This is a genomic window from Mycobacterium sp. ELW1 (assembly GCF_008329905.1).
Taxonomy (GTDB): Bacteria; Actinomycetota; Actinomycetes; order Mycobacteriales; family Mycobacteriaceae; genus Mycobacterium.
Genome location: NZ_CP032155.1, coordinates 2,287,886 through 2,745,072 on the forward strand (window position 1 = coordinate 2,287,886; position 457,187 = coordinate 2,745,072).

Consider the following 457,187-nt stretch of genomic DNA (forward strand, 5'->3'; position numbering starts at 1 on the left):
GTGCGCGCCGCGATATCAGCGTGAAGATTCCGGCCGGTGTCGGCGACGGCATGCGGGTTCGGTTGGCTGCGCAGGGCGAGGTCGGCCCGGGCGGCGGCCCGGCGGGCGACCTGTACGTCGAGGTGCACGAGCAGCAGCACGACATTTTCGTCCGCGACGGCGACGATCTGCATTGCACCGTGTCGGTGCCGATGGTCGACGCCGCGCTCGGTACTTCGGTCACCGTCGACGGCATCCTCGACGGGCTGACCGAGATCATCATCGCGCCGGGGACCCAACCCGGCTCGGTAACCACGCTGCGCGGGCACGGTATGCCGCATCTGCGTTCCGGCGTCCGGGGTGACCTGCACGCGCACATCGAGGTGACGGTGCCCGGCAAGCTCGACGCCCGCGCCAAGGAACTGCTCGCCGAGTTCAAGACTCGCAGCCATGCCGAACCCGAGGTCAAATCCACGCACTCCGTGGCAGGCAACAGTGGCGGACTGTTCAGCCGGCTCCGCGAAACCTTCAGCGGCCGTTAGGCGTTGGCCGACACACTGTTTTACGCCGACGCCATTCCGGTGGTGGGGCAGCGTGCTGTCGTCGACGGCGACGAGGGTTTTCACGCCGCGACGGTCCGGCGCATCCGGCCTGGCGAAAAGCTCGTCCTATCCGACGGTGACGGCACACTGGCCCGCTGCGAGGTGGAAGAGACCAGCAAGCGCGGGTTCTCGGCGCAGGTGCTGGAGCGCTGGACGCTCCCGCGTCCGCATCCGAGCGTGACCGTCGCGCAGGGTATTCCGAAATCGGAGCGTTCGGAACTGGCGGTCGAGCTGGCCACCGAGGCCGGTGCCGACGACTTCGTCGCCTGGCAGGCCGACCGGTGTGTGGCCCGCTGGGACGGTGAACGCGCCGAGAAGGGCCTGCGGCGGTGGCGGGCGGTGGCGCGGTCGGCGGCGCGGCAGTCGCGGCGAGGCTACATCCCACCCATCGACGGCCCGGTCGCGACGGCTGCACTGACCGACATGGTCGCCGAGCGGGTCAGGGCCGGTGGGCTGGTTCTCGCCCTGCACGAATCGGCCGACCGTCCATTGGCTGAACTGCCGGTGGCCCAAGCGGATTCGATCATGTTGATCGTGGGCCCCGAAGGTGGGATCAGCGACGCCGAACTCGAGCGGCTGGCCGACGCCGGGGCAACCGCGGTCCGGCTCGGTCCGACGGTGTTGCGCACCACGACGGCCGCGGCGGTGGCCCTCGGCGCGTTGGGTGTGCTGACCGGGCGCTGGTCGGATCAGCGTCCGTAGCGGTCAGGCCGGATCGGGCCGGGCTGCCAGGCGGGCATAGATCGACGCCGCCTCGGCGCGGTTGCTGGCGTGCAGCTTCCGAAGTACGCGTTTCACATGGGATTTCACCGTGCCGGGGGTGATCACCAGTTCGTCGGCGATCTGCTGGTTGGTGCGCCCGTCGGCCATCAGCCGCAGCACCTCGGCTTCGCGGCGGGTCAGCATCTCGTGCACCCGCGATTCCACTTCCGCCAGCCGGCGGCTGGCCGTGCTGCGCTCGGCGGGCTCGACCTTGCGCAGTTCCAAGTCGGCGTCTTGGAGGGCTTGGGCGGCCTGCTCGGCGGTGGCCAAGGCGTTGCGCACGTCGGCGTGCTGGCGGCGCATCCGCTCCATCAGCACGGTCCGCTCGAAGGCGTAGCCGAATCCCTCGGCGAACGCCCACACGGTGTCGCGGTCGATCTCATCGACGGTGCGCCCGGAGTACAACCGGTCGGCGTGCAGAAAGCCGATGACGCGTCCGGTCGGCATGACGGGCGCCGCCACGTAGGAGTGGGTCAGCGAGAAGTCGATGATCGGGCGGTTGACGCGCGGATCGTTGCGGGCGTCGCGCACGATTTCCGGTGCGTGCCTGCGGATCATCTGCGTCTCGAGCAGCATGTGGTCCAACGGCGGGGCGACGGACTGGGCGAAGGCGACCATTTTCTCGGCGCCCTCGACATCGTCGCCGAAATAGGCCGACTCCATCACCATCTTGCCCTCGTGCACCCGGAACAGCACCGCGCGGTCGAAGCCGCACGAGTCGACGAGTTCACGCGGGGCGCGGTCGACGATCTTGGCGACCTCGTCGATCCCGCGCAGCTTGGACAAGCCTTCCTGCACCCGCAGCAGCGCCAGGGTGCGGCGCCGCGCGCTGTCCTCGATCAGCTGGCGCTCCAGCAGCGACAGGTCGAGCACGGCTTCCAGCGCGGCGAGCGCCTGCTCGTCGCCGAGCGCTTCGAGCGCCTCCCGGACCAGGGTGGCCTGCGCGTCGACGGTGTCGGCGACGGCCCGGACCGGGTCGTCGGCGGGTTCGACGATCCCGAGCCGGCAGGCCTCGTCGTAGCGACGGGATACCGCACTGACCGGCGGGGCTTTGGATGCCCAGCCGGGGTGGTTGCCGTCGAGCAGCGCGGTCACGGGCAGACAGTCGGTGGGAGTGGTCACAGTGAGGCGATGCTCTCACCGCGATCGGGGCCGTGGTGGCAAAACCGCTCGGTCGGGGGCGCAACTGACCTCCATCGGGAGATCGACCAGGCTCAGTCGAGCAATGAGGCTGTTCGCATGACCTCGACGACCGCCTCTGCCCTGCATCTGCTCACCACCCCGGAGGGGATCGCGAACCCCTATCCGCTCTACGAGCAACTGCGCGATTCCTCGCCGGTGGCGGGGTATCAGGACTGGCCGCCGGGCACGGTGCCCGGCGCCGACGAACCGGTCACCGCGTGGGCGCTGTTCCGCTACGACCAGGTGTTCGCGGCGGCGCGGGACAGCGACACGTTCTCCTCGCGGGACCCCATCCAGGAGGCGTCGTCGGCTCCGAGCCTGATGCTGGTCAACACCGACCCGCCCGCACACACCGCTGAGCGCAAGCTGGTCAGCCAGGCGTTCTCGCCGCGGCGCATCCGTCGACTCGAGAACTGGCTGGACGAGTTGGTGCCGACCCTGCTGGCCGAGTTCGACGACCGCACCGGCGACGGGGATCGCGATGTGATGGAGTTCGCCGACGAGGTGCCCACCCGGGCGATGGTGCGGCTGCTGGGCCTTCCCGAGGGCGATCACGTCCGGTTCAAGAACTGGGCCAACGCGTTCATGCTGTCGTCGACGATGACTCCTGATGAGCGGATGGCCAGCAACCTCGAGATGGTCACGGTATTCACCGAGCGCGTCACCGAAAAACTTGCGCGCGTTGATGATTCACAGGACATCGAGGATGCCGAGGACCTGATCTCGGCGCTGCTGCGGGCCGAGCTCGACGGTCAGCGGCTCACCCCGGAGCAGGTGGTGCGGTTCTGCGTCACGCTCGTGGTCGCCGGCAGCGAGACGACGACCTATCTCATCGGCAGCGTTCTCGACGCGATGGCGCGCGAACCCGCGGTGACCGCCCGGCTGCGGGCCGACCGTTCGTTGCTGAGCACGTTCATCGAGGAGGTCGCGCGGCTCACCGGGCCGAACCGGCTGTTCCGCATCGCGACCCGCGACGTCGAGATCGACGGCGCCAAGATCCGCAAAGGGGAGTGGGTGGCGTTGTTCTTCGGGTCGGCCAACCACGACCCGGCCGTCTTCGAAGATCCCGCACGCCTGGACCTGGACCGGCCCAACATCCGCCAGCATCTCGCGTTCGGCCACGGCCTGCACTTCTGCCTGGGCGCTCCGCTGGCCCGGCTGGAGGTGCTGTCGATCGTCAATGCGGTGCTGGACCGCTACTCGGTGATCGGCCTGTCCGAGGAGCCCGCCGAGCGGCAGACCGCCAGCCTGCTCACGCACGGCTTCGTCCGCCTACCGATGCAGCTGAGCCGATGAGCGAAACCACCAATATCGCCGCCACCCGGGCCATCTATTCGGCGGTCCCGGCCGGTGACCTGGCGACGGCGCTGAACCACATGGATCCCGAAGTCCGCATCACCTACTACGGCAGCGACGCCATCCCGTATGCCGGGGACTACCACGGCATCGAGGCGGCCACCGAGTTCTTCAGCACTGTTGGCGCCCACATCCAGATCGTGGCGATGGAGCCATGGCTGTTCATCGGCGACGGCGACAACCTGGCGGTCTGGGGTCATCAGAAGTTCCTGCGGACGGCCACCGGACATACCTGGGAGTCGGAGTTCGCCCACATCATCACGCTGCGCGACGGCAAGTGGCTGCACTTCCGGGACTTCATGAACTCGGCGCTGACCCATCAGGCGTTCACCCAGACTGTGGGTTAACCACTGGGAGGTGCGGCGCTCGGACGGTAAACTGGTGTTTTCGCCCTAACCGGAACCCAGAAAGCAGGCTTCGAAGACCACGTGACGCCCCGCGAGACGACCGCTGCCTCGCAAGTGCGCAGCAGCATGACTGTTCCGCCCGACCTCGTCATGGGCCTGCTGGGTTCCGCTGACGAAAATTTGCGCGCACTCGAACGCAGCCTGTCGGCCGATGTGCATGTCCGAGGTAACACCATCTCCCTGTCCGGTGAGGCGGCCGACGTCGCGGTGGCCGAACGGGTGATCTCCGAACTCATCGCTGTTCTGGCAGGTGGTCAGACGCTGTCCCCGGACGCGGTCCGCCGCAGCGTCGGCATGCTCACCGGCGCGGACAACGAGTCGCCGGCCGAGGTGCTGACGCTGGACATCCTGTCCCGGCGCGGTAAGACCATTCGGCCCAAGACGCTCAACCAGAAGCGCTACGTCGACGCCATCGACGCCCACACGATCGTCTTCGGCATCGGTCCGGCGGGCACCGGCAAGACCTATCTGGCGATGGCCAAGGCGGTCAACGCGCTGCAGACCAAGCAGGTCACCCGGATCATCCTGACCCGCCCCGCGGTGGAAGCCGGTGAGCGCCTTGGCTTTCTGCCCGGCACGCTGACCGAGAAGATCGACCCGTATCTGCGGCCGCTGTACGACGCGTTGCACGACATGATGGATCCCGCCGCCATCCCGAACCTGTTGAGCACCGGGGTGATCGAGGTCGCGCCGCTGGCCTTCATGCGTGGCCGATCGCTCAACGACGCGTTCATCATCCTCGACGAGGCGCAGAACACCACCGCCGAGCAGATGAAGATGTTCCTCACCCGGCTGGGGTTCGGCTCCAAGATCGTGGTGACCGGTGACATCACCCAGGTCGACCTGCCCGGCGGCGCCAAGTCCGGCCTGCGGGCGGCGATGGATGTCCTCGACGGTATCGACGACATCCATTTCGCCGAACTCACCAGCGCCGACGTGGTGCGCCACCGCCTGGTGTCGGAGATCGTCGATGCCTACGCCAAGGCCGAGCAGCCGGCGCTGATGAACCGCTCCCAACGTCGCTCGACGCGGCGCTAGGGGCATCTCACATGACCATCGAGGTATCCAATGAATCCGGCCTCGACGTTTCCGAAGAGGAACTGATCAGCGTCGCGCGCTTCGTGATTCGTCGCATGGACGTCAATCCGGCCGCCGAGCTGTCGATGGTGTTGCTGGACACCAACGCGATGGCCGACCTGCACATGCGGTGGATGGACCTGCCCGGCCCCACCGACGTGATGAGTTTCCCGATGGACGAGCTCGAGCCCGGCGGTCGCCCGGACGCGCCCGAGCCTGGGCCGTCGATGCTCGGTGACATCGTGTTGTGCCCGCAGTTCGCCGCCGATCAGGCCACCGCCGCCGGTCACAGCCTCGGTCAGGAACTGGCGTTGCTGACCGTGCACGGCGTGCTGCATCTGTTGGGCTATGACCACGCCGAGCCGGACGAGGAAAAGGAGATGTTCGACCTGCAACGCACCCTGCTCGAAGAGTGGGTGGCCGAGCAGGTCGAGGCATACCACCAGGATCGGCAGATCGAGAAGGACCGTCGCCTGCTCGACAAGTCACAGTTCTTCGACCAACCGTGACGGGCTGGAGTGCGCTGCTCGGTGCGATCGCCCTGATAGCGCTGGGCGGTTTGTTCGCCGCGATCGACGCCGCCATCAGCACCGTGTCGATTGCACGGGTCGAGGAGTTGGTGCGCGACGAGCGACCGGGCGCCCTGCGGCTGGCCAGGATCATGGCCGAGCGGCCGCGCTACATCAATCTCGTTGTGCTGCTGCGCATTGCGTGCGAGGCCGCCGCGACGGTCCTGCTGGTCGCCTTCCTGTGGGACGACCTCGGGCTGACCTGGGGTCTGGTGGCCGCGGCGGCCATCATGACGGTCGCCAGCTTCGTCGCGATGGGGGTGGGTCCGCGTACCATCGGCAGGCAGAACGCCTACACCATCGCCTTGACGTCGGCGGTTCCGCTGCAGGCGATCTCGGTTCTGCTCACCCCGATCAGCCGGCTGCTCATCGTCCTCGGCAATGCGCTGACTCCGGGCCGCGGCTTCCGCAACGGGCCGTTCGCCTCTGAGATCGAGTTGCGTGAGGTGGTTGACCTGGCGCAGCAGCGCGGCGTGGTGGCCGATGACGAACGCCGAATGATCCAGTCGGTCTTCGAACTCGGTGACACCGCGGCACGTGAGGTGATGGTGCCGCGCACCGAGATGGTGTGGATCGAGAACGATAAGTCCGCCAGCCAAGCGACGTCGCTGGCGGTGCGCAGTGGGTATTCGCGCATCCCGGTGATCGGGGAGAACGTCGACGATGTGGTCGGCGTCGTCTATCTCAAAGACCTTGTGCAGCGGACCTACTACTCGTCGGACAGCGGCCGCGGAACCAAGGTGACCGACATCATGCGCCCGGCGGTGTTCGTCCCCGACTCCAAACCGCTCGACGAGTTGTTGCGTGAGATGCAGCGCGACCGAAACCACATGGCCTTGCTGGTCGACGAGTACGGCGCGATCGCCGGCCTGGTCACCATCGAGGATGTCCTGGAGGAGATCGTCGGCGAGATCGCCGACGAATACGACACCCGCGAGGTGGCGCCGGTCGAAGAGTTGGGCGACAACAGGTTCCGGGTGTCGGCCCGTCTGCCGATCGAGGACGTCGGCGAGCTCTACGACATCGAGTTCGCCGACGATCTCGACGTCGACACCGTCGGCGGTCTGCTCGCCCTCGAGCTCGGCCGGGTGCCGCTGCCCGGCGCCGAGGTCGTGTCGCACGGGCTGCGTCTGCAGGCCGAAGGCGGCCGGGACCACAGAGGGCGGCTTCGCATCGGCACCGTGCTGGTCAGCCGGATCGAGCCTGAAGAAAGCGACGAGGATGACTGACCCTGCGCAACGTGAATTCCGTTCCGGTTTCGTCTGTTTCATCGGCCGCCCCAACACCGGCAAATCGACGCTGACCAACGCGCTTGTCGGCACCAAGGTGGCGATTACTTCCAACCGTCCGCAGACCACCCGGCACACCATTCGCGGCATCGTGCACCGCCCGGATTTCCAGATCGTTCTGGTCGACACCCCCGGCCTGCACCGCCCGCGCACGCTGCTGGGCAAGCGGCTCAACGACCTGGTCCGCGACACCTACTCCGAAGTCGACGTCATCGGGCTGTGCATTCCCGCCGACGAGAACATCGGACCCGGCGATCGATGGATCTACGAACAGATCCGGGACGTCGCACCTCGCACGACTCTTGTCGTCATCGTCACCAAGATCGACAAGGTGTCCAAGGAGCGGGTCGCCGAACAGTTGATCGCGGTGCACGAATTGGTCGGCGACACCGCAGCCGAGATCGTGCCGGTGTCGGCGACGCGCGGGGACCAGGTGGACGTCCTCATCGATGTTCTGGCCGGCCAGTTGCAGCCCGGCCCGGCGTTCTATCCCGACGGGGAGCTCACGGACGAGCCCGAAGAAATGCTCATGGCCGAACTCATTCGCGAGGCCGCACTCGAGGGTGTGCGCGACGAGCTTCCACACTCCCTGGCGGTGGTGATCGACGAGATTGAAGAACGCCCGGGGCGCCCGGAAGATGATCCCCTGATCGATGTGCACGCCGTGCTGTATGTCGAGCGCGACAGCCAGAAGGGCATCGTCATCGGCAAGGGTGGTGCCCGGCTCAAAGAGGTTGGGACCGTGGCCCGCACGCAGATCGAGAAGCTGCTCGGCACCAAGGTCTACCTCGATCTGCGGGTCAAGATCGCCAAGAACTGGCAGCGCGACCCCAAACAGCTTGGCCGGCTGGGCTTTTAAACTGTCAGAGTGTGAATCCGCTTTGCCGTTCGAAGTCGGCGAGATCGAAATAGTCACTGAATCGCACGATTTTGCCGTCCCGCACTTCGAACACACCGTTGACCGGCAACACGACTTTGCGGCCGTCGATCATCGTGAAGTAGTCGATGCGCTCGGCCAGCACCAGTCCTGGTTCGGCGGCCAGTGTGACGATGTCGAGTTTGGCCTCGGCGAACGCGTCTAGGAAGGCCTGGAAGATCGTGCGGATGCCGGCGATCCCGACGATGGGGGCGACGGGCACGTTGTGGTAGACCGCGTCGTCGGCGAATGAGCCGCAGATGATTTCGAGGTCGCGGTTCTCCCAGGAACCGAGGAAGTCGCGGACGAGCTTCTCACTGTCGTGCTTGGTGTCGGGCATGAAGCAGTACTACCAACGCACTCCTGCAGCGACAATTACCCGTAATGGCTATTTATTCGTGATCGGTGGGGACCGGGGTGTTCCACCAGATCTCGGGTTGCTTGTTGGCCCACCCGTTGATGGCCTCCAGTTCGGCAGCCAGGGAGATCAGCAGCGGCTCACTGTTGGCCGGACCCATCAGCTGCACGCCGATCGGCAGGCCGTCGGAGGTGAAACCGGCCGGAATGCTGATCGACGGCCAGCCCAGCAGATTCCACGGGAACGTCACCGGGCAGGCCGCGATCATCGCGCGGTCGGTCCCCATGGGCCCCAGGCGGTCGAACGTGCGGGCCGGGGGAGGCGGCTGGGCGGTCGTCGGCGCCAGCACGACGTCGACGGAGCGGAAGATCTCCCCGACGCGGCGGTGAAGCTTCGGCTCGCTGGCGCGGGCGCGACGCAACATCCAGCCCGACAGCAGCCGGCCCATCCGCATGTTGGACTCGGTGCGGGGGTCGAAGGTGACGTCGTCACCTAGCCGGTCGGCCCACTCCAGCAGCCCGGCGGTCGAGCGGGGCAGGAACGTCAGCGGCAGCCGCAGGCCGTAGTTGGGGTTGCCCGCCATCACGGTGTGGCCCAGCAGGCCAAGCTGCTCGGCGATCCCGCTGAGCGCGACCCTGATCTCGGGATGCAGCCTGGCGGGAAAGAACGTGAACGGAAAGCGCGTCGACAGCGCGATCTTCAACGGCCCGGGGGCGGCCCCGACGGAGTCGGTCATCCGGGCCGGCGGTGGCTTGAACGGGTCGTCGTCGTGGTTCCCCGAGGCGGCATCGAGCACGAGCGCGGCGTCGGCCACCGTTCGCGCCAGAACCCCGTTGACGGTGATCCCGTTGAACGGGTCGGATACCGGCCAGGTCGAGATGCGGCCCCGCTGCGGCTTGATCCCGACCAGGTGGGTCCAGGCGGCCGGCACCCGGACGCTGCCCGCGCCATCGGAGCCGATGGCCGCGGCGACCAGGCCTGCCGCAACGGCGGCCGCGCTGCCGCCCGACGAGCCGCCGGGAGTGTGCTTGCGCGACCAGGGATTACGGGTGTGACCGAAGGCGGCGCCGCTGGTGAACGGCCATTGGCCCAGTTCGCAGCAGTTGGTCTTGCCGACGATCACCGCGCCCGCGTCGCGCAGCCGGCGGACCACTTCGGAGTCGTGCGTCGCGGGGCGCACGGGTCCGGCGGTTCCGAAGAAGGTCGGCACGCCGGTGACGTCGACGTCATCCTTGACCGCGATGGGGATGCCCAGCAGCGGGGCCTGCTCCCCGGCGGCGCGCCGGCGGTCGGCGTCGGCGGCGTCGGCGAGTGCCGATTCGGTCAGCACCACCCGGAAGGCGTTGAGCGTGGACTGGCTGGCGGTGATCGCGCGCAGCGACCGGCGGACCAGTTCGGCGGACGTGACCGTGCCGCTGGCCAACTGATAGAGCTGCTCACCGATGGTCGGAAACCGCGGCGGCCTGCTCAAACTCCGGTGAGCTGTCATGGCGACGTCGAGACTAACGGCGCGCGTCCGCCGTTATGTCGCAATGCGGTGGGAAACTAGTCGGATGCGGCTGTATCGGGATCGGGCGGTCGTGCTGCGCCAGCACAAGCTCGGTGAAGCCGACCGCATCGTCACCTTGCTGACCCGCGACCACGGTCTGGTCCGCGCGGTTGCCAAGGGCGTACGCCGTACCCGCAGCAAATTCGGTTCCCGGCTGGAGCCGTTCGCTCACATCGACGTCCAGCTGCATCCCGGTCGCAACCTGGACATCGTCACTCAGGTGGTGTCGATCGACGCCTTCGCCACCGACATCGTCAGCGACTACGGCCGCTACACCAGCGCCTGCGCGGTCCTGGAGACCGCCGAGCGGCTCGCCGGGGAGGAACGCGCCCCGGCCCCGGCGCTGCACCGGCTCACAGTCGGGGCGTTGCGGGCGGTGGCCGACGGTGCCCGCAGCCGTGAGCTGGTCCTGGACGCCTACCTGCTGCGGGCCATGGGGATCGCCGGCTGGGCGCCGGCACTGACCGAATGTGCCCGCTGCGCCGCGCCGGGACCGCACCGCGCGTTCCACATCGCCGCTGGTGGCAGCGTCTGTATGCATTGCCGTCCGTCCGGCTCGACGACGCCGCCGCAGGCGGTCGTGGACCTGATGTCCGCGCTGCACGACGGTGATTGGGAGGCTGCGGAGGCCTCGACGCCGTCGCACCGTAGCCACGCCAGCGGCTTGGTGGCTGCGCATCTGCAGTGGCATCTGGAACGGCAGCTGCGCACTTTGCCGCTGGTGGAGCGTGTCTACCGGCGGGCCGCTGACCACGGGATGGAGATGTTCAGGCAGGATGAGCCATATGGCGATGAACCGGGTGACCAGCTCGTGGCGGGGGGCTGAGCGCAGGCGGAAAGAGACCTTTCCGCAGCTGCCCCCGGCGCCCGACGACTACCCGATGTTCCCGGACACCTCTGTGTGGCCGGTCGTGTTTCCCGAGCTTCCGCCCGCGCCGGACGGCGGTCCGCGCCGGCCGCCCCAGCACACCTCCAAGGCCGTGCCGCCGGCGATCCCGGCCACCCAGATGCCCAAGCACGTGGCTGTCGTGATGGACGGCAACGGGCGCTGGGCCACGCAGCGCGGGTTGAGCCGCACCGAGGGCCACAAAATGGGCGAGGCGGTGCTGATCGACATCACCTGCGGGGCCATCGAGATCGGTATCCAGCACCTGTCGGTGTATGCGTTCTCCACCGAGAACTGGCGGCGCAGTACCGAAGAGGTGCGGTTCCTGATGGGCTTCAATCGCGAGGTGGTGCGCCGGCGCCGCGAGAACCTGGACGCCATGGGGGTCAACATGCGCTGGGTGGGGTCGCGGGCGCGGATGTGGCGCAGCGTGATCAAGGAATTCGACATCGCCGAGAACATGACAGTCAACAATGACGTCATCACGGTGAACTACTGCGTGAACTACGGCGGGCGGGCCGAAATCGCCGAAGCGGCAAAGCAAATCGCGCGCGATGCGGTGGCCGGCCGGGTCGACCCGGAACGGGTGAACGAGGCCACGATCACCGAGCACCTGCACCGGCCCGACATTCCCGACGTCGACTTGTTCATCAGGACGTCGGGGGAGCAGCGGGCAAGCAACTTCATGCTGTGGCAGGCCGCGTACGCCGAATACGTGTTCCAGGACAAGCTGTGGCCCGATTACGACCGGCGCGACCTGTGGGCGGCGTGCGAGGAGTACGCGGAACGCAACCGGCGTTTCGGCCGGGCCTGAGATGGGACTCGACACGCGGTTGGCCGATGCGCTGAGCGCGGTCGTGCCGGTCGAGGTGGAACCGGACGGTGCGCTCACGGTGCGCTACGAAGGGACGTTCGCGTCGCTGCGGACGGTCACCATCGCCGAGGACATCGAGATGGTGTCGGTGACGCAGGTGCTCGGCTGGGATCTGCCGCCTTCTGCCGATCTTCGCAAACGTGTTGCCGCGCAAGCACAGTCGACGATGCTGGGGACGGTCACGTTCGTCGAGTCCGGCAAAAAGGGCGATGTCATGCTGCGCTACAACTTTCCCGGCGATGGGCTGGCCGATCACGCGTTGCAGACGCTGGTGCTGATGGTGCTCGCCGGTGGGGCCGATGCCCGGCGCGCGATCGTCGACTAGCTGTCAGCCGCGGCACTGCCCGCAGGTGCCGAACAATTCGATCGTGTGGCTGACGTCTGAAAAGCCATGTTCGGCAGCCACTTCCGCGGCCCAGGCTTCGACTTCGCGCCCGCTGACCTCCACTGCCGCGCCGCAAGTGCGGCACACCAGGTGATGATGGTGGTCCGCGCCGGCGCAGCGCCGGTAGACCGACTCCCCGGTATCGGTGCGCACCATGTCAACCAGATCGGCCGCCGAGAGTGACTGCAGCGTTCGGTACACCGTGGTCAGCCCGATGTTTTCACCGCGGCGGCGCAGCTCGTCGTGCAATTCCTGCGCCGAGCGGAACTCGTCGACGGTGTCGAGCAGCGCGATGATGGACGCCCGCTGACGAGTCGCCCGCACCCCGCCCGCGCCGGCGCGCGGACGGATGTCGGCTCCGGTCACGAGTGCTCCTCGCCGGCGTGACTGATCGCGGCGACGATGATCTCGGCCAGGTGCTCATCGACCAGCCGGTACATCACTTCCCGCCCGGATCGTTCGCCGGCGACCACCCCGGCGGCCTTCAGGATTCGCAGGTGCTGGCTGACGAGGGGCTGCGGGACGTCGAGGGCATCGACGAGCTCGTGTACGCAACGCCGGGACTCCCGCAATTGCAGGACGATCGCGATGCGCACCGGGGCGGCCAGCGCGCGCAACAGCTCGCCGGCGCGTTCGAGGAGGGCAGCATGGTCGGTGGCGGTGGTCATTGCGCACCTCCCACGTTATTGGAAACGATTTCCAGTTGATCTCCACTTTTCCATGCACGATCACGCATGTCAAAGGGTCCGGCGAGAGGTCGCTAGGCTATGGGGCTGTTGTCCGTTCACAGAACAGGAGTGGCACCCACCGTGGCGTCCGTCATCGATTCCGTCGTCAACCTGGCCAAGCGTCGTGGCTTGGTCTATCCAGCCGGCGAGATCTACGGCGGGACCAAGTCGGCCTGGGACTACGGCCCACTGGGCGTCGAGCTCAAGGAGAACATCAAGCGGCAGTGGTGGCGGTCAGTGGTGACCGGCCGCGACGACGTCGTCGGCCTGGACAGCTCGATCATCCTGCCGCGTGAGGTGTGGGTGGCCTCCGGCCACGTCGAGGTGTTCAACGATCCGCTCATCGAGTGCCTGAACTGCCACAAGCGGCATCGCCAGGACCACCTGCAGGAGGCGTACGCCGAGAAGAAGGGAATCGACGATCCAGAATCGGTCGCGATGACCGAGATCGTCTGCCCGGACTGTGGCACCAAGGGCCAGTGGACCGAGCCCCGCGAATTCAACATGATGCTCAAGACCTACCTCGGGCCGATCGAAGCCGAGGAGGGCATGCACTACCTGCGCCCGGAAACCGCGCAGGGCATCTTCGTGAACTTCGCCAACGTGGTGACGACATCGCGTAAGAAGCCGCCGTTCGGTATCGGCCAGATCGGCAAGAGCTTCCGCAACGAGATCACCCCCGGCAACTTCATCTTCCGCACGCGCGAGTTCGAGCAGATGGAGATGGAGTTCTTCGTCGAGCCTGCCACCGCACCCGAGTGGCACCAGTACTGGATCGACACCCGGCTGCAGTGGTACATCGATCTCGGCATCAAGCGCGACAACCTGAGGCTCTTCGAGCATCCCAAGGAGAAGCTGTCGCACTACTCGGCCGGCACCACCGACATCGAGTACAAGTTCGGCTTCCAGGGCAACCCGTGGGGCGAGCTCGAAGGCATCGCCAACCGCACCGACTTCGACCTCAAGACCCACTCGCAGCACTCCGGCACCGATCTGTCGTTCTACGACCAGGCCGCCGACACGCGCTACGTCCCGTATGTCATCGAACCCGCAGCGGGACTTACCCGTTCGTTCATGGCGTTCCTGGTCGACGCCTACGCCGAGGACGAGGCGCCGAACGCCAAGGGCGGGGTGGACAAGCGCACGGTGCTGCGGTTGGACCCGCGGCTGGCTCCGGTGAAGGCCGCGGTGCTACCGCTGTCGCGGCACGCCGATCTCAGCCCGAAGGCCAAGGATCTCGCCGCCGAGTTGCGCAAGAACTGGAACATCGAGTTCGACGACGCCGGTGCGATCGGCCGGCGTTACCGCCGCCAGGACGAGATCGGCACGCCGTACTGCGTGACGGTCGACTTCGACTCCCTCGAGGACCATGCGGTGACCGTGCGTGAGCGGGATCAGATGACCCAGGAACGCATCGGCATCGACTCGGTGGTCGACTACCTGGCCACCCGGCTGAAGGGCTAGAAGCGACCTAGAAGCGGCCACCGCCGCCCAGCATCCCACCGCCGTCGGAGCCGCCTGACGATCCGCCGAAGGTCGTCGACGACCATCCGCCGCCACCGCCGAATCCGCCGCCGAATCCGCCGCGCATGCCGCCGGACAGGATGTTGCCGAGGATGATGCCGCCGATGACGGCGCCCATGTTCGACGAACCGCCAACGCCGCCATAGTGATTCATGTAGGTGCGCTGCGCGGACTGGACGTCGGCGTTGGCCAGCTGCTGGGCTTGGGCGGCCAGCATCGACGCGCCATTGGCATGCGCGATCGCCTCGGCGACGTTGGTCTTCCGCTTGGCTTGTGCGGCCTCGAGCTGACGCACGGCCTCGTTGAGGCGGGTGCGCGCCTCGGGCCCGACGCTGCCGCGGCGGGTGTCGACGTAGTCCGACACCGAACGCACCCGCGACTGTGCGGTGAACAACGCCTGGTCGTAGGAGCGGCCCAGTCGTTCGGCGTTCTCGCGTTCCTCGGCCACGCTGGCCAGTAGCCGGTCCAGGTCGGCGTCGGCCTGGGTCAGCTGGGTGAACGCCCCCAGCGGGTCGGCCGATCCGTTGGTCTGGGCCGCGGTCACCGCCGCGACGGCAGCGTCGCGGGCAGCCGTCAGCTCCGCGGTGTTGGACAGACCGCCCTGGGTCAGCTGGGCCACGGCCTGGTTGATGCCCTGCTGGGTGTCGGCGATCGCTGCAGGCAGGGTGGCGACCGCGCGCCGGATGTCGCTGGCCGCGCTGTCGACTGCGTCGAGCATCGAACTGGCCTGCTGCAGAGCGGCTTCCGCGCCGCGCACACAATCGACCAGTTCGATCTGCTCACCGGCGACCGGCTTGGCCACCAACTCGCGGGCCCGGCTGATCGAATTGTCGGCGAAGTCCAGCCGCTCCTGGGCGGCAGCGGCGTTGCGTGCCACCGAAACGAGCGCCGACTCGGCGAATTCGGAGTGCAGCTGGGTCAACGTGCCCTGGGCGGGTTCGATGCGGGCGCTGACGTCGACCAGCTTCTGGGTCAGGGTGTCCAGCCGGTCGGGGGCGTTGATGACGAGGTCGCGCAGCTGATGGAACGCCTGGTTCTGGGCGTCCAGCTCACGGTTGGCCCGCGCGGCGGCGACCACCACCCGGGTGAGCAGGTCGCGGCGCTGGGCCGGGGTTTCGGGCACCGCGTCGTCGAGCTGCTGGCGTACGTTGAACGCCTGCTGCAGGGTGGCCTTGGCGTTGTCGACGGCCCGCACGAACGGTTGCGTCTGCTGCTCACCGAATTCTTCTTGCGCCAAGGTCAATTCGTTGGAGCTGGTGCGCACGGCATTGTCGACGTCGACGACGATCGAGCGGGACAGCTCGTCGAGGGCGTCGAGCGGAACCGAGGCCAGGGCATTGGGATCGGTGGGGTCAACCCGCTTGGCGGCGGCCACCTCGGCCTCGTGCCGCTTGCGCCGGCGCTGGCGGCTCCACACCAGCAAGACCACCACCGCCAGCACGATGACACCCAGAATGATCACCAGCGGCAGTAGCGAGAACCCGCCGCCGCTGCTGGTGGTCTTGGCCGCCAGGCCGTCCGCCGCCGCGATCGCCGCACCCGCCCAGTCGCCGTTGTGCAGTGCGGGCTCGATCTTGTCGCGGCGTAGGTCGTCGATCTTCGCGCCGCCGGCCGCCGCGGTCGGCACCAGGAACGCGTAGGAGCGCTGCCCGGTCGCGACCGCCAGGATCGCGTCCTGATTGCTCAGATCGCTGGCCAGGCGGGTTTCCTCGGTCCAGCCCACCGCACTCTTGGGGGCGAAGGAGTCGACGAAGACCACCCATAGCCGGACGTTCCGCTCGCGGTAAAGGGTGTCGACGGCGTTCTGGACGCTGGCCAGTTGGCCGCCGGCCAGGACGCCGGCGTTGTCGGTGACGTAGTCCGGCAGCCGGAACGGCGGCTCGGCCGTCGCGGCGGGTGCCGCCAGGGTGGCGGTGGTCAGGATGGCCACGAGCAGGCTGAACAGACGTGCGAGGCGCATGACCGTCAAATGTAGTGGGGCCGGTGCTGGCAGACTGTGCGTCGGTGACAACGAATGAGCACGGCCACTACGACGAGGCCGACCGCGAGCGGGTGGTGCACGAGCCGCCGAAGACTGCCGGGCTGCCCGGTACGTCGACGGAGCACCGCACCGACTTCGCCCGCGACCGTGCCCGCGTGCTGCACTGTGCCGCTCTTCGCCGACTGGCCGACAAGACTCAGGTGGTCGGCCCGCGGGAGAGCGAAAACCCGCGCACCAGGCTGACGCATTCGTTGGAGGTCGCCCAGATCGGGCGGGGGATGGCGCTGCCGCTGGGATGCGACGCCGACCTGGTGGACATGGCCGGGCTGGCCCACGACATCGGCCATCCGCCCTACGGCCACAACGGGGAACGTGCGCTCGACGAGTTCGCAGCCGCCTGCGGCGGCTTCGAAGGCAACGCCCAGAACTTCCGCATCCTGACCCGCATCGAGCCGAAAGTGCTTGATGGGCAAGGTCGCAGCGTGGGACTGAACCTGACCCGCGCGGGGCTGGACGCCGTCACCAAATATCCGTGGTTCCGCGAAGCGGGCGTGCGCAAGTTCGGCTTCTACGAAGACGACCGGGCGCTGGCCGAGTGGGTGCGGGGCGCCGCGCCGTCGCGACGCCCGTGCCTGGAGTCCCAGGTGATGGACTGGGCCGACGACGTGGCCTACTCCGTGCACGACGTCGAAGACGGGGTGGTGTCGGGCCGAATCGACCTGCGGGTGCTGGCCGACGCCGACGCCGCGGCTGCGCTGGGTGCGCTGGGGGAGTCCAGCACGATCGCCGCCGCCGATCTCGAGGCGGCCGCCGAGCGGTTGTCCCAGCTGCCGGTGGTCGCCGGCGTCGGCAAGTACGACGGCACGCTCGCGGCCTCGGTCGCGCTCAAGCGGCTGACCAGTGAACTGGTCGGTCGGTTCGCCTCAGCGGCAGTTCGGCTGACCCACGAGGTCGCCGGGCCGCAGCCGCTGGTGCGCTACCAGGCGGATCTGCAGGTGCCCGCGACGGTCCGCGCCGAGGTGGCGCTGCTCAAGACGCTGGCGCTGCAGTTCATCATGTCCGACCCGCGGCACCTGGAACTGCAGGCGCGGCAACGGGAACGGATCCACCGGGTGGCGAATTGGCTGCTGGACGGCGCGCCCGCGACGCTGGATCCGGTATTCGCCCCGGAGTTCACCGCCGCCGCTGACGACGCGGGGCGGATGCGGGTCGTCGTCGACCAGCTCGCGTCGTACACCGAAGGCCGGGTGGAGCGCATCGACGCGCACATCGCCGGTGGATCCGCGTCCTAGACTGTGCCGATGACGACAGCGGTGAGCGGAGGTGGAGACCGCAAGGGTCGGATCTCCGAACGCGACATCGCCGCGATCCGCGACCAGGTCCGCATCGAAGACGTCGTCGGCGACTACGTGCAGCTGCGCCGGGCCGGCGCCGATTCGATGAAGGGCCTGTGCCCGTTCCACGACGAGAAGTCGCCGTCGTTCCACGTGCGGCCCAATCACGGTCATTTCCACTGCTTCGGCTGCGGCGAGGGCGGCGACGCCTACGCCTTCATCCAGAAGATCGAGCACGTCAGTTTCGTCGAGGCCGTGGAGATGCTGGCCGACCGCGTCGGCTACACGGTGACCTACAGCGGCGGCGGAACCAGTGTGCAGCGCGACCGCGGCAGTCGTAGCAGGCTGATCGCCGCCAACGCCGCCGCGCAGGAATTCTATGCTGCCGCACTGGAATCCGAGGAGGCCGCGCCCGCACGGCAGTACCTGACCGAGCGCAATTTCGATGCCGCGTCGGCCCGCCAGTTCGGCTGCGGGTTCGCGCCGTCGGGCTGGGATTCGCTGACCAAGCATCTGATCCGCAAGGGCTTCGAGTTCAAGGAGCTCGAAGCCGCCGGGCTGTCGCGTGAGGGCAGACGCGGGCCGATGGACCGCTTCCACCGCAGGTTGCTGTGGCCGATCCGCACCGCCAGCGGCGAGACCGTCGGCTTCGGTGCCCGGCGAATCTTCGCCGACGACCAGATGGAAGCCAAGTACGTCAACACCCCCGAGACCGTGCTCTACAAGAAGTCGAATGTGTTGTTCGGCATCGATCTGGCCAAGCGCGATATAGCCAAGGGACATCAGGCCGTTGTCGTCGAGGGCTACACCGACGTGATGGCCATGCACCTGGCCGGTGTCACCACCGCGGTCGCGTCCTGTGGCACCGCGTTCGGCGACGAGCACCTGTCGATGCTGCGGCGGCTTATGATGGACGACAAGTTCTTTCGCGGCGAGCTGATCTACGTCTTCGACGGCGACGCGGCCGGCCGTGCCGCCGCGCTCAAGGCGTTCGCGGGCGAGCAGAACCTCGCCGGGCAGAGCTTCGTGGCGGTTGCTGCCGACGGAATGGACCCGTGTGACCTGAGGCTGGCGCAGGGCGACGGTGCGCTGCGCGATCTGGTGGCGCGGCGCACGCCGCTGTTCGAGTTCGCGATCCGCACGGCACTGGCCGAGCTCGATCTGGAATCCGCCGAGGGCCGGGTGGCGGCGTTGCGCCGCTGCGTGCCGATGGTCGCCCAGATCAAGGACCCCACGCTGCGTGACGAGTACGCCCGTCAGCTCGCCGGCTGGGTCGGTTGGGACGACGTCGCCCAGGTGATCGCGCGGGTGCGGGAGGAAGCCGGTCACAAACCGGGGGGCCGCGACAACAGACGTGCCGCACCCGCACGCAACAAGGTCACCGAGGCCGGCGCCCGGCGTCCCGACCCGCGAGATCCGACCCTGTGGCCGCAGCGGGAGGCGCTCAAAGCCGCCCTGCAGTACCCGGCGCTGGCCGGCCCGGTGTTCGACTCGCTGACCGTCGAGAGTTTCACCCACCCCGGCTACGCGGCGGTGCGGCTCGCGATCGAGGCGGCCGGGGGCACCTCGTCGGGCATTGTCGGCGGCCAGTGGATCGATACCGTGCGCGAACGGGCCGGTGCACCGCTGACCGAAGGCCTGATCACCGAGCTCGGAGTCGAGGCGATCCGGGTCGAGGAGGAAGAGAAACTGCCGCGATACGTCGGCAGCGTCCTGGCCCGGCTGCAGGAGGTCTGGGTGGGGCGGCAGGTCGCCGAGGTCAAGTCCAAGTTGCAGCGAATGTCGCCGGTGGAGCAGGGCGACGAATACCACGCATTGTTCGGCGACCTGGTCGCGTTGGAGGCGTATCGGCGCAGCCTGCTCGAACAAGCCAGCGGTGACGACCTCACTGCGTGAAAACTCGCATCGGGTTATGGTTAACGTGCTGCCTGTCTCCGGCGAAAGGTCAGATATGACTACCGCGAATACTCGTGCCCGGCGTATCGCCACCTTCGGTGCGCTTGCCGTGGCCGCGGCTGCGGTGCCGGCCCTGGTGGCATTGGAGCACTCCACCTCGTCGACCACCACGGCCACCGGCGGCACCTGCCTGGCCTGGTTCGGATCGCGCGGCGACGGGCAGTGCCTGTCGTACTCGAACAACAACGTCAGCATCGGCACGCCGCAGTTCGGTGTCTACGGTCCTGATGCGGGCTCGATGCCCGGTGGCGGTATCGGTGTGAGCACCGGCCCGCTGCTGCCGGGTCAGACCATCAGCATCCCGCTGGGTTAGATTCAAGCGTTCTCTCCGGCCGCGAGATTGACCTGAGGGCTGTGATTTTTCGCGATTGACGACCGTGAGGTCGATGTCGTCGTGCCTACTTCTCCGACCGCTGTGGTTCCACCACGGTGGTGTTGGCGTCGATCTCGGTCAGCGTGACCATCTTCGGGTCCGGGTCCGGTGACACCCGATCAGCGAGCTTGCGGCGTCCTGCGTCGATCACGGTTTTGGTGGCGGGATTGTCGGTGATGGCGCGGTAGGTGCCGACGATCTGCTCGTAGCGCTTACGGCCAGCCTTGGTGCCCAACACATAACCCACGCCAAGCACGGCCAGATACTGGATCACTGCATTCCCTTCCTAAATCCTCGCCCCTCCATCCTGCCTGACGTACCTGTGTTGGCGCGCGCCCGCCGGTTTGGCATCCGGGGTCCCCGGTAAGCTAGAGTCACTCTCCGGTCCGCATCAGCGCGAAGGCGTCACGCGGGCAGCAGATAGTCCCCTGTAGCTCAATTGGCAGAGCTTCCGACTGTTAATCGGACGGTTCTTGGTTCGAGTCCAAGCGGGGGAGCAATCTCCTTCGATTCTTCGTGGTCGTTCGTCACCAGTTCAAAGCTTGAAAGACGAGCGTCCCCACACACAGCACCACGCCCAGGTAGGGGATCACCCTCGGCACGTTGACGTATCCACGGTGCGAGCGCTGGCGCCGCTTGATGACGATCAATGACGCGTTGACAAGAGTGAAGATGATGAGCACCAGCAGGCTGGTGAGCCGGGCCAGCGATACCAGCGGGAGCAGAGCGGTGCCGACGATCATGACGAACACCACGACGACGGTGGCTATCACCGGCGTCTGGTAGGAACCGTGCACGCGGGCGAACCTGCTGTGGATCCAGCCTTCCTTGGCCAGTCCGTAGAGAATGCGCGAGCCCATGATGATCTGCACGATGACGCCGTTGATCGCGGCAACCATGCCGATCAGGCTGAGAAAGACCCCGTGACTGGCCCCGCTTCGTTCGAACACCAACGTCAGCGGCGCTTCGCTGCGGGCGAGTTCAGCCGGGGGCACCAGGGTCGTCGAGACGACGACGACCAACAGATAGAGAACGGTGGAGACCAGTAGCGCGAAGAGGATGGCCAGGGGCATGGTTCGGCTCGGCTTTTTGGCTTCCTCGGCGACATTGACCATGTCTTCGAAACCGATGAACGCGTAGAAGGCCAGAAAGGCCCCGGCGAAAACACCGCCGAGTCCGACCGCCGGGTCGATCGCGACCAAGCGGCCAACATCGATGTGGGTGAAGGCGTTCCGCCCGAACCAGATGACCACCACCAGACCCAGGACTTCGAGGCCGGTGAGGATGGCGGCCATCGTGGCCGACTCGCCAATCCCTTTGATGGCGATGGCGCCGAGCACGACGAGCAGGCCGATACTGCCCACGAGTGTCGGCACGGCGACGAACGAGTTCAGATATCCGGCGAAGCCCTGAGCCAGTGCTGCCGCCGAGGCGATTCCGCCGCCGACCATTGTGAGGCCGACCAAGGTTGAGAGCCAACGCTTTTCGAAGGCGTGGTGAAGGTAGATGGATACGCTGGCGCTTACGGGATAGCGGCCGGCGAGCTCGGTATAAGACAGGGCGGTGACTGCCGCGACGGCCATCGCGATGAGGAAGGCGAGGGTGGTGCTGGAGCCTGCGAAACCCGCCACCTTGCCGACGAGCACGTATATTCCGGCACCGAGGATGTTGCCGAGTCCGTACAGCGTGACCAGGGGCAAGCCCAGAGTGCGCTTCAGTTTGGCGTCGTCGCCGGCGGGCTCTGTCATGCCCGCTTCGACGGTGGTCGCAGGATTCCGGCTGGCCGGCGGCTGCGCATCGCACCCAGTTCGGCACAGCCTGGGTCGTCCATCCACGGAAGTGTATTCGGGAGATCGTTCGTGGGCTGGTCGCCGGCCGCGTCTGGGGTCGCCGCCGTTGTGCACCGTGAGCCGTCGAGTTGAAGACCTTGTGCCCTACTCCGACCTCAGGCGCGGGGCGATCGTGATCGTGCTGCAACGTGTGGATCGGGGGTATTCCACGGGCCCGCTACCTCGTCGTCGGCGTACTCGTCGGCTAGCCGGGCTGGCGTGAGCACCTCGACGGGAGTCGATAGGTCGCGTCACAGCCACAGATACAGGCCGGACAGCAGCGCCCACAACCCCACGCAGTAGACCTCGAACGCCGCCCGCAGCGGGATCGGCGCGTGCCGCAACTCCATGAAGTCCAGGCCCACCAGCCGCACTTTGATCGCCGCGATCGCCAGCACGGCGACCGCGACCAGCGAGCCGGTGCCGTGGTCGGCGCCCAGCGCGAACGACGCCAGCGTGGCGGCCACCAGGATCAGCCAGCTCACGCCGGCCCGGTTACGCATCAAGTGCAGCATCAGCTCACCAGGTACAGGAGGGGAACAGGACGATCCACAGCAGGTCGACCAGGTGCCAGAAGCAGCCGCCGCCCTCGACGACCGCCAGCCGGGTCGCCGACAGTTCGGTTCGGCGTGTCTGGGTCATCATCAACGCCAGCACCAGAATTCCGATGCAGACGTGCAGCAGGTGCAGTCCGGTGAGGATGAAGTAGTACAGGTAGAAGTGGTTGACGCCGGCAGTGTGCCCGGCCTGAACCAGCAAGACGTACTCGGTCACCTTCAGCGCCACGAACACCACGCCGCAGCCGGCCGCGATCACCAGTGCCCGCGCGGCGATCGCCCGCGCACCGGTTCGCAGGCCGCCGATCGCCGCCACCACGAACAGCGAGCTGGTCAGCAGCACGAGGGTGTTGGCCAACCCGATGTTGACATGCAACGTCTTGCGGGCGGCGTCGAAAACCTCTGGCGCTTTTGATCTTTCGACCATGAACGTGGCGAAGAAGGCCGCGAACACCAGCATGTCGCCGAGCAGGAAGACCCAGGTGCCCTCTTCGCCCGGGATGCGGCGGCCGGCGGTGGTGGGTGCGCCTGCCGTCATGCTTGTTCGGCGCGTTGCTGCGCCTTGATCCCGCGATTGAGCACGTAGGTGGTGCTGAACATCCACACCGTCAGCGCGAGCCCGGGGATGTAGAACGCAAACACCCCGTGCCAGGCCAGCGGGCCGTCGTTGAACACCACGACCACGCAGCCCGGCAGCGACAGCAGCGCCACCCACAGGTTCAGGTAGCCGTACCAGCGGGGGAACGTCTGCGGTTCGGTGCTGTCGATGAACGACGCGATCGCCAGCGTGATGTTCTGCATGATGATCGTGCCGACGATGCCGATGAACATCAGCCAGAACACATCGTTGAGCGCCTGGGTGATCTCCGGTGACCTGCTCTCGGGCCGAAATGCCGCCGCGGCCAGCACCAGGAACGGGAACAGCAGCGCGGGAACGAATATCGTCGCCGCGAACAACTGCGTCATGGACAACATGCCCCAGCGTCCTTCGACGCGACGGATCCGCAGCACGATGGTGGCCAGGAACGGCAGGGCGATCACCGAGGTCAGCAGGCAACCGGCGACACCGATGCGGATCCAGATCTTGTGGTCGATGAAGAAGTCGGCGACTTCCGTCGGCGACCACACCGGCGAGATCGGCGGGAACAGCCGCGCCAACCCCGACATGCAGGTGCCGTACAGCAGGATCATGATCGTTCCGCACCATGCGCCAATGCGCTGCAGCGTGAGCTCCACGGCGGCGACCTTACCCAGTCACACCCGCGGTTTTGTCAAAATTGTCAAAACCGCTAGTCGAGGATGTTCTCCGGATGCAGCATCTCGGCGTACCGCAGTTGTTCGGGGATTCCGAATCCGTCGACCAGCAGTTCGGCGTGCGGCCGAAGATCGCGGCAGCGCTGGTTGATGCCGCGGGTGACGGCCTTGGCCCGTTCGGTGGACAGGAACCGGTGCTCGACGAACCAGGCCTTGTCGTCTTCGATGACCGACAGTGCGTACAGGTCGCACACCATGCCCAGAATGTGGCGAGCTTCCTCGTCCGGGCAGGCGTCGATACCGGCGACGAACGCCTCGAGCACGATCCGGTCGATGTGGGCCTTGGCGGTGTGCAGCACATGATCCTGCACCGCATTGAACGCGTCGAACGCCGACATCTCCTTGGACTTGCGCTGCAGGCGGCGTGCGACCGAGGAGAGCAGGTACTCCTCGCGGTCCTCGAACATTTTGACCTGGGTGCCGCGGTTGAACAGGCTGCCTTCCTCCTCGTTGTCCTGACGAGAGTCGACGATGGTTTGCATGATCGTCTCGGCCGCAGTCCTTTTCAGCACCCGGTCGCCGGCGAAGTTGGCGGCGAAGCGCACCCACTCCACCGGGCTCATGCCCTTGACGTCGTCGGCGTAGGCGGTCAGCAGTTCCTTGGCCACCAGCTGGGTCAGCACATGGTTGTCACCCTCGAAGGTGGTGAACACGTCGGTGTCGGCGCGCAGCGCGATGAGCCGGTTCTCCGCGAGATAGCCTGCGCCACCACATGCTTCGCGGGCTTCCTGGATGGCGGCGCTGGTGTGCCAGGTGTTGGCCGCCTTCAGGCCTGCTGCCCGGGATTCGAGCTCGCGCTGCTCCTCGGCGTCGGGGTTGTCCGAGGTCTGCAGGTCGTGCAAGCGGGCCACCAGCTCGTTCTGGGCGAACTGCAGCGCATAGGAGCGGGCGATCAAGGGGAACAACCGGCGCTGGTGCACCAGGTAGTCCATGATGAGCACTTCGCCGTCGTCGTCGGGTGCGCTGAACTGCTTGCGCTGCAAGGCGTATCGCACCGCGATATCCAGGGCCACCCGGCCTGCGGCCGCCGCGCTGCCGCCGACGGTGACGCGGCCGCGGATCAGTGTGCCCAGCATCGTGAAGAAACGCCGGTTCACGTTCTCGATCGGGGAGGAGTAGGTGCCGTCCGCCGCGACGTCGCCGTATTTGTTCAGCAGGTTGTCGCGTGGGATGCGAACGTTGTCGAACATGATCCGGCCGTTGTCGACGCCGGGCAGGCCACCCTTGTAGTGGCAATCCGAGGTGGTGACGCCGGGCAGGTCGTTGCCGTCCTCGTCACGCAGCGGGACGACGAAACAGTGCACGCCGTGCGATTCGCCTCCGGTGATCAGCTGCGCGAAAACCGCTGACACCTTGGCGGTTTCGGCCGCGCCACCGATGTAGTCCTTGCGCGAGGTCGGCGTGGGGGAGTTGATCACGAACTCCTGGGTCGCCGGATCGTAGGTGGCGGTGGTCTCCAACGCCTGGACATCACTGCCGTGTCCGGTCTCGGTCATGCCGAAGCAGCCCATCAGGTCCAGGTCGATGATGCGCTGGACGTAGGCCTTGTGGTGGCGCTCGGTGCCCAGGTTCTCGATGGCGCCGCCGAACAATCCCCACTGCACACCCGCCTTGACCATCAGCGACAAGTCGGACATCGCGAGCATCTCGATGCGGGTGACGGCGGCACCCACGTCGCCGTTGCCGCCGTGCTCTTTGCGGAAGCCGTCTTCGGCGGCGCCCTTGGCCGCCATGATCTTCATCTGCTCAGCCACCTTCGCGCGAGCGATGACGGTGTTGGGCGTGTAATGCGGCCGGAAGACTTCGGTGGAAAGTTCGTCTCGCACGGCGTTCTTGACGTCTCGCCAACGGCCGTCGAGCGCGTTCCGCAGGTGCTCCGCAGTGGTGGTCATGGCATGAAGGTATCCCCGCAGCGCATTTGGCAAACGCGGATGTGGCAAACACAGGCCAACCTCAGTGGATGTGACTCGACGGGCTGGCGTTCAATGGCGTGCATGGCCGCGTCCGAGGGGGAGCCCGCACCGGGACACCTGCCCCACGACATCGATCATTCCCACCCCGACGTCACCGGAGGCTGGCTGCGTGCGGCGACCTTCGGGGCGATGGACGGATTGGTCTCCAACAGCGCCCTGATCGCCGGTGTCGCGGCCGGCGCCGGGGCGCACACCGTGGTGCTCAGCGGCGTCGCCGGTTTGCTCGCGGGCGCATTCTCGATGGCGCTGGGCGAATATACGTCCGTCACCACCGCCAACGAGCAGATCGATTCCCAGGTGCGCATCGAACGGCGTTCGTTCGAGCGACATCCGCATGCCGAACGGGTGGAACTGGTGGCGATGTTGATGGACATGGGGATGTCCGAGGCCACCGCTCGTCAGGCCACCGAGGAGATCCATCGCGACGAGGATCAGGCTGTGCATTTCCACTTGTCGCAGGAGTTGGGCGTGGACCCGCGGGAGAAGCCGTCCCCGGTGATCGCGGCGGTCTCGTCGTTTGTGATGTTCGCTCTTGGCGCGATCATCCCGTTGCTTCCGTATCTGTTCGGTTCCGAGAAGCTGTGGCTCGGTCTGGTGTGCAGTGGCGTTGGCCTGTTGGTGGCCGGTGCGGTGGCCGCGAAGTTCACGAAGGGCTCGATGTGGCTCGGCGCCGGACGACAATTGGCGTTCGGCGCCATCGCGATCGCAGCCACCTATGCGGTCGGAAATCTCGTCGAAGCCGCCTTATGAGCAATACGCTGGCGCGGTGATTCGTAGCGTCGGGAAGCTCGGCCCGCTGAAGGTGTCGGGCCTCGTGTGGTGGCAGATGCGCTGGGATCTGCTCGCGATCATCGTGGTGGCCGCGGTCTTGATCCCCATTCCCGACCCCACCCAGATCGACTATGCCTCGGCGGTGTTGTCGGTATTGGGTATCGGCGCTTCGGTATTCATCGGCTTCCGCAACACCACCGCCTACAACCGGTGGTGGGAGGCCCGAACGCTGTGGGGCAACGTCATCATCAATTCCCGTGCCACGTACAACACGTTGTGTTCGGTGGACTCCGGTTCGCCGGAGATGGCAGGCGTTGTGAGCCGGATGCGTCGCCGACAGGCGCGCTACGCCTGGCAGCTCGCCGCCGACCTTCGTGGGGTCGCCGCGCTGCCCGGGGTTACGGACCTCACGCCGGAGGATCCCCCGAAGGCGACTGCGGTCGACCTGCTGACGTATCAGGCCGTCGACGTCCAGGCTCTATGTGCCGACGGCCGCATCGACCACCAGGCCCGCGTGATGCTGATGGGCGTCAACACTGCACTGGTGAGCGCCCAGAGCGGCTTGGAACGCATCCGCAACGAGCCCATACCGATTCAGTACGAGATCTTCATTCGGTCTTTGGCGTGGTTCTTCTCGATCATGGCCTTCAGCAGGTTGGACGGGTCTTCGCACCCGTACGCCGGGGTGATCATCGGTCTGCTGCTGATGGCAGTGTTCATCGGTGCCGAACGGCTCGGGCACTTCATCGAGCAGCCGATGAGCAACAGCATTTTCGATATCTCGATGTACCGGTTTTGCGCTGTCATCACCGGCAACCTGTTGGGAGCCGGCCACCCATTGGCTCAGCCCCGAGAAGGCCCGAAAGCCACTGTCTGGATGTAAGCGCTCAGGCGTTGAGCGACAACGGTTTCAGCTGTCGCTGCCGACGGTCACCGCGGTGGCCTGCTCGGTGATCTCCTCGACCTCATCCTCCTGCTTGTTCCCCGAGTCGCTTCGCTCCTGCCCGCCGGAAGTGTCAATCCCACGCAGGTGCCGGGCCGTCAGCGCCAGCACCCCGGCGCCGAGCAGCACCGCACCGGCGCCGACCCAGAACGGCAGGTGCACGCTCACCCGCTCACCGAGCACGCCGGCCAGCCAGGGCGCGACGGCGGCGCCGCCGAACCGCATGAAGCTGTAGGCGGCCGAGGCGACACCCCGTTCGACGGGCGCAGCCTTCATGACCGTTTCGGTGATCAGTGTGTTGTTGATGCCGATGAACAGGCCTGCGATGACCACGCAGGTGGCCAGGATGGTCTTGTCGTCGGTACCGACGGCCATCACCACCAGAAGCGCCGAGAAGCACAGCAGATTCACCAACAGCACGCGGACGGTGCCGAAGCGATGCTGCAACCGGGGTGCCACCACCACCGAGGTGAATGCGAGACACAGACCCCACCCGAAGAAGATCAGCCCGATCTCGTGCGCATTCATGTCGAGCGGGAACGGGGTGAACGCCAGCAGAGTGAAGAAGCCGAAGTTGTAGAGCAGCGCGGTGACCGCCACCCCGAGCAGGCCGCGGTGGCGCAGCGCGCGGAACGGGTCGGCCAGCGTCGTCATCCGCTGCGGGCGCGGCGTCTCGGGCAGCAGCAGCGTCGTCACGACCAAGGCGATGGCCATCAGCACCGATACCCCGAAAAATGGCCCACGCCAGGAGATTCCACCCAGCACGCCGCCGACCAACGGACCGACCGCGATGCCGAGCCCCAGCGCGGCTTCGTAGAGGATGATCGCCTGGGCGACTGAGCCGCGCGCGGAGTTGACGATGGTGGCCAGTGCGGTCGCGATGAACAGGGCATTGCCCAGCCCCCACAGCGCGCGCCAGCCGACGATGCCCATCACGGTGTCACTCATACCGGCGAGTCCGGCACCGGCGATGATGATCACCAGGCCGAGCAGCAGCGTGCGCTTCGGGCCGATGCGGCTCGACACCACGCCGGTGACCAGCATCGCCACGCCCATGACAGCCATGTAGCTGGTGAACAGCAGCGACACCTGCGACGGTGTGGCGTTGAGATTGTCGGCAATCGGTTTCAGGATCGGATCGACGAGTCCGATGCCCATGAACGCGACGACGGATGCGAACGCAACGGCCCAGACGGCCTTGGGTTGACGCCACATGAGTGGCTCACTCCTTACTACTTCGGTGACGTGTCGAGGTCGTCGAGCAGGCGATGCAGTGCTCCGACGGCGGTCGACAGAATTTCGCGATCCTCGTCCGACAGCCGCTCGATGCGCGGATCAATCACCGCGGCGCGGTCGGCGCGGACCTGGGTCAGCATTGTCTTGCCCGCAGGGGTGATGCGGATGCGGACTGCACGCGCATCGTCGGGATCGGTAGTGCGGGCCACTAAGCCGGCGTCCTCGAGTCGCCGGACCTGCGTGGTCATCGTCGGCTGCGAGCAGTGGTCGAGTTCAGCCAGATCGGAGATGCGGGCCTCGCCCTGGTCGTCGATCGTGCTGAGCAGCCGGGCTTGCGCCCAGGGCAGCGGCAGCCGGATCCGCTGGGTGGCCAGTCGGTTGAGCCGCGCGACGACGGTGAGCAGCTCAGAACCCAAGCCCGCGTGTGACGTGGACGCAGCGTCGGGGCGCTCCTGGGTGGGCGTCGGACTCATACCGACCATATTTACATAGAAATACTATGTTGTCTCCCGGCAAACTCGTGTCATTTCTCACAGGTTTCCCACAGGCGGCCCTGGCCGCAGCCGACCGAACCGACGAGCAGCTCCTCGTGACTGGCAGAATCAGGTGATGACCGCGACGAGACCGGAGGCCCCTGCGCAGCAGCCCTCCCGACCGTCGCTCGATCGCCAAGCCGGCCGCTCCCTGTCGCCCGTCGAGATGGCGCAAGCGTCGGTGATGGGGGCCCTGGCCGCCGCGTTGTCGATCATCTCCGTCGTGGTGCCGTTCGCCGGCGGACTTTCACTTCTCACCACCGTGCCGATGGGACTGCTCGGCTACCGCTACCGCCTGCGGGTTCTGCTCGCGTCGACCGTGGCGGCGAGCGTCGTCGCCTTCCTCATCGCCGGTATCAGCGGGCTGATGGTGGTGGTCAACTGCGCCTACGTCGGTGGGCTGGCCGGCATCATGAAGCGCCGCGGGCGTGGCACCCCGACGGTCATCGCGGTCGGTCTGGTGGCCGGAGTGGTGTTCGGTCTCTTCATCATCGCCGCATTGACCGTGCTGGTTCGGCTGCGCACTCTGACGTTTTCGGCGATGACCGCCAACTTCGACGGTGTGGTGTCGGTGATGTCGCGCTTCGAGCCGTTCCGCCCGGCTGCCGAAGACGCACGGCACATGTTCGGCGTGGCCCTGCAGTACTGGCCGGTGCTGCTGATGTTCTACGCGATGTTCTCGATCATGGTCGTCACCCTGGTCGGGTGGTGGGCGCTGTCGCGAGTGCTGGACCGCTTGCGCGGCATTCCCGACGTGCACAAGCTCGAGCCGACCGACGAGTCGGGTCCGGTCGCACCGGTTCCCGTGCGCCTGATCGAGGCCAGGTTCCGGTATCCCAATGCCGCGCGCGACGCGTTGCGGCCCCTGAACTTGTCCGTCGATGTCGGCGAGCATGTTGCGATCACCGGCGCCAACGGCTCCGGCAAGACCACGTTGATGCTGCTGCTGTCCGGGCGGGAACCCACCTCCGGCACGATCGACCGGCCCGGCGCGATCGGGCTCGGTAAACCCGGTGGGACCGCGGTGATCCTGCAGCACCCCGAAAGTCAGGTCCTGGGAACGCGAGTCGCCGACGACGTGGTCTTCGGCCTGCCGCCGGGGACACACACCGATATCGCGGGGCTGCTCGACGAGGTCGGCCTGTCCGGCATGGAGGAGCGCGACACCGGCGGACTGTCCGGCGGTGAGCTGCAGCGGCTCGCGGTGGCCGCAGCGCTGGCCCGTAAGCCGTCGATGCTGATCGCCGACGAGGTCACCAGCATGGTGGACCAGCGCGGGCGCGAGGCGTTGCTCAGCGTGTTGTCCGGGCTGACCGAACGCCACCGGATGGCATTGGTGGCGATCACCCACTACAACAACGAAGCCGACACCGCGGACCGGATCGTCAATCTCACCGAGTCGCTGGACAACACCGACATGGTCGAAAGCGCCGCCGCGCCAACGGCAACGGTCAGTGCGGCGCCGCGTGCCGCCGAACCGGTGTTGCAGCTCGAACACGTCAGCCATGAATACGCCGCGGGTACGCCGTGGGCCAAGCCCGCGCTGACCGATGTCAACTTCACCGTCCACGAGGGCGACGGCCTTCTCATCCACGGCGGCAACGGTTCTGGCAAGTCGACCCTCGCCTGGATCATGGCGGGCCTGACCACGCCGACGTCCGGCTCGTGCCTGGTGCGTGGCCGCCCCGCGCCCGAGTGTGTCGGGGAGGTGGCGATCGCTTTCCAGGCCGCACGGCTGCAGCTGATGCGCGGTCGCGTCGATCTGGAAGTTGCCTCGGCAGCCGGCTTCTCACCCCATGACACCGCCAGGGTGAGCGCCGCGCTGGCCAAGGTCGGTCTGGACGCCTCGCTGGCCGGGCGTCGCGTCGACCAGCTCTCGGGCGGACAGATGCGCCGCGTGGTGATCGCCGGCCTGCTGGCCCGCTCGCCGCAGGCGCTGATTCTCGATGAGCCGCTGGCCGGCCTCGACGCGGCCAGCCAGCGTGGGCTGCTGCGGCTATTGAGCGATCTGCGGCGCAACAGCGGACTGACCGTGGTGGTGATCTCGCACGATTTCGTCGGGCTCGAGGAGCTGTGTCCGCGCACCCTGCATCTGCGCGACGGTGTGCTCACCACCGCGCCGACCGCGGAGGGAGTGTCGTGACGACCGCTCGCCAGCCCCGCCCGGTGGTGCTGCTGCGTCCGATTCCCGGCACGTCGCCGATCCACGAGCTGTGGGCCGGCACCAAACTGGTTGTGGTCCTCGGCTTCTCCGCGCTGTTGGCGTTCTACCCGGATTGGGTGCCGATCGCTCTGGTCGCGATCCTCATCGGCATCGCGATACGCATGGCCCGCATCCCGCGCGGCGTACTCCCGTCGGTGCCCAAGTGGCTGTGGTTTCTACTGTTGCTCGGTGCGGTGACCGCGGCGCTGGGCGGCGGAGCGCCGGTACTGCATCTGGCGTCCCACGCCTTCGAACTCGGTGGGCTGCTGAAGTTCGTGCGGATCACGGTGGTGGCGATCGTGCTGCTGGCGCTGGGGATGATGGTGTCGTGGACGACGAACGTCGCCGATATCGCGCCCGCGGTGGCGCGGCTGGGCAGGCCGCTGAAATTCTTCCGCATCCCGGTTGACGACTGGGCAGTGGCACTTTCCTTGTCGCTGCGGGCATTTCCCATGCTGCTCGACGAGTTCCGGTTGCTGTATGCCGCGCGACGGTTGCGGCCGCGGCCGGTGCTGACCAGTCGCCGGGCCCGGCGCCGGCGGTGGGCCATCGAAATGGTGGATCTGATGTCGGCGGGCGTCACGGTGGCGCTTCGGCGCGCTGACGAGATGGGCGATGCGATCACCGCTCGCGGCGGAACCGGCACGATCTCCGCGGCGCCGTCGGGGCCCAAGCGTGCCGACTGGGTGGTCTTGGCGATCTCCGCGCTGGTGTGCGTGGTGTCGGTCGGCCTGCAGGTCACGGTGCTGGCGGGTATCTAGCGCGACGCCGCGGTGTTGGCCGCCTGCTCGGCGGCGGCCAGCGCATCAGCGACCGGTGTTCTGCCCAGGAACATTTCATCGAAGTACGGCTTGATCGCCTGATATCCGGCGGCGAAGCCCGGCCCGCCCGGCGCGGCGATGCGCGGGCCGTCGAGCACCCGGAAAAACGGCGTCACGTCGACGCTCTTCGCCGACCAGTAGTCGAGGTACTGCTGCTGGGCCGGCAGCACCGCCGGGATGGCGGCGCCGTGGCGGCCGACGTAGGAGTTGCCACGTTCGCTACCCAGCCAGGCCAGCACCTCGCGCACCGCGTCGGGGTGACGGCTGGCGGGATTGCCGGCGGCGACAATGCCGTTGGTGACGCTGACCCGCCCCGCCGGTCCGGCCGGCAGCATCGCCACGCCCCAGCGGAACGTCGCCTGCTCGGCGACCTGGGCCAAGTTGTAGGTGCCCGACTGGAACAGCGCCATCCGCCCGGCCAGGAACTGGTTGCGGGAGAAGTCGCCGTTGTCGTTGGTGTCCGACGCGGGCGGGGAGACCCGGTCGGTGTTGATCAACCCGATGACATAGCGGAACGCCATGGCGGCCTGCGGGTTGTCGAAGGCGAACCGGTCCCCGTCGGTGAACACCCCACCCGCCGAGCCGATGTAGTTGAGGTAGATGGCCTGTAAATCGTTGGCGGCGTTGTACGCCCACTGCCTGCCGTGGGTCAGGCGCGCCAGCAGGGGACGCAGGGTGTCGATGCTCGGGTCGGGATCCCAGCGCAGCGCATTCAGTGCAGCGGGGTCGACGCCGTCGGCGGCCAGCAGATCGGCGTTGTAGTACAGGGCGATTCCGGCGTCGGTCAGCTGCGGCACGCCCCACAGCGCGCCGCCCCGGGTGAATTGCGCGATCACCGAGGGGTCCCAGTCCGGGCTCGGTGCCACCGACATCAGCCGCTTGTTGTCGGCGTATTCGGCGAAGTTGGCGTTGTTGAGCCAGAAGATGTCGTCGGCTCCGCCGCCGGCGACGTCGGTCCGCAAAGTGGTGAAGTAACTGGCGTAGGGGACGACGTTGGTGCGCACCTCGATGTCTGGATGCGTGCGGCTGAATTCGGCGAAGGACTCGGCGTAGGCGGCCGCCACCTGCGGATCCCACACCCGCACGGTGACCACGGCCTTGTCCGACGGTTCGTCTGAGCGGCCCAGTACCAAGGCCGCGGAGACCAGCAGTATCGCGACGGCGATCAGCCCGGCCAGCATCCGGGTGGAGAACCGTGGCGGCCAGCTCATTTCAGCCCGGTGACGACGATCGAGCGGACGATCTGACGCTGGAACACCAGGAACAACGCGATCAACGGGACGATCGCCACCGTCGTCGCCGCCATCACCAGCGTCCACTGCGCGTTGTACTGGGTCTGCAACCCCGCGGTCGCGACGGTCAGCACCCGCCAGGTGCCGCCGCTGGTGATGACCAGCGGCCACATGAACGAATTCCATTGACTGACAACGGTGATCAGCGTCAGGGTCACCAGGATGGGCTTGCTGGCCGGCAACACCACGTGCACCAGCACGTCGAGGGTGTTGGCCCCGTCCAGACGGGCGGCGTTGACCAGGTCTGCGGGGATGCCGCGAAAGTACTCGCGCAGCAGGAAGATCGCGTAGGGGGAGCCGAATACGAAAGGCAACACCAACGCCCAGAACGTGTTCCGCAAGCCCAGCTCAGCCATCATCAGATACAGCGGCACCACGGTCACCGTCCCGGGGACCATCAACGTCGCGATGTAGACCCAGAACATCACGTCGCGGCCGGTGAACTCCAGGCGGGCGAACGCGTAGGCCGCCAGCACCGAGAACGTCAACTGCGCCAGGGTGATGATCGCCGTCATCAGCGCGGTCACCGCCAACGCGCGACCGAATCCGGCATCGCCGAGCGCACTGTAGTTGGCGAGCGTCGGCGGGCTCGGCAGCGACAGCGGTGTGCCGGTGGCGAACTGCTGCGCCGAGGTGAACGACGTCAACAGGCCCAGCCCGAACGGGGCCAGGGTGATCACTGCACCGGCCAGTAGACCCAGATAGATCAGCGCGCTACGTGAGGTCATAGCTGATCCGCCGGCGGAAGTAGAGATGCTGGACGATCGTCGCGCCGACCAGGATGACGAACAGCACCAGCGCCATCACCGCTGCCCGCCCGATCGCGGCCGCGCCGAACGCCTCGGCATAAATCCGGTGCGCCACCAGATCGGTACGCCCGGCGGGCCCGCCGCCGGTCAGTGCGTACACGGTGTCGAACACCTGCGCCGCGCTGACGACGCCGGTCACCGAGACGAAGAACAGCGTCGGCCGCAGCATCGGCAGCGTGATGTGCCAGAACCGCTGCCAGCTCGTCGCGCCGTCGAGGCGGGCGGCGGCGTGGATCTGCGGCGGAATCGCCAGGATCCCGGCCAGGAAGAACAGTGTCACGTAGCCGACGTTCATCCACACCGTCACCGCGGAGACGACCGGCAACGCCAGCCCGGGATCGGTCAGCCACTCCACGCGGCGCCCCAACAGCGTGCTCACCGCGCCGTCGGTCGGCGCCAGGATCCAATGCCACAGCACCGCGACCGCCAGCGGCGAGCACACCCACGGAACCACGTAGACGGTGCGGAACACGCCGCTACCCGGCAGCTCGCGGGACAACAGCGCCGCGGCGAACAACCCCAGAAGGATCTGCACCGGAACGACGATCGCGATGAACGCCAGCGTCACCAGCAGGGAGTTGCCGAAGCCGGCGTCAGTGAGGACCGAACGCCAATTGTCCAGCCCCACATAGCGGATGGGTCCCAGCAGATCCCAGCGGTGCAGGCTCAGCCACACCACTACCAGCATGGGCAGCAACAGGAAGCAAACGACCCCGAACAGGCTCGGTGCGAGCAGCGCGTACCCCAGCACGGTCGAGCGCACACGCCGAGTCGTCACCTTGGCCATTAAAGCGGGTCGCCGAGCCGCCCGTTACCGTGTAGCACGTGAGTCCCCGTGACGTTGACGCCGACTTTCTGGCCCTGCCGCGCCATGCGCTCGCCGACGCTGCCCTATCGGCAGCCCGTGCGGCCGGCGCCAGCTATGCCGATCTGCGGATCCACGCGATCACCAGCGAGGTGGTCCAGCTGCGCGACGGTGAGCTGCAGAGCGCGGTCACCGACCGTGAGATCGGTCTGGCTGTGCGGGTGATCGTCGACGGCACCTGGGGGTTCGCCTCGCACGCCGAGCTGGCGCCCGAGGTCGCCGCCGACACCGCGCGCCGCGCGGTCCAGGTCGCCACCACGCTGGCGTTGCTGAACGCCGAGCGAATCGAGCTGGCGGCCGAACCGGTCTACAGCGACGTGACGTGGGTGTCGAACTACGGGATCGACCCCTTCACCGTGCCGACCGCCGACAAGATCGCCTTGCTGGGGGAGTACTCCGGTCGCTTGATGGCGTCGGACGGGGTCGATCACGTCTCGGCGATGGTGATGACCGTCAAAGAGCAGGTGTTCTACGCCGACACCTTCGGTTCGTCGATCACCCAGCAGCGGGTGCGGCTGCAGCCGGCGTTGGAGGCGGTGGCGGTTGACGCAGCGGCCGGCAGCTTCGAGTCGATGCGCACGCTGGCTCCGCCGACCGCTCGCGGCTGGGAGGCGGTGGCCGGCGACGAGGTGTGGGACTGGAGCAGCGAACTGGCCGAGCTGCCCAGCCTGCTCGCCGAGAAGACCAAGGCGCCCACGGTGGTCGCCGGGGCGACCGATCTGGTGATCGACCCCACCAATCTGTGGCTGACCATTCACGAATCCATCGGGCACGCCACCGAATACGACCGTGCGATCGGCTACGAGGCTGCTTATGCGGGCACCTCGTTCGCCACCCCGGACAAGCTGAACACGATGCGTTACGGCTCCCCGGTGATGACGGTGACGGCTGATCGCACCGTCGACTACGGTCTGGCCACCATCGGATACGACGACGAAGGAGTGGCCGCACAGAGCTGGGATCTGGTGCGCGACGGCATCTTCGTCGGCTACCAACTCGACCGGGTGTTCGCGCCGAGGCTGGGCCACGCCCGGTCCAACGGCTGCAGCTATGCCGACTCGCCGCACCACGTCCCGATCCAGCGGATGGCCAACGTGTCGCTGCAGCCCGGCGCCGAGGATCTGAGCACCGAGGACCTCATCTCCCGGGTCTCGGACGGCATCTACATCGTCGGCGACAAATCCTGGTCGATTGACATGCAGCGCTACAACTTTCAGTTCACCGGGCAGCGGTTCTACCGGATCCGCGACGGCCGGCTGGACGGCCAGCTGCGCGATGTCGCGTATCAGGCCACCACCACCGATTTCTGGAATTCGATGGAAGCCGTTGGCGGACCGTCGACCTGGCGTCTGGGTGGGGCGTTCAACTGCGGCAAGGCTCAGCCCGGTCAGGTGGCCGCGGTCAGCCACGGCTGTCCGTCGGCGTTGTTCCGCGGGGTGAACGTGCTCAACACGCGCGAGGAGGCCGGTCGATGAGCGCCAGCGAAGAGGCCAAATCGGGGTGGAGCCACGCATGATCCCCGCCCAGCAGGTCGTCGAGTTGGCCTTGCAGGCCGCGACCGTCGACGAAACGATCGTGATCGTCACCGATCGCGCCGAGGCGTCGCTGCGGTGGGCCGGGAACTCGATGACCACCAACGGTGTGTCGACCACCAGGTCCACGACGGTGATTTCGATTGTGCGCACAGGAGATTCGTCGCACACCGGAGCAGTCCGCAGCAGTGACGTGAACCCGGCGGCGATCGCGGTGTTGGTGGCCGCCGCCGAACACGCCGCCCACGCCGCACCCGACGCCCGCGACAGTGCGCCGCTGCTGACCGGCAGCGGTACCCCGGACGACTGGAACGAGTCGATTCCGGAGACCGGGGCCGGGGTATTCGCCGATGTCGCCGAATCACTCTCGGGCGGCTTCGGACGCACCGACCGGCTGTACGGCTACGCCCACCATGTCGTCGAGACGACGTTCCTGGCGACCTCGACCGGGCTCCGCAGGCGTTTCACCCAGCCGACCGGAAGCGTGGAGATCAACGCCAAGCGCGACGGTGCCAGCGCGTGGGCGGGCATCAGCACCCCGTGGTTCACCGAGGTGCCCACCGACACGCTGCTCGACGATCTGGCGATGCGACTCGGCTGGGCCGGCCGGACCGTCGAGCTGCCCGCCGGCCGCTACGAAACGTTGATGCCGCCGTCCGCGGTGGCCGACATGATGATCTACCTCGGCTGGTCGATGGACGGCCGAGGCGCCGAGGAGGGCCGGACGGCGTTGTCGGCCCCCGGTGGTGGCACCCGCGTCGGGGAGAGGCTCACCGAACTGCCGCTGACGATGTATTCCGATCCGTTCGCACCGGGACTGGAGTGCGCGCCGTTCGTCGCAGCCACCAGCGGTTCGGAGACGATCTCGGTGTTCGACAACGGGCTCGACATCGGGCGGGTGGACTGGATCCGCGACGGCGCGATCAACGCGCTGGCCTACCCGCGGGCCGCGGCCGCCGAGTTCGAAACGTCGGTCGCCGTACCGGCCGACAACCTGCTGATGACCGGCGGCAGCGCCGAGTTGGCCGACATGGTGGCGGCCACCGAGCGCGGTCTGCTGCTGACCACGCTGTGGTACATCCGCACCGTCGATCCGACCACCCTGCTGCTGACCGGGCTGACCCGCGACGGGGTGTACCTGATCGAAGACGGCGAAGTCACCGGAGCGGTCAACAATTTCCGCTTCAACGAGAGCCCGCTGGATCTGCTGCGGCGCACCACCGAGGCGGGACTGCCCGAGCAGACGTTGCCGCGCGAATGGGGTGACTGGGCGACCCGAGCGGTGATGCCGACGCTGCGAATCCCCGACTTCCACATGTCGTCGGTGAGCCAGGCGCAATAATCGGCAGATGGCCGATGATCTCGACGCTGTCCTGACCCAGCTGGTGGTGCAGTCACCGGCCGACCTGCAGCGTCTGGTGGGGCTGATCCGCACCACCTGTGGCGACACGCTCTCGTTGACTCCGCTGCCCGCGCAGACGCCGGTCAGCGCGCCCGAGTCGGACGCCGAGAAGGTGGTGGCCGAGTTCGCCGAGCAGTTCAGCGTCGACGTGTCCTCGATTTCCGATCGTCAGCGGGAGGCGCTGACCGGTGCGCTGGGGGCAGCGAGCTTCGCCGCGGTCATCCAGATGTTCTTCGCCGACTTCCTGCCGCGGGTACGCAACGGGCTGGAGGTGCTCGGGTTGCCGGTCGGCTGGGTGCCCGAGGAGCCGGTGTGGGATCCGAGCATCGACGCCGGTGACGTGTTGTTCAATCAGCTGCTGCCCGGGGTGGCGCGGCTGCGGTCGCTGGACCCGGTGACCACCGAGGTGGTGCGGCTGCGCGGAGCGGTCGCGCACAACTGCCGTCTCTGCAAATCGCTGCGGGAGAGCAAGGCCCTGGACGCCGGTGGCAGCGAATCGATGTACGACGACATCGAGCACTTCGAGTCCTCCGAGCTGCTGACCGATGCCCACAAGGCGGCGCTGCGATACGCCGACGCACTGATCTGGTCACCGGCACGCATCAGTCCGGCGGTGGCTTCCGGTGTGCGCGAGCACTTCTCGCAGGAGCAGGCCCGCGAGCTGACCCTGGACGTGATGCGCAACGCCAGCAACAAGATCGCGGTGTCGCTGAAGGCCGACCAGGCTCGCGTCGAGGAGGGCACCGAGCGCTACCTCATCGACGAGGACGGTCAGACGGTCTTCGCCTGAGCGACCGCAGCCAGGGCGGCATCGACGTCGGCGTCGGTGGTCGCCCACGAACAGACGAACCGGGCGGCCGGCGCGTGCGGGTCGGGCACGTGCACGGCGAAGTGTTGGTGCACCGCGGCCAGCGCGTCGGCGGGCAGGTCGACGAACACTTCGTTGGCCTCGGTGGCCGACGCCAGGTGCAGGCCGAGTTCGGTCAAGCCTGAGCTGAGTTTCTTGGCCAAGGCGTTGGCGTGGGCCGCTGTCTCGAGCCAGACACCGTCGGTCAGCATGGCGTCGAATTGCGCTGCAACATAACGGTGTTTGCTCGCCAGGTGGCCGATCTGCTTCTGGGTGAACTCGATACCGGCGAAGTGTTCAGGGCGGCGCACCAGGATCGCGTCGCCGAACAGCATGCCGTTCTTGGTGCCGCCGACGGTGACGATGTCGGCGTCGCCGACGGCGTGCAGTGGCGAGACACCCAGGGCGGCAATGGCATTGGCAACGCGGGAGCCGTCTACATGGACCAGCAGATCGAGTTCGTGCGCGTGGTCGATGAAGGCCGCGATCACCTCGGGCTGCCAGACCCGGCCGTTCTCGGTGGACTGGGTGATGGTGACGATGCGCGGTTGGGAGTGGTGCACCTCGCCGCGGCGGGTGATGCGGCGGTCCAGCAGAGCCGGGTCGATGAGGCCGTCAACGCTGGGCAGCGCGACGAGGCTGGCGCCGGATACCCGCACGGGACCGCCGGCCTCGTCGAGCAGACTGTGCGCGACGTCGCTGCAGAGGATTTCGTGCCAGGGCCGCACGGCGGCGCTGAGCGCTATGATGTTCGCACCGGTGCCGGTGAAAGCGAAGAGGACATCGGCGCCGGGGGAGTCGAAGGCGTCCCGGATGCGGTCGGCCGCGCATTGAGTGGTGGGGTCATCGCCGTAGGACATGACGGCGCCGTCATTGGCGGCCTGGATCGCCTCGAGAGCTCGCGGGTGTGCGGGAGCGGCGTTGTCGGAAGCGAACGCGCTGGAGGGGATGGGCACAGTAACCATGGTGCACCGCGGCGTGAGTGAAACTGTTGCCGCCCGGTGCGGGTGCCGGGAGACTGATGCGATGTCTGATGCCGAACCCCACAAGACGGACACCACCGCGGGGCTCTCACCGCTGGCCGGCCAGCTGGAGAAGATTGTTGAGCTGCTCGGGGTGAAGTCGGTGCTGGTGATGCGCTCCGAAGCCGATTCGATGGTGGTGGCGGCCACCGCCGGTGAGGCCACCAAGCACTACACGGTGGGCGCGGCCGGCAAGAAAGCCCTCGACGACGCTGCCCGGGTGCCGCTCTACTGCGAGAAGGTGGTCGACGCTGACAGCCCGTTGTTCGTGCGGGATTCGCGCGAAGACGCGACGTTCGCCGGCAACGAGGACGAGACGGAGTTCGGCCTGCACAACTACCTGGGCCTGCCGGTGCACGACGCGTCGGGAAGCGTGGTGGGCACGGTCTGCGTGCTCGACGACTCCGCGCGTGAGTACACCGACGAGCAGCGCTCGCAGCTGTCGGCGTTCCGGGGTGATGTCGAAGCGGTATTGCGGGACGACGGCACCGCCCTGGGCTGAGTCCGACCTTCTGCCTTGGGGCGAGGCGGACATGCGACGATAGGGTCCGCACCAGGGGGCGGTAGCTCAGTTGGTTAGAGCCGTGGACTCATAATCCATTGGTCGCGGGTTCGAGCCCCGCCCGCCCTACTTCAGAGCTGTGTGACCTCGGTTGATTGTTGACGTTTTGTCTTCGGGTGATGGGCGACAGTGTTTCGGCTGATGCTTTACACCTACTTCGGTTGATCCTTGACACTCCCTAGATGAGGGAGTTGAGCGTGGCTGAGCAGCGGTATCAGGCTGTGTTGGCGGTGATCAGCGATGGGTTGTCGATTTCGCAGGTGGCATCGAAGGTTGGGGTGTCGCGCCAGACGTTGCATGCGTGGTTGGCCCGCTATGAGGCGCAGGGCTTGGAAGGGTTGATCGACCGGTCGCATCGGCCGGTGTCGTGTCCGCATCAGATGCCGGCGCAGGTGGAGGCGGTGGTGTTGGAGCTGCGCCGCTCGCGACCGTATTGGGGACCTCGTCGGTTGGTGTTCGAACTGTCCAAGCGTGGTGTGGTTCCGCTGCCCTCGGAGTCGGCGGTCTACCGCGCTTTGGTCCGGGCGCAGATGATCGATCCGCACCTGCGGGATCGGCGCTCGCGCAACTGGAAACGCTGGGAACGCGGCGCCCCGATGGAGCTATGGCAGATGGATGTCGTGGGCGGTTTCCCGCTGGCCGATGGCACCAGCGCTAAAGCGTTGACCGGGATCGATGATCATTCCCGGATGTGCGTGTGTGCCCACCTGATGAGTCGAGAACGCACCCGGGCTGTCTGCGACGGGTTACACGCCGCGCTGGCCACTTATGGTGCTCCCGAGCAGATCCTGACCGATAACGGCAAGGTGTTCACCGGCCGGTTCAACCATCCGCCGGTGGAGGTGCTTTTCGATGCGATCTGCCGCGAGCACGGCGTCGAGCACCTGCTGACCCAGCCGCGGTCCCCGACCACGACCGGCAAGATTGAGCGGTTCCACCGGAGTCTGCGTGTTGAATTCCTCAGCAACGCAGCACCATTCACTAATCTGAAGACGGCCCAAGAAGCACTCGATGAGTGGGTCGATGACTACAACACCACCCGGCCGCATCAGTCGTTGAAGATGGCCACCCCTGTTGAGCGCTTCACCGCCGGCACTACCACGACCCGCTCGATCACACCACGACAGCACAGCCCCGATCGCAGCAGCAGCGACTGGATCAGCCGAACGGTGACCACCAACGGGGTGGTCTGTGTGTCCTGGCAGCAGGTCAGTATCGGCCGCCACTACGCCGGATCACGCTGCGACGTCCACGTCGATGGCGAGCTGCTGCGGTTCTTCATCGGCGAGGATCTGGTCAAAACCGCCGCCCGCCGCAGCACCGGCGAGGTACGAAACAAGAAGGCCTGCCGCTCCAGCGGCCAGACCTAAAACACAACAAGAGTGTCAAGGATCAACCGAACTAGATCCGTCAAGAATCAACCGACTGTGAACAGCCCTACTTTGACCGTCGCCCAGACATAGTGATGTCCCGAGACACCGGGTCAACGGTGTCTCGGGACATCACGGGTCGATCAGTGCCCCCGGGTGACCGGCGGCGATCTCAGGCGCCGCGATGCGGCGCTAGAACCAGACTTTTCGTCCACCCACCGGGCGTCCGACTGCGCCGAGGATCCACAGCACGAGGCCGACCACGACGAGGATGCCACCGATGGTGTAGAGGATCGACAGGCCGGTGAAGTAGCCGATCAAAAGCAGGATGATGCCGAGGACAATCATGTTTCATCCGTTCATAGAGCGTGTGTAGCGGTGCGTACTGCGACTAGGGAATTGCCGGATCTGTCATTTTCAAACCGCCCTCACGAACCCAAACGTCACACACACCAAAAAGGATGCGTTGGGCAACCAGAGGCTGGTCGCCCAACGCATCCCGCGTCTGAACTGATTTACTCGGCGGCCTTCTGGCGTGCTTCGGCGGCCTGCTCTGCGGCGCGAGCAGCCTCAGCTTCGGCTTCCTTCTTCGCTACATCGCGGGCGGCCTCTGCCTTGTCCTGCTGAGCGCGGCCTTCTTCGCGTAGGTCGTCTTTGTCGGTGACGATGCCGACGACTTCCTTGGCCTTGCCCTTGACGTCTTCGACGATGCCTTTGACGGCCTCTTCGGGTCCGCTGTCGCCCATGGTCGTTCCTTCCGTTCAGGTCAGGTGTACAGCGCTATATACCCGCCGTCAGCGAAGGTTCAATCGTCAACTTCTGTGACGCCGCGCACCGCGGCAATCGTGAATCGACGGAACGTTCCGGCCGGCGTGGGACGTTCCTATGATCTGAACCGTCGATCGTCATCAGAAACGAGGCACCCCTAATGGTCCAAAATCTGCCCGACAAGGCTCTTGAGCTGCGTTCGCTGGTGACGTCTGACGGCAAACTCGAACTCTCGTTACAGGAGGTCGACGTTCCCACGCCCGGCGACAACCAGGTGCTGGTGCGGGTCGAGGCATCGCCGATCAACCCATCCGACCTGGGGCTGTTGATCGCGACCGCGGATATGAGCACCGCGACGGTGACGGGCACACCGGAACGTCCCGTTGTCACCGCTTCGGTACCGGAGCGTTCCCTTGCCGGCCTTGCCGCGCGTCTCGACAAGTCCCTTCCGGTGGGCAATGAGGGGGCCGGCACCGTGGTGGCCGCCGGGTCATCCGAAGCGGCCCAAGCCCTCATCGGCAAGACCGTCGGGGTTGCGGGCGGCGCGATGTATTCCCAATACCGCGTCGTCGACGCACCGATGTGTCTGGTTCTGCCTGACGGCGCCACGGCCCGCGACGGGGCATCGTCGTTCGTCAACCCGCTGACGGCGCTGGGAATGACGGAAACCATGCGGCGCGAAGGACATTCGGCGCTCGTGCACACCGCGGCCGCGTCGAATCTGGGGCAGATGCTGGTCAAGATCTGCCAGAAAGACGGCATCCCGCTGGTCAATATCGTCCGCAAGCCCGAACAGGAACAACTGCTCACCTCGCTCGGCGCGGAGTACGTCCTCAACTCGACGTCGCCGTCGTTCACCGCCGATCTGGTGGCGGCACTCAAGGAAACGTCGGCGACCCTGGCGTTCGACGCCACGGGCGGCGGGACCCTGGCGAGCGACATCCTCAACGCGATGGAGGTGGCGGCCAGCGCGAAAGCGGGCGAATACTCTCGCTACGGGTCGGACGTCCACAAGCAGGTCTATATCTACGGTGCACTCGACACCAGCCCGACGGTTCTGACGCGGAACTTCGGGATGTCGTGGGGGATCGGTGGCTGGTTGCTCACCCCATTCCTCGCCACGGCCGGCGCCGAGACCATCGGTCGGTTGCGCGCTCGGGTGGCCGCGGAGCTCACCACAACGTTCGCCAGCAACTACACCCGTGAGGTGTCGCTCGCCGGCATGCTCCAGCCCGACGCGTTCACCGAATACGTCAAGCGTGCAACAGGGGAGAAGTTCCTCGTCACCCCTCACTCCTGATGCGCTAACGAATAAGTCAAATAACCGCAGGCTGGCGGCCTGACTCGGTTAGGCTGCCCTCTGGCCCTCCACCGGGGTGTGGCCGGAGGGGAGTTCGCTGTGATGAACCCTGTACGCACGCGAGCAATCGTCCGAGTGACGGCCGCCGCCGTCGCGCTCGGACTGGTCGTCGCGGGCTGCGGTAAGGACGAGGAGAAATCGTCGTCGTCGACGACGAGCACGACGACATCCACGACGACGTCGACCACCACTGCTGCGGAGACGACCAGCGCTGAAGCCACGACGCCGGCGGGCACGCCGGACTACGCGACGCTGCTGGTGAAGCCGGCCGATATCCCGCAGGTGGGCAACACCCCGTGGGCGGGCGATGCGCCGAAGGTGACGCTGACGCCGGCACCGCCGGACGTCTCGCAAACCTTCACCTCCGGGACCGACGCCATCAACATCTCGGTGATCGTCAGTGACGACGCCTCGCAGGCCGCGACCGGCCTGACGGGCGCCGCCAACAGCGTTCCCAGTCAGGTGACCGGCTCCCCGGTGCCGCTGCCCGCGGTCACCCCGGATGCGACCGTCACGATCGGCACCTCGGTGGACGGCAAGTCGGCGATGGCAGCCCTGCTCTTCACGGTCGAGCGCACGGTCGTGGTGGCGATCTTCAGCAGCGCACCGGGTGACCTCAACCCGGTGCCGCAGGACTTCGTCGAGGCTGTGGGCAAGGCTCAGGTCGCGGCGATCCAGCAGAACCTGCCCAACCTGAAGTAACTCAGCACCAACCGCAAAAAGGTCAGGGGCGTTGCGCCCCTGGCCTTTTTGCGTTGCGCCGCGACAAGTGTCACCAGCGACGAGTTGCCGTTGGTCCGCGGCCGTGGTGACCAAAGGCCATAGCCGTCAGATGCGCGGCGCTGGTCAGATCTGAGTTGGTACTGAAGGGGGTCGTCATGCGCAAGGCGAACCGACCGCTCGCAAGCCCCATGATCGCGCTCGGCGGCGTGCTACTCATGGCGTTGACGCCGCTTACCTCAGTCGGTATCGCGTGGGCCGCAACAGCACTGATCATGGGCGGCACCGGCCACCCGCTCAGCATCCCCCAGGACACGACCCAGTACATCGCGAACTATGTGGACAAAGCAGACGGCGTCTACGTGGCGCCGTCGGGACTGTGCACCGGGGGAAGCGCCGGGTGTACCGAGGTGGCGGTCTACACCCCCGAGGAATTCCCCATCGCAACCAGCCTGCACGCCATGCCGTTCGACGCCTCTGTCGCAATCGGATTGGCCAATCTCGATGCATGCCTGCGCGGAAAGTCCTGCACTGTAACGGAACCGCCGTTCACCACGACAGGCCCACGCACCCTGGTCGACACTTCCTATGTGGTGTACGGGTATTCGCAGAGTGCGACGGTCACCGCCAAAGAGAAATACGATCTGATCGCCCACCCGCTATCCGGCGCCACAGTCCGATTCGTCGTCACATCCAATCCGAACCGGCCCAACGGCGGAATTCTCGAACGCTTCGTCGGCGCCCACTTACCGATTTTCGGTGTGACGTTCGACGGTGCGATGACTACCAATTCGCCGCAGCCCACGCCACTGACAACCGTTGACGTTGCACGCCAATACGATCCGGTATCGGACTTTCCGACGAACCCGCTCAACCTGGTGGCCGACCTCAACGTTGCGCTCGGCTTCCTCTACTTCCATCCCGAGACCGCATACTTCGCTGCCAATTCCCCTGAGCTCCAAGGCCAGTATCAGGACACCACCTACTATCTGATTCCCGCCAAGACGCTGCCGCTACTGATGCCGCTGGAACAGATCCCGGTCATCGGACCGCCTATCGCGGCGACGCTCGACCCGCCGTTACGGGTCCTGGTGGAAGCGGGCTACGACCGCACCGTCAATCCGGGCCGGCCGACGCCTGCGAAGTATCTCTACAGTCCCAATCTGATCAAGACGGCGATCGACTTCGTGAAGGCGATCCCGACCGGATGGGACAACGGCATCGCGATGATCACCGGCGACCCCGCGAACAGGCCGTTCCACACGGCGCCGCAGGGCACATACGGGGTCGGCGGCCCAGCCGTGTACGCCGGTGCGGTCGATCCCTACGGCCCGCCCACGCCGTACACGCCGACGCCGGTGCAACACACGGCTCCGGCGGCGACCGGCCACGCAGTCAGCGCCCGCGTCCGTCCTCACGCACCCAGAACCCGCCCGAGCGGGCGCGCCGAGCGGGCCGCGGCCGCTACACCCCGGCGGGCACCCGTTCCCGCGCGGCCGAGCTCCGCATCTCGGCACGCAAGGTGGTGAAGTCCGAAATCGTCTTGGACACCACGGTCGCCACCGGACGCGCGTTGCGGCTGGTGGCCTCGGTCTTGGACACCATGATCACGCTGTCGATGTAGGGCTGAATCGTGGTGGCGTTCTGCACCGTCGCCACGATGACGAGCTGGAAACCGAACTTGCGGAACGCCTGCAGCGCCTGCTGGGCGAACTGCGGGTCCGACTTCGAGAACGCCTCGTCGAGCATCAGCTGAGCGAAAACCGGCTTGTTGTCCGAACTCTCGGGGCTGGCCAGGTTGAAGCTCAACGCGCCGGCAAGGCAGAACGCCATGAGCTTCTCCTGCTCGCCGCCCGAGTTGTCGCCGGCGTTGCTGTGCGTGCGGATGAGCTCCTCGGTGCGGACATCCCACTCGGCGCAGTCGAAGGTGAACCGGTTGCGGACGTCCAGCGCGTCGCGGGTCCACGCCTTGTCCTCCGGCGCTGTCGACGCCAGCCGGTTGCGCAGCCGCAATATGTCGGCATATTGATCCAGGATCGCCTGCTTGTCACCCAGACCCACCTCGGCGATGCGCCGCGAGATCGCCCGAACGATCTCGGTCAGCTCGGCCACCGCGGTCAGGCTGCGCGGCGTGGCCCGCAGCGTCAGCCGGGTGCCGCTGTTGAACTCGACCGCGCCCAGACCGGTGTTGACCCGATCGATCTGGTCGCTGATCCGCCGCGCCTCCTGCTCGGCTACCCGGTGCAGCGTGAGGATCGCATCAGGCGCCTGCTCGGTGACCAGACGCATCATCCTCTCGTAGGCCTCGGGCAGTTCGCGCTCGTCGATGTGCCGGCACAGTGCCACGTAGTCGTGCACCCGCTCGTCGAACACGTCACTGTCGTTGGGAATCGCATCGGGGAACGCGGTGTCGAAGGTGTTCAGGATGCGAGCCAGCTCATCGTATGAGCGCCTGCGGCTTTCGCGCAGTTGCTCGCGTTCGCGGCGAATCGTGTTGAACACCGCCTCGCGGTGCGGCTCGGGATTGAGCACCTCCAACGCCACCGGCACGATCGCGGCGTAGCGGTTCAGCAGCTCGGTCAGCGGTTCGGAGACGAACGCGGGCGCCAGCCGGTCCTGCAGTTCGAGCAGCTGGGTACGCCTTGCGTCCAGGTCGTCGCGGCGGGTCTGGATGGCCCCACGCCGCGTCATCAGCGTCTGGATCTCCTCCCAGCACTCGTCTGCGCGTGCGGTCAGTGCCTCGATGTCCGGGTTGTCGGCCAGCAGCAGCTCGAACTGTTCGCGCAGCCGGTCGGCGTGCCCGTCGGCGGTGTCGCTGTCGATCTGATTCCACTGGGGGAATTGTTCGCAGATCGCCTTGCACGCGGCGGCCCGATCCCGCCACTGCTGACGCTGCGCGGCGATCTCGTCGGCCTTCCGGCGCGCCTGCTGGTACAGCTCTTCGGCGTTGGCGAGGTCGACGGTCAGCGCGTCGATTTTCGCCCGAACGTCACCCTGGTAGATGTAGTCGGCCTGTTTGAGCGGACGACGGTCATCCTTGATGGCGAGCCGCTCGGAGTCCTTGTACAGGCCTGTATCGGTGACCGCGCGGCGGAACCGGGAGAACACGTCCGGGGTGTCCACGCAGATATGGTCACCCGCGGCAGCGATGACGTCGGCGGCTTCGGCCGCGCACGGATGTGTCGGATCGACGACGAACAGCTTGCCGGCCAACGTGTTCGGCTCGGCGTCGACCGGTTCCGCGCCGACCAGCGAGGCACGGACGTGGTGCAGCTGCAGCCGTCCGCCCATATTGGTCTCGTTGACGAATCGCAGCACCGCCGAATACCGGTCATCGGGCACCAGCAGACGCAGGCCCACACCCCGCAGCACCTTCTCCACGGCCACCCGCCACCGGTTCTGGTCGGGCCGCAGGTCCATCAACTCGGCGATGTAGGGCAGCTCACCGGGGTCGACACCGACCGCTGCACAGATGTGTTCGCGCATGGTGATCGCGAACTCGGGCAGCGCAGACCCGACGTGCTCGACGCGCTTGAGCTCCTTGGCGGCGTCATCGCGGGCGATGCGTGCGGATTTCTGCGCGTATTCGGCGTCGGTGGACGCCTCGCGGCCGCGGTCCAGTTTGGCCAGCAGTTCGGTGACCTCGGTGGCGAGTTCCTCACGCAGATTCCAGAATTCGTCGGCGTCATCGGGGACGTCGATGTCCTGCGCGGCCAACATCGCCTCGTAGGCAGCGCGGCGTCGCGACACCTGCTCGGCCTGCGCCTCGGCGCCGGCCACCTGGGACTGCAACGGCCCCAGGCTGGCACTGGATCCGCTGATCTGCGCGTTGAGCGAGTCGCCCTCGGCCTTGGCCAGATTCAGCTGCCGGGTGACGTCCTCGTACTCGTTGCCGAGCTGGTCGATGGTGGCGTCCAGCGACTGGATCTGTGGCCCGCTCTGTGTGAGCCGGACATGGTCGGTGTAGGCGCGCACCATCGGCTGGTCCACCAGATCGATGATGCCCAGGTCGGACGACTCCGAGGCGTAGCGCTGCTGGATCTTCTCGATATCGCCGAGGATCTTGCGTTTCTTCTGGGCGACGGCCAGCAGTTCGCGGGCCTCCACCAGCGGGTCGATCTGCTTGAGCGCCTCGGGCAGCCGGGTCAGGCTGCTCGGCTCGTCGAGCATGAATTCACGCACGAACTGTTCAAGCCCACCAACGCTTTTCAGCGACTTTGCCTTGCCGAGCAGCTGCTGAGCGGCATCGGAGGCGCGGATGCCGATGGTGGCGTACAGCTGGGCGAGGTACTGCGATTCCACCTTGGTGGAGAACCGCCACTCGTCGTCCTTGAACACCCCGGAGTCGAAACGTCCTGCCGCCCAGCGGTTGCAGACGTCCTCGATATCGCGGTCGCCGTCGGCCAGTACGAACCGGCTCGACGAGTCCGACCGCGACTCGCCGGTCAGCCATTTCAGCACCAGACCCGTGACCGTGCGCCCAGTGTTGCTGCGGTAGCTGACTGCGATGGCCGACCACGCGGTGCCGTCCCCACGCAGGTACATCACCTTGCTGGCCCCGCCGTCGCTGCGCTGACCCCACGCGCCGCGCACATACTTGTCGACGGTGCGCCTGCCCGCGCTGGATCCCGCCGCGGTGTTGTCGCCGGAGGCATTGAAGTTGCGCCGGTTGAACGGCAGGAAGCCCAGTGAAATCGCATCCAGCAGTGAGGATTTGCCACTTCCGGACGCTCCGGCGATGAGCGCGCCGCCTTCGCTGAACGGGATGTCGTGGTAGCCGTCGAACACACCCCAGTTGATGACCTGCAGCCGCGACAGGTGGAACTGTTCAGCCATCGAGCGCGGTCTCCTGTTCGTCGCGGTCCGGGGATGCGCCGCCGGACAGCAGCATCTCGAACTGCTGTTGCAGTTCGGCGATCACCGATGCGGTCATCACGGCGTTGATCACCGGGCTGACGGTGTAGCTGTCTTCGTCGTCGCGGGTCTTGCGCAGGATTTCCAGTCCGGCGAGTCGCGCGATGGCCGCGTCGATGCGGGCGGTGAAGGTCACGGTGTCGCGGTCGACGTCGTTGAGGACACCGGAGAACAGCCCGTGCACCTCCTCGCGGCTGATCAACACGGCTTGGCCGCCGGCGGCGCGGGACATCTGCGCGAGGTGCAGTGCCAGGATCGAGTCGTAGGTGCCCAGCGGCTCGCGGCGCAAAAGCTTGGCACCCCTTGCGGATTCGTAACGAGCCTGTTCGACGAACGCGACGTCAGCACCATCGACCACGCGCAGCATTAGGTCGAGTTCGGAGAGCCGAACCGACAGTTGCGCACGGTATTCCAGCACCCAGCTGTACAGATCGGCATCGCCCTCGGCGCTGATGTACCGGCGGGTCAGCAGCTGCTGCAGCGCCCAGCAGGCCCGGTCGGGCAGCTCGCTCACGTCGCCGTCGAAGCGGGGCCGCCGCTGATGCGGGGTGCGTGCGGTCTGGTCGACCTGGGGCAGTGAGCTGAAATCGATGTCAGCCTCGGTGCTCATGCGCTGGCTCCCAACAAGCTGGAGATCGGTTCGGTGAAGACCAAGTGTGGGACCTCCATCTCGCGGTCCCGTCCGTCCAGCGACTGGAACCGCACGGTGACCGGCTTGGCATCCTTCGAGGTGTCCGGTTGTTTGAGCGCCCACGACCACAGCACGATGACATGGCCCAGATATGCCGCGTCAAGCATCTCCACAGCGGCGGGCAATGACACCGGACCGGCGTCCAGGGCGCTGTTGATCATCTCCGACATGGCCGGCGCGTCGACCTGGGTGGTCAGCGCGGCGAAGCTGGTCAGGTCCAGCTCGCCCTCAGACGCCTGAGCGGGCCTTGGCGATGACAGGTCACCGATCCGGAAGCTCAGTGCGCCAACCGAACTGATGGCGTGCCGGGCCAGGGGGAGTTCGATGTCGAGGCGCGAATCGGTGAGCGAGCTCTTGAGCAGGGCGCGCGCGGCGCCGATCGCGTCGCTGAGTTGACGGGCCACACCGCGGCTCTGCTCCAAGGTCCCGAACGCGGTGAACCGCTTGACCCGCTGGGCGCAACGCTGCTGGATGCGCTCGACCTCGTCGATCTGCTGCCCGACGAGCTCGAAGAATCCGGCCATCACCTTGCGCAACGCCGGGTCGAGGGCGGGCAGGGCGTGCGCGACGGCGGCGACGTCGGCCTCGAACTCCGCACGCTGGTCCGGGTCGTTGATCATCCGCAGGAATGCGCGGTGCGAATCGCGGCCCTGGGAGTCCCAGGCGGCCTGGTAGTCGGCGTACATCTGGCGCTGGCGGTCGCGGTAGGCCAGGTTGCTGTCGATCGGCTCGTCGAGAGCCGCGGTGGCCCGCTCGATCATCGTGCCGTACTGGCCGATGTCGGTGATCAACCGTTCCATCTGTAGGGCGATGGCGTGAGCTTCGTCGTACATGTCGGTCATGTCGACGTCGTTGGACCGGTCCAGCTCTTCACCGCGCTCCAGTGCGTCGAGTTCGGCCTGCAGAGCCTCGATCTCGGCCTGGATGCCGGCGCGGATCCGGATCGGGTCGTTGCCGACGCGCAGGGCGATCTGCTTGAGGCGTGCGGCGATGCCGTTGATCGAGCCGCCGGTGGCGATGGTGTCCTGGCGGCGCAGCCCGCGCAGGAAGTCCAGCGCCCGGCGCGCGTCCTGGGTGAGGTAGCAGAGGTTGCGCTCGATGCCGCTGCGCTGATCGGCCACCCGGTGTAGCCAGCCCTGGCTCGCCCAGCTCTTGATCAGGCCGAGGCCGGACTGTTCACCGCCGGGCCGGCCCAACTCGTCGAGATCGCGCTCGAGCCGCACGACCAGTTCGGTCTCGCTGATCTCGCCCTCGCTGAGGTGGCGCTCCATCAGGGTTGCGTATCCACCCAGGTTGATCGTGGCCAGCAGCCGGATCGTGGGGGAGCTCTGGATCTCGCGGTTGATCTCGAGGAGGTCGGCGGCCGACATGCCGGTGTCGTCCTCCACGCTGTTCCCCCTCGATGTAGTTGGTCGGACGCTCCAAGATAGGCCACCGCGGGGGCATCTCAAGACCGCGCGCGGGGGTGTCGGGACAGCGTTCCAAAAGCTGTGTCACAGGCGTCCCATGAGGTAAAAATCATCTCTTTGGTCACAGCAGCGCCCATCCCGGTCAGTGCGCCTGCTCGGGCATGGAGGCGCTGACTCGGGCGGGGTTTCGTTTGCTGTGATGTGTGAATCGGCCGGGCACGGCGCGTGTCAAAAACGCCGTAATCGCCACTCCCACCGGTCATTCGAGTTTCAAACCTCTAAATGCGGTCGATATTATTACACGATTTGCCGCGTAATATCCATGTGAGAGTTGACACATTTTGGGGTGGGGCCTAGGGTTGGCACTAATCAGGTTTTGAGGATCGAATTAGATCAGCTGCTGCTCGGAAATTGCACAGCTCGAAAAGGATCTCCAATGACGGCCCAAAGGCCTTCGAATAAGTTCGGGCATTTTGCATCAACGCCCGCCCCACGCCAGTGGTGGTCGCAGCTCTAGTTCTGCTGCCTCTCTCGGCGTCCGGTTGTGAGTGCGCCAACCGAATCTACACCGTGACATCGGTGTTCAGTTCAGTCACGCCCTGCCTCGGTACAAATCCCGGGCGCGTGATCGGAAACTATTTCCACAGTAATTTGGGCCACCGCGGGGTTGGCCTATTCAGGCTTTGCGTTTGAATGCGGTTTCAACGCGCGAAGAATATCCAATGGTGGTGTTTCTTCCCGGGGGGAGTGCGCCTGCAAAGAATTAGGAACTGGGAATTCCTGATCCACAGCCCGTCAATTTACCTGGCCTGAAATATGGCCCAAAAATCAGTAACGAATGAGGAGCAAGACCAATGAGAAAATACATCTATCCTTGTGCAACGGGAATTGCGATCGCCGGTACGGGCGTGGCTTTGGCCTTCGGAGCCGGTGCCGCGCAGGCCGCGCCTGCGCTCGCCCCACCTCTGTCACCGACTGTGAGCGCTGAGTCGGCGACTGGCCTCCAGTGCATGATGGTGGGATCCGGATGTTCGGCAACCAGTGCTCTGCAGGTCAACGCCTCGGCACTCACCCTGAACGCGCCCACCCCGAATATGCTTGCCGCCGCGATGTTCAGCCCCGGTGGGGTGAATCAACCGCTGTACGGCCTTATCGGAATTGCCGGGCAGATCCCGATTGTGAACATCTTCATCGCTAACGGCACGAATGGCGCCGCGGGCACCAGCGTCAACGGCGGGCGTGCCGGATTGTTGATCGGCTATGGCGGTATCGGCGGTTCCGGCTCGACCGGACTGGCCGGCGGTAATGGCGGAGCCGGCGGGCTGTTCTTCGGCAACGGCGGCGGCGGAGGCGCCGGCGGAACCAGTGCCGCAGGCGGCAATGGCGGAAACGCCGGGTCCTTGGCACTGTTCGGACACGGCGGCAGCGGCGGCACAGGCGGCAACGGCACCGCGGGCACGGCCGGCACGGCAGGTGGCGGCACCGCCGCGAACGGCGTGACCGGTACGACAGGTACGACTATCGGCTCGACGGGCGCGGACGGCGTAAATCCGACCCCGAGTGGCCCCGCAGGCCAACCAGGTGTGGCCGGCGGAACCAACCCGGTCCTCGGCGGTAACGGCACAGCCGGCACCGACGGCAACGGTGGTGGCGAAGGTGGCGCCGGCGGCGCTGCGGACGGAGCGGCACCCGTGACACAAGGTGGCCTGGGTGCCAGTGGTGGCAACGGCACCGCAGGTGCAAACGGCGGCGCCGGTGGCGCCGGCGGTGAGTCGACCAACACCGCTGCTGGCGGAGTGGCGTTGGGCGGTAATGGTGCCAATGGCGGCAACGGCGGAACCGGTAACACCAACGGTGGTGCCGGCGGTGCCGGTGGCGCCGCGACCAGCACCACGGGGGTCGGAACTGGTGGCACGGGTGGCAACGGCGGCAACGGGGGAACCGGTGCGGCAGGTCAGGCCGGCGGAACCGGAAGTGCCGGCGGAGCCGGCACCAACGGCGCCAACGGCACCAACGCCGGAACCAACGGCACTGCGGGCGGACCCGCAGGCGCCGGCGGTAACGGTGGCACAGGTGGCCTCTTCGGTTCGGGCGGTGCGGCCGGTAACGGTGGCACCGGCGGGACCGGCGGCGTAGGCGGCGCAGGCCAGGCCGGCGGTAACGGTGGCACCGGCGGAACCGGTGCTGCAGGCGGGACCGGCGGAGCCGGTGACGCTGGTGGTAACGGTGGCGTCGGCGGTGCCGGCGGTGCCGGGACAGGCGCTGGCGGAACCGGTGTCGGTGGTGTTGGTGGAACCGGCGGCTCGGGCGCTACAGGCGGTCCGGGCGGTGCGGGTGGTACCGGTGGCGCTGGCGGAACCGGCGGAACCGGTGGAACCGGTGCTGCTGGCGGAACCGGCGGAACCGGTGGAACCGGCGCTACAGCCGGAACCCCGGGACGCGGCGGTATCTTCGGCCGCCCAGGCCGTACCGGCACAACGGGTAGCACTGGCGCGACCGGCACCACCGGCGCGACCGGGGCGACCGGATCCAATGGTGCGACCGGGAACACCGGCGCAACCGGCGCTTCCGGCGCCAGTGGGGCCAACGGCACCAACGGTGCCAACGGCGCCAAGGGTGCTTCGTCATAACCGGCACGGCATGGCCCCGATAAGAGGCCATTACTGATCGGACACTCGGGGTGTCGGCTAACGCCGGCGCCCCGAGTGCGTTGTCAGGCAGCGAAGGAGGTGGGCTCACATGGTGTTTCGACATGGTGTGGCGCCGATCAGCGGCAGGCATCCGCAGAGCGCGGGGACGCTTCCCACGCAGGACGTCGGCCGGCTGCTATTGCACTGTGCTGATCGGCCCGGACTGGTGGCAGCCGTCAGCACGTTCCTTGCGCGCACGGGGGCCAACATCATCTCGCTGGATCAGCATGCGACAGCCCAGGCTGGCGGAATGTTTATGCAGCGCACAATCTTTCATCTACCTGGATTGTCCACGGCGCGCGACGCTGTGGAACGCGACTTCGCCGACCGGGTGGCCTCGCGGTTCAGCATGGACTTCACCCTCACCGAAGCCGCCCGACCCAAGCGGGTGGCGATCATGACGTCGACGGCGGACCACTGTCTACTGGACCTGCTGTGGCGCAACCGCCGCGGCGAGCTGGACATGTCGATTGTCATGGTGATCTCCAACCATCCGAACCTGGCCGATCAGGTCCGCGCATTCGGTGTCCCGTTCGTACACGTGCCGGCAACCAGAGAGATCCGCGCGCAGGCCGAAGCACGTCAACTCGAGATGTTGCGCGACAACATCGATCTCGTGGTGCTGGCGCGCTACATGCAGATCCTTTCGCCTTCCTTCCTGGCTCAGGTCGGCTGCCCGTTGATCAACATCCACCACTCGTTCCTGCCCGCATTCGTCGGCGCCGCGCCCTATCGCCGGGCGAAGGAACGCGGTGTGAAACTCGTGGGGGCCACAGCGCACTACGTGACCGAGTCACTCGACGAGGGGCCCATCATCGAACAGGACGTCGTGCGAGTGGACCACCGTCACGATGTCGGCGATCTGACCCGGCTCGGCGCGGACGTCGAGCGGGCCGTGCTCTCCCGTGCGGTGTTGTGGCACTGCCAGGACCGCATCATCCGAAACGGCAATCAGACAATCGTTTTCTGAAAGCACCGCGGCGATTTCTATCTGAGCAGTTCGCCGTGCGGCCTGGTGGACAGCGGCCGCGGCCGCACCACACGAGGCCACCAGAACCATCGCCCGAGCAGCGCGGCGATCGCCGGCGTCATGAACGCTCGAATCACCAGGGTGTCGAACATCAGGCCGAGCCCGATCGTCGTGCCGACCTGCGCGATGACTTTCATGCTGCTGACCGACATCGCCATCATCGTGAAGGCGAACACCAGGCCGGCCGCGGTCACCACCGACCCGGTGCCGCCCATCGCGCGGATGATGCCGGTGTTGATGCCGGCCGGGATTTCCTCTTTCATCCTCGCGACCAGCAGCAGGTTGTAGTCGGCGCCGACCGCCAACAGGATGATGACCGCCATCGCGATCACGATGAACTGCAGCGGCATCCCGAGGATGTGCTGCCAGAGCAGGATCGACAATCCGTAGGACGCTCCGAGCGACAGCACGACGGTGCCGACGATCACGGCCGCCGCGACCAGAGCCCGGGTGATCAGCAGCATGATGATGAAGATCAGCGACAGCGCGGCCAGTCCGGCGATCAGAAGGTCGTAGGAGTTGCCTTCCTCCATGTCCTTGAACGCCGAAGCGGTACCGCCGAGATAGACCTTCGAACCTTCCAGCGGAGTGCCCTTTGATGGCTTCGAAGACGGCGGCCTTGATGGCGTCGATGCGTTCGATGCCTTCGGCGGACATCGGGTCCTGCTCGTGGGAGATGATGAACCGCGCCGCGTGGCCATTGGGGGAGATGAAGTTCTTCATGCCGCGCTTGATCTCGTCGTTGTCGAAGATCTCGGGCGGCGCGTAGAACGTGTCGTCGTTCAGGGAGTCGTTGAACGCCGCCGCCATGGCCGACGAGCCGTCGTTCATCGCGGCGATCTGATCCTGCATGCCGGACTGGGTCGACTGCATCGTCAGCATCATGATGCGCATCCGCTTCATCGACTCGATCGACGAGCGCATCAGCGGAATCATCTGCGGCATAATCGAATCGAGATCGCGCAGATCGGGGACCAACCGCGCGATGTCGTCGGTCATGGTGTCGACGCCGTCGAGAGCGTCGAAGGTCGACCGAACCGCCCAGCACATGGGGATGTCGTAGCAGTGCGGCTCCCAGTACAGGTAGCTGCGGAGCGGGCGGAAGAAGTCGTCGAAGTCGGAGATGTGGTCTCGCAGTGCCGCGATGTCCACAGCGGTCTGTTCGGTCTTGCCGACCATGTCGTGCGTGGTCGCGCTGAGCTGCTCCATCAATCCGATCATCTGGGTCATCGTGTTGATGGTGTTCTGCATCTCCTGACCCTGAACCAGCATGTCGGCCATCCGGTCTTCCATGTAGGACCGATTCATCGTCTGCAGCGAGCCGCTGATACTCATCTGAGCCGGAATTGTGCTGTACTTCAGGGGTTTTCCATCCGGGCGCGTGATGGACTGGACCCGGCCGACGCCGGGAACTCTCGTGACGGCCTTGGTGATCCGCTCGAGCACCAGGAAGTCCGCCGGGTTGCGCAGATCCTGGTCGGTCTCGATGAGCAACAGTTCGGGGTTCATCCGGGCGACGGGGAAGTGCCGCTCCGCTGCCGCGAAGCCCTCGTTGGCCGGCAGATCGGCGGGCAGGTATTTGCGGTCGTCGTAATTGGGCCGGTAGCCGGGCAGCGCGATCAGCCCGATCAACGCGATGAAGACGGTCAGAAACAGCACCCATCCCGGCCAGCGCACCACCACCGCGCCGAGCCTGCGCCAGAACCGGATTCGCATCGCTCGCTTGGGTTCCAGCAGGCCGAAACGGCTGGCGACCGTCACGATCGACGGCCCGAGCGTCAGCGCGGAGAACACCGCGACCACCATGCCGACGGCAAGCGGGATACCCAACGTGTGGAAGTAGGGCAGCCGGGTGAACGTCAGGCAGCACGTCGCGCCGGCGATCGTCATGCCGGAAGCCAGCACCACGTGCGCGGTACCCCGAAACATCGTGTAATAGGCCGACTCTCGGTCCTGCCCAGCCACGCGGGCTTCCTGGTAACGGCCGATGAGGAAGATGGCGTAATCGGTCGTCGCGGCCAGAGCCAGCGGCACCAGAATCTGCGTGACGAACGTCGTCAGGCCAATCAGGTTGTGATACGCCAGGAATGCCACCGCGCCCTGGGTCACCGACAGTCCCATGACGAGCATCACCAGAACGATTCCGACAGTCGTGATCGATCGGTAGAAGAACAGCAGCATGCAGATGATGACCGCGACGGTGGCGATCTTCACCACCTGGATGCTGCGCCCGCCTTCTTTCTGCTGGTCGGTCTGCATCGCCGAACCGCCGGTCACGAACGTCGTGACGCCCGGCGGCGGAGGCAGGTCTTTCACGATCTTCTGGACGGCCGCAACCGACGCGTTGCCCAGCGACTCACCCATGTTCCCGGCGAGCGCCACCTGAACGTAAACGGCCTTCCCGTCGGAGCTGAGCGCGCCGGCCTCGGTCAGCGGATCGCCCCAGAAGTCTTGAACGTGCTGCACGTGGGTGGTGTCCGCGCGCAATGTGGTGATCAGCTCGTCGTAGTACTGGCGGGCCGCCACATCGAGGGGCCGCTGGCCCTCCAGGACGATCATCACGGCGTTGTCGGAATCGGACTCCTCGAAGACCTTGCCGTTGCGCATCAAGGCGATCACCGACGGGGATTCCTTCGGTGACAATGACACCGCACGCATCTCACCGACGACGTCCAGCGGTGGCACGAAGACGGTCAGCGCGCCGATGACGGCAAGCCAGCCGAGGATGATCGGTATCGCCAGGCGGCGGATCCAGCGGGCCACCCCGGGTTTCGGCTCGACGGAGGCCTCACCCCGCCGGTGCGGCACCTCGGTCTGAGTCCCCACGGCGTCCAGTCATAGCAGAACCGCCGACAGCTAGCGCAGCAATTGACCGTGCGGACGCGTCGACAGCGGTTTGGGCCGCACCACCTGCGGCCACCAGAACCACGGGCCCATCATGGCCGCGATCGCCGGTGTCATGAATGCCCGCACCACCAGGGTGTCGAACAGCAGGCCGAGTCCGATCGTCGTACCCACCTGGGCCACCACCACCATCGCGCTCACCGACATCGAGATCATGGTGAAGGCAAACACCAGGCCGGCCGCGGTCACCACCGACCCACTGCCGCCCATCGCACGGATGATGCCGGTGTTGATGCCGGCCGGTATCTCTTCTTTCATCCGGGCGACCAGGAGCAGGTTGTAGTCGGCGCCGACGGCCAACAGGATGATCACGGCCATCGCCATGACCATGAACTGCAGCTCGATGCCCAGGATGTGCTGCCAGAGCAGCACCGACAGCCCGAACGACGCCCCGAGTGACAGCACGACGGTGCCGACGATCACCGCCGCGGCCACGATGGCCCGGGTGATCAGCAGCATGATGATGAAGATCAGCGACAGCGCCGCCACGCCGGCGATCAACAGGTCGTACTTGTTGCCCTCCTGCATGTCTTTGAAGGCCGATGCGGTGCCACCGAGGTAGACCTTCGACCCTTCCAGGGGTGTGCCCTTGATGGCTTCGAAGACGGCGTTCTTGATGGCGTCGATGCGGTTGATGCCGTCGGCCGACAGCGGGTCGTCCTCGTGGGAGATGATGAATCGGACGGCGTGGCCGTTGGGGGAGATGAAGTTCTTGATGCCGCGCTTGAATTCGTCGTTGTCGAAGATCTCCGGCGGCAGATAGAACGTGTCGTCGTTCAGCGAATCGTTGAAGGCGGCGCCCATTGCCGCCTGGTTCTCGCTCAAGGCGGCCTGCTGATCCTGCTGCCCGGCCTGGGTGGCCTGCTGGGTCAGCATCATGATGCGCATCCGCTTCATCGACTCGATCGACGAGTTCATCAGGGGAATCATCTGCGGCATCACGGCGTCGAGCGCATGCATGTCGGGCAACAGCTGTTGGATGTCGTCGGTCATCTTGTCCACTCCGTCGAGAGTGTCGAAGACCGACCGCGTGGACCAGCACAGCGGGATGTCGTAGCAGTGCGGCTCCCAGTACAGGTAGCTGCGGATCGGGCGGAAGAAGTCGTCGAAATCGGAGATGTGGTCCCGCAGCTGCGCGATGTCCACTGCCGTCTTGTCGGTCTTGCCCACCATGTCGTGCGTGACGCCGCTCAACTCTTCCATCAGCGAGATCATCTGCGTCATCGTGTTGATGGTCTTCTGCATGTCCTCACCCTGAACCAGCATGTCGGCCATCCGGTCCTGCATGTATGACCGGTTCATCGTCTGGCCGGTGCTGCCCATGCTCATCTGGGACGGAATCGTGCTGTATTTCAACGGCTTACCGGCGGGACGCGTGATCGACTGAACCCGGCCGATTCCCGGCACCTTGGCGATCGCCTTGCTGATCTTCTCGATCACCAGGAAGTCGGCCGAGTTGCGCACGTCCTGGTCGGTCTCCAGCAGCAGCATCTCGGGGTTCATCCGGGCGATGGGGAAGTGCCGCTCGGCGGCCGCGAAGCCCTCGTTGGCCGGCAGGTCGGCCGGCAGATACTTCCGGTCGTTGTAGTTCGCCTGGTAGCCCGGCAGAGTGATCAGCCCGATCAGGGCGATCATCACCGTCGCGAACAGGATGGCGGCGGGCCAGCGCACCACGGCCGCACCGAGGCGCCGCCAGAACCGGATCCGCATCGCCCGCTTGGGTTCGAGGAGTCCGAACCGGCTGGCCACCGTCACGATCGCCGCGCCCAGCGTCAGCGCCGACACAACCGCGACCACCATGCCGACAGCCAGCGGAACACCGAGCGACTTGAAGTACGGCAGTCGGGTGAACGACAGACAGAACGTCGCGCCGGCGATCGTCATGCCCGAGCCCAGCACCACGTGCGCGGTGCCGTGGTACATCGTGTAGTAGGCGTCCTCGCGGCTCTCGCCGACCGATCTGGCCTCTTGATATCGCCCGATCAGGAAGATCGCATAGTCCGTTGTCGCCGCTATCGCCAATGTCACCAATAGCTGGGTTGCGAACGGCGACAGGCCGATCAGGTTGTGATAACCCAGGAAGGCGACGGCACCACGGGTCACTGTCAGGCCCAGGATCAGCATCACCAGGACCAGCCCGACGGTGATGAATGATCGGTAGAAGAACAGCAGCATGATGACGATCACGCCGATGGTGGTCATCTCGATGATCCGGATGCTCTTGTCACCGGCATGCTGCTGGTCGGCCTGTAGCGCCGGGCCGCCGGTCACGAAGACTTTTACACCCGGCGGCGGTGACAAGCCCTTGACGATCTTCTGGACCGCCTCCACCGAATCGTTGCCCAGGGTCTCGCCCATGTTCCCGGCGAGCGCCACCTGCACGTAGACGGCTTTCGAGTCGGCGCTCAGCGCCCCGGCTTCGGTGAGCGGATCACCCCAGAAGTCCTGGATGTGTTGCACGTGCGTGGTGTCGGCCCGCAGCGCGGCGATCATGTCGTTGTAGAAGCGGTGGGCGTCGTCGCCGAGGGGCTGGTCGCCCTCCAGCACGATCATCGCCGAACTGTCGGAGTCGGACTCTTCGAAGACCTTGCCGGAGCGCATCATCGCGATGACCGACGGCGCCTCCTTCGGCGACATCGACACCGCGCGCAGCTTGCCGACTTCTTCCAGCTGCGGAACCGAGACGTTCAGCACCACGATCAGCCCGAGCCAACCAAGGATGATCGGCACCGCCAAGCGGCGGATCCACTTGGCCAGCGCCGCTCGTTGCGGCGGCTCGGCGTGGACCACGCGTTCTTCGATAGGGGTGCTCACCAGGCCCCCTTCGGCTCAACGCCCCAGCTGGGCACCTCGGTGCTAATCCTCCCGTGCGGCGAAATTACTTAGATAGTCATACCAGACTGCCGGCTTCCTGTGTGAGGTCGGTAACGGCGTTACAACCGGCTCGACGACGTATCGCGGCCGTACGCAGCGGACGAGCTACGGCATGGTCGCTGCATTGCGCCACCACCATAGGGTCGACACAGCGATCCGGGCGATGAATGGCCGATGAGTTGCCCGGCGACTGTCCGGTGCGGAGTTCATCGGTGTACGGATCCCGCTGGTCGGAACCCTTGTCGAGCTCGGTTGGGTCGCGTAGCCACAGTCTGGTGAGCCATTGCGTGCCGTCGCCGTCGAACACGACCTTCGGGGTGGAGGAGGAGTTCCTGCTCGTCGAGCACGGCTCCGGTGTGCCTTTCGGACACAACCTGGCAGTCATCGAAGCAGCTCGTGCGCAGGGCCTGACCTTGACGACCGAATTCGCCAGCTGCCAAGTCGAGACCGACACCTCGGTGCACACCTCGTCGGCCGATCTTCGCGCGGAGCTGGTGCAGTTGCGCAGGGTTGCCGCACGCGCCGCGGCCAGCGTCGGCGCGCGGCTGTTGCCGGTCGCGGTGCCGCCAATCGGGACGGCGCCGTTCACACTCACCGACAGCTCCCGATTCGAGTGGATTACCGAGTCGTTCGGGAGTTTGACGTATGGCCAGGTGATCTGCGGCTGCCATGTCCACGTCGGTATGCCGGATCGCGAAACCGCCCTCCAGGTGGGCAATTTCATCCGGCTTTGGTTGCCTTCTCTGTTGGCGCTCACGGCGAATTCGGCGGTCTACGCCGGCTTTGACACCGGTTACGCGAGCTGGCGCGCGGTCCAGCAGACGGGCTGGCCGGTCTCAGGCCCGCCGCCCTACTTCCGATCGGTCGAACACTTCGACGAAGTGGCAGCTGTGCTGCACGAGACGGGGGCGGTCCTCGACGAACGCATGCTGTATTGGGATATCCGTCCGTCGAGCCACCTAGCGACGATCGAGGTTCGGGTTGCTGATGTCGCGGCGACGGTCGATGAAGCCGTCACATTCGCAACCCTGGTGCGAGCACTGGCGATCACCGCACTGGGCGAGCTCGAATCCGGACGCACGGCGCCGGAGATCGGCACCGAAACGCTGGTGGCCGCCAAGTGGAAGGCTGCCCACGACGGCCTTACCGGTCAGGGGTACGACGTGCGCGAAGGTCGGATAACCTCGGCGCGCGAGGTCCTGCAGTCACTAATCAGGTGGGTTGCGCCCGCGCTCGAAGAGCTCGGTGACTACGACGGCGTCTGTGAGTCAGTGGAGCGGCGCTTCGCCGACGGAAACGGCGCCGTCCGGCAGCGCAGGGCTCTTCATCGAGGTGGAGGATTGACCGCGCTGGTCGCAGAACTGGCCGTCCCGGCCGAATCGGAAGACCCGGTCGGCGTGCCCTGATGTGTCAGCCGCCGCTGCTTGGCGCCCCACCTTCGGCGATGCGGCGCACCGCATCGATGAAGACGTCGATCTCGTCGAAGGTGTTGTAGAAGGCGAACGACGGCCGAACCGTGGCCTCCAGTCCGAGTCGACGCAGGATCGGCTGGGCGCAGTGGTGGCCGGCTCGCACCGCGATGCCCTCGGCGTTGAGCGCCTTGCCGACCTCCAGAGGCTCGTGTCCGGCCAGCACGAACGACAGCACGCTGGCCTTCTCGTCGGCGGTGCCGACCAGGCGCACGCCGGCGATATCGGCCAGCCGCGGGGTGGCGTACTCCAGCAACGCGTGCTCGTAGGCGGCGATCCGCTCGATGCCCACCCGCTCGACGTAGCGCAGCGCTTCCCCGAGACCGACGGCGTCGGCGATGTTGCCCGTCCCGGCCTCGAACTTGTTGGGCGGCCCCTGGTACAGCGAGCGCTCGATCGTGACGTCGGCGATCATGTTGCCGCCGCCCTGCCACGGCGGGGTTTCGGCCAGTGCCTCCTCGGTCCCGTACAGCACCCCGATCCCGGTGGGGCCGAAGATCTTGTGCCCGGAGAACACGAAGAAGTCCGCACCGGTCTGGCCGACGTCGATCGGGATGTGGGGGATCGACTGGGCGCCGTCGATGAGCACCCGGGCGCCGTAGCGGTGGCCCAGTTCGACGATCTTGTGCACCGGGGTGACCGTGCCCAACGCGTTCGACACCTGGGTGGCTGCGACCAGTTTGGTCCGCGGGCCCAGCAGGTCCTCGAACTCGCTGAGGAGCAGGTTGCCCGCGTCGTCTACCGGTGCGACCTTGAGGATCGCTCCGGTCTTCTGCGAAATGATCTGCCACGGAACGATATTGGCGTGATGTTCGAGGTGGGTGATGACAATCTCGTCGCCCGGCCCCAGGTGTTTGCCGCCCCATGAATAAGCCACCAGGTTGATCGCCTCGGTGGTGCCGCGCACGAAGATGATCTGCTCGGACTTGGCTGCGCCGATGAAGCGGCGGACGGTGTCGCGGGCTTCCTCGTAGGCATCGGTGGCCCGAGCCGCCAGCTCGTGAGCGGCGCGGTGGATGTTCGAGTTCTCGTGAGCGTAGAAGTACGCCAGCCGGTCGATGACGGCCTGCGGCTTCTGAGTAGTGGCGGCGTTGTCGAACCAGATCAGCGGCTTGCCGTTGACGGTCTCACGCAGAATCGGGAAGTCGGCGCGGATCGCGTTGACGTCGAAGATCCCGTGCCGGTCCGGCAGGTGCGGCACCGGCTCGGGCAGTGCCGGCGCCGGCGAGGCGAAGTAGTAGTTCGCCTCGTCACCCGTCGGGGTGGGCGCCCCGACCGGAATCTCGGGGACGACCGGAACGCCGGTCGGCCACGCCGGCGCCGAACCGCGGGGCGCCACCGGTGCCGTCACCCTCGTTCCGGCCAGCACCCCGGGGACCGTCGGAACGATCCCGGCGGGTACCGCGAAGTCGCCAAGGTGCGGAGGTGCGGTCACACCCGGCGCGTTGCCGCGCGGGCCGGCCGGCACAGTTTGCGGCGGAATCGGTTCGGGCCCAGGAGAACTCGGCGGCGGCAGTGTCACATTGGGTGCTTCGGTGAGTATGACGGGAGGCGCCACCGGTGACCCCGGCACTGCGGGCGAAGCGTAGGACGCGGCGGCCGTCGTGTCCGGGACATTGCCGCGCGGAGCCGGCTGGGCCGTCTGCGGTGGGCTGTCGTTACCGGGCCGGAAGCTGGCCGCGAACAGCTGGTTGGCCAACGCTGCCAGTTCGGCCTCGCTGATCGGGAGCTCGCCCTCGGCGTCTACCGATCGATACTCACTTGTACTCATGGAACTGGTCCACCGCGGCACCGTCCAGCACGGCCAGCGCATCATCGGTCAGCACGGCCAGCGAGGAGTACTGGGTCACCAGATACGAGGCGATCCCGGAGCGGTTGATGCCGGTGAACCGCACCGACAGACCCGGTGCCTGCTCGCCGACCAGGCCCGGCTGGAACAGGCCGACCACACCTTGGCGCTCCTCGCCGGTGCGCACCAGGATGAACTTGGTCTTGCCGTCCTCGACGGGCACCTTGTCGCTGGGCACGATCGGGATGCCGCGCCACGTGATGAACTGCGCGCCGAACAGGTTGACCACTGGCGGCGGAACGCCGCGGAAGGTGGCCTCCCGACCGAACGCGGCCACCCCGAGCGGGTGGGTCAGGAAGAAGGCGGGCGTCTTCCACACCTTGGTGAGCAACGCGTCCAGGTCGTCGGGAGTCGGGGCACCGCCGAGCGTCTCGATGGTCTGCTCGGGCGTCACCTGTGACAGCAGCCCGTACTCGGCGTTGTTGATCAGCTCGGATTCCTGACGTTCCTTGATCGTTTCGATCGTCAGGCGCAGCTGCTGGGCGATCTGGTCATGCGGGCTGGAGTACAGATCCGACACCCGGGTGTGCACGTCGAGCAGCGTCGAGATGGCCCGCAGCGTGAGTTCGCGCGGGCTGGTCTGGTAATCGACGTACGTCTGCGGCAGCGGGTCTTCGAGGCTCTCGCCGCCGACCTCGGCGTGGATGGCCACCCGCTCCGGGTTGACCACCCGGTTCACCCGATAGATGCCGGCCTCGACGGGAACCCAACTCAGGAGGTGCAGCAGAAAGCGGGGAGTGATCGTCTCGAGCTGCGGGACGGTCTTGGTGGCGTTGGCGAGCTGCCGGGCGGCCGCACCGCCGAGTGCCTGCGATTCGTTCTGAGCCGACGTCATCAGGGGTTCCTCCACTTCTAGGGTCGGGCCAATCATCGTTCTATCCCCGTCGCCGCGCACGGTTTAGGACGCACCGTGATGCGAAGTCGTTTGCCTGGCGGGTGTCGGGGTCGCGTATGGTATGGGCATGCAACACCACGCACCGCTGCGCTTCGGTTACACGCGCTGCCTCGTTGTGCGTTTCTGTTGTTGTTGATTCTTCTGACGCCGTAAATCCCTGCGCTCAGTCTGTCGCCATGTTGGCGTCCTGATTTGCGCTCTTCGACGTATTCAGAGAGATCAACCCCATGCAATCCCTGTCTTTGCTCGCCCCGGTGCCGGTGGCTGTCCAGCGGCGAACACAATCGACTCCGGCAGCCGACCTGTCGCGGATGACCCGGTATCGCGGGGGCACCTACTCGCACACCGTCGACACCATCGTGTTCACCGACGGCACGGCCGCGCGGACCGATCTGATCCGGCTGAATCCCAACATCGAGGCGTACTCGCTCGACTTCGGCGGGGTCGCGCCGACCCGGCCGTCGCGCTATCGCGCCGACACCTGGGCGGCGGTGCCGCATGTGCAGGCCCGCGCGCACGAGGCCGAAGTCGACTGGATCCTGCGCAACTCCTACCCGGCGCTGTCGACCAAGGAACTCAGCCACGACCTGCGCGCCGCCGGCTACCCACTCGGGTCGCGCAACATCACCGAGCACGAGGCCATCGCCGGCACCCAGGCCGCGATCTGGAATCTGGTGAACGGGCTGGAACTGGACAACCGGCCGCTCAACGTTCCCGTGCGCACCGTCGAGCGCGCCGGCGGGGTTCTCGTCGAATTCGACGGGGGGCGCCAACTCGCCGGCTACGAAGCCGACGTCACCGCTGCCGCGGGTGCGGAGCTGATGTTGCAGAAGTCCGGTGACGGTGAGGCCTGGCAAGACGTCGTCGGATCCCGCGTGACCGTGGCCGCCGGTGGTGGGCGAGTGACGAAGTCGTTGGGCGTGGGAAGTACGGTCGCCCACCGCCGATATGGCCACCCGGGCGGGGGCTACCGGTACTACCGGCTGGTGGCCGACGGGGTCGCCACCATCACGAATCTGACGTTTCGCCTTGCCGATTCAGGCCTGTACCGCAATGCCGCAGCAGTCGTTCACCTCTACGACCATCTGCTTGCCGGTGCCCGGGCCGCGCGACATGCCGCGGTCACGCCCTCGTTGATGGCCGCGGATGCCGTCGTCACCCCGGCGGGTCTGGTCGGGCCGTTCCGGTTGGTCACCTCAGACGCTGCAACGGTGACGGTGGCCGGTGGGCACAGCGTGGTGGATGCCGACGGCGCCCTCATCACCGAACCAGTTGTCCCACATCACGATTTCTTCCTGCGGGTGTCGTCACACGGTGGGGCCGTCACGCTCACGGTCGAAATTCCCGGTGATCCACGGGGATTTGGCGGGCGGGTGATCACCGGAGTGGCGCGCGACGAGGTTGCCGGCACCTACACGCCGCTGGCGCTGGCGGTCCCCGTCCAGCATGTCGTTGAGTTCGAAATCGAGTGGGCCGGTTCAGATCGCTGAATGCAGCGGTGGTGGTGTGCCGTGCAGAACTGCCCGGCCGATGTGCTGATACTTCCACCGCACCGGATCGTGGAGCGTGTGGGTTCGGGCATTGCGCCAGAAATGGTCGAGATTGAGCTCGGCCGCGGCGCTGCGGGTTCCGCTGACCTCGAACAGTGCGCCGGTGACCTCGTTGGCAGCGTTGTCAGCCAGGATCTTGGCGCCCGCGACGGCCAGCGAGGCCTCCGCCGCTGGCGCGTCATCGACCTTGGCGCCGGCGACGGTGAGTGCGGCCTCGGCGGCCTGAACCAGAACCGCCAATTCACCGAACCGCTGGATCAGCAGGGGATCGTCGCCGGCGTGCGCCACCCCGGCCTCGAACCACGGTCTGCTCTTCTCCCGAACGAAGGACGCGGCCGCCTCCAACGCACCTCGTGCGATGCCGGCGTCGATCGCGGCGTGCAGAAGCTGGGCGAACGCGCCGTAGCCGGTCGGGGCGTTGACCGCCGGAGCGCGGGCGACAAGCGCGTATTCTTCGACCAGCACGCCGTCGAAGATGACCGTTCCGCTACCGGTGGTCCGCTGGCCCAATGCCTGCCAATCGTCGACGATCCGCACCCCGGGGGTGTCGGCGGGCAGGAAGGCGACGTATTGACCGTCGGCCAAACCGCTTTCACCGTCCGGATCGTCGAGGCGGGTCAGCACGGCCAGGGTGTCGGCGAACAACGAGCCGGTGCAGTAGTACTTGGCGCCGTCGATCCGAAACCGGCCGCCGGCCGGGCGAACGGTGGTCGCGATGTCGGCGACCGTCGCGCTGCTGCGTTCGGACTGTGCGTTGGCGATCCGGGCGCCGCGCAGGATCAGGTCCGCGTGATGTCGCAGTTGTTCATCCGATCCGGCCAACCGCAGCAGGTTGATGTACACGAAATGGCTGTGCGGGATCTGGGCGATGTTCGGATCCGCGGTGGCCAGGATGCGGACCACCTCGGCGACCGCACTGGCCGGCAGTCCCGCCCCGCCGTAGGCGCCGGGCACCGTGATGGCCAACAGACCGCTGGCCGACAGCCGGTCGATCTCGGCGAATGGCAACTCGCGATCACGGTCGCGTCCGGCAGCACCGATGGCGAAATCGGCGGCGAGATCCCTGGCCACCGTGATCGCAGATGCCTCCGACAGGACCGGACAGGCAGAGGTGGCGGTCATGCCGGTTCGACCGCCGCGGCCTTGACCGCTCGGCTGACTTCCTGGCGCAGCCGGACGTATTCGGAGCTACGGCGCAGTTCGTCGGCGTCGATCCCGCTGCGGGGTAGGTCCACCGACAGGTCCAGGGCGATGCGGCCGGGGCGGTGGGTGAGCACCACGATGCGCGATCCCAGGAACGCGGCCTCGTCGGCACTGTGCGTCACGAACACGGTGGTGCGGCCGGATTCCGCGCTGACCTGGCGGACGTCCTCCTGCAGCCGCTCCCGGGTCAGCGCGTCCAGCGCGGCGAACGGCTCGTCGAGCAGCAGCAGGGAGGTCTCGGGGCGTTCGGAGGCCAGCGCCCGCGCGATCGCGACACGCTGCTGCTGACCACCGCTGATCTCCCAGATCTTGCGGTGCGCAATGTCTTTCAGGCCCACCCTGCTGAGCAGTTCGTCGCGCCGTTCGGCCCGCCGCTCACGCGAGGTGCCGGCGTACTTCAATGCCAGCTCCACGTTGCCGCCGACCGTGCGCCATGGAAACAGCCGCGGCTGCTGAAACACCACGCCGGCTGTCTGGCCCGGGACCGGGCGACGGCCCGACACCGTCAGCTCACCGCCGGTGGGCGATTCGAATCCGGCGATCAGCCGCAGCAGGGTGCTCTTCCCGCATCCCGATGCGCCGACGAGGACCAGGAACGAGCCGGGTTCCACGTCGAGATCCAGCGGGCCCAGCGCCGTCGTGGTGCCGTAGCGGTGCTCGACACCGCGAATGTGGATCCCGCCGTCGGTGTGCGACGCCGACGCCGGGGCCGGCACCGTGGTCCTACTGGGCGATGACATTCGGTAGTCCCTGGGTGTAGATGGCGTTCTGGAATGTCGTGAGGGGTGCCGCGGCCGGGATCTGCTTCTGCTCGGCCAGGAACTGGGACGCGCTCTGCAGGTTGGTCGCGATGTTGCCGGGATTGCCCTGGCTGCCCAGCCACTGCGGGGACGCGACCTCTTGCGGCGTCAGGTACACGCCCTGCTTGAGTTGACCCTCGACATCGGCCGGCGACAAACCGATCTCGGCGGCAATGGCCTTCGCCGCGGCGGCCGGATCGCTGTGGATGACCGTCAGCGCCCTGGCTTCCTGCTTGCGCCAGATGTCGACGACTTCGGGGTGGTCCTTCGCGAACTGGTTGGACACCACCCCGAGGTCCAGGGTCGGCTTGCCGTCGGTGGCCAACTGGCGACTGGTGATCAGATCCTTGCCGGTTTTGCGGAGCTGATCCAGCGTCGGCAACCAGGTGTAGGCGGCTTCGATGTCACCGCGTTCCCACGCCGCCAGGATTGCCTGCGGCTGCAGATCGATCAGCTGAACATCTTTGGGCGACAACCCATTCTGGGCCAGTGCGGCCAGCAGACTGTAGTGCGCGGTCGAGGCGAACGGGGTGGCCACCCGCTTGCCCTTGAGGTCGGCGATCGCGTTGATGCCGCTGCCGTTTCGGGCGACCAGAGCCTCGTTGTCACCGGCGACGTCCAGAACGAACGCCACGCTGTACGGGATGTTCAGCGGCGCAGACAGTCCGCGGGCGACGGGGCTGGAGCCCAGCGCGCCGAAGTCCAGTTCCTTGGCGATGAATGCGGTGTTGACGTCGGCGCCGGAGTCGAACTTCACCCACTTGATGTTGTAGTCCGGCAGCGCGTCTTCCAGCCACCGGTTGTTCTTGACGATCAGATCGCCGCTGGGGAAGGTCTGGTAGCCGAGGCGCAGCGTGGGCTTGCCTGCCTGCGAATTCGAGTGATCAACCGAGCAGCCGGCCATCGCGATCATGGTGATGGCGGCGGCAGCCAGGGTGATGAACTTCTTGTAGGTCATACCTTTCCTCTCCAGGGGACGGCGCGACGCTCGACAGTGCGCAGCAGACCGTCGATCACGAGCCCCGAGATGCCGATCGCGAAGATGCCGACCAGCACGACGGGGGTGTTGTTGTAGTTACTGGCGTCCTTGACCAGGCCGCCGATACCGGGGATGCCGTTGAACAGTTCGGCGGCGACAACCGATGAGTACGCCATGCCGACGGCCAGCCGGATTCCGGTGAAGGTCTCCGGCAACGCCGACGGAATCACGATGTCGCGCACGACATCGCGGCGTGAGGCCCCAAGCGCGCGGGCCGCTTCCACCAAGCTGACCGGAACGGCGACGACGGCCGCGGTGGTGGCGACGGCCGCCGGCGGCAAGGCCGCCAGTGCCAGCAGCGTGACCTTGGGCGCCTCGTCGATGCCGAGCCAGATGACGAGCAGGAAGAAGTAGGCCAGCGGCGGCAACGCACGCAGGAAGGTCAGCCACGGCTCCAGCACACTGCGAACCCAGGGGATGGAGCCCATCAGCAGGCCCAGCCCGACCCCGGCGGCCACACCGATCACCACACCGGCTCCCACCCGGCGCAGCGTCATGTACAGGTGCTCCCAGAGCAGGTAGCCGGCGTAACCACGAGTGCCGTCATGGGTGGTCGAGACGTCGACGAAGGCGTGCCACACCGTGATCGGATACGGCACGAAGGTCTGATTCCAGATTTCACTGGCGGCTGCAAGCTGCCAAACGCCGAAGAACACCAGCAGCGACAACAAGGGGAGACCGAGGCGGGTCACCCAGGACGGCCACCGGGCGGCCACCGGGGGGCCGGCGGCGCCGGCGGGCGCGACGTCGACGAATACAGACACTCGAACACCCTTGCCCCCTGTCAGGCTGCTGTGAATGTCTGCGCTCAGCGCGAGTCAAAGTCTCGAAGTTGCACTCACGCCGACGTTAAATCTGTTGCTCCGCCGACGGCCCGGGGGAGTGTGTGGGCCACCCGTCGAACCTCAGGAGGCCCCACCGTGACGCAGGACGCCGAGTCCGAGCTGCTGCGCGGCCTGCACGACGGCTCGCTGACCGAGATCGAGGTCGCCTGGAGCGACCCGTTCGGCCACGCCGCCGGAAAGCGGATCCCCGCACAGCAGTTCATCGACCGTGCCAAGCACGGGTTCGCGTTCTGTGAGGCCGCCCTCGGATGGAATACCGACGGGACGGTGATCGACGGGCTGCGGCTGACCAACTGGGACGACGGCTATCCCGACGTCCATGCGATCCCCGATTTCTCGACCTACAAGCCGCTGCCGTGGCGCACCGGTGTCGGCCACGTGATCTCCGACATCGTCCGCCCGGACGGCACACCCTCGCTGCTCGATCCGCGCGGTGTCCTGCGCCGGGTGATCGCCCGACTGGGGTCGCTGGGCTATACCGCGAAGGTGGGCGTCGAGTTCGAGTTCTATCTGCTGAATCCCGACGGCTCACCGATTCAGGACGACATCCACGCCTATTCGCTGGAGAACGCCAACGGGCTGGATCCGCTGCTGTCCGACCTGCACGACACCCTCGGCGGATTCATCCGGCTGGAAGGCATCCAGACCGAATACGGGCCGGGTCAGGTCGAGACCAACCTGGTCTACACCGACGCCCTGGCGGCCGCCGACGACGGCGCACGGCTGAAGTACGCCACCAAGGAGGTGGCCCGCAAGCACGGCAAGGTGGCCAGCTTCATGCCCAAGCCGTTCTCGGAGCACTCGGGAAGCTCGGCGCACCTGCACATCTCGCTGTGGCGCGACGACGAACCGGCCTTCGCCTCGGTGGACGGCGAAGAGGGCGAACTGACCCTGCTCGCGATCGCCGGCCTACTCGAGCACCTGCCGTCGATCACCTTGTTCGGGGCGCACTCGGTCAACTCGTACCGCCGCTACACGCCCGATTCGTTCGCTCCCGACACGGTGAACTGGAGCCGGGACAACCGCAGCGCGGCCATCCGTTCACTCGTCGAAGATCCCCCGAGCGCCAGCCGCATCGAATTGCGTTCGGGCGCTTCGGATGCCAACCCGTACTGGCTGATCGCCTCTGCCCTTGCGGCGGTGGTGGCCGGCCTGGAAGCCGGCCGCGCGCCGGCGGCCGCCGGGACAGGCAACCTGTACGGCAAGGGGTCTCCGCTGCCGGAATCACTCGGTACGTCGCTGGCGTTGCCGGCACAGGACGACACGATCCTGGAGATCCTGGGCCGAGACTCGGTGCTCGACTTCATCTCGATCGCTCGCAGCGAATGGCAGGCCTACACGGCTCACGTCAGCGACTGGGAGCGTCAGCGCTACCTGACCACCTCATGAGCGGGCCACGGTTCGGGGTGTGGGCGCCGGTCTACGGCAATCACGGTGCGCGCACCCACCCCGATGATCTTCCGGACGCCAGTTACCGGCGCACCCGCGACCTGCTGGTGCATGCCGAAAGTCGGGGATTCGACGCGACGTTGGTGGCCCAGCATGTGATTCATCCCAGTGACACCGAGAACGATGTGCTGGAAACCTGGTCCACGCTGGCCGGTCTGGCCGAGGCCACCGACCGGATCGAGCTGATCGGGGCGATCAAGCCGCTGTTGTTCAACCCGCTGGTGTTCGCCAAGCTCGCCGCCAACATCGCCGACATCGCGGGCGGCCGGCTGTCGATCAACGTGGTCACCGGCTGGTTCCTGCCCGAACTCGAGGCATTGGGCGTCGACCCGCTGGCCCACGACGACCGGTACGCCTACACCCGGCAGTGGCTGGACACCGTCCTGAACCTGTGGAGCGGTCAGCATGTCGGGATCGGGGGACAGCAGAGCGGACAGCAGGCCCTGGTGCGGCCGGTGCCCAAAGACGTTCCGCCGGTGTACATCGGCGGCGAATCGGAACCGGGCCGGGCGCTGGGCGCCTCCCACGGTGATGTGTACTTCATCAACGGCAGACCGATCGCCGACACCGTCGCGCTCATCGACGATCTGCGCGCCCGTCCTCGTGATCGCGGACCGCTGCGATTCGGGTTGTCCGCCTTCGTGATTGCCCGGCCCACCGAAGCCGAGGCGCACGCCGAGGCGGCGTACCTGCAAGCACTGGTCGACGCCGAGTCGCGGCCCGAGATCTCCAGCGGGACCGACCCCAACACGGCGATGTACCAGGTGCTCGCCGGCAGCAAGCGCGTCGGCTCCAACGGTGGCACATTGGCCGGTCTGGTCGGCAGCTACGAGCAGATCATCGAGCGCATCGATGCCTTCCACGCGGCCGGGATCGAATTGTTCATGCTGCAGTTCCAGCCGATCGACGCCGAACTCGACCGTTTCGCCGACAACATCATCAGCCATTACCGAGGAGAAGGATGAGCGAAGATCCCCGCCCGGTGGCGCCGCGCCCGAGATTCACCACCGAACCACACGGTGGGACAACGGTCGAGCGGCTCGGGCGGCTCGCCGAGGTGGTCGAAGATCTGCGCCACACCGATGCTGCCGCCGAACGCGACCGGGTTCTGCAGTACGACGCTGTCGACGCGATCCGCCGAACCGGTGCCTTGGCACTGCGGGTGCCTGCCCGCTACGGCGGACCCGGCGGCTCGGTACGGGATGTGCTGACCGCCGTTATCCGGATTGCCCGAGGCAGCTCCAATGTGGCACAAGCACTTCGGCCACACTTCGGCTTCGCCGAGCGGTTGTTGAGTAACCGTGCCACCGAGGCCGAACGCGAGGAATGGCTGCCGCGCGTCAACGCCGGGGTGATCGTCGGCAACGCGATCACCGACGCCAAAGGCAAGACCCCATCGGGTGCGGACACCACATTGCTTGCCGACGGTGCCGGAGTGCTACGGCTCAATGGCTACAAGTTCTATTCCACCGGAACACTTTTCGCCGATCTGATCGCGGTCTCAGCCAATGATGCCGAGGGTCGCGACGTCCAGGCGATCGTGCCCGCCGGGCGCGACGGCGTGGAGCTGTACGACGACTGGGAGGGCTTCGGACAGCGCACGACCGCCAGCGGTGGAACCCGGTTCACCAACGTGGAGGTCCGCCCACACGAGGTGATCACGGTGTCCGACGGCAGGCACCTGGGTCACAGCACCGCGTTCCTGCAGCTGTATCTGGCGGCGGTGGCCGCGGGGATCGCGGCGGCGGCCCGCGACGACGCCGTCTGGTATGTGCAGAACAAGGCACGTCCGGCGTCGCATTCGCTGGCCGACACCGCCACCGGCGATCCGTTCACACTGCATGCGGTCGGTGAGATCGCCGCGAACGCGTCCGCCGCCGAGGCGCTGGTCCTCAACGCCGCCGACGCTCTCGACGCCGTGGTGGACTCCGGGCGCATCGACGACGCGGACGAACTGGCCCGGGTGGCGATCGTGGTCGCCGAGGCGCAGCTCATCGCTGAGCGGCTGACCTTGGCGGCGGCGGAGCGGCTCTTCGACACCGGTGGGGCCTCGGCCACCGCCCGCGCCTTGAACCTCGACCGGCACTGGCGCAACGTCCGCACCGTGTCCACCCACAACCCGCTGGCGTACAAGGCGCACGCGGCGGGCAACTACGCGGTCAACGGGGTGTGGCCGCCGGCCAACGGCTACTTCTGAGCTACAGCGCGCCCAGATCGTCGGGCACGTCGACGGCGTACTCCCGCAGAGTCTCCAACGGCACCACGTCCAGGGTGCGTTCGTGGGTGCAGGCCAGCACGACCGGCGCGGCGTGACCGTCGGTGTGGGCGCGCAGCCAGTTCAGCGCTGTGACACACCACCGGTCGCCGGGCGTCAGCCCGGGAAACCGATACTGCGGCATCGGGGTGGACAGGTCGTTGCCTATCGAGCGCTGATGGGCGAGGAATTCAGCGGTCACCACCGCGCAGATGGTGTGTCGGCCGGCGTCCTCCGGGCCGGTCGAACAACAGCCGTCGCGGTAGAAACCCGTCATCGGATCGGTTCCACACGGTTCGAGGGGCCGCCCAGCACGTTGCGATCAGCCATGCGGGCCAGTATTCCGTGGTGCGGGAAGCGATGCGGCCCATCGGGAGTTCTTAAAAGAAATGACACGTTGCACCGGGTCGGGCCATCGATGGCGCGACCCGTCCTGAGAGGCCGGGACGCCGAACTCGCCGCCGTGGCGACATTGCTGCGGCGGGCCGGCGACGTGCGACAAGGCGCTGTGATCTGTCTGCGAGGCGAACCCGGCATCGGCAAGAGCACGATGCTGCAGGCCGTCGCCCGGCAGGCGGCCGCGGCCGGGTTCGCGGTCGGTTTCGGCAAGGCCGAGGAACTGGATCAGATCTCGGCGGGCGCCCCGCTGCTGGTTGCGTTGCGATCCGGGTCGCAGCCGTTGGTGGGAGCCGAGACCTTCGCCGACCTCGCGCCCCTGCATCACCAGCCGGTGTGGCTCGTCGACCGCATCGCGTCGCTGCTCGCCGACATCTCGGCGCGCGGTCCCGTCCTGATCGTCATCGACGACGCGCAGTGGGCCGACCCGGTAACCCGATTCGCCCTCGACACGCTTCCCGCCCGTCTCGCCGAGGCCCCGGTGGTCTGGCTGACCGCCAGCCGTGAGGTGGGTCCCCAGCCCGTCGGTGTCCTGGACGACGTGGACCGGCACGACGTGGTGCTGGGGCCGCTGACCGACGCCGAGTTGGACGCACTGGCGCGCGACTACCTGGGTGGCCCCGCCGACGGTCTGACACATCGACGCCTGCATGCGTTGGGCGGCAATCCTTTTCTTGCGGTGCAGCTGCTGTCGGGGGTGGCCGCGGCGCGCGTTGCCGGGGTAGAGACCGACGACATCCCGCCGGCGTTCGCCGATGCGATCGACACCCGCCTGCGGTCGCTGACCACGGGCACCGCCGAACTGGTCGAACTCGCCGGCGTCTGGGGCCGGCCGCTCGACCTGTCCGATGCGGCCGAATTGCTCGGCGGGCGCTCTGTTGCGGCGATCACCGCGCAGCGGCGCGAAGCTCACGCGCGCGGCCTGTTGGCCCCCGACCGCGACCACATCGCCTTCGCTCACGACCTGATCCGCGAAGCGGTCTACGAGACCATTCCCGCAGCGGTTCGCCGCGCTCTGCACCTGCGATGTGCCAGATATCTGGTGGCATCGGGCAAGGGTGTTGTCGCGGCAGCGCCGCACGCCCGCGCCGGCGCCCGATTCGGCGACTACGAGGTGGTGGAGATCCTTCGCGGTGCCGCCGCGCAGACGTCGCTGACCATGCCCGCGGTTGCCGCGCCGTTGATCGTCGAGGCATTCGGATTGCTCGATGCCGACGATCCGCGGCGTCTGGAGATCGGCGAACAGTGCGCCGAAGTTCTGATCCGCGCGCAACGGGGCAACGACGCCGTCACGGTCATCGATGCGCTGCTGCTGGAGACATCCGACGCCGAAGCCCGGGCTCGCCTGCAATCGCTTGCTGCTCAGGCGCTGTGGCTGATGGGCCAGCTCGGCGAGATAGACCGCCGGATCGTCGAGGTGCAGGGCCGTCCCGCACTGTCGCAACGGCTGCAGGCCCGCATCGCCGCGGTGGAAGCTCTGATGCTCACCCGTGCCGGCACGGCCATGGCGGCCGCCGACGCAGCCGAGGCCGCCCTGGCCCGCGGCGGGCGCTGGGCGATGAGCGAACTCAACTTCTGGCCCTCGAGGCCCTCGCCGAAGCCGACACCGCCGAGGGACGGCACGGATCGGCCCGCAGGCACTACCGCGCTCTGCGAGCGCTGGGCGGGACGACGTACCTGGCCGGTGAGGTACTGGCGCTACAGCAGCTCGACCGCTTCGAGGAGGCCGAGGAACTTCTCGCTCGCGTCCATCAGCGCCACGACCACAGCCTGCCGTCGCTGGTGTTCGCCCAACTCCTGCAGGACTTCAAACTCGGACGCTTCGCCGAAGCCGACGCCGGCGCGATGACGATGATCCGCCTCTGCGACGACATGGGCACCTATGTCCACAAATTCGAGTCGTGGCTGATCGGCAGTGTCGTCGCAGTGATCCGCGGTGATCTCGCGTTGGCCCGGGAACGGCTTCGCCCGGCCGAGGAAACCAGGCAGGCCGACGACGCCTTCCGCAAGGCTCCGACGCTGTTGATCAAGGGGCGAATCGCCGGAGCCGAAGGCCGATTCGAGGACAGTGTGCGAATCCTCAAGCCGCTGATGGACTCACTGGCGCAGTCGAGGTCGTGGTGGCCGAGGAGCCCCGAGCTGCTGCGTGTGCAAGCGGGCATCGCCGTCGCTGCTGCGGACGACGAATTCGCTTGGCAGACAGTCGAACGTGCGAGAACCGCGGCCGAACGCAACCCCGGCGTCGCCAGTTTCGAGGGAGTCGCGCTGCAGGTCGAGGGATTCGTCACCGGCGATGCGGGGACGCTGCGCAGCGCGGTCAAGATCCTTCGTGAGTCACCGCGCTCGTTCTTACTGGCCGGCGCGCTGGCCGATTACGGTGCCGTGCTGGTCGACCAGGGCGACCGGCACACCGCGGTGGCGGCGTTGACCGAAGCGTGGGATCTCTATGCCGAGCTCGGCGCGAACTTCTATCTGCCCGGTGTGGAACGCAACTTGGGCAGGGCCGGTGCGCCAACCGCCAGTGGCGAGAGCCTGACCAAGGCCGAGGAGCGGGTCGCCCAGCTGGTGAGTGAGGGCCACACCAACCAATCCGTAGCGTCCGCTCTCGGAGTGTCGATCCATACCGTGAACACCCATCTACGTGCGGTGTTCCGGAAGATGGGGGTTCGGTCGCGGGTCCAGCTCGCCAACGTCATGAACGCCAAGGCGATCGGCCGCAACTGATTCCGTAGACACCGTCCGGCGCGATCCCGCTGACGATCTCATCAATTCGTGCGATGGCCAGCCAAACTTACCCGGCAGTAGGTTCCGAATGTCAGTACAACCTCAACATCTCGGGATCCCTCATGCAACGTGCTGTTCGTTCCTCCGTCACGGCGGGTGTGGCGCTGCTCGGCGCCGGCGTCATCGCCACCTCGCCGATCGCGCCACCGGTGCCAGACCTCCATCTGCCCGCGATCCATATGGACGCAACGACGCTCACGGCTGCGGTCAGCCCCATCGAGACCTACAAGCAGGTATTCGAAACCGCGACGGCCAACCTGCAAGCCCTCGTCGACGCCGCCGACCCCGGTGAGGTGCTGAAGCAGATCGTCGCCAATCAGGTGGCGAGCTTCACCGCGCTGGGCACGGCGTTGGGCACGGCGGGCACGGACACCTTCACGGCTCTGACCAAGACGGCCCCGGATTCGCTGCGGACCGCGTTGACCGCGCTCGCGGCCGGCGACGTCGAAACCGCCACCAACGCCCTGCTGTTCCTGCCGCTGGCGGTGGCGCAGCCGATCATCAACCTGCTGCCCGCGATCCAGCAGTTCGTCACCCAGCCCATTCAGAATCTCCTCAACGTCGCCAAGATCTTCAATGACCCTGTCGGCGACGCGATGATCGCCGTCGGCCTGCTCAGCCCGGTCATCGAGGGCCTCGCCGCAACCGGCACAGCGGTCCAGAACGTGATCGATGCGGCCCGCACCGGTGACGCGCAACAGATCGCCAACGCTGTCCTCACCGGTCCCGCGACCATCATCGACGGCGTGCTCAACGGTGGGTACGGTCCGGATCTCGGCCCGCTGGTCGGTGGCGGTATCACCGTGTTGGCCGGCGGGTTGCTGAGCCAGGCGGGTGTGGTGTTCGACCCGAGCGGCAACTTCTTCATCAAGCTCGGCGGTCCGATCAACACTCTGCAGACGCTGGCGCACCAGATCTCCACCGCGCTCAAGCCGCCGGCCACGACGGCCGCCATCACCACGGCCCTGCATGTGAAGGCACTGCCCGCGGCATCGCCCGCCTCGGCCAACACACCGGCCACCGAGACGCCGGCCAAGGCCGACGAGACGACGACGACCACACCCAGCGGTCCTCACGCGGCGGCAAAGCCGGTGCGGCACAGCGGGGCGTCGACTCCGGCGGGTAAGAGCGGCGACGGCAAGTCCGGCTCGGCGGGTGGGACCAAGGGCCCGCACAAGGCGGGCGGCCGCGGACACAGCGGCCGCTAACCGGGAGTGGGTCCCTCGCCACCCCCGGGGAGGGGCCCACCCTCGCGGCGCCCACGCCAGCCGCGGTACCCGCGGTGTGCGGCGAACGCCCCGATGATCGCGGTGATGCACCACACCGCGATCGCGGCGTAGCCGAGCGGCGAGGACAGATCCGAAATCGACGCGCCCAGAGCGGTATACACGAACGCGCGCGGCGCAGATCCGACAAATGCGCCAACTGCCATCTGCCACAACGGCATTCCGAATGCGCCGAACGCGTAGGACGCCAGCGCATCGGAGATGCCCGGGACAAACCGCTGGCCGACCACTGCCCACAGGCCGCGGCGCTGGATCTGCGAGTCGATGCGGGCCGACCAGTCGGGGCCGAGCAGGGTCCGGGCGCTGTCGCGGCCGGCGCGCCTGCCCAGCAGGGCGGCGATGACCGCTGTCAGGACCGTCGAACCGAGAGTGACGAACGTGCCCAGCAGCGGCCCGAACAACACACCGCTGCCGGCGGCCAGCAGCGGGCCCGGAACGAACACGGCGGCCAATCCGGCCGACACCACGACGTAGACCAGGGGAGCGGCGGGGCCGGTCGCCGACACCGTGGCGCGCACGCCGGCCGGGTCGATGACCTTGGACACCGCGACGAGGTAGAACAGCGTCAGCAGGGCCGCGACGAACAGCACGAGCCGCAGCACGTGCGGCCACCGCCGGGGTGCGGGCGGTTCGGAGTCGTCGGCCATTCAGTCTTTGTAGTAGACGATCTGGTGACTGGTGGCCAGCAGGGTCCCATCCCGGCCCCAGACCTGCGCAGTCTGATCGAAGTATCCGCGGGCGAAACGCTGGGCGTGCGCGCTGGCCAGGACGTAGTCGGTGCCCTGTTCGGCGAGTTCGGCGCCGTCGACGTGGAAGTAGGTGGTCAGCGAGATGGTGCCGGCCGGCAGCATCCGGCCACGGCGCAGGAACACGCGCGGGTAGAACACATCGGTGATGGCGCTGAGCGCGGCGAAGTCGAGTGGGCGTGCCGGTCGTTGCCGGACCCACAGCGTCGTCGTCGACGACGCACTCTCCTCGGACTCGGCAGGTAGTCCACCGTGCACGTAGTGCATGTCGTAGTTGCGCATCCACGGCACCATCTCGGGAACGGTTGTCTGCGAGATGTTTTCGGGATCCGGCGCATCGGGCATGGTGAGTTCGGTGTCCGACCAGGCGTCACGACGGATGCCGAAGACTGCGGTAGCGGTGGTGGTCGGGCCGTGTTGCTGGGAAACCTCGGCGATCCAGTGCTGATTGGTCCGGTTGGTGCGCGCGGCGCGCACGGCGATGTCGAAGGTGCCGTCGTTCACCGGCGCGAGATAGTTGACCGTCAGTGCGACGGGCTCACCGATCCGGTCCGGGTGCTGGGAGATGGCACGGACAATCGCGGCCGCGGTCACCCCGCCGAACGGGCCCACCATGTTCGCGTACTCCGGCGTGGTGCGACCTGTGTAGTTTCCGATGCCGTTGTCCGACAACTCGATTGCGGTGTCGAAAGCATGGGTGGTGGTCGTGGTCATCGAGTTGGCTTTCCGGTCGTGGCTGGGCGGGCGCCGGGCCCTGGTCGTGGCTCGGTGTCATGGGCGGTCAGCGAGGTGTGGTCGTCGCGGCATCGCAGAACCAATTCGACGGGATGGCCGCACTCCCGGTGTATGACCTCGACCGGGGGGCCGGCCGCGTCGGCCTCCCACTTGTCGCCCCACTGCATCAGCGCGATCACGGCCGGCAGCAGGTCCCGGCCCTTCTCGGTCAGCCGGTACTCGTGACGCTCCCGCTGGCCGGGCTCCTGATAGGGCACCTTCCGCAATACGCCCGCCGAGACGAGGGTGTTCAGGCGGTCGGTGAGAACCTGGCGGGGGCAGCCGACGCGGCTCTGGAACCGCTCGAAGCGCCGGGCGCCGTACAGCGCCTCACGCAGTACCAACAGCGTCCACTTCTCGCCGACGATGTCCAGTGCTCGCTTGACCGAACAGTTTTCGGCACTGATCTGGTCGCGGTCGACGGGCACAGCTGCCAGACTAGCAGAGTCTGAATTATGGACTCAGCGGGGGACACCGAACGCCACCCCAGCGTGACGTGGGTAGGCGAGTGGCCTCAGACCAGCGTGGCCTTCAGCGAGGACAGGTCGGTCTTCATCAGGACGACGTTGTAGTTGCCCCACAGCGACATGTTCCAGTACAGCGTGCTCTCGTCCGGATTTCCGTTGCTGTCGACCAGCTTTCCGGTGCCCGACCACGGATGGATCATCGGCGCGTACAGCCCGGGATACGTTGCGGACGTCGCCACCGTGATCGGTGCCGACCAGGCATCCTCGGGGGAGTCGGCGTAGCGCATCTTGATGTTGTTGTTGCCGTCGCCGTACATCATCACGTACTTGCCCAGATACTCGTTGTACTGGACCGACATCTCGCTGACGTTGCCGCCCGTCTTGGCGCCGAACAGGCCGCCGAGCATTCCGCCCAAAACCTTCGGGTTGTTCGCCCAGTCGATGACGGGCCCGAAAAGCCCCGCGGAACGGGTGGAATCGCCGACGATCGGCGTGGCCGCGACGGGCTTGCCGGTGACCCAGGTGCTCGTGGTCGCGTTCCAGTACTGGTACTTGGCCAGGTTGTTCACGTCGTCGACGGCGACCCGTGACAGATAGGCCGAGCCGGCGCGACCCGACGGGGTGCCGAACGCGTAGAGGTACTGGGTGTCGCCCTCGGCGACCTGATCGGCCGGTTGCAGGACGTAGGCCGCCTGCTGGAAATTCTGGTTGCCGGGGACGTAGGGCTTCGTCGAGCCGAACCAGCTCGCCGAGCGGATGGTCGACCGCTGCAGCACCCACTTGTCGGTGGCTGGGTCGTACATCGAGATCGCCGAGTAATTGGTGGTCCAGCGCCCCGGGGTGTCCCACGACTTGACCGACATGTAGTTGACGTACTGCTCGTTGTTCACCGAGATGGCCGATGTCGGGATGACCGTCACCTCGGAACCCAGGAACGGGAACAGCACGCCGGAATTGCGCGGGATGAACTGGTAGGCGTAGCCGGTCTGCAGCAGCGTCAGTCCGTTGGTCAGGTTCTTGTCCTGGCTGAGCAGCAGGACATTGGACCGCCAGTCGCCGGTCATGCCCGGCGCGCTGAAGGTGTCCCCGAACGCCAGCTGGATATTGCCGGTCAGCCCGTTCTCCCACATGATGCCGAGGTCGGTGCCGTAGATCCCGAAGCCCTTGGTGTTGTTCGTCTGCGGCCATCCGATGCCGGGGTAGGCGTTGTTCGCCTGCCCGGTCACCCAGCCGACCGGATACGACGGGATGACGGTGGGTGCTGTTGCCGCTGCTGCGGCTGACGCCGCGGCGCTGGCAGCTGCCTCGCGTTTGGAGGTTGCCACGCCGGCGGTATCGGTCGTCACGCCGACGGCGGACACCAGCGCGGTCACGACCTTCGGTGCGGTGGGTTTCGCCGCGGCGCTGACCGCGCCGGCCTTGGGGGTGGCGGCAGCCTCGGGCGCCTTGTTGGCACTGCGTGCGGTCAGCTTGTTCGAGGTGCGGGCCGACGATGCGGTCGCCTTCGGCTTCGAGGGCCCGGACGAGCCGGTGCTGGACGACCCGGTGCTGGACGAGCTGTGTGACGACGAGCCCGAGTCGCCCGAGCCGGACCCCTCCGCCCACGCCGCGCCGGCGCCGGCGAGGATCGCCACCCCGACACCCAATCCCACTGCCAGGCCGCCGATGCGGCCCACATACGCCGAGGCATTATTCGTCGAACCCATTACTGCTTCCCCTTAGAAAACGCTGAGAAGACGGTACCGCACCTGGCAAACCCCGTGGCCGACTCGGAGTCACAAGTCTGCAAACAAATTCGCGGGCCATGCAATGACGAGAAGCCGGTCGGCGTTGGTGATCACGGCCTGCGGGTCGGCACCCCGGCGAACCCGCCGGCCGGCATCGCGGGGCCACGAGGGAAACATCACCTCGGCATGAATGTTTGCCAATTCCCGCGCTCCGTGGCAAGATCTCCGCCTGAACAGGCATTCAGGCCTATCTAAGGCCCCCGGCGAGGGCGAGTTCGCCGCTTTCGGTAAAGGATTCCCATGAATTCGCCCTCAGTTTCTGCCCGTATCGCTGCGGTCATCGGTGGTGCCGCACTCGTCGCCATGGCGTCGTTTGTCTCGTCCTGCAGCAAGAACGAGAACCCGGCCCCGTCGCCTTCGGTGTCGACCACGACGTCCTCCACGTCACCGAGCCCATCGGCGACACCCACCGAGAAGGGTCTCAACCCCTCGAACCCCAACAAGTTCAGCCCGACGGTGATCGCTCCGCCGGCCCCCACCGAATCGGGCGGCAATCACCACCACGGCCTCAACGGGATTGGCTGAGCTCCCGCGCGATAGCGGCGTGATACCGGTCGATATTGGCCGGGTTGACGATCCGGAAGAAGCCGTCGGGCATCGGCGCGTCCTTGGGCGCCTCGATCGTCATCGTGCGCGTGAACAACGTGATGTCCGCTCCGGGCGTGGTGAAGTGGTACTGGACGGTGATCCGCCCGTCCATTCCGCCGTTGCCGTCGCGGTCGTGGCCCAGCCGGCCCACCGAGGTGAACACCCACAGTTTCGGTCGCACGGCGATCGCCAAGTGCCAGGTGAAGATCCGGTCCCCGTCGGGGCCGCCCTCCTCCCAGGTGTCGCCCACGGCCAGCGGCAGCGTGTCGAGCTTTCCCACGTAGTTGCTGCCGGGGTAGGTCTTGGTCCAGTTGGCCGGATTGGTGACGAAGTCGTAGATCGTCTCCGGTGATTGGCTGAAGGCCGTCTCCGAGCTGGTGGTCACGATGCCCAATTGCGTTGCCTTTCTTGTCGGCTGTTCGCGCAGTTTACACTTTCTCTTGAATTTGTAACTACGCGCGCCGCGGCGGCGGTATGGTCCACCGGTGCGTTCAGCTGCGCGATTCGGCGTCCATCTCGGCCGCGGTATGCGGCGTCTTGCCCTCGACGGTGTCCTCGGTGCCAGGCGGTCGTTTCCGCGCCGGATCGCCGACCTGACGCCAACGGCGTTGTCCGCGATCATCGGCCGCCCTGTCGACTCGGTGGCCGTCCTGGACGGCGCGACAGGCACGTCGAGCCGTGCCCGGCTCGGACTCACCGGTGTCGACGTGCCGCCGTCGGTGTTCGTGAAGATGCCCGCCGCCACCGCCGCAATCAGAATGCTGGGGGAGCTGGCCGGACTCGGGGAGACCGAGGCTCGGTTCTACCGTGATCTGGCACCCGAACTGGGGCCGGGGATTCCGCGGTCATACGGCTCGGCGTTCGACCCACTGACGGGCCGGTACGTGATCGTGTTGGAGGACATGTCCCGCACGCCGTGCGAGTTCCCCGACACCCTGCACCCGCTGTCCACCGACCAGATGGCCCAAGTCGTCGAAACGCTGGCCGGACTGCACGCCACGTTCTGGGGGCGGTTACCGCAAAAGTCCGGTGGCAGTGGAAAATTCGGCTGGCTGGTAGCGCCGTCAGATGACCCGGCCAATCTCATAACGCCCACGGTGATGCGCACCTCCGCGCGCCGGCTGGCCGGCTCGACGACGATACCCGTGCACGCCGGCCGCTACATCTGGGAAAACTATCCCGCCGTCGCCGAGCTGATCGACAGCGGCCCGCACACCGTCTTGCACGGTGACTCCCATCCCGGAAACACGTTCTTCCGCAACGGTCGTGCCGGATTGCTGGACTGGCAGGTGGTCCGCCGCGGTCATCCGTCGCGTGACCTCGCCTACGCGATCGTGCTCGGCACCCCCGCCATCGACCGCGGAACTGTGGAGCGCGACCTGCTCGATACGTATCGGAGCGCACTGGCCGGTCGCGGCGGCCCACAGTTCGACCGTGACGAACTGTGGACGCGTTACCGGCAAGCCGTTGCGCACCCGTATTTTTCAGCGCTGGGTACGGCGGGCCTCGGTGGCATGCAGTCCGAAGGCATTGCCCTGGAGGGTCTGCAGCGTGCGGTGACGGCACTCGAGGAACTCGAGACCGTCACCGCGCTGAAGCACGGGCGCTGAGGTTACTTGGCGCAGTTGATCGTGACGTAGGCGATGCCCTGGGCGCCCGCCGAGCCCTGCGTGTTGATATCAGTCACCGTGCACTGCGACAACCCCCCGTTGGGGACGCCGTTCTCGTACTGCAGGGAGACGTCATAGCCCGCGGCGTCGAGGTCACGGATGGTGGCGGCGGCCGACTCCGATCCAGGTTCCGGGATGCTCGGAGGATCGGCAACGGCCAACGGGGCCAGCACAATCGACGTACCGACACCAATCAGCAGTGTCGCGACGCAGCGCAGTTCGAACGACATCAAAGTCCTTCCATCGATGGCCGGCCTACAGGGCTGCAGTCAAGGATGACAGCAAAGTCATGGCCCGACTTGCCACTGTGCGAACAGCGGCTGAACAGGTGCCGAACAGCCGACGACTGACCAGGTCACAGCGCTGCGGTGATCATGTCGGGCCGCCGGGCGCGTTCGCGCTCGCGTCCGCCGGCCGCCGGTCCGCCGCCTCCTGAGGCGTCGGCCACGCTTCCGGAAGCGGGCGCTGACGCACCCGCTGCGGCCACCAGAACCACCGGCCCAGCAGGGCCGCGATCGACGGCGTCATGAACGAGCGAATCACCAGGGTGTCGAACAATAGGCCCAGGGCGATCGTCGTTCCCACCTGGCCGCCGACCCGAAGCGGACTGACCGCCATCGAGGCCATGGTGAAGGCGAAGACCAGACCGGCCGACGTCACCACCGATCCGCTGCCGCCCATGGCCCGGATGATGCCGGTGTTGAGCCCGGCGTGGATCTCCTCCTTGAACCGGGCGACCAGTAGCAGGTTGTAGTCCGATCCCACCGCCAACAGGATGATCACCGCCATCGCGATGACGAGCCAGTGCAACGGTTGACCCAGAATGTGTTGCCACAGTAGGACTGACAGCCCGAACGACGCTCCGAGCGACAGCACCACCGTGCCGACGATCACCGCCGCCGCCACGACGCTTCGGGTGATCACCAGCATGATGATGAAGATCAGACACAGCGCCGCGATACCGGCGATCATCAGGTCGTAGTTGGCGCCGTGCTGCATGTCCTTGTAGACCGAGGCCGTACCGCCGAGATAGACCCTCGAGCCCTCCAGCGGGGTGCCCTTGATCGCCTCGAACGCGGCGTTCTTGATCTTGTCGATGTGCGAGATGCCTTCCGGCGTTGCGGGATCTCCTTCGTGGGAGATGATGAACCGCACCGCTTTTCCGTCCGGCGAGACGAACATCTTCAGGCCGCGCTTGAATTCCGGGTTGTCGAACACCTCGGGCGGCAGATAGAACGAGTCGTCGTTCTTCGACGCGTCGTAGGCCTGCCCCAGTGCCGTGGCGTTCTGCTGCATGGCGTCCATCTGATCCTGCAGACCACCCATCGTGGACTGCATCGTCAGCATGGTGGTCTTCATGGTCTTCATGGTCGCGATCATCGGCGGCATGACCTCGAGCATCTTGGGCATCAGGACGTCGAGTCTGTCCATGTCGACCACCAGTGCCCCGAGATCGTCACTGAGCGTGTCGATTCCGTCGAGCGAGTCGAAGATCGACCGCATCGACCAGCAGATCGGGATGTCGAAGCAATGTGGTTCCCAATAGAGGTAGCTGCGGATCGGCCGGAAGAAGTCGTCGAAATCTGAGATGTTGTCCCGGATCTCGTTGGTGTCGGCCACCATCTGCTTGGTCTTGCCCACCATGCTGTGGGTGATTCCGACCATCTCTTTGGTCAGCGCCAGCATGCGCTCCATGGTGTCGATGGTGACCTGCAGCTCGTCACCCATCTTCAGCATGTCCTTCATGCGGTCCTGCAGATAGGACATGTTCATCGTCTGGTTGGTGCCCTGCATGCTGATGATGAAGGGGATCGAGGTGTGCTCGATCGGGGTGCCGAGCGGGCGCGTGATCGTTTGCACCCGACCGATGCCCGGAATGTGGAAGACCGTCTTGGCGATTCGGTCGACGACGAGCATGTCGGCCGGGTTGCGCACGTCGTGGTCGGTTTCGAGCAGCAGGAGTTCGGGATTCATCCGGGCTTGCGGGAAGTGCCGGTCGGCGGCCGCGTAACCCTGGTTGGCCGGGATGCTGCCGGGCAGGTAATAGCGGTCGTTGTAGTTGGTCTTGTACGACGGGAGCGCGAGCAGGCCGATCAAGGACAGCGCGATCGAGGCGACCAGGATCGGTCCGGGCCAGCGGACCACCGCGGCGCCGACTCGTCGCCAGGTGCGGGTGTTCATCTTCCGCTTGGGTTCGAACAGGCCGAACCGGCCGCCGATCGAGATGACGGCCGCGCCGAGGGTCAGTGCCGCGATGACCACGACGAGCATGCCGATGGCCAGCGGGAAGCCCAGCGATTGGAAGTACGGCAGCCGGGTGAAGTGCAGACAGAACGTCGCGCCGGCGATGGTCAGGCCCGAGCCCAGGATCACGTGGGACGTGCCGTGATACATCGAGTAGAAGGCCGTCTCGCGGTCGTCACCGGCCAGCCTCGCCTCGTGATAGCGGCCGATCAGGAATATCGCGTAGTCGGTCGCGGCGGCGATGGCCAAGGTGGCGAGCAGGTTCACCGCGAACGTCGACAGGCCGATGAGTTCGTAGTGGCCGAGGAAGGCGATGACCCCTCGTGCCGCGGTGAGCTCGGTGAACACCATGACGAGCACGAGGATCACCGTCGTGATGGACCGGTAGACCAGGAGCAACATCACGAAGATCACGCCGATGGTGATGGCTTCGATCAGCTTGACCGCGGAGTCGCCCGCGTTGTGCTGGTCGTGGCTCAGCGCGGTCGGGCCGGTGACGTAGACCTTCATTCCGGCCGGCGGGGGATTGTCGTTGACGATCTTGGTGACCGCGTCGATCGATTCGTTGGCCAGGGCCTCGCCCTGGTTGCCGGCAAGGTACAGCTGGACGTAGGCGGCCTTGCCGTCCGCGCTCTGGGAGCCGGCGGCGGTCAGCGGGTCGCCCCAGAAGTCCTGGATGTGCTCGACGTGCTTGGTATCGGCGCGCAGCTTCTGCATCAAGCCGTCGTAGTAGTGGTGCGCCTCGGGGCCCAGCTGCTGATCGCTTTCCAGCAGCACCATCGCGCTGCTGTTGGAGTCGAACTCCTGAAAGTCCTTGCCGACCTTCTTCATCGCCTTCATCGACGGCGCGTCCTCGGGTGCCAACGAGACCGTGTGCTCCTGGCTCACCTGTTCCAGCGACGGAACCGCGACACTGAGCACGACGACCAGACCCAGCCAGAGCAGGACGATCGGCACCGAGAACGCCCGGACGAACCGGGGGATCAACGGATTCTTCTTGGGCGGGGTCTGCAGGTCGATCATGCGGACTTCACCAGGCAGAACGTCTGGGCGTTGACGCCGGTCGAGGTCTTCTCGTCCTTGAGCACGCCGTCGACGAGGATGCGGCACCCGATGGTGTCGGTGTCGCCCTGGGCGACGATGTTGGCGCTGGCGGCCGGGGCGGTCGTGGTGAGCGTCAGCGACCAGGGCAGCGTGATGTCACGGGCGATCTGTGGTTGTGCGTCCAGGTCCAGATAGTTGATGGTTGCCACAGCGCCTTCGGGGCCAAAGATCTGATAGGTCACTTGCTTGGGGTTGAACGGCTTGGTGTCGTTGGCCAGGCCGCTGCCGGGACGGGTGAGCTCGGTCTTTCCGAAGACGCCGTGCAGACGGAAAACGCCGAATGCGGCGATGGCCACCACAACCACGATGAGCAGCGGAATCCACGCCCGCCTCAGTGCCTTGACCATAGGATTCCCCGACGAACTACGACGCCGGCACGGACAGCGCGGTGACTCCTTCGGCGCCGTTCGTGAGCGCGGCCGTCCGTCCCATCTCAACCCCGTTTTCCTGTATGTCGCGACAGCTTAGCTGACTTAACGTAAGAGATTAGCTCACTTAATTGATCGGACGATACCCCCGGTAACGGCTCCGATGGATTCTCCCTGGGCGTTCGTGCCCGAGGTCACATCGCCGGCCGAAGTCGGCTGTGGTCACACTCGACGCGAGCCGATTTCAGCGTCACGCGGTCAATTGTGCGGGATGGCTCTTGCGACAGTGGTTAGCTGTCCTACAATCTTGGCCATGAACGTTACGAGGCTTGCCATGGCCGCTGTTGCGGCCGTCGCGGCGCCGATCGTGCTGGCCGCGCCGTCGCACGCCGACCCCGACACCGATTTCGCCAATCAGTTGCACACCTTCGGGATCTACGGGCCTCGTGACTACAACGCGTGGATCGGCAAGATCACCTGCAAGCGTCTGGCCACCGGCCTGGACAAGGATGCCTACGCCTCGGCGAAGTTCCTGGTGACCAACCTGCCGCTGGGCACCAACCAGGGCCAGGCTCTGCAGTTCCTCGGCGCTGCGATCGGCACCTACTGCCCGGACCAGGTCGGCGTCCTGCAGAGGGCTTCCGCAGGCTAGACCAGCCAGCCCGATGGCAGGCCCCGTCGACCGGGTAGTCGCACAGGACGTGCCCGGCGCACCCGACGCGGTGCGCGCCCACTATGTCGATCTGAACAACATCAAGGACGTGCACCCGCTGGTGGTGTCGGTCGAGACGCTGTCGCACACCGCCACCGACGACGGCGGCTACGTCCAGGTCTATCGGGTCCGTGACCGCATCCCGCTGGGCATTGTGACCCTTCCCATCACCTATACGGCGCGACTCGAGGTGCCGACGTCCGGTCCGGTCCGCACCGAGGCCCGTCAGTTCCCGGCCGTTCGGCTGGACTCGGTGGTGTCCTTCGACCCGATCCCCACCGGAACCCGGCTGACCGAACGGATCCGGTTCACCGCGCCCTGGCCGCTGCTCGGTGTCACCGTGCGGCAGGCGGTCGACGCCCACGAGGAGATGCTGGCCGGTATTCGCCGGCACTTCGAGCAGAGGGTCTAGCCCGCCGTCTTGCCGTTGTCGACGTTGTAGACCGCGCCGTGGATCGTCGTCGCATCGTCGCTCGCCAGGAATGCGATCACCTTCGCCACATCGGCGGGCGCCATCATCCCGCGGGGCGCGGCGATACGCATGATCAGATCCCAGTCGGCGTCCTCGGGGGTCTTGAACTCGGTCACCTGCGGGGTGAGCATGCCGCCGGGGCAGATGACGTTCACCCGCAGCTGTTCCTTGGTGTATTCGATCGCCAAGGCCTTCGTCATTCCGACCAGCCCGTGCTTGGCCGCGCAGTACGCCGCCGAATAGACCTCGCCCTCGATACCGGCGATCGAGGCGACGTTGACGATGTTGCCGCCGACCTCCAGCAGCTTCGGCAGCGCCGCGCGGGTCAGATAGAACGGGCCGTTGAGGTTGACGGCGAGGTCGTAATCCCAGTCCTCGTCGGTGACCGACGTGGTGCGCCGCATCTGGTGGAAGCCCGCCGCGTTGACCAGCACGTCGAGCCGGCCGAAGTGTTCCACGCACTGCGCCACGGCGTCCCGACAGGCCTGCGCGCTGGTGATGTCGACCGACGAATACGTCCCGCCCGGAACGGATTCGAACACCGTCGCCATTCGCTCGGCGTCGCGGGCGATGCCGAAGACCGACGCTCCCCGCTCGGCGAACACCTGCGCCGTCGCGGCGCCGAGGCCCGACGACGCGCCGGTCACCAGGGCGACCTTCCCATCCAGCTGTGTCATAACCCGACCCTTCGCTCAAGCGTGTACGTCGCGAAGTCCCTTCGCGTTGCGCAGTCCCGAGCAGTTGTAGCACCCGACGCAGCCAACACAGTCGGTGCATCTCACACAGCCGACGCAGGCGGTGCAGCCACGGCACGCGACGCAGGCCAGGCACGCTACGCATTTACGTAGCCGCACCGAGAAGACGGAGAGCACGCTGCCCGCGATGAGCGCTCCCCGAGGTGGCCACCGAGCCGACCACGAGGGCGCTGCCCGAGGTGGCGATGGATCCGACGACGGCGGCGCTGCCCGCGGTCGCGATCGAGGCATTGACCACCGCGCTGCCGACGGTGGCGATCGACCCGGCGACGACCGCGCTGCTGATGGTGCTGACTGATCCGGCCACGACCGCGCTGTCGGTGGTGGCGACCGAGCCGGCCACGGTGGCCGGCTCGGAGGGTTCGATGACGGCAAGTGTTTTCACGCCACGAGCATCTCAGCCTGCGCGCGGTCGCGCAGGTGGTATGGCCGCCAGGAGTTCGCGGGTGTACTCCTGCTCGGGTGCGCTGAGAAGTTCGGCGGCGGGCCGGTATTCGACCGTGGCGCCGTCGCGGAGCACCAGCACGTCGTGGCTCATCCGTTCCACGACCGCGAGGTCATGCGAGATGAACAGGTAGGTCAGCCCGAGGTCGCGTTGCAGATCGGCGAGTAGATCCAGGATCCGGGACTGGACCGAGACGTCGAGGGATGCCGTTGCCTCGTCGAGGATGACCAGTTCCGGTTCGACCGCCAGCGCCCGGGCGATGCTGACCCGCTGCTGCTGGCCTCCGGACAGCTCATGCGGATAACGCGACGCGAACTCGCCCGGTAGGCCGACCAGCTCCAGCAGTTCGGCCACCCGTTCGGTGCGCGCCTGCCTGTCACGCCGAATCTTGTGTACCGCAAGGGGTTCGGCGATCGCCGAGCCGATGCGGGCGCGTGGGTCGAGTGCCGCGAACGGGTCCTGCAGCACCAGGCTGATCCGGCGGCGCAGCGCTTTCTCGTCCGAGCCGCGCACGCCGAGGATGTCCACCCCGTCCAGCGTCGCCGTGCCCGAGGTGGGGTTGACCAGTCCGGTCAGCGCCCCGGCCACCGTCGACTTGCCGGACCCGGATTCGCCGACCAGGCCCAGGGTGGTGCCGCGGCGGATCTGGAACGAGACGTCGGTGACGGCGGTCTGCCCGCCGAAGTCCACGTGGAGTTCGTCGACGTCCAGCAGAACGGCGGCATCAGCCGGTGCGGGCGGCGGTCCGCCGGAGCCGATCAGCGGCCGTGCGTCGAGCAGTTCGCGGGTGTAGGGGTGGTTGGGCCGGTCGAAGATGTCGAGGATCGGCGCCTGCTCCACCGACAGCCCGTCCTGCAGCACAGTGACGGTGTCGGCCACCTGCCCGACGAGGCCCAGATCGTGACTGATCCACACCACCGCGGCGCCGAAGTCGCGTTGCAGGTCCTTGATCAGCGCGACGATCTGCGCCTGCGTTGTCACGTCCAGGGCAGTGGTCGGTTCGTCGGCGACCAGAAGTTCCGGGTCGCAGGCCAGCGCGATCGCCACCATCACCCGTTGCCGTTGACCGCCCGAGAGCTGGTGCGGGTAACTGTCCAGGCGACGGTGCGCCTCGGGCAGCCCGACGGCTTCCAACAGGTCGAGTGCGCGCTGCCGGGCCCTGCGTCGGGTCAGGTTCTTGTGTGTCTGAAGGGATTCGGTGATCTGCCGCTCCAGCGTCAGCAGCGGATTGAGCGACGTTCCGGGGTCCTGGAACACGAAGCCGATACGGCCGCCGTGCACGCTGCGCAGCACCCGGGGTTTCGCATCCACCAGCTGAGTTGTAGACGAATCACCCTTGGCCGCAAGCTGACTCGATCCGGTCGTCATCGCGCCCGGGGTGTCGAGCAGACCGGTGGCCGCCAGTGCGGTCATCGTCTTGCCCGACCCGGATTCGCCGACGATCCCCAACGTCTGCTCGGGCTCGACGTCGAATGAGATGCCCCGCACGATCTCCCGGCGGCCGAGCCGCACCCGCAGGTCGCGGACACTGAGTACGGGCGTCATGAGCGTCGCCCAGCCTCGGTGGAGGTGCGCTGCTTGGGATCCAGCACGTCGCGGAGCCCGTCGCCCAACAGGTTGAACGCGAGCACGATCACGAAGATCGCCGCGCCGGGGAACACCGCCACCCACCATGCCAGCGTGACGAACCCCTGCGAGTCGAAGATCATTCGGCCCAGGGACGGCTGCGGCGGTTGCAGTCCCAGCCCCAGGAACGACAATGCCGCCTCGGAGAGGATCGCGAACGCCAGCGACAGCGACGTCTGCACGATCAGTGGCCCGGCGATATTGGGCAGCACGTGGCGAGCCAGGATGTAGCGGTGCGGGCTGCCCATCGAACGTGACACCGCCACATACGGTTCGATCCGGACGCCCAGTGTGCTGGCCCGGGCAATCCGGGCGAAGATCGGTGTGTAGACCACGCCGATGGCCAGCATGGTGGTGCCCAGCCCCGGGCCGAGGACCGCGACGATCGCCAACGCCAGCAACAGAACCGGGAACGCGAACATGACGTCGACGCATCTCATCAGCACCGTGTCCGCCCAGCCGCCCCGGTACCCGGCGAGCACGCCGACGCTCACCCCGACGACCAGAGCGAACGCGACACTGACCACGGCGACCTCCAGTGACACGCGGGTCGCGATCAGCACCCGCGAGGCGATGTCGCGGCCGAGCTCGTCCGTGCCGAACCAGTGTGCGCCGCTGGGAGCCTGCAGGGCACTTGGCACGTCGACGTCGTTGGCACCTGATGGGGCCAGCCAGGGTGCGCCGAGTGCCGCCAAGACGATGGCCAGTAGCAGTACGGCGCTGATCAAGGCGACCGGATTGCCAAGCAGCAAACGCCAATTCGACTCTCTCATGACAGCCGGATCCGTGGATCGACCACCGCGTACAGCACATCGACGATCAGGTTGATCAGCAGGAAGAGCGCGGCGATCAGCAGCACCGCACCCTGGATCACCGGGTAGTCGCGGGCCGCAACGGCGTTGAAGGTCAGCCGCCCCAACCCCGGCCACGCGAAGACCACCTCGACGACGATCACCCCGCCGAGGATCGTCGCCAGCTGAATGCCGGTGATGGTCAGCACCGGAACCAGCGCGTTGCGCACGATGTGCCGCGACGTGACCACCAGGGGCGGAAGTCCTTTGGACCGGGCGGTTCGCACGTAGCCGGCCTCGGCGACTTCCAGGACCGCGGACCGGACATACCGGGTCATGATCGCTCCGGCCACCAATCCGACCGTCAGGCCGGGCAAGATGATGTGGCGCAGCCAACCGCCCGGATCCTGCAGCAGGGGCCGGTATCCGGAGGTGGGCAACCAGCCCAGAGTCGAGGCGAACAGGCCGATCAGTAGGATCGCCATCCAGAAGTCCGGGATCGAGACCCCGAATTGGCTTGCCACCCGGACGATTCCGTCGCCTGCCCGGCCGCGGTGCAATGCGGAATAGATACCGGCAGGCAGCGCGATGACCAACGCGATCACGATGCCGACCAGCGCCAGTGACACCGTGGCGGGCAGCCGCTCGAGCAGCGTCGCGGTCACCGGTTCGCCGTTGCGGAAGCTGACCCCGAGGTCACCTGTCAGCGCCGAACCGGCATAGGAGAAGAACTGTGCGATCAGCGGGCGGTCGAGACCGCTGGCCGACCGCAAAGCCTGGTAGGCCTCCGGTGTGTACCGGGTGCCCAACGCGATGCGCACCGGGTCGCCGGGGACCAGATGAACCAGCGCGAACACCACGATCAGCACACCGAACATCACCACCGCCGAATACAGCAGCCGCCGCAGCAGGAACGCGATCACGCCGTACCACCTCTCGTCAGGTGGGCTGAGCGGAACCGCACGGCACCGTCCCGGCGGGCCTCGTATCCGGTCAGATTCGTCGACCACGCCTGAATGACCGACGGGTTGTAGAGGTAGATGTAGCTGGCCTTGTCGGCGATGATCGTCGCGGCGCGGGCGTACTCGTCCTGGCGGCGGGCACGGTCGGTCTCCTCGCGCGCCGCGTCCAGAAGCCGGTCGACGTCCGGGTCGGAGAATTTCTGCGCGTTGCTCGAGCCACCGGTGTGGTGCTGGGCGTAGTAGAAGTCGTCGGGATCGATGTTGCCGAGCCACCCCATCATCAGCATGTCGAAGTGGCCGCTGTTCTGTTCGTCGAGCCAGGTCGCGAAGTCGACTGTGCGGATGCTGACGTCGATGCCGACCGCCGCAAGATTGTCGGCGATGATCTGCGCCGCGGTGACCGTCTCCGGGTACTCGCTGGTGACCAGCATGCCCAGCTTCTGCTTGCCGATTCCGGCCTGTCGCAGAAGATCTCGGGCCCGACCCTCGTCGTGACGGTAGCGGTCGTACGGCGTGTACCACGGGTTACCCTGGGGAATCGCAAGCTGATTCGCGGTCGCGGTCCCGTAGCTGGTGGCTTGCACGATCGACGCCCGGTCGATGCCGTAGGCGATGGCCTGCCGTACCCGCTCGTCATTCCACGGCGCGCGTGCCTCGTTGAGCGCCAGATACCAGTAGTCGTTGGAGGGCGTGACGGCCAGGTGTATCGAGTCGTCGCCCTTCAACTGCTCGACACGCTGCGGCGGAATGGCGTCGGTCCAGTCGATCTCACCGGCCTGCAGGGCCGACAACGCCGTCGACGGTTCGGAGATGAACCGGAACGTCACGCCCGGGACTTTCGGGGCGCCGGCCCAGTAGCCCTTGTTCGCGGTCAAGGTGATCGAGTCACCGCTCGTGCGTCCAGTGAAGGCGAACGGTCCGGTGCCCACCGGATGTGTTGCAATCTGGCCGCTTTCGACGTTGCGGCGCTGCACGATCGCCATTCCCTTGAAACCGCCGAGGTTGGTCAGCAGGTTGGGGGTCGGGTGCTGCACGTCGATGACGACCGTCTGCGGGTCGGGTGCGCGCACGTCCCGGACCGCGCTGAGCTTGTCGGCGTTGGCGAGCTTCTCGTCGATGATCCGCCGGTAGGAGTAGACGACATCGGAGGCGCGCAGCGGCGAGCCGTCGTGCCAGCTGACCCCAGGGCGCAGGTGAAAGGTCCAGGTGCGTTGGTCGGGGGAGACCTGCCAGGATTCGGCCAGCGCCGGCCGCATCTCGAGGTTCTCGTCGGGCTCGACCAGGGTGTCGTAGACGTTCTCCAGCACCTCGAAGGAGAAGTAGGAGGTGCTGCGCTGCGGGTCGAGCTGGTCTGGCTCGCCGGCGATCGCAGCCGTGATGTTGCCCGCCGAAGGTCCGCCCAGATCAACCCGCGAGCCCGTCGAACACGCCGCCACCAGCCCGATCATTACGAGGGCAGCGGTCAGCACCGCTGGTCGTCTCATGATGGGATGCGAGTTTCCCGAACCGCTGATGGGTAAACGCCGTCGCTGCGATAATCGGCCGGGGTAGGGACCGGAGGGGACATGGTTACCGTGATGCGCGTGCTCGCCGCGGCTGACCAGCCAGTGCAATCAGGCCCGGCAGGAAAATTACGCGTGCGTGACAAACGCCCGCGACCGCAGCATCGCGGCCGTTACTCGCATTGAATGGAGGCCAGACCACAGCCAGTTGATTGCACGTGCATCCGGCGGGGTATCGCCAAGAAGCTCGGCCGGGGCGAACCAAGCCTTCGGCGTGGAAAGGAGCGATTGATGCGTACCGTCCCGGGCGCCACTGATCATGTCGTGGTGGTGGGCGCGGGCCTGTCGGGGCTGTCGGCTGCGCTGCAATTGGCCGGTCGCGGGCGATCGGTCACCGTCGTCGAGCGCTACCCGTTCCCCGGTGGGCGGATGGGGCAGGCCGACATCGCCGGCTACCGCATCGACACCGGGCCGACCGTGCTGACGATGCCGGACATCATCGAGGACGCTTTCGCCGCCGTCGGCGCATCGATGACCGACCATCTGGATCTGGTGCAGGTCGCCCCCGCCTACCGGGCGACATTCGCCGACGGTCGCTCGCTGGACGTGCACCCCGACGCCGCCGCGATGACGGCGGCCATCGAGGAGTTCGCCGGCCCGGATCAGGCCGCCGGCTACCAACGCCTTCGGGCCTGGCTCACCGAGCTCTACGAGTTGGAGTTCAACGGCTTCATCGCGTCCAACTTCTCCTCCCCGCTGTCGCTGCTGACTCCGCAACTGGCCCGGCTCGCCGCGATCGGTGGGTTCCGCGGCTGGGAACGGATGGTCGGCCGGTTCATCACCGACGAACGCGTCCAGCGACTCTTCACCTTCCAAGCGCTCTACGCCGGTGTCCCGCCCCAGCAGGCGCTGGCCGCCTATGCCGTCATCGCATACATGGATACCGTTGCGGGCGTGTACTTCCCGCGCGGAGGCATGCGAGCGGTCCCCGAGGCGATGGCAGCCGCGGCCGAGGCGGCCGGTGTGCAGTTCCGCTACGGGTCGACTGTGGATGCGCTGGAACGCAGCGGGTCACGAGTGACTGCGGTGCGGACCGGCGACGGTGAGCGGATCGCTTGTGACGCTGTGGTACTCACCACCGAGCTGCCGCTGACCTATCAGCTGCTCGGCCGCACACCGCGGCGTCCGATCAAGGTGCGGCCCGCGCCGTCCGCGGTCGTCGTGCACGTCGGGGTGCCCGCGGTCGGCGAGCGGCTGCTCCACCACAACATCAGCTTCGGGCACCAATGGGCTCGCACGTTCGACGAGATCATCCGCGACGGTGCTCTGATGAGCGACCCGTCGCTGCTGGTGACCAGGCCCACCGCGGGTGATCCGAGCCTCGCGCCGCCCGGGCGCGACCTGCTCTACGTGCTCGCGCCCGCGCCGAATCTCGAAGTGGGCAAGGTTGATTGGGGTTCGATCGGCGACGGCTACGCGCGCCAGGTGGTGGCCACCGCGGCCGAACGCCTGATGCCCGGACTCGCCGACGACGCCGAGATCCTGGACGTCGTCACCCCCGCCGACTGGGCCGCACAGGGCATGGCCGCCGGCTCGCCGTTCGCGCTGGCGCACACCTTCGCCCAGACCGGGCCGTTCCGGCCGGCCAACATGGTCCGCGGTATCGACAACGCGGTGCTGGCCGGCGGTTCGACCGTGCCCGGTGTCGGCATCCCCACAGCGATGATCTCAGGGCGGCTGGCCGCCGACCGTGTCACCGGGGCCGTGGACGACCCTTCCGCCAAACGCACTATCGTCGGGTCGGGAAGCAGGTAGCGATGATCCACACCGAGTTGCATGCCGCGGGCATCGACGATTCGCGACTGGTCGAGTCCTACCGCTACTGCCGGCGCCTCAACGCCCAGCACGGCCGGACCTACTTCCTGGCCACCCGGCTGCTCGCCCCGTCGCAGCGCCCGCCGGTGCACGCGCTGTACGGGTTCGCGCGCTACGCCGACGACATCCTCGACGACATGGAGATCGACGCCGGCACCGCCGATCGTGAACGCCGCCTCGACGAGCTGTCGAACAAGTTCTTCAACGGCGACGAGGATGACACCGAGCCGGTGCTGCCCGCCGTGCTGCACACCGCCCGCACCTACCAGATTCCCCTGGATCTGTTCGACGACTTCCTGGCCTCGATGCGGATGGATCTCACCGTCACCGACTATCCGGATCGTCCGGCGCTGAACCACTACATGCGTGGTTCGGCCGCGGTGATCGGCTTGCAGATGCTGCCGATCCTGGGCACCGTCGGGCCCGCCGAGGAGGCTGCGCCGTACGCCGAGGCGCTGGGGCATGCCTTCCAGCTGACCAACTTCCTGCGCGACGTCGACGAGGACCTCGCGCGCGACCGCATCTATCTGCCCGCCGACGAGCTCGCCGCCTTCGGCGTGGACCGTGACGTGCTCACCTGGTGCCATCAGAACCGCCGCACCGATCCGAAGGTGCGCCGCGCGCTGGCCGCCCAGCATGACATCACCCGCGGTGTCTACCGGCAGGCGCGCAAGGGGATCGCGCTTCTCGCCCCGCAGTCGAGGCCGTGTGTGACGACCGCGTTCACGTTGTACTCGGAAATCCTCGATCGCATCGAAGCCATCGACTTCGCGGTGTTCAGCCGACGTGCTTCGGTGTCCAAGGGACGACGGCTGCAGGTCTTCTCGTCCGGATTGGTCCGGGCCTATCACGCCCGTGGCGCCGCCTGATGGATCGATGGCAGTACCTGATCGTGTCGCTGGAATCGGCGGTTTGCGCACCGGGTTGTCCGGCAAGGTCGAATACTGGATATCGATGGGCATCGTGCTGGCATTCCAGGTGATCGTCGACGGCTGGGTGACCATGCTGCCGACGCCGATCGTGATCTACACCCGTCGCGATGATCCAGGAGATCGATGATGACCGTAACCAACCGCGGGCTGGAACGCGCCCAGGTTCCCGGCGCCTTCGACGTCGGTGCGCACGCCTACGACAAGCTGGTCGGGGCCAATCCCGGCTATCACGACCACCTGCGGATCTCCGCACGACGGATGCGGATTCCGGGCGGCGGGCGTGGATTGCGGCTGCTGGACGCGGGCTGCGGCACGGGTGCCTCGACGGCCGCGCTGCTGGATGCCGCGCCGCATGCCGAGATCGTGGCCGTCGATGCCTCGGCGGGCATGCTGGCCGAGGCGAATGCGAAATCCTGGCCCGACTCGGTCCGCTTCGTGCACAGCCCGATCGAGAAGATCGCCGACGCCGGCGTCGAAGGTCCCTTCGACGGCATCCTCGCGGCGTATCTGTTGCGCAACCTCGCCGACCCGGACGCGCAGTTGCGGACGTTCCGCGAGCTGCTGCGGCCCGGCGGAACGCTGGCCGTGCACGAGTACTCGGTGCGTGATTCCCGCGCCGCCTCCGCGATCTGGAACGCCGTGTGCTGGGGCATCATCATCCCGTCCGGCTGGCGGCAGACCCGCAATGCCACCCTGTATCGGCACCTGTGGCGCAGTGTGAACACGTTCGACGGCGCGGCCGCATTCCAGCGCCGGCTGACGGCAGCGGGTTTCGCCGGTGTGCACAGCGAGACGATGCCCGGCTGGCAGCGTGACATCGTGCACACCTTCTTGGCGGACGCACCGCGATGATCGACCCTCGTCGCGTCGCCCACCCGGCAATCGCCGGGGTGCCGCATGCCCACGCGCTGCCCGCCACGCCGCACGTCGTCGTGGTCGGTGGCGGGATCGCCGGCCTGGCGGCTGCCACCGGCCTGGCTGAACGCGGTGTCTCCGTTGACCTTCTGGAGTCGCAGCACTATCTGGGCGGGCGGGTCGGCGGCTGGACCGAGCAGCTTCCCGACGGCACCCAGGTGGCGAACAACCGCGGCTTCCACGCGTTCTTCCGGCAGTACTACAACCTGCGGTGGTTGCTGAGCCGCACCGATCCCGAGCTCGAGCGGCTGCGGGCCGTCGAGGACTATCCGCTGGTCGATGGCGAGGGCCGGCGCGACACCTTCCGCGGGCTGCCGAAGACCCCGCCGTGGAATGCGCTGGCCTTCGCGCTGCGCAGCCCCACCTTCCGGATGCGGGACCTGATGCGGCTCAACGCCGTTGCTGCCGCCCCGCTGGCCGCGGTGTCGGTACCGGACATCTATGAGCAGCTCGACGGAGTCGACGCGGGCACCTTCCTGACCGACATCAATTTCCCCGTCGCCGCCCGCCACCTCGCATTCGAGGTATTCGCCCGCAGTTTCTTCGCCCGGCCGGAGCGGCTCTCGGCGGCGGAGCTGGCGACGATGTTCCATATCTACTTCCTGGGCTCGAGCGAAGGATTGGTCTTCGACGTCGCCGCGTCGAATTTCGACACCGCGCTGTGGGAACCGTTGGGCCAGTACCTGATCGAGCACGGTGTTCGAGTGCGACGTGGGGTGTCGGTGGAATCGGTGGCGCGCGGTGGCGCCAAGCGGCTACAGGTGCGCGATTCCACCGGAGCCACCATCGACGCCGACGGTGTGGTGTTGGCCACCGATGTCGCTGCGCTGCAACGAATCGTGGCCGCCTCGCCGGGCCTCGGTGACGAGGGCTGGCGTCACAACATCGCACAGATGCAGACCGCGCCGCCGTTCATGGTGCAGCGACTGTGGCTGGACCGTCCGGTGAACTCCGATCGGCCTGCCTTCCTCGGCACCGGCGGCCTGGACCCTGTCGACAACATCAGCGTGGTCAGCAACTACGAAAGCCAGGCCGCCGAATGGGCTCGCGCACATCGTGGTTCGGTCGTCGAGGTGCATTCCTACTCGGTGGGTGACGAGCCTGCGGTCGACGACCTTCGCGAGCGCATGCTGGCCCGGCTGCACCAGCTCTACCCGGAGACCGCAGCGGCCGGGATCGTCAAGGAGGCACTGCTGGTCCGTGACGACTGCCCGTTGTTCGCCCCGGGTGCGTTCGCCAACCGGCCGACCGTCGAGACCCCGGTCCACGGTCTGATGCTGGCCGGCGATGGGATCCGCATCGACCTGCCCGTCGCGCTGATGGAGCGCGCCGCCACCACCGGATGGACGGCTGCCAACCAACTGCTCGCCGGGTGGGGGATCTCCGGACACACCCTGCACACCGTGCCGGTACACGGACGCTCACCGCTGTTGCGCCGGCTGGCCAGCCGGGAAAGGCGCGCGTCATGAGCTTCCGGTCGCGGATGAAATCGATTCCGCTGCAAGTAATCCCCAAGGCGAACTGGGCGGGACAGCGACCCACCTATCAGGACGCCCAGCCGGCACTGATCACCGCCGCGCTGCGCCGCGCCGAGGATCGGCCCAGTGGAAACTGGTATGTCTTCGGTGCCAGCACCGACGTCCGGGCCAATCGGCCGTTCGGCACCCGGGTCGGTGGACTCGACATCGTCGCGTGGCGAGATCAGCAGCGCGGCCTGCACGTCGGGCCCGCGGCTTGCCCGCATCTGGGTGCCGACCTCGCGACCGGAAAAGTGGAGTGCGGCGGCCTGATCTGCCCGTGGCACGGGCTGCGGCTCGAGGGTGGCCGCGAATTCGGCTGGAAGCCGCTGCCCGCCTTCGACGACGGCGTCCTGGTCTGGGTCCGGCTGGATCGGGTGGGTGGCGAACCGCCGCTCGACGCCCCGGTGATCCCGGCGCGTCCTGCGGGGCCGCGGCTGGCCGCGGTGACTCGGCTGGACGGCGTGTGCGAACCGTCCGACATCATCGCGAACCGGCTCGACCCCTGGCACGGCGCCTGGTTCCATCCGTATTCGTTCACCCAGTTGGAGGTGCTGAGCGCCCCGGCGGTCGACGCCGACGAGGACGCCGATCGGTTCCTGGTGGCGGTGACGTTCCGGATGGGACGACTCGGCGTGCCGGTGATCGCGGAGTTCACCGCCCCGGAGCCGCGCACCATCGTCATGCGGATCGTGGACGGGGAGGGCACCGGCAGCGTCGTCGAAACCCACGCCACCCCGATGGGGCCGGGACGCGACGGTCGCCCACGCACAGCGGTGATCGAAGCCGTTGTCGCACAATCTGATCGCACCGGCTTCCATCACTCGCTGCGGGTGGCGCCGCTGATCACGCCGTTCATGCGCCTGGCGGCCACCCGGTTGTGGCGTGACGACCTCGCCTACGCCGAGCGGCTCTACGCCTTGCGCGACAACACCTCCGGCTAGCCGACGGTCAGGATCGTCTTGCCGGGCAACCGGCCGGCATCGGCGTCGGCGTGCACCGCGGCGATCTCGGCCAGGGGCCGGCGATCAGCGACATCGATCGTCAGTCGACCGGCATCCACGCGGCCGACCAGGCCGGCGAGTTGGGCGGCGTCGCTGCGGACGAACACCCGTTGGCTGCGCAGCCCACGTTGCGGAGTCTCCGGCCCCGAGGTCATGGTGCCGACGTAGTGCCCGCCGTCGGCCACCAGTGCGGCCAGTGCCTCGGTTTCGTCGGGCGTCGTGCCGATCAGATTGAGCACCACGTCGAACGGCGCTCCGTCGGCGATCGGGGTGGCCGTGTAGTCCAGGTAGCCGATCAGCTGGTCGGCCCCATGGGCGCGGAGGCGTTCGGCTGCACTGGGTTTCGTGGTGGCGGTGACCTTCGCGCCGGCCTGATGCGCGAGCTGTACCGCGTAGCCGCCGACCGCTCCGCCCGCACCGTTGATCAGGATGCTCTGACCAGCCGTCAGGCCGGCCACCTCGAACAGGGCCTGCCAGGCGGTGAGACCGACGGTCGGCAGCGCGGCGGAATCGGCCAGCGGCACCGACGTCGGAGCGGTTGCCAGCGCCTCGGCCGGGGCGACCACATACTCGGCGGCCGCACCGCGAGCCACCATGGGCAGCAGACCCACCACCGCGTCGCCGACCTGCCATCCGCTGACGTGAGCGCCAAGCTCGACGATCGTGCCCGCCACGTCGATACCCGGCACGTGCGGGAAGGCGATCGGGAAGACGTCCGGCAGGTAGCCGCCGCGGATCCCGGCGTCGACCGGGTTGAACGATGTTCCGGCGACCTTCACCAGAACCTCGCCCGCGCCGGGTGCCGGCCGCTCGATGTCGCCGTACTGCAGAACGTCGCTGTCGCCGTACCGGTGGTAAATCGCTGCCTTCATGGTGGTCTCCTTGGTCGGTTGCTTCGAACTCGAAGCAGTTACACAGTCGGTAACTTGCTTCGAGTTCGAAACATTCCCGGTACGATCGGGAGATGGCCGACGCGCTCCACCCGTCGCAGATGCGCACCTACTTCGCCCTCACCGAAGCGGCGAGCCTGCTGCAATACGCCGTCCAGCAACAGCTGCAGGCCGAGGGCGGATTGAGCTACGTCCAGTTCGAGATCCTGGCCAAGCTCGTCGACGCCGGCCGGCCGCTGACGATGACCGAGCTGGCCGATGAAGTGGTCTACAGCCGCAGCGGGCTGACCCATCAGGCCGGAGTTCTGCAGGCCGATGGGCTGATCACCCGTGCACCCAGCACCGTCGATCAGCGAGCGACCGTCGTGACCATCACCAAGGCGGGCCGTCGCCGCCTCGACAAGGTCCTTCCCGGCCACATCGACGTCGTTCGCGGACTGCTGTTCGACACCCTGTCGGCGCAGGACGTCCGCACCCTGGGCAACCTCATGACGCGCGTCCGCGACCACATGCGGGAGCAGCCGCCCCGGTCCGCCGCGCCGCGGAAGAGCCACGGGTCCGCGCACTGAGACATCGGCCCTGACGTCGGCGACAACCGGGCTAGCCTCCGTTCATGGCCAAGCGCGTGGTGATCTGGGGTACGGGTTTCGTCGGTCGGATGGTCATTCCGGAAGTGCTGGACCATCCCGACTTCGAACTGGTCGGCGTGGGCGTCAGCAACCCGGCCAAGGTGGGCGTCGACGTGGGGGAGATCTGCGGCATCCCCACCGTGGGCATCGCGGCGACCGACGACGTCGACGCGCTGATCGCACTCAAGCCGGACGCGCTGGTGCACTATGGCCCGACCGCGGCGCAGGCCGATGCCAACATCGATCTGATCGGACGCTTCCTGCAGGCGGGCATCGATGTCTGCTCGACCGCGATGACGCCGTGGGTGTGGCCGAAGATGCACCTGAATCCGCCCAACTGGATCGACCCCATCACCCGGGCCTGTGAGGCGGGCCAGTCGTCGTGCTTCACCACAGGCATCGACCCCGGCTTCGCCAACGATCTGTTCCCGATGACACTGATGGGCCTGACCTCGCAGATCAAACTGGTCCGCGCCTCCGAGCTGTTGGACTACACCAACTACGAGGGCGACTACGAATTCGAGATGGGCATCGGCCGCGAACCCGAGTTCAAGCCGCTGCTGCAGAACTCCGACATCCTCGTCTTCGCCTGGGGCGCGACGGTGCCGATGATCGCCTCCGCGGCCGGCATCGAGCTCGACGAGATCACCACCACCTGGGACAAGTGGGTGACCCCCACCGAGCGCAAGACCGTCAAGGGCGTCATCCCGGCCGGCCACGTCGCGGCGGTCCGCTTCACGATCAACGGCGTCTACAAGGGCGAGACCCGCATCCAGCTCGAGCACGTCAACCGCATCGGCCAGGATGCCGCCCCGGATTGGCCGTCGGGCACCCAGGACGACGTCTACCGCGTCGACATCCAGGGCACTCCCAGCATCTTCCAGGAGACTGCGTTCAGGTTCACCGACGGTTCGGGGCGCGACGCTGCGACCGCGGGCTGCCTGTCCACCGGGCTGCGCGCGCTCAACGCCGTACCGGCCGTCAATGACCTGCCTCCGGGCTGGGTCACCCCGCTGGACCTGCCCCTGATTCCGGGTCGCGGCACCATTCGCTGAGTAACGTCCTGCGGCTTCGGATCGACATCTTTGGTGAATCCGAAGCACGGGGCTACCCGCATGCGCGGGTGCCCGGATTGGACGACATGACAGACCCAACGAGGCCGGCGGTCGGCCTGTCGGTCGGCGCTACCGCACTGGCCGCTGTCACCCCGGATAACGCCGTCACCGGCCCAGCCGTTGTGACGCTGCCCAGCGGCGTCGTGATCACCGACTTCGTCGACCGCGTCGGCGACCCGGTCGGGATCGTGGCGCCCGACGGCTCGGTGCACCACGCAGAGACTTTGCTGGCCGATGCGCTGAGGGCGCTGGCCTACGCCGCTACGAGTGGCAGGCCGCTGCCGCCGACCGTCGCGATCACCCACCCCGCGCACTGGCGGCCGTCCGCCGTCGACGGGCTGCGGCGCGCGATCCGGCAGGTTCCCGAGTGGTCGGCCGAGGAGCCGCTGTTCATCCCCGACACCACTGCCGCGCTGACCGCGCTGGCCGCCAATCCCGGGTTGCCGACCCGCGGTGTGATCGCGCTGTGCGATTTCGGCGGCACCGGCACGTCGATCACCCTCGTCGACGGCGCGACCTCTGCGCCGATCGCGCCGACCGTGCGGCACCTCGACTTCTCCGGCGACCTGATCGACCAGGGCCTGCTGGCCCACGTGATCGCCGAACTGTCGGCAGGCGGGACGCTCGACGTCACCGGCACCTCGGCGATCGGATCGCTGACCAGGCTGCGGGCCCAGTGCCGAGCGGCGAAGGAGCGGCTGTCGACCGTCACGGTCACCGCGCTGCCCGCCGAGCTGCCCAACTTCCACGGTGACGTCCGGCTCACCCGCACCGAGCTCGACGGGGCGATGGGCAACGCGCTGAACGACTTCGTCGCGGTCCTGCAGGACACCCTGGCCAGGAACGGGGTGCGGCCGAGCCATCTGGCCGCGGTGGCCTCGATCGGCGGCGGCGCGGCGATCCCGGTGATCACCACGACCCTGTCCGAGCACCTGCGCGTTCCGGTGATCACCACCCCGCGCCCGGCCCTCACCGGCGCCATCGGCGGCGCGCTGCGCGCCGCGCGCGGGCCGGCCGACGACAGTGCCACCGCGCTGGCACCTGCGGCCCCGGTCGTTCCGGTCGCGCCGTTCGAACCGGCCGCAGGGCCGGCCACCGGCGTGGCTTTGGCCTGGTCGGAGGCACCCGACGTGCCGGACCTCGAACCCGCCGTCGAGCCGGTGCCGCAGGTCGCCGCCCGTCCGCTACTGGATTTCGAGCCGGACCCCGAGCCCGCCGAGTCCGCGGCCGCCGCGCCCGCGTGGTACCGGCGTCCGATGCCGGTGGTCGCCGCCGCACTGCTGGTGATCCTGATGGCCGGCGCGGGAACGGCCGTCGCGCTGAGCGCCGACAGCAGTCCCGACCCGGTGACACCGACCCCGAGCGTGACCACCACCCCGCAGGCCGCGCCTGCTCCGGCGCCCACCGGCGACCCGACGTCGGCGCCGGTGCAGAACCAGGCGGTGCAGCAGGCCCCCGCGCCGCAGACGGTGGTGCAGGCGCCCGCACCGGTGACCCAGACCCAGATCGTGCAGGCGCCGCCTCCGCCGCCGGTCACCACCGAGGCACCGCCACCGCCGCCGGTCACCGAGACGCAGACGACGACCGTCGTCACCACCGAGGTGTCCACGCCGCCGCCGGTGACGCAGACCGAGACGCAGACAGTTGCGCCACCGACGCAGCAGCCGCGGTTCATCCCGACGATTCCGCCGATCCCGACGATTCCGGGTCTGCCGCAGATATTCGTGCAGCCGCCGGCGTCAGGCTGAGCGACGCCGCTTCTCCAGCACGACGAGCCCCAGCGGGATGGACATCCGCGCCGGTGCCGCCGCCAGCTGAGCGGCCAGGGCAGCGTGTAGCTGGTCGACGAATTCGCGCCGCCGCGTACTGCGCCGGTCGCGACTCGCCCCCGCCTCGGCGTCGGCGTCCACCGCGGCCGCGAGCGTCGGAAACATCGAACCGCGAAGGAAGTCAGCCCAATTCGTGCCGAAGGCGTCGGCGTCCTTGTCGCTCTGGAACTGCGACCAGAACCGGTCCTCGCCGTCGAACAGCTCCACGTCCTCGATCGAGAGACCCTCGAATCGGCCGGACGGGTGAAACGGTGCCCGAAAGTCCTTCTCGTCGCGGCCCGTCGACGGGATCGACATCCGGCGCAATTCCTCGTCGGTGATCAGACCGTCGCGGACGAACTGGTGCAGGGCCGACATGATGGCGTCGAAGGCGGCCTCGAATCCCGAGGTGCCATCCGGCTTGAGGCCGACGGTCAGCACCAGCAGCCGGCCCCCGGGCGCCAGCTCGCGACCGCGGAAGGCGACGAAGTCGCGCCAGTCCTCGGCGGCCTGGCGGGCGTAGGCGCGCCGGGCTTCGTCGTCGGCGCTGTAGGAGATCTCGACGTGGTCGGGGATGGGCACCGGCACCCGGCGCAGCCAGTGGATCGCCCAGGAACTCCAGCCCAGCGCGATGCTGTCCGACGGCAGGATCTGGCTGTAGAACGAGCGGCCCACCACCGAGGCGTAGGTGGCCGAGTCCTTCTTCAGATAGCTGTCCTGATCGTCGGCCAGCGTGCTGAACAACGTGGTGAAGTCGTTTCCGGGCACATCGGTGTGGGCCACCAGGATCGCGTGGTCGGAGCGGGTGCGCTTGCGGATGACGGTGATCGCCGCGCCGATCGGGAGCAGCGAGTTGTACCCCGTTGCCGCGCCGTAGTCGACGATCGCGATCGGTTGCGGCGCCCGGGGGATCGCGACGATCCGCGCGGCCGCCTCGAAACGCGCTGTCGCGGTGCGTAATCCGGCGGCCTGCAGGCGTGACGACTCGGTGTAGGTGTGGCTGCCCATCGGCTGCGGGCGCACCACGATGCTCGATTCGCGCACGTCAGTTCCTGCGGCGGCGGTGCAACAGCAGCCCGACCACAAGACCCACGACGGCCATCGCGGTAAGCAAGAGCCACATCGGCGATTCGACGGTGATCCACAGGACGTGCACCCGTTGGCGGTCGCGATTCTGGGCGATGAAGACTGCTGCCAGGACCACCAGGATGATGGCCAGCCAGTAGCGCAGAGCGAAACGCCGCACCGCACCGCCGGTGGGCTTACCGTCGTCCTCCCTGGACATCGCAACCTCCCCGTTGTGTCAGAAGCTTGACGTTAGTCGCTGGCCGGGGATTCGGCGGAGAAGTCAGGCCGGTGCGCTCCTGGCGTGACACACTTTCGGCCATGGCCGGCATCAAGACTGTGTCCCGCATCCTGATGACCTCGGGGATCCTGATGATGGTGGTCGGCGCTGTCGGCTTCTTCGTCGTGATGATGCTCAACCTCTTCGTGCTCGACGAATTCGACGCCTACGGTGAGGTGCCCATTCCGGGGTCGGGCCAGGTGCAGCTGCCGGCCGGGCAGGCGCAGATCAGCTTTCACACCTCGGTGACCGGTTCGCCGTCGAGCGGATTCCCGCTGCCCACTTTGCGACTGAACATCGTGCCGCCGGACGGTGTTGCCGACCCGGTGCTGACCGAGGATCACGGCACCTTGACGACGGTCAACAGCGACACCCACATCCGCATCTGGAAAGCCGAGATTCCCGCCGCGGGCACCTACCAGATCCGCACCGACGGCCAGGTGAACGGTTACATCAACCCGCGGCTGGCCTTCGGCAAGGAAAGCGGCTCCGGCTACCTTCCGTGGGTCTTCGCCGGCGTGTTCGGGCTGGGCGTGGTGGACCTGATCGCGTCGGTGTTCCTGCGTAGACGGCGGGTCACCGACCCGTCGTTCGCCTTCGTCGCCGGCGCCCAGCCGGAGCCCTTCATCGCGACCGGGCACTACACTCCCTCGGACCAAGGAGTGCGCCTCGAACAGCTGAAATCGCTCGCGGCACTGCGGGATTCCGGTGCACTGACCCAAGCCGAGTTCGACGCGGAGAAGCGCCGGATTCTCGGCGAGTAGGCTCGGACGCCGTGAAGGCTGTCAGCTGTGTGCACGGAAATCTCTCGGTGGTCGACCTGCCCGCGCCCGAACCGGCCGACGGTCAACTGGTGGTCGACGTCGCCAGCTGCGGCATCTGCGGTTCGGATCTGCACGCCAAGGACCATGCCGACGAGGTGAGTCGCACTACGGAGGAGATGGGCTACCACCACTTCATGCGCAGCGACACCCCGGTGGTGATGGGCCACGAATTCGCCGGGGAAGTCGCCGAGCGCGGGCCCAAGACGTCGAAGGCCTTCAAGGTCGGCACGCGAGTTGTGTCGTTCCCGCTGGTCCGCGCCCACGGCGGCGTGCACTTGACCGGGCTGTCCCCGCTCGCGCCCGGTGGGTACGCCGAGCAGGTTCTGGTGCAGGCGGCGATGACGTTCGCGGTCCCCAACGGGCTGTCCCTGGACATCGCGTCGCTGACCGAGCCGATGGCGGTCGCACTGCACGCGGTTCGCCGAAGCGAGATCAAGAAGCGCGACACCGCCGTCGTGATCGGTTGCGGGCCGGTCGGTTTGGGTATCATCTGCCAACTCAAGACGCTCGGGGTGAGCACCATCGTGGCCAGCGACTTCTCGGCGGGCCGGCGGGAGCTGGCCGCCCGCTGCGGTGCGCACGTCGTGGTCGATCCGAGGGTGGACTCGCCGTATGAGAAGGCCGGACCTGTCGGCCTGACCGATGCCACGGCACTCTACGAAACGGGCATGAGCGCCATGGAGAAGCTGCGGAAGCTACCGGGCTGGGAGCACGTCTACCGCGTTGCGGACGCACTCGGCGCGGCCGGACCCAAGCGACCGGTGATCTTTGAATGCGTTGGTGTGCCCGGCGTGCTCGACGGGATCATCGGTGCGGCGCCGCTGAACTCACGGGTGGTCGTGGCTGGGGTGTGCATGGGTGCCGACCAGCTCCGGCCGTCGATGGCCAATGCCAAAGAGATCGACCTGCGGTTCGTATTCGCCTACACGCCACTGGAATTCCGCGACACCCTGCACATGCTGGCCGACGGTAAGCTCGACGCGTCCGCTCTGGTCACCGGCAAGGTCGGGCTCGACGGTGTCGCGGCGGCCTTCGACGCGCTGGGCGACCCGGAGGTGCACGCGAAGATCCTCGTCGATCCCCGCAGCGCCGTTACTGCTCCCTAGGAGCCGTTCTTGACCCAGTCGTCGTAGTTCACCAGCTCGTCGCCGATCCGCGTGGTGTCGCCATGGCCGGTGTAGACGACGGTATCGGCGGGCAGCTTGCCGAGCTTGTCCTTGATCGACCCCAGGATGGTCGGGAAGTCGGAGAACGAGCGACCGGTCGCGCCGGGACCGCCCTGGAACAGCGTGTCGCCGGAGAACACCGCGCCCAGGGCCGGCGCGTAGAGGCAGGTGGAGCCGGGGGAGTGACCCGGGGTCGCGATGGCGTGTAGCTCGATGCCGTCGGCCTTGAGTACCTGACCGTCTTCGAGGGTGCCGAACTGCTTGTCGCCGTGCGTCATCCGCCACAGCATGTCGTCGGCGGGATTCAGCAGGATCGGTGCGTCGAGGTCGGCGGAGAGTTGCGGCGCGACGGTGATGTGGTCGTTGTGTCCGTGGGTGCACACCACCGCGACGACGTGGCGGTTGCCGACGGCGTCCTCGATTGCCTTGGCGTTGTGGGCGGCGTCGATGACGATGACCTCGGACTCGTCACCGACGATCCAGATGTTGTTGTCGACTTCCCAACTGCCGCCGTCGAGTTCGAAGGTGCCGTGGGTGACCACCCGCTCGATGCCGCTCACAGGATGACCACCGAACGCAGGACTTCGCCGGCGTGCATTTTGTGGAAGGCGTCTTCGATGGCATCGAGGCCGATGCGTTCGGAGACGAATTTGTCCAGCGGCAGCCGGCCCTCGCGGTAAAGGCTGATCAGGGTGGGGAAGTCCCGTTCGGGCAGGCAGTCGCCGTACCAGGACGACTTGAGCGATCCGCCTCGGGAGAAGAAGTCGACCAGCGGCATCTCGAGTTTCATGTCGGGGGTCGGAACACCCACCAGCACAACGGTTCCCGCGAGATCGCGGGCGTAGAAGGCCTGCTTCCAGGTTTCCGGACGCCCGACGGCGTCGATCACCACATCGGCGCCGAAGCCGTCGGTCAGGTCCTGGATGGTCTCGACAGGGTCGAGTTCTTTGGCGTTGATGGTGTGGGTGGCGCCGAATTCGCGCGCCCACTGCAGCTTCTTGTTGTCGGTGTCGACGGCGATAATCTTCTTCGCGCCGACCAGAGCGGCGCCGGCGATCGCGGCGTCACCGACGCCGCCGCACCCGATGACCGCAACTGTGTCGTCGCGGCCGACGTTGCCGGTGTTGACCGCCGCACCGAGCCCGGCCATCACGCCACAGCCGAGCAGGCCGGCCACGGCGGGGTCGGCCTCGGGATCGACTTTGGTGCACTGTCCTTCGTGGACCAGCGTTTTGTCGGCGAAGGCGCCGATACCGAGCGCGGGGGTCAGTTCGGTACCGTCGGTCAGCGTCATCTTCTGCGCGGCGTTGTGGGTGTTGAAGCAGTACCAGGGGCGGCCGCGTTTGCAGGCGCGGCACTGACCGCACACCGCGCGCCAGTTCAGGATGACGAAGTCGCCCGGCTCGACGTTGGTCACTCCGGCGCCGACGGACTCGACGGTGCCGGCGGCCTCATGGCCGAGCAGGAACGGGTACTCGTCGTTGATGCCACCTTCGCGGTAGGTCAGATCGGTATGGCAGACGCCGCAGGCGATGACATCGACGACCACCTCGCCCGGGCCCGGGTCGGGGATCACGATGTCCACCAACTCGACGGGCTGCTTCTTCGACCGGGAGATCACCCCGCGCACTGTCTGACTCATGGGCCAAACATTAGCGCGACGGATGCGGAATGCGCCGTGCGTGTCCCGTTGGCGAGCTACGGTGAAGACTTGTTCACCGCGATCCTTCACACCAGGTCCGACCTGCTGGTCACCGCCCGCGCCGCGTACCGCGGCGGCGATTTCGAGACCAGTTATGCGGGCTTTTCCCGGGCCGGTGCGGTAGGCCCGCTGACACTGGACGATCTCGATGCGATGGCCACCTCGGCGGGGCGGCTCGGGCACGGCCGTGAGGCGATGCGGATGGGTGAACTCGTCTTCCTGCGGCTGGTGCGGACCGACCCGAATGCGGCGGCGGGCAAGGCTGTCGAGCTCGGTTCGGCGTGGTTGTCGAACGGTGAGGTGGCCATCGGTCAGGCATGGATCCGCCGGGCGCGTGGACTGCTCGCCGAAGCGCCGGAGAGTGCTCTATCTGCTCAACTGGCTCATCTGGAAGCCGTGCTGGCGGTGCTCGGTGACGACGCCGATCTTGCCGCCGAGCGGTCGGCGGTGCTGCGGGAGATGACGCTGGAGCCGCAGCCTGCGGTCGTCGGCCAGGCGTACCACCGCCTCGGTGATATTCGGCGCCGCCGCGGTGACGTGGATGGGGCGTTCGCGGCGTATGCCCGAGCACTTGAATCCGGTGTCGTGCCGCAGCCGGGTGAAGCGCTATTGCGCTGTGCGCTGGGGGATGTGGACACCGCGAGAGCCCAGGTGCGGGCGGCGATCGCGACGGCTGACGCGCGGGAGTTGCCTCGGCTGCTGCGCGGTGGCGTCGAAATTGCCTTGGCTGCAGGCGAAGTGGATGAGGCTGAGGGTTACCTGCGTGAGCTGGAGTCTGCCGGCGGCGTCGACACGGTGTTGCGCGGGGCGGTGCTGGTGCGCCGCGGCCGGTATCGCGAGGCGCTGACCGTGTTGCGGGCCGCGCTGCGAGAGCCGCGCGTGCGGCAGTCGCCGGCCGCGCTGGCCGAGGTCCACGAGTGGATCGAGCGGGCCTACACCGGCCTGCTGACCGCATCCGCGTAGCCTGCTCGGGATGGCCACGCCACTCGACTCGATTGCTGACTGGCCGGTTTCGGCCGCCGCCGCCGCCGTGGTGGGCGCGACCGGGGTGCTGGCCGAGTATGGCGACGTCACTCACCAATTCCGGCTCGCATCGGTGACCAAGCCGCTCTCGGCGCGCGCCGCACAGGTGGCGATAGAAGAGGGTGTGGTGGAGCTGGACACCCCCGCGGGCCCACCGGGCAGCACAGTGCGGCATCTGCTGTCGCACGCCTCGGGGCTGGCGATGCATTCGGCGGAGTTGATGGCCGAACCCGGCAAACGCCGGGTCTACTCGAACTACGGCTTCCAGGTGCTGGCCGAGACGATCGAACAGAACTCGGGGATCGAGTTCGGCCGGTATTTGGCCGAGGCGGTGTTCGAGCCGCTCGGCATGACGGCGTCGCGGCTGGACGGCGGCGCGGAGGCGGCCGGCTTCGGCGGGCTGTCGACGGTGGCCGACCTGGCGGCGTTCGCGGCGGACCTGCTGGTCCCGAAGACAGTGTCGGCGGAGCTGCACGAGCAGGCGATCAGCGTGCAGTTCCCGGGTCTGACCGGGGTGCTGCCCGGATTCGGGGTGCAGCGGCCCAACGACTGGGGGCTGGGCTTCGAGATCCGGGACGACAAGTCACCGCATTGGACGGGCTTTGAGAACTCGCCGCGGACGTTCGGCCACTTCGGTCAGACCGGCACCTTCATCTGGGTGGAGCCGGAACTGGCATTGTCGCTGGTAGTGCTGACGGACCGGGATTTCGACGAGTGGGCCAAACCGGTCTGGCGGGCGATCTCTGATGAAGTTCTGAGAGAGTACGGACCGCACTAGCGCAACAGGGGCCCCACAAGGCACAATAGACACGCACGACACTATTGCAACTCGGTTACACCAGGTCGTTGGGGAAGACGTCCCTCGTAGAGCCGAAGGAGCAAGGTGATGCGTGCGTCGAACCAGTTCGCCGATGCGACGACTGGCGTGGTGTACATCCACGCCTCTCCCGCAGCGGTGTGCCCACATGTTGAGTGGGCGCTGTCGTCGACCCTGAATGCCAGGGCGAATTTGAAGTGGACCCCACAGCCGGCCATGCCCGGGCAGCTGCGGGCGGTGACCAACTGGGTTGGTCCCGTCGGCACCGGTGCCCGGCTGGCCAATGCGCTGCGCTCGTGGTCGGTCCTGCGGTTCGAGGTCACCGAGGATCCCAGTGCCGGCGTGGACGGCGAGCGGTTCTGCCATACGCCGCAGCTCGGCCTGTGGGCCGGCACGATGAGCGCCAATGGCGACATCATGGTCGGCGAGATGCGGTTGCGGACCTTGATGGCCTCGGGCGCCGACACGTTGGCTTCCGAGTTGGACTCGGTGCTCGGCACGGCCTGGGACGAAGCGCTCGAGCCGTATCGCGATGGCGGTGACAGCGGCGAGGTCAGCTGGCTGAGCAGGGGCGTCGGCTAGTACGTGATGGTGGTGTGAGTCTCGTCGAGGACGGTCCCGCCAAACCGCTGGATGTCTTTGTTGATGTTCTTGAGCGCGCTGCCCGCGGTCTTGATCAGCGTGTCGAATGACTTCGCCGCAGCGACGTAGGTCGGCCCGTCGTGATTGCCGACGCCGAGGGCCCGGCCTATCTCGGTCCCGAGCAATTTGGTGTCGGTCCAGGCGATAGCGCCATTGTCTGTCTTGGACGCGTCGTAGGAATCCCACGCCGCCTGCTGGGACCAGTTGATGAGCTTGTCGCCCTTGTCGACGATCGCGAGAGTGCTTTTCTTCGAGCTGCCTCCCACCCCGAGATCCGTCAGGGTCTTCGACAGTGGCGCGCCGTAGGTGACCACCGTTGTGACAGCGTCTTTGTGCGTTCCGGACGCCGCATAGTTCTGCATCTGGATGCCACCGCCGCTGAATCCGACCAACATGATCTCCGTCGGCTTCCATTCGTCGTACATGGTGTCGATGAAGTTACTGACGTCAGAATCCACCGTGCCGAACGTGACTCCGCTCAGCGCGGCCGCGAGCTCTGCCGCGTCGAGATTGATCCCGGACGTGTAGACCACCATCCGTTTTGTCTTCTTGTCGGACCCGAGAACCAACTGCGCGCCGATCACGTTGCTGTCGTGCATGTTGCGGAACAGGTTGGATGCGGTGGGCGTCAACGTGATCGGTGTGACCTTCACGGTCACCGGCACGGTGGTGGTACCGCCGTGGGCATCTCGAATCGTGACGGTGAAGTTGTCGGCCTTGATCGCCGCGCTCGCGGTGGACGCGCCGGCGTCCAGTCGCGCCTGCTCGGTCGGGGTGTAGGTGAAGGTGCCCGGCTTGTCGCCGGCAACCAGGCTGCCCCGCACCGGCGTGGACGTGCTGAAGGTCAAGGTGTCTTTGTCGGCATCCGACGCGGTGACGGTGACGGTGATGGCGCCGGTGAACGAGTCCGGCGTGCCGAGTTTCGCCTTGGCGCCGCTGGGCGCCGAGTTCTTGGGAGTGACGGTCACCGTGACCGGCATGGTCACCGTGTCACCCAGGCTGGTGGTCATCGTCACGGTGAACGTGTCGGTCTTGTCGGCCAGGGTCGCAGTGTTGGCTGAGGCGGCATGCCGGGCGACCGCACTCGGGGTGTAGGTGAAGGCGCCGGTGGTCTTGTTGATCGTGACCTTGCCATGGGCGGGCTGGGTGACGGTGAACGTCAGCTTGGCGTTGTTGGGGTTGGTCACCGTGACCTTGCCGGTGATCGCGCCTGTGGAGGCGTTCGGCGGGTTCAACGACAGCGACGCCGACGTGCCCGCGGGGTCGATGACGACCACCGAGTTGGCGCTCCAGTTCGCGACGTATATGCGCTTACCGTTGGGGCTTACCGCCACGTCGTACACCTGATTGCCCGAACCTGCCGCGAAGGTGTCGACGACGGTGTTGGTCGCCGTGTTGATCACGGAAACCGTTGGGGAGTCTTGGTTTGCGACGTACAGGCGTTTGCCGTCGGGACTGACCGCCACGTCCTGCGGTGATCCGCCCACCGGAATTTTCGCGGTGACGGTGTTGGTGGCGGTGTCGATCACCGACAGCGAGTTCGTTCCCTCGGTGGTGACATAAGCGCGGGTGCTGTCCGGGCTGAACGCCACACCAGTCGGGCTGCTTCCGACAGCAATGGTGCCGGTGACGGTGTTGGTGGCGGTGTTGATCACCGAGACCGTGTTTCCGTAGTAGTTCGTGACGAAGATTCTGGCGCCGTTCGGGCTGACGGCCACACCGGTCGGACGGCTGCCGACGGCGATGGTCGCGACGACCGCGTTGGTGGCGGTGTTGATGACCGATACCGAATTGCTGTTCCAGTTGGTGACGTAGGCGCGGGCGCCGTCGGTGCTGACCGCGACACGCTCCGGGTTGTCGCCGACGGGAATCGTGGCACTGACGGTGTTGGTCGCGGTGTTGATGACCGTCACCGCATCGCTGGACGGTTTGGTGACGTACAGGCGGGTGCCGTCCGGGCTGATCGCGATGCCTTGTGGGGCTTGGCCCACAGTGACTTTGGTGATGACGGTGTTGGTGGCGGTGTTGATCACCGCGACCGAATCGCCGTAGTAGCCGCTGGTCACATACGCCGTCGCACCGTCCGGGCTGATGGCCACGCCGGAGGGCATATAGACCGGGATCTTGGCTATGACGCCGCGATCAGCTGCGGTGGCAGCGGCACTCGCAGCGGCGGTGGGAGTGGGATCTGTGCGGGCCGCTTGCGCCAGGGTCTTCGGTGGTGCGCTGGTGGCCACGACCGCCAATGCCAGAGCGGCCGGGTCGGGCGCTGGAACCACCGGAGCGTTGCGCGCGGTCGACCGCGCCGCCACTGGCGCCGCCTTCGCCGCCGAACTCGCTCGGACGGTCTTGGCCGACGGCTTCGCGGCTTTCTTCGGCGAGTGTGCCGACGCTGTGCTGCTCGATGAGGCACCAGAGTCGGCTTCGTCGGCGTGTGCCGTTGCCGTGCCGTTGGCGATCGCGATGCCCATGCCGGCAGCGATCGCACCGGCTCCAAGCCAGCGATACATCGAGTCCCCCAACCCCGCGATCGATCGCAACTCCGCCGGTTCGACATCGTTGCTCTCGTGTGCTGACAGGAACTTATCAGCTAGTGAGCAGTTGTGGGGAGTGTGTCAAAGAAAGTTGCGGCCCGGCTAGAAGGGTGGCGGCCGGTTGCGTTCGGTGACGCGGGCGTCGTTGAGTGTGCGTTCGGTTGTGATGCGGTGGGCGCGTTGGGTGGCCCGTGTTTGTCGTCGGGTGGGCATCATGATGCCGATGGTGGGTGGGGGTTCGCCTTTGGGCGGTGGCAGGGTGGCGGTGGTGGTGTTCCAGGTGGGCATGAGAAGCCGGCTGCCGGGGCGGGTGGTGTAGGTGTGACCGGTGGGTGAGGTCCAGTCGATGGTGCCGTCGGGGTGTTGACGATCTGACCAGCCGGCCCAAAAGGTCTTGAGCAAGTGGTGTTTTCGGCACATGCATGCGAGGTTCGACGGGTGGGTGGGTCCGAACGGCCAGGCGATGGTGTGGTCGACGTCGCAGTACTCGGCGGGCACATCGCAATTCGGGAACCGGCAGGTCATGTCGCGCAGTCGAACCCATTCATCGAGGGCGGTCGACGGCCGGTAGTGGGGTTCGGGCTCGTTCTTGGGGCGGCGTAGGTGACGCACCGCGGCCCCGGCGCGGACGAGTTCGGCCAGCAGTGGGGCGGGCACAATGCCCCGGTTGCCGGTCAGCACTGCGCTGGCTGCCCGTGGCTGTGGCGGTTCGGGGTCGGCATCGGGTTTTTCGCCGTGCATCCCCGGATCCGGTTCGGCGTCAATCACATCGGCGTCGGCGAGTACGTGCACCACCACGCCGGCAGCCCGGTCGTCGTCGCCGGCGGCGGGGCAGTCCGGGTTGCCGCACAGGCAGGCCAGCCGATCTCCGCCGGCGCCCAGCACACCCATGGCGTCAGCGCGGCGCTGGGCGATGGTGCGCGGATCGTCCTCGCACACTCCATGTGCCATCTGACTGAGCCGGCGATCGACAACCGCGGCGTCGCTGAGGCCGAGCCGGCCCCAAATCTCGGCCACACCATCACGAGCGTCGCGGATGCCGATGCAGATCTCGCGGTCCCGGCTGCGAGCCTGCGTCTGACGCAATGCCCCCGGGTCGTAGCGATCCACCCAGGAATCGATGGCGCGCTGCAGTTTCAGCGTCGACAACGCACCCCACGTCATGGCGTCCTTGGCTATGGCGCGATCGACGAGTACCAACGTCGACGGGTCACCGATCAGTTCGGTGCGGTTCACGATCGCCTGAGCGACCCGGTAGCTCAGTGACCCGGCCATGAACAGCTCGGCGACTCTCGGCAGCCGATGCCGCAGCGACATCGCCATCAACATGTCACTCGACGCCCGCCCCGGCGTCACCCCGAGGGCCGCGGACACCTCGGCCGCGGCGGCGTCCCACTCATCGCAGGCCCAGTGGGCACGTGCGTCGTCAGCGCAGCGCCGCGCGACCAGTTCCGCGATTGCGGCCAGCCGGCGCGCCGCGTTCTGGGCCTCGGCTCGTGCGAAGTCGACGATGGCCTCCACCACCGCCGCATCACTCGCTGTCCGCAACCCGCCATCGAACACATGTTCGAGTATGCCAGCAGGGTATGACACGTCGCATCCGTCCGACCTCGGACGCCTAACCTGGGTCGCATGGTCCATCTCCACGTCGAGAAGACGATCGCCGCGTCGCCGGACGAGGTCTTCGCTTGGCTCGCCGACCCGGTGAACCTGAAGGCAGCACCGCTGATCGTCACGGCCGACTGGGCACGGGACTCACCGCCTCCGGGTCTGGGCGCAATCCGGACCGGCTTTGCGATCGGCTTGTGGTTTCGCGAGGAGATCGTCGCCTACGACCCGCCGCACAGCTACACCTATCTGATCGTCGGATCGGTTCCGGTGTTCGACCATGAGGGCGGCACCCTGACCTTCACCCCGGACGGCGACGGGACTCACGTCGACTGGGTGAGCACCTACACCCACCCCGCCCGCGGCGGCGGCAAGGCAATGGAGGCGCTCAGCGCCAAGCTGTTGCCGTGGAACTTCGCTGCCGTCCTGGACGGGTGCGCGAAGGCGCTGGAACGCTAGACGGGTTCCGGGACAATAAGTTTGAGGGCAGCGGGAACCGCCGAAATTTCGGCGGGCAGCGGGCAGACGTAATCGCCGTCGGCATAGGCGTTGATGCCGGGGGAGTCGACCGCGATTGTGCGGGCCCGGTAGGTGCTGACGTCGTCGAGGTTCACGTGCGTGCCCTTGAACACCGTGGGAAACAAGCGAATCAGCTTGCTACGTGACGATGCGCGCACGAGCGTGATGTCCAGCAGCCCATCGGAGTGATCGGCACCCGGGCAGATGAGCATGCCGCCGCCGTAGCTGCGGGTGTTGCCGAACGCGGCCAGCGTCAGATCGGCGACGATCTCGCGCTCGCCGTCCAGCACCAGCCTGAAAGGCAACGGCCGCAACTGGGAAATCTCTGCGACCAGCGCGACGTTGTAGCGCATCCGGCCGTGCGGCCAGCTCATCCGGTTCACTCGATCGCTGACCAACGAGTCGAAGCCTGTCGCGGCGACCGTGCCGAACCAGGTGCTGGACCCGTCGGCACCCGTGATGTGTCCGAGGTCGACGGTCTCCGTGTACCCGGCGGCGATCACGTCGACCGCCGCCACCGGATCGGCCATGGGCAATCGGTACTCGCGGGCATGGTCGTTACCGGTGCCGGCCGGCACGATGCCGAGCGGAACATCTTTGCGCGCCAAGGCCTGGATCGCCAGCCGGATAACACCGTCGCCGCCGATCACCACCAGCGCGTCCGTCTCGCGGGTCAACGCCTCGTCGACCAGCTGGCGGGCGTGTGCGGCGTCGCGTCCGACGATTCCGGTCACGTCGATCCCGAGTTCCTGGAAGCGGGCGACCGCCAGCTCCCCGGCATGGGGCGCGTTGCCGTGGCCGGACTTGGGGTTCGTCAGGACCGTGACGCGAGAGATCATGGAATCAGCTTGCCCGGGTTCAGGATTCCCGCCGGGTCGACGGCCTGCTTGACCGCTTGCAGCACCTTCACGCCCAGCTCGCCGATCTCTGCACCCATCCACGGCCGATGGTCCGCACCGACCGCGTGGTGATGGGTGATGGTGCCGCCGGTACGCGAAATCGCATCAGAGGCAGCCACTTTGGCGGCCAGCCACTGCTGGGTGACATCGCCGCGCTGGCCCGCGACCACCGTGAAGTACAGCGACGCGCCGGTTGGGTACACATGCGAAATGTGGCACATCACCAAGGCTGGTGTCCCGCTTTCAGTCAGGGAGGATGTCAACGCCTCGGTGACCGCCGCCTTCAGTGCCGCCAGGTTGGACCACGTCGTTGCGGTCTCCAACGTCTCACACAAAGCTCCCGCTGCCAGCAGGGCGTCCCGCAGATACGGTGCGTCGAAACGGCCGTGCTCCCACGCCCGCGCCGGAGCCTCGCCCAGCGAGGTGCCCCCCTGGGCTTCCAGAACCGCGCGGGTCTCGGCGTGCCGGCTCTCGGTGTGCGCGGCGCTGCCCTCGAACAAGGTGATGCCCAGACAGCCGCCGGTGATGCTCTGTTCGCCGATGCTCCCGGTCGTGGCCAGGTTCACGCCGGTCTCGGCCTCGTCGGACAACCGCACCACGGTGGGCCCGGTGCCGATCTGGGTGACCGCACGCAGCGCGGCCGCGCCGGTGGCGAAGTCGGGGAACGACCATGCCTCGTAGCGAACGGTTTCCGGGACGGGATGGACTCGCAGGCGCACCCGCGTGATCACACCGAAGACACCCTCGGAGCCGGAGAACAGCTCCCGAAGATCAGGCCCGGCCGCGGTCTCCGGCGCCCGGCCGAGATCGAGCACGCCCACCGGGGTCACCACCGTCAGCCCGCGGATCATGTCGTTGAACCGGCCGTAGCCCGCGGAGTCCTGCCCGGAGGACCGGGTGGCCGCGTACCCGCCGATGGTGGCGAACCGGAAGCTCTGTGGGAAGTGCCCGAGCGAGAAGCCGCGTTCACCGAGCAGTCGCTCGGCGTCCGGCCCGGTCACCCCGGCGCCCAGTTCGGCCTGCATCGAGGTCTCGTCCAGCGAGTGCAATGCGTTGAGCCGACGCAGATCCAGTGAGATGACGGCGGCGAAATCGCCGCGGATCGGGTCCAGTCCGCCGACCACGCTGGTGCCACCGCCGAACGGCACGACGGCGATGCCGTGCGCAGAGCAGTAGCGCAGCACGGTGGCGATCTCGTCCTCTGTGCCGGGAAGCAGTACCGCGTCGGGAGCGTCCTGGTGGGTTTGCTTGCGGCGCAACAGGTCCAGCGTGGACTTGCCTCCCGCATACAGCAGCCGACCGTGGTCGTCGGTGCGGAGATACTCGGCCCCGACGAACTCTGCGAGCGCATCGCGATGCGCATCTGGCAACGCCGACGGTCGCACCTCTACTTCGTCGATGGCGGGTGCGGGGACCTCACTCGCCGTCACGCCGAGCGCCTGCTCGAGCAGTGCCTTGATGCCGTCGGAGAGGGGCTTGGCCGCGTCGGGGTCACCCCAGGCATTCCAGGCCATCGGGGGAACAAGGGTGCGGGCGTCATCGCTCATGCGTTACAGTATTACAGATGCTGTCAATCAGTAACGAAGAATCGGTGGACATCGGTGACCGGATCATGGCCGCCGCGGCCAGCTGTGTCCGGGACTTCGGGGTCGAGCGGGTCACGCTGGCGGAGATTGCGCGACGTGCCGGTGTCAGCCGTCCGACCGTGTATCGCCGCTGGCCAGACACCCGCACCATCGTCGCGTCGCTGCTCACCGAACGCATCACCGGTACCTGGCGCGCCGTTGCGCCGGGTGCACCCGGCCGCACCGGCCTGGTCGAGCGGATCGTCGAGGTGGCCCGTCGACTGCGGGACGACGAACTGATCACCTCGGTGCTGCGATCAGCCCCGGACTTGGCGATGACCTACATCGCCGGACGGCTGGGCACCAGCCAGCAGATCCTCATCGACCTGCTTGTCGACGCGCTGCGGGAAGCCCAGGCCGACGGCAGCGTGCGGGCCGGCGACGTCCGCCAGCTGTCGGCAATGGTCCTGCTGATCGGCCAGTCGGCGATCCAGTCCGCCCAGATCGTCGAACCCATCCTCGACGCCGACGCGCTCAGCGCCGAGTTGTCGCACGCCCTGAACGGATACCTCGCCCCATGAGTGACCTCACCGCCCTCAACGCCACCCGCCGAAGCGCCGACCTGGCCGAACTCGGCGACGGCGCCCACATCGACGTCGTCGTGATCGGCGGTGGCATCACCGGCACCGGCATCGCGCTCGATGCCGCCAGCCGCGGCCTGTCGGTGCTTCTGGTCGAAAAGCACGACCTGGCCTTCGGCACCAGCCGGTGGAGTTCCAAGCTCGTGCACGGCGGGCTGCGGTACCTGGCTACCGGCAACGTCGGCATCGCGCGGCGCAGCGCCATCGAGCGCGGCATCTTGATGACCCGCAACGCCCCGCACCTGGTACGCGCAATGCCGCAGCTCGTCCCGTTGTTGCCGTCGATGGGACGCGGCCAACGCGCTTTGATCCGAACAGGTTTCGTCGCCGGTGACGCGCTGCGGATCTTGGCGGGCACCACGTCGTCGACTCTGCCGCGATCACGGCGTGTCGGTGTGCAGCAAGCGTTGGACATGGTGCCGACGATTCGCCGGGAGGGTCTTGACGGCGGACTGCTGGCCTATGACGGTCAGCTGATCGACGACGCCAGACTGGTGGTCGCCGTCGCACGCACCGCCGCCCAGAACGGCGCGCGGATCTTGACCCGGGTGTCCGCGGCGTCCGCCAGCGGCACCTCGGTCCGGTTGGTGGACGAACTCACCGGTGAATCGCTGGATGTGAAGGCCCGCGCGGTGATCAATGCGACGGGGGTGTGGGCCGGCGAGGTGGACGCCGCGATCAAGCTGCGGCCGAGCCGGGGAACCCATCTGGTGTTCGATGCCGCCTCATTCGGGAATCCGACTGCAGCGCTGACGATTCCGATTCCGGGTGAGGTGAATCGGTTCGTGTTCGCGATGCCCGAACAGCTCGGTCGCGTCTACCTCGGACTCACCGACGAGGATGCGCCGGGCCCGATTCCCGACGTGCCCGAACCGACTCCGGGTGAGGTCCGCTTCCTGCTCGACACGGTCAACACCGCGCTGGGGACAGCGTTGACCACCGCAGACGTCAAGGGCGCATACGCGGGGTTGCGCCCTTTGATCGACACCGGCCAGGGCAGGACATCGGATCTGTCCCGCGATCACGCGGTGATCGAATCGTCCAACGGCGTGTTCAGCGTGGTCGGTGGCAAGCTCACCGAATACCGGCACATGGCCGAGGACGTCCTCGACCGTGCCCTGGCGGCACGTGCGATCGCCGCCCAGCCGTGCCGGACCCGGAACCTGCCGTTGGTCGGCGCGGCCGCCAATCCCGTTGCCACGCTGCGTACCACGAGCGATCTGCCGGGTTCGTTGGTGGCCCGTTACGGCGCAGAGTCGCCGAACGTCATCGCCTCGGCGCGGTGCAGCAGGCCCACGGACCACGTTGCCGACGGAATCGACGTCACCCGTGCGGAATTCGAGTTCGCGGTCACCAACGAGGGTGCACTGAGTGCCGATGACATCCTGGACCGGCGCACCCGCATCGGTCTGGTGGAGGCCGACCGGAACCGCGCGCGTGCGGCCGCTCAGGAGTTCCTGGCCACCGCCAACTGAAGGCCGGTGAGAACCGACGCATAAACCGACTCGTAAGTGGGCATTCAACGTCCATTCACAAGCCGGAGGACGCGCCATGGCAGCGACACCAGCCTTGAAAAAGGCCCTCAACCAGCGACAACTACGGATGATCGCGATCGGGGGCGTGATCGGCGCCGGCCTGTTCGTGGGCTCTGGCGTGGTCATCGGGGATACCGGACCGGGCGCCTTCATCACCTACGCGCTATCCGGTGTGCTGATCGTGATGGTCATGCGGATGCTGGCCGAGATGGCGGTGGCAAACCCGTCGACCGGCTCGTTCGCCGACTACTCCCGCGACGCCCTGGGGCATTGGGCCGGGTTCTCCGTGGGCTGGCTCTACTGGTACTTCTGGGTGATCGTCGTCGGGTTCGAGGCGATTGCCGGCGCGAAGATCGTCCAGTACTGGCTCGACATCCCACTGTGGTTGTGTGCGTTGATCTTCATGGTGCTGATGACGGCGACGAACCTCTTCTCGGTCAAGTCCTATGGGGAGTTCGAGTTCTGGTTCGCCGGGATCAAAGTGGCGGCCATCCTCGCCTTCATCGCCATCGGCGCCTGCTTCGTACTGGGCCTGTGGCCGGGCAAGTCGATGGACTTCTCGAACCTCACCAGTCACGACGGCTTCATGCCGATGGGGGCCGGGGTCATCACCGTCGGAATCGTGACGGTGATCTTCTCCATGGTCGGCCCCGAGATCGCCACGATCGCCGCCGCCGAGTCATCGGATCCCGAGAAAGCCGTGGCCCGGGCGTCCAACTCGGTGGTCATGCGGATCCTGGTGTTCTACGTGCTGGCCGTGTTCCTGGTCGTGACGATCGTGCCGTGGAACGACAAGAATTTGTCCGCCTCGCCGTTCGTGGCGGCGTTCACCAAGATGGGCATTCCCTACGCCGACCACATCATGAACGCGGTGGTGCTGACGGCGGTGCTGAGCTGCCTGAACTCCGGGATGTACACCGCATCACGGATGTTGTTCGTGCTGGCCGGCCGCGGCGAAGCTCCCAAGCTTCTGGTGAAGGTGACCGCACGCGGCGTACCGGCCAACGCCATCCTTTTCTCGTCCATCGTCGGATTCGCCTGCGTCATCGCCGCCGCGTTCGCGGAGAAAACGATCTTCGCCTTCCTGCTCAACTCCAGCGGGGCGATCATCCTGTTCGTCTACCTGCTGATCGCGATCTCGCAGATCGTGCTGCGCTACCGCAACCGCGATGCGGAACTGACACTGAAGATGTGGCTGTTCCCGGTGCTGTCAATCCTCACCGTCGTCGCGATGCTGGCCATCCTGGTGCAGATGTACCTGGACGACAAGCTGCGCTCACAACTTGTGCTGAGCCTGCTGTCGTGGGGTGTCGTCGTGGTGCTGTACTTCGTCACCCTACGGTTCAATCGCGATCGTCCCCACGAGGAGCAGCCCACCGTCGAGGCCGAGGTGGCGCGAACCTGAACTCGCGCGAACTCAGTACCGAACGGCACTCTGCACCAGCGGGGGATAGACCGTCGAAGACTCGCCGTCCACGGTTGTCCCGGCGAACTGCAGCATTGAACGCGTCGCCCCGTTGACGGCGGCCGGATAGTTCAGTGTCGGTGTGGATATCTCGTCGAGGCGCCGCAGTTGTTCGGCGGTCAATGTCACGTCGACGGCGGCCAGGTTGTCCTCGAGATGGCTCATCCGTCGCGCACCGAGGATCGGCACTACCGTGCCGGGTCGTGCTCGCAACCAGGACAACGCCACCGCGGCGGGCGTGGTGCCGACCTCGTCGGCGATGGCGTTGACGGAGTCGATGACCGCGAACTGTTCATCGCTAGGGCCGCCGACATAGCCGGCGCGGATGGAGTCGGCGACGGCCGCACCTCGCCGGTACTTGCCGGACAGGAAGCCGTTGCTCAGCGGGCTCCACGGGACTAGCGCCATGCCCTGGTCAAGAGCCAGCGGAGCCAGCTCGCCTTCGACGGTGCGCGCCAAAAGCGAGTACTCGACCTGCAGTGCGATCAGAGGCGTCCAGCCTCGCAGCACCGCCATCGTCTGGGCCTGGGCGGTCACCCATCCGGGGGGTGTGGGCGGTCACCCGCGCGCAGGGGTGTTGGAGAACCCGATGTAGCGGACGGTGCCCGCGCGCACCAGATCATCGAGCGTGCGCAGAGTCTCCTCGATTGGAGTGTTGCGGTCGCAGTTGTGCATCCAGTACACATCCAAATAGTCAGTTTGCATGCGGCGCAACGTTTCCCGCAGTTGCCCGACGACCGCCGACCGGCCGGCGCCGCCGCCGTTGGGATCGCCGGGGTGAAGATTGGCGAAGAACTTCGACGCCAGCACCACCCGGTCACGCCTGCCCGGTCGATGGGCGAACCAGTCACCGAGGATCTTCTCCGAGTGCCCGTTGGTATAGAAGTTGGCGGTGTCGACGAAGTTGCCGCCACGGTCCAGATAGGCGTCGAGGATCCGCTCGGATTCCTCGACGCTGGAACCGGCGCCGCCGGCATCCTCGCCGAAGGTCATCGCTCCGAGCGCGAACGGGCTCACCCGCAACCCTGACCGGCCGAGGGTGAGGTAGTGATTGAGTGGCATGAATCGCTCCTTTGGAGTGGAATCTGATATACCCATCAAAGGAGAATTACGAGTTCAGCGGTAGAACGATGCTAGCTACCTCTTGCACAATCCGATCAATATTGATGGGAGCGGGCCCATGGATTTGCGGTGTGGGCAGTTGGCTGAACTGGGTGGCCTGATTGCCGCACATGCCCGACCGGACATGCAGACATCGATCAACGGTCTGATGTTGTCGAAGGAGGTGGCGTCGGGGCGCCCGGATTACTCACTGACCGAACCGCTCGTTGTGGTGATGGCGCAAGGTGGCAAGCGGCTCCTACTCGGCGAAGACCGCTACGAGTACCGGGCGGGGCAATGCCTCGTCGTGACGGCCGACCTGCCGGTAACGGGTCGCTTCATCGACGCCGGCGACGGGCTGCCCTCGCTCGGGATGGCGCTGGTGCTACGACCCGCCGTGGTGGCCGAGTTGGTGCTGCAGGCGCCTGGGGCGCGGGCGGCGTGTGGCGCGCGGAGTACGGCGATGTTCACCACCGATGCCGACGCTGATTTGCTCGACGCGGTGATTCGGTTGGTGCGGCTGCTCGACAAGCCTTCGGATGCGCCGATTCTGGCACCGCTGATCGAACGCGAGATCGTCTGGCGGTTACTAGCGGGACCGTACGGCGACACGGTGCGACAGATCGGCATGGCAGACAGCAATCTGTCCTACGTCAGTCGGGCCATCGGCTGGATCCGGCAGAACTACGCCGAACCGATGCGCGTCGAAGAGCTTGCCCGGGTGGCCGGAATGAGCCCCTCGACGTTCCACCGGCACTTCCGGAGCGTAACGGCGATGAGCCCGTTGCAGTTTCAGAAGCGCATCCGACTGCAGGAAGCGCGCTCAATGCTCGTCACCACACCGACCGACATCGCGGGCGTGGGGCACCGCGTCGGCTACGACAGCCCGTCACAGTTCACCCGCGAATACCGACGTCTCTTCGGCGCTCCGCCCGGGCTCGACGCCCAGCGCTTGCGCGCGTAGTTACAGCGGGATGTTCTTGTGCCGCCCGCGCCGGGCCGGCGCCTCGGCGAGTGCCTGCGTCAGCTTGCTGCGGGTGTGGGCCGGGTCGATCTTCTCGTCGACCACGCCGATCTCGACCGCGCTGTCCACGCCGCCGGCGATCCGCTCATGCTCGGCCGCCAATTCCTCGTGCAGCGCTTCGCGTTCGTGATCCGGTGCGGCGGCCAGCTTCTTCTTGTGCAGGATGCCCACGGCGGCCTTGGCGCCCATCACCGCGACCTCGGCGTCCGGCCAGGCGAACACCTTGGTGGCGCCCAGCGAGCGCGAGTTCATCGCAATGTAGGCCCCGCCGTAGATCTTTCGCGTCACCAGCGTCACCCGCGGGACGGTCGCCTCACCGAAGGCGTGCAGCAGCTTGGCGCCACGGCGCACGACTCCGCCCCACTCCTGGTCCACGCCGGGCAGGTAGCCGGGCACGTCGACGACCACGACCAGCGGGATGCCGAAGGCATCGCACAGCCGCACGAAACGCGCTGACTTCTCGGCACTCTCGGAGTTCAGGCAGCCGCCGAGGCGCAGCGGGTTGTTGGCGATGACGCCGACGGTGCGGCCGGACAAGCGGCCCAGGCCGACGACGATCGAGGGCGCCCACTTGCCCTGGAATTCCTCGAACGGGGTGTCCGAGTCGAGCAGTGCTTCCACCAACGGATGCACGTCGTAGGCGCGGCGGGGCGACTCGGGCAGCAGCGCGTGCAGGTCGGAGTCGCCGGCCTCGGCCTTGCTGCGGTCGAAATGGCCCTGCTGGGAGAACAATCCGATCAACCGGCGACCGCGCGCGTAGGCGTCGAGCTCGTCGGTGGCGACGATGTGGCACACACCGGACTTCTTGTGGTGGGTGTCCGGGCCGCCGAGGGAGGCCATGTCGACGTCCTCGCCGGTCACGCTGCGCACCACGTCGGGTCCGGTGACGAACACCCGGCCCTCCTGGGCCATGATGACGATGTCGGTCAGTGCGGGGCCGTAGGCGGCGCCACCGGCGGCGAAGCCGACCACGACCGAAATCTGGGGGATATAGCCTGACGCGCGGATCATGGCTTCGAAGACCAGTCCCACCGCGTGCAGCGCTTTCACGCCCTCGGCCAAACGTGCGCCGCCGGAGTGCCAGATGCCCACGATCGGGCTCTGCTCTTCGATGGCGGTGTCGTATGCGGTGACGATGTGCTGGCAGCCCTCCACACCCATGGCGCCACCCATGACGGTGCCGTCGGTGCAGAAGGCGATCGTGCGCACACCGTTGACGGTGCCGGCCGCGGCCAGCACACCGGAGCGGTCACGCTCGTGCAGCAGCTGCACGCTGCCGTCGTCGAAGAACGTGGACAGCCGCAGCAGCGGGTCGCGAGGGTCGAGGGATTCGCCGACCGTCTCAGGGGCCATGATCGTCATCTAAACCTCCATAGTGCGCGGATGTCGGTCAACGCTGTCGAGAGTCACTGGATTTCAGTACTTCCCGAAGGCGATCGCGACGTTGTGACCACCGAATCCGAACGAGTTGTTGATCGCGTACTGGTAGTTGCCTGGCCGGGGTTCACCGGCCACCACGTCCAGATCGATCTCCGGATCGAGGTTCCGCAGGTTGAGCGTGGGCGGCACGACGCCGTCCCGCAGCGCCAACACGGTGAGGATCGACTCCACCGCGCCGACGGCGCCCACCGAGTGGCCCAGCGCCGATTTGGGCGCGTAGACGGCCGGCCGGTGCTTGCCGAGCGCATTGTTGATCGCCTTGCCTTCCGCGACGTCACCCACCTGGGTGCCCGTCGCATGGGCGTTGATGTGATCGATGTCGGAGGGCTGCAGACCGGCGAGCTGGATTGCCCGGGTGATCGCGTGTCCCGCCTGCTCACCGTTCGGGTCGGGCGCCACGATGTGGTAGCCGTCCGAGGTGATGCCTGCCCCCATGATGCGCGCGAGGATGTTGGCCCCGCGGGCCTTGGCGTGCTCCTCGGTCTCGATGACCAGGAGTGCACCGCCCTCACCGAAGACGAACCCGTTGCGGTCCTTGTCGAACGGGCGACATGCGCCGGCCGGGTCGTCGTTGGTGGTGGACAAGACAATTCGCATCTGAGCGAAGCCGGCGATCGGCACGGCCTCGATCTTGGTCTCGACGCCACCGCACACCGCGATGTCGGCTTCGCCGAGAACGATCTGTCGCCATGCCTGGGCGATCCCCTCCGACCCCGACGCGCACGCCGAGACCGGGGTGATGACCCCGGCCCTGGCTTTGAGTTCGAGGCCGACGGCCGCTGCGGCGGCGTTGGGCATGTACATCTGGACCGCCAGCGGCGACACCGCTTTGAGGCCTTTGGCGCGCATCCCGTCATAGGCGAACACCAATTCCTCGGTGGAGCCCATGCCGGTGCCGATCGACACCATCAGCCGCTTCGGATCCACCTCGGGCGAACCGGCGTTCTGCCACACGCGCCGGCTGAGCACCGTCGACATCTTTTGCAGATAGGACAGCCGACGAAGTTCGACGCGAGTCAGCTCGCCGTCGAACTCCTCGACCAGATGCCCCCCGATACGGACAGGTAGGTCGTACTTCTCGACGAATTCGTCGTTGAGAAGCCGGATTCCGCTCTGCCCGTCCAACAGCCGCTTCCACGTGCTGTCAGCATCGGATGCCAGGGCGGTCGTCATCGCAAAACCGGTGACGACCACGTTGGGGAAGCCATTCCCCGTTGACAAACGCGTCAACCCTGCCATTGCTTTCTGCCAGTCCTTTCCCCCCGGATCGGTGTCAGTACCGCCCGAAGGCGAGCGCGACGTTGTGCCCTCCGAATCCGAACGAGTTGTTGATCGCGTACTGGTAGTCGCCGTAACGCGGTTCTCCCGCAACGATATCCAGGTCGACCTCGGGATCCGGCGTTTCGTAGTTCAGCGTCGGCGGGATGACGCCGTCGCGCAGACTCAGCACCGTGAGTGCCGATTCCAAGGCGCCGACGGCACCGATGGAGTGGCCCAGCGCCGACTTCGGCGCGTACACGGCGGCGTGCTCGCAGCCGGCGACCCGGATAGCTGTCGCCTCCGCGGTGTCACCGATCGGGGTTGCCGTTCCGTGTGCGTTGATGTGGTCGATGTCCTTGGGGGACAGGCCAGCGGTCTCCATAGCCCGCTTCATCGCCGCACCTGCGCGCAGACCGTCGGGTGACGGAGCCACCATGTGGAAGGCATCCGAGGTGATGCCCGCACCCATGAGCCGGGCCAGCGGCTTGGCGCCACGGGCCTTGGCGTGCTCCTCGGTCTCGATGATCATCATGCAGCCGGCTTCGCCGAAGACGAACCCGTCGCGATCCTTGTCGAACGGCCGCGACGCACCTTGGGGATCGTCGTTGCGCGTCGACATGGCGCGCATCATCGAGAACGCGGCGATAGGCAGCGCCTCAATGGTGCCCTCGACACCGCCGACGACCGCGAAGTCCGCGTCGCCCATGACGATCTGCCGCCACCCGTGGGCGATGGCCTCCGACCCGGACGAGCACGCCGACACCGGGGTGATGACCCCGGCGCGGGCGCCCAGTTCCAGGCCGGCGACCGCGGCCGCACCGTTCGGCATGACCATCTGAACGGCCAGCGGCGAAACCTTGCGGATCCCGCCCTCGTTCATCGCGTCATAGGTCTCGACGATCTTCTCGCCGCCACCCAGACCCGTGCCGATCACCACCGTGAAGCGGTCCGGGTCGACCTCGGGCTTACCCGAGTTCGCCCACAGCCGCCGGGATAGCACCAGAGACATGCGTTGCACGTAGGAATTGCGACGCAGTTCGACACGGGTGAGGTGGCTGTCCATGTCCTCGACGAGGTGGCCGCCGATGCGGACCGGCAGGTCCCACTTGTCGACGAACTCGTCCTCGAGAATGCGAATGCCGCTGTCGCCTGCCAACAGGCCCTTCCACGTGCTCTCGATGTCCGTGGCGAGCGCCGTGGTGGCCTCGACGGCGGTCACGACAACGCTAGGGAAACCGCCGTTAGCAGTGGAAGGCCTGCTCATTCGCCCGCGAACTTCTCGCGCAGGGCGGCAGCAGCCTCCGGGTTCTCCTCTTCGAGCTTCTGGATGTAGTTCACGACGTCACCCACGGTGCGCAGACCGGCGAGGTCTTCGTCGGGGATCTTCACGCCGTACTTGTCCTCGGTCTGAACGGCGATCTCCACCATCGACAGCGAGTCGATGTCCAGGTCGTCGACGAACGACTTCTCCGGGGTGACCTCAGACGGCTCGATGCCGGTCACTTCTTCGATGATCTCGGCGAGACCGGCGATGATTTCTTCCTGAGAGGCGGGCACGGTGGCTCCTTCGTAATCGGTTGTGCTACTTGGTACTTGCTTAGTTGTGTTACTTCGTAACGCTGCTTGCTATGTGGTTGTCCTGGTCGGCCGGGGCGATTACAGCTCGGTGAGTCCGTCCAGGTCTGCGGGGGTCTTGATCGCACGGTTGGCGACTCCCCGAAGTTCTCGTTTGGCGATTCCGGCCAACGTTCCCGCGGGCGGGAACTCGACGATCGCTGAGCCCTCTGCGTTCTCAAAGAGCTGGCGCATGGTGTCGGTGCACAGATCCCAGCGCACCGGCCGGGTGAGTTGCGCGACGAGCTTCTCCATCGCGTCTTTCGCAGAGGCTACCGGCTGACCGTCGGCATTGCTCAACAGCGTGGTGGTGGGCTCGGCAGTGTCGACCTCGGCCGCGGCCGCCGCATATCCGTCGAGCGCGGACGCCATGTAGTGGGTGTGGAACGCGCCTGCGGTGGCCAGTTGACGCACGCGAGCCTTGGCCGGCGGATCCTCGGCCAGCTTCTCCAGCGCCGCGATGGCGCCGGCGGCCACGATCTGGCCTGCGGCGTTGCGGTTGGCGGGGATCAGGTCGAGGCGGGCCAGCGCTTCCAGTACTTCGGCCTCGTCGCCACCCAGGATCGCGGACATGCCGGTCGGCTCGACGGCGCAGGCCTTGGCCATCTCAGACCCGCGGACGGCGGCCAGCTTGACCGCGTCGTCGGGGGAGATGACGCCGGCGATCGCGTACGCCGCGATCTCACCGACGGAGTGACCGGCCACGACGGTGGTGCGGCCGGCGAGCGTGCCGCGCTTGATCAGCTCGGCGTTGGCAAGCAGGGTCGCCGCGACAACCAGCGGCTGGGTGACCGCGGTGTCGGTGATCTCGTCGGCAGTTGCGGTGGTGCCCAGGCGGGCAAGGTCGAGACCGGCGATATCCGACCAGATCTTGATCTGATCGGCTGCGCCGGGCAGCTCAAGCCAGGGCTCGAGCATGCCGGGGGTCTGCGAGCCCTGTCCGGGCGCCAGCAATGCGATCACGGAGTCATGAGGCACTCTTTAAGAGAACACTGTGAAACCCGATCTGCACGGTGTAAGAGATTATGAACCTCGTCTTAGGTTTTTGTGGAGGTCCCACAAAAGTGCATGTGATGCGACGTTCCCGATACCTCACCGCGATCTAAAGCTCTTATCAGACGTTGCCCACAGTTCCGACCAACGGCGCTGTGAGTTGTGCGACAGAACTGTTTGCCGTGGTGTTGGGGGGCGAAGGATAGCCCAGCCGTCCCACTGTGGACGCCACCCGCAGGACATACGCGTCGCGCGGCACGGTGGGATCACGACCGGTGAAGTCGGCGATCCGCTTGAGTCGGTAGCGGACCGTGTTTGGATGAACGAACAATTTCCTGGCGCAAGCTTCGATTGCGCCGCCGCTGTCGAGGTAGGCGTCGAGCGTCTCCGACAGCGCCGGTCCGGCATCGGCCAGTGGCCGCATGATCTCGGTGTGCAGCGCCGCGACGGCCGAGGCGTCGCCGAGAAGGGCTCGCTCAGGCAGCAATTCGCGGGCCAGCACCGGACGCGGCGCGCCGGTCCACCCGACGACGGCGTTCATCCCCGATATGGCCTCGCGTGCGCTGTGGTACGCCGCGGTGAGCATCGGCGCGGTCGGCCCGATCACCACCGGGCTGTCGGAGTAGACCTTGATCAGGTCTTTGAAGAATTTGTCGGTGGGCCCGAACGGGCCGGAGATGATCCCGATCAGCCAGGTGCCGTGCACATCGGCCAAGGCCGCCCGGTTGTGGCGTAAGGCGATCTCCCGGACGTCCTCGCTGGCCAGCTCCTCCCGGCCGGGCGGCGGGGTGCCGACCACCACCGTCGCCGGCGCCGTGGTGTCCCAGTTCAGCGCAGCGGCCCGGGACAGCAGTTCCTGACCGGTGTCACCGCGGACGACGGCGTCGACGACGCTGGCCTCCATCCGGCTGTCCCAGGATCCCCGGGCCTCGGCGGCGTCGGCGTAGGAGGCTGCCGCGGCGAATGCCAGGTCGCGGCTGTACCGCAGGATGCCGACCGCCAGCGCGGTGCGCTGCTCGTCGTTGCGGCCCAGCGCGGGGACCGCGAGCTCGAAGTACTGCATGCTGACCCGAACCATGTCGACGGTCTGGGCCAGCGCGATGCGGCGGGTCAGGTCCTGCGGAACCAGGGCGAACGCGTCGGCGGTGTAACCCACATTGCTCAGCGGATTGCGGATCCACTCGGCGAAGTTGACCACCGCCGTCTGCAAGACCAGCTGGACGCTGGCGCGCTGGGACGCTTCCAGTTCGCCGAAGAACGGCAGGTGCTCGTGCATGGCCTGCATGGCCTGGGTGGCCAGCCGGCCGGAGTACTGCTTGAGTCGGCGCAGCGTCGAATCCGGCACGTTCTCCAGCAGCTCCAGGGCCGACGGCGGCAGCGGCTCGAGGAGCGGATTGTCACTCACCCCTAAAAGCTACGCCGCTTTTCTGGATGTTCCCACCAAATGGGCAGGTGCAGGCCCAGGGTTACGCGCTGCCGGTGTCCACGAACGAGACCTCGGCGGCCATCACGTCGTCGATCCGGTACTCCCGGGCCGCGGCGATCGCGACCGACGGGTCGATCTCGCCGTCGCGGGCCAGCGCCTCGAGCACCGCCACCACCACTGATTCGGCGTCGGTGTTGAAGTACCGGCGGGCGGCCGGCCGGGTGTCGGAGAAGCCGAACCCGTCGGTGCCCAGCGTGACGTAGGTGTTGGGCACCCACGGGCGGATCTGCTCGGGCACCGCGCGCATCCAGTCCGACACCGCGACGGCCGGGCCTGCGGTATCGGCCAGCGCCTGCGTCACGTACGGCGTGCGTGCCGGACGGTCCGGGTGGCGCAGCAGCTCCTTCTCGACCCCGACACCGTCGCGGTTCAGTTCACCCCAGCTGGTCACCGACCAGACGTCGGCCGCGACATCCCAGCGCTCGGAGAGCATGTCGGCAGCCCGCAGGGCCTCGGGCATCGCCACTCCGGACGCCAGGATCTGCGCGACGTTGGAGCGGGACTGTTGGGCTTTCCGATACCGGTACATGCCGCGCAACAGGCCCTCGGGATCGAAGTGCTCCGGCTCCGCAGGCTGGGCGTACGGCTCGTTGTAGATCGTCATGTAGAAGTAGATGTTCTCCGGGTCCTCGCCGTACATCCGGGCCAGGCCGCTTTCCACGATGTAGGCGATTTCGTAGGCGAACGCCGGGTCGTAGGCCACCACCGCGGGGTTGGTCGAGGCCAGCAGAAGCGAGTGGCCGTCGGCGTGCTGCAGACCTTCGCCGGTCAGAGTGGTGCGGCCGGCGGTCGCGCCGAGCACGAATCCGCGGGCCATCTGATCGGCGGCCGCCCACAGCCCGTCTCCGGTGCGCTGGAACCCGAACATCGAATAGAAGATGTAGATCGGGATCATCGGCTCGTTGTGGGTGGAGTAGGAGGTGCCGACCGCGGTGAAGGATGCCGTCGAGCCGGCCTCGTTGATGCCCTCGTGCAGGATCTGGCCGACTTCACTCTCCTTGTAGGCCAGCATCAGCTCGGCGTCGACGGCGGTGTACAGCTGCCCGTTGCGGTTGTAGATCTTCAGGCTCGGGAACCAGGAGTCCATGCCGAAGGTGCGCGCCTCGTCGGGAATGATCGGGACGATTCGGTGCCCGATCTCCTTGTCCCGCAACAGTTCTTTGAACGTACGCACGGTGGCCATGGTGGTCGCCACCTGCTGCTGGCCGGACCCCTTCTTGAGCGCCTTGTACACATCGCGCGGCGGCAGGGTCAGCACCTTGGCCTTGGTGCGGCGTTCGGGCAGGAAGCCGCCGAGGGCGCGGCGCCGGTCGATGAGGTAGCGGATCTCCGGCGCCTCGGGGCCGGGGTGGTAGTACGGCGGCAGGTACGGGTTCTCTTCGAGCTGCTCGTCCGACACCGGGATGCGGATGGCGTCACGGAAGTCCCGAAGATCCTGCAGTGCAAGCTTTTTCATCTGGTGGGTGGCGTTGCGGCCCTGGAAGTGGGCGCCCAGCGAGTAACCCTTGATGGTCTTGGCCAGGATCACCGTGGGCTGGCCCTTGTGCTCCATCGCCGCCCGGTAGGCGGCGTAGACCTTGCGGTAGTCGTGGCCGCCGCGCTTGAGGTTCCAGATCTCGCTGTCGCTCATGTCGGCCACCAGCGCCTTGGTCCGCGGGTCGCGGCCGAAGAAGTGGTCGCGCACGTAGGCGCCGTCGTTGGCCTTGTAGGTCTGGTAGTCGCCGTCGGGCGTGGTGTTCATCAGGTTCACCAGCGCGCCGTCCTTGTCGGCGTGCAGCAGCGCATCCCACTCGCGGCCCCACACCACCTTGATGACGTTCCAGCCGGCACCGCGGAAGAAGGACTCCAGCTCCTGGATGATCTTGCCGTTGCCCCGCACCGGCCCGTCCAGGCGCTGCAGGTTGCAGTTCACCACGAAGGTCAGGTTGTCCAGACCCTCGTTGGCGGCGACCTGGATCAGGCCGCGACTCTCCGGCTCGTCCATCTCGCCGTCGCCGAGGAACGCCCACACGTGCTGATCGGAGGTGTCCTTGATGCCGCGGTCAGCCAGGTAGTGGTTGAACCGCGCCTGATAGATGGCGTTCATCGGGCCCAGGCCCATCGACACCGTCGGGAACTCCCAGAAGTCGGGCATCAGCCGCGGGTGCGGGTAGGACGGCAACCCGCCGCCGGGGTGGCTGTGCTCCTGACGGAAGCCATCGAGCTGGTCGGCGGTGAGCCGGCCCTCGAGGAAGGCGCGGGCGTAGATGCCGGGGGAGGCGTGGCCCTGGATGAAGATCTGGTCGCCGCCGCCGGGGTGGGCCTTACCGCGGAAGAAGTGGTTGAAGCCGACCTCGTACAACGCGGCCGACGAGGCATAGGTGGAAATGTGCCCACCCACGCCGACGCCGGGTCGCTGCGCGCGGTGCACCATGATCGCGGCGTTCCACCGGATCCAGGCGCGGTAGCGGCGCTCGACGTCCTCGTCGCCGGGGAACCAGGGCTCCAGCTCGGTGGGAATGGTGTTGACGTAGTCGGTGGAGGTCAGCGCGGGGATCGCGACGCGCTGCTCACCGGCGCGCTCCAGCAATCGCAGCATCAGGTAGCGCGCGCGGGCCGGGCCCGAACGGGCCAGCAGGTCGTCGAACGACTCCAGCCATTCCGAGGTCTCCTCGGCGTCGATATCGGGCAGATACGACGCGACGCCTTCGCGGATCACCCGCACTCGATCGGAATCGCTTGGGCTGCTTGAGTTTTGAGCCAGATCGTGGCGCGCGAACTCGGTGGTCAACTTCAGCTCCTTAGTAGGAGGTGCAGGTTTTGCACCGTCCGCCTTCTATCGTGCCGCAATCGAGGCAGTACCGACGAGTAGTCAACCCAGGGGTTGGTGAATTCTTCGCAGCGCGCCGAGTGCAGCCCGCACCCGGTAACCTGCCGGGGTGCTGTTCAGACGTGCGCGCGAGCTCCGGATCGGCGGGCTGCTGGTCGGCAGTGCGGCGGCCGTGCTGGCCGGCGTGGTGGGCTGCACCAGCGTGACCGGCGGTGAGCCGTCGGCCAACGGGCGCGACGCCCCGGCCTTCCGGACCTCGATGTCGGTGTCGGCCTCGGAGTCGGCCGCGTCGTCCAGCGCCCGGGAATCCGAACGGCAGGCCTCGCTGACCACCCAGGCCATGCATGACACCTGCGAGACGCTGTCCACCTCCAGCGCCGACGCGATCGACGCGGTCAACGCCTACGTGAGCGCCTTCAACCAGGCCACCCCCGACATCGCGGCGACAGAGGGCCCGGCGGTCGACGCGCTGAACAAGAGCGCCGACGCCGTCGCCGCCAGCATCACCGACGCGATCCCGGCCGAGCTGAAATCCGCGTTCCAGGAGTGGGTCGACGGCGCGCACTCCACGGCCGGCGCAATCACCGGACACGCAGGTCCGGCAGAGTTCAACAAGACCATCCAGGACCTCAACGACACCAGGTCGAATGCGTTGAGCCTGTGCGACGCGACGTACTGATTCCGACCGCACGGCGAGTAATCGTCGTCGTCGTGCGACGATAGGCCCTTAGACAGCCGACCCTGATTCCAAGGAGGTTCCGACGGTGGTCGCGGAGGGTGGCCCCCCGAGCTACGCCCAGAAGCTGGGCATCCAAAAAAATCAGGTCGTGCAGGAACTGGGCTGGGACGAGGACACCGACGACGACATCAGGGTCGACGTCGAGGACGCCAGCGGCGCGGAACTGCTCGACGAGGATGCCGACGAGGTGGTCGACGTGGTCCTGCTGTGGTGGCGGGATGGCGACGGTGACCTGGTGGATCGGCTGATGGATGCGATTGCGCCGTTGGCCGACGACGGCATCATCTGGGTGGTGACACCCAAGACCGGCAAGCCCGGCCATGTTCAGCCCGCCGAGATCGCCGAGTCGGCGCCCACCGCGGGATTGATGCAGACCAGCTCGGCCAATCTGGGGGACTGGATCGCCAGCCGGCTGGTGCAGCCGAAGTCGAAGGCGGCCGGGAGGCACTCGTGACAGTTGGGGTCGGATCCGATGCCCCTGACTTCACGCTCAAAGACCAGAACGGTCAGCCCGTCACGCTCAGTGACTTCCGCGGCGCAAAGAACGTCCTGCTGGTGTTCTTCCCGCTGGCGTTCACCGGCATCTGCCAGGGTGAGCTCGACTACGTTCGCGACCATCTGAACGAGTTCGACAACGACGACACCGCCACGTTGACGATCTCGGTCGGTCCGCCGCCCACGCACAAGGTCTGGGCCACGCAGAGCAACTTCTCTTTCCCGGTGCTGTCCGACTTCTGGCCGCACGGGGCGGTGGCGCAGGCGTACGGGGTGTTCAACGCCGCCGCCGGCTTTGCCAATCGGGGCACGTTCGCGATCGACCGCGGCGGCGTCATCCGCTTCGCCGAGTGCAAGGAGCCTGGCGAGGCGCGCGATGGATCGGTTTGGACGCAGGCGCTGGCGGCCGTGTAACCTGCCCGGGCACGGGCGCGTAGCTCAGTGGTAGAGCTCTGGTTTTACACACCAGCGGTCGGCGGTTCGATACCGTCCGCGCCCACCAAAGTTATTACAGGTCAGCACCATTTCCGGCGGCCGTGCGGTGCGGCCACCTGCACCGGATTGGTGCCCAAGTTGCCGATAAGTTGCCAGCGAGATCATGTGCCGCTGTGCGGCGGCGGTGTGGCCTCCGGTCGCCGTGGCCGCTGCCACATCGCGTGGAATTCGGCCTCGCCCGTAGCCGCTCGCATGAACGTGTCGGGTGCGGGGATTGCAGCGTTGGGATTCGGGTTGTAGTCGAGGCGGTACGAAAGCTCGCCTTGCGACGCCACCCGATTTGTTCTGACGTGCAGGACGCCAGACAACCAGTCGAACCTGGGGTTCGGCCACAGCCGCTCCTCGATGAGGGGGCCGAGTACGTCCCAGGTTGGCGCCAACTCGTTTGGCCCGACCGCGATCCTGGGGAACGTCGACGCGACGGCGATGAAGTGCGGTGCGTTCGGGTCGCGTTGGCGCTTCTTTCGGTCGAGGGATCGTCGTAATGATTCCAGTGCCGCATTGCGATCATCGTCATCGATGCACGGGTTAATCGAGTAGCCGAAGGAATATCCGACGTTGGGTCCGGCGGTGAAGGACGTGCTGCCGCTGGCTTTGACTGCTTCCCAGTCGATGTTGTCGGGATCTGGGAAGTGGAGCATTGGACTCCATGTTGCTGTGATCGGCCGTGGCGCTACGCCCACGGCGCTCTGAATCGCGCCGTACTCGTCGTCGCACACCTGGTCGCAGAACTCATGGCTCCACAGGTCTTTGACTAGCTCCTGAGGCGACCCAATCGGCAGCTCGATACGGATGTTTCGGGCGACGCCGCGCTTCTTCATTCGCGCCGACAGCGCGGTCGAGATGGTCTCGTTCATCCGGTGCCACGCGGCGTACGCCTCCCAATGCCAGACAGTGACTTCGACGGTAACTAGCCCCTCGGGCACCCGCACTCCGTAGTCGGGGGACATCGGTTGCTCACCGTGGCTTGGCCTCCACGTGGGGGGCACCAGCGGTTCCAGGAGAATAGGGCTTACCGACGACGCGATCACGCCGCCCACCTCCAGCTCGATCAACGCTTCCTCGTATGCGTGATCGTCGGCTGGCCGGAGGACGGTGCGTATCCGCTGGATGAGCGTCCTGCCGACCCCCGGCGAGGCGTTCCCCATGAGTTTGTAGAGCACGTCCGCGATGTTCAGCAAGTAGTGCGTCGACTGAGCACTTCCGGTGCCTCGCCACTGAGTGCCAAGTGGGCCAACCGGATCATCAAGCCAGGCTTCATCACCCACCACCCTGAAGATGTCGCGGTAGAACTGCTGGGCCTGTTCGATATGAAGTTGTCCGTTCTCGCCGAGCTTTGCTTCCTGAGCGAGCTCGGTTGCGTCTCGTTCGTGGAAGCCGGGGCGCGGAGGTTCCACCGGCGCGGGCGGTGTCGTGTCTTCGTCGGACGACGCAGTGGACATACCGGCATCGTATGAACGCGCCCCGACAATCTTGGCAGTGCGCGCCGCCAGCGTGTCTTACGCGGTTTAGGTCACCGAGCAGTCAGCCGAACAGCGATGCGCCGACCGCGCGCAATTCGTCGGCCTTTACGTCGGCATAGATGGACAGTGTCACCGCCGGATCGTGGCCGTGCCAGGCGGCGACGATGTGCGGTGGGTGGCCCTGGTCGAGCATGAGCGAAACCGACGTGTTCCGCAGGCCGTGCAGCTTGATCCGGCGCAGTCCGGCGCGCGTGCGCAGACGCTGGAACTCGTCGGTGTAGGACTCGGGACGCAGCGGCTCGCCGTCCCCGCGCACCGCCACCGGCCGGTCCTCGGTCCACCCGAGGCCGAGCGCCAGCGCTTCGGCGCGCTGGCACTGACGCAGCGCCCGCAGCGCGGCCACCACGTCGTCCGGTAGCGGCAGATCGCGGCGGCTGCGCTTCGACTTCGGTGCGCCCTCGATGGCCTCATTGCCGACGGCCACCCGGCCGCGCCGCACCGACAGCGTTCCGGTATCCAGGTTGACCGCCGACCACCGCAGGCCAAGCACCTCCGAGCGGCGCATCCCATAGCAGGACAGCAGCCAGCAGGCGTAAAGGCGGTGATCGGCTACCGCCTCGCGGAACTGGCCGACCTCGCCCAGCGTCCAGGACTTGGCGGTGGCCTCGATGTCGTCGGCCTCCCCGGTGCGCTGCGCGTCGTCGGGGTCGGCGTCCTTGGGCCGCTCGACCAACGCAATCACGTTGCGGGGCAACACACCCTGATCGACGTAGCTCTGGACGACTGCCCCGAACGTGGTCAGCGTCGACCGGATCGTCTGGGGGCTGAGGCCCCGCTTCTCGTCGGGTGCGGTGCTCTCCTCGGCGGCGGGCGCGTACACACCGCGGCGAACACGGGTCACTCGCCCCGCGCGAGCCAGGGCAGTGAGGCATGTGTGCACGTCACCGTTTGGCATTGCGGCGACCAACTTGGCGGCGGTGATGCCCTCGGGATGCTCGGCCACCAACGCGACGACCCGACCCGCGAGCGAGCCGTCCCGGTAGTGCTTGGGTGACGTGCGCGCCTCGGTCAGCATCCACCGCACCAAGGCGTCGCCGTCGGCCTTGGTGAGCGCCTGGAGCTTCTTGCCGCCGAGGTAGCGGCGCACAGGCTTGAGATCCATCTCGTACGAGTACTTGGTGACCTGTCGGATGCCGCGCCGACCGGCGAGCCAGCCCTCGCACGCCTCGTCCACTGTGATTGCGGTTGGCTTGTTGTACGTGCCCGCAGTCACCTCGCTGGTGATGCGCCGAAACTCGCGCCGCGCTTCGGCTTTGGTGCGGAACGTAAACTTGCGGCGGTCGCGCGACCCGTCGGGTTTGAGGCCAACGTCCACCTGGAACCAGTACGTGGTGGTGCCGTTCTTGGCAACGTGGGTGCTGATCGGCTCAGCGCGACGGGTGCGCTTCGGCTGGCCTTGCTCGGTGTCGTTGGTGCTCATCAGTTCCCCTCGGCGGTGTCGGTCGTCATGCTCCAATCGCGGCGCAGGTAACCGCGCTTCTTGGCCTCGGCGAGCCAGCGGTCCACGGTGGGCAGCGAGGCTCCCATTTGTTGAGCGACGTATTCGCGCGGAGGCTCTCCGACATCGCGTGCGGCGATGAGCATGTCGGCAACCTCGCGATAGTGAACGTCATCGAGCTTGCGGCGCTTTCCGCCGCCCGTGGGGCGCTCTGGCCGGAGCAATAGCGTCTGGTTGCGCGAGTGCTGCACACCGAGGAATGCGCCGTCCATACGCGCGATGAATCCTGCCGCAGCCTTGGCTAGACGTCGCACCGGGACCAGCCGGATGGCGGCCGGGTCGATGTCGGCGGCGGCGTCGGGATCAAGGGGGAGCAGGTGCAGCTCAACCAAACGCGGTGTGCCGCCTCCCATTTCGATGCGCACCTGGTAGCGGTACGGGTGGCCGACCAGTGTTACCTCGATCAGGCCGTCATCCTCACCGCGCGTGCCGCTGACGCGCCGGACGCCACCTGGCAGGACATCGCCCTTGATGAGCTGTGGTGGCCGGTTATCACTGGTCATTCAAAAATGATAACAGAATGTCTGGACACCTATTACTCAATCAGGCCAAGGTTGCACCCATGACCACCAACGCCAGCGCACCCGCGCCCACTCCACCTCTGATGCCCGTCCTGGACGAACTACGCAGCGGGCCACCGACCGTCAGCGTGGGGCGCGCCGCCGAGCTGCTCGGCATCTCACGCGCGTACGCGTATCAGCGCATCAAATCCGGCGACATGCCGGTGGTCCGGCTCGGTGTGCGTCGTGTACGCATCTCCGCGCTCTGGTTGCTCCGCACCCTGAGCGGCGAGAGCGGCGCTGCGTAGTCACCTAGGCCGGGAACGGGCCCGGTGCGCCCCTTGGTTAGCCCGCAGCCCCAGGGTAGTCGCGCCGGGTACGGTCCCTTCGATCACGAAATCGCGACCCGCACAATACGGCTGCATTGCTGCAGTGTCGCCGCGCGGCACCGATATGTGGGCGATTGCACGCTGAGCGGGTGAAATAGAAACCACCGCACCGCCGCTCGTCAACGTCCAACGCACCGCATTGCGTGCCGCTCTGTCTTCCCCGACATCAACCACAGCCCATGGCGCACAACAAAATCGCCCCGCCGACGCGATGACGGCGGGGCGATTCAAACCAAGGGCATCCCGACATGCCCGATGTTCGAGGAGACGAACAAGTGAATGGTATCAACAGCTCCACCGCACCCGCCGGATCGGCACACACCAACGGACACAACGGAGCCGGTGACCCGTGGACCGGGCAGGGCGACCTTGGAGGATCAGCCGAACCGTTGGCTATCAAGCGAACTCAGCCGGTGGATCCGCGTGGCCGCGCACACGGCGAGCCAGGTTGGGATCCGTTTGATAACCCTGCCGCCGAGGTGGCGCGCCAGGAGCAGGCGAAGGTCCAGGCCGTCACGGAGGACCGCAAGAACCGCTGGAAGCCACACTGGTTCGCGCTGGCCAGCGTGGACGGCTTACCCCACCAGTGGGCCCGCAATCTCACGTGGAAGTTCGAGCGCCACGACGCATCCCGCGATCCCGTCACCGACGCCCCCACCCTGATGTTCTGCGGTGTGGACGCGGTAGAGGCCGGCGCTTCCGACGAGGTTCTGGCCGCGCTACCCAAGCTCAAACCGGCTGACATGACCGCACTCAAGGTCCGCGCCGCCGCGATCCGCCAGGACGTCCGCAAGCAGGTGGACAGCATGGCGCGCAGCATGACCACGGGCCGTGAAGCGGCGGTGGCGATTCCCGAGCCGATGGGCCTGGACGACCTGCTGGCTGAGGAGGACGAGAACGCCGCGTACCGCATCGGTGAGGTGTGGCCGACCGGTGGCCGCGTGCTGTTGGCCGCCCAGTACAAGTCGGGCAAGTCGACCTTGGTCGGCAACCTCGTTCGCAGCCTGGTCGACGGTGACCCCTTTCTCGGCCGGTTCGAGGTGCAGCCGGTAGGCAAGGTGGTACTCATCGACACCGAGTTGGACAAGCGAACATTGCGGCGCTGGCTGCGCGACCAGGGCATTCACAACACCACCGCCGTGACGGTGGTGTCGCTACGCGGTGCGGTCTCGGCGTTCGACATTCTCGACGCCGCCGCACGTTCGCAGTGGGCACAACGCTTCTCCGGTGCCGACGTGGTGATCCTGGACTGCCTGCGTCCCGTGATCGACGCGCTCAACCTGTCGGAGGACAAGGACGCAGGCAAGTTGCTGGTGGCCTTCGACGCGCTGCTGGCCGAGGCCGGTGCTGAGGAGGGCATGGTGGTGACCCACATGGGCCACCACAACGAGCGCGCCCGTGGCGACTCACGACTGTTGGACTGGCCCGACGTACTGTTGAAAATCGTGCGGGGCGGGGACGAGGCCGATGAGGTCGGCCGCCCACGGTTCCTGTCGGCAATGGGCCGCGACGTAGAGCTGCCCGAGGGACAGCTGACGTTCGACCGCGACACCCGCCACCTCACCTACGCCGGTGGCAACCGAACGGAATCACGTGCGGCCGACCTGATCGACAAGCGCCTGGCCGCCGTCTTGGACGTGCTCGCGGACGCCCGCGCTGAGGGCAAGGACGGCATGAACACCACCGCGATCAAGGATGCGGTGGGTGGTAAGAAGGACGCCGTCGTCAAGGCGCTAGCGGCGGCCAAGGAGCGTCAGCTCGTCACCGTCGAGTTCGTAGGCCGTGCACATATCTACCGTCTGGCACCCAAGGTGCTGGACCCGATGTATCTGGGCGAGAAGCCAAATGCCGACACCGCGCCGGGCCTGGCTCCGGTGGTCGAATTCCCCCCGCCGCAGGGTCAGGGGCCTACAACGGGATGAACGGCCAGAAATGCCATTTGACCTGCGATTTTCTATCGGCCCCCTTCTGTGGGGCCGATAAATGTTTTGCATCGGCCCCGACGCGGGGGCCGATGCGGGCCGATAGGTGCAGAAAACAGCCCCTGGCCTGCGGATTCTATCGGCCCCGCAGAAGGGGCCGATAGGGGCCGTTGCAATAAGTCATCGGCCCCTCCCTATAGGGAGGGCTGATACGGGGGATGAAGGACAAACAACAGACGACTCCACCGCTCGCCGATCGCGGGTGAGAGGCGGTGGACAGGCGTAGTCGCGCGCTGGATCGGTAGAGGCGGCGGTGCACTGGTGGCGCCGGTCAGGTGTCCTTTGCATCTTCGGCCTTGCGGCGGTGGCGGTATGTCGGTGGCCCGTGCAACCACGAAGGCGCACAACAGATAATGCCGCCATGTATACGTATTGTGCTGTTAGACAGTCGATCTGACTTCCGCCATGAGGCGGCGCGGCTCCTCGACAGCTGCACTGTCCGTTGACAAGCTGTTGACTATGACGCGCCAACTGGACTCCCGGCACCGCGCCGAGCAGGCCGTACGCATGAGTGCGACCGGTGCCACATGGCAAGAGGTGGCCGACGCGTGCGGCTATCGCTCACGCCAGGCGGCGCAACAGGCAGTGTCCCGGCTACGCGACCGAACACCACCCGAGTCCGTCGAGCAGGCGCGCGCCAAGCACGACGCGGCGCTTCAGCTCCTCCAGCGCAACGACTTCACGCGCTACCTGCTCGCACTCCAGAACGGCGATGACGACACCGCGCTGCGGTACTCCAAGGAGTTGCGCGGCATCGTGTCGGAGCGTGCCAAGCTGGCCGGTGTCTATGCGCCCGAGCGCCAGCAGGTAGAGGTCAAAGTCACCACCGACGCGGTGGCCATCATCGATCGCATGGAGGCTGAGCTACTGGCTCTGGTCGCGCAGCGGCCCCAACAGCTGGCGTTGCAAGGCAACGTCATCGACGCCGAGATCGAGGAGATTTCCAGATGACCACCGTTACCGCCGAGGATGCGATCAAGGCGGCGTCGTCGGTTGCCCGTGACATCGCCGACGGCAATCTCGCTCCCGACGCGCTGGAGCGCCAGGCGGTGGCCGAGCTGTCGCAGTTGATGCTCATCGAGCCGGAACCCGGCTCCGACCTCGAACGGCTCCAGGCTGAGTCGGCCCGGCGTGTGTTGGCTCGCGGTGGCATCTCGACCGATGAGCTTGCCGAGTGGCTTGCGGTCCAGCGCCGCCGCGAGAACCCCCACGGCGACCAGGACGACGCAGAACCCGCCGATGGTGCCGGTGTGCTGCTTAAGGCCAGTTCGGACGCCAGCGTGGCACACAGCGGCGAAAACGACACCGCGCCAGACGATACCGACCTGAAGATGGTGCAGCTGGCCGCCGGAGCGGAGCCGGAGCCTGCTGCGCCGCCGTCCAATCGCCGCATCTTGGCGCGCGGTCGCAGCCTGCCGGTAGATCCCGGTCTGCTTCCGCTGTAAGTGCCGCCAATGCGCTCAGCGATGGCCCGGTTTGGCGCCCCGTAGACCGCTCGTTGGCAATCACTTGGCAACTTGCCCTCGTACCCCTGAGGGGCGGGGAAGCCGGGGTGGCCATCTGCGCAGGTAAAAGCCACATCGGCCTGCATCGCCAAACCTGGCACCGCTTGATGGCCGATCGAACGGCCCCAGGAAGTGTGACAACAAACGGCCCGGTCGAGGTGTCGGTGGTGTCTGATTGGATCGAGCCAAATAGACCGGAGACCTTCGCATGACGAATCACTGCCAGGCTGACCCCAACGACGTCGCGGCATGCGCGATCGAAGGATGCACCTACTCGGACTCGGAGGGAATCCTTGCGCGCGGCGGCATGACCCAGTTGCGTGACTTTCTCAGCGCCGACCCCGAACCTGCCGGGAGCGATGGCTTTGGCTGTAGTTGTCGCAAGTGCACGGGATTCGCACGACCGTTGTCGCCCGAGGACATCGAGAGGGTGTTGGCCCACGTATCGCCACGCATGGCGACGCTCTACGCGATGGCGAAGCTCAATCTTCACGGTATCGAGTGCGACGATTGCGGAGCGCCCGCGCCGCTGTTCACCGATGGGCCGGGTTCTACGGACGGCGTGTTTGGACGGCGACGCTGCCCCTATCACGACCACTTGTTGAAGGCCGTCCAGTCTTGACCAAAGCAGGAGCATGAACGAGGTCAGGCTTGGTACCCAGGCGATCGGAGCAGCCGGCGAGCTGTTGGTGCAGTACCAGCTGTTGAAGCTTGGTATCGACAGTGCCCGACTGACGACCGACTCCGGCATCGACTTGGTGATGTACATCCCTGGGCACCAATCGGCGGCCACGATCCAGGTCAAGACAAATCTCGTGCCCAAGCCCGCAGGCGGTAAGGGCAAGTTGTTGCTCAGCTGGTCGTTCCCCGATGACTCCCCGGCGCAGTGGCTCGCTTGCGTCGATATGTCGACCGACGCCGTGTGGATGTTCCGGATTGACGAAGCGCGACAGCACGCGCAGCAGAAGCACGCAGGCGGCACGCGGGTGCTGTACTTCTACACCGACGAGTCGATCGGACCGAAGGCACTGCGCCAGTGCGACATGACCGGTCACCGGCTGGAGGTCGTCATCCCCGGGTTGCTTGATGGACAACCGAGGGAGCTGCCGTGACGACCGATAACCGGGAGCAAGCAAAAGCGCGCCTCGACAGTCAGATCAAACGATGCCGAAAGTGCGTTGAGCCTGACCGTCTCAATATTCCCGGAATCACTGCGTCCGCTGCTGGTTTCGGGTCGATTGACTCACCGGTGGCGATCGTCGGCGAAGCCCTGTGTCGCCGATGCATGGATGCGGGCGAACCGTTCGTCGGTGGCAGCGGACGCATCCTCAAGCTTTGCTTTGACCGGGCGAACGTCGATAAGGACGATCTGTTCATCACGAACTCGATCCACTGTCACCCGCCAGGTGATCGTGACCCGCTGCCGCATGAAAGCAAAAACTGCGAGCCCTTCTTGCGGGAAGAACTGTTGGAGATCGTTCGACCGCGCCTGGTCATCGGTGTCGGCAAATTCGCCAAGGCGGCGGTCCTGTCGATCTATGACGCCAGGGTCGATGCCGAGGCCCGAGAGCTGAATTGGCCCTTTCGCGTTCCCCGGCCTCGCCGATCCGACCCGCCGCACATCACCTACTGCCTGTTCCCCAAGCATCCGTACTGGATCATGACCAGGCCTGCTCCTATGCGCGAGGAGTACATCCGGAACGTCGGACGCGCGATTGAGTGGGCCTTCGCTTCCAATGCCAACTAAGCGGTGCGCACAATTCATTTCGGCACCTGACAACACGTCACGACGGCGGCATTGGCCCGCGCCAACTACGCTGGCCAGTTCCGGTATTCGGCACATAGCGGCGCAGCCGGCGACAGGGTAATCAAGCTAAACCCGTTGTGTCACAAGGCGGTATTGGCGAATCGCCGCACAAGGTCTAGACGCAGCACCGTTGCACCGTCGGCCCGTACGGTTTGACGTATGACAGCCACAACCACCACCGATCCGGCGTCGCGGTCGGCCTCCAGCTGGTCGGCCATGCTTGCCAGCTTGAAGTCCCGAGGTGCCCCCGACACCGACGCCCGCGTCATCGAGGCCCGCCAGGGTCTTGCGTATCACCGCGTGCTCCGCAGTGTGGAGCGCGACGGTGCTGAACTGTCCAAGCCGGGCGTGGATCGCCTGGTGTCCCAGCTGCGGCAGGCGGTGTCCCGATGATGCCGCGTCGCCGTGGCCGCCCTGCGCCAGTGCCACCGCCACCGGTTCCGCTAGCGCCGTCGGGAATTCCGGCACCGCTGGCCACCGCGACTCAGGACGAACTGCGCGAGCGTCGCCGCAAGCGCCAGCCTGTCCTCTATCGCGGTAACTTCAACCTGGCCACCGAGGTGGCCGCCGTATGTAGCTCGGTGGCCACCGATGCCAGTCGTCTGCCCAATCCCGTTGTGCTACGCGCCGACATCGAGGCCGTGGCCGACGCTGTGCACGAACTGCTCTCGGTAGTAGTCGGCCTGATCGCCGCCGACCGCCACGCTCCCGAGGACTCCCGCGCACGGACCCGCCAGGCTGCCGCTGATCTGGCTGTGCGACCGCAGACACCCGCCATCACCGACGCCGCCATCGTGTCCGGTTCGTGGGCGGTGGCACTGGCGGCTTGGGTCGAGCCGTACGCAGGCGACCTGGCCGCCCTGCTGGGCCGTGCCCTTCCTCCCGATCATCCGGCTCTGCGCGGCGATCCGAGCGCCAGCGACCGCGTCGTGAAGGCGCTGCGGGTGCTCGACAGCGCGGTGTTAGACCTCGCACGCCGTATACCCAAAGTCCGCCAGCGTCAGGCACTCCCGTCGATGGCCGAGTTCAACGCCGGACTCCAAGCCAGGGCCGACGCCGACCGCCGAGAGCGTGCCCTGGCTCGCCTCGGATCGAGGTAGTCCAGTGAACCTCCGCGAGACAAACGTTCCCGGTCGCTGCCGATCGTGCGGCGGGCCGTGCCTCACCGACAAAGGCAGCGTCTGGGGTTGGACGTGTTCAGGTTGCCTGGACCAGTACATCGCCGACAGCATCAAGCGCGCCGACGCCAGGGCCGCCACGGAACTCGAACGCCGCGTACGCAAAGCCGCCCGAGTATGGGAACAGGCTCCGAGCTGGAAGAAACGAAACTTTCTCGGCACCCGGTAGTTGTCGGGGTCGGTCGGATGGTGGCTGTGGGCCCGTCCCACCGACTCCGGCACCTACACCACCAATCACTAACTACCAGAAGGGCTACCCAGATGACGACGACCACTACGCCGCGCGCCATCACCCGGCGTGAGTTGGCTGCCAAGGCCACGGTCACCGCCGACGAACTGGCCGAGCTGGATATAGCGGTTCACGAGGCGGCGCACTCGGTCATCGGGACCGTACTTGGCGGTGAAGTCCGCTCCGCAATGCTGACTCGCGCCGGTGGCGCGCTTGGACTGCACGGCCTGACGCGGTTCCGCGATCTTGCCGAGCCGAGCCGCCCTGATACGGCCTATGCAGGCCCGTGGGCTCAGGCGTCCTGGCGGGCCGGTGCATGGCCGACACAGCATCAGGTACAGGCGGTGCTGGCGGGCGGCGGCTGTCATGACGACGCCCTGATAACAGCCGCTGGTGGCCGCAACCTCACCGTCTCTCCCGAGACGCCGCGCCTGATTGAGCGGTGTTGGTCCAGCGTGCTCACCTTGGCTGGGCAGCTGTTCAAGAACGGAGAGGCTAGCCACGCCGACGTATTGGCCGCGCTTGGCCTGGCCGGTCTGAACGAGCACGCCGCGGCGTTCGGCCTGGCGAGCATCCGCAGTGGCAGTTCTCCCAACAGCATCCGCATCGACGGTCCAATCAGGTTCTAGCTCCCGCCATCGTCGCCGCCGGGGCCTCGACTGACGGCGGTGTCGACCCAAACCCGTTCGACACCAACGACACCCCGAGGAGATACCGATGACCAACGCTCCGGACTACGCCATGACCGTCCCGACCATCAATGACGAGATCGACGCCGCGATCCTGACCGCCCTGGAGGCCGCTGACGGCGAACTGCTGGCCTGGCGAACTGTCCGCGCCAAGCTGCCCGGCGACTGGTGGCAGCAGGGCGAGGCGCTGACCCGCTTGTTCGAGTCGCGCGCGGTTTATGTAGTGAAAATCGCCGGGAAGAACTATTGCCGTCTGGAGCAAGGCGCGAATGCACCCGGCCCGGTGCTTGGCCAGCCGCGCCAGTTCCAGGCGCTGTGATGGCCGACCACGTAGCCATCCTGACCGCCGCCCGAGCGGTGGCGGCGGCATCGTCTCGCCGCCGTCCGGCGTCCCCTGCAGAGCTGGCTGTGATGTTGATCCCCGGCTACCACGTGACCCCCAGCATCCAGCTCATCAGCAACGAACTGGTGCGCGCGGTGGAGGAAGACGACGGACGACTTGTGCTCACCATGCCGCCTCGCCTGGGCAAGTCGACGCTGGTATCGCGGATCTTCCCTGTCTGGCTGCTGATGCGCGACCCTGACTGCGAAATCATCTTGAAGTCCTACGGCGACCAGCTGGCCGAGGAGCACTCTGCAGCCGCCCGTGGATTAATCGCCGAGCACTCCACGGCGTTGGGGTTCGCGCTAGCGGAGGATCGGAAGTCAGTTGGCCGTTGGCGCGTGGACGGGCGGCGCGGTGGCATGCTCGCTGGTGGCATCTTGTCGGGCACAACGGGGTTCGGTGCCGACTACCTGATCGTGGACGACCCGGTGAAGGGTGCCCAGGACGCCGATTCGGATGCCTACAAACGACGCTTGCTCAGCGAGTTCAAAGCATCGTTGCTTACCCGCCTGATGCCCGGCGGCTCAGCCATCCTGGTTCTGACCCGCTGGGCCGAGGACGACGTAGCCGGGTCACTACTGGAGGAACCCGGCAGCCGGTGGCGCGCGGTGAATATCCCCGCCATCTCGACTAGCGGCGTGCCGGACGCCTTGCAGCGCAGCCGCTCCGGCGTCGCACTCACGTCGGCCAATGGCTTCACCCTGGAACGGTTCACCGAGATCAAGGCCGAGGTCGGTACGCGACAATGGGCCGCGATGTACCTGGGCACCCCGACCAGCCCCGAGGGCGGCCTGATTAGAGCCGCCTGGCTCGACGGCCACCGCCTGATCGCCGCCTCACGCGGTTCGACCTTGACTGTCGTCGGCGTCGACCCCGCCGAGTCCGGTGAGGGCGATGAGACCGGCATCGTGGCCGGACAGGTGGGCCGCGACGGCCAGATCGCGTTGACCCACAACGCCTCCGCGCACCTGACCTCCGAAGGCTGGGTGAACCGCGCGGTGCAGCTGGCCACCGCCATCGGGGCCTCGCGAATCGTGGTCGAGGGATACAGCGCCGCCACCACCTACGTCCGCCTGCTGCGCGAGGCGGTGGTGCGCCAGGGCTCAGAGCACCAGATCACCGTGAGCACCTGGCCGCCGAAGGGACAGGGCCGGAAGGGAGATGCGTTATCCCGGTCCCAAGGTCTAATCGCGGCGCTGGAGACAGGCCGGTGCCGCGTCGCGGGCCAGTTGCCCGAACTGGAGGCCAACATGTTGTCGTGGGAGGCCGGGCAGCACCAACCGGACTCGGTGGCGGCGGCCACCATCGTGTTTGAGACGCTCGCGGCCAGCGCCGCCGCACAGGTCACCATCGCCACTCCGGATTCACGACGGCTGGGCCAGCGCAATGGCCGCCCCGCCATCGCAGCGATCGACGGTGCGACGGTGCACCCGCTCAACCCGTTGGCGCGCCGGGTCAGCGGGCGGTGAGGCATCGGCGGGCACGGCTGCGACGGCTGTTCCAGGGCAGTGAAAACGCGTTGGGCTAGGTAGCCGCGAAGGTCCAGCCGTTGGCCCGCACGTAATCGAAGAACTTGATGGTGTCGACTGAGTGTTCGTCGGCAATATTCGGAACCTTCTGGTTCCTGTCCTCGGTGTTCGGGCCTTTGCGGTTCTCCTCGGTAACGATGACCGACTGCTCCGCCTTTGCGTGAGCGACAACGAAAGGGTCAGCCTCGTTAAGTTGGCCTTGCACCCAGCCTGGATGGGCTTGGGCAATTTCCGCAACGGTGGTCAGCTCAGCATCGGTGACCGCACAGACGAAGCCCGGCAGGCCCTTCGCCCAGTTATGGAGAACGTCGCCGCCCGCTCGCTAATCTCACGCAGAATCGCCTCGCAGATGCAGCTTTCCTGCGCCGAGATTGACGCCTCGATGTTCTCCCACAGCCCGGGGAAAATGTCTCGCGGATACCTCTGTTCCAATCCGATGAGGATGTTGGTGTCGAGCGTGAATTTCACTCAGCGCCGCCGGTTCTGTAGTACTCATCGAGCATCTGCTCAACCATCGGTAGGCGTGCATTGAGCAGGTAGGTCGCATCCACAAGGTCGACCCGACGGTCTTCGAGAGCTCGCGCGATTGTGCCGATGTAGCTCGGCCCCAGATCGCGATAGCGGAGTCGCCAAGGCGGCACGAACCCCGCGCTCTGCCGCTGTGCCTGCCGAGCCTGCTCCCATCGTTCTTCGCTCTCTGCCCTGATCTTGTCCAGGTCACTGTCGGAGATAAAGCCAAGCCTGCGTAACCGGACCGCCGCCGCTAACGGGCTCACCTTGAAATGCCGCGCCAGTTTGTCGGCAACCGTCGCCGGATCGTCGGCGGCGACTATATGCATCCGCACCGCAACCTCGGGCATCAGGAATGCAGCGGCGAAGTTGTTGGCGAGTGCCTCCTCGTTCACAGTCTCGCGTAGCGCGCATAGCCCGCTGGTTCTGTTGATCAGGTGTGCGACCTCGTGGAACAAGGTGAACGTGCGCCCCGCCGGGCTGTCGCCGCCATTGATGATAACGACGGGCAATTCGTCATGATGAACGGAAAGCCCTCGAAAAGTCTGCAAGGATATTTTCGTCGTCTGGAGGACGAGAATGCCGTTGTCTTCCAACAACCCTCGCCAGAAACTGAACACCTGGTTGTTGGAAGACTCGGGGGGAACGAAGGTGTCGGTGAGGCCGAATTGCCCCCGCAGATCAGCAGCCCGTTCGGCAATGGTGTCCCATGTGATTGGACGTACGTTCATGCGGCGCTCAGGACGGCCACCGAGGTCGAGCATTGCGTCCCGATGTTGCTCGGCGCGGCGCATTTCCTTGGCGAGGTCCGGCGGTAGGTCTGCGTCGGCACGCCCTCGAAAGTCTGCAGTGTCTGGCACATCGGACACAGCGGGAGGCGGTGCGAAGAAGAAGCCCAGGGGGCGGTCGAGCTTCCCTGCCATGAGGGTGAGCTGCCGAAATGTCGGTTGCGCGTCACCAGACTCGAACTCGACTACGCGGGACGGCTTGACACCCAGTGCCCGCGCGAGGTCGGCCAACGTGACGCGGCTAATCTCACGCGCCCATGTAAGGGCGGATGGGTCAATGGGCGCTCGCGCCACGATCCACCCCCGTTCATTTCGCCATTGGCTCGGACCCTGCCAGTCCGAGCAATATTAGGGGCACTGTCTGACGCCTCGCTGCCGGTTGGCCTTAACGCTATTGCGCCGGAAGTAGGCAGGCTGACCACCAAAACGTGCGTTGTCGGTGCCCAAGGATATGTTGCTCAGCATGACTGAGATGCTGGCGGCACTCTTGGGTGCGCTCGTTGGTGGTCTCCTCGCCGCTTGGGTGGGTTCCCGTCAAACCGCCAAGGTCTTGAAGCACGAGACGGACTTGGCGGCAACAGAGCGGCGAGAGACGCAGCGCCTCGATGAGGAGCGGCGGCGAACTTTCGCAGCCGATCAGTTGATTGCGGCGCTCGCGGACTTCACAACGGTCAACCGAGACGACGAGCGAGACCCTTCGGCGTCTTTCGTGCGAATCGCGACAACAGTTGACGTTCACCGGGAACGAAATGGTCGTGCCGCCGCACTACTGGAAGCGGGTTCGAGCCACGCGCACGCTCTCCCGCCAGAACTGCGCGACCGATGGGGGGCGCTGATATGGATGGTCCGCTTCAACCAGTCAAAGCAATCCGAGCGCTCAGAAGAACTGCGGTGGCGCGACGCCCAGGACCTGCTGAACTATATCGAGTACGTGCGGCGGTCACTGTCCGCAGTTGGCGGGGATTACCCCATGCCGCCGCACTTCTCCGCACCGGACGCGCGCCGCGAAGGAACTCGCCCTTGGGGATTTGAACCCGAGGAGGGGTGCGACGAGCCCGACCTAACCGAATGGCACTTGAGCTCCCGCCTGGTCGGCCAGGTGAAATTCTCCTCTGGAGACGTTCGTTGGTACGGACCCAACGGACTCGTCGTCGATGTTCCGCAAGAGTCCACCGACACAAGTCCATCCGACCAGTGAGCTAGGCGCGCGCGTCGAGGTCAGTCGTCGTTCCGGTGCTGTGGGCCTTTGATACGTGCGGCTACGTGGGGGATTCGCTGGTGTCTGGCGGTGTGGTGTGCCCCCGGCAGGATGCTCACCGGCTGAGGGCAGTGCACTGCGTCCGGACGGCTCGAAAGCGTGTTCGCCAAGTTGCCGCCAAGTTGCCAAGACGCGCACACTCTGCCGTATACAGGGACCTACGCAGTGGACACCGTCAGTGCACTACCTGCACGTATGCGACAGGCTCGAACACAGGTGCACTATTTCCGGTCCCTTTACACACCAGCGGTCGGCGGTTCGATACCGTCCGCGCCCACCGATATTTTCCGTAGCATCCGCATCATGCGGCTCGATCATGTGGTGCTGGGGACCAAGGACCCGGCTGTCGCCATGGATTTCTACACCCGCGTCGTCGGACTGGAGCCGGTGCGCTTCGACGAGTTCCGCACCGGCGAGGCGCCGTTCCCCAGCGTGCGGGTCTCGGGTGACTCGATCATCGACCTGTCGCCGGATGAGGGCGGCGCCGAACATCGGGTCAACCACGTGTGCCTGGCGATGACCAAAGCCGAGTACGACGCCCTCGATCAACGGCTGCAGGCCGAAGGGATCGACACCAGCGACCGGCTGGCGCCGACGTTCGGTGCTCGCGGCTGGGGACCGGAAGGAATGTATTTTCCCGACCCGGACGGCAATGTCATCGAGGCCCGTTACTACGACGACTAGTGGCCCACCCTAAACTCGCTGGAAGCCGAATCTGTCCAGCGCATAACCGATTCCGCCGTTGGGTGGTCGAGACAAGGAGAACGGACGCATGTGGGTAACCCCGAGGGCAGCGGCCGGAGTGGGTGTAGCCCTGGCAGTGGTGATGCTGTCCGTCGGCTGCAACGGCAACTCGAAGCCGCCCGCGGCGACGTCGGGCTCATCGAGCGCCGCGGCGAGTAGCACCGCAGCGCCGAATCCGGCGCAGCCGAGCGACTACACGAAACTCCTGATCAAGCCGACCGACATCGAGGCGCCGATGACGTTTACCGCTGCGCCGCCCATTGCGAACCCGGATGGCAAGCCAGGCGCGGCGATCACGTTCAGCGGCCCGGAGAATTCGCGTGTCATCACCGACACCGTCTTGGTCTTCCCGGATCCCGCCGCCGCGGCCAGCGCTCTCGAGGCAGCGAAGAGCGCACTGGGCAACTCGGTGAAGGGGACGCCCACACCATCGGACATCGGCACTGGCGGTACGACAATCGAGGGGAACACCCCCGACAAGTCGCGGGGGAAGACGGTATTGCTCTTCACCGAGGGACGAGCTTTCGTCACGATCGACTTCGATGCGCCCGCCGACTTCTTCCCGCCGCCGGAATTCGTCACCCAGCTGGGTCAAAAGCAAGCCGCCGCCATCAAGAACGGTCTCTAGCGGTCCGAAATGCCTTGAGTCGGAAGCTCATCGATGAGTTCGTCGAGGAAGTGCCCGGCTTCGGCCCCGGCCCGATCGGTGTCCCGCTCGGCAATCGCCTCGATCAATGCGGAGTGGCCGACATGGGGGTCCATCGTGCTGGTGATGGCGACGCTGTCGGTGACGGCTTCGGTCAATCCGCGGTACAGCTCGATGAGCACCGCGTTGTGTGACGCGCGGACGACCGCGAAATGCAACTCCGCGTCGGCCCGGGAGAATTCGGCCCGATCGGCGCCGCCGTGCAGCGCATCACGCCGGGCGAGCAATTCCTGAAGCTCGGCGAGGTCGTCGTCGGTGCGGGCGGCGGCGGCCAGTCGCGCACCCTCGACCTCGAGGCACCGGCGCACCTGCAGCACCTCACGCAGCTTCGACCCGCACATCCGGCTCAGGGCACCGGAGATCTCGCTGGTGGCCCGAACGTACGTACCGTCGCCCCGACGGACTTCGAGGATACCGCTGTGGGCCAGGGCGCGGACGGCTTCCCGCACGGTATTGCGGCCGACGCCGAGCGCCGTCGCCAAGTTCGGCTCGGTGGGGATCCGTGTTCCGACCGGCCATTCTCCGGTCGTGATCGACTGCCGCAGCTGGTCGATGGCATGGTCGACCAGCCCGGAGGGGCGCGCGGCGGCTAGCGGCATCGAAAAACCCTTTTCATCCGATCATGGGATGTATGACACGATAGCGCGGTGAGCCGCTACGAGCACGACCTGAGCCTCGAACTGGACGGCGCCTGTGAAGTGCCTGCCGTCGGGCGGGTCGCCGGCGGGGCGGTCCTGATCGTCGCGGTCGTCCTCGTCGCGCTCAATCTGCGTCCCGCTGTCACCAGCATCGGCCCGGTGCTCGGCGACATGCAGCGCGCCCTCGGCGCGTCCGCGGTGTGGGCGGGAGTGCTCACCACCCTGCCCGGATTGTGCTTCGCCGGAGCGGGATTGGCGTCCGCGGCGCTGTCTCGCCGGTTCGGCCTCGGCCGATCCATCAGCCTGGCCCTCGGCACGCTGATCGTCGGACTGCTGGTCCGCGTTCTCGACGGGCCGTACGTGGTGATCGGCGGAACCCTGGTCGCGACCGCGGGCATCGCCGTCATCAATGTGCTGATCCCGGTGGTGATCAAGACGTCGTTCCCCGCCCGGCTCGGGCTGATGACCGGCATCTACACCGCGGCCCTGCAGGGCGGCGGTGCCCTGGGTTCCGCCGTCACCCCACCGCTGGAGAACATCTCCGGCGGATGGCGCCCGGCGTTGGGCGCGTGGGCCGTGCTGGCCGTCGTGGCGTTGGTGCTGTGGCTGATCGCCGCGCGCCGGGTCGAGAGTCCCGCCGACTCCACCGATTCCGGTGGCCGCCGGTCACTAATTCGGAATCCGTTGGCCTGGACCGTGACGCTGTTCTTCGGAACGCAATCACTGCTGGCCTACATCATGATGGGCTGGTTGCCCGAAGTGTTCATCGACAGTGGGGTGAGCAAGTCCTCGGCGGGCCTGCTCGTCGGGCTGCTCTCGGTGATCGCCGTGCCGATCAGCCTCGTCCTCGCGCCGATGGCAGCGCGTGCCACCCACCAGAGCGGCTGGATCGCCGGGCTCGGGGCGTGTGGTTTCGCCGGTGTCATCGGGATGTTGATCGCTCCTGACTTCAGCCCGCTGCTGTGGAGCGTCCTGATCGGCATCGGCATGAGCGTGTTCTCGTTGGCCCTGACCGTGATTGGATTGCGCGCGCGTACCCCCGAGGACACCGTGGCGCTGTCGTCCATGGCGCAGGGCTTCGGTTACCTGCTGGCCGGCATCGGCCCCTTCCTGTTCGGCACGCTCCATGATCTGACCGGTGGCTGGACGGTGCCCTGGATCATGGTGCTCGGTGTGTACGTGGTGCAGATGGTCATGGGTGTCCTGGCCGGTCGCAACCGCTACGTCTGAGGAGATGCGCAGTGCTGTCGACGGACTGGTCCCACGCGATGGGAATCGACGTGCCGATCGTCAACGCCCCGATGGGTGGCGCCGCCGGTGGCGCCCTGGCGGCCGCGGTGTCCACGGCCGGTGGTCTCGGGATGATCGGGATGGGAAGCTCGGCCACCGCCGAGAAGCTCGCGGCGGAACTATCGCAGGTGTCGAACCTGAACCGGCCCTTCGGGATCGGCCTGGTGGACTGGGTGGCGGCGGCCAATCCGGACCTGCTCGACACCGCGCTGGCCGCCCGCCCTTCGCTGCTGTGCGTCAGCTTCGGCGACCGGTGGGATTGGGTGAGCCGCACGCGCGATGCCGGTGTTCTCACCGCGACCCAGGTTTCCGACCTGCCATCCGCACAGCGCGCGGTCGACGCGGGCATCGATGTGGTGATCGCCCGCGGTGCCGAAGGCGGTGGGCACGGCCGGCCGCTCATCGGCACATTGCCGTTGTTGACCGAACTGCTCGATCACCTGACGGTCCCGGTCTTGGCGGCCGGTGGAATCTCGTCGGGTCGCGGGCTGGCCGCGGTGCTGGCCGCCGGTGCGTCGGCGGCGTGGGTCGGCACCGCGTTCACGGCGTGCACCGAGTCGCTGCTGTCCGAGGCGACGCGCGCCCGGCTGTTGGCAGCCAACGGAACTGACACCGTCACCACTCGGGTCTTCGACATCGCGTTGGGTTACTCGTGGCCGTCGGCGTTTCCAGAACGTGTGTTACGCAACGACTTCAGTGATCGCTGGGACGGCGCCGAAGACTCACTCGACGCCGATGCGGCCGCCGAGTTGTCCCAGGCCATCGCCGCCGAGGACTTCACCCGGTCGCCGATCAACGCAGGCCAAGGCGTCGGGGCGTTGACCTCCGTGCGGACTGCTGCCGACGTGATCGCCGGGCTGAGTAGGGAAGCGGCCGAGTTGTTGTCGCGCTGGGCTATGCCGGACTGAACGCCTGGCGCGGGATGGTCAGCGGAAGATCCACCGAATTCACCAGACCCGGTGCCGCGTCGACGACATAGGGGATCGCGTTGACCACCCGCATCGCGGTGGCCACCATCGCGCCGGCTCCGGAGGTCATCGATTCGATGCCGGCCTTCTTGCGGTCCCGCACCGTCACGTCGAAGGTGCAGTCGATGTCCGGTGTTCCTGTGATCACCACCCGGTAGCCCAGGGCGTTCGGCAGTGTCGGCCAGTGCGGCGCGACATCGGGAGCCAGTCGCGTGACGTGTTCGATGACGATCGCGTCCTTGCCGTCGACGATGCCGATCGCCTGCATCCGCAGCGCACCGCAGGTGCCCGCCTCGACGGTGCCCATGGCCACTTCCAGCGTCCGCTCCGTCACCGCTCGGTCGAATGTCTCACGGACCGAATGCAATTCGACGCCGAGCGCGTCGGCCACCATGCGCAGCTGGCCGTGCCATTCACCCGCGATCGCACCCGGGAAACTGATCCACGGTTGATAGTCCAGCGGCCTGCCGAAGCCCAGCGCGTCGCTCATGATGTCCGGCACGCCGTAGTCGTCGTACAGTCCGATCTCGTAGCAGTGGATCTTCTCGATCTGGGATGACTGCGTGGAGAGTACGAGCGGCAGATAGTCGGCGGCGAAGCCGGGCTCGATGCCGGAGGCGTAGAGCGTGACCTGACCCTGTATGGCGGCGGTGGCTATCTGGTCGCGCCACTCCGCCGGCTCGTAGGCGTGCGGATTGACCAGCCGGGTGGTGCTCGTCGTGACGACGTTGATGCCCGCGCTGAGAAGCTTCACGTAGTCGGGGATCGCCAGCGCATCACGCTCGGGACCGCTGGCGGCATAGACGACGCAGTCCGGCTTGAGTGCGATCAACGCGGCGGCGTCGGTGGTGACCGCCAGTCCGATCGGCTCGCCGTTGGCGAGATCGCCGGCGTCGCGGCCGTCCTTCTCGGCGGAGTGCACCCAGACGCCGACGAGGTCGAGGTTGGGGCGCTGCTGGATGGCGCGAATCGCGATCGACCCGATGCCGCCGGTGGACCACACGACTACCCGGTAGCTACCACCAGCCATGACCGCCTCCAAAACCTAACGTTTGATCCGGAACGTAACAGTCGCTCGTCGACATGGTCAAGGAAGCGGTGAAAGTTGGGGAGCTTGGAACAAAGTTTAGGTTATTGTGACGCTGATGTTCACCCTGCGCTTCGACATGCGTGCACCGAGGGGCTCGGCAGCGCCGACCGACCTCTACGCGGCCGCGGTCGACATGTGCGAGTGGGCCGAGGACCGCGGCGCGGTCATCGCCGTGCTGTCTGAACACCACGGCACCGATGACGGCCACCTGCCTGCGCCGCAACTGCTGGCTGCGGCGATTGCCGCGCGGACCACGCACCTGGCGATCCTGCTGGCCGCGGTGCCCATCACCTTCTGGGATCCGGTGCGTCTCGCCGAAGAGATCAGCGTTTTGGACATCATCAGCAAGGGCCGGGTGTCCTATGTGTTCGGCGTAGGGCACCGGGTCGAGGAGTACGAGCACTTCGGCATCGATCCGCGTGGCCGCGGGAAGCGGGCGGACGAGTCCCTGGATCTGGTGCGCAGACTGCTGCGCGGGGAGCCGGTCGACCACGAGGGACGGCAGATTCACGTGACTCCGCCACCATTGACGCCCACCGGTCCGACCCTGATGATCGCCGGCGGCAGCAAGGCCGCGGTCCGTCGCGCCGCCCGCCACGGTCTGGGTCTCATCTCTCAGGTCGCCTCCCCGGAGCTCAAGGAGTTGTACGAAACCGACTGCCGGGCCAACGGATTCGAGCCCGGAATGGCTCAGTTCCCGATCGAGGGCGCGCCGACGACAGTTTTCGTCGCCGACGACATCGACGCCGCGTGGCAGGAACTCGGCTCGTATCTCCTCCATGACGCGGTGACCGCGGCGTCCTATCGGCACGGCGACGATTCGGTGGCCAGCATCTGCCGCGCGTCGACGGTGTCCGAACTGCGGAAGGCCGGAAGTCCCTACCGGATCTTCACCACCGACGAGGCGACCGAGCACATCCGCGGCGGCAGACCGCTGCCGCTGCTGCCGTTGTGCGGTGGTCTGCCACCGGACACGGCGTGGCGATATCTCGACCAGGCGGCGACGGCGAGCCGCAACGCCCAGGAGGGGCCATGACGCTGAGAGTCGCCATCTGGGCGACGGGCGGTGTCGGGTCGATCGCCATCGACGCGATCCGGGGTAGGCCCGATCTGGATCTGGATCTGGTCGGGGTGTGGGTGCACTCCGCGGCGAAGGTCGGCAAGGACGCGGGGGAGTTGGCCGGATGCGACCCGATCGGTGTCACCGCGACCAGCGACGCTGCCGAACTCATTGCGCTACAGCCTGATTGCGTGGTGTACACCGCCAGCGGACCGGATCGCGACGCCGGTGCGGTGCCCGACTACCTGATGCTGCTCGAAGCAGGTATCAACGTGGTCTCGACATCGTCGACCAGCCTGGTCTATCCGCCGGCGTATTACTCGCCCGAGTGGCGCGGTCAGCTGGAACGGGCCGCCGGCGCGGGTGATGCCTCGTTCTACGCGTCGGGCATCTTCCCGGGATTCGGCTCCGATCAGCTCGCGCTGCTGCTGTCGACGCAGTCCAAGACGATCCGCACCGTGACGGTCACCGAGGTCGCGCTCAACGACCACTATCCCGTCGCCGACGTGATGATGAACGGGATGGGCTTCGGCCGTCCGCTCGATTTCGAGCCGCTGCTCAAGACCCCCGGCTTCATCGAGATGGCCTGGCGAGCACCGATTCACCTCATCGCCGCCGGACTGGGTGTCGAGATCGAGGAAGTGCGGGGAACTCTCGACCGCAGGCTCACCGAGCGGGACATCGAGGTGGCGTTCGGAACGATCACAGCCGGCACCTGCGGCGCGGTCAGTACCCGAGCGGCCGGCGTGGTCAACGGTCGCGAAGCCATCGTCGTGGAGCACATCATCCGGATGGCGCGTGACGTCGCCCCCGACTGGCCGTCATCGGAATTCGACGCCGCGTATCACGTGGACATCGAGGGCGACCCGGACATCCACTGCGCCATGACCGTCGGCGCCGCCGAAGGACACGGTGCCGGCCATGCCGCGATGACCGCGACCGCGATGCGGGTCGTCAACGCGGTTCCCTACGTCGTGGCCGCGCCGGCCGGCCTGCTCAGCTCGCTGGACCTGCCCAACACCCTGCCCCGCAATGCCATTGACTGACAGGAGAAGCGAATGACCGGCGCCAGTGTCGAGGACCTGTATTACGACCCGTTCGATTTCGCGATCGACGATGACCCGTATCCGATCTGGAAGCGGATGCGCGACGAGGCGCCGCTGTACGTCAACGAGAAGTACAACTTCTACGCGCTGAGCCGCTACGACGATGTCAGCCGAGAACTGCACAACTGGGATACCTACCGGTCCGGCCGCGGCACCACGATCGACGTCATCATGAGCGGCCTCGAGGTACCCCCGGGTGTCATCCTGTTCGAGGACCCGCCGCTACACGATCTGCACCGGCGGCTGCTGTCCAAGGTGTTCACGCCGCGGCGGATGGAAGCGATCGAAGACCGGGTGCGGGGATTCTGTGTGCGAGCCCTGGACGCGCTGGCCGGTGCTGAGCGTTTCGACGTGATCGCGGACTTCGGCGCTCTGATCCCGATGCGGACGATCGGCTACCTGCTGGGCATCCCCGAAGAAGGCCAGCAACACATCCGGGACAGCACGAACGCCGAAATCGGCTTGAAAGACGGTGCTTTTCAATCGGTGTCCGCCAGCGCGTTCGAGAACGCCTACCAACTGTTCGCCGACTACATCGAGTGGCGGGCCGAGCACCCCTCCGACGATCTGATGACGCAGCTGCTCAACGCGCAGGTAGAAGAGGACGGCCGGCTGCGCCCACTGACGCGGCTGGAGGTACTCACCTACACCAGCATGATCGCGGGGGCAGGCAACGAGACCACGACGCGACTGATCGGCTTCATTGCCCAACTGCTGGCGCAGCACCCCGATCAGCGCCGAGAACTCGTCGCCGACCAGTCCCTGATCCCCGGCGCGATCGAAGAGGTGTTGCGCTATCAGGCGCCGTCACCGGTGCAAGCCCGCTACGTCGCACACGACACCGAACAGTACGGACGGCAGATTCCCGAAGGCTCGATCATGTTGCTGCTCAACGGCTCCGCCAACCGAGACGAGCGGCGCTATCCCCGCGGCGAAGAATTCGACATCCACCGCACCGGCGCGCACCTGTCCTTCGGCCAGGGCCTGCACTTCTGCCTCGGCTCGTCACTGGCGCGGATGCAGGCCCGGGTGGCGCTGGAGGAGATGCTGAGGCGCTGGCCGCAATGGGATGTCGACCTGCAGGACGCTGCGATGGCCCACACGTCCAGCGTGCGGGGCTGGGGTTCGCTGCCGATGATCGTCGGCTGAGTTTCACCCGCTGCGCATCGCGACGCCACGCAGGGTGGTGTCGCGGATGTGGATGAGCGACGCTCGCGTCCCGAGGTCGCGCAGGATGTTCTCCGGAATCCAGCCGACGCCGATCATGGCGCGTGCGAGCATCTCGTTCGACGGGCTGTCGATCGTGATTTCGCCGGACCTGATGCCCTCGGCGAGAAGCGTTTCCATCTGACCGACGCGCGTCGAGAACAACCAGCCGGGGTCCTGGGTGTCCGGCGGCGACTGGCGCATCCAGGCCAACTGGATGCGGAACTCGTCACCGAACTTCTCCAGCACGTTGGTGTGGATCCAGGACACCGCGTCGAGCTTCTCCAGCGGTGACGAGTCCGAGCCCAGCACGCCGGTCCACCCCGGCTCCATCTTCTCGCCGAACGCGCGCATGATGTCGGTCAGCAGTTGATCCTTGGACCCGATCAGGCGGTATACCGTTCCGGTTCCGATGCCGGCCGCGGCGGCGATGTCCCGGATCGAGGTGAATTCATAGCCCTTGCGGCCGAACTCGGCCCGGGCGACCGCCCGGACTCGGGCGGCGTCGTCGTCCGGGGCGTCCGTTGTCTGCCAGGACCGCACCACCTCGTCGGCAGCGAGGAAGGCGGCCGAGGCGTCGAGTTCGGCATCGCCGACCGCACGAGTGGCCAGGCCCTTCAGCAGGATCGTGCACAGCAGTTCGGCGACCTTGTCGGATCCGGCGTCGTTTCGGATGACGTCCAGCCCGACGTGCAGCATGGTCTGCACGAACCGGTCGGCGAGGATCGCGATGCCCACGTGCGGCCCGATGTGGCCGCTCCACCGGGCCGCCCGCAGCGTCTGCAGGGTGGCCTGCAAGATCGCGGTGGGCCGCTGGCGGGCGAGTGCCGTCAGGCCCGGGTCGGCGGAAGGGAATTCGTAGAACGTCATCTGCAGCGCCGCCCGGTGGGTCACTGCGCACTGGGCGATCGCCGAACCGAGGTCGACAAGACGGTCGAAAGCCGACGTCGATCCGGCATCGTCGAGCCGGTGCTCGGCATGCCGGGCGATCTCATCGAGGTCGCCGTGATAGCGCCGAAGCAACTCGACGAGGATCGCTTCTTTCGATTCGAAGTGGTGGTAGAGGCTGCCCGGCAGAATGCCTGCCGCGTCGGCGATCTCCTGCAGCGAGGTCCGCAGCCCCGAGGCGGCGATCAGCGCGGCGGCGGATTGAAGTATGTCGCTACGCCTGGTCACGGCACCTCCAATGCGGACCGGATATTTGGTAACGGTAGCAGAAGGGCTCGGCGCAGCATCGTTGACGACAGCTGGGGGACTCGGTAGGGTCCGAACAAAAGTTAGGTTTTAACCGTCATCCTCAACGAGCGGGGTCCATGTCGAGCACGTCGCGCAGTGTCGTGATCACCGGCGCCTCCCGTGGGCTCGGTCTGGCGTCGGCCACACACCTGTACCGGGAGGGTTGGTGCGTCGTTGCCGCGATGAGGTCGGTGGACACCGGGATGAAGGTCTTGCGCGACGTGACCGGAGCCGGCGACGACGACCCGAGACTGGTCGGTGTGGCACTCGACCTGACCGACCCGGGTTCGGTGACCGCCGCGGCGCGGGCCATCGAGGATGCGGTCGGCGCACCGTACGGGCTGGTGCACAACGCCGGTATCTCCGCGGCGGGCATGGTCGAGGAAACGCCGGCCGAACTCTGGGAGCGGATGTTCGCGACGACCATCTTCGGCCCGGTGCTGCTGACCAAGGAACTGTTGCCGTCGATGCGTGCAGCCGGCGGTGGACGCATCGTGCTGGTGTCAAGCCAGGGTGGCGTTCGCGGAATGCCGGCTACTGCAGCGTATTCCGCTGTCAAAGGCGCCCTTGAGAGGTGGGGGGAGTCGATGGCGGGGGAGGTCGCGCCGTTCGGCATCGGTGTGACGGTGGTCGTCACCGGCACCTACGACACCGAGATCATCACCGACGCGGGCACCACCGACTGCCGTGACCTGCAGGGCGTGTACGCCCGCCATCACCACACCATGGACAAGAGGGGTCGTGCCGCGATGAAGATGGCGGCGCGCTCCCCGGAGAAGTTCGCCGCGGGCCTGGCCAAGGCTCTCGACAGCAGGAAGCCCTTCGTCAAGACCGCGATCGGCCCGGATGCGCGAATGCTGTTGGTCGCCAACCGGGTACTGCCGTCGGCCGGACTGCACCAGATGACCAGGTTGATGATGGGCATTCCGCGGTTCGGCGCCATGAGATCAGGAGATATCCACAGTGGCTGACAGCGCAGGCGTCCGCTTCGAAACCAAGATGATGATCGACGGCAGGCTGGTCGACGGTCAGGCAGGGACATTCACCAACATCAACCCTGCCACCGAGGAGCTGCTCGGTGAGGTCGCCGACGCGTCGAAAGCAGACATGCACCGGGCCATCGACGCCGCGCGGCGTGCGTTCGACCAGACGGACTGGTCGACCAATCATGCTTTCCGGCAACGGTGTCTGCTGCAACTGCAGGAGGCGCTCGAGTCGGAGCGCGACGAGTTGCGCGAGGAGCTGATCCTCGAGGTCGGCTGTCCGCGCGCCATCACGTACGGTCCTCAGCTCGATGCCCCGCTGGCCGACGGGCTGCGCTACCCGGCCAAGCTGATCGACGAATATCCCTGGGAGACGTCGCTGGGCGACACCGTGGTGTCGGTCACGGGGGTGAACACCACTCGCAAGGTGTGGCGGGAGCCGGTCGGCGTGGTCGGTGCGATCGTGCCGTGGAACTTTCCGTTCGAGGTCGCCATCCACAAGATCGGCCAGGCGCTGGCCACGGGAAACACCCTCGTACTCAAGCCCGCGCCCGACACGCCGTACAACGCGACCCGGCTGGGGCGGCTGATCGCCGAGAACACCGACATCCCAGCGGGTGTGGTGAACGTCGTCACCGCCTCGGACCACTTCGTCGGTGAGGAGCTCACGCTGTCGCCGAAGGTCGATCTGATCTCGTTCACCGGATCGACGGTCGTCGGGCAGCGGATCATGGAGAAGGGCGCCGCCACCATGAAGCGGCTGTTCCTCGAGCTCGGCGGAAAATCGGCGACCATCGTCCTCGAGGACGCAGACTTCGCGCTCGGCTGCATGATGGGCATCGCCCCGTGCATGCACGCCGGCCAGGGCTGCGCCAACCCCACCCGCTTGCTCCTGCCTAGATCCCGCTATGCCGAAGGCGTCGAGATCCTGCGCGGTATCTACGAGGGCGTCGCCGCGGGCGATCCGCAGGACCCCGGCACGCTGTGCGGCCCGGTCATCTCCGACCGCCAGCGCAGCCGCATCCGCGGTTACATCGGCACGGGCGTCGAGGAGGGTGCCACGTTGCTTGTCGGGGGCGCCGAGGCGCCGGAGGGGATGGACAAGGGATTCTTCGTCAGGCCAACGCTATTCGTGGACGTCGACAACTCGATGACGATCGCACAAGAGGAGATCTTCGGCCCGGTCCTGTCGGTGATTCCGTTCGACGACGAGGACGACGCGGTGCGCATCGCCAACGACAGCCCGTATGGTCTGGCCGGCAACGTGATGGCGGGCTCGCTGGACCGGGCTCTGTCGGTGGCCAGGCGGTTGCGGGCGGGGTTCATCGGCCTGAACGGCACCGCCGGCTACGGCGCCGACACGCCGTTCGGCGGATACAAGGCCAGCGGCGTGGGCCGACAGAACGGCGTCGCCGGATTCGATCAATACACCGAAATCAAATCGGTTGCCTACCCAGCGGATTGAGGAGTTGTTCGTGACCGATTTCGACGTGGTGGACTTCTTCACCGACGAAGCGCTGGTGCCCGACCCGTACCCCTACTTCGACCACCTGCGGGCGAAGTGCCCGGTGACCCCGGCGACGGCCTTCAACGTGCTGGCGGTCACCGGATACGAGGCGGCGCTGAGCGTGTACAAGAATCCGGCCTTCTCGTCGTGTGTCTCGGTGGCGGGACCGTTCTCCGGCATGCCGATCACCCCGGGCGCGACCGATGATGTGTCGGAGCTGATCGAGCAGCATGGCGCCGGTGTACCGATGGGCGAACACATCACCTCGCAGGATCCGCCGCTGCACACCCGTACGCGCAGCCTGATGAACACGCTGCTGACCCCCAAGCGCCTGAAAGAGAACGAAGACTTCATGTGGCGGCTGGCCGATCAGCAGCTGGATACCTTTCTGGCCAAGGGCGGATGCGAGTTCCTCACCGATTACGCAAAACCGTTCTCGCTGTTGGTCATCGCCGACCTGCTGGGTGTGCCGGCCGAGGACCGGGAAGAGTTCACCACGGTCTTCGCCAACGAGACGGTCGGCGAGATCGGCTCCGACGCTCCCGCCTCCCACAACCCGCTGGAGTGGTTGAACGACCGGTTCTATCGCTACCTCGACGAACGTCGCCGCAGCCCGCGTGAGGATGTCCTCACCGGGTTGGCACTGGCCAAGTATGACGACGGGTCGACGCCGGATCTCTCGGACGTGGTGAACCTGTCGACGTTCCTGTTCGCCGCGGGCAGCGAGACGACGACAAAGCTGGTCAGCTCGGCGGTGCGGTTCATCGGTGACAACCCGGGATTCGAGGAGCTGTTACGCAACGACCGCAGCAGGATTCCGGCCTTCTGCGAAGAGACGTTACGGATGGAGAGCCCGGTCAAGGCGCATTTCCGGATGGCCCGAACCACGACCACGATCGGCGACGTGAGGGTTCCGGCCGGAACGATCGTGATGCTGCTGCCGGGAGCGTGCAACCGGGACGCGAGCAAGTTCGAGGACCCGCACGAGTTCCGCGCCGACCGGCCGAATGTCCGCGAACACATCGCATTCATCCGCGGGGCACACTCGTGTCCCGGCGCACCGCTGGCCCGGGCGGAAGGCCGGATTTCACTGAACCGGATCCTCGATCGCATGACCGACATCACGATCTCGGAAGCCGACCACGGTCCCGCCGGCGACCGGCACTACCGCTATGAGCCGACCTTCATCATGCGCGGGCTCAGCGAGCTGCACATCACGTTCACGCCGGTCGGCTAGACCATCAGAGAAGGAGAACGCCCATGACCGGAAAGCTGGAAGGCAAGGTCGCTTTCATCACCGGAGCGGCCCGCGGCCAGGGCCGCGCCCACGCGGTCGCGATGGCCAGAGAGGGTGCCGACATCATCGCCGTCGACATCTGTCGCGACATTCCGTCGAACCCCTATCCGTTGGCCACACTGGACGACCTGTCGGAAACCGAACGTGCCATCAAAGAGCTCGGACGCCGGGTGCTGGCCCGGGTGGCCGACGTCCGTGAGCGCCACGAGCTGCGCGATGCGGTCGAGGCGGGGGTGGCCGACTTCGGCACGATCGACATCGTCGTCGCCAACGCCGGCATCCTGCCGATGGCGATGGGCCGTCCGCACGACGCGATGTCGTTCGTCGACGCCAGCGATGTGGATCTGCTCGGTGTGATGAACACCGTCGCGGTCACCGTGCCGCACCTGCCCAACGGTGCCTCGGTCATCGTCACCGGGTCGACGGCAGGCATGATCCGCGGCACCACCGACAACCCGAACATGGGACCGGGCGGTCGCGGCTACGGGTGGAGCAAGCGCGTCATCATCGAGTACGTCGAAGAGATGGCGATCGCGCTGGCGGACAGGATGATTCGCGTCAACGCCATCCACCCGACGAACTGCAACACCCATCTGCTGCAGAACGACGGGATGTACAGCATGTTCCGGCCCGATCTGACCCAGGCCGGCCAGCAGGCGACCCGCGAAGACGCCGAGCCGTTGTTCACGATCTTCCAGGCGATGCCGATCCCGTACATCGAGCCGGAGGACATGGCCAACCTCGGGGTGTTCCTCGCCAGCGACGACAGCCGCTACATCACCGGGCAACAAATCAGGGTTGACGCCGGTTCGCTGCTCAAGTGGCCCAACGGACCCGGGGGATAGGAGCACACCGATGGGAGCGGTCATCATGCTCGGCACGCTGCTCGGCCTGATCGTGCTGATCTTCGGACTGGTCATCTACCTCGACCCGGAAGCGCGCGACCGGTGACGCCGGTGATGATCGCCGGCCAGACCTTCGCCTATGTCGGCGGATTCGTGTTGCTGGCGGTCGGGGTTTTCCTCAGCGTGCGCCGCGGGCGCATTCACCCGCTGCTGCTGGTGTCGATCTCGGCGATCTCGTTCTCATGGATCGAGGCGCCCTACGACTGGGCGATGTACGCCCAGTTCCCGCCCGCACTGCCACGCATGCCGTCGTGGTGGCCGATGAACATGACGTGGGGTGGTGGCCTGCCGTCTGCGGTGCCCATCGGGTACATCTCGTACTTCGTGTTCCCGGCGGTGATCGGCGCCGCCGTCGGCCGGTGGCTGGTGAGGCGCTTCGGATGGCGCAGGCCGCAGACGCTTCTGCTCACCGGCTTCGGCGTCGGGTTCTGCTGGGCGCTGTTCTTCAATGCGGTCATCGGCGCCCAACTCGGGGTGTTCTACTACGGCTACGTGATTCCGGGGCTGGCGATCTTCGAGGGAACCAAGCACCAGTACCCGATCTACGACTCGATCGCGATGGGCGTGCAGATGATGGTGTTCGCCTACCTGCTGGGCCGCACAGATGAGCAGGGGCGCAACGTGATCGAGGTATGGGCGGACAAACGTTCCGCCGGCAAGGCCGGCGCCGGGGTCCTCTCCGTTGTTGCGGTGATCGTCGTGGGTCATGTGCTGTACGGGGCGGTCTTCGCGCCGCATCTCGTCACCAAACTCGCGGGGTACGTGACCGTCGGTCCGACCGAGCAGTTGTTCCCCGGCGTGCCGAATCAGCCGCGATAGATCGATTTGAGGTCCTGATAGGCGGCCAGGCCTTCGGGCCCGAGTTCCCGACCCAGCCCACTGGCCTTCACACCGCCGAACGGTGCTGTCGGATCGGGCAGGTAGTGGTTAATTCCCACCGTTCCCGACCGCACGCGGCGGGCGACGGCCAGCCCGCGTTCCGGATCGGTGGTCCACACCGACCCGCCGAGGCCGTAGGCGTTGGCATTCGCGATCCGCACCGCGTCGTCATCGTCGTCGCAGCCGATGATCGTCAGCACCGGCCCGAAGATCTCCTCCCGGGCGATCGCGTCGTCGTTGTCGACGTCGGCGAAAACCGTTGGCGTGACGAACCACCCGGTTTCGCGGTCCGTCGGCCGGGTGCCTCCGGTGGTCAACCGTGCCCCGCGATGTGCGGCGGCGGCGATCGCTGATTCGACGTTGTCGCGCTGGCGGGCGCTGACCAGCGGACCGATCTGGGTGGCCGGATCCAGTGAATCGCCGACGGTCAACGACGCGGCCAGGGCGGTGACGGTCTCGACGACTTCGGCGTAGCGGCTCCGGGGTGCGAGTATCCGCGTCCCGATGAAGCAGGTCTGGCCGTTGTTGAGCAGCGTTGCGGCGAAGAACTTTTCGCCGATCACACCCAGGTCGAGGTCGGCGTCGTCGAGGATGATCGCCGCCGACTTGCCGCCGAGTTCGAGTGTGACCGGACGCAACAGCTCGCCACACACCCGCGCTATCTCGCGGCCGACCCGCGTCGAGCCGGTGAACGCCACCTTGTCGACACCGGGATGGGCTGCCAGGTAGGCCCCGGTTCGGCCGCCGCCGGGTACCACGTTGATCACGCCGGGCGGGATATCGGACTCGGCGACGGCCTCGGCGAACAGGGCGGCGTCGAACACCGTCTCCGGTGCCGGCTTGATGACGAACGTGCAGCCGGCCGCCAGACCCGGGGCGTACTTGAACGCGCTGAGCACCTGCGGGAAGTTCCACGGCACGATCGCGGCCACCACGCCGACCGGCGTCCGGGTGATGGTCCCCGAACCTCCCAGCAGGCCAGGGCGTTCGGTGTCGAAGTGCTCGGCGCACAGTTGTGCGTAGTACCGCAGCAGCACCGAGGGGAAGACCGCCTCGAGCTGGCCGGCGATCGCGATGGGCATGCCGTTCTGGGCGCTGACGGCGTGAGCGAGCTGTCCGCTGCGGCGGTCGAGGGCGTCGGCAAGGGATTCCATCGCCGCGGCCCGTTTGTCTGCGGGCCAGTTCGGCCAGCCGTCGCCGGCGTCGAACGCCGTCCGGGCGGCGCAGACCGCCGCGTCGATGTCGGCCTCGACGCCGGCGGCGACGGCGCCGAGTCGCTGCTCGTCGTTGGGAGAGACCACAACGATCTCGTCATTCGAGCTCGGTGTGGTCCACCGGCCCCCGATCAGGAATGTGTTGTGGTGGGTGCTCATGCGGCACAAGGTAATGACCTCCCCCAGGCGGTGGTGTCACCTTGTGCCGCAATGAGCCCGATCGAGCGTCGGAATTATCCCTTCCGGGGTTACGGTGCGTAGCAGCGTTCGTCGTTGTTGACGTTGATCCAGCAGTTGGGGCTGATGAAGTGAGCGCCCGGACCGGGCACGTTCAGGACGCAGTTGGGTCCATCCAGGTGGTAACCGATGCCGCAGCCGTCGGCTGCGCTTGCGGTGGGGGCGAAGCCCAGGCCCAGGGCCAGCGCGCCGGCGGCGACGGCACTGGCGAAAAGTCCTGTGGCACGCTTCGAGATCTGTGCAGTCATCGTGTCCTCCGAGTTGTCAGTTCTGTGGTGTGTGGTCCGCTCCGGTTGAGCGAGGCTCGAAACGAATAGTGCGCTCGGCCACACCACTCGTCTGTCCGCCGAGCGGATGGTGACCGGGACGAATCGTGGATCCACCGATCGGGGGATATCCCCCCATTCGGCGCCCGATCGGCAAATACTGGATGGGCAACGACAGGGGGCGCCATGGGTACAGCGGCGTATATCGGGGGAATCGGCGGCTTTGCGGTGGCGCTCGGGGTCGGCGCCGCGGTGACGGCGGGCTGTGGCGTCGCGTCGGCCGACTCGGCGGAGTCCGGATCCTCGGCAACGCACTCGACGTCGGCCTCCCGCTCGGCAATCGGCCATGCGCAGCGAACCAAACCCAAAGTCGCCGCCGTGTCCCGGCCGTCAAAGACGCTGCCGGCCAACCCAACTCGGGTGGTCACGACACGCACGAGCGCGGCTGCCGTCGCCACGTCACCGGTCACCACCAAGGTCGGCTGGGTGACCGGACCCAACACCTCCACCCCGGGCAGATTCGGTGTCTACGGCACCGACGTCGGCATCATGTGGGACAACGGCATGGCCGGGGACAAGCGTCAGGTGCTGATGATCTTCGGCGACACCTTCAGCGGCCCCAACATGACGGGCAACTGGCGCTCCAACGTATTGCTGCGAACCGCTGACCCGATCAACCGTGTGTTCGCACCCGGTTCGACCACCGACCCGTTCGCCGGGTCGCCGCTGGCTTCGCCGGGCATGTCCAAACAGGTGATTGCCGGCAGCGCCCGCACTCTCGGCCCGTTCGGTTCCCAGGTGACGGTCATTCCGACCGCGGCCATCTCGGTGCCGTACGACAACCAGTACGGCGCGCGCCAGTACGTCAACTTCATGTCGGTGCGGTCCTGGGACTTCGGCGGCGCGTGGACCACCAACTACTCCGCGATCGCCTACTCCGACGACAACGGTCAGAACTGGACGGTGGCGCCGCAGACCGTCCGGGCCGCGAGCTGGCTGCGCTCGTCCACCCCATTCGTTTACGGAAATCAGAACTTTCAGCAGGGCGCCTTTGTGAAGCCACCCGCGGATTCGCCGGATGCGGGTTACGTGTTCTCCTATGGCACACCGTCGGGTCGGCTCGGATCGGCGTATCTGTCACGGGTCAGTGAGACCGACATCCTCGATCTGACGAAATACCAGTACTGGAACGGCACCGACTGGGTGACGGGCAAGCCCGGCGCCGCGGTGCCCATCCTGCCGACCACCCGAAGCAACCAGTACGCCGGCGGAATCCTGGGCCAGTTGGGCTTGTTCTTCGGCAGCTGGGTGGCCGGTGTCTTCGGAGTGGGCGGCCCCAGCGGGCATGTCAGCGAGCTGTCGGTGCAGTACAACACCTATCTGAACAAGTACGTGGCGATGTACTCGAGCAGCGTCGGCAGCGTGATCATCCGCACCGCCGACACACCGCAGGGCACCTGGTCGGCGCCGACCACGCTGGTGACCTCGGTGCAGTATCCGGGGCTCTACGCCCCGATGATGGACCCGTGGTCCACCGGCCAGGACATCTACTGGAACATGTCGGTCTGGGGAAGCTACAACGTGCTGCTGATGAAGACGACGCTGGGCGGCGCCGAGGCTCAGGCCTGAGCGGCCGGCGCGAAGAATTCCAGCGTGATGCCGTCGGGATCGCGGAAGCTCAGCCCGGAACCGTAGTCCGCGTCCACGATTCCGCCGTGGCTGATGCCCAGCTCGTCGAGACGGGCTTGCCAGCGCTCGAGGTCGGCGCGCTCCGCGCAACCGAAACCGATGTGATCCAGGCCGACGTTGTGCTCGCTGAACGGCTGATCCGACGGCGCGGTGGTGTGTTGGTGCACCCCGAACAGGGTTCCGTTGTCCAGCAGAAACACCGAATGATGGAAGCCGGCATCGGTGTCCTCGTCGAGCACCGGATCCGAGCCGATGAGAGCTCGGTACCAGGGCACGCTCACTGATAGGTCACGCACCGTGACCGCGACGTGGGCAAGAGCGGGAAACGACATGGGACAACCTTTCTGGTGGTGGGTCTAACAACACGTATGACGGGGATGGTCCGACAAATGTTCATGCGGACCCGGATCGGTGCCGCTGACCGCGCCGACGAACGCGCCCAGATCGATACGCTCGCCGCTCAACCAGGTGCCGCTCACGGTGGCCTTGTCCGCCAGTTCGGCGGGATCCACCGCGTAGGGGTCGGCGGCCAGCTCGACGAAATCGGCGAGCTTACCCACCTCGAGTGAGCCGATCAGATTGTCGCGGTGCAGCGTCCGGGCGGCGTTGATGGTGTGCGCCCGCAGGGCGTGGTCGAGGCTGATGCATTGCTCGGCGCCGTGAACGCTGCCGGCCCGGGTGCGCCGGGTCACCGCGGTCTGGATATTGAGCACCGGGGTCGGCGGCGATACCGACCCGTCGTTGTGCAGCGAGACCACCGCACCCGAGGCCACCGCGTCGGCGAAAGCTCCCCACCGGCTGCCGTGCTCGTAGTCGAAGATCTGCCCGTCCAGCAGATCGCCCCAGTAGTAGTACTGGAACGGCGCCATCGAGACGTGCACGCCGAGCCGTGCTGCCCGGTCGAACTGTTCGCGGGTGCCCGCCCCGAGATGCTCCAGACGCCAACGATGGTCGCTACCTACGAGATTGTGGCGATTCAGGGCGCCCTCATAGGCGTCCAGTGCCAAGTCGATGGCGAGATCGCCGTTGGCGTGGAAGGCCATCTGCCAGCCGGTGGGAGCAGCGACATCCAGGACGGTGTCGAGCTGTTCGAGGGTGTAGTTCATCGACTGCGGCCCACCGGCCACCGCCGGGTCGATGCCGGCGGTTCTGGTCGCTTCGGTGCTCAGATAGGGAAAGGAGATCGCGATGTTGCCGATCCAGGGCGAGCCGTCGGTCCACAGTTTGACGCCTTGCTTGACGAGTAATTGCTCAGCGACGCTGAAGGTTTCGGCATTGTTGTAGGTGTCGGTGGTCGACATCTCCCACATGCTCACCCGAAGCGGGCAGGACGGTGTTGCGGCCAGCGCTTCGTAGGCGCCCTTGAACTTCGGGTCGTAGGTCATGTCGGAGGTCGAGGTGTACCCGCCGCGTGACATCCAGGCGTAGTACTCGGCCGCACTGACCAGCGGGTTGCCCAGCTGGGCCAGGATCGGCCCGGCGACGGCGAGCAGCACCGCGGTCTCGAACCCTTGACCGTTGAGGCTGCCGTCGGGATTTCGGCCGAAGTGGGCGCCGACCGGATCGGCAGGCGCAGTGACATCCCAGCCGCGCTCCTTCATCACCGCGGTGTTGAAATACACGCCGTGGCCGGAATTGTCGGTGACCACCGCGAGCCGCTCGCCGAAGATCCGGTCGAGTTCGGCGACCTTCGGGGAGGGACGCTTGTGTAGCAATGCGTCGAAGCCCGCGAACAACAGCGGGGTGGCCGGATCTGTGGTGGCGACCGCATCGGCGAAGATCGCCTCGACATCCTGCCAGGTTGGTGCGTCCCATGGTGCAATCGAGCGGGCCGGAGGCTGGGTGGCGACACCGCTCATCACCGGATGGCTATGCGGTTCAACGAATCCCGGCAACAGGGCGGCCGCACCGGTGTCGATCACCTCGGCGTCCGGGCATCGCGCCTGGCACTGCGCCAATGATCCGACCGCCACGATCACCCCGTCGGACACGGCGACGGCCTCGGCCCGCGGCTGGTCGGGATCCATCGTGATGACCGTTGCGGCGGTGAGGATTTTGCTGGACATGTGACCCCTTGGTGGTATCAGACGATCCGCTGTCCCCGGCGCGCCCTGGCTCGCATGTCCCAGAGGTAGAGCTGGTACCCGAAAATCCAGGCCTGGTGCGGGATCAACCGGTCGGCGAGCCGCAGCGCGGCGAGCAGCCACTCGAAGCGGCGCTGCTGTCCGGCGCTCCAGGGCAGCCGCATCATCGTCCGGAATTCGGACGGCAGGAAACCGACGGTGGCGAACAGATTGAACCGGCCGAGTGTCTCCCGGATCGGGAAGGGCATGAATGCCATTCCGGCAACGCCTTTCAGATGCTCGCGGACCGGCGGGTCGATCGACAAATCGTCCAGCGACCGCTTCCAGTACTCGTCGAAGGCGGCGCGGTCGGCAGGCCACATGCCCTCGCGTACCTGCAGCGTGGTGCCGAGCCGGCTGGCGTCGGCATACACCGCGTCGGCGGCGGCGTCGTCGAGCGGGCCGTAGAGGAACTCGTGCTGGTCGACGTAGTAGCGGTACAGGCAGGCCGCCACCCACAACTGAAGCTTCGGGTCGAAGGCGCGGTAGGACACCGGGCTCGACGCGGTGGAACGGACCTTGGCGTGCGCGGTATCCACTGCCGCGCGGATCAGCGCTCGGTCGGCGTCGGTGCCGATGGTCGCGGCGGCGAGATAGGTGCCCGTGGTGCGGGCCCGCTTGATCGGATGCTTGTAGACGTTGCCGCTGTCCACCGGGCTCTCCAGCACTCCGTAACCGACGCCGGGGTGGGCCAGTTGCATGATGACGTTGGCGGCGGGCGCCAGCACCGCGGCCGGGTTGAGCAAGTCCGAGACCCGCGTCGGGGGTCGCGTCATCGCGGCCTCATGAGGGCAGTACATCACGTGTGAGAGAGTGCCGGGGTGTTTGCGCGCAGACGGTACCGCGGTGTCGGCATCCTGACCGCCCAGCTCGCGGATCTGGCTTTCGGCGACCCCGTCCGCGGCCATCCGGTGGCGGGGTTCGGTTGGTGTGCAGCCGCACTCGAGAAGCTGACCTACCGCGACAGCCGGGCAGCGGGGGCGGTGCACACCGGTGTGCTGCTGGGCGGGCTGGCCGTGGCCGGCACGCTGCTGCAGCGCGGTACCCGCGGCCCGGTGCTGGCGGCCGTGACCGCCGCCGCCACCTGGGCGTCACTCGGCGGAACGACGCTGGGCCGCACCGGCGAGAAACTGGCCGACCTGCTCGCCGCCGGCGACATCGACGGTGCCCGGGCGCTGCTGCCGTCGCTGTGCGGACGCGACCCGTCGGCACTCGACACCGACGGACTGGCCCGGGCGGCTCTGGAGTCGGTGGCCGAGAACACCTCCGACGCGCACGTCGCGCCGCTGCTCTGGGCCGCGGCCGGGGGAGTGCCGGGTGTGCTGGTGTATCGGGGAGTCAACACACTGGATGCGATGATCGGGCATCGCTCGCCGCGGTATGCCCGATTCGGTTGGGCGGCAGCACGTCTGGATGACATCGCGAACTTCGGGGCCGCGCGGGTGGCCGGCGTGCTGGTGGTGGTGTGCGCACCACTGGTCGGCGGTTCGCCGGCCGGGGCGGTGCGGGCGTGGCGCCGCGACGCGGCCCGGCACCCCAGCCCGAACGCAGGTGTGGTCGAAGCGACATTCGCCGGAGCGCTGGGTGTGCGCCTCGGCGGCCCCACCCAATATCACCACCAGCTGGAGATCCGCCCGACCCTCGGCGAGGGGAGTGTCCCGGGCATCGAGGACCTACGCCGCTCGGTGCGCCTGTCGCGGGTGGTTCAGCTCGCCGCCGCGGTGCTCGCGGTCGGGTTCACTGCCGTCGGCCGTAACGGTCGGCGAGCTTGTCCTCGACGGTGACCGGTGCCGACGGGTTCTGTGCGGCAGAGGCCTTCTCCCGGCGGCGGGCTTTGATCTCCGAATAGGCGAAGTAGCCCAACCCGATCGGGGCGACGATGCCGAATGCGATCCACTGGATGCCGTACGACAGGAACGGCCCGGCATCCAGGTGCGGCAGTTCGGCGATGCCGAGCCCACCCGGCTGGTTCTCCACCAACTGCAGATAGGAGCCCGCCACCGGCACCCCGGTGGTCGCGCCGGCCAGCTTGGTGTCGATCGCGTAGAGCTGGGTGAAGCCGCCTTCTGTGAACGGCGGCTTGTCCGGCGGCGCGGTCTCCGAATCGCGCAGCCGCGCCGTGATGCTCACCGTGCCGGTCGGCACCGGCGCGATGTCGGGCACTTTCGAGCCCTGCACGGCGAGCACATAGCCCCGGTCCACCAGAACCGTCGGACCGCCGTCGACGATGAACGGCACCAGCACCTCGAACGCCGGCGCGCCACCGACCACCCGCAACCGGGCCAGCACCTCGGCGGACGGCACGTAGCGCCCGGTCGCGGTGACCCGCCGCCACTGATCGTCGGGTGCCGACGAATCCTGATGCGGCAGAAACGTTGTCACCGGAACCGGCTCAGCGTTGAGCGAGGAGGCGATCTGATTGTTCTCCCGCGACGTCTTGGTGTTCTTACCCAGCTGCCACGGCGCCAGCACGGTGAAACAGAGGTAGGCGAACGCGACGACCACCAGCGCCAGGGCAATCCAGCCCGGGCGCAGCAGGAACGTCCAACGCTTCATCAGCCGGTCAGACCCTCTCCGGACAGCCGCTGGTCGACCCAGGCATGCAGACCCGGCAGGGCGGCGTCGATGACGGTGAACGTCTCCTCGAAATCCGCCGGGCCGCCGTAGTACGGGTCTTCGACGTCGTCGGCATGCGCACCCGAGCGGGGGTCGAACGAGCGCAGCAGCCGCACCCGGTCCGGCTCCACCCCGAGGTGGGTCAGCATCCGCAGGTGGTTGCGTCCCAGCGCGACCACGAGGTCGGCGGACAGATGATCGTCGCTCACCTGCGCCGCGCTGTGCTCGGTCGGATACCCGTGGTCGCGCAGGACGGCGTTGGCGCGTGCGTCCGCCGGATCACCGGCATGCCAGTCGCCGGTTCCGCCACTGGAAACCCGGACCAGCTGCCCCAGGCCACGCTGCTCGATCTGGTGGGCGAACATCTTCTCGGCCATCGGCGAGCGGCAGATGTTGCCCGAGCAGACGAACGTCACGTGGATGAGCGGGACCTGATCAGACACCGAGCACCTCGCGCAGCGCGGTCACGGTCGGAACATGGGCGGCCGCGGCCTGCGCCAGCTGCGGTTCGCGGAAGTCGTCGGCGCCATAGCCCCAGCCCACCACAACCGTGTCGATGCCGTGCTCGGCGGCACCCTCCACGTCGTGGGCGCGGTCGCCGACCATGATCACCCGCTCGGGCAACGGCTGGAGCTGACCCAGCGCATGGGCAAGCACGTCGGCCTTGCTGGAGCGGACCCCGTCGACACTGGCGCCGGCGATCACATCGAAGTAGCCGGCCAGCTCGAAGTGCTCGAGGATCCGCTGCGCGGTGGGCTCGGCCTTCGAGGTCGCGACCGCCAGGCGCACTCCGGCCGCCTGCAGGTCGGCCAGCAGCTGCGGAATGCCGTCGAACAGGCTGTTCATCGCCCAGCCCCGGCTGGTGTAGTCGGCCCGGTAGGCCGCGATCGCCTCGTCGGCGCGCTCGCCGAGGCCGAGTCCGCTCAGCGTCTGATGCATCGGGGGGCCGACGATCCGGCCGGTCAGATCGCCGCCGGGTGCATCGGCTCCAACCGCGGCCAGCGCATGCCGGAAGCTGGCCACGATGCCCTCTGCCGAGTCGGTGAGGGTGCCGTCGAGATCGAAGATCACCAACTGCGGGCGGGTGTCGGAAGCCGTGCTGGTCACCGGTCCATTGTTGCCGATCGCTGAGCACTACTGTTCTTGGCGTGGTGGAACACACGGCGGCGGGCGTCAAACTGGCGGAGATCATCGCCGTGCTCGACGACGCCTACCCGCCTGGTCTCGCACAGAGCTGGGACTCCGTCGGCCTGGTGTGCGGCGATCCCGACGACGTCGTCGACTCGGTGACGGTGGCTGTGGACGCCACCGCGGAGGTCGCCGCGACGGTCGGCTCGCGGGGTCTGTTGCTGGCGCACCATCCGTTGCTCCTGCGCGGAGTGGACACCGTGGCGGCCAGCACGCCCAAGGGCGGGTTGATCCACCGGCTCATCCGGGCCGGTGCCGCGCTGTTCACCGCGCACACCAACGCCGACTCGGCGAACCCGGGAGTGTCCGACGCGCTGGCCGAAGTCCTCGGGCTGACGGTCGACGGCGTGCTCGACCCGATCAGCGCGGGCTCCGACATCGACAAATGGGTGATCTTCGTCCCGACCGCCGACGCGACCGCCGTCCGCGACGCCGTGTTCGCCGCGGGTGCGGGCCACATCGGCGACTATTCGCACTGCAGCTGGAGCGTGGCAGGCGCCGGGCAGTTCCTGCCGCTCGACGGGGCGGCACCGGCGATCGGAACGATCGGATCCCTCGAGCGGGTGGACGAGGACCGCGTGGAGGTGGTGGCCCCGGCCCGGCTGCGGGCCCAGGTGCTGGCCGCTGTTCGCGCGTCCCACCCGTACGAGGAACCGGCGTTCGACGTGCTACCCCTGGCCGCTCTGCCGACCGGGGTGGGCATCGGCCGGATCGGGACGCTGGCCGAGCCGCTGCGATTCGCCGATTTCGTCGCCCGCGTCGGCTCGGTACTGCCGCAGACGACGTGGGGGGTTCGGGCAGCGGGGGATCCGGACGCCGTGGTGAGCCGGGTGGCGGTGTGCGGTGGAGCCGGCGACTCACTGCTGAGCGCGGCCGCCGCCGCGGGCGTGGACGCCTACGTCACCGCCGACCTGCGCCACCATCCGGCCGACGAGCACCGCCGTGGCAGTGACGTTGCATTGGTCGATGTCGCGCACTGGGCCAGCGAGTATCCGTGGTGCCCACAGGCCGCCGCGGTACTGCACGACCATTTCGGGGCAGCGCTACCGGTCCGCGTCTGCGACCTGCGCACCGATCCGTGGAACATCGAATCACCGAAAGGCATTTCGTGAAAGCTGAACTGGCACAGCAACGGTCGCTTCTGGAGCTGGCCGAGCTGGATGCCGAGTTGGCGCGGCTGGCCCATCGGGCGGCCAACCTGGCCGAGCAACAGGAATACGACACGGCCCTGGGTGAGCAGCGGGCGTCCGCCGACCGGCTGGCCGCCCTGGCGATCGCGATCGAGGACATCGACGGCCAGGTGGCCCGATTCGAGTCCGAGATCGACGGTGTGCGCCAGCGTGAGGACCGGGACCGCAAACTGCTGGACTCCGGCACCGTCAACCCCAAGCAGCTCGAGGAATTGCAGCACGAACTCGAGACACTGGAGCGCAGACAGGCCAGCCTGGAGGACTCGCTGCTCGAAGTGATGGAACGCCGCGAGCAGCTGGCCGCTGAGCAAGCCGAGGAGCAGGCGAAAGCCGGAGCGCTGCAAGCCAATCTGACCACTGCCGGACACAACCGCGACGAAGCGCTGTCCGATGTCGAACGGGTGCGCGGCGATCGCGGAGCCCGGCGCGACGCGATCGTGGCCGGGCTCGACCCGGGCCTGATCGCGCTCTACGAGCGGCAGCGGACCACATCCGGTGTCGGCGCCGCACGGCTGCTGGGCCGGCGCTGCGGAGCCTGCCGCATCGAGCTGGATCGCGGTGAGCTGGCCAGGATTTCGGCGGCGCCGGAGGACGAGGTGATCCGCTGCCCCGAGTGTCAGGCGATCCTGCTGCGCATCGGCGGGGCGTAGCCGTGCGCGTTCTCATCGAGGCCGACGGCGGGTCCCGGGGCAACCCCGGCCCGGCGGGCTACGGCTGTGTCGTGTGGTCGGCCGATCATCAGAGCGTGCTGGCCGAGCACGGTCAGGCGATCGGCATCACCACCAACAACGTCGCCGAATACCGCGGGCTGATCGCAGGCTTGGAGGAGGCCCGCCGCCTCGGGGCCGACGAGGTTGCCGTGTCGATGGATTCGAAGCTCGTCGTGGAGCAGATGTCCGGACGGTGGAAGGTCAAGCACGCCGCGATGGCCGAGCTGCACCAGCAGGCGCGCGCACTGGCCTCGACGTTCGATTCGGTGACCTACCAATGGATTCCGCGCGAGGCGAACTCCTACGCCGACCGGCTGGCCAACGAGGCCATGGACCGCGGACAGCAGACAACCGTGGCCGACCCGCCGGCCGGTGCGGTCGCCGTACCGCCTGCGGCGTGGACCGGCAACCAGGGCGCGCCGACCCGCATGCTGCTGTTGCGGCACGGCCAGACCGAATTCTCCCGGCAGCGAAGGTATTCGGGCCGCGGCAACCCTGAACTCACCGACACCGGCCGACGCCAGGCCGAGGCCGCCGCGAACTACGTGGCCGGGGGCGGCGGCGTCGACGTGGTGATCAGCTCACCGTTGCAGCGCGCCTACGACACCGCGTCGGCCGCTGCCAAGGCGTTGGGCCTGCAGGTGACGGTCGACGATGAGCTGATCGAGACGGACTTCGGCGCCTGGGAAGGCCTGACGTTCGCCGAGGCCAGAGAGCGCGACCCGGAGCTGCACGGCCGTTGGCTGCGAGACACCGGTCTGCGCCCGCCGGACGGGGAGAGCTTCGTCGACGTCGAGGAGCGGATCCAGCGGGTCCGCACCCGCATCATCGCCGAGCATCCGGGCTCCACCGTGCTGGTGGTGTCGCACGTGACGCCGATCAAGACGCTGCTGCGGCTGGCGCTCGACGCCGGGCCGAGCATCCTGCACCGGTTGCACCTCGACCTCGCGTCGCTGAGCATCGCGGAGTTCTATCCCGACGGCGGCGCCTCGGTGCGGCTGGTGAACCAGACGTCGTATCTGGCCTGACCTAATCCCGCATGTGCACCCGTTCGCCGTGCGGGCCGAACAGGATGATCGCCTCCACCGGACCGTCGACGGCGCCGAACCAATGTGGTGTCCAGGTGCTGAACTCCACAGCCTCACCGGGTTCGATGACGAAATGCTGCTCGCCGAGGATCAGTTGCAGGCGCCCGGACAGCACGTAAAGCCATTCCTGCCCTTCATGAGTGGGCAAGTCGGCCGGCGGGGTGCGCCGACGCGGGTTGATCCGGATTTTGAAGGCCTGCGGGCCGCCCGCCCCGCTGTGGCGGGTCAGCGGCCAGTACGTGACCAGATGCCGGGTGTGCGACGCCGCCCGCACCCGGGGGTCGGTGGCCGGGGGTGCGCCGAGCAGCTCGTCGGCACTGACCGAGAGCGCCGCGGCCAGCCGGGGCAGGTGATCGAGGGCCAGCCGGCGCTTGCCGGATTCCAGCCGGCTCAGCGTGGAGACGTCGATACCGGCCCGGGATGCGACATCCTCCAGCGTCAGACCGAGCCGGCCACGTAACTCCCGCAGCCGCCTGCGCACTCGCAGATCGACGTCATCATTTGCCTGCATGGCAAAAGACATTGCCATTACGGGGACGGCACCGGCAAGCTGATGGGCATGACTGCTGATCACCACACTCACTGGGAGACGCGCTACGCGGAGAAGCCGCGGATCTGGAGTGGGCAGCCCAACGCGCGCCTTGCCGAAATCGTCGAGCCGCTGACCGGTTCGCGCGCACTGGATCTGGGCTGCGGCGAGGGTGGCGACGCGATGTGGCTGGCCGAGCACGGCTGGCACGTCGTCGCCGTCGACGTGTCCACCACCGCCCTGGCCCGTGCTGCGGAAGATGCGGCAGCACGAGGAGTGGCCGACCGCATCGACTTTCAGCAGCACGACCTGACCCAGACGCTGCCCGAGGGGCCCTTCGATCTGGTGTCGGCGCACTTCTTCCACACCACCCTGGAGATGGACCGGCCCGCGATTCTGCGCCGCGCGGCGACGACGGTGGCGCCCGGCGGAACGCTGCTGATCGTCGACCACGGGGGAGCACCGTCGTGGGCGCCGGAAGAGATCCAGCACCACGAATTCCCGGCTCCCGAAGAGGTGCTGGCCGGCCTGGCCCTCGACGACACCGAGTGGGAGAGGGTCCGGGTGGGGGCCGCCCAGCGCGACGTGGTCGGGCCCGAAGGCCAGCACGCCACCCTGGACGACAACATCATCCAGCTGCGCCGCAAATGAGCTACCGTGTTCAGGCGAACGAGTTGGCCGGGCGGCCGCGACGCAAGTCGAGGAAAGTCCGGACTTCATAGAGCAGGGTGATTGCTAACGGCAATCCGAGGTGACTCGCGGGACAGTGCCACAGAAAACAGACCGCCGCCCACGCCTGTTATTTGGGCTGGGGCGGTAAGGGTGAAACGGTGCGGTAAGAGCGCACCAGCATTCCGGGTGACCGGGATGGCTTGGTAAACCCCACCCGAAGCAAGGCCAAGAGGCCGCACCTGGTGCGGCTGCGCAGGCGATCGAGGGCTGCTCGCCCGAGCCTGCGGGTAGGCCGCTCGAGGTACCCGGTGACGGTGTGCCCAGATGGATGGTCGCCACCGTCCTGCCCCGGTCAGCCGGGGCGGACGGGACAGAATCCGGCTTACAGGCCAACTCGTTCGCTCACGCCGGTTGGCCGGTAAGTCGAATCTGAGCTTTGACTGCAGCTTTCAGCTCAGCCGAAGCATTCTCGATTCGGGGGCGCACGATCTTGTCGTAAATCAGTTCTGCCGCGTGCCAGGCGATGCTCTGTACCGTCTTCTTGGTGCGGCCGCCATCGAGTTCCGCAATTTCATCGGCCAAGGTTTTGTCCAAGTTCTTGAATATGGGAAGGATAGGGATGAAGCCGATCGCGTCGCCCATGAGGTCGTAGACTTCGTCGTAGATCTGATGCTTGCTTTTGCTCGCAATTGCGTTCAAGAGCTGACCGATATCGATGCCCAGGCTCACCGCGGCAAGCCCGTCGCCGATCAACGGGATCCAGCCGAAGTACGTATTGAACCTCTCCCAGGTCTTCTCCCAGATCGAGTCGTCCTTGCCATGCAGGTATTCCCATTCGTTCGTGGAATACGTAGTGACGGTGAGCGATCGGCTCAACCCGCTTCCGGCGAACTCGGCGTCGATGGCTTTCGCCGTATAGGTGTAGGTGACATCGGAGTCCAAGTTTTGGTCGGTGTAGGACTCACCGCTGTTTTGCAGTTGGGCGATCAGTTGGCCGTCGCGGTAGATCCAATAGCTGACGACTCGGCTGTCGGTTGCACCTGCCGACACCGTGAGCACAACAGACTGATCCGTGACCTCGGACCTCGTGAGCTTCGGTACGGGCAGCGGCTTTTCTTCGCCTCCTCCGCCGTTGCCGCCACCGCCGCCCGTGCTGCCCGTCGTGGTCACCAGAATGGCCACGCTCTCGTCGCTGTAGTTACCTGCGGCGTCAAAAGCCTGGGCCGTGTAGGCGTATTCGGTTCCCGGCGTGAGGTCGGTATCGACGAAGCTCTGACCCGCCTTGATGGGCGCGACATTGATCTGTAGGCCATCGCGGTAGATGTCATAGCCGTCAACCCCGACGTTGTCCGTGCTACCGGAGACGGACAGGGTGGCAGTCGTCGTCGTAATGGTGCCGGCGGTGATCGTCGGCGCGGTCGGCGGTTCGGTGTCCTCGGCCGGGGTCTTCACCAGAAGAGCTGGGCTGTCCAGACTTTCGTGCCCCGCGGCATCGACTGCCCGAGCGGTGTAGACGTAGGTGGTATCGGGTTCGACTGCCGTATCGACGAACGTCGTCCCGGTCGCTACGGCCGTTCCGTTCGCTTTGACGATGGTGGTGAAGATACCGCCGTGACCGTCGTCATAGGAGGAGACGCGGTAATAGTTGTATCCCACGACCGCGACGTCGTCGGTGCTTCCCGACGGTTTCAGCGTCACGCTGAAAGGGGTGAGCTTCGAGGTGGCGATGGTTGGGGCTTTCGGCGCCGTGATGTCGCCACCGGGGAAGACGGGCACGATATTTTTCGGCAGGATGACGACCGAGTACGAACTCTGCCAGCTGGGATCCGTCGTCGCCGGCATCGCAAGAGTGAAGCCGCCATTGCCATCAGGGGCGAGCGCGATGATGGGTGCGGGGTGGACGATCGCGTCGCCGATGGTGAGTTGTTTCCCGCCGGTGATGGCCGAAGGGTCCGTAGGCGATGTCGCCACCAGCCACGCGGTGTAGTTGGACGCGGAGTAGGTCAGGTGCAGCTCTATAGCCCGGTTTTTCAGCTGGGATTGGACGAACGGGTTCTGGGAGTACGGCGTCGAGTAGGTGTACGTCGTCTGAGTCACTAAAGAGTCGTCTGTGTAGGCGTCGTCGAAGCTGCCCAGATACGTATTTTTCAGCGTCCATGACGTGTCGTCCAGCGTCGCCGGAACTCCGTTCTGAGTCGGACCCGCCGTCGGAAACGACATGTAACCGCCGTACTTCGCAACCTCAATTCCCAGCTGACTCCAGGTGCTGATCGGGACCGTGGTCGTAGCCGCTGCCGGGGCGATCGTCGCAGCGGATTGGCCGTCATCAGTTGGGCGGCGAGCGACTCCCAGCATCACCCACAGAGATTGCAGTTGAGCTGGGGCGCCGGGACCTGGAGGTAGCAGGGGAACCACGGCGTTGAGCCCGGTAACACGTGCCACCGCTTGGGCGGCCTTCGGGTTCGTTGATACCGACGGTGACTGTGGGACAACGGGATCCGTTTCAGCAGAGTTGGGAAGCTTTGCGATGACGGGCTGCGGTCCGTTGGTTGTGGCCGGTGCGATGGCGGGCGTGGCGGCCGGTTGCGGCTCCGCAGTCGGCGCAGGTTCGGGCTTCGGCCGGGCCGCCGTCACGACGCCGACGCCGCTCGACTTCTTGGGGCTCTTGTTCGCCTTTCCCAAGCCTCCAGGGGGCGTACGACGTTTGGAATCGGCTTGAGCACCGTGCCGCTGTCCCGCCGCGGTGGATGAATCAGACGAGTCAGCCCTCGAAGGGCCGTTGTCGGCCCATGCCGGAGTCGCGAGCGCGGTCCCCACTCCGAGCATGACAGCGAGTGCGCCGACGCGGCCGACGTAGCGTGAATAGAGCATGATCCCCCGAAAATGCGTTGCTGTGGTCCGGTCGGTGTGTTGATTCTCGAGATTCAGCAAAATGTAAATCGACTGATAGTAAGCACAGGAAGCTCACAGCTGCCGGTTTTATGGTCCAGCACGTCAAATTTGTTTGCGTTCGTCAGAAAGATGCGACGTTCGCAACATAACTACATGTAGAGGGTGCATGGTCGGTCGTGCTCGTCGCCGGCGGCAGTTTCCGCACCCGGCCGCCGAGAAGTGCAGGATGCTCTCGTCGGCAGGCGCCTCAGGGGTCGGATCGCGGTACCCCTACGGCACCAAGCAATCGATGACAGGTGTCGGTAATTCTTCGCTGCACAGTCGGGCTCAGTGGCCAACTCGCTCGGCCCGGGCACCCTTCAACGGCGCTAGTGCGATTTCTTGAACGTCTTCCGTAGTGCGCTCAGCGCATCGTCGAGCTGTTCGCGGCAGCGGTTCGCGAGGTCGTCCTCCTGCTGATAGAGCAGGCCGTAGGTGAAGGTGTCCTCGCCCGCGGCGTGCGCTGCCAGCGACTGCTGGGCCAGATGCGTGCGGCTGACCACACTGTCCTGGTGATCGCCGAGCAGAGTCTGGATGGTCTTGGCCCGGTCCGACACCTTGGGCTCGCCGGTGGCCGCGGCGACGTACCGGAGTCGCTTGGCGCCCTTGCGAATTCGGTGCAGTGCCTCGTCGCGGTCCTCGGTGGCCTGCGCGGCGTTCTTGGCCGCCTTGTTCACCCGCTTGTACGCCGAGTCGATGCTGACCGGTTTGGGCTCCTCACCCGGTGCCGCCTGTGGCGGTTGCGCGGCCACCAGTGCCTCCAGCGCGTCGAGCAGCCGGAAGTACCGAGTCGAGCGCATCGCGCTCAGCGAGCGCCGCAGGCCGGCCTGATAGCTGCGCTGAGCCCCGGACACCAGACGTTCGTACACCGGGCCGCGGACCAAGTCGGCCGGCAGGGCGGCCAGCGCGGCCTCGTACCGTTCGGCGAGCACCTCGGCGTCGCGGGCGACACCCAGCACACCGGCCAGCTGGCGCAACTCGTCGAGGATCCAGGCGTCATCGCTCAACCCGAAGGAGTCCTCGGACGCTTGCAACAAGCTGCGGATCTTGCGGGAGATCACCCGCATCTGATGGACCGAGTCGTAGGTGTCGGCGCGCACCGCGCGGTCCCACACCAGCAGCTCGCCGACCTGCTCGGCGACCGCCTGGTGCACCGGATCGCGGGACGCGTCGTCCTCGTCGGACACCTCCGCTGCCGTACCCGCCGTCTCCAGCACCTTCGCCAGTTTCGATCCGTGGCCCGCCGGCACCGCCCCGGCGTCGAGCAGCCGATTGCCCAGCCGCTTCAGTAGGTCGCGCCCGCCGTCCATCTCACCGTCGGTCAGCTCCAGCTCCCACTCATGCCAGCGCTGTTCCTCCCCGGCCTCGCCGCCGGCCCCGAGCGCCCACGCGCTCACCTCGTCGTCGCAGAACTCGGCGAGCGCCGCGCCGTCCCCGTCGTAGAGCAGCACCACGTTGCGCGTCGTCGAGATCCGGGCCACCGGGGCCAGCGGGCGGTCCCGTACCACCGCGAGCACGACGTCGAGCAGATCGATGGGCACCGACTCGCCGCCCTCGGGGGAGCTGTCCAGCGGCGCGTGCACCTCGGTTCGCGCGTCAGGCCCGGCGGGCAGCTTCAGGTGCCAGCCCGCATCGGGGCCGCCGGTACGGCGGCGCAGCGTGATCCGATGGGCATTGAGGTCGCGCCCCGGGGTGTCGAAGTACACGGCGTCGAGCGACTGCGCGGGTTGGCGCTCCACGCGCGCCACCGCCGAGAGCCCGTCGAACGACGGCAGCGTCGCCCCCGCGGGGACGTCGAACTTGCGCTCCACCTCGACATGGCGATTCTTGCCTGCAGTACCCGAACCCATGCCGCCTAGGGTGTCACACCCAGGTGAACAGGGGGCCGTCGTCACGAGCTGAACGCGACCTGTGAGCTCGCTGGCACTTCCGGCGTTGCAGGTGTCTGTTGGGTAATATTCGACCGTCATCGTGACCGCACGATCCTCAGGAGGTGATCACCGATGCTTGGTGAACCTCCGAGTAGTCATCGTCGCTGACTGCGGGCGCTGAGCGCCCCGCCGTCCACTTCCTTCATCTTCTTTTCCTGACGTCGTCGCACGCCCATCGTTGGCCGTTGCGCGGCCGTTCGTGTCGGTAGGAGTGTGTGAAATGTCCGATGTACTAGGCGCTTTGGGCGGGGCGGGCAATGGGCTGCGCAGGCGGGGGGCCGTTCGCGCCCAACGATTGTCGACCCGCCGTGGTGTCCAACAGGCGGTGGTGTCGGTGGCCGGGCTGGTGGGCGCACCGGTGTCCAATCAGGCCGGCCAACTCCTCGGCCGGGTGGTCGACCTGATCGCCCACATGCATCCCGAGGATCACTATCCGCCGGTGACCGGATTGCTGGTGCGGGTGGGCTCGCGGCGCAGTTTTCTGCCGGCGGACGCCATCGGCGAGATCACCCCGCGCGCAGTGCGGTTGCGAACGGCGCGAATGGATCTGCGCGATTTCGCCCGGCGCCCCGGTGAGGTGCTGCTGGCCGAGGACGTGATGGACCACCAGCTCATCGATCTGGAAGGGCGCCAGGTGCTCCGCGCGGCCGACCTCTATCTCGCGCGGATGGGTGACGAGTTCCGGCTCGTCGGGCTGGATGTCAGTTTCGCCACCCTGCTCCGCCGTCTCGGGCCGCGGGTCTGGCGCGGCAGGCCGACGCCGGAACGGGTCATCGACTGGGCGGCGGTGGCGCCATTCGGGGAGGTGACCGCGTCGCCGGCGGCGGTGCATCTGCGCACCACCGACGAGCAACTGCGCCGGCTGGCGCCGGCCGATCTGGCGGATCTGCTCGAAGATCTGGCCCGGCCGGCACGCCAGCAGCTCCTGGACCGCCTCGGTCCCGACGCCGCCGCCGACGCGCTCGAGGAGATGGAACCCGACGAGTTGGAAGCGCTCCTGCGGGAGGCTCCCCGTGAGCGGGCCGCTGTCCTGGTCGCCGCCATGGAGCCCGACGAGGCCGTCGACGCGCTGCGCGACCTGTCCACCGGCGAGCGCGAAGAACTGCTGCGCCGGATGCCGCAGCAGTCGGCTCAGGAGTTGTCCGCGCTGCTGACCTACCCGGAGGACACCGCGGGCGGATTCATGACGAGCGTCCTGGCGCGCGCGTCGATCACCAACACCATCGGCGAGGTGGAACGGATCGTCGCCGGGCACCGCGAGCACCGGGCGGAAATCGACGGCGTCCTCATCTACGACGAGGACGGCTTCCTGGTCGCCGACCTGCCGCTGTTCGATCTGATCGCCTATCCGGACGACGACACGATCGCCCAGGTGCTCGATGCGGAGGGCCACCCGCCGCCGTTGACGGTGTCCTCCGACGCGAACGTCGGTGAGGTTGCAGCGCAATTGGTGAAGACCAGGCGGGCATCGTTGTTGGTGGTCGACTCCGAAGGCCTGCCGATCGGACGGATTCTCGCCGACGATGTGCTCGACGCGCTGCTGCCCGAACGGGGCCGGTTCCACTTCCCGAGGTTGCTGTCATGACCGCCGAAGACACCCGCCCGGCGGTCACGCCGCCGACGCCGGCCGAAGTGGGCTGGCGACACCGCGCGGCCAGCGTCATCACGCGGGTGCCCGGAGGTGCCCGAGTGCTGGGGTATCTGGCGATCGCGGGTCCCGGCCTCATCGCGGCCAACGCCGGCAACGATGCCGCCGGGATTGCCACCTATTCCAGCGCCGGTTCGCAATTCGTCTATCGCACACTCTTTTTCATGGTCCTGGTGACGGTGGCCTTGGTCCTGGTGCAGGAGATGTCGGTGCGGCTGGGCACCTTCACCGGCAAGGGGATCGCGGCGCTGATCCGCGAACAGTTCTCGCTGCGGCTGACCGCGCTCGCCTTGTTGTGCATCCTGCTGGCCAACACCGGACTGGTGGTCAGCGAGTTCGCCGGTATCGGTGCGGCGTTCGAACTGGTGGGTGTGAGCCGGTATTGGGTGGTACCTCTTGCCGCGGTGCTCATCTGGGGTCTGGTGCTGTTCGGCTCCTACCGTTACGCCGAGCGGATCTTCCTGGTCCTGTCGCTGGCGTTCTTCGCCTACCCGGTGGCGGCCATCCTGGGGCATCCGGACTGGAAAGACGTGGCGACCAACCTCGTCGTCCCGCACTTCGAAATGTCCAGTGAATTCCTGCTTCTGGGGGTCGCCCTGATCGGCACCACGGTGTCGCCCTACATGCAGTTCTATGCCGCCGCCGAGGTGGTGGATCGCGGTGTGGGTCCGGACAACTTCCGCACCGCGCGGATCGACGCGGTGGTGGGAGCGGTGTTCGCCTGCATCATCTCGATCACCATCATCATCGCCACCGGCGCCGCCATCGGCGAACGCGGACCGCTGGATTCGGCTCAGGAAGCCGCCGAGGCGCTGCGGCCGGTCGCCGGCAACAGTGCGGTCGCGCTGTTCGCCGTCGGCCTGCTCGGCGCGAGTGCGTTGGCCGGGGCGGTGGTTCCGCTGTCCAGCAGCTATGCGATCAGCGAAGCCGTCGGTGTGGAACGTTCGGTATCACGGCGCTTCACCGAGGCGCCACTGTTCCTGGGACTGTTCACCTTTCAGATCGTGCTGGGTGCCGCGATCGCGCTGACCCCGGTGAACCTGATCAGCCTGCTCATCGGGACTCAGGTTCTGCAGGGAATCATCACGCCCGTCATCCTGGTGTACATCCTGGTGCTGACGAATCGGCGTTCGGTGCTCGGCGACGCGGTCAACCGGCCGGTGTTCCGGGTCGTCGCCACCGTCGCGGTGGTCGCGTCAGCGCGATGTCGCTGTTGCTGCTCGGCTGGACGGTGCTGGGCTGGTTCGGTGTGACCTAACTGGCCAGCTGACCGGCGAACTCGCCGGCCTGATCCCAGGCCCGGCGTTCGGCGGTGAAAGCCTCGGCCTGCTGGGCCCGGAACTCGGCGATGCCGTCGGCGTTGAGGGTCAGGAAGCGCTGATAGTCCGGCATCGAGAAGGTGCCATCGACGATGTCGACGGCACCGCGGCCCGCGGCCATGTCGGCGCGCAGGTCCAGCAGTTCCTCGGCGCTGACCGGATAGAAGCTGATCCGGTCGAAATAGCGCAGCAGCCAGGGTGTTCCGGGCTCGAACGAGCGCGAGTCCTCCGGATGACGGTGGTTCCACACCTGGGTGGTGCGGCCGACGAACTGGTAGCCGCCCGGGCCCTCCATGCCGTAGATGCACAGATAGGCCCCACCGATCCCGACGGCGTTCTCCGGTGTCCAGGTGCGCGCCGGGTTGTACTTGGTGGTCACCAGCCGGTGCCGGGGATCCAGCGGGGTGGCCACCGGTGCGCCGAGGTAGACGTCGCCGAGGCCCAGCACCAGATACTGGGCGTCGTAGACGGTGTCGTGTACCCGCTGTACATCGGCCAAACCGTTGATGCGCCGGATGAATTCGATGTTCCACGGGCACCACGGGGCGTCGGCGCGCACACCGTGCATGTAGCGCTGAATTGCCTCGTGGGTGGCGGGATCATCCCACGACAACGGCAGGCGTACGGTGCGGCTGGGTACCACGAGCTGATCGGTCGCGGGCAGTGCCTCCTCGGTGCGGGCCAGCAGGTCGACCAACTCCGACGCGCTGAGCACGGCCGGATCGAACTGAACCTGCAGCGATCGCACGCCCGGGGTCAGTTCGGTGACACCGGGAACCGCACTGGCCGAGAGTGATTCGTACAGAACGTGGACCCGGGCGCGCATCGCCAGGTCGAGCACCATGGGCCCGTATTCGACGAGCACACCGCCGTCGCCGTCACGCCGCACGGTGACGTCGGTGCCCTCGGCGCCGACGAATCGGGTCAGCACACCGTCATCGGCGTCGCTGGAGGTCGAGATCACCAGCGGCATCGACGCCCGCCGGTCGGCACCGATACTGCCCAGCGAGGGAGCTCGGTCGGCGCGCACCGGGACGAACCGCACGGTGTCGCCGGGTGCCATCTGTCCGAGTTTCCAGCGGTCGCCGCGCACGACGGTGACCGGGCAGACGAACCCGCCGAGGCTGGGGCCGTCCGGGCCGAGCAGGATCGGGGTGTCGCCGGTGAAATCCAAAGTTCCGACACAGTAGGCATTGTCGTGGATGTTCGACGGGTGCAGACCGGCTTCGCCACCGTCGGTGCGGGCCCACTGCGGCTTCGGGCCCACGAGGCGGACACCGGTGCGATCGGAGTTGAAGTGCACCGTGTAGTCCGTGCCGACGATCGTCGCCATGTCGGCGCGGGTGAAGAATTCCGGCGCACCGTGCGGACCTTCGGTGACCGCGAGTTGCCAGCGGTGACCGATCGCGGGCTGCTCGTCGATGGCGGCACGGGCCGGCCGAGCCGTCGCAGGTCCGGGATCGTGACCGATGGTCAGTCTGTCGCCGGTGCGCAGTGGGCGACCTTCGTGGCCGCCGAAGCATCCCAGCGTGAATGTTGCTGTGCTACCGAGGTATTCGGCTTCACGCACGCCGCCGGCGATCAGCACGTAACAGCGCATGCCCGGACCGTCGACGACTCCGATGTCCAGCACCCCGCCCGGCGGTACCGGTACCGACTGCCACTGCGGCACCGGCTCGCCGTCGAGGGTGACCGGGGCGGCCGCCCCCGCGACGCACACCCGGGCACCGTCGGGGAAGCGCAGTGCGGGACCGGCTTTCGTGCATTCGAGGCCGGCGGCGCCCTCGGGGTTGCCGAGCACCCGGTTGCCGACGCGGAACGACAGATCGTCCATCGGCCCCGACGGCGGCACGCCGACATGCCAGTAGCCGACGCGGCCGGGCCAATCCTGGACGGTGGTCAGCAGACCCGGCCGCTGCACTTCGAGGTTCGTCATGAGTCGGTGATCACCATCCGCACCGGGGTGGGGTCGAATCCGTTGCAGGGGTTGTTGATCTGCGGGCAGTTCGACACCAGCACCAGCGTGTCGGTATCGGCACGCACGGTCAGCGACTTGCCCGGCGCCGACAGGCCGTCGACGATGCCCAATGTGCCGTCGGCCTCGACGGGCACATTCATGAAGAAGTTGACGTTGGAGACGATGTCTCGCTTGTCCATACCCCATTTGGCGGCTTCGGCGAGGAAGTTCTCGGCGCAGGCGTGCTGATGCACGGTGTGATGGCCGTACCGCAAGGTGTTGGACTCCTTGGAGCAGGCGCCGGCGATGGTGTCGTGGTTGCCCACCTCGTCGGCGACGATCGTCACCAACGGCCTGCCGTCGGCGGCCCGCAGCACCGAGCCGGTGGTCAGGAAGATGTTGCGCTGCGCGGCAATGGTGGCCTGCGCGCTGTACCGGCCGGCCGGGTCGACACGGTCACCGGTGACGGCGTAGAACAGGGTGTCCACCGCCTGGTTGCCGTGCAGATCGATGATCTGCAGGCACTGACCGGCCCGCAAGATGGCCGACCACGGCGCGCGTGCCGCGACGATTTCGTCGAGAATCATTGTGCTGCCGCCCAAGTGGTTTCGGTGTTGAACAGAGCTCGCAGGTATTCGGGATCGGTGTTCACCGGGGTGGTCAGCTCCTCGTCGGCACGCCAGGCCACGATGTCGAGAGCGGTCACCGCGGGTTGCGGGTCCAGCGGGTGGGCGGTGTTGACCACCGCGACGATGACGGGCAGATGGATCAGCAGTTCCACCGCCGTGCCGGGGCCGGCCGATCCGGTGAACGTCAGCGCGCCGGTGTCCTCGACGCGGACACCCTCGAACAGGGTCGCCGACGGTGCGACGTCGCGAATGTCCATCCCGTGCTTGATCGCGGCGAGCAGCATCTTCGGTTGGCCGGCGGCCGGCAACCCGCACAGCAGGTCGTGGTGGCCTGAGCTGTCGGCCACGACCGTCGCCAACACGCGACCCTGATCGGACAGCAGCGGATGGCGCAGCCCGAGGTAGGCCTGCCACGGGACCTTCATGGTGTCGGCGACGTTGAGCCGCTCCCAGGAGGCGTCCGCTCGGAACAGCATCAGGTGCGCGCAGGCGCCGCCCTCGGGATCTGCCAGGCGCAGGCGGGTTCCGCGGCCGAGCACCCGGGTGGCGTAGGACTCCGCTGGCACGGACTCGGCCCAGCGCAGCCGGGTGCCGTCCACTCCGTCGGGCAGGACCGGCACCCGCATGCTGGCATCGCTCGCTTGGGAACGTGCATGCGAGCGGGCGCCGTCGGTCGACGCGGTTGTCATCGTGGCACTCCTGAGTCAGCCGATTACCTGTCAAGTGAAAGTTTTCTCACGTGCCGTTCCCGGGGAATGTCGACGGTGTAAAGACTGGGTTGACTGGATTTCGATCAAGTGACAGGTATTCGGCCGCCGACGGTGAATGCCAGAATGGCGTATGCGCAGCCAGGGCCACGACGGGCGCGGCCGGCCCCGGCTCGAACAGGCCCGCCGGCCCGGCAACACCGCCCGCGAGGAGATCCTGGACGCCGCCGCCGAACTGTTCACCACGATCGGATACGCGGGAACGTCGACCCGGCGGATCGCCGACGCGGTCGGTATCCGCCAGGCATCGCTATACCACCATTTCGCGACCAAGGACGACATCCTCGATGCCCTGCTGGCCGGAACGGTCGACGAGGCTCTGCGGCTGGCGAACGAGCTGCTGACCGGTCCCGGCCCGGCCAGCGACCGGCTGCGAGCCCTGGTGGTCGCGGACTGCTCGCAGCTGTGCGCCAGCCGCTGGAATCTGGGTGCGCTCTACCTGCTGCCGGAACTGCGTATCGAGCGGTTCGCGCAATTCCGGGCCAGCCGCGAGGAGTTGCGGCGCCGGTATCGAGCCCTCGCTGCGCAGGTGATCGCCGAGTGCGACGGGATCGCCGAAGCCGACGACCTTCCGTTCCGCCTTGTCGAATCGGTGATCAACCGGCGCTCCGACAACGAGGAGTGCACGCCCGAGACGCCCGCCGTGATCGCCGATGCGGCCCTGCGAATCCTCGGTTGCTAACGTTCCGGCCGTGAGCGACTACCAGACGTTGTCCTTCGATCAGGCCGGTCCCATCGCGCGGATCGTGCTGAACCGGCCCGAGGCCGCCAACGGCATGAACGACGTGATGACCGCCGAACTCGCGCAGGTCGCCGCCCGCTGCGACGTGCCCGAGATCAAGGCCGTCGTCCTCACCGGCGCCGGCCGGTTCTTCTGCGCCGGGGGAGACCTCAAGGCGATGGCGGCATCCCCGTTGGGTCCGGGCCGATTCGTCAAGGGCATCGCCGACGATCTGCACCGCGCGATCTCGACGCTGGCCCGGATGGATGCCGTGGTGATCACGGCGGTCAACGGGGTGGCCGCGGGTGCCGGGTTCAGCCTCGCGGTGGCGGGGGACCTGGTGCTGGCCGCCGACACCGCGTCGTTCACCATGGCCTACACCAAAGCCGGGCTCAGCCCCGACGGCAGCTCCTCCTTCTTCCTGCCGCGCATCATCGGCGTGCGCCGCACCCAGGAGCTCATGCTCACCAACCGGACGTTGAAGGCGGCCGAAGCCGCCGACTGGGGTCTGGTCACCGAGGTTGTCCCCGCTGATGATCTGGAGGCACGCGCTCAGGTGCTGGCCGAGGAGATCGCCTCTGCGGCAAAGGGTTCCGGTGCTGCGGTCAAGAAGCTGATGCTCACCACGTTCGGCAGTGGCCTCGAGGAGCAGATGGAACTGGAGGGCCGGCTGATCGCGGCGTGCGCTGACAGTGCCGATGGCCGCGAAGGTATCGACGCGTTCCTGAACAAGCGCGCGCCGGAGTTCGGCTAGAAGCTGTGCTCCTCGGCCGGGAATGCGCCGGTCGCCACCTCTTCGGCGTATTGCGTTGCCGCGCGGCGTAATTCGCCGCCGACATCGCCGAATCGCTTGACGAACTTGGCGGTCTTGCCGCTGGTGAGTCCGGCCATGTCCTGCCAGACCAGCACCTGCGCATCGCAGTTGGGCCCGGCGCCGATGCCGATGGTCGGGATCGTCAGCTTGCCGGTGATCTGGGTGGCCAGCTCGGCGGGCACCATCTCCATCACCACCGCGATGGCGCCGGCCTCCTGGACCGCGATCGCGTCGTGGATGGTCTGCTCGGCGGCGTCACCGCGGCCCTGCACGCGAAACCCGCCCAGGGAGTTGACGCTCTGCGGGGTGAACCCGATATGGGCGACCACCGGAATGCCTGCGGCGCTCAAGGTCGCGATCTGCTCGGCGACCCGCTCACCACCCTCGAGCTTCACCGCGTGGGCGCCGGTCTCCTTCATGAAGCGGGTGGCGGTGCGCAGGGCCTGGGTGGGCCCTTCCTCGTAGCTGCCGAACGGCAGATCCGCCACGACGAGCGCATGCTCCGCGCCGCGAACCACACCACGAACCAGGGGGATCAACTCGTCGACCGAGACGGCCACGGTGGTGTCGTAGCCGTAGACAACGTTGGCCGCGGAATCGCCGACCAGCAGCACGGGGATTCCGGCTTCGTCAAAGGCGCGGGCAGTGGAGTAGTCGTACACGGTGAGCATCGCCCACTTGTGACCTTCGGACTTCCACTTCAGCAGGTGGTGGGTGCGGACCTTCGTGCGCGAAACAGGCGACGAGGAAGCGCCGCCGTAGACAGCTTGTTCAGACATCTTTGTCCCTAGTGATCGTCTTTGCCGATCCTCGAGGCCCATCCGGGTCCCCGGGTTCGCTTGACGCCATCAAGTGTGCCACCACCGCACACAAAGGTGAACGAACAGTGAAGTGGACTTTCTCACACCTGGTCTCGGTGCTCCGGCATACGATCGGCGGCATGGTGCAACACCTGCAGCGACTCAGCGGCCTCGATGCCAGCTTCCTTTATCTCGAAACCCCCTCACAGCCACTGCATGTGTGTTCGATCCTGGAGCTCGACGCGTCCACGATCCCCGGCGGTTACAGCTTCGAGCGGCTTCGTGACGAATTGGCCTTGCGCGTCAAGGCAATTCCGAGTTTCCGCGAACGCCTCGCCAACAGCTTCCTCAATCTCGACCATCCGGTGTGGGTGGAAGACGAGCACTTCGAGATCGACCGCCACCTGCACCGAATCGGACTGCCCGCACCGGGCGGCCGGGTCGAGCTGGGGGAGATCTGCGGCCACCTGGCCTCGCTGCCGCTGGATCGCCGCCACCCGCTGTGGGAGACCTGGGTCATCGAGGGTGTCGGCGGAACCGACGCCCGCAACGGCGGACGGCTCGCCGTGCTGACGAAGGTCCACCACGCCGCGGTCGACGGGGTGACCGGTGCCAATCTCATGTCGCAGCTGTGCAGCACCGAACCCGACGCTCCGCCGCCGGACCCGGTCGACGGACAGGGCGACACCAACCAGCTGCGTATCGCGCTCGGCGGGTTGGGCCGGTTCGCCACCCGGCCCCTGACGCTGGCCACCAAAGTGCTGCCCGGCACCATCACGACCGTCGTCGACACCATCCAGCGCGCGGTCGGCGGCCGGGCGATGGCGGCCCCGTTCGCGGCACCGCAGACCAAGTTCAACGCCAGCGTCACCGCCCATCGCAACGTCGCGTTCGCCGAACTGGACTTCGAGGACATCAAGACGGTCAAGAACCACTTCGGCGTCAAGGTCAACGATGTGGTGATGGCCCTGGTCGCCGGGGTGTTGCGGCAGTTCCTGCTGGACCGCGACGAACTTCCCGAGTCGTCCCTGGTCGCCATGGTGCCGGTGTCGGTGCACGACCGCTCGGACCGGCCGGGCCGCAACCAGGTATCGGGCATGTTCACCAAGCTGGAGACCCAGATCGCCGATCCGGCCGAACGGCTGAAGGCCATCGCCGAGGCGAACACCACCGCCAAGGAACACAGCTCCGCGATCGGGGCCACCCTCCTGCAGGACTGGAGCCAATTCGCCGGGCCCGCCGTCTTCGGCATCGCCATGCGGGTGTACGCCCGAAGCAGCCTGACCGAGTCCCGCCCGGTGCACAACCTCGTGGTGTCCAACGTGCCCGGCCCGCAGATTCCGCTGTACTTCCTCGGCGCCGAAGTCAGCGCGATGTATCCGTTGGGGCCGATCTTCCACGGCTCCGGACTGAACATCACGGTGATGTCACTCAACGGCAAACTCGACGTCGGATTGATCAGTTGCCCCGAGCTGCTGCCCGATCTCTGGGACCTGGCCGACGACTTCGCCGTCGGCATGAAGGAACTGCTCGACGCCACCAGATGAGCTGCCCGGGCGGTCGGTGTGTGAGGCACCCCCGCCGAGCATGGCAGCATGTTTGCCATGAGGCTTGACCGGAGATCACGCGCTGTCCGCACCGCTTTGGTGCTCCCCGCCGTGGCCGCGCTCGTCGTGAGCGCCGGCTGCAGCTCCACGGTGTCGGGGATGGCAGTGCTCGCCGGACCTCAGGTCGGGCAGCCCGTGCAGTGGGGACCGTGCCGGCTGGCCGGCGGCGGCGGTGGCAACGCGTTGCCGATCCCGGCCGGGGCGGAATGCGGCAAGATCGCCGTGCCCGTCGACTACGCCAAGCCGGACGGCGCCGTGGCGACGCTTGCTCTGATCCGCTTCCCGGCGACCGGGCAGAAGATCGGCTCGCTCATCATCAACCCGGGCGGCCCCGGCGAGTCCGGCATCGAGGCCGCGTCGAGCATCGTGGAAAACCTGCCCAGCTCGGTGCGGCAGGGCTTCGACATGGTCGGCTTCGACCCGCGCGGTGTCGGCTCGTCCACCCCGGCGCTGTGGTGCAACTCCGATGCCGACAACGACCGCATCCGGGCCGATCCGCAGGTCGACTACAGCCCCAAGGGCATTGAGCACATCGAGGGTCAGACCAAGGCCTTCGTCCAGCGCTGCGTCGACAAAATGGGCAAGGACTTCCTGGAGAACGTCGGCACCGCCAACGTCGCCAAGGATCTGGATGCGCTGCGCGCCGCCGTCGGCGACGACAAGCTCACCTACCTCGGCTACTCCTACGGCACCCGGATCGGCTCGGCGTACGCCGAGGCGTACCCGGACAAGGTGCGAGCGATGATCCTCGACGGCGCCGTCGATCCGAACGCCGATCCGATCCAGGCCGACATCGATCAGGCCGCGGCATTCCAGCAGGCCTTCAACGACTACGCCGCCGACTGCGTCAAGGACCCGAGCTGCCCGTTGGGCAACGACGCCGCCAAGGCTGTCGACGTCTACCGCAGCCTGGTCGACCCGTTGGTCGACAAGCCACTTCCGACCTCAGACCCGCGCGGGCTGGGTTACAGCGACGCGATCATCGGCACGATCATGGCGCTCTATTCGCCAAATCTGTGGCGGCACCTGACCCAGGGTCTGACCGAGATGACCAACGGCCGCGGCGACACCATGCTGGCGCTGGCCGACATGTACATGCGCCGGGATGCCAGGGGCCACTACACCAACGCCACCGACGCCCGGATCGCGGTCAACTGCGTAGATCAGCCTGCTATCACCGACCGCCAGAAGGTGATCGAGGAAGACAAGAAGATGCGCGAGGTCGCGCCGTTCATGAGCTACGGCGACTTCACCGGGCACGCCCCGCTGAGCACCTGCGCCTTCTGGCCGGTGCCGCCGACCAGCACCCCGCATGCGGTCAAGGCGCCGGGGCTGCCGCCGGTGCTGGTGGTGTCGACGACCAACGATCCGGCGACGCCGTATCAGGCCGGCGTCGACCTGGCCAAGCAGCTCGGCGGAGCGCTCTTGACCTTCAACGGAACTCAGCACACGGTGGTCTTCCAGGGCAACACCTGCGTCGACAACTACGCCGCCGCCTATCTCGTCGATCTGAAGCTGCCTCCGCCCGGCGCCACGTGCTGACGCCAAAGAACTTGTCCCACAGGACTTCTACGTCGGCGTCAACAATTGTTACCGATCTTGACCGTATCTGAGATCGGAGTGTGACCGGCTCGCCGTCATACCGACCGCCCGGCCGTGGGACGATGATCGCCATGCGACGCACGAGTCGGCTCGGCTCGGCCGCGTTCTTGGGTTCACTCTGTGTTTCACTGGCGGCCGGTGTCATGGCTCCGCCGGCTGTTGCTGCCCCGAACCCGGGAGCCGGTCAGACGACAGCGCCACAAGTTACCTGGGGAAGCTGCCAGCGCTTCCTCGGCGATAACGCCCGCGATCTACCGAGCGCACAGTGCACCGCCGTGCCCGTGCCGATCACTGCCGCCGATCCCACTGGGCCCCAAGCACAGTTGGCCGTCATCAAGGTCCCGGCCAGCGGCCAGCGCATCGGCGCGCTGTTCGTCAACCCCGGTGGGCCCGGCGCCTCGGCCGTCGACTCGGCCGCCGGCATGGCGTTCGCGTTGGCCGGCAGCCCGATCAACGAGCATTTCGACATCGTCGGATTCGACCCGCGCGGGGTCGGCCACTCGACGCCGTCGGTGCGCTGCCGCACCGACGCCCAATTCGACGCCTGGCGCAAGAACCCGATGGTCGACTACAGCCCTGCCGGCGTGGCCGCGATCGAACAGATCAACCGCGACTACGTCAAGGAATGCGCGGACAAGATGGGCACCGCGTTCCTCGCCGGCGTCGGAACCGATTCGGCCGCAAAGGATATGGACACCGTCCGCCAAGTCCTCGGCGACGACCGGATCAACTACCTCGGGTTCAGCTACGGCACCGAACTGGGTACCGCGTACCTGGAGAAATTCCCCGACCGGGTCCGCACGATGGTGCTCGACGGGGCCATCGATCCCGCCCAGAACACCGTCGACTCGATCATCGAGCAGATGACCGGCTTCCAGGTGGCGTTCAACGACTACGCCGCCGACTGCGCCAAGTCGGCGGGCTGCCCGCTCGGCACCGACCCGGCGCACTGGGTGGACCGGTACCACCAGCTGGTCGATCCGCTGGTGACCAAGCCGGCCCCGACATCCGACCCGCGTGGCTTGAGCTACCAGGACGCCATCACCGGCACCTTCAACGCGCTGTACACCCCGCAGTACTGGAAGTTCCTCACCAGCGGGCTGCTGGGATTGCAACGCAAGACCGACGCCGGTGATCTGCTGATGCTGGCCGATGAATACGAAGGCCGCGATCCCTACGGCCACTACAGCAACGGGCAGGACGCGTTCAACGCCGTCCGCTGCGTCGACGGTCCTACGCCGACCGATCCGGCAACGTGGGCCGACATCGACCGCCGCACGCGCGAGCTGGCACCGTTCCAGGCCTACGGTCAGTTCACCGGTCTGGCGCCCCGCGACATCTGCGCGTTCTGGCCGGTGCCGCCCACCTCGGCGCCGCATCCCGCCACACCTGCGCCGCCCGGCAGCGTCGTCGTCGTCTCCACGACGCACGACCCCGCCACGCCGTACGAGGCGGGGGTCAACCTGGCGCGACAACTCAACGCACCGTTGATCACCTTCGACGGCACTCAGCACACCGCCGTGTTCAACGGGAACCAGTGCGTCGACTCGGCGATCGTGAACTACTTCGTCGACCAGACGGTGCCGGGCAATCTGCGCTGCTGATGACGACTGCAGCAGCGCCGTAACACGGAATTAACACCCGCTGCATACGCTCGCCTTCATGGACCGCCAGAAGGAATTTGTGCTGCGCACGCTGGAGGAACGCGATATCCGGTTCGTCCGGCTGTGGTTCACCGACGTGCTCGGCTTCCTGAAGTCGGTCGCGATCGCGCCCGCCGAGCTGGAAGGCGCGTTCGAAGAGGGCATCGGCTTCGACGGATCGTCGATCGAGGGCTTCGCCCGGGTCTTCGAATCCGACACCGTCGCGCGACCGGATCCGTCGACGTTCCAGGTGCTGCCGTGGACCACCAGTGCGGGCCAGCACCACTCGGCGCGGATGTTCTGCGACATCACGATGCCCGACGGCTCGCCGTCCTGGGCCGACAGCCGCCACGTGCTGCGCCGCCAGCTCGCCAAGGCGAGCGACCTCGGGTTCTCCTGCTACGTGCACCCGGAGATCGAGTTCTTCCTACTCGAGCCGGGCCCCTACGACGGTTCGGTGCCCGTCCCCGCCGACAACGGCGGCTACTTCGATCAGGCCGTGCACGATTCGGCGCCGAACTTCCGCCGGCACGCCATCGACGCGCTGGAGCAGATGGGCATCTCGGTGGAATTCAGCCACCACGAGGGCGCGCCCGGCCAGCAGGAGATCGACCTGCGCTACGCCGACGCGCTGTCGATGGCCGACAACGTGATGACGTTCCGCTACCTCGTCAAGGAGGTCGCACTCGGCGAGGGCGTGCGGGCCTCGTTCATGCCGAAGCCGTTCGCCGAATATCCGGGCTCGGCGATGCACACCCACATGAGCCTGTTCGAGGGTGAGAACAACGCCTTCCACAGTCCCGAAGATCCGCTGCAGCTCTCCGACGTCGCGAAGTCGTTCATCGCCGGGATCCTCGAGCACGCCAGCGAGATCAGCGCGATCACCAACCAGTGGGTCAACTCCTACAAGCGGCTGGTGCACGGTGGCGAGGCGCCGACCGCGGCGTCGTGGGGCGCATCCAACCGTTCCGCGCTGGTGCGGGTGCCGATGTACACCCCGAGCAAGGCGTCCTCGCGGCGCATCGAGGTACGCAGCCCCGACTCGGCCTGCAACCCGTATCTGACGTTCGCGGTGCTGCTGGCGGCCGGGCTGCGCGGCATCGAGAAGAACTACGTCCTGGGGCCGCAGGCCGAGGACAACGTGTGGACGCTGACCCCTGAGGAGCGCCGCGCGATGGGTTATCGCGAGCTGCCGTCCAGCCTGGGCATCGCCCTGCAGGAGATGGAGAGCTCCGAGTTGGTCGCCGAGGCCTTGGGCGAGCACGTCTTCGACTACTTCCTGCGCAACAAGCGCGCGGAGTGGGAGGAGTACCGCAGCAACGTCACGCCGTACGAGCTCAAGGCGTATCTGTCGCTCTAACGGCGTGAGGGCGTGCGCTACCGTCGTGCACGTGGCCAAACCAGCGACGCAGCGCCCGCGCGTACCCAGCGTGGGTCGGCTCGGTCTCGTCGAGCGATCTGCGGCTGCCGACCTGAGCAGGCTGGGCTGGGACACCGATGACCATGTCGAGCTGTTGTGGTCGCTGTCGCGTGCACCCGACTCCGACTCGGCCCTGCAGACGATGGTCCGGCTGGCCGATGCGCTGGACGACGACTGGCCGCAGCTGAACTCCGCGCTGCTGAAGGATCGCGGTCTGCGCGGCCGGTTGTTCGCGGTGATCGGCTCGTCGCTGGCCCTGGGTGACCACCTGGTGGCCAATCCCCAGTCGTGGCATCTGCTCTCCGGTGAGGTCACACTGCCCGAACCCGCCGAGCTGCGGCGGATGTTCGACGACCGCATCGCCGAATTCGGTACGGACCCAATGACGGTCATGCCGGCGCTGCGCGTGCTCTACCGCGACCGCTTGCTGGTGCTGGCGGCCCTCGACACGGCCTCGACGGTGGAGAACGAGCCGGTGCCGGCGTTCTCCACGATCGGTGAACATCTCGCCGACATCGCCGACGCCGCCATGGGTGCGGCGTTGAAGGTGGCCGGCGCGACGGTGTGCAAGGAAGGGTCGGAGCCGCCGCGGCTCGCGGTCATCGCGATGGGCAAATGCGGTGCGCGCGAACTGAACTACGTCAGCGACGTCGACGTCATCTTCGTGGGTGAGGACGCCGACTCGGTGAGCACCCGGGTAGCCGGGGAAATGATCCGGCTGGCGTCGGACACCTTCTTCGAGGTCGACGCCGGCCTGCGTCCGGAAGGTAAGCAGGGCGCCCTGGTGCGGACCCTGGAGTCGCACCTCGCCTACTACCAGCGGTGGGCCAAGACCTGGGAGTTCCAGGCGCTGCTCAAAGCCAGGCCGGCGGTCGGCGACGCCGAGCTGGGGGAGCAGTACATGGCGGCGATCATGCCGATGGTGTGGACTGCCTGCGAGCGTGACGATTTCGTGCCCGAGGTGCAGGCCATGCGCCGCCGGGTCGAGGCGCTGGTGCCTGCCGACCTCCGCGACCGGGAGATCAAGCTCGGGACGGGCGGGCTGCGCGACGTCGAATTCGCAGTCCAGCTACTGCAATTGGTGCACGGGCGCACCGACGAGTCGCTGCACGTCTCCTCGACCGTGCCGGCCCTGGCGGCGCTGGCTGCCGGTGGCTATGTCGGGCGTGACGATGCCGCCAACTTGACCGCGTCGTACGAATTCCTGCGGCTGCTCGAGCATCGACTGCAACTGCAACGTCTCAAGCGAACTCACACGCTGCCGCCGCCGGACGATGACGAGGCGCTGCGCTGGCTTGCCCGAGCCGCGCATATCCGGCCCGACGGCACCCACGACTCACTGGGCGTGCTGCGGGAGGAGCTCAAGCGCCAGAACGTGCGGGTGTCGCGGTTGCACGCCAAGCTGTTCTATCAACCGCTGCTGGAATCGGTCGGTCCGTCGGTGGAGGGCCTTGCGGAAGGGTTGACCCCGGAGGCCGCCGAACGGCAGTTGGCCGCGCTCGGGTACGAGGGCCCGCAGACCGCGTTGACCCACCTCAGTGCCCTGGTCAATCAGAGCGGCCGGCGCGGCCGGGTGCAGTCGGTGCTGTTGCCGCGGCTGCTGGACTGGCTGTCGGACACCCCGGATCCGGACCGTGGGCTGCTGGCCTATCGGCGGATCAGCGAGGCGATGGCCGAACAGCGTTGGTATCTGGCCACTTTGCGTGACGAGAGCGCGGTGGCCAAACGCTTGATGCGGGTGCTGGGCACCTCGGCCTACGTGCCGGAGCTGTTGATGCGGGCACCGGAGGTCATCCAGCAGTACGCCGACGGTCCGTCAGGCCCCAAGCTGCTCGACGTCGACCCGGAGGTTGTCGGCCGGGCGTTGGTCGCCTCCAGTGGCCGCCATGTCGATCCGATGCGGGCGATCGCGGCGGCACGCACCCTGCGGCGCCGAGAGCTGGCGCGAGTGGCCTCCGCGGATCTGCTCGGCATGCTCGAAGTCCGCGACGTCTGTGCGGCGTTGACCTCGGTCTGGGTGGCGGTGCTGCAGTCGGCGCTCGAGGCGGTGGTACGGGCGAACACCCGCGACGGCGGTGCGGCTCCGGCCAAGATCGCGGTCATCGGGATGGGCCGGCTCGGCGGCAGGGAGCTCGGTTACGGGTCGGACGCCGACGTGATGTTCGTGTGTGAGCCCAGTCCCGGCGTCGAGGAGTCCCGTGCCCTCAAATGGTCGGTGCTGATCGCCGAGCAGGTGCGCGCGTTGCTCGGAACCCCCAGCGCTGACCCGCCTTTGGAGGTCGACACCAACCTCCGGCCGGAGGGGCGGCAGGGTCCGCTGGTGCGCACCCTGTCCTCGTATGAGGCGTATTACGCGCAATGGGCGCTGCCGTGGGAGGTCCAGGCGCTGCTGCGTGCACACCCGGTTGCCGGTGATCAGGATCTGGGACTGCGTTTTGTTTTGATGGCAGACAAGACGCGTTACCCGGCCGGCGGGGTGTCGGCCGAAGCGGTGCAGGAGATTCGGCGGGTCAAGGCGCGGGTGGACGCCGAACGGCTGCCGCGCGGCGCCGACCCCAACACCCACACCAAGCTCGGCCGCGGCGGCCTCGCCGATGTCGAATGGACCGTGCAGCTTCTCCAGCTGCGCCACGCCCACGAGGTGCCCTCGCTGCACAACACCTCGACACTGGAGACGCTGGACGCCATCGGCGCCGCCGAACTGCTGGGCGAGGACGACGTCGACCTGTTGCGGCAGGCCTGGCTGACGGCGACCGCCGCCCGCAACGCGCTGGTTCTGGTCCGCGGTAAGCCCACCGACCAGCTGCCCGGGCCCGGGCGGCAGCTCAACGCGGTCGCGGTGGCCGCGGGCTGGCACAACGACGACGGCGGCGAGTTTTTGGACAACTACCTGCGGGTGACACGGCGGGCAAAAGCCGTGGTGCTCAGGGTGTTCGGAAGTTAAGGGTCTGAGAAGTTAAGGGTCTGGGGATGGATTTTGAGTTTGGCGTGATCAGCGCCGACGAGTACGACCGGGTGAAGGCGTTGCACGAACCGCTGGCAGAGGCGTTGCGCAGGCTCATCGATGCCAGTCTGCACAGTGGGGCCGACGCCGAGACCATTGCGCACGCGCGCCAGACCATCGACGAGGTGAGCGAGATACTGGAACGCACCCCGACCGATCGGCCTCGGATATTGCGCCACGAGGAATCCGGTCTTCCGGTGGTGTGGCGCAATCCGGCTGTCGGGCGGCATAATCCGCTCGCTCCGCCGATGATCACCCATCACGAGGACGGCCGGTGCTGGACCGAGTTCACCCTCGGGCCGGTCTATGAGGGGCCGCCGGGTTTGGTGCACGGCGGCATTTGCGCGCTGCTGCTCGACCAGCTCCTGGGCGAGGCGGCCACCAGTCAGCTCAGCAAGCCGAAGTTCACCGGCACGATCACGCTGAAGTACCTGCGGGGCACACCGTTGGGGCCGTTGCGCGGTGAGGCGTGGCTCGAACGAACCGAAGGCTACAAGACCTACGCGCGCGGATTCCTCAGCGACGCAGAAGGACCGACCGTAGAAGCAGAAGGAGTCTTTATCATGCCGGTATGGGCGAGGGAGTCCGGCGGGCAGGAGCGCAGCGACTCAGGGGTGGTGGCAGGATGAAATTCTATGTGAGCGTTGCATTTCTGGAGACCCGCGAGGTCATCGAGATCGCGAAGGCCGCCGATGACCTGGGCTATGAGGGCCTCGGCATTCCGGACCATGTGGTGAACCTGGAAACGCTGGCCACGCCGTACCCGTACACCAAGAACGGCGAGCGGCGCTGGCAGCCGTTCACCGACTGGCCCGACCCGTGGGTGCTGGTCGGTGCGCTGGCACAGGCCACGCAACAGATCCGATTCGTGACGACGGTATACATCCCCGGGATGCGGGATCCGTATTCGGCGGCGAAATCCATTGGGACTGCGGCATATCTGGCCGACGGCAGGGTGGAGCTCGGTATCGGCGTCGGCTGGTGCGAAGAAGAGTTCACCCTGATGGGCCAGCAGTTCGCCAAGCGCGGCAAGCGAACCGACGAGATGATCGAGCTGATGCGCGCGCTGTGGCAGCCGGGCTGGACCGAGTTCGACGGCGAGTTCTACAAGACTCCGAGACTGGAGATGATGCCGACGCCGCCGCACATCCCGATCTACAGCGGGGGATTGTCCGACATCGCGCTGCGTCGAGCAGCCCGGCTCGACGGCTGGATCGGCGACCTGATCAGCCTGGACCAGGCGATCCTGCGCGTCGACAAGCTGCGCGAGCTGCGCGCCGAAAAGGGGCTCGGCATGGACGGTTACGAGATCCTGACGCCGCTCACCGATGCCTTCACGATTCCGCACTACGAGCGCGCCGCGGCAGCCGGCATCACCGGCATCGTGACGATGCCGTGGATGTTCTACTCCGGGCCCGACGCCTCGACCGCCGAGAAGATCGACGGGATGCGGCGCTTCCGAAAGGATCTGGCGCTCGACGCCTAGGGTGTCTGTGGTCGGGCTGCTGGTCAGCCCGCGACTTCGGGGCCCTTCGGCTCGTGCAGCACTGCCAGGATCTCGCCGATGCGATGCCCCCGTTCCACGGGGTGACGAAGGGGTCGATCCGCCCGGATTCGGTAATAGTTGCGCCGGCCTTCGCGCAGCCGGTCCAGGTACCCGGCCTCGACCAGGTCGCTGACGATGCGCTGCGCGGCGCGTTCGGTCACGCCGACGCGTTCGGCGACGTCCCGCAGGCGTATCCCGGGATCGCGGGCGATGCACAGCAGAGTGTGAGCGTGGTTGGTCAGGAACGTCCACTCCGCCATACGCGAATCCTAGTTCGGCATTAGCAAGACCAGAAATCTCCCGCGCCTGTTTAGCTGACCAAAATACGATCAAATCCCCAGACACATGTTTCACGAAGCTTGACAGACGTATTGCAATACACGTAATTTGTGTCGCATGTTGGTGAACGTGAGCATGCTTCTCCCCGCAGTGGTTCTGATGCCCGGGCTGTTCGCACTGGTAGCAGCCCTGTTGGCTGGACGGCGATACCGGTGGCTCGGGCACGCCGGGGCGTTCGTCGCCGGAGCCGGCTTCCTCATGGCCTGCGTGCTGGCCGTACTCGCCGGCCGCGGGATGGTCATCGACCGGGTGGCCGCGGTACTGCTGCTCCTCGTCTTCGGGGTGAGCACGGTTGTCCAGGCGTTCGCGATCCGGTACCTCGCCGGGGATCCCCAGGCGGGCCGGTTCACCTCGGGGGCGTCGCTGCTGACATCCGCCTCGGCCGGAATGGTCACCGCGACGACGTTGCCCGGGCTCGCGGTGGGCTGGACCCTGGCCGGCATCGCGCTCTGCCTGCTGCTGGGGATGTACTGGCATCTGCCTGCTGCCCGGGACGGGGTTCGGCGGACCGCCATCGCGTTCCTGATCGGTGACCTGGCCTTGTGGGGCGCGGTCCTGATCGTCACCACGCGATGGGGTGTCTCGGACCTGCGTGCGCTTGCCGATGAGTCGATCTCCGGGCCGCTGGTTCCTGTCGTCGGCTGCCTCGCGGTGGTCGCCGCCCTATCCCGCTCCGCGCAGGTGCCCTTCCACAAATGGCTGCCGGCCACCCTGGCGGCACCGACGCCGGTCTCCGCCTTGCTGCATGCGGGCGTCGTCAACGCCGGCGGCATCCTCCTGCTTCGCCTCGCCCCGCTGGTCTCCGGAGACGTCGCCCGCGCACTGACCATCGTGGCGGGTGCCACCACCTTGGTGTACGGGGCGGTCATCATGCTGGTGAAACCCGATGTCAAAGGGGCGCTTGCGAATTCGACGATGGCACAGATGGGCTTCATGATCCTCACCGGTGGCCTGGGGCTGTGGGCCGCGACGATCTTCCACCTGGTCGCCCACGGGTTCTACAAGGCGACCCTGTTTCTGTCCTCCGGATCCGCCATCGCCCAGCGTCGTCGCGCGGCCTCCCATCCGCTCCCGCCGGTGGTGACCCGACGCCGGCGCCTGCTCAACGCGGCGCTCGCCGCCATCCTCCCGGGCGTCGCGCTCTATGCGGCGACGTTGATAGTCCCCATGTCGGCCGGCGCGCAGCACGCCGAGCAGGCCCTGCTGATCTTCGCCTGGGTCACCGGCGCTGCTGTCACCTGGGGTTGGCTGGGACGCCGCAGCGGCCCGGCAGGGCTCGTCACGATCGTGGCGGTGCTGCCTGCGGCGGCCGTCATCTATCTCGGACTGGTCAGCGCCGCAACGCATTACCTGGCTGCAGCCCTGCCCGCCGCGACACCTTCTGCGGCACTGTCCTGGCCCGTACTCGCCGCCGTGGCCACCACCCTCGCCGCAGTGGCGGCGGTGCGCTGGTCACCGGAAACGTCGCTGCACCGCGCGATATACGCCAGAGCGCTCAGCGCTGGATACATCACCTCGGCACTGCCCGCCCAGCGGAAAGGAGCACATTCGTGACCACCACGGAATCGACCACCATTGAGGCCCGCCGGGCCCGCCTGCGCAGTGACGTCGCACTCGCTGCCCGGGTGTTGCCCACCCACTACCCGCTGGAGACGTTCATCGCGGTGAACCCGCTCGCAGGGCTGGAGAACATGCCCTTCGAGCAGGCAGTCCGACGGGCCGGCGACGTGTATGGGACGCCAGGTACGTTGCACATCAAAGACTTCCGGCAGATGCATGATGCTGGGAGAATCACCGACGCCGACCTTGATGCCGCGCTGAGTCGCCGCTATCCCAATCTCGCCGAGGCTGAGCCGCTGCGGTTCGGGGGGCGAGAGCTGCGCCCACTCGAAGTGATGAGGGCCGATCTCCTGCACGGCGTGGGCTGCCTCGAGCCGGCGCGTCGCTACCGGACCCGCTCCGAGGAGCTGGCCCCTCAGGTCACCGACACCGTCGACGCGCAGACCGCCAAATGGTGCTCGGCGTTCCTCGGGGAGGGCGCGTGGCCGATGCCGGGCCGGGAGAACGGTTTCTACCCGGCGTGGCGGGCACTGGCTCCCGGCGATCCTTCCTTGAAACGCGCTGTGCGAGACCGACTTCGCCGGACACCCGAGCGTGCGGAAGACGCCGCGCTGACGGCACTGGAGGCCCTCGGCGTGGGTGACGATCGGCGCATCGCGTACCTGCAGGCGCATCTGTCCCGGCTACCCGGGTGGGCCGCGCATATTCACTGGGGCAGCGGCAAGTCGGTGGGAATCGATCTCACGGCCTACGTCGCCATGCGACTGACATACGAGAGCGCACTGCTCGCCGGCGACCGCTCGGAGCGCGCCGTGGATCACCCGGCTGCGACGCCACCGTCGGCGCGCGAACGGGCTGTTCACGTGGCCACGGCCCTGGGGCTCGCCGACGTCAGCGACGACGAACTATCGGTGGTCGCAAGGGTTCTCGCGGCACTGCCGGTGACGGCACGAGAGCTTCTCTGGCAGAGCGCCTTTGAGTCCCATTATCGCGATGAGCTGCTGCGCGCGCTCGATGTCGCAGCCGGTGATCGGCACCGTGGGCGATTCCACACCCAGGTTGTGACCTGTATCGACACCCGATCTGAGGGGCTGCGACGCCATCTGGAGGCGCTGGGCGGATATCAGACACTGGGGTTCGCCGGGTTCTTCGCCGCCGCCATCCGGTTCACCGACCTGATGGGCGGAGCTCCCAGTGACCTGTGCCCTGTCCTCATCGCGCCGAGCCATGACATCGCCGAGGTCGCCACTGCCGACGGTGTGCGCGAAGCGGAGCGCCGAGTCACGGGAGCACTGCGCCTGGCCGGAGCCGAAGCGGCATTCCATGCCGCCAAAGAGGCAGTGGCAGGGCCCTTTACGCTCGCCGAAGCGGCCGGTTGGGCCGCGGCCCCGCTGGCCGCGGCGAAGACACTGACGCCGGCGGTCAGCGGCACGATCCGACGGCATCTCCACACCCTGGCCGTCCCGGAAGCGGCGACGGTACTCAGTGTGGATGCCATACCGCAGGCCGAGCGCGTCCTGTTCGCCAACGTCGCGCTCGCCACGATGGGTTTGGTCGACGACTTCGGCCGACTTGTGGTGCTCTGCGCACACGGAAGCTCATCGGAGAACAACCCGTACCAGGCGGCCCTGGACTGCGGAGCGTGCGGGGGACAGGCGGGCGGACCCAATGCCAGGACCGCGGTGGCGATACTCAACCAACCCGAGGTGCGTCGGGAACTGCGCGGCATGGGAATCGACATCCCGGACCAAACATGGTTCGTCGCAGCCCAACACGACACGACCACGGACCGGATCCAGATCTTGGACCGGCACCTGATTCCGGTGACTCACCGCGGGGACGTCGCGCGATTGAGCGACGACCTGGCCCGGGCCGGGGCCGCATTGGCAGCCGAACGCTGCGCGACACTTCCCGGTGCGCGCCGCGCGGGGACGCGCCCCCGGGCAGCCCGTCACGTCAGCACCAGATCGGTTGACTGGGCGCAGGTTTACCCCGAATGGGGGTTGGCCGGCAATGCCGCCTTCGTCATCGGTCCCCGGGAGATCTCGACCGGGCTCGACCTTGCGCGGCGGACGTTCCTGCACTCCTACGACGCGGAGGTTGACGCGGACGGCAGCGCGCTGGAGACCATCATGACCGCCCCCCTCGTCGTCGCCCAGTGGATCAATTGCCAGTACTACTTCTCGGCGGTCGCACCCGACGTCTTCGGGGCCGGCACCAAGACCGTGCACAACGTGGTCGGCAGTGCCGGCGTGATCAGTGGCCACAACGGTGACCTACGACTGGGACTGCCCTGGCAATCCATTGCCGACGGCAACCGGCTGCGGCACGAGCCGATGCGGCTGCTCGCGGTGATCCAGGCTCCGCTGTCACGGATCGACACGATCGTCGACCGCAACCCGATCCTGCAGCGGTTGTTCGGAAATGAGTGGGTCAGCCTTGCCGCCAGGCCGTGCGCAGGGGCGCCCTGGCAGCAGTGGACCCGCACGGGGTGGCGGCCGTGGTTCGAATCCGATTCCCTACCAATGGTTCTCGATGAAGAGAGGGTCTCATGACTACATCAGCACTCACCAAGATGATCAAGGTCGAGGTGGTGGTCCCCGGAAGCGACGCTGCCGCTGTCCGCGACTTGATTCAAAGCGTCGGCGCCACCGGGTACACCAGCGTGTCCGGCGTCTCAGGCCTCGGGCATCACGGCTACCGGCAGGGCAAGCTGCTGTTCAACCAGCAAGCGGCACTGGAACTTCTGATCACCGTCGTCCCGGACGGCAAGGCGGACGCGCTGCTGGCCGGGCTCCGCTCTCTGCTGGACGCCTCTCCCGGGGTGATGTTCGTGACAGAGACCTATGTCAGCCGACCCGAGTACTTCTGCTGAATCCGTATCACCCGAGAAAGGATCACAACAATGTCCAACCCACTGAACACCTGGCAACATCTGCGCGCCGGCAACGAGATGTTCTTCGTCCCGGTTCGAGGCGGCCAGGCCAAGCCGTCCCTTCGAAACCCGGTGGCCGCGGTATTCCGTTGCGCGGATGCGGCTGTCGGGAGCGAGATGATTCTCGGTCAGAGCTGGGGCTCGCTGGTCGACGTCAGCACCTGGGGCCACGTCATCGACGACGGTGTCCTGGCCACCATGGAGTGCGCCGTGGAAACGCTGGAAGTGCCGCTGATCGTGGTGCTCGGCCACTCGGACTGCCGCGCTATGCGCGCCGCGATGAGGGCGTGGGACGACGCGGTGATTCCCGAGGGAGCCACCAGGATTGCCGTCCAGCAAGCGCTCTCGTCCATCGTGCGCCGCGGTGCCAGCGCGGACTCCGTCGATGCGGTCACCGCCGCGCACATCGTCGAAACCGGCGTGGCGCTGATGGAACGATCGCCCATCATCTCCCAGCGGATCGACGCGGGGAAGTGCGGGATTGTCTGCGCGACAACCGATCCGGTGAACGGTCAGCTGCGTACCTACGCAACCATCGGACCGGTCGGTGAGGTGCCCGACACGCTACTGGAGTGCGTGTGACAGGTGCTGACGGTCAGCGTCGAAGCCGGCCACCCTGCACCGCGAACGCGCCGGGGCCGGCGAAGGCCAGCAGAAAGAGTGCGAAGCAGTACAGAACGGCGAGCTCGCCGTCGTTCTGAATCGGGAGCAGGCCGTGCGGCTGGTGCTCGGTGAAGTAGGCGAACGCCATCTCACCGGAGCCGATGAGCGCGGCGATGCGCGTGAACAGGCCGAGCGCCACCAGCAGGCCGACGACGAGTTCGATCAGGCCCGCCCACCAGTACGGCCAGCTCCCGATCGGGGCGGCACCGCCCTGGGAGATGGGCCATCCGAACAATTTCACCGTGCCGTGGAGGGCGAACAGCAGGCCGATGACAATCCGGAAGATTCCGAGAACGGGGGAGTGATAGCCGCCGAGTCGCGCGTCAAGGGTTTGTGCCATACGACGACCATACTATTCGGACTGCGGTCCGGATAGGTGTCCCCCGTTAACGTTCAACGAAGGAGCCCACCCGCCCCGCGAGGGTTGGGTGGGCTCCGTCAGCCTTGCTGCGGCGTCGATTTAGACGTCGTAGTACAGCGCGAACTCGTACGGGTGAGGCCGGATCTGAACGGGCATGATCTCGTTCTCACGCTTGTAGGAGATCCACGTCTCGATCAGGTCGGTCGTGAAAACGCCTCCCTCGGTGAGGTATTCGTGATCGGCCTCGAGACGGTCGATGACCGCCGACAGGGACGTCGGCGCCTGCGGGATGTTGGCGGCCTCTTCCGGCGGGAGCTCGTAGAGGTCCTTGTCGACCGGCGTCTGCGGCTCGATCTTCTTCTTGATGCCGTCCAGGCCGGCCATCATCATCGCCGCGAACGCCAGGTACGGGTTGCCCGAGCTGTCCGGTGCGCGGAACTCGAGGCGCTTGGCCTTCGGGTTGTTGCCGGTGATCGGGATACGCACCGCGGCCGACCGGTTGCGCTGGCTGTACACCAGGTTGATCGGGGCCTCGTAGCCCGGCACCAGACGCTTGTAGGAGTTCACCGTCGGGTTGGTGAACGCCAGCAGCGACGGTGCGTGGTGCAGGATGCCGCCGATGTAGTGGCGCGCGATGTCCGACAGGCCGGCGTAGCCCGACTCGTCGTGGAACAGCGGCTTGCCGTCCTTCCACAGCGACTGGTGCACGTGCATGCCCGAGCCGTTGTCACCGAACAGCGGCTTCGGCATGAAGGTGACCGTCTTGCCTGCCGCCCAGGCGGTGTTCTTGACGATGTACTTGAACAGCAGCACGTCGTCGGCAGCATGGAGCAGCGTGTTGAACTTGTAATTGATCTCGGCTTGACCGGCGGTGCCGACCTCGTGGTGACCGCGCTCGATCGTGAAGCCGGCGTTCTGCAGGTTGGTGGTGATGTCGTCGCGCAGGTCGACGTAGTGGTCGTAGGGCGCCACCGGGAAGTAGCCGCCCTTGGGGCGCACCTTGTAGCCACGGTTGGCCGAGCCATCGGCCTCGAACGGCTCACCGGAGTTCCACCAGCCGGACTCGGAGTCGACCTCGTAGAAGGTGCCGTTGATCTTGGAGTCGAAGCTCACCGAGTCGAAGATGTAGAACTCGGCCTCGGCGCCGAAGTAGGCGGTGTCGGCGATGCCGGTGCTGATCAGGTAGTTCTCCGCCTTGCGGGCCACGTTGCGCGGGTCGCGCGAATATGCCTCACGGGTGAACGGGTCGTGCACGAAGAAGTTGAGGTTCAAGGTCTTGGCGTGGCGGAACGGGTCGATGCGCGCCGTGGCGGGATCCGGCAGCAACAGCATGTCGGACTCGTGGATCGACTGGAAGCCGCGCACAGACGAACCGTCGAACGCCAGGCCGTCCTCGAAAACGCTCTCGTCGAACGCTGAGGCGGGGATGGAGAAGTGCTGGACCACGCCAGGCAGATCGCAGAACCGGATGTCGACGTACTCGACGGTCTCGTCCTTGATCAGCTTGAACAGGTCGTCAGCGTTCTTTTCTGCCACTTACTACTCCTTCGGTGGTACTTAAACCCGGGGCTGACGGTAAGGATCTGATGTTGCACGATCGTCAAGCGCATGTTGCGCCGACGTTACGCAATGGACCTGCAGCGCGACACAGGGGGTTGCCGCTGGTCCACATATCCTGGGGTCATGGCGCGCGAGATCGGATCCTGGCTGTCCGGACCGGAACCGGTGAACCCGGGTGATACGGCTGACTGGCCTGGCCGGACGTTGGGCCTGCCGGAGTCGGGGCCACGTTCGCTGGCGCGGTCGGGTCGGCGTTTCCTGGCATTGCTGATCGACTGGTTCGTCGCGGTAGGACTGACCGGATTGTTGCCCGCCTTCGGCCTATTGCCAGGGAACTTGCTCCAGACGAGTGAGGGGCAGACAGTCATCCTGGGCATCTGGTTCGTACTCGGTGTGCTGTCGGTGCGGTTGTTCGGATTCACGCCGGGGCAGTACGCGCTCGGGCTGATGGTGATTCCGGTGGACAACCGTCAGCACGTCGGAAGCGGTCGGGCGATCGGACGAGGGCTCCTTCTTTCCCTGGTCATTCCTGGGCTGTTCACCGATGCCGACGGTCGTGGCCTGCAGGATCGGCTGACGGGGACCGCTGTCGTTCGGCGCTGAGATTTCTGTCGGTGGGCCGGTATAGTGTCGAACACATGTTCGATGAATTAATGGAGGTCGACACGGCTGATCAGTCGGCGATGGTCGAGCGCATCGCAGAACTGGAGCGGCTCAAAGCCGCTGCGGCGGCGGGGCAGGCGCGGCTGACCGCCGCACTCGATGCCGCGCGGCGGTCTGCGGAGGAGGCGGCTGGGATCCCGGTCCGGAAGCGGGGCCGCGGCCTGGCTGCCGAGGTGGCGCTGGCGCGCCGGGATTCGCCCGCTCGGGGCAATCAGCATCTGGGGTTCGCCAAGGCTCTGGTATACGAGATGCCGCACACGCTGGCTGCTTTGGAGGCCGGCGTGCTGTCGGAGTGGCGCGCCACCATCGTGGTGCGAGAGTCGGCCTGCTTGGACGTCGAAGATCGGCGACAGCTCGATGCCGAATTGTGTTCGGAATCCGGCGCATTGGTGGGGATCGGCGACGCGACCCTGGGGGCGAAGGCGAAGGCGATCGCCTACCGTTTGGACCCGCATGCCGTGGTTGATCGGGCCGCCAAGGCCGAGGCCGAGCGCACGGTCACGACGCGTCCGGCCCCGGATGCGATGACATACGTGACGGCCTTGTTGCCGGTGGCTCAGGGTGTTTCGGTCTATGCCGCGCTGAAGCGTGAGGCCGATGTCTGCTGCGACGCGCGCTCACGTGGACGGGTCATGGCCGACACACTGGTCGAGCGGGTGACCGGACGGCCGGCTGATGAGCCCGTGCCGATGACGGTGAACATGGTGATCTCCGATCAGGCGCTACTCGGGGCCGAGCAGGGTGCGGCGGTGATCGCCGGCTACGGTTCGGTCCCCTCGGCGGTCGCCCAGAAGATGATCGTGGACAGGGTGGCCGATGATCGGTCGCGAGCCACACTTCGCCGCCTTTATGCCAATCCGGCCAGTGGTGCACTGGTTGCGATGGACTCGCGGTCGCGGTTGTTTCCGAAGGGTTTAGCGGAGTTCATCGAGCTACGGGATCAGCGCTGCCGGACGCCGTATTGCGACGCGCCCATTCGGCACCGCGACCATGCGATTCCGCATTCGCGCGGCGGTGCCACGAGCGCGGCGAACGGGCTGGGGATGTGCGAGGCGTGCAACTACGCCAAGGAGTCGCCGGGTTGGAAGGTTGTCGCTGCGGTTAGCGAAAATGGAACGCACACAGCGGAATTCACCACTCCGACCGGGGCGCATTACCACTCAGCGGCACCGCCGATGCCTGGAACGCCGAAGACGCCGATGACCGCCGCAGAGCTATACCTCAATGGCAAGCTGCTGAGGGTGATCGCCGCCTGAGCTAAGCCTGGTGACGGACTTGTCCGTTCATCATCGTCATCGTGATGGTCGCGCGGTGGATGTCGTGCGGGTCGATCTCGAAGATGTTGGCGTCCAACATAATCAGGTCGGCACGCTTACCCACCTCGATAGATCCGACCTTATCGTCCAATCGAAGCTGGTAGGCGGCACCCATGGTGTTGGCGTGCACAGCCTCGGCGACGCTGAGCTTCTGATCGGCCGGCGCCAGCACGGGTGCGTCGGGCTGGCCGATTAACTGGCGGGTCACCCCGATCTGGATGGAATCGAGCGGCTTGTAGGTGGAGAAGTAACCCGCCGCCGGCCAGTCGGTGCCCAGCGACATCCGCCCACCCGATCGCAGGATGTCCTGTGCGCGATAAAACAAGTCCTGGCGGGGCTTGCCGTACCGTGCGGCCATGTTGATCACGGTGTCCGGATCCGCGGACATCCAATTGGCCGAAAACTGGCCTGTCACACCGAGCTTGCCGAACCGCTGGCTGTCCGGATCCTGCACGTACACCAGATGGGCGATCGTGTGCCGTCGGTCGCGGGGCGGATTGGTTGCGATCGCCGCCTCGATCGAGTCCAGTGCGGTGCGCGTCGTGTGTTCCCCGCACGCGTGCACATGGACGTCGAAGCCCGCGGCGTCGACCTCGCGGACCAGTTGGTGCCACTGCTCGTCGGTGAACGGCGATGCGCCGATCGAATCCGGTTTGTCCGCATACGGCTCGATCAGCCACGCCGTGTATCCACCCTGGGTGCCGTCGCCGACGATCTTCACCGCACCGACGGTCACCAGGTCGGTCGAAATCCGGTTGCGGATATCGGTCAGCTTCGCCACCGCGTCGTCGACCGGTGGAGCCTTGACGCTGTAGGAGGCGACGACCCGGAACGGCAACTTCCCGCGCTGCTCCAACTCGCTGTACAGGCCGATCACCGCGCCCTGATCCTCGCCGATCGGCGGCACCCCGGCATCGAAGACCGAGGTGATCCCGGCGGCCGAGGCCTTCGGCAGCCACGTCTCCAGCAGCGCCTCCATCGAGTCTTGCGAGATCGGGTCGACGGCGTTGACCAGGCTGAGTACGGCGTCCACCTCGAGCACATACCCGGTGGGCTCACCGTGCTCGTCGCGGGCGTAGTAACTGAACCCGGGAATCGGGTCCGGAGTGTCCCGGGTGACGCCGGCGATCTGCAGCGCCTTGCTGTTGGCCCACATGCTGTGGCCGTCGATGGCGAAGAAGAACCCGGGCCGGTCCGGCAGCACCCGGTCCAGCTCCTCCCGCGTAGGTCCGTCGGGCCCGAACATGTCGACGCGCCAACCGAATCCACGCACCGGACCGTCGGGATGTTCCTTCGCATACGCAGCGATCGCTGCCAGCGCGTCCGCCCCGGTGGGCACCTGCAGGTCGACGCCACTGGTCAGAAACGAACCGAGGAACGGATGGATGTGGCCCTCGACGAACCCCGGCAGCATCAGGTTGCCCTTGAGGTCGATGACGCGGGTGTCCGGGCCCTCGAGCGACGCCGCGCCGGCGTCGTCGCCCACATAGGAGATGGTGTTGCCGGTGATCGCCGCCGCCTGCGCCCACGGCTGCGCGGGCGACACGGTGTAGATCCGGCCACCCCGGAACACCACATCGGCGAATGTCGTCGCGCCCGTGGCGGGTTGTTTCCCGCCGCACGCGGCCGCCGCCGTCGCGACCGCCGTGACCGCGACCGCACGCAGTGCGGTCCGACGCGTCAGAACCCCCGACCCCAGCGCGCCGAAATGCGGCGCCCACTCACAAGCAGTACAGATGACTTCCCCCCGAAATTGGTCAGCGCCTGCGGACGGTGCGTTGCACGCCCTTCATCTTGGCCTGTGCGGGCAGCGGGCCCTTGGGCATCGCGGCCGGACCCACCCGTGAACCGAGCGCGACGAGCTTGGACTCCAGCGAGTCCATCTGCTTGACGGTGATGTTGGCAGGCAGCTTGGTCAGATGCCGCTCCAGCTTCGCCAGTGGCACCTCACCCTCGCCGTTGCCGACGATCACGTCGTAGATCGGGATGTCGCCGATCAGTCGCGCGGTGCGCTTCTTCTCCTGCGCCAGCAGCGGCCGGACCCGCGCCGAAGAACCCTCGGCGACGAAGATCACGCCAGGTCGGCCGATCACCCGGTGGACGGCGTCGAAGTGGCCGGTGGCCGCAACCCCCGGCGTCACCCGCCACTTGCCGCGCAGGTTGTCCAGCGCCCAGGCCGCGGCACCCGTCTGCCCCTCGGCCTTGCGGAACACCGACTTCTGCGCGCGCCGCCCGAAGATGATGAACGCCACCAGGGCGCCCAGCACGACGCCCAGCACGATCAGCAGGTAGAGGGTGATCCCACCGGCCAGCACGCCGGCGGCCACCGACGCGGCCACGATCAACACGAACGCGCCGATCATGTAGGGGAGCAGTCGCTTGTCTTCCTTGCGCTGCATCTGGAACGCCTGCCATAGCTGGCTGCGGCGCTGCTTGGCTGCGGCCTTGCTGGCAGCCTTCGCCTCGGCCTTGGCTGCCTTGTCCTGGGCAGCGTTGCGGGATTTCGCCATAACTACCAAGAATACGGGCCCGCGATCAGCGTGACGCCGCGGTCACCGCGCGGGCTTGTGCGCCGCCGCTGCCTGCTGATACAGCCGGCCGGCCCGGTAGGAGGAGCGCACCAGCGGTCCGGACAGCACCCCGGCGAACCCGAGCCCCTCGGCGTAGGCGGCCAGGTCGACGAACTCCTCGGGCTTGACCCACCGCTCCACCGGGTGATGACGCACCGACGGCCGCAGGTACTGGGTGATCGTGATGATGTCGCAGCCCGCGCCGTGCAGGTCGGCCAGCGCGGTGTGCACCTCGTCGATGGTTTCGCCCATGCCGAGGATCAGGTTGCTCTTGGTGACCAGCCCCGCCGCGCGGGCGGCCGTCAGCACATCGAGGCTGCGCTGGTAGCGGAACGCCGGACGGATCCGCTTGAAGATCCGTGGCACCGTTTCGACGTTGTGCGCGAACACTTCTGGACGCGAATCGAAAACCTCGCGCAGCAGGGCGGGCTCGCCGTTGAAGTCCGGGGCCAGTAGTTCGACGCCGGTGGCCGGGTTCAACTCCTTGATGGCGCGCACCGTCTCGGCGTACAGCCACGCTCCGCCGTCGGGCAGGTCGTCGCGGGCCACGCCCGTCACCGTCGCGTAGCGCAGCCCCATCGCGGCCACGCTCTCGGCCACCCGGCGCGGCTCGTCGCGATCCAGTTCAGCGGGCTTACCGGTGTCGATCTGGCAGAAATCGCAGCGGCGGGTGCACTGCTCGCCGCCGATCAGGAACGTCGCTTCCCGGTCTTCCCAGCACTCGAAGATGTTGGGGCAGCCGGCTTCTTCACACACGGTGTGCAGTCCCTCGCGGCGCACCAGGCTCTTCAGCGCGGTGTACTCCGGACCCATGCGCGCGCGGGTCTTGATCCACGGCGGTTTGCGCTCGATCGGGGTCTCGGCATTGCGGACCTCCAGGCGCAGCAGCTTGCGGCCTTCTGGAGTGACTGTCACGTTGTCAAGCTTACGGGCAGCCGACCGTCGAGGGCGTCGCACACCGCGTCGGCGACCTTGGCGCGGACGTCGTCGACGCCGACGTGGCGGCCCAGTTCAGCCGTCAGCGAAGTCACCCCGGCGTCGGTGATTCCGCACGGCACGATCGCCGAGTACGCGCCCAGATCGCAGTCGCAGTTCAGCGCGAAACCGTGCAGTGTGGTTCCGCGGGCCACCCGGATCCCGATCGCCGCGATCTTGCGGTTTCCTTGCACCCAGACGCCGGAGCGACCTTCGACCCGGCCGGTCTCCAGGCCCAGTCCGGTGCATACCGAGATCAACGATTCCTCAAGCCGCCGAACATAATTCACCACATCCAGCGGCTCGGCCAGCCCGATCACGGGATAGCCGACCAGTTGTCCGGGACCGTGCCAGGTGATCTTGCCGCCGCGGTCGGTGTCGACGACGGGGGTGCCATCCATCGGCCGCTCGTGGGCTTCGGTGCGCTTGCCTGCCGTGTACACCGCCGGATGTTCCAGCAGCAGCATCGTGTCGGGCCCGCCGGCCACCCGGGCATCGGCCAGCTCGCGCTGCAGCTGCCAGGCGTCCTGGTAGTCGACGGTGCCCAGCTGGCGCACCTGCATGCCCGCTGAGCTCGATCGAATGGATTCCCGCACCCAATCGACGCTACTACCCCTGAGCGGACGTGGTGGCGTAGGCCAGCGCCTCGCCGATGGTGTTGTGGTGGAAGACGAACCCGGCCCGTTCGAGGGCGGCGGGGATTGCCCGCTGACCGTCGAGCAGCCCCTCGTCGGCGAACTCGCCGAGCAGGGTGCGCAGCGCGAAGCCGGGCACCAGCAGCGGCGTCGGCCGGTTCAACGCCCGGCCCAGCGCGGCGGTGAACTCCGAATTGGTCACCGGAGCCGGCCCGGTGAAGTTCACCGGACCCGACAGGTCGCTGTTGTTGATCGCGAACAGCAGCGCGCGGATCTCGTCCTCCAGGCTGATCCACGGCATGTACTGCCTGCCGTTGCCGATCCGGGCGCCCAACCCGAGACTGAACAGCGGCCGCAGCCGGCCCAGCACGCCGCCGCCGGGGGAGAGCACCAGGCCGGAACGGGCGAGCACCACCCGGGCGCCGGCATCCTCGGCGGCCAGTGCCGCGGCCTCCCAGTCCAGACAGAGCCGGGACAGGAATCCGCCTCCGGCGGGGGCGGTTTCGTCGACGACCCGGCTGCCGGTGTCGCCGTAGTACCCCACCGCGCTGGCGTTGATCAGCGTCGGCACCCCGGCGTCGGCGACGGCCGCGGCGATCACCTCGGTGGGGCCGATGCGGCTGTCGCGCAGGGTCTGCTTGAACGAGCCCGACCACCGCTTGTCGCCGACGTTGACGCCGCACAGGTTGATCACCGCGTCGACTCCCTCCAGACCGGACGGATCGAACTCACCGCTGTCGGGATTCCAGTGAAGTTCGTCGCCGTTGGCCGGCGCCCGGCGCACGATGCGCAGCACGCGATGGTCAGCGGCGCGCAGCGCCGACACCAATGCCGAGCCGATCAGGCCGGACGAACCGGCGATCGCGACGACGAGCCCGCCCGTTGGTTGGCTCATCGCGTCACAACCCCAGGTCGGCCTCGAATGCCCCTTCTTCGAGACGCCGCTTGACGGTGGTCAGGAATCGGCCGGCATCCGCGCCGTCGATCAGCCGGTGATCGTAGGTCAGCGGCAGGTAGCAGATGGAACGCACGCCGATCGACTCGTTGCCGGAGTCGTCGACGATCACCCGGGGACGTTTGACGATCGCGCCGGTGCCCAGCATCGCTGCCTGCGGCGGCACCAGGATCGGGGTGTCGAACAGGGCGCCCTGGCTGCCGATGTTGGTGATCGTGAACGTGCCGCCGGACAGCTCGTCGGGCTTGAGGTTGCCGCTGCGGGCCCGGTCGGCGATGTCGTGGATGGCGCGCGCGAGCCCGGCCAGGGAGAGATCGCCCGCGTTGTGCACCACCGGGGAGAGCAGGCCCTGCTCGGTGTCCACCGCGAAGCCGAGGTTCTCGGCGTCGTAGTAGGTGATCTCCTTGGTGTCCTCGTTGTAGCTGGCGTTGATGTTCGGGTGCGCCTTGAGCGAGTCGATCACCGCGCGGGCGATGAACGGCAGGTAGGTCAGGTTGACCCCTTCGCGCTCGGCGAAGCTCGTCTTCGCCTTGGCCCGCAGCGCCACGATCTTGGTCATGTCGACCTCGTGGGTCTGCGTCAGCTGCGCGGTGGTCTGCAGCGATTCGCGGGTCTTCTTGGCGGTGATCTGCCGGATCCGGTTGGCCTTCTGCGTCGTGCCGCGCAGATGTGCCAGCGGTGACGGTGCCGACGCGGCGGCAGCCGGGGCGGCAGCCGCGGGTGCCGTGGCCGCCGGAGCGGCGGGTGCGGCCGGGGCCTTCTTGGCCTCCGCGGCAGCCAGCACATCCTGCTTGCGGATGCGGCCGCCGACACCGGTGCCCTTGACGCTGGCGAGGTCGATCCCGTTCTCGGCGGCCAGCTTTCGCACCAGGGGAGTGACGTAGGGGCTGCCGTCGGAGGCGTCGCTGTCCTCGGCGGCGGCCGGCGCGGGGGCCTGCTTGGGCTCGGGCTTCGGTTCCGGTGTGGGCTCAGGCTTGGGTTCGGCCTTCGGCTCGGGCTTCGGTTCCGGCTTGGGCTCGGGCTTCGGTTCCGGCTTGGGCTCAGGCTTGGGTTCGGGCTTGGGTTCGGGCTTCGACTCGGCCTGCGGCGCGGCGCCGGCATCCCCGATCTTGCCCAGTTCACCGCCGACGGCGACGGTGTCGTCCTCCTCGGCGGTGATGGACAGCAGCGTCCCGGCCACCGGTGACGGGATCTCGGTGTCGACCTTGTCAGTGGATACCTCGACCAGCGGCTCGTCGACCTCGACGGAGTCGCCGACCTTTTTCAGCCAGCGGGTCACGGTGCCCTCGGTGACCGACTCGCCGAGTTCGGGCATCAGCACCGGCGTCGCCGAACCCGACGACTCCGAGGAACCCGACGACTGCGCGGGCTGCGGTTCCGGCTCGGGTTCGGGCTCTGGCTCGGGCTCGGGTTCGGGTTCGGGCTCTGGCTCCGGCTCGGCCTGGGTCTCCTCGGCGGGGGCGTCGGACGACTCGGATTCCTCACCGGCTTCGCCGATCACCGCGAGCTCGCCGCCGACCTCGACGGTGTCGTCCTCCTGGGCAACGATCTTCGTCAGCACACCGGACGCGGGAGCGGGAATCTCCGTGTCGACCTTGTCGGTCGACACCTCAAGCAGAGGCTCGTCGACCTCGACGGTGTCGCCCTCTTGCTTCAGCCACCGGGTGACGGTCCCCTCGGTGACGCTCTCACCGAGTGCCGGCATCTGGACGGAGACGGCCATTGTGTTGACTCCCTCGAACGGTCAGTCGTGCGGGTCGGACTTCTGGCATACCACAGCGTCGTGTACCCATCCTGTCATTGCCGAGCCACCCGCACGCACTCAGGGCGACGTGTGATTTCTCTGGCACCATCGAAGGGAAGGACCGCCGGAAGGAGTGCATCGGAGTTGGGGCTGTTCGACAGGTTCCGGGCTACACGCCGGGCTGAATCCGGGCTCGCCGCCGACCGGCGGCACTTGTACGAATGGGCTGCGCAGCGCACCGGGGTGGAGGCCTACGTCGAGCCCGAGACCAGCGTGACCCCGATGACCGTCGTGCTCGTGGCCACCGACGGTGAATGGACCCGTCGCCCGGCCGACGGCGCGGCCGGTGCCCGCCGACTCGGTGAAGAACTCGGGATTCCTGTCTATGACGTGCAGAAAGTCGGGTATCCCCAGCGGATGCGCGACTATGACGCTCGGCGGCGGATCGAACGCCGCCGCCAACGAGACCTGGAGGCGTGATGACCATGCGCTATGTCGACAGCACCGATGGGACCCGCCTGGCGGTCTACGAGGAAGGCAATCCCGACGGCCCGACCGTCGTGCTGGTCCACGGCTACCCCGACTCGCACGTGGTGTGGGACGCGGTCGTGCCGCTCCTGGCCGACAAGTTCCGCGTGATCCGCTACGACAGCCGCGCCGCCGGAGCGTCCTCGGGACCGAAATCATTCTCGAAGTACACGATGGCCAACTTCGCCGACGACTTCGATGCTGTCGTCGCCGAGCTCAGTCCCGGCCAACCCGTGCACGTGCTCGGCCACGACTGGGGCTCGGTCGGCATGTGGGAGTACCTCGGCCGGGCCGGTGCCGGTGACCGGGTGGCGTCGTTCACCTCCGTGTCGGGGCCGAGTCTGCACCACCTCATTCGCTTCGTGCGCGACGGGCTGAAGAAGCCGTACCGGCCAAAGTTGTTCCTGCGCGCGCTCTCTCAGCTGCTCCACGTCACCTACACGGCCGCGCTGTCGGTTCCGGTACTGGCGCCCGCAGCCATGCGGCTGGGCTCCGGAGTCATGCGGGCCGGACTCACCCGCGGCATTCCGAAGGACCTCGTGCACCACGGCGGGACGTTCGCCGACGACGCCGCCAGGGGCACAAAGATCTACCGGGCCAACGCTCTGCCCGCGCTGATCCACCGTCCGCTCGATTTCTACGTCGACATCCCCGTGCAGCTGATCGTCAACCTCGACGATCCTTTCGTGCTGCCCCACGTCTACGACGACACCGCTCGGTGGGTGCCTCGGCTGTGGCGCCGCGACCTGCGCGCCAAGCACTGGTCGCCGTTCACCCATCCGCAGGTGCTCGCCGCCGCGGTCACCGAACTGGCCGAGCACCTGGACGGCAAGCCGGCCGCCCGCGCACTGTTGCGGGCCCAGGCCGGCCGGCCGAAGAAGGACTTCGGCGACACCCTGGTCTCGGTCACCGGGGCCGGCAGCGGGATCGGCCGCGAGACTGCGCTGGCCTTCGCCCGGGACGGCGCCGAGTTGGTCATCAGCGATATCGACGAGGCCGGCCTCAAGGACACCGCGGCCAAGATCGGCGCACTCGGCGCGATCGCGCATCCCTACGTGCTCGACGTCTCCGACGCCGATGCCGTCGAGCGGTTCGCCGACGAGGTGTGCGCCGCCCACGGGGTGCCCGACATCGTCGTCAACAATGCCGGCATCGGGGTGGCCGGCGCCTTCTTGGACACTCCCGCAGAGCAATTCGACCGCGTGCTGGACGTCAACCTCGGCGGCGTGGTCAACGGCTGCCGCGCCTTCGCCCGCCGGCTCGTCGAGCGCGGCACCGGCGGCCACATCGTCAACGTGGCATCGATGGCGGCCTACTCACCGCTGAAAGGCCTCAACGCCTACTGCACATCCAAGGCGGCGGTGTACATGTTCTCCGACTGCCTGCGTGCCGAATTGGCTGGCGCTGGAATCGGATTGACCACGATCTGCCCGGGCATCATCAACACCAACATCGTGTCGGCCACCGAGATGATCGCGCCCTCGGGCAAGCGGGCCGCCGTCGCGACCCGGCGCGCCCAGCTGGAGAACATGTTCGACCGGCGGGGTTACGGCCCGGACAAGGTGGCCAAGGCCATCGTCTCCGCGGTCAAGAAGGACAAGCCGATCCGCCCGGTCACCCCCGAGGCATACCTGCTCTACGGGACGTCGAAGGTGCTGCCGCAGGGGATGCGCAGCATCGCCCGCGCCGGCGTGGTCTAGCCGTTCGCGTCTAACCGTGTTGTGAGATGTCCTCCAGGACGGCGAACATCGTCCGGGTCGGCACCCCGGTGCCACCCTTGCCGGTGTAACCCCACGGGCCGGAGGTGTTGTACGCCGGCCCGGCGATGTCGATGTGCGCCCACTGCACGCCGTCGGCGACGAACTCCCGCAGGTACACCCCGGCGACCAGCATGCCGGCGAAGCGCTGCGAGCTGACATTCGCCAGATCGGCGACAGTCGACTTGAGGTCGTCCTTCAATTCCTCGGGCAGCGGCATCGGCCACGCGTTCTCGCCTTCGGCCTGCGAGATCCGGGCCACCCGGTCGCGGAACTCGTCGCTGCCCATCACACCCGGCGTGCGCGCACCCAACGCGACGGTCTGCGCGCCAGTCAGCGTGGAGGTCTCGATCAGGTAGTCGGGTTCGTCCTCGCAGGCCCGCACGATCGCGTCGGCCAAGATCAGCCGGCCCTCGGCGTCGGTGTTGAGCACCTCGACGGTGATACCGCCGTACTGGGTCAGCACGTCACCGGGGCGCTGCGCGGTGGACGACGGCATGTTCTCGGCCATCGGCACGGTCGCGATCACGTCGATCGGCAGCCCCTGCTTGGCGGCCAGCACGACCGTGGCGATCACCGCCGCGGCGCCACCCATGTCGGAGGTCATATGGTGCATCGACGCGGCCGGCTTGATCGAGATGCCGCCGGTGTCGAAAGTGACGCCCTTGCCCACCAGCGCGACAGTCTTGCCGTGCTTGCCCTTGGCGCCGCGATATGCCAGCCGGACCAGCCGCGGCGGGCGCGACGATCCCTTGCCGACCCCGATGATGCCGCCGTAACCGGCCTTGGCGAGCGCCTTCTCGTCGAGCACCTCGACCTTCAATCCGGCGGCTTCACCCAAAGCCTCTGCCCGCTTGGCGAATTCGCCGGGGAACAGGTGGCTGGGCGGGGTGTTCACGAAATCGCGTGCAGTGGCCACCGCGGTGGCGATCGCGGTGGCCCGGGCGGCGTCCTTCTTGGCGCCCGCCGCGGTGCTCAGCGCGATGATCTTGCCGATCGCCGGTTCCTTCGGCGCGGTCTTGGCGCTGCGGAACTCGGTGAAGCGGTAGCCGCCCAGGATCAGGCCCTCGATCGCGGCCTCCAGGTCCAGCTCGGTCAGCGTGGTGATGACGGTCTCGACCCCGGACAGCGAGCGGGCGGCCACCCCGGCCGCGCGCCGGATGACGTCGGCCGGCCACTCGTCGCGCGGGGCGCCGAGCCCGACGGCCAGCACACTGCCGACCGCGAGGGATGGCACGTGCAGGCGGGTGACCTGCTCGGCGCCGCCCTTGGCGCCCAGCGCGCGCAGGACCACTCCGATCTCACCGATCGCCTCGGCGTCCAGAAACGGTCCGCCGACGACGGTGGGGGAGCCGTCGCCGCCGTCCCCTCCCGAGCCGGAGACGACGGGGACGATCAGCACCGCCGACTGCGCGCGCTTGGGCAGCGAGGTCGCGACGGTGACGGTGGGGGCAGCGTATCCAGGTTCGGTGCTCACGAGCATTCACAGTAGACGCGGGGCACTAGTGTTGTTGGCCGTGACCGACACATCGGAACTCCTGTACGGGCCGCTCGACAGTCAGCACCGCGAACTGGGCGCCACCTTCGCGCCGTTCGGCGGCTGGCTGATGCCGGTGTCCTACGCCGGCACGGTCGGCGAGCACACCGCCACCCGCGAGGCAGTCGGCCTCTTCGACGTCAGCCACCTGGGCAAAGCTCTGGTGGTCGGCCCGGGTGCGGCGGAGTTCATCAACTCCACGCTGACCAACGACCTGCGCCGGATCGGTCCCGGCAAGGCCCAGTACACCCTGTGCTGCACCCCCGAGGGCGGGGTGATCGACGACCTGATCGCCTACTACGTCAGCGACGACGAGATCTTCCTGGTGCCCAACGCCGCCAACACCGCTGCTGTCGTCGCGGCACTGCAAGCGGCTGCGCCAGAGGGCATTTCGATCACCGATCAGCACCGCTCGTATGCCGTGCTGGCCGTTCAGGGCCCGCGGTCCGCCGACGTGCTCGCCGCGCTGGGCCTGCCCACCGACATGGACTACATGGGTTACGCCGACGCCACGTACTCCGGTGTGCCGGTACGGGTCTGCCGCACCGGATACACCGGGGAGCACGGTTACGAGCTGTTGCCGCCGTGGGACTCCGCCCCCGTGGTGTTCGAGGCGCTGGTGGCCGAGGTGCAGGGTGCGGGCGGGCAGCTCGCCGGGCTGGGCGCCCGCGACACCCTGCGTACCGAGATGGGCTACCCGCTGCACGGTCACGAGCTGTCCCTGGACATTTCGCCGCTGCAGGCCCGCTGCGGCTGGGCGATCGGCTGGAAGAAGGAGGCGTTCTTCGGCCGCGACGCCCTGCTGGCCGAGAAGGAGGCCGGCCCGCGCCGGCTGCTCCGCGGCCTGCGCGCCACCGGCCGCGGCGTGCTGCGCCCGGACCTGACGGTGCTCAACGGCGCACTGCCGGTGGGTGTCACGACGTCGGGCACGTTCTCGCCGTCGCTGAAAGTCGGTATCGCCCTTGCCCTCATCGACACCGACGCCGGGATCGACGACGGCGCGCTGGTCACCGTCGACGTGCGCGGCCGCCCGCTCGAGTGCGAGGTGGTCAAGCCGCCGTTCGTCGAGGTCAAAACTCGCTAGCGGCGCGGTCTACAATTTCAGCTATGACCAACGGCCCCCTCGAGTTCACGGTTGAGCGCAACGCGAATCCGGCGACCGACGAGGTACGGGCTCAGATTCTGGCCGATCCGGGCTTCGGGCGATTCCACACCGACCACATGGTGTCGGGGCTCTACACCGACGAACTGGGTTGGCACGACGCCCGCGTCGTGCCGTACGGCCCGATCGAACTGGACCCGTCGGCCATCGTCCTGCACTACGCGCAGGAAATCTTCGAAGGACTCAAGGCCTACCGGTGGGCCGACGGCTCGATCGTGTCGTTCCGTCCGGAAGCCAACGCCGGGCGGCTGCGCGCCTCGGCTCGCCGGCTCGCCATCCCCGAGCTGCCCGAGGAACTCTTCGTCGAATCGCTGCGTCAGCTGATCGCCGTCGACAACCAGTGGGTGCCGCCCGCCGGTGGCGAGGCGTCGCTGTATCTGCGGCCCTTCGTGATCGCCACCGAGCCGGGCCTGGGTGTGCGGCCGGCCTCCGAATACCGCTACCTCGTGATCGCCTCACCGGCCGGCGCCTACTTCAAGGGCGGGATCAAGCCGGTCAGCGTCTGGCTGTCCACCGAATACGTGCGGGCCAGCCCGGGCGGCACCGGCGCGGCGAAGTTCGGCGGCAACTACGCCGCCTCGCTGCTGGCGCAGGCCGAGGCCGCCGAGCACGGCTGCGATCAGGTCGTCTGGCTCGACGCCATCGAACGCCGCTTCATCGAAGAGATGGGCGGGATGAACCTGTTCTTCGTCTTCGGCAGCGGCGGTTCGGCCCGGCTGGTCACCCCGGAACTGTCCGGCTCACTGCTGCCGGGCATCACGCGCGATTCGCTGCTGCAACTGGCCAGCGACGCCGGTTTTGCCGTCGAGGAACGCAAGATCGACGTCGAGGAGTGGCGCAAGGGTGTGGCCGCGGGGGAGATCACCGAAGTGTTCGCCTGCGGCACCGCCGCGGTGATCACCCCGGTTTCGCACGTCAAGTTCGGTGACGGCGAGTTCACCATCGCCGACGGACAGCCGGGCGAGGTGACGATGGCGTTGCGGGACACCCTCACCGGCATCCAGCGCGGAACCTTCGCCGACACGCACGGCTGGATGGCCCGGCTCAGCTAGGCCGGCGGGGCTTCTACTCGCTCGAATCGACCGGTCTTGGTGCCCAACCTGATCCGATACACCGAGCCTCGGCGCAGACTCGCGTGGTCGGGCGGAGGCTGCCCCTCGGGCAAGGTCAGCAGCGGCATGATCCGCGCGACGAGCAGGGCCATGCCGGCGTCCCACTCCGCCCCTTCGCACTCCTCGAAGACTCCCCACGCGATGACGCTGCGCCAGTTCGACAAGTCGTCCACCTGCTCGACCTCTACGCAGACCTGGGGATGGGTGCGCATCGCGAGCAGCTTGGCGCCGTCCATGGAGTGGCCGTAGACGTAGGTCCCGTCATAGACGTAGGTGACAGGAACGACGTACACCTGCCCGTCAGCGATGCAGCCGAGCCGTGCGATCACTTCGGCGTGCAGTATCTCCTCGATCTGCCGATCGTCGAGCTCACCCAGCATGGATGACCAATCCGAGGATCACCAGCGTCGTCGTCAGTTCGATCGTCGCACCAAGCACATCTCCGGTGATACCACCGAATCGGCGCACGCAGTGCGTCGTCAGCGCAATCGAGGCCGCCAACGCCGCCAGCACGACCACCGGACCCTGCCAGAGTCGGGGCGTCGCCACGGTGGCAAGTGCAGCGGCCAGAATTGCCCAGGTGAGCGCGATAACCAGCGGCTGAGTGCCTGCGACCTGTCCGCCCAGCGAGCTGCCGCTCGCCGCGGGCACGCCACGCCGACAGGCCAGCACCGCGGCCACCCGTCCGGTGACCACCGCAGTCACGACCGCGAGCGCGCCCATCCAGCCCGACGGGGTCGCGGCGAACCCGAGTGCCTGGGCGGCCACGACTACGACGACCGCCGCGACCCCGAACGGCCCGGCGGTGCCGTCGCGCATCACCTGCAGCGCGCGCTCGGGCGGTCCGTAACAGCCCAGCGCGTCCACGGTGTCGGAGAGCCCGTCGATGTGCAGGCCGCGCGTGATGAGCAGCAGCGCGGCGACGGTGAGTAGCCCGGGCAGCGCATGGTGTGTGCCGAACGCCCAGTCACCGGCCCACAGGACCGCGGCGGCCCCCGCGCCCAACACCGCTCCGACCACCGGCAGCGCTGTCATCGTCGACCGGCCGAACGTACTTCCCCGCAGCGGAACCGGCACCACCGTCCCGAACGCGAAAGCCGTTGCCAGCGAGCGGAACACGATCAGTCCGCGGCGCGATCGGAGACGCCGGCATCCTCAAAGGTGGCCATCGAGGCCAGAGTCGCGACGGCCGCCCGCAGCACCGGCAGGGCCACCGCCGCACCGGTGCCCTCACCGAGGCGCAAGCCGAGGTCGATGATCGGCGCCAACTCCAGGTGGGCCAGCGCCAACGTGTGCGCGGGCTCCGTCGACCGGTGTCCCGCCTGCCACCAGGCCCGTGCGCCGGGAGCCATCCGGTCGGCGACCAGGGCTGCCGCCGTCACCACGACGCCGTCGAGCAGCACCGGGGTGCGTCGCACCGCGGCCTGCGCGCAGAAACCGGCCATCGCCGCCAGGTCCGCGCCACCGCAGGTGCGCAGCAGCCCGACCGGGTCCGGCCGAAACTGGCGGGCGCGGAACATCGCGTCGCGGACCGCCGCGACTTTGCGAGCCCACGCCGCATCGTCGATACCGGTGCCGCGGCCCACCACCGCCACCGGCTCGGTGTCGGTCAGCGTGGCAATCAATGCCGTTGCGGCCGTGGTGTTCCCGATGCCCATGTCGCCCGCGATCAGCAAGTCGGCGCCGGCGTCCACCTCGTCATCGGCCAGTCGGCGTCCCGCCTCCAGCGCGGCCACCACCTCGTCGGCGCTCAGCGCATCCTCGACCGCGATGTTGCCGCTGGAGCGGCGGACCTTGTGCGTGCCGATCTCGTCGGTCAGCGGCTGCTCGCAGTCCACCGCGATGTCGACCACCCGCACCGACGCGCCCGCCACGCCGGACAGCACGTTGATCGCCGCGCCGCCGGCATCGATGTTGGCCACCATCTGCGCGGTGACCTCCGGCGGGTACGCCGACACCCCGGTCCGTGCGACGCCGTGGTCGCCGGCGAACACCACAACTCGGGCTCGTTCGAATTGCCTTGGTGGACAGGATCCTTGGCAGGCGGACACCCAGACCGACAGGTCCTCAAGCCGCCCGAGCGCACCGGTCGGTTTGGTGAGGATGTCCTGGCGGCACTTGGCCGCCGCGGCGGCTCGGGAATCTGGCGGGGAGACCGCAGGGAAATCCATCAGCTCAACGCTTTCGTCGGTTTGACCCAGACCGGCAACCCCGCAACCACCAGGACCACCTGTTCACAGCACAGGGCGAGTCGTTGGTTGAGTGTGCCGAGTTCGTCTGTGAAACGCCTGCCAGACGCCGTCGCCGCCACCACGGTCAACCCCACCTCGGGGCTGACCAATGCCAGTGGCCCGGTGAACGTCTCGACGGCGCCGACCAGCTCGTCGACATCGGATGTCACCGATCCGCCGTCCCAGCCCCGGCGATCGAGCGTGGCCGTGAGCCAGCTGCCCAGATCGTCGACCAGGGTCGCCGTAGCCGGATCGTCGCGCAAAACAGTTGCCACATCGGCGGTTTCGACGGTGTGCCAGGACTCGGGCCGACGCTCGCGGTGAACGGCCACTCGGCGCGCCCAGGACGGATCGGAGTCGACGGTCACTCCGGTGGCGACGTAGCGCACCACGGATTCGTCGACCAGCGCCGTCTCGGCCCAGCGCGACTTGCCCGACCTGATTCCGCCGAGCACCAGAGTGCGCACCGCCTGGCGGGACTCAGACAACCTTGGCGCCGCGCTCGACCTGCGGTCGCGGCGCGCGCATGCGGCGGATCTGGGAGGCCCGGCCCGCGGCGTACATCCCGAGCTTGAAGGCGCCTTCCTCGTTGTCCGGGAACTTGGCGTCGACGGCCTTCTTGACCTTGCGGCCCAACAGGATTCCGTCGATCGCCATGACCGCCATCAAGACCAGCATGGCGGGGGAGATGAACAACTGGACCTGCGGAACCGCCAGCATCACGAAGATCAGGCCCAGTGCCGACGGCATGAACAGCCCGAGCACATTGCGGCGGGCGTCGACGATGTCGCGCGCATAGCGGCGCACCGGCCCCTTGTCGCGGGGCAGCAGGTACGCCTCGTCGCCGGACATCATCCGCTCACGCCGGTCGTTCATCGCCGTGCGGCGCTGATCCTTCTCGGCGCGGCGCTCCTCTTTGGTGAGGGTGGCGCGCATCTCCTTGCGGCGCTTGCGCGCCTCGGCGGAGGTCATCGGTGCGGGGGCGACCGGTCCGCGGCGCTTCGCCGTGGCACTGCGTTTCGGGGTCGGTTTGCCCTTGGGTGCGGTGGTGCCGGCAACGGCGGCAGCCTCGTCGACCTCGACCTGTTCGGCCTTGGCGGCACCTTCGTCGTTCTTGCGGCCCAGCAGCTTCACGCCTGTCAGGTTACCCTGCACGAATGCGGGTGCTGATCGCGCCGGACTGCTACGGCGACAGCCTGACCGCCGTCGAAGCCGCCCAGTCCATCGCCGCCGGCTGGCGTGCGGCCAGACCCTCCGACGAACTCGTCCTGGCGCCCCAATCCGACGGCGGTCCCGGCTTCGTCGGTGTGCTGGCCGGAAGGCTCGGCGAGGTGCGTCACACCCGGGTGTCGGGGCCGCTGGATGAGGACGTCGACGCCGAATGGGTCGACGATCACGCCGCGTCGGCCGCCTACATCGAATGCGCCCAGGCCTGCGGCCTCACGCTGCTTCCCGGACCGCCCACCCCGGACAGTGCGGTCGCCGCCCACAGCCGCGGCGTCGGCCAGCTGATCGACGCCGCGCTGCAGGCCGGCGCCGAGACGATCATCGTGGGCCTGGGCGGCAGCTGCTGCACCGATGGCGGCCGCGGGATGATCGAGGCGCTCGGCGGACCGCAGCAGGCCAAGGCCAAGCTCGCGCACGTCGATCTGATCGCCGCCACCGACGTGGAGCATCCGCTGTTGGGGCCGATGGGTGCGGCGCGGGTCTTCGGCCCCCAAAAAGGCGCTGATCCGGACACCGTCGAGATCCTCGAGCAGCGGATGACGGCATGGGCCGACACGCTCGACGCACTGGCGGGAAAGGCGATCAGCCCGCTGCCCGGCGCGGGCGCGGCCGGGGGACTGGGAGCCGCGCTGCTGGCCCTGGGCGCGCGCCGCGAATCCGGAGCGGCCGTCATCGCCGAGCACACCCGGCTGGCCGAGGACGTTGCGACCGCCGAGGTGATCGTCACCGGGGAAGGACGCTTCGACGACCAATCGCTGCACGGCAAGGTGGTCAGCGCACTCGCCGGCGGCGCCGTGGCCCGCGGTATCCCGGTGATCGTCCTGGCCGGACAGGTCACGTTGGCGCCGGCGGCGCTGGGTGCGGCGGGCATCACCGCAGCGCACGCGATCGCCGACTACGCCGGGTCGGTGCAGGTCGCGATCGACGACGCCGCCGCTCAGCTCACCGGCCTCGCCCGCCAGACCGCCGCCGGCCTGGTCGGCTGAGCACGGGGCCATCGACTCGGGAATAGCGCCCGGACAAGGTACCGTTGACCCAGTGGGCAAAACCTCCGGGAGCCCTCCGAGACACACTGCTTTTAGGGAGACGCAATGACTGTTTCCGATCAGTCGACCGAGACCACGACCGAAACCCACGGCGCGATCCTCACCGACGCCGCGGCCGCCAAGGCCAAGTCGCTGTTGGACCAGGAAGGCCGCGACGACCTGGCGCTGCGGATCGCCGTTCAGCCCGGCGGCTGCGCAGGCCTGCGCTACAACCTGTTCTTCGACGACCGCACCCTCGACGGTGACCTGGTCAGCGAGTTCGGCGGCGTCAATCTGACCGTCGACCGGATGAGTGCCCCGTACATCCAGGGCGCGACCATCGACTTCGTCGACACCATCGAGAAGCAGGGCTTCACGATCGACAACCCGAACGCCACCGGATCCTGCGCCTGCGGCGATTCGTTCAACTGACCAAACTTCCGCCGACGGCCGTCCAGTTTCAGAACTGGGCGGCCGTTCGCAGTAGGTACGAGCACACCAGCAGCTGATTGCCCTGGCGAAGCAGCTGCGCCACGCCCTGCTCCTCGCCGCGGCTGCCGCGGCTTCCGGACGACGCCACCTTCATGGTGAACAACACCTGAGCCTGATACGACGACCACGGCACGATCGAATCGATCGAGGTCACCTCGGCGCCGGCGAACTGCCTGCGAAAGGCGTCGCTGGCCAGCTTGGCCAGGGCCAGGTCGGATTTGCGGTCCTTCACCCCGTCGTACATGCCGCACAGGTTGTTGCGCGCGATGGTTTCGGTGTCGCCCTTGGACAGAGCGGTCAGGTAGTTCGAGATCGAGGACTTGGCCATCGCCTCGGTGAACCCGCCCGCGGACGTGGTGGATTCCCCGGTGCGGATCGTCAGGACCGCGGCCACGACGGCGGCCACGACAACCACAGTCAGCACGCCCAGCCACAGCGCGGTACGGCGCTTGCGCGGCGCCGGCGGGTAGGCCACCGGCGGCGGCAGGGCACCGGGGTAGACGCCGGGATAGGGCACCGGCGGGATTGCGCCGGGCGGGCCGAACGGCTGCTCCGGGTACGGCTCGCCCTCGGCCCCGGCCTGCTGATGCGGCGGAATCGGGCCAGCCATCGATAAGTCTCCTGCGGTCGGTGGAGGCCAAAACTTCAAGCACCCGCCGCGGCGGGGCCGATGCTGGGCCATATAGTCGGCTCTTGTACGCAGGCTAGCGCACGTGCACGTGCTAGTCCCACTAGCGAATGAAGGGCGGCGCTTCGTGACGATCGCGGTGACCGGATCCATTGCCACCGACCACCTGATGCGGTTTCCCGGGCGGTTCTCCGAACAACTTCTCGCCGAGCATCTGCAGAAGGTCTCGCTGAGCTTCCTGGTCGACGACCTGGTGGTGCATCGCGGCGGTGTCGCGGGCAACATGGCCTACGCGATGGGCCTGCTGGGCGGCAACCCGACGCTGGTGGGTGCCGTCGGCTCGGACTTCGACGAGTACCGCCAGTGGTTGGAAGCCCACGGCGTGGACACCACGGGCGTGCTGGTCTCGAAGACCGCCTACACCGCCCGGTTCGTCTGCACCACCGACGAGGACATGGCCCAGATCGCGTCGTTCTACCCGGGCGCAATGTCGGAGGCCCGCGACATCAAGCTCGCCGACCTCGTAGAGCGAAGCGGCGCACCGGAATTGGTGATCATCGGCGCCAACGATCCGGAAGCGATGTTCCTGCACACCGAAGAGTGCCGCGCGCTGGGTCTGCCGTTCGCCGCCGACCCCAGCCAGCAGTTGGCGCGGCTCTCCGGTGACGAGATCCGCAGGCTCATCGACGGCGCCACCTATCTGTTCACCAACGACTACGAGTGGGATCTGCTGCTGCAGAAGTCCGGCTGGTCCGAAGCCGAGGTGATGAACCAGATTCAGCTGCGCGTCACCACACTCGGCGAAAACGGCGTCGACCTCGTCGGCCGCGACGGGACCTTCATCCATGTCGACGTGCTGCCCGAGACGCAGAAGGAAGACCCGACCGGTATCGGCGACGCCTTCCGCGCCGGATTCCTGACCGGCCGCGGTGCCGGCTTGAGCCTGGAGCGCGCCGCGCAGCTGGCCTCGCTGGTCGCCACCCTGGTCCTGGAAGCGCCGGGTCCGCAGGAGTGGACCTGGGACAAGGCCGCCGGGATCGCGCGGATCAAGGACGCCTACGGCGCCGAGGCCGCCGAAGAGATTGCCGCTGCGCTGGGCTGATCCCCGGGTCGCTTCGCTCCTGCCCGCCGAGCCTAGAGCTGCACCGGCCTAGAGCTGCACCGGGTAGTGCGGTTCGCCGATCACCGGCACCACGCTGCGCTCGACGAAGATCGCGTGCCACAGCATGAAGATCAGCACCGTCCACAGCCGCCGGCTGTGATCGCCCTCGCCGGCGCGGTGCGCGTCGAGCATGGCGCGGACGGCGGTGCGGTCCACGAGATGGCCGGCCTGCGAGGCCTCGATCATTCCGTAGGCCCAGTCCATCAACTCGCCGGATCGCAGCCAATGCCGGATCGGCACCGGGAAACCGAGTTTGGCGCGGTTGAGCACATGCGCGGGCACGACCGGCTCCAGCGCGCGGCGCAGCGCGTACTTGGTGGTGGTGCGGGTGATCTTCTGGTCGAACGGCAGCCGGGAGGCGACCGCGAACACCTCGGGGTCCAGGAACGGCACCCGCAGTTCCAGCGAGTTCGCCATCGTCATCTTGTCGGCTTTCACCAGGATGTCGCCGCGTAGCCAGGTGAACAGATCGATGTGCTGCATGCGCGCGACCGGATCCCAGGCGTGCGACTCGGCGTAGATGGGCGCGGTGACGTCGGTGTGCGTCCAGTCCGGGCGGAAGCCGGGCAGCACCGCGCGCAGTTGCTCGTCGGAGAAGCTGCGGGCGTTGCCGTAATAACGCTCTTCCAGCGTCAGCGAGCCGCGGTGCAGCAGGCTCTTGCCGCGCATACCGTCCGGCAGCGGCTTCGACGCCCGGCCCAGTGACTTGCGGACCGGCCGGGGGAGATAGTCGAAAGGCTTGAGCGACAACGGTTCCCGGTAGATCGTGTAGCCGCCGAACAGTTCGTCGGCGCCCTCGCCGCTCAGCACCACCTTGACGTGCTTGCGCGCCTCGCGGGCGATGAAGAACAACGGCACCAGGGCCGGGTCGGCCACGGGTTCGTCGAGATACCAGACGATTTCGGGCAGCGCGGCCACGAACTCGGCCTGGCTGACCACCTTGGCCACGTGCCGCGCGCCGATCGCCTCGGCCGATGCCACCGCGACGTCGACCTCGGAGAAGCCTTCGCGCTCGAAGCCGGTGGTGAAGGTGATCAGGCGCGGGTTGTGCCGGATGGCCAGTGCGGCGATCGCCGTCGAGTCGATACCGCCGGAGAGGAACGCGCCGACCGTCACGTCGGCGCGCATGTGCTTGGCCACCGAGTCCTCCAGGACCGCGGTGATCTCGTCGTAGCGGGCCTGCTCACTGCCTGCCGTGAACGCGGAGGCGGTGAATCGCGGCACGAAGTAGCGGCTCATCCGCGGCTGCTCGCCCGGGCGGATGACCGCGTAACAGCCCGACTCGAGCCGTCGCACCCCGCGGTGCAGCGTCTCGGGTTCGGGGACGTACTGCAACACCGTGTAGTGCTGGACAGCGCGAACGTCCAGGCCCTCGTCGAACCCGATCTCGGCGGCCAGCCCGAGCAGACACTTCTTCTCACTGGCGACCGCGGTACCCGCCGACCCCGTCGCCATGAACAGCGGCTTGATGCCGAAGGGATCGCGGGCGCAGAACAGCTCGCGGTTCTTGGTGTCCCACAGCGCGAACGCGAACATGCCGCGAAGCCGGCCGAGGGCCTCGGTGCCCCAGTGGTGATACGCCGCGACGATCGCCTCGCCGTCACCGTCGGTGGCGAAGACGGCGCCGAATTCGGAACTCAGCGCCTCACGCAGCTCGAGGTAGTTGTAGATCTCGCCGTTGAACACCAAAACGTAGCGGTCGGGCTCGTCCGGCGGACCCCAGCGCAACGGCTGATGGGAGTGGGCGATATCGATGATCGACAGCCGGTTGAATCCCAGCACCACGGAAGCGTCAGACCAGGTGCCCGGTTCGTCGGGACCCCGGTGGCGCATCAGGTGCGACGCGCCCGCCACCGCCTCGACGATGGGTTCGGTGACGGGGCTTGCAGGGTCCGTAACCAGGGCAAGCAGTCCACACACCGGGCCCAGTATGCCGTAACTGGCGGATGTGTCGGGCTGGGTGTTCGGGTGTGGTCTACGCTGCGTAGTATTCGATGCGCGGAAAGTTCCCGCGACGACGAAAATGCGGTGTGGGCCCCAGCAGTCCCCGATACAGGAGGCGCCAACGTGAAGACCCGCGGTTCCCGATTCCGGGTGCTGGCGCTAGCCGTCACCTTTGGTGCGCTGGCGCTGACCCTCAGCGGGTGCAGCTGGCAAGAAGTGTTCGGTCTGGGCTGGCCCAAGGGCATCACCCCGGAGGCGCACACCAACCGCGACCTCTGGGTCTGGTCGGTCATCAGCGCGTTCGTCGTCGGCATCATCGTGTGGGCTCTGACCTTCTGGGCGATGGCCTTCCATCGCAAGAAGAAGGGCACCCCCGACGACGCGCCGCTGCCGCGCCAGTTCGGCTACAACATGCCCCTGGAGCTCGCGCTCACGGTCATCCCGTTCCTGATCATCTCGGTGCTCTTCTACTTCACCGTGGTGGTGCAGGAAAAGATGATGCACCGCGATCCCAACCCCGAGGTCGTCATCGACGTCACCGCCTTCCAGTGGAACTGGAAGTTCGGTTACCAGAAGGTCGACTTCAAGGACGGCACGCTCGACTACGAGGGCGCCGACGCGGCCCGCAAGGCCGCAATGGTCTCCAAGCCCGAGGGTGTCGACGAGCACGGCGAGGAGGGCGGGTCGGCGCGGTGCGCGGCCTCAACCCGCAGGACCGCACCTACCTGAACTTCGACAAGGTCGAGACCGAGGGCACCAGCAACGAGATCCCGGTGCTCGTGCTGCCGGCCGGCAAGCGGATCGAGTTCCAGATCGCTTCCGCCGACGTCATCCACTCGTTCTGGGTGCCGGAGTTCCTGTTCAAGCGCGACGTCTTCCCGAACCCGGAAGCCAACCACACCGAGAACAAGTTCCAGATCTCGGAGATCACCGAGACCGGAGCGTTCGTCGGGCGCTGCGCCGAAATGTGCGGCACGTACCACTCGATGATGAACTTCGAGGTCAGGGTGGTCTCGCCTAACGACTTCAAGGCCTACCTGCAGCAACGCATCGCGGGCAAGACCAACGCCGAGGCGCTGCAGTCGATCAACCAGCCACCGTTGGCGACCACCACGCACCCCTTCGACACTCGTCGGGGCCAGCAAGTGATCCCGCAGGCGAGCAAGTAGGGGACAGCAGATGCACATTGAAGCCAGGCTCTTCGAAATCCTGACCGCGTTCTTCGTCCTCGCCGCTGTGGTCTACGGCGCGCTGACCGCGGTCTTCCAGTACGGCGGCATCGAGTGGGCGGGCACCACCGCGCTGGTGCTCACCGCCGGCTTGTCGCTGATCACCGGAACCTTCTTCAGGTTCGTGGCGCGCCGCCTCGATACCCGCCCCGAGGACTACGAGGACGCCGAAATCAGCGACGGCGCAGGGGAGTTGGGCTTCTACGCCCCGCACAGCTGGTGGCCGATCCTGATCGCGCTGGCCTTCTCGACCGCCGCCGTCGGCGCCGCGTTGTGGCTGCCCTGGTTGATCGCGGCCGGTGTGGTCTTCGTGATGGCCGCCGTGTGCGGTCTCGTGTTCGAGTACTACGTCGGCCCCGAGAAGCACTGAGCCGGCGCGAAGGTCACAATCGAGACATCACTTGGCTCTCCAGGCGCGCTGCGTCGTATCCGGCCCGGCGGTTGGGTAGGGTTTTGCCAGGGCAACGGGAGCCGTCGGCGCGCTGTGTGTCAATCCTTGGCCCGCGTGCCGCGGTGATGTAGTCGAAAGAGGACAGGCGAGCATGAGCGGGCCGAATCCGCCGGATGAGGAGTCGGGCGACCGGGGTGAGACACCCACAGGTACAGGCTTTGAGGCCTATTCTGCGCCCGAGTCCGAGCAGTACACCGCCGGCCCATTCATCGCACCGGATCCCGCGCTGTACGACTACGACAGCTACGAGGCGGGTACCGAGTACATCGAGGAGCCGCAGCCGCCGAGGTGGCCGTGGGTCGTCGGGGTCACCGCCATCGTCGCTGCCATCGCCTTGGTGGTGTCGGTCTCGTTGTTGGTGACCAGCACCGACACCAACAAGCTGGCGACTCCGGCGACGACGACCGTCAAGCCGCCGCCGGTCCAGGACGAGATCACCACCACCACGCCGCCGCCACCTCCGCCGCCCCCGCCGACCACCACGGAGCCGCCGCCCCCACCACCCCCAGAGACGGTGACGGTGACATCGGAACCGCCGCCGCCACCCCCGCCACCACCACCCCCGCCAGCGACGACGGAGGCACCACCGCCCGTGACCACAACGACAGCTCCGCCGGCCCCGGCCACCACGTCGACGCCGCCGCCCGGACCGCGTCAGGTCACCTACACGGTGACCGGCACCAAGGCGCCCGGCGACATCATCTCGGTGACCTACGTCGACGCCTCGGGCCGGCAGCGCACCCAGCGCAACGTCTACATTCCGTGGTCGCTGACGGTGACACCGATCTCGCAGTCCGACGTCGGCTCGGTGCAGGCCTCCAGCCTGTTCCTGGTGAGCCGGCTGAACTGCTCGATCACCACCAGTGACGGCGTGGTGCTGTCGTCGAACCAGAACAACGCCGCGCAGACGAGTTGCTGATGACTACAGATATAGACACAGAAGACCGCCGCTCACCGGAAACCGTGGACCGGCTGCTGGTCGGCGTATGCGGTGCGATCTGGCTGGTGCTGCTCGCGGTGACGGTGATCGCGATCGTCGCGCTGGTCGACATGAGCCGCGGTCATTCCGCGAATGCCGGCGGCTCAGACACCCCCTGGCTGCTGTACAGCATCATCATCGTGTCCGCGGTGATCATTGTCGGTGCGATCCCGCTGCTGATTCGGGCCCGGCGCACCGCGCTGAACGATTCGCACCTGACGCCGCAACCGGCCACGGCTGCGCCGCCACGACCGACGTCGGCGCCGGCCGCCCCGGCACGCGGCACCGAGGCGCCCACGGAGAAGCTGAAGGTATTCGGCTCGACCGTGGATCCCTACGAGCGGTACCAGCCGGATTTCGCCCAGTCGTCGGCGTCGCGGCGGGCCGATCCTCTGATCCCGGCCACCGAGTTGGACCGGTTGTGGTTGCGCTGCACGGTCATGCTGGCCGGAGCGATCGGCTTGGCGCTGGTCGGGGTGTCGACCGCGACGTACCTGATGGCAGTGGACAATGACACCGCGGCATGGGTGGCCCTCGGCCTTGCCGGGGTCATCACCATTGCAATGCCTGCGATCCCGGTGACCTACCTGCGTCAGCTGCACGGCGCGGTGGAAGAGGCCGTGCCGGCCTGATTTTGGCGTGCGTTGATGCGCTCCTTGTGCACACCTTCGATTGAGTGAGCGCTGAGGTCGCACCTGCGCGTGCCGGATGAGACGTGAGCGGCTCACTCAACAAGCTCAAACAAGAGAACCCCGGGCCCTGTGGACCCGGGGTTCTCTCGTTTGGATGGTGCTAGTGGTGGTGGCCGTTGCCACTTCCGTTGCCGTTGCCATTTCCGTTGCCGCTGTACTCGCTGTCCTGCCATTCGCGCAGGGCGGTGAGCGTGCGGTGCTCGGCGGCGTGTGCGGCCTCGTTGAGCGCCGCATCCTCGGATGCCGGATCGGCGGTGAGGAAGCTGCCGTGGCCGGTCTTGCCGCCGGAGCCCAACTTGTTCATCCGCTTCGGCAGAGCCGCGCCCTGGTACTCCAGGGGGAGCGGGTGGCCATGGTCGTCGACCGGGCCGAGCGGCTGGTGCAGCTCGACGTAGGCACCGTGCGGCAGGCGCTTGATGATGCCCGTCTCGATGCCGTGCTCCAGCACGTCACGGTCACTGCGCTGCAGGCCGACCGCCCAGCGGTAGGCGATGAAGAACACCAGCGGCGGCAGCACCAGCGAACCGATCCGGCCGATCCACGTCGTCGCGTTCAGCGAGATGTGGAACTTCAGCGCGATGACGTCGTTCATCGCGGCCAGCGTCCAGACCATGTACAGCGAGATCGCCATCGCACCGATCGCGGTACGCGTCGGAGCGTCACGCGGGCGCTGCAGCAGGTTGTGATGCGCGGTGTCCCCGGTGAACTTCTTCTCCAGGAACGGGTAGGCAATCAGCAGCCCGAACACCAGACCCATGACCAGCGCGACCCAGAACGCCGCCGGGATGGTGTGGTGGCCGAGGTAGAGCTCCCACGGCGGGAAGATACGGGCCAGGCCTTCCGTCCACATCATGTAGAAGTCGGGCTGGCTGCCTGCCGACACCTGAGACGGCTTGTAGGGACCGAGCTGCCAGATCGGGTTGATCTGCAGCAGGCCGCCCATCAGACCCAGGATGCCGACGGTCACCGCGAAGAACGCACCGGACTTGACCGCGAACACCGGCATGACGCGCACGCCGACGACGTTCTTCTCGGTGCGGCCGGGGCCGGGGAACTGGGTGTGCTTCTGGAACCACACCAGCGCCAGGTGAACACCGATGAGCGCCAAGATGATTCCGGGGATCAGCAGGATGTGCAGGGCGTACATCCGGGGGAGCAGGGTGCCCACCGCGCTGCACTGGTAGCCCACCCCACCGCAGGGGAAGTCACCGCCGAACAGCGCCCAGTGCAACCAGGTTCCGACGATCGGCACGCTCATGGTGATCGAGGACAGCGCCGCGCGAAGGCCGATACCGGACAGCAGGTCGTCGGGCAGCGAGTAGCCGAAGTACCCCTCGAACATGGCCAGGATCAGCAGCAGCGAACCGATGACCCAGTTGGCCTCACGCGGCTTGCGGAACGCGCCGGTGAAGAAGATGCGGGCCAGGTGCACCATGATCGACGCGGCGAACAGCAGGGCCGCCCAGTGGTGGATCTGGCGGACGAACAGGCCACCGCGGACCTCGAAGCTGATGTCGAGCGTCGAGGCGAACGCCTTCGACATCTCGATGCCCCGAAGCGGTTGGTACACACCCTGATAGGTCACTTCGGCCATCGACGGGTCGAAGAACAGCGTCAGGTACACGCCGGTGAGCAGCAGCACGATGAAGCTGTACATCGCGATCTCACCCAGCAGGAACGACCAGTGCGTGGGGAAGACCTTGTTCAGCTGGCGCCGAACCGCGGCCGACGGGTGGTACCGGGAGTCGATGGCGTCGCCCTGCTTGGCCAGGGCATCGTTGAGTTTCGGACTCATGATGTGCGCTCCCAGAATGCGGGTCCGACGGGCTCGGCGAAGTCGCCGTTGGCGACCAGATACCCGTCCTTGTCAATGGTGATCGGCAACTGCGCCAACGCGCGCGCAGCCGGACCGAAGATCGGCCGTGCGAAATGCAGTGCGTCGAACTGCGATTGGTGGCACGGGCACAGGATGCGGTAGGTCTGCTGCTCGTACAGCGAGGCCGGGCAGCCCAGGTGCGAGCAGACCTTGGTGTAGGCGAACAGGTCGCCGAAGTTGAAGCTCTCCTGGCCCGCCCGCTTGACGACCTTGGGCATGTCGACCGGCTTGATGCGGATCAGCATCACCGGATTGCGCACGCCCATCGCGATTTCGCTCAATCGCTCGTGGCTTTCGACGGTGGTGCCGTCGCCGTCGCTCTCACGCCACGGGAACACCGTCTCCATGCCGCCGGCGTCGATGTCCTCGGGCCGCAACTTCACGAACGGCGACTCGCCCGGCAGGCCGGTGGCGCGCGCCAGGAAGATGGTCTCGCCGGTGAACCGCGGGGTCCACCCCGAGGTCCACAGCACGGCCTTCTTGCCCTCGGCGGTGGGTACCACCGGCTTCCACGGGTTCTTGATCAGCCCGCCGATGAACGCCACCAGCGTGCCTGCGCCGAATGCGCCCATTCCGATCCCGAGCGACAGACCGACCAGCTTGCGCCGCTTGATCGTCGAGCCCTCGAGTGCGTCGGTGAGGTTGGCGACGACGGTCTTGCGCGCGATCTCCGGGGAGGCGCCGTCGTGGCGCTCCTGGACCGAGATCTCCTCGGGGATGAACTTCTTCTGGTAGAGCACCGCGCCGATGCCGATCGCCAGGATCGACATGCCGAAGGTGAGCCCGTAGAGCGGGGTGGCCAGCTCGGACAGCGAGCGCTCGTTGGAGCCGTCCCACTGCCACGGCCAGAACAGGAACACCAGCAGCAGCGCCAGACCGAACAGGCCGCCGAGCAGCAGCCAGATCGACACCAGACGCGCCGCGCGCTTCTCGGCTCTGGTGCCCTCGACCGGCCAGCGGGGCTCCTTGAGGATGGTCTCGACGCCGTCGATCCGGCCGCCGAGTTCGACCAGTTCCTCGCGGGACATCGCAGCGAGTTGCTCGTCGGTGGGCTGATTCACGTCACTCATGAAGATCTCGCTCCGATCCACAGCGCCGCCGCGATGACGGCGACCATGCCGATGATCCAGGCCGCCATGCCCTCAGATGAGGGGCCGAACCCGCCGAGGCCGTAGCCGCCGGGATCCGGTGCGCGAGTCGCCATGCGCACATAGGCGACGATGTCCTTCTTCTCCTCGGGAGAAAGCTGGCGGTCGCCGAACTTGGGCATGTTCTGCGGGCCGGTCAGCATCGCGGTGTAGATCTGGGCCGGGGTGGCAGGCGCCAGGTCGGGCGCGTACTTACCCGACGACAGGGCGCCACCCTTGCCGGTGAAGTTGTGGCACGAGGCGCAGTTGAGCCGGAAGAGGTCGCCGCCGCGGGCGACGTCGTTGCCGAGCAGCGAGTGGTCGGCGATCTGGCCGTTGGCGTCGCGGGGGACCAGCGGTCCGCCACCGTTGGCCTGCACGTAGGCGCCGAGCGCGTCGATCTGGGCCTCGTCGAAGATCGGGTCCTTCCGCGGGGCCTGGGCTTCGCCGCGCATCGCCGGCATGCGGCCGGTCGACACCTGGAAGTACACCGCCGCCTCGCCGACGCCGATGAGGCTCGGGCCGCGGCCCTCGACGCCCTGGAGATTGGCGCCGTGGCAGGTGACACAGGAGGTGTCGAACAGCTGCTTGCCGGTGCGCAACAGTGCGGACTGCGATTCGTCGGCCACCGCCACCTGCGGTGTGGGTGTCAGCGTGGCGGCCAAACCACCAGCGACACCGAGCCCGACCAGCAGCAGTACCGCACCGGTCAGGCGGCGACGAAGCCGGCGACGCGACTTGTCGCTCATCGGAGACTTCGGCTGCCCCGATCTCTTGAGCATCGAACCCCTTCTCATCGGATGAAGTAGATCGTCGCGAACAGGGCGATCCACACGATGTCGACGAAGTGCCAGTAGTAGGACACGACGATCGCGGCGGTCGCCTGCGCAGGCGTGAACTTGCTCATCGTGGTCCGCATCAGAAGGAGCACGAACGCGACGAGGCCGCCGATCACGTGCAGGCCGTGGAATCCGGTGGCGAGGTAGAACACGCTGCCGTAGGAGCTGCCCGCGATGGTCGTGCCGTGGGTGACCAGGTGGTAGTACTCGTAGGCCTGGCCGGCCACGAAGAAGGCGCCCATCAGGAAGGTGATCACGTACCAGCGGCGCAGCCCGTAGACGTCACCGCGCTCGGCCGCGAACACACCCATCTGGCAGGTGAACGACGACGCGATCAGCACCAGCGTCACCGGAACGGCCTGATACAGGTTCAGTTCGGTGGGCGGTGGCGGCCATACCCCGCCGGCCTGAGCACGGGCAGTGAAGTACATCGCGAACAGTCCAGCAAAGAACATCAGCTCACTGGAAAGCCATACGATGGTGCCAACACTGACCATATTCGGCCGGTTCAGCGAATGTACGCGCGATGTGATCGCAGTTCCCGAAGTGCCAACAGCGCTCGTCACATCAAGAAGTATGACGCTTTGTAGTTGTCGAGGTACAGCCAGGGGGCCAATTGGTCACATCTGTCTGAAAACTGACGTGTGGACATGCCCTGCGGCATGGGAACATCGGCGCGTGACTCACCCCCATTCCCCGCCCGGCGAAGGCTCGCCGGATACGTCATGGCCGCAGGTCCTGGACCGGTTGACCGCCTGCCTGGAGCTCGAGCCGGGGCAGGCGGGTTGGGCGATGGACCAGATCATGAGCGGCGTCGCGACACCGGCTCAGATCGCCGCCTTCGGCGTGTCGATGAAGATGAAGCGCCCGACCGCCGCCGAAGTACGTGAATTGGCCGACACCATGCTCGGATACGCGCGCATGGTGCCCACCGACAAGATCGGCACCGACACCGTCGACATCGTCGGCACCGGCGGCGACCGCGCCAACACCGTGAACCTGTCGACGATGGCCTCGATCGTGGTCGCCGCCGCCGGCGTCCCGGTGGTCAAGCACGGCAACCGCGCGGCGTCGTCCAAGAGCGGCGGGGCCGACATGCTCGAGGCCCTCGGGGTGCGCATCGATCTCGGCCCCGACGAGGTGGCCCGCTGTGTGGCCGAGGTCGGCATCGGGTTCTGTTTCGCGCCGGTGTTCCACCCGTCGTACAAGTTCGCCGGCCCACCGCGCCGCGAGATCGGCGTGCCCACGGTCTTCAATCTCCTTGGGCCGCTGACCAATCCGGCCGCGCCGCGCGCAGGCCTGATCGGATGCGCGTTCGGCGATCTGGCCGAGGTGATGGCCGGGGTGTTCGCCGCCCGCCGCAGCAGTGTGCTGGTGGTGCACGGCGACGACGGCCTCGATGAACTGACCACCACGACCACCAGCACGATCTGGCGCGTGCAGGCAGGCACCATCGACAAGCTCACGTTCGACCCGCTCGGCTTCGGTTTCCCGCGGGCCCGGGTCGAGGAGCTGATCGGCGGGGAAGCCGACGAGAACGCCGACGAGGCGCGCAACGTGCTCGGCGGCGCGAAGGGCGCGGTCCGGGATGCGGTGATCCTCAACGCGGCGGGGGCGATGGTCGCCCACGGCGGACTATCCAGCCACGCCGAATGGCTGCCGTGCTGGGAGGACGGGCTGGCTCGCGCCGCGGAGGCGATCGACTCCGGGGCGGCCGAACAGCTCCTGGCGCGTTGGGTGCGGTTCACCCAGCAGCTCTGAGTCCAGCCGCTGCGCCTGTTCGGCGGCCAACCGCGCCGAACGCGCGGCCGAGGCCCACTGTGCCCACGGTCCGGCCGAGGCCAGCGGTGACGTCAAACCCGTTGTGGCGCTGACGATTCGCACGCCCGTACTGTTCAGCCAGCGTGTGATCAGAGCGGTTTCTTCGACGAGCGCGCCGCCCAGGGGCGCCGGCCGGGGGAGCACCACCTGCGCGCCTGCTCGCAGGGCTTCGACCACGGGCATCGGCGGAACCCGACGCGGCGCGACGCCGGCCGCGGCGAGTTGGCCATGCCGGATCACCGCCAGCTGCCAGCCGCCCGCACCATCGGGGCCTGCGGCGACGATTTCCTCGACCGCGGCCAGAGCGCGCAGCCGCTGCCCCCGCCACAGCACGTCGACGGCCGAGGCGATGTGGTCGCGCAGCCGCGCCGCGCTCTCGTAGCGGGACTTCTGCGCCAGGGCGCCGACCTGGTCGACGGCCGCACCGAGCGGGGCGTTGTCCAGACCTTCGATCAGCGCGGCCGCCAGCTGTGGAGCCGCCGCGTACTGATCGGCGGTGATGCCGCGCGGGGCGGGGCAGGGGGAGACCTCGCGCTCGGGGCAGGACGGCCCGTGCTCGGCCGCGCGGCCGATGCGGCTGGTGCAGGTGCGCACACCGGTGAACCGGGCGATCAGCTCGGCGGTATCCAGGGCGTCGGCCCGCGACCGGAACGGGCCGATCGCGCGGTCGTGCCGCGGCTCGCGCACCACCGAGAGCCGTGGGAACGCCTCGTCGGTGAGGACCACCCACCACCAGCGGTGCGGAAAGCGGGACCGGCGGTTGTACGGCGGCGCATGCGCGGCCAGCAGCCGAAGCTCACGCACCCCGGCTTCCAGCGCGTGGGCGCATTCGACATGGTCGACCGCCGTCGCCAGGGCCACCATCTCCTTCATCCGCCCGCGCGGGTCGGCGCCGTTGAAGTACTGGCCCACCCGGCGGTGAAGATCGGTCGCGGTGCCGACGTAGAGCACTTCGCGTGCCGGCCCGCGGAACAGGTACACCCCGGGCTTGCGCGGCAGGTTGCGGGCCAAAACCCGTTTGCTCCGTTGGGCATTCGAGATGTTGGGCAGATACCCGCGCAGATCGGTGTAGGTGTGCACGCCCTGATTGCCGACCCGCTCGATCAGCGCGTGCAGCACGTCGACGGTGGCGCGGGCGTCGTCGAGCGCTCGGTGGGTCGGCTTGGTGGCGGAGCCGACCAGCGCGGCCAGCGTGGACAGTCGCACGCTGGGCGCCTCCTCGCGGGTCAGCACGCGGCGGGCCAGTCGCACCGTGCACAGCACCGGCGGGCGGGGCCACGGGATGCCGCACTGCTCGGCGGCGGACTTCAGGAAGCCGATGTCGAATCCGGCGTTGTGGGCGACCAGCACGGCGCCACGGGCGAATTCGAGGAACATCGGCAGTACGGCGGCGATGGTCGGCGCGTCGTGGACCATCGCGGTGGTGATGCCGGTGAGCTGAACGATCTGCGGGGGGATGGACCGCTGCGGGTCCACGAGGGTGGCGAACTCGCCGAGCACCTCACCGCCACGGACCCGGACCGCGCCGATCTCGGTGATCGCGTCGCGGGAGCCGTCGGCCGACGCGGTGGCCCGCCCGCCGGTGGTTTCCAGGTCGACCACCACGAAGGTGGTCTCCCGCAGCGATACGTCGGCTTCCGGGTCGACGTCGGCGAAGCTCAGCTGAGCATCGATCGGTGTGGCCGCCACAGCAACTGACGGTAAGCAGCCCCACCGACAACGGCGGTGTGCCACTCCGTGGGGACGGACTTGTCGGTGGCCGGCGATAGCGTGCGGCCAACTCGATAGAAGGAGTCCCGAGATGGGAATGGAGCCAGCCGAACCAGTCGTCATCGACTGCGACGACTGTGCGGTGCGCGGCCCTGGTTGTCGCGACTGTGTGGTGAGCGTATTGCTCGGTGTCCCGGAAACTTTGCTGGAGGATGAACGGGCGGCCCTTGAGGTGCTCGCTGAGGCGGGCTTGGCGCCGAAATTGCGGTTGGTGCCGATCCACCGCACCGGCGGGCGGGGGCTGGCCAGCTAGCGCCGACGCCGCGTGCTGCTACGTTGGATGGCAGGTTGTGACTGGTGTGGTGTGGGTGGCTGAGAGTCTGCTGAATTTCCGCCCCACGTTTGGACAACGTCGATGCCATTTCGTAACCTGTTCGAGACCTAAGGCACTCGATGCATGAACGTCGACGGCACTTAAAGGACCGCAATTTTGAGCTCTGACCGCAGGTACCTGACTAAACGCGTTCTCAAACGCCCTCTAGTTGGTGGAATTGCGGGCTTCGTTGTCCTATCCGCCGTTATCTCCGGCGCCTCCCATGCCGACCCCGCCGAAGACGGTGTGGCCAAGCTGAACGAACTGTCACGACAGGCAGAACAGCTCACCGAGTCGATGCATTCCGCTCAGCTCGATCTTGACAAGAAGCTGCAGGTGGAGACGGTTGCGGAGAAGAAGCACACCGACGACCTCGCCGCAGCTGACAGCGCAAAGGCCCAGTTGGCGACCTACCAGGGTGCGGTCGACAAATTTGCTGCCGCGGTCTACATGGGCGGCCGCACCGACGGCCTGAACGCGATCCTGACCGCCGAGTCTCCGCAGGGCCTGATCGACAAGATGGCTGTCCAGCGGGTGATGGCCACCGAGATGGCCGCCCAGATGCAGAGCTACCGCCAGCTGAACGAGCAGCTGCGCCAGGCCGAGGCCGAATCCGCCAAGTCGGCCGAGGACGCCAAGACCGCCGCCGAGCAGGCCGCCGCGGTCCGCGCCGACCTGCAGCGCAAGCAGTCTCAGCTGCAGGTGCAGATCTCAGTTGTGAAGTCGCGTTACCAGACGCTCACCCCGGAGCAGCGCACCGCGCTGGCCGCTCCCGGACCGCCGCCGCCGGCCGACATCCTGGCCGCTCCCGCGCCCGAGGGCTTGCCGCCGCTCAACGATGTGCCGCCGCCCGATGCGCTCCCGCCGGCACCGGACGCCCCGCCGCCGCCGGACGCCGCCCAGGTGATCCCGATGGCCGCAGTACCGACCCCCGGCGCGGGTGGCGAACAGGGCGCAGTGGCCGTGCAGGCGGCGCTGACCCGAATCGGCGACCCCTACGTCTGGGGTGGATCGGGTCCCAACCAGTTCGACTGCTCAGGTCTGGTCATGTGGGCCTTCCAGCAGGCCGGCATCTTCCTGCCGCATTCCAGCCAGGCACTGGCCGCGGGCGGTCAGCCGGTCTCGATGGACCAGATGCAGCCCGGCGACGTCGTGAACTACTACTCCGACGCCTCGCACTCGGCGATCTACATCGGCGACGGGATGATGGTCCACGCGTCGACGTTCGGCCGGCCGGTGATGATCTCTCCGGTCAACAACGCCCCGATCTACAACGTCCGTCGCTACTGACGCACCCCGGCGGCGCGCACTCGCGGCCGTCCTGGCCGTCGTTCTCATCACCGAGCTGCTCGGTGGCTCGGCACTGGTAGCCGCCCCGGCTGCGACTCCGCCGTCGCCGCGCTCCGCCGTTCCCGCACCGTCGCCTCTGGTGGTCGGCGACGGCCGCACCGTGCGACTGATCAGCCTCGGTGGGGACCGGACCGACGGGTTGCTCACCCGCATCGCCGGCGACATCGGCGACGCCGTCGCCGCCGTCGAGAGGTTCTGGGGCACCGACTGGGATCGCGAGATCGTCGTCATCGCCACCGGCTCGCAGCAGGAGTTCCTCGCCCAGGCCGGCCTGGATCCGCGCGGCCAGTGGCAGGACATCGCCGCGGTGTCCGTTGCCGACCAGGTCGACCTCGCGCACCACCGCGCCAGCGGGCAGCGCATGGTCTTCGCCCCCGGCGCCGTCGAGATGAGTGATCAGTCGTTGCGAATCGTGTTGACCCATGAGCTGTTTCACTTGGCAGCCCGCGCCGACACCGCCCTGGATGCGCCGCGCTGGCTGGTCGAGGGGGTGGCCGACTTCGTGGCTCGCCCGCCGACGCCGCTGCCCCCGACCGCTGCCGCGGACACCGCGCTACCCGCCGACGCCGACCTCGACGCCGCCGGACCGCAGCGTGTCCACGGCTACGACCGCGCCTGGTGGTTCGCCCGGTTCGTGGCCGACACCTACGGCGTCGACGCGTTGCGCCGGCTCTACACCGAGGCGTGCGGGCCCGGCCACGGCGACTTCGCGACGGCCGTGCGCCGCGCGCTGGACACCGATACCACCGAGCTACGTGCCCGCTGGGCGCGCTGGCTGACCGGCTAGCGTGTACGGCGATGACGCGAGTCCTGCTGGTCACCAATGATTTTCCACCCCGTCGGGGCGGTATCCAGTCCTACTTGGAGCAATTCGTCGGACGGCTCGCGGACAGTGGCGAACACCAGCTCACGGTCTACGCCCCGACGTGGAAGGACGCCCAGGCCTACGACCGGGCGGCCGGCTACCGCATCGTGCGCCATCCCGGCACGCTGATGCTGCCCGAGCCCGGTGTGGACCGCCGGATGCGCGAACTGATCCGCGAGCACGACATCGGCACCGTGTGGTTCGGTGCCGCCGCCCCGCTGGCGCTGCTCGCAGGCCGGGCCCGCGGCGCCGGTGCGCGCCGGGTGGTGGCCAGTACCCACGGCCACGAGGTGGGCTGGTCGATGCTGCCCATCGCGCGTTCCGCGCTGCGCCGCATCGGCGACACCACCGACGTCGTGACATTCGTCAGTCACTACACCCGAGGCCGGTTCGCCTCGGCGTTCGGGCCCGACGCCGCACTGGAGCACCTGCCCCCCGGCGTCGATACCGAGCGCTTCCGGCCAGACCCCGGGGCCCGGGCCGACCTGCGCAGCCGCTACGGACTCGGCGAGCGGCCCACCGTGGTCTGCGTGTCGCGGCTGGTGCCGCGCAAAGGCCAGGACATGCTCATCAAGGCGCTGCCCGGCATCCGCCGCCGGGTGCCCGACGCCGCGCTGGTGATCGTCGGCAACGGGCCCTACGCCGACGACCTGCACAAGCTCGCAGCGCAGGTCGGCGTCACCGACGATGTGGTGTTCACCGGGGCGGTGCCCAGCGCCGAGCTGGCGGCCCACTACGCGATGGCTGATGTTTTCGCAATGCCTTGCCGCACAAGGGGTTCCGGGCTCGATGTGGAGGGGCTCGGCATCGTGTTCCTGGAGGCGTCGGCTGCGGGCGTGCCGGTGGTGGCCGGCGACTCCGGTGGTGCGCCCGAGACGGTCAAGGACGGCGAAACCGGTCGGGTGGTGGACGGGCGTTCGGTCGAGGAGATCACCGAGGCCGTGTCGGGCATCCTCGACGACCCCGCGCTCGGCGCGCGGCTGGGGGAGACCGGCAGGCGGTGGATCGAGACGGACTGGACCTGGACGGCGCACGCCGCACGGCTTTCCGAACTCCTGCGCGTGGCCGACCACGCCATGTGACGATGCTCAAGATGAGCAGAACCCGGGCTGCCGCGTTCGGCGCCGTCCTCGCCGCGGTGGCAAGCCTCGTCGGCCCGGTTGGCGCCGCGACGGCCGACGTCTGCCCCGACGTCGAGGTGATCTTCGCCCGCGGCACCGGTGAGCCGCCCGGCCTCGGGCGGGTGGGACAGGCCTTCGCCGACGCGCTCGCGCCGCGCCTGGACGGGCGCAGCGTGGACACCTACGCGGTGAACTACCCGGCCAGCTTCAACTTCCTCGCCGCGGCGTCCGGTGCCGACGACGCGGCCGCCCGCATCGCGGACATGGGTGCGCGCTGCCCGCGGACCACCCTGGTGCTCGGCGGGTTCTCCCAAGGGGCGGCTGCGGTGTCGATGCTGGCCGGTGTCCCGCCGGTGGGTCAGCGGATCGGCAGCATCGGTTCGGCTCCGCCGCTGCCGCCGGCCGCCGCCGGTCAGATCGCGGCCGTCGCGGTGTTCGGCAACCCGGGGGCCCGGTTCGGCTCGCCGCTGTCGAACACCGGCCAGTTCGCCGGCCGCGCCATCGACATCTGCAGCGGCGGCGACCCGATCTGCTCGCCCGGCCTCGACCGCGCCGCCCACAGCAACTACGAGCTGCCGCCGTACCCCGACCAGGCGGCCGGCTTCGTCGCCGGCCTGCTCTGAGTCGCGGCTCAGCAGATTCACGGGTGCGCTGGCTACCCTCGCGACGTGCTGGCCGGCCCGAACCTCGACCTCCGCACCGGCTCATCGCAGCCGGTGCGCGGGCGGCTGGCGTCGCTGACCGGGCTGCGCGCCCTGGCGGCGCTGCTGGTTGTCGGCACCCACGCGGCGTTCGCGACCGGCACGCTCTCGCACGGCTACCTCGGGCTGATGTGTGCGCGGATGGAGATCGGGGTGTCGATCTTCTTCGCGCTCTCCGGCTTCCTGCTGTTTCGTCCATGGGTGGCCGCGGCGGCCGCCGGCGGGGCTGCGCCCTCGACGCCGGCCTACGCGCAGCGCCGGCTGCGCCGAGTGATGCCCGCCTACGTGGTCACGGTGCTGCTCGCCTACGGCGTCTACTCCGTCTATTCGACCGGCCCCAACCCCGGCCAGAGCTGGATCGGTCTGCTCCGCCACCTCACGCTGACCCAGATCTACACCGACAACTATCTGCTGACCTCGCTGCATCAGGGCCTGTCGCAGACCTGGAGCCTGGCCGTCGAGGCGGCGTTCTATGTCGCGCTGCCGCTGCTGGCCCACCTGCTGCTGGTGGTGGTGTGCGGCGATCGGTGGCGCCCGGGGCGCCTGCTCGTCGCGCTGGCGGGCCTGGCCGCGATCAGCCCGGTGTGGCTGATCGTCCTGAACAGCACCGACTGGCTACCGAATTCGGCGGGAATGTGGCTGCCAGCGCAGCTGGCCGCGTTCGCAGGCGGGATGGCGGTGGCGGTCCTGCAGGTGATCGGGGTGCGCTGGCGGGCCGGGCTCGTCATCCCCGCCGCCGTGGCGCTGTACCTGCTGGTATCCACTCCGCCGGCCGGTGCGGTCACCAGGGCGCTGCTCTACGCCGCGATCGCGATGCTCGTCGTGGCGGCGCCGACGCTGGCCGGGGGTGGCCTGTTCGACCGGCTGCTCGCCAGCCGGCCCATGGTCTGGCTCGGTGAGATCTCCTACGAGATCTTCCTGCTGCACGTACTGGTGATGGCCGTGGTGTTCGGGGCGGTACTGGGCTGGCCGTTGTTCACCGGATCGCTGCCGGGCCTGTACCTGCTGACGCTGGGCGCCACCATCCCGCCGGCCTGGCTACTGCACCGGCTCACCGGAGTGCGGTCAGGTGCCGGGGCAGCCGGCCCACGCTGAGGCATTCCAGTCCGGATGGGCCTTCATGTTCTCCGCGCACCACTGCGCGCCGTCCTCGGTCGTGCTCTTCCACTCGTAGGCCTTCTCGTCCCGGAGGGCCTGCTGGCCCTGTGGGCTGGCTGCCGAGTTGCCGGGCTTGCCTGCCGTGGCGACGGCGGCGTTGCAGTTCAGGAACAGCAGCATGGTGTTGTTCACCTGCTGGAAGTTGCTGCCCTTGACCCAGGGTGCCTTCTGCGACCGGGTGACGATGCACTCGTCGGTGGGCAGTTCGGACCCGACGCGCCCGCCGACGACGACGGTCATGCCCGACCCGCTCAATGCGCTGGCGGCATCGCTGTAGGTCTCGCCTGCGTAGGCGTCCGCCGACGCGACTCCGCAGGAGAACACCGATGCCGTCACGGCGAACACCCCGGCCGCACTGGCAGCAACGAACTTATTTCGCATAGATCGCTCCGATCTCGTCGGCGAACTTCTCCGCCACCACATTGCGCTTGACCTTCAGCGTCGGGGTCAGTTCGCCGGTCTGCACCGTGAAGTCATCCGGCAGGATCCGGAACTTGCGAATCGATTCGGCATGGGAGACATGCTGATTCGCGTCCTTGACGGCCATCTCGACTTCGGCGATCAGATCCGGATCCGTGCGCAGGTCGCCCACCGTGGCTCCGGCGGCCTTGCCGTGCTGGGTCTTCCACCCCTCGAACGCCTCAGGGTCGATGGCGATCAGGGCACCGATGAACGGCTGATTGTCGCCGACGGCCATCGCCTGGCTGATCAGCGGATGGGCCCGCAGGGCGTCTTCGAGCACGGCGGGGGCGACGTTCTTGCCGCCCGCCGTGACGATGATCTCCTTCTTGCGGCCGGTGATCGACACGAAGCCGTCGGCGTCGATGCTGGCCAGATCCCCGGTGTGGAACCACCCGTCGACGATCGCCTCGCCGGTCGCCTTGTCGTTGCGCCAGTAGCCGTCGAACACGACGCCACCTTTGACCAGCAGCTCGCCGTCCTCGGCGAGCGCCATGCTGTTGCCCGGCACCAACTTTCCGACCGTGCCGACCTTGAGCTCACCGATGCGGTTCACCGTGATCGCCGCGCTGGTCTCGGTCAGCCCGTAGCCCTCGTAGATCGACAGCCCGGCTCCGCGGTAGAAGTGGCCGAGTCGCTTGCCCAACGGCGCGCCACCCGAGATCGCGGCATGGCAGTCCCCGCCGAGGGCGGCCCGCAGCTTGCTGTACACCAGTCGGTCGAACACGGCGTGGCCGAGCTTCAGCAGCAGGTTGGGGCCACTGCCGGCCAGGGCCTCGCTGTAGGCGATCGCGGTCTTGACGGCCAGCTCGAAAACCGCGCCCCGGCCGCTGTTGCGCGCATTCAATTCGGCTGTGTTGTAGACCTTTTCGAACACTCGCGGGACAGACACCACGATCGTCGGCTTGAAGGACTGCAGCATCGGCACCAGGTTCTTGATGTCGCTGGTGTAGCCGAGTGTCACCTTGTTGGCGAACGCTGTCATCGACAAGGCACGGGCCAGCACATGCGCCAACGGCAAAAAGACCAGCAGCCGCTCGTGCTGGCGCAGCAGCGTCGGGAAACATGTTGTGGTGCCGCGGGTTTCGAAGAGCAGGTTGGCGTGGGTGAGCTGGACGCCCTTGGGCCGGCCGGTGGTGCCCGAGGTGTAGATCAAGGTCGCCGGGTCGGCCGAACGCAGCGCCGTCAGCCGGCGCTCCAGCTCTGCCGGGTCCGCACCGGCGGCGGCCTTGGCCAGCTCGTCGAGTGCGGTGGGGCCCGAGGACTCGATCCGCCGGGCCTTGCGAAGGTCCGGCAGCTCGTCGTGAAGTTCCTTGACCATCTGCGCGTGCGCCTCGGTCTCGGTGAACACCAGCACCGCGCCGGAGTCCTGGAGGACCCAGCGGACCTGGTCTGCCGAGGACGTCTCGTAGATCGGCACCGTCACCCCGCCGACGGACAGGATCGCGTAGTCGAGGATCACCCACTCGTAGCGGGTCGCCGACAGGATCGCCACCCGGTCACCGGCCTGCACACCTTCGGCGATCAATCCCAGCGCCGCTGAGCGGATCTGGGCGGCGACCTCGGCACACGTCACGTCGGTCCAGGCGCCGTCGACCTGCCGCTGCACGATCACATAGCTCGGATCGGTGCGCTCGTGGTCGTACACCGAGCTGACGACATTGTCGTGCTCTCCGATGGTGAACGACGCCGGAACGTTGTACTCACGCATGGCAACAGCGTAGTCACCGGCAGCCGGGCACCCTGCCCGCGCACCCGATATGTGAAGCTGTTGGCATGAACAGCATCCAGGTCGCCGACGAGACGTTTGTCGCGGCAGATCCGGCGGCGGTCGGGCGCGCGGTCGCGGACCGGGCGAGCTGGCGGCGGTGGTGGCCGGACCTGCGCCTCGAGGTCGTCGAGGACCGCGCCGACAAGGGCGTGCGCTGGACGGTGACCGGCCCGCTCACCGGAACCATGGAGATCTGGCTGGAGCCGGTCCTCGACGGCGTGCTGCTGCACTATTTTCTGCACGCCGAGCCCTCCGGCGTCGCGGCCTGGCAGCTGGCCAAGATGAACCTCGCCAAGCTGACACATCAGCGCCGGGTGGCCGGTAAACGGATGGCCTTCGAGGTGAAATCCACGCTGGAGGCGTCCCGCCCGGTGGGCGTCGCACCCGGCACCTGATATCAGGTCAGACCCTCGGGCGGGAGGGTACCTTTGTGGCCGAGGGAGCGGACCCCGTCGGGTCACGCAGCGCAAGCGATGGGAATTGGCAACAGTGGCTGACAAGACGGCGCAGACCATCTACATCGACGCGGACCCCCGCACCGTGATGGATGTCATCGCCGATATCGGGTCGTACCCGCAGTGGGTCTCCGAATACAAGGAGACCGAGGTCATCGAGTCCGACGAGGCCGGTTACCCGCTGGTCGCGCGACTGGTTCTGGACGCCGCTGTTCTGAAGGACACCATGGTGCTGGCCTACGAGTGGCCGGCCGACCGCAAGTCGGTGCGCTGGTCGTTGGTTTCGAGTTCGCTGTTGCGGGCACTCGACGGCGCATACACATTGCAACCCAAAGGTTCTGGTACCGATGTCACCTACGAGCTGTCGGTGGATCTGATGATCCCGATGATCGGCCTGCTCAAGCGCAAGGCCGAGCGCAGGCTGACCGACACCGCGCTCAAGGACCTGAAGAAATGGGTCGAGGGCTGAGTGACTGATCGGGCCCGGATCAGTTTCTTCGTCGGCAAAGGCGGCGTCGGCAAGTCGACGCTGGCCTCGGCGACGGCGGTCCGGGCGGCGCTGGCCGGTCAGCGGGTGCTGGCCGTGTCCACCGATCAGGCCCACTCACTCGGCGATGTTCTCGGTGTCGTGGTCCCGCCGACCGGCGCCCGCGAACCGGTGCGCATCCTCACCGAGGAGGGCACCGACGACACCGCGGGCGGCCACCTCGACGCGCTGGCGCTGGACACCCTGGCCCTGCTCGCGGACAGATGGCGGGCCGTCGCGCCGGTGCTGGCCGCGAGATTTCCGGAGTCCGACATCAAAGATGTTGCCCCGGAAGAGCTTTCCGCCCTGCCCGGAATCCAGGAGGTGCTAGGGCTGGCCGAGGTGGCCGCACTGGCGGACTCCGGCCGGTGGGACTACCTCGTCGTCGACTGCGCCTCGACGGCCGACGCGATGCGGATGCTGACGCTGCCTGCCGCCTTCGCGATGTACGTCGAGCGGGCCTGGCCCCGGCATCGCCGGCTCAGTGCCGCCGTCGACGGGGTGCACTCCGCGGCGACCGTCGCCGTGGTCGAGGGCATCAGCGGGGCCGTCGAAGGGTTGTCCGCGCTGCTCACCGATGCCGAGCGGGTCAGCGCGCACCTGGTGCTCACCGCTGAGCGGGTGGTGGCCGCCGAGGCGGTCCGCACCCTGGGGTCGCTGGTGCTGATGGGTGTGCAGGTCGCCGAACTGATCGTGAATCAGGTTCTCGTCCAAGATGATTCGTACGAGTACCGCAATCTTCCGGACCATCCGGCATTCGGCTGGTACGCCGAGCGGATCTCCGAACAGCACTCGGTGCTCGACGAGCTCGCCACCACCATCGGCGACGTGGAACTGGTGCTGGCGCCCCACCTGGCCGGTGAGCCGATCGGCCCCAAAGCGCTCGGACAATTACTCGACAGCGTCCGGCGACGGGACGGTTCGGCACCGCCCGGGCCGCTCAAGCCGGTGGTGGACCGCGAATCGGGCTCAGGGCTCGATGCCGTCTACCGCATGCGGCTAGAGTTGCCGCAAATCGATCCGGGCACGCTGACGCTGGGCCGGGTCGACGACGACCTGATAATCGGTGCCGCGGGGATGCGGCGCCGGGTACGACTGGCGTCGGTCCTTCGGCGGTGCATCGTGACGGATGCGGCCCTCCGCGGTACCGAGCTGACCGTGCGCTTTCGACCCAATCCGGAGGTGTGGCCCGCGTGAACGGCCCGCATCCCGACCTGGGGCCCGAACTGCGCGCCCTGGCCCAGGCGATCCTCGACCGGCTCGACCCGGCCGTGCGGGCCGGTGCCGCGATGGCATCCGGTGGCGGGCAAGGCAAGTGTCAGCAGGTGTGGTGCCCGGTGTGTGCGCTGGCAGCGCTGGTCAACGGAGAACAACATCCCCTGCTGACCGTGGTCGCCGAGCACAGCGTGGCGTTGGTGACGATGATCCGGATGATCATCGCCGAGGACGGAACGAGCCCACCCGATCCGGACGGCACCACCCCAGATCGACCGGGCCCGGATCAACCGGGCCCGGATTCGCCGGAGCGCCCCGCCAGCCGCTACCAACACATTCCGGTCAGCGTCGAGGACTGACACCGGCCGCGCCCTGATGATCCGGTGAGAACAGGGTGCGACCTGTGGTCGGTGTCCGCGGACCTGGGTAGAGTTGCACGAAAGCGTGCGGTGATCGGGAGGCTCCATGTGGTACTGGCTGTTCAAGTACATCTTCATGGGGCCTTTGCTGTCTCTCTTAGGTAGGCCGAAAGTCGAAGGGCTGGAACATGTTCCAACCAACGGCCCGGCGATCCTGGCCAGCAATCACCTCGCGGTGGCCGACAGTTTCTACCTCCCGCTGGTGGTCCGGCGACGGATCACCTTCCTGGCCAAGTCCGAATACTTCACCGGGACCGGCATCAAGGGCTGGTTCACCCGGTGGTTCTACACGGTGGCCGGGCAGGTCCCGATCGACCGCACCGACGCCGACGCCGCGCAGGCGGCGCTGACCACCGCCGAGCGACTGCTGTCGCAGGGCAAGCTGATGGGGATGTATCCCGAGGGCACCCGCTCGCCGGACGGGCGGCTGTACAAGGGCAAGACCGGGCTGGCGCGTCTCGCCCTCGAGACGCAGGTCCCGGTGATTCCGGTCGCGATGATCGGAACCGACGTCGTGAACCCGCCCGGATCGAAGATGTGGCGCTTCGGCCGGGTGACGGTGCGCTTCGGCAAGCCGATGGACTTCTCCCGGTTCGACGGACTGGCGGGCAACCGCTTCATCGAGCGGGCCGTCATCGACGAGGTCATGTACGAGCTGATGGAGCTGTCCGGTCAGGAGTACGTCGACATCTACGCCGCGACGTTGAAGAACAGCGAGGAACCCGTGGACCCTAAGCAGGGTGGACCAGGTCAGCCACCGGCGCGGATCCCGGAGTCCGCCGCAGGTTAGCGACCGGTGTGATCACCGTCAGCCCCGCGACGACGATCACTGCCAAGGCCCACCAGACATAGGACATCCCGAGCAGCTGGCGCCACCACGACGCCGACTCCTCGTGATGCTGGGGCAGCAACTCCAGCGGAATCCACACCATCAACGCCACTCCGACGCCGGTCACCACGCCGAGCGCGATGTTCCGCCGCCGGTAGGCGGCCACCGCGGCCGTGATCACCGTCGGCAACGCCCAGACCCAGTGATGTGACCACGACACCGGCGAAACCATCAGGCCGAACAGGGCAACGCACATCAACGCCAGCGTCGGCTCGCCGGCGGCCAGAACCCGCCGGACCGCCCAGATGGTCAGGCCCAGGACGGCGAAGCAGGCCAGCGTCCACAGGATGAAGTGGGTGCCCTTGTCCAGGCCGAGGCGGGCCAGCGCGCCCGCGATGTTCTGGTTGGTGTTCAGCGCCGCGCTGCCGATCCGGTCGGTGTGGCGGATCGTGGTGGTCCAGTACTCCAGCGAATCGCGCCAGGCCAGCGCACAGCCCAGCAGACTGGCCGCGACGAACGTCCCGGCCGCGGTCAGCGCGGCACGACCGTCGCGGCGCAGCAGGAAATACAGCAGGAAGACCGCGGGGGTCAGCTTCAGCGCGATCGCCACCCCGAGCAGCATTCCGCGCGGCCAGGGAGTGCGGCGCGGCACGCAATCGGCGATCACCAGCGTCATCAGCACCACGTTGATCTGGCCGAACGCGAAGTTGGCGTCGATGGGTTCCAGATACATCACCGCCAGCGCCACGATGCCCGCCGACAGCCAGGCCCGGCGCATCCACGCGGGCTCCCGGGTCAGCGTCGAGGCCGGCCACACCGCCAGGCGGGTCAGCACGATCCAGGTGGAAACCAGCACCAGGACCAGCGTGATCGCGGTGATGATCACGCTCGCCGTCGACAGCGATACCCAGGCGAACGGGCTGAACACGATGGCGGCGAGCGGGGGATAGGTGAACGGCAGGCCCAGGCCGATCGTGGTGCGGAAGGTCGCATCACCGGAGTACAGGGACTGGCCGTGCAGCCACGCCTGGCCGCCCATCCGGTAGACCTCGATGTCGATCCGGTAGGGGATGTGCCCGAACAGCAGCCAGCCGGCGTAGACCAGGAGCGCGACGATCGCGACCTGCGTCATCCGCCACCCGGCGACCAACCAGGGCCGCGCCGAACTGCCCACGTCGCTACTCATCTCGCAAACCAGACTATCGGGGCGCCGCGACGCGCCGGGGGATATCCCGGCCGTGCCGGGCCCATCGGCCCGCGTCGGCGCGTATCTTCACGTCCCGTGCCCTACCACCTGCACTTCGACGTCGTCGCCCCCGGGCGCGTGCCGTTGATGTGGTGTCTGATCGCGTTCATCCTCACGTTCTTCGTGACGCGCACGATCGTCCGCTACATCCGGCACAACGCCGACAACGACGCTCCCCGCAAATGGTGGCAGCCGCGCAACATCTCCGGTCACGGCGGCCTGCACATCCACCACGCCGTCTTCGGCATCATCCTGGTGATGATTTCCGGGGTGGCGATGGTGACCATGGCCACCGAGGGTGGAACCAGTGAGTTCACCGCTGCGGCAATCGTTTTCGGTATCGGTGCGGCGCTGGTTCTCGACGAGTTCGCGCTCATCCTGCATCTCGAGGACGTCTACTGGGCCGAGGACGGCCGCGCCTCGGTGGACGCGGTGTTCGCCGCGATCGCGGTAGCCGGCCTGCTGATCATGGGATTCAACCCGCTGTCGTTCTTCGACATCGGGATCTGGCGCGCCGACGATTCCGTCGGCGCGCGCACGCTGGTCGTGGTGTTGGCCGTGCTGACGCTCGCGCTGGCCGTCGTGGTGCTGCTCAAGGGCAAGGTGTGGACGGGCCTGATCGGGATGTTCATCACGCCGCTGCTGTTCATCGGCGCGATCCGGCTGTCCCGGCCGCACGCGCCGTGGGCGCGGTGGCACTACCAGGACAAGCCCAGGAAGATGCACAAAGCCCTGGAGCGGGAACGGTACATGCGCCGCCCCGTCGTACAGGCCAAGCTGTGGTTGCAGCACATCATCGCCGGTGAGCCGAGCTTCCCGGCCGATGCCGAGGTCGACGCCGAGCTCGACAAGGAGATTCACGCCGCGCCCGCACCACCGCACCGGGCCGAGGCGAAGGGATAGGGTGCGGCCGGTGCGGTACTTCTACGACACGGAGTTCATCGACAACGGTCGGATCATCGACCTGATCTCGATCGGCGTGGTGGCCGACGACGGACGCGAGTTCTACGCGATCTCCACCGAGTTCGACCCCGACTCCGCAGGCCGGTGGGTGCGCACCAACGTGTTGCCGAAGCTGCCGAGCCCGTCGTCGAAGCTGTGGCGCTCGCGCCGTCAGATCCGGGAGGGCCTGGAGGAGTTCCTGGGTATCGACGGCGACGAGCCGATCGAGCTGTGGGCCTGGGTGGCCGCCTACGACCACGTCGCGCTGTGCCAACTGTGGGGGCCGATGACCAGCCTGCCGCCGCAGATCCCGCGGTTCACCCGCGAGCTGCGCCAGTTCTGGGAGGATCGCGGCAGCCCCCGGATGCCGCCGCGACCGCAGGACACCCACGACGCTCTGGTCGACGCCCGCCACAACCGTCGCCGGTATGTCCTGATGACCACCGGCGTCGACCTGGGTGTGACGCCGGTCAGCCGGTAAAAGGGGATGCGCGGCCCGGTTACCATGGACGGGTGAACTGGACCGTTGACGTACCGATCGAGCAGCTGCCGTCGCTCCCGCCGCTCCCGGCTGACCTGCGCGGACGGCTCGATGCGGCGCTGACGAAGCCGGCGCTGCAGCAGCCCAGCTGGGATCCCGAGCAGGCCGCCGCCATGCGCACCGTCCTGGAGAGCGTGCCACCGGTCACGGTGCCGTCGGAGATCGAGAAGCTGAAGTCGCAGCTGGCCGATGTGGCCCTCGGCAAGGCATTTCTGCTGCAGGGCGGCGACTGCGCCGAGACCTTCGTCGACAACACCGAGCCGCACATCCGCGCCAACATCCGCACCTTGCTGCAGATGGCCGTCGTGCTCACCTACGGCGCGAGCATGCCGGTGGTGAAGGTGGCCCGCATCGCCGGCCAGTACGCCAAGCCGCGCTCCTCGGACACCGACGCGCTGGGGCTGAAGTCCTACCGCGGTGACATGGTCAACGGTTTCGCCCCCGACGCCGCCGTGCGCCAACACGATCCGTCGCGGTTGGTCCGCGCCTACGCCAATGCGAGCGCCGCGATGAACCTGGTGCGGGCGCTGACGTCGTCGGGATTGGCGTCGCTGCACGCGGTGCACGACTGGAACCGGGAGTTCGTCCGGACCTCACCGGCGGGTGCCCGCTACGAGACGCTGGCCGGTGAGATCGATCGCGGCCTGCGCTTCATGACGGCCTGCGGTGTCAATGACCGCAACCTGGACACCGCCGAGATCTACGCCAGCCATGAGGCGCTGGTGCTGGACTACGAGCGCGCGATGCTGCGGATGGACGCCGAGGCAGCTGGCGGACCCAAGCTCTACGACCTGTCGGCGCACTACGTCTGGATCGGGGAGCGCACCCGCCAGCTCGACGGCGCCCACGTGGCCTTCGCCGAGGTGATCGCGAACCCGATCGGCGTCAAGATCGGCCCGACCACCTCACCGGAACTGGCGGTGGAGTACGTCGAGCGGCTCGACCCGAACAACGAGCCCGGCCGGCTCACGCTGGTCAGCCGGATGGGTAACGGCAAGGTGCGCGACGTGCTGCCCGCGATCATCGAGAAGGTGCAGGCGTCGGGCCATCACGTCATCTGGCAGTGCGACCCCATGCACGGCAACACCCACGAGTCCTCGACCGGCTACAAGACCCGCCACTTCGACCGCATCGTCGACGAGGTCCAGGGCTTCTTCGAGGTGCATCGCGCGCTGGGCACCCATCCCGGCGGCATCCACGTCGAGATCACCGGCGAGAACGTCACCGAATGCCTCGGTGGCGCGCAGGACATCTCGGACTCGGACCTGGCCGGGCGCTACGAGACGGCGTGCGATCCGCGACTGAACACCCAGCAGTCACTGGAGCTGGCGTTCCTGGTCGCGGAGATGCTGCGCGACTAGTTCGACCGGTCGGCCGCGGTACGCGATGTACTTGTCCGGTCTGATGACGAACGTGCTTGCAGCGGTGACGCCGTACTGACGGTGCGCCGATCGGGTACTGACCACCTGGGCTTTCACCAGTCCGGGGTGGTCCTGTTCGAGTTGCTCTGCCAGCCTTCGCAATTCGGCCTCGGGTCGGGCTTCGGCGTCGAGCCCGGTGAACAGCAGCACGGTGTGATGCGTGCCGCGGAACACGTCGTAGAGGCGTCGTGAGCGACCGTCGATCAGCACGTCGGCCTCACGGGCCCGGTCGCCGGGTGCGGGGGCACTGTGCCACCCCGAGCCGTCTTCGGCATTCAGTGGGCTGTCCGGGTAGTGGACGCGCAGCTGCGCCAGCAGGCCGATGAAGCGCCTGCGCACCCAGTCTCGGCTGAGCACTCGGCCGGCCAGCGCGGGTGCCACCCGGCCGCGGGCCAAGCGCGCCAACGGATTCTGTCCGCCGAAGACGGCGAACAACCGGTCGGTGGTCTTGAGCAGTTGGACACCGACCGGACGGCGCTCGGCGTCGTAGCTGTCCACCAGTGACTCGTCGGCGAGCCCGCGCAGTACGAGCGCGAGCTTCCAGCCGAGGTTGTAGGCATCTTGGATGCCGGTGTTCATCCCCTGCGCACCGGCCGGGCTGTGCACGTGGGCGGCGTCGCCGGCAAGGAGGATGCGGCCGTCGCGATAGCGCGGCACCGTGCGGCTGTGCACCCGGTAGCGGGTGACCCAGAACTCCTTGACCACGGTGGCGGGGAACGGAACTCGCTCGTCGACCATGGCCTGGAATTCGTCATGCGTCGGCTCGCTGTAGTCGGCACCGGGTCCGTCCACCGGCGGGAAGTTTCCGAAGATCCGATAGCGATTGGTGCCCGGCATCGAGAAGGCTGCGAAAATGCCTGCCGGACTGGGGAATCCGTAGAGTCCGCCGTGGGGCAGCTTCCAGTCGAGTTCGGCGTCGGCCATGATGAACTCGTCGCGGTAGGTGTCACCGGCGAACGGGATGCCGCTGGCTTTGCGCACCGCGCTGTGCGCGCCGTCGCAGCCGACGATCCACTGGCACCGCACCGATTCGGTGGAGCCGTCCTCGTGTCGCAAGGAGGCCGTCACCGAGTCGGCCGCCTGGTGCAGGTCGGTGAGCGCGACGCCGCGGTCGATCTCGATGCCCTGGGTGGACAACAGGTCGGTGAGGATCCGTTCGGTGTCGTGCTGGGACAGCGTGCGGGGCTCGGGGTACGCGGTGTGGTTCTCCTGCCCGGTCAGCTGACCGGCGAAGTCGAGATCGACTGTGCTGTCCGCGAACGTGACGGTCAGCCGCGAGGCGGCGGTGCCTGCCGCGACGGCCTGCTCGGCCACGCCGAGGTCGTCGAAGATCTCCAGCGTCCTGGGCTGGACCACGAGCGCGCGGGAGGTGGTCGCCGGCGCGGGCGCCCGATCGATGATCCGCGACGTGACGCCGTGGCGTGCCAGTTCGTTGGCCAGCAGCAGCCCGGTCGGACCGGCGCCGACGATCAGGACGTCGAGATCGGGTGCGGGCATGTCCACCACCTCCACAATTCATCATCGGATGAATTGAGTATCACTACGTATGTAGTAGTTGTCAAGGGCGGGCTGGGCCCAGGTGCACCGGGTGTGGGTGGCTCTAGATCAGCGAGGTGAGATTGGTGCCGAGGGTCCAGCCGGCCGCGGCCACACCGCCGGTCAGCAGCAGCACGATCAGAGTCCAGAACATCAGCGCCCGCCGTGCGCGCTGCCGTTCCCAGATGAATTCACCGATGTCGATACCGGCGAATTGGCTTGCCAGTTCCGGAGTCTCGTCGTCCTCGGCGATCGGCTGCCAGTCCTGCGGGTCGCGAATGAGCTGACGGGTGGGATTCTTCACGGCCTGCGGCGGCGGCACGGCCATCGGCTGCGCGGGCACCGGCTGCGGGGCTGGGTGGAAGTCGACGGTGGGCCGGCTGTGAAAAGCGGTGGCCGCGGCGTGCTGAGCGGAGTTCTTCGGTGCAGGCACCCGGAACTTCGGCAGCGCCAACTCCACGGCGATGGCGTCCAGATCCTCGGCCATCTCCGCGGCGTCGGCGAACCGGGCCTCGGGGTTGCGAGCTGTTGCGCGCGCGATGAACTCGTCGAATTGGGGCGGTACCCCGCTGATCGCCGCACTGGGCGGCGGGACGTCGTGATCCATCCGCTGGTATGCCACCGTCAGCGGATTGTCACCGGTGAACGGCGTTGCCCCGGTGATCAATTCGTAGGCCAGCACACCGACGGCATAGACATCGCTGCGCGCGTCGGCGGCCCCGGTGCTGACCTGCTCGGGGGACAGGTAGGCCGCCGTGCCCAGAATCACGCTGGTCGAGGTGATCCCGGCTTCGGCAACCGCGCGAACCAACCCGAAGTCGACCAGCTTGACCTCACCGTCGTCAGAGATCAGCACGTTCTCGGGTTTGACGTCGCGGTGCACCAGCCCGGCGCGATGTGCGGTGGCCAGTCCGCCGAGCACCGGACGCAGCACCGCCGCCGCCGCGTGCGGGGGCATCGGTCCGCGCTCGCGCAGTAACTCGCGCAGCGTGCCGCCCTCGATCAGCTCCATCACCAGGAACGGGTGACTGCCGTCCAGACCCTGGTCGTAGACCGCGACCAAGCCGGGGTCCTTCAGCCGGGCGACCGCGCGGGCTTCCCGCTGGAAGCGGGTGAGGAACTGGCTGTCTCCTGCGTAGCGTGCGTCCATCACCTTCAGCGCGACCGGCCGGTCCAGGCGCACATCGAGACCGCGGTACACGGTGGACATGCCGCCGGTGGCGATCTTGGCGTCGACGCGGTACCGGTCTTCCAGCAACACGCCGTTGAGGGGGTCCGACGTCACCGACACATGGTATGCCGCGGCCGAACAGTTCTAGACTGGGCCGGTGAGCAGCATTCCTGCCGGCGAAGATGTGCTGGATCCCGACGAGCCCGTCTACGATCTGCCGGCGGTCGCCGAGATATTGCACATCCCGGTGACCAAGGTGCACCAGCAGTTACGCGAAGGCCATCTGGTCGCGGTGAAACGCGGCGGGGTCCCGATGATCCCGAAGGCCTTCCTCAACGACGAGGGCGAGGTGGTGAAGAGCCTGCCCGGCCTGCTGGCGGTGCTGCGCGACGGCGGCTACCGCGACACCGAGATCCTGCGCTGGCTGTTCACCGCCGACCCGTCACTGACTATCACCCGCGATGGGTCGCGCGAACCGGTCAGCAACGCTCGCCCGGTTGATGCACTGCACGCCCATCAGGCTCGTGAGGTGGTTCGGCGCGCCCAGGCGATGGCGTACTGACCTTCAGCGAATACCAGGCTGCCAGCGCGCATGCGGTGGCCAGCAGCACATGGATCCACGAGTACATCCCGTGTGAGCCGTCCGGTTTGAAGATCACCATGATCCACGTCGAGAACCCGGCGATCAGCGCGATCGCGGCGCGGGACTGCGCCAATGCCGACAGCACCGCCAGCGGCCAGGTGTAGTACCACGGCAGCGCGGCGGGGACGAAGAGCACGACCACCAGCATCGCCCAAGCGATGCCGGTCAGCGCTTCGCGGTCGTCGTGCCGAAACCGCCACCACAGCAAGGGAAGTGACACCGCGATGATCGCGATGCCGACGATCCGGGTGACGTCGAGCACGGCGTAGAAGTTGACCGGTATGACCAGCCCGCCGATCGCGTTGGTGAGGTTCGCGACGGCCGTCGGGATGGTCAGCCAGTTGATGATCTTCACCGATCCGGCCAGCGCGGTCAGCCAGCCCAGACCCACCCCCGCGACCCAGGACAGCACGGCGAACACCACGACGAAGATCGCCACCGACGCCGCCGACGCCGTTGCGAAAGCTCTTGGCGCGCTGTACTTATTCCGGTCCCGCAGATGCCGCATCCACACCCACACCATGAACGGCAGCGCCAGCACCGCGGTGGCCTTGACCGCGACGGCGATCGCGATCAGCGCCGCCCCGGCGGCGTGATGGCGGGCGAACGTCAGCGCGATGCCGGCCATCATCAGGCCGACCATCAGCATCTCGTTGTGCACACCGCCCATCAGGTGAATGATCACCAGCGGGTTGAGCGCGCAAATCCACAGTGCCACCGCACCGTTCGCGCCGATGTGACGGGCCACCCGGGGCGCCGCCCAGATCAGCATCGCCAAGCCGGGCAGCATGCACAGCCGCAGCAGCATGGTGCCGGCCACCACATGGTCGCCGACCAGGGTGGTGACGAACCGGGCAACCAGGATGAATGCCGGGCCGTAGGGCGCGGTGGTGGTGGTCCAGATCGGACTCACGTTGTCCAGCAACGAGTTCTGGTTCACCACCGGCCCGACGGCATACGGGTCGAGGCCGTCGCGAAGCAGCGCGCCCTGCGCCAGATAGGAATAGGTGTCGCGGCTGAACAGCGGAACGCTCAGCAGCAGGGGAGCCAGCCAGAACCCGGCGGTCGCGATCATCGAAAACTCGCTGACCTCTGAGTCCGGGGACATGACCCGCCGGCCCACCCACAGCCAGGCCACCAGCATCAGGACCACGCCGACCCACAGCAGCACCGACGACACCACCAGGCCGTGGCCGAATCGCAACCACGACAGGTGCATCGACTCCAGCAGTGGGTCGTGCTGGCGGGTGCTGCCCGCGCCGAGCCCGCCGAGGGTGAGCAGAATCGCGCCGAGAAAACCCAGCAGGGCCGGGCGGCCCTCGTCGGCGGCGGTGAATGCCGCCAGGCGTGCAAAGCCGGCCCGGCTGGTCGGTGTGGTGGGTGTGGTGGCGGACATGGGCCTAGGCGGACCGGTTGGCGGCCAATCTGGCGAGTTCGGTCAGACCAGCCTTGGCCGGTGCGTTGATCGGTGCGCTCTCCAGCAGGCTCAGCGCCCGGTTGGTCAGCAGTTCGATGCGGCCCTCCACCGCAGCCAGTGCGCCCACCGACTCGATCACGTCGCACAGTTGGCGCACGTCGGCGTCGGACAGTTCGTTGCCGATACCAGCACGCAGCCGGTCCGCGGCGGCCGAATCCGAGGCGGTGGCCCGCTGCACGGCCTCGGCGAGCAGCACGGTGCGCTTGCCGGAACGCAGGTCGTCCCCGGACGGTTTGCCGGTGACGGCGGGATCGCCGAACACGCCGAGAACGTCGTCGCGCAGCTGGAACGCCACACCCAGGTCGGTGCCCAACTCGTAGAAGATGCGCTGGACGTCGGGCCGGTCGGCGGCGGCCGCGGCGCCGAACTGCAGCGGCCGCGAGATCGTGTAGGAGGCGGTCTTGTAGGTGTTCACGTTCATCGCCGACTCGATGGACTCGGCGCCGCTGGATTCGGCGACGATGTCGAGGTACTGACCGCCGAGCACCTCGGTGCGGATGTCCGACCACACCCGCCGGACGCGACGGCGGCCGTCGTCGTCCAGATTCGCCGCGCCGATGATGTCATCGGCCCACACCAGAGAGAGGTCACCCAGCAGGATCGCGGCGGAACGGCCGAACTGCTCGGACGAGCCACGCCAGCTGCTACTGCGGTGCACGTCGGTGAAGTGGACGTGGACCGTCGGCCAGCCGCGCCGCGTGGCCGAATCGTCGATGACGTCGTCGTGCACCAGTGCGCAGGCGTGCAGCAGCTCCAGCGCCGAGAACAGCAGCAGCGCGTCGTCGTCGACCGGCAGATCAGGGTCGGCGGTGACGGCGCGATAACCCCAGTAGGCGAACGCGGGCCGTACCCGTTTGCCGCCGCGCAGCACGAAGTCCTCGAGGGCGCCGATCAGCCCGTCGTAGTCGGTACCGATGTAGGCGGCGTCGGTGCGGCGGCCCGCCAGATACTTCCGAAGTTGATCGGTGACGGCGCCGGCCAGCTGGACGGCAGACGGAGCTGCTTCGACGCTCAGCGCAGCGCCCCTTTCTGTGTACGACCGCACCTGAGAGATCCGGGTGCAACCAGACTAGAACGTCGGCTAGCTATCGGCCTGATCGGAGTTGGCGAATCGCGGGGAACGGTCCCGGCTGACCCAGGCCAGGCCGCCGATGACGCCGCACACGGCGAGCGCACCCAGGCCGAGCCAGAGCGCCGCTCCGGTGAACGACCTGGTGCTGGGATCGGTGGCGCGGGCCTGGGCATTCATCGTCGACACCACGCCCGGCTTGAGTTTCCACTCGACGACGTCGGTGTCCAGGCGGTCGCCGTTGGTCGACGTCACCTCACCGGGGAAGGAAACCGTCAGCGAAACGTCAGCATCGGTGTCGGTGACGCTGGTCAGGTCCACGCGGCCTTCGAGGATCACCAGATTGCCGGCCCGCCGCAGCGAGATGTCCACCCCGGCGGCCTCGCGGTTGAGGTTGGCCAGCTGCGGCACCTCGGAGAAGCTCAGGTTCGAGAACACCGCCTCGGAGCCGACGAAGTCGTCGGATTTGTACTTCGACACCGAGATCTTCTGGCTGAAGGGCACATTGAGGTCGAACTGCGGCCCCTGGTCGTCTGAGTCGCGGGCCTTGGCGGCGGCGATGATCTGACCGGAGACCTGATCGTCCGGGGACACCGTGATCGACGCGTGCACCCGCACGCAGCCGACCGCCAAGGGCGCGACGATGAGCAGCAACAGCGCCAGGGCGCGTAGGCGCAGGCGGCGGGTTCGGTCGCGCACGTGGGTATCGTGCCAGATCCGCGCTACAGCGGGAGGCTACGACCCAGAATCGCGAACGCCCGGGGATCGCCGGCGAAGTGGTAGCCACGGATCACGTCGGTGAAGCCGAGCCGCCGGTAGAGCCGCCAGGCACGGTTGGCCTCGCCGATGATCTCCGGGGTCGACAGCAGGACGTGGGACTCGCCGCGGTCGGCCAGCAGCCGTCGGGCCAGTGCTTCACCCAGTCCGCGCCCCTGGGCGCTGGGGTGGATGTGGAGCTCGGTCAGCTCGAAGTAGCTGCTGGTCAGCCGCCCGATCTCGTCGGCGGGCACGCCGATGCGGTGCAGCCCGGCCACCACCTGCTGTTGCCACCACTGGTCGGGGGCGCCGCAGTAGCCGTAGGCGATACCGAGCAGGGGAGCGGCCGACAGTTGCGCGGTGTCCGGCTCAGCGGCGGGGGCGGTGTCGGCTTCCACGGCGGCGACGGCTTTCCACCCGTGCCGGCGGGTGTGTTCGAGCCACATCGCCGCCCGCTGGCCTTCGGTGCCGCGCGGGTAGCGCATGGCGTCGACGTACACGCTCAGAGCGTCGTGAAGGCGCTGCGCCATGTCGGTGGGCGACAGATCGATGAGGAAAGTCGCCAACGCCACGGTGCCTTTCTGTCTGCCGATCGATCCGGGGATGCATGGCCATTATCAGTGCACTCCCGGCCCGGCTCGGCCGCTGCTGTGGTGACCAGGCCCTTACGTGGTGATGGCGAGGGCGGAACAACGCCTGGACACAGCTACAATCGGGTGGACCAACTAGGTGGTACGCCGCACATCTAGCTCGTATCATTTTGGTTAGTCGCCCCGTAGATTGCTGGGCAGCCAAGTTTTATCGGATTAGTGACCGGCCGTGTCGGCAAGGAGGACGAATGCCACTCTCCGATCATGAGCAGCGCATGCTCGATCAGATCGAGAGCGCTCTCTATGCCGAGGACCCCAAGTTCGCCTCGAGTGTGCGGGGTGGAACTCTGCGGGCCCCTCCTGGCTGTCGTGGTCGTCGGCGATGCGGGCCCCCTCCACGCGCAGACGATTGCAGGGCGCCGGCCTGTTCGTGGTCGGTCTGGCGATGCTGGTTGCCGGGGTTGCGTTCAAGGCCACCATGATCGGAAGTTTCCCGATTCTGTCGGTGATCGGCTTCGTGGTGATGTTCGGCGGCGTGGTCTTCGCGATCACCGGTCCGCGTGTCGCCGGCGGCCGGGATCGCTCGGGCCCGTCGTCACCGTCGTCCGGTTCGCGTCAGCGTCGGCCCAAGGGTGGTGGCGGATCGTTCACCAGCCGCATGGAGGATCGCTTCCGGCGTCGTTTCGACGAGTGACCGTCAGCGTCTCCAACACGGGGTAGCCGTTCCGGCTGCCCCGTTTTTGTTTGCCTGGACCCGGCTGCGGCCGTTCGCTCTCCGCGATATCGACGTGCGGGCTCTCGATCGTCCGTGTCGGTGACCGTGGTGTCGATCTCGATGCCCGCTGATGCTCCCCACTTCGCCCCACCGCTGGTTGACCTGCGCTTTTATCGGCCGAGTCGACGGTCTGGGTCACCCCGGCGGGCTCTAGGTGGCAGGAAGTGGCGGATGTAGACCAAAAACGGACCATTATGTGGAGCAAAGTGGGGGATTGTGGGGTATTGTGGCGGTTAACGGAGCGACGGCTCCGGGGCGTGAAGGCAAGGAGATGTGCACAGCATGTTTCTCGGCACGTACACGCCCAAGCTCGACGACAAAGGGCGGCTGACACTGCCCGCCAAGTTCCGCGACGCACTGGCAGGAGGGTTGATGGTCACCAAAAGCCAAGATCACAGCCTTGCCGTCTACCCGCGTTCGGAATTCGAACAGCTGGCCCGGCGGGCTTCGCAGACCTCGCGCAGCAATCCGGAGGCGCGTGCATTCCTGCGCAACCTGGCAGCCGGCACCGACGAACAGCACCCCGACTCACAGGGCCGGATCACGCTGTCGGCGGACCACCGCCGCTACGCCAACCTGTCCAAGGAATGCGTGGTGATCGGCGCCGTCGACTTCCTCGAGATCTGGGACGCCCAAGCCTGGCAGGAATACCAGGAGACCCACGAAGAGAACTTCTCCGCGGCCAGCGATGAAGCACTCAGCGACATCATCTGAGCTGGCCGCCCAGCCGGAGGTAGCCCGTGCATCGTGGTCTCTGCCCGAACCGACCCTGACGTACTTCCCCAACGCCAGGTTCACCTGTTCGGACAGGGACCTCGATGCAAGGTCACACCCAGCCCCACTTGGTGCGGCGCACCGCGAATTACCCGGAGGTCCCGTCGTGGTTGACGAATCCGACCCCGATTCAGGGCATGGGCACATCCCCGTCCTGCTGGATCGGTGCGTCGAGATCCTCGGCCCGGCGCTGACCCGTCCGGACGCGATCCTCGTCGACGCGACCCTGGGCGCCGGCGGCCACTCCGAGCGCTTCCTGACCGAATTCCCCACGCTGCGCCTGATCGGCCTGGACCGGGACCCGGGGGCCCTGGCCGGTGCGCGAGAGCGGCTGGCCCCGTTCGCCGATCGGATCACCCTGGTCCACACCCGATACGACGGCATCGCCGACGCCCTTGTCGAAGCCGGCTGGGAGGCAACCGAATCGATCGACGGGGTGCTGTTCGACCTCGGGGTCTCCTCGATGCAGCTCGACCGGGCCGAGCGCGGATTCGCCTACTCCAAGGACGCGCCGCTGGACATGCGGATGGACACCGATGCCCCGCTGACCGCCGCGGAAATCCTCAATACCTACGGACGCGCCGAACTGACCGACATCCTGCGCCGCTTCGGCGAGGAGAAGTTCGCCAACCGCATCGCGGGGCTGATCGTCGAGCGACGCCAGCACGCGCCGCTGACCACCACCGGCGAACTCGTCGAGATCATCTACAAGGGCATCCCGGCGCCGGCGCGCCGCACCGGCGGTCACCCCGCGAAGCGGACCTTCCAGGCCCTGCGGATCGCGGTCAATGCCGAGCTGGACTCGCTGACGGCGGCCCTGCCCGCGGCGCTGGCCGCGCTGCGCCCGGGCGGGCGGATCGCGGTGATGTCCTATCAGTCGCTGGAGGACCGGATCGTCAAGACGACGTTCGCCGCGGCAACCGCCTCCCGGTCTCCGGCCGGCCTGCCCGTCGAATTGCCCGGCTATGAGCCGGAATTCAGCGCGATCACCCGCGGTGCCGAACGCGCCGACGCCGCGGAGATCGAACGCAATCCACGCAGTGCGCCGGTTCGGCTACGGGCACTGCAGCGCGTGATGTCGGTCAACCGGGGACGGGGAGGAAACAGCTGATGAAGGTGGGGCGCAAGCCGGTTGATTCGATGGATCGCGCAGGGGTCAAACGGGACGGGGCCAAGCGGGACAAGAACGAACCGACCAAGTCGGCCAGGAAGAAGGCGGGCGCAGGCACGGCCACCGCGCGTCGCCGTGGCACCGAGGCGCCGGCACGGGGTGGACGCGCGTCGGCCCGCCGCCCCCACGAACCGCGTGCGCTGCGTCAGGGTCCGCAGACCGCGCCGGTCGCCCGGCCTGCCGAACGCCCCACCCGGGCCAAGAACGTCAGTCAGGCCAAGGCGCGGGCGAAAGCGCGTAAGGCGAAGGCGCCCAAGGCCATCCGGCAGCCACTGCGCGACAGACTGATCGCCCGGCTGGCCGGTATCGACCTGCGTCCGCACACGCTGGTCGCCAAGGTTCCGTTCGTGGTGCTGGTGATCGGGGCGCTGGGCCTCGGGCTGGCCGTCACGCTGTGGCTGTCCACCGACGCCGCCCAGCGGTCCTACCAGTTGGGTACCGCCCGGTCCACCAATGAGGCGCTCTCCCAGCAGAAGGAAGCGCTCGAACGCGACGTCCTGGAGGCCGAATCCGCACCCGCGCTGGCCGAGTCCGCCCGCAATCTGGGCATGATCCCGTCGAAGGACACCGCGCATCTGGTGCAGGATCCGACCGGCAACTGGACCGTGGTCGGCAAGCCGAAGCCGGCCGAAGGGGTTCCGCCCCCGCCGTTGAACAGCAAGCTGCCCGACGAGAAGCCGCTGCCGCCCGCCGCGCCCGTGCCGCCGCCGGTGGCCGCGCCCAAGCCGGGAAGTTCCCCCGAGGTTCCGGTGCGTGTCGCAACCACTCCGCTCGGTGGCCTGCCGTTGAATGGTGCGATGCCCTTCGGCGTTCCCTTGGCCACCTTGCCCGGCACGGTTCTGGCGCCCGGCGCACTTCCCCCCGCGGCGGCGCAGGCGCCGTTGCCCGGCACGCTGGCGGTCCCGGCTCAGGCGCCCGCGCCCGCGGCCGCACCGGCCCCGGGCCTGGTGCTCGCACCGGTCCCGGCACCTGCTGACGCCGCACCGCCCGCAGTCGCACCGCCCGCGGCTGCCCCCGATGCTCCGGTTGTGCCCCCGGTCGATCCGCCTGTCGCGCCCGCCGGAGCCGGGCAGTGAGTCGCCGCGACTCCACACGGAAGCGCACCTCGTCGGGCAAGGCTCAACCGGATACCGGCCCCGGCCGTCCGGCGAAGTCTCGCCGCACCCGTGAGATCGTCGAAAGCGGCTCCCGCACAGCGTCATTCGTATTCCGGCACCGCGCAGGCAACATCGTCATCTTCCTGGCCCTCGGCGTGGCCGCCGCCCAGCTGTTCAACCTGCAGGTGCCCCAGGCCGCCGGCCTGCGTGCCGAGGCCGCCGGCCAGCTCAAGGTCACCGATGTCGAGAAGGCGGTGCGCGGCAGCATCGTCGACCGCAATTTCGACAAGCTGGCCTTCACCATCGAAGCCAGGGCGCTGACCTTCCAGCCCGCCAAGATCCGCAAGCAGCTGACCGAGGCCAAGGAGAAGTCGCCTGCCGCACCGGATCCCGACAAGCGGCTCACCCAGATCGCCACCGAGGTCGCGGGCAAGCTCAACAACAATCCCGATGCGGCCACCCTGCTCAAAAAGCTGCGCAGCAACGAGACGTTCGTCTATCTGGCCCGCGCGGTCGATCCGGCGATCGCCAACGCCATCATCAAGAAGTTCCCCGAGATCGGCGCCGAACGCCAAGACCTGCGCCAGTATCCCGGTGGCGCCTTGGCCGCCAACATCGTCGGCGGCATCGACTGGGACGGCCACGGTCTGCTCGGCCTCGAGGACTCGATGGACTCGCGGCTGTCCGGCACCGACGGCTCCATCACCTACGACCGCGGCTCCGACGGTGTCGTCATCCCCGGCAGCTACCGCAACAAGCACGATGCCGTCAACGGCTCCACCGTCCAGCTGACCCTCGACGACGACATCCAGTTCTACGTCCAGCAGCAGGTTCAGATGGCCAAGGACGCCTCCGGCGCCAAGGACGTCTCCGCGGTGGTGCTGGACGCGAAAACCGGTGAAGTGCTCGCGATGTCGAATGACAACACCTTCGACCCCAGCCAGGACATCGGCCGCCAGCAGGACAAACAGCTGGGCAACCTGCCGGTCACCTCGCCCTATGAGCCGGGATCGGTGAACAAGATCGTCACCGCCTCCTCGGTGATCGAGTACGGGCTGTCGAACCCCGACGAGGTGCTGCAGGTGCCCGGCTCGATCAACATGGGCGGCGTCACCGTCGGCGACGCGTGGAGCCACGGCGTGATGCCGTACACCACCACCGGCGTGTTCGGTAAGTCGTCGAACGTCGGCACCCTGATGCTGGCGCAGCGGATCGGGCCGGAGCGCTACTACGACATGCTCGGCAAGTTCGGTCTCGGGCAGCGCACCAATGTGGGTCTGCCTGGCGAGAGTTCGGGCCTGGTCCCGCCGATCGACCAGTGGTCGGGCAGCACCTTCTCGAATCTGCCCATCGGGCAGGGCCTTTCGATGACACTGCTGCAGATGACCGGGATGTACCAGGCCATCGCCAATGACGGCATGCGCATCCCGCCGCGGATCGTCAAGGCCACCGTCGCCGCGGACGGCACCCGAACCGAAGAGCCGCAACCCGCCGGCATCCGCGTCGTGTCGCCCGAGACCGCCCGCACGGTGCGGAACATGTTCCGCGCGATCGTCCAGCGCGACCCGATGGGCTACCAGCAGGGCACCGGTGCGCCGGCCGCCGTCGACGGCTATCAGATCGCCGGCAAGACCGGAACCGCCCAGCAGATCAACCCGGCCTGCGGCTGCTACTACAGCGACGTCTACTGGATCACCTTCGCCGGTATGGCGCCCGCCGACGACCCCCGCTACGTCATCGGCATCATGATGAACAACCCGCAGCGCAACCCGGACGGCACACCAGGCCACTCGGCCGCGCCGCTGTTCCACAACATCGCGGCCTGGCTGCTGCAGCGGCAGAACGTCCCGCTCTCGGCGGATCCCGGCGCGCCGTTGATCCTTCAGGCCACATAGCCGGCGCATCGTGCCGGCTGGGTAGGGTGAGCACCCAATGACCAATGCCCTGCGGCCCCGCGCCACGCCGGCGCTGACCTTGCCGACACTGGCTGCCCGGGTCGGCGCGGTTCCGGCGTCCGGCGGCTCGACGCCCGACGTGCGAATCACCGGAATCACCTTGCGCGGCCAGGACACCGTCGCCGGTGACCTGTTCGCGGCGCTGCCCGGCTCCTCGGCCCACGGCGCACAATTCGCCAAGGCCGCCGTCGACGGTGGCGCCGCGGCGGTGCTCACCGACGCCGAAGGTGTCGCCGTCCTTCACCGCCTGCTCGGCGAACCGGCACCCATCCCGGTCCTGCTGCATCCGCAGCCCCGCGCGGTGCTCGGTGAACTGGCCGCCGCGGTCTACGGGCACCCGTCGGACCGTGTGGTCGTCGTCGGCGTCACCGGCACCTCCGGCAAGACCACCACCACCCACCTGATCGAGGCGGGTCTGCGATCGGCCGACCGCGTTCCGGGACTCATCGGCACCGTCGGTGTGCGGATCGCCGGGGAGGATGTGCCCAGCGCACTGACCACCCCGGAAGCCCCGGCCCTGCAGGCGCTGCTGGCCGTGATGGCCGAGAAGGGCGTCGACACCGCCGTGATGGAGGTCTCCAGTCACGCCCTCGAACTCGGCCGCACCGACGGCATCCGGTTCGCTGTCGGCGGTTTCACCAACCTGTCCCGCGACCACCTCGACTTCCATCCCACGATGGCCGCCTACTTCGAGGCCAAGGCGCGGTTGTTCGACCCGGCCTCACCGGCGCACGCCGCGATGTCGGTGATCTGCGTCGACGACGACGCGGGCCGCGACATGGCCCGCCGGGCCGGCGATTCGATGACGGTGTCCGCCGACGGCCACCCGGCGGATTGGCGGGCCGAGGACATCACGGTGCTCGACGGCGGTGCCCAGGAGTTCACCGCGGTGGACCCCGCCGGGGTGCATCACCGGCTGCGGATCCGTCTTCCCGGCCGCTACAACGTCGCCAACGCGCTGCTGGCACTGGCCATGCTCGACGCCATCGGGGTGTCACCGGAACAGGCCGCACCCGGGTTGCGCGCCGCGGCCGTGCCCGGCCGGCTGGAGCCCATCGACCGCGGGCAGGACTTCCTGGCGGTCGTCGACTACGCCCACAAACCCGGTGCGCTGCAGGCGGTGCTGGAGACCCTCAAGCCCGCGCAGGGCCGGCTGGCGGTGGTCTTCGGCGCCGGCGGCGACCGCGACCCCGGCAAGCGGGAACCCATGGGCCGCATCGCGTCCGAGCTCGCCGACCTGGTGATCGTGACCGACGACAACCCCCGCAACGAGGATCCCGCGACGATTCGGGCCGCGATCATGGCCGGTGCCCGCGACCAGTCCGCCGAGGGCGCTGACGTCATCGAGATCGGGGACCGGCGCGCGGCGATCCGGCACGCGGTGGGTTGGGCCCGCAGCGGTGACGTCGTGGTGATCGCGGGCAAAGGGCACGAGAAGGGGCAGACCGTGGCCGGGCAGACCCGTCCTTTCGACGACCGCGCCGAACTCGCGGCGGCCCTCGACGCGCGGGGAGCGGGCGCATGATCGCGCTGTCCGTCGCCCGGATCGCGGAGATCGTCGGCGGCGAGCTCGCCGACATCAGCGCGGACGAGGCCGCCGAGCGGATCGTCACCGGGACCGTCGAATTCGATTCCCGCGCGGTCGGTCCGGGTGGACTGTTCCTGGCATTGCCGGGTGCCCGTACCGACGGGCACGACTTCGCCGAGGCCGCCGCCGCGGCGGGTGCGGCCGCGGTGCTCGCGGCCCGGCCCGTGGGGGTGCCCGCGATCGTGGTGCCGCCGGCGGTGGCCGCCGATGCGGGCGCCGGGGTGCTCGAACACGACGTCGACGGCTCCGGTGCCGCCGTGCTCGCCGCGCTGTCGAAGCTGGCCGCGGCGGTCGCGGCCGAACTCGTCGCGGGCGGGCTGACGATCGTCGGGGTCACCGGATCGTCAGGTAAGACGTCGACGAAAGATCTCATCGCCGCGGTGCTGCGCCCGCTGGGCGAGGTGGTCGCCCCGCCCGGCTCGTTCAACAACGAGCTCGGTCTGCCCTGGACCGTGCTGCGGGCGACCGAGGACACCGACTACCTGGTCCTGGAGATGTCGGCCCGCCACCTCGGCAACATCGCCGCGCTGGCCGCGATCGCGCCGCCGTCGATCGCGGTGGTACTCAACGTGGGCACCGCGCACCTCGGCGAGTTCGGCTCCCGCGAGGTGATCGCTGCCACGAAAGGTGAACTGGTAGAAGCGGTTCCGGCCTCCGGTGTGGCGATCTTGAACGCCGACGATCCATTGGTGTCGGCGATGTCGGCCCGGACCGCCGCCCGGGTGGTGCGGGTCGGGCAGTCCGAGGCGGCCGACATCCGCGCCGAGAACGTCCAACTCGACGAGCTGGCCCAGCCGCGCTTCACGTTGCTGACCCCGGCCGGCTCCGCCGAGGTGCAGCTGGCCGTGCACGGCGAGCATCAGGTCGGCAACGCCATGTCGGCGGCGGCGGTGGCCCTGGAATGCGGGGCGACGCCGGAGCAGGTGGCCGCCGCGCTGGCGACCGCGCGCCCGGCGTCGCGGCACCGGATGGAGGTGCACACCCGCGCTGACGGCGTCACCGTCGTCAACGACGCCTACAACGCCAATCCCGACTCGATGAAGGCCGGACTGCGGGCGCTGGCGGTGATGGCCCGCTCCGGCGAAACGCGCCGCAGTTGGGCGGTGCTCGGCGAGATGGCCGAGCTGGGGGATGAGTCGATAACCGAGCATGATCGTGTCGGCCGGCTGGCTGTGCGCTTAGATATCAGTCGACTCGTCGTCGTCGGAACCGGGAGGCCCATGAGCGCCATGCACCACGGGGCGGTCATGGAGGGATCCTGGGGTTCGGAATCCACCATGGTCGCCGACGCGGACGCCGCCCTGGCGTTGTTGCGTGCCGAACTGCAGCCCGGTGACGTCGTCCTGGTCAAAGCGTCCAATTCGGCCGGGCTCGGCTCGCTGGCCGAAGCACTGCTCGACGAGGGCAGGTCATGAGACTGATCTTGATCGCCGTCGCGATCGCGCTGGCGGTCTCGATCCTGCTGACCCCGGCGCTGATCAAGCTGTTCACCCGCCAGGGCTTCGGCCACGAGATCCGGGAGGACGGTCCGCCGAGCCACAAGACCAAGCGCGGCACCCCGTCGATGGGCGGTGTGGCGATCCTGGTCGGCATCTGGGCCGGGTACTTCGGCACCCACCTGGTCGGTCTCGCGCTCGACGGGGACGGCCCGTCGGCGTCCGGCCTGCTGGTGCTGGGCCTGGCCACCGCGCTCGGCGCGGTCGGCTTCGTCGACGACCTGATCAAGATCCGCCGCTCCCGCAACCTCGGGCTGAACAAGACCGCCAAGACCGTCGGGCAGATCACCGCCGCCATGCTGTTCGGCATCCTGGTGCTGCAGTTCCGGAACTCCGACGGACTCACGCCGGGCAGCCCGGAGCTGTCCTATGTGCGCGAGATCGCCACGGTCACATTGAGCCCGCTGCTGTTCGTGCTGTTCGCCGTCGTCGTGGTCAGCGCCTGGTCCAACGCGGTGAACTTCACCGACGGCCTCGACGGGTTGGCAGGCGGCAGCATGGCCATGGTCAGCGCCGCGTACGTGCTGATCACGTTCTGGCAGTACCGCAATGCCTGCGCGACCGCCCCCGGACTGGGCTGCTACAACGTGCGTGACCCGCTGGATCTGGCGCTGCTCGCGGCGGCCACCGCGGGGGCGTGCATCGGCTTCCTGTGGTGGAACGCCGCGCCGGCCAAGATCTTCATGGGGGACACCGGGTCGCTGGCGCTCGGCGGGATGATCGCCGGCCTGTCGGTGACCAGCCGCACCGAGGTGCTCGCGGTGGTTCTGGGCGCGCTGTTCGTCGCCGAGGTCACCTCGGTGGTGGTGCAGATCCTGGCCTTCCGCACCACCGGGCGACGGGTGTTCCGGATGGCGCCCTTCCACCATCATTTCGAGCTCGTCGGCTGGGCGGAGACGACGGTGATCATCCGGTTCTGGTTGCTCACCGCGATCGCGTGCGGCCTCGGCGTGGCGCTGTTCTACGGCGAGTGGCTGTCTGCCATCGGGGCCTGACATGCCCGGGCTCGAGCCGCTGACCTCGGGGGCGCAGGTGCTGGTGGCCGGCGCCCGGGTGACCGGGCGTGCGGTGGTGTCGGCGCTGGCGTCGCTCGACGTGCACATCTGGGTCTGCGACGACAACGCTGAATCGTTGAAAGCACTGGCCGACAACGGCATTCATGCGATCACCCCGGCCGAGGCCGTCGTGTCCATCAATGACTTCGCCCTGGTGGTGACCAGTCCGGGGTTTCCGCCGACCGCGCCGGTGCTGGCTGCGGCCACCGGGGCCGGAGTGCCGATCTGGGGTGACGTCGAGCTGGCCTGGCGCCTCGATGCCGCAGGCCACTACGGTCCGCCGCGGCGCTGGCTGGTGGTCACCGGCACCAACGGCAAGACCACCACGACCTCGATGCTGCACGCCATGCTCGTCGCCGACGGCCGCCGCGCGATGTTGTGCGGCAATATCGGCGACCCGGTTCTCGACGTGTTGGATCAGCCGGCCGACATCCTGGCCGTGGAGCTGTCGAGCTTCCAGCTGTTCTGGGCGCCGTCGCTGCGCCCGGAGGCCGGGGCGGTCCTCAACGTCGCCGAAGACCACCTGGACTGGCACGGGTCGATGGCGGCCTACGCCGCCGCGAAGGCCCGGGTGCTCGACGGCCGGGTCGCGATCGTCGGTGTCGACGACCCGGTTGCGGCCGGCCTGCTGCCGGGCGCGGCCGCAGCTGTGAAGGTCGGGTTCCGGCTGGGGGAGCCGGGCGCCGGGGAACTCGGCGTCCGCGACGGCATGCTCGTCGACCGCGCGTTCGCCGACGATCTCGAACTGGCCCCGGTCGAGTCGATCTCGGTGGCGGGTCCGGTCGGTGTCCTCGACGCGCTGGGGGCGGCGGCGCTGGCCCGCTCCGTCGGCGTCGCGCCCGGCTCGATCACCGACGCGCTGACCACCTTCCGGGTCGGGCGTCACCGCGCGGAGGAGGTGGGCGTCGTCGACGGGGTGGCCTATGTCGACGACTCCAAGGCCACCAACCCGCACGCCGCGCAGGCATCGATCACCGCGTATCCGCGGGTGGTGTGGGTGGCCGGCGGCATGCTCAAGGGCGCGTCGGTCGACGACCTGGTCGCCCGGGTGGCGGACCGGCTGGCCGGGGCCGTGCTGATCGGCCACGACCGCGCGGTGGTTGCCGAGGCGTTATCGCGACACGCGCCCGATGTCCCCGTCATCGAGGTGGTGACGCGGGAGGATGCTGTGGTGCATGAGACCAATGAGTCAGATGTTACTCATGAGACTCGAGTGGTCGACGCCTCCGCTCCGGGCCTGGGCGCCCGGGTGATGACCGAGGTCGTCGCCGCCGCCGCGAGCCTGGCCCACACCGGCGACACGGTGTTGCTGGCCCCCGCCGGCGCGTCGTTCGACCAGTTCGCCGGTTACGCCGACCGGGGCGACGCGTTCGCCGCCGCCGTGCGCGCCACGGCTCGGTAGACGCCGTGCCCACGATCCTGTCCCGGCTGCGCCGTCGCGGCTCAGCCGACGCCACCGACATTGCCGTCGAGGTCGACACCGACACGGTCGACACCGCCGCCCCGGACGCCGAGGCCTCCACCGCGCCGGTCGCCACCACCGCGGCGCCGGCCAAACACCGGTTCGGGGTGCCGCGGAGGTTCGGCGCCTGGCTGGGCCGCCCGATGACGTCGTTCCACCTGATCGTCTCCGTGGCCGCGCTGCTGGTCACGCTCGGCCTGACGATGGTGCTGTCGGCGTCGGGTGTGCACTCCTACGACGAGGACGGATCGCCCTGGGCGATCTTCGGCCGCCAGGTGCTGTGGACAGTCGTAGGTCTTCTCGGCTTCTGGATCGCACTGCGGGCGCCGGTCAGCTTCTTGCGCCGCACCGCGTTCGCCTCCTTTGCCATCACGATCGTGATGCTGGTGTTGGTTCTGATCCCGGGCATCGGCCACGAATCCAACGGCACCCGCGGCTGGTTCCTCATCGCCGGGCTGTCGATGCAGCCGTCCGAGCTGACCAAGATCGCGTTCGCCATCTGGGGTGCACACCTGCTGGCGACCCGGCGCCTCGAGCACGCGTCGCTGCGCGAGCTGTTGATCCCGCTGATCCCCGCCGCCGTCATCGCGCTGGTGCTCATCGTCGCCCAGCCCGACCTCGGGCAGACCGTGTCGCTGGGCATCATCCTGCTGGCGCTGCTCTGGTACGCCGGCCTGCCGCTGAAGGTGTTCGTCACCTCACTCGGCGCCGCCATCGCGGCCGCTGCGGTGCTGGCGGTCTCCGAGGGCTACCGCTCCGACCGGGTGCGGTCGTGGCTTGATCCCGGCGCCGACGCACAGGGCTCGGGATACCAGTCCCGTCAGGCCAAGTTCGCGCTGGCCAACGGAGGCGTCTTCGGGGACGGGCTGGGGCAGGGCACCGCGAAGTGGAACTACCTGCCCAACGCCCACAACGACTTCATCTTCGCGATCATCGGCGAGGAACTCGGCTACGTCGGCGCCGCCGGGCTGCTGGCCCTCTTCGGGTTGTTCGCGTACACCGGCATGCGGATCGCCCGGCGCTCGGCGGATCCGTTCCTGCGGCTGCTGACCGCGTCGGCCACCATGTGGGTGGTCGGCCAGGTGTTCATCAATGTCGGCTATGTCATCGGTCTGCTGCCGGTCACCGGAATCCAGCTGCCACTCATCTCGGCCGGTGGAACATCAACGGCGACAACGCTGTTCATGATCGGACTGATGGCCAACGCGGCCCGTCACGAACCGGAGGCGGTCGCCGCCCTGCGTGCAGGCCGCGAAGACCGGATGAACCGCATTCTGCGGCTGCCGCTGCCCGAGCCTTATGTGCCCTCCCGGGTGGAGGCGGTGCGCGACCGGCTGCGCAGCAGGCCGAACGCTGCGAAAGCCACCAAACCCGCGCGGCCGGCCCGCCCGGCCAGGCCGGAGCGCAAACCGGCCAAGAAAACGGCCCGCTCAACCCAGTCCACCCGTGACCGTGCCGCTCTACCTGGCAAAACCAGGACGGCCCAGCGACCCACCCGACGCTCAGGGCATCATGGTGACGCTCCGCGTAACAGCGCGCAGCAGCCGAAAGAGGGAAGCAGTCGCGCACGGCGGTCCCGCACATTGGAAGGTCAGCGTTACGGGTGAGTGACTCGGTGTCGGTTGTGCTTGCCGGTGGAGGCACCGCCGGGCATGTCGAACCGGCCATGGCGGTGGCAGACGCGCTCAGAGCGCTGGACGCGGATATCCGGATCACCGCACTGGGCACCCCGCGCGGTCTGGAGACCCGGCTGGTGCCCGACCGCGGCTACGACTTGGAACTCATCACCCCGGTGCCGCTGCCGCGCACAGTCAACGGCGATCTGATGCGTCTGCCGCTGCGGGTCCGCCGCGCGGTGCGGGAAACCCGCGCCGTGCTCGACGACGTCGCCGCCGACGTGGTGATCGGGTTCGGTGGCTATGTCGCACTGCCCGCCTATCTCGCGGCTCGCGGCGGGCCGGTGCACCGGCGCCGGGTACCGGTCGTCGTGCATGAAGCCAATGCCAGTGCCGGACTTGCCAATCGGGTCGGCGCCCGCACAGCGTGCCGGGTGCTCTCCGCGGTATCGGATTCGGGGCTGCGGCACGCCGAGGTGGTGGGTATGCCGCTGCGCGCGTCGATCACCTCGTTGGATCGGGTCGCACTGCGCGCGCAGGCCCGCGAGTATTTCGGCTTCGCCGATGACGCCACCGTGCTGCTGGTCTTCGGCGGTTCGCAGGGTGCGGCCTCGATCAACCGCGCGGTGTCGGCGGCCGCGGCCGATCTGGCCGCCGCGGGCATCGCGGTGCTGCACGCCCACGGCCCCAAGAACACCCTCGACCTGCGCGGCACCCAGCCCGGCGAGCCGCCCTACGTCGCGGTTCCCTACCTGGACCGGATGGACCTGGCCTACGCCGCCGCCGACCTGGCGATCTGCCGGTCCGGCGCCATGACGGTCGCCGAGGTGTCGGCGGTCGGGTTGCCCGCGGTCTATGTCCCGCTGCCGATCGGGAACGGCGAGCAGCGGCTGAACGCGCTGCCGGTGGTCGACCCCGGCGGCGGGCTGCTGGTCGAGGACGCCCAGCTGACGCCCGAGTTCATCGCCCGCGAGGTCGTCGGCCTGCTGACCGACCCGCCGCGATTGCAGGCGATGACGGCGGCCGCCGCCCGGGTTGGGCACCGGGACGCCGCGCAGCGGGTCGCCGAGGTGGCCCTCGACGTCGCGCACGCTGGAAAGGGCCGCCGATGAGCGCACCGACGGGTCCCAGGGAGCTGCCGCCGGAACTGCAGCGCGTGCACATGGTGGGCATCGGCGGCGCGGGGATGTCGGGTATCGCCCGCATCCTGCTGGACCGCGGGGGACTGGTGTCGGGTTCCGACGCCAAGGACTCCCGCGGTGTGGTGGCGTTGCGGGCGCGCGGTGCGGTGATCAGCATCGGTCACGACGCGGCGAATCTCGACCTGCTGCCGGGTGGCCCGACCGCGGTGATCACCACCCACGCGGCGATCCCGAAGACCAACCCCGAATTGGTGGAGGCCCGCAAGCGGGCGATCCCGGTGATCCTGCGTCCGGTGGTCCTGGCCAAACTGATGGCCGGTTTCCGCACGCTGATGGTGACCGGCACGCACGGGAAGACCACGACGACCTCGATGCTGATCGTCGCGTTGCAGCATGCCGGGCTGGATCCGTCGTTCGCTGTCGGCGGCGATCTCGGTGAAGCGGGCACCAACGCGCACAACGGAAGTGGCGACTGTTTCGTCGCCGAGGCCGACGAAAGCGACGGCTCGCTGCTCGAGTACACCCCGGATGTGGCGGTGGTGACCAACATCGAGGCCGACCACCTCGACTTCTTCGGCAGCGCCGACGCCTACACGGCGGTGTTCGACGCGTTCGTCGAACGCCTGGCTCCCGGCGGGGCGCTGGTGGCGTGCGCCGACGATCCGGGCTCGGCCGCACTGGCCGAACGCAGTGCGGCCCTTGGGGTTCGGGTATTGCGCTATGGCGAAGGCCCCGCGGACGGGCTGGCCGGTGCGCTGATCGGCTGGGAGCAGCACGGCACCGGGGCGGTCGCGCACATCCAGTTGGCCGGCGAGGCGCACCAGCGGGTGTTGCGGCTGGCGGTGCCGGGCAAGCACATGGCACTCAACGCGCTGGCCGCGCTGCTGGCCGCGGTCGAGGCCGGTGCGCCGATCGACGAGGTGCTCGACGGGTTGGCCGGGTTCGAGGGGGTGCGGCGGCGCTTCGAGCTGGTCGGCACGGCCGACGGGGTTCGGGTCTTCGACGACTATGCCCACCACCCGACCGAGGTCAGGGCCGCGCTGACCGCGCTGCGCGCGGTGGCCCAGCAGGACCGGACCGGGCATCCCACGATTGTCGGCGCGCGCAGCATCGTGGTGTTCCAACCGCATTTGTATTCGCGCACAAAGACTTTCGCGCTCGACTTCGGCAGTGCGCTCGACACCGCCGACGAGGTGTTCGTACTCGACGTCTACGCCGCGCGCGAGCAGCCGATCGCCGGGATCAGCGGCGCGACGGTGGCCCAGCACGTCAGCGTGCCGGTGCACTATGTCGCCGACTTCTCCGCGGTGGCCGCGCGGGTCGCCGCCTCGGCCCGCCCGGGTGACGTCGTGGTCACGATGGGCGCCGGTGACGTGACGATGCTGGGGCAGGAGATCCTTACGGCATTGCAGGCCAAGGGGAATCGATGACCGAGCCCGAGGCAGACGAGGCCGGCGAAGACGCCCCCATCCTGCCCAAACCGACAGATGGCAGCGAAAGTACGGGTGACGACGAGCAAAACGTCGATCTCGACGCCGCGAAAGAAGGCCCGCGCATGCGGGAACGCCGCGAGCGTGCCGAGCGCCGCGCCGCGCAGATCCGCGCCACCGCGATCGAAGAGGCCCGCCGGGAGGCCAAGCGCCGGGTCCGCGGAGAGGCCACGGAGACGCCGAAACCCGTGGGCGCGAGGAACGTTCGCGGTCTGCGGTTGTTCATCTGGCTGATCGTTCTGGCGATCATCAGCGTCGGGCTGGGATTGATCCTCTATTTCACGCCGGTCATGTCGGCGCGCTCGCTGGTGATCACCGGGATCGGCGCGGTGACCCGCGAGGAGGTCGTCGACGCGGCGAAGGTGCAGTTGGGCACGCCACTGCTGCAGATCAACACCGACCAGGTGGCCGATCGGGTGGCCGGCATCCGGCGGGTGGCCAGCGCGCGGGTACAGCGCGAGTATCCGTCGACGTTGCGCATCACGATCGTCGAGCGAATCCCGATCGTGGTGAAGGACTATCCCGACGGCCCGCATCTGTTCGACAAGGACGGTGTGGATTTCGCGACCGCGCCGCCACCGCCCGGCCTGCCGTACATCGACGTCGACAAGCCCGGCCCGAGCGATCCGCCGACGCGGGCCGCACTGGAGGTGATGACGGCGTTGCGTCCGGAGGTGGTGGGCCAGGTCAGCCGGGTGGCCGCGCCGTCGGTAGCGTCGGTGACGCTGACGCTGACCGACGGGCGCACCGTGGTGTGGGGGACGACGGACCGCACCGAGGAGAAGGCGGAGAAGCTGGCCGCGCTGCTGACCCAGCCGGGCAAGGTCTACGACGTCTCGAGCCCGGATCTGCCGACCGTCAAGTAGCCGGTCGGCGCAGGCCGGTGAGGAAATTCGCCCGCGACACCCCGGCGCGCCTCCCACATCCAGGCACCACCGGCCATACCGTTCTGGTTGCACGGCACTACTTGACATAACTCTAAGCCTCTGGTTGAGGTTGAGGGTTTGCCAGAAGGGCCGAAGACCCGATCCCCACCTGGGAGGAAGACAGACGATGACCCCCCGCATAACTACCTCGCCGTCATCAAGGTCGTTGGCATTGGCGGCGGCGGCGTCAACGCCGTCAACCGCATGATCGAGCAGGGACTCAAGGGCGTGGAGTTCATCGCGATCAACACCGACGCCCAGGCGCTGTTGATGAGCGACGCCGACGTCAAGCTCGACGTCGGCCGTGAATCCACCCGCGGTCTCGGCGCCGGCGCCGACCCCGAGGTCGGCCGCAAGGCTGCCGAGGACGCCAAGGACGAGATCGAGGAACTGCTGCGCGGCGCCGACATGGTGTTCGTCACCGCAGGTGAGGGCGGCGGCACCGGGACCGGCGGCGCACCCGTGGTGGCCACCATCGCCCGCAAGCTGGGCGCGCTCACCGTCGGCGTGGTGACGCGGCCGTTCTCCTTCGAGGGCAAGCGCCGCTCCAACCAGGCCGAGAACGGCATCCAGGCGTTGCGCGAGAGCTGCGACACCCTGATCGTCATCCCCAATGACCGGCTGCTGCAGATGGGCGACGCCCAGGTCTCGCTGATGGATGCCTTCCGCAGCGCCGACGAGGTGCTGCTCAACGGTGTCCAGGGCATCACCGACCTGATCACCACCCCCGGCCTGATCAACGTCGACTTCGCCGACGTCAAGGGCGTCATGAGCGGGGCGGGCACCGCCCTGATGGGCATCGGCTCGGCCCGCGGTGACGGCCGCGCGCTCAAGGCCGCCGAGATCGCGATCAACTCCCCGCTGCTGGAAGCGTCGATGGAAGGCGCCCAGGGCGTGCTGCTGTCGGTCGCCGGCGGCAGCGACCTCGGTCTGTTCGAGATCAACGAGGCCGCCTCGCTCGTCCAAGAGGCCGCGCACGCCGAGGCCAACATCATCTTCGGCACGGTGATCGACGATTCGCTCGGTGACGAGGTACGCGTGACCGTGATCGCCGCCGGCTTCGAGTCGGCCACCCCGAGCCGCAAGCCGGTGGTCGGTACCCCGACGACCGGCCAGGGCATCGTTCCCGGTGCGGCGGGCAAGCTCAGCTCCTCGCTCTTCGATCCGAGTGATCCCGCGAGCGTGCCGGTGCACACCAACGGCGCGACGGTGCGGATCGGTGGCGGTGACGACGGCGGTATCTCCGACGACGACGTCGACGTGCCGCCGTTCATGCGGCACTGACGCTTTCCGCACTGCCGCAATACTGGGTTTGTGACAGTCATCCGTCGTGTGACCACCACCCGTGCCGGTGGTGTCTCGGTCAGACCGTTCGACACCTTCAATCTCGGTGACCACGTGGACGACGATCCGAAAGCGGTGGCCGCCAACCGGAAACGCCTGGCCGCCGCGATCGGGCTGCCCGAGGACCACGTGGTCTGGATGAATCAGACCCACAGCGATCACGTCGCCGTCGTCGACGGTCCGCGTGCCGACGCCGTTGACGACACCGACGCCCTGGTGACCACCACACCGCGACTCGCCCTTGCCGTGGTGACCGCCGACTGCGTGCCCGTGCTGATGTCCGACGCCCGAGCCGGGGTGGTGGCCGCCGTCCACGCCGGCCGGGTCGGTGCCGCCGACGGTGTGGTGCTGCGAACGCTGGAAACCATGTTGTCCAACGGTGCTCATGCCGAGGACATCTCGGTGCTGCTCGGCCCGGCCGTCAGCGGCGCCAACTATGAGGTGCCCGAAGAGATGGCCGCCGACGTCGAAGCGCGGCTGCCCGGCAGCAGGACGCGGACCGCGAAAGGCACACCGGGACTGGATCTGCGGGCCGGAATCGCCCGGCAACTTCGCGACGCCGGGGTGAAGGCCATCGACGCCGACCCGCGCTGCACGGTGGCCGACACCAAGCTGTTCAGCCACCGCCGCGACGCCCCGACCGGTCGCCTGGCGTGTCTGGTGTGGATGGAATGACGAGCCCCACGGACCGCGAGGCCGAACTCGCCACCGCCCTGGCCGCGCTGACCGACCGGCTCGCAGCTGCCGCGCGCGACGCCGGTCGCGACGTCGCCGAGATCGAGCTGCTGCCGATCACCAAGTTCTTCCCGGCGACCGACGTCGCCATCCTGTGGCGGCTGGGCTGCCGGGTGTTCGGTGAATCCCGCGAACAGGAGGCCTCCGCGAAGATCGCCGAGGTGGCCGATCTGACCGGGGCGAGCGACCTGCGCTGGCACATGGTCGGTCAGATCCAGCGCAACAAGGCCAAAGCGATTGCGGCATGGGCGGATACGGTCCACTCGCTGAGCACCGCCAAGGTGGCCGCGGCACTGGACAGGGGTGCCGCGCTGGCCATCGAGGAAGGGGTGCGGAGTGCGCCCATCAGCGTGTTCGTCCAGATCAGCCTGGACGGGGACACCTCGCGCGGCGGTGTGGACATCGGCGATCCGGGCGCCGTCGACGAGCTGTGCGCCCTGGTCGCCGAGGCCGGCGGATTGCGGTTGGCCGGGCTGATGGCCGTCCCGCCGCTGGGTGCCGATCCCGACGCGGCATTCGCGGCGCTGGCCGACGAACACCGTCGAATATTGCGCAATCATCCTGGTGCGACAGCGTTGTCGGCCGGGATGTCCGGCGACCTGGAGGCTGCGGTGCGACACGGATCTACGTGTGTGCGTGTCGGAACCGCGCTTATGGGACAACGTCCTCTAACGTCTCCCTGAGTAGTCACTCCAGTCACATCTTCATCACAGACACCGCACTTCACGCTTCAGAAGGGTCCAGCGATGAGCACTCTCCACAAGGTCAAGGCTTACTTCGGTATGGCCCCGATGGACGACTATGACGACGAGTACTACGACGACGACGACCGCGGCGCTCACCGCGGTTACGCCCGCCGTGAGCGTTTCGCCGACGACGACTACGAGCGCCCGGGCCGCTTCGACGACCGCGACCCGCGGATGGGTCGCGAGTATGACGATCCGCGCGAGGCGGACTACGCACCGACCGGCGGCTTCCGCGCCCAGTACGGCGACGAGCCGCGGTTCCGTCCGCGTGAGTTCGAGCACCCCCACGACATGCCGCGCTCGTCGCGGTTCGGCTCGCTGCGGGGTTCGACCCGCGGCGCTCTGGCGATGGACCCGCGCCGGATGGCCGAGCTGTTCGAAGCCGGCAGCCCGATGTCGAAGATCACCACGCTGCGCCCCAAGGACTACAGCGAGGCCCGCACCATCGGCGAGCGCTTCCGCGACGGCCAGCCGGTGATCATGGACCTGGTGTCGATGGACAACGCCGACGCCAAGCGGCTGGTCGACTTCGCCGCCGGTCTGGCGTTCGCCCTGCGCGGATCGTTCGACAAGGTGGCAACCAAGGTGTTCCTGCTGTCGCCGGCCGACGTCGACGTCAGCGCCGAGGAGCGCCGGCGGATCGCCGAGGCGGGTTTCTACAGCTACCAGTGACACGTCGGCGAAGTGTGCCGACGGTCTTAGGTAGGCTGACGGCGTCGCGCTGGCCTCAAACCAGCGATGTCGGCAATGTCACATCCGCTGTTGATTAAGGACCGGCTCTAGTTGTCGCTGTTCTTCGAAATTCTTGGCTTCGCGCTGTTCGTGTTCTGGCTGCTGTTGATCGCGCGTGTCGTGGTCGAGTTCATCCGGTCATTCAGCCGGGACTGGCACCCGCGCGGACTGACCGTGGTGATCCTCGAATTGATCATGACGATCACCGACCCTCCGGTGAAGCTGCTACGTCGACTTATCCCGCAGCTGACGATCGGCGCGGTGCGGTTCGACCTGTCGATCATGGTGCTGCTGCTGGTCGCGTTCATCGGAATGCAGCTGGCATTCGGCGCAGCAGCCTGAGATTGCCCCGCCGCCGGAGCGCCCGCACGTTACCGCAATGTCCGGCGAATCGCGATCAGCCACGCCGAGGTGGGGGCGGCAAAAAATTGAAATTAGCTCTTAATTATTGGTCTCCGAGGCGACCGGCGGTTCTGGTGTGACAGGATGGACGCCAGTTACAGTACGGAACGACGAACGTTCGACACGTTCTAGACTTTGCACCCGTTCAACCGTTCAGACCCGAGGGGGCAGATGATGCCACTTACACCGGCCGACGTGCACAATGTGGCGTTCAGCAAGCCGCCCATCGGCAAGCGAGGCTACAACGAGGACGAGGTCGACGCCTTCCTCGACCTGGTGGAGAACGAGCTGACCAGGCTCATCGAGGAGAACTCGGATCTGCGCCAGCGGGTCGCCGAGCTGGACCAGGAGTTGTCCTCCGCGCGCTCCGGCGGCGCGGTTCCGCAGCCCACGCAGGCCATTCCGGTGTACCAGCCCGAGCCGGAGCCCGAGCCCACCCCGGCTCCCGCGCCGCAGGCGGCTCCCGCCCCGGCGCCGAGCCCGGCCGCCAGCGAGGAGCAGGCCATCAAGGCCGCTCGCGTGCTGGCCCTGGCCCAGGACACCGCCGACCGGCTCACCGGCACGGCCAAGGCCGAGGCCGACAAGCTGCTCAGCGACGCGCGCACCAACGCCGACCAGATCCTGTCGGAGGCCCGCCACACCGCGGAGACCACGGTCGCCGACGCCAAGCAACGCGCCGAAGCGCTGCTCAGCGACGCGCAGAACCGCTCGGAGACCCAGCTGCGGCAGGCGCAGGAGAAGGCCGACGCCTTGCAGGCCGACGCCGAGCGCAAGCACACCGAGATCATGGGCACCATCAACCAGCAGCGGACTGTCCTCGAGGGACGGCTGGAGCAGCTGCGGACATTCGAGCGCGAATACCGCACCCGGCTCAAGACATACCTGGAGTCGCAGCTCGAGGAGCTGGGCCAGCGTGGGTCGGCCGCACCGGTCGATTCCGGCGCTGCCAGCGACGGTGGCGGGTTCAACCAGTTCAACCGGGGCAATAACTGAGCGCTGCGCGCGCTGGAGGTGATCGATGCTGATCGTTGCGCTGGTGCTGGCGGTGATCGGCCTCGCGGCCCTGGTCACCGCAGTCGTCACCAGCAATGAGCTGGTCGCGTGGGTATGCATCGCGGCGAGCGTCGTCGGGGTCATCCTGCTGATTGTCGACGCGATCCGGGAGCGCCAGCAGCGTCGTATCGATGACGTGGAGCCGGCGACCGTCACGGCTTCCGACGAGTCGGTGGAGTCGTCGGCGACCGCGGAGACCACCGCCTACTCGGAAACCGACGAGACGGTCGACACGACCTATTCGACGTTCGACGCCGACTACCCCGAGGACGAGGCACCGGCGGCGACGGAGCCTGAGGTGGCCGAGGACACCGCCGACAAGCCCGCCGACAAGCCCGAGGACACCGCCGACGACGCTGCATCTGAGGGTGCGGGCGAATCGGTCGCGGACGAAGCGGAGAAATCCGGCGAGTCCGGCTCACGCTGACCTTTTGGTGACCCCTGCGGGGCGCTCGGTCAATCGGGTCCCCATACGGGTAGAAGGGATCCATGGGCATCCACTACTCGAGCATCGTCGACCATCCTCTTGACGAGGTCTTCGCCTGGCACACCCGGCCCGGCGCGATGCGGCGACTGGTTCCGCCCTGGCAACCGATGCGGGTCATCGCCGAAACCGAGTCGCTCGCCGACGGCCGCGCGGTCCTGGGTCTGCCCGGCGGCCTGCGCTGGGTGGCCCGGCACGATCCCGCCGGCTACGACCCGCCACACCAGTTCGTCGACGTGCTGTCCTCGGACGGGCTGATGACGCTGCCGCCGCGGATCATCGGGTGGTGGCGGCACACGCACACGTTCGCCGACGCCGGTGCGGGCCGTACCGAGATGCGCGACGAGGTGGACACGACAGTGCCCGGCGCCGCGCTGCGTTCGACGTTCGTCTACCGGCACCGCCAGCTGGCCGATGACCTCGCCGCCCATCGGGATGCGCGGCAGGCCGGTGCCGGCCAGTTGTCGGTCGCCGTCACCGGGTCTGCCGGTCTGGTCGGTACCGCGCTCACCGCCCTGCTGACCACCGGCGGGCACCGGGTGATCCGGCTGGTCCGCCGCGAGCCGGTGCGGCCTGACGAAAGACGTTGGGAGCCACATGCTCCCGCGCCTGATCTGCTTGCGGGGGTCGACGCCGTCATCCACCTGGCAGGCGAGTCGATCGCCGGGCGCTTCACCGAGGCCCACCGCCGCGCGATCCGTGACTCCCGCATCGAGCCGACCCGCCGGCTCGCCGAGTTGGCCGCCGGCGCGAGGGTGGGCGCATTCGTCAGCGCCTCGGCGATCGGGATTTACGGGTACGACCGGGGCGACGCCGAGTTGTCCGAGGACAGTGCGCGTGGTGACGGCTTCCTCGCCGACGTGGTCGCCGACTGGGAGGCCGCCACCGAGCCCGCCGCGAGCGCGGGGGTTCGGACCGTCTGCGTGCGCACCGGCATCGTGCAGGCCGCGCGGAGCGGCACGCTGCGGTTGATGCGCCCGCTGTTCGCCGCCGGCCTCGGTGGCCGGTTGGGCAGCGGCGAGCAGTGGTTGTCATGGATCGGCCTCGACGACCTGCTCGACATCTATTACCGCGCCGTCTATGACGAGGCGATCGCAGGTCCGGTCAACGCCGTCGCGCCGAATCCGGTGCGCAACAAGGCATATACGAAGGCACTCGCGGCGACGCTGCATCGCCCGGCGGTCCTGCCGGTGCCGTCGCTGGGTCCGCGGGTGTTGCTGGGCAAGCAGGGTGCGCAGGAGCTGGCCGAAGCGAATCAGCGAGTGCTGCCGGCCAAGCTGGTTGAGCTGGGCCACCGATTCCGGCAGCCCGAGGTCGAGGGCGCGCTGGCCCACGAGCTCGGGCACGACCCCGGGTAACTCAGTCGGTCGCCCGCCACGACTGGAGACTGCGCAGCAACGAACTTTTCTTGTGCTCGTGGCCGGCCATCCGCCCCAGCACATCGTCGAGCGTGACGACCGCGTCGGTGATGTAGGGACCTTTGTTGAGCATCACGCACTCGGCGCGTTCCGCCATTGCCGCATCGGTGATTTCGGCCCGGGACGGAAGCCCGGTGGTGGCGAGTTGCTCGAGCACCTGGGTCGCCCAGATCACCGGCAGGTGCGCGGCTTCGCAGAGGCACAGTGTCTCCTCCTGCAGCTCCGCCATCCGTTCGTAGCCGACCTCGACGGCCAGATCGCCGCGGGCGATCATCACCCCGACCCGGCGCCGTCGCATCGCGGTGAGCAGCAGCCGGGGCAGATGCTCGAAGGCCAACCGGGTCTCGATCTTGAGCACCACGCCGAGATCGCGGTCACCGAGACGGTCCAGTTCGTCGAACAGGCGGATGACGTCAGCGGGTTCACGGACGAACGACAGCTCGACGAAGTCGGCCAGCTCGACCACCGTGGCCAGGTCCGCGATGTCCTTGTCGGTCAGTGCCGAGATCGGCAGGTCGGTGTCCGGAACGTTGATTCCCTTGCCGGCCCGCAACTTTGCCGTCCCGTGCGCGGGGCGCTCGATGCGCACGTCGAGGGTGTCGGCGGTCACCGCGACCACCACGCCGCCGAGTTTCCCGTCGTCGAAGAACACGCGTTCGCCCACCTCGGCGGTGTCGAACACCTCGGGCAACGTGCAGCCGATCCGTGGCGGCTGGCCCTCGTCGACCGGTGCCGGTGTGCAGTCGCGGGTGACCCGCACGACGTCGCCCGCGGCCAGTCGCAGGCTCTGCTCGACGGCTGGTAACTCGCCGACCTTGGTGGAGTCCTTCCGGCGCCGCTTTGTCCCCGAGTCGCTTCGCTCCTGCCCGCCGGCCTTGAGCACTGTCCCGCTGCCCACATACGTCGTCTTCTCGGTGGTGACGACGAATCCGCCGGGTGCGGCGGCGGCCAGCAGCAGCCGCCGCTTCGATCCGCGAGTATCGCGCAGCACCAACTCGTCGCCTTCGGCGCGGTTGGCCAGCCAGTCCGCTTTGACCGGCAGGGTGACCAGATCCGGCTCCGGCGGGCGGGCCGGCCGTCGCGCCGAGGTCAGCCAGCCGCGCCCGGCCGCCACCACCTGACCCTGGGCGTTGCGGGTCGGCCGAAGGCGCACCACCCGGGGTCCCGGCTCCAGCGGGCCGGTGCGCAGTTTGGGGCCGCCCAGATCCATCGCCACCAGGCACGGGCGACCCGCGGCCTCGGCCGCGGCGCGGACGTTGGCCGCCATGGCTTTCCACGCGGTCGCGTCGTCGTGGGCGCAGTTGATCCGGGCGATCCGCATGCCGGAGTCGATGAGTGTGCGCGACAGACCGGGATCGGTGGCCGCCTCCGACGGCAGGGTGACCATGATCCGGGCCGCACGATCCTCGGCCGCCGGCCCCAGCAGCTCGGTGGCGTTGCGCTCGAGAAGGCGACTGCCCTCGGCGACCTCCACGCAGACCTGGTCGTTCGGGGTCCAGCCCTGCCCGCGCATCGCGGCTATCGCCGCCGACACCAGGCGCAGCGTCGCCTGGACGTGCGCTTCGCTGCGGCCCAGCGAGGACAGCCCCAGCTCGGTCAGCTGCTGCTGGGCTACGCGGAGATCGACTTGTCGCATCGCCCAGTAGTGCACCAGATTGGTTGCACTGCAACGGTTCTCATCGGCAACCGGGTCGGTCCACGGTTGCCATCGCAACTCGGCGTCGGCCAGCTGGGCCAGCAGCGCGTCGACATCACTCTGCAGCTGGGCCAGCTGCTGCGCGTCTGCGGACATGGTCCGGCACGCTAGTCACTCCAGGTTGCGGTTGGGTGAACGGTTGCCGGTCGGGAAACAGCAGCAGCCTGCGCTGGCCCAACATTGTCTTCGCCAGCTGCGAAAATTGACTGATCAGCGGCAATTGGCATGTTGCTAGCTAGCGGGCGACCTTCGCGAGGAATCCGCGCACCAGCTGCCGGAGCCGCCGCGCGGCGTCATCGACGTGCGTGGTGGTGTCGGCGCGCAGGTCCTCGGCGCGCAGCCCGAGCCGGGTCAGATCCCCGTCGCCGCGGGTGCGGTCATCGTCGATCCACAGCTCCAGCAGCTTGTGGTCTAGTTCGGGATGAAACTGTAGACCCAGGGCCCGACCGTGCACGAAAGCTTGTGTAGCGCAACCGTTCTGGGCGACCACGGTGGATCCCGGCGGGGCGGTGAAGCGGTCGAAATGCCACTGGAACCACGGCCCGGCGTCGGGCACCAGTTCGGGGTCGATGCTGTGCACCTGATGCCAGCCGATCTCGGGATCGGGGGAGCGCTGCACCGAACCGCCGAGCGCGGTCGCCACCAACTGGCCGCCGAAGCACACTCCGAGCACACCGACACCGGCGTCGGCGGCGCGGCGCACCACGTCGATCTCATCGGCCACCCACGGCAGCCGTTCGTCGTACACCGCCCACCGTGAGCCCAGCGGCACGATCACGTCGTAGCGAGTGGGGTCGGGGAAGGTCACGTCGACGGTCGGGTCGCTGGCTCGATGCGCCGGGACGACCTCGAATGTGTCGACGTCGAAACCGAGTTCGGTGAACGTCTCGCCGAGCAGCGCTTCGGGGGCGATCGGATCGTTGTAGATGAACAGGACCTGACGGGGCACCCGCATACGGTACGGCAGGTGCGCGGCTACACGCAGTCCGAGGCGCCGTCGACGACCAGCACCGCGCCGTTGATGTAGCTGCTCTGCGCCGTGCACAGGAACGCGATGGCCGGTGCGACCTCGTCCACCCGGCCCATCCGCCCGGCCGGGATGTGGGCGATTTCGGTCGCCATGATCTCCGGGACGGCATGCATCGGCTCGGTCATCGCGGTCTCGATGGTGCCCGGCGCGATCGCATTGACGCGGATCCCGTACTTGGCCCACTTGACCGCCAGGTTGCGGGTGACGTTGACGATGCCGGACTTGGCCGCCCCGTAGCCGGGGACCATCGTGACCGCACGCAAGGCCGACATCGAGGCGAGGTTGACCACGCTCGCCCCTCCCGCCGCGGTCGACGCCGTGAGCGCGCGCCGCAGCCCGACGGTGAGCCGGTAGGGCCCGGTGAGGTTCAGTGCGACCGAGGCGGCGAACCCGTCGGGCGCGGATTCGTCCAGGCCGCCGGGGAAGTTGGCGCCGGCGTTGTTCACCAGTACGTCGAGCGACGAGATGCTCTCGGCCAGGCTGTCAATGGATGCATTGTCGGTGAGCACAAGTTGCCGATAGGTCATGCCGGACAGGTCGGTGTCGTAGTCGGCGGCACCGGGTTTGGTGCCGGTCACGGTGACGGTGGCGCCGGCGTCACGCAGCAGCACGGCCACGGCGTGGCCGATGCCACTGGTCGCCCCGGTGACCAGTGCCTGGGTTCCGGTGAAGTCGAAGCTCAGCTGGGCGGTCATGTGTACCTTTCGATCTGCTTGGTCAGCCAGGCGCTTTCCCAGAAGTTGATGCTGTCGGCCAGCAGCCGCTCGTGGGCGTCCCTGAGTACCGCCCGCGCTGCGGCGTCGTCGGGCGCGGTGTGGGTGACGACTTCGGCGAGGTGGATGGCCTCCAGCGGGCGACCTTCGGTCAGGTGGCGCCGGGCCCGTGTAGTCAGGGCCTCGGCGCCGGCCAACTCGACGAGGTCCGCACTGACCGCGTCGGCGCCGGTCGGGTACAGCTCGGTGGTCGACCGGTGATGGAACCATCCGGAATAGTTCTCCCAGATCGCCCGGACATCCCAGGCCACCTTGCCGTAGCCCTGGCCGACCTCCAGGTGGGCGGGCAGGGTGATCTCGCGCATCAGGGTCCGGACATCTTTACCGGCGTTCATTCCGGCCACGGTTTCGTCGTGCAGGTATTGCACGGCATCGCGCAGCCGGGACAGCTCGGCGTCGATCAGATCGGCCCCCCGGACGGGGTCGAAATGTCCGGTGAGCAGCACCTCGGGCCGCAGTGACCGAACCCGCTCGATGGTGTCGATCACCGTGAGCGCATCCCGGTAGCGGTCACCGCGCATGGTGACCAGATTGGGGATGTGCCCGAAGATGGGTCCGAAGGTGTTGCTGCACAGGCAGATCCGCTCATCGGGCAGCCAGATCACCATCGAGTCGGTGGTTTCCCCGCCCGGAGTGGCGATCAGTTCGAATCGCCGTTCGCCGACCGTCAGCGACAACCGGTCGTCGACCACGATGTCGGCGCACCCGGCGCTCTGGGGCGGCAGCCTCTTGCCGAAGCGCTGCTGGATCCTGGCGATACCGCCGGCCAGTCTGTCGGAGAATGCGAACGCACTGCGATTGGCCCGGTACGGCAGCAGCCGCTCATTGTCGTCGCGCCATTGCTCCCAATTCGCCTGTGCCACCACCGTGGTGTCCGGATCGCGCAGGGTGTCCAACCCGCCGACGTGGTCGTAGTGGCCCTGGGTGATCAGGATGTAGCGCACCGGCGACGAATCGACGGCGTCGAACACCGCGCGGTGCACCGGGGCTTCGAATCCCATCCCGGTGTTGACGACCACCCGGCCGTCGGAGGTGGTGAGCAGATAGGAGTTGGTCAGTCCGGGTGAGCACCAGATCCCGGGGGCGACTTCCTCGGCATGTTCGGCGCAGGCAGGGGCCATGGCGTCGGCGCCGGGCCGGCTGCGGTAGAGGGGTTCCACGACGGTTCCTTCAGATCTCGGGGCGGACGTCGAAACGATCGAAATAGAACGCGAACCGAGACCGCAGTTCCTCGGGCTCGACGCCGAAGTGCCGCCTCAGGTCGTAGGGGATGCGGCCCTTGGCGCCGCGGTGGTTGTCGTCGATGTAGGCGCCGAATCGCTTGGCCACCTTGGGCGGGATATCGATCCCGGCGTGCTCGTAGAACGAGGCGAGTACCGGCATCTCGTTGCCGTTCAGGTGATGGAAGCCGATGTCGACGCTGCGGTCGGCGGGCACCAGTTCCCGGTCGCGCACGCAGGCGGTCAGCAGCCGGTGGATCCGGTCGCTCCAGTAGCCGACCAGCCAGTCGGGGTCGATGCTGGTGCGGCGCAACCGATCCGAGTACGCCATCATCGTGATCGCCGACTGGATCACCGCGACGGGGTCGCGATGGGTGAAGGCGACGGTGGCATCGGGAAAGGTGGTCATCAGCGGACCGAGCTGCTCGGCATGCTGTGGCGATTTCAGCACCCAGGTGCGCGGGCCGCGCAGGAAGGTCAGCGCCTGCAGGATCTTCTTCAGGTAACCGTAGTGACGGACGTGGTCCAGGCCGAGGTAGAAGTCGCGCCAGCCCGGCACGCGGGCGTGCCACTCGAGGACATAGCCGGCCATGTCGAGGTCGAGGAGTTCGACCTCCTCCTCGATGGCCTCGGGGAATCGATCGTGCATCGCCGCGACGTACGGGGTGCTGGCCATCAGCGCCTCGTGCTCGGCTTTGACGCGGGTGTAGCGAGGATCGACGCCGAACACCTCGGGTCCCTGCCCGAGCGCGGGAATCGGGTCCTCGGCCTCCCAATACGGCAGGGCACGCCGGCGCGGATCCTGCGCGATCAGGTTGACCAGGTGAGTGGTGCCCGAGCGGGGCATGCCGACCACGATCAGCGGCCGCTCGATCGGGATGGATTCGATTTCGGGGTAGCGCTTCAGCAGGTCGACGAGCGAGAGCCGGTTGCGCACCTTGCGAATCACTCTGGCGCGCAGGCTGCTTCGGATCAGTTGGCGCAGACCGGTGTCGGACTCGATGGCCGCCACGTGTGCGGCCAGCCGGCCGGCGAACCCGTCGTCGTCGGCCAGGTCATCGCTGCCCGCCTGCCGCTCCGCTTCGGCGAGCATCTCGTCGATGTCGAAGGTGACGTGCTGCGACTCGGTGTAGTCGAGGATCTGCCGCTGCGTGTCGGTCAGCACCGGGTCGGTCAGGTCGTCGAGGTTCAGTGTCTCCGGGGATGACCGCGTCGTCATGTCCGGGCACTTTAATCCCCGGTGCGGCTCCCGGTCGGGGGTTCTCGCTGGCCGGGATCAGGCCCAACCGTCGGCGCGCCAGCAGACCCAGTCGATCTCGACCAGGGCACCCACCGCCAGCCCGGTCGCGCCGACGCAGGTTCGGCTCGGCAGCCGGTCCGGGAACCACGGCGCGTAGGCGGCGTTGAAGGCGGCATAGTCGTCCCAGTCGAGCAGAAACGCCCGCACCGAGACCACGTCGGGCAGGCCGCCGCCACACAGTTCGGTGACGCGCAGCAGGTTGGTCAACACCTGATCGGTCTGGGTCGCGACATCCTCACCGACCACCGTGCCGCTGGTGTCGGTCGGCATCTGGCCGGTGACGTAGAGGGTTTGGCCTGCGGCCGTCGCGTGGGCGAACGGCGCCACCGCGGGCGGAACACCGTCGGCCGGGGTGAACGTGAACGTCCGAATACCGGTCATGCAGCGGGATTCTGCCACCGTGGGAAACAACGCTTGTCGATTCGGCCATGGACGCCCTGACGCTGGTCGACCACCTGGGTCACGGTGAAGTCCACCGCCACCGACATGAACGAGTACGCGTCGGCGCGGGACAACCCGAAGTGACAACGCAGCAGCTGCAGTGTGCGCAGCGTCGCGCATTTCATCGCGGCGTCCAGGCTGTCGCCGAAGCCGTGCACCAGCAGTTCGGTCGCGGTCTCCAGGACCGGGACGGTGAACGGCAGATCGCGGCGAATCGTCAAGCGCAACAACCCGTTCAGCGATGACTCCAGCGCGGTTCCGCTGACTTCGCCGTCGCCTTGTGAGACATGCGGGTCGCCGACCGAGAGCAGCGCGCCGGGCACCTGGACGGGGTAGTACATCCGCCCGCCCGCGCCGATGCGCCAGTTGTCGACGTTGCCGCCGTGGTCGCCCGGTGGCACCGAGGAGACGCGCACCGGATCGGCCGGCGCCACACCCATGGTGCCGAAGTGCGGCCGCAGCGGCACCACGACTCCCGGCAGCGCCGGCTCCCGGCTCGCGGGGTCGGGCGCCACGATCGTGCCCGGCTCGTTGGCCAGCGGGGTGGCCGTCCAGTCGTAACCGAACAACGCCCGACCCAGCAGCGCGTTGACATCGAGTTCGTAGATGGTGACCCGTTCGACGGGAATCTCGTCGTAGAGGTAACCCCAGTGCCCGGCCAGGTTGGATCCGTACGGCAGGCGCGGGGTGGCTTCCAGGATGTCGACCTGGAGCACGTCACCCGGTCGGGCACCGCTGACGGCGATCGGCCCGGTGAGGATGTGCGGTCCCGGCCCGCGGTCGTCGACCTCGTCGAACACTCGCGAAATGCGCTCGTCCATCAGCAGATCGGGGGCGTCGCCGGCGTGATGGGTCAGCGTCTCGATCGCCACCAGGTCCCCGGAGTCGACGGTCAGTGCGGGAGCCTGGCGTGGGTCGAAGAAGCCCCACTGCACCGTCTGCGCGGTCGCCGGGAGGTGGTGCACTGCCATAAGCGACAGATCATGCCAGCAGCCCGGCCCGGGCGCGCGCCGAAGAATTACACCGCGTGATAGCGACGTTCGGGCCGCCCTGCCCCGTACTGCAATCGCAGTCCCACCGCACCGGCGGTCAGGAAGTGTTCGAGGTAACGGCGCGCACTGACCCGGGAGATGCCCACCAGATCAGCGCATTCGGCTGCCGACAGCTCGCCGGCCCCGCGGACCGCGTCGAGGACCAGTCGCGCGGTCTCGGCGCCCAGTCCTTTGGGCATCGGCGGTGAGTCGCCGGATGCGGGGGAATGCCCGAACAGCGTGTCGACGAAATTCTGATCGATGCCTCGGTCTGCGCCGAGGGCATCGGCGCGCGCGGCGAATGCCGCCAGTTTGGTTTTCAGCTGCTCGAACTCGAACGGCTTGATCAGGTAGTCGGCGGCACCGCCGTCGAGGGCGCCGCTGACGGTGTCCAATTCCCGTGCTGCCGTGATCATGATGACGCCCACCGGGTCACCTTCGGCTCGCAAGGTCTGCAGCACCTGCAGGCCCGTCATGTCGGGCAGGTAGACGTCGAGCAGGATCAGGTCCGGACGCACGGTTCGGGCGGCGTCGAGTGCAGCGGCGCCGGTATGGGCCACCTCCACGGTGTGAAATCCCTCGATGCGGTCGACGAAGCGCCGGTGGATGTCGGCGACCATGAAATCGTCGTCGACGACCAGTACCTCACGCATGACTCACCGACTCGATCCTCGGCAGCCGGGCGACGAACAAGGCGCCGCCACCGTCGGCGTCGTGCACCTCGGCGGTACCGCCGTGCTGGGCGGTGATCAGCCGCACGAGCGCCAGGCCGATTCCACGACCGCCGGGAACATCGGGCTTCGACGTCACGCCCCGGGAGAAGATCTGGCTGCGTTGTGCTTGCGGCACACCGGGTCCGGAGTCGGCGACCTCGATGGTCAGGCCGTCGGCGTCGTCGATCCGGACCTCGACGCGTGAGGCGACGGTGCCCTCGGATACGTCGACGGCGTTGTCGACCAGGTTTCCCAGCACGGTGATGACGTCGGTCGCCAGTGCCGGGCTCAGCGCCGCCAGGTGCGAGTCGTCGGCCAGTTGCAGCGACACGCCGCTCTCGGCGGCCAGGGTGGTCTTCGCGATCAGCAGCGCCGCCACGGCGGGGTCCGAAATGTGCTGTGTGACAGCAGCGTCGATCTCGGCCCGGCGACGGGTCAACGCGCCGACCAGATCCCGCACCGAGTCGTACTCGCCAAGTTGGACCAGTCCGGAGATGGTGTGCAGTTGGTTGGCGAATTCGTGGGTCTGCGCGCGCAGCGTGTCGGTCACGCTCTTGTGTGAGGACAGCTGGCCCTGCATCGACGCCAGCTCGGTGCTGTCGCGCATGGTGGTGACCGTACCGATGCGCTGACCCTGGCTGGTCGCCGCCCGCCGGTTGAGCGCCAGCACCCGATTCGGCGTGGCGATGACGACGTCGTGACCGTCCTCGCCGGACACCAGGAAGTCGGCGACGGCCGGGTCGATACCGGCGTCGCGGACCAGCCGGTTGACGGCGTCGGCGCCGATACCCAGCAGTTCCTGGGCGCTGTCGTTGACCACCGTGATCACCCCGTCGGTGTTCACTCCGATCACACCCTCACGAATGCTGTGCAGCAACGCTTCTCGATGTTCGGCCAGCCCCGCGATCTCGGCGACCTCCAGACCGCGGGTGTGCCGTTTGATCCGCCGCGACAACAACCACGACGCGACCAGGCCCAGCGCCGCCCCCAGACCGAGATACGCCAGCAGCCGCTCACCCGCGCCGCTGAGCAGCTGCCAGACCGAGGGATAGGGCTCGCTGACCGACACCACCGACAGCACCGCCCCGTCGGTGGACAGGATGGGGACTTGGCCGGCCAACGTGTGGCGGCCGTTGATGTCGAGGTCGCCGAACCAGGCCCTGCCCTCCACGACCCGCGACGGCCCGAAGTCCGCGGTGCGGCCCACCCGCGACGGGTCGGTGGACACTCGCACCCGTCCGGACGGGTCGATGATCTCGGCGAGCCCGGCCCCGGACAGCGCCACCGCCCGGTCGACGTCCGGCGCCAGGATCTGGGACGCGAAGGGGTCGCCGTACCGGTCCCGCACGAGCGGTGTCGACGCCACGTTCTCGGCGACGGCGATCATCCGCTGCCCGCGCACGTCGCGGAACTCCTTGGTCGACTGGGCGATCGACACCGCCCCCACGGCGACCAGCACGACCGCCACCACGAGCAACTGGAAGGCGAGGAACTGGCCCGCGAGGCTGCGGCCGCTACGTACCAGCGATGACCACAACGACCACAACTTCCTCTGCGTCCGAAAGAGTGACTGCCGTCACTTCCTCGACCAGTATTGCTGAACATCACATGTGGACGAACTCTTCCCAGAAGGAAACGGGGTCGACGAATGGTGCGACGACGCACGAAGCGGTTCGCGGTGATCGCCACCGTGCTGGCCGTGACGTTGCTGCTCGCCGGTTGCGGCGTGACGCGGGGCGATGACCCGTCCGGGCTGCACCGCCTGCGGATGATGGTGCCGAACAGCCCCGGTGGCGGCTACGACCTGACGGCGCGAACGGCCGTGAAGATCATGGAGGACCGCGACATCACCGGGCGCGTCGAGGTGTTCAACGTCCTCGGCGCCGGCGGCACCGTGGCGATGGCGCGGCTCATGAACGAGCGGGGCAACAACGACCTGATGATGACGATGGGCCTCGGCGTCGTGGGCGCCACCTATACCAACGGGTCCAAGGTCAAGGCCTCCGATGCCACCGCGATCGCCAAGTTGATCGAGGATCCGGGCGCGATCTTCGTGCCCGCCGATTCGCCGTTCACGACGGTGCAGGACTTCGTCGCGGCCTGGAAAGCCGATCCGAGCAGGATGACGATCGGCGGGGGATCCTCACCGGGCGGACCCGATCACCTGTTCCCGATGGAAGTCGCCAAGAAGGTCGGCGTCGACCCGAAACAGGTCAACTTCATCACCTACGACGGCGGCGGAGACCTGCTGACCGCACTGCTCGGCAAGAAGATCACTGTCGGTACCTCCAGCCCGGGCGAACTCATCGACCAGATCGAGGCGGGCCAGCTGCGGGTGCTCGCGGTGTCCAGCGATCAGCGCGTGGAGGGCATCGATGCGCCGACGCTCAAGGAGTCCGGCATCGATCTGACCTTCGCCAACTGGCGCGGTGTCCTTGCGCCGCCGGGTATTTCGGACAGCGCCAAGAACGACATGGTCAAGGCGCTCGAAGAGATGCACGCCACGAAGGAATGGAAAGAGGCGTTGGCCAAGAACGGTTGGACAGACGCCTTCGTGACCGGTGCGCAGTTCGAACAATTTCTCAAAGACCAGGACAACCGGGTCTCGTCGACGCTGACCGAATTGGGGCTGCTGTGAGCATTGATGAGAAACAAGCAGAGCCGGACGGCCGGTCCGATTATGCGCAGTACATCGTGGTCGCCGTGCTGGCGATCGTCGGCGGATTCCTGGTCTACAGCGGGCCGACCTTGGACGAGGGTTTCGCCAAGGTGGATCCCGTTGGGCCCAAGTTTTTTCCGTTGGTCATCGGTGTGGCGGCGCTGCTGCTGGCGGTGATCCTGGCCGTCGCCATCCCGCGCGGCAGCAAGGGCGAGGCCGACGCGGGCGAGGACATCGATCCCGAGGCGCCGGGGGACTGGCGCACCGTCGGTCTGCTCGTCGCGCTGTTCGTCGCGATGATCCTGTTGGTCAACCCGGTGGGTTGGGTGATCACCAGCGCGCTGTTCTTCGCCGGTGCGGCAACGGTTCTGGGCGCCAAGCACTACGTGCGCAACATCGTCATCGGTGTCGTCCTCGCACTGGCCAGCTTCTACGCGTTCTACTCCGGGCTCGGAATCCCGCTGCCCGCAGGCATCTTGGACGGGATTCTGTAGATGGACAACCTCAACTGGCTGCTGCAAGGTTTCGCCGAGGCGGCGACGCCGATGAACCTGCTCTACGCCGTGATCGGGGTGCTGCTGGGCACCGCGGTCGGGGTGCTGCCCGGCATCGGGCCCGCCATGACGGTGGCGCTGCTGCTGCCCATCACCTACAACGTCAGCCCCAGTGCGGCGTTCATCATGTTCGCCGGCATCTTCTACGGCGGTATGTACGGCGGATCCACCACGTCGATCCTGCTGAACACACCGGGGGAGTCGTCCTCGGTGATCACCGCCATCGAAGGCAACAAGATGGCGAAAGCGGGCCGAGCCGCGCAGGCATTGGCCACCGCGGCCATCGGCTCGTTCGTCGCCGGGACCATCGGCACGGTGCTGCTGGCCGCGTTCGCGCCCGCGATCTCCCGGTTCGCCGTCACCCTCGGCGCGCCGTCGTACCTGGCGATCATGCTCTTCGCGCTGGTGGCGGTGACCGCGGTACTGGGCTCGTCGAAGCTGCGCGGTGCCATCTCGCTGGTGCTCGGCCTGGCGATCGGCATCGTCGGCATCGACTTCCTGACCGGGCAGCCACGGGCCACGTTCGGTATCCCGCAGCTCTCCGACGGTATTGACATCGTGGTGATCGCCGTCGCGATTTTCGCTGTGGGAGAGGCGCTCTGGGTGGCCGCGCATCTACGGCGCAGGCCCGCCGACGTGATCCCGGTCGGGCGGCCGTGGATGGGCCGTGATGACTGGCGGCGGTCCTGGAAGCCGTGGTTGCGCGGCACCGCGTTCGGGTTCCCGTTCGGTGCGCTCCCCGCAGGCGGTGCCGAGCTGCCCACGTTCCTGAGCTACATCACCGAGAAAAAGCTGTCCAAGCATCCGGAGGAGTTCGGCCGGGGCGCCATCGAAGGGGTGGCCGGACCCGAGGCGGCCAACAACGCTTCGGCCGCAGGCACTCTGGTGCCGATGCTGTCGCTGGGCCTGCCGACCAACGCCACCGCCGCGGTCATGCTCACCGCCTTCGTCTCCTACGGGATTCAGCCCGGGCCAACGCTGTTCAGCAAGGAACCGCTGCTGATCTGGACGCTGATCGCCAGCTTGTTCATCGGCAACTTCCTGCTGTTGGTGCTCAACCTGCCGCTGGCGCCGCTGTGGGCCAAGCTGCTGCGCACGCCGCGGCCGTACCTGTATGCCGGCATCCTGTTCTTCGCCACGCTCGGGGCGTTCGCGGTGAACATCCAGCCGCTGGATCTGGCACTGCTGCTGCTGTTCGGAGTGCTCGGCCTGATGATGCGCAGGTTCGGGCTGCCGGTGCTGCCGCTGATCATCGGCGTCATCCTGGGCCCGCGCATCGAACGCCAACTGCGCCAGAGCCTGCAGCTCGGCGGCGGCGACTGGTCGAGCCTGTTCACCGAACCGGTCGCGATCGTCACCTACGTGTGTATGGCCGTGCTGCTGATCATCCCGCTGGTGCTGCGGCTGCTGCACCGCGACGAAGAGACGCTGTTGGTCGTCGAGGACGACAAGGATCAGAGAGAGAAGGCGCAGACGTCATGATCGTCGTGGGATACACCAACGACCAGCACGGCCTGGCGGCGGTGGACGCCGGCATCGCCGAGGCCACCCTGCGCAACACGGACCTGCTGGTGGTCAACTCGACGCCGGGGGACTCTTACGTCGACGCCGCGTTCGCCCAGCCCGGGCAGGTGCGCACCATCACCGAACACCTACGCGAGAGCGGGGTGAGCTTCGAGCTCTCGCAGCCGGTGGGGGTGTACGCCGCCGACGCGCTGCTGCAGGCGATGGAGCGCCCCGATGCCGAACTCCTGGTGATCGGCCTGCGGCATCGCAATCCTGTCGGCAAACTGCTCCTCGGCAGCGTGGCGCAACAAGTGCTGATGGAGTGCCCGAAACCTGTGCTCGCGGTCAAGGCTGGCTAATAACGAATAATGGATGTCATGGACATCAGCGGATCGGTCTGGTTCATCACGTGCGCGGTCATCATCGGGCTGTTCGTGTTCGACTTCTACGCCCACGTGCGGGTGCCGCACGAACCCACGTTCAAAGAGTCCGCGATCTGGTCGTCGGTGTACATCGGGCTGGCGGTGGCGTTCGGGTTCGTCGTGTGGTGGCTGTGGGGCGGGACGTTCGCCGGCGAGTACTTCGCCGGGTACGTCACCGAGAAGGCGCTGTCCGTCGACAACCTGTTCGTGTTCACGATCATCATGGCCACGTTCGCGGTGCCACGGGAATTCCAGCAGAAGCTGCTGCTGATCGGGATCGTGCTGGCGCTGGTGATGCGGGCCGGGTTCATCGCCGTCGGTGCCGCGGCCATCAGCACGTTCAGCTGGGTGTTCTACCTCTTCGGGGTCTTCCTGGTGCTGACCGCGATCAAGCTGGCGAAGGAGGCCGGTCACGAGAAGGAGGTCGAGGAGAAGCGCGACAGCCGCATCATCGCGCTGGTCCGCCGTCTCGTCCCGACGACCGACACCTACGACGGCGACAAGTTCCTCACCAAGGTCGACGGTAGCCGCGCCGTCACACCGATGTTGTTGGCGCTGATCGCGATCGGCTTCACCGACGTGCTGTTCGCCCTCGACTCGATCCCGGCGATCTACGGCCTGACCGAGCAGCCCTACATCGTGTTCACCGCCAATGCGTTCGCTTTGATGGGGTTGCGGCAGCTGTACTTCCTGATCGGCGGTCTGCTGGACCGGCTCATCTACCTGTCGTACGGGTTGTCGCTGATCCTGGCGTTCATCGGCGTCAAGCTCGTGCTGCACGCGCTGCACGAGAACACGCTGCCGTTCATCAACGGCGGCGAGCACGTCAAGGTCCCCGAGATCTCGACGGGCATGTCGATCAGCGTGATCGGGGTGGTGCTGCTGGTGACGACGGTGGCGAGCCTGGCGAAGACGCGGGGACGCACGACATCGACTAACCCGGTCTAGATCTACCTTGCGGGGCGGGTGGTGACTGTCGACCTGATTGCCACGCCCGCCAGGCGGACCCCGTACGCAACCGCGCTCGCGCCGAACAGCGCTGCCGTCAGCAGAAGCCAGCGTCCCAGATAGGGGGCTTGGGTCAAACCGGTGGCCGCATGAAAGTTTGGCGCGCCCTGCTCGATGATGCCGGGCAGGAAGACGACAAATGTCAACGCCGCACCCATAAGAGGCACGCGTACGTAGTTGATCAGTGGTACACGGGTCTTGGCAGGACGGTGACGGAGTGCGCCCACCAGGACGCGATCGACGAGCGAATACCCGGGGAACAGCACAAGATCGTGAGCGACGATGGCCGCGGCGAACCAGACCGCGATGGACTGCCACCAGGTGGTGGGATTCCACAGCTGCGCAGGACCCAAAGTGACGAGAACATAAGTGAATAACGCGAATCCGGCTGTCAAGGTGAGCAGATGGAACGGGTGCGAGCCATAGACCTCGCGGAACACCGATGGGGACGATGACATGTCACCCCGCCCTGAAGTCGATCGATGTGACCCATTTGGTGCTGTGCACACCGGGCAGCGCCGGCACGATGATGCGCGCGGGATACCCGTGATCGGGGGATAGGTCTACGCCATTGACTTTCAGCGCCAACAACGAATCCTGGTGCGACACCTGGTTTCCCTGGAGTGTGGCCTGGTTGAAGCCGTACCGCTCGAGGGAGCGGACGTAGGCCGAGACCGGATTGGGTACGCCCGCCAACACGGCCAGATTGCGCAACGGTACGCCCGTCCAGCGCTGAGTGCTCGACCATCCCTCCACACAGGCGATCGGCAACGTGGCGGTGTGCTGCGTCATCGCCAGCAGCGCCGCGCGATCGACCACCACCGCACGTGTCCCACCCGTCAAGGTCAGCCGCCAGACGTCACCTGTGGCGCGAGGATCGATCAGGGATGCGGCGAATGTCTTGTTCACTTCGAAGTCATTCGGTCCGTCGCCCAGGTCCCGGCCCCGTGGCAGGAGCAGTGCGGCGTACCGGGTGAACCCTCCGATCGTCTGCCCCGCGGTGATCACCGCCATGAACACCGAAGCCGCGCCGACGAGAAGCAGTGCACCACGACGACTCACTGTGGCGGGTGCGGGGTCAACAGCAACCAGTCCATCGGAATCCGTTGGTTCCGGCCGGGTTTCGGCTGTCGAGGTGGCCAGCACCTGACGGAACGGTAGCGAGCGCAGACCGGCCCGCATCTTCGGGATCTTGATGGCGAGGTGGACGAGGAATCCCGCGATGAAGACCCAGGCACCGAAATAGTGCGCGGTGTAGAAGCTGAACCCAAAGATGTAGTCGTACTGGATATTGAGTACGCCGGTCACGATTTCGAAGAGAATGCCGCCGACCAGCATGATGAGCGACAGACGTTCGACCAACTGGGCCAGCGAGCGCGACGGTGGCCACGAGAAGAAGCGCGGGATCACCGACCACAACTTCGCCAAGATGACCGGGATCAGAATGAGGCCCAGTCCCACATGCAAACCCTGGGTGAGCCGATACAACCAGGAGGGGTCGGTCGGCCAGTTGAATGTCGGTAACTTCAGCAACCCGACGTCGAAAGGTATCGCCTGGCCGAACTGGGGGCCGTAGGCGATATAGGACAGCAGGCCGGTGATGATGACAACGGGCAGGGTGATCAGGAGAACCAAGCCCAGTACCGAGGTCAGCCACGGGCCACGCAACGGGCTGCGCCATCGGCGGAGATTAGCAGCGGCCCGGGTGGGGGATGTTTGTCCACGTTGCGCCACAGCGCTTTCGGGAACCCGTAACCGCCTGCCTCGACTGGCGGTTCGTCGCGGTTGTCGACGTCCATGCGGGCTAGTTGTTGCTGTTCGGGCAGGAGAGGTCCACGTAGACGACACCGGAGTTGCCCGGGTCCATGCGCATCATCAGGGAGCCGTCGGTCATCATCATGACCGTCAGACCGTGTACGCCGTTGACCGTGCACCGCGACAGCGCCATGGTCGACGGTCCGTTGAACTGCACGGTGTAACCCTGGTCTTGCAAAGCCTTGACAACATCTGCCGCCGATCCGCTGTTGATCGGGACGGCCATCGCGACGCCGGCGGTACAGAGGCCGACGCCGGCGGCGATGCTGACTGCGGCAGCGGAAAAGGCGATCTTCACGGGGAACTCCTCCGGGTCGTGCGCCGTGGTGGCCAAGGCGCTAGATGGTACGACCTTGAGTCACACGCGAAGACGGATGCGTTACACCGATCTGCGGACGCGTTCAGCGCCAGTCGCGGAAAGCGTTGAGTAGCTTGGCGCGGAAGTCAGGGTCGACGTGTTCATGGCTGATTCGGCCGACCGTCTCGATGGTGACTCGGAATTGCTGCAAGTAGTTCTCACACCCGTCGCAGTCGAGCAGGTGCATGTCGAAGCGTGACCTGGTTGTCGGGTCCAGCGATCCGTCGAGGTACGCGGTGACGAGTTCGACCAACTTGCTGCAGTTCATGCCCTTGGCGTTCATCGCGCCTCCCGCACGTAGTCCTCGAGCGCCTGCCTGATCGCCGCGCGGCCGCGGTGCAGCAGTACCCGCTGGTTCGCGACACTGAGGTCCAGCAGTTCGCACACCTCTCCCGAGTCGAATCCAAGCAGGTCTCGTAAGGTGACGACGATACGTTGCCGTTCGGGGAGCTTGTCCAATTCGCGACGTGCGAGGTCGAGAAATTCCGCTGCCAACACACTGCCTTCGGGAGTGTCGGGAAATGGGACCGGCGTCCGGTCTTCCTTCCAGTGTCCGGGCCACTCCGGGTCCCCTGCGGGACGGAATCTGTTCGGGTCGACGGTCCCTCCCGCCGCGGCCAGCTCGGCGTCGGAATGCCGTTGATCCCGGACGCCGCGGGTCTTGGCGATGTTGATCATCACCGTGAAAAGCCAAGTGCGAAGCGATGATCGGCCTTCAAACTTCTCGATGCCTTTGATCAGCGCGATCCAGGTCTCCTGGACCACTTCTTCGGCCGATTCGTGGGTGCGGACATAACCGCGTGCCACCCGCAGCAAAGCGGGGGTGTAGCGATCGATGAGCCGGGCGAAGGACTGCTCGTCGCCGGCCCGCAGCGCCGCGACCAGTGCTGTCTCGTCGTCTTCCGTCCCGATCATCGAGACGGAATGTTATCCGCTCAGCGGTATTCGGGATTGGCGAAATCAAAGCGGCAGCCCGCGTCCCAGCCCGACCGTACGTTGCCGTAGGCCGGTATGCCGCCGGCGCTGCGCAGCATCTGCGCCAGATGCATCAGATTCCAGGTCATGAAGGTGGTGTTGCGGTTGGTGAAGTCGTTCTCCGGGCCGCCCGAACCCGGATCGAGGTAGGACGGTCCGGGACCTGCTTCACCGATCCATCCCGCGTCGGCCTGCGGCGGGATGGTGTACCCGATGTGCTGCAGGGTGTAGAGCACGTTCTGGGCGCAGTGCTTCACCCCGTCCTCGTTGCCGGTGATCAGGCACCCGCCGACACGGCCGTAGTACAGGTATTGCCCGTCGTCGTTCAGCAGATGCGAACCGCCGTAGAGCCGCTCGTGCACCCGTTTCATCACCGAGCTGTTGTCACCGAGCCAGATCGGCCCGGCGAGCACCAAAATGTCAGCGGCCAGGACCTTTTCGAACAACATCGGCCAGTCGTCGGTGGCCCATCCATGATCGCGCATGTCGGGCCAAACCCCGGTGGCGATGTCGAAGTCGACGGCTCGTACCACGTCGACCGCCACGCCGTGTCGAGTCATGATCGAGGTGCTGATGTCGACCAAACCCTCGGTATTGCTCGGCTCGGGTGAACGCTTCAGCGTGCAGTTGATGAACAACGCGCGAAGGCCGGTGAAGTCGTATTCGGGGTCACCCATCGGGCCCGCTCCTTTCGTCGCTGCTGCCACTGCAGTGCCCCGGGCGATCGAGACCGTTACACGGTTGTCTCGAGCGCCTCCCGGAGGCACTGACGGAGCCAGCGGTGCGCACCGTCGGCGTCGTGGCGTGGATGCCAGGCCATGCTGATCGTCAACGGCGGCAGGTCAAGTGGAATCGAAAAACTGGTGAGATTCAGCGCTTCCATGGCGTAGCGGCCAAGCCCGGCCGGCATCATGGCAACGAGGTCGCTACTGCGGACCAGGAACAGACCACCGGCGGGAGTGGGTGCGCATACGACGACGCGGCGTTGCAGGCCTTGCTCGGCGAGCAGGTCGTCGACCGGTCCGCGGAGTCGTCCCCTGCGGGAGAACACGACATGCTCGGCGTCGGCGAAGCGTTTGGCGGTGACGCGTCGTTTCAGTAGGGGATGTCCCGCACGGACGACGCCGACCATCCGCTCGGTGACCAGGTCCTCAACGCGAATCTCCGGGTCGAGATGACCGGTCTGCCCCACTTCGAGGTCGACGCCGCCGTCACGCAGCGAATGGGTGTCCTCATGGCTCTCGCCGACGAAGCGCAGTGTCACACCGGGTGCTTCGGTGCGCACTCGCGTGAGCAACCGCTCGGCGACAGTGCTGAGCATTCCGATGTCGCCCATCTGCAACGAGAACGTGCGGGAGAGTCGCTGAGGCTCGACGATCTCCGGTGAGGCGAAAAGTGCTCGGGCACGGGCGATCACATCGTGAACCTCGATCTGCATCGCGAGCGCCCGCGGTGTCGGAACCATCTGCCTGCCTGCTCGTACCAGCACCGGGTCGTCCAGCCTGCGCCGCAACCGCCCCAGCGTGCGACTCATGGCGGGGGCCGATGTGTGCAGGCGCTCGGCGGCCAGGCCGACGCTGCGTAACTCGAGAAGTGCGTCGAGGGCCAGCAGCAGATTCATGTCGAGGTCGCTCGTGGATTCCATTTCGGATAATCCTTACCTATCAATCATGCACTGGAGGTAATGCACCCCCAAGGATACGTTGGGGTCATCGATCTGATTGGAAGGAACCCACGATGACCAACTCTCTGACAACTGCCCCGATTTCTGTTGTGCTGCAACGTCTCTTGTCGAGTGAGCAGACGGGCGACGACGCCGCGGTTGCGGCTGTTCTCGACGGCGCGAGCTCACCATGGGATCTCGACGCCGGCCAGCGTGCCGAGATGTTCAAAGACGTCTACATGTCGGTATCCGGCCTCGGCGGCCGGCTGCTTTACCTGCTCGCCAGGGCTACCGGCGCGCGCAATGTGGTCGAGTACGGTACGTCGTTCGGGGTATCGACGATTCACCTCGCGAGTGCGGTCTGCGACAACGGCGGCGGCCGGGTGATCACCACGGAGATGCAGCAGGACAAGGCCGACGCCGCGCTGCGGAACTTCACCGATGCCGGCGTCGCGGACCTGATCGAGCTGCGCCTCGGCGATGCCCGCGAGACACTGGCGGACCTTCCGCACGTACCGGACCTGGTGCTGCTGGACGGCTGGCCCGATATGGCAATCGACGTGTTGCGGGTGCTTGAACCGAACTTGCGCGCCGGCACGCTGATCCTTGTCGACGATGTGACGGCCGACTTCGGCCGCGACGTCCACGGCGCGCTGTTCGACTACCTCGGGGACGAGACGAACGGCTACCTGACGATGACGCTGCCGATCGCCGACGGCATCGCGGTGGCCGTCCGACTGTAGGGCGGCTACTCGACGGCGCGTCGAACGTGCTCCACGATGTGGGCGTAGCTTCGCCGGGTGACGTCGGCCGCGTCGCTCATGATGTTGTAGCCGTGGTCGACGCCGGGCACCTCGTAGTACTCCGCCAAGGCGCCGACGGCGTCGAGCCGGGCGGCGTATCGGCGTGCTTCGTCCCGCAGCCGATCGTGCTCGGCGGTGACGATGAGCGCAGGCGCGATACCGGCCAGCTCGGCGGCGTTCTCCTCCCATGCCGGTGAGGCCAGCCGGTCGCGCCGCTGAGCCGGATCGGGGATGTACGCGGTGTCGAAGACCTCGCCCATCCACGGCTTCATCACCGCGCGTGGGCCGATCGCCGAGGGTTTGTCGCGGGTGGGCGTCACCAGGTCCAACGGGGCGTAATGCAAGACCTGCAAGGCGATATCGGGGCCGCCGTTCTCCAGAGCCAGCCGTGCCACCGCGGCGCTGAGGCTGCCGCCCGCGCTCTGACCGCCGACGCAGAGTCGGGTTCCGTCCCAGTCCCGATCGGGGTCGGCGGCCCAGCACGCGATGTCGTAGATCTGGTGCGGGGCGGCGGGGAAGCGGTGGCCGGGCGCAAGCACGTAGTCGGTGTTGATGACCACCGCGCCGGAGTTGGCAGCCAGATACCGGCACCACGGATCGTCCTGCTCCCGGTGTCCGACCACAAAGCCGCCGCCATGAACGTTGATGTACACCGCCGGCAGCCCGGTGCCGGCGGACGGGTGGTACACGGTGGCCGGCGTTGGTCCATATCTGGTGGGAATCGTGATCTCGGCCGTGCGGCCGGCGATCTCCGGAAACCGCACCGCGGTCTTCGGGGCCGGATTGACCGCCGCGGCGAATACGCGCGCGAGCGTGTCAGCCACGAATGGAAGAGATAGCAGCGACATTCGACGTTGGCCCTCGAGCTAGTGGTTGATCATGCGGTCGACATCGACGACGGCCGCGGCGAACTGTTCCGGCGCCTCCTGAGGGACATTGTGTCCGATCCGATTCAGGACGCGATGCTGGTAGGGGCCGGTGTAGATGGCGCGGTAAGCAGTGCCATCTTTGGCCGCGCCGTCGAAGTCGCTTGCGATGGTGATGGTGGGCACCGGGATGCGCGGCTTGCCGGCAAGTCGTTGTTCGTCTGCGTCGTAACGGGATTCGCCTGCGGCGAGGCTGAGGCGCCAGCGGTAGTTGTGGATCACGATGTCGACATGATCCGGGTTGTCGAATGCCGTGGCCGACAGGTCGTAGGCGGCGTCGTCGAACTGCCACAGCGGTGAGGCGCTGGACCAGATCAGCCGGTTGAACGCCGTGGCGTTGCGCCGGTAGCCGAGTTCGCCACGTGGCGTGGCGAAGTAGTACTGATACCACCAGCCGTGTTCGGCCTCGGGAGGCAGCGGTTCGCGGTTGGCGGCCAGATCGACGACGATGTAGCCGCTGACCGCGACGAGTCCGGCGACCCGCTGCGGCCACAGCGACGCGACGACGTTCGCGGTGCGACCGCCCCAGTCGTAGCCGCCGAGGATCGCAGTGTCGATGTGCAGCGCGTCCATCAGCGCGATCACATCGGCGCCCAGAGCGGCTTGCTGACCGTTGCGAAATGTGTCCGTCGACAAGAATCGGGTCGACCCGAAGCCGCGCAGGTACGGCACGATGACGCGGAAGCCTTGGCCGGCAAGGATCGCCGAGACGTCGGCGTAGCTGTGGATGTCGTAGGGCCACCCATGCAGCAGGATGACCGGTCGCCCGTCGGCAGGCCCTGCCTCGGTGTAGCCGACGTCGAGCAGACCCGCCTTGATCTGCTTGATCGGGCCGAGCTGGTGTTGCGGCGAGCGCGGTGGTGTCGCGTCGGTGCGCGCCGGGGTCGTGCACGCCGAAAGCAGCGCCGCACCCCCGGCGACCGCCGTCAGCCGGCCGAGGCTTCGTCTGCTGATGCTGTCCATATCTGTAGTTCACGCGATCCACGTCATCGCGTCCAACGATTTCTGTCGATGTATGTCATCTATGAAACAGATACTGTGGGGTGTGGAATTACGCCAGATCGAACATTTCGTGTTCGTTGCCGAGGAGATGAGCTTCACCCGGGGTGCGCAACGGGCACACATCGTGCAGTCGGCGTTGTCGTCGTCGATCGCCAGGCTCGAACGTGAGCTCGACGTCCAGCTTTTCGACCGATCGCGCCAGCGAATACGTCTCACCGCCGCCGGTGAACGCTTTCGGTCGCACGCTTACGACGTGCTGAAGGCGAGCCGGCTGGCCGCCGAGTCGGTCGGTGAGTTCACCGGAAAACTCTCGGGCACAGTCGAATTCGGGTCACTGATCTCGTCGGGGCCGGTGGATGTGGCCGCTGCTCTCGGGCGATTTCACCGCGCCCATCCGTTCGTGGGGCTGCGGTTGCGCCTGAGCCAGACCGGGGCGTCGTCGTACCTGTCGGCCCTTCTCGAGGGATCGTTGGATCTGGCCCTGGTGTCGGTTCCCGACCGTCACCCGCCGCAGCTGAACATGCGGTTGCTGCTCGAGGAGCCAATGGTTTTCGTGTGCCGCACCGACCATGAACTGGCCGCACGGTCGCGCCTCGACCTTTCCGATATCGAGGCCGAGGACCTCGTCGGCTTCCCGCCGGGCTTCGGACTGCGCAGGCTGGTGGACGGCGCGCTGCACGCTGCCGGTGTCAGCGCACGGACGCAGTACGAGGTGCCCGCCGGCTTCGCCGCGATCGCCGAGTTGGTGCGCAATGGCCTGGGCACCGCGTTCATGCCTCGGTCGGAGGCTCGTCGGTTTGATCGGCTGGCGTCGATCGAACTGACCGATCCGGTGGTGTGGCAGGTGTACCTGGCCTCTCGGCCTGCGGAGCAGCTGACGGCGGCAGCGAGCGTGCTGGCCGAGACACTTCTCCAGGCTGCCGCCGACCTACGGAAAAAGAGTGTCCGAGGGGGGACTTGAACCCCCACGCCCGTTAATAGGGCACTAGCACCTCAAGCTAGCGCGTCTGCCATTCCGCCACTCGGACTCAGTGAGCAGCTAAGGCTAACGGATCGAGGTCCGCAGCCCAAAACCAGCCTGAGCTAGGCGCTGGGCAGCCGTCCGGCGATCTGGCCGGCGATCGCGCTGGCCGCCGCCGTCGGCCCGTCCAGGCTGCACGCTTCCACGTCGACCGCGACATTGCTGTGCACCGTCAAAGCCCGCTGGCAGGCCCACCGCTGCGGGCTCTGCTGTACCCGCGACACCGCGAGCACGTCGCGGTCGGTGCTGGTCTGTCCCACCGACCACACCTGCGGGGGTCCGATCGGCTGGGCGTAGTTCAGCTCCCGGTTGGAGCACTGCGCCCAGCCCCGCTGTGACGCGGCGAAGAAGTCCGACGCCGCCTGCGCGCTGGGGAACAACACCACCGCCTGGACGGCGTAGTGCTCCCACGCCGGCGCTGTCGGTGCCTCGCGCAGCACCTGACCGTGTACGGCGGTCGACCCGCTGCTCGCGTAGACGCCCTGCTGTGCGGCGCCGGCGATGGCCAGGCAGTTCACGTCGGCGAAGTGGGCGCTGTCGTTCCAGGCTTTGGTCACGTCGGTGGTGACGACGACGTCGTCGCTGGCCAGTGCCGCGCCGACATCGGGCGCCGACAGCAGGAGCGCAGGCAGGGCGTCCGGGCTGGTCAGCGGCGCACGTTCGGCCGACTGTGCGCTGCCCGCGGTGACGGCCGAGCAGCCACTGACCGACAGGCACAGCAGCGCCGCGATCGCGGGCAGGCGGGGAGTCATCCGCTAAATCAAACCCTAAATCGGCGTGTTGCGCGAGTGGTTCTTGGGAAACATGTGGTAGAGGCCGACCTCCGCACCGTCGGGTGCCCGGCGCCAGTGGTAGGAAAGGGGACTGTGACACAAGCCGTCGACGAGGTCGTTGATCTCGTCAGTTCCCTGATCCGGTTCGATACCTCCAACACCGGCGATTTGGCGACCACCAAGGGTGAGGCGGAGTGTGCCCTCTGGGTCGCCGAGCAACTCAGCGCCGTCGGCTACGCCACCGAGTACATCGAATCCGGAGCCCCGGGACGCGGCAACGTGTTCGCGCGCCTGCCCGGCGCCGACCGTAGCCGCGGCGCACTACTGATCCACGGCCACCTCGACGTGGTGCCCGCCGAGCCCGCGGACTGGAGCGTGCATCCCTTCTCCGGCGCCGTCGCCGACGGCTACGTGTGGGGCCGCGGCGCGGTCGACATGAAGGACATGTGCGGCATGATGATCGCGGTCGCCAGGCACTTCAAACGTGCCGGCATCGTGCCGCCCCGCGATCTGGTGTTCGCGTTCGTCGCCGACGAGGAGCACGGCGGCACCTATGGCGCGCAGTGGTTGGTGGACAACCGGCCCGACCTGTTCGAGGGCATCACCGAGGCGATCGGTGAGGTGGGCGGTTTCTCGCTGACTGTGCCGCACAAGGACGGCGGGGAACGCCGGCTCTACCTCATCGAAACCGCTGAGAAGGGTCTGTCCTGGATGCGGCTGACCGCCCGCGGTCGCGCCGGCCACGGCTCGATGGTGCACGACGACAACGCCGTCACCGCGGTCGCCGAGGCTGTCGCCCGTCTGGGGCGACACCAATTCCCGCTGGTGCTCACCGATTCCGTGCAGCAATTCCTCACCGCGGTCGCCGAGGAGACCGGCTACAGCTTCGATCTGGACTCGCCCGATCTGGATGGCACGATCGCCAAGCTCGGCGGCATCTCGCGCATCGTCGGCGCGACCCTGCGTGACACCGCCAATCCCACGATGCTCAAGGCCGGGTACAAGGCCAACGTCATCCCGCAGACGGCCGAGGCGGTCATCGACTGCCGGGTGCTGCCGGGTCGCAAGGAGGCCTTCGAGCGGGAGATCGACGAGCTGATCGGTCCCGACGTCACCCGCGAGTGGGAGCGGGACCTGCCGCCGTACGAGACGACGTTCGACGGCGACCTGGTCGACGCGATGAACGACGCGCTGCTGGCCGTCGACCCGGAGGCCCGCACCGTTCCCTACATGCTCTCCGGCGGAACGGACGCGAAAGCCTTTGCCAGACTGGGTATTCGGTGCTTCGGTTTCATTCCGCTGCGGCTGCCGCCCGAGCTGGACTTCGCGGCGCTGTTCCACGGCGTCGACGAGCGGGTACCCGTGGACGCGCTGCACTTCGGCACCCAGGTGCTCGAACACTTCTTGAAGAACTGCTGACAACCGAAAGGAAGCCCGTCACATGGCATTTCCCTACAACCCCTACGAATTCCTGCCCGAGCTGCCCAGTTTCACCCTCACCAGCACCGACTTCGCCGACGGTGAGCCGTGGAAGAACGCTCAGGTCAGCGGCATCATGGGCGCCGGCGGTGAGGACGTCTCGCCGCAGCTGAGCTGGTCGGGATTCCCGGAGGAGACGCGCAGCTTCGCCGTCACCGTCTACGACCCGGACGCTCCGACCGCCTCCGGCTTCTGGCACTGGGCGGTGGCCAACCTCCCGGCGACCGTCACCGACCTGCCGTCCGGTGTCGGTGATGGTTCGGTGCTGCCCGGTGACGCCCTGACACTGGTCAACGACGCCGGCATCCGCCGCTTCCTCGGCGCCGCCCCGCCGCAGGGGCACGGTTACCACCGCTACTACGTGGCCGTGCACGCGGTGAAGGTGGAGAAGCTCGAGCTCACAGAGGACGCCAGCCCGGCCTACCTCGGGTTCAACCTGTTCATGAATTCCATTGCGCGCGCGGTCATTCACGGCACGTACGAGCAAAAGTAAGCTCCGCGCGGCGCTGGCGGTCGTCGCGTTGGTAGCCGGCTGCAGCACGGCGGTCGAGGGCACGCCCCAGGCGACGACGCCGGCACTGGGTCCACCGGTGCCGGTGGCGTGGTCGCCATGCCGCACGGCAGGCGCCGAGTGCGGCGAGGTCGAGGTGCCCGTCGACTACGCACAAGCCGGCGGCGACATCGCCCACCTGGCGCTCGTCCGGTTCCCGGCGACCGGCCAGAAGATCGGTTCGCTGGTCGTCAACCCCGGCGGTCCCGGCGGATCGGGTGTCGAGGCGGCGGTCAAGCTGGTGAATTCGCTACCGCCGCAGGTGCGGGAGCACTTCGACTTCGTCGGATTCGACCCTCGCGGGGTCGGTTCTTCGACTCCGGCGCTGCGGTGTAACTCCGATGCGGACAACGATGCGGCTCGGACCGACCCGCAGGTGGACTACAGCCCGCCGGGCGTTGCCCACATCGAGGACACCCGCAAACAGTTCGTCCAGCGCTGTGTGGACAAGATGGGCACCGAATTCCTGGCCAATGTCGGTACCGTCAACGTCGCCCGAGACCTCGATCGCATCCGGGTGGCGCTGGGCGACCAGAAGCTGACCTACCTCGGTTATTCGTACGGCACCGAGATCGGCGCGACCTATGCCGAGGCCTACCCCGACAAAGTGCGCGCGATGATCCTCGACGGTGCGGTGGACCCCGACGCCGATCCGATCCGGTCCAGCGTCGATCAGGCCGCGGCCTTCCAAAAGGCATTCAACGATTTCGTCGCGGATTGCGTCAGCGACGGCGGCTGCCCGCTCGGCGCCGACCCCGCCAAAGCCGTCGACGTCTACCACGATCTGGTGGACCCGCTGGTCGCCGCACCGGCGCAGACCGATGATCCGAGGGGACTGGGGTACAGCGACGCGCTGACCGGAACGATCATGGCGCTGTACTCACCGAAGATGTGGACGACTCTGAGCCGGGGTCTGGCTGAGCTGGCTCAGGGGCGTGGCGACATCCTTCTCACCCTCGCCGACGCATACCTGGGCCGTGACAGCCAAGGCCACTACACGAATACCAATGACGTTCAGAATGCGGTCGATTGCGTCGACATGCCGCCCAACGCCGACCGGGCCACAGCCGTCGACAAGGATCGGCAGCTGCGGCAGGTGGCACCGTTCGGCACCTACGGGCAGTTCACCGGCAACGCGCCGCTGGATGTCTGTGCGTTCTGGCCGGTGCCGCCGTCCAGCGGGCCGCATACGGTGTCCGCGCCGGGCCTTCCGCCGGTGTTGGTGGTCTCCACCACCCGCGATCCGGCAACGCCCTATCAAGCCGGCGTCGAACTCGCCAGGCAGCTCGGGGGAGTGATGCTGACGTTCGACGGCACGCAACACACCGCGGTGTTTCGTGGTCAACCCTGTGTCGATGCCTATGCTGCGGCGTATCTGATCGACCTCACACTTCCGCCAAAGGATGCTCGATGCTGACAGAGGGCAAGAGATTCCTCGCCACGGTGGCCGCTGCCGCGGTCGTGGCCGGATGTGCTTCCGGCACAACCACTACGCCGTCGCCCAGTGGCCAAGCAGTCGCCTCGGCCGCCGCGACGTACGACGCTTACCGTAAGAGCTACACCGTGCCGTGGGTCGGGTCGCCGGACTTCGCGAACCTCACCCGCACGCTGCGGGTCGAAGCCTCGGTCAACGGTGGCCCGGTGTCGCCGTTCACGGTGGACACCGGGTCGGTGGGCGTGGTGGTGCCGGCCTCGGAGGTGCCGAACATTCCTGCCGACTCGCCGCCCGGCAGCCTCACCTACAGCTCGAGTGGGTTGGAGCTGACCGGGGTGTGGGTGACGGCGTCGGTGTCGTTCCCGCAGGCCGTCGACGCCACCGGTGCCAGCGCGGTGGCGCAGGCAGGTGTGCCGGTGCTGGCGGTGACGAGCTCGAAATGCCTTGGCGATGGCGTGAATTCGGGCCGGTGCACGGGGGCGATTCCACACATGCTCGGCGTCGGTTTCGGCCGCGGAACCACGGCCCGTGCCGCGCCCACCCACAACCCGTTCCTGAACCTCACCGCCATGACGGCGGGGACGATGCGGCGCGGGTACCTCATCGGCCGGGCCGGCCTGTCGCTCGGCCTGACGGCGGCCAATGTCACCGGAGCGTGGACCATGCAGCAGCTGGCCAGTGCCGGCACCCCGGCCGAGGGCACCCACAATGACTGGCTGACCCCGACGGGTGGCTTCCAATCCGGCTCAGGCCCACTGCATTCCGGCAAGGTGCTGGTCGACACCGGCCTGCTGGACATGATCGTGGAGGCCGACGGTCTGCCGTCGAGTGGGACGGTGCCGGCCGGCACCGCGATGTCGATCGCCGTGGGCGATCTGTCCTACCGCTTCGCGGTCGGCGACGGCGGACCGCAGACGCCGACCGTCGTGCACCACGCGCCCGCCCGGAACGGCACGTTCGTCAACACCGGCCTGCGGGCACTGGGCCATTACGACCTGCTCTACGACGCGGACGGCGGATTCTTGGGGTTGCGCCCGGAGTGAGCCGACCCGACGGCCTGCGCCAGCGATGAGAAGCCGCCGGCGTGCAGTCGGGCGGCGATGCCGTCGTGAATCTCCTTGGCCCACAGGCCACCGCCGTAGATGAATCCGGTGTAGCCCTGCAGCAGGGACGCGCCGGACGTGATGCGTTCCCACGCGTCGTCGGCGGTTTCGATGCCGCCCACACTGATCAGCACCAGGTCGGTGCCGACCCGGCTGTACAACCGCCGCAGGATCTCCAGGGACCGGCGCGCCACCGGCGGTCCGGAAATGCCGCCCGGCCCCAGCTCGCCGACACCGGGGGTGCGCAGGCCGGCTCGCGAGATCGTGGTGTTGGTGGCGACGATCCCGGCCAGTCCCAGTTCGACGGCCAGGTCGGCGACGGCGTCGACGTCCTCGTCGGACAGGTCCGGGGCGATCTTGACCAGGACGGGCGTCGAGGTCTCGGCCAGCACGGCCGACAGGATCGGCCGCAGCGATTCGACGGCCTGCAGATCACGCAGACCGGGCGTGTTGGGGGAGCTGACGTTGACCACCAGGTAGTCGGCCAGTGGGCCGAGTAGCCGTGCGCTGGCGCGGTAATCGTCGGCGGCCAGCCGCGGCGGGGTGACCTTCGACTTGCCGATGTTGACCCCGATCGGCGAGTCGGGCCGGTAGCGGGCCAGCTGCAGCGCCAGCTGTCCGGCGCCGTGGTTGTTGAAGCCCATCCGGTTGAGCAAGGCCCGGTCCTCGGGGAGGCGGAACAGCCGCGGCAGCGGATTGCCCGGCTGCGGCTGCGCCGTCACCGTGCCGACCTCGGCGTAGCCGAATCCCAATGCGTCCCAGGTCTTCAGGCCGAGACCGTCTTTGTCGAACCCGGCGGCCAAGCCCATCGGGCCGGGGAACCGCACCCCGAAGACGGTGCTTGCCAGCACGGGATCGCGGGGGGCGAGCCGGCGGCGCAATGGTCCGCGGGTGGCGTTGGTGGCCGTCGCGGCGCGCAGCGAGCCGAACACGAACGTGTGGATGCGTTCGGCCGGCACCAGGAAAAATGCCCGCCGCAGCGCGTCGTACATCACAGCTCGGATTGATCGGTGGTGTCGCCGTTGATTCGAGACTTCTTGCGTCGCAAGAGGACTCGACGGCTGCCGTCGGTGTAGAGGCGCACCCGGGTCAACTCCCAGCCCCGGTACTCGGCTTCGATGGACAGTCGGGTCGACGCGCTGATGCGGGTGACATCAGGTGGCAACCGTAGCGGGATCCACTCGTAGTCATCGGAGAGTTCGACTTCCCAACTCGCCGGCATCCGGCCGCGGTACGCCGCGCTCACCGGGCGCCCGCCGCATTGCGGATCACCTGCACACCCGCGCCGGCGGCCGACACCACATAGAGGGTGTCGGATGTGTCGTCGAAAGCCAGCGAGTTCGGTTGCTGCACGGTCGGGTAACGCACCTTCTCCACAGGAATACCAGTCGTCAAATCGTAACCAACAACGGTGTTCGATGCGGTTTGCGAAACCCAGGCCAGATTCCGTGATCCGGCCAGCCCGTACGGGGCGTCCGGAACCGGGTAGGCCTGCCGCTCGATCAGCGGATCGACACCGAACACCAGCAGCTGGCCGCCGCGGGTGTCGGCCACCAGGACTCGGCCCAGCGGGTCGGCCACCATCGTGGTGGCGCCCAGACCGGCGCGCAACGCCTGTTGGGTGCGGCCGTCGGTGTTCAGTGATGTCACCGAGGTCTGACCGCGGTCGAGGACCACGGCATTGTTGCCCTCGGCGACCACCGCGTCGACCCGGGCGAAGATCTTCACCTTCTCGGCGACCGCGGTGTCCGAGCCGAGGGTGTAGGCGGTGCCGTCGGCGCTGCCGAGCACCAGCCGGCCGTCGGCGCGGCGGGCGATCGCGGTGAAGTCGGTGTCGGTCTCGTCGTTGATGGACATCGGGCTGGCCGTGCCGGCGGCCAGATCGACGGTGACGTAGCCACCCTTGGTGGACAGGAAAACCGAGCCCTGTCCGTCGCCGGTGATCGCGGTGGCCGGACCGGGCAGGGTGAGCTCGCGAGGGACGCCGCTGGAGCTGAACAAGGTCAGCGTCGCGGCGGCCTGAGGGTCGGCACCGGGAGTCAAAACCACCAGCGATCCGGTGCGTTCGTCGAAGACCGCGGCGTCGGGATTTCCGCTGAGCGGGAGGATCTCACCCGCGGGGCGGGTGGCCGGGGGCGGCGACACCGCCGGCGCGGCCGGCTCGATCGTCGGGGGCGCCGGGGCCAGCGGATTGGTCGAACACCCGGCCATGACAGTGGCGCACGCCACTAAGATGGCGATTGACCTGCGCAAACCGGCGCGGTTTACGTTTTTTGCCAACGGGTAGCCCCCGGTTGTGTTCAAGATCGAGCGAGCGAGTCGCCCCCTGTCGATCAGGAAGTCTAGGCGGGCAGTAGGAAGACAAATTGACATGATTGTCTTCTCATGTCCCGTAACTCGCGTTATGGTGACCTCATGACGCTGGCCGTGACTCGGGAGTCCGATGGGCGAGAGTTCGCTATCGAGGACATTTCCACTGGTGTGTTCGCCAGCGGTTTTGGTCAGCTCGGGGACGGACGCAGCTTCTCTTTCCGGGTTCATCGCGGGCAGCTCCTCGTGGAGGTCTATCACCCGCGGTTGGCCGGTCCGGTGCCGCTCGAGGAGGACGTGGTCGCCACCGCGGCGCGCAGCCTCACCGATTTCGATGTCGACGACGAGCGCAGCCTGACCGCCGCCGTGCGGGACGCGGTCGCGCACGCTGCGCCGGTAGCCCGCCCTTCACGCTGAATCACCAGCTCTATCCAGTACGGTCGGCGACGTGAGTGTCGCGTCGATGTCGTGGTTGCAGGTCGTGGTCCTGTCGATCGTCCAGGGGCTGACCGAGTTCTTACCGATCTCGTCGTCGAGTCATCTCGCCATCGTGTCGCGCGTCTTCTTCTCCGCGGACGCCGGCGCATCGTTCACCGCGGTATCCCAGTTGGGCACCGAAGCCGCGGTGGTCATCTACTTCGCCCGCGACATCTGGCGGATTCTCAAGGCCTGGTTCAACGGGCTCTTCGTCAAGGCGCACCGGGACAACATCGATTACCGGATGGGCTGGTACGTCATCATCGGCACGGTGCCGATCGTGGTGATCGGCCTGGCGTTCAAGGAAGCTATCCGCGGTGAGGTTCGCAATCTCTGGGTGATCGCCACCGCGATGCTGGTGTTCTCGGCCGTGATCGCCGCCGCCGAGTACTTCGGGAAGCAGACCCGCCACGTCGAGCAACTGACGTGGAAAGACGGCCTGCTCGTCGGCCTGGCGCAGTGCCTGGCCCTGGTGCCGGGGGTGTCCCGGTCGGGTTCGACGATCAGTGCCGGCCTGTTCCTCGGCCTTGATCGTCCGCTCGCGGCGAGATTCGGCTTCCTGCTTGGCATTCCGGCCGTGCTGGCGTCCGGCCTGTTCTCGCTTCCCGACGCGTTCCATCCGGTGACCGAAGGCATGAGTGCCTCCGGCCCGCAATTGCTGGTGTCGGTGGTCATCACCTTCGTCGTCGGCTACGCGGCGATCGCCTGGCTGCTGCGCTTCGTCGCCAACCACGCGATGTACTGGTTCGTGGGCTACCGGGTGGTGCTCGCCCTCGTGGTGATGGCGCTGCTGGCCTCAGGCGTGGTGGCGGCCAGTTGACCGTCATCCTGTTGCGCCACGGCCGCTCGACGTCCAACACCGCGCACACACTGGCCGGCCGGACCGAGGGCGTCGAACTCGACGACAAAGGGCAGGGCCAGGCCAGCGCCCTCGTCGACCGGGTCAAGGGCCTGCCGATCAAGGCGCTCGTCCGGTCACCGCTGCTGCGCTGCCGCCTCACTCTGGAGCCGCTGGCCGCCGAACTGGACCTCGAGCCGGTCGTCGACGAGCGCCTCGCCGAGGTGGACTACGGACAGTGGACCGGCCGGGCGCTGAAGGATCTGGTGAAGGAGCCGCTGTGGGCGGTGGTTCAGCAGCAGCCGAGCGCGGCCGTCTTTCCCGACGGCGAGGGCCTGGCGCAGGTTCAGGCCCGCGCGGTGGCCGCGGTACGCGAGCACGACCGCCGACTCGCCGACGAGCACGGTCACGACGTGCTGTGGATCGCCTGTACGCACGGCGATGTGATCAAGGCTGTCGTCGCGGACGCCCTCGGCGCCCACCTGGACAGCTTCCAGCGGATCACCGCCGACCCGGCGTCGATGAGTGTGATCCGCTACACGCCGTTCCGCCCATTTGTCGTGCACGTCAACCACACCGGCGCCGAACTCGCGTCGGCGCTCAGCGCGCCGCCGCCGGCCGAGGGCGACAAGGACGCCGGGGACGCCGTCGTCGGTGGGACCACCGACTGAACCGGCTGCCGCCGATTACGGCTGGCTGCGTCCAGCCGGTATTTTGGACATAACATGGCCCGCGCAATTCACGTCTTCCGCACACCCGACCGTTTCGTCGCCGGGACCGTTGGGCAGCCCGGAAACCGCACCTTCTATCTCCAGGCCGTTCACGACACCCGGGTCATCTCCGTCATCCTGGAGAAACAACAGGTCGCGGTGTTGGCCGAGCGCATCAGCGCGCTGCTGGTCGAGATCAACCGCCGGTTCGGCACCCCGCTGCCGCCGGAGAAGGACGTCGACGATCTCAGCCCCCTGGTCACGCCGGTGGACGCGGAGTTCCGGGTCGGCACGATGGGCCTCGGGTGGGATTCCGAGGCGCAGACCGTCGTCGTCGAACTGCTGGCGGTCAGCGACGTCGAATTCGACGCGTCGGTGGTGCTCGACGACGCGGAGGAGGGGCCCGACGCGGTGCGGGTTTTCCTCACGCCCGAGTCGGCCCGCCAATTCGCCTCCCGCTCGACGCGGGTCATCTCGGCAGGACGTCCGCCGTGTCCGCTGTGCGACGAGCCGCTGGACCCGGAAGGCCACATCTGTGTGCGCACCAACGGATATCGGCGTGGCGCGTTCGGCGAGACCGACGACGATCTCGACTCGTGACAGCCGCCGACGAGGCCTCGGCCCGCGACGCGCTGCGCTGCGGTGAGCTGACCATCCTCGGGCGGATCCGTTCGGCGAGTAACGCCACCTTCCTGTGTGAGGCGACCGGCCCCGCGGGGCCTGACCATGCGGTGCACTGCGTCTACAAGCCGGTCGCCGGTGAGCAGCCGCTGTGGGATTTCCCGGACGGCACCCTGGCAGGCCGGGAAGTGGGCTCGTATCTCGTCTCGGCCGCACTCGGCTGGAACATCGTGCCGTTCACCATCATTCGGGACGGCCCGGCCGGCCCGGGGATGGTGCAGCTATGGGTCGATCAACCCGGCGACAGCGACGACACCGAATCCGACGGACCCGACCTGGTCGACATCTGCCCGCCGGGATCCATTCCGCCGGGCTATCTTTCGGTGCTGCGCGCGTACGACTACGCCGGCAACGACGTCACGCTGGTGCACGCCGACGATGCGCGGCTGCGGCGGATGGCGGTGTTCGACGTCATCGTCAACAACGCCGACCGCAAGGGTGGCCACATTCTGGCCGGCATCGACGGCCGGGTGTACGGCGTCGACCACGGGGTGTCGCTACATGTCCAGGACAAGCTACGCACCGTGCTCTGGGGCTGGGCCGGAAAGCCGATCGACGACGAGGCGCTGGCGGCGATCGCCGACCTCGGCGAGCAGCTGGCCGGCCCGCTCGCCGACGAGCTGCGCGAACACATCACCCCGGCGGAGGTCGCGGCACTGCGGAGGCGGGTCCGCACGCTGGTCGCCGAGCCCGTCATGCCCGCACCCGATCGGCACCGGCCGATTCCCTGGCCGGCTTTCTGAAGCGCTGGTCCCGCGGGGCGACCGACGGGACTGATCATGATTCGGCGATACTGACTGAATGAGCATGACCGACGCGGCGCTGGCCGCCGACCTCGCCGAGGAGGCGGGCCGGCTGTTGCTGTCGGTGCGTGACGAGGTCGGTTTCGACTTCCCGCCCGCGCTCGGTGATGCCGGCGACGTGCGTGCCAACGCCCTGATTCTGCGCCGGCTGCGCGCCGAGCGTCCCGGTGACGCCGTGCTCTCCGAAGAGGCCTACGACGATCTCAAGCGGCTCCAGGCCGACCGGGTGTGGATCATCGACCCGCTCGACGGCACCCGCGAATTCTCCATGCCCCGCCGGACCGACTGGGCCGTGCACGTCGCCCTCTGGCAGCGGACCGGCGGACCGGACGGCACCATCACCGACGCCGCCGTCGCGCTGCCTGCGATGGGCGAGGTGCACCGCTCGGACACCGTGACCGCTCCGCCGCCGCCACCACCCGGCCCGATTCGCATCACCGCGAGCTCCAACCGACCGCCCGCGGTGCTGTGGCGCCTGCGGGACCGGCTCGACATCGAGTTCCTGCGGATCGGATCGGCCGGCGCCAAGGCGATGGCGGTGGTGCGCGGCGACGCCGACGCCTACATCCACGCCGGTGGTCAGTGGGAGTGGGACTCGGCCGCGCCCGCCGGGGTGGTGCAGGCCGCCGGTCTGCATGCCACCCGGATCGACGGGTCGCCGCTGCGCTACAACCGGCCGGACCCGTACCTGCCTGATCTGCTGATGTGCCGGGCCGACGTCGCCGACCTCCTGCTCGACGCCATGTGGCTGGCCAGTTAGGGAATGGATTGCGCCGTCCCGTTGTCACTGTCTGGCGAGAGTCCGGACACCACACCACTTGAGAGCGCCGTGAACAGCGAACCCCTTAGAGTCGAGGCCATGCAGTCCTGGTCGGCCGTCGACATCCCGCAGCTGCCCGGCCGTGGGCCGGCCTTGCGGTTGTATGACACCGCCGATCGCCAGGTCCGTCCGACGTCGCCGGGGGAGACCGCGACGATGTACGTCTGCGGCATCACGCCCTACGACGCGACGCATCTGGGTCACGCCGCGACCTATCTGACGTTCGATCTGGTGTACCGGGTCTGGCTGGACAGCGGCCATCAGGTCCATTACGTGCAGAACATCACCGACGTCGACGACCCGCTATTCGAACGGGCCAATCGCGACGGCGTGGACTGGCGGGACCTGGGCGCACGGGAGATTCAGTTGTTCCGCGAGGACATGGCCGCGCTGCGGGTACTGCCGCCGCGTGACTATGTCGCCGCCACCGACGCGATCGGCGAAGTGGTCGAGTTGGTGGAGAAGATGCTGGCCTCCGGGGCGGCCTATGTGGTCGACGACGACGAGTTCCCGGACATCTATTACCGCGCCGACGCCACCACCCAGTTCGGTTATGAATCGGGCTACGACCGCGACACGATGATGCGGTTGTTCGCCGAACGCGGCGGCGACCCGGATCGGGCGGGCAAAGCCGACCCGCTCGACGCACTGCTGTGGCGGGCGGCCCGCCCGGACGAGCCGAGCTGGCCCGCCCCGTTCGGTTCCGGCCGCCCGGGCTGGCACGTGGAGTGTTCGGCGATTGCGCTGAGCCGCATCGGTTTTGGCTTTGACGTGCAGGGTGGCGGCAGTGACCTGATCTTCCCGCATCACGAGTTCTCCGCCGCGCACGGCGAATGTGTGATCGGGGAGCGCCGGTTCGCCCGGCACTATGTGCACGCGGGGATGATCGGCTGGGACGGGCACAAGATGTCCAAGAGCCGCGGCAATCTGGTGCTGGTGTCCCGGTTGCGCGAGCAGGGTGTGGACCCGGCGGCCATCCGGTTGGGCCTGCTTGCGGGGCACTATCGCAGCGACCGGTCGTGGAGCGACGCGGTGCTCGACGACGCCAACAGCCGCCTTCATCGGTGGCGCTCGGCCGCCGCGTTGCCGGCAGGACCGGACGCCGCCGACGTCATCGGACGGGTGCGGCAGTACCTGGCTGACGACCTCGACACGCCCAAAGCGCTTGCCGCCGTTGATGGTTGGGTCACCGACGCCTTGGAGTACGGTGGCCACGACGCCACCGCGCCCGCCGCGGTGGCGGCCGCGGTCGACGCTCTACTGGGCGTGCCGCTGTAGGTGTATTTTGACGGCCATGAGTTCCGTCAACGGCAAGGTCGTGTTCATCACCGGAGCTGCCCGCGGGGTCGGCGCCGACGTGGCGCGCCGGTTGCGGCGCAAGAACGCCGTACTCGTCCTGACCGACATCGATGCCGAGCCGCTGGCCGAGTTGGCCGCTGAACTCGGCGAGGATCAGGTGTTGACCGGTGTTGCCGATGTGCGCGACCTCGCTGCCATGCAGGCGGTGGCCGAGCGGGCGGTCGAGCGGTTCGGCGGCATCGACGTCGTGGTCGCCAACGCCGGTATCGCGACGTATGGCTCAGTGCTGCAGGTCGATCCGGAGGCCGTCAAGCGTCTGCTCGACATCAACGTGCTGGGCGCCTTCCACACCGTGCGGGCCACCCTGCCGTCGATCATCGAGCGTCGCGGCTACGTGCTGATCGTCTCGTCGTTCGCGGCCTACGCCGCGTCGCCGGGGCTGGTGCCGTATCACGCGGCCAAGGCCGGGGTCGAACACTTCGCCAACGCCCTGCGACTCGAGGTGGCCCATCAGGGCGTCGACGTCGGCTCCGCGCACATGTCGTGGATCGACACCCCGATGGTGCAGGACGCCAAGAACGATCTCGCCAGTTTCACCGAAATGCTCGCCCGGGTGCCCACACCGCTGGGCAACACCACAAGCGTCGACAAGTGCGGACAGGCGTTCGTCAAAGGAATCGAGGGGCGCAAGCGCCAGATCAACGTGCCCGGCTGGGTCGGCGCGTTCCGCTGGCTCAAGCCGCTGTTGTCGACGCGGTTGGGGGAGCGGCCGATCGCGGCGCTGGTCCCCAGCATCCTGCCCAAGATGGATGCCGAGGTGGCCGCGCTCGGCCGCTCCACCAGCTCCCGGTTGGAAGAGCTGGAGACTTAGATTCCTACAGCGCGACGGCCCCGTAGTTGCCCACCTGCGAGCTGAGGAATCGCAGCTGATCGGTCGCCGACCCGAGGGTCTGGTCGATGGCGGTGAGCCGGGCGGCGTAGTGGGCCACCGGGTATTCGGCGGTCACGCCGATACCGCCGTGCATCTGGATCGACTCCTGCAGGATGTGCTTGCCCGACTTCCCGATCTGCAGCTTGGCCCGGGCCGCGACCACGGGATCCAGCCGGCCGTCGCTGATGCACATCGCCGCGTAGTAGTTCATGCTGCGGGCCAGTTCGAGCGAAACGTACATGTCGGCAGCGCGCTGGGTGAGCGTCTGGAACGTCTTGAGCGGCACGCCGAACTGCTTGCGCGCGTTCAGGTACTCCGTGGTCAGCCGCAGCGATTCATCCATGGCGCCAACAGCTTCGGCGCACAGGGCCGAGGAGTAGCGGATCAGCATTGCGTGGATGCGTTCGCTCACGTCGCCGCCGTCGCCGAGCGGCTGCGCCGGGGCGTCGGTGAAGTCGATCTCGGCGCCGCGCTGCCCGTCGAAGGTCCGGTAGCCGCGGCGGGTGGTTGCCGCGGCGTCGACGAGGAACGCGCCGATGCCACCGTCGGGCAGGGCCGCGGTGACGACCAGCGCATCGGCGCTGTCACCGGCAAGCACCGGGTTCTTGCGGCCGGTGATGGTCCAGGAGTCACCCGTTTTAGTTGCGCGCGTGGACAATTCGTCGAGTCCGCGCAGTCCCTTCTCGGTGTGGGCCAGCGCCAGCAGCCGCTCACCGGCGGCGACGTCGTCAAGCTGAGCGCGCTGAGAGTCGCTGCCCAGTTCGGCGATCAGGCCACCCGGGATCAGTGCGGCCGCGGCGACCGGCTCGGGTGCCAGACGGCGTCCGAGTTCGGTCATCACGACGATGATCTCGATCTGGCCGGATTCTTCCGGCTCGAAACCCAGTCCGAGGATGCCGATCTCGGCCAGCTGGCGCCACACGTCGCGGCTCCAGCCGAGCTCGGAGTCGACGGTCTTGTTGCGGGTCTCGATGTCGTAGGTGCGGGAGAACACCTCGCGAGCGGTGTCGCGGAGCAGTTCTTGTTCGTCGGTCAGGTCAAAGTTCATGGCCGGCCCTCTCCGTTGTTCATGTCACAGTCCCAGGATCGTCGAGGAGATGATGGTGCGCTGGACCTCGTTGCTTCCGCCGTAGATCGAGGTCTTGCGGTAGTTCAGATACTTCGGCGCGGCGTGCTGCGCCCACAGCGGAGATTCGATGTCGGCGCCGCCGTCGAACGGCAGCGCATCCGGTCCGGCGACCTCCACGGCCAACTCGGTGACCGCCTGCTGCAACTGGCTGCCGCGCAGCTTCAGGATCGACGAGGCCGGGTTCGGCTTGCCGGTGCCCTCGTCGCCGCTGACCCGCAGCTGCGTGAGTTCCAGTGCCAGCAGCTCGTTTTCGATCTCGGCGACCTTGGCGGCGAACAGCGGATCGTCGAGCAGGCTGCCCGCGCCGACCTTGGTCTGCGCGGCGTTCTCCTTGACGTCGGCGAGCCACAGCTTGGTGGTGCCGATCCGCGCGATGCCGGTGCGCTCGTTGGACAGCAGGAACTTGGCGTAGCTCCAGCCCTGGTTCTCCTCGCCGACAAGCTGATTGGCGGGCACCCGGACGTCTTCGAAGAACACCTCGTTGACCTCGTAGCTGCCGTCGATCAGCTTGATCGGTCGCAGCGTGATGCCCGGGGTGTTCATCTCGACGAGGATGAAGGAGATGCCGGCCTGCTTCTTCGGAGCATCCGGGTTGGTGCGGGCCAGCACGAAGATCCAGTCGGCGTACTGGCCGAGGGTCGTCCAGGTCTTCTGGCCGTTGATGACGTAGTCGTCGCCGTCGCGCACCGCGACGGTCCGCAGCCCGGCCAGGTCGGAGCCGGCCTCGGGCTCGGAAAAGCCCTGGCACCACCAGATGTCGAGGTTCGCCGTCGGCGGCAGGAAGCGTTCCTTGATCTCCTGTGAGCCGAAGTGCGCGATCACCGGTCCGACCATGCTGGCGTTGAAGGCCAGCGGCTCGGGGACGCATGCCATGCGCATCTCGTCGGCCCAGATCTGGCGCTGCAGCGGGGTCCAGTCCTTACCGCCCCACTCCACCGGCCAGTTGGGCACACCCAACCCGGCCTTGTTGAGGATCCGCTGCGTGGTGATCGCGTCGTCGGGGAAGTTCAGGCTGTCGGTGCGGGCCCGTTCGCGGATGTCGGCGGGGACCTGGGTGGTGAAGAACTCGCGGAGTTCGTCGCGGAACTTTGCGTCCTCGTCACTGAGTGCCAGCTTCACGAGCGCAACCTCGATTCTTGTTACTCGGCAGTATCTATTGCTCGATCCATTGCACGGTAGCGCAGCCCGACCAACTGGTCGGCAGGACCACCCCCGACTGATCCATTCTTGTCAGTGCCTGGTCATACAATTCGAACATGCGTTCGATAGATGCGGCGTTGGATGCGCTGGAGACCGCTATCGAGTTGTTGGGCGCGGCCGACATCGAGGAGCTGCGTGTATCGGAGCGGTTCGCTCCTCTGGCACGGCTGGAGGCCGCGATTCGGCGCCAGGTCGCGATCTCGCACGAGCAGGTGACGCACCTGGAGCGCTATGAGGGGTGTCCGCCGGTGCCGGTCGTGTTGGCCGACGTGTTGCGGATCAGCCGCTCGGCGGCCAAGCGTCGGGTCCGTGATGCCGAACAGTTGGCGCCGCGTCGGTCGTTGACCGGTGAGCAGTTGCCGCCGCTGTTGCCTGCGACGGGCACAGCCTGGAATGCCGGGGTTCTCGACGGGGAGCATGTCCGGGTCATCCAGAAGTTCTTCCGCGAGCTACCCGATCATGTCGGGCCGGTGGAGATCGAGAAGGCCGAACGCACCCTGGCCGAGCACGCCCAGACCATGCGGCCCGATCAGCTGGAGAAGATCGCCGACCGGCTGGCCATCCACCTCAACCCCGATGGGAAGTACTCCGAGGAGGATCGGGCCCGCAAGCGCGGGTTCGTGTGGTGCGGCGGGCAGCGGGCCGACGGGATGAGTGTGGGCAAGTTGGTGGCCGATCCGCAGTTGCGGTCGATGCTGGAGGCGTGGTTCGCCAAATTCGCCGCACCCGAACCCGACGATCTGCGTAGCCACAGCCAACGCCAACACGACGCGCTGACCACTCTGGTGCAGAGCAGGCTGGGCGATCCGAAACTGGGCCAGCACAACGGACTTCCGGTCACCGTCATCGTCACCACGACCCTGCAGGACTTGCAGGCCGGTGCCGGTCACGCGGTCACCGCGGGCGGAACCCTGCTGCCGATGACGGATCTGATCCGGATGGCCACCCCGGCCCACCACTACCTGGCGGTCTTCGACGGCGTGACCGGCCAATCACTCTGGCTGGGCCGATCCAAACGACTGGCCTCAGCCGATCAGCGCATCATGTTGTTGGCCAAATACCGTGGCTGCACCGCACCCGGATGCACCGTCAACGGCTACAACAGCCACGTCCACCACGCGGCCAAAGACTGGAAACACGGCGGCACCACCGACATCGACGACATGACCCTCGCCTGCAAATGCGACAACCTGCTGGTCGAAAACCACGGCTGGACCACCCGCCAACTCCCCGACGGACACACCGAATGGATCCCACCGCCGAACGTGCCACTACGCGGCGGAACCAACGACTACCACCACCCCGAGCGACTGCTCGGTGAGGAGGACGACCCCTGAGTTACCCGCGGAAGCCCGGGCCCCGCCGGCGCAGGTACCGCTCGAACTCGGCGGCCAGCTGATCGCCGTCGACTTTCGACAGCGCCTCGTTGACGTCGACCTCGGCGTCACCGCGCTGTTCCAGGGAGGCCACGTACTCGGCGATCTCCTCGTCCTCGGCGGTCATCTCGGTGACGGCCTGCTCCCACTCCTCGGCCTGCGCGGGCAGGTCGCCCAACGGCACCTCGATGTCGAGCACATCCTCCACGCGGCGCAGCAGCGCGACGGTTGCCTTCGGATTGGGTGGTTGCGACACGTAATGCGGCACCGCGGCCCAGAACGTCACCGCCGGGATACCGGCCGCCACGCAGGCGTCCTGGAACACACCGGCGATCCCGGTCGGGCCTTCGTAGCGGGTTTCCTCGAGGCCGAAGAACTTCGCGGATTCGGGCGAGTAGGCCGCTCCGGACACCGGGACCGGCCGGGTATGCGGGGTGTCGGCCAGCAGCGCTCCGAGGATCACCACGGTGTCCACGTTCAGCTTGTCGGCGATCGCGAGCAACTCGGCGCAGAACGTGCGCCACCGCATGTTGGGTTCCACACCGTGCATGAGCACGATGTCGCGGTCCGAACCGGGCGGCCGGCAGTGGGAGATCTGCATCGACGGCCACACCAGCTCACGGGTCACGCCGTCCACCTGCCGGATCACCGGACGATTCACCTGGTAGTCGAAATACGCCTCGTCGTCGATCTCCACGATCGTGTCGGCCTCCCAGATGGCGTCCAGGTGCTCGAGCGCGTCGCTGGCGGCGTCGCCCGCGTCGTTCCAGCCCTCGAAAGCCGCGACGATGATCGTGTTCTGCAATTCGGGCAGATCCGGGCCTTTCGCGCCGCTGAAATTCGACGGGGTCACAACTTCAGCCTAAGGGTTGCTCGGCTTCGATGAGCCTTCTCGGACCGACTACCCTGGTGTCGTGGCGTGTGCTAGTAGGCGCGTCACAGGCATGTGGTTGCGAGCCCGGGCGTCCTCGGCGCGAAATACGTTCGGCTGCAATCTGGTTAACCCGACGGGTTAGGCGTCCAGAAGTCGATTGCAAGACGACGTAGACTTTTCTGGTCGAGAGGCGTTGCAACGGCTACCTCAGGGGCCCGGTTCCCCCGGGTGGCCGCCACGCTCGGCAGAGTCAAGGACGCCTTCCGTCATGGAAGGACACGTACGTGACTGCTCAGGTGGGCTCCGCAGCGTCGACCGGCTTCACGCCGGACATCCGCCCGGACTGCACTGACGCGTTGGCGGCTACCTTGCGCCAGCGGATCATGGTGATCGACGGTGCGATGGGCACGGCCATTCAGCGCGACCGGCCCGATGAGGCCGGCTATCGCGGCGAGCGGTTCAAAGACTGGCCGAGCGACCTGGTCGGCAACAACGACCTGCTCACCCTGACCCAGCCGCACATCATCGAGGGCATCCACCGCGAATATCTCGACGCGGGCGCCGACATCCTGGAGACCAACACGTTCAACGCGAACGCGGTCTCGCTGTCCGACTACGGCATGGCTGAGCTGGGCTACGAGCTGAACTATGCCGGCGCTGCGCTGGCCCGCAAGGCCTGCGACGAGTTCAGCACGCCCGACAAGCCCCGCTACGTCGCGGGGGCGCTGGGCCCGACGACCCGCACCGCGTCGATCTCCCCGGACGTCAACGACCCCGGCGCCCGCAACGTCTCCTACGACCAGCTGGTCGCCGCCTACCTCGACGCCGCCAACGGGCTGGTCGACGGTGGTGCCGACCTGCTGATCGTCGAGACCATTTTCGACACGCTGAACGCCAAGGCCGCGATCTTCGCCATCGAGACGCTGTTCGAGGAGCGCGGCCGCCGCTGGCCGGTGATCATCTCGGGCACCATCACCGACGCGTCCGGGCGCACGTTGTCCGGTCAGGTCACCGAGGCGTTCTGGAACTCGATCCGGCATGCGAAGCCACTGGCGGTGGGTCTCAACTGCGCCCTCGGCGCACCCGAGATGCGGCCGTATCTCGCCGAGATCTCCCGCATCGCGGACACCTTCGTCTCCTGCTATCCGAATGCCGGACTGCCCAACGCCTTCGGTGAGTACGACGAGTCCCCGAAGCGTCAGGCCGGATACGTCGAAGAATTCGCCGACGCCGGTCTGGTCAACATGGTCGGCGGCTGCTGCGGAACGACACCGGCGCACATCGCCGAGATCGCCAAGGTCGTCGAAGGCAAGACGCCCCGCGAGGTGCCGCACATCGATGTGGCCACCCGGCTCGCCGGGCTGGAACCGCTCAACATCACCGACGAGTCGCTGTTCGTCAACATCGGTGAGCGCACCAACATCACCGGCTCGGCCCGGTTCCGCAACCTGATCAAGGCTGAGGACTACGACACCGCGTTGTCGGTCGCCCTGCAGCAGGTCGAGGTCGGCGCGCAGGTCATCGACATCAACATGGACGAGGGCATGATCGACGGCGTCGCCGCGATGGATCGGTTCACCAAGCTGATCGCCGCCGAGCCCGACATCAGCCGCGTTCCGGTGATGATCGACTCCTCCAAGTGGGAGGTCATCGAGGCGGGCCTGAAGAACGTGCAGGGCAAGCCGATCGTCAACTCGATCTCCATGAAGGAGGGCGAGGAGAAGTTCGTGCGCGAGGCCCGGCTGTGCCGCAAGTACGGTGCCGCCGTGGTGGTGATGGCCTTCGACGAACAGGGCCAGGCCGACAACCTGGAGCGCCGCAAGGAGATCTGCGGGCGTGCTTACCGGGTGCTGACCGAAGAGGTCGGATTCCCGGCCGAGGACATCATCTTCGACCCGAACTGCTTCGCCCTGGCGACCGGCATCGAAGAGCACGCGACCTACGGGATCGACTTCATCGAGGCGTGCGCCTGGATCAAGGAGAACCTCCCGGGCGTGCACATCTCCGGCGGCATCTCGAACGTGTCGTTCTCGTTCCGGGGCAACAATCCCGTCCGCGAGGCGATCCACTCGGTGTTCCTGTTCCACGCCATCAAGGCCGGCCTGGACATGGGCATCGTCAACGCCGGTGCGCTGGTGCCTTACGACTCGATCGACCCCGAGTTGCGCGACCGCATCGAGGACGTCGTGCTGAATCGCCGCGAGGATGCGGCCGAACGTCTCCTTGAGATCGCCGAACGGTTCAACAGCTCGGAGAAGGGCGAAGATCCGGCGGCAGCCGAATGGCGATCGCTGCCGGTCCGCGAACGGATAGCGCACGCTCTGGTGAAGGGCATCGACGCGCACGTCGACGCCGACACCGAGGAATTGCGGGCCGACATCGCCGCCGCCGGTGGTCGCCCGATCGAGGTGATCGAGGGCCCGCTGATGGACGGTATGAACGTCGTCGGTGACCTGTTCGGCTCCGGCAAGATGTTCCTGCCCCAGGTGGTGAAATCGGCCCGCGTGATGAAGAAGGCAGTCGCCTACCTGCTGCCGTTCATCGAGGAGGAGAAAGTCAGCTCCGGCGCTGCGGCCGGCAAGGACACCAACGGCACGATCATCATGGCGACGGTCAAGGGCGACGTCCACGACATCGGCAAGAATATCGTCGGGGTTGTGTTGCAGTGCAACAACTTCGAAGTGATCGACCTCGGTGTCATGGTTCCGGCGAGCAAGATCCTGGACGCCGCCAAGGAGCACGACGCCGACATCATCGGGCTGTCCGGTCTGATCACGCCGTCACTGGACGAGATGGCCAACTTCGCCGTCGAAATGGAACGCCAGGGTCTGCAGATCCCGCTGCTGATCGGTGGCGCGACGACCTCACGCGCCCATACCGCCGTGAAGATCTCGCCGCGTCGCAGCGGCCCGGTGGTCTGGGTCAAGGACGCCTCCCGCTCGGTGCCCGTCGCCGCCGCGCTGCTGGACGACAAGCAGCGGCCGGCCCTGCTGGAGGCCACCGAGAAGGACTACGCATCCCTGCGAGAACGCCACGCGCAGAAGAACGAGCGGCCGATGCTCACGCTGGAGAAGGCCCGCGCCAACCGGACGCCGATCGAGTGGGACGGCTATACACCGCCGGTACCCGCCCAGGGCCTCGGCGTGCGGGAGTTTCTCGACTACGACGTCGCCGAGCTGCGCGAGTTCATCGACTGGCAGCCGTTTTTCAACGCCTGGGAGATGAAGGGCCGATTCCCCGACATCCTGAACAACCCGGCTTCCGGTGAGGCTGCCCGCAAGCTGTACGACGACGCCCAGCAGATGCTCGACACCGCGATCAAGGAGAAGTGGCTGACCGCCAACGGCGTGATCGGCTTCTTCCCGGCGAACGCCGTCGGCGACGACATCGAGGTCTACACCGACGAGAGCCGCAGCCAGGTGCGCACCACCTTGCGCAACCTGCGACAGCAGGGCGAGCACCGCGACGGCATCCCGAACCGGAGCCTCGGCGATTTCGTCGCCCCCAAAGAAACGGGTCTCCGGGACTACGTCGGAGCCTTTGCCGTCACAACGGGTCTCGGCATCCAGGAGAAGATCGCGGAGTTCAAAGCCGCGATCGACGACTACAGCGCGATTCTGCTGGAGTCGATCGCAGACCGGTTGGCGGAGGCGTTCGCCGAACGCATGCATCAGCGGGTCCGCAAGGAGTTCTGGGGGTATCAGCCAGACGAGCAGCTGGACAACGACGCGCTGATCGGCGAGAAGTACGTGGGAATCCGTCCCGCACCCGGCTATCCCGCCTGCCCGGAGCACACCGAGAAGTTGACGCTCTGGGAATTGATGGACGTCAAGGAGCGCACCGGGATCGAGTTGACCGAGTCGATGGCGATGTGGCCCGGCGCCGCGGTCAGCGGCTGGTACTTCTCGCACCCGCAGTCGCAGTACTTCGTGGTCGGCCGGCTGGCCCAGGATCAGGTCGCCGACTACGCGAAGCGCAAAGGCTGGACACTACAGGAGGCCGAGCGCTGGCTGGCGCCGAACCTCGGCTACAACCCGGAGGACTGACCCGCCGGGGTCTTCTACGCCTGCCCGTTCCGGAAGTACAGGTTGCCCCGGAACTGAAGCAGCACAGCGACGGTCGCGGTCCAGCCGGTCTGGTGACTGGCGCCGAGCCCGCGACCGGTGTCGCCGTCGAAGTACTCGTGGAACGGGATCAGATCGCGCCAGTGCGGGTCGGTCTGGAAGTACTCGTTGTCGCCGAACACCGCGCGCCGGCCGTTGTCGTCGCGGACCAGAAGACCGGTGAGCTGGCGAGCCAACCGGTCGGCCACCACGTGCAGCGTCACCTCGTCGGCCGACCCGGCGGGATCGGGAACGCGGTAGGTGTCACCGAGGAACCGGGCGTAGGAGTTGAGCGCTTGGACGACAAGGAAGTTCGTGGGTAGCCAGACCGGGCCGCGCCAGTTCGAGTTCCCGCCGAACATCCGGCTGCGCGACTCGGCCGGCTGATAGTCGACGACGTAGTCGGCACCGTCGATGTGGTAGGTGTACGGGTGGTCGCGGTGATACCGCGACAGTGATCGGATTCCGTTGGGAGACAGAAACTGTTCGGGGTCCAGTAGCCGCCGCAGGATATCGGTGAGGCGGTCCTCGTGGATGACGCCGATCATCAGATGCGTGCCGTCGCCGCCGCTCATCACCAGCTTGACGTCGTCGTCGGTGTGCTCGTAGGTCTGCGCCAGCTCTTCGAGGCAGTTCCGCAGGGTCGAGGTCACCTCGGTGGCGCTGGTCGGGATGGCGATCGCGGCGAACAGCGGAACGATCGCCTGAATGGAGAACACCTCCAGCGATCTGCTTGTCCCGTCCGGCATTTCGATGACGTCGTGATAGAAGCTCGTCTCGTCGTTCCAGAAGCTGACCCGGTAGGTGCCCTTCTCCAGTGAGTTGGCCACCAGCCAGGCGTCCCACACCCACCGGCTGAACATGTCGGTGTAGCTCGGATCCGTCTGGGAGAGTTCGATCGCCATCTCCAACAGATGGAAGATCAGCGCCGCCATCCATGCGGTGCCGTCGACCTGGGCGAGCTCACCGCCGGTGGGCAACGGCTCGTCGCGGTCGAACACCCCGATGTTGTCCATACCAAGGAATCCACCGCCGAACACACCGCGGTTGGTCTCGTCCTTCTGGTTGAGCCACCACATCGCGTTGAGGGTGGCTGACCGGTACGCGGTGGCCAGGAAATCGAAATCCCCGACACCGCTGCGGAGCTGATCGAGTTGGTAGACCTGCCACGCCGCCCAGGCATGGACAGGGGGATTGGTGTCGCCGAATTTCCATTCGTAGGCCGGAATCTGGCCGTGCGGATGTTGTGCGGTGGACCCGTGCAGCACGAGTACCTGCGCCTTGGCGAACTCGGGATCGATGAGCGCCACCGCGACACAGTGAAAGGCCAAGTCCCAGGCGGCGAACCACGGGTACTCCCAGGCGTCGGGCATCAGGATGACGTCACTGACCGCGAAGTGCTGCCAGTCGTGGTTGCGCGCGCTCCAGCGTTCGCGGGGCGGTGGCGGTTGGTCCGGATCGCCCTTGAGCCAGCGCCGCACCGCGTAGTTGTAGAACTGTTTGCACCACAGCAGCCCGGCGAAGGCCTGCCGCTGGACCAGCCGTTCGTCGTCGCTCAGGTCCGGTGCCGCGACCTGGTGATAGAACTCGTCGGCCTCCCGTTTGCGGTCCGCCAGCACCGCATCGGCGTACTCGGGTGGCCGAACGGTGTCCGTGGTCGCGAAACGAACCGTGACGGTGCAGCTTTCACCGGGCTGCACGGTGGTCGAGACGATCGCGGCAGCCTTGCTGCCCGCCGCGTGGTCGACGGCGCCGGCAATGCCGTCGACCAGGTAGTCGTTGATACCGTCCTTGGTGGTGGCCGAGTCATTCGCGGAGGAGAACAGCAGGCGGTTGTTGGTCTCGTTCTCACAGAACACCAATCGCGGAGCGTCCCCGCAGGAGGTGGTGACCGTGTACCACCGGTGCCCGAGCTTGGGGTGCAAGGTGCGCGCCGCTCCGTCGCCGCAGGCGGTGATCCGCGGCCGCTCCTGGTTGGGATCCCATGACCAGGTGTTGCGGTACCACAGCTGCGGCAGTATGTGGATCTCGGCGGCGTCCGGTCCGCGGTTGGTCACCGTGATGCGGCAGTAGACGTCCTCCGGGCCGTCCTTGGCGTAGACCACCTCGACGTCGAAATAGCGCTGTTGCAGCCATTGTTCGCGCAACGCCTCGAACAGTTCGTATTCGTCGTCGTCCGGTCCGCGGTGCTGATTCGTGCGCAGCAGATCGTCGTAGGGGAAGGTGGCCTGCGGGTATTTGTAGACCAGGGACGCATAGGCGTGGGTGGGCAGGTTGTCGGTGTAGAACCAGTAGTCCTTGACGTCCTCGCCGTGATTGCCCTCCTCGTTGGCCACCCCGTAGGGCCGTTCTTTGAGGATGCGGTCGTGGCCGTTCCACAGCGCGACGCCCAGACAGATGGTCTGCTCGTCGTCACACCAGCCCGCCAGCCCGTCCTCACTCCAGCGGTAGGCCCGGCTGCGGGCGTGGTCGAACGGAAAGTACGCCCAGGCATCGCCGTCGGCGCTGTAGTCCTCTCGCACGCTGCCCCAGGCACGCTCGCTCAGGTACGTTCCCCAGCGGCGCCACGGCGCCGCCCCGGCCTCCGCCTCGTCGAGGCGGATCTGCTCGGCCGTGCTCACTGTTGCGCTGGCAGCCAGGGCTGACGCCAGGCGGGGTATCCGGCAACCAGCGCGTCGGCTCCCGGCGGTCCCCACGAGCCCGGCTGGTAGATCTCCACCGGCGGTGGTGATTCCAGCAGCGGTTCGACGATCCGCCAGGTCTCCTCCACGCCGTCTTCCCGGATGAACTGGCTCGAGTCGCCGTGCATGGCGTCTCCCAGCAGTCGCTCGTAAGGTTCTGGGGCTGCCGCCATTTCGTCGGCGAACACCAGACAGAGGTTGACGGCGCGGCTGGCGTCGACGCCGGATTCTTTGGCCTGGAGCACCAGGTCGACGCCGGGGTTGGGGTCGATTCGGAAGATCAGCTCGTTCTGCTCGTCGATCTTGGGCAGGAACGGCAGTTCCGGCGGCCGCTTGAAGATCACCCGAATCTCGGTGGCGCGCACCGGAAGAGCCTTGCCGGCCCGGATGAAGAACGGCACGCCCGACCAGCGCCAGTTGTCGATGTAGAGCTTCAGCGCGGTGAACGTCTCGGTCTGCGAATGGGGCGCGACACCGTCGATCTCGAGGTATCCGGCGTACTGGCCGCGCACATAGTGCTCGGGGTCGGCGGGACGGATGGACTTGAACAGCTCGACCCGCTTGTCCCGGAACCCGTCCGGGCCACCACTGGACGGCTCGGAGGCGATCAGCCCGATCAACTGCAGCAGATGGTTCTGCACGACGTCGCGCAATGCCCCGACCGGATCGTAGAAGTGGCCGCGATCCTCCACGCCGAAGTTCTCCGCCATTGTGATCTGCACGGCCGCGATCCGGTCGCGATTCCACAGCGGCTCGATGATCGAATTGGAGAACCGGATGTAGCGGATGTCCATCGCCGGTTCTTTGCCGAGGAAGTGGTCGATGCGATAGATCTGCCACTCCTGCAGGTGGGCGCTGAGCTGATCGTTGAGGGCCTTCGCCGACGAAAGGTCATGTCCGAACGGCTTTTCCACCACCACCCGGGCGTTGTCGGTCAGGCCGGCACCGGCGAGGCCGTCCACCACCCGCCCGAACAGCGACGGCGGTATCTCCAAATAGAAGACCGGATCGGTACGTCCCTTGATGGCCTCGGCCACCTTGCTGTAGGTCGCCGCATCGGCGAAGTCGCCGGACACCATCGACAGCCGGGCCGCGAATCGGGCGAACACCTGGTCGTCCACCGCCTCGCCGGTGGCCTCGATCGCGGCGCGGGCGTGCTCACGCAGGGTGTCGGCGGACCAGTCGTCCAGCGCGACTCCGACGATCGGGCACTCGAGCAGGCCGCGCCGCTCCAAGCGGTACAGCGACCGGAACGTCATCTTCCTGGCCAAGTCGCCGGTGATGCCGAAGATCACCAAAACATCTGCGGCAGTTCCGCTTCGAGCGGACATCACTTCTTCTCCGCGTGGCCGCCGAATTCGCTGCGCATCGCCGAGCAGATCTGGTCGGTGAACTCGCCGAGCTGGCGGGACTGGAAGCGTTCATACAGCGCGGTGGTGATGACCGGGGCGGGGATGCCTTCGTCCACCGCGGCCAGCACCGTCCACCGTCCCTCCCCGGAATCCGATACCCGCCCGGAGAACTGGTCGAGGTCGGGCGACGCGGCGAATGCGTCCGCGATCAGGTCCACCAGCCAGGATCCGACCACCGATCCGCGACGCCAGACTTCGGCGACCTCGCCGACGTTGATGTCGTACTGATAGGCCCACGGGTCGCGCAGGGGAGTGGTCTCGGCGTCGGCCTGTCGATCCACTGTGCCAGCGTTGGCGTGCTTGATGATGCTCAGCCCTTCGGCGATCGCGGCCATCATCCCGTACTCGACACCGTTGTGAACCATCTTCACGAAGTGTCCGGCGCCTACTGGGCCGCAGTGCAGGTAGCCCTCGGGGGCGGTCCCCGGAGCGTTTGCGGGCCGGCTCGGGGTGGGCTCAGCCGTGCCTACGCCCGGGGCGATGGTCTTGAAGATCGGATCGAGGCGATCGACCACGTCGGTCTCGCCGCCGATCATCAGGCAGTAGCCGCGGTCCAGCCCCCAGACTCCGCCGCTGGTGCCGCAATCGACGTAATGCAGGCCACTTTCGGCGAGCTTGTGCGCCCGGGTGATGTCGTCGCGGTAGTACGAGTTGCCGCCATCGATGACGGTGTCCCCGGATGAGAGCAGCGGGACGAGCGCGTCGAGGGTCTCCTCGACGATCGCGGCGGGCAGCATCAGCCAGATTGCGCGCGGGCCGTCGAGCTTTGCGACGAAATCCTCGAGGCTGGCCGCTCCGGTGGCGCCTTCGCCTTCCAGCTCGCTGACCGCGGCGGGGTTCACGTCATAGACGACGCACGTGTGTCCGCCCCGCATCAACCGGCGAACCAGATTCGCGCCCATACGTCCCAGACCGACCATGCCGAGTTGCATGACGCCACCCTAGTGACCCAGCGCAGCAAACTCGCCGGATTCGAAGTCACGGCCTGGTACATGGCACAATCGTGGGCGTGCGAGCGGTGTTATGGGACATGGACGGCACTCTCGTCGACTCCGAAAAGCTCTGGGACGTCGCGATCAACGAGCTGTACAACCGCCACGGCCGGGTGTTGTCACCGGAGGTTCGCGACGCCACGGTCGGCGGCTCGGCCGACGGGGTGATCCGGATCGTGTTCGCCGACCTCGGTCTGGATCCGCACCCGGGCCACATGGCCGAGGTCGCCGACTGGATGCACGAGTACGTCGGAGAATTGTTTTCGACCGGGCTGCCGTGGTGTCCGGGCGCCCGGGAACTGCTCGACGCGCTGCGGGCCGCCGACGTACCGATGGCGCTGGTGACCAACACTCGTCGGGACCTGACCGAGAATGCGCTGAATAGCATTGGCAGGCATTATTTTTCGGCCACGGTGTGCGGCGACGAGGTGCCCGAGGGCAAGCCCGCGCCGGACATCTACCTGCGCGCCGCCGAGCTACTCGGGTTCGCGACCGGGCAGTGTCTGGCCATCGAGGACTCGGTCACCGGCACCGCCGCCGCCGAAGACGCCGGCTGCCCGGTGCTCGTGGTGCCCAACGAAGTCGACGTGCCCGCCACCCCTGGCCGACAGCACGTTTCATCGCTCGCGGGGCTGGGCATCCCGCAGCTGCGTCAGATCTATACGGACCTGCGGCTGGGGCTGGGCGAACGCTCGGCGTGAACGGCTGACCGATATCTGCGTGCTGCGGCTGCGACTGTGCAATCGTAGTTGTGATCAGGATCGCAGTGCTGCGGAAAGGACGCCTCATGGCCGGCCAGGGACCCACCAGCGACGAACCCACAGGACTCGAGGACGCTGACTTCTCCTCGGGTGGCACGGCGGTCCGGATAGCCTCGGTCGCCGCCCTGGGCGGCCTGCTCTTCGGCTACGACAGCGCCGTCATCAACGGTGCGGTCGACTCGATCCAGTCGGACTTCGGCATCGGTAACACCGAACTCGGCTTCGCCGTCGCGTCGGCGTTGCTCGGCGCCGCGGCCGGTGCGATGTCCGCGGGCCGGATCGCCGACCGCATCGGCCGGATCTCGGTCATGAAGATCGCGGCGGTGTTCTTCCTCGTCAGCGCCATCGGCACCGGGCTCGCACCGAATGTCGTGACAGTTGTCATCTTCCGGATCGTCGGCGGCATCGGCGTCGGCATCGCCTCGGTGATCGCGCCGGCCTACATCGCCGAGACCTCTCCGCCGCGCATTCGTGGCCGGCTCGGCTCACTACAACAGCTCGCCATCGTCTCCGGCATCTTCCTGTCGTTCGTGGTGAACTGGCTCCTCCAGCACGCGGCCGGCGGCCCGAACAAGGAACTGTGGCTGCACCTCGACGCCTGGCGATGGATGTTCCTGGCGATGGCCATCCCCGCGGTGCTGTACGGAGCGTTGGCGTTCACCATCCCGGAGTCGCCGCGGTATCTGGTGGCCAGTCACAAGATTCCCGAGGCGCGCCGGGTGCTGAGCATGCTGCTGGGTGAGAAGAACCTCGAGATCACCATCAGCCGCATCCGCGAGACCCTGGAGCGGGAGGACAAGCCCTCGTGGCGGGACCTTCGCAAGCCCAGCGGTGGGCTCTACGGCATCGTCTGGGTCGGCCTGGGGCTGTCGATCTTCCAACAGTTCGTCGGCATCAACGTGATCTTCTACTACTCGAATGTGCTGTGGCAGGCCGTCGGATTCGACGCCGACCAGTCGGCCATCTACACCGTGATCACGTCGGTGGTGAACGTGGCGACCACGCTGATCGCGATCGCGCTGATCGACAAGATCGGGCGCAAGCCGCTGTTGTTGATCGGCTCTTCCGGGATGGCGGTCACCTTGATCACGATGGCGATCATCTTCGCCAACGCGACTCTGGTCGACGGCAAGCCGAACCTGCCGGGTGCCTCCGGGGTCATCGCGTTGATCGCCGCGAACCTCTTCGTGGTCGCGTTCGGCATGTCCTGGGGGCCGGTCGTCTGGGTGCTGCTGGGTGAGATGTTCCCGAACCGCATCCGTGCGGCCGCACTCGGCCTGGCGGCGGCGGGTCAGTGGGCGGCGAACTGGTTGATCACGGTCACGTTCCCCGGCCTGCGTGAGCACCTGGGCCTGGCGTACGGCTTCTACGGGCTGTGCGCGATCCTCTCGGGGCTGTTCGTGTGGAAGTGGGTCATGGAGACCAAGGGCGTCTCGCTCGAGGACATGCACGCTGAAGTCCTGCACGAGGACAAGTCGGCGCGCTCCGGCTAGCCGAGGTCAGGGGACGTCGGTGTACTGCCAGCTCGCCCCGGTGTTGGAGAAGGTGAAGCCCTTGCCGGTCTGTTCGCTCAGGCAGGAGATGCCGGTCTGCTGTTGAATATTGCAGCGGAATCCGGCAGCCGCGAGAATCTTGTTGAACGGCAACGTCTTCGGCACACCCGACGGCTGGGTGAACTGGTCGGCCGGTATCCGGGCGAACTGGGGGTCGTCTTGGGTGTAGACCACGACCGAGTTGGGTGCCGCGCTTTGCCCGTCGGCGTCGGTCACCGTGTCCGGCGCACCGGTCACCCCGATGCGGCCGGTTCCCGAGCTCGACTGGCAGCCGGCCCAGGTGCGGGGGACGATCACGCAGCGCCAGCTGCCGCTCGGGCTGGTGAAGTAGTAGCCCGAGTGGTCGTCGTCGGTCCGGGTGTAGAAGTCGAATGCGTTGACCAGTTTGTCATTGCTGGGTCGCGCTGAACTGGTGGCTGCCGGTGGTGGAGCCGTTTGCTCACTGGTCTCTTTGGTGGTGACGATCGGGTTGGAACAGCCGGCCAGGGCCACGACGGCGGCGCCCAGGACGAACAGTGGCCGGGATACTCGCACGAGACGCCAGCCTAGTGGCCGACCGGAAACCGCCGTGACGGCGGCTGCACCCGCATGGAACAATCGCAGGCCGTGAAGACCTTCGAGGAACTGTTCGCCGAACTGGGGGAGCGCGCCCGCACCCGACCGGCGGGCAGCGCCACCGTCGCCGCGCTGGACGCCGGTGTGCACACCCTCGGCAAGAAGATCCTCGAAGAGGCCGGCGAGGTATGGCTGGCCGCCGAGCACGAATCCGACGAGGCGCTGGCCGAGGAGATCAGCCAGTTGTTCTACTGGGCGCAGGTGCTGATGGTGGCCCGTGGCCTGACCCTCGATGACGTCTACTCCAAGCTCTAGGTGGCTGCCATGTTGCGCGTTGCGGTACCCAACAAGGGCGCACTGTCCGAATCCGCCGCCGAGATCCTGTCCGAGGCCGGCTACCGGCGGCGCACCGACCCCAAGGACCTCACCGTCATCGACCCGGCCAACGGCGTCGAGTTCTTCTTCCTGCGGCCCAAGGACATCGCGATCTACGTCGGCTCGGGACAGCTCGACTTCGGGATCACCGGCCGTGATCTGGCTGCCGAATCCGACGCCCCGGTGACCGAGCGGCTGGCGCTGGGCTTCGGCTCATCCAGCTTCCGCTACGCCGCACCGGCCGGGCGGGAATGGACGGTGGCCGACCTGGCGGGCAAGCGCATCGCCACCGCCTACCCGAACCTGGTCCGAAAAGACTTGGCGAGCAAGGGAATCGAGGCGACCGTCATCCGCCTCGATGGGGCGGTCGAGATCTCGATACAGCTCGGCGTGGCTGACGCGATCGCCGACGTGGTCGGTTCGGGCCGGACCCTGCGGCTGCACGATCTGGTGGCTTTCGGTGAGACGCTGTGCGATTCGGAAGCGGTGCTGATCGAACAGGCCGGCAATGGTGACGGCCCCAACCGCGCCGCCCGCGACCAACTGGCGGCCCGCGTCCAGGGCGTGGTGTTCGGCCAGCAGTACCTGATGCTCGACTACGACTGCCCGCGTTCGGTGCTCGAGCGTGCCACCGCGGTCACCCCCGGCCTGGAGTCACCCACCATCGCGCCGCTGGCCGACCCGGACTGGGTGGCGGTGCGTGCCCTGGTCCCGCGTCGCGACGTGAACGCGATCATGGACGAGCTTGCCGCCATCGGCGCCAAGGCGATTCTGGCCTCCGACATCAGGTTCTGCCGCTTCTGAGGTTGGCCCGGCCAGGCGGGCGGCTGCGTGTTAGCGTCCCTTTAGTTGCCACCGGCCCGAAGGACCGCCATGACGCACGTTCTCGTTCTGTTGCTGGCCCTACTGATCGGCGTGGTCGCCGGACTGCGCGCGATGACCGCCCCCGCGGTCGTGGCGTGGGGTGCGTTTCTCGGGTGGATCGATGTCACCGGCAAATGGTCGGAGTGGGTGGGCAGCTGGATCACCGTGGCCGTGCTGACGGTCCTGTTGTTCGTCGAACTCGTCACCGATCAGCTACCGAAGACGCCCAGCCGCAAGACCACACCGCAGTTTCTGACCCGCCTGCTCACCGGTGCGTTCGCCGGCGCGGTGATCGGCAGCGCCTTCTTCCACACGTTCAGTTCCGTGGGCGCCGGCATCATCGGCGCCGTACTGGGCACCCTCGGTGGCTACGAGGCACGCTCACGCCTCGTCGCGGCCAACGGGGGTCGTGATCTTCCGGTCGCGATCGCCGAGGACGTGCTCGCGGTGGGCGGTGGCTTCCTGGTTGCCTATCTGGTCAGTCTTCTGTGACAGCCCACTACGACGCGATCATCGTCGGCGCCGGACAGGCCGGTCCGCCGTTGGCCGGGCGGCTGACGGACGCCGGCCAGACCGTCGCGGTGATCGAACGCAAACTCGTCGGCGGAACGTGCGTCAACTCCGGCTGCATACCGACCAAGACCCTGGTCGCCAGCGCGCACACCGCCCACACCGCACGCCGCGGTGCTGACTACGGGGTGTCCACCGGCGAAGTGTCGGTCGATATGGCAAAAGTCAAGGCGCGCAAGGACGGAATCGTGCTCGGCGACCGCAGTGGCGTCGAATCGTGGATCGAGGGCATGCCGGGCTGCACGCTGATCCGCGGCCACGCCCGCTTCGAGGACCCGCACACCATTCGCGTCGGTGACGATGTCCTGACAGCCGACCGGATCTTCCTCAACGTCGGCGGCCGGGCGGTGGTGCCCGAGCTGCCGGGACTGTCCGGCATCGATTACCTGACCAATGTCGGCATCCTGGAACTCGACACGATTCCCGAACACCTGGTGATCGTCGGCGGTAGCTACATCGGGCTGGAGTTCGCCCAGATGTACCGGCGGTTCGGCGCTCGTGTCACCGTGCTCGAGCGGGGGCCGCGGCTCACGCCGCGCGAGGACGAGGATGTCTCGGCGGCCATCGAGGACATCCTCACCGCCGAGGGCATCACGGTCGTCACCGGCGCATCCGATCTGCGATTCATCAAGCGCGACAACGGTTTCGAGGTGATTCCGTACGACGGGGCGAAGCCCATCGCCGGGTCACACCTATTGGTGGCCGTGGGCCGCCAGCCCAACACCGATGACCTGGGCTTGGACCGGGCCGGTGTCGAGGTCGACGGCCGGGGCTACATCGTCGTCGACGACCAACTTCGCACCAGCGCCGAGCACATCTGGGCGATGGGGGACTGTAACGGCAAGGGCGCCTTCACCCACACCTCCTATAACGACTTCGAGATCGTCGCGGCCAACCTGCTCGACGACGATCCGCGCCGGGTCAGCGACCGGGTACCGACCTACGCGCTCTACATCGACCCGCCGCTGGGCCGGGCCGGCATGACCGTCGACCAGGTGCGTAAGTCCGGCCGTCGTGCCTTGGTCGGCAGACGGCCGATGACCAGGGTCGGCCGGGCGGTGGAAAAGGGTGAGACCCAGGGCTTTATGCAGATCGTCGTCGACGCCGACACCGAGGAGATCCTCGGCGCGGCGGTCCTCGGGGTCGGCGGCGACGAGGTCATCCATTCGATCCTCGACATCATGTCGGCCAACAAGCCCTACACCACGATCTCGCGCACCATGCACATCCACCCGACCGTCAGCGAGCTGGTGCCGACCATGCTCCAGGAGATGACGCCGCTCACCTAGGAGTGCGTTCCCGCTTGCTGCCGGCAACGCCTTTGGCCGCAGTGTGCTTCGCGCCCGTTGCGGCGGCGGGCGGGGTGGCGGCAGCGCCGCCTGCTTTGACTCCGTTGATGTTGAAGCCGGGTCCGGACCTCAGCAGGAACTGGTTGCTGGTGAACAATGCCCCGGCGACCGCCACGGGGCCGTTACCGGCCTGAACCTTGTTATTCGAGCCCAACACACTGAAAACCGAGTTCGCCGCGCCTTGCGGGGTGGTCGTGACGAACGCGTTGTACGTCCCGAGGTTGGTCGCGCTACTGAGCGTGCCGAAAGCATGGACAAAGCTCTGGTCGCCGGTGTTGAAGGCGGCATTGCCGTTGCCGAAACTCAGCACCTCGGACCCGCCGCCGAACAGGTTCACCGCGACGTTCGCGACGCCCAGGGCTTCGGCGTTGGAGCTTCCGATGGAGACCGCGAGATTCAACACTTCCGTGGGCGCCGCGCCGGCGTGGGTGTCGGCGTTGGGCCCGACCGACAGCGCCAGGCCCAGACTGGTGGCGACCGCCTTACTGCTGTTGCCGAGCGCAGTCGCAGATCCGAACCAGCCGAACGCGCCGGCGAAGGCCCCGTCGCCGAGGGCAAGCGCGGCGCCGAGGCCGCCCTCGGCGCGCGCTGACGCCGCCGACCCGAGCGCGATCGCAATCGTGGTCGGACTGCTGGTGCACTGTGCACTGTTGCCGAAGCCGAGCACCGATGCGCAACTGGCCTCCGCTGTCCCGCAGCCGAGCCCGATGGTCATGGTTCCGGCGGTCAGCGCGCCGAGTGCGATCGAGAAGTAGCGGTTCATGACCGGAGAGATTATTGGCCCGCCAGCCGGTGAACTGACGTATCCGTAAAATTAGTTCCCTTCTCGGTGGGGCCTCGCTCTGGCATGCTGTGGGGCATGACTGAGCCGCAGTTCGGAGGCACCGAGGGCGCCCCGCCGCCCAACTACCCGGCCCCGCCGAATTATCAGGCCCCGCCGAATTACCCGATGCCTCCGCAGTATCCGGGCCCGGGTGGCTACGTGGATCCCTCAGCCCCCTTCGGCCGCCACCCGGTCACCGGTGAACCGCTGTCGGACAAATCCAAGATCGTCGCCGGGCTGCTGCAGCTGCTCGGACTGTTCGGTCTGGTCGGGATCGGCCGCATCTACCTCGGCTACACCGGGCTCGGGATCGCCCAACTGCTCGTCGGCCTCGTCACCTGCGGGATCGGCGCGGTCATCTGGGGGATCATCGACGGCGTCATGATCCTCACCGACAAGGTGCGCGACCCGCAGGGGCGCCCCCTGCGTGATGGGTAGCGTCGACCAACCTGGCAGAACCCGGCTGTACACCGGGGTCGCTACGGGTGTGCTGGCGCTCGGTGCTCTCACCTATGTCGGCATCGCCGACCCGCACCGGCCCGGCTCCCTGTTTCCACCATGCCCGTTCCGGTTGCTCACCGGCTGGAACTGCCCGGCGTGCGGTGGCCTGCGGATGACCCACGATCTGCTGCACGGTGACGTCGCCGCCGCTGTCGTCGACAACGTGTTCCTCCTCATCGGTCTGCCGCTGCTGGCCCTCTGGGCGATCTGGCGGATCCGGCGAGGGGAGCGGGCGTTTCCGCTGTCGGTGATCGTCGTGATCGCCGTCGCGGCGATCAGCTGGACGGTGATCCGGAACCTGCCGGGCTTCCCGCTGGTGCCCACAATTATTGGGCAGTGATGCCGCGGGCACGCTGATACACTCGGAACTCGAATATCGGGCCGGTGCAGTCCCAGACATCACACGTCAGACTGCGGTAAGGCCACTCATCACGCGCACGTCGCGCACAGCAGCTTTCCGCCGCATGACCGACCGCGGAGGAGCGTGGAATGCTGTTCTCGGCACTTCCCGAAGCGCAGGGTCTCTACGACCCCGGCACGAGTCCGACTCGTGCGGTGTGGCGATGGTGGCCGACATCCAAGGTCGACGGTCGCACCAGATCGTCGCCGATGGGCTGACGGCACTCGAACACCTCGAACACCGCGGCGCCGCCGGTGCCGAACCCAACAGCGGTGACGGCGCCGGGATCCTGCTGCAACTACCGGTCGAACTGCTCTCCGCTGTCGTGGAGTTCGATCTTCCCGAGCCAAAGACCGCTGGCTGCAACACCTTTGCCGCCGGCATCTGCTTCCTGCCGATGGATCCGTTCGCTCGGCACGCCGCCGTCAGCCGGGTCGAGGCGATCGCCGAGGAGGAGGGCCTGGAGGTACTCGGGTGGCGGGCCGTGCCGGTCGACCCGGACGGCGCCGAAGTCGGCGCCACCGCGCTGGGCTGCATGCCGCACATGTCGATGCTGTTCGTGGCCGCTCCCGAGCGAAACGGTCACCGGGCCGGCGGAATCGACCTCGACCGCCTGGTCTACCCGTTGCGCAAGCGCGCCGAGCAGGGGCCCGACAGCGTCTACTTCCCGTCGCTGTCCAGCCGCACCATCGCCTACAAGGGCATGCTCACCACAATGCAGCTGCCGCAATACTTTCCCGACCTGCGCGACGAACGCTGCCGCAGCGCGATCGCGATCGTGCACAGCCGCTTCTCCACCAACACCTTTCCATCCTGGCCGCTGGCACACCCCTTCCGGTTCGTGGCGCACAACGGCGAAATCAACACCGTGCGGGGCAACCGCAACCGCATGCACGCCCGGGAAGCCATGCTCGCCAGCGCCATGATTCCCGGTGACCTGAGCCGGCTTTCGCCGATCTGCACTCCGGACGCATCGGACTCCGCGTCCTTCGACCAGGTGCTCGAGCTGCTGCACCTCGGCGGCCGCAGTCTGCCGCACGCCGTGATGATGATGATCCCCGAGGCGTGGGAGAACAACACCACTCTTGCTCCGGCCCGGCGGGCGTTCTGCCAGTACCACGCCTCGCTGATGGAGCCGTGGGACGGACCGGCCTGTGTGACGTTCACCGACGGCACCGTGGTGGGAGCGGTGCTGGACCGCAACGGCTTACGGCCCGGCCGGTGGTGGCGCACCATCGACGACCGGGTGATCCTGGCCAGTGAAAGCGGCGTGCTGGACATCCCGCCGGGCGAAGTGGTGGCCAAGGGCCGGTTGGAGCCGGGCAAGATGTTTCTGATCGACACCGCCGCCGGGCGGATCGTCAGCGACGACGAGATCAAGGGTCAGCTCGCCGCCGAACAGCCCTACGCCGAATGGCTGCACGCCGGCCTGCTGGATCTGACGACCCTGCCGACCCGGACCCGGGTCTCGCCGAACCACGAATCGGTGGTGCGGCGCCAGGTCGCGTTCGGCTACACCGAAGAAGACCTGCGGATCATGCTCACCCCGATGGCGGCCTCCGGTCAGGAGCCGCTCGGGTCGATGGGCACCGACACCCCGGTGGCCGTTCTGTCCCAGCGCCCCAAGCTGTTCTACGACTACTTCGTCGAACTGTTCGCCCAGGTGACGAACCCGCCGCTGGACGCCATCCGCGAGGAGATCGTCACCTCGATGGCCCGCGTCATGGGTCCCGAACAGAACCTGCTCGAGCCGACGGCGGCCTCCTGCCGCCAGATCCTGCTGCACTGGCCGGTTCTGGACAACGACGAGCTGAACCGGATCGTCCACATCAACGACGACGGGGAGCAGCCGGGGCTCAAGTCCGCCGTGCTGCGGTCGCTCTACGACGTCGAGCGCGGCGGGGAAGGCCTGGCCGAGGCCATCGAGGAACTGCGCCACCGGGCGTCCGATGCGATCGCCAAAGGCGCACGCACCCTGGTCATCTCCGACCGGGACTCCGACCACACCCGCGCGCCGATCCCGTCGCTGCTGGCGGTCGCCGCGGTGCACCACCACCTGGTCCGGACCAAGCAGCGCACCATGGTCGCGCTGGTGGTGGAAAGCGGTGACGCCCGCGAGGTGCACCACATCGCGCTTCTGATCGGATACGGTGCAGCCGCGGTCAACCCCTATCTGGCGTTCGAGTCGATCGAGGACCTGATCCGCGAGGGCGAACTCACCGGCATTGATGCGGGCACCGCCGTCCGCAACTACCTCAAGGCACTCGGTAAGGGTGTCATGAAGGTGATGAGCAAGATGGGCATCTCGACCGTCGGGTCATACACGGCCGCACAGGCTTTCGAGGCCATCGGGCTGTCGAAGGACGTGGTCGACGAGTACCTCACGGGCACTGTCAGTCAACTCGGCGGTGTCGGTCTCGACGTACTCGCCGACGAGGTCAAGCAGCGGCACCGCCGCGCCTACCCGGAGAACCCCACCGAGCGGGTGCATCGCCGCCTCGAAGTCGGTGGCGAATACCAGTTCCGCCGCGAGGGCGAGCTGCACCTGTTCACCCCGGAAACGGTCTTCTTGCTTCAGCATTCGACCCGGACCGGGCAGGGCGAGGTGTTCGCCAAGTACTCCGAGGAAGTCAACCGGCTGTCCCGCGAGGGCGGTACGTTGCGCGGCCTGTTCAGCTTCAAGAAGGGTCTGCGGCCGCCGGTTCCGCTGCATGAGGTGGAGTCCGTTGAGGCCATCTGCACCCGCTTCAACACCGGCGCCATGAGCTACGGCTCCATCTCGCAGGAAGCTCACGAGACCATGGCGATCGCCATGAACAACCTGGGCGGGCGCTCCAACAGCGGTGAAGGTGGCGAAGACGAAGACCGGCTCTACGACCTGCGCCGGCGCAGCGCCGTCAAACAGGTGGCGTCCGGCCGATTCGGTGTCACCAGTGACTATCTGGTCAACGCCACCGATATCCAGATCAAGATGGCCCAGGGCGCCAAGCCCGGCGAGGGCGGGCAGCTGCCCGGCTTCAAGGTGTATCCCAACATCGCCAAGACCCGCCACTCCACACCGGGTGTGGGCTTGATCTCGCCGCCACCGCACCACGACATCTACTCCATCGAGGACCTGGCGCAACTGATCCACGACCTCAAGAACGCCAACTCGCAGGCCCGGATCCACGTCAAGCTGGTCAGCTCGGTCGGGGTCGGGACGGTGGCGGCCGGGGTGTCCAAGGCGCACGCCGATGTCGTACTGATCTCCGGATACGACGGCGGCACCGGCGCGGCACCGCTGACCAGCCTCAAGCACGCCGGCGCGCCATGGGAGATCGGCCTCGCCGACACCCAGCAGACGTTGGTGCTCAACGGGCTTCGCGATCGCATCACCGTGCAGTGCGACGGCGGTCTGCGCACCGCGCGTGACGTCATGGTCGCCGCACTGCTCGGCGCGGAGGAATTCGGCTTCTCCACCGCGCCGTTGGTGGTGGCCGGTTGCATCATGATGCGGGTCTGCCACCTCGATACCTGCCCGGTCGGGGTGGCCACCCAGAACCCGGAACTGCGAGCACGTTTCAACGGCAAGCCGGAGTTCGTCGAGAACTTCTTCCGGTTCATCGCCGACGACGTCCGGGTGATGCTGGCCGAGCTGGGTTTCCGCAGCATCGACGAGGCCGTCGGCCACGCGGAGGTGCTCGACACCGACGACGGGGTGGAGCACTGGAAGACCAAGGGCCTGGACCTGAGCCCGATCTTCGCGGTGCCCACCGACGCGCACGGCGGTGCGTTGCCCCAGCGGCGGCGGCTGCGGGATCAGGAACACGGCCTGGAGCACGCTCTCGACCAAACGCTCATTGCGCTGGCCGAGGGTGCGCTGGAGGACGCCCACCCGGTGCGGCTGGAACTGCCGGTTCGCAACGTCAACCGCACCGTCGGCACCCTGCTGGGATCGGAGGTCACCCGCCGCTACGGCGCCCAGGGTCTGCCGGATGACACCATCCACATCACGCTCACTGGCTCGGCCGGCCAGTCCATCGGCGCATTCCTGCCGCCCGGCATCACCCTCGACCTGATCGGCGACGCCAACGACTATGTGGGCAAAGGACTTTCCGGTGGCCGGGTGATCGTCCGGCCGCCCGACGACGTCCTGTTCCTGCCCGAGGACAACGTGATCGCCGGCAACACCCTGCTGTACGGGGCGACCTCGGGAGAGGTGTACCTGCGTGGCCGGGTCGGGGAGCGATTCGCCGCCCGCAACTCCGGTGCGCTCGCGGTGACCGAGGGCGTGGGGGACCACGCCTGCGAGTACATGACCGGCGGGCGCGTCGTCGTGCTGGGCCGGACCGGCCGCAACATGGCGGCCGGAATGTCCGGCGGCATCGCCTACGTCCTGGGTCTTGACCCGGCCATGGTCAACACGGCAATGGTCGAGCTGCACGCCCCGGACCCCGACGACCTGGAATGGCTGCACGACGTCGTGGCTCGCCACGCCCGGTACACCGGCAGCACGCTGGCCCGTTCGGTGCTCTCGGACTGGCCAAGGCGCAGCGCACAATTCACCAAGATCATGCCCACCGACTACCGGAAGGTGCTGGAGGCCACCCGGATGGCCAAGGCGGAGGGGCGTGACGTGGACACCGCGATCATGGAGGCGACACGTGGCTGATCCGACCGGATTTCTGAAGGTTCCGAAGATCGAGGCCGCCAAACGGACCGTCGACGAGCGGATCGGTGACTGGCGCGAGGTGTACGAGCGTCAGGATCCCGAAGAACGCGCCGCAGAGGTGTCCCAGCAGGCCCGCCGCTGCATGGACTGCGGAATCCCGTTCTGCCACTCGGGAACTGCGGGGTGTCCACTGGGCAACCTGATCCCGGAGTGGAACGACCTGGTGCGCCGCGGCCGCTGGGACGCCGCGAGCGAACGCCTGCATGCCACCAACAACTTCCCGGAGTTCACCGGCCGGCTGTGCCCGGCACCGTGCGAAGCGGCCTGCGTGCTGTCGATCGGCGAGGAGCAGACCGGCGGCAGCGTGACGATCAAACGGATCGAGAACACCATCGTCGACCAGGCCTGGCGGCTCGGCATCGTCGAGGCGCAGCCCGCCGCGATCGGCACCGGTCGCAACGTCGCGATCGTCGGCTCCGGACCCGCGGGACTGGCGGCAGCCCAGCAGCTGACCCGTGCCGGTCATCACGTCACCGTCTACGAGCGCGACGATCGACTGGGCGGTCTATTGCGCTACGGAATCCCCGAGTACAAGTTGGAGAAGGCCACGCTGAACCAGCGGTTGGCCCAAATGCGCGCCGAGGGAACACGTTTCGTCACCGAATGCGAAGTCGGGGTTGACATCTCGGTCGAGGAGCTGCGCAACCGGTTCGACGCCGTCGTACTGGCCGTCGGTGCGTTGCGCGGTCGCGACAACGACGTCGAGGGCCGTCATCTGGCCGGTGTCCACCTGGCGATGGAGCATCTGGTCCCAGCCAACCGGGAGTGCGAGGGCGACGGGCCGTCGCCGTTGTCTGCCAAGGACAAGCATGTGGTGATCATCGGCGGCGGCGACACCGGAGCCGACTGCCTGGGCACCGCACACCGCCAGGGCGCAGCATCGGTGACCCAGCTGGACTACAACCCGCAACCGCCGGACGTCCGCAACGAGGAGCTGACCCCGTGGCCCACCTGGCCGCTGGTGCTGCGTACGTCGCCCGCGCACGCCGAGGGCGGCACCGTCCACTATCAGGTCGCGGTCCAGCGGTTCGTCGGTGACGGCGACGGCAACCTGCGCGCGCTGGAGATCGCCGAGGTGAAGGTCGAGCGGGTCGACGGGCGGCGGGTCATCACACCGGTCGGGGATTCCATGGAGATTCCGTGCGATCTGGCCCTGCTGGCGATCGGCTTCGAAGGTGTCGAACACATGACACTGCTCGACGAGCTCGGCCTCGCGTTGAGCCCGCGCGGGGTCATCAGCTGCGGATCGGACTGGCAGACCGACGCGCCCGGCGTCTTCGTGTGCGGCGACGCCCACCGCGGTGCCTCGCTGGTCGTGTGGGCGATCGCCGAGGGGCGCGCCGCCGCCCACGCGGTCGATGCCTATCTCATGGGTGAGTCGGATCTCCCGGAGCCGGTACGGCCGCACCAATTGCCATTGGCCGTCGGCTGAGTGAATAGCGTGCCGCCGCCATCTGTATCGGTCGAGATGCCCATGAACCGCGACTATGCTGAGTCGTCGTGAGTAGACGCGGGAAGATTGTCTGTACGCTCGGTCCGGCTACCAGCACCGATGAGTCGGTGAGAGCTTTGGTCGACGCCGGCATGGACGTAGCCCGCCTGAACTTCAGCCACGGCGACTATGTCGATCATGAGGCGGCCTACAAGCGGGTTCGCCTGGCATCCGATGTGACCGGCCGTGCCGTCGGGATCCTCGCCGACCTGCAGGGCCCCAAGATCAGGCTGGGCCGCTTCGCCGACGGTCCGACGTACTGGGCCAACGGTGAGACGGTGCGGATCACTGTCGAGCACTTCGAGGGCAACCACGACCGGGTGTCGACGACCTATCACAACCTCGCCAGGGACGCTCAGCCGGGCGATCGGCTGCTGGTCGACGACGGCAAGGTGGCGCTCGTCGTCGAGCACATCGACGGTGACGACGTGGTGTGCATGGTCACCGAGGGTGGCCCGGTCAGCAACAACAAAGGCCTGTCACTGCCCGGGATGAACGTGTCGGTGCCTGCGCTGTCCGAGAAGGACATCGAGGACCTCGAGTTCGCGCTGCGCCTGGGTGTGGACCTGGTGGCGCTGTCATTCGTGCGCTCACCCGCCGACGTCGAGCTGGTGCACGAGGTGATGGACCGGGTCGGCCGTCGCGTCCCCGTGATCGCCAAGCTGGAAAAGCCGGAGGCGATCGACAATCTCGAAGCGATCGTGCTGGCCTTCGACGCCGTCATGGTGGCCCGCGGCGACCTCGGCGTCGAATTGCCGCTCGAAGAGGTTCCGCTGGTGCAGAAGCGGGCCATTCAAATGGCCCGGGAGAACGCCAAGCCGGTGATCGTGGCCACCCAGATGCTCGAGTCGATGATCGAGAACTCCCGGCCCACCCGGGCCGAGGCCTCCGATGTCGCCAACGCCGTGCTGGACGGTGCCGACGCGGTCATGCTGTCCGGAGAGACCTCGGTCGGCAAGTACCCGCTGGAGGCGGTGCGGACGATGGCTCGCATCATCGGTGCGGTCGAGGAGAACTCGACGGCGGCCCCGCCGCTGACCCACGTCCCGCGCACCAAGCGCGGCGTCATCTCCTATGCCGCTCGCGACATCGGTGAGCGGCTGGATGCCAAGGCCCTGGTCGCGTTCACCCAGTCCGGGGACACGGTGCGCCGGCTGGCCCGGTTGCACACGCCGTTGCCGCTGCTGGCGTTCACCGCACTGCCGGAGGTGCGCAGCCAGCTGGCGCTGACCTGGGGCACCGAGACCTTCATCGTCGGGCACATGGAAACCACCGACGACATGATCCGCGAGGTCGACCGCTCGATGCTCGAGTTGGGCCGGTACAAGCGCGGTGACCTCGTGATCATCGTCGCAGGTGCCCCGCCGGGCACAGTAGGCTCGACAAACCTGATCCACGTCCACCGGATCGGGGAGGACGACCACTAGGGAGAGAACTCTTGGCCAACGCGGACCTCGACGAGCTGCTGGCCATTCTCGATCTCTCCCCGGTCGGCGACGACCTGTTCGTCGGCGCACATCCGCACAAGAACCCGCCGCGCACCTTCGGCGGGCAGCTGATGGCCCAGGCTTTCGTGGCGGCCTCCCGCACTCTCCGTCACGACATCGCTCCGAGCGCGCTGTCGGTGCATTTCATCGCCGGCGGCGATCCGGAGTCCGACATCGAGTTTCATGTCGTCCGGCTGCGTGACGAGCGGCGGTTCGCCAACCGGCGTGTCGACGCCATCCAGAACGGCACGCTGCTCGCCACCGCCCTGGTGTCGTACCTGTCGGCGGGCAGCGGCCTCGAACACAACACCCCGATGCCCGACCTGCCCGCGCCGGAGACGCTGCCCACGATCGACGAGCTGCTCGTCGGGTACGAGAAAGTGGTGCCCGGATTCGTCGCCGCGCTGCGGCCCATCGAGTGGCGCTACACCAACGACCCATCGTGGATCATGCGCGAGAAGAACGGCATGCTGACCGCAAATCAGGTGTGGCTCAAGGCCGATGGCGCGATGCCGGACGATCCGACGCTGCACACCGCCGCGATGATCTATTCGTCCGACACCACGATCCTGGATTCGATCATCACCACCCACGGCCTGTCCTGGGGCTGGGATCGCATCTTCGCGGTCACGGTCAACCATTCGCTGTGGTTCCACCGGCAGGTCGACTTCTCCGATTGGGTGCTCTATTCGACGAATTCTCCGGTCGCCGCGGAGTCCCGCGGCCTGGGCACCGGCCACTTCTTCAACCCGACCGGGGAGGTGGTGGCCACCGTCACGCAGGAGGGCATCGTCAAGCACTTCCCCGGAAATGCCTGATAGAAGGCGTATCGTCGGTCACGTGACCGAGCCGCCGGTTCAGGTCGCGCAGCGTGTGCGCGCAAGGGAACGGGTTGTCGTGAATGTCGACACCCTGGCCGCGCGCTGGGTGGGCGCGCTGGCTTTGCTGATCGCGACCAGCTGGCTCGCCGTGCTGATGGTCCGCGCGCACCACCACCACACCGACTGGCACACCGACGGCCGGGTGGCGTGGTCGCTGACGATCCTGGCTGCCGTCGCGTTGATCGCGCGGGGAATCTTCCTCGGCAGGCCGGTGACCGCCGCGCACGCGATCGCCGCCGCGGCGGCGGTGCTCGCCGGTTTCGCCGCCCACCTGCTGGCCTTCGACCTCACCGGCGACGTGCTGATCGCGTCCTCCGGGCTGCTGCTGATGTGGCCGACGACCGCGCGACCGGATCCGTCGCAGCTGGCCGGGGTGTGGGCCCTGGTCGACGCGACCAGTGGTGACCCGGTGGCGCCGTTCGCGATGCAGAACCTCAAGAGCTACTTCTTCAGCGCCGATGGCACCGCCGCGATCGCCTACCGCACCCGGCTGGGATACGCCGTGGTCAGCGGTGACCCGATCGGTGACGAACGCCGGTTCGAGGAGCTGATCGGCGAGTTCACCGGCATGTGCCACACCCGCGGCTGGCGGGTGGTGGTGCTGGGCTGCAGCGAGCGCAGGCTCGAACTGTGGCGGGATCCCGCGGTGATCGGGCAGACCCTGCGACCGGTTCCGATCGGCCGCGACGTGGTGATCGACGTGCCGTCCTTCGACATGGTGGGCCGCAAGTTTCGCAACCTTCGTCAGGCCGTGCAGCGCACCCACAATTTCGGGATCAGCACCGAGATCGTCGCCGAATCCGAACTCGACGACCGTCGGCTGGCAGAGCTCACCGACGTGTTGCTGTCGTCGGCCAAGGGGTCGCGCACCGAGCGCGGTTTCTCGATGATTCTCGATGGCACGCTGACCGGTCGCTATCCCGGCATCCTGCTGATCATCGCGCGCGACCGGGCGGGCCGGGTGCAGGGATTTCACCGCTATGCGGTCGCCGGTGCCGGCAGCGACATCACACTCGACGTTCCGTGGCGGCGCCGCGGTGCCCCGAACGGCATCGACGAGCGGTTGTCCGTCGACATGATAAACGCGATGAAAGCGCAAGGAGCGCAACGGCTTTCGCTGGCATTCGCGGCGTTCCCGGAAATCTTCAATCAGAAGCAGCGGGGAGCGGTCAGCGCGTTTTTCTACACGGCGATCCATCTGGGCGACTCGCTGATCGCGTTGGAGTCGCTGTACCGGTACTTGCGCAAGTTCCACGCCCTCGGCGATCGCCGGTACGTGTTGCTGTCGCTGAGGCAGGTGCTGCCGCTGCTGGTGATACTGCTGTCGCTGGAGTTCCTGCCGCGGCGGCGGCAGCTGCCTTAAGGCGTCGGCTACGGCGTCGGCGTCAAGGTGACGCTGAACTTGTTCTCCACGGACTGCTTGAATTCGTCGGCGCACTGCTGAACCTGCTGCTGGTCCTGGCCGGCCTTCTGCAGGCAGTCGATGTAGTCGGTGGCGCCGACCTCTTTGAACACACCGACCCACACGGCGATGAACGCCAGGCCGACGATGATCGCGAGGAAACCGAGGATGACGCCGGCGAGTGCGACGCCGCCGTTGTTGGCTTCGCCGCGCTTGACGCGGCTGCGGCCGGCGAAGCCGATGATCACCGCGACGATGCCCAGGATGACGCCGCCGACCACGGAGAACGACGACAGCAGCGCGACGATCGCGACCACCAGGGCGGTGACGCCCAGGCCGTTGCGGGGGCCGGTGGGCGGTGGCACGTAACCGGCATACGGCTGCGGCGGAGGCGGCGGGTAGCCGCCCTGATACTGGCCGTACGAGGGAGCGGGATAGCCGGGGGGAGGAGGTGGCGGTGCCCCCTGCGGGGGCGGGGTGGGCTGCTGAGGTGCCTGCTCTGGGGGCTCAGTCATGGATTGCACGTTACCCGCCGTCGCCGATCGATAGTCGCGGACAGGTGATGTCGATACCAAGTTGATGACTGGCGACCACCACGGTGCGGTGCGCCCCGAGCAGGCGGCCGTCGAGCAACGCGTTCAGGATGCGTTGCCCGTCGGCGGCATCGAGATGTTCGGTCGGTTCGTCGAGGAGCACGATCGGTGCCGAGCACAGCAACGCCCGGGCCAGCAGCAGCCGGCGACGTTGCCCGGCTGATACCGCGGCCGCACCGCCGATCAGCACCGTGCCCAGTCCCTCGGGCAGCGCGGCCAGCCACTCGTCGAGGCCCACCGCGGTCAACGCGTCCGTGAGCTCGTCATCGGTGCGGTCGCCGCGCGCCACCAACAGATTGTCCCGGACGGTGGTGTTGAACAGATGTGCGTCTTCGGCGAAATAGCAAACAGCGCTGCGCAATTCGGATTCAGTGAGCTCGCCGGTCGGAACGCCGTCGATGGTCGCCGCCCCGTCGATCGGTGGCAGCAGCCCGGCCAGCGTCATCAGCAGTGCGGTCTTCCCCGAGCCGCTGCGCCCGGTGATCGCCAGCCGGGCACCGGGTTGCAGCGTCAGCGCGACATGGTGACCCGCCGGCCCGCCGGGATAACCGGCACGAAGGTCGGCCGCCAGCACCGGTGTCGTGGCCAGTGGGGTGACGACCACATCAGATTGAGTGGCTCCCGCCGGCAGCAGCTCGCGCAGGCGCGCCGCGGCGATGCGGGCGCGAGTCAGGGCGACCGCCGCGCCCGGAAGGGCGACGGTGGCCTCGAACGCCGAGAGTGGCAACAACATCAGCACCGCCAGCGTGGTGGGAGCGGTGTGTGCGGCGATGCCGATACCGGCGACGACGGCCCCGATCGCGCTGGCTCCGATCGCCAGGGTCGGGACCGCGGCCGCCGCGGCGGCGGGTGCCGCCGCGCGGTCGATCGCCGAGCCCCAATCCCGCTGGCGCTGTTCGGCTTCGGCGATCAGGGCCGGTAATCGGCCGGCCACCCGTAGCTCGGCGGCATGCTCGAGCGCGGTGACCGCGGCAATGTCACGGTCGGATTGTTGCGCGCGGGCGACGGCTTCCTGCGCCCGCGCGGCGCGTGCAGCCAATGCCGGTGCGAGCACACCCGCGATGAGCAGGCACACCGCGAGGACGAGGGCGGCGGCGGGGGAGATCATCGCGATGACGGTGGTGGCGGCGACGCCGAGTACGGTCGCGACGCCGACCGGGACCGCAGCGCGAACCGCGACGTCGGCGAGCGTGTCCACGTCGGCGCCGACCCGGGTCAGCAGCTCACCGCTGTGCAGCCGTGCCGTGATGTCGGCCGGGCCGTGGGCCAGACGGCGGTAGATCTCGGCACGGGCACCGGCCGCCGCCCGTAGCGCGGTGTCGTGAGACGCCAACCGCTCGCAGTAGCCGAACAGCCCGCGCGAGATGCCCAGTGCCCGCACCGCCACCACGGCGATCGACAGGTCCAGCACCAGCGGCATCTGCCACGCACGGGTGATCAGCCACGCGGAGACCCCCGCCAGGGCCAATGCGCTGCCCAGTGCCAACGTGCCGAGCGCGATGGCCAGCAGCAGCCGGAGCCGGTCAAACACGGGCATGGTGATCGGCCTCCACCGCGATGACGTGGTCGGCGATCCGGACCAGACTGTCTCGATGTGCGACCACCACGACGGTGGATCCGCCTGCTGCGCGATCGTGGATCGCGTGCAGCACAGTCTCTTCGGTGGCCTCGTCCAGATGCGAGGTCGGTTCGTCGAGCAGCAGCACAGGCGCGCGGGACCCGAGTACCCGGGCCAGGCCCAACCGCTGGCGTTGCCCCAGGGACAACCCCACCCCGCCACGGCCCAGCACGGTGTCCCAGCCGTCGGGTAGTGCGGCCACCACCTCGGTGAAACCGGCTGCGTCGCAGGCGGCTTGAGGATCGGTGAGTGCGCCGAACAGTGCCAGGTTCTCTGCGACGGTGCCCGGAATGATCACCGGGCGTTGAGCCAGCCAGGACAGCTGCCGCCACCAGGCCGGCCGGTCCAGGTCGTCGACGTCGATACCGTCGACGGTGATCCGACCGTCGGTGGGGCTGACCAGTCCGGCTATCGCGAGCAGCGTGGTGGTCTTGCCTGCGCCGTTGGCGCCGGTGAGCACGGTGACGCTGCCCGGCAGAATGCGGCCGGACAGCCGGTGCGGTGACATCCCGTCCCGGCCGGCGACGCTCACGGCGTCGAGGACGATTTCCGCGCCGGCCGCATCGACGGTGCCGGTGCCCTCCAACGGCGCGGGATTCTGCTCTATCAAGGCGAATGCTTTGTCGGAAGCCGCCTTTCCGTTCTGCGCGGCGTGGAACTCGACGCCGACTCGGCGCAGCGGCCAGAACACGTCGGGCGCCAGCAACAACACGGTCAATCCGGCGGCCAGGCTCATCTCGCCGTATACCAGTCGCAGTCCGATGCTGACCGCGACCAGGGCGACACCCAGGGTGGCGATGAGTTCGAGTACCAGTGCCGACAGGAACGCGATGCGCAAGGTCGCCATGGCCGAACGGCGATGGGCGGCACTGAGTGTGATGATGCGCTGCGCCGGTCCGTCGGCGCGGCCGAGGGCGCGCAGGGTGGGGATGCCTGCGATGAGATCCAGCAGCCGGGCCTGCAGTGTGGTCATCGCCGCCAGAGCCGCGGCCGATCGCTCCGCGGTGGCCAGCCCGATCAGCACCATGAAGATCGGGATCAGTGGCAGGGCGACGAGCACGATCACCGCGGACTGAAAGTCGTTGAACGCGATCACCACAACGGTGGCCGGTGTGAGGATCGCTGCCAGGAACAGCGCAGGCAGATACGCGGTGAAATACGGGCGCAGACCGTCGAGCCCGCTGGTGATCACGGTTGCCGCCTCGTCGCGCTGGGCGTCGCGCGCACCGGGGGGCAGCGCGGTCACCGTACGCAGCACCCGGCCGCCGAGGTCGGCGATCACCGCGCTGGCGCCGCGCTGACCGAGTCGGCCCTGCAGCAGGAGGACCAGTGCCCGAAACAGCCAGAGCCCGGCCAGGATCGCCAGTTCGGCGCGCCAATGTCCGAGGCTGCGGGTGGCCGGGTCGGTGATGACACCGGCCACCAGATGGCCGAGGATCACGGCGCCGGCGATCGCGCAGCCCGCGATCAGCGTTCCGCAGCCGACTGTGGCCACCAGATACCGGCGCACAGCCGAAGAAGCCCGCCACAGACGTGGGTCCAGCGGGCCCGGCCGGCGCTGGGAGCTCAGGGCACGCGCCTCAGTGGCAGGCCGACGGACTTCGGAATCGACTCGGCGAAGACGCGTTTGCGGAACACCCAATACGTCCAGCCCTGGTAGATCAGCACGATCGGAGTGAATATCGCGGCCGCCCAGGTCATCACCTTCAGGGTGTACGGACTGGACGAACCGTTGTAGATCGTCAGGTCATAGGCCGGGTTGATGGTCGACGGCACGAGGTTGGGGTACAGGGACCCGAACAGCAATGTCACCACCGCGGCCACGACGACCGTAGTCGCCAGGAACGCCCAGCCTTCCCGCGCGCCCCACGCGGCCGCGACGGCGGCCAGTTGGGCGATCACCGCGATGGCCAGCACCGCCCAGGTCCACGGCTTACCGTGCGCCAGTTGCGTCCACACGCCGAACGCGGCGACCAGCACGGTCGCGGGCACGCTGAGCGTGCGGGCCAGCCCGACGGCATCGCCGCGCACCGCGCCGCCGCTCTTGAGGGCCAGGAACACCGCGCCGTGGAACAGGAATAGCGAGCAGGTGGCCAGCCCACCGAGCAAGGTGTACGGGTTCAGCACGTCGGACACCGCGAGGTCGGCGACGTTCTTGTCCGGGCCCACCGGCAGTCCGTTGACCAGGATCGCGAACGCGACACCCCATAGGATCGCCGGCAGCCAGGACCCGGTCGCGATGCCGATGTCGCACCAGCGGCGCCACTTCGGATCGTCGATCTTGCCGCGCCATTCGATGGCCACGATCCGCGCGATCATCGACAGCAGGATCACCAGCAGCGGCAGGTACAGCGTGGAGAACACCGTGGCATACCAGTGCGGGAACGCCGCGAACATGGCTCCGCCGGCGGTGATCAGCCACACCTCGTTGCCGTCCCAGACCGGGCCGATCGTGTTCAGCACCGCCCGACGATGAGTCTCTGCGTCTCCCTTGCCGATTCGGCCCAGCCACGCCATCACCATGCCGACGCCGAAGTCGAAGCCCTCCAGGACGAAAAAGCCCAGGAACAGCACCGCCACGATCACGAACCAAATCTGTTGCAGCCCCATGGTCGGCTCCTCAGTAGGCGAACGATAGGGGTGCGACTTCGTCGTCCCCGGGTGGGGTGGGCGGCGCCGGTTCGGCGTCGTGCTCGAGCGGGCCCGCGGTGACATAGCGGCGGACCAGGTAGAACCAGATCACCGCCAGCACCGCGTAAATGAGGGTGAACGAGATCAACGACACCCACACCAGTCCCGCTCCGTGCAGCGACACGCCCTGCCGAACGGTCAGCCGTACCAGCTGATCGCCGTCGGGATTGGGCGCGACCACCCAAGGCTGACGGCCCATCTCGGTAAACACCCAGCCGGCGATGGCGCCCAGAAACGGCGTCGGAATGGTCCACAGCGCGAAACGCGAGTACCAGCGACCGCCGGGCACCCGGCCGCGGCGCGTCAGCCACAGCGTGGCCAGTGCGAACAGCAACGGCACCGCCATCAGGCCGATCATCGCGCGGAACGCCCAGTAGGTGACGAACAGATTGGGCACGTACCAGCCGGGACCGAACTTCTGTTCGTATTGCTGCTGAAGGTCGTTGGTGCCCTGCAACGTCACGCCGCTGAACTTGCCCTCGGCCAGGAACGGCAGCGCGAAGGGCACTTCGATGACGCGGGTGATGCTGTCGCAGTTGTTGTGCGTTCCGACGGTCAGAAGAGACAAGTCCGGATCGGTTTCGGTGTGGCACAACGATTCCGCGGCAGCCATCTTCATCGGCTGCTGGTGGAACATCAGCTTGCCTTGCACGTCGCCGGTGAAAAACAAACCGACACAGGCGACCAGCGCCACCAGTGAACCCAGGATCGCGCCCGGGCGGTACAGCGCGACCGCGTCCGGACTGCCTTTGGACCGCACCATCCACCACGCGCACACGGCCGCCACGAACGTTGCGGCGGTGAGGAATGAGGCCGTGACCGCATGCCAGAAGGCGGCGACTCCGGTGTTGTTGGTGAACAACTCGACGATGCTCTGCAGTTCGGCGCGACCGGTCTGCGGGTTGAACCGGGTGCCCACCGGGTGCTGCATCCACGAATTCGCGGTGATGATGAAGAACGCCGACAGGTTGACCGCGATGGCCACCAGCCAGATAGACGTCAGGTGTAGCCAGCGGGGGAGTCGGGTCCAGCCGAATATCCACAGCCCGATGAACGTCGACTCCAGGAAGAACGCGACCAGGCCCTCCAGCGCCAGCGGTGCGCCGAACACATCGCCGACGAAGCGGGAGTATTCGCTCCAGTTCATCCCGAATTGGAACTCCTGGACGATGCCGGTGGCGACACCGATGGCGAAGTTGATCAGGAAGATCTTGCCGAAGAATTTGGTCAGCCGATACCAGGCCGGGTTGTCGGTGAGCACCCAGATCGTCTGCATGACAGCGATCAGCGGCGCCAGCCCGATGGTCAACGGGACGAAAATGAAGTGGTAGACCGTCGTGATTCCGAATTGCCACCGGGACACGTCAAGAGCGCTCATCGCGGAACTCTCCAACCAACGAGAAAGGCGCGGATCGCCTATCTACGACGAAGTGTAGTAGTGATCCGCGCCGTTCGCGCTAGGGCCTTTTGGCCTTTGTGATGAGAATCCTAGGGAGCTGCGGCGGCGATTCGTTCGCCGAGGTTGTTCGAGGCCTTGCGGATTCCGAAGGAAGCCACCACCTCGAACACCCCGAGCACGACCAGCCAGATGCCCACCACGAGGGTCAGCGTGGCCAGCGACGGGAACGGTGACGCCAGCACGACGATGCCGGCGATGAGGCTGATGACGCCGACGAAGATCTCCCAGCCGCGGCCGGGGGTGTCCGGATCGCTGATCGCGGACACTGCGGTGGCGACGCCGCGGAAGATGAAGCCCACGCCGATCCAGATCGCCAGCAGCAGAATGGAGTTCTGGATGCTGCGGAAGCACAGCACCGCCAGGATCAGGGCCGCGGCACCGCTGATGAACAGCATGACCCGGCCACCGGCCGACACGTGCAGGGTGAAGGCGTGGAACACCTGCGAGATGCCGGTCACCAGTAGGTAGGCGCCGAAGAAGATCGCGGCGACGAGGATCGAGATTCCCGGCCAGACGAGTACGAGGATGCCGAGGACGAGCGACAGAACGCCCGACAGCAGGACCGACTTCCACAGATGCGGCAGAAGCGGCGGGGCAGAGGTGGTTGTCATGGCCGGAAGTGTTGCACAGCAGTTTGACGATCGACGGTATTTGAGCAGTTCACCGGGTGAATTGACATCAAAGAGCGTCGTCGTCGTCACCGCGTTCGTGCAGTGACAGCCAGTACAGCATGGTGATCAGTCCGAAAATCAGCAGCGCGGCGATCAGATCGGACCATTGGAACGGGTAGACCTCGCCGTCGATGGACAGCACCATCACGGTCTCGGCGACAGCGAAGAACAGAAAGAAGACGCCGAGGAACCGCCGGGCCGCCGAACGGTGCAACCGGGTCCGGCGGACTTCCACCATCAGGCTCAGCAGCAGCACCGGCAGCACCTGCGCGAGGGTCTGGGCCGTGGGGCCGTCCATGATGACGAAGTGGACGCGATTCAGGTCAGGCACGACGGGCCACGCTAGCTGTGCGTACCTGTGGATCCGCTGCCAGATGGTTACGGTGCTACTACTGTTCCGTTACCGGGAGTACAAAACCCGGATGAGGCCACTATGTTTCGGGCAGGACGGCCCGGGATGCAGTCAACAGAAAGAGGCAACCGTGCAGAAATGGTGTCGCATTGCCGGAGTGGTAGCCGTAGCGGGTGCCATGGCCCTGTCCGGCTGCAGCAGCAAGAGTGACTCTGGCGCAGGTCCGTCGACCGCGACCACGGCGGCCAAGGCGCAGAAGGTCGACGAGATCGCCGCGACTGTTCCCGACGACATCAAGAAGTCGGGCAAGCTGGTCGTCGGGGTGAACATCCCTTACGCGCCCAACGAATTCAAGGATTCCAGCGGCAAGATCGTCGGCTTCGACGTCGACTTGATGAACGCCATCGCGTCCACCTTGGGGTTGACGGCCGACTTCCGCGAAGCGGACTTCGCCAAGATCATCCCCTCGATCCAGCAGGGCACCTTCAACGTCGGAATGTCGTCGTTCACCGACACCAAGGAACGCCAGCAGTCGGTGGACTTCGTCGACTACTTCAACGCGGGCATCATGTGGGCGCAGCGGCCCGGCTCGCCGATCGACCCGAACAACGCGTGCGGCAAGAAGGTCGCCGTGCAGGCGACCACCACCGAGGAAACCGACGAGCTCCCCAAGAAGAGCAAGGCGTGCACCGATGCAGGTAAGCCGGCCATCGAGATCCTGAAGTTCGACGGGCAGGACGCCGCCACCAACGCGGTGGTACTCGGCCAGGCCGACGCCATGTCGGCGGACTCGCCGGTGACCGCGTACGCCATCAAGCAGAGCAACGGCAAGCTCGAAGCCGCCGGTGAGATCTTCGACTCGGCTCCGTACGGTTGGCCGGTCGCCAAGGGATCGCCGTTGGCCGCGTCCCTGCAGAAGGCGCTCGAACACCTCATCGAGACCGGTGATTACAAGACGATCGCCAGCAACTGGGGTGTCGAAGCCGGAATGATCACCAAGCCGGTCATCAACGGGGGGACCAGCTAACCGATATGGCTGTCGACGAGTCGGCTCCATCTGCCATCAACGCAGTACCGCTTCGTCATCCCTGGCGGTGGGTGGGGGCGGTCGTCATCATCGTCCTGGTCGGCCTCTTCATCTACGGGGCGGCCACCAACCCGGCCTACGGCTGGTCCACGTACGGCGAGTACCTGTTCAACGACCGAATAATGCTCGGTGTCTTCAACACCCTGCAGCTGACGGTGTATGCGATGGTGCTCGGCATCGTGCTCGGTGTGATCCTGTCGGTGATGCGATTGTCGCCGAACCCCGTATTCGGTTCGGTGGCATGGGTTTTCCTGTGGATCTTCCGCGGCACACCGGTGTAGGTGCAGCTGGTGTTCTGGGGTCTGATCCCGACGATCTATCAGCACATCCAGTTGGGGGTGCCGTTCGGGCCGTCGTTCTTCCATCTCGACCTGCAGAACCTGTCCATCCCGTTCCTGCTCGCGGTCATCGGTCTCGGCCTCAACGAGGCCGCCTACATGGCCGAGATCATCCGAGCCGGCATCACCTCGGTGCCCGAAGGGCAGTCGGAGGCCTCGACCGCGCTGGGCATGTCGTGGGGGATGACGATGCGCCGCACCGTGCTTCCGCAGGCGATGCGGGTCATCATCCCGCCGACCGGCAACGAGGTCATCAGCATGCTGAAGACCACATCGCTGGTGACGGCCGTGCCGTATTCCTATGACCTGTACAGCATTGCCTCGCGGGAGATCGCGGCCCGAACCTTCGAGCCGGTGCCGATGCTGCTGGTGGCCGCGACGTGGTACCTGGTGATCACCAGCGTGCTGATGGTGGGGCAGTACTACCTGGAGAAGTACTTCTCCCGCGGCATCTCCCGGAAGTTGACCACCAAGCAGCTCGAGGCGTTGGCGAAGGCGCAGACCGGTACGGAGGCGGGACACGTATGACCGGCGAACCCATGGTGCGCGCCGAGCGGGTGTGCAAGGATTTCGGCGCCCTGTCGGTGCTCAAAGGTGTGACGCTGTCGGTCGACCGCGGCAAGGTGCTGGTACTTGTCGGACCGTCGGGCTCCGGCAAGTCGACGTTCCTGCGGTGCATCAATCACCTCGAAACTGTCAGTGCGGGAAGGCTTTACGTCGACGGCGATCTCATCGGGTATCGCGAGCGTGGCGACAAGCTCTATGAGATGCCTCCGCGCGAGGCCGCCAAACAGCGCCGTGACATCGGCATGGTGTTCCAGCATTTCAATCTTTTCCCGCACCGCACGGCGCTGGCCAACATCATCGAATCGCCGGTGCACGTCAAACGGGTCAAGAAAGCCGCCGCCGTCGAACGGGCTCAGGAACTGCTGAGCACGGTGGGGCTTTCGGACAAGGCCGACGCGTACCCGGCGCAGCTCTCCGGCGGACAGCAACAGCGAGTCGCGATCGCCCGCGCACTGGCGATGGACCCCAAGCTGATGTTGTTCGACGAGCCGACCTCGGCGCTGGACCCCGAACTCGTCGGTGAGGTGCTGGGGGTAATGAAAAAACTTGCCAGCGAAGGCATGACGATGATCGTCGTGACGCACGAGATGGGGTTCGCCCGCGAGGTCGCCGACGAACTGGTGTTCATGGACGGCGGGGTGATCGTCGAAAGCGGACCGCCGCGGGACGTTCTGAGCAATCCGCAGCACGACCGGACGAAGGCCTTCCTGTCCAAGGTCATGTAGCGCCGTGACGAGGATGACAGCGAATCGGGGCAGAAATGCCCGTCACAGCCTGTTGTATCAACCATGACGACAGCGACCGGACAACGACGACATTCCGCAGAAGTAACCGGATTCCAGGCCTCACCCGAGCTGACACGCAACCTGCAGCGAGTCCTGGTGGACCTCATCGAATTGCACCTGCAGGGCAAGCAGGCGCACTGGAACGTCGTCGGAACCAACTTCCGCGACTTGCACCTGCAGCTCGACGAGCTCGTCGACTTCGCCCGCGAATCCAGTGACACGATCGCCGAGCGGATGCGTGCCCTGGATGCCGTGCCCGACGGCCGCTCCGACACCGTCGCGGCAACCACGAGCGTCCCGCAGATCCCCGGCTACGAACACAACACTGGCGAAGTGGTCGACCTGATCACCACGGCGATCTACGCCGTCGTGGACACCATGCGCGACGTGCACGACGCTGTCGACGCCGAAGATCCCACCACCGCCGACCAGCTGCACCAGATGATCGACGGGCTCGAGAAGCTGGCGTGGCTGCTCAAGTCGGAGAACCGCAAGGTCTAACCGGTTGGACTTTCGACCCGCCCAGTCTCTTCCTGGGCGGGTTGATCGCTGTCCGGGCCCGTTTCGGTGCGGCGGTCGACCAGATACCAGGTGTGCATCAGGCCCTTGCCCTTCACGTCGACGTCGCCGCGCTCCTCGAGGACGAACCGGCTCCGCAGCCGTTCGTAGACATCCTGGGGGACCTGTATTCGGCCCTCGGGGTCGGTGGTCTCCATGCGGGATGCGACGTTGACCGCGTCGCCCCACACGTCGTAGAAGAACCGGCGGGCGCCGACCACGCCGGCGACCACCGGGCCTGCGGCCATCCCCATCCGCAGCGGCACGAGCTGACCGTTGGGGTCGCGCAGATCGCGGACCGCCTTGGCCATGTCGAGTGCGAGATTCGCCAGCGCCTCGGCGTGATCGTCCCGGGGCTCGGGCACGCCACTGACGACCATGTAGGAGTCGCCGGTGGTCTTGATCTTCTCCAGGCCGTGCTTGTCGACCAGGCGGTCGAAGGTGGTGTAGAGCCGGTCGAGGAAGCGCACCAGCTCGGCGGGTGCGATCTGGCTGGCCCGTTCGGTGAAGCCGGCGATGTCGGCGAACAGGATAGAGGCGTCGTCGTATCGGTCGGCGATCGTGCCGCGGGCCGGGTCTTTGAGCCGCGCCGCGATGGTGGCGGGGAGGATGTTGGCCAACAGCGCCTCGGAGCGCAGGTACTCGAATTCCATTGCGGCTTCGGCGCGCGAGACTTCCCGCATGGCGTACCAGACCGTCGCGAAGATCATCACGCAGGCGGACACCGTGGTGATCACGAAGCCGGCGTTGACCAGCCAGCGCGGCTGGATTCCGGTGTCGCCGGGAACCAGGAACTGCGATGCGATGGTCAGCCCGGCGCCGATCGCCACCACCATCGAGGCCAGCACGACGTGCTCGACGCCGAGCACGAGAACGGCCAGTGACGCCGACACCAGGTAATAGAACTGGATGCCGGAGTCGGTCCCGACCTGCCAGCCGACGATCGTCAGCGACAGGAAGGCGAAGAAGATGAATGCCAGCGCGGCAATGCTCTCGCCGAAGCGGTGCAGCAGCGGGATGACCCCGAAGATCGCCGCGGTGCCGAGATTGACCAGCCCGATGGCCACCAAGTGATCGGCGGTGATGAACTGCAGGATCCCGATGACGGCGGTGACGACGGCGGCCATGGTCGCCGCGATGTTGAGCACCCGCTGACGGCGCGTGATCGACTCGGCCCAATGCAGGTTGCGAGCCGGCGCGCGGCGCTGCATCTTCTCGCAGTCCGCGCGCTGAGCCGGCCCGTCCGACGGCACCGAACCAGCGCATTTCCGCAGGGTGCCCACCAACGCAGCCTATCGGTTGGCGGCAAGCACCGAGAGGAGTTCGTAGCTGACGTGGGCGGCGGCGATCCCGGTCATCTCGGCGTGGTCGTAGGCCGGGGCCACCTCGACGATGTCGGCGCCGACCACATCGAGGCCCACCAGCCCGCGCAATGTGTTGAGCAGTTCGCGCGACGTCAACCCGCCGGCTTCCGGGGTTCCGGTGCCCGGCGCATGCGCGGGATCGAGCACGTCGATGTCGACCGAGACGTACACCGGCCCGCCCTCGAGACGCTTGCGCATACGTTCGACAATGCTTGTCACACCGTCGAATTCGTAGTCATCGGAGCGGATCACCTGGAAGCCCAGAACGGCGTCGTCCTCCAGGTCGGTCTTGCTGTAGAGCGGGCCGCGGATGCCCATGTGCAGCGACCTCTCCATGTCGATCAGCCCTTCCTCGCTGGCTCGCCGGAACGGTGTGCCATGGGTGTAGGGCGCGCCGAAATAGGTGTCCCAGGTATCGAGGTGGGCGTCGAAATGCAGCACCGCCACCGGTCCGTGGTCGCGGGCCAGTGAGCGCAGGATCGGCAGGGCGATGGTGTGGTCGCCGCCGATGGTCAGAACGGTCGACCCATCCTTGCGCAGGTCGGTCATCGCGGTGTCGATCGTGGTGATCGCCTCGTCGATGTCGAACGGGTTGACCGCGATATCGCCGCAGTCGGCCACCTGCTGGGCGTTGAACGGACTGACCCCCAACGCCGGGTTGAACGGCCGCAGCAGCTTGGAGGCCGCGCGGACATGCGAGGGCCCGAATCGCGCTCCGGGCCGGTAGGACACCCCGCTGTCGAAGGGCACCCCGACGATACGGACGTCGGCACCGGGCACCTCGGAGATCCGCGGCAACCGTGCGAAGGTCGACGGCTCGGTGTAGCGCGGGTACTTCGTGGCGTCGACCTGCCCGACAATGCCGGGGCCCGGCACATCGTTGCCGTCGGGTGCCATGTTTCCTCCTCTGCCGGTTCCTTGCGGCGAGGTTAGCCTGCAAGGATGACCCGGATCGCGTGCGCTCAGATCGACCCCACCATCGGCGCGCTGGCCGACAACGTCGACTTGTCGACGCGTGCGGTTGCCGACGCCGTCGCGCAGGGCGCCGATGTCGTGGTGCTGCCGGAGCTGGCCACCTCCGGCTATATGTTCGCTGATGCCGACGAAGCCCGCTCGGTGGCGTTGCACCCGACCGACCCGGCGTTCGACGGGTGGCGCTCCGCCGCTGGGGACGCGATCGTGATCGGCGGGTTCTGCGAGCTCGGTGACGACGGGTTGCTGTACAACAGCGCGGTCGCGCTCGACCGCGACGGAGTGCTCGCGACCTACCGCAAAACACATCTGTGGGACCGGGAGAAGCTCATCTTCACCCGCGGCGCGGAGCTGCCCTCGGTGCTGAAGACACGGCACGGGGCAATCGCGGTGATGGTCTGCTACGACCTGGAGTTCGGTGAGGTGACCCGTCAAGTGGCCGTCGACGGCGCGGAATTGATTGTGGCGCCGGTGAATTGGCCGCTGTTCCCGCGTCCTAAGGGTGAGCGGCCCGGCGAGGTGATCACAGCGATGTCCACGGCCCGGCTCAATCGGGTGGTGGTCGCGGTGTGTGATCGCGCCGGAGTCGAACGTGACCAGCCGTGGACCGAGGGCAGTGTGATCATCGACCCCGACGGCTGGGTGGTCGCTGCGGCCGGGCCGGGACCGGGCCTGGCCATCGCCGATGTGGATCTGTCCGCCACGCACGACAAGACACTCACCGAGTACGTCGACCTGCTCTCCGATCGACGCCTGGACCTCTACTGAAAAGCCGTCTAAAAGTTTGCTTGAGGGGTATGCTCTCCCCATTGGACCCACAGCGCTTTTCCAGTAAAGTGGCTTTTCGCCACTTCGGCGTACACAGATAGGAAACATTATGAGCTCTGGTCGCCTGACTCGTCAGATTGCACTCTTTGCTGGCGGGGCCGCAATCGTCGGGATGGGTGCGCTGACCGCGTGCAGCTCGAACGCGAAGGACGCCCCGTCGTCGACGACCACCCCGTCGTCCACCGTCACACCGTCGCCGACCGAGAAGGCGGTGGCGCCCGGAGGCCCGAACTCGTTCTCGCCGACGGTCAACCCCGCGCCCCCGGGAGCGGTCTGCAAGGAGATCGTCGGCAACAACTGCGTCCGGTGATCTTGGCCCGCCGCGTGTGAAATGACTTCGGCGGGAAGTTCTCTCGGCTATTGCACTGTTCGTCGGGTGGGGCGGTCGAAGTACCGCCGGAGAAGCAACACCGGGTCGGCGCAGCCCTGCGCCAGTGCTCGCCGGTTGCCGCGGTCCAGGGACCACGGCGTCCGGCGGCCCCGGGCGAGGTCGAACAACAGGTGTGCCGGGGCGGTCACCGATTGACCCGCGATCGGCGTTGGCTGGGCCGCCGGCAGACCGAGCGCATGCCGTATACCGGCCGCGACGTAATTCTCGCCGCACCAGTACGAGTGGCAGACCGATGCCCAGATGCGCGGGTTGCACTCGAGAAATGCCACCTGCCCGTCGGGGCCGAGCCGAGCATCGAGATGAGCGAGCCCGGTCAGGCCGGCCGCTTTGACGTACTGCTTGCCCAGAGATACCACCCGCTCGTTGTCCAGGTGGGTGATCGTTTCGCCCTCCCGCATCTGCGGCGCGGCGAGAATCGCCTCGCCGTCGACCGCGAAGACGTTGAGCCCCACATCTTGTCCGGGCAGGAACTCCTGAGCGACCAGGGGGAAGTATCGGTAGTCGGGGTTGTCGATGATCTGTGCGCGAACGTCGTCGGCCGACGTGGCCACCACCAGGCCGTCCGATCCACCCCACGTGGTGGGCTTGACGATCAGGGGATAGCCGAATCGTTCGCCCAGCTCGTCCGGATCGAGTTCATGCTTGTCGGCCACGAAGATCGAGGCCGGTACCGGTACGCCCGCCTGTACGCATGTGTCGTGGAACGCGTGCTTGTCGTTCAGCCGGCGCAGCTGCTGCAACGTCGGGATCGGAAAGACCCGCGTCGTCAGGCGGTCCCTCACCTCGGCGAGCAGGAAGAGGCTGTCGCTGTCGCCCGGCATGATGACGTCGATCCGGTACTCGTCGGCCAGTTGGCTGATGCGGGCGACGAACTCATCGGGGTCGGCGCCATAAACCTGGCAGGGCACGAACGTCTCGCAGTACCGCGAGAACCGTAGGAATCGCAGGCCGGGGTCGCCGGCCGCGACGACCCGAGCGCCCATGCCCTTGAGGCAGTAGAGCGCAGAGCAGGTGAGGCTGGGCTGCGAGCAGATCAGGAGGACTCTGGGCCGCGTCAGGGCGCCGTTCTCGGCAGTGGGCATTGGCGGGATCCTCGCGTGGAGAAGCGGAATGTGATTGCTGAACGCTCGCACATCTTTTCAGAGGTCATCGAATTTTGCTTCGACTCGCTGCGCACGGTCGTTGTCCAAAAATTGGGTGAGCGGATTTGTCTTGTCGGTCGGGCCCGCTAGTTTCTGCTCCACCGAATGCGGGGGAATGCCCCGGCATCGATTCGACTGGCGGAAGTTGGGGAGGGGTCACAGTGTCGGATGACGCCGATGTCACGGTTGCGGCTCTCGCCGAAACACCGGATCAGCTAGCGGAACTCTTCAGCGACAAGCGCCAATGCTGGGAGATTGCCGGGTTCGGCTCGGTAATGGTTCAGCAGCGGTCCAAACTCCAGCGCGCCGTGGAGGCTCATCTCGCCAAAGTGGGTTCGTCCTCCGGTCGGCGAGTCACGAACATTCACGAACTCGAGGCGCTCAATGATGCAGTCGAGTCAAGGCTTAGCCGACTCCAGGTGGATCTGCAGCGGGCGATGTTCGCTCCTGCCTTTCGACGTGTCTTCGGCGACCACGACCTGTATGACGAAGACCCGACCCCCGCCGAAGTCGTTGCCGCGGCCACATTGGTGACCGATTTTTATCGAGACAATCTGGTTCTCGCACGAGAAACACGAGGGGTGGACGGCCCCGCGAATTATCGCCAAGTAATCGACGACATTGCGCGGCTTGTGGACCGGCCACTTGACGACGTTGATGAATTCATCACACGGATTGTCGGGTTCATTGCCGTGATACCGAAACTCGGCTGGCAGGATTCGGAGCCCACCGAGTTCTACACCTTGGCGCTCACAATCGGTGTGGACGACGCTCTGGAAGCCCGCATCAATCAACAGATCAAGCGACTTCGCCAACCGTGGCGACGATGGTTCGCGTGAGCCTTCGATGACGTGCGGCCCGACCATTCATTGTGGTGCCCTCGGTGAGATTCGAACTCACACTGCACGGGTTTTGAATCCGTTTCCTCTGCCAGTTGGGATACGAGGGCAGGCCGTCTTCACGGCGGTGTCCCACCATAGTGGATGACCGCCCCGGGGCCGCCAACCGGTCGGCCGGAGTACGCCGAGGTGGCTGATTACCGCTGACCACGCAACAATGGCCGCATGACGGACGCCGAAGACCGCACATCCCGCCGGGTGCTGATCGCCGAGGATGAAGCGTTGATCCGGATGGATCTGGCCGAGATGCTTCGGGACGAGGGCTACGAGGTGGTCGGGGAGGCCGGCGACGGCCAGGAGGCCGTCGAGCTGGCCGAACAGCTGCGCCCTGACCTGGTGATCATGGACGTCAAGATGCCGCGTCGCGACGGGATCGACGCGGCCGCCGAGATCGCCAGCAAGCGCATTGCGCCGATCGTCGTGTTGACCGCCTTCAGTCAGCGGGATCTGGTGGAAAAGGCGCGCGACGCCGGCGCCATGGCGTACTTGGTGAAGCCGTTCTCGATCAGCGATCTGATCCCGGCGATCGAGGTGGCGGTCAGCCGGTTCGGTGAGATCGCCGAACTGGAGCGTGAGGTCGCCAACCTGTCCGACCGGCTGGAGACCCGCAAGCTGGTGGAACGGGCCAAGGGGCTGCTGCAGGCCAACCAGGGCATGACCGAACCCGAAGCGTTCAAGTGGATTCAGCGTGCGGCCATGGACCGGCGCACCACGATGAAGCGGGTCGCCGAGGTGGTGCTGGAGACTCTCGACACGCCCGGTTCGGATCCGGCGTCGAATTGATGCGTTAACTCTGCGTTTCCTCTGACCGCGCCGTTTAGCGCGATCCGGAATATGCTCACGGCCAGGCGTTGGCCAACACGACGCGCTGCGGCCACCGGTTGGTTATGTTCTACCGCAGTGTCGAGAGTGGGCCGGAGAGCGGTCTGCGATGTCGGCGCCGTGAAACTACTGACCCGGAGGTAAACGTGCGCGGACGCGCGACACGCAGTGCAATCGCCGCTAGTTCGGCGCTGCTGGCGGTCATCGGCATCGCCGGCTGCAACCAACAGACCCCGTCGAATGGCGGCAACGCCTCACAAAGCGATCTGAAGATCGTCGAGCAGGTCCAGATCGATCAGAACGGCGCGGAAGTCAAGCCCGACGCCGGCGCCACCCCGGCCGATCCGGCCGGTGACGGCAAGGCCACCTGCCCGCCGGTTTCCATTGCCATGGCCGGTGCGCTCAACGGGCCCGACGCCGCGCTGGGCATCAACATCAAGGACGGCGTGCAGCTGGCCATCGACAAGCACAACGCCGCCAATCCCGGCTGCCAGGTCCAGCTGAAGCCGTTCGACACCGAAGGTGACCCGCAGAAGGCCACCGCGATCGCGCCGCAGATCGTCGACGACGCGTTCACGATCGGGCTTGTCGGACCGGCGTTCTCGGGCGAGACCAAGGCCACCGGCGGGGTCTTCGACCAGGCCGGTCTGGTCGCGGCCACCGCCTCGGCCACCAACGTCACGCTGTCCGAGCAGGGCTGGAAGACGTTCTTCCGCGGCCTCGCCAACGACGGCGTGCAAGGTCCCTCGGTGGCCAACTATCTGAAGAACACCCTCGGCCAGAAGAAGGTCTGCGTCGTCGACGACAGCACCGACTACGGCACCGGCCTGGCGGCGGCAGTCCGCGAGACCCTCGGCCCGGTGGCCCTCGATGCCTGCAAGATCTCGGTCAAGAAGGGCGACAAGGACTTCTCGGCCGCGGTCACCCAGGTCAAGGGCCAGTCGCCGGATTCGGTGTTCTACAGCGGCTACTACGCCGAGGCCGCGCCGTTCGTGCAGCAGCTGCGCGACGGCGGGTACACCGGCAAGTTCGTCAGCGCCGACGGCACCAAGGATCCGGAGTTCGTCAAGGCGGCCGGCCAGGCCTCCAAGGACGCCATCCTGTCCTGCCCCTGCGGTCCGGCCACCGGCAGCTTTGCCGACGAGTACACCAAGAAGTTCGGTCAGGCTCCCGGCACGTACAGCACCGAGGGCTACGACCTCGGGACCGTTCTGCTGAAGGGCATCGACGCGGGCAAGATCACTCGTCCGGACCTGCTCGACTGGGTCAAGAACTACAACGGACAGGGCGTTGCCCGTAAATACCAGTGGACCGACAAGGGTGAGCTCACCACCACCCTGATCTGGATCTACAAGGTTCAGTAACGATTCGCGAGACGCGTCCGGGACCACTTGGCTCGGACGCGTTCTCGTTCCAGACACCAAGGAGGCCGCCCCCTAGATGGTCTATCAGTGCCTCGGCCAGATCTCATGTCTCGCCAGTGACATCGGTTTCAATATCGACAATCTTCGAGACGGCTTCTGGCAGTTGACCATCGATGGGCTGTCCTGGGGCGCCATCTACGCCCTGGTCGCGGTCGGCTACACCCTGGTGTTCGGTGTGCTGCGGCTGATCAACTTCGCGCATTCCGAGATCTTCATGCTGGGCATGTTCGGTGCGTACTTCTGCCTGGACATGATCCTGGGGTTCTCGCCAAGCGGCAACGCCTACAGCAAGGGTGTGCTGCTCACCGTGTTCTACCTCGGCATCGCCATGTTGTTCGCGATGTTGGTATCCGGCACGGCCGCAATGGGTTTGGAGTTCGTCGCCTATCGGCCGCTGCGGCGGCGCAATGCGCGGCCGCTGACCTTCCTGATCACCGCGATCGGTATGTCGTTCGTGCTACAGGAGTTCGTGCACTTCGTGTTGCCCAAGATCATCAAAGGCTACGGCGGCAGCAACGCTCAGCAGCCGATCATCCTGGTGCAGCCGAAGTCCCAGTTCGAGGTGTTCGGCGCAACCGTCTCCAACGTCACGATCGTGGTCGTCGCGGCCGCGCTCATTTTCGCCGCGCTGACCGATATCGCGATCAACCGGACCAAGTTCGGCCGCGGTATCCGTGCAGTGGCTCAGGACCCGACCACCGCGACGCTGATGGGGGTGTCCCGGGAACGGATCATCCTGACGACGTTCCTCATCGGCGGTCTGCTGGCCGGCGCCGCCGCGCTGCTCTACACCCTGAAGGTGCCGCAGGGCATCATCTACTCCGGCGGATTCCTGTTGGGTATCAAGGCTTTTTCCGCCGCGGTGCTCGGCGGAATCGGCAACCTGCGCGGGGCGCTGCTGGGTGGGCTGGTGCTGGGCATCATGGAGAACTACGGCCAGGCCGTGTTCGGCACGCAATGGCGCGACGTCGTCGCTTTCGTGTTGTTGGTTCTGGTGCTGCTGATCAGGCCCACCGGGATACTCGGGGAAAGCCTCGGAAAGGCGCGAGCATGAGCGAGCAGACGCCAGGGAAGTGGTCGGGCCGGCTGCTGGCTCCCGGCGACGGCCTGCGCGGCTGGTGGTCGGGCCTGAGCCGGGTGCAGAAGTGGGGCTTCGGAATTCTGGGCTTCGCGCTGCTGGCGTTGTCGCCGCTGCACCCGCCGCCGTTCTTCGACACGCCCGGAATCAGCTTCGGCGGCACCATGGCTCAGTTCGCCATGGTGGCGATCATCGCGATCGGCCTCAACGTCGTCGTGGGCCAGGCCGGTCTCCTGGACCTGGGCTACGTCGGCTTCTACGCCGTCGGCGCCTACACGGTCGCTCTGCTCACCAGTCCGGACAGCCCGTGGAACCAGCTGAGCAATGGCGGGGCGTTCAGCGAGGACTGGGCGTGGCTGTCGTGTGTGCCGCTCGCGATGGCGTTCACCGCGCTGGCGGGCCTGATCCTCGGCATCCCGACATTGCGGCTGCGCGGCGACTATCTGGCCATCGTCACATTGGGATTCGGCGAGATCATCCGGTTGCTCGCCGACAACCTGTCCGGAGTCACCAACGGTTCCCGCGGCCTCAACGGGGTGGCCTATCCGAGGGTCGGGCAGACCGAGAAGTTGCCGGAAGGGGTCTTCTCGAGCGGTAACTCCACAGGCCATGCGAATTACGGCACCTGGTGGTTCTGGCTGGGATTGATCCTGATCGTCGGAATTCTGTTGCTGGTCGGCAACCTGGAACGCAGCCGGGTCGGCCGGGCCTGGGTGGCGATCCGCGAAGACGAGGACGCCGCGGAAGTGATGGGCGTCAACACGTTCCGGTTCAAACTGTGGGCATTCGTGATCGGTGCCGCGATCGGCGGACTGTCCGGGGCGCTGTATGCCGGGCAGGTGCAATACGTCGCGCCGCCCACGTTCAACATCATCAACTCGATGTTGTTCCTGTGCGCGGTGGTGCTGGGCGGGCAGGGCAACAAGCTCGGCGTCATCTTCGGAGCGTTCGTGATCGTCTACCTGCCGAACCGACTGCTCGGCGTGCACTTCCTGGGCATCAACCTCGGCGACCTGAAGTACTTGTTCTTCGGCCTGGCGCTGGTGGTGCTGATGATCTTCCGCCCGCAGGGGCTGTTCCCGGTTCGCCAGCAATTGCTCACCTACGGCAAACGCGCCCGCTATCTGTTGCGCAGCGCCGACGAGTCGAAGTCGGCCGCATGACGCACGCCGCCAGTGGTCCCACCCAGGACGATCCGGACACCCCGATCGACGAGAGTCTGGCCGTTTTCACCCGTGACACTGACGTCGCCGAGGGGGAAACCCTGCTGGAGACAAAGGATCTCACGGTGAAGTTCGGCGGTTTGACCGCGCTGGATTCGGTGAGCTTTCAGATCAAGCGGGGCGAGATCCTCGGCCTGATCGGACCGAACGGCGCTGGCAAGACCACCTGCTTCAACGCGATCACCGGTGTGTACCGGCCGAGTTCGGGATCGGTGACCTTCGACGGGGCGCCGCTGGGCCGCATCAAGCGGCACCAGATCACCCGACGGGGGATTGCCCGGACTTTCCAGAACATCCGGCTGTGGGGCGAGATGACCGCGTTGGAGAACGTGGTGGTGGGCACCGATGCGCGGCACAAGACGTCGGTGCCCGGCGCGTTGGTGCGCACGCCCCGGCATCGCCGCGAAGAGCGCTCCGCCATCGACAAGGCCGCCGCGCTGCTGCAATTCGTCGGTATCGCCCATCGCGGCGAGGAGAAGGCCAAGAACCTGCCGTACGGGGACCAGCGCCGGCTGGAGATCGCCCGGGCGCTGGCCACCGAGCCGAAGCTGCTGTGCCTCGACGAGCCGGCGGCCGGCTTCAACCCCAGCGAGAAAGCCGCGCTGATCGAACTGATCCAGGCCATCCGCGACGACGGATACACCGTCTTGCTGATCGAGCACGACATGCGGCTGGTCATGGGTGTCACCGACCGGATCGTGGTGCTGGAATTCGGCCGCAAGATCGCCGACGGCCTGCCCGCCGAGATCCGCGACGACCCGGCCGTGATCGCCGCTTACCTGGGGGTGCCCGATGACCAGCTCTGAGGCCGAGGTGCTGCTCGAGATCCGCGACGCCGTCGTCCACTACGGCAGGATCGAAGCGCTGCACGGCGTTTCGCTCGAGGTGCGACAGGGCGAGCTGGTGACCCTGCTGGGCTCCAACGGCGCAGGCAAGACCACGATGATGCGGGCGATCTCAGGGCTTCGGCCGTTGTCGTCGGGATCGGTGTGGTTCGAGGGCCGCGACATCAGCCGGGTCAAGGCTCATCAGCGTGCCATCGACGGCCTCATCCAGGCCCCCGAGGGCCGCGGTGTCTTCCCCGGAATGACCGTGACCGAGAACCTCGAAATGGGCTGCTACGGGCGCAAGTTCGACAGCAAAGCGGAGCGTCGTGCGCGTCTCGATTGGGTGTTCGAGACATTCCCGAGGCTTGCCGAGCGCCGTACCCAGGTCGGCGGCACCCTGTCCGGTGGGGAACAGCAGATGCTCGCCATCGGACGCGCGCTGATGGCCCGCCCGCGAGTGTTGCTGCTCGACGAGCCGTCGATGGGCCTTGCGCCGATGATCATTTCGCAGATCTTCAAGATCATCTCCGAGATCAACGCGCAGGGCACCACCGTCCTGCTGGTGGAGCAGAACGCTCAGCAGGCGCTGACCCGGTCCGATCGCGCCTACATCCTGGAGACCGGAACCATCACCCGCAGTGGGGTGGCCCGAGAGTTGTTGGCCGACGACAGTATTCGCGCGGCGTATCTCGGGGTGGCGTGATCACTCGGAGAGTTTGGTGAGCAACAGGTAGGCGCTTGTCAGGCCCCCCACGATGGCCACGCACGTCGTGGGCAGCAGTGCGTAGGGAGCCCACCGCGCACCGGTGAGCAACAGCAGGCCCGTGAGCGCGATACCGAGTGCTGTGGTGACATTCGGGTTGACTCGCTTCAACATTCGGCTCAGCGGGTTCTCCGCGGCGGTGTCTTCGGCAGACCTACCGAGAAAGATCAGCAGGATCGTTGCGCCAACAGCCAGCACGATGAGCTCGGCGCCGACGACCCGGTGGGGTTGCGATGGAACAACCAGTACGACGGCCACCAGCAGCAGCATGGCGAACACCACCAGTGTTTGAGCTGCACGACAGCGCAGGCTCGGCGACTCGGCGATCTGCTTGGCGTGGATCGAGATCGCGACGAACAACAATCCGACGAGCGCTCCGCCGACGCCGCCGACGATTACGGCAAACGAGTCCCAACCAGGCATCAGATGACGGTACCGCTCCGAGCCGGACCGAGCTGTTCGGCCGAGAGGCGATGCCGTGCGGTCTACTAGCCCAGCGTGAGCACCCGCGGGCCCTGCTCGGTGATCGCGATCGTGTGCTCGGAATGTGCGGTGTTGGATCCGTCGGCCGCGCGCAGTGTCCAGCCATCCGGATCGACGATCAGCTGATTGGTTCCGCGTCCCCACCACGGCTCGAGTGCCAGCGTCAGACCGGGTTTGAGCACCATGCCGCGGCCGCGCTTGCCTCGGTTGGGCACGTGCGGGTCCTCATGCATGGTGCGGCCCAGCCCGTGCCCGCCGAAGTCGGTGTTGACGGCGTACCCCGCGGCAGCGGCCACATCGCCGATGGCCGCGGAGATGTCGCCGAGCCGCCCGCCGGGAACCGCGGCCGCGATGCCGGCGGCCAGGGCGCGGCGCGTGGACTCGACCAGTGCGGTGTCCGCGGCGTTCGGGTTGTCGCCGACCACCACCGTGATCGCGGAGTCGGCCACCCACCCGTCGATCGAGACGGCGAAATCCAGCTTCAGCAGATCGCCGTCGCGCAGGACGTAATCCCACGGAAGGCCATGCAGCACAGCATCATTGACCGAGAGGCAGATGACATTGCGGAACGGGCCGCGGCCGAACGACGGCGAATAGTCCCAGTAGCAGGACGTCGCGCCGCGCTCGTCGATCAGAGCCCTGGCGCGGTGTTCGAGTTGCATCAGGTTCACGCCCGGTTCGGCCTCGTCCGCCAGCGTCGCCAGTGTGCGCGCCACGAAGTCACCCGTGACGGCCATCTTGTCGATTTCCTTGGCGGTCTTGAGTTCGATCATCGGAGTGCGATTCCCTTCGTCGGTATTTTTATACCGTATACTCGATCGCATGGTGCGCGTACCGCTGAGCCCCGAGCAGATCCGATCCGGACAACGCCTCGGCGCGCTGATCAGGACGGCGCGGGCCGGCCGCGCACCCGAGGTCATCGCCAAGGACGCGGGTATCTCCCCGGAGACGCTGCGCAAGATCGAGGTCGGTCGGTTGCCCAGTCCCAGCTTCGGCACCGTCGTAAGCCTGTGCGACGCACTGGGTTTGCCGCTGCAGGACGCCGTCGATGTATGGCGGGGCGGCAGCGCGCAGCCTAGTCGACGCGAAACCGCTTGACCCGCGACGTCGCGCCCGCCGTCAACGTCACCGCGCTGCGCGGTACCCCGAGGTGCTTCGCGAGCAGCCGAGCCGCGGCCTCGGTGGCCTTGCCCTCGAGGGCGGGCTCCCGTACGAAGATCGTCAGCGAACCGTCGTCGGCCGTCTCGACCAGCGGCCCCTTGCGGCTGCCCGGCTTGACGGTGACGACGACGGTCTGGCTCACCTAGCGGGCGACGACCACCGACGAGCCGTGGCCGAACAGGCCCTGATTGGCGGTGACGCCGACCTTGGCGCCCTCGACCTGACGGCCGGTGGCCTGACCCTTGAGCTGCCAGGTGAGTTCGCAGACCTGGGCGATCGCCTGGGCGGGGATGGCCTCGCCGAAGCTGGCCAGACCGCCGGAGGCGTTGACCGGAATCCGGCCGCCGATCGTGGTGGCGCCGCTGCGCAGTAGCTGCTCGGCTTCGCCCTTGGCGCACAACCCCAGATGCTCGTACCAGTCGAGTTCGAGTGCGGTGGACAGGTCGTAGACCTCGGCCAGCGACAGGTCCTCCGGGCCGATGCCGGCCTCGGCGTAGGCGGCGTCGAGGATCTGATCCTTGAACACCCGGTCCGGGCCCGGCACCACAGCGGTGGAATCGGTTGCGATGTCTGGCAATTCGGGCAGATGCTGGGGATACTGCGGGCTCTGCAGGCTCACCGCGCGCACCGACGGCACGCCCTGTACCGAGCCGAGATGCTTCTCGGTGAACGCCTTGCTGGCCACGATCACCGCAGCCGCGCCATCGGACGTCGCGCAGATGTCCAGCAGCCGAAGGGGATCGGAGACCACCGGGCTGGCCAGCACGTCTTCGACGCTGGCCTCTTTGCGATAGCGGGCGTTCGGATTGTTCAACCCGTGCTGGGCGTTCTTGACCTTCACCTGGGCGAAGTCCTCGAGCGTCGCGCCGTAGAGATCCATCCGGCGGCGCGCGAGCAGCGCGAAGTACACCGTGTTGGTGGCGCCGATCAGGTGGAAGCGCTGCCAGTCGGGATCGTTGCGGCGTTCGCCACCGACCGGGGCGAAAAAGCCCTTCGGGGTGGTGTCGGCGCCGATGACGAGCGCCACGTCGCAGAAGCCGGCCAGGATCTGCGCCCGGGCGCTCTGCAGGGCCTGCGAACCGCTGGCGCAAGCCGCGTAGCTCGAGGTGACCGGGATGCCGTTCCAGCCGAGTTTCTGCGCGAAGGTCGCACCGGCGACGAAACCGGGGTAGCCGTTGCGGATGGTGTCGGCGCCGGCGACCAGTTGGATCTGGCGCCAGTCCAAGCCGGCCTCGGCCAGCGCGGCGCGGGCGGCGACGACGCCGTACTCGGTGAAGTCGCGGCCCCATTTGCCCCACGGGTGCATGCCCGCGCCGAGGATGTAGACGGGCTCAGCGGTCATTTCGCGATCTCCCATGCGTAGGTGACGCGCTCGGTGCCGTCGTCGTCGGTGTAGAGCGTCATGGTGGTCAGCTCCACCTCCATGCCGACCTTCAGGTCAGCGGCCAGCGTGCCTTCGACGACCTTGCCCAGCACGATCAGGCCCTCGTCGGCAAGCTCGACAGCGGCGACCGCGAACGGCTCGAACGGGTCCGGCGACGGATACGGCGGGGGCGGCGCGTACCGGTTCTCGGTGTAGCTCCACACCGTCCCGCGCCGCGACAGCGCGACGGCGTCGAGAACATCGCTGTCGCAGGCCGGGTTGGGGCAGTTGTTGGCCCGTGGCGGGAACACATAGGTTCCGCACTGCGGGCACTTGCCGCCGATCAGATGCGGCACACCGGCGTCGTCGTGGTCCCACCAACCGTCGATCGCCGGTAGTTGCGTGGGGGCGTCTGGAGAAGCTGGCACGGGGTCATCGTAAGCGATGCGGGCCGCCGAATTGAAACGTGTTCCAGTTCGGAAAGTTGGGATCGGTAGCCGGCGACTCGGGGTGAAGTCGCGGCATGGGACTTTTCAAGAAACTGAGTGATCCTGCCCTGCTGGGCGGCCCGTCGAACAGGTCAGTGGCCGACGATGACCCCATCTGGGAACCCATCAACGGCATCTCGCTGGGCAACTACGCCGATCTCGCCCTCACCGCGCAGAAGCGTGGCATCACCGACGAGGCAGGCATGATCGCCCTGGGGCAGGAACGCGGCTGGGATCCGGCCGATACCAAGGCCGCGCTCGACGGGTGGGTGCAGCGGATGGGCCAGTCGATGGCGGTGGGACAGCGGTTTCGCAAGCTCCTCGGGTACTGAGTGTCGGGGGCGGTGCATAGAGTGATGGCGTGACGGCGAGCGCTACGGATCAAAAACCCACATTGTTGTTGCTGGATGGCAATTCGCTGGCGTTCCGGGCCTTCTACGCTCTGCCCGCCGAGAACTTCAAAACGAAGAACGGGCTGACCACCAACGCGGTCTACGGGTTCACCGCCATGCTGATCAACCTGCTGCGCGACGAACAGCCCACCCACATCGCCGCCGCGTTCGACGTCTCCCGGCAGACCTTCCGCAAGGAGAAGTACCCGGAGTACAAAGAAGGCCGCTCGGCAACGCCGGATGAGTTCCGCGGCCAGATCGAAATCACCAAGGAAGTTCTCAACGCACTCGGCATCACCGTCCTGGCCGAGCCCGGCTTCGAGGCCGACGACATCATCGCCACGCTGGCCACCCAGGCCGAGCAGGAGGCCTACCGGGTGCTGGTGGTCACCGGCGACCGCGACGCGCTGCAGCTCGTCAGTCCGGACGTGACCGTGCTCTATCCCCGCAAGGGCGTCAGCGATCTGACCCGGTTCACCCCCGAGGCGGTGGTGGAGAAGTACGGCCTGACGCCGACGCAGTACCCCGACTTCGCGGCGCTGCGGGGCGACCCGAGCGACAACCTGCCCGGCATCCCGGGGGTGGGGGAGAAGACCGCCGCCAAGTGGATCCTCGAATACGGCTCGCTGCAGGGATTGGTCGACAATGTCGACGCGGTGCGCGGCAAGGTCGGAGATGCGTTGCGCGAGAACCTGTCCAGCGTCATCCTCAACCGGGATCTCACCGAACTGGTCAAGGAAGTCCCGCTGGCGCAGACCCCCGACACGCTGCGGCTACAGCCGTGGGACCGCGACCAGATCCACCGTCTGTTCGACGACCTCGAGTTCCGGGTGTTGCGCGACCGGCTGTTCGACACGCTGGCCGCGGTCGAGCCGGAGGTCGACGAGGGCTTCGATGTGCGTGGCGGGCAACTGGAACCCGGCACGGTGTCGGCGTGGCTGGCCGAGCACGCCCGAACCGGCGCCCGGTCCGGTCTCGCCGTCGTCGGCACCCATCAGGTGTACGACGGCGATGCCACCGCGGTGGCGATCGCCACGGCCGACGGTGACGGCGCCTACATCGACACCGCAAGCCTGACCCCTGACGACGAGGCCGCGCTGGGAGCCTGGCTGGCCGATGACAGTGCGCCGAAGGTGCTGCACGAAGCCAAGATTGCCATGCACGACCTGGCCGGTCGGGGCTGGAAGCTGGCCGGCGTCACCTCCGATACCGCGCTGGCGGCGTATCTGGTGCGCCCCGGGCAGCGCAGCTTCGCCCTCGACGACCTGTCGCTGCGCTACCTGCGTCGCGAGCTGCGTGCCGATAACCCTGAGCAACAACAGCTTTCGCTCCTCGATGACAGCGAAGGCGTGGACGACCAGGCAGTGCAGACGCTCATCCTGCGCGCCCGTGCGGTGGCCGACCTGGCCGACGCACTGGACGAGGAGCTGGAGCGCATCGACTCGTCGTCGCTGCTGGGCCAGATGGAGCTGCCGGTGCAGGCTGTGCTGGCCGGGCTGGAAAACGTCGGCATCGCAGTCGATTTGGACAAGCTGAACACCTTAGAGCGGGAGTTCGCCGAGCAGATTCGGCAAGCCGCCGACGCGGCGTTCGAGGTGATCGGTAAACAGATCAACCTGGGTTCGCCCAAGCAGCTGCAGGTTGTGCTGTTCGACGAGCTCGGCATGCCGAAGACCAAGCGCACCAAGACCGGCTACACCACCGACGCCGACGCGCTGCAGTCCTTGTTCGACAAGACCGGCCACCCGTTCCTCGAGCATCTGCTGGCCCACCGCGACGCAACCCGACTCAAGGTCACCGTCGACGGGCTGCTCAAGTCTGTTGCCGCCGACGGGCGCATCCACACCACGTTCAACCAGACCATCGCCGCGACCGGGCGGTTGTCGTCGACCGAGCCGAACCTGCAGAACATCCCGATCCGCACCGACGCCGGGCGCCGGATCCGCGACGCGTTCATCGTCGGGGACGGTTACGGCGAGTTGATGACCGCCGACTACAGCCAGATCGAGATGCGCATCATGGCGCACCTGTCCAAGGACGAGGGCCTGATCGAGGCCTTCCGGACCGGGGAGGACCTGCACTCGTTCGTGGCGTCGCGCGCGTTCGACGTCCCGATCGACGAGGTCAACGCCGAGCTCCGGCGTCGCGTCAAGGCGATGTCGTACGGCCTGGCCTACGGCCTGAGCGCCTATGGCCTGTCGGCGCAGCTGAAGATCTCGACCGAAGAGGCCAAGGTCCAGATGGAGCAGTACTTCAATCGGTTCGGTGGCATCCGGGACTACCTGCGCGACATCGTCGACCAGGCCCGCAAGGACGGCTACACCTCGACGGTGTTCGGCCGGCGGCGGTACCTGCCGGAGCTGGACAGCAGCAATCGGCAGGTGCGTGAGGCCGCCGAACGCGCCGCGCTCAACGCACCCATCCAGGGCAGCGCCGCCGACCTGATCAAGGTGGCGATGATCAACGTCGACGCGGCGATGAAGGAACGCGGACTGGCATCGCGCATGCTCCTGCAGGTGCACGACGAGCTGTTGTTCGAGGTGGCGCCCGGCGAGCGCGACACCCTCGACGAGTTGGTGCGCGACAAGATGGGCAGCGCCTACCCGCTGGATGTGCCGCTCGAGGTGTCGGTCGGGTACGGCCGCAGCTGGGATGCCGCCGCGCATTAGTGCCCGTGTGCCGGCCGCTACCGACCGGCCGCCACAAGCCTGATTCGCCAGGGCTGGGTGCTAGCAGCCGAGACACGGCCTCCCGACTTTTCTGTGACTCCGCTGACAATTTGCTGAATCTCGCATAGCGTGTGCGCAAACGGGGTGGGCGTGCGCGAAACCGGGGGTTTCATGTCGATAGCTCGGCGGGGAGCACACTTCGGCGTGTTTGCGTTGCTGCTCGGCTTGGCGTGGGTTGGTTTGCAGACAGCAGGTGTCGCCGGTGCCGACAGCAGCAATGCGGATTCGCCGACCACCGCGGTGGTGCTCGATCTTGGCTACGAAGTGCATTCGTCGGTGGTAGCGGTATGAAGTCTTTCGAGCAATGGGGGGTTTGATGGCGAAGGTCGGTTGGGAGGCGCGCGTCGGCGCTTTGGCATTCATGGCCGGGCTGTCCTGGGCTGGGTTGCAGACAGCAGGTGTCGCCGCCGCTGAGACCGGCAGTGCGGACTCGCCGTCAGCGTCGGCCAGTCACAGCAAGCCGGGCACTGGGGTGGCGCGACGTGCTCCGTCCGCGGCAAGGGCGTCAGAGAAGAAGTCATCGGAGGTCTCCCGGCCGGTCGTCCGTGCGGGCGTGGCCTCGCCGCTGCGGGTCCAGAATCGGGCGACGGCCACGACCAGGGCGGCGGCGCCGTCGTCTCGTCCGGTCGCGTCGGCAAATCCGATCCAGGACCTTTTCGACCACGTGTCCCTGGTGGTGCGACGCACCTTCTTCAACAGGCCGCCGACGGTCAAACCGATTCAAATCACCGGCGAGCATGAAGGGGTGATCACCGGCACCATCGGTGCGGTCGATCCCGAGCGCGACGTGATCAAGTACAAGTTGCTCCCGGCGGGCAAGGACTTCGACGAGAATGGCCAGTTGGTCGACAGGGGTCCGATGTACGGCACCGTTGAGATCGCGCCCGACGGTACGTTCACCTACACCCCGGGGCCGAAATTCACCGGAACGGACACCTTCTCAGTGCTGGCAACGGATGTCGGGCCGCACATCAACCTCCTGGATTTGTTTCGCCGGGCGAGCACTCAAGCCGCGGTGGAGGTCAACCAGTATGCGATCGGGACGCCACCGCTGAGGTTTTCGTTCACCTATGACCCGCAGTCAGAATCGTGGTGGACCCCTGCGGCGCGAGATGCGTTGCAAGCGGCAGCGGATGTTCTGGCGTCGCGCATCGTGCCGTCGGCCGGGCGACCGGTGACCGTCACCTATCACGTCACCGTTCAGAACTCGCCCGAGTCCACCACACTGGGCACCGGCGCGAGTCCGTACTACCTGGTCAGTGACAAGGTCTTCATCGGCAACGTGGTGCAGCGCAAGATCCTCACCGGCGTCGACCAGAACGGCGCCGTGGCTGACGGCACCATCTGGTTCAACTCCGGTCATCTATGGTCGTTCGACGGCACCCCTGACTACCAGGAGAGCGATTTCGAATCCGTTGCCCTGCACGAATTGGTGCACACCTTGGGCTTCTCCTCCACGCTCAAGTCGCAGTCCTACAGCGGATACAGGTCAACGTTGGACGGCTACCTCACCGACAGCACGGGGGCGAAGCTGTTCGCAAGCGACGGCACGTGGGTGACGGGTGGCTACGCATACTTCGACGGCCCCAATGCCGTCGCGGCCTACGGCGGGTTGGTACCGATGTCCGGCGATGCCAGTCACCTGGACGGTTTCACATTCGCGGGATCGGTGATGAGTCCGAGCACCTATACCGGCGTTCGTCGAATCCGCCTGACTGCGGTCGAGCTCGGCATTCTCGAAGACCTCGGCTACACCGTCGCGACCGTCCCCGTCTAACCGCCCGGCGGCCGGTATCGGTTCAGCCAGTGCAGAGCCGGCCCGGCCGCGGCTCGGGCGGCGACGACACCGTCGACTTCGAGCTGCTGCAGCGCGAAGACCCGGGCATCGCCGAAGCCACGGTCGATGCGGTCGCGGACGAACGCCAGCTCGACAACCTGGATGGCGAATTTCTTGACCCCGCGGCCGGCCGGGCGCCCGCCGAACCGGGTGGCGGCGGCCACGACCTCCTTGCGGGTGCGGATCGACCCCAGCCAGCCGGCCTCGGCCGGGGTCACCAGACCGGCGGCGATCATGCCCGGCAGCTTCTCGGCCACTACGCGCTGCTCACGCCGGCGGCTGCGTACCGCGAGCGTCACGGCCAGGGCGAACACCGGCATCATCCACACCACATACACCCCGAAATAGGCGCCGACCCCGATCAGCGTCGAACCGTTCCACAGCCCGTGCATCACCACCGCGGCGAGGTAGCCGAGCGCCACGCACCCCGCCTTGGCAAACCAATTGCGTTGCTGCAGAGCGAAATGCACGCCGATTGCGGTGAATGTCGTGAACAGCGGGTGGGCAAACGGCCCCATCACGAGACGTAATCCCGCGGTCAGCAGGGAATCGCCCAGCGAGCCGCCGTCGGCGATGTAGAAGATGTTCTCCAGCCAGGCGAAGCCGATCGCCGTCATGCCTGCATAGACCAGGCAGTCGGTCAGCGAGTTCAGCTCGGCGCGGCGCACCCCCGTCATCATCAACAGCAGGAACGCGCCCTTGGCGGCCTCCTCGATCAGCGGGGCGCCGACCGCGATGGTGAAGGGGCTGGACTCTGAACCGCCGGTGTTCACCGCGGCGTCGAAGACCACTTCGAGGCCCACCGACAGCACGACGGCCACCGAGGCGCCCCAGACGAACGCGAACACCAGCAGCCGCGGCGGCTCCGGTTCCCACCGGTCCAACCACAGATACGACAACACCACCAGCGTCGTCGCCGTGGTGGCCAGGATGAATCCGATCACGGTGCCGGCCGGATTCACCGCGGTCAGCAGGGTCACGATCAATCCGGCGACGGTGCCGAGAATGATGATCACCGCCAGCGGGGCGCCGACCTTGCGGACCGGCCGGGGCAACGGCGGCGGGAAGGGGTAGGACACCTGAGCAGGGTATTCGAAAAGGGGCGTCCACAGCGGGCTCACAGACCCGGGTTTGTCCAGCGTGTGCCTAGTCGAGTAGTCTCGGACAGTACCTGTGTGCACTTTGCGGGTACAGCACCACAGATACATCCCCAACAGAACTGTCCCTACGATTAAGCCTGTCCGGAGCAACCCAACAATATGCCAAGTCCCACCGTCACCTCGCCGCAAGTAGCCGTCAACGACATCGGCTCGGCCGAGGACTTTCTCGCCGCGATCGACAAGACCATCAAATACTTCAACGATGGCGACATCGTCGAAGGGACCATCGTCAAGGTTGACCGCGACGAAGTCTTGCTCGACATCGGCTACAAGACCGAGGGTGTCATCCCCTCCCGCGAGCTCTCCATCAAGCACGACGTCGACCCCAATGAGGTTGTGTCCGTCGGCGATGAGGTGGAAGCCCTCGTCCTCACCAAGGAGGACAAGGAAGGCCGCCTGATCCTGTCCAAGAAGCGCGCTCAGTACGAGCGTGCCTGGGGCACCATCGAGGCGCTCAAGGAGAAGGACGAGGCCGTCAAGGGCACCGTCATCGAGGTCGTCAAGGGCGGCCTGATCCTCGACATCGGCCTGCGTGGCTTCCTGCCCGCGTCGCTGGTCGAGATGCGACGCGTCCGCGATCTGCAGCCGTACATCGGCAAGGAGATCGAGGCCAAGATCATCGAGCTGGACAAGAACCGCAACAACGTGGTGCTCTCGCGCCGCGCGTGGCTGGAGCAGACCCAGTCCGAGGTGCGCAGCGAGTTCCTCAACCAGCTGCAGAAGGGCGCCATCCGCAAGGGTGTCGTGTCCTCGATCGTCAACTTCGGCGCGTTCGTCGATCTCGGCGGCGTCGACGGCCTGGTGCACGTGTCCGAGCTGTCCTGGAAGCACATCGATCACCCGTCCGAGGTGGTTCAGGTGGGCGACGAGGTCACCGTCGAGGTGCTCGACGTGGACATGGACCGCGAGCGGGTTTCGTTGTCGCTCAAGGCGACTCAGGAAGATCCGTGGCGCCACTTCGCCCGCACCCACGCCATCGGCCAGATCGTGCCCGGCAAGGTCACCAAGCTGGTGCCGTTCGGTGCGTTCGTCCGTGTCGAAGAGGGCATCGAAGGTCTGGTGCACATCTCCGAGCTGGCTGAGCGCCACGTCGAGGTGCCGGATCAGGTCGTGCAGGTCGGCGACGACGCCATGGTCAAGGTCATCGACATCGACCTGGAGCGCCGCCGCATCTCGCTGAGCCTCAAGCAGGCCAACGAGGACTACACCGAGGAGTTCGACCCCTCGAAGTACGGCATGGCCGACAGCTACGACGATGCGGGCAACTACATCTTCCCGGAGGGCTTCGACGCCGACACCAACGAATGGCTCGAGGGCTTCGACAAGCAGCGCACCGAGTGGGAGGCCCGCTACGCCGAGGCCGAGCGCCGGCACAAGATGCACACCGCGCAGATGGAGAAGTTCGCCAAGGCTGAGGCCGAGGCGGCCGAGCGCCCGGCCGGTAACGGCTCGTCGTCGTCTTCCTCGTCGAGCTCGGGTGAGTCGGCCGGTGGTTCACTGGCCAGCGATGCTCAGCTTGCGGCTCTGCGCGAGAAGCTGGCAGGTAACGCCTAAGTAATCCACGATTGAACGCCCCGGCTCACCCGAGCCGGGGCGTTCGTCGTCTCGGGCGCCTGAAAGACTGGTGCAGTGCTGCGTATTGGACTCACCGGCGGTATCGGCGCCGGCAAGTCGACGGTGTCCGCCACGTTCTCTGAATGTGGCGGCATCGTCGTCGATGGTGACGTCATCTCCCGCGAGGTCGTCGAGCCTGGCACCGAAGGCCTGGCCAAGCTGGTCGACGCGTTCGGGTCGCAGATCCTGCTTCCGGACGGCGCGCTGAACCGCCCGGCTCTGGCGGGGATCGCGTTCAGCGACGAGGAGAAGCGGCAGACCCTGAACGGCATCGTCCACCCGCTGGTGGCGACCCGGCGCTCGGAGCTGATCGCCGCGGCGGGGGAGGATGCCGTGATCGTCGAGGACATCCCGCTGCTGGTCGAGTCGCAGATGGCGCCGATGTTCCCGCTGGTCATCATCGTGCACGCCGACCCCGAGGTGCGGGTCAAGCGGCTGATCGAATACCGCGGCTTCTCCGAGGCTGACGCCAGGGCCCGGATCGCCGCGCAGGCCACCGAGGAGCAACGAAGACTGGTCGCCGACGTCTGGTTGGACAATTCCGGCAGTTCCGGGCAGCTCGTCGAGCAGGCGCGTGAGCTGTGGTACCAGCGAATTCTGCCGTTCGCGCACAACCTCACCACCCGTACCCCGGCGCCGAGTCCAACCACGGTGGTGCCGGCCGATCCCAGGTGGCCCGATCAGGCCCGACGAATCCTGGCCCGGCTCAACACCACCTGCGGGCACCGGGCGGTGCGGATCGACCACATCGGGTCGACGGCGGTGCCCGGCATGGATGCCAAGGACGTCATCGACGTCCAGGTGACGGTCGCCTCGCTGGAGGTCGCCGACGAACTCGCCGAAGACTTACTCCGGGCCGGGTATCCCCGCGTCGACGCGATCACCTCTGACGTGCCGAAAGCGGGTACCGATCCGGCCTTGTGGCACAAGCGTTTCCACGCGTCCGGTGACCCGGGCCGGCCCACCAACGTGCACATCCGGGTGGACGGTTGGCCCAATCAGCGGTTTGCGCTGCTGTTCGTGGACTGGCTCAAGGCCAACCCCGGCGTGCGGGTCGACTACCTGGCGGTCAAACATTCCGCGGCTCAGCACGCGGACATCGGGGCCTACGCCGAGGCGAAGGAGCCGTGGTTTCTCGATGCGTACCGCCGGGCATGGGAATGGGCCGAGACGACCGGCTGGACGCCGGCCGTCTGACTATCGGGTCGCTCGGCGGCGCTCCAGGATCAGCAACGGTATTTCGCGCGATGTGTTGCGCTGGTAGCCCGCATATCCCTTGTAGGCCTTGACGACTCGGGGCCACAACTCGGCCCGTTCCGCCGGGCTGGCCGAGCGGGCCAGCATCGGGACCGTCGCGCCGTCAACGGTCACGGCGACCTCCGGGTTGGCCATCGCGTTCTTGTACCAGTCGGGGTGATCCTGGTGCCCGCCCTTGGACGCCACGACGACGATGCGCTCGTTGTCGTGAACCGGCGACGTCAAAAGGTTGGCGTACGGCTTCCCGGATTTACGGCCGACGGTGTGCAATTCGACGGTCAACATGCCCATCACCGTGCGCGGGTAGCGGCCGCCGGTGAGCGCGAGCACCATCCGGTGGCCGTTTTCCAACAGCCACGCGCCGGCCTCGGCGACACGATCGGGTTTCTGCACGTGCCCAGAGTATCGGCGATCGCGGACTTTAGGTCGTCGGTTCCGCCGCCGGGGCAGGGGCGGGCGGGGGCGCGGCGTTCGGGGCGGGCGTATCCAGGGGCGCGCCGCACTGGATGGTGCCGTACAGCGGGTCATCCTTGGGGCGGAACAGTCGGGGGGCGATGAACTGGTCAGCCTGCGCCACGATCTGGTCGTCCACCAGGATCTCGCAGTGCAGATTCGATCCGTAGGGCCACTGGATGGACAGCTCCATGCCGGCCTTCTTGGGATCGTGCAGAACCGTGTTCACCTCGAAGGTCATCCCCGGCAGCAGCGTGGGTTGGTCGCTGTTGACGTTGTTGTCATCGATCTTGTACGCGACCACCGCCCCGCGCGAGGTGCCGTCCGCCCGGGCCCGGTAGGTGATGTTGTGGAGCAACTGCGGGTTCGCGTCATCGGAGGCCGCGGGCGTCGGCGGCGGCGCGGGATCGGGGTCGGCCAGTGCGGTAGCCGCCGTTAACTGAGAACCCACGACCAGGGTGGCCGAGGCGACGATGCTCAGCCATCCGCGCGTGGTGGAGCTCATAGCTAGGCAGACTACCCGTCCGGTACGGGACTGCCGATTCGTTGCCCCGCAGGACAACGATCAACGCCAGGTCAGTGTCATTCCCTCGCTGGAAAGCCACGCATTGAGGTCGTGGTCGTGCCGGGCCAATCCCTCGACGGCGACGACGACGCACTGCAGGGCAGCCTCCGCGGTCTCGGTGGTCAGCAGACCGTCGCGGTGCGCGGCGAACAGTTCGTCGGTGTCGATGAGGTCGGTGCGGTCACCGGCGTAGACCACCAGGTCCAGGTAGTGGTCCTCGGCATGCCAGGCGGTGTCGCCGACCGTGATCACGCCGATGTCGAGGTAGTAGTCCTGCGGCCGCTCGTAGCCGGGGTTGAAATGGAAGACATTGGCCCGCAGCCCCAGCGACGGCAACAGCCACGACTCCAGATAGTGGAACTGGGCGCGGCCGGGAGTGGGCCGCGCCATGTACAGACCCCACGGGGTGACCGCGTATTGGTCCACCGCCCGCACGATGCCCTTGGGGTCGGTGTTCGTGTAGCCGACCAGGTCGAACGTTTCCTGCTTGGGCGGATGGACCGTCACCGCGCAAGCGTAACGAGGAATGAATGTGTCGGTGGGGACGCTTAACCTGGGGACATGGCATTCGCTACCGAACACCCGGTGATCGCTCACTCGGAGTACCGGCCTGCCGCCGACGCCGTGACTGGCCTGGTGCGCAGCGGCGCCGAGTTCGAGGTGGTCAGTGAGTACGAGCCCGCCGGTGACCAGCCCGCCGCGATCGAGGAACTGGAGCGCCGGATCAGGTCGGGGGAGCGCGACGTCGTGCTGCTCGGCGCGACGGGCACCGGTAAGTCCGCGACCACGGCGTGGCTGATCGAACGGCTGCAGCGGCCCACGCTGGTGATGGCGCCGAACAAGACGCTGGCCGCCCAGCTTGCCAACGAGTTGCGGGAGATGTTGCCGCACAACGCCGTTGAATACTTCGTTTCGTACTACGACTACTACCAGCCTGAGGCGTACATCGCCCAGACGGACACCTACATCGAGAAGGACAGCTCGATCAACGACGACGTGGAGCGGTTGCGCCACTCGGCGACGTCGAGTCTGCTGTCCCGACGCGATGTCGTCGTCGTCGCGTCGGTGTCGTGCATCTACGGCCTCGGTACCCCGCAGTCGTACCTCGACCGCTCGGTCGAATTGGAGGTCGGCACCGAAGTACCCCGGGACGGCCTGCTGCGGCTGCTCGTCGACGTCCAGTACACCCGCAACGACCTGTCCTTCACCCGTGGTTCGTTCCGCGTGCGCGGCGACACCGTCGAGATCATCCCGTCCTACGAGGAGCTGGCGGTGCGCATCGAGTTCTTCGGTGACGAGATCGAGGCGCTGTACTACCTGCATCCGCTGACCGGCGACGTGGTCCGCCAGGTCGACTCGCTGCGGATTTTCCCGGCCACCCACTACGTGGCGGGTCCGGAGCGGATGGCAATCGCCATCTCGACGATCGAGCAGGAGCTGGCGGAGCGGCTGGCTGAGCTGGAGAACCAGGGCAAGCTGCTCGAAGCCCAGCGGTTGCGGATGCGCACCAACTACGACATCGAGATGATGCGCCAGGTCGGCTTCTGCTCTGGCATCGAGAACTATTCGCGCCACATCGACGGCCGGCCGGCCGGGTCGGCCCCCGCGACGCTGCTGGACTACTTCCCCGAGGACTTCCTGCTGGTGATCGACGAGTCCCACGTCACCGTCCCGCAGATCGGCGGCATGTACGAGGGCGATATGTCCCGCAAGCGCAACCTCGTCGAGTTCGGCTTCCGGCTGCCGTCGGCCGTGGACAACCGGCCCCTGACCTGGGAAGAGTTCGCCGACCGGATCGGGCAGACGGTCTACCTGTCGGCGACACCGGGACCCTATGAGCTCAGCCAGACCAGTGGTGAGTTCGTCGAGCAGGTGATCCGCCCGACCGGCCTGCTCGATCCGAAGGTCGTGGTCAAGCCGACCAAGGGCCAGATCGATGACCTGATCGGCGAGATCCGGGCCCGCACCGAACGCGACGAGCGGGTCCTGGTCACCACCCTGACCAAGAAGATGGCCGAGGACCTCACCGACTACCTGCTCGAGATGGGCATCCGGGTGCGCTACCTGCACTCCGAGGTCGACACGCTGCGTCGCGTCGAGCTGCTGCGGCAGCTGCGCCTCGGCGAATACGACGTGCTGGTCGGTATCAACCTGCTCCGCGAAGGTCTGGACCTTCCCGAGGTCTCCCTGGTGGCGATTCTGGACGCCGACAAGGAGGGGTTCCTGCGCTCGACCCGAAGCCTGATCCAGACCATCGGCCGCGCGGCGCGCAACGTGTCCGGCGAGGTGCACATGTACGCCGACAAGCTCACCGATTCGATGAAGGAAGCCATCGACGAGACCGAGCGGCGTCGCGCCAAGCAGATCGCTTACAACGAAGAGCGCGGCATCGACCCGCAGCCGCTGCGCAAGAAGATCGCGGACATCCTGGATCAGGTGTACCGGGAGGCCGACGACACCGAAGCGATCGAGGTCGGCGGCTCGGGGCGCAACGCCTCCCGGGGTCGGCGGGCGCAGGGCGAACCGGGACGTGCGGTCAGCGCGGGCATCGTCGAGGGCCGTGACACCTCGAACATGCCGCGGGCCGAACTCGCGGACCTGATCAAGGATTTGACCGCGCAGATGATGACGGCGGCGCGCGATTTGCAGTTCGAGCTGGCCGCCCGGATCCGCGACGAGATCGCGGATCTGAAGAAGGAATTGCGCGGCATGGACGCGGCCGGGCTGAAATAGCCGGGCGCGCTTGAGCTCAACCGTGGTTGAGCCTTTACGGTGATGCCATGACCGAGACGACCGCATCGGCCGCAGGCAGCTGGCGTGAGCTGCTGGGCCGTGACTATCTCGGCGCCGTCATCGTGCTGGCCGGTGGTGTGGCGATCTATGCCATCAACGAATTCATCACCATCAGTCTGCTTCCGAGCGCCGTCGCCGACATCGGTGGTGAGCGGCTCTACGCCTGGGTGACGACGGTGTACCTGGTCGCGTCGGTGACCGCGGCGACGACGGTGGGACCGATTCTGACGCGATTCGGCCCGCGCGCGGCGTATCTGGGCGCGTTGCTGTCCTTCGCAGGGGGCAGTGCGCTGTGCACGCTGGCGCCGACGATGCCGCTGCTTCTCGCCGGGCGGGTGGTCCAGGGCTTGGCCGGTGGTGTGCTGGCCGGTCTCGGCTATGCGGTGATCAGTGCGGCGCTGCCCGACCGGTTGTGGACCCGCGCTTCGGCGGTGGTCTCGGCGATGTGGGGAGTCGGCACCCTGGTGGGTCCGGCCACTGGTGGCCTGTTCGCCCAATTCGGCTTGTGGCGAGGCGGATTCGGATTGCTTGCGGTTCTAGCAGTGGCGATGAGTCTACTGGTGCCGCTGGCGTTGCCGGCCCGGGCCGACACCGACCATCAGCCACCTCGGACGCGAATTCCGGTGTGGTCGTTGCTGCTTCTCGGTGTGGCAGCGCTGACGGTCAGCGCGGCGGTGATTCCGCACAGCGCAGGCGTCATCGGGGGACTGCTGGCCGTTGGTGCGGTGCTGGTGGCGGTGTTCATTGTCGTCGACCGCCGGGCTTCGGCTGCCGTACTGCCGCGCAAAGCATTCGAGCCGGGGCCGTTGAAGTGGATCTACCTGACCCTGGGCTTGTTGATGGCGGCCACGATGGTGGACATGTACGTGCCGCTGTTCGGTCAGCGGCTGGGTGGGCTGGCCCCGGTCGTGGCGGGTTTCCTGGGCGCGGCTCTGTCGGTGGGCTGGACGGTCGGGGAGATTGCCAGCGCGTCGATCACCAATGTCCGGATCACGGTGCGGGTGGTGGCGATCGCCCCAGTGGTGATGGCTGCGGGTCTGACGCTGGCGGCGGTGACCCAAACCGACAGTGCGCCAACAACAGTCGTAGCCCTGTGGGCGGTTGCGCTGGCGATCACGGGGTGCGGCATCGGGATGGCGTGGCCGCATCTCTCGGCCTGGGCGATGGGCTCGGTGGTCGACGACGCGCCTCAGCAGGCGGTGGCCGCGGCCGCGATCAACACCGTGCAGCTGATGTGCGGCGCGTTCGGCGCGGGGATGGCCGGTGTCGTGGTGAATCTGCGGCTTGCGCCCGATGCGAGCGCGAGCCGGCTGATGTTCGGTGCGTTCGCTGTTCTGGCGGGAGTGGGCGTGGTGGCCTCCTACCGATCTGGGCGCGGCCGGGCGGACTGAGGCCTACTCGTCCTTCTCGTCGAGCCGGTGCACCCCGGTGACGCCGGCTATCGCTGCGACTGTGGTTGGGGCGCGCAGGATTTGGGTGCCCGACAACGTCAACATGACACCGCCGTCGCTGTCGGTACTCAGCTCGGTCAGGCTCCACTGGTGCTTTTCACAGGTGGCGAGGATGCGGGTCAGCACGCCGCGGTCAACGTCGTAGGTGACCCGCAGGCGCACCGAGCCGGCCAGCCGCGCGGTGAGACGTCTGCTGAGCGGGTTGAAGCCCAGGACGATCACGAAGTGAAGGATCGTGACGACGATCGCGAGCTTCACCAGTCCCGCGGCGGCGGCCATGCCGATGGCCGCGCACTCCCAGATCGCTGCCGCCGTGGTCAGCCCGTGCACGGCGCCTTGGCGGGTGATGATCAACCCGGCGCCGAGGAAGCCGATGCCGGAGACGATCTGGGCGGCCACCCGCGACGGGTCGACCTCGACCAGTCCCGGGGTCAGCACGTCGAAGAAGCCGTACTTGCTGACGATCAGGATCAGCGCCGATGCCGTGCCGACGATCGCCTGGGTACGCAGGCCGGCGCTCTTGCCGTGAATCTCGCGCTCCAGGCCGATCAAGGCGGTCAGCCCGAAGGCGATCAGGAGTTCGACGATCTGCCGGGTGCCCTGTCCGGGACCGCCGAGCAACGGCGGGTCGGCCAACCAGATCTGCATGTCGTCACCGTATTCGCCCTGCGGCGGCCCGGGCAGCAATCAGGCTGAGCCAAAAGATGGGCGAGTCGCAGCCGCGGTGGAAAAGTATGGCCTGACACGCGGGTGTGGCTGAGTGGCTAGGCACCGGCCTGCAAAGCCGTTTACACGGGTTCGAATCCCGTCACTCGCTCTGATCTTGATCTCTGTACCGTTGCCTGCCGTGGCGAAGTCGAAGAAGAAGTGCTGTCGAAGCACGCCACGCTGCAAGCGCTGCCCGCTCGTGCTGCACAAGGTCCAACAGGCCCAACGAAGAGGCGTCAGCGGCAAGGATCTCGACAAGGTGTTCAAGCGCGCCCGCAAGTCCTGATCCGGTTCACCGCGCGCCCGCAGTTCAGCGAGTGTTTGCGCGATCAAATTGTCGCCGGGGTAACCGCGGCAACACTGGTTAGCAACAGTTCGGTAACCCCCTGAATGGCTGCCCGGATCGGTACTTACACGTCTGTAGTTTCCCTGGCAGGCCTCTCACAGAAACGGGGAAATGATGTCTCGGACCACCTCTCGCGTGGCGGCGGTCACTGCCATGGCGACGGCCGGGTTTTTCTGGACAGCTCCGCTGTTCAGCGCCCGTGCGGTCGCCGACTTCGGCAGCCCCGGTGTTCCGTGCATGGGCATCCTCCACCAAGGCCTGACGACGCCGCCCGATCTGTCCCAGGGCATCCCCGGCACGTCGAACACGCTGTTCACGAACAACCCGCCGACCGCCGGTGGCCCCATTCCGCCCGCGACCGTACCCGGCACCATTCGCGTCCCACCGGCCAGCGCGCCCGGTTCGCCCGGGATGCCCGGCACCGGCGGCGTGACCGTCCCGCCCGCGTCCGTCCCCGGCGCGCCCGGGACCAGCACGACACGCGGCATCCCGACACCGCCCGCCGCGGTTCCCGGCGCTCCCGGCGTTCCCGGCGGTGGGGGTGTTCCCGGTACGCCGCTCGGCGTTCCTGGCACACCTCCTGGTGGTGGCGGTGGCGGTATTCCGGGTGTGCCCGGTGGCGTTCCCGGTACTCCTCCTGGTGGTGGCGGTGGCGGTATTCCGGGTGTGCCCGGTGGCGTTCCCGGTACTCCTCCTGGTGGTGGCGGTGGCGGTATTCCGGGTGTGCCCGGTGGCGTTCCCGGTACTCCTCCCGGTGGTGGCGGTGGCGGCATCCCCACCCCGCCCGGAGGTGTTCCCAGCGCTCCCATCAGTGACGCCGCGGGCGTGCCCAACGGCGGTGCCGGCGCGGCCGGCGCCCCGGTGAGCGACGCGGCAGCCGGTCTGCCCGGTGGTGGCGGAGCCGGTGCGCCCGGTGGCGGTGCCGGCGGCCCAGGCGGCGGCGGCGCCGGCGGAGGCTCGGGTGCCGGTGGACCCGGCGCGCCCGGCGCTCTGCCTGCCGGTGCCGGCGATGCCGGTGCTCCGATCTCTGATGCCAACGGACTCGTTCCTCCCGCCCCGGCCGGTGTTCCGGCCGCCCCGCTCGCCGACGCCTCCGGTCTGGCGCCCGCGCCGCCGGCCGCAGCTCCTCCCGCCGCTGTCCCCGGTGGCGGCGCGGTCCCGCCCGGGCCGCCCGCCGGCGTGCCGGGCATCCCCGGTGGCGGTGGTGGCGACTTCCCGGGTACTCCGCCCGCTGGCGTTCCGGGTGTTCCCGGTGGCGGTGGTGGCGACGTCCCGGGTACTCCGCCCGCTGGCGTTCCGGGAGTTCCCGGTGGCGGTGGTGGCGACTTCCCAGGTACTCCGCCTGCCGGTGTTCCGGGTGTTCCCGGTGGCGGTGGCGGTGGGACCCCGCCGGTTCCGCCGGCCGCGGTCCCGGGCGATGTTGTGCCCGAATCCGTTGTGACTCCGCCGGTTCCGCCGGCCGAGGTCCCCGGTGGGTCGATCCCTGGCTCCGGTGGAACCCCGCCGGTTCCGCCGGCGGCGGTCCCCGGTGGCGACGTGAACGGCTCTGTGACAACGCCTCCTGCCGAGGTGCCCGGCGTCCCCGGCGGCTCGAACCAGGTCACCGTCAACACGCCGCCGGTTCCACCGTCCGCGGTTCCCGGCAACGTGATCAACGATGCGTCCGGCACGCTGCCGCCGCCAGGAGCTTCGGTGCCGGGCGTCCCGCTCGGCGGCGGCATGCTCAACGTTCCGGGAACTCCGCCGGTCACCCTGCCGGGTGTGCCCAGCGCGGCGTCGACCCCGGGACTCGTCACCCCGCCCGCCGCGGTCCCGGGTGGCCCCGGCGTCCCGGTCAACGTGAATGTGCCGGGGACTCCGGTCGCGGTGCCCGGCACCCCGGGAACCCCCGGCATGGAGATCCCGCCGACGCCGCCGCAGGTGATCCCCGGAACACCGGGAACCCCTGGCGACGAATCGCTTCCGACTCCGCCGGCTGCGGTTCCCGGCGCGCCCGGTGAGGGCACCGGTGGCGGTCTGCCGACCCCGCCGGCCGCGGTCCCCGGTACGCCCGGAGCCAACCTCGTCGAGACCGGCTCGACTCCGCCGGCTGCGGTTCCCGGTACACCCGGTGAGGGCACCGGTGGCGGTCTGCCGACCCCGCCCGCTGCGGTTCCCGGTACGCCCGGTGAAGGCACCGGTGGCGGTCTGCCGACGCCTCCGGGCGCAGTTCCCGGTGGCCCCGGCGAAGGTACCGGTGGTGGATTGCCGACGCCTCCGGCCGCCGTCCCGGGTGGTCCCGGTGGTGGCACCGGCGGCGGTGTGCCGACGCCTCCGGCCGGCGTGCCCGGCGTACCGGTCGGCGAAGGTGGCGGCATTCCCGGCCCCGCCGGCGTCCCGGCCGCGCCGATCACCGACAACGCCGGCGCCGCTGTTCCCGCGGCACCGATCACAGACAACGCCGGAGCAGCCGGAGTGCCGGCCGCCGCGGTCTCCGACAATTCCGGGCTCGCAGCCGCTGGAGCCGGGGCTGGTGGCGGTGGTGGCGCAGGCGCTGCCGGAGCTGGTGGCGCTGTGGGCGCGCCGGTCGCCGACGCCTCGGGTGTCGTCGCACCGTCGGCCGGTGTACCCGCGGCCGACATCGCCGCTGCCGCAGCCGGTGTGCCCGCCCCGCCGGCGGCGCTGCCCGCGGCCGCTGACGCTGGTGGTGGTTCCGGCATCCCGACTCCGCCGGCCGCTGTTCCCGGCGGTCCGGGTGGTGGCGGCGGTGGTGGAGTTCCGACGCCTCCGGGTGCGGTCCCGGGTGGTCCGGGTGGTGGCGGTGGCAGTGGGTTGCCGACGCCTCCGGGTGCCGTTCCGGGTGGTCCGGGTGGTGGCGGTGGCAGTGGGTTGCCGACGCCTCCGGGTGCCGTTCCGGGTGGTCCGGGAGGCGGTGGCGGCGCCGGTCTGCCCACTCCGCCTGCCGCGGTGCCGGGCACCCCGTTCACCAACAACATCGTGACGCCGGGGACGCCGCCCGCAGCGGTGCCGGGTGGTCCCGGTGGCGGCGGAGGGGCCGGACTCCCGACCCCGCCTGCCGCGGTGCCGGGTACGCCGGGTGGCAATCGTGTGGCGACCCCGCCGACCCCGCCGACGGTGCTGCCGGGTGGTCCGGGTAGCTACATCGGACCCACACCGGGTGGCCTCGGAACCCTGATCCCGTCGGCGCCGATCTCCGACGCCGCGGGCACCCTGCCCACGCCTCCCGCGCAGCTGCTGCCGACGATGGCGCAAGGTGTCGCGACGCTGCTCTCGCCGCCGCAGATCACGATCCCCGGCATCCCGGGCTTCGGGATTCCGCTGCCGTCGACCATCTCGACGCCGCGTGACCTGCTGTGTGTGGGCACGGGCTGGTCGGCGAAGGCGGGAACCGAATCCGGTGCGCCGGCCGGGGCCCTGCTGGGCACCGAACTGCCGCCGGCGAACCGCTGGTTCGGTAACTGACCCCGCGAAGCGACTCGGGGATCAACCAGCCGGCGGGCAGGAGCGAAGCGACTCGGGGATCAACCGTTGCCGAGCAAGCTCGCGAAGATCGCCGGGTAGTAGAGGTGAGCCAGGAAGTGCCCGCCGGGTCGCTCGTGCAGGGTCGCGCCGGGAATGCGGCGGGCCAGCTCGGGCGGCCAGGCGTGGTCGACCAGTTCGTCTTGCTGACCGCCCCAGACGTCGGTCGGCACGGTGATCTGTTCGGGAGCGAACCCCCACGGTCGCATCCAGGCGCGGTAGTCCTCGGCCACACCGTCGGGTCGGCGCAGGGCTTCGGCGGACATCCGGGCGAACTCCTCGTAGCCCTCGTCACGCAACACGGCGGCATCCGCCGCGCCCAGCTGACCGGCAGCGAGGCGCCCATATAGTGCGGGCGCCCGCCGCGCGGCCAGCGCCATCGCGGCGAAGCACGGTGTGACCAGCCACGGCGCGCGTTGTGACAGCCGGGTGTAGATCCGGTCGAACGCCGGCAGTCGCGCGAACACTCCCGGCTCGGTCAGCGGCAGCGCCCCGGCGACGATCGCCACCCGCCGCACCCGGTCGGGCAGCGCCCAGGCGAGCGCGGCCGCGTACTGGCCACCCATCGACCAACCCATCCCGGCGAAGCGCCCGACGCCGAGCTGGTCCATCAGGTCGGCCACGTCGTCGACCCAGTCCAGGAGGGTGCGGCCGGGCTGCGCGTCGGATCCACCGATTCCGGGCCGGTCCGGCGAGATCAACCGGACGCCGGCAGTGCGTGCGGCGGCGTCAGCGGCGGCCACATCCAGCCGGCAAGCCAGTCCGCCGTGGGCGTTGACGACGACCTCGCCGTCGGGTGCGCCGTACTGCGCGTAACACACCGACCGCCCGTCACGCAGTCGCACAGTGAGGTTTTCGGTCGGTGCGGGCATCGGCGCTCGCTTTCTCTTCAGCCGGATAGTAGCCCCGCGGCTCGCCCAGATCGGTGGGCAGCCGAAAATCACTGCCCAGCAAGGCTTGTGCGGTGGTCGGCGCCATCCGTGCCGGCATTCGTCGCTATCCGGCGGCGCATCAACGAACTGACTTGGTGACCTGCGCGAAATTGAACTGCCAGCGTTCGACGATGCGGAAGCCGAATCGGTAGGGCACCTGGTAGGCCATCGCCCGCCCGAGTCGCGGACCCGCGTGAAGCGCCGGTCCCTGCTCGTGTCGGGGCAGGGACTTGTCGTGCTCGGACACTGTCCAGATCGCCGGGCAGTCGGTCATCTTGTCCGCCCACATCCAGACTGCAATGTGACCGTCCCACAGCATTTTTCGTTGGATGCCGGTCAGGCCACGGCCGTAGTCGTGCAGCTTGGCGAACGCTGCGGGTCGCGCAGCGATCAGCGGGCGGATCGGGCCGGGTTTCCATGCCGTCGAGTTGTCCATCACGAGGCAATCGCCCTGTGCCGCATGCCGGGTGATGATGTCGGCGACTTGGCTGTAGTCCATGCCCTCTTTGGCATAAGGCCCGCGCTGAGCCAGATAATTCGGCGTCGCCGCGATTGCGAACACCACGAGTAGAGCGGTGATCCACGCGCGGGAAGAGCGACCGACCGCCACGATGCAGAGGCCGAGGATGAGCGCCATGGCGGGAGCGGTGAACGACAGGTAGCGCGGGTAGTAGACCGGATCGCGCAGCATCGAATACCCAAGCACGGCAACAGTGGGCAGCACGATCCACGCCAGGGTGATCACGACCAGACATCGCGGGCGCCACCCGGCCCGCCGCCACGACATCAGGCCGGCGAGGCCCAGCAGCGCGCACAACGCCGCGATGGGTAGTGAACGGTCAAAGTACTGTTCCACCAAAATCATTCCGGTGGTTCGGCCGCTCAGCGACGAAATCCATCCCACCTGGAACAGCTGGGTCTGGGTGAAGAACAGGAACGGGGACGTCGCAGCGCAGACTGCCGCCGCTGTCAGGACCCAGTGCCACCGCACCTTCGCGGATTCAGCCATGGTCGCGACCAACGCCGCGTGCACCGGCAGCAGCAGAATCGAGAAGACATTCAACAGCGTGGCGGCGATGGCCAGAACCGCGTATCCCACCCACCATCTCGGCCGGTCGCGGCGCAGCGCGACCACACACAACACCGTGAGCCAGATGCCGGCGACCATGGTCAGTGCATAGGACCGGGCTTCCATGCCGGCCCACGTCACGCGGGGGAGCATGGCGAAAACCACACCTGCGGTGACCGCGACCGAGCGGGTCGACAGAACGCGGCCCAGCACCACGACACCGGCTGCGGCCAAGCCCACCGTGACGGAACTGGAGAACCGCGACCAGAACTCGGTTGCGGGGAACACCGCGAACCAGCCGTGCATGAGCAGGTAGTACAGGCCGTGAACGGCGTCGATGTTGCCGAGCATGCGCCACAGGTCGGGTATCGGCCGTGTGGAAGCCGAGATCGTGGCCGCTTCGTCGAACCACAGCGATGGCCGCGCCGCTCCGGCGGCACTGAGCGCGGTGGCGAACACCGCCACCCACACGGCGTCGAGCGGTCGCGCGGGGGCGCCGCGTCGCTGCTCGTCGTCGAGGGCCCGTTCGGGCCGAAGGGTGATACTCACGTGGGTCGTCCTGTACCGCGGTCGATGGTGGGCCAAACGGTAACCCGCGGCCCACCGATCCTGTTCGGCGAACTATGGGTCGCGCCCGGCAGAATTCGCGCGGTTTCGAATTGAGTCCATTGGTCATGATTGATGTGGCAGCGTCGACAATCGCGAATCGGATGCGATGTGGATATGCAATTGTGGGCGCTGTCGCGCGCCTCACGCACCAGTCGAGGACGCTATTTTCGCCGGTAGAGTGGCATCGTGCGGCGCGCCGGAATTGCCGCGTGACGTGAATCGCACCCTTGTGAGGTTCAGGAGCGATAGTGTTCCGGGTGGCGTTGAAATTGGAGACTGGAGGGTACGAATGGGCGGTTACAAGACCGTGGTCGTCGGCACGGACGGCTCGGATTCATCGCTGCGTGCAGTCGACCGGGCGGGCTACCTCGCCTCCGAACCTGGCTCCAAAGTGATCGTGGCGACCGCCTATTTCCCGGCGAATGAGGACACCCGCGCAGCCGACCTGCTGAAGGACGAGGGCTACAAGATGGCGGGCAATGCCCCCATCTACGCGATCCTGCGTGAGGCACGTGACCGCGCGAAGGCCGCAGGTGCCGCCGAGGTCGAAGAGCGCGCCGTCGTCGGCGCTCCGGTTGACGCGCTGGTGGAACTGGCCGAAGAGGCCAGCGCCGATCTCCTGATCGTCGGCAACGTCGGCTTGAGCACGATCGCCGGCCGCCTGCTGGGCTCGGTGCCGGCCAACGTGGCGCGCCGGTCCAAGTGCGACGTGCTGATCGTTCACACCACCGGATAGCCGGCCCGCTCGGGGCTACCGCAGACTGGTCTGATGACCTACTGCCGAACCCGTCTGTGGGTCGATGGCGCACTGAAGGCGGAAGATTTCCCGCTGCAGGAGACCTCAGAGCACCTCGCTGAGCGCAACGCGCTGGTCTGGGTGGACATGTGCAATCCGGATCACGACGTGTTGTGTGAGCTTGCCGAGGAGCTCGGCTTCGATCAGCACGCGATCGAGGACACCGTCGCGCACGCCGAACGCACGAAGGCGACTCGGTATGCGACGCATACGTTTCTGACGGTGTACGCGACTGCGTTGGCCCCGCCACTGGCCAACGATCTCGAGTCGCGTCTGATGCTGACGAGGGTGTCCATCTTCGTGTTGCCGGCGGGCATTGTCACCGTGCGCCACGAATTAGACCCGCAGAAGCCGGTTTTCGACATCGACGAGGTGGTCCGGCGGTGGGATGAGAACGCCGATCTGCTGAAGATGGGTCCGCCGGCGTTGCTGCACGGCTTGCTCGATGTGATCGTCGACGGCCAGTTCGACACCATCCAGCAGCTCGATGACGCCATCGAAGCGCTCGAGGACGGATTGTTCGACGACCGGGCGGTCACCCGCACGATCCAGCGCTCCACCTACCGGCTCCGCAAGGAACTCGTGGAGTTGCGCCGGGTCGTGCTGCCCATGCGCGAGGTCATCAACACGATCATGCGCCGCCGCGCAGAGCACGCCGACACCGTCGCACTCGACAGCTGGTATTCCGATCTCTACGACCACGTCATTCGCGCGGCGGAGTGGACGGAGTCGTTGCGCGACATGATCACAACGGTGTTCGAGACGAATCTGTCGCTGCAGGACGCGCGACTCAACACGATCATGAAGAAGCTCACCGGCTGGGCGGCGATCATTGCGGTGCCCACCGCGGTCACCGGATGGTACGGACAGAACGTCCCCTATCCGGGCTTTCAAAGCGTCGTCGGTTTGGTGTCCAGCGCGGCGATCATCGTCCTGCTGTCGGGGCTTCTCTACGTCATCTTCAAACGGCGCGGCTGGCTCTGAGAGTCAGACACGCAGTGCGGTGAACGGTGCGAAGGGCAGGTTGCGTACGACGAACCAGACCGACACCAGCCCGAGCGTGATGAACGGGGCCCATCGATGATGCTGCCATCCGGCTAGCTGACGGCCGGTGACCCGACCGGAGGTCCACGTTCCGTACGCGACAGCAAGAAAGCCGAGCGCCACCAACGCCAGCGCGTTGAACCGGATGGCCGCCAGCAGGTCGCCGTGCAGCAGCGAATAGATCATGCGAAGGGTGCCGCAGCCCGGACAGTCAACGCCCAGAAGGGCTTTCGTCGGGCAGACCGGAAGAAAGCCGCCGGGCGTGGTTGGGTCACCGATCCACACGGCAGCGCAAGCACCCGCCGCGAGTGCACCCACGACCAGCGGCGGGGCGAGGCGAGCGAGGCGGCCGTCGGCCGCCTGCCCAACCTCTGTCGATGTCACGACGTGGTGGTGTCGACGTCCATGTTCATCACACCGGTGGCGAAGAGAATGCCGTAGATGACGATGATCGCGAACCAGATGACAACGCTCCAGATCACCCACTTCTTGGCGGCAGAGGCCGACGCCTGAGCTTCGGCGTACTGACCCTGCACCCAGAGTCCGTTCACCTGAGCGGCTTTCACGATCGCGACGATGCCGGTGATCGGGAAGCAGAAAATCGTCGCCAGGATGGCGAGTGCCAAGTTGTTCTTCGGCTGAGGAGCCGCGGGTGGGTAGCCGGGTGGTTGCTGGGTCATCGATGCCTCCGTGATTTATGGCGTGTTGGCAGGGCAAAGCGGTGCATACGCTACCGGACGAAGTCGCTGCGTAGGGGGCATCGTCCCGGATGTCGTCGAGTGGTATTCGCGCTCGAGTCGGGATTTTGCCAACCGGTTGCCTCGGAGATTGCCGAATCATCCTCTGGTCGGTCCCGGGGGTCTACGCTCGGCCGTAGGTCGCCGGGCAAGTCGAGGAGATGACGATGACGGTTCGATTGCTGAGTGTTGTTGGGGCAGTGAGCATTTTGATGGTCGGCGGAGTCGGTTGTTCGAAGGATGACAGCTCGAGCGACGCCAAGACGACGTCGACGGCCGCAACCACGACATCGGCGGCGGCAACGACGACGAGTGCAGCGGCCGCCGGGACGGGCGCCAAGGTCACGATCGACGGTCAGGCCAAGCAGATCGACGGTCCGGTGGTCTGCGCGACCACGGACGGCAAGTTCTCGATCGCCATCGGAGAGGTGATCACCGGGGTGATCGTCGGTCTCGAGCAGGACGCATCCAAGGTCCGCGCCGTCGGACTCGGAGACGTCAATGGGGTGGTGCTGAACTTCACCGACGGGGTGCCCGGAGATACCGCCACCGCCACCAAAGACGGCAACACCTACACCATCAAGGGCACCGCCAGCGGATCGGACTCGGCCGGCAAGCAGGTCAGCAAGCCGTTCGAGGTCGTTGCGACCTGCCCCTGACGCGTGGTGGCGCGGCGACTAAATGGCTCGGCCGAGGCCGGCTCTCACAAGACTTCACCGATATCGGGAAGTAAGGCTGTGTCTTGGAGTTGGCCGTCGGGGAACATGGCAGCCAGTTCGCGCACGCGTCGTTTGGCCCAGCGGGGATCGCGGCGGCTGAGCATCTCGTATTCATAGTGAAACCGCTGTGCGCGGTCGCCCACAAGCTTTCTCCCCAGGCTGGAAACTTCGCCCTGGGAAAACCAGTACAAAGCGTCGTCCAGGGTGCCGGTTCGATCGAATCCGACCTTTCCACGCTCGCAGAAAGTGAAGTGATAGAGCCCAGAGTCATCGCCCACGAAATATTGAGTCCATCCTCAGACCCGCTGGGTCATGGATACCAGCAGGTTGGAGGCGCCACCATTCACCAGCCGCGCTCGCGCCACTCGGCGAGGTGCGGACGCTCGGCGCCCAGCGTGGTGTCGTCGCCGTGCCCGGGGTAGACGACCGTGTCGTCGCCGTACCGGTCGAACAGCTTGCTGTTCACGTCGCCGAGTAGTTGCTCGAACGCGCCGGGCTCCCACGTCTTGCCGACGCCGCCAGGGAAGAGGCAGTCCCCGGTGAACAGGTGGGTGGCGGTCCGTTCGCCGGCCGGCCGCAATGCCAGCGCCACCGAGCCGGGCGTATGCCCGCGCAGATGGATCACATCGAAGACGAGATCGCCCACGCTGATCGTGTCGCCGTCGGCCAGGTAGCGCTGCGGCGTCACCGGCAGCGGCTCGGCGTCGAGTTCGTGGGCCGCGGTCGGAACGCCAGTCGCCTCGGCCAGCGCTTCGAGCGCCTGCCAGTGATCGAAATGCTGGTGGCTCGTCACGATGAGCGCCAACTTCGGCGCATGTTCCCGTACCAGGTCGACGAGCAGCGCCGCGTCGTTGGCTGCGTCGACCAATAAACTCTCGCCGGATTGGGAACAGGTCACCACGTAGGTGTTGTTGTCCATCGGGCCCACTGACATCTTCACGATGGTGGCGCCGGGCACGGTCCTGCGGGCAGCGGTCTGCGGTTCGACGTGTCCGGTGTAGGTGTCGGCGACGACTGTCATGGTCGCCACGTTACTTGTCGGTGGGTCGACATAGCATGGGGTTCAATGCGCCGCGTTCGAGATGGACTGTCCTCTCGACGGCGCCTTCGTGCCCACAAACCCGCAGGAAGGGGGGCTGGTGGCTGACCGGCTGATCGTCAAGGGGGCGCGTGAGCACAACTTGCGCGGCATCGACCTGGACTTGCCCCGCGACAGTCTGATCGTCTTCACAGGGCTGTCCGGATCGGGCAAGTCCTCGTTGGCGTTCGACACCATCTTCGCCGAGGGGCAGCGCCGCTACGTCGAATCGCTGTCGGCCTATGCGCGCCAATTCCTCGGTCAGATGGACAAGCCGGACGTCGACTTCATCGAGGGGCTCTCCCCGGCGGTGTCGATCGACCAGAAGTCCACCAACCGCAACCCGCGCTCCACGGTCGGCACCATCACCGAGGTCTACGACTACCTGCGGCTGCTGTACGCCCGAGCGGGTACCCCGCACTGCCCGGTGTGCGGTGAGCGCATCGCGCGGCAGACCCCGCAGCAGATCGTCGACCAGGTGCTCGCCATGGACGAAGGTCTGCGGTTCCAGGTGCTGGCGCCGGTGGTGCGCACCCGCAAGGGTGAATTCGTCGACCTCTTCGACAAGCTCAACAGCCAGGGCTACAGCCGGGTCCGGGTCGACGGAGTCGTGCATTCTCTGACCGATCCGCCGAAGCTGAAGAAGCAGGAAAAGCACGATATCGAGGTCGTGATCGACCGGCTCACCGTCAAGACCAGCGCGAAGCAACGCCTCACCGACTCGGTCGAGACGGCGCTGAATCTGGCCGACGGCATCGTCGTGCTGGAGTTCGTCGACCGCGAGGACGACCACCCACACCGCGAGCAGCGGTTCTCCGAGAAGCTGGCCTGCCCCAACGGACATCCGCTGGCCGTCGACGACCTGGAACCGCGGTCGTTCTCGTTCAACTCGCCCTACGGCGCCTGCCCGGAATGCAGCGGCCTCGGCATCCGCAAGGAAGTCGACCCCGAGCTGGTGGTTCCCGACCCGGATCTGACGCTCGCCGACGGCGCGGTCGCCCCGTGGGCGATGGGCCACACCGCCGAGTACTTCACCCGGATGATGGCCGGCCTGGGTGAGTCGATGGGATTCGACGTCAACACCCCGTGGCGCAAGCTTCCGGCCAAGGCGCGCAAGGCAATTCTGGAAGGCTGCGACGAGCAGGTCCACGTGCGCTACAAGAACCGGTACGGACGGACCCGGTCGTACTACGCCGAATTCGAAGGCGTGATGGCGTTTCTGCACCGGCGCATGGAGCAGACCGAATCCGAGCAGATGAAAGAGCGCTACGACGGGTTCATGCGCGACGTGCCGTGCCCGGAGTGCCAGGGCACCCGGCTGAAGCCGGAGATCCTCGCGGTCACGCTGGCCGCGGGGGAGTACGGCGCGAAGTCGATCGCCGAAGTGTCCGAGCTGTCCATCTCGGATTGCTCGGAGTTCCTCAACGCCCTCACCCTGGGCGCCCGTGAATCCGCCATCGCCGGCCAGGTGCTCAAGGAGGTGCAGTCGCGGCTGGGCTTTTTGCTCGACGTCGGGCTGGACTATCTGTCGCTGTCCCGCGCGGCAGGCACGCTGTCCGGTGGTGAGGCCCAGCGCATCCGGCTGGCCACCCAGATCGGGTCGGGTCTGGTCGGCGTGCTCTACGTGCTCGACGAGCCGTCGATCGGACTGCATCAGCGTGACAATCGTCGACTCATCGAAACCCTTACGCGGCTAAGGGATCTGGGCAACACACTGATCGTCGTCGAACACGACGAAGACACCATCGCGCACTCCGACTGGGTGGTCGACATCGGGCCGGCAGCCGGTGAGCACGGCGGCCAGGTGGTGCACAGCGGCACGTATGCCGATCTGCTGCGCAACCCCAACTCGATCACCGGTGCCTACCTGTCGGGCAAGCAGAGCATCGACGTACCGGCGATCCGCCGCCCGGTGGACCGCCGCAAGCAGATCACCGTCATCGGCGCGCGGGAGCACAACCTGCACGACATCGACGTCGCGTTCCCCCTCGGGGTGCTCACCTCGGTGACGGGCGTGTCCGGCTCCGGAAAGTCGACCCTGGTCAACGACATCCTGGCCACCGTGCTGGCCAACAAGCTCAACGGGGCCCGCCAGGTCCCGGGCCGCCACACCCGGATCAACGGTCTGGAACACCTCGACAAGTTGGTCCGGGTCGACCAGTCGCCGATCGGGCGCACCCCGCGGTCCAATCCGGCCACCTACACCGGCGTGTTCGACAAGATCCGCACGTTGTTCGCCGCCACCACCGAGGCGAAGGTTCGCGGCTATCAGCCCGGCCGGTTCTCGTTCAACGTCAAAGGTGGCCGCTGCGAAGCATGTTCGGGCGACGGCACCATCAAGATCGAGATGAACTTCCTGCCTGACGTCTACGTTCCGTGCGAGGTGTGCCACGGCGCCCGCTACAACCGCGAGACCCTCGAGGTGCACTACAAGGGCAAGACCATCTCCGAGGTGCTCGACATGTCCATCGAGGACGCCGCGGAGTTCTTCGAGCCGATCAGCAGCATTCACCGCTATCTGCGCACACTGGTCGACGTGGGGCTGGGCTATGTCCGATTGGGTCAGCCGGCCCCGACGTTGTCCGGCGGTGAGGCGCAGCGCGTCAAGCTCGCCGCCGAACTGCAGAAGCGCTCGACCGGCCGCACCGTCTACATCCTGGACGAGCCGACCACCGGTCTGCACTTCGAGGACATCCGCAAGCTGCTGAAGGTCATCAACGGCCTTGTCGACAAAGGTAATTCGGTGATCGTCATCGAACACAACCTCGACGTCATCAAGACCTCGGACTGGATCATCGACATGGGTCCCGAGGGTGGTTCGGGCGGCGGCACCGTCGTCGCGCAGGGCACTCCGGAAGACGTGGCGGCGGTGCCGAGCAGCTACACCGGCAAGTTCCTCGCCGACGTGCTGCCCGCGGCACCGGCACCCAAGCGGACAACCCGGCGGCGCAAGGTCAGCGCCTGAGCCACGGCAGGGTCACGGCGGGTAAGCGGGCACCCGGAAACCGTCAGAGTGGAAAGCGTTTAGCGCGCTCCAGATGGTGTATCCGCACCACTGGGTGGGCACTCGCTCACCACCGCCGGTGCGCCTCACCGCGCTCCCTGCACCGCAGGGTTGCGCGCGATTGGGTTCGCCGATAATCGTCAAGGACCCTTATGTCGTCGCGCAATACTCTTGTCCGTTCGCTCCATGACCTCGGCGCCGCTGCGTGGTTCGGTGGCTCACTGATGGGGGCGGTCGGCGTCAACGGTGCGGCAGCAGCTGTGCGTGATCCTCGCGACCGCGCCCGCGTGGCCGGCGTCGGATGGGGAAAGTGGGCTCCCGTCAACGCGATCGCGATCGGAGCGCACGTGATCGGCGGCGGTGCCATCCTCTACGCCAACCGGGACCGTGCCAAGCATCAATCCGGAGTCACCAGCAACACCGTGGCCAAGATCGTGCTGACCGGTGCCGCTCTCGCTGTCACCGCCTACAGCGGGATGCTCGGTGCCAAAGCCGCACAGGGCGACGGCCATCCCGTCGAGGGCGCCACCGATCCGTCGTCGTCGACCCCCGACGATGTGGCCGGAGCTCAACGGCAGCTCCGCTATACGCAGTGGGCGCTGCCGATCCTCACCGGCGCCATCGTGGTTCTTGGTGCGCAGCAGGGCGAGCAGCAGCGTCCCGGCCAGGTTCTCGCCGGGCTCGGAAGCACGCTCGCGCGCCGCGTGGGTAACTGATGAACTTCGTCGACGACGTGAAGGGCACGTGGGGTCGTCTGGTCGGCAAGGCCAGGGACCAGCACGCCGCGCGTCAGCAGAAGTCGGAATCGGACATCACCGCCGACGCGGGGGTCGCCGGTTCCCGGGCCAACACCGACGGAAATTCCGGCAGTTATGTCGGTCGCACCGCACCGCAGTTCGACGCCGAGGTTCAGGAGAGCGGCGCGGAGGCCCGGGCCGCTAGTCCTGGACCGTCGGGCGGATCGTGATGTCGCCGATCTCGACATCACGCGGCTGATCGATCGCGAACGCGATCGCCCGGGCGACCGCCTCGGGCGGCAGACCGAAACTCTCCATCGCCGCACGGGCCTGCCGCCGCGCCTCGGGATCCTCGATCGACGAGTCCAGTTCGGTGTTGACGTACCCCGGGGAGATCGACGTGGTGCGGATGACGCCGTCGGTGGATTCCTGACGCAACGCCTCCAGCAGGGTGCGCACGGCGTTCTTCGTCGCGGCGTAAACGCCCATACCCGGCACGATCTTCAGCCCGGCGGTCGACACGACCGTGACGAAATCGCCGTAGCCTTGCCGTCGGAAGACCGGCAGCGCGGCGGCGATGCCGTGCAGGACCCCGCGCAGGTTCACGTCGATCATCGCGTCCCAGCCGTCGACGTCGAGGTCAGCGGTAGGCCCGATTCGCGCGATGCCGGCATTGCCGACGAACACATCGAGACGGCCGTACTCGTCGACGGCCGCCGAGACCAACCGTTCGGCATCGGCCTGTTGCGTCACGTCGGTCGGAACGGTCAGCGCTGTGCCGCCGGCCTCGCGGATCTCGTCGGCCAGGCCGCGCAGCCGATCCTCGCGGCGCGCACCGAGAACCACGGTCGCACCCTGCTGAGCCAGTAGTCGCGCCGTCGCGGCACCGATCCCGCTGCTGGCGCCGGTGATCGCGACGATTTTGCCGGTCAGGATTGATCCGGCTTGTGCATGGACGCGCGGATCTCTTCCAGCCGCTCGGCCGCCGCCCGCTGACGGGCGTCGTACTGTTCCTCGACGGTGCGGCCCTCCGGTGTCTCGGCATCCAATTCGGCTGAGCCGAGCGCAGTTCCGTACCGCGTCTCGATCTTCTCCTGCACCGATTCGAAGGTGGGCACCCCGGATTCGTTGTAGCCGGAGTCCAACGGTGGTTCGACAACGGATTCGTCGGGCATGACGATCACCGTACTCCCGGCGGCCTCCCGGCGGCAGCGATCGTGACCGGTCCCGGTGGCGGCACCGGCGGGCCTGGCAGAGCGACCGCCGGGATGCCGGGTGTCCCGATCTGACCGGCCAGCCAGGGCAGTGCGTCGGCGAAGGCGCGCGCGGCGAAGGGCCAATCGTGCTTGCCGGGCTGAGCCACCACCGAGCAGTTGATACCGTTCGCGGTGCCCAATCCGCACAGCGTGTTCGCCGCGCCGGTCTGGTCGTTGGGATTGGGGTTGGCGTCGCGTCCACCCAGGCCGCTCGCGCCGGTCTCGATGGTGGTGGGGGTCGCGCGCTGCGCGGATGGCGCACCTGAGATGGCGAACCACCCCGATACGCCTTGATAGGGGCCATGTCTGGTGATGACGGTGGCCGGATCGAAGTTGGCGTAAGCGGCGGCGTCGCCCCCGAACAGTCGAGAGATCGTCTGGGTCTTATTGCCGGAGTTCGGGGTCAGGTCGCCCGCGATGTCCTCAAACGTGCTGAACATATCCGGATGCATCGTGGTCAGGTCGACGGCGCAGGTGCCACCCATCGACCAGCCGACCAGGCCCCAGTTCGCACGGTTGGCACTCACACCGAAATTCGAAAGCATGAACGGCACAACGTCTTTGGTCAGATGATCGGCGGCATTGCCGCGCGGGCCGTTCACGCATTCGGTGTCATTGTTGAACGCCCCGCCGGAGTCGACGAACACGAACACCGGGGCGTTGCCGTGATGTGCGGACGCGAAGTCGTCGATCGTCTTGATCGCATTGCCGGCGCGTAGCCAGTCAGCGGGGGTGTTGAATTCTCCGCCGATCATCATCACCGCCGGCAGCTTCGGCGGCGGGTTGGTGGCGTAGTACGCCGGCGGCAGATAGACGAGTTCGTCGCGATGCGCGAAATGCGATGCGTCCGAAGGGATCGTGACCTTGACGACCGTTCCTTTGGCCGGGATGGCGTGTTGCTGCACCATCGCGGTGACCGTGGCGCGGTCGGTCTGGTCGGGTAACGGGCCTGCGGTGACTTGATTCCAGGCGGTCTGCACGGTCGGGAAGTAGCCCACCCAGAGGTTCAGCATCAACGCCGTTGCCAGCCCGCACAGCGGTATCGCCAGCACCGACATGCCCCGACGCCACCAGCGCGTGCCCCGCCAGCCGACGACCGCGACCACCGCGGCCAGGCCCGTTGCGGCGATCCACACCCACAGCTGCTGCGGGGCGGGGTCGCCGGCCAGGCCGTCATCGGCGATGCTCCATTGGGTGAACCAGGCGGCGGCGATACCGATGATTGCGGCCAGCGGCAGCCACAGCAGCCGCCAGCGCCGGGTGCGCCAGCCCACAGCGAACGCCAGAACCAGGCCGGCCACGATCTGCACCGTGAGAGGCAACCATCCGTGCATCAACGAAATGTGTTGGTGATCAGCCGTGGTCACGTTCTCATGGTGACGACGTTTCCTGGCTGGTGGCTGTGAAGTTCCTTCGGCGAGCTACCGGGGTTTGGCAAGCGGGAAGGGGAGCGTTTCCCGGATGCTGCGGCCGGTGATCAGCATGACCACCCGGTCGACGCCGACGCCGAGGCCGCCGGTCGGCGGCATCGCGTATTCCATTGCCTGCAGGAAGTCCTCGTCGAGCTCCATCGCCTCGGCATCGCCACCGGCGGCCAGCAGCGACTGTTCCTGCAGCCGGCGTCGCTGCTCGACCGGATCGGTCAGCTCGCTGTAGGCGGTGCCCAGCTCGACGCCCCACGCCACCAGATCCCAACGCTCGGCGACCCCTGGCTTGCTGCGATGTGGACGGGTCAGCGGCGACACCGAGGTCGGAAAGTCGGTGTAGAACGTCGGTGCTTCGGTGTGTTCCTCCACCAGCCGCTCGTACAGTTCGAGCACCACCGCACCGCAGTCCCAATGGGTCAGGTAGGGAATCCGCGCGGCATGGCACAACCGGCGCAGCACGGCCAGATCGGTGTGGGCGTCGATCTCTTCGCCGAGGGCTTCGGAGACGGCGTCGTGCACGGTCTTGACCGTCCATACGCCGGAGATGTCGATCGGTTCGAGCTGGTCGGGGCGGTCCGGCCTGGGGCGCATCACCACTGCGGACCCGTTGGCCGCGATTGCCGCGTTCTGGATCAATTCGCGGCAGCCGTCGATCCACACCCGGTAGTCGGCGTGCGCCTGGTAGGCCTCGAGCAGGGTGAACTCCGGGTTGTGGCTGAAATCGACGCCCTCGTTGCGGAACGCCCGGCCCAACTCGAAGACCCGCTCGACGCCGCCGACGCACAACCGCTTGAGGTATAGCTCAGGTGCGATGCGCAGATAAAGGTCAAGGTCGTAGGCGTTGATGTGGGTTTTGAACGGCCGGGCGTTGGCTCCGCCGTGGATCTGTTGCAGGATCGGCGTCTCGACTTCGAGAAAGCCCTTGTTGAACAAGGTGTCCCGGATCGAGTGCAGGACGTTGCTGCGCGCCCGGATCAGGTCTCGGGCTTCGGCGTTGATGGCGAGGTCGACGTAGCGTGCGCGGACCCGGGCCTCGGGATCCTGCAGGCCCTTCCACTTGTCCGGCAAGGGGCGCAGGCACTTTCCGAGCATGCGCCACTGCTGGACCAGCACCGATCGGGTGCCGTTCTTGCTGTACCCCATGTGCCCGGTGACCTCGACGAGATCACCGAGGTCGACGGCGGCGAAGTCTTCGGCGGCGCCGTCGAGCGTCGCCTTGTCCAACAGCAGCTGCACGTCGCCGGACCAGTCGCGTAGCTGGGCGAACACGACGCCGCCGTAGTCACGGGCACGCAGGATCCGGCCCGCGACGCTGAGGGTGACGTCGTCGGCGGCGCCCAGCGCCTGGGCGATGGTGTGGGTGGGCGGGGTGCCCACCGGGTATGCGTCGATTCCGTTGCGCTGCAGCGTTTTCAGCTTTGCCATCCGAACACGAACCTGGTCCGGGAGGCGTTCGCGTTGCCGGGTCTCGGGGTCGTCGGCGGGTTCGTCGACCGCATCGGGCGCCGTGCCGTCGGCGTGCAGCCGTCCCGATGCGGCCAGGTCCTCGGGGACCGCCGAGTAATGGCCGGTGTGCTGTTTGGTGCGCCGGGAGAACGGCAGCACCAGGAAGCCCTCGGCGATGACGGATGCGACACCGACCCGCGGCACCAGTCGCGCGTCCTCGTAGCAGGCGTAACGCGGGACCCACTGCGGTTGGTACTTCATGTTGGAGCGGTACAGGGTCTCCAACTGCCACCACTTCGAGAAGAACACCAGCACGGCGCGCCACAGCCGCGCGACGGGGCCGGCGCCGAGTTGGGCGCCCTGCTCGAAGGCGGCGCGGAACATCGCGAAGTTCAGCGAGACGCGGCTGACGCCAAGTTCTTCGGCGTTCTGCAGCAGTTCGGTGACCATCAACTCGATGGTTCCGTTGGGGGACTTCGGCGAACGGCGCATCAGGTCCAGCGACAGCCCGTTGGTGCCCCACGGCACCAACGAGAGCATCGCGACGACCTCGCCTCCCTCCTGCCCCTCGCCGCTCGCGCCCTGCACCGCCTCCACCAACAAGCAGTCGCCGTCGGCGAGGTCACCGAGCCGCCCCAGTGCCATCGAGAAGCCGCGTTCGGTTTCGGTGTCGCGCCAGCTGTCGGCCCGGCTGATCACGGCGGCCATCTCCGCCGGCGAAAAGTCGCGGTGCCGCCGGAACCGGACTGTGAGGCCTGCGCGACGGGCGCGGGTGACGGCCTGGCGCACGGCGCGCATGTCGGACCCGGACAGGTGGAACTGGTCGGGATACAGGATCGCCTCGTCGCCGAGTTGGAGGGCGTTGAGACCGGCCTCGCGGAACGCTTGGGCGCCGGTGGAACTCGCGCCCATCACCCCGGGTGCCCAGCCGTACTCCTGGCACAGCGACAGCCACGCCGCGATGGCCTGCGGCCAGGCGCGCGGGTCGCCGATCGGGTCCCCGCTGGCCAGGCAGACCCCGACCTCGACGCGATAGGTGATCGCGGCGCGCCCGTTGGCGGCGAACACCACGGACTTGTCCCGACGGGTGGCGAAATAGCCGAGCGAATCGTTCTTGCCGTACACCTGCAGCAGTCCGCGGATGGCGGATTCGTCCTCTCCGGTCAACGCGTTCTCGGCGCGCTGGGATTGGAACAGCACGATCGCGGCCACCATCAGCGCCATGGCGCCGAACAGGCCGAGCAGTGCGTTGACGAAGGTGTGCGGATGACCGGTGAAGGATTCGGAGCCGGCACCGGCGAACGCGCCGACCCGGTTGAGTGCGTACAGGAATCGATCTTCGCGGGCCAGGGTGCCGGGGAAGAACTCGAGCAGGGCCCAGCCGATCGCGGTGCCGACGGCCAAGCCGGCTACCAGCGTTGCGGCGGCCTTGACCAGGGCCCCGCGGCGGACCCGTGCCCAGAACTCCTTGTAGGCGAGCACCAGTGCGATGGCCGCGGCGATGTGGAACGTCAGGCCGATCACTTCGCCGGCGTCCACAGCTGCGGTCTCGTCGCCGGTCAGCAGGTCGGTGATGTTCCACACCGACGCGGCCACCATGTAGAAGACGAGAATCCACCAGGCGATCCGTTTGCGCGCCGCGAGCGCGGCGGCCAGCAGAGCAAGGACGAACGCCCACGCGAAGCTGGTGTCGGGGAAGTTGAACAGATAGCTGTTGATGAACTCCCGCGGTATCCGGATGGTGTGCCGCAATATCGTCGAGACGCTCGACAGCAGCGACAGCGTCGCGATCACGCCGATGATCCAGCCGGCCGCCGCGGGCACCCAGCGGAACCGTGAAGTTGGCCGGCTCGTGGTGACGGTCATAGTGCCGCCGAGGATATTACTTCGACATTCGAATTGTCTGTGGTGTGCTACCAGACGGGGCCGGTGTATTTCTCGCCCGGGCCGTGGCCAGGTTCATCGGGAGCAACGCTGGCTTCCCGGAAAGCCAGCTGCAGACTCTTCAGTCCGTCTCGGACCGGGCCTGCATGCGGGCCGAGATACTCCGCCGAGGCGGTCACCAAGCCGGCCAGCGCGGTGATCAGCCGGCGGGCCTCGTCGAGGTCGCGGTGTTCGCTGCTGTCGGGATCAGGGGAGGAAAGCCCGATTTTCTCCGCCGCCGCGCTCATCAGCATCACCGCGGCGCGGGTGATGACTTCCACGGCGGGGATGTCGGCCAGGTCGCGTGCCCGCGGGTCGCTCGCGTCAGCTGGTGGTGTGGTTGGGTCCGTCATGCCTGCTAGACTGGCATGCACGACCGTCCCGGCTTACGCCAGGGACAGCAAGTGGAGTCCCACTCCCACCGTTCGCCACGGATGTTTCCGCAGGTACAACGGTCCGGTCGCAGGTACCGCAATGGTATCTGTTCTGCGGTTTCGCAGGCGGCGTCAGCCGTGATCGGTCGGCACTGGGCCCTGCTTCATGCAGGGCCTTCTCGCTGATGGCGTGGTTTCTCCCCGGCTGTTCCCTTGTGACTCCGCGGTGGTCCGAAGAGGAAACCGAACCAGGGAGGCCCCATCAGCACTGAGACCCGTGTCAACGAGCGCATCCGCGTACCTGAAGTCCGACTGATCGGACCCGGCGGGGAGCAGGTAGGCATCGTGCGCATCGAAGATGCTCTTCGCGTCGCCGCGGATGCCGATCTTGACCTCGTCGAAGTAGCCCCCGACGCCAAGCCGCCGGTTTGCAAGATCATGGACTACGGCAAGTTCAAGTACGAGACAGCCCAGAAGGCGCGCGAGTCCCGCAAGAACCAGCAGCAGACCGTCGTCAAGGAGCAGAAGCTCCGGCCCAAGATCGACCCGCATGACTACGAGACCAAAAAGGGTCACGTGATCCGCTTCCTCGAGGCGGGGTCCAAGGTCAAGGTCACGATCATGTTCCGCGGCCGCGAGCAGTCGCGACCGGAACTCGGGTTCCGACTCCTGCAGCGGCTGGGCGCCGATGTCGCCGATTACGGCTTCATCGAGACCTCCGCCAAGCAGGACGGACGCAACATGACGATGGTGCTGGCACCGCACCGCGGCGCGAAGACTCGCGCCAAGGCGGCGCACGACGCCGACGCCCCCGCGGGGCGCCCGGCCGAGGCGCAACCCACCGAAAACCCAGAGACCACGTAGAACTGAGGACCAATGCCCAAGGCCAAGACTCACAGCGGAGCATCGAAGCGCTTCCGCAAGACCGGCACCGGGAAGATCGTGCGGCAGAAGGCGAACCGTCGCCACCTGCTCGAGCACAAGGCCACCAAGCGCACCCGTCGCCTGGACGGTCGCACCGTCGTGGCACCCAACGACGCCAAGCGCGTCAACGCGATGCTGAACGGCTAAGCGCCGTAACCCTCAACTTTCTGACCGAACGAGAATAGGAACACCCCAATGGCACGCGTGAAGCGCGCACTCAATGCCCAGAAGAAGCGGCGCACAGTACTCAAGGCGTCGAAGGGCTACCGCGGCCAGCGTTCGCGGCTCTACCGCAAAGCCAAAGAGCAGCAGCTGCATTCGCTGACCTACGCCTACCGGGACCGTCGTGCCCGCAAGGGTGAGTTCCGCAAGCTGTGGATCTCCCGCATCAACGCGGCTGCCCGCGCCAACGACATCACCTATAACCGGTTGATCCAGGGCCTGAAGGCCGCCGGTGTCGAGGTCGATCGCAAGAACCTCGCCGAGATCGCCGTCAGTGACCCCGCTGCGTTCGCCGCGCTGGTCGAGGTCGCCAAGGGCGCGCTGCCGGAGGACGTCAACGCTCCCTCCGGTGAAGCCGCCTGACATTTCGGAGTCAGAGGCACTCACTGAACGATCCGCCCGGGTGGCAGCTGCAGTAAAACTGCAGCGCCACACCGGGCGTCGTCGTGCTGGGCGCTTTTTGGCCGAGGGGCCCAACCTGGTCGAGGCCGCGGGCCGCCGTGGACTGGTGATCGAGGTGTTCGCCACCGAAGCGGCGGCGCAGCGCCATGCCCAGCTGCTCACCGGGTTGGTTGTCCACCGGGTGACCGAGCGTGCGGCCAAGGCGTTGTCGGAAACGGTGACGCCCTCGGGGTTGGTCGCGGTGTGTACGACGCCCGACGACGATATCGATGCCGTGCTGGCCGGACGGCCACAGTTGGTGGTGGTGGCGGTCGAACTGTCGGAACCGGGTAATGCCGGGACCCTGATCCGGTTGGCCGACGCGATGGGAGCCGCGGCGGTGGTGTTCGCCGGGCACAGTGTGGATCCCTATAACGGCAAGGTCTTACGGTCTTCGGCGGGCAGCATCTTCGCGGTGCCGGTGGTGGTCGCCGATGATGCTGAGGACGTCTTCGGCCGGTTGCGCGGCGCGGACCTGAAGGTGCTGGCGACGACGCTGGATGGTGAGATGAGCCTGGACGACGCCGACCCGGTCCTGGCCGCGCCGACGGCCTGGGTGTTCGGCCCCGAGGCGCAGGGTCTGTCCGCGGACGTTGCCGCGCTGGCCGACCACCGGGTGACAATCCCGATGAGCGGCGGCGCGGAGAGTCTGAATGTCGCTGCCGCTGCGGCTATTTGCCTGTATCAGAGCGCGCGTGTCCAGCGTGCGCAGCTCTCAGGGCGCTCCGGCTAGGTCGTGGACGGTGATCGCCGCGGTGTAGTGCATCATCGCCGCGGGGTCATCGAGGTCATAGCGGCACAGCTTCTCGATCCGGCGTAACCGCTGGGCCACGGTGTTGGGGTGGATGACCAGGGCTGCGGCGGTGGCGGTTCGGTCCCGCCGGCAGGCGAGATAGGCGCGCAGCGTCGCCACGAGTTCGGTGCGGTGGGCGGCGTCGTAGTCGACGATCGGCCCGAGGGTCCGCAACGCGAACTCCCGCAGCGTGGCTGAGTCGTCGATCTGCAGAAGCAATCCGACGATCCCGAGGTCTGCGACGGTGAGGACCGTGCCGATGCGCCCGTCTCGGAGCGCGATCTCCAGGGTGCCCTTGGCGATGCGGTAGGACTCGCGGTAGGTCGGACGGTGCTCGGAAGACACTGCAACGGTGGCTTCGGCGCCCGGGACGGCGATTTGCAGAGCTCGGTGCACCGCCGTCGCCACCGGGGTTTCATCGGCCGTCGCGACCGGAGGCCACAACACGACGATGTGTCCTGCGTGCATGGCGACCAATGGCCGGGGATGGTGACCGGCAGCGAATTTGGCGACATGTGACAGCGCGCGCTCATACAAGCGCGGCTCGGACTGCCCATTCGGTCCCGTCAGTGCGGCGACCATTGCCGTGTGCGGCAGCGTGAGGTCGTGGCCGAGGCGGTTCGCCCGCAGCAGAAGGTCTTCGGGCGGTGCCGTCCGGCTGGCCAGCAAGTCCGCCAGCAATTCGCCGCGCAGCCGGTGTTCGACCTCGTCGGCCGTCCGCGCACGAAGGAACTCCAGTGCCACCACAAGGCAACCGTGCTCGACCGCCCGCGCGTCGATGGCAGTGAGGGGAGAATCGTTGGCGGGAAACCAGATTCGCGCGACGATCTCGCTGCCCAGCCGAACGGCGCTGACGAACCACCGTGCTGCCGCGTCGTCAGTCCGGACGGGGACCGGTGTCGAACCGGCGTCGTCGTGATCCGCCGCGTCCCGCCAGGCCGCGTCCGGGAACTGCGCGCCGTCTCCGGCGAGCACCCCATGGCGTGCATCGTCGATCAGCACTGGCCGGCCGAGCAATTCGCGCAGCGTCGCAGCGATGCCATCGATGCCACCGGAGCGCAGTGTGACGCCCAGTAGTCGTTGATGAATCTGCTCTGAGCGCCGCAACATGTCCCGTTGCTCGAGCAAGGAGAGGTTGAGAGCACGTAACTCGTCGAGGCGGCTGGCCGAGGTCAAAGCGATGGCTGCGTGGTTGGCCAGCAACATCATTCGCTGCACCGCGTGCTGGGTGAAGGTGTGAACCGGTGCGTAATAGCCGTTCAGCGTGCCCAGCACTTCGTTGTGGGCGATCAAGGGCACCGCGATCACGGCCCGGTAGCCCTGCTCGCGAGCGATCCCCGCCCACACTGCGAATTCCGGCTCCGCGGTCACATCGCGGATTGCCACGGCGGTGCCGGTGTGAAACGCCTTGCTCGACGGCGAGGTGCTGTCCAACTGGATCGGGTGGTCGGAGTTGACCCGGTGCACATAGTCGTCCGACAGGCCGCTCCACCCGGCGATCCGCAACCGCTGACGTGACGGGTCGGGCACCAACACCCCACAGAAGTCGAATCCCAGCAGCTTCCTGGCTGTGTCGGCAACCAGAGTGAGGACCTGGTTCACATCGGTGTCGGTGGCCGCCGCGGCGCTCAGCACACCCAGCGCGTCGAGCCAGGTCAGCAGCTCCAACCCCGGCCGCCGAGCTTGCGGTGCATCGGCCATGCCGAACATCCTCCCTCACTCAGTGTTCAGCCCAACACTAATTGGCCAAGAGTATGTCTGCGTGAACATTGAACGCCCGCTCGTCTGTGATGACACTCATATTCCATGCACCCGGTCGACCCATGGCCGACCACCGGACTTGACCCGATGTGAGGACCTCATGAGCCATGCCAGTACTGCGACTGCGATCCGGCGCCCCATACCCGCGGGCGTCGCGCCGCTCGTTCGCGACATCGTGAACCCGTCGACCGGGGATGTCATCGCCACCGTGTCTGAAGCGTCGGCCGCCGATGTCGATGTGGCAGTCGCCAGGGCCCGCGCTGCATTCGTCGACGGCCCGTGGCCGGAGATGACACGCACTCAGCGCGGAAAGTTGTTGCTCCGCATGGCTGATGCCATCGAGGCCGCCGGTGAGCGGCTGTACACACTGGAAGCGCAGAATAACGGACGACCCATCACCGAAACCCGCGCTCAACTGTCTCGGGTACCGGAGTGGTTCCGCTACAACGCCGGTCTGCTGGCGGCGCAGCGTGCCGCCGCGCTACCCGGCGATGGGCCGTACCTGACCTATCAGCAGCGGCTTCCGTTGGGCGTGTGCGGAATCATCACCCCGTTCAATCACCCGATGCTCATCTTGGCCCGCAGCCTGTCGGCGGCGCTGGCCAACGGCAATACCGTCGTGGTCAAGCCGTCGGAACTGACACCGCTCACCACACTGGCATTGGCTGAAATCCTGGCCGAGGTTGGGCTTCCCGACGGAGTGCTCAACGTCGTCACCGGCGGGCGGCCAGCGGGTGAACGGCTCACTCAACACCCCGACATCGCGAAGATCACACTGACCGGTGGTACCGAGGCCGGCCGTGCCGCTGCGGTCGCGACAGCATCACGCTTCGCCCGCGTCACAGCCGAACTCGGCGGCAAGACCCCGATCATCGTCTTCGACGACGTGGATCCCGTCATCGCCGCTGAGGGGGCGGCCTTCGCAGCGTTCGTCGCCGCGGGCCAGTCCTGCGTCGCCGGTTCGCGTTTTCTTGTCCACCGCACCATCTACCGACGTTTCGTCGAGGCGTTGGCCGCCCGCGCACAGGCGATCCGGGTGGGGGATCCGAGCCTGCCTGACACCCAGATGGGGCCGCTCATCAGTGCGGCGCAGCGCGACAAGGTTCGCACCATGATCGAGGCCGGCGTGGCCGAGGGCGCCCGGCTGGCCGCCGGAGGCGGCGTCCCCGACCTGCCGCAGCACCTGCAGACAGGTTTCTTCCTGCAGCCGACCGTGCTGTCCGACGCAACGATGACCATGTCCGTTGCGACCACGGAGATCTTCGGGCCGGTCGCCGTGGTGATCCCCTTTGACGACGAGGCCGAGGCCGTCGCGATGGCCAATGACAACCGGTACGGCCTCGGCGCCGGTGTGTGGACGCTCGATGTCGCTCGCGCTCATCGAGTGGCCGAACGAGTTGTCGCCGGAATGGTGTGGGTGAACGACCACCACCGGCTGGAGCCGTCGTTGCCGTGGGGCGGCGTGAAGGAATCCGGCATGGGCAAGGACGCCGGCGTCGAGTCCTTCGACGACTTCTCGTGGGTCAAGACAATCGTCGTGCGCACCGCCGCTGAGCCGGTCGACTGGTACGGCGGCCATCAGACCGACCGCCTGAACTGATTGGGCATGACCAAACCACAACGCAGTGAGGGGAATTCGATGACGATCGAGACCGAGGGACCACCCAGGGCAGGCGCCGGCTGGCGTCGTGAGATCACTCGTACCCAGTGGCTGGTGCTGGCCGGCACCACGTTGGGATGGGGACTCGACGGCTTCGCCGGCAGCCTCTACGTCCTGGTGCTGGGGCCGGCCATGACCGAACTACTACCCAACAGCGGCATCGACGCGACCCGGGCGTCGATCGGGATGTACGGCGGGCTGACGATGGCTCTGTTCCTCGCGGGGTGGGCGACCGGTGGGATCCTGTTCGGAATTCTCGCCGACTACTTCGGCCGCACCCGGGTGCTCTCGGTCGGCATCCTGACCTACGCGGTGTTCAGCGCCGCGGCGGCGTTCGCGGACAACTGGTGGCAACTGGGCATCCTGCGGTTCATTGCCGGTCTCGGGTCAGGTGTCGAAGCCCCCGTCGGTGCCGCACTGATCGCCGAAACCTGGCGCAACCGCTTCCGTGCCCGCGCTGGCGGGGTGATGATGGCGGGCTACGCTGCCGGCTTCTTCGCCGCCGCGGGCGCCTATGCCCTGATGGGCAGCCAGGGCTGGCGGGCCATGCTGATGCTGGCGGGCCTGCCTGCGTTCGTGGTCTGGTTCATCCGGCGGTTCGTGCCCGAACCACCCGAGATCAGCGCGCACCTCGATTCGCGCCGCCGGCGAAAGGCCCAGGGGGCCAGTGCCGCTCACGACCGGTTCGTGCTGTGGCGGCTGTTCGCGCCGCCGCTGCGACGGCCTATGCTGGTCTGCACCGCCCTCGCCACCGGCGCGCTGATCGCGTTCTGGAGCGTGTCCACCTGGTACCCGCAGATCATCCGGCAGTTGACTGCGGCGGCGGACCTACCGGCGGCCCTGGCCGATCACCGCGTCGCGGTGGCGGCGATGCTGTTCAACGCCGGCGGCGTCGCCGGCTACGCCTCCTGGGGCTTCATCGCCGACCTGATCGGCCGGCGCACGACCTTCCTGCTGAGTTTCCTCGTGTCGGCCCTGGGCATCGCGTGGACGTTCCCGTTCGAACGCAGCTACGCCGAATTCTTGGTGGCCATGCCGATCCTGGGGTTCGGGCTCTTCGGCGCGCTGTCCGGCACGTTCATCTACGCCCCCGAACTGTTCCCGCCCAGTGTCCGGGCCACTGCACTCGCGGTGTGTAACAGCGTCGGTCGCTACATCACCGCACTGGGTCCGCTGAGTGCCGGTGTCATCGCTACGTCGTGGTTCGGCGGCAACCTGGGCCAAGCCACCGCCTGGGTATCGGCGCTGGGCCTGGTGGCCGTGGTCGGTCTGGCGTTCGCCGCCGAGACCCGCGGCGCGCCGATGCCCGCCGACCCCGTCGTCGAAACCTTGGTCCACCGCACGGAAAAGAGCCAGTCATGAACGAATACGCCAACGCGACAGCGGTTGTCGTCGGCGGCTCCATCGGCGGTCTGACCGCGGCCCTGCTGTTGCGTGACCTCGGCTTCCACGTCGACGTCTACGAACGCACCCCGGGACCGCTGGACGGCCGCGGCAGCGGGATCGTCCTGCAACCGGACACCGTGCGCTGGTTCAGCGAACGCAGCCACCAGAACCTGGCCGACCTGCAGACGCGCACCTCCTACATTCAATACCTCCAACGCGACGGTGGCATTGCGCACCGCGAGAACGCGAGCTGGACCTACACCTCCTGGGGTACCTTCTATCGCGCCCTGTTGTCCGACTTCGGCACAAAGCATTACCACTACGGCGAATACGCCTGTGGATTCAGTCAGGACGACGACCAGGCCACCGTCCGATTCGTGAGTGGCACAACGGTTTCGGCTGATCTGGTGGTGTTTGCCGATGGAATCACCTCGACAGCGCGAGAGCGCTTCGATCCCGAGGCGACGCTGAGTTACTCCGGTTACATCGGTTGGCGAGGCACCGTGCCATGGTCGGCGCTGAGCGCTCAAACCCGTCGGGTTCTCGACGACGCGATCACTTACGACGTGGTGCCGCACTCACACATCACCATGTACCCGATACCTGGCGAGGATGGGTTGGACGTCAAACACAGATTGATGAACTACGTCTGGTATCGCAACGTCGCGGCCGGACCCGACCTGACCGAGATGCTGATCGACAAGCGTGGATTCCACGGCTCGGTATCGGTGCACCCAGGTCTGGTGCAGGACCGCTATATCGACGAGATGCGCCGGGCCGCAGCCGAACTGTTCGCGCCAGCCGTGGCGGAGGTGGTTCAGGCCACCGAAACGCCCTACCTTCAAGTACTTTCCGACGTCCGGGCGTCAAGGATGGCGCAGGGCCGGGTGGCGCTGATCGGTGATGCCGCTTGCGCGTCTCGCCCGCACGCCGCCGCCGGGACCGCGAAAGCGGCCGCCGACTGCTGGGCCCTGGCCGCCGCGCTGCGCGACGCGGGCGGCGACATCGCCTCTGCGTTGACCAAGTGGGAGCCGGGCCAGCTCCAGTTGAGCGACGCACTGTTGCGCCGAGTCGTGGACATGGGGAACCGCTCACAGTTCCACAACACCTGGATACCCGGTGACCCCGATCTGCGATTCGGCCTCTACGGGCCCGGACGCTAACTACCGTTGAAAGGAAAACCGATGACAGACAACAACTTTCTGACCGATCTGCCCTTGGCGGGCGAGCTTGTCGCCACCAATTTCGAAACGTGGCCCGACTGGCTGCGCACGGAGTTTGCCGAACACGCGTACGACGGTCATGTCGGTTCCACCCTGCTCAGTGCGAATGAGCGGGTCCGGGTCTGGGAGATCCGGCTGGAACCGGGCGAGCGCTGGCACGCGCACCGACATGTTCTGGACTATTTCTGGACGGCCGTCAAAGCCGGCCGTAGCAGGCAGCACACCCACGACGGCACCGTGCGTGAAGTCTCTTATCAGGCCGGCGAAACACGGCACTTCCACTTCGGTCCGGGGGAGTTCCTTTTGCACGATATCGAGAACATCGGCGACGATGATCTGGTGTTCACCACCGTGGAACATCTTGACAGTGCCAACCCGCCCCTGGCCCTCGGCAAGGCGGCCAGCGCTGCGCCGGGCACCCGATGATCACGACTCCCATCGCCGAGGGCGTGGTCGATGTCCATGCACACTGGCTGCCCCGCGAGCTCTTCGGTCTACCGCCGGGTGCGCCCTACGGGCCGATGCACGATCGGGACGGTCAGCTATACCTGGGTGATCTGCCGTTGTCGATCGCTACCGACGCGATGAGTGATCCCGCTGCGGCGTTGGCCGATATGGATCGGGCCGGCGTCGGAGTGCGTGTGCTGTCCGCGCCGCCGTTCGCGTTTCCGCTCGCCCCCGGCGAGGCGGCCGGCAGATACGCCGACGCATTCAACCGCGCCCTCGGCGGAATCGTCACCGGCTGCGGCGGCCGCTTGGTGGGATTGGGCATGGTTGCCCTCGGCGACAATGCAGAGGCCAGCCGCCAACTCGAGACGATGGCCGGTATCGAGGGAATCTGTGGCGTCGCGATCCCGCCGGTGGTGGGGAGCGGCTCGCTCGACAGCGACCCGCTGCGCCACGTCCTGTCCGAAGCCACGCGGTTGGGATTGGCGGTGCTGGTGCATCCCATGCAACTTGCGCGCCCGGAATGGTCGAGTTACTACCTGACCAATCTGATCGGTAATCCGGTCGAGTCGGCCACGGCGGTGGCCACCCTGCTGCTCAGTGGTCTCGTCGACGAACTGCCCGGCTTGCGAATCTGTTTCGTTCACGGCGGAGGCTGCGCCCCCGGCCTGGTAGGTCGCTGGAGTCACGCCTGGTCGGCCCGCACCGACGTCAACGCCCGCGCCCCTCGCCGGCCTGGCGATTCGTTTCGCGATCTGTACTTTGACACCGTGACACACGGTGCGCCCCAGCTGGCGTTGCTCAAACAGCTTGCGGGCCAGGACAAAATCGTCTGCGGCAGCGACTATCCATTCGATATGGCCGAGTCCGACCCGGCTCGCTTCGCTGTCGAGCACGGGCCGGGAGCCGATTCGCTGCACCGCGCTGCTCAGGATTTCCTCGGGTTGCGACCACAGCGCCCAGCGCCGAGGGTGGCGTCGTGACCGCGTTGTTCACCCCGCTGACGCTGCGCGGGGTCACCTTCGCCCACCGAGCGTGGATGTCGCCGATGATGCAGTTCTCGGCAGTACCGGAGGGCCCGGACATGGGTTCACCGACCGACTGGCATATCCAGCACCTCGGTGCCCGTGCCGTTGGGGGTGCAGCGCTGGTCATGACAGAGGCGACCGCCGTCGACCCGGTGGGCCGTAGCAGCGTCTACGACCTCGGGCTGTGGAACGAGCGGCAGGTCGAACGCTTCCGCCGGATCACCGGTTTCATCACAGCCCACGGCGCCGTGCCCGGGATCCAGCTCGTGCACGCAGGACGAAAGGCCTCGACCGGCCGACCGTGGCCGGACGACAGTCGGGAGCCGCAGACGTGGTCCACCGTCGGCCCCAGTCCGGTGCCGTTCGGGCGATTGCCCGCGCCCGCCGAACTCGATGCAGTTCAGATCAGTTCGATCGTCGGGGCGTTCGCCGATGCGGCCCGCCGTGCGGCGCATGCGGGATTCCGGGTACTGGAGCTACATGGTGCACACGGATACCTGATCCACCAGTTTCTGTCACCGGCGTCCAACACCCGCACCGACCACTACGGGGGCAGCCTGGAGAACCGCATGCGGTTCGCCCTCGAGGTGGTGGCGGCGGTGCGCGCGCAGTGGCCCGACGAACTTCCGCTGTTCTTCCGGGTGTCGGCGACCGACTGGCTGGCCGGCGACACGGACGACCCTCGGCTGGGCTGGACGGTGGAAGAGTCGATCATCCTCGCGTCACGGCTGAAGGAACTTGGCGTCGACCTGATGGACGTATCGACCGGCGGACTGGTGCCCGATGCGACGATCCCGGTGAGCCCCGGCTACCAGGTGCCGTTCGCCGAGGCTCTGCGCACCAAGGCCGACATCCCTGCCGCCGCGGTCGGACTAATCACCGAAGCAGACCAGGCCGCGCGGATCGTCGACGGCCAGCAGGCCGACGCGGTCTTCCTGGCCCGCGCATTGCTTCGCGACCCGAACTGGGTTCGCCGTGCCGCCGGGACGCTCGGGGTAACCCTGCCGTTTCCGCCGCAATATACGAGGGCCTTCCCATGACGCACATCGGACAACCGGTCACCAGGGTCGAGGGCCGGGACAAGGTGACCGGTCGAGCCCGCTACACGGCCGACACCCTCGTGGACGGGGTGGCCTATGCCGCCGTGGTGCAGTCCGAGATCGCCCACGGCATCGTGACCGTCGAATCACTGCGTGACAGCAGCGCTCGTGCCGCCGCGGCCCCCGGCGTTCTGCACGTATTGACTCCGTTGAATTGCCCCGTCCTGCATCGGCTACCGGATGACGTCACGTTCGACCTGCCGATGGAGCGCCGGCCACCGCTGTCGGATCTGACGGTTCAGCACGTCGGCCAGCACATGGCCGTCGTGGTGGCCGATTCGCCGGAGAACGCCACCCATGCGGCGTCGTTGTTCGACCTGCGTTACGAGGTGCAACCGGCCGCATTGGGCATCGACGAGGTGCTCGGCGCCACCCCGCCACCGGATGAGAAGGATGGCCAGATCCGTTACGGCAGTTACCTTCCGGATCACTTCGTGAAGCTGGACGAGGAGAAGCTGCAAGACCATCGCGGGCCGCGTGACGAACCGCCCGGCGCGGCACGCGTCGATGTCGGTTACACGACACCGCTCAACGCGCACTATCCGATCGAACTCTCGGCCAGCATCGCGGCGTGGGACGGTGATCTGCTCACCGTGCATGACGCGACTCGGTGGATAACCGGTGAACGTGCGGCGCTGGCCGCCTACCTCGGTGTCCCGGAACCTCACGTCCGGGTGATCGCACCCCTGGTCGGTGGCGCGTTCGGGTCGAAGAGCTTTCTGTGGATGCATGTGGTGTTGTGCGCGGTCGCCGCGCGGGAGATCGGGCGTCCGGTCAAACTCGTCCTCACCCGCAACCAGATGTTCTCCTCGACGGGTCATCGGCCTCGGACCCGCCAGCAGATCCGTCTGGTCGCAGACGATGACGGTGCGCTGCGCAGCGTCGAGCATCACACCGTGACCGAGACGTCGACGGTGGCTCACTTCTGCGAGCCCGCCGGGCTGTCCAGCCGCATCCTCTACCAGACACCGCGGCTGGTGGTGTCCCACCGGACCGCGCGAATCAACGCTCCCACACCATGTTTCATGCGAGGACCGGGGGAGGCGCCGGGTCTCTTCGCGCTGGAATCGGCGATGGACGAACTCGCCGTCGACCTCGGTATGGACCCGTTGGAACTCCGCATCCGCAACCACGCCGACGCCGACCAGGCCAGCGGCAAACCATGGTCGGGCAAGCATCTCCTGGACTGTTACGAGGCCGGGGCGCGGCGGTTCGGGTGGGATAAGCGCCCTCTGGAGCCGCGATCGTTGTCGGACAACGGAATGCGACTCGGCTGGGGGATGGCCACCGCGACATATCCCGGTCGCCGGATGCCGGCGTCGTGCAGCGTGACCACTGCCGCCGATGGGTCGGTGCGGTTCACATCGGCCACCCACGAGATCGGCACCGGCGTGCGCACGGCGATGTGCCAGGTCGCCGCGGACGCCACGGGCTTGCCGTTGTCGTCTGTGGCGTTCGATTCCGGTGATTCGCTGTTCCCGGATGCCCCCTACAGCGGCGCATCGCAGACGACGGCCACGGTCGGCTCGGCCGTCCATGCCGCCGCCACCCAATGGAGCGACCGGTTACGCGCGTTGCTCAACGGCGATGTGAACACCCCGTTTCACGGCGCAGGCGATATCCGGTTCATCGACGGCGACGTCGTGTCTGCGGGCCACCGCGTCGCGGTCGCCGAGGTGATCGCGCACGGCGGCCGGCGCTTCCTCGATGAACTGACTTTCACGGTCTCTGTCGACGGCGGTCAGCAGCACGACAGCGTTTCGCAGTCGTTCGGCGCGCACTTCTGCGAAGTCGAGGTCGACGAAGAGATCGGACGGGCAACGGTGACCCGCTGGGTTGCGGTGATGGACTGCGGACGAGTCCTCAACCCCGCGCTGGCCCGCAATCAGGTGATGGGAGGCATCACGTTCGGCGTCGGCATGGCATTGCTGGAACAGCTGCCGTACGACGCCCGGACCTCGCAACTCATCGGTGAGTACTACGTTCCGACTCACGCGGACCGCCCCGACTTCGACATCACGTTCATCGACGAACCCGACTTCGGTCTTGGCCCGATCGGCGTGCGCGGCATCGGTGAGATCGGCGCCTGCGGCGTCGCTGCGGCGGTGGCCAATGCAATCTTCCATGCCACCGGCCGCAGGATCCGCGACCTGCCGATCACAGTGGAGCAGTTGATGATTCACGACACCGCGAGTCAGGGGAACTGATGGCATCCGACTACGAGATCGCCCTCCGAGTCAACGGGGCGCTCCATGAGATCACGGTCGACGTCCGGACCACTCTGTTGGACCTGTTGCGTGAGCGCCTCGGGATGACCGGTACCAAGAAAGGGTGCGATCACGGCTTGTGCGGCGCCTGTACGGTGGCCGTCGAGGGCGAGCGGATCGTCAGCTGTCTTGCGCTGGCCGTGTCGGTCGACGGGTCGGCGGTGACGACCATCGAAGGGATCGCTGGCAGTGATGCCCTGGATCCGGTGCAGGAGGCCTTCCTGCACCACGACGGCTTCCAATGCGGCTATTGCACTCCGGGCCAGATCTCGTCGGCACATGCCATGCTTCGCGAGCACGCCCGCGGGGATCTGTCCGCGGCATCGTTCGACGGTGATCGCGACACCGCGCTCGAGGGCCACCCGGTATTGACCGAGGCCGAGATCCGAGAACGAATGGCGGGCAACATTTGCCGGTGCGGCGCCTACTCGAACATCGTCGACGCCGTCGCGGCGGCCGCGAAGGCGACGTCGCAGTGAAGACTTTCGACTTCCGGCATGCGGCGTCGGTGGACGACGCGATCCGCTCCGTCGTCGAAACCGGCGGCACGTACCTCGCCGGTGGTACGAATCTCGTCGATCTCATGAAAAATGGTGTGCTGCAACCGCCGGCGCTCGTCGACGTTCGACGCCTTGGGCTGACCTCGGTGCTGAGCACCGACGTCGGGGGCGTGCGCATCGGTGCCGGGGTCACCAACAGCGTGCTGGCCAACCATCCGTTGATTCGCCGCCAGTACCCGGTGTTGTCGCACGCGATTCTGAGCGGCGCCACCACGCAACTGCGGAACATGGCAACCGTGGGTGGCAATCTGCTGCAACGAACTCGGTGCCCCTACTTCATGCAAACCGAATTCGACCGCTGCAACAAACGGGTGGCCGGCTCGGGTTGCGCCGCGCTCGACGGGTTCAACCGCGAGCATGCGGTGTTCGGGGGCAGCGAGCAGTGCGTGGCGACCAATCCGTCCGACATGGCCGTGGCGCTGGCCATTCTCGATGCCGTCGTGCATGTGCAGGGCCCCGACGGCACCCGCGCGATCCCGATCGCCGACTTCTTCACGCTGCCCGGAGATACCCCGGATCGCGAAAACTGCCTGCAGACAGCGGAACTCATCACTGCTGTCGAACTGCCCCCGTCGGCGTTTGCGGCGCACTCGTGGTACCTCAAGCTGCGTGATCGACACAGCTATGCTTTTGCGCTGGTGTCGGCGGCGGTCGGTGTCGAGCTGATTGATGGCGTGATCGCATCAGCAGCGATAGCGCTGGGCGGCGTCGCTCCGCTGCCGTGGCGGGTACCTGCGGCCGAGGCCGCGTTGAGGGGACGGCGGCCCGAGGATGCGGTGCTGCACGCAGCCGCCCAGCAGGCGATGGCGGGTGCCCGGCCGCTGAGTCAGAACGGCTTCAAGGTCCCGCTCGGACGCAGCGCGGTGCATCGGGCGCTGGTTCGTGCGCTCGGTACTTCATGACGGCACTGCCGCGAATGTGCGGTTTCGTACGCGACACGCCACGTCAGGCGTACGAAACCGCACACTGGCGAACCCGGTTCGGAGCTCACGCCCCGAGCAAACCCTTGGCCACGTGGGTGATCTGGACCATTCGGTCATGTACCCGTTGCCGCCGAACAGCTGGATCGCTTCCATCGCGACATCGGTGGCTGCCTGCGAGCAGTAGTACTTCATCGCCGACGCTTCGGCCAGCGAAATCGGTGTGCCGCTCTGCCCGCATTCGATCACCCGGAACAGCATGTTGCGCACGTTCATCCGGGCCACCTCCATGTTGGCCAGCTTGAGCTGGATCAACTGGAACTGACCAATCTCCTTGCCCCACAAGGTGCGCGTCTTGGCGTAATCCGTGCACAACCGCAGGCATTCCTCGATCACCCCGAGCGCCATCGACACCACGCCGATCCGCTCCGCCGCGAAACTCGACCGGGCGCTGTCGCGGCCGTCGCCGGACTTGTTCTCCTCGGTCTCGCCGAGCAACCGGTCGCGGCCCAGGCGGACGTTGTTGAAGAACAACTCACCGGTGCGCGAACTGTGAATGCCCATCTTGCGGAACGGCTTCGCCTGAACGAAGCCCTCCATACCGCGGTCGAGTACGAACGTCAGCACCTTGCGGTCGCGCTTGTCAGCGCCGTCACCCTCGTCCAACTTGGCGTACACCACCACCACGTCGGCGTCCGGTCCGTTGGTGATGAACGTCTTCTGCCCGTTGAGGATGTAGTCGTCGCCGTCTCGCACCACGTAGGACTTCATGCCGCCGAACGCATCCGAACCCGAATCCGGCTCGGTGATCGCCCATGCGCCGATCTTGTCGTAGGTCACCAGCTCCGGCAGCCAGCGCTCCTGCTGGGCCAGCGTGCCCCGGCTCTGAATCGTCGGGACCGTGAGCCCCAGGCTGACACCCATCCCGGTGACCAGGCCCATGCTGACCCGGCACAGCTCACTGATCAGGACGAAACCCATTCCGGCCGAACCGCCGTCGCCGAACATGCCACCGCCGCCGCCGGACTTCGACTCGGTGCCGGCCCGCAGCCGGTCGAGTCGCCTGTCCAGTGACTCCCGCGCCATCTCTGCGATACCGAAGGTGGCGAACAGCTTGCGGATGATGGGATACGGCTCCATATCGCCGCTCTCCAGCTCGTCGAGGTGCGGGCGCACCTCTTTGTCGACGAACTCACGGACGGCGTCGCGCACAGCGATATCGACGTCGGACCATTCGATCATGGGTTCTCCGGTTCAGGCGGCGGCGGAACGTCCTCGGGCGGGCCGCAAACCGGCAAGTGAGAACGTCGTGTGAACCAGCGACCCCGCACGCGCGACGAGGCTCTTGGTCCGAGGGACATAGTGCATGGACAGCCCACGGCGATCTTTAGGGGGTGCCATGAAACCGGGTGCTTCGACCAGCGGCGCATCAGCCGGGATGTGTCCCGAGGCCCGCCGGTACGCCGACAGTGCGCGGGGGTGCAGCCGGATCTCGTCGGGCACCGCCCAGAACGCGACTTCGACCGCCTTGCCCAGCAACCGCAGCACCACCTCGTCGCCGGGCGTCCACCGCATTCCGGCCTTCTCCCGCACCACCGGGTCGAACAATCCGGCGGCGATCCACCGTTGGCCGGCCACCATCGGCTTGAACAACTGATCCCACACCGGCGTCGGCATCAGGACGAACTTCGGCTTCGGAATGCGGATGTCGAAGATCTCGAGCGTCGCCCGGTTGATCTCCAACTCGTCGCGGCACACCCGGTCCCAGTACTCGCAGAAGTCCTCCCACGTTTTCGGGACCGGCTTCATGCTCATTCCGTACATGGCGTACCACTGCACGTGTTCGTCGAACAGTTGGCGCTTCTCGGCCTCGGTCAGGCCGCCGCAGAAGTATTCGGCCACCTTCAGGATCAACATGAAGAACGTGGCGTGCGCCCAGTAGAACGTTTCGGGGTCCAGCGCGTGATAGCGCCGGCCCGCAGCGTCGACGCCCTTGATGCCGCGGTGAAATCCCTTGATCTGCTCGCCGGTCTGGCGGGCTCGCTCACCGTCGTACACCACGCCCATGATCGGGTACACCGACCGGGCGACCCGCTGAAGCGGCTCGCGGTGCAGTATCGAGTGTTCTTCCACTCCGGCGCCCAGCTGCGGGTACATGTTCTGCAGTGAGCCGATCCACACCCCGAGCATCCCGGTTCGCAGATCGCCGAAGTATTTCCACGTCAGGGAGTCCGGCCCGAGCGGCTCGGCGCCATGTGTGGTCGACGTTGACCTCATCGCCTAACGATAGGACTGACAACGGGTGTTGTCTACGATGGCGACGAAGCTGTGACCAGTCGTTTGGCATAGCGAGACGTCGACCGCGTCACACCTGGTTGGCCGGCCCGAAAAGCGTTGCCTAGGCTTGATCTTGTGGACGTCGAGCCGTTCGACGATCAACCCGATTCCCTCGTTGACGTCAACCAACTGGTGCGGCACGGGCGTGGGCCCGCGGCGTGGTGGCACAACACCAATCACAACCCCGGTGTCATCGCCCTCGTTCGGCGTGCCCGGCGGATGCTGCCCGGCGATCCCGATTTCGGCGATCCGCTGTCCGCGGCGGGCGACGGCGGGGCTCGTGCCGCCGCGCGTGCCGCCGACCGCCTGCTGCGTGACCGTGAGGCCGCCACCCGCGAGGTGAGCTTGGCCACACTTCAGGTCTGGCAGGCGCTCACCGAACGTGTGTCGGGCCGTCCCGCCAATCCGGAGGTCACGCTCGTCTTCACCGATCTGGTGGGCTTCTCCAGCTGGTCGCTGCGGGCCGGTGACGACGCCACCCTGAGGCTGCTGCGCCGTGTCGCGCAGGTCGTCGAGCCACCCCTGCTCGACGCCGGCGGCCACATCGTCAAGCGGATGGGCGATGGCATCATGGCCGTCTTCGCCGACCCGGCGACCGCCGTGCGGGCCACCATCGCCGCCCGCGAGGCGGTTCGAACAGTCGAGGTAGACGGCTATACCCCGCGGATGCGCGCCGGGATCCACACCGGGCGGCCGCAACGCATCGGCTCGGACTGGCTGGGCGTCGACGTCAACATCGCCGCCCGGGTGATGGACCGCGCGACCCGCGGCGGACTCGTCGTGTCAGGGGAGACGCTGGAGTGCATCAGCCCCGAGGACCTCGACGCGCTGGGCGTCACGGTCAAGCGGATCAGGCGTCAGGTGTTCGCCCCGCGCGCCGCCGGTGTGCCGACTGATCTGGCGATGTACCGCCTCAAAACCCGCAGGGATCTGCCAGTCGAGGACGATGGAGACGATCTCGAAGCCCAGGCATAGTGGATGGAGATGGTCCGTTCACTGCTGAGGAGGCTGGTCCGCCTCCGAGTCACCCTGGGTTACACCGCCGCGCTCGTGGCGGTGGCGGCCGTGCTGCTGGCGCTCGGCCCGCACTTCCGTGAACAGGTCATCTGGCATGCGAGCACAAACCTGCACAATCTCGCGCACGGTCGCCTCGGCACCCTGATCGGCAGTGCTTTCGTCACCGAGACCGGACCCATCTACGTATGGCTGCCCGGTCTGTTCGCGATTCTCGGCTTGGCCGAACTGCTGTGGCACAGCCGCCGGATGGTGCTGGCATTCGTCGTCGGCCACGTCGGAGCGACGCTGTTGGTCGCAGCCGGCCTGGCAGGCGCACTGGCCGCCGGGTTGGCGTCGTGGTCGATCGTCAACGCCACCGACGTCGGCATGAGTTACGGAGCCGTCGGTGTCCTCGGCGCCCTGAGCGCGGCGATCCCGCGCCAGTGGCGCGCGGCGTGGACCGGATGGTGGCTGGCGGTCGCGGTCGGTTCGGCCATCGGAACCTTTGGTGACTTCACCAATGTCGGTCATGGCGTGGCACTGATTCTCGGCATGGTGGTCGGCACCCGATTCGGCCATCCCGCGCAGTGGACCACCGCGCGGTACGCGCTGCTCGCTGTCGCGGCGGCGTTCGGCTACCTGATCATGGCCAACACCGGGTTGTCGATCCTGACGACATCGACGCTGGGCGTGCTGGGCGCGTTGACTGCCGCGCATGTCGCCCGTCGGCGCGCGGCGCGCACGGCCCTGATCGTCGCGCCCTCGCCGCAGCCCGCCGTCGCGTAGGGCAACACCCACGAATTCTGCTGACCCACTGCGCGCCGAACCACTGTCAGTTCTGACATAAATCTAGTCAGTACTGACACCAATGTGGTACGAATTCTCCCGAAGCCAGGGAGGGTGCCTACGTGACTCAGCGCGACGCGACGTGGAGGGTGCCCGGCACGCTTCGGGTCGCGGTGGGACTGATCTCCATGGGCGTGCTCGCCGCGGTGGTCGCGGTGGCGGTGATCATGTTTCGCGGCGGCCTCACCCCGGGCGTGCCGATCACGGTGCTCTCGCCGCGCGCCGGGTTGGTGATGAACCCCGGTGCCAAGGTCAAGCTGCGCGCCGTCGAGGTCGGCACCGTCTCATCGATTGACCAGAGTCCCAACGGCCAAGCGGTTCTTCACCTCTCGATCGATCCGGCTCAGTTGTCGTCGATCCCCGGCAATGTAGGGGTCGACATCTCCTCGCCGACGGTCTTCGGCGCCAAGCTCGTCGAGCTCACCGCCCCGGAGCATCCGGCTGCGCAGCCATTGCGTTCCGGTCAGGTCATCGACGCGACCAACGTCACGGTGGAAATCAACACCGTCTTTCAGCGGCTCACCTCGCTGCTGTCACAAGTGCAGCCCGAGAAGCTCAATGAGGTTCTCGGTGTCCTCGCCGGCGCGATGAACGGCCGGGGCGAGCAGCTCGGAAAGATGTTCTCCGACATCGACAACCTGTTGGCTCGGCTCGAACCGAGCATGGAAAATCTGCGCCACGACATCGGCGCGGCGGATGTGGCTGTCGCTGCCTACTCTGACGCGGCGCCCGACCTGGTGAGGTCGGTGGACAATGTGACACAGATCAGTCAGACCATCGTCGACCGGCAGGACGATCTGGATGCGTTGTTGCTCAGCGCAATTGGGCTGGCTGATGTCGGAACCGACGTCGTCGACGGAAATGGGCCGGCGCTCACCGACGTCCTGCACATCCTGGTGCCCACCACGGACCTGACCAACCGCTACCACGAAGCGTTGAACTGCACGCTTGCCGGGCTTCTCCCGATCGCCAAGGCCCCGCCGCAGCCCGATCCCGGAGCCGTCGTGTCGGTCAGCTTCACCATGGGCTTGGAGCGGTACCGCTATCCCGCCGACCTGCCGAAGGTGGCCGCGACCGGCGGTCCGCATTGCGCCGACCAGGGACTGCCGCACCTGGCGCCCAACACGAAACCGCCCTTCCTGGTTACTGATATCGGTGCCAATCCCGCCCAGTACGGCAATCAGGGAATCCTGTTGAACTCCGACGGTCTCAAGCAGCTGTTGTACGGCCCACTGGACGGCCCACCCCGAAACTCCGCACAGATCGGGCAGCCCGGTTGATGCGGTCATTGCGGGCAACGGCAGTCAAGTTCACCGGCTTCGTGGTGGTGATGGTCACCGCGACGGCACTCCTGTTCATGACGTTCGCCCAATACCGCACCGGAAGCACCAACGGATACTCCGCGGTGTTCGCCGACGCATCGCGGCTCAAGCCCGGCGACAGCGTGCGTGCGGCCGGCATCAGGATCGGCACGGTCGATACGGTGACCCTCCGGCCCGACGCGACCGCGCTGGTGACATTCGACGCCGACCGCGACGTGATGCTGACCGGCGCGACCAAGGCGGCGGTGCGCTACCTCAACCTCGTGGGTGACCGTTACCTGGAATTGGTCGACGCGCCCGGCCCGACTGCCGTGCTACCTGCCGGGTCCCAAATTCCCATCGATCGCACCGAACCGGCCCTCGACCTCGATCTGTTGCTCTCCGGCCTCAAGCCGGTGATCGCGAGCCTGAATCCGCAAGACGTCAACGCCCTCACCGCCTCCCTGGTGCAGATCCTGCAGGGACAGGGCGGAACCGTGGAATCGCTGTTCGCGAAGACGTCCTCGTTCACCACTGCGTTGGCTGAAAACGACAGTGTCATAGAGCAACTCATCGACAATCTGAAGGTCGTCCTCTCCACTTTGACGGCCGAGGGTGACCGATTCTCGGCGGCAATCGATCGCATCGAGAAGTTGATCACCGGCTTCGCCGCCGATCGCGATCCGGTCGGCGCGGCGATCACCGCCCTCGACGCGGGCACCGCGTCGCTGGCCGACCTGCTCACCGCCGCGCGGCCACCTCTGTCTGGAGTGGTCGACGAATTGAGCCGACTGGCCCCGATTCTGGATCAGGACAAAGAACGCGTGGATCGGGCACTGGTGAAGGCGCCGGAGAACTACCGCAAGCTGAGCCGGCTGGGCGCCTACGGCAGCTTCATCCAGATGTACGTCTGCGGCATGTCGGTGCGCGTGACCGACCTGCAGGGCAGGACCGCGGTCTTCCCCTGGATCAAACAGACCGGCGGAAGGTGTGCCGAGCCGTGATGGTGAAATACCGTGGCGCAGCGCTTGTCCGGGCCGGCTTCATCGGAGTCTCGGTGGCCATTCTGGTGACGCTGGTCGGCCTGTCACCGCAAACGCTGTGGTCGTGGGCGACGCAAGTGCGCTACCAGGCGGTGTTCCCCGAAGCCGGCAGGCTGGTGACGGGCAACGACGTGGTGGTCGCCGGTATCAAAGTGGGCACCGTCTCCTCGGTCGCACTGCTGCGTGGCGATGCGCTGGTGACCTTCACCGTCGACGGCACCGTGCATCTGGGATCGCAAACCACCGCGCATATCAAGACCGGAACCGTGCTGGGGGCGCGAATCATCACGCTGGTCCCGGCGGGCTCGGGGACACAGAAGCCGTCGGACCCGATCCCGGCATCGCGAACCTCGTCGCCCTACGTGCTCACCGACGTCATCGGCGATCTCACCGCCAACGCGTCGGGCCTCGACACCGCATCGTTGAATCAATCGCTGGAAACCCTCTCCGACACCATCGATTCGATGGCGCCGCAACTCGGACCCACCCTGGCGGGCCTGACCCGGCTGTCCCAGTCGATGAACAACCGCAACGACACACTGCGGGAGCTCCTGCGCAGCGCCTCGGATCTGGCGGGGGTGTTGTCCGAACGCCGTGAGCAGGTCAACGCGCTCATCCTGAACGGCGCCGACCTGATCGCGGTTCTCGCGCAACGACGTCAGGCGATCGCCGACCTGCTGGCCAATACCTCGTCAGTCAGCAGGCAGCTCTCAGGACTGGTTCACGACAACGAGGCGACGCTGGCACCCACCCTGACCAAGCTCAACTCCGTCACCGAGGTGCTGCAGAAGAACAGCGACAACATCGCCAAGGCGCTGCCGGGGCTGGCCAAATACGAGATCACCATGGGAGAGGCCGTGTCGAGCGGTTTCTACTACCAGGCCTACACCGCCAACGTCGTGCCCGCGGCGTTCCTGCAGCCGTTCTTCGACTACGCGTTCGGATTCCGTCGCGGCACCGACGCGGGACAACCGCCCGACAACGCCGGACCGCGAGCGGAATTCCCGTTCCCCTACAACGGGATTCCGCCCCAACCGCAGGAGGGTCCACGGTGAAGCTCCGCAGCAAGGTTGTCGCGGCCACCGCCGCGGTACTCGTCGCCCTCGCGGCTGCCGGCACCACACTGCTGATTCGGCACGCGGTCTATCCCGCGACCACGATCACCGCGTACTTCACTGCCGCCACCGCGATCTATGCCGGCGACGAGGTACGCGTCTCGGGGGTCAAGGTCGGCAGCATCGAGTCCATCGAGCCGGACGGCAAGCAGGTCAAGATGGTGCTTCGCGTCGACCCGGGGGTGTCCATCCCGGCGGGCGCCCAGGCAGTCATCGTCGCGCAGAATCTGGTGGCCGCCCGCTACCTTCAGCTGACGCCGGCCTATCGGGACAGCGGTCCGACGATGCCGTCGGGTGCGGTGATCCCGGTCGAGCGGACGGCCGTCCCCATCGAATGGGACGACGTCAAGACCCAGTTGATGCGGCTGTCAACCGATCTGGGGCCCAGCAGCGAGACAGCCCGGCCGGCGCTGGCCCGGCTGATCGACGACACCGCCGACGCAATGGGCGGCAACGGCGTGAAGCTTCGACAGATGCTGGCCCAATTGTCAGCTGTTGCAGAAATCTTCGCCGACGGAAGCGGAAACATCGTCGACATCATCAAGGGCATGCAGAACCTGGTCACTGTGCTGCGCGACAGCAGTGGAGCGATCGTCGACTTCGAGCAACGCCTGGCCGCGCTGATGGGAACACTCGACGACAACACCGGCGACCTCGACGCCGCGTTGCGCGACCTGGCGACCGCTACCGCCGATGCGCAGCGCTTCGTGAGCGGAAGTCGTGAGCTGACCGCCGAACAGATCGAGCGCCTAACCGACGTCACCCGAAACCTGGCCGACAACCGCAAGAGTCTCGAGCAGCTGCTGCATGTGGCGCCGAACGCATTCGCCAACTACTACAACGTCTACAACCCCGACACCGGCGACAACATCGGATCGATCGTCTTCAACAACTTCACCAACCCGATCCAGTTCATCTGCGGGCAGATCGGTGCACTGGAGAATGCCACCGCGCCGGAAACGGCGAAGCTGTGCGCCCAGTACCTCGGCCCAGCCATGCGGTTGCTCAGCTTCAACCTCTTGCCGTTCCCGATGAGCCCGCACCTGATGAAGGCGCCCTCCCCGGAGAATCTCACCTATTCCGATCCGGCGCTGGCGCCCGAGGGATCTGGGCCCGTCCCCGGCCCGCCCGAGAACCCACCCGCGATCTCCGCGTACTCGGGGACGCAGCCCGCGCCGGCGCCGGGACCGACACCGTGAGCCGACGTGGCGTGGCTGCTGTCGTCGCGGTCACGGTCATCGCCTCCGGTGTCTCCGGATGCGGGTTCCGCGGCCTGAACGCGTTGCCCCTCCCGGGAACCGAGAATCGCCGTCACGCCAGCGTCTTTCACGTCGAGATTTCCAATGTCGGCATGCTGGAATCGAATTCGCCGGTCCTCGTCGACGATGTCGTGGTCGGCACCGTCGGCGATATGCGGTTGCGCAACTGGCATGCCGACGTCGAAGTGTTCGTCCGTCCCGATGTGGTGGTGCCGGCCAACGCGGTCGCGACGGTCGGGCAGACCAGTCTGCTGGGCTCGATGCACCTGGAGCTCGATCCGCCGATCGGCGTCGCCCCGCTCGGTCGGCTGCAGCCGGGAACGACGATCCCGCTGAGCAGGTCGTCGACATATCCGTCCACCGAACGGACTTTGTCCACATTGTCCGCGGTGGTGAACGGCGGGGGACTCGGACAGATCGGTGACGTCATCCGAAACGCCAACACCGCGTTCTCGGGCCGGCAGGCTCAGATCCGAGACATGTTGCGGCGCTTGGACGATTTCGTCGGCACGCTGGACAGCGAACGCAGTGCGCTGATCGACATGATCCAGCAGTTGAACAGGTTCACCAGCACGTTCGCCCAGCAGCGTGACGTTGTCACCGCCGCGCTCAGACGTGTTCCGGCGGCGCTCGACGTGCTCATCCGGGAGCGGCCGCGCATCGTCACCGCGCTGGACAAGCTACGAAAGTTCAGCGAATCCACCACGGATCTGATCAATGCGACACAGAACGACCTGGTCACCAATCTGCACAACCTCGAGCCGACGATCAAGGCGCTGGCCGATTTCGGCCCCGAGCTCGACACCGCGCTGGCCTTCGCCACCACCTACCCCTATAACCAGAGCTACATCGATCGGGCGGTACGCGGCGACTACGTGAACATGTTCCTGGTCGCGGACCTGACGGTTCCGCGGCTCAAGAGAACGATGTTCCTGGGCACCCGGTGGGGTGACCAGGATGCGAAACTTGTTCCCGCACCCGGTGATCCGTGGTATCTGAACTACACCTACGACCCACTCAAGACCGGCATCGCCGATCCGGCTCCGGCGACACCGCCGACGGCGCCGACGCCGAGCGGAGGTGGCTGATGCTGACCCGACTCGTCCGGATCCAATTGGTGATCTTCAGCATCATCGCGGTTACCGGCCTGCTGCTGATGACGTTCCTGTTCATACAGGTGCCGACGTTGCTGGGCATCGGCAAGATCACGGTCACCCTGGAACTGCCCAGCGGCGGCGGTCTGTACCGGTTCTCCAACGTCACCTATCGCGGCGTGCAGGTTGGCAAGGTCACCGACCTGCGACTGACCCCGCGCGGCGCGCAAGCCACGCTGTCGCTGGATACTTCGCCGAGAATCCCCGCCGATCTGCGGGCCGAGGTCCGTAGTGCGTCGGCGATCGGGGAACAGTACGTCGACCTGCGGCCGCAGAGTGGATCCGGTCCGTACCTGCGCGACGGATCGGTGATCGCACTGCAGCAGACCACCATCCCTCAGGCCGTCGGCCCGATGCTGGACAGGGTGAGCATGCTCGTCGGGAGCATCCCCGGTGACAAAATCGCTGTCCTGCTCGACGAGGCGGACACCGGCCTGCGCGGCGCCGGATACGACCTGTCCTCACTACTGGACTCGTCGGCGACCGTCATCGACAAGATCCACGGCGTACGTGACGAGACCACGTCACTGGTGGATGACGCTGTCCCGTTGCTGGATTCACAGGTCGCCAGCACCGATTCGCTGCGGGTGTGGGCGCGCGGTCTGGCCAACGTGACCCAGACGATCGCCGGCGACGACGACCGGGTCCGTGCGCTACTGGACACCGGACCGGCCGCCGCCAACGAGATCACCCGACTGCTCGATCAGCTGAAGCCAACACTGCCGGTATTGCTGGCCAACCTGAGCACGCTGGGTCAGATTCTGGTCACCTACAACTCGTCCCTCGAGCAGCTGCTGGTGCTGCTGCCGCCGGCCATCGCCAGCACCCAGGCGTTCGGGCTGCCGACCAACAATCCCACCGGACTGCCGGTGGGGGAGTTCGCGATCACCTTGGGTGATCCGCCGCCCTGTACCGTCGGTTTCCTACCGCCGTCGTCGTGGCGATCGCCGGCCGACACGACGACCATCGACACCCCGGACGGCCTGTATTGCAAGCTGCCGCAGGATTCGCCGCTCGCGGTCCGCGGTGCACGGAACTATCCGTGCGCCGGTAAGCCGGGTAAGCGTGCTCCCACCGTCGAGATCTGCGACAGCGACCAACCCTTTGTGCCGATCGCGGTGCGCCAGCACGCGGTCGGTCCGTATCCACTGGACCCGAATCTCATCTCGCAGGGAGTTCCGCCCGACAGCAGGGTCAATCCCGACGACCACATATTCGGCCCACCGGGCTCGCCCGCACCGGGAGTGGCTCCCAGCGCGTTCGGTACACAGGGCTCAGGCCGGCCGTCTGTGCAGGTCGTTCCGTACAACCCGGCGACGGGCAGCTACGTCACCGCGGAGGGGCGCCGGTTCGTTCAGTCGGATCTCGGTGCTCCCAAAGCGCCGACATCGTGGAAAGACCTTCTGCCGTGCTAACTCTCGGACTCCAGCGGCGCGAGGCCGGAACGCACCAGGCCCACGCTGGTGGCCACCACCTCGCTCAAATCGGTCGAACAGCCGTCGCGTCCCCACCGTTCAACAGCGGTGACCAGAGCCGCGGCCAGCACCGCGCCTGCGACCTCGGCGATCAGGTCGACGTCGGGGAGGTCGGTGTAGCGACGCTTGACGAAATCGGTCAGCACTTCCGCGAACGACGCCTGCACCACCCGAAGATGCCCGGCGGCGCGATCCCCGTCGAGCAGGGTCGCCCGCATGATCGCGGCCTGACGAACAATCTCGAGGTCGTGCGGGAAACTGACGACGCTGCCCAGCACCGCGTCGAACAGCGACTCGGTGGCCGGGCGTCGCGCCAGGGCATCGGCGAACCACTCCAGTTGAGTCTCGTAGTCCTGGAACAGCACCGCTTCTTTGGTGGGGAAGTGCCGGAAGAATGTCCGCTCGGTGACGCCCGCGTCGTCCGCAAGCTGGGCCACCGTCACGTTCGTGAACCCGTCGTTGGCGAATCGCGCCAAGGCCACCTCGCGCAATGCCTCTCGCGTCGCGGTCCGGCGCCGATCGTGCGAGTTCGTCATTACGGCATTTTCGCACAATGTCTTTCGCAAATTCACAGCAGTTGTGACATCAGTTCCATCGAGTGAGGAGAAACCAACAATGACCGACTACGACGCGATCGTCATCGGGGCAGGTCACAACGGCCTGACCGCGGCGGCGGTCCTGCAGCAACGCGGCCTCCGGACGGTGGTGCTGGAACAGAACACCTATTCCGGCGGCATGGCGGCCACCGTGGAGTTGATCGACGGATTCCGTTACGAGATAGCCGGTTCCGTTCAGTTCCCGACAGCCCCGGAGGTCGCGGCGGCGTTGGAGCTGCACACGATTCCGCAGGTCCATTCTGAGGTTCAGTCCGTCAATCTCGGTGAGGCCGGCGAGGAGCCGATGATTCTGTACAGCGATCCGATGAAGTACATGACGCATCTGTCCGAGAGACACGGAACCGATGCGGTGCTGGGCATGGCCAAGATGCTCGAGTGGACCACGGGTCCCTCGCGGGCGCTGGGACGCTTCGAGGCGCGCACGCCACCGAAGACGCTCGATGAGATGTATGCCTGCGCGGCAAACGAATCCGAGCGGCGCGCCATTCACGAGATGCTGTTCGGCACCGCGATGGATGTCATCGACCGCAACTTCCCGGACAAGGACAAGTACGCCACGATCCGCGGGATGCTGGCGTTCCTGGCGATCAACTCCACCTATCGGGGTCCGTTCACACCGGGCAGCGCGACCTGTCTGGCGTTCGCGATGGGTGTGCCGGACATGGACGCCACGATGATGACGAAACTGGAGGGCGGCATCGGTGCCGTCTGCGATCACCTCAAGAATCTGTTCATCGACCGTGGCGGAGAAATCAGATATCGCACCAAGGTCGAGCAGATCCTCGTAGACAACGAGCGGGTGACCGGAGTTCGGCTGCGCGACGGATCGGTGCTGGCTGCACCCGTCGTGGTGTCCAACCTGTCGCCTGATCTGACGCTGATCGATCTGGTCGGAACGGATTACCTGCCCGGCAACTTGGTCGAGCGTCTGGCGGGCCGTGACCACCGCGCGACGTTCATCCAGATGCATTTCGCGCTGGACGGTCTGCCCGAGTTCGCCGCGCCGTACGAACTCCTCAACGAAGAGGGCATGCAGCAGTCGGTCGGGGTCTTCGGCACTCCCGAAGAACAGCAACGACAGTGGGAGATGGCGAGGGCCGGAATGCTGCCGGACAATCCTTCGTTCGGTATGCAGATTCCGTCCGTCAGCGATCCGTCCCTGGCGCCGCCGGGAAAGCACGCGGCCAGCGCCTACGCCTACGGGTTCCCCGTCGAGGCGCCCCGCGAACAGCACGGGCGGCTCAAACAGGAGATGGCCGAGACGGTGATCGACAAGATCTCGAAGTTCGCGCCGAATTTCCGCGACATCCAGATTCGGCACATCACGTTCGCGCCCTATCACATGCAGACGATGTTCGGTGCGCCCGACGGGGACTTCTGCCACGGTCTGCTGCACCCGGATCTGATGGGCCCGAACCGGCCGGGCCCCAAGGGATTCCTGGATATCCAGATCCCGATCCAGGGTCTGTATCTCGGCGGCGCCGGCTGCCACGGCGGGCCCGGCATCACCTTCGTCCCGGGATACAACGCGGCATATGCGGCCCTGGACGACCTGGCGGCGTCATGACCTACGTCATCGGCGAGCCGTGTGTGGACATCCGGGACAAGGCGTGTGTGGACGAATGCCCCGTCGACTGCATCTACGAGGGGGAGCGGATGCTGTACATCCATCCCGACGAGTGCGTCGACTGCGCGGCCTGTGAGCCGGTGTGTCCGGTCGAGGCGATCGTCTACATCGACGACGCCACCGACGACTGGCAGCCGTACGTGGCAGCCAATGCGGACTTCTTCGCCGATCTCGGATCGCCCGGCGGGGCACGCGGATTGGGCAGGCAGCCGTTCGACGCGCCGCTGGTGTCCCAGCTGCCGCGCAAGGATGTTGCCGAGCACTAGCCGCCTTCGCCGCTTCCGGGTAGGAAGCGTTCCGGGTGGTGGTAAGTGTTGGTGCCCGCCGTGAGTGGGAGTTGCGGCGGCGGTATCCATTCGGTGTCACCGTTGGCCAGTTTCCGGGTTCTCCAGCCGTGGTCGAGAAGCCGGTGATCGGGTCGGCAGACCAGGGTGAGTTTGTCGATATTGGTCAGACCACCGTCGGCCCATTCGTCGACGTGGTGGACTTCGGTGAGGTATCCGGGTGCATCGCAGCCGGGGCGGGTGCAGCCGCGTTCCTTGTTGTGCAGCATGATTCGCTGATCGGCCGAAGCCACCCGTTTGGTGCGGCCCAGCCATAAGGCCTGTCCGTTCACCCCGTCGAACAGGGCGAGGTAATGGTAGGCGTGGCTGGCCATCCGGATGAGGTCCGGCATGGGTAGCAGCGTGCCGGTAGCGGTGACAGCATGTCCGGTTTTGGCGTGGAGGTCTTGGAGCGTGGCCGACGCGATTACCGTGACCGGCAACCCGTTGTGCTGTCCCAATTTCGGATCGCCGAGCTGACCACGGACCAGCGCAGTCAACGCATCGTGTTGGCGTTGGCCGTGGCTGCGGCGGTCGCGTTCGGCCGTCTCCTCGGTCGGGGTGATGGTCGGCGATTGATCTGCTGGATTGCACACTCCGGGTGCGGCGAACTTGGTGAACCAGGCATCCAGCATGGACCGCAACTGGGGATCGGCGACCAGCCGGCCCACACTCATGCCGTCGACGCCCTGCCCACCGCACCAGACGAATCCGCGCTTGCGAGCCCGATCGTCATCGGAGAACGTGCCGTCGGGGTTCAGATGTAACGCCAGCCGCAGCGCGATCTTCTCCAATTGATCGGGTCGCATCGTCTGCGCGTGCTCGGCGAGTGTGCGTTCGGCCTTCTCCACCTCCACCGCGGGGACGTGGTCGGGCAGGTCGCGGAAGAACTTCTGGATCACCCGCAGATGCTCGCCATCCAACTGTCCGGCGTGCCAGCCCGCGGCGGTGTCCGGCAGCAGCGGCGGCAGCGGCTGGCCGGTCAACGCCCGCCGCGGCGCCACCTGCTCGGCATCGCGGATCCGGCGTTTGGCCTCCCGCGGGCTGATCCGCAACACATCGGCGAGGGTGATCGGTACCGGGGGACACCCCTCGAACTGCTCCAACCGCCCCACCACCGCATGCGACACCGCAACCTGACGGCGACGGGCGGTCTCCAACCGCTGCAGCACCTGGAACCGATCCGGCGGTGACAACACATCGAGATCGACCGCGGCCAACGCCTCGACCACATCGTCGAGTGCCTCCAGCACCGAGTCGATCGAACTCATACATCGAACACTAGTTCGAACCACCGACAAAAACCCGACGCCACAACCGCGCGTTGACTCATCTGAAATGCGCGCGAAGGGCGGCGAATTCGTTGTTCGTTGCCTCACTGAAAATGCGCGCGTGCGGCGTGCCTAGGTGAACGGTCAGCAATGTCGTCGGTAGGCCCGGGTGATGGGGTTGACGTTGGCCGAACGCAGGGCGGTAACCGAGGCGATTGCGGTTCGCTATGTGCGAGCCGACAAGCGGGCCAAGGGCGTGATTCTCGATGAGTTGTGTGCCACGACCGGCTGGCATCGCAATCACGCCCGTAAGGCGCTTATGGCGGCGTTGACGCCGAAAGTCGCGGCCTCGCAGAGGCCGCGACCAGTGAAGTACGGGCCAGAGGTCATTGCCGCGCTGACGGTGTGCTGGACGGTGCTGGGGATGCCGGCCGGCAAGCGATTGGCGCCGATGTTGGGCGAATTGGTGGCGGTGTTGCGCCATTTTCAGGAGTTGGTCATCGATGACCAGACTGCAGCGTTGGTGGTGTCGATGTCGGCGGCCACCATCGATCGACGGTTGGCTCCCGAACGGCGCAAACACCAGCTCAGGGGGCGTGCCACCACGAAGCCAGGGTCGCTGCTCAAGAGTCAGATCCCGGTCAGAACCTGGGCCGACTGGCAGGACGACCGGCCCGGTTTCGTCGAGATCGATTTGGTCTCCCACGACGGAGGCTGCGCCTGGGGTCAGTTCGCCTTCACGTTGACCGTGACCGATATCTGCACCGGGTGGACCGAGAACCGCTCCATTCCCAGCAAGGCGGCGACATGTGTCTTCCGCG

419 protein-coding genes, 6 tRNA genes, 1 other RNA gene and 12 pseudogenes (2 of these 438 running past the window's edge) are annotated in these 457,187 nt (G+C 67.2%); 252 read left to right on the plus strand and 186 right to left on the minus strand.

The features are described from left to right. Nucleotides 1-521: the final stretch of a molecular chaperone DnaJ gene (gene dnaJ, locus D3H54_RS10600; protein ID WP_149378996.1), read on the plus strand. 622 nt of this gene lie to the left of the window's left edge; 521 of the gene's 1,143 nt are visible here — the last part of the coding sequence; its start codon lies off the left edge, out of view; the stop codon is at nt 519-521. A gap of 3 nt (nt 522-524) precedes the next feature. Continuing rightward, entirely contained in the window at nt 525-1,283 is a 759-nt protein-coding gene (locus D3H54_RS10605; RefSeq protein WP_149378997.1) for a 16S rRNA (uracil(1498)-N(3))-methyltransferase, read from the plus strand. A 3-nt stretch (nt 1,284-1,286) separates the two neighbouring features. Here the strand turns inward: D3H54_RS10605 and D3H54_RS10610 are convergent, their stop codons facing one another. Next, a complete protein-coding gene (locus D3H54_RS10610; protein WP_149378998.1) occupies nt 1,287-2,465 on the minus strand; it encodes a LuxR C-terminal-related transcriptional regulator in 1,179 nt (392 codons plus the stop codon). A 117-nt stretch (nt 2,466-2,582) separates the two neighbouring features. Between D3H54_RS10610 and D3H54_RS10615 the strand changes: the two genes are divergently transcribed. The 6 genes from D3H54_RS10615 (at nt 2,583) to era (ending at nt 8,082) form a co-directional block, all read left to right on the plus strand. Next, nucleotides 2,583-3,821, plus strand: coding sequence for a cytochrome P450 (locus D3H54_RS10615; protein WP_149378999.1), 1,239 nt, complete (start codon nt 2,583-2,585; stop codon nt 3,819-3,821). Beyond that, nucleotides 3,818-4,228 carry a nuclear transport factor 2 family protein gene (locus D3H54_RS10620; RefSeq protein ID WP_149379000.1) on the plus strand — a complete coding sequence of 137 codons (411 nt, stop codon included), beginning with the start codon at nt 3,818-3,820 and terminating at the stop codon, nt 4,226-4,228. The genes D3H54_RS10615 and D3H54_RS10620 overlap by 4 nt, the downstream gene beginning before the upstream one ends. An 81-nt stretch (nt 4,229-4,309) precedes the next feature. Then, nucleotides 4,310-5,326 carry a PhoH family protein gene (locus D3H54_RS10625; protein WP_432246548.1) on the plus strand — a complete coding sequence of 339 codons (1,017 nt, stop codon included), beginning with the start codon at nt 4,310-4,312 and terminating at the stop codon, nt 5,324-5,326. A gap of 11 nt (nt 5,327-5,337) precedes the next feature. Further along, on the plus strand, nt 5,338-5,874 hold the full coding sequence (gene ybeY, locus D3H54_RS10630; RefSeq protein ID WP_149379002.1) for an rRNA maturation RNase YbeY: 537 nt from the start codon (nt 5,338-5,340) through the stop codon (nt 5,872-5,874). Further along, nucleotides 5,871-7,163 (plus strand): hemolysin family protein, encoded by a 1,293-nt coding sequence (locus D3H54_RS10635; RefSeq protein ID WP_149379003.1) that lies wholly within the window; start codon nt 5,871-5,873, stop codon nt 7,161-7,163. Before ybeY ends, D3H54_RS10635 begins: the two co-directional genes overlap by 4 nt. After that, nucleotides 7,156-8,082 carry a GTPase Era gene (gene era, locus D3H54_RS10640; RefSeq protein ID WP_149379004.1) on the plus strand — a complete coding sequence of 309 codons (927 nt, stop codon included), beginning with the start codon at nt 7,156-7,158 and terminating at the stop codon, nt 8,080-8,082. The genes D3H54_RS10635 and era overlap by 8 nt, the downstream gene beginning before the upstream one ends. Nucleotides 8,083-8,086: 4 nt before the next feature. Here era and D3H54_RS10645 read toward each other — a convergent pair whose 3' ends face one another. Together D3H54_RS10645 and D3H54_RS10650 are read right to left on the minus strand one after the other, a co-directional pair. Continuing rightward, a complete protein-coding gene (locus tag D3H54_RS10645; RefSeq protein ID WP_149379005.1) occupies nt 8,087-8,479 on the minus strand; it encodes a limonene-1,2-epoxide hydrolase family protein in 393 nt (130 codons plus the stop codon). A gap of 52 nt (nt 8,480-8,531) precedes the next feature. Further along, the gene (locus D3H54_RS10650) at nt 8,532-9,986 is read right to left on the minus strand and encodes an amidase (protein WP_149379006.1); all 1,455 of its coding nucleotides are present in this window, start codon (nt 9,984-9,986) and stop codon (nt 8,532-8,534) included. Between the two features lie 64 nt (nt 9,987-10,050). Between D3H54_RS10650 and recO the strand changes: the two genes are divergently transcribed. Genes recO through D3H54_RS10665 form a run of 3 tightly spaced genes read left to right on the plus strand, consistent with a single transcriptional unit; the run spans nt 10,051 to nt 12,131 of the window. Next, entirely contained in the window at nt 10,051-10,872 is an 822-nt protein-coding gene (gene recO / locus D3H54_RS10655; RefSeq protein ID WP_149379007.1) for a DNA repair protein RecO, read from the plus strand. Further along, complete coding sequence (locus tag D3H54_RS10660) at nt 10,838-11,746, plus strand: decaprenyl diphosphate synthase (protein ID WP_149383460.1); 909 nt, start codon at nt 10,838-10,840, stop codon at nt 11,744-11,746. The genes recO and D3H54_RS10660 overlap by 35 nt, the downstream gene beginning before the upstream one ends. Nucleotide 11,747: 1 nt before the next feature. Further along, the gene (locus tag D3H54_RS10665) at nt 11,748-12,131 is read left to right on the plus strand and encodes a hypothetical protein (RefSeq protein ID WP_149379008.1); all 384 of its coding nucleotides are present in this window, start codon (nt 11,748-11,750) and stop codon (nt 12,129-12,131) included. Nucleotides 12,132-12,134: 3 nt separating this feature from the next. On the opposite strand, the gene D3H54_RS10670 is transcribed toward D3H54_RS10665, so the two are convergent. Together D3H54_RS10670 and D3H54_RS10675 are read right to left on the minus strand one after the other, a co-directional pair. Continuing rightward, complete coding sequence (locus D3H54_RS10670; protein ID WP_149383461.1) at nt 12,135-12,542, minus strand: Fur family transcriptional regulator; 408 nt, start codon at nt 12,540-12,542, stop codon at nt 12,135-12,137. An 11-nt stretch (nt 12,543-12,553) separates the two neighbouring features. Continuing rightward, nucleotides 12,554-12,859, minus strand: a complete 306-nt coding sequence (locus tag D3H54_RS10675; protein ID WP_102805607.1) for an ArsR/SmtB family transcription factor — start codon at nt 12,857-12,859, stop codon at nt 12,554-12,556. A 99-nt stretch (nt 12,860-12,958) separates the two neighbouring features. On the opposite strand from D3H54_RS10675, the gene D3H54_RS10680 reads away from it, so the two are divergent. Beyond that, nucleotides 12,959-14,383: a glycine--tRNA ligase gene (locus tag D3H54_RS10680; RefSeq protein ID WP_502707728.1), complete on the plus strand. Its 1,425-nt coding sequence runs from the start codon at nt 12,959-12,961 to the stop codon at nt 14,381-14,383. 7 nt (nt 14,384-14,390) lie between these two features. Here the strand turns inward: D3H54_RS10680 and D3H54_RS10685 are convergent, their stop codons facing one another. Beyond that, complete coding sequence (locus tag D3H54_RS10685) at nt 14,391-16,403, minus strand: TPM domain-containing protein (protein ID WP_149379010.1); 2,013 nt, start codon at nt 16,401-16,403, stop codon at nt 14,391-14,393. A gap of 44 nt (nt 16,404-16,447) precedes the next feature. Between D3H54_RS10685 and D3H54_RS10690 the strand changes: the two genes are divergently transcribed. Genes D3H54_RS10690 through D3H54_RS10700 form a run of 3 tightly spaced genes read left to right on the plus strand, consistent with a single transcriptional unit; the run spans nt 16,448 to nt 20,027 of the window. Continuing rightward, nucleotides 16,448-17,716 carry a deoxyguanosinetriphosphate triphosphohydrolase gene (locus tag D3H54_RS10690; RefSeq protein ID WP_149379011.1) on the plus strand — a complete coding sequence of 423 codons (1,269 nt, stop codon included), beginning with the start codon at nt 16,448-16,450 and terminating at the stop codon, nt 17,714-17,716. Nucleotides 17,717-17,725: 9 nt separating this feature from the next. Continuing rightward, nucleotides 17,726-19,654, plus strand: coding sequence for a DNA primase (gene dnaG / locus D3H54_RS10695; protein WP_149379012.1), 1,929 nt, complete (start codon nt 17,726-17,728; stop codon nt 19,652-19,654). A 55-nt stretch (nt 19,655-19,709) separates the two neighbouring features. Next, complete coding sequence (locus D3H54_RS10700; RefSeq protein ID WP_149379013.1) at nt 19,710-20,027, plus strand: DUF7155 family protein; 318 nt, start codon at nt 19,710-19,712, stop codon at nt 20,025-20,027. An 85-nt stretch (nt 20,028-20,112) separates the two neighbouring features. Here D3H54_RS10700 and D3H54_RS10705 read toward each other — a convergent pair whose 3' ends face one another. Next, nucleotides 20,113-20,361: a hypothetical protein gene (locus D3H54_RS10705; protein ID WP_036344477.1), complete on the minus strand. Its 249-nt coding sequence runs from the start codon at nt 20,359-20,361 to the stop codon at nt 20,113-20,115. 150 nt (nt 20,362-20,511) lie between these two features. Here D3H54_RS10705 and D3H54_RS10710 point away from each other — a divergent pair. Continuing rightward, nucleotides 20,512-20,584 (plus strand) — tRNA-Asn (locus D3H54_RS10710). Nucleotides 20,585-20,614: 30 nt separating this feature from the next. Here the strand turns inward: D3H54_RS10710 and D3H54_RS10715 are convergent. The 5 genes and pseudogenes from D3H54_RS10715 to D3H54_RS10735 form a co-directional block, all read right to left on the minus strand. Next, entirely contained in the window at nt 20,615-21,835 is a 1,221-nt protein-coding gene (locus D3H54_RS10715; protein ID WP_149379014.1) for an APC family permease, read from the minus strand. 332 nt (nt 21,836-22,167) lie between these two features. Beyond that, the gene (locus D3H54_RS10720; RefSeq protein ID WP_149379015.1) at nt 22,168-22,431 is read right to left on the minus strand and encodes a cytochrome C oxidase subunit IV family protein; all 264 of its coding nucleotides are present in this window, start codon (nt 22,429-22,431) and stop codon (nt 22,168-22,170) included. Beyond that, nucleotides 22,431-23,011: pseudogene (locus D3H54_RS10725) on the minus strand (cytochrome c oxidase subunit 3). Before D3H54_RS10725 ends, D3H54_RS10720 begins: the two are co-directional and overlap by 1 nt. Further along, nucleotides 23,008-23,664 (minus strand): hypothetical protein, encoded by a 657-nt coding sequence (locus D3H54_RS10730; protein ID WP_149383462.1) that lies wholly within the window; start codon nt 23,662-23,664, stop codon nt 23,008-23,010. Before D3H54_RS10730 ends, D3H54_RS10725 begins: the two are co-directional and overlap by 4 nt. 98 nt (nt 23,665-23,762) lie before the next feature. Further along, nucleotides 23,763-25,679, minus strand: coding sequence for an acyl-CoA dehydrogenase family protein (locus tag D3H54_RS10735; RefSeq protein WP_149379017.1), 1,917 nt, complete (start codon nt 25,677-25,679; stop codon nt 23,763-23,765). A 102-nt stretch (nt 25,680-25,781) separates the two neighbouring features. Here D3H54_RS10735 and D3H54_RS10740 point away from each other — a divergent pair, with 102 nt between their 5' ends. Then, nucleotides 25,782-26,510: a VIT1/CCC1 transporter family protein gene (locus D3H54_RS10740; RefSeq protein WP_149379018.1), complete on the plus strand. Its 729-nt coding sequence runs from the start codon at nt 25,782-25,784 to the stop codon at nt 26,508-26,510. A 16-nt stretch (nt 26,511-26,526) separates the two neighbouring features. Beyond that, the gene (locus tag D3H54_RS10745; RefSeq protein ID WP_149379019.1) at nt 26,527-27,414 is read left to right on the plus strand and encodes a bestrophin family protein; all 888 of its coding nucleotides are present in this window, start codon (nt 26,527-26,529) and stop codon (nt 27,412-27,414) included. 27 nt (nt 27,415-27,441) lie between these two features. On the opposite strand, the gene D3H54_RS10750 is transcribed toward D3H54_RS10745, so the two are convergent. Further along, complete coding sequence (locus D3H54_RS10750) at nt 27,442-28,689, minus strand: MFS transporter (RefSeq protein WP_149379020.1); 1,248 nt, start codon at nt 28,687-28,689, stop codon at nt 27,442-27,444. A gap of 17 nt (nt 28,690-28,706) precedes the next feature. Continuing rightward, nucleotides 28,707-29,183, minus strand: a complete 477-nt coding sequence (locus tag D3H54_RS10755; RefSeq protein WP_149379021.1) for a MarR family winged helix-turn-helix transcriptional regulator — start codon at nt 29,181-29,183, stop codon at nt 28,707-28,709. A 136-nt stretch (nt 29,184-29,319) separates the two neighbouring features. Between D3H54_RS10755 and D3H54_RS10760 the strand changes: the two genes are divergently transcribed. Continuing rightward, nucleotides 29,320-31,386 carry a DUF2232 domain-containing protein gene (locus D3H54_RS10760; protein WP_168214830.1) on the plus strand — a complete coding sequence of 689 codons (2,067 nt, stop codon included), beginning with the start codon at nt 29,320-29,322 and terminating at the stop codon, nt 31,384-31,386. Then, complete coding sequence (locus tag D3H54_RS10765; protein ID WP_149379022.1) at nt 31,383-32,207, plus strand: energy-coupling factor transporter transmembrane component T family protein; 825 nt, start codon at nt 31,383-31,385, stop codon at nt 32,205-32,207. Before D3H54_RS10760 ends, D3H54_RS10765 begins: the two co-directional genes overlap by 4 nt. On the opposite strand, the gene D3H54_RS10770 is transcribed toward D3H54_RS10765, so the two are convergent. From D3H54_RS10770 to D3H54_RS10780, 3 genes are read right to left on the minus strand one after another with little or no spacing between them, the layout of a single operon-like run. Continuing rightward, nucleotides 32,204-33,478: an ABC transporter substrate-binding protein gene (locus D3H54_RS10770; RefSeq protein WP_149379023.1), complete on the minus strand. Its 1,275-nt coding sequence runs from the start codon at nt 33,476-33,478 to the stop codon at nt 32,204-32,206. The two genes, D3H54_RS10765 and D3H54_RS10770, sit on opposite strands and share 4 nt — an antisense overlap. After that, on the minus strand, nt 33,475-34,287 hold the full coding sequence (locus tag D3H54_RS10775) for a carbohydrate ABC transporter permease (protein ID WP_168214831.1): 813 nt from the start codon (nt 34,285-34,287) through the stop codon (nt 33,475-33,477). The genes D3H54_RS10770 and D3H54_RS10775 overlap by 4 nt, the downstream gene beginning before the upstream one ends. Then, nucleotides 34,274-35,155 carry a carbohydrate ABC transporter permease gene (locus D3H54_RS10780; RefSeq protein WP_149379024.1) on the minus strand — a complete coding sequence of 294 codons (882 nt, stop codon included), beginning with the start codon at nt 35,153-35,155 and terminating at the stop codon, nt 34,274-34,276. The genes D3H54_RS10775 and D3H54_RS10780 overlap by 14 nt, the downstream gene beginning before the upstream one ends. A 38-nt stretch (nt 35,156-35,193) precedes the next feature. On the opposite strand from D3H54_RS10780, the gene D3H54_RS10785 reads away from it, so the two are divergent. From D3H54_RS10785 to D3H54_RS10795, 3 genes are read left to right on the plus strand one after another with little or no spacing between them, the layout of a single operon-like run. Next, nucleotides 35,194-36,708 carry a TldD/PmbA family protein gene (locus D3H54_RS10785; protein ID WP_149379025.1) on the plus strand — a complete coding sequence of 505 codons (1,515 nt, stop codon included), beginning with the start codon at nt 35,194-35,196 and terminating at the stop codon, nt 36,706-36,708. Nucleotides 36,709-36,745: 37 nt separating this feature from the next. Then, entirely contained in the window at nt 36,746-38,107 is a 1,362-nt protein-coding gene (locus D3H54_RS10790) for a metallopeptidase TldD-related protein (protein ID WP_149379026.1), read from the plus strand. 7 nt (nt 38,108-38,114) lie between these two features. Further along, nucleotides 38,115-38,957: a carboxymuconolactone decarboxylase family protein gene (locus tag D3H54_RS10795; RefSeq protein WP_149379027.1), complete on the plus strand. Its 843-nt coding sequence runs from the start codon at nt 38,115-38,117 to the stop codon at nt 38,955-38,957. Here D3H54_RS10795 and D3H54_RS10800 read toward each other — a convergent pair. Beyond that, nucleotides 38,939-39,979: a threonine aldolase family protein gene (locus D3H54_RS10800; RefSeq protein ID WP_149379028.1), complete on the minus strand. Its 1,041-nt coding sequence runs from the start codon at nt 39,977-39,979 to the stop codon at nt 38,939-38,941. The two genes, D3H54_RS10795 and D3H54_RS10800, sit on opposite strands and share 19 nt — an antisense overlap. Before the next feature lie 61 nt (nt 39,980-40,040). Between D3H54_RS10800 and D3H54_RS10805 the strand changes: the two genes are divergently transcribed. The 3 genes from D3H54_RS10805 to D3H54_RS10815 all read left to right on the plus strand — a co-directional run bounded on the left by D3H54_RS10805 (nt 40,041) and on the right by D3H54_RS10815 (nt 41,968). Beyond that, nucleotides 40,041-40,538 (plus strand): GAF domain-containing protein, encoded by a 498-nt coding sequence (locus D3H54_RS10805; RefSeq protein WP_149379029.1) that lies wholly within the window; start codon nt 40,041-40,043, stop codon nt 40,536-40,538. 55 nt (nt 40,539-40,593) lie between these two features. Further along, nucleotides 40,594-40,667 (plus strand) — tRNA-Ile (locus D3H54_RS10810). Between the two features lie 113 nt (nt 40,668-40,780). Beyond that, complete coding sequence (locus D3H54_RS10815) at nt 40,781-41,968, plus strand: IS481 family transposase (protein ID WP_149379030.1); 1,188 nt, start codon at nt 40,781-40,783, stop codon at nt 41,966-41,968. Between the two features lie 192 nt (nt 41,969-42,160). On the opposite strand, the gene D3H54_RS10820 is transcribed toward D3H54_RS10815, so the two are convergent. Both D3H54_RS10820 and mbp1 read right to left on the minus strand, forming a co-directional pair. Beyond that, complete coding sequence (locus D3H54_RS10820) at nt 42,161-42,316, minus strand: hypothetical protein (RefSeq protein ID WP_096311763.1); 156 nt, start codon at nt 42,314-42,316, stop codon at nt 42,161-42,163. A gap of 167 nt (nt 42,317-42,483) precedes the next feature. Beyond that, nucleotides 42,484-42,714 carry a microaggregate-binding protein 1 gene (gene mbp1 / locus D3H54_RS10825; RefSeq protein ID WP_149379031.1) on the minus strand — a complete coding sequence of 77 codons (231 nt, stop codon included), beginning with the start codon at nt 42,712-42,714 and terminating at the stop codon, nt 42,484-42,486. Between the two features lie 182 nt (nt 42,715-42,896). On the opposite strand from mbp1, the gene D3H54_RS10830 reads away from it, so the two are divergent. The 3 genes from D3H54_RS10830 (at nt 42,897) to D3H54_RS10840 (ending at nt 46,345) form a co-directional block, all read left to right on the plus strand. Beyond that, nucleotides 42,897-44,036 (plus strand): zinc-binding dehydrogenase, encoded by a 1,140-nt coding sequence (locus D3H54_RS10830; protein WP_149379032.1) that lies wholly within the window; start codon nt 42,897-42,899, stop codon nt 44,034-44,036. A gap of 135 nt (nt 44,037-44,171) precedes the next feature. Further along, nucleotides 44,172-44,798: a cupin domain-containing protein gene (locus D3H54_RS10835; protein ID WP_149379033.1), complete on the plus strand. Its 627-nt coding sequence runs from the start codon at nt 44,172-44,174 to the stop codon at nt 44,796-44,798. Between the two features lie 176 nt (nt 44,799-44,974). Then, the gene (locus tag D3H54_RS10840) at nt 44,975-46,345 is read left to right on the plus strand and encodes a PE-PPE domain-containing protein (RefSeq protein ID WP_149379034.1); all 1,371 of its coding nucleotides are present in this window, start codon (nt 44,975-44,977) and stop codon (nt 46,343-46,345) included. Here D3H54_RS10840 and D3H54_RS10845 read toward each other — a convergent pair. From D3H54_RS10845 to D3H54_RS10855, 3 genes are read right to left on the minus strand one after another with little or no spacing between them, the layout of a single operon-like run. Next, complete coding sequence (locus D3H54_RS10845; RefSeq protein ID WP_149379035.1) at nt 46,281-49,652, minus strand: ATP-binding protein; 3,372 nt, start codon at nt 49,650-49,652, stop codon at nt 46,281-46,283. The genes D3H54_RS10840 and D3H54_RS10845 overlap by 65 nt on opposite strands. Then, nucleotides 49,645-50,340 (minus strand): DUF4194 domain-containing protein, encoded by a 696-nt coding sequence (locus D3H54_RS10850; protein ID WP_149379036.1) that lies wholly within the window; start codon nt 50,338-50,340, stop codon nt 49,645-49,647. The genes D3H54_RS10845 and D3H54_RS10850 overlap by 8 nt, the downstream gene beginning before the upstream one ends. After that, entirely contained in the window at nt 50,337-51,791 is a 1,455-nt protein-coding gene (locus tag D3H54_RS10855) for a DUF3375 domain-containing protein (protein WP_149383465.1), read from the minus strand. Before D3H54_RS10855 ends, D3H54_RS10850 begins: the two co-directional genes overlap by 4 nt. Before the next feature lie 1,049 nt (nt 51,792-52,840). Here D3H54_RS10855 and D3H54_RS10860 point away from each other — a divergent pair. Together D3H54_RS10860 and purU are read left to right on the plus strand one after the other, a co-directional pair. Beyond that, nucleotides 52,841-54,460: a PGRS repeat-containing protein gene (locus D3H54_RS10860; protein WP_149379037.1), complete on the plus strand. Its 1,620-nt coding sequence runs from the start codon at nt 52,841-52,843 to the stop codon at nt 54,458-54,460. Nucleotides 54,461-54,569: 109 nt separating this feature from the next. Then, nucleotides 54,570-55,490 carry a formyltetrahydrofolate deformylase gene (gene purU / locus D3H54_RS10865; RefSeq protein WP_149379038.1) on the plus strand — a complete coding sequence of 307 codons (921 nt, stop codon included), beginning with the start codon at nt 54,570-54,572 and terminating at the stop codon, nt 55,488-55,490. 17 nt (nt 55,491-55,507) lie between these two features. Here the strand turns inward: purU and D3H54_RS10870 are convergent. Beyond that, nucleotides 55,508-58,358: pseudogene (locus D3H54_RS10870) on the minus strand (MMPL/RND family transporter). 48 nt (nt 58,359-58,406) lie between these two features. Next, nucleotides 58,407-61,268, minus strand: a complete 2,862-nt coding sequence (locus D3H54_RS10875) for an MMPL/RND family transporter (RefSeq protein ID WP_149379039.1) — start codon at nt 61,266-61,268, stop codon at nt 58,407-58,409. Between the two features lie 335 nt (nt 61,269-61,603). On the opposite strand from D3H54_RS10875, the gene D3H54_RS10880 reads away from it, so the two are divergent. Continuing rightward, a complete protein-coding gene (locus tag D3H54_RS10880; protein WP_286199204.1) occupies nt 61,604-62,734 on the plus strand; it encodes a carboxylate-amine ligase in 1,131 nt (376 codons plus the stop codon). Between the two features lie 4 nt (nt 62,735-62,738). On the opposite strand, the gene D3H54_RS10885 is transcribed toward D3H54_RS10880, so the two are convergent. Next, nucleotides 62,739-64,568 carry a family 2A encapsulin nanocompartment cargo protein cysteine desulfurase gene (locus tag D3H54_RS10885; RefSeq protein WP_149379041.1) on the minus strand — a complete coding sequence of 610 codons (1,830 nt, stop codon included), beginning with the start codon at nt 64,566-64,568 and terminating at the stop codon, nt 62,739-62,741. Further along, on the minus strand, nt 64,555-65,481 hold the full coding sequence (locus D3H54_RS10890) for a family 2A encapsulin nanocompartment shell protein (RefSeq protein WP_149379042.1): 927 nt from the start codon (nt 65,479-65,481) through the stop codon (nt 64,555-64,557). The genes D3H54_RS10885 and D3H54_RS10890 overlap by 14 nt, the downstream gene beginning before the upstream one ends. A gap of 287 nt (nt 65,482-65,768) precedes the next feature. On the opposite strand from D3H54_RS10890, the gene D3H54_RS10895 reads away from it, so the two are divergent. After that, entirely contained in the window at nt 65,769-67,031 is a 1,263-nt protein-coding gene (locus D3H54_RS10895; protein WP_149379043.1) for a TQXA domain-containing protein, read from the plus strand. On the opposite strand, the gene D3H54_RS10900 is transcribed toward D3H54_RS10895, so the two are convergent. Genes D3H54_RS10900 through D3H54_RS10915 form a run of 4 tightly spaced genes read right to left on the minus strand, consistent with a single transcriptional unit; the run spans nt 67,020 to nt 70,897 of the window. Beyond that, nucleotides 67,020-68,213 (minus strand): SfnB family sulfur acquisition oxidoreductase, encoded by a 1,194-nt coding sequence (locus tag D3H54_RS10900; protein ID WP_149379044.1) that lies wholly within the window; start codon nt 68,211-68,213, stop codon nt 67,020-67,022. The two genes, D3H54_RS10895 and D3H54_RS10900, sit on opposite strands and share 12 nt — an antisense overlap. Continuing rightward, the gene (locus D3H54_RS10905) at nt 68,210-69,034 is read right to left on the minus strand and encodes an ABC transporter ATP-binding protein (protein ID WP_149379045.1); all 825 of its coding nucleotides are present in this window, start codon (nt 69,032-69,034) and stop codon (nt 68,210-68,212) included. Before D3H54_RS10905 ends, D3H54_RS10900 begins: the two co-directional genes overlap by 4 nt. Next, complete coding sequence (locus D3H54_RS10910; RefSeq protein WP_149379046.1) at nt 69,018-70,052, minus strand: taurine ABC transporter substrate-binding protein; 1,035 nt, start codon at nt 70,050-70,052, stop codon at nt 69,018-69,020. The genes D3H54_RS10905 and D3H54_RS10910 overlap by 17 nt, the downstream gene beginning before the upstream one ends. Further along, on the minus strand, nt 70,049-70,897 hold the full coding sequence (locus D3H54_RS10915) for an ABC transporter permease (protein WP_149379047.1): 849 nt from the start codon (nt 70,895-70,897) through the stop codon (nt 70,049-70,051). The genes D3H54_RS10910 and D3H54_RS10915 overlap by 4 nt, the downstream gene beginning before the upstream one ends. A gap of 156 nt (nt 70,898-71,053) precedes the next feature. Here D3H54_RS10915 and D3H54_RS10920 point away from each other — a divergent pair, with 156 nt between their 5' ends. From D3H54_RS10920 to D3H54_RS10930, 3 genes are read left to right on the plus strand one after another with little or no spacing between them, the layout of a single operon-like run. Then, on the plus strand, nt 71,054-72,367 hold the full coding sequence (locus tag D3H54_RS10920; RefSeq protein ID WP_149379048.1) for a glutamine synthetase family protein: 1,314 nt from the start codon (nt 71,054-71,056) through the stop codon (nt 72,365-72,367). Next, the gene (locus D3H54_RS10925; protein WP_149379049.1) at nt 72,364-73,392 is read left to right on the plus strand and encodes an LLM class flavin-dependent oxidoreductase; all 1,029 of its coding nucleotides are present in this window, start codon (nt 72,364-72,366) and stop codon (nt 73,390-73,392) included. The genes D3H54_RS10920 and D3H54_RS10925 overlap by 4 nt, the downstream gene beginning before the upstream one ends. Beyond that, nucleotides 73,389-74,624: an acyl-CoA dehydrogenase family protein gene (locus D3H54_RS10930; protein WP_149379050.1), complete on the plus strand. Its 1,236-nt coding sequence runs from the start codon at nt 73,389-73,391 to the stop codon at nt 74,622-74,624. Before D3H54_RS10925 ends, D3H54_RS10930 begins: the two co-directional genes overlap by 4 nt. Before the next feature lies 1 nt (nt 74,625). Here D3H54_RS10930 and D3H54_RS10935 read toward each other — a convergent pair. Continuing rightward, nucleotides 74,626-75,011 (minus strand): annotated as a pseudogene (locus tag D3H54_RS10935) (DUF2237 family protein). 88 nt (nt 75,012-75,099) lie between these two features. On the opposite strand from D3H54_RS10935, the gene D3H54_RS10940 reads away from it, so the two are divergent. The 3 genes from D3H54_RS10940 to D3H54_RS10950 all read left to right on the plus strand — a co-directional run bounded on the left by D3H54_RS10940 (nt 75,100) and on the right by D3H54_RS10950 (nt 79,069). Then, entirely contained in the window at nt 75,100-76,926 is a 1,827-nt protein-coding gene (locus tag D3H54_RS10940) for an AAA family ATPase (protein ID WP_168214832.1), read from the plus strand. Beyond that, complete coding sequence (locus D3H54_RS31185; RefSeq protein ID WP_168214833.1) at nt 76,860-77,801, plus strand: helix-turn-helix transcriptional regulator; 942 nt, start codon at nt 76,860-76,862, stop codon at nt 77,799-77,801. The genes D3H54_RS10940 and D3H54_RS31185 overlap by 67 nt, the downstream gene beginning before the upstream one ends. A 122-nt stretch (nt 77,802-77,923) precedes the next feature. Next, the gene (locus D3H54_RS10950; RefSeq protein ID WP_149379053.1) at nt 77,924-79,069 is read left to right on the plus strand and encodes a hypothetical protein; all 1,146 of its coding nucleotides are present in this window, start codon (nt 77,924-77,926) and stop codon (nt 79,067-79,069) included. Here the strand turns inward: D3H54_RS10950 and D3H54_RS10955 are convergent. The 4 genes from D3H54_RS10955 to D3H54_RS10970 all read right to left on the minus strand — a co-directional run bounded on the left by D3H54_RS10955 (nt 79,066) and on the right by D3H54_RS10970 (nt 82,840). Continuing rightward, nucleotides 79,066-79,794: a TVP38/TMEM64 family protein gene (locus D3H54_RS10955; RefSeq protein ID WP_149379054.1), complete on the minus strand. Its 729-nt coding sequence runs from the start codon at nt 79,792-79,794 to the stop codon at nt 79,066-79,068. The two genes, D3H54_RS10950 and D3H54_RS10955, sit on opposite strands and share 4 nt — an antisense overlap. Next, on the minus strand, nt 79,795-80,607 hold the full coding sequence (locus D3H54_RS10960; protein ID WP_149379055.1) for an acyl-CoA thioesterase: 813 nt from the start codon (nt 80,605-80,607) through the stop codon (nt 79,795-79,797). Continuing rightward, nucleotides 80,604-81,095: a winged helix-turn-helix transcriptional regulator gene (locus tag D3H54_RS10965; protein WP_149379056.1), complete on the minus strand. Its 492-nt coding sequence runs from the start codon at nt 81,093-81,095 to the stop codon at nt 80,604-80,606. The genes D3H54_RS10960 and D3H54_RS10965 overlap by 4 nt, the downstream gene beginning before the upstream one ends. A gap of 86 nt (nt 81,096-81,181) precedes the next feature. Then, nucleotides 81,182-82,840, minus strand: a complete 1,659-nt coding sequence (locus tag D3H54_RS10970; RefSeq protein WP_149379057.1) for a glycoside hydrolase family 183 protein — start codon at nt 82,838-82,840, stop codon at nt 81,182-81,184. A 321-nt stretch (nt 82,841-83,161) separates the two neighbouring features. Here D3H54_RS10970 and D3H54_RS10975 point away from each other — a divergent pair, with 321 nt between their 5' ends. Continuing rightward, entirely contained in the window at nt 83,162-83,446 is a 285-nt protein-coding gene (locus D3H54_RS10975; protein WP_149379058.1) for a hypothetical protein, read from the plus strand. On the opposite strand, the gene D3H54_RS10980 is transcribed toward D3H54_RS10975, so the two are convergent. Next, a complete protein-coding gene (locus D3H54_RS10980) occupies nt 83,430-83,903 on the minus strand; it encodes an SRPBCC family protein (RefSeq protein ID WP_149379059.1) in 474 nt (157 codons plus the stop codon). The two genes, D3H54_RS10975 and D3H54_RS10980, sit on opposite strands and share 17 nt — an antisense overlap. A 133-nt stretch (nt 83,904-84,036) precedes the next feature. On the opposite strand from D3H54_RS10980, the gene D3H54_RS10985 reads away from it, so the two are divergent. Continuing rightward, the gene (locus D3H54_RS10985) at nt 84,037-85,119 is read left to right on the plus strand and encodes a phosphotransferase family protein (RefSeq protein ID WP_149383467.1); all 1,083 of its coding nucleotides are present in this window, start codon (nt 84,037-84,039) and stop codon (nt 85,117-85,119) included. 2 nt (nt 85,120-85,121) lie between these two features. On the opposite strand, the gene D3H54_RS10990 is transcribed toward D3H54_RS10985, so the two are convergent. The 3 genes from D3H54_RS10990 to D3H54_RS11000 all read right to left on the minus strand — a co-directional run bounded on the left by D3H54_RS10990 (nt 85,122) and on the right by D3H54_RS11000 (nt 88,874). Beyond that, a complete protein-coding gene (locus D3H54_RS10990; RefSeq protein WP_149379060.1) occupies nt 85,122-85,409 on the minus strand; it encodes a hypothetical protein in 288 nt (95 codons plus the stop codon). 142 nt (nt 85,410-85,551) lie between these two features. Beyond that, a complete protein-coding gene (locus D3H54_RS10995; RefSeq protein WP_149379061.1) occupies nt 85,552-88,446 on the minus strand; it encodes an MMPL/RND family transporter in 2,895 nt (964 codons plus the stop codon). Then, the gene (locus D3H54_RS11000; protein WP_083121431.1) at nt 88,443-88,874 is read right to left on the minus strand and encodes an MmpS family transport accessory protein; all 432 of its coding nucleotides are present in this window, start codon (nt 88,872-88,874) and stop codon (nt 88,443-88,445) included. The genes D3H54_RS10995 and D3H54_RS11000 overlap by 4 nt, the downstream gene beginning before the upstream one ends. A gap of 334 nt (nt 88,875-89,208) precedes the next feature. On the opposite strand from D3H54_RS11000, the gene D3H54_RS11005 reads away from it, so the two are divergent. Beyond that, a complete protein-coding gene (locus D3H54_RS11005; RefSeq protein ID WP_168214834.1) occupies nt 89,209-89,547 on the plus strand; it encodes a DUF732 domain-containing protein in 339 nt (112 codons plus the stop codon). Between the two features lie 13 nt (nt 89,548-89,560). After that, nucleotides 89,561-90,019, plus strand: coding sequence for an SRPBCC family protein (locus D3H54_RS11010; RefSeq protein WP_149379062.1), 459 nt, complete (start codon nt 89,561-89,563; stop codon nt 90,017-90,019). On the opposite strand, the gene D3H54_RS11015 is transcribed toward D3H54_RS11010, so the two are convergent. From D3H54_RS11015 to D3H54_RS11040, 6 genes and pseudogenes are all read right to left on the minus strand, one after another. Next, nucleotides 90,016-90,756: an SDR family NAD(P)-dependent oxidoreductase gene (locus tag D3H54_RS11015; RefSeq protein WP_149379063.1), complete on the minus strand. Its 741-nt coding sequence runs from the start codon at nt 90,754-90,756 to the stop codon at nt 90,016-90,018. The two genes, D3H54_RS11010 and D3H54_RS11015, sit on opposite strands and share 4 nt — an antisense overlap. A 15-nt stretch (nt 90,757-90,771) precedes the next feature. Further along, a pseudogene (locus D3H54_RS11020) lies at nt 90,772-91,177 on the minus strand (hypothetical protein). Nucleotides 91,178-91,231: 54 nt separating this feature from the next. Further along, a complete protein-coding gene (locus D3H54_RS11025; RefSeq protein ID WP_149379064.1) occupies nt 91,232-92,824 on the minus strand; it encodes a dipeptide ABC transporter ATP-binding protein in 1,593 nt (530 codons plus the stop codon). Further along, nucleotides 92,821-93,678 carry an ABC transporter permease gene (locus D3H54_RS11030; protein WP_149379065.1) on the minus strand — a complete coding sequence of 286 codons (858 nt, stop codon included), beginning with the start codon at nt 93,676-93,678 and terminating at the stop codon, nt 92,821-92,823. The genes D3H54_RS11025 and D3H54_RS11030 overlap by 4 nt, the downstream gene beginning before the upstream one ends. Beyond that, nucleotides 93,675-94,616: an ABC transporter permease gene (locus tag D3H54_RS11035; RefSeq protein ID WP_432246586.1), complete on the minus strand. Its 942-nt coding sequence runs from the start codon at nt 94,614-94,616 to the stop codon at nt 93,675-93,677. The genes D3H54_RS11030 and D3H54_RS11035 overlap by 4 nt, the downstream gene beginning before the upstream one ends. Next, entirely contained in the window at nt 94,616-96,142 is a 1,527-nt protein-coding gene (locus tag D3H54_RS11040; protein ID WP_149379066.1) for an ABC transporter substrate-binding protein, read from the minus strand. The genes D3H54_RS11035 and D3H54_RS11040 overlap by 1 nt, the downstream gene beginning before the upstream one ends. 309 nt (nt 96,143-96,451) lie before the next feature. Here D3H54_RS11040 and crtI point away from each other — a divergent pair, with 309 nt between their 5' ends. Genes crtI through D3H54_RS11070 form a run of 6 tightly spaced genes read left to right on the plus strand, consistent with a single transcriptional unit; the run spans nt 96,452 to nt 102,343 of the window. Beyond that, the gene (gene crtI / locus D3H54_RS11045; RefSeq protein WP_149379067.1) at nt 96,452-97,975 is read left to right on the plus strand and encodes a phytoene desaturase family protein; all 1,524 of its coding nucleotides are present in this window, start codon (nt 96,452-96,454) and stop codon (nt 97,973-97,975) included. 2 nt (nt 97,976-97,977) lie between these two features. Continuing rightward, nucleotides 97,978-98,904: a phytoene/squalene synthase family protein gene (locus D3H54_RS11050; RefSeq protein WP_149379068.1), complete on the plus strand. Its 927-nt coding sequence runs from the start codon at nt 97,978-97,980 to the stop codon at nt 98,902-98,904. 7 nt (nt 98,905-98,911) lie between these two features. Continuing rightward, a complete protein-coding gene (locus tag D3H54_RS32345; RefSeq protein WP_210419673.1) occupies nt 98,912-99,094 on the plus strand; it encodes a hypothetical protein in 183 nt (60 codons plus the stop codon). Then, a complete protein-coding gene (locus tag D3H54_RS11060; RefSeq protein ID WP_149379069.1) occupies nt 99,094-99,819 on the plus strand; it encodes a class I SAM-dependent methyltransferase in 726 nt (241 codons plus the stop codon). The genes D3H54_RS32345 and D3H54_RS11060 overlap by 1 nt, the downstream gene beginning before the upstream one ends. After that, nucleotides 99,816-101,351, plus strand: a complete 1,536-nt coding sequence (locus D3H54_RS11065; protein WP_149379070.1) for an FAD-dependent oxidoreductase — start codon at nt 99,816-99,818, stop codon at nt 101,349-101,351. The genes D3H54_RS11060 and D3H54_RS11065 overlap by 4 nt, the downstream gene beginning before the upstream one ends. After that, on the plus strand, nt 101,348-102,343 hold the full coding sequence (locus tag D3H54_RS11070) for a Rieske (2Fe-2S) protein (protein ID WP_149379071.1): 996 nt from the start codon (nt 101,348-101,350) through the stop codon (nt 102,341-102,343). Before D3H54_RS11065 ends, D3H54_RS11070 begins: the two co-directional genes overlap by 4 nt. On the opposite strand, the gene D3H54_RS11075 is transcribed toward D3H54_RS11070, so the two are convergent. Further along, on the minus strand, nt 102,340-103,275 hold the full coding sequence (locus D3H54_RS11075) for an NADP-dependent oxidoreductase (RefSeq protein ID WP_149379072.1): 936 nt from the start codon (nt 103,273-103,275) through the stop codon (nt 102,340-102,342). The two genes, D3H54_RS11070 and D3H54_RS11075, sit on opposite strands and share 4 nt — an antisense overlap. 92 nt (nt 103,276-103,367) lie before the next feature. Between D3H54_RS11075 and D3H54_RS11080 the strand changes: the two genes are divergently transcribed. The 3 genes from D3H54_RS11080 to D3H54_RS11090 all read left to right on the plus strand — a co-directional run bounded on the left by D3H54_RS11080 (nt 103,368) and on the right by D3H54_RS11090 (nt 106,785). Beyond that, nucleotides 103,368-103,862, plus strand: a complete 495-nt coding sequence (locus D3H54_RS11080; protein WP_149379073.1) for a MarR family winged helix-turn-helix transcriptional regulator — start codon at nt 103,368-103,370, stop codon at nt 103,860-103,862. A gap of 44 nt (nt 103,863-103,906) precedes the next feature. Continuing rightward, nucleotides 103,907-104,977: an NAD(P)H-dependent amine dehydrogenase family protein gene (locus tag D3H54_RS11085; protein ID WP_149379074.1), complete on the plus strand. Its 1,071-nt coding sequence runs from the start codon at nt 103,907-103,909 to the stop codon at nt 104,975-104,977. Between the two features lie 86 nt (nt 104,978-105,063). After that, nucleotides 105,064-106,785 (plus strand): Hsp70 family protein, encoded by a 1,722-nt coding sequence (locus tag D3H54_RS11090; RefSeq protein ID WP_149379075.1) that lies wholly within the window; start codon nt 105,064-105,066, stop codon nt 106,783-106,785. Here D3H54_RS11090 and D3H54_RS11095 read toward each other — a convergent pair. After that, a complete protein-coding gene (locus tag D3H54_RS11095) occupies nt 106,777-107,889 on the minus strand; it encodes a class I SAM-dependent methyltransferase (RefSeq protein WP_149379076.1) in 1,113 nt (370 codons plus the stop codon). The two genes, D3H54_RS11090 and D3H54_RS11095, sit on opposite strands and share 9 nt — an antisense overlap. 1 nt (nt 107,890) lies before the next feature. Further along, entirely contained in the window at nt 107,891-108,130 is a 240-nt protein-coding gene (locus D3H54_RS11100) for a DUF1049 domain-containing protein (protein WP_149379077.1), read from the minus strand. Nucleotides 108,131-108,231: 101 nt separating this feature from the next. Here D3H54_RS11100 and D3H54_RS11105 point away from each other — a divergent pair, with 101 nt between their 5' ends. Further along, entirely contained in the window at nt 108,232-108,954 is a 723-nt protein-coding gene (locus tag D3H54_RS11105; protein ID WP_286199206.1) for an SHOCT domain-containing protein, read from the plus strand. A gap of 11 nt (nt 108,955-108,965) precedes the next feature. Then, entirely contained in the window at nt 108,966-110,120 is a 1,155-nt protein-coding gene (locus D3H54_RS11110) for a zinc-binding dehydrogenase (RefSeq protein ID WP_149379078.1), read from the plus strand. On the opposite strand, the gene D3H54_RS11115 is transcribed toward D3H54_RS11110, so the two are convergent. Together D3H54_RS11115 and D3H54_RS11120 are read right to left on the minus strand one after the other, a co-directional pair. Beyond that, the gene (locus D3H54_RS11115; protein WP_149379079.1) at nt 110,117-110,740 is read right to left on the minus strand and encodes an MBL fold metallo-hydrolase; all 624 of its coding nucleotides are present in this window, start codon (nt 110,738-110,740) and stop codon (nt 110,117-110,119) included. The genes D3H54_RS11110 and D3H54_RS11115 overlap by 4 nt on opposite strands. Next, nucleotides 110,737-111,822 carry an S-(hydroxymethyl)mycothiol dehydrogenase gene (locus D3H54_RS11120; protein ID WP_149379080.1) on the minus strand — a complete coding sequence of 362 codons (1,086 nt, stop codon included), beginning with the start codon at nt 111,820-111,822 and terminating at the stop codon, nt 110,737-110,739. The genes D3H54_RS11115 and D3H54_RS11120 overlap by 4 nt, the downstream gene beginning before the upstream one ends. A gap of 36 nt (nt 111,823-111,858) precedes the next feature. Between D3H54_RS11120 and D3H54_RS11125 the strand changes: the two genes are divergently transcribed. The 3 genes from D3H54_RS11125 to D3H54_RS11135 all read left to right on the plus strand — a co-directional run bounded on the left by D3H54_RS11125 (nt 111,859) and on the right by D3H54_RS11135 (nt 114,304). Beyond that, nucleotides 111,859-112,845, plus strand: a complete 987-nt coding sequence (locus D3H54_RS11125; protein ID WP_149379081.1) for a tetratricopeptide repeat protein — start codon at nt 111,859-111,861, stop codon at nt 112,843-112,845. A gap of 10 nt (nt 112,846-112,855) precedes the next feature. Continuing rightward, nucleotides 112,856-113,683 carry a serine hydrolase domain-containing protein gene (locus D3H54_RS11130; RefSeq protein WP_149379082.1) on the plus strand — a complete coding sequence of 276 codons (828 nt, stop codon included), beginning with the start codon at nt 112,856-112,858 and terminating at the stop codon, nt 113,681-113,683. Between the two features lie 108 nt (nt 113,684-113,791). After that, nucleotides 113,792-114,304: a DUF3145 domain-containing protein gene (locus D3H54_RS11135; protein WP_149379083.1), complete on the plus strand. Its 513-nt coding sequence runs from the start codon at nt 113,792-113,794 to the stop codon at nt 114,302-114,304. On the opposite strand, the gene D3H54_RS11140 is transcribed toward D3H54_RS11135, so the two are convergent. Further along, nucleotides 114,301-116,874, minus strand: coding sequence for a YncE family protein (locus D3H54_RS11140; RefSeq protein ID WP_149379084.1), 2,574 nt, complete (start codon nt 116,872-116,874; stop codon nt 114,301-114,303). The two genes, D3H54_RS11135 and D3H54_RS11140, sit on opposite strands and share 4 nt — an antisense overlap. Nucleotides 116,875-117,000: 126 nt before the next feature. Further along, on the minus strand, nt 117,001-118,491 hold the full coding sequence (locus D3H54_RS11145; RefSeq protein ID WP_286199207.1) for an HNH endonuclease signature motif containing protein: 1,491 nt from the start codon (nt 118,489-118,491) through the stop codon (nt 117,001-117,003). 39 nt (nt 118,492-118,530) lie between these two features. On the opposite strand from D3H54_RS11145, the gene D3H54_RS11150 reads away from it, so the two are divergent. Beyond that, nucleotides 118,531-118,965, plus strand: coding sequence for an SRPBCC family protein (locus tag D3H54_RS11150; protein ID WP_149379086.1), 435 nt, complete (start codon nt 118,531-118,533; stop codon nt 118,963-118,965). Here the strand turns inward: D3H54_RS11150 and D3H54_RS11155 are convergent. Together D3H54_RS11155 and D3H54_RS11160 are read right to left on the minus strand one after the other, a co-directional pair. Beyond that, the gene (locus D3H54_RS11155; RefSeq protein ID WP_149379087.1) at nt 118,962-119,864 is read right to left on the minus strand and encodes a diacylglycerol kinase; all 903 of its coding nucleotides are present in this window, start codon (nt 119,862-119,864) and stop codon (nt 118,962-118,964) included. The two genes, D3H54_RS11150 and D3H54_RS11155, sit on opposite strands and share 4 nt — an antisense overlap. Beyond that, the gene (locus D3H54_RS11160; protein ID WP_149383470.1) at nt 119,861-121,438 is read right to left on the minus strand and encodes an FAD-binding oxidoreductase; all 1,578 of its coding nucleotides are present in this window, start codon (nt 121,436-121,438) and stop codon (nt 119,861-119,863) included. The genes D3H54_RS11155 and D3H54_RS11160 overlap by 4 nt, the downstream gene beginning before the upstream one ends. A gap of 50 nt (nt 121,439-121,488) precedes the next feature. Between D3H54_RS11160 and D3H54_RS11165 the strand changes: the two genes are divergently transcribed. The 3 genes and pseudogenes from D3H54_RS11165 to D3H54_RS11175 all read left to right on the plus strand — a co-directional run. Continuing rightward, a complete protein-coding gene (locus D3H54_RS11165; RefSeq protein ID WP_149379088.1) occupies nt 121,489-122,070 on the plus strand; it encodes a TetR/AcrR family transcriptional regulator in 582 nt (193 codons plus the stop codon). After that, nucleotides 122,067-123,605 carry a glycerol-3-phosphate dehydrogenase/oxidase gene (locus D3H54_RS11170; RefSeq protein ID WP_149379089.1) on the plus strand — a complete coding sequence of 513 codons (1,539 nt, stop codon included), beginning with the start codon at nt 122,067-122,069 and terminating at the stop codon, nt 123,603-123,605. Before D3H54_RS11165 ends, D3H54_RS11170 begins: the two co-directional genes overlap by 4 nt. Before the next feature lie 76 nt (nt 123,606-123,681). Further along, nucleotides 123,682-125,025, plus strand: a pseudogene (locus D3H54_RS11175) (amino acid permease); the annotation flags it as partial. Between the two features lie 57 nt (nt 125,026-125,082). On the opposite strand, the pseudogene D3H54_RS11180 reads toward D3H54_RS11175, so the two are convergent. Then, a pseudogene (locus D3H54_RS11180) lies at nt 125,083-126,192 on the minus strand (aldo/keto reductase). A gap of 118 nt (nt 126,193-126,310) precedes the next feature. Here D3H54_RS11180 and D3H54_RS11185 point away from each other — a divergent pair. Further along, the gene (locus tag D3H54_RS11185) at nt 126,311-127,195 is read left to right on the plus strand and encodes an AraC family transcriptional regulator (RefSeq protein WP_149379091.1); all 885 of its coding nucleotides are present in this window, start codon (nt 126,311-126,313) and stop codon (nt 127,193-127,195) included. Here the strand turns inward: D3H54_RS11185 and D3H54_RS11190 are convergent, their stop codons facing one another. The 7 genes from D3H54_RS11190 to aceE all read right to left on the minus strand — a co-directional run bounded on the left by D3H54_RS11190 (nt 127,196) and on the right by aceE (nt 136,818). Then, complete coding sequence (locus tag D3H54_RS11190; RefSeq protein ID WP_149379092.1) at nt 127,196-128,617, minus strand: acyl-CoA carboxylase subunit beta; 1,422 nt, start codon at nt 128,615-128,617, stop codon at nt 127,196-127,198. It lies immediately after the preceding gene. A 54-nt stretch (nt 128,618-128,671) separates the two neighbouring features. Then, a complete protein-coding gene (kasB, locus tag D3H54_RS11195; RefSeq protein WP_168214835.1) occupies nt 128,672-129,934 on the minus strand; it encodes a 3-oxoacyl-ACP synthase KasB in 1,263 nt (420 codons plus the stop codon). A 34-nt stretch (nt 129,935-129,968) separates the two neighbouring features. Beyond that, nucleotides 129,969-131,219 (minus strand): 3-oxoacyl-ACP synthase KasA, encoded by a 1,251-nt coding sequence (gene kasA / locus D3H54_RS11200; RefSeq protein ID WP_149379094.1) that lies wholly within the window; start codon nt 131,217-131,219, stop codon nt 129,969-129,971. Continuing rightward, nucleotides 131,216-131,512: a meromycolate extension acyl carrier protein AcpM gene (gene acpM / locus D3H54_RS11205; protein ID WP_149379095.1), complete on the minus strand. Its 297-nt coding sequence runs from the start codon at nt 131,510-131,512 to the stop codon at nt 131,216-131,218. The genes kasA and acpM overlap by 4 nt, the downstream gene beginning before the upstream one ends. Nucleotides 131,513-131,611: 99 nt before the next feature. Beyond that, nucleotides 131,612-132,532 carry an ACP S-malonyltransferase gene (locus tag D3H54_RS11210; RefSeq protein ID WP_149383471.1) on the minus strand — a complete coding sequence of 307 codons (921 nt, stop codon included), beginning with the start codon at nt 132,530-132,532 and terminating at the stop codon, nt 131,612-131,614. A gap of 151 nt (nt 132,533-132,683) precedes the next feature. Further along, nucleotides 132,684-133,967, minus strand: a complete 1,284-nt coding sequence (locus tag D3H54_RS11215; RefSeq protein ID WP_149379096.1) for a PucR family transcriptional regulator — start codon at nt 133,965-133,967, stop codon at nt 132,684-132,686. A 61-nt stretch (nt 133,968-134,028) separates the two neighbouring features. Continuing rightward, nucleotides 134,029-136,818, minus strand: a complete 2,790-nt coding sequence (gene aceE / locus D3H54_RS11220; RefSeq protein ID WP_149379097.1) for a pyruvate dehydrogenase (acetyl-transferring), homodimeric type — start codon at nt 136,816-136,818, stop codon at nt 134,029-134,031. A 148-nt stretch (nt 136,819-136,966) separates the two neighbouring features. Here aceE and D3H54_RS11225 point away from each other — a divergent pair, with 148 nt between their 5' ends. From D3H54_RS11225 to D3H54_RS11240, 4 genes are all read left to right on the plus strand, one after another. After that, nucleotides 136,967-137,536 (plus strand): Rv2240c family protein, encoded by a 570-nt coding sequence (locus D3H54_RS11225; RefSeq protein WP_286199208.1) that lies wholly within the window; start codon nt 136,967-136,969, stop codon nt 137,534-137,536. 85 nt (nt 137,537-137,621) lie between these two features. Then, nucleotides 137,622-138,050 (plus strand): DUF3052 domain-containing protein, encoded by a 429-nt coding sequence (locus D3H54_RS11230; RefSeq protein WP_149379098.1) that lies wholly within the window; start codon nt 137,622-137,624, stop codon nt 138,048-138,050. Then, nucleotides 138,047-138,505 carry a peroxiredoxin gene (locus D3H54_RS11235; protein ID WP_149379099.1) on the plus strand — a complete coding sequence of 153 codons (459 nt, stop codon included), beginning with the start codon at nt 138,047-138,049 and terminating at the stop codon, nt 138,503-138,505. Before D3H54_RS11230 ends, D3H54_RS11235 begins: the two co-directional genes overlap by 4 nt. 13 nt (nt 138,506-138,518) lie before the next feature. Next, nucleotides 138,519-138,593 (plus strand) — tRNA-Val (locus D3H54_RS11240). A gap of 94 nt (nt 138,594-138,687) precedes the next feature. Here D3H54_RS11240 and D3H54_RS11245 read toward each other — a convergent pair. The 3 genes from D3H54_RS11245 to D3H54_RS11255 form a co-directional block, all read right to left on the minus strand. Further along, nucleotides 138,688-140,028, minus strand: a complete 1,341-nt coding sequence (locus tag D3H54_RS11245; RefSeq protein WP_149379100.1) for a hypothetical protein — start codon at nt 140,026-140,028, stop codon at nt 138,688-138,690. Nucleotides 140,029-140,110: 82 nt separating this feature from the next. Continuing rightward, nucleotides 140,111-141,529: a site-specific integrase gene (locus tag D3H54_RS11250; RefSeq protein ID WP_149379101.1), complete on the minus strand. Its 1,419-nt coding sequence runs from the start codon at nt 141,527-141,529 to the stop codon at nt 140,111-140,113. Next, nucleotides 141,529-142,110: a hypothetical protein gene (locus D3H54_RS11255; RefSeq protein ID WP_149379102.1), complete on the minus strand. Its 582-nt coding sequence runs from the start codon at nt 142,108-142,110 to the stop codon at nt 141,529-141,531. Before D3H54_RS11255 ends, D3H54_RS11250 begins: the two co-directional genes overlap by 1 nt. Nucleotides 142,111-142,169: 59 nt before the next feature. Here D3H54_RS11255 and D3H54_RS11260 point away from each other — a divergent pair, with 59 nt between their 5' ends. From D3H54_RS11260 to D3H54_RS11315, 12 genes are all read left to right on the plus strand, one after another. Beyond that, nucleotides 142,170-142,415, plus strand: a complete 246-nt coding sequence (locus D3H54_RS11260; RefSeq protein WP_286199209.1) for an excisionase family DNA-binding protein — start codon at nt 142,170-142,172, stop codon at nt 142,413-142,415. A 356-nt stretch (nt 142,416-142,771) separates the two neighbouring features. Beyond that, nucleotides 142,772-144,418: an AAA family ATPase gene (locus D3H54_RS11265; protein WP_168214836.1), complete on the plus strand. Its 1,647-nt coding sequence runs from the start codon at nt 142,772-142,774 to the stop codon at nt 144,416-144,418. Nucleotides 144,419-144,937: 519 nt separating this feature from the next. Next, nucleotides 144,938-145,429: a hypothetical protein gene (locus tag D3H54_RS11270; RefSeq protein WP_149379104.1), complete on the plus strand. Its 492-nt coding sequence runs from the start codon at nt 144,938-144,940 to the stop codon at nt 145,427-145,429. After that, nucleotides 145,426-145,923, plus strand: coding sequence for a flagellar hook-length control protein (locus D3H54_RS11275; RefSeq protein ID WP_149379105.1), 498 nt, complete (start codon nt 145,426-145,428; stop codon nt 145,921-145,923). Before D3H54_RS11270 ends, D3H54_RS11275 begins: the two co-directional genes overlap by 4 nt. 268 nt (nt 145,924-146,191) lie before the next feature. Beyond that, a complete protein-coding gene (locus tag D3H54_RS11280; RefSeq protein WP_149379106.1) occupies nt 146,192-146,605 on the plus strand; it encodes a hypothetical protein in 414 nt (137 codons plus the stop codon). A gap of 13 nt (nt 146,606-146,618) precedes the next feature. Next, the gene (locus D3H54_RS11285) at nt 146,619-147,095 is read left to right on the plus strand and encodes a hypothetical protein (protein ID WP_149379107.1); all 477 of its coding nucleotides are present in this window, start codon (nt 146,619-146,621) and stop codon (nt 147,093-147,095) included. Then, nucleotides 147,092-147,730 (plus strand): uracil-DNA glycosylase family protein, encoded by a 639-nt coding sequence (locus tag D3H54_RS11290; protein WP_149379108.1) that lies wholly within the window; start codon nt 147,092-147,094, stop codon nt 147,728-147,730. The genes D3H54_RS11285 and D3H54_RS11290 overlap by 4 nt, the downstream gene beginning before the upstream one ends. Nucleotides 147,731-147,949: 219 nt before the next feature. Further along, complete coding sequence (locus D3H54_RS11295; RefSeq protein ID WP_149379109.1) at nt 147,950-148,183, plus strand: hypothetical protein; 234 nt, start codon at nt 147,950-147,952, stop codon at nt 148,181-148,183. 29 nt (nt 148,184-148,212) lie between these two features. Further along, nucleotides 148,213-148,890: a hypothetical protein gene (locus D3H54_RS11300; protein ID WP_149379110.1), complete on the plus strand. Its 678-nt coding sequence runs from the start codon at nt 148,213-148,215 to the stop codon at nt 148,888-148,890. A gap of 339 nt (nt 148,891-149,229) precedes the next feature. Then, entirely contained in the window at nt 149,230-149,826 is a 597-nt protein-coding gene (locus tag D3H54_RS11305) for a hypothetical protein (protein ID WP_149379111.1), read from the plus strand. An 88-nt stretch (nt 149,827-149,914) separates the two neighbouring features. Then, nucleotides 149,915-150,205 carry a hypothetical protein gene (locus tag D3H54_RS11310; RefSeq protein ID WP_149379112.1) on the plus strand — a complete coding sequence of 97 codons (291 nt, stop codon included), beginning with the start codon at nt 149,915-149,917 and terminating at the stop codon, nt 150,203-150,205. Next, nucleotides 150,205-151,740, plus strand: a complete 1,536-nt coding sequence (locus D3H54_RS11315; protein WP_149379113.1) for a terminase large subunit domain-containing protein — start codon at nt 150,205-150,207, stop codon at nt 151,738-151,740. The genes D3H54_RS11310 and D3H54_RS11315 overlap by 1 nt, the downstream gene beginning before the upstream one ends. 55 nt (nt 151,741-151,795) lie before the next feature. Here D3H54_RS11315 and D3H54_RS11320 read toward each other — a convergent pair. From D3H54_RS11320 to D3H54_RS11330, 3 genes and pseudogenes are all read right to left on the minus strand, one after another. Further along, nucleotides 151,796-152,095 (minus strand): annotated as a pseudogene (locus D3H54_RS11320) (DUF4411 family protein); the annotation flags it as partial. After that, the gene (locus D3H54_RS32170) at nt 152,044-152,268 is read right to left on the minus strand and encodes a DUF4411 family protein (RefSeq protein ID WP_149379115.1); all 225 of its coding nucleotides are present in this window, start codon (nt 152,266-152,268) and stop codon (nt 152,044-152,046) included. The gene D3H54_RS32170 and the pseudogene D3H54_RS11320, both read right to left, overlap by 52 nt. After that, entirely contained in the window at nt 152,265-153,392 is a 1,128-nt protein-coding gene (locus tag D3H54_RS11330; protein ID WP_149379116.1) for an ImmA/IrrE family metallo-endopeptidase, read from the minus strand. The genes D3H54_RS32170 and D3H54_RS11330 overlap by 4 nt, the downstream gene beginning before the upstream one ends. 169 nt (nt 153,393-153,561) lie before the next feature. Between D3H54_RS11330 and D3H54_RS11335 the strand changes: the two genes are divergently transcribed. The 3 genes from D3H54_RS11335 to D3H54_RS11345 all read left to right on the plus strand — a co-directional run bounded on the left by D3H54_RS11335 (nt 153,562) and on the right by D3H54_RS11345 (nt 155,728). Further along, the gene (locus tag D3H54_RS11335; RefSeq protein ID WP_149379117.1) at nt 153,562-154,296 is read left to right on the plus strand and encodes a hypothetical protein; all 735 of its coding nucleotides are present in this window, start codon (nt 153,562-153,564) and stop codon (nt 154,294-154,296) included. Between the two features lie 363 nt (nt 154,297-154,659). Further along, the gene (locus tag D3H54_RS11340) at nt 154,660-155,040 is read left to right on the plus strand and encodes a VOC family protein (protein WP_149379118.1); all 381 of its coding nucleotides are present in this window, start codon (nt 154,660-154,662) and stop codon (nt 155,038-155,040) included. An 88-nt stretch (nt 155,041-155,128) separates the two neighbouring features. Beyond that, nucleotides 155,129-155,728 carry a hypothetical protein gene (locus D3H54_RS11345; RefSeq protein WP_286199211.1) on the plus strand — a complete coding sequence of 200 codons (600 nt, stop codon included), beginning with the start codon at nt 155,129-155,131 and terminating at the stop codon, nt 155,726-155,728. Here D3H54_RS11345 and D3H54_RS11350 read toward each other — a convergent pair. Then, nucleotides 155,725-156,405 carry a FadR/GntR family transcriptional regulator gene (locus D3H54_RS11350; protein WP_149379119.1) on the minus strand — a complete coding sequence of 227 codons (681 nt, stop codon included), beginning with the start codon at nt 156,403-156,405 and terminating at the stop codon, nt 155,725-155,727. The genes D3H54_RS11345 and D3H54_RS11350 overlap by 4 nt on opposite strands. Nucleotides 156,406-156,474: 69 nt before the next feature. Here D3H54_RS11350 and D3H54_RS11355 point away from each other — a divergent pair, with 69 nt between their 5' ends. Both D3H54_RS11355 and D3H54_RS11360 read left to right on the plus strand, forming a co-directional pair. Further along, on the plus strand, nt 156,475-157,674 hold the full coding sequence (locus D3H54_RS11355; protein WP_286199272.1) for a CynX/NimT family MFS transporter: 1,200 nt from the start codon (nt 156,475-156,477) through the stop codon (nt 157,672-157,674). A gap of 38 nt (nt 157,675-157,712) precedes the next feature. Continuing rightward, entirely contained in the window at nt 157,713-158,642 is a 930-nt protein-coding gene (locus D3H54_RS11360; protein WP_149383475.1) for an NAD(P)H-dependent flavin oxidoreductase, read from the plus strand. On the opposite strand, the gene D3H54_RS11365 is transcribed toward D3H54_RS11360, so the two are convergent. Next, nucleotides 158,629-159,732, minus strand: a complete 1,104-nt coding sequence (locus D3H54_RS11365) for an NAD(P)H-dependent amine dehydrogenase family protein (protein ID WP_149379121.1) — start codon at nt 159,730-159,732, stop codon at nt 158,629-158,631. The genes D3H54_RS11360 and D3H54_RS11365 overlap by 14 nt on opposite strands. Nucleotides 159,733-159,847: 115 nt before the next feature. Here D3H54_RS11365 and D3H54_RS11370 point away from each other — a divergent pair, with 115 nt between their 5' ends. The 3 genes from D3H54_RS11370 to D3H54_RS11380 are packed head-to-tail and all read left to right on the plus strand — an operon-like array spanning nt 159,848 to nt 163,107. Continuing rightward, complete coding sequence (locus D3H54_RS11370; protein ID WP_149379122.1) at nt 159,848-160,828, plus strand: LLM class flavin-dependent oxidoreductase; 981 nt, start codon at nt 159,848-159,850, stop codon at nt 160,826-160,828. Beyond that, the gene (locus D3H54_RS11375) at nt 160,825-161,898 is read left to right on the plus strand and encodes an NAD(P)H-dependent amine dehydrogenase family protein (protein ID WP_149379123.1); all 1,074 of its coding nucleotides are present in this window, start codon (nt 160,825-160,827) and stop codon (nt 161,896-161,898) included. Before D3H54_RS11370 ends, D3H54_RS11375 begins: the two co-directional genes overlap by 4 nt. Before the next feature lie 12 nt (nt 161,899-161,910). Next, nucleotides 161,911-163,107: a cytochrome P450 gene (locus D3H54_RS11380; RefSeq protein ID WP_149379124.1), complete on the plus strand. Its 1,197-nt coding sequence runs from the start codon at nt 161,911-161,913 to the stop codon at nt 163,105-163,107. A gap of 3 nt (nt 163,108-163,110) precedes the next feature. Here the strand turns inward: D3H54_RS11380 and D3H54_RS11385 are convergent, their stop codons facing one another. After that, nucleotides 163,111-164,340 carry a TetR/AcrR family transcriptional regulator gene (locus tag D3H54_RS11385; RefSeq protein WP_149379125.1) on the minus strand — a complete coding sequence of 410 codons (1,230 nt, stop codon included), beginning with the start codon at nt 164,338-164,340 and terminating at the stop codon, nt 163,111-163,113. Nucleotides 164,341-164,477: 137 nt separating this feature from the next. Here D3H54_RS11385 and D3H54_RS11390 point away from each other — a divergent pair, with 137 nt between their 5' ends. From D3H54_RS11390 to D3H54_RS11410, 5 genes are all read left to right on the plus strand, one after another. Continuing rightward, nucleotides 164,478-165,371, plus strand: a complete 894-nt coding sequence (locus tag D3H54_RS11390) for an SDR family oxidoreductase (RefSeq protein ID WP_149379126.1) — start codon at nt 164,478-164,480, stop codon at nt 165,369-165,371. 28 nt (nt 165,372-165,399) lie between these two features. Beyond that, nucleotides 165,400-166,848, plus strand: coding sequence for an aldehyde dehydrogenase family protein (locus D3H54_RS11395; protein ID WP_149383476.1), 1,449 nt, complete (start codon nt 165,400-165,402; stop codon nt 166,846-166,848). 10 nt (nt 166,849-166,858) lie between these two features. After that, entirely contained in the window at nt 166,859-168,127 is a 1,269-nt protein-coding gene (locus D3H54_RS11400) for a cytochrome P450 (protein WP_149379127.1), read from the plus strand. Nucleotides 168,128-168,150: 23 nt separating this feature from the next. Continuing rightward, nucleotides 168,151-169,032 (plus strand): mycofactocin-coupled SDR family oxidoreductase, encoded by an 882-nt coding sequence (locus D3H54_RS11405; protein WP_149379128.1) that lies wholly within the window; start codon nt 168,151-168,153, stop codon nt 169,030-169,032. A gap of 114 nt (nt 169,033-169,146) precedes the next feature. Beyond that, entirely contained in the window at nt 169,147-169,911 is a 765-nt protein-coding gene (locus D3H54_RS11410) for a spirocyclase AveC family protein (RefSeq protein ID WP_149383477.1), read from the plus strand. Here the strand turns inward: D3H54_RS11410 and D3H54_RS11415 are convergent. Beyond that, nucleotides 169,899-171,344, minus strand: coding sequence for an aldehyde dehydrogenase (locus D3H54_RS11415; protein ID WP_149379129.1), 1,446 nt, complete (start codon nt 171,342-171,344; stop codon nt 169,899-169,901). The two genes, D3H54_RS11410 and D3H54_RS11415, sit on opposite strands and share 13 nt — an antisense overlap. Before the next feature lie 89 nt (nt 171,345-171,433). Beyond that, nucleotides 171,434-171,670 (minus strand): hypothetical protein, encoded by a 237-nt coding sequence (locus tag D3H54_RS11420; protein WP_149379130.1) that lies wholly within the window; start codon nt 171,668-171,670, stop codon nt 171,434-171,436. A gap of 204 nt (nt 171,671-171,874) precedes the next feature. Between D3H54_RS11420 and D3H54_RS11425 the strand changes: the two genes are divergently transcribed. Continuing rightward, nucleotides 171,875-173,317, plus strand: coding sequence for a glycoside hydrolase family 183 protein (locus D3H54_RS11425; protein ID WP_149379131.1), 1,443 nt, complete (start codon nt 171,875-171,877; stop codon nt 173,315-173,317). Here D3H54_RS11425 and D3H54_RS11430 read toward each other — a convergent pair. The 3 genes from D3H54_RS11430 to D3H54_RS11440 are packed head-to-tail and all read right to left on the minus strand — an operon-like array spanning nt 173,308 to nt 176,276. Continuing rightward, nucleotides 173,308-173,709: a VOC family protein gene (locus tag D3H54_RS11430; protein WP_149379132.1), complete on the minus strand. Its 402-nt coding sequence runs from the start codon at nt 173,707-173,709 to the stop codon at nt 173,308-173,310. The two genes, D3H54_RS11425 and D3H54_RS11430, sit on opposite strands and share 10 nt — an antisense overlap. Before the next feature lie 24 nt (nt 173,710-173,733). Beyond that, nucleotides 173,734-175,443 carry an amidohydrolase gene (locus D3H54_RS11435; protein WP_149379133.1) on the minus strand — a complete coding sequence of 570 codons (1,710 nt, stop codon included), beginning with the start codon at nt 175,441-175,443 and terminating at the stop codon, nt 173,734-173,736. Nucleotides 175,444-175,460: 17 nt separating this feature from the next. Continuing rightward, on the minus strand, nt 175,461-176,276 hold the full coding sequence (locus D3H54_RS11440) for an oxygenase MpaB family protein (RefSeq protein WP_149379134.1): 816 nt from the start codon (nt 176,274-176,276) through the stop codon (nt 175,461-175,463). 45 nt (nt 176,277-176,321) lie between these two features. On the opposite strand from D3H54_RS11440, the gene D3H54_RS11445 reads away from it, so the two are divergent. Further along, nucleotides 176,322-177,284, plus strand: coding sequence for a cobalamin biosynthesis protein (locus D3H54_RS11445; RefSeq protein ID WP_149379135.1), 963 nt, complete (start codon nt 176,322-176,324; stop codon nt 177,282-177,284). Here D3H54_RS11445 and D3H54_RS11450 read toward each other — a convergent pair. Genes D3H54_RS11450 through D3H54_RS11460 form a run of 3 tightly spaced genes read right to left on the minus strand, consistent with a single transcriptional unit; the run spans nt 177,238 to nt 179,223 of the window. Then, the gene (locus D3H54_RS11450; RefSeq protein ID WP_149379136.1) at nt 177,238-178,056 is read right to left on the minus strand and encodes an SURF1 family cytochrome oxidase biogenesis protein; all 819 of its coding nucleotides are present in this window, start codon (nt 178,054-178,056) and stop codon (nt 177,238-177,240) included. The two genes, D3H54_RS11445 and D3H54_RS11450, sit on opposite strands and share 47 nt — an antisense overlap. After that, nucleotides 178,056-178,559 carry a low molecular weight protein-tyrosine-phosphatase gene (locus D3H54_RS11455; protein WP_149379137.1) on the minus strand — a complete coding sequence of 168 codons (504 nt, stop codon included), beginning with the start codon at nt 178,557-178,559 and terminating at the stop codon, nt 178,056-178,058. Before D3H54_RS11455 ends, D3H54_RS11450 begins: the two co-directional genes overlap by 1 nt. Continuing rightward, nucleotides 178,552-179,223 carry an HAD-IA family hydrolase gene (locus tag D3H54_RS11460; protein WP_210419674.1) on the minus strand — a complete coding sequence of 224 codons (672 nt, stop codon included), beginning with the start codon at nt 179,221-179,223 and terminating at the stop codon, nt 178,552-178,554. Before D3H54_RS11460 ends, D3H54_RS11455 begins: the two co-directional genes overlap by 8 nt. A 44-nt stretch (nt 179,224-179,267) precedes the next feature. On the opposite strand from D3H54_RS11460, the gene D3H54_RS11465 reads away from it, so the two are divergent. From D3H54_RS11465 to D3H54_RS11475, 3 genes are read left to right on the plus strand one after another with little or no spacing between them, the layout of a single operon-like run. After that, nucleotides 179,268-180,416 (plus strand): Nif3-like dinuclear metal center hexameric protein, encoded by a 1,149-nt coding sequence (locus tag D3H54_RS11465; protein WP_149383479.1) that lies wholly within the window; start codon nt 179,268-179,270, stop codon nt 180,414-180,416. Then, nucleotides 180,413-181,144, plus strand: a complete 732-nt coding sequence (locus tag D3H54_RS11470) for a zinc ribbon domain-containing protein (protein WP_149379138.1) — start codon at nt 180,413-180,415, stop codon at nt 181,142-181,144. Before D3H54_RS11465 ends, D3H54_RS11470 begins: the two co-directional genes overlap by 4 nt. Nucleotides 181,145-181,146: 2 nt before the next feature. Next, nucleotides 181,147-182,232, plus strand: a complete 1,086-nt coding sequence (locus tag D3H54_RS11475; RefSeq protein ID WP_149379139.1) for a bifunctional RNase H/acid phosphatase — start codon at nt 181,147-181,149, stop codon at nt 182,230-182,232. 1 nt (nt 182,233) lies between these two features. Here D3H54_RS11475 and D3H54_RS11480 read toward each other — a convergent pair whose 3' ends face one another. Beyond that, entirely contained in the window at nt 182,234-182,803 is a 570-nt protein-coding gene (locus tag D3H54_RS11480) for a helix-turn-helix domain-containing protein (protein WP_149379140.1), read from the minus strand. Between the two features lie 48 nt (nt 182,804-182,851). Here D3H54_RS11480 and D3H54_RS11485 point away from each other — a divergent pair, with 48 nt between their 5' ends. Both D3H54_RS11485 and rnpB read left to right on the plus strand, forming a co-directional pair. After that, the gene (locus D3H54_RS11485; RefSeq protein WP_149379141.1) at nt 182,852-183,472 is read left to right on the plus strand and encodes an SAM-dependent methyltransferase; all 621 of its coding nucleotides are present in this window, start codon (nt 182,852-182,854) and stop codon (nt 183,470-183,472) included. 19 nt (nt 183,473-183,491) lie between these two features. Next, nucleotides 183,492-183,894: RNase P RNA component class A (gene rnpB / locus D3H54_RS11490), an RNA gene on the plus strand. A 1-nt stretch (nt 183,895) separates the two neighbouring features. Here rnpB and D3H54_RS11495 read toward each other — a convergent pair. Then, entirely contained in the window at nt 183,896-186,175 is a 2,280-nt protein-coding gene (locus D3H54_RS11495; protein ID WP_149379142.1) for a fibronectin type III domain-containing protein, read from the minus strand. 578 nt (nt 186,176-186,753) lie between these two features. Then, nucleotides 186,754-188,274 (minus strand): CYTH and CHAD domain-containing protein, encoded by a 1,521-nt coding sequence (locus D3H54_RS11500; protein ID WP_149379143.1) that lies wholly within the window; start codon nt 188,272-188,274, stop codon nt 186,754-186,756. A 301-nt stretch (nt 188,275-188,575) separates the two neighbouring features. Here D3H54_RS11500 and D3H54_RS11505 point away from each other — a divergent pair, with 301 nt between their 5' ends. Both D3H54_RS11505 and D3H54_RS11510 read left to right on the plus strand, forming a co-directional pair. Next, nucleotides 188,576-189,940 carry a magnesium transporter MgtE N-terminal domain-containing protein gene (locus D3H54_RS11505; RefSeq protein WP_149379144.1) on the plus strand — a complete coding sequence of 455 codons (1,365 nt, stop codon included), beginning with the start codon at nt 188,576-188,578 and terminating at the stop codon, nt 189,938-189,940. Continuing rightward, nucleotides 189,937-191,256, plus strand: coding sequence for an NRAMP family divalent metal transporter (locus D3H54_RS11510; protein WP_210419675.1), 1,320 nt, complete (start codon nt 189,937-189,939; stop codon nt 191,254-191,256). The genes D3H54_RS11505 and D3H54_RS11510 overlap by 4 nt, the downstream gene beginning before the upstream one ends. 1 nt (nt 191,257) lies before the next feature. Here the strand turns inward: D3H54_RS11510 and D3H54_RS11515 are convergent, their stop codons facing one another. From D3H54_RS11515 to D3H54_RS11525, 3 genes are read right to left on the minus strand one after another with little or no spacing between them, the layout of a single operon-like run. Beyond that, nucleotides 191,258-193,258 carry a 5-oxoprolinase/urea amidolyase family protein gene (locus tag D3H54_RS11515; protein WP_149379145.1) on the minus strand — a complete coding sequence of 667 codons (2,001 nt, stop codon included), beginning with the start codon at nt 193,256-193,258 and terminating at the stop codon, nt 191,258-191,260. Beyond that, nucleotides 193,255-193,866 (minus strand): urea amidolyase associated protein UAAP2, encoded by a 612-nt coding sequence (locus D3H54_RS11520; RefSeq protein WP_149379146.1) that lies wholly within the window; start codon nt 193,864-193,866, stop codon nt 193,255-193,257. The genes D3H54_RS11515 and D3H54_RS11520 overlap by 4 nt, the downstream gene beginning before the upstream one ends. Beyond that, nucleotides 193,863-194,597 carry a DUF1989 domain-containing protein gene (locus D3H54_RS11525; protein WP_149379147.1) on the minus strand — a complete coding sequence of 245 codons (735 nt, stop codon included), beginning with the start codon at nt 194,595-194,597 and terminating at the stop codon, nt 193,863-193,865. The genes D3H54_RS11520 and D3H54_RS11525 overlap by 4 nt, the downstream gene beginning before the upstream one ends. Before the next feature lie 136 nt (nt 194,598-194,733). Here D3H54_RS11525 and D3H54_RS11530 point away from each other — a divergent pair, with 136 nt between their 5' ends. Further along, nucleotides 194,734-195,357, plus strand: a complete 624-nt coding sequence (locus D3H54_RS11530) for a TetR/AcrR family transcriptional regulator (protein WP_286199212.1) — start codon at nt 194,734-194,736, stop codon at nt 195,355-195,357. Nucleotides 195,358-195,367: 10 nt separating this feature from the next. Continuing rightward, nucleotides 195,368-196,150 (plus strand): enoyl-CoA hydratase/isomerase family protein, encoded by a 783-nt coding sequence (locus D3H54_RS11535; RefSeq protein ID WP_149379149.1) that lies wholly within the window; start codon nt 195,368-195,370, stop codon nt 196,148-196,150. On the opposite strand, the gene panB is transcribed toward D3H54_RS11535, so the two are convergent. After that, the gene (gene panB / locus D3H54_RS11540; protein WP_149379150.1) at nt 196,147-196,989 is read right to left on the minus strand and encodes a 3-methyl-2-oxobutanoate hydroxymethyltransferase; all 843 of its coding nucleotides are present in this window, start codon (nt 196,987-196,989) and stop codon (nt 196,147-196,149) included. The genes D3H54_RS11535 and panB overlap by 4 nt on opposite strands. A 173-nt stretch (nt 196,990-197,162) precedes the next feature. Between panB and D3H54_RS11545 the strand changes: the two genes are divergently transcribed. The 7 genes from D3H54_RS11545 (at nt 197,163) to D3H54_RS11575 (ending at nt 207,772) form a co-directional block, all read left to right on the plus strand. Then, nucleotides 197,163-198,557 (plus strand): WS/DGAT/MGAT family O-acyltransferase, encoded by a 1,395-nt coding sequence (locus D3H54_RS11545; protein ID WP_149383480.1) that lies wholly within the window; start codon nt 197,163-197,165, stop codon nt 198,555-198,557. Between the two features lie 57 nt (nt 198,558-198,614). Continuing rightward, nucleotides 198,615-200,159, plus strand: coding sequence for an alpha/beta hydrolase (locus D3H54_RS11550; protein WP_149379151.1), 1,545 nt, complete (start codon nt 198,615-198,617; stop codon nt 200,157-200,159). Between the two features lie 122 nt (nt 200,160-200,281). Then, nucleotides 200,282-201,823 carry an alpha/beta hydrolase gene (locus D3H54_RS11555; protein ID WP_432246555.1) on the plus strand — a complete coding sequence of 514 codons (1,542 nt, stop codon included), beginning with the start codon at nt 200,282-200,284 and terminating at the stop codon, nt 201,821-201,823. A gap of 58 nt (nt 201,824-201,881) precedes the next feature. Then, nucleotides 201,882-203,222 carry a type I glutamate--ammonia ligase gene (glnA, locus tag D3H54_RS11560; RefSeq protein WP_149379153.1) on the plus strand — a complete coding sequence of 447 codons (1,341 nt, stop codon included), beginning with the start codon at nt 201,882-201,884 and terminating at the stop codon, nt 203,220-203,222. A gap of 25 nt (nt 203,223-203,247) precedes the next feature. After that, entirely contained in the window at nt 203,248-206,226 is a 2,979-nt protein-coding gene (locus tag D3H54_RS11565) for a bifunctional [glutamine synthetase] adenylyltransferase/[glutamine synthetase]-adenylyl-L-tyrosine phosphorylase (RefSeq protein WP_149383481.1), read from the plus strand. A 26-nt stretch (nt 206,227-206,252) separates the two neighbouring features. Then, nucleotides 206,253-206,915 (plus strand): PaaI family thioesterase, encoded by a 663-nt coding sequence (locus D3H54_RS11570; protein ID WP_149379154.1) that lies wholly within the window; start codon nt 206,253-206,255, stop codon nt 206,913-206,915. Then, nucleotides 206,912-207,772, plus strand: coding sequence for a TIGR03619 family F420-dependent LLM class oxidoreductase (locus tag D3H54_RS11575; protein ID WP_149379155.1), 861 nt, complete (start codon nt 206,912-206,914; stop codon nt 207,770-207,772). The genes D3H54_RS11570 and D3H54_RS11575 overlap by 4 nt, the downstream gene beginning before the upstream one ends. 23 nt (nt 207,773-207,795) lie before the next feature. On the opposite strand, the gene D3H54_RS11580 is transcribed toward D3H54_RS11575, so the two are convergent. Beyond that, entirely contained in the window at nt 207,796-208,092 is a 297-nt protein-coding gene (locus tag D3H54_RS11580) for a helix-turn-helix transcriptional regulator (protein WP_115320547.1), read from the minus strand. Between the two features lie 154 nt (nt 208,093-208,246). Between D3H54_RS11580 and D3H54_RS11585 the strand changes: the two genes are divergently transcribed. From D3H54_RS11585 to D3H54_RS11600, 4 genes are read left to right on the plus strand one after another with little or no spacing between them, the layout of a single operon-like run. Further along, nucleotides 208,247-209,725 carry a proton-conducting transporter transmembrane domain-containing protein gene (locus tag D3H54_RS11585; RefSeq protein ID WP_286199274.1) on the plus strand — a complete coding sequence of 493 codons (1,479 nt, stop codon included), beginning with the start codon at nt 208,247-208,249 and terminating at the stop codon, nt 209,723-209,725. Beyond that, nucleotides 209,722-212,286 (plus strand): DUF2309 domain-containing protein, encoded by a 2,565-nt coding sequence (locus D3H54_RS11590; RefSeq protein ID WP_149379157.1) that lies wholly within the window; start codon nt 209,722-209,724, stop codon nt 212,284-212,286. Before D3H54_RS11585 ends, D3H54_RS11590 begins: the two co-directional genes overlap by 4 nt. Beyond that, a complete protein-coding gene (locus D3H54_RS11595; protein WP_149379158.1) occupies nt 212,283-212,606 on the plus strand; it encodes a P-II family nitrogen regulator in 324 nt (107 codons plus the stop codon). Before D3H54_RS11590 ends, D3H54_RS11595 begins: the two co-directional genes overlap by 4 nt. Before the next feature lie 30 nt (nt 212,607-212,636). After that, nucleotides 212,637-213,248 (plus strand): carbonic anhydrase, encoded by a 612-nt coding sequence (locus D3H54_RS11600; protein WP_149379159.1) that lies wholly within the window; start codon nt 212,637-212,639, stop codon nt 213,246-213,248. 13 nt (nt 213,249-213,261) lie between these two features. Here D3H54_RS11600 and D3H54_RS11605 read toward each other — a convergent pair whose 3' ends face one another. Together D3H54_RS11605 and glnA (D3H54_RS11610) are read right to left on the minus strand one after the other, a co-directional pair. Further along, nucleotides 213,262-213,669, minus strand: a complete 408-nt coding sequence (locus D3H54_RS11605) for a DoxX family protein (protein WP_149379160.1) — start codon at nt 213,667-213,669, stop codon at nt 213,262-213,264. A 120-nt stretch (nt 213,670-213,789) separates the two neighbouring features. After that, nucleotides 213,790-215,226 (minus strand): type I glutamate--ammonia ligase, encoded by a 1,437-nt coding sequence (gene glnA / locus D3H54_RS11610; RefSeq protein ID WP_149379161.1) that lies wholly within the window; start codon nt 215,224-215,226, stop codon nt 213,790-213,792. Between the two features lie 147 nt (nt 215,227-215,373). Here glnA (D3H54_RS11610) and D3H54_RS11615 point away from each other — a divergent pair, with 147 nt between their 5' ends. Both D3H54_RS11615 and D3H54_RS11620 read left to right on the plus strand, forming a co-directional pair. Further along, nucleotides 215,374-215,853, plus strand: coding sequence for an RDD family protein (locus tag D3H54_RS11615; protein ID WP_149379162.1), 480 nt, complete (start codon nt 215,374-215,376; stop codon nt 215,851-215,853). 35 nt (nt 215,854-215,888) lie between these two features. Continuing rightward, nucleotides 215,889-217,169: an HNH endonuclease gene (locus tag D3H54_RS11620; RefSeq protein WP_149379163.1), complete on the plus strand. Its 1,281-nt coding sequence runs from the start codon at nt 215,889-215,891 to the stop codon at nt 217,167-217,169. Between the two features lies 1 nt (nt 217,170). On the opposite strand, the gene D3H54_RS11625 is transcribed toward D3H54_RS11620, so the two are convergent. From D3H54_RS11625 to sucB, 6 genes are read right to left on the minus strand one after another with little or no spacing between them, the layout of a single operon-like run. Then, nucleotides 217,171-218,967: an amidohydrolase gene (locus tag D3H54_RS11625; RefSeq protein WP_149379164.1), complete on the minus strand. Its 1,797-nt coding sequence runs from the start codon at nt 218,965-218,967 to the stop codon at nt 217,171-217,173. A 19-nt stretch (nt 218,968-218,986) separates the two neighbouring features. Further along, a complete protein-coding gene (locus tag D3H54_RS11630; protein WP_149379165.1) occupies nt 218,987-219,739 on the minus strand; it encodes a DUF4191 domain-containing protein in 753 nt (250 codons plus the stop codon). 42 nt (nt 219,740-219,781) lie between these two features. Further along, nucleotides 219,782-220,714, minus strand: a complete 933-nt coding sequence (gene lipA / locus D3H54_RS11635) for a lipoyl synthase (protein WP_149379166.1) — start codon at nt 220,712-220,714, stop codon at nt 219,782-219,784. Then, entirely contained in the window at nt 220,711-221,370 is a 660-nt protein-coding gene (gene lipB / locus D3H54_RS11640) for a lipoyl(octanoyl) transferase LipB (RefSeq protein WP_149379167.1), read from the minus strand. Before lipB ends, lipA begins: the two co-directional genes overlap by 4 nt. Nucleotides 221,371-221,383: 13 nt before the next feature. Further along, entirely contained in the window at nt 221,384-222,304 is a 921-nt protein-coding gene (locus tag D3H54_RS11645; RefSeq protein WP_149379168.1) for a TIGR01777 family oxidoreductase, read from the minus strand. Between the two features lie 4 nt (nt 222,305-222,308). After that, nucleotides 222,309-224,087: a 2-oxoglutarate dehydrogenase, E2 component, dihydrolipoamide succinyltransferase gene (gene sucB / locus D3H54_RS11650; protein ID WP_149379169.1), complete on the minus strand. Its 1,779-nt coding sequence runs from the start codon at nt 224,085-224,087 to the stop codon at nt 222,309-222,311. Nucleotides 224,088-224,252: 165 nt separating this feature from the next. Here sucB and D3H54_RS11655 point away from each other — a divergent pair, with 165 nt between their 5' ends. Together D3H54_RS11655 and D3H54_RS11660 are read left to right on the plus strand one after the other, a co-directional pair. After that, nucleotides 224,253-224,588: an oxidoreductase gene (locus tag D3H54_RS11655; RefSeq protein WP_149379170.1), complete on the plus strand. Its 336-nt coding sequence runs from the start codon at nt 224,253-224,255 to the stop codon at nt 224,586-224,588. Beyond that, complete coding sequence (locus D3H54_RS11660; protein WP_149379171.1) at nt 224,588-226,336, plus strand: SDR family oxidoreductase; 1,749 nt, start codon at nt 224,588-224,590, stop codon at nt 226,334-226,336. The genes D3H54_RS11655 and D3H54_RS11660 overlap by 1 nt, the downstream gene beginning before the upstream one ends. A 10-nt stretch (nt 226,337-226,346) precedes the next feature. Here the strand turns inward: D3H54_RS11660 and D3H54_RS11665 are convergent, their stop codons facing one another. Continuing rightward, on the minus strand, nt 226,347-227,870 hold the full coding sequence (locus D3H54_RS11665; protein ID WP_149379172.1) for a leucyl aminopeptidase: 1,524 nt from the start codon (nt 227,868-227,870) through the stop codon (nt 226,347-226,349). A gap of 40 nt (nt 227,871-227,910) precedes the next feature. Between D3H54_RS11665 and gcvT the strand changes: the two genes are divergently transcribed. Together gcvT and D3H54_RS11675 are read left to right on the plus strand one after the other, a co-directional pair. After that, a complete protein-coding gene (gene gcvT / locus D3H54_RS11670; RefSeq protein ID WP_210419677.1) occupies nt 227,911-229,014 on the plus strand; it encodes a glycine cleavage system aminomethyltransferase GcvT in 1,104 nt (367 codons plus the stop codon). A 23-nt stretch (nt 229,015-229,037) separates the two neighbouring features. After that, nucleotides 229,038-230,144, plus strand: a complete 1,107-nt coding sequence (locus tag D3H54_RS11675) for a branched-chain amino acid aminotransferase (RefSeq protein ID WP_149379173.1) — start codon at nt 229,038-229,040, stop codon at nt 230,142-230,144. Here the strand turns inward: D3H54_RS11675 and D3H54_RS11680 are convergent. From D3H54_RS11680 to D3H54_RS11700, 5 genes are read right to left on the minus strand one after another with little or no spacing between them, the layout of a single operon-like run. Then, entirely contained in the window at nt 230,141-230,584 is a 444-nt protein-coding gene (locus D3H54_RS11680) for a pyridoxamine 5'-phosphate oxidase family protein (protein WP_149379174.1), read from the minus strand. The two genes, D3H54_RS11675 and D3H54_RS11680, sit on opposite strands and share 4 nt — an antisense overlap. After that, a complete protein-coding gene (locus tag D3H54_RS11685) occupies nt 230,574-231,323 on the minus strand; it encodes an adenosylcobinamide-GDP ribazoletransferase (protein WP_149379175.1) in 750 nt (249 codons plus the stop codon). The genes D3H54_RS11680 and D3H54_RS11685 overlap by 11 nt, the downstream gene beginning before the upstream one ends. Before the next feature lie 2 nt (nt 231,324-231,325). Then, on the minus strand, nt 231,326-232,375 hold the full coding sequence (cobT, locus tag D3H54_RS11690; RefSeq protein WP_149379176.1) for a nicotinate-nucleotide--dimethylbenzimidazole phosphoribosyltransferase: 1,050 nt from the start codon (nt 232,373-232,375) through the stop codon (nt 231,326-231,328). Beyond that, nucleotides 232,375-232,902 carry a bifunctional adenosylcobinamide kinase/adenosylcobinamide-phosphate guanylyltransferase gene (locus D3H54_RS11695; RefSeq protein WP_149383483.1) on the minus strand — a complete coding sequence of 176 codons (528 nt, stop codon included), beginning with the start codon at nt 232,900-232,902 and terminating at the stop codon, nt 232,375-232,377. The genes cobT and D3H54_RS11695 overlap by 1 nt, the downstream gene beginning before the upstream one ends. A 13-nt stretch (nt 232,903-232,915) precedes the next feature. Beyond that, on the minus strand, nt 232,916-233,569 hold the full coding sequence (locus D3H54_RS11700; protein WP_210419678.1) for a DUF3043 domain-containing protein: 654 nt from the start codon (nt 233,567-233,569) through the stop codon (nt 232,916-232,918). 23 nt (nt 233,570-233,592) lie between these two features. Here D3H54_RS11700 and D3H54_RS11705 point away from each other — a divergent pair, with 23 nt between their 5' ends. Together D3H54_RS11705 and D3H54_RS11710 are read left to right on the plus strand one after the other, a co-directional pair. Further along, nucleotides 233,593-234,648: a glycerate kinase family protein gene (locus D3H54_RS11705; RefSeq protein ID WP_149379178.1), complete on the plus strand. Its 1,056-nt coding sequence runs from the start codon at nt 233,593-233,595 to the stop codon at nt 234,646-234,648. Between the two features lie 105 nt (nt 234,649-234,753). Beyond that, entirely contained in the window at nt 234,754-235,119 is a 366-nt protein-coding gene (locus D3H54_RS11710; protein ID WP_036344645.1) for a HesB/IscA family protein, read from the plus strand. 28 nt (nt 235,120-235,147) lie between these two features. Here the strand turns inward: D3H54_RS11710 and D3H54_RS11715 are convergent, their stop codons facing one another. Then, nucleotides 235,148-235,789 carry an Rv0361 family membrane protein gene (locus D3H54_RS11715; RefSeq protein ID WP_149379179.1) on the minus strand — a complete coding sequence of 214 codons (642 nt, stop codon included), beginning with the start codon at nt 235,787-235,789 and terminating at the stop codon, nt 235,148-235,150. 145 nt (nt 235,790-235,934) lie between these two features. On the opposite strand from D3H54_RS11715, the gene D3H54_RS11720 reads away from it, so the two are divergent. After that, nucleotides 235,935-236,909: a carbohydrate kinase family protein gene (locus tag D3H54_RS11720; RefSeq protein ID WP_149379180.1), complete on the plus strand. Its 975-nt coding sequence runs from the start codon at nt 235,935-235,937 to the stop codon at nt 236,907-236,909. 48 nt (nt 236,910-236,957) lie between these two features. On the opposite strand, the gene asnB is transcribed toward D3H54_RS11720, so the two are convergent. Beyond that, nucleotides 236,958-238,889, minus strand: a complete 1,932-nt coding sequence (gene asnB, locus D3H54_RS11725; RefSeq protein WP_149379181.1) for an asparagine synthase (glutamine-hydrolyzing) — start codon at nt 238,887-238,889, stop codon at nt 236,958-236,960. Between the two features lie 108 nt (nt 238,890-238,997). On the opposite strand from asnB, the pseudogene ctaC reads away from it, so the two are divergent. The 4 genes and pseudogenes from ctaC (at nt 238,998) to D3H54_RS11745 (ending at nt 242,204) form a co-directional block, all read left to right on the plus strand. Then, nucleotides 238,998-240,082: pseudogene (ctaC, locus tag D3H54_RS11730) on the plus strand (aa3-type cytochrome oxidase subunit II). 10 nt (nt 240,083-240,092) lie between these two features. Beyond that, a complete protein-coding gene (locus D3H54_RS11735) occupies nt 240,093-240,512 on the plus strand; it encodes a cytochrome c oxidase subunit 4 (protein WP_149379182.1) in 420 nt (139 codons plus the stop codon). Nucleotides 240,513-240,684: 172 nt separating this feature from the next. Next, the gene (locus tag D3H54_RS11740; protein WP_149379183.1) at nt 240,685-241,512 is read left to right on the plus strand and encodes an MmpS family transport accessory protein; all 828 of its coding nucleotides are present in this window, start codon (nt 240,685-240,687) and stop codon (nt 241,510-241,512) included. Then, nucleotides 241,512-242,204, plus strand: coding sequence for a DUF2561 family protein (locus D3H54_RS11745; RefSeq protein ID WP_149379184.1), 693 nt, complete (start codon nt 241,512-241,514; stop codon nt 242,202-242,204). The genes D3H54_RS11740 and D3H54_RS11745 overlap by 1 nt, the downstream gene beginning before the upstream one ends. Nucleotides 242,205-242,364: 160 nt before the next feature. Here D3H54_RS11745 and qcrB read toward each other — a convergent pair whose 3' ends face one another. From qcrB to ctaE, 4 genes are read right to left on the minus strand one after another with little or no spacing between them, the layout of a single operon-like run. After that, the gene (gene qcrB / locus D3H54_RS11750) at nt 242,365-244,059 is read right to left on the minus strand and encodes a cytochrome bc1 complex cytochrome b subunit (RefSeq protein ID WP_149379185.1); all 1,695 of its coding nucleotides are present in this window, start codon (nt 244,057-244,059) and stop codon (nt 242,365-242,367) included. After that, nucleotides 244,056-245,210 carry a cytochrome bc1 complex Rieske iron-sulfur subunit gene (gene qcrA / locus D3H54_RS11755; protein WP_149379186.1) on the minus strand — a complete coding sequence of 385 codons (1,155 nt, stop codon included), beginning with the start codon at nt 245,208-245,210 and terminating at the stop codon, nt 244,056-244,058. The genes qcrB and qcrA overlap by 4 nt, the downstream gene beginning before the upstream one ends. Next, the gene (gene qcrC, locus D3H54_RS11760) at nt 245,207-246,049 is read right to left on the minus strand and encodes a cytochrome bc1 complex diheme cytochrome c subunit (protein ID WP_168214840.1); all 843 of its coding nucleotides are present in this window, start codon (nt 246,047-246,049) and stop codon (nt 245,207-245,209) included. The genes qcrA and qcrC overlap by 4 nt, the downstream gene beginning before the upstream one ends. 11 nt (nt 246,050-246,060) lie before the next feature. Beyond that, nucleotides 246,061-246,672 carry an aa3-type cytochrome oxidase subunit III gene (ctaE, locus tag D3H54_RS11765; RefSeq protein ID WP_149379188.1) on the minus strand — a complete coding sequence of 204 codons (612 nt, stop codon included), beginning with the start codon at nt 246,670-246,672 and terminating at the stop codon, nt 246,061-246,063. Nucleotides 246,673-246,784: 112 nt separating this feature from the next. Between ctaE and trpD the strand changes: the two genes are divergently transcribed. Next, nucleotides 246,785-247,867, plus strand: a complete 1,083-nt coding sequence (trpD, locus tag D3H54_RS31765) for an anthranilate phosphoribosyltransferase (protein ID WP_286199213.1) — start codon at nt 246,785-246,787, stop codon at nt 247,865-247,867. Here the strand turns inward: trpD and D3H54_RS11775 are convergent. Continuing rightward, nucleotides 247,805-249,760 (minus strand): annotated as a pseudogene (locus D3H54_RS11775) (DEDD exonuclease domain-containing protein); the annotation flags it as partial. The gene trpD and the pseudogene D3H54_RS11775 sit on opposite strands and share 63 nt — an antisense overlap. Here D3H54_RS11775 and D3H54_RS11780 point away from each other — a divergent pair. The 6 genes from D3H54_RS11780 to D3H54_RS11805 all read left to right on the plus strand — a co-directional run bounded on the left by D3H54_RS11780 (nt 249,729) and on the right by D3H54_RS11805 (nt 255,142). Then, a complete protein-coding gene (locus D3H54_RS11780) occupies nt 249,729-249,950 on the plus strand; it encodes a hypothetical protein (RefSeq protein ID WP_102805459.1) in 222 nt (73 codons plus the stop codon). The pseudogene D3H54_RS11775 and the gene D3H54_RS11780 sit on opposite strands and share 32 nt — an antisense overlap. A 177-nt stretch (nt 249,951-250,127) precedes the next feature. After that, the gene (ripC, locus tag D3H54_RS11785) at nt 250,128-251,300 is read left to right on the plus strand and encodes a peptidoglycan hydrolase RipC (RefSeq protein WP_149379191.1); all 1,173 of its coding nucleotides are present in this window, start codon (nt 250,128-250,130) and stop codon (nt 251,298-251,300) included. Nucleotides 251,301-251,331: 31 nt separating this feature from the next. Beyond that, the gene (locus D3H54_RS11790; RefSeq protein ID WP_149379192.1) at nt 251,332-252,147 is read left to right on the plus strand and encodes a hypothetical protein; all 816 of its coding nucleotides are present in this window, start codon (nt 251,332-251,334) and stop codon (nt 252,145-252,147) included. A gap of 11 nt (nt 252,148-252,158) precedes the next feature. After that, on the plus strand, nt 252,159-253,307 hold the full coding sequence (locus tag D3H54_RS11795; protein WP_149379193.1) for a glycosyltransferase family 4 protein: 1,149 nt from the start codon (nt 252,159-252,161) through the stop codon (nt 253,305-253,307). Between the two features lie 11 nt (nt 253,308-253,318). Next, the gene (locus D3H54_RS11800; RefSeq protein ID WP_286199214.1) at nt 253,319-253,969 is read left to right on the plus strand and encodes a cutinase family protein; all 651 of its coding nucleotides are present in this window, start codon (nt 253,319-253,321) and stop codon (nt 253,967-253,969) included. A gap of 45 nt (nt 253,970-254,014) precedes the next feature. Next, on the plus strand, nt 254,015-255,142 hold the full coding sequence (locus D3H54_RS11805; RefSeq protein WP_149379195.1) for an acyltransferase family protein: 1,128 nt from the start codon (nt 254,015-254,017) through the stop codon (nt 255,140-255,142). Here the strand turns inward: D3H54_RS11805 and D3H54_RS11810 are convergent. Both D3H54_RS11810 and D3H54_RS11815 read right to left on the minus strand, forming a co-directional pair. Then, a complete protein-coding gene (locus D3H54_RS11810) occupies nt 255,113-255,586 on the minus strand; it encodes a hypothetical protein (RefSeq protein WP_210419679.1) in 474 nt (157 codons plus the stop codon). The genes D3H54_RS11805 and D3H54_RS11810 overlap by 30 nt on opposite strands. Continuing rightward, nucleotides 255,576-257,375, minus strand: coding sequence for an AMP-dependent synthetase/ligase (locus tag D3H54_RS11815; RefSeq protein ID WP_149379196.1), 1,800 nt, complete (start codon nt 257,373-257,375; stop codon nt 255,576-255,578). The genes D3H54_RS11810 and D3H54_RS11815 overlap by 11 nt, the downstream gene beginning before the upstream one ends. A 65-nt stretch (nt 257,376-257,440) precedes the next feature. Between D3H54_RS11815 and D3H54_RS11820 the strand changes: the two genes are divergently transcribed. The 5 genes from D3H54_RS11820 (at nt 257,441) to D3H54_RS11840 (ending at nt 260,840) form a co-directional block, all read left to right on the plus strand. Beyond that, nucleotides 257,441-257,830: a polyketide cyclase / dehydrase and lipid transport gene (locus D3H54_RS11820; RefSeq protein WP_115320507.1), complete on the plus strand. Its 390-nt coding sequence runs from the start codon at nt 257,441-257,443 to the stop codon at nt 257,828-257,830. Nucleotides 257,831-257,924: 94 nt separating this feature from the next. Next, the gene (locus D3H54_RS11825; protein WP_149379197.1) at nt 257,925-258,359 is read left to right on the plus strand and encodes an SRPBCC family protein; all 435 of its coding nucleotides are present in this window, start codon (nt 257,925-257,927) and stop codon (nt 258,357-258,359) included. Further along, nucleotides 258,360-259,613 carry an ArsA family ATPase gene (locus D3H54_RS11830; RefSeq protein ID WP_149379198.1) on the plus strand — a complete coding sequence of 418 codons (1,254 nt, stop codon included), beginning with the start codon at nt 258,360-258,362 and terminating at the stop codon, nt 259,611-259,613. Continuing rightward, a complete protein-coding gene (locus tag D3H54_RS11835; RefSeq protein WP_149379199.1) occupies nt 259,610-259,990 on the plus strand; it encodes a hypothetical protein in 381 nt (126 codons plus the stop codon). Before D3H54_RS11830 ends, D3H54_RS11835 begins: the two co-directional genes overlap by 4 nt. A 106-nt stretch (nt 259,991-260,096) precedes the next feature. Then, nucleotides 260,097-260,840, plus strand: coding sequence for a lysophospholipid acyltransferase family protein (locus tag D3H54_RS11840; RefSeq protein ID WP_149379200.1), 744 nt, complete (start codon nt 260,097-260,099; stop codon nt 260,838-260,840). Here the strand turns inward: D3H54_RS11840 and D3H54_RS11845 are convergent. Further along, the gene (locus D3H54_RS11845; protein WP_149379201.1) at nt 260,782-262,065 is read right to left on the minus strand and encodes a glycosyltransferase 87 family protein; all 1,284 of its coding nucleotides are present in this window, start codon (nt 262,063-262,065) and stop codon (nt 260,782-260,784) included. The genes D3H54_RS11840 and D3H54_RS11845 overlap by 59 nt on opposite strands. A gap of 147 nt (nt 262,066-262,212) precedes the next feature. On the opposite strand from D3H54_RS11845, the gene D3H54_RS11850 reads away from it, so the two are divergent. Genes D3H54_RS11850 through D3H54_RS11860 form a run of 3 tightly spaced genes read left to right on the plus strand, consistent with a single transcriptional unit; the run spans nt 262,213 to nt 264,969 of the window. After that, the gene (locus tag D3H54_RS11850; RefSeq protein WP_210419728.1) at nt 262,213-263,028 is read left to right on the plus strand and encodes a hypothetical protein; all 816 of its coding nucleotides are present in this window, start codon (nt 262,213-262,215) and stop codon (nt 263,026-263,028) included. 10 nt (nt 263,029-263,038) lie between these two features. Beyond that, on the plus strand, nt 263,039-263,548 hold the full coding sequence (locus tag D3H54_RS11855) for a polyadenylate-specific 3'-exoribonuclease AS (RefSeq protein WP_149379203.1): 510 nt from the start codon (nt 263,039-263,041) through the stop codon (nt 263,546-263,548). 32 nt (nt 263,549-263,580) lie between these two features. Then, nucleotides 263,581-264,969 (plus strand): class II 3-deoxy-7-phosphoheptulonate synthase, encoded by a 1,389-nt coding sequence (locus D3H54_RS11860; RefSeq protein ID WP_149379204.1) that lies wholly within the window; start codon nt 263,581-263,583, stop codon nt 264,967-264,969. Here D3H54_RS11860 and D3H54_RS11865 read toward each other — a convergent pair. Both D3H54_RS11865 and D3H54_RS11870 read right to left on the minus strand, forming a co-directional pair. After that, a complete protein-coding gene (locus D3H54_RS11865) occupies nt 264,925-266,526 on the minus strand; it encodes an FAD-dependent monooxygenase (RefSeq protein ID WP_149379205.1) in 1,602 nt (533 codons plus the stop codon). The two genes, D3H54_RS11860 and D3H54_RS11865, sit on opposite strands and share 45 nt — an antisense overlap. Before the next feature lie 103 nt (nt 266,527-266,629). After that, a complete protein-coding gene (locus tag D3H54_RS11870) occupies nt 266,630-267,856 on the minus strand; it encodes a protein kinase domain-containing protein (protein ID WP_149379206.1) in 1,227 nt (408 codons plus the stop codon). A 37-nt stretch (nt 267,857-267,893) separates the two neighbouring features. Here D3H54_RS11870 and D3H54_RS11875 point away from each other — a divergent pair, with 37 nt between their 5' ends. Continuing rightward, nucleotides 267,894-268,298 (plus strand): Rv2175c family DNA-binding protein, encoded by a 405-nt coding sequence (locus D3H54_RS11875; protein WP_149379207.1) that lies wholly within the window; start codon nt 267,894-267,896, stop codon nt 268,296-268,298. Here D3H54_RS11875 and D3H54_RS11880 read toward each other — a convergent pair. The 4 genes from D3H54_RS11880 to D3H54_RS11895 form a co-directional block, all read right to left on the minus strand. After that, nucleotides 268,216-269,775: an alpha-(1->6)-mannopyranosyltransferase A gene (locus D3H54_RS11880; protein ID WP_149379208.1), complete on the minus strand. Its 1,560-nt coding sequence runs from the start codon at nt 269,773-269,775 to the stop codon at nt 268,216-268,218. The two genes, D3H54_RS11875 and D3H54_RS11880, sit on opposite strands and share 83 nt — an antisense overlap. A 4-nt stretch (nt 269,776-269,779) precedes the next feature. After that, the gene (gene idsA2, locus D3H54_RS11885; protein WP_210419729.1) at nt 269,780-270,838 is read right to left on the minus strand and encodes a bifunctional (2E,6E)-farnesyl/geranyl diphosphate synthase; all 1,059 of its coding nucleotides are present in this window, start codon (nt 270,836-270,838) and stop codon (nt 269,780-269,782) included. A 99-nt stretch (nt 270,839-270,937) separates the two neighbouring features. Then, nucleotides 270,938-271,624, minus strand: a complete 687-nt coding sequence (locus tag D3H54_RS11890; RefSeq protein ID WP_149379209.1) for an LppM family (lipo)protein — start codon at nt 271,622-271,624, stop codon at nt 270,938-270,940. A 23-nt stretch (nt 271,625-271,647) separates the two neighbouring features. Further along, nucleotides 271,648-272,247 (minus strand): GNAT family N-acetyltransferase, encoded by a 600-nt coding sequence (locus D3H54_RS11895; RefSeq protein WP_168215065.1) that lies wholly within the window; start codon nt 272,245-272,247, stop codon nt 271,648-271,650. Between the two features lie 272 nt (nt 272,248-272,519). Here D3H54_RS11895 and D3H54_RS11900 point away from each other — a divergent pair. The 21 genes and pseudogenes from D3H54_RS11900 to D3H54_RS12000 all read left to right on the plus strand — a co-directional run bounded on the left by D3H54_RS11900 (nt 272,520) and on the right by D3H54_RS12000 (nt 295,672). Next, nucleotides 272,520-272,965: pseudogene (locus D3H54_RS11900) on the plus strand (SCO2097 family morphological protein). Nucleotides 272,966-273,328: 363 nt separating this feature from the next. Next, a complete protein-coding gene (gene mraZ / locus D3H54_RS11905; RefSeq protein ID WP_036347573.1) occupies nt 273,329-273,760 on the plus strand; it encodes a division/cell wall cluster transcriptional repressor MraZ in 432 nt (143 codons plus the stop codon). Then, nucleotides 273,735-274,931 (plus strand): 16S rRNA (cytosine(1402)-N(4))-methyltransferase RsmH, encoded by a 1,197-nt coding sequence (rsmH, locus tag D3H54_RS11910; RefSeq protein ID WP_149379210.1) that lies wholly within the window; start codon nt 273,735-273,737, stop codon nt 274,929-274,931. The genes mraZ and rsmH overlap by 26 nt, the downstream gene beginning before the upstream one ends. Continuing rightward, nucleotides 274,931-276,067, plus strand: a complete 1,137-nt coding sequence (gene ftsL, locus D3H54_RS11915) for a cell division protein FtsL (RefSeq protein ID WP_149379211.1) — start codon at nt 274,931-274,933, stop codon at nt 276,065-276,067. Before rsmH ends, ftsL begins: the two co-directional genes overlap by 1 nt. Next, the gene (locus D3H54_RS11920; protein ID WP_149379212.1) at nt 276,064-277,983 is read left to right on the plus strand and encodes a peptidoglycan D,D-transpeptidase FtsI family protein; all 1,920 of its coding nucleotides are present in this window, start codon (nt 276,064-276,066) and stop codon (nt 277,981-277,983) included. Before ftsL ends, D3H54_RS11920 begins: the two co-directional genes overlap by 4 nt. A 37-nt stretch (nt 277,984-278,020) precedes the next feature. Then, complete coding sequence (locus D3H54_RS11925; protein ID WP_149379213.1) at nt 278,021-279,568, plus strand: UDP-N-acetylmuramoyl-L-alanyl-D-glutamate--2,6-diaminopimelate ligase; 1,548 nt, start codon at nt 278,021-278,023, stop codon at nt 279,566-279,568. Continuing rightward, the gene (locus D3H54_RS11930; protein WP_149379214.1) at nt 279,565-281,046 is read left to right on the plus strand and encodes a UDP-N-acetylmuramoyl-tripeptide--D-alanyl-D-alanine ligase; all 1,482 of its coding nucleotides are present in this window, start codon (nt 279,565-279,567) and stop codon (nt 281,044-281,046) included. The genes D3H54_RS11925 and D3H54_RS11930 overlap by 4 nt, the downstream gene beginning before the upstream one ends. Further along, on the plus strand, nt 281,043-282,122 hold the full coding sequence (mraY, locus tag D3H54_RS11935) for a phospho-N-acetylmuramoyl-pentapeptide-transferase (RefSeq protein ID WP_149379215.1): 1,080 nt from the start codon (nt 281,043-281,045) through the stop codon (nt 282,120-282,122). The genes D3H54_RS11930 and mraY overlap by 4 nt, the downstream gene beginning before the upstream one ends. Nucleotide 282,123: 1 nt before the next feature. After that, entirely contained in the window at nt 282,124-283,584 is a 1,461-nt protein-coding gene (gene murD, locus D3H54_RS11940) for a UDP-N-acetylmuramoyl-L-alanine--D-glutamate ligase (protein ID WP_149379216.1), read from the plus strand. A 5-nt stretch (nt 283,585-283,589) separates the two neighbouring features. After that, a complete protein-coding gene (gene ftsW / locus D3H54_RS11945; RefSeq protein ID WP_286199215.1) occupies nt 283,590-285,251 on the plus strand; it encodes a putative lipid II flippase FtsW in 1,662 nt (553 codons plus the stop codon). Continuing rightward, nucleotides 285,227-286,372, plus strand: a complete 1,146-nt coding sequence (murG, locus tag D3H54_RS11950) for an undecaprenyldiphospho-muramoylpentapeptide beta-N-acetylglucosaminyltransferase (protein WP_149379217.1) — start codon at nt 285,227-285,229, stop codon at nt 286,370-286,372. Before ftsW ends, murG begins: the two co-directional genes overlap by 25 nt. After that, entirely contained in the window at nt 286,369-287,832 is a 1,464-nt protein-coding gene (gene murC / locus D3H54_RS11955; RefSeq protein ID WP_149379218.1) for a UDP-N-acetylmuramate--L-alanine ligase, read from the plus strand. Before murG ends, murC begins: the two co-directional genes overlap by 4 nt. Continuing rightward, on the plus strand, nt 287,829-288,758 hold the full coding sequence (locus D3H54_RS11960; RefSeq protein WP_149379219.1) for a cell division protein FtsQ/DivIB: 930 nt from the start codon (nt 287,829-287,831) through the stop codon (nt 288,756-288,758). The genes murC and D3H54_RS11960 overlap by 4 nt, the downstream gene beginning before the upstream one ends. A 138-nt stretch (nt 288,759-288,896) precedes the next feature. Then, nucleotides 288,897-290,102 (plus strand): cell division protein FtsZ, encoded by a 1,206-nt coding sequence (gene ftsZ, locus D3H54_RS11965; protein WP_149379220.1) that lies wholly within the window; start codon nt 288,897-288,899, stop codon nt 290,100-290,102. Nucleotides 290,103-290,132: 30 nt separating this feature from the next. Beyond that, on the plus strand, nt 290,133-290,837 hold the full coding sequence (gene pgeF / locus D3H54_RS11970; protein ID WP_149379221.1) for a peptidoglycan editing factor PgeF: 705 nt from the start codon (nt 290,133-290,135) through the stop codon (nt 290,835-290,837). After that, complete coding sequence (locus D3H54_RS11975; RefSeq protein ID WP_149379222.1) at nt 290,834-291,580, plus strand: YggS family pyridoxal phosphate-dependent enzyme; 747 nt, start codon at nt 290,834-290,836, stop codon at nt 291,578-291,580. The genes pgeF and D3H54_RS11975 overlap by 4 nt, the downstream gene beginning before the upstream one ends. A 63-nt stretch (nt 291,581-291,643) precedes the next feature. Next, entirely contained in the window at nt 291,644-292,315 is a 672-nt protein-coding gene (locus D3H54_RS11980; RefSeq protein WP_149379223.1) for a cell division protein SepF, read from the plus strand. Nucleotides 292,316-292,426: 111 nt separating this feature from the next. Beyond that, nucleotides 292,427-292,717 carry a YggT family protein gene (locus D3H54_RS11985; RefSeq protein ID WP_149379224.1) on the plus strand — a complete coding sequence of 97 codons (291 nt, stop codon included), beginning with the start codon at nt 292,427-292,429 and terminating at the stop codon, nt 292,715-292,717. Nucleotides 292,718-292,951: 234 nt separating this feature from the next. Continuing rightward, complete coding sequence (gene wag31, locus D3H54_RS11990) at nt 292,952-293,770, plus strand: DivIVA-like cell division protein Wag31 (RefSeq protein WP_149383487.1); 819 nt, start codon at nt 292,952-292,954, stop codon at nt 293,768-293,770. Nucleotides 293,771-293,795: 25 nt separating this feature from the next. Further along, on the plus strand, nt 293,796-294,257 hold the full coding sequence (locus tag D3H54_RS11995; protein WP_149379225.1) for a phage holin family protein: 462 nt from the start codon (nt 293,796-293,798) through the stop codon (nt 294,255-294,257). Nucleotides 294,258-294,319: 62 nt separating this feature from the next. Then, nucleotides 294,320-295,672, plus strand: a complete 1,353-nt coding sequence (locus D3H54_RS12000; RefSeq protein WP_149379226.1) for a TIGR01777 family oxidoreductase — start codon at nt 294,320-294,322, stop codon at nt 295,670-295,672. A 1-nt stretch (nt 295,673) separates the two neighbouring features. Here D3H54_RS12000 and D3H54_RS12005 read toward each other — a convergent pair whose 3' ends face one another. From D3H54_RS12005 to D3H54_RS12045, 9 genes are all read right to left on the minus strand, one after another. After that, nucleotides 295,674-297,524 carry a pyruvate kinase gene (locus tag D3H54_RS12005; RefSeq protein ID WP_149379227.1) on the minus strand — a complete coding sequence of 617 codons (1,851 nt, stop codon included), beginning with the start codon at nt 297,522-297,524 and terminating at the stop codon, nt 295,674-295,676. A 139-nt stretch (nt 297,525-297,663) separates the two neighbouring features. After that, nucleotides 297,664-298,377, minus strand: coding sequence for a type 1 glutamine amidotransferase (locus D3H54_RS12010; protein ID WP_210419680.1), 714 nt, complete (start codon nt 298,375-298,377; stop codon nt 297,664-297,666). Nucleotides 298,378-298,403: 26 nt separating this feature from the next. Continuing rightward, the gene (locus D3H54_RS12015) at nt 298,404-299,153 is read right to left on the minus strand and encodes an SDR family NAD(P)-dependent oxidoreductase (RefSeq protein WP_149379229.1); all 750 of its coding nucleotides are present in this window, start codon (nt 299,151-299,153) and stop codon (nt 298,404-298,406) included. Then, nucleotides 299,150-300,352 (minus strand): alkyl sulfatase dimerization domain-containing protein, encoded by a 1,203-nt coding sequence (locus D3H54_RS12020; RefSeq protein WP_149383488.1) that lies wholly within the window; start codon nt 300,350-300,352, stop codon nt 299,150-299,152. Before D3H54_RS12020 ends, D3H54_RS12015 begins: the two co-directional genes overlap by 4 nt. Before the next feature lie 49 nt (nt 300,353-300,401). After that, the gene (locus tag D3H54_RS12025) at nt 300,402-301,670 is read right to left on the minus strand and encodes a sulfotransferase family protein (protein ID WP_149379230.1); all 1,269 of its coding nucleotides are present in this window, start codon (nt 301,668-301,670) and stop codon (nt 300,402-300,404) included. Nucleotides 301,671-301,727: 57 nt separating this feature from the next. Beyond that, nucleotides 301,728-302,132, minus strand: a complete 405-nt coding sequence (locus tag D3H54_RS12030) for a RidA family protein (RefSeq protein WP_149379231.1) — start codon at nt 302,130-302,132, stop codon at nt 301,728-301,730. Beyond that, nucleotides 302,129-303,163, minus strand: coding sequence for an acetamidase/formamidase family protein (locus tag D3H54_RS12035; RefSeq protein ID WP_149379232.1), 1,035 nt, complete (start codon nt 303,161-303,163; stop codon nt 302,129-302,131). Before D3H54_RS12035 ends, D3H54_RS12030 begins: the two co-directional genes overlap by 4 nt. A gap of 47 nt (nt 303,164-303,210) precedes the next feature. Then, nucleotides 303,211-303,876: a response regulator gene (locus tag D3H54_RS12040; RefSeq protein WP_149379233.1), complete on the minus strand. Its 666-nt coding sequence runs from the start codon at nt 303,874-303,876 to the stop codon at nt 303,211-303,213. Continuing rightward, the gene (locus tag D3H54_RS12045; RefSeq protein ID WP_149379234.1) at nt 303,869-305,482 is read right to left on the minus strand and encodes a sensor histidine kinase; all 1,614 of its coding nucleotides are present in this window, start codon (nt 305,480-305,482) and stop codon (nt 303,869-303,871) included. Before D3H54_RS12045 ends, D3H54_RS12040 begins: the two co-directional genes overlap by 8 nt. A 102-nt stretch (nt 305,483-305,584) precedes the next feature. Between D3H54_RS12045 and D3H54_RS12050 the strand changes: the two genes are divergently transcribed. The 5 genes from D3H54_RS12050 to D3H54_RS12070 are packed head-to-tail and all read left to right on the plus strand — an operon-like array spanning nt 305,585 to nt 310,025. Continuing rightward, nucleotides 305,585-306,574, plus strand: a complete 990-nt coding sequence (locus tag D3H54_RS12050) for a Bug family tripartite tricarboxylate transporter substrate binding protein (RefSeq protein WP_149379235.1) — start codon at nt 305,585-305,587, stop codon at nt 306,572-306,574. Continuing rightward, nucleotides 306,571-307,089, plus strand: coding sequence for a tripartite tricarboxylate transporter TctB family protein (locus D3H54_RS12055; RefSeq protein ID WP_149379236.1), 519 nt, complete (start codon nt 306,571-306,573; stop codon nt 307,087-307,089). Before D3H54_RS12050 ends, D3H54_RS12055 begins: the two co-directional genes overlap by 4 nt. Further along, on the plus strand, nt 307,090-308,631 hold the full coding sequence (locus tag D3H54_RS12060) for a tripartite tricarboxylate transporter permease (RefSeq protein WP_149379237.1): 1,542 nt from the start codon (nt 307,090-307,092) through the stop codon (nt 308,629-308,631). After that, nucleotides 308,628-309,014, plus strand: a complete 387-nt coding sequence (locus D3H54_RS12065; RefSeq protein ID WP_149379238.1) for a universal stress protein — start codon at nt 308,628-308,630, stop codon at nt 309,012-309,014. The genes D3H54_RS12060 and D3H54_RS12065 overlap by 4 nt, the downstream gene beginning before the upstream one ends. An 18-nt stretch (nt 309,015-309,032) precedes the next feature. Continuing rightward, nucleotides 309,033-310,025, plus strand: a complete 993-nt coding sequence (locus D3H54_RS12070; RefSeq protein ID WP_149379239.1) for a TerC family protein — start codon at nt 309,033-309,035, stop codon at nt 310,023-310,025. A 2-nt stretch (nt 310,026-310,027) separates the two neighbouring features. Here the strand turns inward: D3H54_RS12070 and D3H54_RS12075 are convergent, their stop codons facing one another. From D3H54_RS12075 to D3H54_RS12105, 7 genes are all read right to left on the minus strand, one after another. After that, nucleotides 310,028-310,543 carry a hypothetical protein gene (locus D3H54_RS12075; protein ID WP_149379240.1) on the minus strand — a complete coding sequence of 172 codons (516 nt, stop codon included), beginning with the start codon at nt 310,541-310,543 and terminating at the stop codon, nt 310,028-310,030. A gap of 1 nt (nt 310,544) precedes the next feature. After that, a complete protein-coding gene (locus D3H54_RS12080; protein WP_502707733.1) occupies nt 310,545-311,753 on the minus strand; it encodes a molybdopterin-dependent oxidoreductase in 1,209 nt (402 codons plus the stop codon). A gap of 136 nt (nt 311,754-311,889) precedes the next feature. Beyond that, entirely contained in the window at nt 311,890-312,234 is a 345-nt protein-coding gene (locus D3H54_RS12085; protein ID WP_149379242.1) for a hypothetical protein, read from the minus strand. 67 nt (nt 312,235-312,301) lie between these two features. Continuing rightward, nucleotides 312,302-312,541: an anti-sigma factor family protein gene (locus D3H54_RS12090; RefSeq protein WP_210419681.1), complete on the minus strand. Its 240-nt coding sequence runs from the start codon at nt 312,539-312,541 to the stop codon at nt 312,302-312,304. Then, entirely contained in the window at nt 312,538-313,173 is a 636-nt protein-coding gene (locus D3H54_RS12095) for an RNA polymerase sigma factor (protein ID WP_149379243.1), read from the minus strand. The genes D3H54_RS12090 and D3H54_RS12095 overlap by 4 nt, the downstream gene beginning before the upstream one ends. Nucleotides 313,174-313,193: 20 nt before the next feature. Beyond that, nucleotides 313,194-313,910, minus strand: coding sequence for a flavodoxin family protein (locus D3H54_RS12100; RefSeq protein WP_149379244.1), 717 nt, complete (start codon nt 313,908-313,910; stop codon nt 313,194-313,196). 56 nt (nt 313,911-313,966) lie between these two features. Then, entirely contained in the window at nt 313,967-314,878 is a 912-nt protein-coding gene (locus D3H54_RS12105) for a LysR family transcriptional regulator (protein ID WP_149379245.1), read from the minus strand. Between the two features lie 92 nt (nt 314,879-314,970). On the opposite strand from D3H54_RS12105, the gene D3H54_RS12110 reads away from it, so the two are divergent. After that, nucleotides 314,971-315,639 carry an O-methyltransferase gene (locus D3H54_RS12110; RefSeq protein ID WP_149379246.1) on the plus strand — a complete coding sequence of 223 codons (669 nt, stop codon included), beginning with the start codon at nt 314,971-314,973 and terminating at the stop codon, nt 315,637-315,639. 5 nt (nt 315,640-315,644) lie between these two features. Here the strand turns inward: D3H54_RS12110 and D3H54_RS12115 are convergent, their stop codons facing one another. Both D3H54_RS12115 and D3H54_RS12120 read right to left on the minus strand, forming a co-directional pair. Beyond that, entirely contained in the window at nt 315,645-316,463 is an 819-nt protein-coding gene (locus D3H54_RS12115; RefSeq protein WP_149383490.1) for an alpha/beta hydrolase, read from the minus strand. A 102-nt stretch (nt 316,464-316,565) separates the two neighbouring features. Beyond that, the gene (locus D3H54_RS12120) at nt 316,566-317,588 is read right to left on the minus strand and encodes an alpha/beta fold hydrolase (protein ID WP_149379247.1); all 1,023 of its coding nucleotides are present in this window, start codon (nt 317,586-317,588) and stop codon (nt 316,566-316,568) included. 82 nt (nt 317,589-317,670) lie between these two features. Here D3H54_RS12120 and D3H54_RS12125 point away from each other — a divergent pair, with 82 nt between their 5' ends. Continuing rightward, complete coding sequence (locus tag D3H54_RS12125; RefSeq protein ID WP_149383491.1) at nt 317,671-318,588, plus strand: LysR family transcriptional regulator; 918 nt, start codon at nt 317,671-317,673, stop codon at nt 318,586-318,588. Here D3H54_RS12125 and D3H54_RS12130 read toward each other — a convergent pair. After that, nucleotides 318,570-318,655: transfer RNA gene (locus tag D3H54_RS12130), tRNA-Leu, on the minus strand. The two genes, D3H54_RS12125 and D3H54_RS12130, sit on opposite strands and share 19 nt — an antisense overlap. Nucleotides 318,656-318,710: 55 nt before the next feature. Beyond that, nucleotides 318,711-319,400 (minus strand): sensor domain-containing protein, encoded by a 690-nt coding sequence (locus tag D3H54_RS12135; RefSeq protein WP_149379248.1) that lies wholly within the window; start codon nt 319,398-319,400, stop codon nt 318,711-318,713. A 96-nt stretch (nt 319,401-319,496) separates the two neighbouring features. On the opposite strand from D3H54_RS12135, the gene D3H54_RS12140 reads away from it, so the two are divergent. The 4 genes from D3H54_RS12140 to D3H54_RS12155 are packed head-to-tail and all read left to right on the plus strand — an operon-like array spanning nt 319,497 to nt 323,928. Continuing rightward, the gene (locus tag D3H54_RS12140) at nt 319,497-320,840 is read left to right on the plus strand and encodes a M20/M25/M40 family metallo-hydrolase (protein WP_149379249.1); all 1,344 of its coding nucleotides are present in this window, start codon (nt 319,497-319,499) and stop codon (nt 320,838-320,840) included. 22 nt (nt 320,841-320,862) lie between these two features. Next, nucleotides 320,863-321,393 (plus strand): YbhB/YbcL family Raf kinase inhibitor-like protein, encoded by a 531-nt coding sequence (locus tag D3H54_RS12145; protein WP_115320456.1) that lies wholly within the window; start codon nt 320,863-320,865, stop codon nt 321,391-321,393. Then, the gene (locus D3H54_RS12150) at nt 321,353-322,867 is read left to right on the plus strand and encodes an alpha/beta hydrolase (protein ID WP_210419682.1); all 1,515 of its coding nucleotides are present in this window, start codon (nt 321,353-321,355) and stop codon (nt 322,865-322,867) included. The genes D3H54_RS12145 and D3H54_RS12150 overlap by 41 nt, the downstream gene beginning before the upstream one ends. After that, on the plus strand, nt 322,861-323,928 hold the full coding sequence (locus tag D3H54_RS12155) for a hypothetical protein (RefSeq protein WP_149379250.1): 1,068 nt from the start codon (nt 322,861-322,863) through the stop codon (nt 323,926-323,928). Before D3H54_RS12150 ends, D3H54_RS12155 begins: the two co-directional genes overlap by 7 nt. On the opposite strand, the gene D3H54_RS12160 is transcribed toward D3H54_RS12155, so the two are convergent. The 3 genes from D3H54_RS12160 to D3H54_RS12170 are packed head-to-tail and all read right to left on the minus strand — an operon-like array spanning nt 323,886 to nt 326,199. Continuing rightward, complete coding sequence (locus D3H54_RS12160; RefSeq protein ID WP_149379251.1) at nt 323,886-324,980, minus strand: quinone-dependent dihydroorotate dehydrogenase; 1,095 nt, start codon at nt 324,978-324,980, stop codon at nt 323,886-323,888. The two genes, D3H54_RS12155 and D3H54_RS12160, sit on opposite strands and share 43 nt — an antisense overlap. Continuing rightward, nucleotides 324,980-325,234 carry a DUF5703 family protein gene (locus D3H54_RS12165; protein ID WP_149379252.1) on the minus strand — a complete coding sequence of 85 codons (255 nt, stop codon included), beginning with the start codon at nt 325,232-325,234 and terminating at the stop codon, nt 324,980-324,982. Before D3H54_RS12165 ends, D3H54_RS12160 begins: the two co-directional genes overlap by 1 nt. After that, a complete protein-coding gene (locus D3H54_RS12170) occupies nt 325,231-326,199 on the minus strand; it encodes a YncE family protein (RefSeq protein WP_286199217.1) in 969 nt (322 codons plus the stop codon). Before D3H54_RS12170 ends, D3H54_RS12165 begins: the two co-directional genes overlap by 4 nt. 204 nt (nt 326,200-326,403) lie before the next feature. Here D3H54_RS12170 and D3H54_RS12175 point away from each other — a divergent pair, with 204 nt between their 5' ends. The 8 genes from D3H54_RS12175 (at nt 326,404) to D3H54_RS12210 (ending at nt 332,797) form a co-directional block, all read left to right on the plus strand. After that, a complete protein-coding gene (locus tag D3H54_RS12175; RefSeq protein ID WP_149379254.1) occupies nt 326,404-326,715 on the plus strand; it encodes a hypothetical protein in 312 nt (103 codons plus the stop codon). A 46-nt stretch (nt 326,716-326,761) separates the two neighbouring features. Next, on the plus strand, nt 326,762-327,595 hold the full coding sequence (locus D3H54_RS12180; RefSeq protein ID WP_149383493.1) for an undecaprenyl-diphosphate phosphatase: 834 nt from the start codon (nt 326,762-326,764) through the stop codon (nt 327,593-327,595). Further along, nucleotides 327,592-328,284: a histidine phosphatase family protein gene (locus tag D3H54_RS12185; RefSeq protein WP_149379255.1), complete on the plus strand. Its 693-nt coding sequence runs from the start codon at nt 327,592-327,594 to the stop codon at nt 328,282-328,284. Before D3H54_RS12180 ends, D3H54_RS12185 begins: the two co-directional genes overlap by 4 nt. Before the next feature lie 54 nt (nt 328,285-328,338). Beyond that, the gene (locus tag D3H54_RS12190) at nt 328,339-328,923 is read left to right on the plus strand and encodes a DUF3090 domain-containing protein (RefSeq protein ID WP_149379256.1); all 585 of its coding nucleotides are present in this window, start codon (nt 328,339-328,341) and stop codon (nt 328,921-328,923) included. Further along, entirely contained in the window at nt 328,920-329,747 is an 828-nt protein-coding gene (locus tag D3H54_RS12195; protein ID WP_149379257.1) for an SCO1664 family protein, read from the plus strand. The genes D3H54_RS12190 and D3H54_RS12195 overlap by 4 nt, the downstream gene beginning before the upstream one ends. Before the next feature lie 58 nt (nt 329,748-329,805). Continuing rightward, entirely contained in the window at nt 329,806-330,567 is a 762-nt protein-coding gene (locus D3H54_RS12200; RefSeq protein WP_149379258.1) for a 3'(2'),5'-bisphosphate nucleotidase CysQ, read from the plus strand. Nucleotides 330,568-330,666: 99 nt separating this feature from the next. Beyond that, nucleotides 330,667-331,905: a cysteine--1-D-myo-inosityl 2-amino-2-deoxy-alpha-D-glucopyranoside ligase gene (mshC, locus tag D3H54_RS12205; protein WP_149379259.1), complete on the plus strand. Its 1,239-nt coding sequence runs from the start codon at nt 330,667-330,669 to the stop codon at nt 331,903-331,905. 16 nt (nt 331,906-331,921) lie between these two features. Then, nucleotides 331,922-332,797 carry an SDR family oxidoreductase gene (locus D3H54_RS12210; protein ID WP_149379260.1) on the plus strand — a complete coding sequence of 292 codons (876 nt, stop codon included), beginning with the start codon at nt 331,922-331,924 and terminating at the stop codon, nt 332,795-332,797. Nucleotides 332,798-332,801: 4 nt separating this feature from the next. Here D3H54_RS12210 and D3H54_RS12215 read toward each other — a convergent pair whose 3' ends face one another. After that, nucleotides 332,802-333,905: an acyl-CoA dehydrogenase family protein gene (locus D3H54_RS12215; RefSeq protein ID WP_149379261.1), complete on the minus strand. Its 1,104-nt coding sequence runs from the start codon at nt 333,903-333,905 to the stop codon at nt 332,802-332,804. 24 nt (nt 333,906-333,929) lie between these two features. Continuing rightward, the gene (locus tag D3H54_RS12220; protein WP_102809019.1) at nt 333,930-335,105 is read right to left on the minus strand and encodes an acyl-CoA dehydrogenase family protein; all 1,176 of its coding nucleotides are present in this window, start codon (nt 335,103-335,105) and stop codon (nt 333,930-333,932) included. A gap of 137 nt (nt 335,106-335,242) precedes the next feature. On the opposite strand from D3H54_RS12220, the gene D3H54_RS12225 reads away from it, so the two are divergent. Continuing rightward, nucleotides 335,243-336,523 carry an HNH endonuclease signature motif containing protein gene (locus D3H54_RS12225; RefSeq protein ID WP_149379262.1) on the plus strand — a complete coding sequence of 427 codons (1,281 nt, stop codon included), beginning with the start codon at nt 335,243-335,245 and terminating at the stop codon, nt 336,521-336,523. A gap of 1 nt (nt 336,524) precedes the next feature. On the opposite strand, the gene D3H54_RS12230 is transcribed toward D3H54_RS12225, so the two are convergent. Then, complete coding sequence (locus tag D3H54_RS12230) at nt 336,525-337,415, minus strand: PAC2 family protein (protein WP_149379263.1); 891 nt, start codon at nt 337,413-337,415, stop codon at nt 336,525-336,527. A 305-nt stretch (nt 337,416-337,720) separates the two neighbouring features. Here D3H54_RS12230 and metH point away from each other — a divergent pair, with 305 nt between their 5' ends. Beyond that, a complete protein-coding gene (gene metH / locus D3H54_RS12235; RefSeq protein ID WP_149379264.1) occupies nt 337,721-341,482 on the plus strand; it encodes a methionine synthase in 3,762 nt (1,253 codons plus the stop codon). Nucleotides 341,483-341,496: 14 nt separating this feature from the next. Here metH and D3H54_RS12240 read toward each other — a convergent pair whose 3' ends face one another. Genes D3H54_RS12240 through gnd form a run of 3 tightly spaced genes read right to left on the minus strand, consistent with a single transcriptional unit; the run spans nt 341,497 to nt 346,564 of the window. Next, nucleotides 341,497-344,160, minus strand: a complete 2,664-nt coding sequence (locus D3H54_RS12240; protein ID WP_149379265.1) for an MGH1-like glycoside hydrolase domain-containing protein — start codon at nt 344,158-344,160, stop codon at nt 341,497-341,499. After that, nucleotides 344,157-345,551, minus strand: a complete 1,395-nt coding sequence (gene zwf, locus D3H54_RS12245) for a glucose-6-phosphate dehydrogenase (RefSeq protein ID WP_149379266.1) — start codon at nt 345,549-345,551, stop codon at nt 344,157-344,159. The genes D3H54_RS12240 and zwf overlap by 4 nt, the downstream gene beginning before the upstream one ends. Then, nucleotides 345,551-346,564, minus strand: coding sequence for a phosphogluconate dehydrogenase (NAD(+)-dependent, decarboxylating) (gene gnd / locus D3H54_RS12250; protein WP_149379267.1), 1,014 nt, complete (start codon nt 346,562-346,564; stop codon nt 345,551-345,553). Before gnd ends, zwf begins: the two co-directional genes overlap by 1 nt. A 77-nt stretch (nt 346,565-346,641) precedes the next feature. Between gnd and D3H54_RS12255 the strand changes: the two genes are divergently transcribed. Beyond that, complete coding sequence (locus tag D3H54_RS12255; RefSeq protein WP_149379268.1) at nt 346,642-347,325, plus strand: HAD family hydrolase; 684 nt, start codon at nt 346,642-346,644, stop codon at nt 347,323-347,325. Nucleotides 347,326-347,411: 86 nt separating this feature from the next. Beyond that, a complete protein-coding gene (locus tag D3H54_RS12260) occupies nt 347,412-348,878 on the plus strand; it encodes a sugar porter family MFS transporter (RefSeq protein WP_149379269.1) in 1,467 nt (488 codons plus the stop codon). A gap of 6 nt (nt 348,879-348,884) precedes the next feature. Here the strand turns inward: D3H54_RS12260 and D3H54_RS12265 are convergent, their stop codons facing one another. Next, nucleotides 348,885-349,472 carry a hypothetical protein gene (locus tag D3H54_RS12265; protein WP_149379270.1) on the minus strand — a complete coding sequence of 196 codons (588 nt, stop codon included), beginning with the start codon at nt 349,470-349,472 and terminating at the stop codon, nt 348,885-348,887. Between the two features lie 54 nt (nt 349,473-349,526). Here D3H54_RS12265 and D3H54_RS12270 point away from each other — a divergent pair, with 54 nt between their 5' ends. The 4 genes from D3H54_RS12270 (at nt 349,527) to D3H54_RS12285 (ending at nt 352,591) form a co-directional block, all read left to right on the plus strand. Further along, the gene (locus D3H54_RS12270) at nt 349,527-349,808 is read left to right on the plus strand and encodes a phosphoribosyl-ATP diphosphatase (RefSeq protein ID WP_149379271.1); all 282 of its coding nucleotides are present in this window, start codon (nt 349,527-349,529) and stop codon (nt 349,806-349,808) included. A 9-nt stretch (nt 349,809-349,817) separates the two neighbouring features. After that, nucleotides 349,818-350,672 (plus strand): ATP phosphoribosyltransferase, encoded by an 855-nt coding sequence (gene hisG / locus D3H54_RS12275; RefSeq protein ID WP_149379272.1) that lies wholly within the window; start codon nt 349,818-349,820, stop codon nt 350,670-350,672. A gap of 69 nt (nt 350,673-350,741) precedes the next feature. Next, a complete protein-coding gene (locus D3H54_RS12280; protein WP_149379273.1) occupies nt 350,742-351,224 on the plus strand; it encodes a DUF4126 family protein in 483 nt (160 codons plus the stop codon). Beyond that, on the plus strand, nt 351,221-352,591 hold the full coding sequence (locus D3H54_RS12285; protein WP_149379274.1) for an FAD-containing oxidoreductase: 1,371 nt from the start codon (nt 351,221-351,223) through the stop codon (nt 352,589-352,591). Before D3H54_RS12280 ends, D3H54_RS12285 begins: the two co-directional genes overlap by 4 nt. Here the strand turns inward: D3H54_RS12285 and D3H54_RS12290 are convergent. Then, nucleotides 352,584-353,414: a hypothetical protein gene (locus D3H54_RS12290; RefSeq protein ID WP_149379275.1), complete on the minus strand. Its 831-nt coding sequence runs from the start codon at nt 353,412-353,414 to the stop codon at nt 352,584-352,586. The genes D3H54_RS12285 and D3H54_RS12290 overlap by 8 nt on opposite strands. Before the next feature lie 84 nt (nt 353,415-353,498). Here D3H54_RS12290 and D3H54_RS12295 point away from each other — a divergent pair, with 84 nt between their 5' ends. The 7 genes and pseudogenes from D3H54_RS12295 to D3H54_RS12325 all read left to right on the plus strand — a co-directional run bounded on the left by D3H54_RS12295 (nt 353,499) and on the right by D3H54_RS12325 (nt 364,309). Beyond that, entirely contained in the window at nt 353,499-353,912 is a 414-nt protein-coding gene (locus D3H54_RS12295; protein ID WP_149383494.1) for an NINE protein, read from the plus strand. Continuing rightward, entirely contained in the window at nt 353,905-354,315 is a 411-nt protein-coding gene (locus tag D3H54_RS12300; RefSeq protein WP_149379276.1) for a DUF2752 domain-containing protein, read from the plus strand. Before D3H54_RS12295 ends, D3H54_RS12300 begins: the two co-directional genes overlap by 8 nt. 149 nt (nt 354,316-354,464) lie before the next feature. Continuing rightward, nucleotides 354,465-359,026: pseudogene (gltB, locus tag D3H54_RS12305) on the plus strand (glutamate synthase large subunit). Continuing rightward, nucleotides 359,019-360,518, plus strand: a complete 1,500-nt coding sequence (locus tag D3H54_RS12310; RefSeq protein WP_149379277.1) for a glutamate synthase subunit beta — start codon at nt 359,019-359,021, stop codon at nt 360,516-360,518. Before gltB ends, D3H54_RS12310 begins: the two are co-directional and overlap by 8 nt. A gap of 68 nt (nt 360,519-360,586) precedes the next feature. Next, nucleotides 360,587-362,005: a pyruvate kinase gene (gene pyk, locus D3H54_RS12315; protein WP_149379278.1), complete on the plus strand. Its 1,419-nt coding sequence runs from the start codon at nt 360,587-360,589 to the stop codon at nt 362,003-362,005. 11 nt (nt 362,006-362,016) lie between these two features. Further along, complete coding sequence (locus D3H54_RS12320) at nt 362,017-362,883, plus strand: acyl-CoA thioesterase (protein ID WP_149379279.1); 867 nt, start codon at nt 362,017-362,019, stop codon at nt 362,881-362,883. 22 nt (nt 362,884-362,905) lie between these two features. Continuing rightward, nucleotides 362,906-364,309, plus strand: a complete 1,404-nt coding sequence (locus D3H54_RS12325; protein ID WP_149379280.1) for a bifunctional lysylphosphatidylglycerol flippase/synthetase MprF — start codon at nt 362,906-362,908, stop codon at nt 364,307-364,309. A gap of 8 nt (nt 364,310-364,317) precedes the next feature. Here the strand turns inward: D3H54_RS12325 and D3H54_RS12330 are convergent, their stop codons facing one another. From D3H54_RS12330 to D3H54_RS12360, 7 genes are all read right to left on the minus strand, one after another. Next, nucleotides 364,318-364,863 (minus strand): DUF4190 domain-containing protein, encoded by a 546-nt coding sequence (locus tag D3H54_RS12330; protein WP_149379281.1) that lies wholly within the window; start codon nt 364,861-364,863, stop codon nt 364,318-364,320. Between the two features lie 10 nt (nt 364,864-364,873). Continuing rightward, nucleotides 364,874-366,478, minus strand: coding sequence for a thiol reductant ABC exporter subunit CydC (gene cydC / locus D3H54_RS12335; RefSeq protein WP_149379282.1), 1,605 nt, complete (start codon nt 366,476-366,478; stop codon nt 364,874-364,876). Next, nucleotides 366,465-368,069: a thiol reductant ABC exporter subunit CydD gene (gene cydD / locus D3H54_RS12340; RefSeq protein WP_149379283.1), complete on the minus strand. Its 1,605-nt coding sequence runs from the start codon at nt 368,067-368,069 to the stop codon at nt 366,465-366,467. Before cydD ends, cydC begins: the two co-directional genes overlap by 14 nt. Before the next feature lie 56 nt (nt 368,070-368,125). Further along, entirely contained in the window at nt 368,126-369,169 is a 1,044-nt protein-coding gene (gene cydB / locus D3H54_RS12345; RefSeq protein WP_149379284.1) for a cytochrome d ubiquinol oxidase subunit II, read from the minus strand. A gap of 10 nt (nt 369,170-369,179) precedes the next feature. After that, complete coding sequence (locus D3H54_RS12350) at nt 369,180-370,628, minus strand: cytochrome ubiquinol oxidase subunit I (protein WP_149379285.1); 1,449 nt, start codon at nt 370,626-370,628, stop codon at nt 369,180-369,182. Between the two features lie 110 nt (nt 370,629-370,738). After that, nucleotides 370,739-371,320, minus strand: a complete 582-nt coding sequence (locus D3H54_RS12355; protein ID WP_149379286.1) for an HdeD family acid-resistance protein — start codon at nt 371,318-371,320, stop codon at nt 370,739-370,741. A 67-nt stretch (nt 371,321-371,387) separates the two neighbouring features. Then, on the minus strand, nt 371,388-371,711 hold the full coding sequence (locus D3H54_RS12360) for a hypothetical protein (RefSeq protein ID WP_286199218.1): 324 nt from the start codon (nt 371,709-371,711) through the stop codon (nt 371,388-371,390). A 199-nt stretch (nt 371,712-371,910) separates the two neighbouring features. Here D3H54_RS12360 and D3H54_RS12365 point away from each other — a divergent pair, with 199 nt between their 5' ends. The 4 genes and pseudogenes from D3H54_RS12365 (at nt 371,911) to D3H54_RS12380 (ending at nt 375,010) form a co-directional block, all read left to right on the plus strand. Further along, nucleotides 371,911-372,759, plus strand: a complete 849-nt coding sequence (locus D3H54_RS12365) for an ABC transporter substrate-binding protein (RefSeq protein WP_149383496.1) — start codon at nt 371,911-371,913, stop codon at nt 372,757-372,759. 5 nt (nt 372,760-372,764) lie between these two features. Then, nucleotides 372,765-373,685 (plus strand): annotated as a pseudogene (locus D3H54_RS12370) (amino acid ABC transporter permease). Between the two features lie 11 nt (nt 373,686-373,696). Next, nucleotides 373,697-374,449 carry an amino acid ABC transporter ATP-binding protein gene (locus D3H54_RS12375; RefSeq protein ID WP_210419732.1) on the plus strand — a complete coding sequence of 251 codons (753 nt, stop codon included), beginning with the start codon at nt 373,697-373,699 and terminating at the stop codon, nt 374,447-374,449. 63 nt (nt 374,450-374,512) lie between these two features. Continuing rightward, nucleotides 374,513-375,010, plus strand: coding sequence for a Dps family protein (locus D3H54_RS12380; protein ID WP_149379288.1), 498 nt, complete (start codon nt 374,513-374,515; stop codon nt 375,008-375,010). On the opposite strand, the gene D3H54_RS12385 is transcribed toward D3H54_RS12380, so the two are convergent. Then, a complete protein-coding gene (locus tag D3H54_RS12385; protein ID WP_168215067.1) occupies nt 375,007-376,278 on the minus strand; it encodes an adenylate/guanylate cyclase domain-containing protein in 1,272 nt (423 codons plus the stop codon). The genes D3H54_RS12380 and D3H54_RS12385 overlap by 4 nt on opposite strands. A gap of 81 nt (nt 376,279-376,359) precedes the next feature. Continuing rightward, nucleotides 376,360-377,328, minus strand: a complete 969-nt coding sequence (speB, locus tag D3H54_RS12390) for an agmatinase (RefSeq protein ID WP_149379290.1) — start codon at nt 377,326-377,328, stop codon at nt 376,360-376,362. A 45-nt stretch (nt 377,329-377,373) separates the two neighbouring features. On the opposite strand from speB, the gene D3H54_RS12395 reads away from it, so the two are divergent. Beyond that, nucleotides 377,374-378,171, plus strand: coding sequence for a nitrilase-related carbon-nitrogen hydrolase (locus tag D3H54_RS12395; protein ID WP_149379291.1), 798 nt, complete (start codon nt 377,374-377,376; stop codon nt 378,169-378,171). A 109-nt stretch (nt 378,172-378,280) separates the two neighbouring features. Continuing rightward, entirely contained in the window at nt 378,281-378,541 is a 261-nt protein-coding gene (locus D3H54_RS12400; protein ID WP_149379292.1) for a hypothetical protein, read from the plus strand. 47 nt (nt 378,542-378,588) lie between these two features. Here D3H54_RS12400 and D3H54_RS12405 read toward each other — a convergent pair whose 3' ends face one another. Then, nucleotides 378,589-379,704 (minus strand): ATP-grasp domain-containing protein, encoded by a 1,116-nt coding sequence (locus D3H54_RS12405; protein WP_149379293.1) that lies wholly within the window; start codon nt 379,702-379,704, stop codon nt 378,589-378,591. Between the two features lie 221 nt (nt 379,705-379,925). Between D3H54_RS12405 and D3H54_RS12410 the strand changes: the two genes are divergently transcribed. Next, the gene (locus D3H54_RS12410) at nt 379,926-380,603 is read left to right on the plus strand and encodes a hypothetical protein (RefSeq protein WP_149379294.1); all 678 of its coding nucleotides are present in this window, start codon (nt 379,926-379,928) and stop codon (nt 380,601-380,603) included. Between the two features lie 33 nt (nt 380,604-380,636). Here the strand turns inward: D3H54_RS12410 and D3H54_RS12415 are convergent. Next, a tRNA-Leu gene (locus tag D3H54_RS12415) sits at nt 380,637-380,713 on the minus strand. A gap of 115 nt (nt 380,714-380,828) precedes the next feature. Here D3H54_RS12415 and D3H54_RS12420 point away from each other — a divergent pair. The 6 genes from D3H54_RS12420 (at nt 380,829) to D3H54_RS12445 (ending at nt 386,740) form a co-directional block, all read left to right on the plus strand. Beyond that, nucleotides 380,829-381,446, plus strand: a complete 618-nt coding sequence (locus tag D3H54_RS12420; protein WP_036344739.1) for an ANTAR domain-containing response regulator — start codon at nt 380,829-380,831, stop codon at nt 381,444-381,446. A gap of 185 nt (nt 381,447-381,631) precedes the next feature. After that, nucleotides 381,632-382,849, plus strand: a complete 1,218-nt coding sequence (locus D3H54_RS12425) for a branched-chain amino acid ABC transporter substrate-binding protein (protein WP_149379295.1) — start codon at nt 381,632-381,634, stop codon at nt 382,847-382,849. Between the two features lie 76 nt (nt 382,850-382,925). After that, a complete protein-coding gene (locus D3H54_RS12430) occupies nt 382,926-383,963 on the plus strand; it encodes a branched-chain amino acid ABC transporter permease (RefSeq protein ID WP_149379296.1) in 1,038 nt (345 codons plus the stop codon). Then, on the plus strand, nt 383,960-385,150 hold the full coding sequence (locus D3H54_RS12435) for a branched-chain amino acid ABC transporter permease (RefSeq protein ID WP_149379297.1): 1,191 nt from the start codon (nt 383,960-383,962) through the stop codon (nt 385,148-385,150). The genes D3H54_RS12430 and D3H54_RS12435 overlap by 4 nt, the downstream gene beginning before the upstream one ends. Further along, nucleotides 385,147-386,016 (plus strand): ABC transporter ATP-binding protein, encoded by an 870-nt coding sequence (locus D3H54_RS12440; RefSeq protein ID WP_286199219.1) that lies wholly within the window; start codon nt 385,147-385,149, stop codon nt 386,014-386,016. Before D3H54_RS12435 ends, D3H54_RS12440 begins: the two co-directional genes overlap by 4 nt. Continuing rightward, entirely contained in the window at nt 386,003-386,740 is a 738-nt protein-coding gene (locus tag D3H54_RS12445; protein ID WP_149379298.1) for an ABC transporter ATP-binding protein, read from the plus strand. Before D3H54_RS12440 ends, D3H54_RS12445 begins: the two co-directional genes overlap by 14 nt. Here the strand turns inward: D3H54_RS12445 and D3H54_RS12450 are convergent, their stop codons facing one another. Then, nucleotides 386,741-387,223: a hypothetical protein gene (locus D3H54_RS12450; RefSeq protein WP_149379299.1), complete on the minus strand. Its 483-nt coding sequence runs from the start codon at nt 387,221-387,223 to the stop codon at nt 386,741-386,743. Nucleotides 387,224-387,288: 65 nt separating this feature from the next. After that, on the minus strand, nt 387,289-388,056 hold the full coding sequence (gene map, locus D3H54_RS12455; protein WP_149379300.1) for a type I methionyl aminopeptidase: 768 nt from the start codon (nt 388,054-388,056) through the stop codon (nt 387,289-387,291). 49 nt (nt 388,057-388,105) lie between these two features. Here map and D3H54_RS12460 point away from each other — a divergent pair, with 49 nt between their 5' ends. After that, complete coding sequence (locus tag D3H54_RS12460) at nt 388,106-388,381, plus strand: helix-turn-helix domain-containing protein (protein WP_149379301.1); 276 nt, start codon at nt 388,106-388,108, stop codon at nt 388,379-388,381. Here the strand turns inward: D3H54_RS12460 and D3H54_RS12465 are convergent. Genes D3H54_RS12465 through D3H54_RS12475 form a run of 3 tightly spaced genes read right to left on the minus strand, consistent with a single transcriptional unit; the run spans nt 388,359 to nt 390,235 of the window. Beyond that, entirely contained in the window at nt 388,359-388,586 is a 228-nt protein-coding gene (locus tag D3H54_RS12465) for a DUF167 domain-containing protein (protein WP_149379302.1), read from the minus strand. The two genes, D3H54_RS12460 and D3H54_RS12465, sit on opposite strands and share 23 nt — an antisense overlap. Further along, on the minus strand, nt 388,587-389,801 hold the full coding sequence (locus tag D3H54_RS12470) for a lipid-transfer protein (RefSeq protein WP_502707735.1): 1,215 nt from the start codon (nt 389,799-389,801) through the stop codon (nt 388,587-388,589). It lies immediately after the preceding gene. Continuing rightward, nucleotides 389,783-390,235 carry a Zn-ribbon domain-containing OB-fold protein gene (locus tag D3H54_RS12475; RefSeq protein ID WP_149379304.1) on the minus strand — a complete coding sequence of 151 codons (453 nt, stop codon included), beginning with the start codon at nt 390,233-390,235 and terminating at the stop codon, nt 389,783-389,785. Before D3H54_RS12475 ends, D3H54_RS12470 begins: the two co-directional genes overlap by 19 nt. A gap of 95 nt (nt 390,236-390,330) precedes the next feature. Between D3H54_RS12475 and D3H54_RS12480 the strand changes: the two genes are divergently transcribed. The 4 genes from D3H54_RS12480 (at nt 390,331) to D3H54_RS12490 (ending at nt 395,193) form a co-directional block, all read left to right on the plus strand. Next, nucleotides 390,331-390,627, plus strand: coding sequence for a hypothetical protein (locus D3H54_RS12480; RefSeq protein WP_149379305.1), 297 nt, complete (start codon nt 390,331-390,333; stop codon nt 390,625-390,627). A 29-nt stretch (nt 390,628-390,656) separates the two neighbouring features. Next, nucleotides 390,657-393,356 carry a DNA polymerase I gene (gene polA, locus D3H54_RS12485; protein ID WP_149379306.1) on the plus strand — a complete coding sequence of 900 codons (2,700 nt, stop codon included), beginning with the start codon at nt 390,657-390,659 and terminating at the stop codon, nt 393,354-393,356. 204 nt (nt 393,357-393,560) lie between these two features. Beyond that, entirely contained in the window at nt 393,561-393,707 is a 147-nt protein-coding gene (locus D3H54_RS31190) for a hypothetical protein (RefSeq protein WP_168214845.1), read from the plus strand. A 25-nt stretch (nt 393,708-393,732) separates the two neighbouring features. Continuing rightward, the gene (locus D3H54_RS12490) at nt 393,733-395,193 is read left to right on the plus strand and encodes an Ig-like domain-containing protein (RefSeq protein WP_149379307.1); all 1,461 of its coding nucleotides are present in this window, start codon (nt 393,733-393,735) and stop codon (nt 395,191-395,193) included. On the opposite strand, the gene D3H54_RS12495 is transcribed toward D3H54_RS12490, so the two are convergent. Beyond that, a complete protein-coding gene (locus D3H54_RS12495) occupies nt 395,190-396,332 on the minus strand; it encodes a PrsW family intramembrane metalloprotease (protein ID WP_286199220.1) in 1,143 nt (380 codons plus the stop codon). The genes D3H54_RS12490 and D3H54_RS12495 overlap by 4 nt on opposite strands. Nucleotides 396,333-396,512: 180 nt before the next feature. Here D3H54_RS12495 and rpsA point away from each other — a divergent pair, with 180 nt between their 5' ends. Both rpsA and coaE read left to right on the plus strand, forming a co-directional pair. Beyond that, entirely contained in the window at nt 396,513-397,967 is a 1,455-nt protein-coding gene (rpsA, locus tag D3H54_RS12500) for a 30S ribosomal protein S1 (protein WP_036344752.1), read from the plus strand. 75 nt (nt 397,968-398,042) lie between these two features. Next, nucleotides 398,043-399,224, plus strand: coding sequence for a dephospho-CoA kinase (coaE, locus tag D3H54_RS12505; RefSeq protein WP_149379308.1), 1,182 nt, complete (start codon nt 398,043-398,045; stop codon nt 399,222-399,224). Here the strand turns inward: coaE and D3H54_RS12510 are convergent, their stop codons facing one another. From D3H54_RS12510 to D3H54_RS12520, 3 genes are read right to left on the minus strand one after another with little or no spacing between them, the layout of a single operon-like run. Beyond that, nucleotides 399,225-399,677 (minus strand): nitroreductase/quinone reductase family protein, encoded by a 453-nt coding sequence (locus D3H54_RS12510; RefSeq protein ID WP_149379309.1) that lies wholly within the window; start codon nt 399,675-399,677, stop codon nt 399,225-399,227. A 28-nt stretch (nt 399,678-399,705) separates the two neighbouring features. Next, the gene (locus D3H54_RS12515) at nt 399,706-400,242 is read right to left on the minus strand and encodes a hypothetical protein (RefSeq protein WP_149379310.1); all 537 of its coding nucleotides are present in this window, start codon (nt 400,240-400,242) and stop codon (nt 399,706-399,708) included. A gap of 60 nt (nt 400,243-400,302) precedes the next feature. Next, nucleotides 400,303-400,809, minus strand: a complete 507-nt coding sequence (locus D3H54_RS12520) for a ribonuclease FAU-1 family protein (protein ID WP_149379311.1) — start codon at nt 400,807-400,809, stop codon at nt 400,303-400,305. Between the two features lie 54 nt (nt 400,810-400,863). Here D3H54_RS12520 and uvrB point away from each other — a divergent pair, with 54 nt between their 5' ends. Together uvrB and D3H54_RS12530 are read left to right on the plus strand one after the other, a co-directional pair. Further along, complete coding sequence (gene uvrB, locus D3H54_RS12525) at nt 400,864-403,035, plus strand: excinuclease ABC subunit UvrB (protein ID WP_149379312.1); 2,172 nt, start codon at nt 400,864-400,866, stop codon at nt 403,033-403,035. Between the two features lie 47 nt (nt 403,036-403,082). Continuing rightward, nucleotides 403,083-404,486 carry an MFS transporter gene (locus D3H54_RS12530; RefSeq protein ID WP_149379313.1) on the plus strand — a complete coding sequence of 468 codons (1,404 nt, stop codon included), beginning with the start codon at nt 403,083-403,085 and terminating at the stop codon, nt 404,484-404,486. 3 nt (nt 404,487-404,489) lie between these two features. Here D3H54_RS12530 and D3H54_RS12535 read toward each other — a convergent pair whose 3' ends face one another. After that, nucleotides 404,490-405,194 (minus strand): MgtC/SapB family protein, encoded by a 705-nt coding sequence (locus D3H54_RS12535; RefSeq protein ID WP_149379314.1) that lies wholly within the window; start codon nt 405,192-405,194, stop codon nt 404,490-404,492. Between the two features lie 98 nt (nt 405,195-405,292). Between D3H54_RS12535 and D3H54_RS12540 the strand changes: the two genes are divergently transcribed. The 3 genes from D3H54_RS12540 (at nt 405,293) to D3H54_RS12545 (ending at nt 409,062) form a co-directional block, all read left to right on the plus strand. Next, nucleotides 405,293-405,363: transfer RNA gene (locus D3H54_RS12540), tRNA-Cys, on the plus strand. Nucleotides 405,364-405,393: 30 nt separating this feature from the next. Further along, entirely contained in the window at nt 405,394-405,540 is a 147-nt protein-coding gene (locus D3H54_RS31195) for a hypothetical protein (protein ID WP_168214731.1), read from the plus strand. A gap of 195 nt (nt 405,541-405,735) precedes the next feature. Continuing rightward, a complete protein-coding gene (locus tag D3H54_RS12545; RefSeq protein WP_149379315.1) occupies nt 405,736-409,062 on the plus strand; it encodes a hypothetical protein in 3,327 nt (1,108 codons plus the stop codon). Nucleotides 409,063-409,121: 59 nt separating this feature from the next. Here the strand turns inward: D3H54_RS12545 and D3H54_RS12550 are convergent, their stop codons facing one another. Both D3H54_RS12550 and D3H54_RS12555 read right to left on the minus strand, forming a co-directional pair. Continuing rightward, nucleotides 409,122-409,991 (minus strand): alpha/beta fold hydrolase, encoded by an 870-nt coding sequence (locus D3H54_RS12550; RefSeq protein WP_149379316.1) that lies wholly within the window; start codon nt 409,989-409,991, stop codon nt 409,122-409,124. A 139-nt stretch (nt 409,992-410,130) separates the two neighbouring features. Then, complete coding sequence (locus D3H54_RS12555) at nt 410,131-411,669, minus strand: glycosyltransferase family 39 protein (RefSeq protein ID WP_149379317.1); 1,539 nt, start codon at nt 411,667-411,669, stop codon at nt 410,131-410,133. A gap of 349 nt (nt 411,670-412,018) precedes the next feature. On the opposite strand from D3H54_RS12555, the gene D3H54_RS12560 reads away from it, so the two are divergent. Beyond that, nucleotides 412,019-412,465 (plus strand): universal stress protein, encoded by a 447-nt coding sequence (locus D3H54_RS12560; RefSeq protein ID WP_149379318.1) that lies wholly within the window; start codon nt 412,019-412,021, stop codon nt 412,463-412,465. 33 nt (nt 412,466-412,498) lie between these two features. Beyond that, entirely contained in the window at nt 412,499-413,509 is a 1,011-nt protein-coding gene (locus tag D3H54_RS12565) for a magnesium transporter CorA family protein (RefSeq protein WP_149379319.1), read from the plus strand. A gap of 3 nt (nt 413,510-413,512) precedes the next feature. On the opposite strand, the gene D3H54_RS12570 is transcribed toward D3H54_RS12565, so the two are convergent. Next, the gene (locus D3H54_RS12570) at nt 413,513-413,953 is read right to left on the minus strand and encodes a DUF2752 domain-containing protein (protein ID WP_210419683.1); all 441 of its coding nucleotides are present in this window, start codon (nt 413,951-413,953) and stop codon (nt 413,513-413,515) included. Continuing rightward, nucleotides 413,950-414,264, minus strand: coding sequence for a CD225/dispanin family protein (locus tag D3H54_RS12575; protein ID WP_432246587.1), 315 nt, complete (start codon nt 414,262-414,264; stop codon nt 413,950-413,952). The genes D3H54_RS12570 and D3H54_RS12575 overlap by 4 nt, the downstream gene beginning before the upstream one ends. Before the next feature lie 209 nt (nt 414,265-414,473). On the opposite strand from D3H54_RS12575, the gene D3H54_RS12580 reads away from it, so the two are divergent. Further along, nucleotides 414,474-414,965 (plus strand): lipoprotein LpqH, encoded by a 492-nt coding sequence (locus tag D3H54_RS12580; protein WP_149379321.1) that lies wholly within the window; start codon nt 414,474-414,476, stop codon nt 414,963-414,965. Between the two features lie 44 nt (nt 414,966-415,009). On the opposite strand, the gene D3H54_RS12585 is transcribed toward D3H54_RS12580, so the two are convergent. Together D3H54_RS12585 and D3H54_RS12590 are read right to left on the minus strand one after the other, a co-directional pair. Then, the gene (locus D3H54_RS12585) at nt 415,010-415,303 is read right to left on the minus strand and encodes an Imm63 family immunity protein (protein WP_149379322.1); all 294 of its coding nucleotides are present in this window, start codon (nt 415,301-415,303) and stop codon (nt 415,010-415,012) included. A gap of 65 nt (nt 415,304-415,368) precedes the next feature. After that, nucleotides 415,369-416,046, minus strand: a complete 678-nt coding sequence (locus tag D3H54_RS12590) for an MBL fold metallo-hydrolase (protein WP_149379323.1) — start codon at nt 416,044-416,046, stop codon at nt 415,369-415,371. A gap of 118 nt (nt 416,047-416,164) precedes the next feature. Between D3H54_RS12590 and uvrA the strand changes: the two genes are divergently transcribed. The 3 genes from uvrA to D3H54_RS12605 all read left to right on the plus strand — a co-directional run bounded on the left by uvrA (nt 416,165) and on the right by D3H54_RS12605 (nt 420,074). Next, nucleotides 416,165-419,068 carry an excinuclease ABC subunit UvrA gene (uvrA, locus tag D3H54_RS12595; protein ID WP_149379324.1) on the plus strand — a complete coding sequence of 968 codons (2,904 nt, stop codon included), beginning with the start codon at nt 416,165-416,167 and terminating at the stop codon, nt 419,066-419,068. A gap of 191 nt (nt 419,069-419,259) precedes the next feature. Beyond that, entirely contained in the window at nt 419,260-419,823 is a 564-nt protein-coding gene (locus tag D3H54_RS12600) for a hypothetical protein (protein WP_149379325.1), read from the plus strand. After that, the gene (locus tag D3H54_RS12605) at nt 419,823-420,074 is read left to right on the plus strand and encodes a hypothetical protein (RefSeq protein ID WP_286199221.1); all 252 of its coding nucleotides are present in this window, start codon (nt 419,823-419,825) and stop codon (nt 420,072-420,074) included. Before D3H54_RS12600 ends, D3H54_RS12605 begins: the two co-directional genes overlap by 1 nt. On the opposite strand, the gene D3H54_RS12610 is transcribed toward D3H54_RS12605, so the two are convergent. The 5 genes from D3H54_RS12610 to D3H54_RS12630 form a co-directional block, all read right to left on the minus strand. Then, nucleotides 420,046-420,780, minus strand: a complete 735-nt coding sequence (locus tag D3H54_RS12610) for an SDR family oxidoreductase (protein WP_149383501.1) — start codon at nt 420,778-420,780, stop codon at nt 420,046-420,048. The genes D3H54_RS12605 and D3H54_RS12610 overlap by 29 nt on opposite strands. Continuing rightward, entirely contained in the window at nt 420,774-421,019 is a 246-nt protein-coding gene (locus tag D3H54_RS12615) for a PspA/IM30 family protein (RefSeq protein WP_149379326.1), read from the minus strand. The genes D3H54_RS12610 and D3H54_RS12615 overlap by 7 nt, the downstream gene beginning before the upstream one ends. 5 nt (nt 421,020-421,024) lie before the next feature. Beyond that, nucleotides 421,025-422,434 (minus strand): alpha/beta hydrolase, encoded by a 1,410-nt coding sequence (locus tag D3H54_RS12620; protein ID WP_149383502.1) that lies wholly within the window; start codon nt 422,432-422,434, stop codon nt 421,025-421,027. Nucleotides 422,435-422,521: 87 nt separating this feature from the next. Then, nucleotides 422,522-425,839 carry a bifunctional lysylphosphatidylglycerol synthetase/lysine--tRNA ligase LysX gene (gene lysX, locus D3H54_RS12625; RefSeq protein ID WP_149379327.1) on the minus strand — a complete coding sequence of 1,106 codons (3,318 nt, stop codon included), beginning with the start codon at nt 425,837-425,839 and terminating at the stop codon, nt 422,522-422,524. A 47-nt stretch (nt 425,840-425,886) separates the two neighbouring features. Continuing rightward, the gene (locus tag D3H54_RS12630; protein WP_149379328.1) at nt 425,887-426,249 is read right to left on the minus strand and encodes a DUF1844 domain-containing protein; all 363 of its coding nucleotides are present in this window, start codon (nt 426,247-426,249) and stop codon (nt 425,887-425,889) included. A gap of 282 nt (nt 426,250-426,531) precedes the next feature. On the opposite strand from D3H54_RS12630, the gene infC reads away from it, so the two are divergent. The 4 genes from infC to D3H54_RS12650 are packed head-to-tail and all read left to right on the plus strand — an operon-like array spanning nt 426,532 to nt 428,590. After that, nucleotides 426,532-427,134: a translation initiation factor IF-3 gene (gene infC, locus D3H54_RS12635; RefSeq protein WP_149379329.1), complete on the plus strand. Its 603-nt coding sequence runs from the start codon at nt 426,532-426,534 to the stop codon at nt 427,132-427,134. Between the two features lie 12 nt (nt 427,135-427,146). Continuing rightward, nucleotides 427,147-427,341, plus strand: a complete 195-nt coding sequence (gene rpmI, locus D3H54_RS12640; protein WP_083122487.1) for a 50S ribosomal protein L35 — start codon at nt 427,147-427,149, stop codon at nt 427,339-427,341. Between the two features lie 48 nt (nt 427,342-427,389). Beyond that, nucleotides 427,390-427,779 (plus strand): 50S ribosomal protein L20, encoded by a 390-nt coding sequence (gene rplT, locus D3H54_RS12645; RefSeq protein ID WP_149379330.1) that lies wholly within the window; start codon nt 427,390-427,392, stop codon nt 427,777-427,779. A gap of 1 nt (nt 427,780) precedes the next feature. After that, complete coding sequence (locus tag D3H54_RS12650; protein WP_149383503.1) at nt 427,781-428,590, plus strand: TrmH family RNA methyltransferase; 810 nt, start codon at nt 427,781-427,783, stop codon at nt 428,588-428,590. Here D3H54_RS12650 and D3H54_RS12655 read toward each other — a convergent pair. Next, nucleotides 428,573-430,351, minus strand: coding sequence for a helix-turn-helix domain-containing protein (locus D3H54_RS12655; protein ID WP_210419684.1), 1,779 nt, complete (start codon nt 430,349-430,351; stop codon nt 428,573-428,575). The two genes, D3H54_RS12650 and D3H54_RS12655, sit on opposite strands and share 18 nt — an antisense overlap. 160 nt (nt 430,352-430,511) lie before the next feature. On the opposite strand from D3H54_RS12655, the gene D3H54_RS12660 reads away from it, so the two are divergent. Genes D3H54_RS12660 through D3H54_RS12700 form a run of 9 tightly spaced genes read left to right on the plus strand, consistent with a single transcriptional unit; the run spans nt 430,512 to nt 440,984 of the window. Continuing rightward, nucleotides 430,512-432,011: an aldehyde dehydrogenase family protein gene (locus D3H54_RS12660; RefSeq protein WP_149379331.1), complete on the plus strand. Its 1,500-nt coding sequence runs from the start codon at nt 430,512-430,514 to the stop codon at nt 432,009-432,011. 39 nt (nt 432,012-432,050) lie between these two features. Beyond that, a complete protein-coding gene (locus tag D3H54_RS12665; RefSeq protein ID WP_149379332.1) occupies nt 432,051-433,433 on the plus strand; it encodes an MFS transporter in 1,383 nt (460 codons plus the stop codon). Next, on the plus strand, nt 433,430-434,620 hold the full coding sequence (locus tag D3H54_RS12670; protein ID WP_149379333.1) for an FAD binding domain-containing protein: 1,191 nt from the start codon (nt 433,430-433,432) through the stop codon (nt 434,618-434,620). Before D3H54_RS12665 ends, D3H54_RS12670 begins: the two co-directional genes overlap by 4 nt. Nucleotides 434,621-434,641: 21 nt before the next feature. Then, the gene (locus tag D3H54_RS12675) at nt 434,642-435,106 is read left to right on the plus strand and encodes a cupin domain-containing protein (protein WP_149379334.1); all 465 of its coding nucleotides are present in this window, start codon (nt 434,642-434,644) and stop codon (nt 435,104-435,106) included. Beyond that, nucleotides 435,103-436,110: an amidohydrolase family protein gene (locus D3H54_RS12680; protein WP_149379335.1), complete on the plus strand. Its 1,008-nt coding sequence runs from the start codon at nt 435,103-435,105 to the stop codon at nt 436,108-436,110. The genes D3H54_RS12675 and D3H54_RS12680 overlap by 4 nt, the downstream gene beginning before the upstream one ends. Then, nucleotides 436,107-437,195: an NADH:flavin oxidoreductase/NADH oxidase gene (locus D3H54_RS12685; RefSeq protein WP_149379336.1), complete on the plus strand. Its 1,089-nt coding sequence runs from the start codon at nt 436,107-436,109 to the stop codon at nt 437,193-437,195. Before D3H54_RS12680 ends, D3H54_RS12685 begins: the two co-directional genes overlap by 4 nt. Then, nucleotides 437,192-439,462: a xanthine dehydrogenase family protein molybdopterin-binding subunit gene (locus D3H54_RS12690; protein ID WP_149379337.1), complete on the plus strand. Its 2,271-nt coding sequence runs from the start codon at nt 437,192-437,194 to the stop codon at nt 439,460-439,462. The genes D3H54_RS12685 and D3H54_RS12690 overlap by 4 nt, the downstream gene beginning before the upstream one ends. Next, nucleotides 439,462-440,001: a (2Fe-2S)-binding protein gene (locus tag D3H54_RS12695; protein ID WP_149379338.1), complete on the plus strand. Its 540-nt coding sequence runs from the start codon at nt 439,462-439,464 to the stop codon at nt 439,999-440,001. The genes D3H54_RS12690 and D3H54_RS12695 overlap by 1 nt, the downstream gene beginning before the upstream one ends. Further along, nucleotides 439,998-440,984 carry an FAD binding domain-containing protein gene (locus tag D3H54_RS12700; RefSeq protein WP_149379339.1) on the plus strand — a complete coding sequence of 329 codons (987 nt, stop codon included), beginning with the start codon at nt 439,998-440,000 and terminating at the stop codon, nt 440,982-440,984. The genes D3H54_RS12695 and D3H54_RS12700 overlap by 4 nt, the downstream gene beginning before the upstream one ends. On the opposite strand, the gene D3H54_RS12705 is transcribed toward D3H54_RS12700, so the two are convergent. Then, nucleotides 440,979-442,244, minus strand: a complete 1,266-nt coding sequence (locus tag D3H54_RS12705) for an acyl-CoA dehydrogenase family protein (protein WP_286199222.1) — start codon at nt 442,242-442,244, stop codon at nt 440,979-440,981. The genes D3H54_RS12700 and D3H54_RS12705 overlap by 6 nt on opposite strands. Before the next feature lie 12 nt (nt 442,245-442,256). Next, nucleotides 442,257-443,279: an oxygenase MpaB family protein gene (locus tag D3H54_RS12710; RefSeq protein WP_149379340.1), complete on the minus strand. Its 1,023-nt coding sequence runs from the start codon at nt 443,277-443,279 to the stop codon at nt 442,257-442,259. A gap of 189 nt (nt 443,280-443,468) precedes the next feature. On the opposite strand from D3H54_RS12710, the gene D3H54_RS12715 reads away from it, so the two are divergent. The 8 genes from D3H54_RS12715 to D3H54_RS12750 all read left to right on the plus strand — a co-directional run bounded on the left by D3H54_RS12715 (nt 443,469) and on the right by D3H54_RS12750 (nt 452,468). Further along, a complete protein-coding gene (locus D3H54_RS12715) occupies nt 443,469-444,314 on the plus strand; it encodes an adenylate/guanylate cyclase domain-containing protein (RefSeq protein WP_149383505.1) in 846 nt (281 codons plus the stop codon). Between the two features lie 9 nt (nt 444,315-444,323). Continuing rightward, nucleotides 444,324-445,121 carry a rhomboid-like protein gene (locus D3H54_RS12720; RefSeq protein ID WP_149379341.1) on the plus strand — a complete coding sequence of 266 codons (798 nt, stop codon included), beginning with the start codon at nt 444,324-444,326 and terminating at the stop codon, nt 445,119-445,121. Nucleotides 445,122-445,309: 188 nt separating this feature from the next. Then, the gene (locus tag D3H54_RS12725; protein WP_149383506.1) at nt 445,310-446,461 is read left to right on the plus strand and encodes an MCE family protein; all 1,152 of its coding nucleotides are present in this window, start codon (nt 445,310-445,312) and stop codon (nt 446,459-446,461) included. Beyond that, nucleotides 446,461-447,486: an MCE family protein gene (locus D3H54_RS12730; protein WP_149379342.1), complete on the plus strand. Its 1,026-nt coding sequence runs from the start codon at nt 446,461-446,463 to the stop codon at nt 447,484-447,486. The genes D3H54_RS12725 and D3H54_RS12730 overlap by 1 nt, the downstream gene beginning before the upstream one ends. Continuing rightward, nucleotides 447,486-448,580, plus strand: a complete 1,095-nt coding sequence (locus tag D3H54_RS12735; protein WP_149379343.1) for an MCE family protein — start codon at nt 447,486-447,488, stop codon at nt 448,578-448,580. The genes D3H54_RS12730 and D3H54_RS12735 overlap by 1 nt, the downstream gene beginning before the upstream one ends. Continuing rightward, nucleotides 448,577-449,839 carry an MCE family protein gene (locus tag D3H54_RS12740; RefSeq protein WP_149379344.1) on the plus strand — a complete coding sequence of 421 codons (1,263 nt, stop codon included), beginning with the start codon at nt 448,577-448,579 and terminating at the stop codon, nt 449,837-449,839. The genes D3H54_RS12735 and D3H54_RS12740 overlap by 4 nt, the downstream gene beginning before the upstream one ends. Continuing rightward, nucleotides 449,836-450,987 carry an MCE family protein gene (locus D3H54_RS12745; RefSeq protein WP_149379345.1) on the plus strand — a complete coding sequence of 384 codons (1,152 nt, stop codon included), beginning with the start codon at nt 449,836-449,838 and terminating at the stop codon, nt 450,985-450,987. Before D3H54_RS12740 ends, D3H54_RS12745 begins: the two co-directional genes overlap by 4 nt. Beyond that, nucleotides 450,987-452,468 (plus strand): MCE family protein, encoded by a 1,482-nt coding sequence (locus D3H54_RS12750; protein WP_149379346.1) that lies wholly within the window; start codon nt 450,987-450,989, stop codon nt 452,466-452,468. The genes D3H54_RS12745 and D3H54_RS12750 overlap by 1 nt, the downstream gene beginning before the upstream one ends. On the opposite strand, the gene D3H54_RS12755 is transcribed toward D3H54_RS12750, so the two are convergent. Next, on the minus strand, nt 452,465-453,064 hold the full coding sequence (locus tag D3H54_RS12755) for a TetR/AcrR family transcriptional regulator (protein ID WP_149379347.1): 600 nt from the start codon (nt 453,062-453,064) through the stop codon (nt 452,465-452,467). The genes D3H54_RS12750 and D3H54_RS12755 overlap by 4 nt on opposite strands. A gap of 79 nt (nt 453,065-453,143) precedes the next feature. Between D3H54_RS12755 and D3H54_RS12760 the strand changes: the two genes are divergently transcribed. After that, on the plus strand, nt 453,144-454,712 hold the full coding sequence (locus tag D3H54_RS12760; RefSeq protein ID WP_149379348.1) for a phytoene desaturase family protein: 1,569 nt from the start codon (nt 453,144-453,146) through the stop codon (nt 454,710-454,712). Further along, on the plus strand, nt 454,709-455,038 hold the full coding sequence (fdxA, locus tag D3H54_RS12765; protein ID WP_149379349.1) for a ferredoxin: 330 nt from the start codon (nt 454,709-454,711) through the stop codon (nt 455,036-455,038). Before D3H54_RS12760 ends, fdxA begins: the two co-directional genes overlap by 4 nt. On the opposite strand, the gene D3H54_RS12770 is transcribed toward fdxA, so the two are convergent. Continuing rightward, nucleotides 455,035-456,366 (minus strand): HNH endonuclease signature motif containing protein, encoded by a 1,332-nt coding sequence (locus D3H54_RS12770; protein ID WP_149379350.1) that lies wholly within the window; start codon nt 456,364-456,366, stop codon nt 455,035-455,037. The genes fdxA and D3H54_RS12770 overlap by 4 nt on opposite strands. A gap of 172 nt (nt 456,367-456,538) precedes the next feature. Between D3H54_RS12770 and D3H54_RS12775 the strand changes: the two genes are divergently transcribed. After that, nucleotides 456,539-457,187: the 5' portion of an integrase catalytic domain-containing protein gene (locus tag D3H54_RS12775; RefSeq protein WP_149379351.1), read on the plus strand. It continues 575 nt past the right edge of the window; 649 of the gene's 1,224 nt are visible here — the first part of the coding sequence; the start codon lies at nt 456,539-456,541; the stop codon falls past the right edge of the window.

What these genes read in the sequence shown, in the direction of transcription:
- D3H54_RS10615 (WP_149378999.1), top strand. Translation starts at nt 2,583, where the DNA reads ATGACCTCGACGACCGCCTCTGCCCTGCATCTGCTCACCACCCCGGAG.
- D3H54_RS10620 (WP_149379000.1), top strand. Translation starts at nt 3,818, where the DNA reads ATGAGCGAAACCACCAATATCGCCGCCACCCGGGCCATCTATTCGGCG.
- ybeY (WP_149379002.1), top strand. Translation starts at nt 5,338, where the DNA reads ATGACCATCGAGGTATCCAATGAATCCGGCCTCGACGTTTCCGAAGAG.
- era (WP_149379004.1), top strand. Translation starts at nt 7,156, where the DNA reads ATGACTGACCCTGCGCAACGTGAATTCCGTTCCGGTTTCGTCTGTTTC.
- D3H54_RS10645 (WP_149379005.1), bottom strand. Translation starts at nt 8,479, where the DNA reads ATGCCCGACACCAAGCACGACAGTGAGAAGCTCGTCCGCGACTTCCTC.
- D3H54_RS10650 (WP_149379006.1), bottom strand. Translation starts at nt 9,986, where the DNA reads ATGACAGCTCACCGGAGTTTGAGCAGGCCGCCGCGGTTTCCGACCATC.
- recO (WP_149379007.1), top strand. Translation starts at nt 10,051, where the DNA reads ATGCGGCTGTATCGGGATCGGGCGGTCGTGCTGCGCCAGCACAAGCTC.
- D3H54_RS10660 (WP_149383460.1), top strand. Translation starts at nt 10,838, where the DNA reads ATGAACCGGGTGACCAGCTCGTGGCGGGGGGCTGAGCGCAGGCGGAAA.
- D3H54_RS10665 (WP_149379008.1), top strand. Translation starts at nt 11,748, where the DNA reads ATGGGACTCGACACGCGGTTGGCCGATGCGCTGAGCGCGGTCGTGCCG.
- D3H54_RS10675 (WP_102805607.1), bottom strand. Translation starts at nt 12,859, where the DNA reads ATGACCACCGCCACCGACCATGCTGCCCTCCTCGAACGCGCCGGCGAG.
- D3H54_RS10680 (WP_502707728.1), top strand. Translation starts at nt 12,959, where the DNA reads ATGGGGCTGTTGTCCGTTCACAGAACAGGAGTGGCACCCACCGTGGCG.
- D3H54_RS10685 (WP_149379010.1), bottom strand. Translation starts at nt 16,403, where the DNA reads ATGCGCCTCGCACGTCTGTTCAGCCTGCTCGTGGCCATCCTGACCACC.
- dnaG (WP_149379012.1), top strand. Translation starts at nt 17,726, where the DNA reads ATGACGACAGCGGTGAGCGGAGGTGGAGACCGCAAGGGTCGGATCTCC.
- D3H54_RS10700 (WP_149379013.1), top strand. Translation starts at nt 19,710, where the DNA reads ATGACTACCGCGAATACTCGTGCCCGGCGTATCGCCACCTTCGGTGCG.
- D3H54_RS10715 (WP_149379014.1), bottom strand. Translation starts at nt 21,835, where the DNA reads ATGACAGAGCCCGCCGGCGACGACGCCAAACTGAAGCGCACTCTGGGC.
- D3H54_RS10720 (WP_149379015.1), bottom strand. Translation starts at nt 22,431, where the DNA reads ATGCTGCACTTGATGCGTAACCGGGCCGGCGTGAGCTGGCTGATCCTG.
- D3H54_RS10730 (WP_149383462.1), bottom strand. Translation starts at nt 23,664, where the DNA reads ATGATCCTGCTGTACGGCACCTGCATGTCGGGGTTGGCGCGGCTGTTC.
- D3H54_RS10735 (WP_149379017.1), bottom strand. Translation starts at nt 25,679, where the DNA reads ATGACCACCACTGCGGAGCACCTGCGGAACGCGCTCGACGGCCGTTGG.
- D3H54_RS10740 (WP_149379018.1), top strand. Translation starts at nt 25,782, where the DNA reads ATGGCCGCGTCCGAGGGGGAGCCCGCACCGGGACACCTGCCCCACGAC.
- D3H54_RS10750 (WP_149379020.1), bottom strand. Translation starts at nt 28,689, where the DNA reads ATGTGGCGTCAACCCAAGGCCGTCTGGGCCGTTGCGTTCGCATCCGTC.
- D3H54_RS10755 (WP_149379021.1), bottom strand. Translation starts at nt 29,183, where the DNA reads ATGAGTCCGACGCCCACCCAGGAGCGCCCCGACGCTGCGTCCACGTCA.
- D3H54_RS10760 (WP_168214830.1), top strand. Translation starts at nt 29,320, where the DNA reads ATGACCGCGACGAGACCGGAGGCCCCTGCGCAGCAGCCCTCCCGACCG.
- D3H54_RS10770 (WP_149379023.1), bottom strand. Translation starts at nt 33,478, where the DNA reads ATGAGCTGGCCGCCACGGTTCTCCACCCGGATGCTGGCCGGGCTGATC.
- D3H54_RS10775 (WP_168214831.1), bottom strand. Translation starts at nt 34,287, where the DNA reads ATGACCTCACGTAGCGCGCTGATCTATCTGGGTCTACTGGCCGGTGCA.
- D3H54_RS10780 (WP_149379024.1), bottom strand. Translation starts at nt 35,155, where the DNA reads ATGGCCAAGGTGACGACTCGGCGTGTGCGCTCGACCGTGCTGGGGTAC.
- D3H54_RS10790 (WP_149379026.1), top strand. Translation starts at nt 36,746, where the DNA reads ATGATCCCCGCCCAGCAGGTCGTCGAGTTGGCCTTGCAGGCCGCGACC.
- D3H54_RS10795 (WP_149379027.1), top strand. Translation starts at nt 38,115, where the DNA reads ATGGCCGATGATCTCGACGCTGTCCTGACCCAGCTGGTGGTGCAGTCA.
- D3H54_RS10800 (WP_149379028.1), bottom strand. Translation starts at nt 39,979, where the DNA reads ATGGTTACTGTGCCCATCCCCTCCAGCGCGTTCGCTTCCGACAACGCC.
- D3H54_RS10805 (WP_149379029.1), top strand. Translation starts at nt 40,041, where the DNA reads ATGTCTGATGCCGAACCCCACAAGACGGACACCACCGCGGGGCTCTCA.
- D3H54_RS10815 (WP_149379030.1), top strand. Translation starts at nt 40,781, where the DNA reads ATGAGGGAGTTGAGCGTGGCTGAGCAGCGGTATCAGGCTGTGTTGGCG.
- D3H54_RS10820 (WP_096311763.1), bottom strand. Translation starts at nt 42,316, where the DNA reads ATGATTGTCCTCGGCATCATCCTGCTTTTGATCGGCTACTTCACCGGC.
- mbp1 (WP_149379031.1), bottom strand. Translation starts at nt 42,714, where the DNA reads ATGGGCGACAGCGGACCCGAAGAGGCCGTCAAAGGCATCGTCGAAGAC.
- D3H54_RS10830 (WP_149379032.1), top strand. Translation starts at nt 42,897, where the DNA reads ATGGTCCAAAATCTGCCCGACAAGGCTCTTGAGCTGCGTTCGCTGGTG.
- D3H54_RS10840 (WP_149379034.1), top strand. Translation starts at nt 44,975, where the DNA reads ATGCGCAAGGCGAACCGACCGCTCGCAAGCCCCATGATCGCGCTCGGC.
- D3H54_RS10845 (WP_149379035.1), bottom strand. Translation starts at nt 49,652, where the DNA reads ATGGCTGAACAGTTCCACCTGTCGCGGCTGCAGGTCATCAACTGGGGT.
- D3H54_RS10850 (WP_149379036.1), bottom strand. Translation starts at nt 50,340, where the DNA reads ATGAGCACCGAGGCTGACATCGATTTCAGCTCACTGCCCCAGGTCGAC.
- D3H54_RS10855 (WP_149383465.1), bottom strand. Translation starts at nt 51,791, where the DNA reads ATGTCGGCCGCCGACCTCCTCGAGATCAACCGCGAGATCCAGAGCTCC.
- D3H54_RS10860 (WP_149379037.1), top strand. Translation starts at nt 52,841, where the DNA reads ATGATGGTGGGATCCGGATGTTCGGCAACCAGTGCTCTGCAGGTCAAC.
- purU (WP_149379038.1), top strand. Translation starts at nt 54,570, where the DNA reads ATGGTGTTTCGACATGGTGTGGCGCCGATCAGCGGCAGGCATCCGCAG.
- D3H54_RS10885 (WP_149379041.1), bottom strand. Translation starts at nt 64,568, where the DNA reads ATGAGTACAAGTGAGTATCGATCGGTAGACGCCGAGGGCGAGCTCCCG.
- D3H54_RS10890 (WP_149379042.1), bottom strand. Translation starts at nt 65,481, where the DNA reads ATGACGTCGGCTCAGAACGAATCGCAGGCACTCGGCGGTGCGGCCGCC.
- D3H54_RS10895 (WP_149379043.1), top strand. Translation starts at nt 65,769, where the DNA reads ATGCAATCCCTGTCTTTGCTCGCCCCGGTGCCGGTGGCTGTCCAGCGG.
- D3H54_RS10900 (WP_149379044.1), bottom strand. Translation starts at nt 68,213, where the DNA reads ATGACCGCCACCTCTGCCTGTCCGGTCCTGTCGGAGGCATCTGCGATC.
- D3H54_RS10905 (WP_149379045.1), bottom strand. Translation starts at nt 69,034, where the DNA reads ATGTCATCGCCCAGTAGGACCACGGTGCCGGCCCCGGCGTCGGCGTCG.
- D3H54_RS10910 (WP_149379046.1), bottom strand. Translation starts at nt 70,052, where the DNA reads ATGACCTACAAGAAGTTCATCACCCTGGCTGCCGCCGCCATCACCATG.
- D3H54_RS10925 (WP_149379049.1), top strand. Translation starts at nt 72,364, where the DNA reads ATGAGCGGGCCACGGTTCGGGGTGTGGGCGCCGGTCTACGGCAATCAC.
- D3H54_RS10930 (WP_149379050.1), top strand. Translation starts at nt 73,389, where the DNA reads ATGAGCGAAGATCCCCGCCCGGTGGCGCCGCGCCCGAGATTCACCACC.
- D3H54_RS10940 (WP_168214832.1), top strand. Translation starts at nt 75,100, where the DNA reads ATGGCGCGACCCGTCCTGAGAGGCCGGGACGCCGAACTCGCCGCCGTG.
- D3H54_RS10950 (WP_149379053.1), top strand. Translation starts at nt 77,924, where the DNA reads ATGCAACGTGCTGTTCGTTCCTCCGTCACGGCGGGTGTGGCGCTGCTC.
- D3H54_RS10955 (WP_149379054.1), bottom strand. Translation starts at nt 79,794, where the DNA reads ATGGCCGACGACTCCGAACCGCCCGCACCCCGGCGGTGGCCGCACGTG.
- D3H54_RS10960 (WP_149379055.1), bottom strand. Translation starts at nt 80,607, where the DNA reads ATGACCACGACCACCACCCATGCTTTCGACACCGCAATCGAGTTGTCG.
- D3H54_RS10970 (WP_149379057.1), bottom strand. Translation starts at nt 82,840, where the DNA reads ATGGGTTCGACGAATAATGCCTCGGCGTATGTGGGCCGCATCGGCGGC.
- D3H54_RS10975 (WP_149379058.1), top strand. Translation starts at nt 83,162, where the DNA reads ATGAATTCGCCCTCAGTTTCTGCCCGTATCGCTGCGGTCATCGGTGGT.
- D3H54_RS10985 (WP_149383467.1), top strand. Translation starts at nt 84,037, where the DNA reads ATGCGGCGTCTTGCCCTCGACGGTGTCCTCGGTGCCAGGCGGTCGTTT.
- D3H54_RS10990 (WP_149379060.1), bottom strand. Translation starts at nt 85,409, where the DNA reads ATGTCGTTCGAACTGCGCTGCGTCGCGACACTGCTGATTGGTGTCGGT.
- D3H54_RS10995 (WP_149379061.1), bottom strand. Translation starts at nt 88,446, where the DNA reads ATGATCGACCTGCAGACCCCGCCCAAGAAGAATCCGTTGATCCCCCGG.
- D3H54_RS11000 (WP_083121431.1), bottom strand. Translation starts at nt 88,874, where the DNA reads ATGGTCAAGGCACTGAGGCGGGCGTGGATTCCGCTGCTCATCGTGGTT.
- D3H54_RS11005 (WP_168214834.1), top strand. Translation starts at nt 89,209, where the DNA reads ATGAACGTTACGAGGCTTGCCATGGCCGCTGTTGCGGCCGTCGCGGCG.
- D3H54_RS11010 (WP_149379062.1), top strand. Translation starts at nt 89,561, where the DNA reads ATGGCAGGCCCCGTCGACCGGGTAGTCGCACAGGACGTGCCCGGCGCA.
- D3H54_RS11015 (WP_149379063.1), bottom strand. Translation starts at nt 90,756, where the DNA reads ATGACACAGCTGGATGGGAAGGTCGCCCTGGTGACCGGCGCGTCGTCG.
- D3H54_RS11025 (WP_149379064.1), bottom strand. Translation starts at nt 92,824, where the DNA reads ATGACGCCCGTACTCAGTGTCCGCGACCTGCGGGTGCGGCTCGGCCGC.
- D3H54_RS11030 (WP_149379065.1), bottom strand. Translation starts at nt 93,678, where the DNA reads ATGAGAGAGTCGAATTGGCGTTTGCTGCTTGGCAATCCGGTCGCCTTG.
- D3H54_RS11040 (WP_149379066.1), bottom strand. Translation starts at nt 96,142, where the DNA reads ATGAGACGACCAGCGGTGCTGACCGCTGCCCTCGTAATGATCGGGCTG.
- crtI (WP_149379067.1), top strand. Translation starts at nt 96,452, where the DNA reads ATGCGTACCGTCCCGGGCGCCACTGATCATGTCGTGGTGGTGGGCGCG.
- D3H54_RS11050 (WP_149379068.1), top strand. Translation starts at nt 97,978, where the DNA reads ATGATCCACACCGAGTTGCATGCCGCGGGCATCGACGATTCGCGACTG.
- D3H54_RS32345 (WP_210419673.1), top strand. Translation starts at nt 98,912, where the DNA reads ATGGCAGTACCTGATCGTGTCGCTGGAATCGGCGGTTTGCGCACCGGG.
- D3H54_RS11060 (WP_149379069.1), top strand. Translation starts at nt 99,094, where the DNA reads ATGACCGTAACCAACCGCGGGCTGGAACGCGCCCAGGTTCCCGGCGCC.
- D3H54_RS11065 (WP_149379070.1), top strand. Translation starts at nt 99,816, where the DNA reads ATGATCGACCCTCGTCGCGTCGCCCACCCGGCAATCGCCGGGGTGCCG.
- D3H54_RS11070 (WP_149379071.1), top strand. Translation starts at nt 101,348, where the DNA reads ATGAGCTTCCGGTCGCGGATGAAATCGATTCCGCTGCAAGTAATCCCC.
- D3H54_RS11075 (WP_149379072.1), bottom strand. Translation starts at nt 103,275, where the DNA reads ATGAAGGCAGCGATTTACCACCGGTACGGCGACAGCGACGTTCTGCAG.
- D3H54_RS11080 (WP_149379073.1), top strand. Translation starts at nt 103,368, where the DNA reads ATGGCCGACGCGCTCCACCCGTCGCAGATGCGCACCTACTTCGCCCTC.
- D3H54_RS11085 (WP_149379074.1), top strand. Translation starts at nt 103,907, where the DNA reads ATGGCCAAGCGCGTGGTGATCTGGGGTACGGGTTTCGTCGGTCGGATG.
- D3H54_RS11090 (WP_149379075.1), top strand. Translation starts at nt 105,064, where the DNA reads ATGACAGACCCAACGAGGCCGGCGGTCGGCCTGTCGGTCGGCGCTACC.
- D3H54_RS11100 (WP_149379077.1), bottom strand. Translation starts at nt 108,130, where the DNA reads ATGTCCAGGGAGGACGACGGTAAGCCCACCGGCGGTGCGGTGCGGCGT.
- D3H54_RS11105 (WP_286199206.1), top strand. Translation starts at nt 108,232, where the DNA reads ATGGCCGGCATCAAGACTGTGTCCCGCATCCTGATGACCTCGGGGATC.
- D3H54_RS11120 (WP_149379080.1), bottom strand. Translation starts at nt 111,822, where the DNA reads ATGAGTCAGACAGTGCGCGGGGTGATCTCCCGGTCGAAGAAGCAGCCC.
- D3H54_RS11130 (WP_149379082.1), top strand. Translation starts at nt 112,856, where the DNA reads ATGGCCACGCCACTCGACTCGATTGCTGACTGGCCGGTTTCGGCCGCC.
- D3H54_RS11135 (WP_149379083.1), top strand. Translation starts at nt 113,792, where the DNA reads ATGCGTGCGTCGAACCAGTTCGCCGATGCGACGACTGGCGTGGTGTAC.
- D3H54_RS11140 (WP_149379084.1), bottom strand. Translation starts at nt 116,874, where the DNA reads ATGTATCGCTGGCTTGGAGCCGGTGCGATCGCTGCCGGCATGGGCATC.
- D3H54_RS11150 (WP_149379086.1), top strand. Translation starts at nt 118,531, where the DNA reads ATGGTCCATCTCCACGTCGAGAAGACGATCGCCGCGTCGCCGGACGAG.
- D3H54_RS11155 (WP_149379087.1), bottom strand. Translation starts at nt 119,864, where the DNA reads ATGATCTCTCGCGTCACGGTCCTGACGAACCCCAAGTCCGGCCACGGC.
- D3H54_RS11160 (WP_149383470.1), bottom strand. Translation starts at nt 121,438, where the DNA reads ATGGCCTGGAATGCCTGGGGTGACCCCGACGCGGCCAAGCCCCTCTCC.
- D3H54_RS11165 (WP_149379088.1), top strand. Translation starts at nt 121,489, where the DNA reads ATGCTGTCAATCAGTAACGAAGAATCGGTGGACATCGGTGACCGGATC.
- D3H54_RS11170 (WP_149379089.1), top strand. Translation starts at nt 122,067, where the DNA reads ATGAGTGACCTCACCGCCCTCAACGCCACCCGCCGAAGCGCCGACCTG.
- D3H54_RS11185 (WP_149379091.1), top strand. Translation starts at nt 126,311, where the DNA reads ATGGATTTGCGGTGTGGGCAGTTGGCTGAACTGGGTGGCCTGATTGCC.
- D3H54_RS11190 (WP_149379092.1), bottom strand. Translation starts at nt 128,617, where the DNA reads ATGACGATCATGGCCCCTGAGACGGTCGGCGAATCCCTCGACCCTCGC.
- kasB (WP_168214835.1), bottom strand. Translation starts at nt 129,934, where the DNA reads ATGGCAGGGTTGACGCGTTTGTCAACGGGGAATGGCTTCCCCAACGTG.
- kasA (WP_149379094.1), bottom strand. Translation starts at nt 131,219, where the DNA reads ATGAGCAGGCCTTCCACTGCTAACGGCGGTTTCCCTAGCGTTGTCGTG.
- D3H54_RS11245 (WP_149379100.1), bottom strand. Translation starts at nt 140,028, where the DNA reads ATGTCCACTGCGTCGTCCGACGAAGACACGACACCGCCCGCGCCGGTG.
- D3H54_RS11250 (WP_149379101.1), bottom strand. Translation starts at nt 141,529, where the DNA reads ATGAGCACCAACGACACCGAGCAAGGCCAGCCGAAGCGCACCCGTCGC.
- D3H54_RS11255 (WP_149379102.1), bottom strand. Translation starts at nt 142,110, where the DNA reads ATGACCAGTGATAACCGGCCACCACAGCTCATCAAGGGCGATGTCCTG.
- D3H54_RS11260 (WP_286199209.1), top strand. Translation starts at nt 142,170, where the DNA reads ATGACCACCAACGCCAGCGCACCCGCGCCCACTCCACCTCTGATGCCC.
- D3H54_RS11270 (WP_149379104.1), top strand. Translation starts at nt 144,938, where the DNA reads ATGACGCGCCAACTGGACTCCCGGCACCGCGCCGAGCAGGCCGTACGC.
- D3H54_RS11275 (WP_149379105.1), top strand. Translation starts at nt 145,426, where the DNA reads ATGACCACCGTTACCGCCGAGGATGCGATCAAGGCGGCGTCGTCGGTT.
- D3H54_RS11280 (WP_149379106.1), top strand. Translation starts at nt 146,192, where the DNA reads ATGACGAATCACTGCCAGGCTGACCCCAACGACGTCGCGGCATGCGCG.
- D3H54_RS11285 (WP_149379107.1), top strand. Translation starts at nt 146,619, where the DNA reads ATGAACGAGGTCAGGCTTGGTACCCAGGCGATCGGAGCAGCCGGCGAG.
- D3H54_RS11295 (WP_149379109.1), top strand. Translation starts at nt 147,950, where the DNA reads ATGACAGCCACAACCACCACCGATCCGGCGTCGCGGTCGGCCTCCAGC.
- D3H54_RS11305 (WP_149379111.1), top strand. Translation starts at nt 149,230, where the DNA reads ATGACGACGACCACTACGCCGCGCGCCATCACCCGGCGTGAGTTGGCT.
- D3H54_RS11310 (WP_149379112.1), top strand. Translation starts at nt 149,915, where the DNA reads ATGACCAACGCTCCGGACTACGCCATGACCGTCCCGACCATCAATGAC.
- D3H54_RS11315 (WP_149379113.1), top strand. Translation starts at nt 150,205, where the DNA reads ATGGCCGACCACGTAGCCATCCTGACCGCCGCCCGAGCGGTGGCGGCG.
- D3H54_RS11335 (WP_149379117.1), top strand. Translation starts at nt 153,562, where the DNA reads ATGACTGAGATGCTGGCGGCACTCTTGGGTGCGCTCGTTGGTGGTCTC.
- D3H54_RS11340 (WP_149379118.1), top strand. Translation starts at nt 154,660, where the DNA reads ATGCGGCTCGATCATGTGGTGCTGGGGACCAAGGACCCGGCTGTCGCC.
- D3H54_RS11345 (WP_286199211.1), top strand. Translation starts at nt 155,129, where the DNA reads ATGTGGGTAACCCCGAGGGCAGCGGCCGGAGTGGGTGTAGCCCTGGCA.
- D3H54_RS11350 (WP_149379119.1), bottom strand. Translation starts at nt 156,405, where the DNA reads ATGCCGCTAGCCGCCGCGCGCCCCTCCGGGCTGGTCGACCATGCCATC.
- D3H54_RS11360 (WP_149383475.1), top strand. Translation starts at nt 157,713, where the DNA reads ATGGGAATCGACGTGCCGATCGTCAACGCCCCGATGGGTGGCGCCGCC.
- D3H54_RS11365 (WP_149379121.1), bottom strand. Translation starts at nt 159,732, where the DNA reads ATGGCTGGTGGTAGCTACCGGGTAGTCGTGTGGTCCACCGGCGGCATC.
- D3H54_RS11370 (WP_149379122.1), top strand. Translation starts at nt 159,848, where the DNA reads ATGTTCACCCTGCGCTTCGACATGCGTGCACCGAGGGGCTCGGCAGCG.
- D3H54_RS11375 (WP_149379123.1), top strand. Translation starts at nt 160,825, where the DNA reads ATGACGCTGAGAGTCGCCATCTGGGCGACGGGCGGTGTCGGGTCGATC.
- D3H54_RS11380 (WP_149379124.1), top strand. Translation starts at nt 161,911, where the DNA reads ATGACCGGCGCCAGTGTCGAGGACCTGTATTACGACCCGTTCGATTTC.
- D3H54_RS11390 (WP_149379126.1), top strand. Translation starts at nt 164,478, where the DNA reads ATGTCGAGCACGTCGCGCAGTGTCGTGATCACCGGCGCCTCCCGTGGG.
- D3H54_RS11395 (WP_149383476.1), top strand. Translation starts at nt 165,400, where the DNA reads ATGATGATCGACGGCAGGCTGGTCGACGGTCAGGCAGGGACATTCACC.
- D3H54_RS11405 (WP_149379128.1), top strand. Translation starts at nt 168,151, where the DNA reads ATGACCGGAAAGCTGGAAGGCAAGGTCGCTTTCATCACCGGAGCGGCC.
- D3H54_RS11410 (WP_149383477.1), top strand. Translation starts at nt 169,147, where the DNA reads ATGATCGCCGGCCAGACCTTCGCCTATGTCGGCGGATTCGTGTTGCTG.
- D3H54_RS11415 (WP_149379129.1), bottom strand. Translation starts at nt 171,344, where the DNA reads ATGAGCACCCACCACAACACATTCCTGATCGGGGGCCGGTGGACCACA.
- D3H54_RS11420 (WP_149379130.1), bottom strand. Translation starts at nt 171,670, where the DNA reads ATGACTGCACAGATCTCGAAGCGTGCCACAGGACTTTTCGCCAGTGCC.
- D3H54_RS11425 (WP_149379131.1), top strand. Translation starts at nt 171,875, where the DNA reads ATGGGTACAGCGGCGTATATCGGGGGAATCGGCGGCTTTGCGGTGGCG.
- D3H54_RS11430 (WP_149379132.1), bottom strand. Translation starts at nt 173,709, where the DNA reads ATGTCGTTTCCCGCTCTTGCCCACGTCGCGGTCACGGTGCGTGACCTA.
- D3H54_RS11435 (WP_149379133.1), bottom strand. Translation starts at nt 175,443, where the DNA reads ATGTCCAGCAAAATCCTCACCGCCGCAACGGTCATCACGATGGATCCC.
- D3H54_RS11440 (WP_149379134.1), bottom strand. Translation starts at nt 176,276, where the DNA reads ATGACGCGACCCCCGACGCGGGTCTCGGACTTGCTCAACCCGGCCGCG.
- D3H54_RS11450 (WP_149379136.1), bottom strand. Translation starts at nt 178,056, where the DNA reads ATGAAGCGTTGGACGTTCCTGCTGCGCCCGGGCTGGATTGCCCTGGCG.
- D3H54_RS11480 (WP_149379140.1), bottom strand. Translation starts at nt 182,803, where the DNA reads ATGCAGGCAAATGATGACGTCGATCTGCGAGTGCGCAGGCGGCTGCGG.
- D3H54_RS11485 (WP_149379141.1), top strand. Translation starts at nt 182,852, where the DNA reads ATGACTGCTGATCACCACACTCACTGGGAGACGCGCTACGCGGAGAAG.
- D3H54_RS11500 (WP_149379143.1), bottom strand. Translation starts at nt 188,274, where the DNA reads ATGGGTTCGGGTACTGCAGGCAAGAATCGCCATGTCGAGGTGGAGCGC.
- D3H54_RS11505 (WP_149379144.1), top strand. Translation starts at nt 188,576, where the DNA reads ATGTCCGATGTACTAGGCGCTTTGGGCGGGGCGGGCAATGGGCTGCGC.
- D3H54_RS11510 (WP_210419675.1), top strand. Translation starts at nt 189,937, where the DNA reads ATGACCGCCGAAGACACCCGCCCGGCGGTCACGCCGCCGACGCCGGCC.
- D3H54_RS11515 (WP_149379145.1), bottom strand. Translation starts at nt 193,258, where the DNA reads ATGACGAACCTCGAAGTGCAGCGGCCGGGTCTGCTGACCACCGTCCAG.
- D3H54_RS11520 (WP_149379146.1), bottom strand. Translation starts at nt 193,866, where the DNA reads ATGATTCTCGACGAAATCGTCGCGGCACGCGCGCCGTGGTCGGCCATC.
- D3H54_RS11525 (WP_149379147.1), bottom strand. Translation starts at nt 194,597, where the DNA reads ATGACAACCGCGTCGACCGACGGCGCCCGCTCGCATGCACGTTCCCAA.
- D3H54_RS11530 (WP_286199212.1), top strand. Translation starts at nt 194,734, where the DNA reads ATGCCAGAATGGCGTATGCGCAGCCAGGGCCACGACGGGCGCGGCCGG.
- panB (WP_149379150.1), bottom strand. Translation starts at nt 196,989, where the DNA reads ATGTCTGAACAAGCTGTCTACGGCGGCGCTTCCTCGTCGCCTGTTTCG.
- D3H54_RS11550 (WP_149379151.1), top strand. Translation starts at nt 198,615, where the DNA reads ATGAGGCTTGACCGGAGATCACGCGCTGTCCGCACCGCTTTGGTGCTC.
- D3H54_RS11555 (WP_432246555.1), top strand. Translation starts at nt 200,282, where the DNA reads ATGATCGCCATGCGACGCACGAGTCGGCTCGGCTCGGCCGCGTTCTTG.
- glnA (WP_149379153.1), top strand. Translation starts at nt 201,882, where the DNA reads ATGGACCGCCAGAAGGAATTTGTGCTGCGCACGCTGGAGGAACGCGAT.
- D3H54_RS11570 (WP_149379154.1), top strand. Translation starts at nt 206,253, where the DNA reads ATGGATTTTGAGTTTGGCGTGATCAGCGCCGACGAGTACGACCGGGTG.
- D3H54_RS11575 (WP_149379155.1), top strand. Translation starts at nt 206,912, where the DNA reads ATGAAATTCTATGTGAGCGTTGCATTTCTGGAGACCCGCGAGGTCATC.
- D3H54_RS11580 (WP_115320547.1), bottom strand. Translation starts at nt 208,092, where the DNA reads ATGGCGGAGTGGACGTTCCTGACCAACCACGCTCACACTCTGCTGTGC.
- D3H54_RS11585 (WP_286199274.1), top strand. Translation starts at nt 208,247, where the DNA reads ATGCTTCTCCCCGCAGTGGTTCTGATGCCCGGGCTGTTCGCACTGGTA.
- D3H54_RS11595 (WP_149379158.1), top strand. Translation starts at nt 212,283, where the DNA reads ATGACTACATCAGCACTCACCAAGATGATCAAGGTCGAGGTGGTGGTC.
- D3H54_RS11600 (WP_149379159.1), top strand. Translation starts at nt 212,637, where the DNA reads ATGTCCAACCCACTGAACACCTGGCAACATCTGCGCGCCGGCAACGAG.
- D3H54_RS11605 (WP_149379160.1), bottom strand. Translation starts at nt 213,669, where the DNA reads ATGGCACAAACCCTTGACGCGCGACTCGGCGGCTATCACTCCCCCGTT.
- D3H54_RS11615 (WP_149379162.1), top strand. Translation starts at nt 215,374, where the DNA reads ATGGCGCGCGAGATCGGATCCTGGCTGTCCGGACCGGAACCGGTGAAC.
- D3H54_RS11620 (WP_149379163.1), top strand. Translation starts at nt 215,889, where the DNA reads ATGTTCGATGAATTAATGGAGGTCGACACGGCTGATCAGTCGGCGATG.
- D3H54_RS11630 (WP_149379165.1), bottom strand. Translation starts at nt 219,739, where the DNA reads ATGGCGAAATCCCGCAACGCTGCCCAGGACAAGGCAGCCAAGGCCGAG.
- D3H54_RS11645 (WP_149379168.1), bottom strand. Translation starts at nt 222,304, where the DNA reads ATGAGCCAACCAACGGGCGGGCTCGTCGTCGCGATCGCCGGTTCGTCC.
- sucB (WP_149379169.1), bottom strand. Translation starts at nt 224,087, where the DNA reads ATGGCCGTCTCCGTCCAGATGCCGGCACTCGGTGAGAGCGTCACCGAG.
- D3H54_RS11660 (WP_149379171.1), top strand. Translation starts at nt 224,588, where the DNA reads ATGACCATGCGCTATGTCGACAGCACCGATGGGACCCGCCTGGCGGTC.
- D3H54_RS11675 (WP_149379173.1), top strand. Translation starts at nt 229,038, where the DNA reads ATGACCAACGGCCCCCTCGAGTTCACGGTTGAGCGCAACGCGAATCCG.
- D3H54_RS11680 (WP_149379174.1), bottom strand. Translation starts at nt 230,584, where the DNA reads ATGCTGGGTGAGCTCGACGATCGGCAGATCGAGGAGATACTGCACGCC.
- cobT (WP_149379176.1), bottom strand. Translation starts at nt 232,375, where the DNA reads ATGGATTTCCCTGCGGTCTCCCCGCCAGATTCCCGAGCCGCCGCGGCG.
- D3H54_RS11705 (WP_149379178.1), top strand. Translation starts at nt 233,593, where the DNA reads ATGCGGGTGCTGATCGCGCCGGACTGCTACGGCGACAGCCTGACCGCC.
- D3H54_RS11710 (WP_036344645.1), top strand. Translation starts at nt 234,754, where the DNA reads ATGACTGTTTCCGATCAGTCGACCGAGACCACGACCGAAACCCACGGC.
- D3H54_RS11715 (WP_149379179.1), bottom strand. Translation starts at nt 235,789, where the DNA reads ATGGCTGGCCCGATTCCGCCGCATCAGCAGGCCGGGGCCGAGGGCGAG.
- D3H54_RS11735 (WP_149379182.1), top strand. Translation starts at nt 240,093, where the DNA reads ATGCACATTGAAGCCAGGCTCTTCGAAATCCTGACCGCGTTCTTCGTC.
- D3H54_RS11740 (WP_149379183.1), top strand. Translation starts at nt 240,685, where the DNA reads ATGAGCGGGCCGAATCCGCCGGATGAGGAGTCGGGCGACCGGGGTGAG.
- D3H54_RS11745 (WP_149379184.1), top strand. Translation starts at nt 241,512, where the DNA reads ATGACTACAGATATAGACACAGAAGACCGCCGCTCACCGGAAACCGTG.
- qcrB (WP_149379185.1), bottom strand. Translation starts at nt 244,059, where the DNA reads ATGAGTCCGAAACTCAACGATGCCCTGGCCAAGCAGGGCGACGCCATC.
- qcrA (WP_149379186.1), bottom strand. Translation starts at nt 245,210, where the DNA reads ATGAGTGACGTGAATCAGCCCACCGACGAGCAACTCGCTGCGATGTCC.
- qcrC (WP_168214840.1), bottom strand. Translation starts at nt 246,049, where the DNA reads ATGCTCAAGAGATCGGGGCAGCCGAAGTCTCCGATGAGCGACAAGTCG.
- D3H54_RS11780 (WP_102805459.1), top strand. Translation starts at nt 249,729, where the DNA reads ATGGGAATGGAGCCAGCCGAACCAGTCGTCATCGACTGCGACGACTGT.
- D3H54_RS11795 (WP_149379193.1), top strand. Translation starts at nt 252,159, where the DNA reads ATGACGCGAGTCCTGCTGGTCACCAATGATTTTCCACCCCGTCGGGGC.
- D3H54_RS11800 (WP_286199214.1), top strand. Translation starts at nt 253,319, where the DNA reads ATGAGCAGAACCCGGGCTGCCGCGTTCGGCGCCGTCCTCGCCGCGGTG.
- D3H54_RS11810 (WP_210419679.1), bottom strand. Translation starts at nt 255,586, where the DNA reads ATGCGAAATAAGTTCGTTGCTGCCAGTGCGGCCGGGGTGTTCGCCGTG.
- D3H54_RS11815 (WP_149379196.1), bottom strand. Translation starts at nt 257,375, where the DNA reads ATGCGTGAGTACAACGTTCCGGCGTCGTTCACCATCGGAGAGCACGAC.
- D3H54_RS11820 (WP_115320507.1), top strand. Translation starts at nt 257,441, where the DNA reads ATGAACAGCATCCAGGTCGCCGACGAGACGTTTGTCGCGGCAGATCCG.
- D3H54_RS11840 (WP_149379200.1), top strand. Translation starts at nt 260,097, where the DNA reads ATGTGGTACTGGCTGTTCAAGTACATCTTCATGGGGCCTTTGCTGTCT.
- D3H54_RS11845 (WP_149379201.1), bottom strand. Translation starts at nt 262,065, where the DNA reads ATGAGTAGCGACGTGGGCAGTTCGGCGCGGCCCTGGTTGGTCGCCGGG.
- D3H54_RS11850 (WP_210419728.1), top strand. Translation starts at nt 262,213, where the DNA reads ATGTGGTGTCTGATCGCGTTCATCCTCACGTTCTTCGTGACGCGCACG.
- D3H54_RS11865 (WP_149379205.1), bottom strand. Translation starts at nt 266,526, where the DNA reads ATGCCCGCACCCGATCTCGACGTCCTGATCGTCGGCGCCGGTCCGACC.
- D3H54_RS11880 (WP_149379208.1), bottom strand. Translation starts at nt 269,775, where the DNA reads ATGTCCGCCACCACACCCACCACACCGACCAGCCGGGCCGGCTTTGCA.
- mraZ (WP_036347573.1), top strand. Translation starts at nt 273,329, where the DNA reads ATGTTTCTCGGCACGTACACGCCCAAGCTCGACGACAAAGGGCGGCTG.
- rsmH (WP_149379210.1), top strand. Translation starts at nt 273,735, where the DNA reads ATGAAGCACTCAGCGACATCATCTGAGCTGGCCGCCCAGCCGGAGGTA.
- ftsL (WP_149379211.1), top strand. Translation starts at nt 274,931, where the DNA reads ATGAAGGTGGGGCGCAAGCCGGTTGATTCGATGGATCGCGCAGGGGTC.
- D3H54_RS11925 (WP_149379213.1), top strand. Translation starts at nt 278,021, where the DNA reads ATGACCAATGCCCTGCGGCCCCGCGCCACGCCGGCGCTGACCTTGCCG.
- D3H54_RS11930 (WP_149379214.1), top strand. Translation starts at nt 279,565, where the DNA reads ATGATCGCGCTGTCCGTCGCCCGGATCGCGGAGATCGTCGGCGGCGAG.
- mraY (WP_149379215.1), top strand. Translation starts at nt 281,043, where the DNA reads ATGAGACTGATCTTGATCGCCGTCGCGATCGCGCTGGCGGTCTCGATC.
- murD (WP_149379216.1), top strand. Translation starts at nt 282,124, where the DNA reads ATGCCCGGGCTCGAGCCGCTGACCTCGGGGGCGCAGGTGCTGGTGGCC.
- murC (WP_149379218.1), top strand. Translation starts at nt 286,369, where the DNA reads ATGAGCGCACCGACGGGTCCCAGGGAGCTGCCGCCGGAACTGCAGCGC.
- D3H54_RS11960 (WP_149379219.1), top strand. Translation starts at nt 287,829, where the DNA reads ATGACCGAGCCCGAGGCAGACGAGGCCGGCGAAGACGCCCCCATCCTG.
- D3H54_RS11975 (WP_149379222.1), top strand. Translation starts at nt 290,834, where the DNA reads ATGACGAGCCCCACGGACCGCGAGGCCGAACTCGCCACCGCCCTGGCC.
- D3H54_RS11980 (WP_149379223.1), top strand. Translation starts at nt 291,644, where the DNA reads ATGAGCACTCTCCACAAGGTCAAGGCTTACTTCGGTATGGCCCCGATG.
- wag31 (WP_149383487.1), top strand. Translation starts at nt 292,952, where the DNA reads ATGCCACTTACACCGGCCGACGTGCACAATGTGGCGTTCAGCAAGCCG.
- D3H54_RS11995 (WP_149379225.1), top strand. Translation starts at nt 293,796, where the DNA reads ATGCTGATCGTTGCGCTGGTGCTGGCGGTGATCGGCCTCGCGGCCCTG.
- D3H54_RS12000 (WP_149379226.1), top strand. Translation starts at nt 294,320, where the DNA reads ATGGGCATCCACTACTCGAGCATCGTCGACCATCCTCTTGACGAGGTC.
- D3H54_RS12005 (WP_149379227.1), bottom strand. Translation starts at nt 297,524, where the DNA reads ATGTCCGCAGACGCGCAGCAGCTGGCCCAGCTGCAGAGTGATGTCGAC.
- D3H54_RS12015 (WP_149379229.1), bottom strand. Translation starts at nt 299,153, where the DNA reads ATGACCGCCCAGCTGAGCTTCGACTTCACCGGAACCCAGGCACTGGTC.
- D3H54_RS12020 (WP_149383488.1), bottom strand. Translation starts at nt 300,352, where the DNA reads ATGGCCCCTGCCTGCGCCGAACATGCCGAGGAAGTCGCCCCCGGGATC.
- D3H54_RS12025 (WP_149379230.1), bottom strand. Translation starts at nt 301,670, where the DNA reads ATGACGACGCGGTCATCCCCGGAGACACTGAACCTCGACGACCTGACC.
- D3H54_RS12030 (WP_149379231.1), bottom strand. Translation starts at nt 302,132, where the DNA reads ATGACCGGTATTCGGACGTTCACGTTCACCCCGGCCGACGGTGTTCCG.
- D3H54_RS12035 (WP_149379232.1), bottom strand. Translation starts at nt 303,163, where the DNA reads ATGGCAGTGCACCACCTCCCGGCGACCGCGCAGACGGTGCAGTGGGGC.
- D3H54_RS12040 (WP_149379233.1), bottom strand. Translation starts at nt 303,876, where the DNA reads ATGCGTGAGGTACTGGTCGTCGACGACGATTTCATGGTCGCCGACATC.
- D3H54_RS12050 (WP_149379235.1), top strand. Translation starts at nt 305,585, where the DNA reads ATGGTGCGACGACGCACGAAGCGGTTCGCGGTGATCGCCACCGTGCTG.
- D3H54_RS12060 (WP_149379237.1), top strand. Translation starts at nt 307,090, where the DNA reads ATGGACAACCTCAACTGGCTGCTGCAAGGTTTCGCCGAGGCGGCGACG.
- D3H54_RS12065 (WP_149379238.1), top strand. Translation starts at nt 308,628, where the DNA reads ATGATCGTCGTGGGATACACCAACGACCAGCACGGCCTGGCGGCGGTG.
- D3H54_RS12070 (WP_149379239.1), top strand. Translation starts at nt 309,033, where the DNA reads ATGGACATCAGCGGATCGGTCTGGTTCATCACGTGCGCGGTCATCATC.
- D3H54_RS12075 (WP_149379240.1), bottom strand. Translation starts at nt 310,543, where the DNA reads ATGTCATCGTCCCCATCGGTGTTCCGCGAGGTCTATGGCTCGCACCCG.
- D3H54_RS12090 (WP_210419681.1), bottom strand. Translation starts at nt 312,541, where the DNA reads ATGAACGCCAAGGGCATGAACTGCAGCAAGTTGGTCGAACTCGTCACC.
- D3H54_RS12095 (WP_149379243.1), bottom strand. Translation starts at nt 313,173, where the DNA reads ATGATCGGGACGGAAGACGACGAGACAGCACTGGTCGCGGCGCTGCGG.
- D3H54_RS12100 (WP_149379244.1), bottom strand. Translation starts at nt 313,910, where the DNA reads ATGGGTGACCCCGAATACGACTTCACCGGCCTTCGCGCGTTGTTCATC.
- D3H54_RS12105 (WP_149379245.1), bottom strand. Translation starts at nt 314,878, where the DNA reads ATGGAATCCACGAGCGACCTCGACATGAATCTGCTGCTGGCCCTCGAC.
- D3H54_RS12110 (WP_149379246.1), top strand. Translation starts at nt 314,971, where the DNA reads ATGACCAACTCTCTGACAACTGCCCCGATTTCTGTTGTGCTGCAACGT.
- D3H54_RS12120 (WP_149379247.1), bottom strand. Translation starts at nt 317,588, where the DNA reads ATGGACAGCATCAGCAGACGAAGCCTCGGCCGGCTGACGGCGGTCGCC.
- D3H54_RS12135 (WP_149379248.1), bottom strand. Translation starts at nt 319,400, where the DNA reads ATGACTCCCCGCCTGCCCGCGATCGCGGCGCTGCTGTGCCTGTCGGTC.
- D3H54_RS12145 (WP_115320456.1), top strand. Translation starts at nt 320,863, where the DNA reads ATGGCATTTCCCTACAACCCCTACGAATTCCTGCCCGAGCTGCCCAGT.
- D3H54_RS12155 (WP_149379250.1), top strand. Translation starts at nt 322,861, where the DNA reads ATGCTGACAGAGGGCAAGAGATTCCTCGCCACGGTGGCCGCTGCCGCG.
- D3H54_RS12160 (WP_149379251.1), bottom strand. Translation starts at nt 324,980, where the DNA reads ATGTACGACGCGCTGCGGCGGGCATTTTTCCTGGTGCCGGCCGAACGC.
- D3H54_RS12170 (WP_286199217.1), bottom strand. Translation starts at nt 326,199, where the DNA reads ATGGCCGGGTGTTCGACCAATCCGCTGGCCCCGGCGCCCCCGACGATC.
- D3H54_RS12175 (WP_149379254.1), top strand. Translation starts at nt 326,404, where the DNA reads ATGACGCTGGCCGTGACTCGGGAGTCCGATGGGCGAGAGTTCGCTATC.
- D3H54_RS12180 (WP_149383493.1), top strand. Translation starts at nt 326,762, where the DNA reads ATGTCGTGGTTGCAGGTCGTGGTCCTGTCGATCGTCCAGGGGCTGACC.
- D3H54_RS12190 (WP_149379256.1), top strand. Translation starts at nt 328,339, where the DNA reads ATGGCCCGCGCAATTCACGTCTTCCGCACACCCGACCGTTTCGTCGCC.
- D3H54_RS12200 (WP_149379258.1), top strand. Translation starts at nt 329,806, where the DNA reads ATGAGCATGACCGACGCGGCGCTGGCCGCCGACCTCGCCGAGGAGGCG.
- mshC (WP_149379259.1), top strand. Translation starts at nt 330,667, where the DNA reads ATGCAGTCCTGGTCGGCCGTCGACATCCCGCAGCTGCCCGGCCGTGGG.
- D3H54_RS12210 (WP_149379260.1), top strand. Translation starts at nt 331,922, where the DNA reads ATGAGTTCCGTCAACGGCAAGGTCGTGTTCATCACCGGAGCTGCCCGC.
- D3H54_RS12215 (WP_149379261.1), bottom strand. Translation starts at nt 333,905, where the DNA reads ATGAACTTTGACCTGACCGACGAACAAGAACTGCTCCGCGACACCGCT.
- D3H54_RS12225 (WP_149379262.1), top strand. Translation starts at nt 335,243, where the DNA reads ATGCGTTCGATAGATGCGGCGTTGGATGCGCTGGAGACCGCTATCGAG.
- zwf (WP_149379266.1), bottom strand. Translation starts at nt 345,551, where the DNA reads ATGTCCGCTCGAAGCGGAACTGCCGCAGATGTTTTGGTGATCTTCGGC.
- gnd (WP_149379267.1), bottom strand. Translation starts at nt 346,564, where the DNA reads ATGCAACTCGGCATGGTCGGTCTGGGACGTATGGGCGCGAATCTGGTT.
- D3H54_RS12260 (WP_149379269.1), top strand. Translation starts at nt 347,412, where the DNA reads ATGGCCGGCCAGGGACCCACCAGCGACGAACCCACAGGACTCGAGGAC.
- D3H54_RS12270 (WP_149379271.1), top strand. Translation starts at nt 349,527, where the DNA reads ATGGAACAATCGCAGGCCGTGAAGACCTTCGAGGAACTGTTCGCCGAA.
- hisG (WP_149379272.1), top strand. Translation starts at nt 349,818, where the DNA reads ATGTTGCGCGTTGCGGTACCCAACAAGGGCGCACTGTCCGAATCCGCC.
- D3H54_RS12280 (WP_149379273.1), top strand. Translation starts at nt 350,742, where the DNA reads ATGACGCACGTTCTCGTTCTGTTGCTGGCCCTACTGATCGGCGTGGTC.
- D3H54_RS12290 (WP_149379275.1), bottom strand. Translation starts at nt 353,414, where the DNA reads ATGAACCGCTACTTCTCGATCGCACTCGGCGCGCTGACCGCCGGAACC.
- D3H54_RS12295 (WP_149383494.1), top strand. Translation starts at nt 353,499, where the DNA reads ATGCTGTGGGGCATGACTGAGCCGCAGTTCGGAGGCACCGAGGGCGCC.
- D3H54_RS12300 (WP_149379276.1), top strand. Translation starts at nt 353,905, where the DNA reads ATGGGTAGCGTCGACCAACCTGGCAGAACCCGGCTGTACACCGGGGTC.
- D3H54_RS12330 (WP_149379281.1), bottom strand. Translation starts at nt 364,863, where the DNA reads ATGACTGAGCCCCCAGAGCAGGCACCTCAGCAGCCCACCCCGCCCCCG.
- cydC (WP_149379282.1), bottom strand. Translation starts at nt 366,478, where the DNA reads ATGCCCGTGTTTGACCGGCTCCGGCTGCTGCTGGCCATCGCGCTCGGC.
- cydB (WP_149379284.1), bottom strand. Translation starts at nt 369,169, where the DNA reads ATGGGGCTGCAACAGATTTGGTTCGTGATCGTGGCGGTGCTGTTCCTG.
- D3H54_RS12350 (WP_149379285.1), bottom strand. Translation starts at nt 370,628, where the DNA reads ATGAGCGCTCTTGACGTGTCCCGGTGGCAATTCGGAATCACGACGGTC.
- D3H54_RS12355 (WP_149379286.1), bottom strand. Translation starts at nt 371,320, where the DNA reads ATGACAACCACCTCTGCCCCGCCGCTTCTGCCGCATCTGTGGAAGTCG.
- D3H54_RS12365 (WP_149383496.1), top strand. Translation starts at nt 371,911, where the DNA reads ATGGCCCTGTCCGGCTGCAGCAGCAAGAGTGACTCTGGCGCAGGTCCG.
- D3H54_RS12375 (WP_210419732.1), top strand. Translation starts at nt 373,697, where the DNA reads ATGGTGCGCGCCGAGCGGGTGTGCAAGGATTTCGGCGCCCTGTCGGTG.
- D3H54_RS12380 (WP_149379288.1), top strand. Translation starts at nt 374,513, where the DNA reads ATGACGACAGCGACCGGACAACGACGACATTCCGCAGAAGTAACCGGA.
- D3H54_RS12385 (WP_168215067.1), bottom strand. Translation starts at nt 376,278, where the DNA reads ATGCAGCGCCGCGCGCCGGCTCGCAACCTGCATTGGGCCGAGTCGATC.
- speB (WP_149379290.1), bottom strand. Translation starts at nt 377,328, where the DNA reads ATGGCACCCGACGGCAACGATGTGCCGGGCCCCGGCATTGTCGGGCAG.
- D3H54_RS12395 (WP_149379291.1), top strand. Translation starts at nt 377,374, where the DNA reads ATGACCCGGATCGCGTGCGCTCAGATCGACCCCACCATCGGCGCGCTG.
- D3H54_RS12400 (WP_149379292.1), top strand. Translation starts at nt 378,281, where the DNA reads ATGAGCTCTGGTCGCCTGACTCGTCAGATTGCACTCTTTGCTGGCGGG.
- D3H54_RS12405 (WP_149379293.1), bottom strand. Translation starts at nt 379,704, where the DNA reads ATGCCCACTGCCGAGAACGGCGCCCTGACGCGGCCCAGAGTCCTCCTG.
- D3H54_RS12420 (WP_036344739.1), top strand. Translation starts at nt 380,829, where the DNA reads ATGACGGACGCCGAAGACCGCACATCCCGCCGGGTGCTGATCGCCGAG.
- D3H54_RS12430 (WP_149379296.1), top strand. Translation starts at nt 382,926, where the DNA reads ATGGTCTATCAGTGCCTCGGCCAGATCTCATGTCTCGCCAGTGACATC.
- D3H54_RS12435 (WP_149379297.1), top strand. Translation starts at nt 383,960, where the DNA reads ATGAGCGAGCAGACGCCAGGGAAGTGGTCGGGCCGGCTGCTGGCTCCC.
- D3H54_RS12440 (WP_286199219.1), top strand. Translation starts at nt 385,147, where the DNA reads ATGACGCACGCCGCCAGTGGTCCCACCCAGGACGATCCGGACACCCCG.
- D3H54_RS12445 (WP_149379298.1), top strand. Translation starts at nt 386,003, where the DNA reads ATGACCAGCTCTGAGGCCGAGGTGCTGCTCGAGATCCGCGACGCCGTC.
- D3H54_RS12450 (WP_149379299.1), bottom strand. Translation starts at nt 387,223, where the DNA reads ATGCCTGGTTGGGACTCGTTTGCCGTAATCGTCGGCGGCGTCGGCGGA.
- map (WP_149379300.1), bottom strand. Translation starts at nt 388,056, where the DNA reads ATGATCGAACTCAAGACCGCCAAGGAAATCGACAAGATGGCCGTCACG.
- D3H54_RS12460 (WP_149379301.1), top strand. Translation starts at nt 388,106, where the DNA reads ATGGTGCGCGTACCGCTGAGCCCCGAGCAGATCCGATCCGGACAACGC.
- D3H54_RS12470 (WP_502707735.1), bottom strand. Translation starts at nt 389,801, where the DNA reads ATGGGAGATCGCGAAATGACCGCTGAGCCCGTCTACATCCTCGGCGCG.
- D3H54_RS12480 (WP_149379305.1), top strand. Translation starts at nt 390,331, where the DNA reads ATGGGACTTTTCAAGAAACTGAGTGATCCTGCCCTGCTGGGCGGCCCG.
- D3H54_RS12490 (WP_149379307.1), top strand. Translation starts at nt 393,733, where the DNA reads ATGGCGAAGGTCGGTTGGGAGGCGCGCGTCGGCGCTTTGGCATTCATG.
- rpsA (WP_036344752.1), top strand. Translation starts at nt 396,513, where the DNA reads ATGCCAAGTCCCACCGTCACCTCGCCGCAAGTAGCCGTCAACGACATC.
- D3H54_RS12515 (WP_149379310.1), bottom strand. Translation starts at nt 400,242, where the DNA reads ATGAGCTCCACCACGCGCGGATGGCTGAGCATCGTCGCCTCGGCCACC.
- uvrB (WP_149379312.1), top strand. Translation starts at nt 400,864, where the DNA reads ATGGCATTCGCTACCGAACACCCGGTGATCGCTCACTCGGAGTACCGG.
- D3H54_RS12530 (WP_149379313.1), top strand. Translation starts at nt 403,083, where the DNA reads ATGACCGAGACGACCGCATCGGCCGCAGGCAGCTGGCGTGAGCTGCTG.
- D3H54_RS12535 (WP_149379314.1), bottom strand. Translation starts at nt 405,194, where the DNA reads ATGCAGATCTGGTTGGCCGACCCGCCGTTGCTCGGCGGTCCCGGACAG.
- D3H54_RS12550 (WP_149379316.1), bottom strand. Translation starts at nt 409,991, where the DNA reads ATGCCCGCACCGACCGAAAACCTCACTGTGCGACTGCGTGACGGGCGG.
- D3H54_RS12560 (WP_149379318.1), top strand. Translation starts at nt 412,019, where the DNA reads ATGGGCGGTTACAAGACCGTGGTCGTCGGCACGGACGGCTCGGATTCA.
- D3H54_RS12565 (WP_149379319.1), top strand. Translation starts at nt 412,499, where the DNA reads ATGACCTACTGCCGAACCCGTCTGTGGGTCGATGGCGCACTGAAGGCG.
- D3H54_RS12580 (WP_149379321.1), top strand. Translation starts at nt 414,474, where the DNA reads ATGACGGTTCGATTGCTGAGTGTTGTTGGGGCAGTGAGCATTTTGATG.
- D3H54_RS12590 (WP_149379323.1), bottom strand. Translation starts at nt 416,046, where the DNA reads ATGACAGTCGTCGCCGACACCTACACCGGACACGTCGAACCGCAGACC.
- D3H54_RS12600 (WP_149379325.1), top strand. Translation starts at nt 419,260, where the DNA reads ATGTCGTCGCGCAATACTCTTGTCCGTTCGCTCCATGACCTCGGCGCC.
- D3H54_RS12605 (WP_286199221.1), top strand. Translation starts at nt 419,823, where the DNA reads ATGAACTTCGTCGACGACGTGAAGGGCACGTGGGGTCGTCTGGTCGGC.
- D3H54_RS12615 (WP_149379326.1), bottom strand. Translation starts at nt 421,019, where the DNA reads ATGCCCGACGAATCCGTTGTCGAACCACCGTTGGACTCCGGCTACAAC.
- D3H54_RS12620 (WP_149383502.1), bottom strand. Translation starts at nt 422,434, where the DNA reads ATGCACGGATGGTTGCCTCTCACGGTGCAGATCGTGGCCGGCCTGGTT.
- lysX (WP_149379327.1), bottom strand. Translation starts at nt 425,839, where the DNA reads ATGACCGTCACCACGAGCCGGCCAACTTCACGGTTCCGCTGGGTGCCC.
- D3H54_RS12630 (WP_149379328.1), bottom strand. Translation starts at nt 426,249, where the DNA reads ATGACGGACCCAACCACACCACCAGCTGACGCGAGCGACCCGCGGGCA.
- rpmI (WP_083122487.1), top strand. Translation starts at nt 427,147, where the DNA reads ATGCCCAAGGCCAAGACTCACAGCGGAGCATCGAAGCGCTTCCGCAAG.
- rplT (WP_149379330.1), top strand. Translation starts at nt 427,390, where the DNA reads ATGGCACGCGTGAAGCGCGCACTCAATGCCCAGAAGAAGCGGCGCACA.
- D3H54_RS12655 (WP_210419684.1), bottom strand. Translation starts at nt 430,351, where the DNA reads ATGGCCGATGCACCGCAAGCTCGGCGGCCGGGGTTGGAGCTGCTGACC.
- D3H54_RS12660 (WP_149379331.1), top strand. Translation starts at nt 430,512, where the DNA reads ATGAGCCATGCCAGTACTGCGACTGCGATCCGGCGCCCCATACCCGCG.
- D3H54_RS12665 (WP_149379332.1), top strand. Translation starts at nt 432,051, where the DNA reads ATGACGATCGAGACCGAGGGACCACCCAGGGCAGGCGCCGGCTGGCGT.
- D3H54_RS12670 (WP_149379333.1), top strand. Translation starts at nt 433,430, where the DNA reads ATGAACGAATACGCCAACGCGACAGCGGTTGTCGTCGGCGGCTCCATC.
- D3H54_RS12675 (WP_149379334.1), top strand. Translation starts at nt 434,642, where the DNA reads ATGACAGACAACAACTTTCTGACCGATCTGCCCTTGGCGGGCGAGCTT.
- D3H54_RS12680 (WP_149379335.1), top strand. Translation starts at nt 435,103, where the DNA reads ATGATCACGACTCCCATCGCCGAGGGCGTGGTCGATGTCCATGCACAC.
- D3H54_RS12690 (WP_149379337.1), top strand. Translation starts at nt 437,192, where the DNA reads ATGACGCACATCGGACAACCGGTCACCAGGGTCGAGGGCCGGGACAAG.
- D3H54_RS12695 (WP_149379338.1), top strand. Translation starts at nt 439,462, where the DNA reads ATGGCATCCGACTACGAGATCGCCCTCCGAGTCAACGGGGCGCTCCAT.
- D3H54_RS12705 (WP_286199222.1), bottom strand. Translation starts at nt 442,244, where the DNA reads ATGATCGAATGGTCCGACGTCGATATCGCTGTGCGCGACGCCGTCCGT.
- D3H54_RS12710 (WP_149379340.1), bottom strand. Translation starts at nt 443,279, where the DNA reads ATGAGGTCAACGTCGACCACACATGGCGCCGAGCCGCTCGGGCCGGAC.
- D3H54_RS12720 (WP_149379341.1), top strand. Translation starts at nt 444,324, where the DNA reads ATGGTCCGTTCACTGCTGAGGAGGCTGGTCCGCCTCCGAGTCACCCTG.
- D3H54_RS12725 (WP_149383506.1), top strand. Translation starts at nt 445,310, where the DNA reads ATGGGCGTGCTCGCCGCGGTGGTCGCGGTGGCGGTGATCATGTTTCGC.
- D3H54_RS12730 (WP_149379342.1), top strand. Translation starts at nt 446,461, where the DNA reads ATGCGGTCATTGCGGGCAACGGCAGTCAAGTTCACCGGCTTCGTGGTG.
- D3H54_RS12735 (WP_149379343.1), top strand. Translation starts at nt 447,486, where the DNA reads ATGGTGAAATACCGTGGCGCAGCGCTTGTCCGGGCCGGCTTCATCGGA.
- D3H54_RS12750 (WP_149379346.1), top strand. Translation starts at nt 450,987, where the DNA reads ATGCTGACCCGACTCGTCCGGATCCAATTGGTGATCTTCAGCATCATC.
- D3H54_RS12755 (WP_149379347.1), bottom strand. Translation starts at nt 453,064, where the DNA reads ATGACGAACTCGCACGATCGGCGCCGGACCGCGACGCGAGAGGCATTG.
- D3H54_RS12760 (WP_149379348.1), top strand. Translation starts at nt 453,144, where the DNA reads ATGACCGACTACGACGCGATCGTCATCGGGGCAGGTCACAACGGCCTG.
- fdxA (WP_149379349.1), top strand. Translation starts at nt 454,709, where the DNA reads ATGACCTACGTCATCGGCGAGCCGTGTGTGGACATCCGGGACAAGGCG.
- D3H54_RS12770 (WP_149379350.1), bottom strand. Translation starts at nt 456,366, where the DNA reads ATGAGTTCGATCGACTCGGTGCTGGAGGCACTCGACGATGTGGTCGAG.